At 43.5% G+C, this 426,917-nt stretch carries 404 protein-coding genes, 7 tRNA genes and 1 pseudogene (1 of these 412 only partly in view); 247 read left to right on the top strand and 165 right to left on the bottom strand.

The annotated features are described in order from the left end of the window. Positions 1-218, top strand: partial view of an oligoribonuclease gene (gene orn / locus ABWP14_RS00615; protein WP_353201430.1) — the final stretch only. Its footprint begins 376 nt before the window's first position; the window shows 218 of its 594 coding nt (coding positions 377-594); the start codon falls outside the window, past its left edge; the stop codon is at positions 216-218. Between the two features lie 8 nt (positions 219-226). Here orn and mog read toward each other — a convergent pair whose 3' ends face one another. Further along, positions 227-850 (bottom strand): molybdopterin adenylyltransferase, encoded by a 624-nt coding sequence (mog, locus tag ABWP14_RS00620; protein WP_353201043.1) that lies wholly within the window; start codon positions 848-850, stop codon positions 227-229. Positions 851-876: 26 nt separating this feature from the next. Between mog and pmbA the strand changes: the two genes are divergently transcribed. Further along, the gene (pmbA, locus tag ABWP14_RS00625) at positions 877-2,223 is read left to right on the top strand and encodes a metalloprotease PmbA (protein ID WP_353201044.1); all 1,347 of its coding nucleotides are present in this window, start codon (positions 877-879) and stop codon (positions 2,221-2,223) included. Positions 2,224-2,276: 53 nt separating this feature from the next. Here pmbA and ABWP14_RS00630 read toward each other — a convergent pair whose 3' ends face one another. The 4 genes from ABWP14_RS00630 to fdxA are packed head-to-tail and all read right to left on the bottom strand — an operon-like array spanning position 2,277 to position 5,005. Next, entirely contained in the window at positions 2,277-2,765 is a 489-nt protein-coding gene (locus tag ABWP14_RS00630; protein WP_353201045.1) for a dihydrofolate reductase, read from the bottom strand. Between the two features lie 12 nt (positions 2,766-2,777). Further along, on the bottom strand, positions 2,778-3,572 hold the full coding sequence (locus ABWP14_RS00635; protein WP_353201046.1) for a thymidylate synthase: 795 nt from the start codon (positions 3,570-3,572) through the stop codon (positions 2,778-2,780). A 36-nt stretch (positions 3,573-3,608) separates the two neighbouring features. Next, positions 3,609-4,655: an NAD(P)/FAD-dependent oxidoreductase gene (locus ABWP14_RS00640; protein ID WP_353201047.1), complete on the bottom strand. Its 1,047-nt coding sequence runs from the start codon at positions 4,653-4,655 to the stop codon at positions 3,609-3,611. Positions 4,656-4,681: 26 nt separating this feature from the next. Continuing rightward, entirely contained in the window at positions 4,682-5,005 is a 324-nt protein-coding gene (fdxA, locus tag ABWP14_RS00645; RefSeq protein WP_353201048.1) for a ferredoxin FdxA, read from the bottom strand. A gap of 142 nt (positions 5,006-5,147) precedes the next feature. Between fdxA and ABWP14_RS00650 the strand changes: the two genes are divergently transcribed. After that, on the top strand, positions 5,148-5,339 hold the full coding sequence (locus ABWP14_RS00650; RefSeq protein ID WP_353201049.1) for a ketopantoate reductase C-terminal domain-containing protein: 192 nt from the start codon (positions 5,148-5,150) through the stop codon (positions 5,337-5,339). A gap of 100 nt (positions 5,340-5,439) precedes the next feature. Then, positions 5,440-5,979: a hypothetical protein gene (locus ABWP14_RS00655; protein WP_353201050.1), complete on the top strand. Its 540-nt coding sequence runs from the start codon at positions 5,440-5,442 to the stop codon at positions 5,977-5,979. Between the two features lie 81 nt (positions 5,980-6,060). Here the strand turns inward: ABWP14_RS00655 and ABWP14_RS00660 are convergent, their stop codons facing one another. The 3 genes from ABWP14_RS00660 to ABWP14_RS00670 all read right to left on the bottom strand — a co-directional run bounded on the left by ABWP14_RS00660 (position 6,061) and on the right by ABWP14_RS00670 (position 9,840). Then, complete coding sequence (locus ABWP14_RS00660; protein WP_353201051.1) at positions 6,061-7,938, bottom strand: TRAP transporter large permease; 1,878 nt, start codon at positions 7,936-7,938, stop codon at positions 6,061-6,063. Beyond that, the gene (locus ABWP14_RS00665) at positions 7,931-8,599 is read right to left on the bottom strand and encodes a TRAP transporter small permease subunit (protein WP_353201052.1); all 669 of its coding nucleotides are present in this window, start codon (positions 8,597-8,599) and stop codon (positions 7,931-7,933) included. The genes ABWP14_RS00660 and ABWP14_RS00665 overlap by 8 nt, the downstream gene beginning before the upstream one ends. Before the next feature lie 125 nt (positions 8,600-8,724). Beyond that, the gene (locus tag ABWP14_RS00670; protein ID WP_353201053.1) at positions 8,725-9,840 is read right to left on the bottom strand and encodes a TRAP transporter substrate-binding protein; all 1,116 of its coding nucleotides are present in this window, start codon (positions 9,838-9,840) and stop codon (positions 8,725-8,727) included. 231 nt (positions 9,841-10,071) lie between these two features. Between ABWP14_RS00670 and ABWP14_RS00675 the strand changes: the two genes are divergently transcribed. After that, the gene (locus tag ABWP14_RS00675; protein WP_353201054.1) at positions 10,072-11,058 is read left to right on the top strand and encodes a 2-hydroxyacid dehydrogenase; all 987 of its coding nucleotides are present in this window, start codon (positions 10,072-10,074) and stop codon (positions 11,056-11,058) included. 72 nt (positions 11,059-11,130) lie between these two features. On the opposite strand, the gene ABWP14_RS00680 is transcribed toward ABWP14_RS00675, so the two are convergent. From ABWP14_RS00680 to ABWP14_RS00700, 5 genes are all read right to left on the bottom strand, one after another. Further along, on the bottom strand, positions 11,131-11,424 hold the full coding sequence (locus ABWP14_RS00680; RefSeq protein ID WP_028819163.1) for a hypothetical protein: 294 nt from the start codon (positions 11,422-11,424) through the stop codon (positions 11,131-11,133). A gap of 12 nt (positions 11,425-11,436) precedes the next feature. Next, a complete protein-coding gene (gene moeA / locus ABWP14_RS00685) occupies positions 11,437-12,753 on the bottom strand; it encodes a molybdopterin molybdotransferase MoeA (RefSeq protein ID WP_353201055.1) in 1,317 nt (438 codons plus the stop codon). Next, positions 12,753-13,337: a molybdenum cofactor guanylyltransferase MobA gene (gene mobA / locus ABWP14_RS00690; protein WP_353201056.1), complete on the bottom strand. Its 585-nt coding sequence runs from the start codon at positions 13,335-13,337 to the stop codon at positions 12,753-12,755. Before mobA ends, moeA begins: the two co-directional genes overlap by 1 nt. A 17-nt stretch (positions 13,338-13,354) precedes the next feature. Further along, positions 13,355-14,470 (bottom strand): GTP 3',8-cyclase MoaA, encoded by a 1,116-nt coding sequence (gene moaA / locus ABWP14_RS00695; protein WP_353201057.1) that lies wholly within the window; start codon positions 14,468-14,470, stop codon positions 13,355-13,357. Between the two features lie 84 nt (positions 14,471-14,554). Further along, complete coding sequence (locus ABWP14_RS00700; protein WP_353201058.1) at positions 14,555-17,137, bottom strand: Rne/Rng family ribonuclease; 2,583 nt, start codon at positions 17,135-17,137, stop codon at positions 14,555-14,557. Between the two features lie 462 nt (positions 17,138-17,599). Here ABWP14_RS00700 and ABWP14_RS00705 point away from each other — a divergent pair, with 462 nt between their 5' ends. The 3 genes from ABWP14_RS00705 to ABWP14_RS00715 are packed head-to-tail and all read left to right on the top strand — an operon-like array spanning position 17,600 to position 20,321. Further along, positions 17,600-18,658: an RluA family pseudouridine synthase gene (locus tag ABWP14_RS00705; protein WP_353201059.1), complete on the top strand. Its 1,059-nt coding sequence runs from the start codon at positions 17,600-17,602 to the stop codon at positions 18,656-18,658. Continuing rightward, positions 18,642-19,322, top strand: a complete 681-nt coding sequence (locus ABWP14_RS00710; protein ID WP_353201060.1) for an HAD-IA family hydrolase — start codon at positions 18,642-18,644, stop codon at positions 19,320-19,322. The genes ABWP14_RS00705 and ABWP14_RS00710 overlap by 17 nt, the downstream gene beginning before the upstream one ends. Positions 19,323-19,373: 51 nt before the next feature. After that, positions 19,374-20,321: a S49 family peptidase gene (locus ABWP14_RS00715; protein ID WP_353201061.1), complete on the top strand. Its 948-nt coding sequence runs from the start codon at positions 19,374-19,376 to the stop codon at positions 20,319-20,321. A gap of 11 nt (positions 20,322-20,332) precedes the next feature. Here the strand turns inward: ABWP14_RS00715 and ABWP14_RS00720 are convergent, their stop codons facing one another. Both ABWP14_RS00720 and ABWP14_RS00725 read right to left on the bottom strand, forming a co-directional pair. Then, complete coding sequence (locus tag ABWP14_RS00720; RefSeq protein ID WP_353201062.1) at positions 20,333-21,103, bottom strand: SAM-dependent methyltransferase; 771 nt, start codon at positions 21,101-21,103, stop codon at positions 20,333-20,335. A gap of 3 nt (positions 21,104-21,106) precedes the next feature. Then, positions 21,107-21,709 carry a Maf family nucleotide pyrophosphatase gene (locus ABWP14_RS00725; RefSeq protein ID WP_353201063.1) on the bottom strand — a complete coding sequence of 201 codons (603 nt, stop codon included), beginning with the start codon at positions 21,707-21,709 and terminating at the stop codon, positions 21,107-21,109. A gap of 43 nt (positions 21,710-21,752) precedes the next feature. Between ABWP14_RS00725 and ABWP14_RS00730 the strand changes: the two genes are divergently transcribed. The 17 genes from ABWP14_RS00730 to nagZ all read left to right on the top strand — a co-directional run bounded on the left by ABWP14_RS00730 (position 21,753) and on the right by nagZ (position 37,008). Then, positions 21,753-22,328: a YceD family protein gene (locus tag ABWP14_RS00730; RefSeq protein ID WP_353201064.1), complete on the top strand. Its 576-nt coding sequence runs from the start codon at positions 21,753-21,755 to the stop codon at positions 22,326-22,328. A gap of 106 nt (positions 22,329-22,434) precedes the next feature. Next, positions 22,435-22,614, top strand: a complete 180-nt coding sequence (gene rpmF / locus ABWP14_RS00735; protein ID WP_011902241.1) for a 50S ribosomal protein L32 — start codon at positions 22,435-22,437, stop codon at positions 22,612-22,614. 83 nt (positions 22,615-22,697) lie between these two features. Then, the gene (gene plsX, locus ABWP14_RS00740; protein WP_353201065.1) at positions 22,698-23,711 is read left to right on the top strand and encodes a phosphate acyltransferase PlsX; all 1,014 of its coding nucleotides are present in this window, start codon (positions 22,698-22,700) and stop codon (positions 23,709-23,711) included. Next, positions 23,708-24,694, top strand: a complete 987-nt coding sequence (locus ABWP14_RS00745; RefSeq protein WP_353201066.1) for a beta-ketoacyl-ACP synthase III — start codon at positions 23,708-23,710, stop codon at positions 24,692-24,694. The genes plsX and ABWP14_RS00745 overlap by 4 nt, the downstream gene beginning before the upstream one ends. 24 nt (positions 24,695-24,718) lie before the next feature. Then, on the top strand, positions 24,719-25,654 hold the full coding sequence (fabD, locus tag ABWP14_RS00750; protein WP_353201067.1) for an ACP S-malonyltransferase: 936 nt from the start codon (positions 24,719-24,721) through the stop codon (positions 25,652-25,654). 34 nt (positions 25,655-25,688) lie between these two features. Next, positions 25,689-26,432 (top strand): 3-oxoacyl-ACP reductase FabG, encoded by a 744-nt coding sequence (fabG, locus tag ABWP14_RS00755; RefSeq protein ID WP_353201068.1) that lies wholly within the window; start codon positions 25,689-25,691, stop codon positions 26,430-26,432. 102 nt (positions 26,433-26,534) lie between these two features. Continuing rightward, the gene (gene acpP / locus ABWP14_RS00760; protein ID WP_028819177.1) at positions 26,535-26,774 is read left to right on the top strand and encodes an acyl carrier protein; all 240 of its coding nucleotides are present in this window, start codon (positions 26,535-26,537) and stop codon (positions 26,772-26,774) included. A 21-nt stretch (positions 26,775-26,795) separates the two neighbouring features. Further along, positions 26,796-28,043 carry a beta-ketoacyl-ACP synthase II gene (gene fabF, locus ABWP14_RS00765; RefSeq protein ID WP_353201069.1) on the top strand — a complete coding sequence of 416 codons (1,248 nt, stop codon included), beginning with the start codon at positions 26,796-26,798 and terminating at the stop codon, positions 28,041-28,043. A 48-nt stretch (positions 28,044-28,091) separates the two neighbouring features. Further along, positions 28,092-29,540, top strand: coding sequence for a DegQ family serine endoprotease (locus ABWP14_RS00770; protein ID WP_502930121.1), 1,449 nt, complete (start codon positions 28,092-28,094; stop codon positions 29,538-29,540). 136 nt (positions 29,541-29,676) lie between these two features. Further along, on the top strand, positions 29,677-31,482 hold the full coding sequence (gene lepA, locus ABWP14_RS00775; protein ID WP_353201070.1) for a translation elongation factor 4: 1,806 nt from the start codon (positions 29,677-29,679) through the stop codon (positions 31,480-31,482). Beyond that, positions 31,482-32,288, top strand: coding sequence for a signal peptidase I (lepB, locus tag ABWP14_RS00780; RefSeq protein WP_353201071.1), 807 nt, complete (start codon positions 31,482-31,484; stop codon positions 32,286-32,288). Before lepA ends, lepB begins: the two co-directional genes overlap by 1 nt. Before the next feature lie 5 nt (positions 32,289-32,293). Beyond that, the gene (gene rnc / locus ABWP14_RS00785) at positions 32,294-33,085 is read left to right on the top strand and encodes a ribonuclease III (RefSeq protein WP_353201072.1); all 792 of its coding nucleotides are present in this window, start codon (positions 32,294-32,296) and stop codon (positions 33,083-33,085) included. Positions 33,086-33,129: 44 nt separating this feature from the next. After that, on the top strand, positions 33,130-34,023 hold the full coding sequence (gene era / locus ABWP14_RS00790; protein ID WP_502930128.1) for a GTPase Era: 894 nt from the start codon (positions 33,130-33,132) through the stop codon (positions 34,021-34,023). A 5-nt stretch (positions 34,024-34,028) separates the two neighbouring features. Next, positions 34,029-34,763: a DNA repair protein RecO gene (gene recO, locus ABWP14_RS00795; protein WP_353201074.1), complete on the top strand. Its 735-nt coding sequence runs from the start codon at positions 34,029-34,031 to the stop codon at positions 34,761-34,763. A 12-nt stretch (positions 34,764-34,775) separates the two neighbouring features. Further along, entirely contained in the window at positions 34,776-35,525 is a 750-nt protein-coding gene (gene pdxJ, locus ABWP14_RS00800) for a pyridoxine 5'-phosphate synthase (protein WP_353201075.1), read from the top strand. Beyond that, complete coding sequence (gene acpS, locus ABWP14_RS00805; protein ID WP_353201076.1) at positions 35,522-35,914, top strand: holo-ACP synthase; 393 nt, start codon at positions 35,522-35,524, stop codon at positions 35,912-35,914. The genes pdxJ and acpS overlap by 4 nt, the downstream gene beginning before the upstream one ends. 17 nt (positions 35,915-35,931) lie before the next feature. Continuing rightward, complete coding sequence (nagZ, locus tag ABWP14_RS00810) at positions 35,932-37,008, top strand: beta-N-acetylhexosaminidase (protein ID WP_353201077.1); 1,077 nt, start codon at positions 35,932-35,934, stop codon at positions 37,006-37,008. Here the strand turns inward: nagZ and ABWP14_RS00815 are convergent. The 3 genes from ABWP14_RS00815 to earP all read right to left on the bottom strand — a co-directional run bounded on the left by ABWP14_RS00815 (position 37,003) and on the right by earP (position 39,810). Continuing rightward, the gene (locus ABWP14_RS00815) at positions 37,003-38,013 is read right to left on the bottom strand and encodes a GNAT family N-acetyltransferase (RefSeq protein WP_353201078.1); all 1,011 of its coding nucleotides are present in this window, start codon (positions 38,011-38,013) and stop codon (positions 37,003-37,005) included. The two genes, nagZ and ABWP14_RS00815, sit on opposite strands and share 6 nt — an antisense overlap. A gap of 77 nt (positions 38,014-38,090) precedes the next feature. Next, a complete protein-coding gene (gene efp, locus ABWP14_RS00820; RefSeq protein ID WP_353201079.1) occupies positions 38,091-38,651 on the bottom strand; it encodes an elongation factor P in 561 nt (186 codons plus the stop codon). A gap of 88 nt (positions 38,652-38,739) precedes the next feature. Then, positions 38,740-39,810, bottom strand: coding sequence for an elongation factor P maturation arginine rhamnosyltransferase EarP (gene earP / locus ABWP14_RS00825; protein WP_353201080.1), 1,071 nt, complete (start codon positions 39,808-39,810; stop codon positions 38,740-38,742). Between earP and uvrC the strand changes: the two genes are divergently transcribed. The 5 genes from uvrC to ABWP14_RS00850 all read left to right on the top strand — a co-directional run bounded on the left by uvrC (position 39,809) and on the right by ABWP14_RS00850 (position 43,176). Continuing rightward, entirely contained in the window at positions 39,809-41,725 is a 1,917-nt protein-coding gene (uvrC, locus tag ABWP14_RS00830) for an excinuclease ABC subunit UvrC (protein ID WP_353201081.1), read from the top strand. The genes earP and uvrC overlap by 2 nt on opposite strands. 34 nt (positions 41,726-41,759) lie before the next feature. Beyond that, the gene (gene pgsA / locus ABWP14_RS00835; RefSeq protein WP_028819192.1) at positions 41,760-42,335 is read left to right on the top strand and encodes a CDP-diacylglycerol--glycerol-3-phosphate 3-phosphatidyltransferase; all 576 of its coding nucleotides are present in this window, start codon (positions 41,760-41,762) and stop codon (positions 42,333-42,335) included. 116 nt (positions 42,336-42,451) lie between these two features. Beyond that, positions 42,452-42,527, top strand: a tRNA-Gly gene (locus ABWP14_RS00840). A gap of 48 nt (positions 42,528-42,575) precedes the next feature. Next, positions 42,576-42,649 (top strand) — tRNA-Cys (locus ABWP14_RS00845). Positions 42,650-42,717: 68 nt separating this feature from the next. Further along, the gene (locus tag ABWP14_RS00850) at positions 42,718-43,176 is read left to right on the top strand and encodes a hypothetical protein (RefSeq protein ID WP_353201082.1); all 459 of its coding nucleotides are present in this window, start codon (positions 42,718-42,720) and stop codon (positions 43,174-43,176) included. Between the two features lie 74 nt (positions 43,177-43,250). Here ABWP14_RS00850 and lexA read toward each other — a convergent pair whose 3' ends face one another. Then, entirely contained in the window at positions 43,251-43,970 is a 720-nt protein-coding gene (gene lexA, locus ABWP14_RS00855; protein ID WP_353201083.1) for a transcriptional repressor LexA, read from the bottom strand. Positions 43,971-44,032: 62 nt separating this feature from the next. Here lexA and ABWP14_RS00860 point away from each other — a divergent pair, with 62 nt between their 5' ends. The 6 genes from ABWP14_RS00860 (at position 44,033) to dnaB (ending at position 49,240) form a co-directional block, all read left to right on the top strand. Further along, on the top strand, positions 44,033-45,106 hold the full coding sequence (locus ABWP14_RS00860; RefSeq protein WP_353201084.1) for an asparaginase: 1,074 nt from the start codon (positions 44,033-44,035) through the stop codon (positions 45,104-45,106). Positions 45,107-45,240: 134 nt separating this feature from the next. Next, a complete protein-coding gene (gene rpsF / locus ABWP14_RS00865; RefSeq protein ID WP_353201085.1) occupies positions 45,241-45,615 on the top strand; it encodes a 30S ribosomal protein S6 in 375 nt (124 codons plus the stop codon). A 59-nt stretch (positions 45,616-45,674) separates the two neighbouring features. Next, on the top strand, positions 45,675-45,968 hold the full coding sequence (gene priB / locus ABWP14_RS00870) for a primosomal replication protein N (protein WP_353201086.1): 294 nt from the start codon (positions 45,675-45,677) through the stop codon (positions 45,966-45,968). A gap of 13 nt (positions 45,969-45,981) precedes the next feature. Next, on the top strand, positions 45,982-46,254 hold the full coding sequence (rpsR, locus tag ABWP14_RS00875; RefSeq protein ID WP_173943182.1) for a 30S ribosomal protein S18: 273 nt from the start codon (positions 45,982-45,984) through the stop codon (positions 46,252-46,254). 13 nt (positions 46,255-46,267) lie between these two features. Continuing rightward, entirely contained in the window at positions 46,268-46,720 is a 453-nt protein-coding gene (gene rplI, locus ABWP14_RS00880; RefSeq protein ID WP_353201087.1) for a 50S ribosomal protein L9, read from the top strand. 66 nt (positions 46,721-46,786) lie between these two features. Beyond that, positions 46,787-49,240: a replicative DNA helicase gene (gene dnaB, locus ABWP14_RS00885; RefSeq protein ID WP_353201432.1), complete on the top strand. Its 2,454-nt coding sequence runs from the start codon at positions 46,787-46,789 to the stop codon at positions 49,238-49,240. Between the two features lie 3 nt (positions 49,241-49,243). On the opposite strand, the gene ABWP14_RS00890 is transcribed toward dnaB, so the two are convergent. The 10 genes from ABWP14_RS00890 to ABWP14_RS00935 form a co-directional block, all read right to left on the bottom strand. Continuing rightward, positions 49,244-49,783, bottom strand: coding sequence for a C40 family peptidase (locus ABWP14_RS00890; RefSeq protein ID WP_353201088.1), 540 nt, complete (start codon positions 49,781-49,783; stop codon positions 49,244-49,246). Beyond that, positions 49,764-51,413, bottom strand: coding sequence for a PhoH family protein (locus tag ABWP14_RS00895; protein WP_353201089.1), 1,650 nt, complete (start codon positions 51,411-51,413; stop codon positions 49,764-49,766). The genes ABWP14_RS00890 and ABWP14_RS00895 overlap by 20 nt, the downstream gene beginning before the upstream one ends. Positions 51,414-51,648: 235 nt before the next feature. Continuing rightward, positions 51,649-52,116 carry a peroxiredoxin gene (locus tag ABWP14_RS00900; RefSeq protein ID WP_353201090.1) on the bottom strand — a complete coding sequence of 156 codons (468 nt, stop codon included), beginning with the start codon at positions 52,114-52,116 and terminating at the stop codon, positions 51,649-51,651. A 25-nt stretch (positions 52,117-52,141) separates the two neighbouring features. Next, positions 52,142-53,068: a polysaccharide deacetylase family protein gene (locus ABWP14_RS00905; protein WP_353201091.1), complete on the bottom strand. Its 927-nt coding sequence runs from the start codon at positions 53,066-53,068 to the stop codon at positions 52,142-52,144. An 11-nt stretch (positions 53,069-53,079) separates the two neighbouring features. Then, entirely contained in the window at positions 53,080-54,126 is a 1,047-nt protein-coding gene (locus tag ABWP14_RS00910; protein WP_353201092.1) for a bifunctional UDP-4-keto-pentose/UDP-xylose synthase, read from the bottom strand. 20 nt (positions 54,127-54,146) lie between these two features. Beyond that, positions 54,147-55,019, bottom strand: coding sequence for a formyltransferase (locus ABWP14_RS00915; protein WP_353201093.1), 873 nt, complete (start codon positions 55,017-55,019; stop codon positions 54,147-54,149). Next, the gene (locus ABWP14_RS00920) at positions 55,020-55,982 is read right to left on the bottom strand and encodes a glycosyltransferase (RefSeq protein WP_353201094.1); all 963 of its coding nucleotides are present in this window, start codon (positions 55,980-55,982) and stop codon (positions 55,020-55,022) included. Between the two features lie 41 nt (positions 55,983-56,023). Further along, positions 56,024-57,190 (bottom strand): DegT/DnrJ/EryC1/StrS family aminotransferase, encoded by a 1,167-nt coding sequence (locus ABWP14_RS00925; protein WP_353201095.1) that lies wholly within the window; start codon positions 57,188-57,190, stop codon positions 56,024-56,026. 9 nt (positions 57,191-57,199) lie between these two features. After that, positions 57,200-58,843: a glycosyltransferase family 39 protein gene (locus ABWP14_RS00930; RefSeq protein ID WP_353201096.1), complete on the bottom strand. Its 1,644-nt coding sequence runs from the start codon at positions 58,841-58,843 to the stop codon at positions 57,200-57,202. Between the two features lie 50 nt (positions 58,844-58,893). Further along, complete coding sequence (locus ABWP14_RS00935; protein WP_353201097.1) at positions 58,894-59,271, bottom strand: Mth938-like domain-containing protein; 378 nt, start codon at positions 59,269-59,271, stop codon at positions 58,894-58,896. 80 nt (positions 59,272-59,351) lie between these two features. Here ABWP14_RS00935 and ABWP14_RS00940 point away from each other — a divergent pair, with 80 nt between their 5' ends. The 6 genes from ABWP14_RS00940 to moaE are packed head-to-tail and all read left to right on the top strand — an operon-like array spanning position 59,352 to position 65,358. Then, complete coding sequence (locus ABWP14_RS00940; RefSeq protein WP_353201098.1) at positions 59,352-60,608, top strand: pyridoxal phosphate-dependent aminotransferase; 1,257 nt, start codon at positions 59,352-59,354, stop codon at positions 60,606-60,608. After that, a complete protein-coding gene (locus ABWP14_RS00945) occupies positions 60,605-61,915 on the top strand; it encodes a homoserine dehydrogenase (protein ID WP_353201099.1) in 1,311 nt (436 codons plus the stop codon). Before ABWP14_RS00940 ends, ABWP14_RS00945 begins: the two co-directional genes overlap by 4 nt. 9 nt (positions 61,916-61,924) lie before the next feature. Further along, positions 61,925-63,367, top strand: a complete 1,443-nt coding sequence (gene thrC / locus ABWP14_RS00950) for a threonine synthase (RefSeq protein WP_353201100.1) — start codon at positions 61,925-61,927, stop codon at positions 63,365-63,367. Positions 63,368-63,392: 25 nt separating this feature from the next. Beyond that, on the top strand, positions 63,393-64,619 hold the full coding sequence (locus ABWP14_RS00955) for a molybdopterin molybdotransferase MoeA (protein WP_353201433.1): 1,227 nt from the start codon (positions 63,393-63,395) through the stop codon (positions 64,617-64,619). Positions 64,620-64,637: 18 nt separating this feature from the next. After that, entirely contained in the window at positions 64,638-64,895 is a 258-nt protein-coding gene (moaD, locus tag ABWP14_RS00960; protein ID WP_353201101.1) for a molybdopterin converting factor subunit 1, read from the top strand. A 1-nt stretch (position 64,896) separates the two neighbouring features. Further along, positions 64,897-65,358, top strand: coding sequence for a molybdopterin synthase catalytic subunit MoaE (gene moaE / locus ABWP14_RS00965; protein ID WP_353201102.1), 462 nt, complete (start codon positions 64,897-64,899; stop codon positions 65,356-65,358). A 5-nt stretch (positions 65,359-65,363) separates the two neighbouring features. Here moaE and ABWP14_RS00970 read toward each other — a convergent pair whose 3' ends face one another. Then, positions 65,364-65,606 (bottom strand): GIY-YIG nuclease family protein, encoded by a 243-nt coding sequence (locus tag ABWP14_RS00970; protein ID WP_353201103.1) that lies wholly within the window; start codon positions 65,604-65,606, stop codon positions 65,364-65,366. Between the two features lie 105 nt (positions 65,607-65,711). On the opposite strand from ABWP14_RS00970, the gene clpB reads away from it, so the two are divergent. The 14 genes from clpB to ABWP14_RS01040 all read left to right on the top strand — a co-directional run bounded on the left by clpB (position 65,712) and on the right by ABWP14_RS01040 (position 81,119). Continuing rightward, on the top strand, positions 65,712-68,315 hold the full coding sequence (clpB, locus tag ABWP14_RS00975) for an ATP-dependent chaperone ClpB (protein WP_353201104.1): 2,604 nt from the start codon (positions 65,712-65,714) through the stop codon (positions 68,313-68,315). 58 nt (positions 68,316-68,373) lie between these two features. Continuing rightward, positions 68,374-69,609: an MFS transporter gene (locus tag ABWP14_RS00980; RefSeq protein WP_353201105.1), complete on the top strand. Its 1,236-nt coding sequence runs from the start codon at positions 68,374-68,376 to the stop codon at positions 69,607-69,609. Between the two features lie 282 nt (positions 69,610-69,891). Further along, a complete protein-coding gene (gene aceA / locus ABWP14_RS00985; RefSeq protein WP_353201106.1) occupies positions 69,892-71,190 on the top strand; it encodes an isocitrate lyase in 1,299 nt (432 codons plus the stop codon). Between the two features lie 106 nt (positions 71,191-71,296). Continuing rightward, positions 71,297-71,734: an HIT family protein gene (locus ABWP14_RS00990; RefSeq protein ID WP_353201107.1), complete on the top strand. Its 438-nt coding sequence runs from the start codon at positions 71,297-71,299 to the stop codon at positions 71,732-71,734. A 63-nt stretch (positions 71,735-71,797) separates the two neighbouring features. Continuing rightward, complete coding sequence (locus ABWP14_RS00995; RefSeq protein ID WP_502930122.1) at positions 71,798-72,781, top strand: TRAP transporter substrate-binding protein; 984 nt, start codon at positions 71,798-71,800, stop codon at positions 72,779-72,781. 5 nt (positions 72,782-72,786) lie between these two features. Continuing rightward, positions 72,787-73,341 carry a TRAP transporter small permease subunit gene (locus ABWP14_RS01000; protein WP_353201108.1) on the top strand — a complete coding sequence of 185 codons (555 nt, stop codon included), beginning with the start codon at positions 72,787-72,789 and terminating at the stop codon, positions 73,339-73,341. 35 nt (positions 73,342-73,376) lie between these two features. Further along, the gene (locus tag ABWP14_RS01005; RefSeq protein WP_502930129.1) at positions 73,377-74,648 is read left to right on the top strand and encodes a TRAP transporter large permease; all 1,272 of its coding nucleotides are present in this window, start codon (positions 73,377-73,379) and stop codon (positions 74,646-74,648) included. Positions 74,649-74,653: 5 nt separating this feature from the next. Further along, positions 74,654-76,417, top strand: coding sequence for a 5-oxoprolinase subunit B/C family protein (locus ABWP14_RS01010; protein WP_353201110.1), 1,764 nt, complete (start codon positions 74,654-74,656; stop codon positions 76,415-76,417). Next, positions 76,414-77,142: a 5-oxoprolinase subunit PxpA gene (locus tag ABWP14_RS01015; RefSeq protein WP_353201111.1), complete on the top strand. Its 729-nt coding sequence runs from the start codon at positions 76,414-76,416 to the stop codon at positions 77,140-77,142. The genes ABWP14_RS01010 and ABWP14_RS01015 overlap by 4 nt, the downstream gene beginning before the upstream one ends. A 79-nt stretch (positions 77,143-77,221) precedes the next feature. Further along, positions 77,222-77,893, top strand: a complete 672-nt coding sequence (locus ABWP14_RS01020; protein ID WP_353201112.1) for a 3-oxoacid CoA-transferase subunit A — start codon at positions 77,222-77,224, stop codon at positions 77,891-77,893. Continuing rightward, complete coding sequence (locus tag ABWP14_RS01025) at positions 77,890-78,555, top strand: 3-oxoacid CoA-transferase subunit B (protein WP_353201113.1); 666 nt, start codon at positions 77,890-77,892, stop codon at positions 78,553-78,555. The genes ABWP14_RS01020 and ABWP14_RS01025 overlap by 4 nt, the downstream gene beginning before the upstream one ends. Beyond that, the gene (locus ABWP14_RS01030) at positions 78,552-79,529 is read left to right on the top strand and encodes a tripartite tricarboxylate transporter substrate binding protein (RefSeq protein ID WP_353201114.1); all 978 of its coding nucleotides are present in this window, start codon (positions 78,552-78,554) and stop codon (positions 79,527-79,529) included. The genes ABWP14_RS01025 and ABWP14_RS01030 overlap by 4 nt, the downstream gene beginning before the upstream one ends. A gap of 28 nt (positions 79,530-79,557) precedes the next feature. Continuing rightward, complete coding sequence (locus ABWP14_RS01035; protein WP_353201115.1) at positions 79,558-80,730, top strand: thiolase family protein; 1,173 nt, start codon at positions 79,558-79,560, stop codon at positions 80,728-80,730. After that, positions 80,727-81,119 carry a Zn-ribbon domain-containing OB-fold protein gene (locus tag ABWP14_RS01040; protein ID WP_353201116.1) on the top strand — a complete coding sequence of 131 codons (393 nt, stop codon included), beginning with the start codon at positions 80,727-80,729 and terminating at the stop codon, positions 81,117-81,119. The genes ABWP14_RS01035 and ABWP14_RS01040 overlap by 4 nt, the downstream gene beginning before the upstream one ends. A 12-nt stretch (positions 81,120-81,131) precedes the next feature. Here the strand turns inward: ABWP14_RS01040 and ABWP14_RS01045 are convergent, their stop codons facing one another. The 5 genes from ABWP14_RS01045 to ABWP14_RS01065 are packed head-to-tail and all read right to left on the bottom strand — an operon-like array spanning position 81,132 to position 85,454. Beyond that, entirely contained in the window at positions 81,132-81,557 is a 426-nt protein-coding gene (locus tag ABWP14_RS01045; RefSeq protein ID WP_353201435.1) for a DUF1841 family protein, read from the bottom strand. Then, the gene (gene nth / locus ABWP14_RS01050; protein ID WP_353201436.1) at positions 81,550-82,206 is read right to left on the bottom strand and encodes an endonuclease III; all 657 of its coding nucleotides are present in this window, start codon (positions 82,204-82,206) and stop codon (positions 81,550-81,552) included. The genes ABWP14_RS01045 and nth overlap by 8 nt, the downstream gene beginning before the upstream one ends. Continuing rightward, positions 82,206-82,892 (bottom strand): electron transport complex subunit RsxB, encoded by a 687-nt coding sequence (gene rsxB / locus ABWP14_RS01055; protein WP_353201117.1) that lies wholly within the window; start codon positions 82,890-82,892, stop codon positions 82,206-82,208. Before rsxB ends, nth begins: the two co-directional genes overlap by 1 nt. Before the next feature lie 53 nt (positions 82,893-82,945). Beyond that, the gene (locus ABWP14_RS01060; protein ID WP_353201118.1) at positions 82,946-84,223 is read right to left on the bottom strand and encodes a polyhydroxyalkanoate depolymerase; all 1,278 of its coding nucleotides are present in this window, start codon (positions 84,221-84,223) and stop codon (positions 82,946-82,948) included. A gap of 31 nt (positions 84,224-84,254) precedes the next feature. Then, complete coding sequence (locus tag ABWP14_RS01065) at positions 84,255-85,454, bottom strand: amino acid aminotransferase (RefSeq protein WP_353201119.1); 1,200 nt, start codon at positions 85,452-85,454, stop codon at positions 84,255-84,257. A 160-nt stretch (positions 85,455-85,614) separates the two neighbouring features. Here ABWP14_RS01065 and uvrB point away from each other — a divergent pair, with 160 nt between their 5' ends. The 8 genes from uvrB (at position 85,615) to fdx (ending at position 93,278) form a co-directional block, all read left to right on the top strand. Beyond that, positions 85,615-87,771 (top strand): excinuclease ABC subunit UvrB, encoded by a 2,157-nt coding sequence (uvrB, locus tag ABWP14_RS01070; protein ID WP_353201120.1) that lies wholly within the window; start codon positions 85,615-85,617, stop codon positions 87,769-87,771. 134 nt (positions 87,772-87,905) lie between these two features. Beyond that, on the top strand, positions 87,906-88,475 hold the full coding sequence (locus tag ABWP14_RS01075) for a Fe-S cluster assembly transcription factor (RefSeq protein WP_353201121.1): 570 nt from the start codon (positions 87,906-87,908) through the stop codon (positions 88,473-88,475). A gap of 27 nt (positions 88,476-88,502) precedes the next feature. Beyond that, positions 88,503-89,762, top strand: a complete 1,260-nt coding sequence (locus tag ABWP14_RS01080; RefSeq protein ID WP_502930123.1) for an IscS subfamily cysteine desulfurase — start codon at positions 88,503-88,505, stop codon at positions 89,760-89,762. A gap of 31 nt (positions 89,763-89,793) precedes the next feature. Then, positions 89,794-90,180, top strand: a complete 387-nt coding sequence (iscU, locus tag ABWP14_RS01085; protein WP_353201122.1) for a Fe-S cluster assembly scaffold IscU — start codon at positions 89,794-89,796, stop codon at positions 90,178-90,180. 13 nt (positions 90,181-90,193) lie between these two features. Then, positions 90,194-90,517 carry an iron-sulfur cluster assembly protein IscA gene (gene iscA, locus ABWP14_RS01090; protein WP_353201123.1) on the top strand — a complete coding sequence of 108 codons (324 nt, stop codon included), beginning with the start codon at positions 90,194-90,196 and terminating at the stop codon, positions 90,515-90,517. Next, complete coding sequence (gene hscB / locus ABWP14_RS01095; RefSeq protein ID WP_353201124.1) at positions 90,495-91,022, top strand: Fe-S protein assembly co-chaperone HscB; 528 nt, start codon at positions 90,495-90,497, stop codon at positions 91,020-91,022. The genes iscA and hscB overlap by 23 nt, the downstream gene beginning before the upstream one ends. An 18-nt stretch (positions 91,023-91,040) precedes the next feature. Then, the gene (gene hscA, locus ABWP14_RS01100; RefSeq protein ID WP_353201125.1) at positions 91,041-92,906 is read left to right on the top strand and encodes a Fe-S protein assembly chaperone HscA; all 1,866 of its coding nucleotides are present in this window, start codon (positions 91,041-91,043) and stop codon (positions 92,904-92,906) included. A 33-nt stretch (positions 92,907-92,939) separates the two neighbouring features. After that, positions 92,940-93,278, top strand: coding sequence for an ISC system 2Fe-2S type ferredoxin (fdx, locus tag ABWP14_RS01105; protein WP_353201126.1), 339 nt, complete (start codon positions 92,940-92,942; stop codon positions 93,276-93,278). Positions 93,279-93,288: 10 nt separating this feature from the next. Here the strand turns inward: fdx and ABWP14_RS01110 are convergent, their stop codons facing one another. Further along, positions 93,289-94,317: a LacI family DNA-binding transcriptional regulator gene (locus ABWP14_RS01110; RefSeq protein ID WP_353201127.1), complete on the bottom strand. Its 1,029-nt coding sequence runs from the start codon at positions 94,315-94,317 to the stop codon at positions 93,289-93,291. Between the two features lie 155 nt (positions 94,318-94,472). Between ABWP14_RS01110 and ABWP14_RS01115 the strand changes: the two genes are divergently transcribed. From ABWP14_RS01115 to ABWP14_RS01145, 7 genes are all read left to right on the top strand, one after another. Further along, on the top strand, positions 94,473-95,192 hold the full coding sequence (locus tag ABWP14_RS01115; protein ID WP_353201128.1) for an ABC transporter permease: 720 nt from the start codon (positions 94,473-94,475) through the stop codon (positions 95,190-95,192). Further along, entirely contained in the window at positions 95,192-95,977 is a 786-nt protein-coding gene (locus ABWP14_RS01120; protein WP_353201129.1) for an ABC transporter permease, read from the top strand. Before ABWP14_RS01115 ends, ABWP14_RS01120 begins: the two co-directional genes overlap by 1 nt. 3 nt (positions 95,978-95,980) lie before the next feature. Further along, positions 95,981-96,778 (top strand): ABC transporter ATP-binding protein, encoded by a 798-nt coding sequence (locus ABWP14_RS01125; protein WP_353201130.1) that lies wholly within the window; start codon positions 95,981-95,983, stop codon positions 96,776-96,778. Positions 96,779-96,809: 31 nt separating this feature from the next. Beyond that, on the top strand, positions 96,810-97,874 hold the full coding sequence (locus ABWP14_RS01130; RefSeq protein ID WP_353201131.1) for an ABC transporter substrate-binding protein: 1,065 nt from the start codon (positions 96,810-96,812) through the stop codon (positions 97,872-97,874). Between the two features lie 84 nt (positions 97,875-97,958). Next, positions 97,959-99,272, top strand: a complete 1,314-nt coding sequence (hpsN, locus tag ABWP14_RS01135) for a sulfopropanediol 3-dehydrogenase (protein WP_353201132.1) — start codon at positions 97,959-97,961, stop codon at positions 99,270-99,272. Positions 99,273-99,277: 5 nt separating this feature from the next. Then, positions 99,278-100,042: an SDR family oxidoreductase gene (locus tag ABWP14_RS01140; protein ID WP_353201133.1), complete on the top strand. Its 765-nt coding sequence runs from the start codon at positions 99,278-99,280 to the stop codon at positions 100,040-100,042. Positions 100,043-100,053: 11 nt separating this feature from the next. Then, positions 100,054-101,061 (top strand): galactitol-1-phosphate 5-dehydrogenase, encoded by a 1,008-nt coding sequence (locus ABWP14_RS01145; protein WP_353201134.1) that lies wholly within the window; start codon positions 100,054-100,056, stop codon positions 101,059-101,061. Here ABWP14_RS01145 and ABWP14_RS01150 read toward each other — a convergent pair. Next, the gene (locus tag ABWP14_RS01150) at positions 101,045-102,685 is read right to left on the bottom strand and encodes a thiamine pyrophosphate-binding protein (protein WP_353201135.1); all 1,641 of its coding nucleotides are present in this window, start codon (positions 102,683-102,685) and stop codon (positions 101,045-101,047) included. The genes ABWP14_RS01145 and ABWP14_RS01150 overlap by 17 nt on opposite strands. A 345-nt stretch (positions 102,686-103,030) precedes the next feature. On the opposite strand from ABWP14_RS01150, the gene ABWP14_RS01155 reads away from it, so the two are divergent. Further along, the gene (locus ABWP14_RS01155; RefSeq protein WP_353201136.1) at positions 103,031-104,104 is read left to right on the top strand and encodes a TauD/TfdA family dioxygenase; all 1,074 of its coding nucleotides are present in this window, start codon (positions 103,031-103,033) and stop codon (positions 104,102-104,104) included. A gap of 76 nt (positions 104,105-104,180) precedes the next feature. Beyond that, entirely contained in the window at positions 104,181-105,164 is a 984-nt protein-coding gene (locus tag ABWP14_RS01160; RefSeq protein ID WP_353201137.1) for a Bug family tripartite tricarboxylate transporter substrate binding protein, read from the top strand. Positions 105,165-105,221: 57 nt separating this feature from the next. Here the strand turns inward: ABWP14_RS01160 and ABWP14_RS01165 are convergent, their stop codons facing one another. Then, positions 105,222-106,097: a LysR family transcriptional regulator gene (locus ABWP14_RS01165; protein WP_353201138.1), complete on the bottom strand. Its 876-nt coding sequence runs from the start codon at positions 106,095-106,097 to the stop codon at positions 105,222-105,224. 82 nt (positions 106,098-106,179) lie between these two features. Between ABWP14_RS01165 and ABWP14_RS01170 the strand changes: the two genes are divergently transcribed. From ABWP14_RS01170 to ABWP14_RS01200, 7 genes are read left to right on the top strand one after another with little or no spacing between them, the layout of a single operon-like run. Next, complete coding sequence (locus ABWP14_RS01170) at positions 106,180-106,911, top strand: succinate dehydrogenase/fumarate reductase iron-sulfur subunit (RefSeq protein WP_353201139.1); 732 nt, start codon at positions 106,180-106,182, stop codon at positions 106,909-106,911. Then, positions 106,908-107,258: a succinate dehydrogenase gene (locus ABWP14_RS01175; RefSeq protein WP_353201140.1), complete on the top strand. Its 351-nt coding sequence runs from the start codon at positions 106,908-106,910 to the stop codon at positions 107,256-107,258. The genes ABWP14_RS01170 and ABWP14_RS01175 overlap by 4 nt, the downstream gene beginning before the upstream one ends. Next, on the top strand, positions 107,255-107,614 hold the full coding sequence (sdhC, locus tag ABWP14_RS01180; RefSeq protein ID WP_353201141.1) for a succinate dehydrogenase, cytochrome b556 subunit: 360 nt from the start codon (positions 107,255-107,257) through the stop codon (positions 107,612-107,614). The genes ABWP14_RS01175 and sdhC overlap by 4 nt, the downstream gene beginning before the upstream one ends. 10 nt (positions 107,615-107,624) lie before the next feature. Next, complete coding sequence (locus ABWP14_RS01185) at positions 107,625-108,500, top strand: fumarate hydratase (RefSeq protein WP_353201142.1); 876 nt, start codon at positions 107,625-107,627, stop codon at positions 108,498-108,500. 11 nt (positions 108,501-108,511) lie between these two features. After that, positions 108,512-109,123 (top strand): fumarate hydratase C-terminal domain-containing protein, encoded by a 612-nt coding sequence (locus ABWP14_RS01190; protein WP_353201143.1) that lies wholly within the window; start codon positions 108,512-108,514, stop codon positions 109,121-109,123. Then, positions 109,120-110,841 carry an L-aspartate oxidase gene (locus ABWP14_RS01195; RefSeq protein WP_353201144.1) on the top strand — a complete coding sequence of 574 codons (1,722 nt, stop codon included), beginning with the start codon at positions 109,120-109,122 and terminating at the stop codon, positions 110,839-110,841. Before ABWP14_RS01190 ends, ABWP14_RS01195 begins: the two co-directional genes overlap by 4 nt. A 50-nt stretch (positions 110,842-110,891) precedes the next feature. Beyond that, positions 110,892-111,596, top strand: a complete 705-nt coding sequence (locus tag ABWP14_RS01200; RefSeq protein WP_353201438.1) for a sulfite exporter TauE/SafE family protein — start codon at positions 110,892-110,894, stop codon at positions 111,594-111,596. A 38-nt stretch (positions 111,597-111,634) separates the two neighbouring features. Here the strand turns inward: ABWP14_RS01200 and ABWP14_RS01205 are convergent, their stop codons facing one another. Further along, positions 111,635-112,627 carry a Bug family tripartite tricarboxylate transporter substrate binding protein gene (locus ABWP14_RS01205; protein WP_353201145.1) on the bottom strand — a complete coding sequence of 331 codons (993 nt, stop codon included), beginning with the start codon at positions 112,625-112,627 and terminating at the stop codon, positions 111,635-111,637. A 145-nt stretch (positions 112,628-112,772) separates the two neighbouring features. Here ABWP14_RS01205 and ABWP14_RS01210 point away from each other — a divergent pair, with 145 nt between their 5' ends. The 5 genes from ABWP14_RS01210 to ABWP14_RS01230 are packed head-to-tail and all read left to right on the top strand — an operon-like array spanning position 112,773 to position 116,969. Then, complete coding sequence (locus ABWP14_RS01210; protein ID WP_353201146.1) at positions 112,773-113,702, top strand: hydroxyacid dehydrogenase; 930 nt, start codon at positions 112,773-112,775, stop codon at positions 113,700-113,702. Position 113,703: 1 nt separating this feature from the next. Then, positions 113,704-114,714 carry an Ldh family oxidoreductase gene (locus ABWP14_RS01215; RefSeq protein ID WP_353201147.1) on the top strand — a complete coding sequence of 337 codons (1,011 nt, stop codon included), beginning with the start codon at positions 113,704-113,706 and terminating at the stop codon, positions 114,712-114,714. A gap of 30 nt (positions 114,715-114,744) precedes the next feature. Further along, positions 114,745-115,026 carry a UxaA family hydrolase gene (locus tag ABWP14_RS01220; RefSeq protein ID WP_028818665.1) on the top strand — a complete coding sequence of 94 codons (282 nt, stop codon included), beginning with the start codon at positions 114,745-114,747 and terminating at the stop codon, positions 115,024-115,026. A 40-nt stretch (positions 115,027-115,066) separates the two neighbouring features. Then, complete coding sequence (locus tag ABWP14_RS01225; RefSeq protein ID WP_353201148.1) at positions 115,067-116,239, top strand: UxaA family hydrolase; 1,173 nt, start codon at positions 115,067-115,069, stop codon at positions 116,237-116,239. Positions 116,240-116,249: 10 nt separating this feature from the next. Beyond that, positions 116,250-116,969 (top strand): GntR family transcriptional regulator, encoded by a 720-nt coding sequence (locus ABWP14_RS01230; protein WP_353201149.1) that lies wholly within the window; start codon positions 116,250-116,252, stop codon positions 116,967-116,969. Here the strand turns inward: ABWP14_RS01230 and ABWP14_RS01235 are convergent. Further along, entirely contained in the window at positions 116,966-118,639 is a 1,674-nt protein-coding gene (locus ABWP14_RS01235) for a cobaltochelatase CobT-related protein (RefSeq protein WP_353201150.1), read from the bottom strand. The two genes, ABWP14_RS01230 and ABWP14_RS01235, sit on opposite strands and share 4 nt — an antisense overlap. A 73-nt stretch (positions 118,640-118,712) precedes the next feature. Next, positions 118,713-119,690: an AAA family ATPase gene (locus ABWP14_RS01240; protein ID WP_502930124.1), complete on the bottom strand. Its 978-nt coding sequence runs from the start codon at positions 119,688-119,690 to the stop codon at positions 118,713-118,715. Between the two features lie 142 nt (positions 119,691-119,832). Between ABWP14_RS01240 and xsc the strand changes: the two genes are divergently transcribed. Then, entirely contained in the window at positions 119,833-121,641 is a 1,809-nt protein-coding gene (gene xsc, locus ABWP14_RS01245) for a sulfoacetaldehyde acetyltransferase (protein WP_353201151.1), read from the top strand. Between the two features lie 49 nt (positions 121,642-121,690). Here xsc and ABWP14_RS01250 read toward each other — a convergent pair whose 3' ends face one another. The 6 genes from ABWP14_RS01250 to ABWP14_RS01275 are packed head-to-tail and all read right to left on the bottom strand — an operon-like array spanning position 121,691 to position 128,509. Next, positions 121,691-122,260, bottom strand: coding sequence for a nitroreductase family protein (locus ABWP14_RS01250; protein WP_353201152.1), 570 nt, complete (start codon positions 122,258-122,260; stop codon positions 121,691-121,693). A gap of 14 nt (positions 122,261-122,274) precedes the next feature. Further along, positions 122,275-123,210, bottom strand: a complete 936-nt coding sequence (locus ABWP14_RS01255) for a dimethyl sulfoxide reductase anchor subunit family protein (protein WP_353201153.1) — start codon at positions 123,208-123,210, stop codon at positions 122,275-122,277. Then, positions 123,210-123,866, bottom strand: coding sequence for a 4Fe-4S dicluster domain-containing protein (locus ABWP14_RS01260; RefSeq protein WP_353201440.1), 657 nt, complete (start codon positions 123,864-123,866; stop codon positions 123,210-123,212). The genes ABWP14_RS01255 and ABWP14_RS01260 overlap by 1 nt, the downstream gene beginning before the upstream one ends. Next, complete coding sequence (locus ABWP14_RS01265; protein ID WP_353201154.1) at positions 123,863-126,748, bottom strand: molybdopterin oxidoreductase family protein; 2,886 nt, start codon at positions 126,746-126,748, stop codon at positions 123,863-123,865. Before ABWP14_RS01265 ends, ABWP14_RS01260 begins: the two co-directional genes overlap by 4 nt. A 12-nt stretch (positions 126,749-126,760) precedes the next feature. Then, complete coding sequence (locus tag ABWP14_RS01270) at positions 126,761-127,672, bottom strand: bifunctional enoyl-CoA hydratase/phosphate acetyltransferase (protein ID WP_353201155.1); 912 nt, start codon at positions 127,670-127,672, stop codon at positions 126,761-126,763. A gap of 36 nt (positions 127,673-127,708) precedes the next feature. Further along, positions 127,709-128,509 carry an IclR family transcriptional regulator gene (locus tag ABWP14_RS01275; protein ID WP_353201156.1) on the bottom strand — a complete coding sequence of 267 codons (801 nt, stop codon included), beginning with the start codon at positions 128,507-128,509 and terminating at the stop codon, positions 127,709-127,711. A gap of 194 nt (positions 128,510-128,703) precedes the next feature. On the opposite strand from ABWP14_RS01275, the gene ABWP14_RS01280 reads away from it, so the two are divergent. Genes ABWP14_RS01280 through ABWP14_RS01290 form a run of 3 tightly spaced genes read left to right on the top strand, consistent with a single transcriptional unit; the run spans position 128,704 to position 132,669 of the window. Next, on the top strand, positions 128,704-129,681 hold the full coding sequence (locus tag ABWP14_RS01280; protein ID WP_353201157.1) for a Bug family tripartite tricarboxylate transporter substrate binding protein: 978 nt from the start codon (positions 128,704-128,706) through the stop codon (positions 129,679-129,681). A gap of 40 nt (positions 129,682-129,721) precedes the next feature. After that, entirely contained in the window at positions 129,722-131,128 is a 1,407-nt protein-coding gene (gene sauS / locus ABWP14_RS01285) for an acylating sulfoacetaldehyde dehydrogenase (RefSeq protein ID WP_353201158.1), read from the top strand. Positions 131,129-131,136: 8 nt separating this feature from the next. Next, complete coding sequence (locus ABWP14_RS01290; RefSeq protein WP_353201159.1) at positions 131,137-132,669, top strand: AMP-binding protein; 1,533 nt, start codon at positions 131,137-131,139, stop codon at positions 132,667-132,669. Here the strand turns inward: ABWP14_RS01290 and ABWP14_RS01295 are convergent. Genes ABWP14_RS01295 through ABWP14_RS01310 form a run of 4 tightly spaced genes read right to left on the bottom strand, consistent with a single transcriptional unit; the run spans position 132,666 to position 137,208 of the window. Beyond that, positions 132,666-133,937: a SulP family inorganic anion transporter gene (locus ABWP14_RS01295; protein WP_353201160.1), complete on the bottom strand. Its 1,272-nt coding sequence runs from the start codon at positions 133,935-133,937 to the stop codon at positions 132,666-132,668. The genes ABWP14_RS01290 and ABWP14_RS01295 overlap by 4 nt on opposite strands. 6 nt (positions 133,938-133,943) lie before the next feature. Then, positions 133,944-135,545 carry a GMC family oxidoreductase gene (locus tag ABWP14_RS01300; RefSeq protein WP_353201161.1) on the bottom strand — a complete coding sequence of 534 codons (1,602 nt, stop codon included), beginning with the start codon at positions 135,543-135,545 and terminating at the stop codon, positions 133,944-133,946. A gap of 12 nt (positions 135,546-135,557) precedes the next feature. Next, positions 135,558-136,388 carry a 3-oxoadipate:acetyl-CoA acetyltransferase gene (locus tag ABWP14_RS01305; RefSeq protein ID WP_353201162.1) on the bottom strand — a complete coding sequence of 277 codons (831 nt, stop codon included), beginning with the start codon at positions 136,386-136,388 and terminating at the stop codon, positions 135,558-135,560. A gap of 16 nt (positions 136,389-136,404) precedes the next feature. Then, positions 136,405-137,208 (bottom strand): IclR family transcriptional regulator, encoded by an 804-nt coding sequence (locus ABWP14_RS01310; protein WP_353201163.1) that lies wholly within the window; start codon positions 137,206-137,208, stop codon positions 136,405-136,407. Between the two features lie 121 nt (positions 137,209-137,329). Between ABWP14_RS01310 and accB the strand changes: the two genes are divergently transcribed. The 7 genes from accB (at position 137,330) to ABWP14_RS01345 (ending at position 143,309) form a co-directional block, all read left to right on the top strand. Further along, complete coding sequence (gene accB, locus ABWP14_RS01315; RefSeq protein WP_353201164.1) at positions 137,330-137,938, top strand: acetyl-CoA carboxylase biotin carboxyl carrier protein; 609 nt, start codon at positions 137,330-137,332, stop codon at positions 137,936-137,938. After that, a complete protein-coding gene (locus tag ABWP14_RS01320; RefSeq protein ID WP_353201165.1) occupies positions 137,938-139,395 on the top strand; it encodes a pyruvate carboxylase subunit B in 1,458 nt (485 codons plus the stop codon). The genes accB and ABWP14_RS01320 overlap by 1 nt, the downstream gene beginning before the upstream one ends. A gap of 57 nt (positions 139,396-139,452) precedes the next feature. Next, positions 139,453-140,736 (top strand): ABC transporter substrate-binding protein, encoded by a 1,284-nt coding sequence (locus ABWP14_RS01325; protein ID WP_353201166.1) that lies wholly within the window; start codon positions 139,453-139,455, stop codon positions 140,734-140,736. After that, complete coding sequence (locus tag ABWP14_RS01330) at positions 140,736-141,509, top strand: ABC transporter permease (protein ID WP_353201167.1); 774 nt, start codon at positions 140,736-140,738, stop codon at positions 141,507-141,509. The genes ABWP14_RS01325 and ABWP14_RS01330 overlap by 1 nt, the downstream gene beginning before the upstream one ends. 26 nt (positions 141,510-141,535) lie before the next feature. Further along, positions 141,536-142,312, top strand: coding sequence for an ABC transporter ATP-binding protein (locus tag ABWP14_RS01335; RefSeq protein WP_353201168.1), 777 nt, complete (start codon positions 141,536-141,538; stop codon positions 142,310-142,312). Beyond that, positions 142,309-143,067, top strand: a complete 759-nt coding sequence (locus ABWP14_RS01340) for a TSUP family transporter (protein ID WP_353201169.1) — start codon at positions 142,309-142,311, stop codon at positions 143,065-143,067. The genes ABWP14_RS01335 and ABWP14_RS01340 overlap by 4 nt, the downstream gene beginning before the upstream one ends. Before the next feature lie 83 nt (positions 143,068-143,150). Next, positions 143,151-143,309, top strand: a complete 159-nt coding sequence (locus ABWP14_RS01345; RefSeq protein ID WP_353201170.1) for a hypothetical protein — start codon at positions 143,151-143,153, stop codon at positions 143,307-143,309. A 3-nt stretch (positions 143,310-143,312) separates the two neighbouring features. On the opposite strand, the gene ABWP14_RS01350 is transcribed toward ABWP14_RS01345, so the two are convergent. Then, complete coding sequence (locus ABWP14_RS01350; protein ID WP_353201171.1) at positions 143,313-144,089, bottom strand: ferredoxin--NADP reductase; 777 nt, start codon at positions 144,087-144,089, stop codon at positions 143,313-143,315. A gap of 124 nt (positions 144,090-144,213) precedes the next feature. On the opposite strand from ABWP14_RS01350, the gene ABWP14_RS01355 reads away from it, so the two are divergent. Next, positions 144,214-145,005, top strand: coding sequence for a chemotaxis protein CheW (locus ABWP14_RS01355; RefSeq protein WP_353201441.1), 792 nt, complete (start codon positions 144,214-144,216; stop codon positions 145,003-145,005). Between the two features lie 2 nt (positions 145,006-145,007). Next, positions 145,008-145,475 (top strand): chemotaxis protein CheW, encoded by a 468-nt coding sequence (locus tag ABWP14_RS01360; RefSeq protein WP_353201172.1) that lies wholly within the window; start codon positions 145,008-145,010, stop codon positions 145,473-145,475. Between the two features lie 7 nt (positions 145,476-145,482). On the opposite strand, the gene lysS is transcribed toward ABWP14_RS01360, so the two are convergent. The 4 genes from lysS to ABWP14_RS01380 form a co-directional block, all read right to left on the bottom strand. Then, positions 145,483-147,033 carry a lysine--tRNA ligase gene (gene lysS, locus ABWP14_RS01365; RefSeq protein ID WP_353201173.1) on the bottom strand — a complete coding sequence of 517 codons (1,551 nt, stop codon included), beginning with the start codon at positions 147,031-147,033 and terminating at the stop codon, positions 145,483-145,485. Between the two features lie 40 nt (positions 147,034-147,073). Beyond that, positions 147,074-148,178 (bottom strand): peptide chain release factor 2 gene (prfB, locus tag ABWP14_RS01370; protein WP_353201174.1). Its coding sequence is split into 2 segments (ribosomal slippage): positions 147,074-148,096 and positions 148,098-148,178, totalling 1,104 coding nucleotides; the frame shifts between segments, so codons are not numbered across the junction. 35 nt (positions 148,179-148,213) lie between these two features. Further along, on the bottom strand, positions 148,214-149,968 hold the full coding sequence (gene recJ, locus ABWP14_RS01375) for a single-stranded-DNA-specific exonuclease RecJ (RefSeq protein WP_353201175.1): 1,755 nt from the start codon (positions 149,966-149,968) through the stop codon (positions 148,214-148,216). Positions 149,969-149,979: 11 nt separating this feature from the next. Further along, a complete protein-coding gene (locus ABWP14_RS01380) occupies positions 149,980-150,942 on the bottom strand; it encodes a hypothetical protein (RefSeq protein ID WP_353201442.1) in 963 nt (320 codons plus the stop codon). A gap of 67 nt (positions 150,943-151,009) precedes the next feature. Here ABWP14_RS01380 and ABWP14_RS01385 point away from each other — a divergent pair, with 67 nt between their 5' ends. The 4 genes from ABWP14_RS01385 to ABWP14_RS01400 are packed head-to-tail and all read left to right on the top strand — an operon-like array spanning position 151,010 to position 156,293. Beyond that, positions 151,010-152,272 (top strand): lipoprotein-releasing ABC transporter permease subunit, encoded by a 1,263-nt coding sequence (locus ABWP14_RS01385; RefSeq protein WP_353201176.1) that lies wholly within the window; start codon positions 151,010-151,012, stop codon positions 152,270-152,272. Further along, positions 152,265-152,954, top strand: coding sequence for an ABC transporter ATP-binding protein (locus tag ABWP14_RS01390; protein ID WP_353201177.1), 690 nt, complete (start codon positions 152,265-152,267; stop codon positions 152,952-152,954). The genes ABWP14_RS01385 and ABWP14_RS01390 overlap by 8 nt, the downstream gene beginning before the upstream one ends. Positions 152,955-152,974: 20 nt before the next feature. Next, complete coding sequence (locus ABWP14_RS01395) at positions 152,975-153,811, top strand: TatD family hydrolase (protein ID WP_353201443.1); 837 nt, start codon at positions 152,975-152,977, stop codon at positions 153,809-153,811. Between the two features lie 4 nt (positions 153,812-153,815). Further along, positions 153,816-156,293 carry a DNA internalization-related competence protein ComEC/Rec2 gene (locus tag ABWP14_RS01400; protein WP_353201178.1) on the top strand — a complete coding sequence of 826 codons (2,478 nt, stop codon included), beginning with the start codon at positions 153,816-153,818 and terminating at the stop codon, positions 156,291-156,293. Between the two features lie 44 nt (positions 156,294-156,337). Here ABWP14_RS01400 and ABWP14_RS01405 read toward each other — a convergent pair. After that, a tRNA-Met gene (locus tag ABWP14_RS01405) sits at positions 156,338-156,414 on the bottom strand. A gap of 251 nt (positions 156,415-156,665) precedes the next feature. Between ABWP14_RS01405 and ABWP14_RS01410 the strand changes: the two genes are divergently transcribed. From ABWP14_RS01410 to radA, 3 genes are read left to right on the top strand one after another with little or no spacing between them, the layout of a single operon-like run. Further along, a complete protein-coding gene (locus tag ABWP14_RS01410) occupies positions 156,666-158,510 on the top strand; it encodes a potassium transporter Kup (protein WP_502930130.1) in 1,845 nt (614 codons plus the stop codon). Then, positions 158,507-159,016, top strand: coding sequence for a hypothetical protein (locus tag ABWP14_RS01415; RefSeq protein ID WP_353201180.1), 510 nt, complete (start codon positions 158,507-158,509; stop codon positions 159,014-159,016). Before ABWP14_RS01410 ends, ABWP14_RS01415 begins: the two co-directional genes overlap by 4 nt. A 32-nt stretch (positions 159,017-159,048) precedes the next feature. Beyond that, the gene (radA, locus tag ABWP14_RS01420; protein WP_353201444.1) at positions 159,049-160,413 is read left to right on the top strand and encodes a DNA repair protein RadA; all 1,365 of its coding nucleotides are present in this window, start codon (positions 159,049-159,051) and stop codon (positions 160,411-160,413) included. Between the two features lie 3 nt (positions 160,414-160,416). Here the strand turns inward: radA and prmB are convergent, their stop codons facing one another. Genes prmB through dapD form a run of 3 tightly spaced genes read right to left on the bottom strand, consistent with a single transcriptional unit; the run spans position 160,417 to position 163,329 of the window. Next, complete coding sequence (gene prmB / locus ABWP14_RS01425) at positions 160,417-161,313, bottom strand: 50S ribosomal protein L3 N(5)-glutamine methyltransferase (protein WP_353201181.1); 897 nt, start codon at positions 161,311-161,313, stop codon at positions 160,417-160,419. 18 nt (positions 161,314-161,331) lie between these two features. Continuing rightward, positions 161,332-162,483: a succinyl-diaminopimelate desuccinylase gene (dapE, locus tag ABWP14_RS01430; protein WP_353201182.1), complete on the bottom strand. Its 1,152-nt coding sequence runs from the start codon at positions 162,481-162,483 to the stop codon at positions 161,332-161,334. A gap of 18 nt (positions 162,484-162,501) precedes the next feature. After that, positions 162,502-163,329 (bottom strand): 2,3,4,5-tetrahydropyridine-2,6-dicarboxylate N-succinyltransferase, encoded by an 828-nt coding sequence (gene dapD / locus ABWP14_RS01435; protein ID WP_353201183.1) that lies wholly within the window; start codon positions 163,327-163,329, stop codon positions 162,502-162,504. A 176-nt stretch (positions 163,330-163,505) separates the two neighbouring features. Here dapD and smc point away from each other — a divergent pair, with 176 nt between their 5' ends. Genes smc through ABWP14_RS01460 form a run of 5 tightly spaced genes read left to right on the top strand, consistent with a single transcriptional unit; the run spans position 163,506 to position 171,101 of the window. Further along, positions 163,506-167,027: a chromosome segregation protein SMC gene (gene smc, locus ABWP14_RS01440; RefSeq protein ID WP_353201184.1), complete on the top strand. Its 3,522-nt coding sequence runs from the start codon at positions 163,506-163,508 to the stop codon at positions 167,025-167,027. Then, entirely contained in the window at positions 167,028-168,104 is a 1,077-nt protein-coding gene (locus tag ABWP14_RS01445) for a cell division protein ZipA C-terminal FtsZ-binding domain-containing protein (protein WP_353201185.1), read from the top strand. A 9-nt stretch (positions 168,105-168,113) separates the two neighbouring features. Beyond that, complete coding sequence (gene ligA / locus ABWP14_RS01450) at positions 168,114-170,129, top strand: NAD-dependent DNA ligase LigA (protein ID WP_353201186.1); 2,016 nt, start codon at positions 168,114-168,116, stop codon at positions 170,127-170,129. A gap of 12 nt (positions 170,130-170,141) precedes the next feature. Next, positions 170,142-170,906, top strand: coding sequence for a class II aldolase/adducin family protein (locus tag ABWP14_RS01455; RefSeq protein ID WP_353201187.1), 765 nt, complete (start codon positions 170,142-170,144; stop codon positions 170,904-170,906). A gap of 12 nt (positions 170,907-170,918) precedes the next feature. Continuing rightward, positions 170,919-171,101, top strand: coding sequence for a 4-oxalocrotonate tautomerase (locus ABWP14_RS01460; protein WP_353201188.1), 183 nt, complete (start codon positions 170,919-170,921; stop codon positions 171,099-171,101). A gap of 44 nt (positions 171,102-171,145) precedes the next feature. Here the strand turns inward: ABWP14_RS01460 and ABWP14_RS01465 are convergent, their stop codons facing one another. After that, a complete protein-coding gene (locus ABWP14_RS01465) occupies positions 171,146-172,069 on the bottom strand; it encodes a LysR family transcriptional regulator (RefSeq protein WP_353201189.1) in 924 nt (307 codons plus the stop codon). A 133-nt stretch (positions 172,070-172,202) separates the two neighbouring features. Between ABWP14_RS01465 and gcl the strand changes: the two genes are divergently transcribed. Continuing rightward, entirely contained in the window at positions 172,203-173,993 is a 1,791-nt protein-coding gene (gene gcl / locus ABWP14_RS01470) for a glyoxylate carboligase (RefSeq protein ID WP_353201190.1), read from the top strand. A 65-nt stretch (positions 173,994-174,058) separates the two neighbouring features. Here gcl and ABWP14_RS01475 read toward each other — a convergent pair whose 3' ends face one another. Continuing rightward, positions 174,059-176,650, bottom strand: coding sequence for a [protein-PII] uridylyltransferase (locus ABWP14_RS01475; RefSeq protein ID WP_502930125.1), 2,592 nt, complete (start codon positions 176,648-176,650; stop codon positions 174,059-174,061). A 10-nt stretch (positions 176,651-176,660) separates the two neighbouring features. Then, positions 176,661-177,497 carry a type I methionyl aminopeptidase gene (map, locus tag ABWP14_RS01480; RefSeq protein ID WP_353201192.1) on the bottom strand — a complete coding sequence of 279 codons (837 nt, stop codon included), beginning with the start codon at positions 177,495-177,497 and terminating at the stop codon, positions 176,661-176,663. 267 nt (positions 177,498-177,764) lie between these two features. On the opposite strand from map, the gene rpsB reads away from it, so the two are divergent. The 16 genes from rpsB (at position 177,765) to ABWP14_RS01560 (ending at position 192,742) form a co-directional block, all read left to right on the top strand. Next, a complete protein-coding gene (gene rpsB / locus ABWP14_RS01485; protein WP_353201193.1) occupies positions 177,765-178,514 on the top strand; it encodes a 30S ribosomal protein S2 in 750 nt (249 codons plus the stop codon). Continuing rightward, positions 178,514-179,395: a translation elongation factor Ts gene (tsf, locus tag ABWP14_RS01490; RefSeq protein ID WP_353201194.1), complete on the top strand. Its 882-nt coding sequence runs from the start codon at positions 178,514-178,516 to the stop codon at positions 179,393-179,395. Before rpsB ends, tsf begins: the two co-directional genes overlap by 1 nt. A gap of 184 nt (positions 179,396-179,579) precedes the next feature. Further along, entirely contained in the window at positions 179,580-180,290 is a 711-nt protein-coding gene (pyrH, locus tag ABWP14_RS01495) for a UMP kinase (protein WP_353201195.1), read from the top strand. Positions 180,291-180,301: 11 nt separating this feature from the next. Next, positions 180,302-180,862, top strand: a complete 561-nt coding sequence (gene frr / locus ABWP14_RS01500; RefSeq protein WP_353201196.1) for a ribosome recycling factor — start codon at positions 180,302-180,304, stop codon at positions 180,860-180,862. Positions 180,863-180,887: 25 nt separating this feature from the next. Next, the gene (gene uppS / locus ABWP14_RS01505; RefSeq protein WP_353201197.1) at positions 180,888-181,661 is read left to right on the top strand and encodes a polyprenyl diphosphate synthase; all 774 of its coding nucleotides are present in this window, start codon (positions 180,888-180,890) and stop codon (positions 181,659-181,661) included. A gap of 19 nt (positions 181,662-181,680) precedes the next feature. After that, complete coding sequence (locus tag ABWP14_RS01510; RefSeq protein WP_353201198.1) at positions 181,681-182,508, top strand: phosphatidate cytidylyltransferase; 828 nt, start codon at positions 181,681-181,683, stop codon at positions 182,506-182,508. Positions 182,509-182,510: 2 nt separating this feature from the next. Further along, positions 182,511-183,692, top strand: a complete 1,182-nt coding sequence (gene ispC / locus ABWP14_RS01515) for a 1-deoxy-D-xylulose-5-phosphate reductoisomerase (RefSeq protein ID WP_353201199.1) — start codon at positions 182,511-182,513, stop codon at positions 183,690-183,692. A gap of 35 nt (positions 183,693-183,727) precedes the next feature. Further along, positions 183,728-184,858 carry a M50 family metallopeptidase gene (locus ABWP14_RS01520; RefSeq protein ID WP_353201200.1) on the top strand — a complete coding sequence of 377 codons (1,131 nt, stop codon included), beginning with the start codon at positions 183,728-183,730 and terminating at the stop codon, positions 184,856-184,858. Between the two features lie 71 nt (positions 184,859-184,929). After that, complete coding sequence (gene bamA, locus ABWP14_RS01525; protein ID WP_353201445.1) at positions 184,930-187,203, top strand: outer membrane protein assembly factor BamA; 2,274 nt, start codon at positions 184,930-184,932, stop codon at positions 187,201-187,203. 18 nt (positions 187,204-187,221) lie between these two features. Beyond that, positions 187,222-187,749 carry an OmpH/Skp family outer membrane protein gene (locus ABWP14_RS01530; protein WP_353201201.1) on the top strand — a complete coding sequence of 176 codons (528 nt, stop codon included), beginning with the start codon at positions 187,222-187,224 and terminating at the stop codon, positions 187,747-187,749. A 5-nt stretch (positions 187,750-187,754) separates the two neighbouring features. Beyond that, positions 187,755-188,822, top strand: a complete 1,068-nt coding sequence (gene lpxD / locus ABWP14_RS01535) for a UDP-3-O-(3-hydroxymyristoyl)glucosamine N-acyltransferase (RefSeq protein ID WP_353201202.1) — start codon at positions 187,755-187,757, stop codon at positions 188,820-188,822. 39 nt (positions 188,823-188,861) lie between these two features. After that, a complete protein-coding gene (gene fabZ / locus ABWP14_RS01540; RefSeq protein ID WP_353201203.1) occupies positions 188,862-189,311 on the top strand; it encodes a 3-hydroxyacyl-ACP dehydratase FabZ in 450 nt (149 codons plus the stop codon). Then, entirely contained in the window at positions 189,311-190,108 is a 798-nt protein-coding gene (gene lpxA, locus ABWP14_RS01545; RefSeq protein ID WP_353201204.1) for an acyl-ACP--UDP-N-acetylglucosamine O-acyltransferase, read from the top strand. Before fabZ ends, lpxA begins: the two co-directional genes overlap by 1 nt. 8 nt (positions 190,109-190,116) lie before the next feature. Beyond that, positions 190,117-191,325, top strand: a complete 1,209-nt coding sequence (lpxB, locus tag ABWP14_RS01550; protein WP_353201205.1) for a lipid-A-disaccharide synthase — start codon at positions 190,117-190,119, stop codon at positions 191,323-191,325. Next, positions 191,322-191,915 carry a ribonuclease HII gene (rnhB, locus tag ABWP14_RS01555; protein WP_353201206.1) on the top strand — a complete coding sequence of 198 codons (594 nt, stop codon included), beginning with the start codon at positions 191,322-191,324 and terminating at the stop codon, positions 191,913-191,915. Before lpxB ends, rnhB begins: the two co-directional genes overlap by 4 nt. Positions 191,916-191,917: 2 nt before the next feature. Beyond that, on the top strand, positions 191,918-192,742 hold the full coding sequence (locus ABWP14_RS01560) for a TrmH family RNA methyltransferase (RefSeq protein WP_353201207.1): 825 nt from the start codon (positions 191,918-191,920) through the stop codon (positions 192,740-192,742). Between the two features lie 15 nt (positions 192,743-192,757). Here ABWP14_RS01560 and ppsR read toward each other — a convergent pair whose 3' ends face one another. Continuing rightward, on the bottom strand, positions 192,758-193,585 hold the full coding sequence (gene ppsR / locus ABWP14_RS01565; RefSeq protein ID WP_353201208.1) for a posphoenolpyruvate synthetase regulatory kinase/phosphorylase PpsR: 828 nt from the start codon (positions 193,583-193,585) through the stop codon (positions 192,758-192,760). A gap of 106 nt (positions 193,586-193,691) precedes the next feature. Here ppsR and ppsA point away from each other — a divergent pair, with 106 nt between their 5' ends. Beyond that, complete coding sequence (gene ppsA, locus ABWP14_RS01570) at positions 193,692-196,088, top strand: phosphoenolpyruvate synthase (RefSeq protein WP_353201209.1); 2,397 nt, start codon at positions 193,692-193,694, stop codon at positions 196,086-196,088. A 47-nt stretch (positions 196,089-196,135) separates the two neighbouring features. Here ppsA and smpB read toward each other — a convergent pair whose 3' ends face one another. Continuing rightward, complete coding sequence (gene smpB, locus ABWP14_RS01575) at positions 196,136-196,588, bottom strand: SsrA-binding protein SmpB (protein ID WP_353201210.1); 453 nt, start codon at positions 196,586-196,588, stop codon at positions 196,136-196,138. Between the two features lie 26 nt (positions 196,589-196,614). Between smpB and ABWP14_RS01580 the strand changes: the two genes are divergently transcribed. From ABWP14_RS01580 to guaA, 4 genes are read left to right on the top strand one after another with little or no spacing between them, the layout of a single operon-like run. Further along, complete coding sequence (locus ABWP14_RS01580) at positions 196,615-197,046, top strand: type II toxin-antitoxin system RatA family toxin (protein ID WP_353201211.1); 432 nt, start codon at positions 196,615-196,617, stop codon at positions 197,044-197,046. Beyond that, positions 197,039-197,389, top strand: coding sequence for an RnfH family protein (locus tag ABWP14_RS01585; protein WP_353201212.1), 351 nt, complete (start codon positions 197,039-197,041; stop codon positions 197,387-197,389). Before ABWP14_RS01580 ends, ABWP14_RS01585 begins: the two co-directional genes overlap by 8 nt. Before the next feature lie 26 nt (positions 197,390-197,415). After that, on the top strand, positions 197,416-198,879 hold the full coding sequence (gene guaB / locus ABWP14_RS01590; RefSeq protein WP_353201213.1) for an IMP dehydrogenase: 1,464 nt from the start codon (positions 197,416-197,418) through the stop codon (positions 198,877-198,879). Between the two features lie 26 nt (positions 198,880-198,905). Beyond that, positions 198,906-200,513, top strand: coding sequence for a glutamine-hydrolyzing GMP synthase (guaA, locus tag ABWP14_RS01595; protein ID WP_353201214.1), 1,608 nt, complete (start codon positions 198,906-198,908; stop codon positions 200,511-200,513). A 5-nt stretch (positions 200,514-200,518) separates the two neighbouring features. Here guaA and ABWP14_RS01600 read toward each other — a convergent pair whose 3' ends face one another. Next, complete coding sequence (locus ABWP14_RS01600; protein ID WP_353201215.1) at positions 200,519-201,379, bottom strand: N-formylglutamate amidohydrolase; 861 nt, start codon at positions 201,377-201,379, stop codon at positions 200,519-200,521. A 5-nt stretch (positions 201,380-201,384) separates the two neighbouring features. Beyond that, on the bottom strand, positions 201,385-202,305 hold the full coding sequence (locus tag ABWP14_RS01605; RefSeq protein WP_353201446.1) for a Bug family tripartite tricarboxylate transporter substrate binding protein: 921 nt from the start codon (positions 202,303-202,305) through the stop codon (positions 201,385-201,387). A 199-nt stretch (positions 202,306-202,504) separates the two neighbouring features. Between ABWP14_RS01605 and ABWP14_RS01610 the strand changes: the two genes are divergently transcribed. The 8 genes from ABWP14_RS01610 to ABWP14_RS01645 all read left to right on the top strand — a co-directional run bounded on the left by ABWP14_RS01610 (position 202,505) and on the right by ABWP14_RS01645 (position 207,986). Beyond that, on the top strand, positions 202,505-203,305 hold the full coding sequence (locus tag ABWP14_RS01610; RefSeq protein ID WP_353201216.1) for a ferritin-like domain-containing protein: 801 nt from the start codon (positions 202,505-202,507) through the stop codon (positions 203,303-203,305). Positions 203,306-203,340: 35 nt separating this feature from the next. Next, positions 203,341-204,042 (top strand): hypothetical protein, encoded by a 702-nt coding sequence (locus ABWP14_RS01615; RefSeq protein ID WP_353201217.1) that lies wholly within the window; start codon positions 203,341-203,343, stop codon positions 204,040-204,042. Positions 204,043-204,044: 2 nt separating this feature from the next. Continuing rightward, positions 204,045-204,746: a hypothetical protein gene (locus ABWP14_RS01620; protein ID WP_353201218.1), complete on the top strand. Its 702-nt coding sequence runs from the start codon at positions 204,045-204,047 to the stop codon at positions 204,744-204,746. A 40-nt stretch (positions 204,747-204,786) separates the two neighbouring features. Beyond that, positions 204,787-205,440 (top strand): 7-carboxy-7-deazaguanine synthase, encoded by a 654-nt coding sequence (gene queE, locus ABWP14_RS01625; RefSeq protein WP_353201219.1) that lies wholly within the window; start codon positions 204,787-204,789, stop codon positions 205,438-205,440. 33 nt (positions 205,441-205,473) lie between these two features. Next, complete coding sequence (gene queD / locus ABWP14_RS01630; protein WP_353201220.1) at positions 205,474-205,935, top strand: 6-carboxytetrahydropterin synthase QueD; 462 nt, start codon at positions 205,474-205,476, stop codon at positions 205,933-205,935. A 6-nt stretch (positions 205,936-205,941) separates the two neighbouring features. Further along, positions 205,942-206,397 (top strand): tRNA adenosine(34) deaminase TadA, encoded by a 456-nt coding sequence (gene tadA / locus ABWP14_RS01635; RefSeq protein WP_353201221.1) that lies wholly within the window; start codon positions 205,942-205,944, stop codon positions 206,395-206,397. After that, positions 206,394-207,338 (top strand): LD-carboxypeptidase, encoded by a 945-nt coding sequence (locus tag ABWP14_RS01640; RefSeq protein ID WP_353201222.1) that lies wholly within the window; start codon positions 206,394-206,396, stop codon positions 207,336-207,338. The genes tadA and ABWP14_RS01640 overlap by 4 nt, the downstream gene beginning before the upstream one ends. A gap of 81 nt (positions 207,339-207,419) precedes the next feature. Continuing rightward, entirely contained in the window at positions 207,420-207,986 is a 567-nt protein-coding gene (locus tag ABWP14_RS01645) for an SOUL family heme-binding protein (RefSeq protein WP_353201223.1), read from the top strand. A gap of 8 nt (positions 207,987-207,994) precedes the next feature. On the opposite strand, the gene ABWP14_RS01650 is transcribed toward ABWP14_RS01645, so the two are convergent. Genes ABWP14_RS01650 through ABWP14_RS01670 form a run of 5 tightly spaced genes read right to left on the bottom strand, consistent with a single transcriptional unit; the run spans position 207,995 to position 213,531 of the window. Beyond that, positions 207,995-208,876 (bottom strand): 23S rRNA (adenine(2030)-N(6))-methyltransferase RlmJ, encoded by an 882-nt coding sequence (locus tag ABWP14_RS01650; protein ID WP_353201224.1) that lies wholly within the window; start codon positions 208,874-208,876, stop codon positions 207,995-207,997. Positions 208,877-208,879: 3 nt separating this feature from the next. Continuing rightward, positions 208,880-209,659: a phosphatase PAP2 family protein gene (locus tag ABWP14_RS01655; RefSeq protein ID WP_353201225.1), complete on the bottom strand. Its 780-nt coding sequence runs from the start codon at positions 209,657-209,659 to the stop codon at positions 208,880-208,882. A gap of 5 nt (positions 209,660-209,664) precedes the next feature. Further along, complete coding sequence (locus tag ABWP14_RS01660; RefSeq protein ID WP_353201226.1) at positions 209,665-210,924, bottom strand: glycosyltransferase family 9 protein; 1,260 nt, start codon at positions 210,922-210,924, stop codon at positions 209,665-209,667. Positions 210,925-210,942: 18 nt separating this feature from the next. Further along, positions 210,943-211,986 carry a lysylphosphatidylglycerol synthase transmembrane domain-containing protein gene (locus ABWP14_RS01665; protein ID WP_353201227.1) on the bottom strand — a complete coding sequence of 348 codons (1,044 nt, stop codon included), beginning with the start codon at positions 211,984-211,986 and terminating at the stop codon, positions 210,943-210,945. Between the two features lie 48 nt (positions 211,987-212,034). After that, positions 212,035-213,531 carry an ArnT family glycosyltransferase gene (locus ABWP14_RS01670; RefSeq protein WP_353201228.1) on the bottom strand — a complete coding sequence of 499 codons (1,497 nt, stop codon included), beginning with the start codon at positions 213,529-213,531 and terminating at the stop codon, positions 212,035-212,037. Between the two features lie 47 nt (positions 213,532-213,578). Here ABWP14_RS01670 and ABWP14_RS01675 point away from each other — a divergent pair, with 47 nt between their 5' ends. Continuing rightward, on the top strand, positions 213,579-214,373 hold the full coding sequence (locus ABWP14_RS01675; protein WP_353201229.1) for a DUF3047 domain-containing protein: 795 nt from the start codon (positions 213,579-213,581) through the stop codon (positions 214,371-214,373). A gap of 5 nt (positions 214,374-214,378) precedes the next feature. Here the strand turns inward: ABWP14_RS01675 and ABWP14_RS01680 are convergent, their stop codons facing one another. After that, a complete protein-coding gene (locus tag ABWP14_RS01680) occupies positions 214,379-216,655 on the bottom strand; it encodes a heavy metal translocating P-type ATPase (protein WP_353201230.1) in 2,277 nt (758 codons plus the stop codon). 50 nt (positions 216,656-216,705) lie between these two features. On the opposite strand from ABWP14_RS01680, the gene ABWP14_RS01685 reads away from it, so the two are divergent. From ABWP14_RS01685 to ABWP14_RS01740, 12 genes are all read left to right on the top strand, one after another. Continuing rightward, positions 216,706-216,900, top strand: a complete 195-nt coding sequence (locus tag ABWP14_RS01685) for a heavy-metal-associated domain-containing protein (protein WP_353201231.1) — start codon at positions 216,706-216,708, stop codon at positions 216,898-216,900. Between the two features lie 145 nt (positions 216,901-217,045). Beyond that, positions 217,046-218,134 (top strand): iron-sulfur cluster carrier protein ApbC, encoded by a 1,089-nt coding sequence (apbC, locus tag ABWP14_RS01690; protein WP_353201232.1) that lies wholly within the window; start codon positions 217,046-217,048, stop codon positions 218,132-218,134. A 6-nt stretch (positions 218,135-218,140) separates the two neighbouring features. Then, on the top strand, positions 218,141-218,683 hold the full coding sequence (locus ABWP14_RS01695; protein WP_353201233.1) for a DUF3305 domain-containing protein: 543 nt from the start codon (positions 218,141-218,143) through the stop codon (positions 218,681-218,683). Beyond that, positions 218,683-219,267, top strand: a complete 585-nt coding sequence (locus ABWP14_RS01700; RefSeq protein WP_353201234.1) for a DUF3306 domain-containing protein — start codon at positions 218,683-218,685, stop codon at positions 219,265-219,267. The genes ABWP14_RS01695 and ABWP14_RS01700 overlap by 1 nt, the downstream gene beginning before the upstream one ends. A gap of 11 nt (positions 219,268-219,278) precedes the next feature. Next, positions 219,279-221,369: a 4Fe-4S dicluster domain-containing protein gene (locus tag ABWP14_RS01705; protein ID WP_353201235.1), complete on the top strand. Its 2,091-nt coding sequence runs from the start codon at positions 219,279-219,281 to the stop codon at positions 221,367-221,369. Further along, positions 221,366-222,010, top strand: coding sequence for a TorD/DmsD family molecular chaperone (locus ABWP14_RS01710; RefSeq protein ID WP_353201236.1), 645 nt, complete (start codon positions 221,366-221,368; stop codon positions 222,008-222,010). The genes ABWP14_RS01705 and ABWP14_RS01710 overlap by 4 nt, the downstream gene beginning before the upstream one ends. 115 nt (positions 222,011-222,125) lie before the next feature. Further along, entirely contained in the window at positions 222,126-222,347 is a 222-nt protein-coding gene (locus ABWP14_RS01715) for a hypothetical protein (RefSeq protein ID WP_353201237.1), read from the top strand. 60 nt (positions 222,348-222,407) lie between these two features. After that, entirely contained in the window at positions 222,408-225,392 is a 2,985-nt protein-coding gene (locus ABWP14_RS01720; protein WP_353201238.1) for a formate dehydrogenase subunit alpha, read from the top strand. A 27-nt stretch (positions 225,393-225,419) separates the two neighbouring features. Then, positions 225,420-226,079, top strand: a complete 660-nt coding sequence (fdh3B, locus tag ABWP14_RS01725; RefSeq protein ID WP_353201239.1) for a formate dehydrogenase FDH3 subunit beta — start codon at positions 225,420-225,422, stop codon at positions 226,077-226,079. Continuing rightward, positions 226,076-226,312, top strand: coding sequence for a hypothetical protein (locus ABWP14_RS01730; protein WP_353201240.1), 237 nt, complete (start codon positions 226,076-226,078; stop codon positions 226,310-226,312). Before fdh3B ends, ABWP14_RS01730 begins: the two co-directional genes overlap by 4 nt. A 47-nt stretch (positions 226,313-226,359) precedes the next feature. Further along, positions 226,360-227,409: a formate dehydrogenase subunit gamma gene (locus tag ABWP14_RS01735; protein ID WP_353201241.1), complete on the top strand. Its 1,050-nt coding sequence runs from the start codon at positions 226,360-226,362 to the stop codon at positions 227,407-227,409. Positions 227,410-227,419: 10 nt separating this feature from the next. Beyond that, a complete protein-coding gene (locus tag ABWP14_RS01740) occupies positions 227,420-227,689 on the top strand; it encodes a hypothetical protein (protein WP_353201242.1) in 270 nt (89 codons plus the stop codon). Here the strand turns inward: ABWP14_RS01740 and ABWP14_RS01745 are convergent, their stop codons facing one another. Then, positions 227,690-228,397, bottom strand: coding sequence for an ATP-binding cassette domain-containing protein (locus ABWP14_RS01745; protein WP_353201243.1), 708 nt, complete (start codon positions 228,395-228,397; stop codon positions 227,690-227,692). It abuts the gene before it with no gap. Next, positions 228,390-229,085, bottom strand: coding sequence for an ABC transporter permease (locus ABWP14_RS01750; protein WP_353201244.1), 696 nt, complete (start codon positions 229,083-229,085; stop codon positions 228,390-228,392). The genes ABWP14_RS01745 and ABWP14_RS01750 overlap by 8 nt, the downstream gene beginning before the upstream one ends. 67 nt (positions 229,086-229,152) lie before the next feature. Here ABWP14_RS01750 and ABWP14_RS01755 point away from each other — a divergent pair, with 67 nt between their 5' ends. Genes ABWP14_RS01755 through cls form a run of 3 tightly spaced genes read left to right on the top strand, consistent with a single transcriptional unit; the run spans position 229,153 to position 231,580 of the window. After that, entirely contained in the window at positions 229,153-229,356 is a 204-nt protein-coding gene (locus ABWP14_RS01755) for a hypothetical protein (protein WP_353201245.1), read from the top strand. Continuing rightward, a complete protein-coding gene (locus ABWP14_RS01760) occupies positions 229,353-230,105 on the top strand; it encodes an endonuclease/exonuclease/phosphatase family protein (RefSeq protein WP_353201246.1) in 753 nt (250 codons plus the stop codon). Before ABWP14_RS01755 ends, ABWP14_RS01760 begins: the two co-directional genes overlap by 4 nt. Then, positions 230,102-231,580 (top strand): cardiolipin synthase, encoded by a 1,479-nt coding sequence (gene cls / locus ABWP14_RS01765; RefSeq protein ID WP_353201247.1) that lies wholly within the window; start codon positions 230,102-230,104, stop codon positions 231,578-231,580. Before ABWP14_RS01760 ends, cls begins: the two co-directional genes overlap by 4 nt. Here cls and ABWP14_RS01770 read toward each other — a convergent pair. Beyond that, positions 231,577-232,761: a CaiB/BaiF CoA transferase family protein gene (locus tag ABWP14_RS01770; protein WP_353201248.1), complete on the bottom strand. Its 1,185-nt coding sequence runs from the start codon at positions 232,759-232,761 to the stop codon at positions 231,577-231,579. The two genes, cls and ABWP14_RS01770, sit on opposite strands and share 4 nt — an antisense overlap. A gap of 11 nt (positions 232,762-232,772) precedes the next feature. Then, positions 232,773-233,942: an acyl-CoA dehydrogenase family protein gene (locus ABWP14_RS01775; RefSeq protein ID WP_353201249.1), complete on the bottom strand. Its 1,170-nt coding sequence runs from the start codon at positions 233,940-233,942 to the stop codon at positions 232,773-232,775. Between the two features lie 134 nt (positions 233,943-234,076). Here ABWP14_RS01775 and ABWP14_RS01780 point away from each other — a divergent pair, with 134 nt between their 5' ends. Continuing rightward, positions 234,077-235,282, top strand: coding sequence for a CaiB/BaiF CoA transferase family protein (locus tag ABWP14_RS01780; protein ID WP_353201250.1), 1,206 nt, complete (start codon positions 234,077-234,079; stop codon positions 235,280-235,282). Next, positions 235,282-235,785 (top strand): YqaA family protein, encoded by a 504-nt coding sequence (locus tag ABWP14_RS01785; RefSeq protein WP_353201251.1) that lies wholly within the window; start codon positions 235,282-235,284, stop codon positions 235,783-235,785. The genes ABWP14_RS01780 and ABWP14_RS01785 overlap by 1 nt, the downstream gene beginning before the upstream one ends. On the opposite strand, the gene ABWP14_RS01790 is transcribed toward ABWP14_RS01785, so the two are convergent. The 8 genes from ABWP14_RS01790 to ABWP14_RS01825 all read right to left on the bottom strand — a co-directional run bounded on the left by ABWP14_RS01790 (position 235,782) and on the right by ABWP14_RS01825 (position 242,937). Continuing rightward, positions 235,782-236,486, bottom strand: a complete 705-nt coding sequence (locus tag ABWP14_RS01790) for an ABC transporter ATP-binding protein (protein ID WP_353201252.1) — start codon at positions 236,484-236,486, stop codon at positions 235,782-235,784. The two genes, ABWP14_RS01785 and ABWP14_RS01790, sit on opposite strands and share 4 nt — an antisense overlap. A 14-nt stretch (positions 236,487-236,500) precedes the next feature. Next, the gene (locus ABWP14_RS01795) at positions 236,501-237,265 is read right to left on the bottom strand and encodes an ABC transporter ATP-binding protein (protein ID WP_353201253.1); all 765 of its coding nucleotides are present in this window, start codon (positions 237,263-237,265) and stop codon (positions 236,501-236,503) included. Further along, on the bottom strand, positions 237,265-238,224 hold the full coding sequence (locus tag ABWP14_RS01800; protein ID WP_353201254.1) for a branched-chain amino acid ABC transporter permease: 960 nt from the start codon (positions 238,222-238,224) through the stop codon (positions 237,265-237,267). The genes ABWP14_RS01795 and ABWP14_RS01800 overlap by 1 nt, the downstream gene beginning before the upstream one ends. Positions 238,225-238,238: 14 nt before the next feature. Next, positions 238,239-239,135, bottom strand: a complete 897-nt coding sequence (locus tag ABWP14_RS01805; protein WP_353201255.1) for a branched-chain amino acid ABC transporter permease — start codon at positions 239,133-239,135, stop codon at positions 238,239-238,241. Between the two features lie 73 nt (positions 239,136-239,208). Next, on the bottom strand, positions 239,209-240,444 hold the full coding sequence (locus ABWP14_RS01810) for an ABC transporter substrate-binding protein (RefSeq protein WP_353201256.1): 1,236 nt from the start codon (positions 240,442-240,444) through the stop codon (positions 239,209-239,211). A gap of 75 nt (positions 240,445-240,519) precedes the next feature. Continuing rightward, positions 240,520-241,761: an FAD binding domain-containing protein gene (locus ABWP14_RS01815; RefSeq protein WP_353201257.1), complete on the bottom strand. Its 1,242-nt coding sequence runs from the start codon at positions 241,759-241,761 to the stop codon at positions 240,520-240,522. A 10-nt stretch (positions 241,762-241,771) separates the two neighbouring features. Further along, on the bottom strand, positions 241,772-242,230 hold the full coding sequence (locus tag ABWP14_RS01820; protein WP_353201258.1) for a VOC family protein: 459 nt from the start codon (positions 242,228-242,230) through the stop codon (positions 241,772-241,774). A 14-nt stretch (positions 242,231-242,244) separates the two neighbouring features. Further along, positions 242,245-242,937 carry a TetR/AcrR family transcriptional regulator gene (locus ABWP14_RS01825; RefSeq protein WP_353201259.1) on the bottom strand — a complete coding sequence of 231 codons (693 nt, stop codon included), beginning with the start codon at positions 242,935-242,937 and terminating at the stop codon, positions 242,245-242,247. Positions 242,938-243,049: 112 nt separating this feature from the next. Between ABWP14_RS01825 and ABWP14_RS01830 the strand changes: the two genes are divergently transcribed. The 5 genes from ABWP14_RS01830 to ABWP14_RS01850 all read left to right on the top strand — a co-directional run bounded on the left by ABWP14_RS01830 (position 243,050) and on the right by ABWP14_RS01850 (position 248,277). Continuing rightward, positions 243,050-243,526, top strand: coding sequence for an SRPBCC family protein (locus tag ABWP14_RS01830; protein ID WP_353201260.1), 477 nt, complete (start codon positions 243,050-243,052; stop codon positions 243,524-243,526). A 37-nt stretch (positions 243,527-243,563) separates the two neighbouring features. Next, positions 243,564-244,418, top strand: coding sequence for an FAD binding domain-containing protein (locus ABWP14_RS01835; protein ID WP_353201261.1), 855 nt, complete (start codon positions 243,564-243,566; stop codon positions 244,416-244,418). A gap of 28 nt (positions 244,419-244,446) precedes the next feature. Beyond that, positions 244,447-244,956, top strand: a complete 510-nt coding sequence (locus tag ABWP14_RS01840; protein ID WP_353201262.1) for a (2Fe-2S)-binding protein — start codon at positions 244,447-244,449, stop codon at positions 244,954-244,956. 20 nt (positions 244,957-244,976) lie between these two features. Then, entirely contained in the window at positions 244,977-247,373 is a 2,397-nt protein-coding gene (locus tag ABWP14_RS01845) for a xanthine dehydrogenase family protein molybdopterin-binding subunit (protein WP_353201263.1), read from the top strand. A gap of 127 nt (positions 247,374-247,500) precedes the next feature. Beyond that, positions 247,501-248,277, top strand: a complete 777-nt coding sequence (locus ABWP14_RS01850; RefSeq protein ID WP_353201264.1) for a 3-hydroxybutyrate dehydrogenase — start codon at positions 247,501-247,503, stop codon at positions 248,275-248,277. A 40-nt stretch (positions 248,278-248,317) separates the two neighbouring features. On the opposite strand, the gene ABWP14_RS01855 is transcribed toward ABWP14_RS01850, so the two are convergent. Together ABWP14_RS01855 and ABWP14_RS01860 are read right to left on the bottom strand one after the other, a co-directional pair. Further along, complete coding sequence (locus tag ABWP14_RS01855) at positions 248,318-249,298, bottom strand: Bug family tripartite tricarboxylate transporter substrate binding protein (protein ID WP_353201265.1); 981 nt, start codon at positions 249,296-249,298, stop codon at positions 248,318-248,320. A gap of 24 nt (positions 249,299-249,322) precedes the next feature. Continuing rightward, positions 249,323-250,267, bottom strand: a complete 945-nt coding sequence (locus tag ABWP14_RS01860) for a hydroxymethylglutaryl-CoA lyase (RefSeq protein ID WP_353201266.1) — start codon at positions 250,265-250,267, stop codon at positions 249,323-249,325. A gap of 144 nt (positions 250,268-250,411) precedes the next feature. Here ABWP14_RS01860 and ABWP14_RS01865 point away from each other — a divergent pair, with 144 nt between their 5' ends. Beyond that, the gene (locus ABWP14_RS01865) at positions 250,412-251,005 is read left to right on the top strand and encodes a urate hydroxylase PuuD (protein ID WP_353201267.1); all 594 of its coding nucleotides are present in this window, start codon (positions 250,412-250,414) and stop codon (positions 251,003-251,005) included. Positions 251,006-251,085: 80 nt separating this feature from the next. Here the strand turns inward: ABWP14_RS01865 and ABWP14_RS01870 are convergent, their stop codons facing one another. Together ABWP14_RS01870 and ABWP14_RS01875 are read right to left on the bottom strand one after the other, a co-directional pair. Next, positions 251,086-252,255 (bottom strand): NAD(P)/FAD-dependent oxidoreductase, encoded by a 1,170-nt coding sequence (locus ABWP14_RS01870; protein WP_353201268.1) that lies wholly within the window; start codon positions 252,253-252,255, stop codon positions 251,086-251,088. Between the two features lie 38 nt (positions 252,256-252,293). Then, a complete protein-coding gene (locus ABWP14_RS01875; protein ID WP_353201269.1) occupies positions 252,294-252,461 on the bottom strand; it encodes a rubredoxin in 168 nt (55 codons plus the stop codon). A gap of 129 nt (positions 252,462-252,590) precedes the next feature. On the opposite strand from ABWP14_RS01875, the pseudogene ABWP14_RS11510 reads away from it, so the two are divergent. After that, a pseudogene (locus tag ABWP14_RS11510) lies at positions 252,591-252,812 on the top strand (oxidoreductase); the annotation flags it as partial. Between the two features lie 195 nt (positions 252,813-253,007). On the opposite strand, the gene ABWP14_RS01885 reads toward ABWP14_RS11510, so the two are convergent. The 4 genes from ABWP14_RS01885 to ABWP14_RS01900 form a co-directional block, all read right to left on the bottom strand. Further along, entirely contained in the window at positions 253,008-253,184 is a 177-nt protein-coding gene (locus ABWP14_RS01885; protein ID WP_353201271.1) for a hypothetical protein, read from the bottom strand. Positions 253,185-253,249: 65 nt separating this feature from the next. After that, positions 253,250-253,441, bottom strand: coding sequence for a hypothetical protein (locus tag ABWP14_RS01890; protein ID WP_028819004.1), 192 nt, complete (start codon positions 253,439-253,441; stop codon positions 253,250-253,252). A gap of 23 nt (positions 253,442-253,464) precedes the next feature. Continuing rightward, entirely contained in the window at positions 253,465-254,214 is a 750-nt protein-coding gene (locus ABWP14_RS01895) for a bestrophin-like domain (RefSeq protein ID WP_353201272.1), read from the bottom strand. A gap of 51 nt (positions 254,215-254,265) precedes the next feature. Beyond that, entirely contained in the window at positions 254,266-255,411 is a 1,146-nt protein-coding gene (locus ABWP14_RS01900; RefSeq protein WP_353201273.1) for an alpha-hydroxy acid oxidase, read from the bottom strand. 132 nt (positions 255,412-255,543) lie between these two features. Here ABWP14_RS01900 and ABWP14_RS01905 point away from each other — a divergent pair, with 132 nt between their 5' ends. The 4 genes from ABWP14_RS01905 (at position 255,544) to ABWP14_RS01920 (ending at position 260,364) form a co-directional block, all read left to right on the top strand. Continuing rightward, a complete protein-coding gene (locus ABWP14_RS01905; protein WP_353201274.1) occupies positions 255,544-256,458 on the top strand; it encodes a DMT family transporter in 915 nt (304 codons plus the stop codon). 80 nt (positions 256,459-256,538) lie between these two features. Further along, on the top strand, positions 256,539-257,948 hold the full coding sequence (gene tcuA, locus ABWP14_RS01910; RefSeq protein ID WP_353201275.1) for an FAD-dependent tricarballylate dehydrogenase TcuA: 1,410 nt from the start codon (positions 256,539-256,541) through the stop codon (positions 257,946-257,948). Continuing rightward, positions 257,935-259,080 (top strand): tricarballylate utilization 4Fe-4S protein TcuB, encoded by a 1,146-nt coding sequence (gene tcuB / locus ABWP14_RS01915; RefSeq protein ID WP_353201276.1) that lies wholly within the window; start codon positions 257,935-257,937, stop codon positions 259,078-259,080. Before tcuA ends, tcuB begins: the two co-directional genes overlap by 14 nt. Before the next feature lie 135 nt (positions 259,081-259,215). Continuing rightward, positions 259,216-260,364: an aminotransferase class V-fold PLP-dependent enzyme gene (locus ABWP14_RS01920; RefSeq protein ID WP_353201277.1), complete on the top strand. Its 1,149-nt coding sequence runs from the start codon at positions 259,216-259,218 to the stop codon at positions 260,362-260,364. 49 nt (positions 260,365-260,413) lie between these two features. Here ABWP14_RS01920 and ABWP14_RS01925 read toward each other — a convergent pair whose 3' ends face one another. The 3 genes from ABWP14_RS01925 to ABWP14_RS01935 all read right to left on the bottom strand — a co-directional run bounded on the left by ABWP14_RS01925 (position 260,414) and on the right by ABWP14_RS01935 (position 262,570). After that, entirely contained in the window at positions 260,414-261,388 is a 975-nt protein-coding gene (locus tag ABWP14_RS01925) for a DMT family transporter (protein WP_353201278.1), read from the bottom strand. Between the two features lie 145 nt (positions 261,389-261,533). Further along, entirely contained in the window at positions 261,534-262,271 is a 738-nt protein-coding gene (locus tag ABWP14_RS01930; RefSeq protein WP_353201279.1) for an ABC transporter substrate-binding protein, read from the bottom strand. Between the two features lie 116 nt (positions 262,272-262,387). After that, a complete protein-coding gene (locus ABWP14_RS01935; protein ID WP_353201280.1) occupies positions 262,388-262,570 on the bottom strand; it encodes a hypothetical protein in 183 nt (60 codons plus the stop codon). Positions 262,571-262,766: 196 nt separating this feature from the next. Here ABWP14_RS01935 and ABWP14_RS01940 point away from each other — a divergent pair, with 196 nt between their 5' ends. From ABWP14_RS01940 to ABWP14_RS01955, 4 genes are all read left to right on the top strand, one after another. Beyond that, positions 262,767-263,624 carry an LOG family protein gene (locus tag ABWP14_RS01940; RefSeq protein ID WP_353201281.1) on the top strand — a complete coding sequence of 286 codons (858 nt, stop codon included), beginning with the start codon at positions 262,767-262,769 and terminating at the stop codon, positions 263,622-263,624. 33 nt (positions 263,625-263,657) lie between these two features. After that, a complete protein-coding gene (locus tag ABWP14_RS01945; RefSeq protein ID WP_353201282.1) occupies positions 263,658-264,167 on the top strand; it encodes a hypothetical protein in 510 nt (169 codons plus the stop codon). Positions 264,168-264,170: 3 nt separating this feature from the next. Next, entirely contained in the window at positions 264,171-265,388 is a 1,218-nt protein-coding gene (locus ABWP14_RS01950) for a BaiN/RdsA family NAD(P)/FAD-dependent oxidoreductase (protein ID WP_353201283.1), read from the top strand. 113 nt (positions 265,389-265,501) lie between these two features. Then, positions 265,502-266,020 carry a hypothetical protein gene (locus ABWP14_RS01955; protein WP_353201284.1) on the top strand — a complete coding sequence of 173 codons (519 nt, stop codon included), beginning with the start codon at positions 265,502-265,504 and terminating at the stop codon, positions 266,018-266,020. A gap of 54 nt (positions 266,021-266,074) precedes the next feature. Here ABWP14_RS01955 and ABWP14_RS01960 read toward each other — a convergent pair whose 3' ends face one another. Together ABWP14_RS01960 and ABWP14_RS01965 are read right to left on the bottom strand one after the other, a co-directional pair. Further along, positions 266,075-266,296: a TIGR02450 family Trp-rich protein gene (locus ABWP14_RS01960; protein ID WP_353201285.1), complete on the bottom strand. Its 222-nt coding sequence runs from the start codon at positions 266,294-266,296 to the stop codon at positions 266,075-266,077. Between the two features lie 338 nt (positions 266,297-266,634). After that, a complete protein-coding gene (locus ABWP14_RS01965) occupies positions 266,635-268,218 on the bottom strand; it encodes a rhodanese homology domain-containing protein (protein ID WP_353201286.1) in 1,584 nt (527 codons plus the stop codon). A 499-nt stretch (positions 268,219-268,717) separates the two neighbouring features. On the opposite strand from ABWP14_RS01965, the gene ABWP14_RS01970 reads away from it, so the two are divergent. Beyond that, positions 268,718-268,906, top strand: a complete 189-nt coding sequence (locus tag ABWP14_RS01970) for an Hc1-related histone H1-like protein (protein WP_028819023.1) — start codon at positions 268,718-268,720, stop codon at positions 268,904-268,906. Positions 268,907-268,968: 62 nt separating this feature from the next. Here ABWP14_RS01970 and ABWP14_RS01975 read toward each other — a convergent pair whose 3' ends face one another. Further along, positions 268,969-269,262 carry a DUF1330 domain-containing protein gene (locus ABWP14_RS01975; protein WP_353201287.1) on the bottom strand — a complete coding sequence of 98 codons (294 nt, stop codon included), beginning with the start codon at positions 269,260-269,262 and terminating at the stop codon, positions 268,969-268,971. A 58-nt stretch (positions 269,263-269,320) separates the two neighbouring features. Here ABWP14_RS01975 and ABWP14_RS01980 point away from each other — a divergent pair, with 58 nt between their 5' ends. Next, positions 269,321-269,590: a cupin gene (locus tag ABWP14_RS01980; protein WP_353201288.1), complete on the top strand. Its 270-nt coding sequence runs from the start codon at positions 269,321-269,323 to the stop codon at positions 269,588-269,590. A 139-nt stretch (positions 269,591-269,729) separates the two neighbouring features. Here ABWP14_RS01980 and ABWP14_RS01985 read toward each other — a convergent pair whose 3' ends face one another. From ABWP14_RS01985 to ABWP14_RS02000, 4 genes are all read right to left on the bottom strand, one after another. After that, on the bottom strand, positions 269,730-271,022 hold the full coding sequence (locus ABWP14_RS01985; RefSeq protein WP_353201289.1) for a DEAD/DEAH box helicase: 1,293 nt from the start codon (positions 271,020-271,022) through the stop codon (positions 269,730-269,732). Positions 271,023-271,158: 136 nt separating this feature from the next. Then, a complete protein-coding gene (locus ABWP14_RS01990; RefSeq protein ID WP_353201290.1) occupies positions 271,159-271,725 on the bottom strand; it encodes a cysteine dioxygenase family protein in 567 nt (188 codons plus the stop codon). 7 nt (positions 271,726-271,732) lie between these two features. After that, positions 271,733-272,152, bottom strand: coding sequence for a hotdog domain-containing protein (locus ABWP14_RS01995; protein ID WP_353201291.1), 420 nt, complete (start codon positions 272,150-272,152; stop codon positions 271,733-271,735). A 6-nt stretch (positions 272,153-272,158) separates the two neighbouring features. Then, a complete protein-coding gene (locus ABWP14_RS02000) occupies positions 272,159-272,593 on the bottom strand; it encodes a GNAT family N-acetyltransferase (RefSeq protein ID WP_353201292.1) in 435 nt (144 codons plus the stop codon). A 120-nt stretch (positions 272,594-272,713) separates the two neighbouring features. Here ABWP14_RS02000 and ABWP14_RS02005 point away from each other — a divergent pair, with 120 nt between their 5' ends. Continuing rightward, positions 272,714-273,295, top strand: coding sequence for a hypothetical protein (locus tag ABWP14_RS02005; protein ID WP_353201293.1), 582 nt, complete (start codon positions 272,714-272,716; stop codon positions 273,293-273,295). Between the two features lie 58 nt (positions 273,296-273,353). On the opposite strand, the gene ABWP14_RS02010 is transcribed toward ABWP14_RS02005, so the two are convergent. Further along, the gene (locus tag ABWP14_RS02010; protein ID WP_353201294.1) at positions 273,354-274,178 is read right to left on the bottom strand and encodes an ABC transporter substrate-binding protein; all 825 of its coding nucleotides are present in this window, start codon (positions 274,176-274,178) and stop codon (positions 273,354-273,356) included. Positions 274,179-274,247: 69 nt separating this feature from the next. Between ABWP14_RS02010 and ABWP14_RS02015 the strand changes: the two genes are divergently transcribed. Both ABWP14_RS02015 and modA read left to right on the top strand, forming a co-directional pair. Next, entirely contained in the window at positions 274,248-275,273 is a 1,026-nt protein-coding gene (locus ABWP14_RS02015; RefSeq protein WP_353201295.1) for a substrate-binding domain-containing protein, read from the top strand. Between the two features lie 33 nt (positions 275,274-275,306). Continuing rightward, entirely contained in the window at positions 275,307-276,053 is a 747-nt protein-coding gene (modA, locus tag ABWP14_RS02020) for a molybdate ABC transporter substrate-binding protein (RefSeq protein ID WP_353201296.1), read from the top strand. Here modA and ABWP14_RS02025 read toward each other — a convergent pair. Both ABWP14_RS02025 and ABWP14_RS02030 read right to left on the bottom strand, forming a co-directional pair. After that, complete coding sequence (locus ABWP14_RS02025) at positions 276,050-276,673, bottom strand: FMN-binding negative transcriptional regulator (RefSeq protein ID WP_353201297.1); 624 nt, start codon at positions 276,671-276,673, stop codon at positions 276,050-276,052. The two genes, modA and ABWP14_RS02025, sit on opposite strands and share 4 nt — an antisense overlap. Before the next feature lie 50 nt (positions 276,674-276,723). Then, positions 276,724-277,611 carry a fumarylacetoacetate hydrolase family protein gene (locus ABWP14_RS02030; RefSeq protein ID WP_353201298.1) on the bottom strand — a complete coding sequence of 296 codons (888 nt, stop codon included), beginning with the start codon at positions 277,609-277,611 and terminating at the stop codon, positions 276,724-276,726. Between the two features lie 111 nt (positions 277,612-277,722). Between ABWP14_RS02030 and ABWP14_RS02035 the strand changes: the two genes are divergently transcribed. Next, positions 277,723-278,697, top strand: a complete 975-nt coding sequence (locus tag ABWP14_RS02035) for a Bug family tripartite tricarboxylate transporter substrate binding protein (RefSeq protein WP_353201299.1) — start codon at positions 277,723-277,725, stop codon at positions 278,695-278,697. Between the two features lie 90 nt (positions 278,698-278,787). On the opposite strand, the gene ABWP14_RS02040 is transcribed toward ABWP14_RS02035, so the two are convergent. From ABWP14_RS02040 to fabI, 6 genes are all read right to left on the bottom strand, one after another. Further along, complete coding sequence (locus tag ABWP14_RS02040; protein ID WP_353201300.1) at positions 278,788-279,780, bottom strand: tripartite tricarboxylate transporter substrate-binding protein; 993 nt, start codon at positions 279,778-279,780, stop codon at positions 278,788-278,790. 67 nt (positions 279,781-279,847) lie between these two features. Further along, positions 279,848-280,693 carry an HpcH/HpaI aldolase/citrate lyase family protein gene (locus tag ABWP14_RS02045; RefSeq protein ID WP_353201301.1) on the bottom strand — a complete coding sequence of 282 codons (846 nt, stop codon included), beginning with the start codon at positions 280,691-280,693 and terminating at the stop codon, positions 279,848-279,850. 12 nt (positions 280,694-280,705) lie between these two features. Beyond that, positions 280,706-282,079, bottom strand: a complete 1,374-nt coding sequence (locus tag ABWP14_RS02050; protein WP_353201302.1) for an MmgE/PrpD family protein — start codon at positions 282,077-282,079, stop codon at positions 280,706-280,708. 14 nt (positions 282,080-282,093) lie between these two features. Then, a complete protein-coding gene (locus tag ABWP14_RS02055; protein WP_353201303.1) occupies positions 282,094-282,978 on the bottom strand; it encodes an HTD2 family dehydratase in 885 nt (294 codons plus the stop codon). Positions 282,979-283,000: 22 nt separating this feature from the next. Further along, entirely contained in the window at positions 283,001-284,329 is a 1,329-nt protein-coding gene (gene chrA, locus ABWP14_RS02060; protein ID WP_353201304.1) for a chromate efflux transporter, read from the bottom strand. Next, entirely contained in the window at positions 284,326-285,111 is a 786-nt protein-coding gene (fabI, locus tag ABWP14_RS02065) for an enoyl-ACP reductase FabI (RefSeq protein ID WP_353201305.1), read from the bottom strand. Before fabI ends, chrA begins: the two co-directional genes overlap by 4 nt. A gap of 50 nt (positions 285,112-285,161) precedes the next feature. Here fabI and ABWP14_RS02070 point away from each other — a divergent pair, with 50 nt between their 5' ends. The 5 genes from ABWP14_RS02070 to ABWP14_RS02090 all read left to right on the top strand — a co-directional run bounded on the left by ABWP14_RS02070 (position 285,162) and on the right by ABWP14_RS02090 (position 291,579). Next, positions 285,162-287,033: an extracellular solute-binding protein gene (locus tag ABWP14_RS02070; RefSeq protein WP_353201306.1), complete on the top strand. Its 1,872-nt coding sequence runs from the start codon at positions 285,162-285,164 to the stop codon at positions 287,031-287,033. A gap of 11 nt (positions 287,034-287,044) precedes the next feature. Beyond that, positions 287,045-288,109, top strand: a complete 1,065-nt coding sequence (locus ABWP14_RS02075) for a microcin C ABC transporter permease YejB (protein ID WP_353201447.1) — start codon at positions 287,045-287,047, stop codon at positions 288,107-288,109. Continuing rightward, complete coding sequence (locus ABWP14_RS02080; protein WP_353201307.1) at positions 288,106-289,131, top strand: ABC transporter permease; 1,026 nt, start codon at positions 288,106-288,108, stop codon at positions 289,129-289,131. The genes ABWP14_RS02075 and ABWP14_RS02080 overlap by 4 nt, the downstream gene beginning before the upstream one ends. Further along, entirely contained in the window at positions 289,128-290,780 is a 1,653-nt protein-coding gene (locus tag ABWP14_RS02085; RefSeq protein ID WP_353201308.1) for an ABC transporter ATP-binding protein, read from the top strand. Before ABWP14_RS02080 ends, ABWP14_RS02085 begins: the two co-directional genes overlap by 4 nt. A gap of 136 nt (positions 290,781-290,916) precedes the next feature. After that, positions 290,917-291,579, top strand: coding sequence for a C40 family peptidase (locus tag ABWP14_RS02090; RefSeq protein ID WP_353201309.1), 663 nt, complete (start codon positions 290,917-290,919; stop codon positions 291,577-291,579). A 17-nt stretch (positions 291,580-291,596) separates the two neighbouring features. On the opposite strand, the gene ABWP14_RS02095 is transcribed toward ABWP14_RS02090, so the two are convergent. Continuing rightward, positions 291,597-292,511 carry a patatin-like phospholipase family protein gene (locus ABWP14_RS02095; protein ID WP_353201310.1) on the bottom strand — a complete coding sequence of 305 codons (915 nt, stop codon included), beginning with the start codon at positions 292,509-292,511 and terminating at the stop codon, positions 291,597-291,599. Positions 292,512-292,704: 193 nt separating this feature from the next. Here ABWP14_RS02095 and scpB point away from each other — a divergent pair, with 193 nt between their 5' ends. From scpB to arsB, 11 genes are all read left to right on the top strand, one after another. Continuing rightward, entirely contained in the window at positions 292,705-293,397 is a 693-nt protein-coding gene (gene scpB / locus ABWP14_RS02100; protein ID WP_353201311.1) for an SMC-Scp complex subunit ScpB, read from the top strand. A gap of 6 nt (positions 293,398-293,403) precedes the next feature. After that, entirely contained in the window at positions 293,404-295,143 is a 1,740-nt protein-coding gene (locus tag ABWP14_RS02105; RefSeq protein ID WP_353201312.1) for a pseudouridine synthase, read from the top strand. Between the two features lie 173 nt (positions 295,144-295,316). After that, positions 295,317-295,808, top strand: a complete 492-nt coding sequence (rimP, locus tag ABWP14_RS02110; protein WP_353201313.1) for a ribosome maturation factor RimP — start codon at positions 295,317-295,319, stop codon at positions 295,806-295,808. After that, positions 295,805-297,286, top strand: coding sequence for a transcription termination factor NusA (gene nusA, locus ABWP14_RS02115; RefSeq protein ID WP_353201314.1), 1,482 nt, complete (start codon positions 295,805-295,807; stop codon positions 297,284-297,286). The genes rimP and nusA overlap by 4 nt, the downstream gene beginning before the upstream one ends. 13 nt (positions 297,287-297,299) lie before the next feature. Then, positions 297,300-300,056, top strand: coding sequence for a translation initiation factor IF-2 (gene infB, locus ABWP14_RS02120; protein ID WP_353201315.1), 2,757 nt, complete (start codon positions 297,300-297,302; stop codon positions 300,054-300,056). 11 nt (positions 300,057-300,067) lie between these two features. Then, the gene (rbfA, locus tag ABWP14_RS02125; protein ID WP_353201316.1) at positions 300,068-300,436 is read left to right on the top strand and encodes a 30S ribosome-binding factor RbfA; all 369 of its coding nucleotides are present in this window, start codon (positions 300,068-300,070) and stop codon (positions 300,434-300,436) included. Between the two features lie 5 nt (positions 300,437-300,441). Continuing rightward, entirely contained in the window at positions 300,442-301,353 is a 912-nt protein-coding gene (gene truB / locus ABWP14_RS02130; protein WP_353201317.1) for a tRNA pseudouridine(55) synthase TruB, read from the top strand. Positions 301,354-301,387: 34 nt separating this feature from the next. Next, the gene (typA, locus tag ABWP14_RS02135; protein WP_353201318.1) at positions 301,388-303,205 is read left to right on the top strand and encodes a translational GTPase TypA; all 1,818 of its coding nucleotides are present in this window, start codon (positions 301,388-301,390) and stop codon (positions 303,203-303,205) included. A 114-nt stretch (positions 303,206-303,319) separates the two neighbouring features. After that, entirely contained in the window at positions 303,320-303,628 is a 309-nt protein-coding gene (locus ABWP14_RS02140) for an ArsR/SmtB family transcription factor (RefSeq protein ID WP_353201448.1), read from the top strand. Continuing rightward, entirely contained in the window at positions 303,628-304,107 is a 480-nt protein-coding gene (locus ABWP14_RS02145; RefSeq protein WP_353201319.1) for an arsenate reductase ArsC, read from the top strand. Before ABWP14_RS02140 ends, ABWP14_RS02145 begins: the two co-directional genes overlap by 1 nt. Then, positions 304,104-305,147 (top strand): ACR3 family arsenite efflux transporter, encoded by a 1,044-nt coding sequence (gene arsB / locus ABWP14_RS02150; RefSeq protein WP_353201320.1) that lies wholly within the window; start codon positions 304,104-304,106, stop codon positions 305,145-305,147. Before ABWP14_RS02145 ends, arsB begins: the two co-directional genes overlap by 4 nt. Here arsB and ABWP14_RS02155 read toward each other — a convergent pair. From ABWP14_RS02155 to ABWP14_RS02165, 3 genes are all read right to left on the bottom strand, one after another. Next, positions 305,135-305,371, bottom strand: coding sequence for a hypothetical protein (locus ABWP14_RS02155; RefSeq protein ID WP_353201321.1), 237 nt, complete (start codon positions 305,369-305,371; stop codon positions 305,135-305,137). The genes arsB and ABWP14_RS02155 overlap by 13 nt on opposite strands. 10 nt (positions 305,372-305,381) lie before the next feature. After that, a complete protein-coding gene (locus ABWP14_RS02160) occupies positions 305,382-305,807 on the bottom strand; it encodes a universal stress protein (RefSeq protein ID WP_353201322.1) in 426 nt (141 codons plus the stop codon). Between the two features lie 124 nt (positions 305,808-305,931). Beyond that, the gene (locus ABWP14_RS02165; protein WP_353201323.1) at positions 305,932-307,566 is read right to left on the bottom strand and encodes an FMN-binding glutamate synthase family protein; all 1,635 of its coding nucleotides are present in this window, start codon (positions 307,564-307,566) and stop codon (positions 305,932-305,934) included. Positions 307,567-307,636: 70 nt separating this feature from the next. Between ABWP14_RS02165 and ABWP14_RS02170 the strand changes: the two genes are divergently transcribed. From ABWP14_RS02170 to ABWP14_RS02180, 3 genes are all read left to right on the top strand, one after another. Further along, a complete protein-coding gene (locus tag ABWP14_RS02170; RefSeq protein WP_353201324.1) occupies positions 307,637-308,551 on the top strand; it encodes a pseudouridine synthase in 915 nt (304 codons plus the stop codon). A 129-nt stretch (positions 308,552-308,680) separates the two neighbouring features. Next, positions 308,681-309,064 (top strand): translational machinery protein, encoded by a 384-nt coding sequence (locus tag ABWP14_RS02175; protein ID WP_353201325.1) that lies wholly within the window; start codon positions 308,681-308,683, stop codon positions 309,062-309,064. Continuing rightward, on the top strand, positions 309,061-309,210 hold the full coding sequence (locus tag ABWP14_RS02180; protein ID WP_353201326.1) for a hypothetical protein: 150 nt from the start codon (positions 309,061-309,063) through the stop codon (positions 309,208-309,210). The genes ABWP14_RS02175 and ABWP14_RS02180 overlap by 4 nt, the downstream gene beginning before the upstream one ends. Before the next feature lie 796 nt (positions 309,211-310,006). Here ABWP14_RS02180 and ABWP14_RS02185 read toward each other — a convergent pair. The 11 genes from ABWP14_RS02185 to ABWP14_RS02235 all read right to left on the bottom strand — a co-directional run bounded on the left by ABWP14_RS02185 (position 310,007) and on the right by ABWP14_RS02235 (position 347,312). Continuing rightward, positions 310,007-310,711, bottom strand: a complete 705-nt coding sequence (locus tag ABWP14_RS02185; RefSeq protein WP_353201327.1) for a 4'-phosphopantetheinyl transferase family protein — start codon at positions 310,709-310,711, stop codon at positions 310,007-310,009. A gap of 68 nt (positions 310,712-310,779) precedes the next feature. After that, positions 310,780-311,544: an SDR family NAD(P)-dependent oxidoreductase gene (locus ABWP14_RS02190; protein WP_353201328.1), complete on the bottom strand. Its 765-nt coding sequence runs from the start codon at positions 311,542-311,544 to the stop codon at positions 310,780-310,782. Continuing rightward, a complete protein-coding gene (locus ABWP14_RS02195; protein WP_353201329.1) occupies positions 311,534-320,068 on the bottom strand; it encodes a non-ribosomal peptide synthetase in 8,535 nt (2,844 codons plus the stop codon). The genes ABWP14_RS02190 and ABWP14_RS02195 overlap by 11 nt, the downstream gene beginning before the upstream one ends. Before the next feature lie 8 nt (positions 320,069-320,076). After that, entirely contained in the window at positions 320,077-331,020 is a 10,944-nt protein-coding gene (locus ABWP14_RS02200) for a non-ribosomal peptide synthetase (protein WP_353201330.1), read from the bottom strand. Between the two features lie 6 nt (positions 331,021-331,026). Next, positions 331,027-338,277 carry a condensation domain-containing protein gene (locus tag ABWP14_RS02205; protein WP_353201331.1) on the bottom strand — a complete coding sequence of 2,417 codons (7,251 nt, stop codon included), beginning with the start codon at positions 338,275-338,277 and terminating at the stop codon, positions 331,027-331,029. Position 338,278: 1 nt separating this feature from the next. Next, entirely contained in the window at positions 338,279-343,126 is a 4,848-nt protein-coding gene (locus ABWP14_RS02210) for a non-ribosomal peptide synthetase (RefSeq protein ID WP_353201332.1), read from the bottom strand. Positions 343,127-343,134: 8 nt separating this feature from the next. Continuing rightward, positions 343,135-343,371: an MbtH family protein gene (locus ABWP14_RS02215; protein WP_353201333.1), complete on the bottom strand. Its 237-nt coding sequence runs from the start codon at positions 343,369-343,371 to the stop codon at positions 343,135-343,137. Between the two features lie 96 nt (positions 343,372-343,467). After that, on the bottom strand, positions 343,468-344,472 hold the full coding sequence (locus ABWP14_RS02220) for an NAD-dependent epimerase/dehydratase family protein (protein ID WP_353201334.1): 1,005 nt from the start codon (positions 344,470-344,472) through the stop codon (positions 343,468-343,470). Positions 344,473-344,477: 5 nt separating this feature from the next. Continuing rightward, the gene (locus ABWP14_RS02225) at positions 344,478-345,695 is read right to left on the bottom strand and encodes a nucleotide disphospho-sugar-binding domain-containing protein (protein WP_353201335.1); all 1,218 of its coding nucleotides are present in this window, start codon (positions 345,693-345,695) and stop codon (positions 344,478-344,480) included. Positions 345,696-345,741: 46 nt separating this feature from the next. Next, positions 345,742-346,533: a hypothetical protein gene (locus ABWP14_RS02230; protein WP_353201336.1), complete on the bottom strand. Its 792-nt coding sequence runs from the start codon at positions 346,531-346,533 to the stop codon at positions 345,742-345,744. A gap of 224 nt (positions 346,534-346,757) precedes the next feature. After that, positions 346,758-347,312 carry an aspartyl/asparaginyl beta-hydroxylase domain-containing protein gene (locus ABWP14_RS02235; protein WP_353201337.1) on the bottom strand — a complete coding sequence of 185 codons (555 nt, stop codon included), beginning with the start codon at positions 347,310-347,312 and terminating at the stop codon, positions 346,758-346,760. Positions 347,313-347,464: 152 nt separating this feature from the next. Between ABWP14_RS02235 and ABWP14_RS02240 the strand changes: the two genes are divergently transcribed. Next, positions 347,465-347,806 (top strand): hypothetical protein, encoded by a 342-nt coding sequence (locus ABWP14_RS02240; RefSeq protein ID WP_353201338.1) that lies wholly within the window; start codon positions 347,465-347,467, stop codon positions 347,804-347,806. Here ABWP14_RS02240 and ABWP14_RS02245 read toward each other — a convergent pair. The 3 genes from ABWP14_RS02245 to lanM are packed head-to-tail and all read right to left on the bottom strand — an operon-like array spanning position 347,776 to position 352,305. After that, on the bottom strand, positions 347,776-348,720 hold the full coding sequence (locus ABWP14_RS02245; RefSeq protein ID WP_353201339.1) for an SDR family oxidoreductase: 945 nt from the start codon (positions 348,718-348,720) through the stop codon (positions 347,776-347,778). The two genes, ABWP14_RS02240 and ABWP14_RS02245, sit on opposite strands and share 31 nt — an antisense overlap. A gap of 6 nt (positions 348,721-348,726) precedes the next feature. Further along, complete coding sequence (locus ABWP14_RS02250; protein ID WP_353201340.1) at positions 348,727-349,047, bottom strand: hypothetical protein; 321 nt, start codon at positions 349,045-349,047, stop codon at positions 348,727-348,729. Between the two features lie 9 nt (positions 349,048-349,056). Then, positions 349,057-352,305, bottom strand: coding sequence for a type 2 lanthipeptide synthetase LanM (gene lanM / locus ABWP14_RS02255; protein WP_353201341.1), 3,249 nt, complete (start codon positions 352,303-352,305; stop codon positions 349,057-349,059). Positions 352,306-352,473: 168 nt separating this feature from the next. Between lanM and ABWP14_RS02260 the strand changes: the two genes are divergently transcribed. Continuing rightward, on the top strand, positions 352,474-352,635 hold the full coding sequence (locus tag ABWP14_RS02260) for a hypothetical protein (RefSeq protein WP_353201342.1): 162 nt from the start codon (positions 352,474-352,476) through the stop codon (positions 352,633-352,635). An 84-nt stretch (positions 352,636-352,719) separates the two neighbouring features. On the opposite strand, the gene ABWP14_RS02265 is transcribed toward ABWP14_RS02260, so the two are convergent. Next, positions 352,720-352,914, bottom strand: a complete 195-nt coding sequence (locus ABWP14_RS02265; RefSeq protein WP_353201343.1) for a hypothetical protein — start codon at positions 352,912-352,914, stop codon at positions 352,720-352,722. A gap of 265 nt (positions 352,915-353,179) precedes the next feature. Between ABWP14_RS02265 and ABWP14_RS02270 the strand changes: the two genes are divergently transcribed. Continuing rightward, positions 353,180-353,956 carry a ParA family protein gene (locus tag ABWP14_RS02270; protein WP_353201344.1) on the top strand — a complete coding sequence of 259 codons (777 nt, stop codon included), beginning with the start codon at positions 353,180-353,182 and terminating at the stop codon, positions 353,954-353,956. Positions 353,957-354,005: 49 nt separating this feature from the next. On the opposite strand, the gene ABWP14_RS02275 is transcribed toward ABWP14_RS02270, so the two are convergent. Continuing rightward, positions 354,006-354,155: a hypothetical protein gene (locus ABWP14_RS02275; protein ID WP_353201453.1), complete on the bottom strand. Its 150-nt coding sequence runs from the start codon at positions 354,153-354,155 to the stop codon at positions 354,006-354,008. Between ABWP14_RS02275 and ABWP14_RS02280 the strand changes: the two genes are divergently transcribed. After that, the gene (locus ABWP14_RS02280; protein WP_353201449.1) at positions 354,091-355,605 is read left to right on the top strand and encodes a cyclic peptide export ABC transporter; all 1,515 of its coding nucleotides are present in this window, start codon (positions 354,091-354,093) and stop codon (positions 355,603-355,605) included. The genes ABWP14_RS02275 and ABWP14_RS02280 overlap by 65 nt on opposite strands. A gap of 5 nt (positions 355,606-355,610) precedes the next feature. Then, positions 355,611-356,534 (top strand): prohibitin family protein, encoded by a 924-nt coding sequence (locus ABWP14_RS02285; protein ID WP_353201345.1) that lies wholly within the window; start codon positions 355,611-355,613, stop codon positions 356,532-356,534. An 8-nt stretch (positions 356,535-356,542) separates the two neighbouring features. Here the strand turns inward: ABWP14_RS02285 and ABWP14_RS02290 are convergent, their stop codons facing one another. After that, positions 356,543-357,535 (bottom strand): hypothetical protein, encoded by a 993-nt coding sequence (locus tag ABWP14_RS02290; RefSeq protein ID WP_353201346.1) that lies wholly within the window; start codon positions 357,533-357,535, stop codon positions 356,543-356,545. 798 nt (positions 357,536-358,333) lie between these two features. On the opposite strand from ABWP14_RS02290, the gene ABWP14_RS02295 reads away from it, so the two are divergent. The 5 genes from ABWP14_RS02295 (at position 358,334) to ABWP14_RS02315 (ending at position 363,747) form a co-directional block, all read left to right on the top strand. Then, positions 358,334-359,512 carry a hypothetical protein gene (locus ABWP14_RS02295; RefSeq protein ID WP_353201347.1) on the top strand — a complete coding sequence of 393 codons (1,179 nt, stop codon included), beginning with the start codon at positions 358,334-358,336 and terminating at the stop codon, positions 359,510-359,512. A 98-nt stretch (positions 359,513-359,610) separates the two neighbouring features. Continuing rightward, positions 359,611-360,093 (top strand): YcjF family protein, encoded by a 483-nt coding sequence (locus ABWP14_RS02300; RefSeq protein WP_353201348.1) that lies wholly within the window; start codon positions 359,611-359,613, stop codon positions 360,091-360,093. A 108-nt stretch (positions 360,094-360,201) separates the two neighbouring features. Further along, a complete protein-coding gene (locus ABWP14_RS02305) occupies positions 360,202-360,891 on the top strand; it encodes a response regulator transcription factor (RefSeq protein WP_353201349.1) in 690 nt (229 codons plus the stop codon). A 237-nt stretch (positions 360,892-361,128) separates the two neighbouring features. Beyond that, positions 361,129-361,809, top strand: a complete 681-nt coding sequence (locus ABWP14_RS02310; RefSeq protein WP_353201350.1) for a YcjF family protein — start codon at positions 361,129-361,131, stop codon at positions 361,807-361,809. A gap of 138 nt (positions 361,810-361,947) precedes the next feature. Continuing rightward, a complete protein-coding gene (locus tag ABWP14_RS02315) occupies positions 361,948-363,747 on the top strand; it encodes a sensor histidine kinase (protein WP_353201351.1) in 1,800 nt (599 codons plus the stop codon). 1 nt (position 363,748) lies between these two features. Here ABWP14_RS02315 and ABWP14_RS02320 read toward each other — a convergent pair whose 3' ends face one another. Next, positions 363,749-364,492, bottom strand: coding sequence for a thioesterase II family protein (locus ABWP14_RS02320; RefSeq protein ID WP_353201352.1), 744 nt, complete (start codon positions 364,490-364,492; stop codon positions 363,749-363,751). 150 nt (positions 364,493-364,642) lie between these two features. Here ABWP14_RS02320 and ABWP14_RS02325 point away from each other — a divergent pair, with 150 nt between their 5' ends. The 9 genes from ABWP14_RS02325 to ABWP14_RS02365 all read left to right on the top strand — a co-directional run bounded on the left by ABWP14_RS02325 (position 364,643) and on the right by ABWP14_RS02365 (position 371,528). Beyond that, positions 364,643-365,551 (top strand): phenylalanine 4-monooxygenase, encoded by a 909-nt coding sequence (locus tag ABWP14_RS02325; RefSeq protein ID WP_353201353.1) that lies wholly within the window; start codon positions 364,643-364,645, stop codon positions 365,549-365,551. A gap of 97 nt (positions 365,552-365,648) precedes the next feature. Then, the gene (locus ABWP14_RS02330) at positions 365,649-366,215 is read left to right on the top strand and encodes a hypothetical protein (RefSeq protein WP_353201354.1); all 567 of its coding nucleotides are present in this window, start codon (positions 365,649-365,651) and stop codon (positions 366,213-366,215) included. A 175-nt stretch (positions 366,216-366,390) separates the two neighbouring features. Beyond that, a complete protein-coding gene (locus ABWP14_RS02335; RefSeq protein ID WP_353201355.1) occupies positions 366,391-367,374 on the top strand; it encodes a putative transporter in 984 nt (327 codons plus the stop codon). An 85-nt stretch (positions 367,375-367,459) separates the two neighbouring features. Continuing rightward, positions 367,460-368,542, top strand: a complete 1,083-nt coding sequence (gene dusA, locus ABWP14_RS02340; RefSeq protein ID WP_353201356.1) for a tRNA dihydrouridine(20/20a) synthase DusA — start codon at positions 367,460-367,462, stop codon at positions 368,540-368,542. A 68-nt stretch (positions 368,543-368,610) separates the two neighbouring features. Further along, positions 368,611-368,686, top strand: a tRNA-His gene (locus ABWP14_RS02345). Positions 368,687-368,739: 53 nt separating this feature from the next. Further along, complete coding sequence (locus ABWP14_RS02350) at positions 368,740-369,525, top strand: SUMF1/EgtB/PvdO family nonheme iron enzyme (protein ID WP_353201357.1); 786 nt, start codon at positions 368,740-368,742, stop codon at positions 369,523-369,525. A 3-nt stretch (positions 369,526-369,528) separates the two neighbouring features. Further along, positions 369,529-370,854: an ATP-dependent DNA helicase gene (locus ABWP14_RS02355; RefSeq protein WP_353201358.1), complete on the top strand. Its 1,326-nt coding sequence runs from the start codon at positions 369,529-369,531 to the stop codon at positions 370,852-370,854. A 57-nt stretch (positions 370,855-370,911) separates the two neighbouring features. Next, complete coding sequence (locus ABWP14_RS02360) at positions 370,912-371,202, top strand: AbrB/MazE/SpoVT family DNA-binding domain-containing protein (protein ID WP_353201359.1); 291 nt, start codon at positions 370,912-370,914, stop codon at positions 371,200-371,202. A gap of 5 nt (positions 371,203-371,207) precedes the next feature. Then, the gene (locus ABWP14_RS02365) at positions 371,208-371,528 is read left to right on the top strand and encodes a type II toxin-antitoxin system PemK/MazF family toxin (RefSeq protein WP_353201360.1); all 321 of its coding nucleotides are present in this window, start codon (positions 371,208-371,210) and stop codon (positions 371,526-371,528) included. Positions 371,529-371,533: 5 nt separating this feature from the next. On the opposite strand, the gene ABWP14_RS02370 is transcribed toward ABWP14_RS02365, so the two are convergent. Both ABWP14_RS02370 and ABWP14_RS02375 read right to left on the bottom strand, forming a co-directional pair. Continuing rightward, on the bottom strand, positions 371,534-373,123 hold the full coding sequence (locus ABWP14_RS02370; RefSeq protein WP_353201361.1) for a gamma-glutamyltransferase family protein: 1,590 nt from the start codon (positions 373,121-373,123) through the stop codon (positions 371,534-371,536). A gap of 39 nt (positions 373,124-373,162) precedes the next feature. Beyond that, positions 373,163-374,143, bottom strand: coding sequence for a Bug family tripartite tricarboxylate transporter substrate binding protein (locus ABWP14_RS02375; protein WP_353201362.1), 981 nt, complete (start codon positions 374,141-374,143; stop codon positions 373,163-373,165). A 132-nt stretch (positions 374,144-374,275) separates the two neighbouring features. Here ABWP14_RS02375 and ABWP14_RS02380 point away from each other — a divergent pair, with 132 nt between their 5' ends. From ABWP14_RS02380 to ABWP14_RS02405, 6 genes are all read left to right on the top strand, one after another. Next, positions 374,276-375,637: an amidase gene (locus tag ABWP14_RS02380; RefSeq protein ID WP_353201363.1), complete on the top strand. Its 1,362-nt coding sequence runs from the start codon at positions 374,276-374,278 to the stop codon at positions 375,635-375,637. A gap of 124 nt (positions 375,638-375,761) precedes the next feature. Then, on the top strand, positions 375,762-377,363 hold the full coding sequence (locus ABWP14_RS02385; RefSeq protein ID WP_353201364.1) for an ABC transporter substrate-binding protein: 1,602 nt from the start codon (positions 375,762-375,764) through the stop codon (positions 377,361-377,363). A 34-nt stretch (positions 377,364-377,397) separates the two neighbouring features. Next, entirely contained in the window at positions 377,398-378,339 is a 942-nt protein-coding gene (locus ABWP14_RS02390) for an ABC transporter permease (protein ID WP_353201365.1), read from the top strand. 5 nt (positions 378,340-378,344) lie between these two features. Beyond that, the gene (locus ABWP14_RS02395; RefSeq protein WP_353201366.1) at positions 378,345-379,247 is read left to right on the top strand and encodes an ABC transporter permease; all 903 of its coding nucleotides are present in this window, start codon (positions 378,345-378,347) and stop codon (positions 379,245-379,247) included. A gap of 3 nt (positions 379,248-379,250) precedes the next feature. Continuing rightward, positions 379,251-380,252 carry an ABC transporter ATP-binding protein gene (locus ABWP14_RS02400; RefSeq protein WP_353201367.1) on the top strand — a complete coding sequence of 334 codons (1,002 nt, stop codon included), beginning with the start codon at positions 379,251-379,253 and terminating at the stop codon, positions 380,250-380,252. After that, on the top strand, positions 380,249-381,232 hold the full coding sequence (locus ABWP14_RS02405; protein ID WP_353201368.1) for an ABC transporter ATP-binding protein: 984 nt from the start codon (positions 380,249-380,251) through the stop codon (positions 381,230-381,232). Before ABWP14_RS02400 ends, ABWP14_RS02405 begins: the two co-directional genes overlap by 4 nt. A 4-nt stretch (positions 381,233-381,236) precedes the next feature. Here the strand turns inward: ABWP14_RS02405 and ABWP14_RS02410 are convergent, their stop codons facing one another. From ABWP14_RS02410 to ABWP14_RS02440, 7 genes are read right to left on the bottom strand one after another with little or no spacing between them, the layout of a single operon-like run. Beyond that, on the bottom strand, positions 381,237-381,863 hold the full coding sequence (locus tag ABWP14_RS02410) for a LysE family translocator (protein ID WP_353201369.1): 627 nt from the start codon (positions 381,861-381,863) through the stop codon (positions 381,237-381,239). A 22-nt stretch (positions 381,864-381,885) separates the two neighbouring features. After that, a complete protein-coding gene (locus ABWP14_RS02415) occupies positions 381,886-383,400 on the bottom strand; it encodes a M81 family metallopeptidase (RefSeq protein ID WP_353201370.1) in 1,515 nt (504 codons plus the stop codon). A gap of 17 nt (positions 383,401-383,417) precedes the next feature. After that, positions 383,418-384,677: a Zn-dependent hydrolase gene (locus ABWP14_RS02420; protein WP_353201371.1), complete on the bottom strand. Its 1,260-nt coding sequence runs from the start codon at positions 384,675-384,677 to the stop codon at positions 383,418-383,420. Positions 384,678-384,679: 2 nt separating this feature from the next. Beyond that, complete coding sequence (aptA, locus tag ABWP14_RS02425) at positions 384,680-386,041, bottom strand: omega-aminotransferase AptA (RefSeq protein WP_353201372.1); 1,362 nt, start codon at positions 386,039-386,041, stop codon at positions 384,680-384,682. A gap of 21 nt (positions 386,042-386,062) precedes the next feature. Further along, positions 386,063-387,199, bottom strand: a complete 1,137-nt coding sequence (locus tag ABWP14_RS02430; RefSeq protein ID WP_353201373.1) for a M20 family metallopeptidase — start codon at positions 387,197-387,199, stop codon at positions 386,063-386,065. A gap of 49 nt (positions 387,200-387,248) precedes the next feature. Then, positions 387,249-387,977: an LrgB family protein gene (locus tag ABWP14_RS02435; protein ID WP_353201374.1), complete on the bottom strand. Its 729-nt coding sequence runs from the start codon at positions 387,975-387,977 to the stop codon at positions 387,249-387,251. Beyond that, complete coding sequence (locus tag ABWP14_RS02440) at positions 387,970-388,317, bottom strand: CidA/LrgA family protein (protein ID WP_353201375.1); 348 nt, start codon at positions 388,315-388,317, stop codon at positions 387,970-387,972. Before ABWP14_RS02440 ends, ABWP14_RS02435 begins: the two co-directional genes overlap by 8 nt. Positions 388,318-388,464: 147 nt before the next feature. Between ABWP14_RS02440 and ABWP14_RS02445 the strand changes: the two genes are divergently transcribed. The 6 genes from ABWP14_RS02445 to soxA are packed head-to-tail and all read left to right on the top strand — an operon-like array spanning position 388,465 to position 393,208. Continuing rightward, positions 388,465-388,914 (top strand): (2Fe-2S)-binding protein, encoded by a 450-nt coding sequence (locus ABWP14_RS02445; RefSeq protein ID WP_353201376.1) that lies wholly within the window; start codon positions 388,465-388,467, stop codon positions 388,912-388,914. Positions 388,915-388,924: 10 nt separating this feature from the next. After that, a complete protein-coding gene (locus ABWP14_RS02450; RefSeq protein WP_353201377.1) occupies positions 388,925-391,141 on the top strand; it encodes a xanthine dehydrogenase family protein molybdopterin-binding subunit in 2,217 nt (738 codons plus the stop codon). Between the two features lie 24 nt (positions 391,142-391,165). Continuing rightward, positions 391,166-391,612 carry a sulfur oxidation c-type cytochrome SoxX gene (gene soxX, locus ABWP14_RS02455; RefSeq protein ID WP_353201378.1) on the top strand — a complete coding sequence of 149 codons (447 nt, stop codon included), beginning with the start codon at positions 391,166-391,168 and terminating at the stop codon, positions 391,610-391,612. Beyond that, positions 391,609-392,097, top strand: coding sequence for a SoxY-related AACIE arm protein (locus ABWP14_RS02460; RefSeq protein ID WP_353201379.1), 489 nt, complete (start codon positions 391,609-391,611; stop codon positions 392,095-392,097). The genes soxX and ABWP14_RS02460 overlap by 4 nt, the downstream gene beginning before the upstream one ends. Further along, positions 392,094-392,423, top strand: a complete 330-nt coding sequence (locus tag ABWP14_RS02465) for a thiosulfate oxidation carrier complex protein SoxZ (RefSeq protein WP_353201380.1) — start codon at positions 392,094-392,096, stop codon at positions 392,421-392,423. The genes ABWP14_RS02460 and ABWP14_RS02465 overlap by 4 nt, the downstream gene beginning before the upstream one ends. Further along, positions 392,420-393,208 carry a sulfur oxidation c-type cytochrome SoxA gene (gene soxA, locus ABWP14_RS02470; RefSeq protein WP_353201381.1) on the top strand — a complete coding sequence of 263 codons (789 nt, stop codon included), beginning with the start codon at positions 392,420-392,422 and terminating at the stop codon, positions 393,206-393,208. Before ABWP14_RS02465 ends, soxA begins: the two co-directional genes overlap by 4 nt. A gap of 51 nt (positions 393,209-393,259) precedes the next feature. Here soxA and ABWP14_RS02475 read toward each other — a convergent pair whose 3' ends face one another. The 3 genes from ABWP14_RS02475 to ABWP14_RS02485 form a co-directional block, all read right to left on the bottom strand. Beyond that, positions 393,260-393,652 carry a hypothetical protein gene (locus tag ABWP14_RS02475; protein WP_353201382.1) on the bottom strand — a complete coding sequence of 131 codons (393 nt, stop codon included), beginning with the start codon at positions 393,650-393,652 and terminating at the stop codon, positions 393,260-393,262. Next, complete coding sequence (locus tag ABWP14_RS02480) at positions 393,630-394,070, bottom strand: surface-adhesin E family protein (RefSeq protein WP_353201383.1); 441 nt, start codon at positions 394,068-394,070, stop codon at positions 393,630-393,632. Before ABWP14_RS02480 ends, ABWP14_RS02475 begins: the two co-directional genes overlap by 23 nt. 67 nt (positions 394,071-394,137) lie before the next feature. Continuing rightward, the gene (locus ABWP14_RS02485; RefSeq protein WP_353201384.1) at positions 394,138-396,597 is read right to left on the bottom strand and encodes a penicillin acylase family protein; all 2,460 of its coding nucleotides are present in this window, start codon (positions 396,595-396,597) and stop codon (positions 394,138-394,140) included. Between the two features lie 113 nt (positions 396,598-396,710). Here ABWP14_RS02485 and ABWP14_RS02490 point away from each other — a divergent pair. Then, positions 396,711-396,799, top strand: a tRNA-Leu gene (locus tag ABWP14_RS02490). Between the two features lie 15 nt (positions 396,800-396,814). Here the strand turns inward: ABWP14_RS02490 and ABWP14_RS02495 are convergent. Beyond that, positions 396,815-397,438, bottom strand: coding sequence for a flavin reductase family protein (locus ABWP14_RS02495; protein WP_353201385.1), 624 nt, complete (start codon positions 397,436-397,438; stop codon positions 396,815-396,817). Positions 397,439-397,459: 21 nt separating this feature from the next. Then, positions 397,460-398,395, bottom strand: a complete 936-nt coding sequence (locus tag ABWP14_RS02500; RefSeq protein ID WP_353201386.1) for a Bug family tripartite tricarboxylate transporter substrate binding protein — start codon at positions 398,393-398,395, stop codon at positions 397,460-397,462. 176 nt (positions 398,396-398,571) lie between these two features. Between ABWP14_RS02500 and ABWP14_RS02505 the strand changes: the two genes are divergently transcribed. Continuing rightward, positions 398,572-399,033, top strand: a complete 462-nt coding sequence (locus ABWP14_RS02505; protein ID WP_353201387.1) for a hypothetical protein — start codon at positions 398,572-398,574, stop codon at positions 399,031-399,033. Positions 399,034-399,045: 12 nt separating this feature from the next. Here the strand turns inward: ABWP14_RS02505 and ABWP14_RS02510 are convergent, their stop codons facing one another. From ABWP14_RS02510 to ABWP14_RS02530, 5 genes are read right to left on the bottom strand one after another with little or no spacing between them, the layout of a single operon-like run. Further along, positions 399,046-399,459, bottom strand: coding sequence for an ExbD/TolR family protein (locus tag ABWP14_RS02510; RefSeq protein WP_353201388.1), 414 nt, complete (start codon positions 399,457-399,459; stop codon positions 399,046-399,048). Between the two features lie 2 nt (positions 399,460-399,461). Then, positions 399,462-400,154: a MotA/TolQ/ExbB proton channel family protein gene (locus ABWP14_RS02515; RefSeq protein ID WP_353201389.1), complete on the bottom strand. Its 693-nt coding sequence runs from the start codon at positions 400,152-400,154 to the stop codon at positions 399,462-399,464. 2 nt (positions 400,155-400,156) lie between these two features. Beyond that, positions 400,157-400,876, bottom strand: coding sequence for an energy transducer TonB (locus ABWP14_RS02520; protein WP_353201390.1), 720 nt, complete (start codon positions 400,874-400,876; stop codon positions 400,157-400,159). Further along, positions 400,873-401,679 carry a glutamate racemase gene (gene murI, locus ABWP14_RS02525; RefSeq protein WP_353201391.1) on the bottom strand — a complete coding sequence of 269 codons (807 nt, stop codon included), beginning with the start codon at positions 401,677-401,679 and terminating at the stop codon, positions 400,873-400,875. Before murI ends, ABWP14_RS02520 begins: the two co-directional genes overlap by 4 nt. 32 nt (positions 401,680-401,711) lie before the next feature. Next, positions 401,712-403,235 (bottom strand): fumarate hydratase, encoded by a 1,524-nt coding sequence (locus ABWP14_RS02530; protein WP_353201392.1) that lies wholly within the window; start codon positions 403,233-403,235, stop codon positions 401,712-401,714. Positions 403,236-403,399: 164 nt separating this feature from the next. Between ABWP14_RS02530 and acs the strand changes: the two genes are divergently transcribed. Both acs and ABWP14_RS02540 read left to right on the top strand, forming a co-directional pair. Then, entirely contained in the window at positions 403,400-405,373 is a 1,974-nt protein-coding gene (gene acs, locus ABWP14_RS02535) for an acetate--CoA ligase (RefSeq protein WP_502930126.1), read from the top strand. Positions 405,374-405,421: 48 nt separating this feature from the next. Beyond that, a tRNA-Ser gene (locus ABWP14_RS02540) sits at positions 405,422-405,512 on the top strand. 56 nt (positions 405,513-405,568) lie between these two features. Here the strand turns inward: ABWP14_RS02540 and ABWP14_RS02545 are convergent. Beyond that, complete coding sequence (locus ABWP14_RS02545; RefSeq protein WP_353201393.1) at positions 405,569-405,733, bottom strand: hypothetical protein; 165 nt, start codon at positions 405,731-405,733, stop codon at positions 405,569-405,571. 279 nt (positions 405,734-406,012) lie between these two features. Between ABWP14_RS02545 and ABWP14_RS02550 the strand changes: the two genes are divergently transcribed. The 6 genes from ABWP14_RS02550 to nadB all read left to right on the top strand — a co-directional run bounded on the left by ABWP14_RS02550 (position 406,013) and on the right by nadB (position 413,623). After that, the gene (locus tag ABWP14_RS02550; RefSeq protein WP_353201394.1) at positions 406,013-406,318 is read left to right on the top strand and encodes a YciI family protein; all 306 of its coding nucleotides are present in this window, start codon (positions 406,013-406,015) and stop codon (positions 406,316-406,318) included. 78 nt (positions 406,319-406,396) lie between these two features. Continuing rightward, positions 406,397-406,618: a hypothetical protein gene (locus ABWP14_RS02555; protein WP_353201395.1), complete on the top strand. Its 222-nt coding sequence runs from the start codon at positions 406,397-406,399 to the stop codon at positions 406,616-406,618. A gap of 190 nt (positions 406,619-406,808) precedes the next feature. Next, entirely contained in the window at positions 406,809-408,611 is a 1,803-nt protein-coding gene (locus ABWP14_RS02560; RefSeq protein WP_353201396.1) for an NAD(P)H-dependent oxidoreductase subunit E, read from the top strand. Between the two features lie 25 nt (positions 408,612-408,636). After that, on the top strand, positions 408,637-411,534 hold the full coding sequence (gene fdhF / locus ABWP14_RS02565) for a formate dehydrogenase subunit alpha (protein WP_353201397.1): 2,898 nt from the start codon (positions 408,637-408,639) through the stop codon (positions 411,532-411,534). Between the two features lie 112 nt (positions 411,535-411,646). Continuing rightward, on the top strand, positions 411,647-411,889 hold the full coding sequence (locus ABWP14_RS02570) for an AbrB/MazE/SpoVT family DNA-binding domain-containing protein (RefSeq protein ID WP_353201398.1): 243 nt from the start codon (positions 411,647-411,649) through the stop codon (positions 411,887-411,889). 72 nt (positions 411,890-411,961) lie between these two features. Further along, the gene (gene nadB / locus ABWP14_RS02575) at positions 411,962-413,623 is read left to right on the top strand and encodes an L-aspartate oxidase (RefSeq protein ID WP_353201399.1); all 1,662 of its coding nucleotides are present in this window, start codon (positions 411,962-411,964) and stop codon (positions 413,621-413,623) included. A 5-nt stretch (positions 413,624-413,628) separates the two neighbouring features. Here nadB and ABWP14_RS02580 read toward each other — a convergent pair whose 3' ends face one another. The 4 genes from ABWP14_RS02580 to nadA all read right to left on the bottom strand — a co-directional run bounded on the left by ABWP14_RS02580 (position 413,629) and on the right by nadA (position 416,340). Beyond that, the gene (locus tag ABWP14_RS02580; protein WP_353201400.1) at positions 413,629-413,901 is read right to left on the bottom strand and encodes a BrnA antitoxin family protein; all 273 of its coding nucleotides are present in this window, start codon (positions 413,899-413,901) and stop codon (positions 413,629-413,631) included. Next, positions 413,876-414,073, bottom strand: a complete 198-nt coding sequence (locus ABWP14_RS02585; protein WP_353201451.1) for a BrnT family toxin — start codon at positions 414,071-414,073, stop codon at positions 413,876-413,878. Before ABWP14_RS02585 ends, ABWP14_RS02580 begins: the two co-directional genes overlap by 26 nt. Before the next feature lie 228 nt (positions 414,074-414,301). After that, entirely contained in the window at positions 414,302-415,156 is an 855-nt protein-coding gene (gene nadC / locus ABWP14_RS02590; RefSeq protein WP_353201401.1) for a carboxylating nicotinate-nucleotide diphosphorylase, read from the bottom strand. A gap of 56 nt (positions 415,157-415,212) precedes the next feature. Then, positions 415,213-416,340, bottom strand: coding sequence for a quinolinate synthase NadA (gene nadA, locus ABWP14_RS02595; RefSeq protein WP_353201402.1), 1,128 nt, complete (start codon positions 416,338-416,340; stop codon positions 415,213-415,215). A gap of 73 nt (positions 416,341-416,413) precedes the next feature. Between nadA and ABWP14_RS02600 the strand changes: the two genes are divergently transcribed. After that, positions 416,414-417,238: a peptidylprolyl isomerase gene (locus tag ABWP14_RS02600; RefSeq protein WP_353201403.1), complete on the top strand. Its 825-nt coding sequence runs from the start codon at positions 416,414-416,416 to the stop codon at positions 417,236-417,238. Positions 417,239-417,289: 51 nt separating this feature from the next. Here ABWP14_RS02600 and ABWP14_RS02605 read toward each other — a convergent pair whose 3' ends face one another. Further along, positions 417,290-417,499, bottom strand: coding sequence for a hypothetical protein (locus ABWP14_RS02605; protein WP_353201404.1), 210 nt, complete (start codon positions 417,497-417,499; stop codon positions 417,290-417,292). Between ABWP14_RS02605 and ABWP14_RS02610 the strand changes: the two genes are divergently transcribed. Further along, entirely contained in the window at positions 417,486-418,223 is a 738-nt protein-coding gene (locus ABWP14_RS02610) for a M48 family metallopeptidase (protein WP_353201405.1), read from the top strand. The two genes, ABWP14_RS02605 and ABWP14_RS02610, sit on opposite strands and share 14 nt — an antisense overlap. A gap of 94 nt (positions 418,224-418,317) precedes the next feature. Here the strand turns inward: ABWP14_RS02610 and ABWP14_RS02615 are convergent, their stop codons facing one another. From ABWP14_RS02615 to pgi, 4 genes are read right to left on the bottom strand one after another with little or no spacing between them, the layout of a single operon-like run. After that, positions 418,318-418,575 carry a type II toxin-antitoxin system CcdA family antitoxin gene (locus ABWP14_RS02615; RefSeq protein WP_353201406.1) on the bottom strand — a complete coding sequence of 86 codons (258 nt, stop codon included), beginning with the start codon at positions 418,573-418,575 and terminating at the stop codon, positions 418,318-418,320. Positions 418,576-418,633: 58 nt separating this feature from the next. Next, on the bottom strand, positions 418,634-420,019 hold the full coding sequence (locus ABWP14_RS02620; RefSeq protein ID WP_353201407.1) for a phosphomannomutase/phosphoglucomutase: 1,386 nt from the start codon (positions 420,017-420,019) through the stop codon (positions 418,634-418,636). 33 nt (positions 420,020-420,052) lie between these two features. After that, the gene (locus ABWP14_RS02625; RefSeq protein WP_353201408.1) at positions 420,053-420,235 is read right to left on the bottom strand and encodes a hypothetical protein; all 183 of its coding nucleotides are present in this window, start codon (positions 420,233-420,235) and stop codon (positions 420,053-420,055) included. Between the two features lie 44 nt (positions 420,236-420,279). Then, a complete protein-coding gene (gene pgi / locus ABWP14_RS02630) occupies positions 420,280-421,770 on the bottom strand; it encodes a glucose-6-phosphate isomerase (protein ID WP_353201409.1) in 1,491 nt (496 codons plus the stop codon). Between the two features lie 112 nt (positions 421,771-421,882). Here pgi and ABWP14_RS02635 point away from each other — a divergent pair, with 112 nt between their 5' ends. Then, positions 421,883-423,019 carry an NAD(P)/FAD-dependent oxidoreductase gene (locus ABWP14_RS02635; protein WP_353201410.1) on the top strand — a complete coding sequence of 379 codons (1,137 nt, stop codon included), beginning with the start codon at positions 421,883-421,885 and terminating at the stop codon, positions 423,017-423,019. 5 nt (positions 423,020-423,024) lie between these two features. Here ABWP14_RS02635 and ABWP14_RS02640 read toward each other — a convergent pair whose 3' ends face one another. Then, positions 423,025-423,435 carry a type II toxin-antitoxin system VapC family toxin gene (locus ABWP14_RS02640; RefSeq protein WP_353201411.1) on the bottom strand — a complete coding sequence of 137 codons (411 nt, stop codon included), beginning with the start codon at positions 423,433-423,435 and terminating at the stop codon, positions 423,025-423,027. Between the two features lie 8 nt (positions 423,436-423,443). Then, positions 423,444-423,701, bottom strand: a complete 258-nt coding sequence (locus tag ABWP14_RS02645) for a type II toxin-antitoxin system Phd/YefM family antitoxin (RefSeq protein ID WP_353201412.1) — start codon at positions 423,699-423,701, stop codon at positions 423,444-423,446. 154 nt (positions 423,702-423,855) lie between these two features. Between ABWP14_RS02645 and ABWP14_RS02650 the strand changes: the two genes are divergently transcribed. The 5 genes from ABWP14_RS02650 to ABWP14_RS02670 all read left to right on the top strand — a co-directional run. Further along, positions 423,856-423,945, top strand: a tRNA-Ser gene (locus ABWP14_RS02650). A gap of 160 nt (positions 423,946-424,105) precedes the next feature. Next, positions 424,106-424,231: a hypothetical protein gene (locus tag ABWP14_RS02655; protein WP_353201413.1), complete on the top strand. Its 126-nt coding sequence runs from the start codon at positions 424,106-424,108 to the stop codon at positions 424,229-424,231. A gap of 106 nt (positions 424,232-424,337) precedes the next feature. After that, positions 424,338-424,907, top strand: coding sequence for a hypothetical protein (locus tag ABWP14_RS02660; RefSeq protein WP_353201414.1), 570 nt, complete (start codon positions 424,338-424,340; stop codon positions 424,905-424,907). Positions 424,908-424,920: 13 nt separating this feature from the next. Beyond that, a complete protein-coding gene (locus ABWP14_RS02665) occupies positions 424,921-426,048 on the top strand; it encodes a hypothetical protein (RefSeq protein WP_353201415.1) in 1,128 nt (375 codons plus the stop codon). A gap of 715 nt (positions 426,049-426,763) precedes the next feature. Continuing rightward, on the top strand, positions 426,764-426,917 hold a 154-nt coding region (locus tag ABWP14_RS02670), incomplete at its 3' end, for a sigma factor-like helix-turn-helix DNA-binding protein (RefSeq protein WP_353201452.1).

Raw genomic sequence — 426,917 nt, forward strand, 5'->3', positions numbered from 1 at the left:
ATAGACGCTTTATGGCCAAGTACATGCCTAAACTAGAAGCATATTTTCATTATCGAAATATCGATGTCTCAACCCTAAAAGAGTTATGTAAGCGTTGGCATCCAGAGCTAGTAAAGGGATTCACCAAACAACAGGCTCATACTGCCTTGGCAGATATCCAGGAATCTATTGAAGAATTGAAGTACTACCGTGAGAAATTTATTGTTCCACTACCCTAGTTAGCACCTTATTTCTTGATAGCGCTTTTAGGCCTAAATACTTTAATCACAGACTCATCGGTTTCTATATAGGGACCACCAATCAGATCAATGCAATAAGGCACTGCTGCAAAGATGCCAGGGACGATGGTTTTGCCGTTGGCATCCTTAAGACCTTCCAATGTTTCAGCAATAGCCTTGGGTTGACCGGGAAGATTAATCACTAGAGCAGCATGCCCTTCAATTTCTCGAAGCACTGCAGTTTGACGCGACAAAATCGCTGTAGGCACAAAATTTAGGCTAATTTGACGCATCTGTTCGCCAAATCCTGGCATTTCACGGGTTCCTGCCTCTAGGGTGGCTTCTGGGGTGACGTCCCTGCGTGATGGGCCTGTACCGCCTGTAGTAAGGACTAGATCACAGCCAAGCTCGTCTACCAGCTCCACAATCGTTTCTGTCACGATTTCTGCCTCATCGGCAATCAGCCGCTCATGAAAGATGCAGGGATTACTGAGGGCCTTCATTAGCCATGCTTGCAGAGCGGGAATTCCCTCATCCTGATAAACGCCCTTGCTGGCTCGGTCCGAGATTGAAATTAAACCAATTTTGATTTCGTTTGGAGTACTTCTTTTCCAGGCTTCGGTATGCTTCATGTTTCTATTCTAGCTATTATTAGGTCATGTTTACATATACTTCAAATCAGTTTCAAGAAATCGTGGATTTCATGCTTAAAGAGGCCGAAAAAAAAGGGGCTTCAGATGCGATAGCAGAGGTTTCAGAGGGGCAAGGCCTCTCTGTAACTGTCCGCAAGGGAGAGGTTGAGACCATTGAGCAAAGCTTGGATAAACAGGTTGGCGTAACCCTCTTTTTAGGCCATCGACGTGGAAACGCTAGTACCAGCGATTTTTCTAAAGACTCCCTCAAGGCCACAGTTGAGGCTGCGTATCATATTGCTCAGCATACCGCGGAAGATAATTGTGCTGGACCGGCAGAACGCGAGCTCCTCGAAAAGAATCCCTTAGATTTAGATTTATTTCATCCGTGGAATATTGATGCTACGCATGCAGTTGAGATTGCGCGGCTAGCAGAGGGAAATGCATTTTCCGTTAGCAAACAAATTCAAAATAGTGATGGCGCTTCAGTATCTGCTCACCACGCTCATTTCATGATGGGAACAACTCATGGTTTTATGGGTGGGTATCCATTTTCAAGGCACTATATTTCTTGTGCCCCGATCGCGACAGAAAAAGGCAAGCAGGCCAAGATGCAACGTGACGACTGGTATTCCAGTTCACGTATTCCGCAGGAGTTAGCAGATCCAGCCGCAATTGGTCAGTACGCTGCACAGCGTGCGCTATCACGTCTGCGGGCTAAGTCCTTAACGACGCGTCGTTGCCCGGTAATTTTTGAGGCACCTCTAGCCGCTGGCCTATTGGGTAGCTTAGTACAAGCTGTTTCTGGTGGTGCTTTGTATCGCCGCTCTAGTTTCTTGCTGGATAGTTTAGGTAAACAGGTGCTGCCAAAACATATCAGTCTATTTGAAAACCCTCATTTGAAATCGATGACCGGAAGCACACCGTTTGATGAAGAGGGTGTAAAAACCGCAGCACGCACAGTAGTTGATAAAGGTGTATTGGAAGGTTACTTTTTATCAACCTATTCAGCGCGTAAATTGGGTATGAAGACTACTGGTAATGCTGGTGGCTCTCATCACTTAACATTAAAGAGTAAAAAAACGCCTAAAGGTGGTTTACCAGCTTTACTAAAGGAGATGGGTACTGGCTTATTAGTGACTGAGTTAATGGGGCAAGGCGTGAACTATGTCACGGGTGATTATTCGCGGGGCGCCTTTGGGTACTGGGTAGAAAACGGAGTCATTCAGCATCCAGTCGAGGGAATCACCATTGCTGGTAATTTACGAGATATGTTGTTGGAGATTGAGTTAGTCGGAAGTGATTCTTTAATCCGCGGCACCAAAGAAACGGGCTCAATCTTAATTGGTTCAATGACAGTAGGCGGTAAATAATAGGGAAGCGCACTTTAGCTTCAGAAAAAACTGTAATAGTGTTCTTAGTCTTTTTATTTTCGTTGTAGCGTCAGAAAATGGAAGCTAATTTCACCCTCAGAGCCTGGAGTGCGTTCAAGTTCTAGCCACTCTTCTGGATTCGGTACTTTAAAGAAAGTATCACCACCTTCTACATCCATTTCAATTTCAGTAATATAAAGCTGATCTACTTTTGGGAATGCCTGAGTAAATAATTGCTCTCCACCAATCACAAAGACGCGAGGTAGCTCGCTAAGGCGATGAAGTGCATCATCTAATGAGTTGGCCACCTCGGCGCCGGCAAGAGTGAGATCTGGATTGCGACTGACAACAATATTGCGACGACCAGGTAAAGGGCGACCAATAGATTCCCAAGTTTTACGTCCCATAATGACTGGGAAACCCATAGTGACCCGTTTGAAGAACTGTAGGTCAGCAGAAATTTTCCATGGCATTTGGTTATCGCGACCAATCACATGGTTGCGTGAGCGCGCAACAATCATAGAAATAGCAGGTTGAGTCATATAAATATTTTCTTAAATAGCTACTGGAGCTTTAATATGTGGATGACATTCATATCCAGCAATTTCAAAATCTTCAAACTCATAATCAAAAATAGAGTTAGGCTTTCGAAGAATATTCAGTTTCGGAAGTGGGAAGAAATCTCTTGAGAGCTGCAAGTCTACTTGCTCAAGATGATTGCTGTATAGGTGGCAATCGCCACCAGTCCAAATAAAATCGCCTACTGCAAGATTGCATTGCTGTGCCACCATATGAGTGAGTAGGGCGTAACTGGTGATATTAAAAGGTACGCCTAGGAAAATATCAGCGCTGCGCTGATATAGCTGACAAGATAATTTGCCATCCGCTACATAAAACTGAAAGAATGCATGGCAAGGAGCTAGAGCCATACGAGGAATGTCAGCTACGTTCCATGCAGAGACAATGATTCGACGGGAATCAGGATTTTTCTTAATCGTCTCAATGACTTCTGTAATTTGATCAACATGCTGTCCATTTGGGGCAGGCCAAGAGCGCCATTGGTAGCCATAGATAGGGCCTAACTCGCCATCTGGTGCTGCCCATTCATTCCAAATCGATACACCACGCTCTTTAAGCCAATTATTATCAGTACTACCCTTTAGAAACCACAATAATTCATAAATAATGGACTTGAGGTGAAGCTTTTTCGTGGTCACCATTGGAAAACCATCAGCCAGATTAAAGCGCATCTGATGTCCAAAAACAGAGATAGTTCCAGTGCCAGTTCTGTCCGATTTTTGGACGCCTTTGGCAAGGACTTCTATCATGAGATTGTGATATTGGTGCATAAGAATTTGGCTAAAAATGAATGGTTATACGATAGCTTACTCGAATGTGGGGGACTTCACCCCAAGGACCTTATGAAGCTTTGTTGAGGTGGTTGTGTATTGGAGTTGAATTGGTTTCTCTGGGTTGAGATATTCTGCGGCAGCAAAGGCGGCTAAAGCGGCCTCATGAAAACCAGACAAGATTAATTTTTTCTTTCCTGGATAGACATTAATATCTCCAACCGCATAGATTCCCGGAATGCTCGTCTCAAATTTTTTGGTATCAACAGTAATTTGTTTGCGATCAATTTCTAGCCCCCAATCTGCAATCGGGCCAAGCTTTGGGGAGAGTCCAAAAAAGATCAGCAGATCATCTAATACTATGAGTTCAGATTTACTATCAATATTCGTAAAGATGATTTCAGTAAGTTGATTCTTGCGAGTTTCATAGCCAGTAATTTGTCCGATGAGTAACTTTATTTTTTTATCTGCACATAACCCACGCATTTTGGCGATGGATTTTGGAGCGGCTTTAAAGTCATCTCGACGATGGATTAGGGTAATGCTCGCTGCCTTATCTACAAAATGTAATGCCCAATCTAGAGCAGCATCTCCGCCGCCGCAAATCACGATATTTTTATTGGCAAATTGTTCTGGATCTTTTACACGATAGAAAACTTGCCGATCAAGAAAGGCGTCTAGGCCCTCAAGATTGAGAGTGCGAGGCTGAAAGGCGCCAACCCCAGCTGCGATAAAAATAGTTTTACTGAGGAAATGCTCGTCCTTCGAAGTGCTCACCAGAAATCGACCATCAGCCTGTACCTTAAGTTCTGTAACTTCCTGGCCCAAATGAAATTGCGCACCAAATGGTTCAATCTGTTTTAGTAAATTATTAGTGAGCTCCCGACCAGTGCAAACCGGAATCGCGGGGATATCGTAAATAGGTTTATCAGGATAAAGCTCGATACATTGACCGCCTGCCTCAGGTAAAGAATCAATGACATGGGCCTTGATTTCTAATAGGCCAAGTTCAAATACCTGAAAGAGACCCACTGGGCCGGCGCCAATGATGAGGGCATCGGTTTGTATGGGTGAGTGGAGCACAAATTCTCTAGGAGATTGGGTTTGGCTTACTTCACTAGCTGATCAAGCTTGCTTTTGACGTCTTTCCATTCATCGGCATCTGGAAGACCGGCTTTAGACTTGGTAATGGATGTCCAGTTAGGTGAGAGCTCAGCATTTAGCTTTATGAAAGCTTGTTGATCGCCAGGAACATCATCTTCAGCATAAATTGCATTGACTGGGCACTCTGGAACGCAGACAGCGCAGTCAATACATTCATCGGGATCGATTACTAAAAAGTTTGGACCCTCACGAAAGCAATCAACTGGGCAAACATCAACGCAGTCTGTGTATTTGCAGCGGATACAGGATTCGGTAACAACGTAAGTCATGGTGTTTTATTTCAAGAGACCCAATGTTGGGGGATTAATCATAAAAATATGATTTTAGCTGAAATAGCGTCATTTTCAGGCAAAGCCCCTATTTTCCAAGAGGTGAGCGGTCTTTTAGCTATAGAAGACCCAATCTTCTTCTGTGGAGATTCTCACTAAGGAGGGGTCACCTTTTACTGCTTCGATGCTCAGAGACTTGCTTGCTGGAAAGAAAAATGAATATCAACATATCTTGGGTGATTTGATTGCTTTTGCTGGCAATGAATCTACAGACTGCCCGCTATTAAAAATAGCCTATACCCACATGGCAGTTGAAGATAAGAATAAGCTCTAAGCAAGGGCTTTCCCTAGGACTCCGCTTTTCCAAAGCTTAGCCTCAATTGATTACACTTTAGGCATTGGCATTAATAAACCCCACTAGGAAAGAATGGATCATGGAAGAATATCGGCTACAGATCGATAAAACAGCAAAACCCTTATTGATTATTGATTACACCTTTGGAAGCGATCGTCAGCTAGAGTTAATGAAGTCTACTAACCTGCCTACTGCCTTGCAAAATGCTAAGGTAAAGACGGAGTTTGATTTGGCGTATGCATGGAGCGAGTTTGCCCGTAAGTATTTAGAAAAAACAAAAGAGATTGCAGCAACCCCCATTTGCTGGCAAGGTCATTACGATCAGCTTGGTCGAGTGATGCTTGAAATGATGCGTCTTAGTAGGGATAAACAGGATATGTCAAGTCAGGAAGACGTATATGAAATTATTCCAAATCTAGAAGAAATTCCTTTCATTAGCAAACCCTCTCGTCTAGAAGATAAGATGTTTTGCCGGATCTGGCTCTCCTTAATTCGCCATCCAGCTTTTATTGAGATGGAGCTAGATGAAGATGAGTTGACATCGTTTAACTACTGGCAAGGTTTATTTACGATCGCCTTAGGTAAAACGAATAGTGAGCTACTAAAACAGTCTGCTTAGTTCATTTTGGTAGCAGTAGTCGATGTAAAAAAAGCGCTCCGATAAGAGCGCTTTTTTCTTTAGCAGAACTACTTGCTACCATTAACCTCCGTAGAGGAACTTTGGAAACCATAAGGTCATGCCGGGCCAAACGTACATGAAGACCATGCATGCAATGACGATGAACATATAAGGCATCATGCCTGCAAAGATCTGATTTAGAGTGACACCTGGCGGTGAAACTCCTTTGAGGTAGAAGGCAGACATAGCAACCGGTGGCGATAAGAATGCTGCTTGTAAGTTGACAAATACTAAAGTACCCCACAACAGAGGATCGATGTTGAAGTGCGCCAACAAAGGCAAGAAGATCGGCACGAAAATCACAATAATCTCTGTCCACTCTAAAGGCCATCCCAGGAAGAAGATGATTGCTTGAGAGAGCAGCATAAATTGGAGTGGTGTCAAATCTAACATCAACACCCATTTTTCAATGATCGATTGACCGCCTAAAATGGTAAACACAGCCGAGAAAAGTGCTGAACCTACAAACAACCAGCACACCATCGATGTTGTTTTAGCCGTCAAGAAAACCGCCTGCTTAGTGCGATCAAAGTTTAAGGTACCTGCCTGAAACGCAAGAATGAACGCACCTAAAGCACCTACTGCCGCAGATTCAGTGGCGGTAGTAATACCTAATAGGATGACAGCTAAAACCAAGATCGTCAGAACACCTAAAGGCATGACAGACTCAATTAATAGCTTGAGAATCTCAAACTGTTCCTCATCTAACTTAATGTAGTAATAAAGGAGTAGCAGTCCAAACAGGATGCAGGTCAAACCATAATACAGTTCGAAGTTTTCTGGCGGTCCCGCTGCAGCTTCTGGAATGCTACCTTCAGCTGGAGGTGCATCCCCGGCGGCAGCGTCTAAAGCAACCAAAGGAGCGTCTTCTTCAGGCTCTTTTGATTTGATGTTATTGGATGTGGCGTCAAGAGATACTAAACCTTCCTCAGCAGGTTCTGCCGCGCTGGTAGAAGCTTTAGCGACTTGGGTCACTACTGGAACATTGAGGGCGTCTCTTTCATTTTGTTGATGGATGATGACATACCACCATACTCCCCACATCGCGACTGCGACCAACATCAATGGCGTTAGAACTGCCAGTACATTCTTGAAAATGCTCTTGAATGAGAGTCTTGCTTCAGCTGGTGCATTTATTAATTTACCTGGCGAGAATAGAGCCTTGAATGTTGCGACCAACATATTGCTGGAATAGTGCTCACGTAAAAAATGAATCGGTGCTGGGACTGGAACGATGAGTTGCTCGGGCGGTAACTTAGGTGCAACCTTAGGGTTAATTAGAGCCCAGCCAATGATGTAAACCAGGTATAAAAAGGCTAGGAAAAATCCCGGTACCATCGCAGCAGCGTAGAGCTTGACAACGGATTGGCCGGCAACTGCTGCGTAGACAATGATCATGACTGAAGGTGGAATCAGGATGCCTAAGGTACCTCCAGCCGTAATGACACCAGCAGCAAGCCGCGTATCGTAGCCTGCATTGAGCATCGGTTTCATGGCAATCACGCCCATGAGAACAACCACGGCACCAACCAGCCCACTGGCGATACCCCAGAAAGTACAAACAATGAGGGTTGCTACCGCTAGAGACGCAGGCAGACGACGGAATGCTAACTGGATACTGTAGAACATCTTATCGACAAGCGCCCCTCGTTCCATCACGTATCCCATTAACACAAAGAGCGGAATGGATAAGAGGACATCATTTGTCATACCTCCGAAGGTTCTTTGCACCATCAGAGTGAAAACTTTGTTTGCAGTCCAGCTTTGGGAAGGATCGTAAAAGGCTGCAAAGCCAAACATCATGCCTAAGCCCATGAGGGTAAAGGCAGTTGGAAAGCCCAGCATGATGACAACAATAATCAAGCTGAGCATCACTAGGCCAAGAATTGGATCACTCATGATTTATCTCTTTAGTTTGACCAATGCGATGATGAGCTGCTTCATCGATGGATTTAGCGTTTTTGATTGCTTGTTGACGAGATGCTTCATCAACGTGAGTAGATGCTGCCAATTGCTGTTCAATGACGTCGATTTCTGCAGCATCTTTCAGGCGAGCAGGCCACACACCAGTTCTAATACAAATAATGCAACGTAAAATTTCAACAAAGCCTTGCAAAAGAACAAATGCTCCTGCAATTGGAATAATCGTTTTAAACGGATAGAGTGGCGGGCCATTGGCAATCTGGGTGGTGTGCTCGCCTATGCGCCAAGATTCTGCAGCATAGGTATAGCCTGCATAAACCAAAGCGGTGATTCCTGGCAAGAAAAAAGTGACATACAAAATCAAATCTAAGGTTGCCTGTGTGCGTGGTTTCATGGATCCATACAGGAAGTCGCCGCGAACGTGACCATTTTGTGCCAAGGTATAGGCACCACACAACATAAACAGAGTGCCGTAAGCCATGACGGATAACTCACCTATCCATGCCGATGGAGAATTAAATGCATAGCGTCTTACAACGTCTGTGACTACCATCAGCATTAAAACAACCACAAGCCAAGCTGCTGCTTTACCAACAAAGGTGCTAATTTCATCTACTGTCAGCATGAATTTATCCATGAACTACTCTCCTAAGATAATTCTGTAATTCTCAACGCCACTAAAAAAACCGGACGGTGATGCCGTCCGGTTCAGATGTGCATGAAGCCACATTATTACATAAGCTTTTAGGGCTTTAAAGGCGCTTAAGCCTTGAAATAATGGTCGTAGGCAATCTTCATATCCACATTGACTAGCAAGTCCCAGCGAACTGCGCGTTGAGCAAATGCTTTTTGTGAATCCAGCACCTTTTTGAACATTGGGAGTTCAGCAGCTTTCTTCGCAATGATCTTGTCCCAAGCTTTCAACTGGGCCACCAAAATAGACTTCGGTGTAGCGTAGAACTTGACCTTGTCTTTAGTTTGTAGTTCAGCAAAATCTTTAGAGTAGCGATCAATTGCCTTCCATGACATATCTGCAGAAGCGGCTTGAGTTCCGTACGTCAGGATCGCCTGAAGATCTGCAGCTAATGAGGTGAATTTCTTCTTGTTGAAGATAATTTCGAATTGCTCTGAGCTTTGATGGAAGCTTTGGAGCATATTGACTTTAGATACGTCAGCAAAGCCAAGGAGACGGTCAGAAGATGCATTATTAAACTCAGCTGCATCTAAAACGCCACGGTCCATTGCCGGAATGATTTCGCCCCCAGGTAGAGCCTGAACTGATGCGCCCATATCTGTGAAGATCTCAATAGAAAGACCAACGGTACGAAATTTCAAGCCTTTCAAATCATCCACTTTTGCAATCGGCTTTTTAAACCAACCTAATGGCTGGGTTGGCATTGGGCCGTAAGGGAATGAAACGACATCGAGCTTTAGGTCGTTGTAAATTTCATTGAGCAACTGCTGACCGCCACCGTATTGGTTCCAAGACAGGAGGGTATTAGCATCCATACCAAAAGCAGGACCTGATCCCCATAATGCTAGTGCTGGGCTTTTGCCATACCAGTATGCCAAAACACCATGACCACCATCTAAGGTTCCGCTAGATACAGCATCTAACATATCAAAAGCTTTAACTACTGAACCAGCAGGCAGCACATCAATTTTGAGACGCCCGCCTGACATGGCGTTCACTTTATTTGCGTAGTCAATCGCATACTCGTGGAAAATATCTTTAGCAGGCCAAGTTGATTGAAAGCGCAAGTTCACAGTCTGTGCACTAGAAATCATTGGGAAACCCATTGCAGCTGCGCCAGCAGTGCCTACAGCAGCGTTCTTTAGGAACTTACGGCGAGGGCTAGTGTTATTGGTATCTGACATCTAAATCTCCTATGGTCATTTTTATATAAATAAACTTCTGGACGAAAAGAATCCTAGCTAAAGTGTACCTAAATTAAGGTAAATAGGATTGGGGGTTTCCCCTTGTTGGGGGGATTATTTATAGTGTTATTTTTATTGCATCGCAATAATATTCTCCCCCAATTTTTCAAGGATCAATTTAAGATACGTGCTTAACAAATTGCAGGTATCCAGATATAAAAAAGGACATTAATGAGTAATAAACCAAAAGTTTTAGTAGCTAGAGCAATTTTTCCAGATCAACTGGCTAAGTTAGAGGAGTCCTTCGAGGTTCGCTCTAACCAGGCTGATCAAGTCTTTACGCCGGAGGAGTTGCAAAAAGAGCTATCGAATGTTGTCGGCGCTTTAGTCACTGGTAGTGAGCGATTAGATGCAAGTGCATTGGCCAATGCTAAAAACTTAAAGATAGTGGCCAATATTGCAGTGGGCTATAACAATTTTGATATTCCTGCAATGACTGTAGCTGGCGTAATGGCAAGTAATACTCCGGGTGTATTAACCGATACCACAGCTGATTTTGGATTTGCCTTGCTGATGGCAACTGCAAGGAGAATTACTGAATCTGAGCGCTGGATCAGGGATGGTCTGTGGGATCAGTGGTCAATCGTGCACAATCCTTTGGGCATGGATTTGCACCACAGCACACTAGGCATTATTGGAATGGGGCGTATTGGCCAGGGCATTGCGAAACGCGCCTTAGCTTTTGGTATGAAAGTGATTTATCACAATCGTAGTCGTCTACCTGAAGCACACGAAAAAGCCTCTGGGGCAACTTACATGTCCAAAGAAGAATTACTCCGAACAGCCGATCACGTTGTTTTAGTTCTACCTTACACACCAGAGAATCATCACACCATTGGCGCCAAAGAAATTGCCTTGATGAAACCGACTGCCACCCTGGTAAACATTGCGCGAGGCGGTATTGTGGATGATTTAGCGTTAGCAAAAGCACTAAAAGAAAAAAAGATCTTTGCCGCTGGTCTAGATGTTTTTGAAGGTGAGCCCAAAGTCAATCCCGAGTTACTCAAATTAAGTAATATTGTCTTGGCGCCGCACATTGCAAGCGCTAGTGAAAAAACACGCCGTGCGATGGTGGATTTAGCTGTTGATAATTTACGTGCTGCATTGGCTGGTCAGAAACCACCCAGCTTAATTAATACTGAATTATTGAAAGATTAGTACGCGGTTCGCAAATAACAATAAAGCCGAGACAGATACAGTTCTCGGCTTTATTTATTTCTAGAGTGTCATTTACTCAGCTTCAATTTCTTCTGGGAGTTCACGCAAGGCTAGTTCAATGCCACCGAATTTACCAGCTACCCAGTTATAAACCTTGCAGGCAATCCAGAGTAAACCGAAGCCAAGCAAAGCATTCAGAACTAATGCTGAAAGCACGGTAAAGCCAGGAATCGCACCATCGCGGACAAAGGCCACAAAGAGTGCCAATAGAACGATAGGGACTGAAAAGCACAGGTAAACCAAAACTAAAGTTTTGGCGGTATGCATAGGGTCGAGGAAGACCAGTTCTTTTTTGCTAAGTTTCATGATGACGCAATCTTAAAGCAGTCCATCAAAAAGCGCCACATCTACCCAGTCTCCGGCAGCAATATTTCCTTGATCGTGATGAAGGATGATGAAACAGCTTGCTTCGCTCATAGAGCGCAAAATGCCAGCCCCTTGGCTGCCAGTCAGTTTGACTGTGGGTCTCCCCTCAGCGTTACGCCCTAAAATAGCCCGCTGAAATTCAGTGCGACCTGGCTTTTTACGAATCGGGGTTTCTGAAATAGCTTGGCTTAGTGGGACTTCAGTTTGGCTCGCGCCGTTCAGTTGCAAGAGTGCGCTTCGAACGAATTGGTAGAAAGTCACCATGACTGCTACAGGATTGCCGGGTAAACCGAAGAACAAGGTTCTCTTAGCTGATGATTGGCCTAAAACTGGCTTCAGTGTTCCAAAAGCCATTGGCCGACCTGGTCTCATTGCGATCTTCCAAAATCCGACGTCACCTAATTCTTGCATGATTTGTTTAGTGAAATCTGCCTCACCAACTGAAACTCCACCAGAAGAAATTAAGACATCGGCTTGAGTGGAGGCCTCAATAAACGCCTCCTTCAAAGAGCTGGGATCATCACGCACAATGCCACAATCGATTATTTCAAGATTGAGTCGATTCAGTAGCCCAGTGAGGCTATAGCGATTACTGTCATAAATACATCCGCTCTCTAAGGGTTGACCTAAGGATCGAAGCTCATCACCTGAAGACAAAATAGCTACTCTCAGTTTGCGCTTGACTTTCAGTGATGCAATACCAAGAGATGCTGCAAGGCCCAAATCAGAGGGGCGTAATAAACGATCAGCAGCAATTGCTGGTTTACCCCTTTGTAAATCTTCGCCGCGTAAGCGACGATTTTCACCAGGCTTGAGTTGATTTTGTTTAAAAGTAATGAATTCAGGATTGTCGCTAGTGGTTAATTCTTGAGGAATAACTGTGTCACAGCCAGATGGCATCAGCGCGCCAGTCATGATCTTGAGGCATTCACCGTCGCTAACCTTGCCTTCGTAAGGCTTACCAGCAAGGGCCGTTCCAATTACAGTAAGAGTAATGTCGAGTGAGTTTGTTTCCAGACATTTGCCATTAAACGCAAAGCCATCCATAGCAGAGTTATCTGCTGATGGCACATCAATTGGCGATAAGACATCTTCAGCTAAAATTCGGTTGATTGCTTGATCCAATGAAACGATATTGATTTCTGCAGGGTTATTAAGCAGTCGAGCTTCTGCGAGAAGTTCATCCACCATTTGTGCAATCGCTTTGCGAGCATCGTCTACATGCAATGAGGAGCTTAAGAAAATAGGGTTATTAGGCGAATGGTTCATCAAGAGGCTTCTTCTAAAGCTTTGAGTTCTTCTGGAGTATTGATATTGGCAAAGGCATCAGCGTTTTCAAATATCACCGTGCTTGAATGTAACTCTTTAAACCAGCGATCGATTTTGAAATTACCACTCTCTAAGAAGAGCTTTAGTGAATCAATTAAATCTGCACGCATTAAACAGAAAACGGGTTGCGCCCACACTTTGCCATCGCTCTCTTTGCTGGAGGCGTGGACCAATTGAAAATCGCCACGTTCCATTTCTGCAGCTAACTGGGCTCCAAGGTTTATAGGTAGGAGCGGCGAATCGCAGGGGGCGGTCAAAAGATAGGGCGTCTTACAGGCTTTTAGTCCAACAGAGAAGCCTGCTAGCGGTCCAGAAAAATCAGGAGTTTCATCCTCAATCACTGGGTAACCGTAGGTCGAATATTGGATGATGTTGCGATTAGCATTAATCAAAATTCCACTGACTTGAGCTTGAAGTCGATTAATCGCCGAGGCAATTAAAGGTTTGCCTAAAAATGGAATCAGACCTTTATCAATTCCACCCATCCGCTGTGCTCTGCCACCAGCAAGGATTAATCCAGTCATGTGTTCTGCAGCAATCATTAGCCGCCGATATAAGACATTTCGACTTTGCGATTACCGGTCGATTGGTTAGCGGTATTCGATCCCCGAATTTCAGAATAGTGGTCATCTCGACTAGACCAAGTGCTCATGATGGCATTGGCAATTTCTAAATCACTATGACTAGAGCGCAATAGGGTCTTGAAATCAAAACCATGATTCGCAAATAAGCATTGGTACATTTGACCGTCTGTGGAGATTCGGGCACGAGTACATTCATGGCAGAAGGTTTGAGTCACACTGGAGATGACGCCAATTTCTCCTGAGCCATCAAGATAGCGCCAGCGTTGTGCCACTTCACCCGTGTAATTTGCTTGAATTGGTTCTAGTGGAAATATTTCATGAATGCGAGCGATAACTTCTTTAGATGAAAGTACTTCAGCCATATTCCAGCCGTTAGAGCTACCTACATCCATAAATTCTATAAAACGCAGAATCACGCCGCTATTTTTAAAATGCTTTGCCATAGTAAGAATTTCATGATCATTCGTTCCCTTTTTAACCACCATATTGACTTTGATATTTTCAAAGCCTACTTCCTGTGCCGCTAAGATGCCATCTAATACATCAACCACAGGAAAATCAACATCATTCATCTTTTTAAAGATCTCATCATTCAAACCATCTAAGCTGATAGTGAGTCTTTGTAAGCCCGCGGCTTTTAATGCAGCAGCTTTTTTACGGAGGATGCTGCCATTGGTCGTCAAGGTCAGATCTAATGGTTTGTTTTCAGGTGTTCGAACTTGTGCCAGCATTTCAATCAATACTTCTAAATTCTTACGGAGTAATGGTTCGCCACCTGTGAGACGTATTTTTTCAACACCTAAACTAGCAAAGATAGTGGTGAGGCGAGTAATTTCTTCAAAGCTCAGTAATTCTTTATGTGAAAGATAAGGGTAATCTTGGTTGAACACTTCTTTAGGCATGCAATAGGTACAGCGAAAATTGCAGCGATCAGTCACCGAGATCCGAAGGTCGCGCAGAGTTCGACCTCTAGCATCTTTGGTGTGGGCATGGGGCGCAACTAACTGTCCAGGAATGGACGGTCTAAGGCCTGTGCCTTCATCGATTCGGATGGGGATTACTTTTTCAACCATATTCTTGATTATGGCTGTGAAAAGGGGTTTCTGCCAAACTGCCAAATATCTTTGTGGGATAAATGGCAGTCTGGAGAAAAAGCTTTAAACCGTTTTTTCTTGGCCGCCGGTTTCAACTAAAACCATTGGACCTTGTGGCTGACTAGCTGCAGGTTTTGGTGTTCTGCCTACATTTTCTACTACTGGCTCTGCCTGAATCTGACCTTGAACTTCAGCCATTTTGCTTGAGTCAGTTGCTACCCAGATCATTCCAGCAGATCGCACAACGCTATGCAAAGGAGTTTCTTCAAGCGCCTGGAAGGCAATCTTCGGAAGTTCTGGTGCAGGCTTCACAATCACTTCAATAGCAGCAGCTACTGCCACTACTGGAGTTGAAGTTTCTGCTTGTGCTGGGCGCGATGCGCGAGGTGCACGAGGACTTCTTTCCTTTTTAACTGTCGCAGGTTTTGCATTACCAAAGCTTTTGGCAATATTTTGCATCGGCATCGTTGCAGATGCGCCAGCCATTCCCGCAGGAGGCCCTGAAAAAGTAGCAGCGCTTGCTGCTGGAGTAGTTGTTATATCGCTTGTGTCCTCACCGCGTTGACCGCGACCACGGCCACGACGGTTACGACCACGGCCACGACGCTCTTCGCCATCAGCGCTCGGTGTAGCTTCAGTACCAGGAGCAGCTTCCGTTGCAGGAGTGACTGCAGCTGGGTTTGCTTGACGCTCAGGCTTCGGACCATTTTGATTGCGGTTATTCCGATTATTGCGGTTATTCCGATTGCCGTTATTGCCTTCAGTAGTACCTTCAGCGGCATTCGCTACTGGACGTTCTGTACGCTCACCATTGCGATCGTTGCGCTCACCGCGACGATTACGGCCACGGTTGCGATCGCCACCATTGGCATTACGTCCTTGATTGCGACCATGGGCATTGTTATCTGCTGGCTTCTCTTCTACTGCAGGAGAAGAAGAGAACATCTTCTTGATAAATCCAAAGAAACCACCAGAGCTTTCAGCTTGTACTTTTTCAGTACGAACAGGGCGTGGTTGGCTAATCGGCGCAGGTTGAGTTGGCGTAATGCCCTTCACAGCTGCTTCAGGACGTACCTTCACATCAGCATCTTTACGACTTACTGTAGTGTCGGTCTCGAGCTCGCGAGCAGCTTCTTCAGCCATCACATAGCTAGCCTTTTGATCGTCAAGACGGGGATCATCATGACGCAAACGCTCTAACTTGTAATGTGGTGTTTCTAAATGCTTGTTAGGAACCATCAAGACATTCACTTTGAAGCGAGACTCAATCTTAATCACTTCAGCACGTTTTTCATTCAAGAGGAATGCAGCCACTTCGACTGGTACCTGTGTATGAATCGCCGCTGTGTTCTCTTTCATTGCTTCTTCTTGAATGATGCGCAGAACTTGCAGTGCAGAAGACTCAGTATCACGAATATGGCCTGTGCCGTTACAGCGTGGGCAAGTGACATGACTACCTTCAGAAAGTGCAGGCCGTAAGCGCTGGCGTGACATTTCCATCAAGCCAAACTTGGAGATCTTGCCCATCTGAACCCGAGCACGATCATGACGCAGAGCATCGCGCAGGCGATTCTCAACATCTTTCTGAGCTTTGCTCGATTCCATATCAATAAAGTCGATCACAATCAAACCACCTAAGTCACGTAAACGTGCTTGACGGGCAATTTCATCGGCAGCTTCTAAGTTAGTGCGAGTAGCAGTTTCTTCAATATCAGAACCACGGGTTGCGCGGGCAGAGTTCACGTCCACAGAAACCAAAGCTTCAGTGTGGTCAATCACAATCGCGCCGCCAGAAGGCAATGGCACGGTACGTGAGTAAGCCGTTTCAATTTGATGCTCAATTTGGAAGCGTGAGAATAAAGGTACATCATCTTGATAGCGCTTTACTCTGGGCAAGTTGTCCGGCATTACGACTGACATAAATGCAGCAGCTTGCTCGTAGATATCATCGGTATCAATGAGGATCTCGCCGATATCCGGCTGGAAGTAATCACGGATGGCACGAATCACCAAGCTCGATTCGAGATAAATCAATAATGGTGCTGAGTTGCCTTTAGCAGCCTCATCAATCGCTTTCCACAACTGCATGAGGTAACTTAAGTCCCATTGCAATTCTGTAGCGTCGCGACCAATACCAGCGGTACGAGCAATGATGCTCATACCATCAGGGATATCTAACTGGGACATAGCATCACGCAGTTCTTGACGGTCTTCACCCTCAATGCGACGAGACACGCCGCCTCCACGAGGATTATTTGGCATCAATACCAAATAACGGCCAGCCAAGGAGACAAAGGAAGTTAAAGCTGCACCTTTTTGGCCACGCTCTTCTTTTTCTACCTGAACAATAATTTCTTGACCTTCACGCAGGGCATCCTTGATGGAGGCACTGCGAACGTCTATACCCTCTTTGAAGTAAGTTCTGGCAACTTCTTTAAATGGTAAAAAGCCATGACGCTCTTCACCATAGTTGACAAAGCAAGCTTCCAGGGAAGGCTCAATGCGGGTAATAACACCTTTGTAAATATTGCCTTTGCGTTGTTCACGACCAGCAGCTTCGATATCAATATCGATGAGTTTTTGACCATCAACGATGGCAACTCGCAACTCTTCTTGTTGAGTTGCATTAAATAACATGCGTTTCATAACACTCTCCTATGGGGGAGGTTGTCGTTGCGCGCTGCGTAGGAGACAAGTCAGATACCGCCTAGGACTGAGCCCAAGGCGGTTTATGAGTGTGGATCATGCAAATCTGAGCATCTTTTACTCAGTTCACCCAGTTAACTGTTGGTTAAATCGGTGCCACACTTGACGATCGCCGCAGAGACCTCCTTTAGGTCATCAATGCAGGCGCGCGCCTGAAAACTGTCTTCTAATCGCGGGTCGCGGCATACGGCACACCAACCCTGCGCCTCATTACAACGGGGGAGGGGCAACCCCGAGAGTCTTTTGAAGGGCGACTCTAAGCTCCACGATTCAAACCTGAATCAGGTTCGTCTCGGGCCAATAAATTGGCTTGAGCGCTGATTATACGGCACAAGTTGAATGACAATGGGGTATTGTTGAGTGCCTTGTCGTCCTCTGTAAAGCTGGCAAGAGAGATAAATCATGAAATCCGACCCCATATTGACCCCAAAAGCAGTATCAGTCCGCACTCCGGCCACAGTTCTGCTTGAGACCATCGGCCCCGAAGAAGCGGGGCAGCGCTTAGATAATTATTTATTACGCTGGGCTAAAGGGGTACCAAAAAGTCACGTTTTTCGCATTATTCGCTCGGGTGAGGTTCGGGTCAATAAAAAGCGTGCTGAACCCACTACTCGTTTAGTAGAAGGGGATGTAGTGAGGCTTCCTCCAGTTCGGATTGCTGAGCCAGCACAAATGGCCGCCGTCAATACTGCTCAGACCAAGTCTCGGGCAAAAACGTATTCCGACAAAATGCCCATTCTTTTTGAAGATGATGCTTTGTTAATTGTTGATAAGCCTTCGGGCTTAGCAGTTCATGGCGGCTCAGGCATTGCACTTGGCGTCATCGAAACACTGCGGATTACACGCCCTGAGCTCAAATTTTTAGAATTAGTACACCGCCTAGATCGTGATACCTCTGGTGTTTTACTGTTGGCCAAAAAACGCAGTGCTCTGGTTGAGCTCCATCGTCAAATTCGGGAAGGGCAAACAGATAAACGATATTACTTATTAGCTCATGGTGAAATATCTCAGGGAAATAGCGTGATGCAGCTCAAGTTTCCATTGCACAAGTATTTACTAGCAAACGGAGAGCGCCGAGTACGCGTTGATCCTGACGGCCTACCTAGTCATACCGCCTTGCGAGTGAGTAAAAGCTTTCAGCGAGAAAGGGTCGCAATCACTTTAGCGGAGGCCCAATTAAAAACTGGCCGTACCCATCAAATTCGGGTGCATTTGCAAAAGTTAGGCCATTCTATTTTGGGCGATGATAAGTATGGCTTTGAAGATCAAGATAAGTTGATTAAATCAAAACGCCTCTACTTACATGCCCATTTAGCAGGGTTTACTCATCCTCGAACAGGGGAAAAGATGCGGATTGAATCCCCACTACCTTTTGAATTCGAGGCTATGATGAAAGCATTCGATCAGCCAGAAAAGACGACTAAAGAAAAATCTCCAACTGAAGATGCCACAAAAAAATAAATCTGATCGCCGCTATGACTTAATTGTTTGGGACTGGGATGGAACCATTATGGATTCCACCCCCACCATCGTCCATTGCATTCAGCAATCCTGTCGTGATCTAGGCTTTAAAGTCCCTGACGATACTTTGGCAAGCTCAGTGATTGGCTTGGGTATTCATGATTCATTACGGCGGGCAGTTCCATGGGTAGACCCAATTCATTTTCAAAAACTGACAGACCGTTTTCGCTTCCATTATTTAGCAAAAGACCATGAGCTTGATTTATTTGTTGGCATTCGTGAATTGCTAGAAGAATTACGTGCTGACCAATATCTGCTGGCAGTGGCAACTGGTAAATCGAGAGTCGGCCTAGATCGATCATTAAAGCACCATCAACTTTCTCATGTATTTCATGAAACCCGAACTGCGGATGAATCATTTTCTAAGCCTCACCCAGCTATGTTGCTCGAGTTGTCAGATGTCACTCAGGTACCAACACGTCGTATTCTGATGATTGGCGATACAACTCATGACTTAGATATGGCAACTAATGCGGGAGTAGATGCGGTAGCTGTGACGTATGGAGCTCACCCACCTGATACCTTAAAGGCTTCAAAGTCATTAGCCCATGTTGATGACGTGAGTCAGTTGTCGTCATGGCTTAAAGAAAATCTGATAGCGTAGGTAGTTTAAAAGTTTAAAATTGAAAAAAGTAACACTAAGGAATTAATGAAGATGGAAAACAGTCCAAATCCTAATTGGGAACGACAAGCACTCGAGCATTTATTGTTAGAGAACTTAAAAGAAACCCGTAAGGCCCGTCGCTGGAAAGCAGTGCTAAGAGTTCTGACCTTACTGGTTATTGTGTCTGTGGTGATTATGGTATTTGATTTTCATTTGCCAGGACGTGGTATTGGCGTAGAAAAACATACCGCCATGGTGACGTTAGATGGTGAGATTTCATCTAGTTCAATGGCAAACGCTTTGGATATTAATTCATCTCTAACTGCAGCATTTGAAAACGAAAATAGTGCAGGAGTAGTGATGCGTATCAATAGTCCCGGAGGATCGCCAGTTCAGGCGGGGATGATCAATGATGAGATTCATCGCTTACGTAAGCTTTATCCCAAAAAGCTATTTTATGTTGTAGTGGAAGATATTTGCGCCTCTGGTGGTTACTACGTAGCTGTTGCTGCAGATCAAATTTTGGTGGATAAGGCCAGCATCGTTGGTTCTATCGGCGTCATCATGGAAGGCTTTGGATTTACGGGTTTGATGGATAAGTTAGGCGTTACTCGACGCATGATTACCGCAGGATCTAATAAGGGCATGATGGATCCATTTAGTAAAGAAAATCCACAACAAGTCGACATGATTAAAACCATGATTGATGAGATTCATCAGCAATTTATTGCGGTAGTCAAAGAGGGTCGTGGCGCTCGCTTAAAAGAATCTGCGGACTTATTTTCTGGCCGTGTTTGGAATGGTGAACAAGCGGTCAAGATTGGATTGGCTGACGGCTTTGGAACGGTTGATACGGTTGCGCGAGATGTATTCAAGGCCCCCGATATCTTGGACTACACCATGAAAGAAAACTTTGCTGAGCGGGTTGCTAAGCGCTTTGGTGCTGAGGTTGGGGCAGCAGCTGGTAAGTCCTTAATTAAGGCGCCAGACCTGAAGTAAGAAAAGAAATACTAGGCCAGCAGCAGAAATACTGTTGGCCTATTTTGTAATGAAGTACAAGCTGCCTCATTAGGATAGCGCTTGCGCCATTCTGCAATCGATAGAGTGGCGATCATTTGTGATGTCAAACTGAGATCTACACCAAGACAAAGCAAGGTTTGTGGCGCTAAGGAGTTAAGGCAGGCCATGAGCATTGAGCTATTGCGATAAGGCGTCTCAATCCATATTTGAGTTTGTTGTAATTTTCTAGATTCCGTTTCTAATTGCTTGAGCTTAGTGCTACGCTCATGAGTGTCATATGGAATGTAACCTTGAAAAGTAAAGCGTTGACCGTTCAGTCCACTGGCCATGAGGCCTAATAGGATTGAACTGGGCCCAACGAGGGGCTTTACCTTCGCCCCTATTTGGTGTGCAGCCAATACCAGTTCTGCGCCAGGGTCAGCTACACCAGGTACACCCGCTTCTGACATTAAACCCATGTCTTCTCCAGCCAGCAAAGGTTTGAGAAGGTCGCTAGGCTTTACGGTATCGCCATACTTTGCATTGCGTGCTGCCCCTCGCCATTCACCCATTTGCATTTCTTGAATCGAACAAATCAATGGAGAAACAGTATCAATCGCTTTTAAAAATGCGCGTGCTGTTTTGGCGTCCTCCACAATCCAATGTCTTAATTTAGCAGCCTGCACGATCGTTTCATGTGGCAATACCCAGGGCAGTTGTTCGGCACGAGCATCGTCCCCTAAGGTGTTGGGAATTAAAAAAAGAGTCCCAAGCTTCACCATGGATTAACTTTTACCTTTTGGTGGAATCATAAAACCAGCATCACGCAATAAACCGCTTAATACGATTAGCGGTAAGCCAATGAGGGCGGTTGGGTCATCGCTCTTGATTGACTCAATCAGGCTGATACCTAAACCTTCAGACTTAGCACTGCCTGCACAATCATAGGGTTCCTCAGTAAGCAAATAGGATTGTAAAATTTCATCTGAGAGATTTCGAAAGACTACTTCAGTGGGGACGCAAATAGTGCTTTCTGTATCTCCATTCATTAGGCAAAGTGCCGTATAAAATGTCACTGTTTGTCCGCGCATCAGTTGCAATTGTGCTAAGGCCCTTTCAAAATTTCCAGGCTTGCCGATAGCAGCGCCACACAGATCAGCCACTTGGTCTGAGCCAATGATCCAAGCATTGGGGTGCTGTTTAGCAACTGCAGCTGCTTTAGCGTGAGCCAATCGAAGCGCTAAGTTCAAGGTGCTTTCGCCGGCAATAGGCACCTCGTCAACCTGTGGCGAAATAATCTTGAAAGGAATACGCAAGCGCTCTAAAAGTTCTCGGCGGTATATCGAGCTTGATGCCAAAATAAGTGGTGAATTTGTCGAAATACTCATTGCTGCAGATGCCTTCAAAGTAGTCTTGATTTAGACTGATGTCATGAATCGTAATCAAGTTTTACCTCAAGTTCAGTTATTGGCAGAGCCAAGTGCCTTAAAAAAGGTCGATTTTTGTGCTCCCCAGACTTATCAAGGCACTGGCTTTTTGAGTATTACTGACTTACCAAGGCTTACTAAAGAGGCTTCCGTGGTTTTAAAGGGAGATGGATTTCATTGGGTAATTCAGACCCATTTTGAAGATTCTCCAGGAAGTGAGCCCCTACAAACAATGGATTTGGCCTTAAAAGGCCGTATTCACTTGATTTGCCAGCGGTGTTCGCAAGACTGTGCCGTAGATTTAGACGAAAAACGTCGCTTTTTGCTGCTGGCAACCGAACAAGATGCAGATGATTATCCAGTTGAGGATGAGGAGAGGGAGGCTTTGGTAGCCAGCCAGCATTTCAACCTCTTAGAAACAATCGAGGATGAGGTTTTATTGTCTTTACCACTGATTCCAAAGCATCCAGAGGGGTTTTGTGAGCCCCATGACTCTAGTTTTGGGGGTGATGCAGAAGAGGGCTTATCCGAAAAGCCTGAAAATCCCTTTAACATATTGAAAAATATGAAGAAAAACTAAAAACCTAAGCTTTATTTAGGATCTTGTTTTGAATATAGTTTATCGATAAATCAAGCATTTAGAACCTTTTTTCGTGCTAGAATATCGCCTTGCTTAGGAGTTCAATATGGCCGTTCAACAAAATAAAAAATCACCTTCCAAACGTGGCATGCACCGTGCTCACGACTTTCTGACCGCACCTGCAACAGCTGTTGAAGCTACCACTGGTGAGGCTCATTTGCGCCACCACATTTCACCAAACGGCTACTATCGTGGTCGTAAGGTTGTTAAAACTAAAAACGACTAATTTATTAGTCCAATCAGATTGAAGCGGCTCCATAAAAAGCCGCTTTTTTCTTAGACAAACCACTTGCAGCAATCAATGAGTTTATGAGCGTTACTCTAGCTATTGATGCCATGGGCGGAGATCATGGAGTCGTCGTTACGGTTCCAGCCGCTTGCGATTTTTTGGAAAAGCATGCTGATGTCAACATTGCATTGGTAGGTGATACCAAGGCAATTAAGCAAGTTTTAAATAAATTCTCTAAAGCGCCCCTCGATCGCATTCAAATTATCCCTGCCAGTGAAATTGTTTTAATGGATGATCCCATTGAGGTTGCTTTGCGACGCAAAAAAGATTCATCGATGCGCATTGCTATCGAGCAAGTGAAAGAGGGTCTGGCTGATGCGGTTATCTCCTCTGGCAACACCGGTGCTTTGATGGCGATTTCTCGTTATGTCCTTAAGACGCTAGAAGGTGTAGATCGCCCAGCGATTGCAACAGCTATTCCAAACGAAAAAGGCCGCGGCACAACAATGTTGGATTTGGGTGCTAATGCTGACTGTGAACCGATGCATTTGTTTCAGTTTGCGCAAATGGCCAATGTGATGGTGCAGGTCGTTGATGGCACGCAAAACCCTACAATCGGCCTACTGAATATAGGCGAAGAGGTCATTAAGGGTAGTGATGTAGTAAAGAAAACCAGTGAGTTGCTGCGGGAATCTAAGTTGAACTTTTATGGCAACGTAGAGGGTAACGATATTTTCAAGGGTACAACTGATATTGTGGTGTGCGATGGTTTTGTGGGCAACGTTGTTTTGAAGGCTAGTGAAGGTTTAGCTAAAATGATGAGCGGCATGATTCGGGAAGAATTTAATCGCTCTTTGTTCACCAAACTCATGGCTATTTGTGCGATGGTGCCTTTATTAAGAGTGCGTAAGCGGGTGGATCATAGACGCTACAACGGTGCTGTATTGTTAGGTTTGCGCGGTTGTGTGATTAAGAGCCATGGTTCTGCGGATCGATTTGCATTTGGTTTTGCCTTAGATCGCGCTTATGAAGCTGCTAAAAATCGGATGGTTGAGCGCATTGCGGATGCCTTTATGGCGGAGACGAAAGAATGAGTATTTATGCAAGAGTTGCTGGCACGGGAAGTTATCTTCCAGAGCTGCGCTTAAGCAACCAAGATCTAGTTGAGCGCCTTGCTAAAAATGGCTTGGAGACTAGTGACGAGTGGATTACTACTAGGAGCGGTATTTCTGCAAGACATTTTGCCGCTGAAAATGAACTCACTAGCGACCTTGCTGTTAAAGCAGCGCAGGCTGCACTTTCTAGCGCGGGTCTGAGTTCGTCAGATTTAGACCTTATTATTTTGGCAACCTCCACACCAGATCATTTGGGTGGATTTCCCAGCACAGCATGTGTCGTTCAAGATAAATTGGGTGCTCATACTGCTTGTGCTGCCTTTGATATTCAGGCAGTTTGCGCAGGCTTTACCTATGCACTCGCTACAGCTGATGCATTTATTCGTTGTGGCACTTATAAAAAAGTGCTGGTGATTGGTGCTGAAACTTTTTCACGCATTCTAGACTTTCAGGATCGTGGCACTTGCGTCTTATTCGGTGATGGCGCAGGAGCAGTTGTTTTAGAGGCTTCAAAAGAAGCTGGCATATTATCTACAGCTTTGCATGCCGATGGAAGTCAGCGCGCTATCTTATGCGTGCCTGGCCGAGCTGGTAACGGTGAGGTGCATGGTTCACCATTTATGACGATGGATGGTCAAGCAGTTTTTAAATTGGCCGTTAAAGTACTAGAGCAAGTTGCGTACGAAGCATTAGAAAAGGCTAATCTGAAGCCGGAGCAAATTGATTGGTTAGTTCCACATCAAGCTAATATTCGCATTATGGAAGGTACCGCCAAGAAGATGGGCATGTCGATGGATAAAGTGATTGTGACTGTGCATGAGCATGGCAATACATCTGCCGCCTCTATACCACTTGCATTGGATTCTGGTGTGCGCTCTGGTCAAATTAAACGCGGCCAATATCTTTTGTTAGAAGGCGTTGGTGGTGGTTTTGCTTGGGGTGCAGTAGCACTGAAGTACTAATTTTTAACTACCGAAAATAATTACATGACATTCGCTTTTGTATTTCCTGGCCAAGGCTCTCAATCTGTGGGGATGCTCAATAGCGTTGCCCAGCGACCTGAAGTCCGCGCAACCATGCAAGAGGCTTCCGATGCCTTAGGTGAAGATGTTGCCAAGTTAATTTCAGAGGGGCCTGCAGAGGCCTTGTCATTAACGACGAATACGCAACCAGTGATGCTAATTGCAGGTGTTGCATTTTACCGTGCCTGGATTGCTGCTGGTGGCGCAGCACCAAAAGTGCTGGCTGGTCATAGCCTTGGTGAGTACTCGGCTCTGGTTGCGGCAGATGTGATTTCTTTTAAAGATGCAGTGCCCTTGGTACGTTTTCGTGCACAGGCAATGCAAAGTGCAGTACCAGTTGGGACCGGCGGGATGGCAGCAATATTAGGCTTGGACGATGCGGCTGTTATTCAGGTTTGTAAAGAAGTCAGTATTGCATTGGGTAGCATCGTTGAGGCAGTTAACTTTAATGCACCTGGTCAAGTCGTCATTGCTGGTGCTAATGATGCGGTCACTAAAGCATGTGAGCTACTGAAAGCAGCTGGTGCAAAACGAGCTCTACCTTTACCGGTATCTGCCCCATTTCATTCTTCTTTATTGCAACCCGCGTCTGAGAAGCTCAAGACATATTTGGCGAATATTGAGTTTAATGTTCCCACGATTCCTGTGATTAATAATGTCGACGTTCAAATCTTAAGCGATCCTCAAGCAATCAAAGATGCCTTAGTGCATCAAGCGGCCAAGCCTGTGCGTTGGCAAGAAACGATTCAAGCAATGGTGCAGCAGGGCATTACTCAAGTAGTAGAGTGTGGGCCTGGCAAAGTTTTAGCGGGTCTTACTAAGCGTATTAACGATCAAGTCACTGGCGTGCCCATCTTTGATGAAGCTAGCCTGAATGAAGCCTTAGCTAGCGTGAAATAAAGAATAGTAATAGAGAAAATAGCGAAAGATAAATATGAATCTCGACTTAAGCGGACAAATTGCGTTAGTTACCGGCGCCTCCCGTGGCATTGGACAAGCGGTTGCAGATGAGTTAGTAAAGTGTGGCGCCAAAGTGATTGGAACTGCCACGTCTAGCGAAGGCGCAAAAGCAATTGATGCTCGTTTAAAATCATCAGGCGGTGCTGGTTTATTTTTAAATGTCACCGAGCCAAACGCTTGCGAAAATATCATTGATCACATTGTGAAAGAGTATGGCGGTATTAATATTTTGGTCAATAACGCTGGAATTACTCGAGATAATTTAGCGATGCGCATGAAGTCTGAAGAGTGGTCTGATGTGATCGATACGAACTTAAGTGCGGTATTTCGTTTATCTCAAGCAGTTATTCGCCCGATGATGAAGGCTCGTGCTGGCCGCATTATTAATATTACGTCGATTGTGGGCCATATGGGCAATCCAGGTCAGGCCAATTACGCTGCTGCAAAAGCAGGTGTATCGGGCATGACAAGAGCCCTGGCACGTGAAATTGGCAGTCGCAATATCACTGTAAATTGTGTTGCCCCAGGCTTTATTGATACCGATATGACGCGTGCACTTAGCGAAGAACAGCAAAATGCCCTAAAAGTGAATATTCCTTTAGCTCGTTTGGGTAGTCCTGAGGACGTAGCTCAGGCAGTGGCGTTCTTGGCCTCTCCAGCTGCGGGATATATTACGGGTAACACCTTACATGTCAATGGCGGGCTATATTTAAGCTAATGACAAATCAAGGATTTAGTCATTTTTTGGCGGATTTGCAAGATTGCTTCGCCAAGCTGATAAAATCTGTCAATCATTTTTTTACAACCCCTGGGGGACTTAATGGACAACATCGAACAACGCGTTAAGAAAATCGTCGCTGAGCAATTAGGCGTCGCTGAAGGAGATATCAAGAATGAATCTTCTTTTGTGAATGACCTGGGCGCTGACTCTCTTGACACTGTTGAGCTGGTCATGGCTTTGGAAGATGAATTTGGTATCGAAATTCCTGATGAGGAAGCCGAAAAAATCACCACAGTTCAGCTCGCGATCGACTTCGCTAAATCAAAAGCTCAGGGTTAACTCCCTAGCCTAGGTACCACTGTGTCAGTATCAAATGGCCAACGCCGGGTTGTAGTTACCGGTCTTGGTCTCATTTCACCTGTTGGCAATTCTGTTGATGTGGCATGGTCTAATTTGCTTGCTGGCAAATCAGGCATTGCCACTATCACGAAGTTTGACCACTCTCTTCTGAGCGTTCATTTCGCTGGAGAGGTGAAAGACTTTAATGTCGAAGAATATGTTTCTGCCAAAGAAGCTCGCCATATGGATAGCTTTATTCATTTCGGCATTGCTGCTGGGGCACAAGCGATTCGTGACAGTGGCTTAGAGGTTACCGAGCAAAACGCAGAGCGCATTGGTGTGATGGTCGGCTCAGGGATTGGCGGCCTGCCCATGATTGAAGAGACTGGCGCTGAGCTTCTTGCTCGGGGTCCTCGTCGTATCTCACCATTCTTTGTTCCAGGCTCAATCATTAATATGATTTCTGGGCACCTCAGTATTTTGTTTGGTCTGAAAGGCCCAAACGTTGCTGCAGTAACTGCTTGTACTACTGGATTGCATAGTATTGGTCTGGCTACTCGTTTGATTCAGTACGGTGATGCGGATGTCATGCTTGCAGGTGGTGCAGAATCGACGATCTCTGCATTAGGTGTTGGGGGCTTTGCTTCTGCAAGAGCCTTATCCACTCGTAATGATGATCCTGCAACTGCTTCACGTCCTTGGGATAAGGATCGAGATGGTTTTGTGCTCGGTGAAGGTGCGGGAGTGATTGTGCTTGAGGAGTATGAGCACGCTAAAGCTCGGGGTGCAAAAATTTACTGTGAGCTGTTGGGCTTTGGTATGAGTGGTGATGCTTATCACATGACCGCACCTAATATGGATGGCCCACGACGTTGCATGATTAATGCCATGCGAGATGCAGGTCTGAATCCTGATCAAATTCAATACATTAATGCCCATGGCACTTCCACACCTTTAGGTGATAAGAACGAAACTGAAGCTATTAAAGCGGCTTTGGGTGATCACGCTAAAAAAACTTTAATTAACTCAACCAAGTCGATGACGGGGCACCTTTTGGGGGGCGCTGGAGGCTTGGAGTCTGTTTTCACTATTCTGGCGCTTCATCACCAGAAGTCCCCTCCAACGATCAATATCTTCAATCAAGACCCTGAATGTGATCTGGATTACTGTGCCAATACAGCCAGGGACGTGAAGATTGACCATGCGGTTAAAAACAACTTTGGCTTTGGTGGTACTAATGGCACCTTGATTTTTGGCAAGTTGCCCTAATATTGTCTTTATCTCCATTTTTTGGTTTTTACCAAGTAGGCTAGCATTATGAAAAAATACTTTATTGCGCTATTGGCGGTCATGAGCCTTGGCCACCTTTCGTTTATACCCCTTGCCTCTGCGCAAAATCCAAGGGTAATGATTCCTGATTTTGCTGACTTAGTTGAGAAAGCAAGTCCGGCAGTGGTAAATATCCGTACTACCGAAAAGGTTCAAGCTCAACAAGCCCAAGGCGGTATTCCTGGAATGCCTGAGGAACAAGCGGAGTTTTTCCGTCGCTTCTTTGGGGTACCCATTCCGGGTGTTCCTAGTACACCTAAACAAGCACAACCAAATCCCGGAAAACCACAGGAGTCTGATCGCGGTGTTGGCTCGGGTTTCATTATTGAGTCTAACGGTTTGATTTTGACTAATGCTCACGTGGTTGAGGGTGCGAATACTATTTATGTTACGTTAACGGATAAGCGTGAATACAAAGCCAAATTATTGGGCTTGGATAAGCGCACTGATATTGCAGTGGTGAAGATTGAAGCGCGAGATTTGCCCAAACTGACTTTAGGGGACTCTTCAAGAGTGAGAGTGGGTGAGTGGGTATTGGCTATTGGCTCACCATTTGGTCTAGAGAACACAGTGACTGCTGGTATTGTTTCCGCCAAAAGTCGTGATACTGGTGATTACCTTCCATTCATTCAAACTGACGTAGCGGTAAATCCAGGAAACTCGGGCGGTCCACTTCTCAATACTGCTGGCCAAGTGATTGGCATTAACTCCCAAATTTTTAGTCGCTCAGGCGGATACATGGGAATTTCTTTTGCCATTCCAATTGATGAAGCAATGCGCGTTGCTGATCAATTAAAAACCAGCGGCAAAATGACGCGTGGTCGAATTGGTGTTGCTTTGGGTGAGATGACTAAAGAGGTTGCAGAGAGTTTAGGACTAGGTAAACCACGCGGTGCATACGTGCGCAATGTTGATCCTGGAGGCCCTGCGTCTGCAGGTGGTATTGAATCTGGCGATGTCATCCTCAGCTTCAATGGACGTGAGATTGCAAAATCTACTGATTTGCCACGTTTAGTGGGGGAAACAAAACCTGGTGCTAATGCCACTGTGCAGGTTTGGCGCAAGGGTGCTAATCGTGAACTAACTGTCACTGTTGGTGATAGCGAGTCGACACAGGCAGCCAGTAAAAAGACAGATACACCATCGTCAAACAGTCCAAATGCCAATGCATTAGGGGTTACTGTCACCGATTTATCTGATGCTAAAAAGAAAGAGCTCAATATTAAAAGCGGAATTGAAGTGACCACTGCTGGAGATGGGGCGTTGGCTAGAGCGGGAATACGTGCAGGGGATGTCATTATCCGCATTGGAGATGCTGATATCACCGGGGTTAAGCAGTTTGAGACCCTTGTCAAAAGCCTTGACACCAATAAGGCTGTTCCAGTCTTTGTCCGTCGTGCAGACAGCACTTTGGTGATCCCTGTAAGGCCAAAATAAGGCTAAATAAGGCCTAAAAATGGGCTTAGGCGCCAAATCGGCGCCACCCATTACAATCCATTTAAGACGACTTTTTGCAGCGCATCATTGTGGTGTGTTCTGACAAGGCGTTTTTTGAATGACCTAATTAGACGCTATGGATTTAATCCGCAATTTTTCTATCATCGCCCATATTGATCATGGCAAATCAACACTTGCTGATCGCATTATTCAGCTTTGCGGTGGCCTTTCTGATCGAGAGATGGAGGCTCAAGTCCTTGACTCAATGGATATTGAGCGTGAACGCGGCATCACCATTAAGGCCCAAACTGCGGCACTGCATTACAAGGCCAAAGACGGCAAAATTTATAACCTCAACTTGATTGATACCCCGGGGCATGTAGACTTCTCATACGAGGTCAGTCGCTCCTTATCGGCTTGTGAGGGCGCTTTATTGGTAGTTGATGCTAGTCAGGGCGTTGAGGCGCAAACAGTAGCGAACTGCTACACCGCTATCGAGTTGGGTGTTGAAGTGGTTCCGGTACTGAATAAGATTGACTTGCCGCAAGCTGATCCAGAGCGTGCCATTCAAGAAATTGAAGATGTGATTGGGATTGATGCTACTGATGCTCTTACTTGTTCTGCAAAGACTGGCCTAGGAGTTCATGAAGTCATTGAGGAAATGATTCGTCGTGTGCCACCACCTGCAGGCGATGCGAGCGCGCCATTACAGTGCCTCATCATTGACTCTTGGTTTGATAATTATGTTGGTGTGGTGATGTTAGTTCGCGTTATCAATGGCACCCTGAAACCTAAAGACAAAATTACTTTGATGGCTAATGGCTCCACTCACCTAGTTGAGCACGTGGGGGTCTTTAGTCCAAAGTCAGTTGATCGGCCTGAGCTTAGTGCAGGTCAAGTAGGTTTCATTATCTCTGGAATTAAGGAATTAAAAGCTGCAAAAGTAGGTGATACCGTTACGCACGCTATCGGACAGGTAGGTCGTATGCCCGCTGTCGTTCCATTACCAGGATTTAAAGAAGTAAAGTCTCAAGTATTCGCTGGTTTATATCCAGTAGAGGCAAGCGAATACGATCAGCTGCGTGAGTCCCTTGAGAAATTGAAACTCAATGATGCTTCTCTGCTGTACGAGCCAGAAGTATCTCAGGCCTTAGGTTTTGGATTCCGCTGCGGATTCTTAGGCTTGCTGCACATGGAGATCGTGCAAGAGCGTTTAGAACGTCAGTACGATATGAATTTGATTACAACCGCACCAACTGTGGTGTATCAAGTGCAGCAATCCGATGGCAGCATCTTGATGGTAGATAACCCATCAAAGATGCCTGAGACTAGTAAGGTCGATACCATCATGGAGCCGATTGTTACCGTTAATCTTTATATGCCTCAAGAGTATGTAGGTTCGATCATTACATTGTGTGTCGGTAAGCGGGGCATTCAGACGGGCATGAACTATTTAGGTCGACAAGTACAACTGACTTATGAGTTACCGATGGCAGAGATTGTGATGGATTTTTTCGATCGTCTCAAATCTATTTCACGGGGCTATGCCTCAATGGACTACGAGTTTAAAGAATATCGCCCAGCTGATGTAGTGAAAGTCGATATTTTGATTAACGGTGATCGGGTTGATGCTCTATCGGTTATTGTCCATAGGAGCAATAGTCAACACCGTGGTCGTGAGGTAGTCTCTAAAATGCGCGGCATTATTCCACGTCAAATGTTTGATGTTGCTATTCAGGCGGCAATTGGCAGTAACATTGTCGCGCGTGAAAATGTCAAAGCCTTGCGTAAAAACGTCTTAGCCAAATGTTATGGCGGCGATATATCACGTAAGCGTAAGTTATTAGAGAAACAAAAAGAAGGTAAGAAGCGTATGAAGCAAGTGGGTAATGTGGAGATTCCACAAGAAGCCTTCTTGGCAATTTTGCAGGTAGAAGGTTAATGAACTTTGCACTGATTCTCTTTATCTTGGTGATTGTTTCTGGAATCGCCTGGATAGCCGATAAACTGTACTTCGCACCCCAGCGACTGCGGGCGGGTATTGCTCGTATGCCACTATGGTTGGAGTACACGGCTGGATTCTTTCCAGTGATTTGTGCCGTGTTTGTACTGCGCTCATTCATTATTGAGCCTTTCAAAATTCCATCGGGATCCATGATTCCAACTTTACAAATCGGTGACTTTATTTTGGTTAATAAATTTACCTACGGTATCCGTTTACCAGTCATTAATCAAAAAGTGATTGATATGGGATCGCCCAAACGTGGAGATGTTGCCGTATTTCGTTACCCACGCGATGAGTCGGTCGATTACATTAAGCGGGTTGTTGCACTACCTGGCGATATCATTGAGTACCAAGATAAGCGCTTGATTATTAATGGACAGCCTTTGCAATACAGTGGCGGTGAACCATACCTTGATCCCGAGAATATGCGCTATGCCAAGCGGTTTACTGAAACTTTCCCGGCTGATTTAGACGGTAATCGTCACGATATCCTGAATGATCCCGATCGTCCTGCTGGATTTTTACCATCAGAGCGTTTTCCCGGCGCAGAATTTTGTCAGTATCAGCAAACTGGTTTGACCTGTAAGGTACCTGCTGGCCATTATTTTGCTATGGGAGATAACCGTGATAACAGCGCTGATTCTCGCTATTGGGGATTTGTTCCTGAAAAGAACCTTGTTGGGAAAGCTTTCTTTGTTTGGTTAAATTTAGGTAACCTCGGTCGTATCGGAGGCTTTGAGTAAACATCATGAATGCGCGCGCCGTCATAGAAACTGCACCGCTTCAAGAGAGACTTGGGTATAGCTTCAAAAAACTCGAGTTATTAAACCAGGCGCTTACCCATCGTAGCCATAGTAAAAAAAATAATGAGCGCTTAGAGTTTTTGGGTGACTCTATTCTAAATTGCGTTGTTGCAGAAATGCTTTATGAGCGCTACTCAGATTTAGATGAAGGGGATCTTTCTCGTGTACGGGCTAACTTAGTCAAACAGCAAGCGCTATATGAGATTGCACAAACTCTTTCGCTGTCAGATTATCTGCGCTTAGGTGAGGGCGAATTAAAGAGTGGCGGCTTTCGTCGCCCATCGATATTGGCTGATACCTTAGAGGCTGTCACTGGCGCCATTTTTCTTGACGGTGGTTTTGAGGCAGCCAAAGCATGCCTTAGAAAACTCTACTCAGTGATTCTTGCTCAGGTAGATCCGATGACTTTGGGTAAAGACGATAAAACCTTATTACAAGAGTGTTTACAAAGCTATCAATTGCCACTACCAACGTATAACGTGATTGGCACAAGTGGTGCTGCCCATAATCAACAATTTGAAGTGGAGTGTCTTATTCCCAACCTAAAGGTGGGTGTGAAAGGCGAAGGTGCTTCACGACGTGCAGCCGAGCAGGTTGCTGCTAAGCTTGCACTGATAGCGGTATTAAAAGCCTTACCCCAAGAATCACGTAAACCAAAGAAAACTCGGTCAGCCAAGAAAAAAGCAGCTAAAAAAGAAGTGACTGAAGAGCAATTGAACCTCAAGCTGAAGGGCTAATCGTGTTTAGATGTGGCACCATCGCCATTGTGGGGCGTCCCAATATGGGTAAATCCACTCTTTTGAATGCATTAGTCGGTCAAAAGATCAGCATCACTTCTCGAAAGGCGCAAACAACGCGTCATCGCATTTTAGGGGTTCAAAATCGCGAAGAGGCCCAGTTTATTTTCATTGATACGCCAGGTTTTCAGACCCGCTTATTAAATACCTTAAATAAAGCACTGAACCGAACAGTCACTACAGCATTGCAAGATGTGAACGTCGCGTGCTTTGTAGTTGAGGCGGGCTATTTTGGTGAAGATGATAAGAAAGTATTAAAGCTTTTGCCTGATGATTTACCGGTAGTATTGGTTCTCAATAAATTAGATCTTTTTAATAGCCGCTCTCAGACCCCTTCGGAACGCGATCAAGCTTTACTCAACTTTATTCAAGAAATGGCAAAGTCTTGGTGTGAATTAGGTGGACATGAAGATCAGAAGTCTGAGTTTGCTGAAATCATTCCGATGAGCGCGAAGAGCCCAGGCGATATTCAAAGACTGCTCGATGTCCTCGAGGGATATTTACCTGAAGCGCCCCCTGTCTATGATGGCGAGACCATTACAGATCGCAGTGAGCGTTTCTTGGCTGCTGAGATCTTGCGTGAGAAGGTATTTCGTTTTACTGGTGAAGAATTGCCATACACCAGCACCGTGGTAATAGGTCAATTTAAGATGGACGGTAAGATGCGCCGTATTGCCGCTACTATTCTGGTTGATCGTGACAGTCACAAGGCGATGATTATTGGTCAAAAAGGTGAGCGCCTCAAAAAGATTTCTACTGATGCTCGAATTGATATGGAAAAGCTATTTGACGGTAAGGTTTTTTTAGAAACCTGGGTAAAGGTAAAGCGTGGTTGGGCTGATGATCGTGCTGAGCTACGGGCACAAGGTTTGGAATAAAGCAGATGGCCTCGATTCGTGTTGCTGATGAACCTGCTTTTGTATTGCACAGTATTCCGTACAAAGAAACTAGTCTGATTTTGGATGTGTTTACTCGGCAGCATGGCCGCATGGCCTTGATTGCTAAAGGCGCCAAACGCCCGCACTCTACTTTAAGACCGGTTTTACAGCGCTTCCAGCCGCTATTGGTCTCTTGGAGTGGTAAATCGGAGTTACGGACTTTAACTAAATCAGAGTGGGTTGGGGGTATGCCCTCGCTAGTAGGAGATGCTCTTCTTTGCGGTTTTTATTTGAATGAGTTGTTGGTTAAGTTTTTAGCGCGTGAAGATGAATATGAAAAACTTTACGATAGTTATTCTCAGACAATTAATGCATTATCTAATCTCGAATTTGAATCTAAGGGTTTGGAAGAGATTCTGCGTCCCTTTGAACTTTCCCTTTTACAAGAAACGGGTTATGCAGCGGCGCTTGATCGATGTGTTGAAACAAATGAAGCTCCCATAGCGATAGATCAGTATGTTTACCAGCCCGAGCGAGGTGTGCGGCCTATTCAGACTGATGACCCTGGGCACTGGCCTATTCTTTCTGGAAAATCTCTCTTAGCTATTGCTGCTGGTGATTTTTCTGATTTAGAGACTCTTGCCGAAAGTAAGCAGCTAATGCGCTTCTTATTGGGGCTTCATCTCCAAGATCAGGTTTTGACAACTCGTCAAATTTTGATTGATTTGAAGAAAATCTAGTAAGCTATTGCGATGAAAATCTCTAATGCCCTAGAACTCGGGATCAATATTGATCACGTGGCAACTTTGCGTAATGCGCGGGGTACTACTTATCCAGATCCCTTAAGGGCAGCACGTTTAGCCGAAGAGGCTGGAGCAGATTTAATCACGCTCCATTTGCGTGAAGATCGACGTCATATTAAAGATGCCGATTTAATGGCATTACGACCCTTAATCAAAACACGCATGAACTTAGAGTGCGCTGTTACTCCAGAAATGATCAACATTGCATGTCAAGTTAAGCCTCATGATGTTTGTCTCGTTCCCGAAAAGCGTGAAGAGGTCACTACTGAGGGTGGTTTAAACGTTCTAGGGCATTATGTCGCGGTAGAGGCTGCCACAAAACAATTGAAAAGCGCAGGTATTCGCGTATCGTTATTTATTGATCCTGATGAAAAGCAAATTCAGGCAGCTAAGGATGTTGGGGCTACGGTGGTTGAGTTGCATACTGGTCGTTATGCCGATGTATCTGGTGAAGAGCAGATTAAAGAATTAGAGCGCATTCAAAAAGCCGCGCAATATGGCGTGAGCATAGGATTAAGAGTGAATGCAGGTCATGGACTACATGAGGGTAATGTCATGCCTATTGCAGGTATTTCTGAGTTGTCAGAACTGAATATTGGCCATGCGATTGTTGCTGAGGCTTTATTTAAAGGTTGGCAAAAAGCTATCACCGATATGAAGGCGCTGATGGTTAAAGGTAGAGCAGGATCATCAAGATGATCATTGGTATTGGCACAGACATCTTACAAATTAATCGCTTACAAGCTGCTTATGATCGTACGCAAGGTCGTATCGCTGAAAAAGTGTTGGGTCCAGATGAGATGCTGGTATTTAAGCACCGTCTTGCCAGAAATCACAAACGCGGCATTGCTTTCTTGGCTACTCGTTTTGCTGCAAAAGAAGCTTTTTCAAAAGCGATTGGATTGGGCATGAGAATGCCAATGACATGGCGATCTTTGCAAACCCTGAATGAGCCAAGCGGGAAGCCAGTAACAAGTTACCTAGGTGCCTTAGCTCAATTTATGCAAGAAAAAAATTGGGAAGCACAAGTGACAGTGAGTGATGAACAAGATATGGCTATTGCTCATGTTATCGTCGTTCAAAAATAGTCAGTACAAGGAAATTGATGAGTAAATCTCTTTTAGGCCCTGGCCCAATAACACTTGACGTGCTAGGTCTTGAATTAGACGCTGAAGATCGACGCAGAATTTTAGATCCCCTAACTGGGGGTGTTATTTTGTTTGCTAGGAACTTTACTAATCGTAAGCAGCTTACGAAGTTAACGGCTGATATCAAGAAATTACGTCCGGACGTACTGATTTCAATTGATCATGAAGGGGGTCGTGTCCAGCGCTGCAAGGTTGATGGTTTTACGCATCTTCCAGCCATGCGGAAATTAGGTGAGTTATGGATTACTAAAAGTAAATCGACTCATCCAGCAGAATCGGCAGCTTTGGCAATGGCGGCTGCTACAGCTTGTGGCTATATTTTGGCCTCTGAACTAAGGGCTTGCGGGGTAGACTTGAGTTTTACTCCCGTTCTCGATTTAGATTTTGGTCGTAGTGGTGTGATCGGCGATCGTTCATTTAGTCGTGATCCTCAGATTGTGTTTGCCTTAGCAAAGAGTTTGAATGAAGGTTTGCGTCTGGCAGATATGGCTAACTGCGGCAAGCACTTTCCTGGGCATGGTTGGGCTGAGGCCGATTCTCATGTAGCTATACCTGTAGATGAGAGATCCTTAAAAGAAATCTTAAACGAGGATGCTAAGCCTTATGAGTGGCTAGACTTAAGTTTGGCTGCGGTGATGCCGGCCCATGTGATTTATCCAAAAGTTGATCAACATCCAGCAGGCTTTTCAAAGATTTGGCTGCACTCTATTTTGCGCCAAGAACTTGGTTTTGAAGGCGTGATTTTTAGTGATGATTTATCAATGGAAGGGGCTAGCGTAGCCGGCTCAGTGGTGAAGGGTGCTGAGCTAGCGCTCGAGGCAGGTTGTGATGCTGTCTTAATTTGCAATCGCCCTGATTTGGCTGATCAATTACTCTCCAAGCTTAAACTTACACAAACAAAGCACTCTGAATCAATGCAACGCTTAAATCGTTTAATGCCGAAGTCTACAGCATTCACTTGGGATGAGTTGCAGGAACAAGCTGAGTATCAGCATGCTAAAGGTTTACTGAAGCAGTTTCAGTTAATTCTATAGCGCACTACTTTTTTGGGATACTCGATTCCATTCGGAGATGACATATTGTTTAATATTTTCTCCTTGTGGTCTAGCACAAATAATCTCATCTACATTCACTGATTCATGAAGTTTTTGTAGACGTAGTACATCTCCATGTGCTGAGTAATTAGGTAGCCATGCTCCCCAGAAAAATCCCATATCTTCTAGTTGAGAAAAGGCTAGAGCAGCTCCCTCCTGTGATATCGGCAGATTGAGCATAATAAATGCTAGATTCAAAGACTCAAGCTTTGCAAGTTCAGCGCTGATCCTTGCAGAAAAGTCCTCTCCAATATGTAATACTTTAATATTGGCTGTTTGGGTCTCAGTATTCACTGATATGTTGAATTCTGATTGACCCGATCCCATCACATTAGACTGCATGATCGTTCTTTTGACATTAATCTTCTGCGCTAGATCACCCACAAAATTAAGATGATGTTGTGGTAGGTAAATAGTATTGATCTGTTCCTTCAAAGGCAGATAGCAGGAAAGAAATGACATTCTAGTATCAGTAAAGTTTTGTAAGCCAGCCATTTCACGAGAAGGTGAAGCGCCTAAGAGCATCCCTGTTTCTTGGGCACCAAAGGCAATCATTTCATGTTGGCTATAGGGGTGATTAGTAACGCAGTCAGTCCAAAAGCCGACTAGATCTAATTCTTTAGCAATATCAATGCGCATCTTAGCCATTGATTCAGCGATGTGATGACCTCGATAATCAGGATCAACCACCATTTTTCCAGCTTCAGGTGTGGTGTTGTGAGTGCTATCAAAAGTAAGCGCGCAATGTCCTATAAGGTGGCCATCAGGGTGTTGTGCAACTACTGAGTGCATCATCTTATCGACAATGATCTTTTGCAGTGCTACCGGATCATACATATCATGAAAAGGATAGCTATCTCCATAGCAGCGTCTAATGCATTCAATCAATTGCGGGATATCTTCAATTTTTAAGCGTCGGATTTCGGGGGTGATATCAAATGTCATAGTCTAGATATTATGGTATGAAATTCATCAATAAAAAAGCCCAGATCTTCTGGGCTTTTCACGAAGCAAGTGCGTAATTAGTTCGCGCGACTACGGTATTCACCAGTGCGGGTATCAATTTCAATTTTGTCGCCAGTGTTGCAAAAGAGGGGAACTTGCAATTCATAGCCAGTAGCCAGTTTTGCGTTCTTCAATACCTTGCCGGAGCTGGTATCGCCTTTAACAGCTGGTTCGGTGTATGTGATTTCACGAACCAAAGAGTTTGGCATGGCTACTGAAAGTGCTTTACCTTCGTAGAACACGACTTCACAAGGCATACCCTCCTCTAGATAGTTCAAAGCATCACCCATGAACTCAGCTTCAACTTCATACTGGTTGTATTCGCCATCCATAAATACATACATTGGATCAGCGAAGTAAGAATAGGTGCAATCTTTCTTTTCCAAAATGACAACATCGAATTTGTCATCTGCTTTATAGACGCCCTCGTTAGGTGCTCCAGTTAATAAATTCTTGAATTTCATTTTCACAACAGAGGAGTTGCGACCAGAACGACTGTATTCAGCCTTCAAAACGACCATGGCATCAGTGCCAATCATGACTACGTTACCAACGCGGAGTTCTTGTGCTGTTTTCATCTTGCTATTCCTGGGTGCAGAGTGATTATTCTGCGGTATTTATCAAATACCAACATTGTAACCGCCCGCAGAGCTATATTGCTTGGGTTTAGCCTACAAAACGAAGCAGACGTGCAGCTAAGCCACCATCCCGCTGTTTTTTAAGCAAATGGGGGCGCCAAGTAAGGGCGTGGTTACTCCAATCATCTAAAGAGGAAATCCATTGACTTGGCATTGCCCAGGTCATAGCAGCAATCGTAGCAAGCCTGAGCTCTTGGTTTGCTGTTTCCAAATAAAGGTCTAAAAAGGCAGCTAATTTGGCTTCATGTGCTCGGTCTTCTTGGGGGTAAATGTGCCAAAGGAATGGTTTACCTGCAAGCTGTGCCCTTACAAAAGAATCTTCACCACGTACGATATTGAAATCACATTGGGAAAGTACCCAGTCATACTCATCTTGAGATACAAATGGGATTGACAGTAGGCGAATATGATTGGGAAGCGAAGTTTGCTGCCCACTAAAAGATCCTAGTAATTCAGCATGACCATATGTCAAAAGAATGTCGAATTCCTCTCCAAGAGTACTCAAGTCCTCTAACCATTTACCTAGTGGGGCTCCGGGGTAGCAAAAGACACTGATTCGTTTTACTCCCGGACGCAATGCTGACCAGACATCTTTGAGGGCTGGTGGAATTTGAGTAGCCGTGAGATGACTAATCTGAGGTACTGGGTCAAGTAATAAACCGCCCACCTCATCCTGAAATCCTGGAAAGAAAAAATATTTGGGTATGCCATGAGATTGTGGAGATGCTTTGCCATGAAATTCCATAATCCAAGGTTCAGCACTGAGGTATTCCAAATTAATCATGATGGGTTTTTTTGTAGCAATAAAAAGACCGGCAAGATAGCGCTCAGGCAGGTCACAAGCAAATGCCTCTATCACTACATCTGGCGCTTGTACTGGATGACGAGCATTGCTATAACTTGCTTCCAGGGGCAGTAGTTCAATTTTTGCTTTAATCTCAGGGTCTACTCCAGAAGCGAGTAAATTAAGGGTTGGTAAGTCATCACAAAAAATGCGGACTTCTTGGCCATGAAGGCTTGATAAGCTTCTGGCTAGGCGCCAGCAAATACCAGCATCACCATAGTTGTCTACGATTTGGCAGAAAATATCCCAACGCATGAGCAATTCGCTTTTTGAAACCCTTCAGCAGGATGTTAAACGGCTACCCGGATTGCCGGGGGTATATCGATTCTTTGATGAGGCGGGGCAGATTCTATATGTAGGCAAAGCACGCAATCTCAAAAAAAGAGTATCCAGTTATTTTCAGCGTACGCAGCTTTCACCCCGCATTCAACTGATGGTGGGCAAAATAGCCCGCTACGAAACAACGGTAACACGGACAGAGACTGAAGCCTTAATTCTTGAGAATAATCTTATTAAGGAGTTAGCTCCTCCTTTTAATATCTTGTTTCGGGATGATAAGTCTTATCCCTATGTGATGTTGACAGGACACGAGTTTCCCAGATTGGCTTCATATCGTGGCAAGGTCGATAAACGAAATCATTACTTTGGACCTTTTCCCAATTCTTGGGCTGTTCGCAATAGTGTTCAAATTCTACAAAAGGTATTTCGTCTGAGAACCTGCGAAGATTTTGTTTTTAAGAATCGAAGTCGCCCTTGTTTATTGCATCAAATTCATCGTTGTAGTGCTCCCTGTGTAGGGCGCTTAAGTCTTGAGCAATATGGGCAAGACGTAGCCCAAGCAACCCGATTTCTTGAGGGCGATCATAGTCGTGTCTTATCTGAATTAGAAAAAGAGATGCATGCACATAGTGAGGCGATGGAGTTTGAAATGGCAGCTATATTACGCGATCGCATTGCCGACCTCTCTAGCGTATTACAGCAACAAGCCATGGATACTGTGGTAGATGGCGAGGGCGATGTAGATATTATTGCTGTCGCCCAAATGGAGGGGATGATATGCGTGAATTTGGCGATGGTACGAGGCGGAAGACACCTTGGAGATCGAGCTTATTTTCCAAAAGGTCTGCGCACCACAGCTGGTGAGCTTCCATCCCCAGCAGAAATATTAGAAGCCTTTATTGCCCAACATTATTTAGAAGATGTGGCTAATGATGAGCAAGTAAGTACCCATTTAATTCCTCCCGTATTGGTTTTAAATCATGCTCTACAGTCTGCTACTGATGATGGTGCTTTACTAAGTGATACTCCGCCAGCAGATCTACATGATTTATTAAATACACAAGCCGGTAGAAAAGTTACTTTCTTGCATCAGCCTCAAGGACAAAGGCGTCATTGGCTAGCAATGGCGGAAGGGAATGCCAAGCTAGCATTGACTAAGCGCTTAGTCGAGACTGGCGGACAATTGGCAAGAGCACGTTCTTTAGCTGACATTTTGGCTCTTGAGTTAGAAAGTCTGGATCAGTTACGTATCGAATGTTTTGACATTAGCCATACTGCTGGTGAAGCCACGCAAGCATCTTGTGTGGTGTATGCAAAAAATGCGATGCAGTCAGGCGAGTATCGCCGTTTCAATATCAAGGATATTACTCCCGGAGATGATTACGCGGCAATGCGCCAGGTCTTGCAAAGACGTTATGCTAATTTTCAAGAGTTGCCGCTAGAAAAAATTCCTCACGTCATCTTGATAGACGGCGGCAAAGGTCAGGTAGAGATGGCCAGACAGGTTTTTTCCGAATTTGGAATTGATATTAGTTTGATTGTGGGGGTCGCTAAAGGCGAAGGGCGTAAGGTTGGATTAGAAGCACTTATTTTTGCAGATGGGCGTACTTCACTGGAGTTAGGCATTAATAGCGCAGCACTATTGCTAGTAGCGCAGATTAGAGATGAGGCTCATCGTTTTGCCATTACGGGTATGCGGGCTAAGCGTGCAAAGGCCAGAACAGTCTCACGTCTTGAGGAAATCGAGGGAATTGGAGCAAAACGTCGTCAGAAGTTACTGGCACGTTTTGGGGGTTTAAAAGGGGTTGCTAATGCCAGTATTGAAGAAATTGCAAGTGTAGAAGGGGTCTCACTCATCCTTGCAGAGCAAATCTATCGTCAACTGCATTGAGTGCAATACTGCTCAATTAGTTTATTCTTCTCCCATGCCATTCAATCTACCGATCGCTTTAACTTGGTTGCGTGTAGCAGCAATTCCATTGCTGGTAGCAGTCTTTTATCTTCCCAATAGTTGGCTTTCTCCGTTTGAGAAAAATCTTCTTGGGACCATTATTTTTGTTTTCGCAGCTGTCACTGATTGGTTAGATGGATTTTTAGCAAGGCGCATGAAGCAAGAATCCGCCTTCGGACAATTTTTAGACCCCGTAGCAGACAAGTTGATTGTTGCTGCTGCTCTCTTGGTCTTGTTGAATATGGATCGTGTTCAGGTCTGGGTCGCCCTCATCATTATTGGTCGCGAAATAACGATATCGGCTCTTAGGGAGTGGATGGCATTATTAGGTGCTGGTAAGAGTGTGGCAGTTCATATGGTTGGTAAGTTGAAAACAACCGCGCAACTAATTGCCATTCCTTTTTTATTGCTCAACGACACTCTATTTGGATGGTTAGATTGCGCCAGAGTAGGAACTTGGTTAATTTGGGTCGCCTCTTTTTTAACATTATGGTCAATGTTCTATTACATGAAAAAGGCTTTGCCTCAGATCAACGGGAAGCTCGATTAATCCCTAAAACCCCTTGGCAGAGAGGCTTTGGAGCTCTATCAGGATTGTGGCAACCTTTCCTTTAACAACGAATAATGCTTTCTGGCAGATTGTTTGCTAAACTGTCGCCCTGTTATGCGGGAATAGCTCAGCTGGTAGAGCGATACCTTGCCAAGGTATAGGTCGGGAGTTCGAACCTCCTTTCCCGCTCCAAGTTCGATGGGAAGCCCTCAAAGCTTCCCATTTTTGATTTAGGTATATGGCGCGTTGGCCGAGTGGTTAGGCAGGAGCCTGCAAAGCTTCGTACGGGGGTTCGATTCCCTCACGCGCCTCCAGTAATTTGCCTTGACGATTTGGGGGTATCCCCTAAAATAGTTCCATTGAGTTGTTAGGTAAATATATGATGAATTCCCCGATTTTTTCTAGAGGCAGTATTGCCGCAACATTACTTTCATTGATGTTGCTTGCATGCGCATCTTCTGGCGACTCTTCTAACAACGCCTCAAGTGAATCTCAAGAGATTCAATCGCAACTCTTAGGGGATATGCCCTTACCTGCGGGCTCAAAAATTCTGAGTGCAGACTCTTTAATTATTGGTCGTGGCGATAACTGGGTTGGTAGGGCTGTTTTAACAGGCGTACAAAATTCAACTGACATCTACGCTTTTTTCCAAGCAGAGTATCCCAAAGCAGGGTGGACAACTGTAAGCGCCATTAAAGCGAAGACGAGCATCTTGGTGTTTACTAAAGGTGATCGCACCTCTACTGTGGAATTAAATGATGGTTCTTTTACTGGACCCAAAACTTTAATTACGATAACTGCATCTCCTAAAAATGCGAATGTTGTGGCCCCTAAGAAATAAAGTAGGGCTGGCATTCACAAACAAAAAGACCTCTAACAAGAGGTCTTTTTGTTTGGTGCCTAAGCTGCTCAGGCTTATAGGCCTTCGGCCCTAATGAGTCCAACAGCCAGGCCCTCAATGGCGAAGTTAGTTTGACGACTATCAACCACAATATTTTTAAAATCTGGGTTTTCGGCCTGTAGTTCAATGACCATTCCATTGGCAGTTTTCTTTTGATGCCAGCGTTTTACTGTGACTTCATCATCTAGGCGTGCAATGACGATATCGCCATTACGAACCTCAATTGTTTTTCTGACTGCTAAATAATCACCATCTAAGATGCCTGCATCACGCATACTCATCCCTTGTACTTTCAACAGATAGTCAGCACCCTTACTGAAAAGACTAGGATCAATGGGGACTTGTTTTTCAATATGTTCAACAGCCATGATTGGAGAGCCAGCCGCAACACGACCTATTAAAGGCAGGGTAAGTTGTTGTAATGCGCCAGACGGTAAAGACATCTGACGATATTGATTAGTGTGATGCATTTGATTAAAACGTTGGGGAATACGAATCCCGCGAGAAGTTCCCGGTGTTAATTCGATGTATCCTTTTTTTGCTAATGCGCGTAAATGTTCTTCAGCAGCATTGGCAGAAGCAAATCCAAGTTGATTGGCGATTTCTGCCCGAGTAGGTGGCAAACCACTTTCCTCAATTGCTTTACCAATCAATTCCAGGATCTCACCCTGACGTGGAGTGAGTTTTGGGAGGGCAGTTAGCTCCTCGTGATAGTCAACTGTATTTATGTCCATACTGGGATTGTATACAGCAGTTTTTGATAATTCAAGGATTTTTACAGGGGGATAATGGAATGATGAGTACAAATCTAAAAAACCCTGAAAAAACACCCCATATTTTGGTATTGGGAATGGGGGGAACCATCGCTGGTTTGGCATCTTCGCCCCAAAAGCCACTGGAATATGAGCCTGGACAAGTGAGTGTTGGGTCCTTGTTGGCTCATATCCAACCAGCTATTCCTGACGGGCTGGAGTTAATTACAGAGCAATTAGCCAATATCAGTAGTCGTAATTTAACCGAGGATTTGCTAAGTCAGCTCGGGGAAGCAGTTCGTAAATCTCTACTTGACCCATCCGTGCGCGGCATTGTCATTACTCATGGCACCGATACGATTGAGGAAACAGGTATCTTTTTGCAATTGACCTGCGGGCAGCTTTCTAATCAATTGGGTAAGAGAGTTATTTTGACTGGAGCGATGTTGCCCAGCAATGCTCCAGAGGCAGATGGTCCCTCCAATCTATTGGATGCCATAAAGTGGGCCTCTACACCCATCGATAATTGTCCTGGCGGCATCTATGCTGTGATGGATGGTCGGGCGTGTATGGCAATGGATTTGGCTAAACGCCATACCACCTCACTAAATGCTCCTTTGCAGTCATCTCCTAGCAGCTCGGCGGGCTTAATTAACCCTTCTTGGCTGTTCGGTGTTAAAGCGGTTCAGGCTGCATGGGTTGAGGATCTTCCGATTCCAACTGGAAACGAATGGCCTTGGGTGGAGATTTTGACCAGTCATGCAGGCGCTCGATCTGAGACAGTGGCTCATTGGATGAATATTGAAGTGAAGGGCATAGTGCTGGCTGGAAGCGGAATGGGCGGCTTTCATGATGCATGGCAGACCCCATTAGCGCAGGCGGTAGCTAAAGGAGTTGCCCTTGTTCGAACTAGCAGAACTGGGTCAGGCTCAACTTTTCCTAATATTCCGGAAAAAGACCTGTCTGGGTGCTTAGCCTCCGGTAGTTTGACAACCCCTAGGGCCAGAATTGCACTTCAGTTATCCCTCAACGCTGAAAAACAAGCAAAGAAAATGGGTAAACCCCTGACTTGGCAGGATTTTTTTGCTAGAATAACGTTCTTGCCTGTAATCAAGTGAGCACTGAAAAGTGGTTTTAAAAGTGTTGTAAGCATTACCTACAATTTGTTACTACCTTGTCACACTGGCGCTAATTTCAATACCATCAGAAATTAGCAAGACGCTCAGGTGACTTAATCCTTAAGGAGTGTTTGATGCGTCATTATGAAATCGTTTTTATCGTCCATCCGGACCAAAGCGAGCAAGTGCCTGCGATGATCGATCGCTACAAAGCTACATTAGCAGCTGCGGGCGGCAAAATTCATCGTATTGAAGATTGGGGTCGTCGTCAGATGGCTTATATGATCGACAAGCTTGCTAAAGCCCATTACGTTTGCATGAATATTGAGTGCGACCAGAAAACTCTGGAAGAGCTCGAGCATGCGTTCAAATTTAACGATGCTGTTTTGCGTCACCTCATCATCAAGACTAAGAAAGCTGAAACTGAGCCTTCCATCATGATGAAAGAAGTGCAACGTGAAGAAGCCCGTAAATCTTCTCATTCCGAAGCTTCTGTAGCTGTGGAATAAGTTAGATATTTGAAAAGGAATACACAGACTAGAAAACGTATCAGAGTGGCGGAGCGGCGATGAATCATTTCACCCTCACTGCAATCTTGGTATCTAAAGACGCAATCCGATTTACACCAGCAGGAATACCGGTGATGCATTGTCAGCTAGAACATAGCGGTCAAGCAAACGAGGTAGGAGTGGCTAGGAAAATTGAGATGAGTGTTGAAGCCCTTGCAATCGGTCCAATACAAAAGGATCTAGAGCGAATGGACTTAGGAGCCCAGGCAGTGTTCGAAGGATTCTTAGCACCCAAGACCCTACGTAATCAAAGACTTGTTTTCCATATTACCCATATTCAATTGAAAAGTTAAAGAGGAAATCATCATGGCGTTTGGAAAGAAACCCGATTTCAAAAAGAAACCTGCTCAGAACCCATTGTTCAAGCGTAAGCGTTATTGCCGTTTCACCGTTGGTGGCGTTGAGCAAATCGACTATAAAGATGTAGATACATTGAAGGACTTTGTTGGCGAAAACGCCAAGATCACTCCTGCTCGTTTGACAGGCACAAAAGCAAAATATCAGCGTCAGTTAGACACTGCTATTAAGCGTGCTCGTTTCTTGGCTTTATTGCCATTCTCCGATCAACATAAGAAATAATTGGGAGCCCTCAATGCAAATCATTCTTTTAGAAAAAGTAACAAACTTGGGCAACCTCGGTGACGTAGTTCGCGTTAAAGACGGTTTCGCTCGTAATTTTTTAATCCCGCAACGTAAAGCTCGTCGTGCAACTGAAGCAGCTATCGCTGATTTTGCAACTCGTCGTGCTGAGTTAGAACAATTGGCTGCTGAGAAATTGGCTGCTGCACAGGCGGTTGGCACAAAGTTGAAAGACTTGGTTCTCGAAATCGGTCAAAAAGCTGGTGTTGACGGTCGTTTGTTTGGCTCTGTAACCAACCATGACATCGCTGATGCATTAAAAGCTAAAGGCTTTACGATTGAGAAGTCATTCATTCGTATGCCTACTGGCCCATTGAAAATGGTTGGTGATCATCCAGTAGCGGTTGCAGTTCATACCGATGTTGTTGCTGATATCACTATTCGTGTAGTTGGCGAGCAAGCTTAAGTTTTCATTCTGTAAACTAGCCTCATGGCTGAATCCCGTTCACGTTCCGTTACGCTGAATCCCGGCATGACGGGTCCTGGGGATGCAGTCGTGCAGGCTTTAAAAGTTCCGCCTCATTCTGTGGAGGCTGAGCAGTCATTGCTTGGCGGTCTACTGATTGATAACTCAGCCTGGGATAACCTGGGAGGGGTATTAAGCGATAAAGATTTCTATCGCCCAGAGCATGCCCTGATTTATAAGGTCATTGCCCGATTGGTTGGCGACAATCATCCTGCTGACGTTATTACGGTTCATGAATCCGTTAAGTCAGAGCAAGGTGGCGACTTAGTAGGAATTGATTACCTCAATTCTTTAGCGCAAAACACACCAAGCGCAGCAAACATCAAGGGCTACGCTGATATCGTTCGCGATCGCAGTATTTTGCGTCGCCTAATCGAAGTTTCCGACAGTATTGTGAACTCTGCATTTGTGACTGAGGGGCGCACCGTTAGAACCCTGCTTGACGAAGCAGAGTCTCGCATTTTGCAAATCGGTGAAGAGGGAAGTCGCAAAGCAGACTATCTTGAAATTGAGCCGCTCCTGCGTTCAGTGGTAGCCCGAATTGATGAGCTTTACAACCGCCAAGGCGGCAGCGACATCACTGGTATTGCTACTGGCTTTATAGATTTAGATAAGCAGACTAGTGGCCTTCAAAAAGGCGATTTAGTGATTGTTGCTGGAAGGCCCTCGATGGGCAAGGCGCAGCCACTAGATGCCAAAGTAAAAACGGTTGATGGTTGGAAGTTGATGGGCGATTTGCATTTTGGTGATCGACTTGCCTCTGTCGATGGTCAGCACTCTATGGTGACTGGTATTTATCCGCAAGGTAGTAAGCAAATATACAAAGTGACTTTCTCTGATGGTCGTGAAGCTGAGTGCTGCGATGAGCATCTATGGTGCGTCATGTATCGCGATTGGGATGCACCCAAAGTCATTAATACTGTGCGTTTAATGGAAATGCTCTCTTGTGTTCGCTACAAGAACCGTCTTTGGATAGATCCCGTTTCAGGTGATTTTGGTCATTCAAATGCATTGCCAATTAACCCATGGGTTTTGGGTGCATTGCTTGGTGATGGCACTTTAGCCCTGTCTCATGGGAGCGTTTCGTTCTCCGCCAAATCTCCCGAGCTTATTGATCGTATGAATGCCTTAGCTGGCTATGAGATGGAGTTGGTTCATTCCAACGCATATGACTGGAGATTGGTCTCCAAAGCTAGAATCGCTGCTAATGGCCAACGTCAGCCCGTGCCAACAAATTATTTCCGCTCTGCCTTGCAAGATTTAGGTGTTCTAGGATGTAGAAGTTTTGATAAATACATTCCCGTCACTTATCTTGAAGCAAATAAGAACTCCCGTCTCGCGCTGTTTCAGGGTCTGATGGATACCGATGGCTGGATTGAGAAGTGGGGTTCTATTCGTTTTTGTACAGTAAGCAAACAATTATCAGAAGATGTTGCATCTCTTGCGAGATCATTGGGCGGTTTTTGCTCAATCGCGCACAAACAGACTAGTTATACCTATCAGGGCGAAAAGAAACAGGGTCGCTTAGCTTATATTCTCAATATGAGCTTTGGCCCTGGTTTTCAAGCATTCACTTTGCCTGAAAAGAAAGAAAGACTCAGAGCAAGATGGGATCGTCAACGTAGAATTTCATTTAAAAGTATTGAATTATCTAGGGTTGAGGAAGCGCAATGTATTTCAGTAAGCCACCCAGATAGAACTTACATAACAAATGATTATGTAGTGACCCATAACACTGCGTTCGCACTCAATATTGCAGAAAACGTAGCCTTAGCTGAAGGTTTACCAGTTGTTATTTTTTCCATGGAAATGTCGGGAGAGCAATTAGCCTCACGCTTACTTGGATCGGTAGGGCGTGTTGATCAAAGTCGTATGCGTACTGGTAAATTACAAGATGATGAGTGGCCACGGGTCACCGAAGCCATTGCGCGTTTAAGTAATACTCAAATTTTGATCGATGAAACTGGCTCTTTATCAAGCTTAGAGTTACGCGCACGAGCACGACGTATTGCCAGAAACTTTGGTGGCACTCTTGGTTTAGTGGTCGTTGACTATTTGCAGTTGATGAGCGGCTCCGGCTCTGAGAACCGCGCGACTGAGATTTCTGAGATTTCACGCTCACTCAAATCACTCGCTAAAGAATTACAGTGTCCTGTCGTAGCTTTGTCACAGTTAAACCGTGGTCTTGAGCAGCGCCCTAATAAGCGCCCAATCATGTCGGATTTACGCGAGTCAGGTGCGATCGAGCAGGATGCTGACTTAATTATGTTTATCTATCGTGATGAGGTATATCACCCCGATACGACTACTGATAAAGGCATGGCAGAGATCATCATTGGCAAACAGCGTAATGGACCAATTGGTACTGTGCGCCTAAGCTGGCAAGGTCCGTATACTAAGTTTGATAATTTAGCGATGGGTCAGATTGGCTACTCTTCAGGTGGATACGAGCCTTTCTAAAATTTATTGAGAGCTCGCTACTAATCTTCGGGCTTCAGTAAATCTTGAAGCCCAATAAGGACTTTCAATTTGCTCTAGTCGCACTGTGCCACCAGAACTAGGTGCGTGAACAAATCGGCCTTTGCCTACATAAATTCCTGCATGAGAGTACTTACCACCTGTAGTATTGAAGAACACCAGATCTCCTGGAGCAGGCGCTTGATCATCAATACTTTGACCTCTAGTACTCATCTCTTGAATGGTACGAGGTAGTTTGATATCGGCTGATTTGAGATACACATAGCCTATTAGACCGCTACAGTCAAACCCTGCTTTGGGATTATTGCCTCCATAGCGATAGGGCACTCCAACTAGGCCAACAGCAGCAATGGAAATATCTTCAGTGCCAACACTGGTATCTTGTTTAAATTGACCCACTTTGGAGCCGGCTGATCTACCGCTAAAAGTACTACAGCCATTTAGGATCAGTAAGGCGCAAATAAAAATGCCGCACCCAATGAGAGTGCGGCATGAGCGAGATTGATTAAAGGGCCTCTGCAGCATGATCCGCAAGACGTGAACGCTCGCCGCGCGCTAGAGTGACATGCCCACTATGACGCCAACCCTTGAAACGATCAACTACATAAGTCAGACCAGATGAGCCCTCGGTGAGGTAAGGGGTATCAATCTGAGCAATGTTACCTAAACAAATAATCTTGGTTCCTGGACCTGCACGGGTAACCAAGGTTTTCATTTGCTTTGGTGTTAAGTTTTGAGCCTCATCGATGATGAGAAACTTACTTACAAAAGTTCTCCCGCGCATGAAGTTCATGCTTTTGACTTTGATGCGTGAACGGATCAGTTCTTGAGTAGCAGCCCGACCCCATTCTCCGGCACTGTCATCATTACGTTGAAGAACTTCAAGGTTGTCATCAAATGCACCCATCCAAGGCTGCATTTTTTCTTCTTCGGTGCCTGGTAGGAAGCCAATATCTTCGCCTACCGGGACAGTTGCACGAGTAATAATGATCTCGTTATAGCGTTTACTATCCAATACTTGCTCGAGGCCAGCAGCTAGGGCTAATAAAGTTTTACCAGTACCCGCTTGACCTAAGAGGGTCACAAAATCGATATCAGGATTCATGAGCAGGTTCATGGCAAAGTTTTGCTCACGATTACGGGCAGTCACACTCCAAACATTATTTTTCTGGTGAGAAAAGTCTCTGAGAGTTTGCAGCAGCGCAGTTTTACCATTGATTTCTCGTACCTGGGCATAAAACGGTGTTGAACCATCAGGATTTTCTTGATATACAAATTGATTGACCAACATGCCACGTACTGAAGGGCCAGTCACTCGGTAAAACATAGTGCCTGATTTAGAATCTGCCCAGCTTTCCATATCCTTACCATGTTTAGGCCAGAAGTCTGCAGGCAAGCTCATAACCCCTGAGTACATTAAGTCACGATCTTCTAGTACTTGGTCATTAAAGTAATCTTCAGCTGGTAAACCTAGAGCTCGTGCTTTGATTCGCATGTTGATATCTTTGGATACCAACACTACCTCTTGACCCTGGCGGGTTTTTTGTAGTTCGCTGACTACCGCCAGAATCAGGTTGTCACCCTTACCTTCCGGCAGGCCTTCAGGGAGAGCTTGAGTCGACAGTTTGGTTTGGAAGAAGAGGCGGCCTGATACATCTTGGTTGCCAAGCTTATTAAGAGGGATACCATCATCCAAAGTGCCGCTGGTTCCGCCAATTAGCTGATCTAAAGATCGACTGACGGTTCGGGCATTGCGCGCAACCTCTGTCATTCCTTTTTTATGATTGTCCAGCTCTTCAAGCGTAGTCATTGGTAAATATAAATCATGCTCTGAAAAACGGAACAGCGAACTTGGATCGTGCATTAAAACATTGGTATCTAAGACAAATAAGCTTGGCGGGCCAGTTCGTACAACCCGTTTTGGTTTTGCTGGAATAGATTCTTGTTTATCGCCATCTATTGAGCGGTGATTACTCTGAATTTTTTCCAAAGCAAGCTCAGCTGCTGATAAGTCTTCTTCAGCATCATTGGCCCAATCAGAAGTTTCCATTACTACTGGTTTTGCTGGTGCAGGACGTTTCTTTAAGTCTGGAGTCTCTTTTCGGTTAAGTTTCACTTGACCAGCAATTTGAGTTGGAATGGGGGGCAATGGCATACAGACTCTCCTAAAAGAAAAAACCGCCAAGCGGAGTGCTTTGACGGTTTATTACGAAACGGGTTACAGCGAAGTCTAAAAAATGGCGGGGGTTAGTCTCCAAACCTGTTCTGAAATATTCAGGTCCCTGATTCAAATGGATCGTCAGACTTTCCCGTCGCTTACGGTGCATATAGATTTACTTTACCCCATTTTTCACACTTTGCAAGAGCTAGCAGAGAAATTATTATAAAAATTATTTTATGGTTTGGGCTGCTTGTAATACCTCTGTCACATGGCCCGGTACTTTTAGGCCGCGCCACTCTTTTACAAGCTTGCCCGAGGAGTCAAAGAGGAAGGTGCTTCGCTCAACCCCGCGGACTTGCTTGCCATACATATTCTTCATTTTCATAACGCCAAATAATTGGCAGAGCTTTTCTTCGGTGTCGGCAATCAATTCGAAGGGTAGCTGTAACTTGCTGCGGAAGTTGTCATGTGACTTTAAGCTGTCGCGAGAAACCCCTACGACTAATGTATTGGCTTTATTAAAGGCGTCAATATTGTCTCTAAATTCACCTGATTCTGCAGTGCAGCCTGGAGTCATATCTTTTGGGTAAAAATAGATCACCAATTTTTTTCCTTGAGCAGAGGCTGGGGTAAAAGTCAGCCCAGAAGTTGCTGGTACAGCGCAGGAGGGAATAGGTTGACCGATAGCGACTGTCATGATGATCCTTTGTTAGTTATTGTGTCTATTGGTTTACGTTGTTCTGAATAATGAGGTCACCACTTCGATTGGGGATTTCACCCCAAGTCAGTGGCAATACAGCTATTTTATCGAGTTGTTTGGTCGCTTCCCAAGATTGATGGAGTTTGCCCATGGTTACTAGGTCGTGACCCTGTTTAAGCCAGCCCATGATGAGTTTTTCAAAGGCGGGTAATAGCTTTTGGCCTTCTAATTCAGCATGTAGAGTAAACACTTGATCGTTTGGATTGCTTTGGGTCATGGCTAACAACTTGTCTACTGCTGCAAAGTCATCAGCATCATCCACGCCAATTAACTCATCTAGGGTAGGGAGGGTTGTAGGATATTGAACATGCTTCGCTTTACCAGACGGTAAGCTTAGGCGATAAGGAATCAGATTGGGTTCGGCTCTGCCGTCTGATGAATATTGAATACCCCATTGATCCAGTTGTTCAAGAGCAGTTTCATTCATTTGCCAACCAGCTGCGCCATACGTTTTTGGAGGATGCCCAAAGACTTCTAAAAATCGATCCCAACTTTTTTGCATCATTGCGCGAGTCCAATTTGGGCTTTGATGGCGAACCTGATCGTGCCAAGCTACATGATCCCATGCATGAATTCCTGCTTCGTGACCTGCTTGATCGATTGCACGCATTTGTGCAGCTGCTTGTTTGCCGATATCAGGGCCGGGTAGCAATACACCATAAAGTAAAGTCTTAATTCCATAATGCTCAACTACTGAAGTGCGGCTGACTTTTTTCAAAAAACCAGGACGGAAAACACGCTTTAATGCCCAGCCCGTATGATCTGGTCCGAGGCTAAATAAGAAAGTTGCTTTTAAACCAAAGCGCTCGAGGCTGCGAGCTAAATTAGGCGCACCTTCTTTAGTTCCGCGTAAGGTATCGATATCTACCTTTAGTGCAATTTTGGCCATGGACTGCTGTGCTATTCGGTATCAACAAGGTGGCGTGCTTTTTCCACATCCTGACGATAGGCTTCAAATATATTCTTGAGCGCATCAGTCATCGTGGTGCTTGGCTTCCAACCCAATTCACTCATGGTGTTGTCGATAGCCGGCACTCGGTTTTGTACGTCCTGGTAACCTTCACCATAGTAAGCACCAGAAGTAGTTTCTAGAATTTTTACTTCATTTGCCATCTTGGCATATTCAGGAATACTGCGTGCGATCTCTAGCATTTGATTGGCGAGGTCACGAATAGAATGATTGTTCTTTGGATTGCCGATGTTATAGATCTTGCCATTAGCAATGCCATCTTTATTATCAATAATGCACATCAATGCATCGATACCATCATCGACATAGGTAAATGCCCTTTTTTGGGCGCCACCATCCACTAAATTAATCGGTTCACCGCGTACGATGTGACCTAAGAACTGAGTAACCACTCGTGAAGAACCTTCTTTTGCGGTATAGATACTGTCGAGACCAGGTCCAATCCAATTAAATGGACGGAAGAGGGTAAAGCGTAGTCCCTCCATCCCATAGCCCCAAATGACGCGATCCATTAATTGCTTAGAGCAGGCATAAATCCAACGTGGCTTATTGATTGGTCCATAAACCATATTGGATTTAGAGGGATCAAACTCACTGTCTTCGGACATGCCATAGACCTCAGAGGTCGACGGGAAAACCAAATGCTTTTTGTATTTCACAGCAGAGCGAACGATCGGAAGGTTGGCTTCAAAATCAAGCTCAAATACTTTAAGTGGTTGTTGTACATAGGTTGCGGGAGTGGCAATCGCAACTAATGGGAGGATGACATCGCATTTACGAATGTGATATTCGACCCATTCCTTATTGATGGTGATATCACCCTCAAAGAAATGCATGCGTGGATGTTTGACTAAATCACCTAGGCGATCATGTTGCATATCCATGCCATAAACGTCCCAATCAGTCGTCTCCAGAATGCGTTTTGAGAGGTGGTGGCCGATAAAGCCGTTTACCCCAAGGATGAGTACTTTTTTCATCTTTACTGCCTCGTTTCAATCTAATGTGTTTTTGCTGGAAACCATTCCAAGATTTCAATGACTGTATGGTCACCACAAATACCGAATACTCGATTATCAACCACTTGGATGCCGCAAGCCCCAAGATCGAGCTTCTCTGGAAAGGGTCCTGTGAGGCTAGAACGCACAACTATCATGGTTTGGCCCTGCCAGTCTGTGAATGCCCCTGGATAAGGGGGTGCCACGGCCCGCACCAGGTTATGGACTTCAAATGCGGTTTGGTCCCAGCAAATCTGCCCATCGGCAGGTTTTCTGCCTCCAAAATAGCTCCCTTGGGATAAGGGATTTGCCTTCCGTGGCACATTGCCGTGGATCAGTTGGGGTAGTACGGTATTCATTACTTTTACTGCAGCTCGGCTCACTTTGGTAAATACCTCAGTTGCGGTTTCATCTGGACCAATATCGACTTCTGCTTGACCCACAATGTCACCAGCATCAGGCTTCATTTCCATAAGGTGCAAAGTGGCACCTGTTTTTGTTTCACCATGAAGAATGGCCCAATTGACTGGTGCGCGACCCCGATATTTTGGCAATAAAGAGCCATGCATATTCAAGGCTGCAATTTTTGCGCAAGCCAAGATTTCAGCAGGAATCATATTGCGGTAATAAAAAGAGAAAATATAGTCTGGGTTAAGAGTCTGGAGCTGAGGAATCAAGTTGGGTAACTCGGTTGCGCTCGGCGTCACATAAGGGATATGTTTCTCAGCACAAAGCTTACTGACGCTTCTAAACCAAACGTTCTCATTCGGATCATCTTCATGAGTGACCACTAAGTCAATTTGGATTCCTGCTACTAGAAGTGCTTTTAGGCAATTAACACCTACATCGTGATAAGCGAAGACGACGGCGCGCAATTATTTTTTCTCTAAGACAGTTTGCACGACATATCTCGGGCGTTTTCTGACTTGCTGATAAATACGTCCAATGTATTCGCCTAATAAACCCAAACCAAAAAGCATCACCCCAATCAGGAAGAAGGTAAGCGCAAATAAAGTAAAGACTCCCTCAACTTCTGCGCCCAGGAGAAAGCGACGGAACAGGAGATAAGCAAAGAGGCTGCCTGCAGCTAGAGAGAGGAGCATCCCTAAAATAGAAAAGATTTGCAAAGGCATGACTGAGAAACCAGTCACCAAATCAAAATTGAGGCGAATCAGTTGATAGAGAGTGTATTTAGATTCTCCAGCAAAACGCTCTTCATGCTTTACCGAAATTTCTGTTGGGTTTGATGCAAAGGTGTAAGCCAAGGCAGGTATAAAAGTATTACTTTCATCACATTGACGCACTAAGTCAATAATGCGACGGCTGTAGCCACGTAACATGCAGCCTTGATCAGTCATCGTAATGTGGGTAATTCTTTCGCGCAAACGGTTCATGGCGCGTGAAGCAAGCTTTCTAAAGAAACTATCACGACGATGGACCCGAATAGTGCCAACGTAATCATGACCCTTTAGTAATTGCTCTGTCAATGCGTCAATTTCTTCAGGCGGGTTTTGTAGGTCCGCATCCAAGGTAATAATGTACTCACCTCTTGCGTATTCAAAGCCTGCCATGATGGCCATATGTTGACCAAAGTTACTATGGAATAAAACAGCGCGAGTCACATCGGGACGAAGTTCTACTTGTTTGGCCAGGATGCCAGCAGAGCGATCTTTGCTACCATCATTGATGAAGACGATTTCGTAGCTAATATTGTGCTTAACCGCTACGGCGTCTAGAGCGGGGTAGAGGCGATGGAATAAAGCTTGTAGACCATCTTCCTCGTTGTATATGGGGACAATAATGCTCAGCTTTGGATCAGCGTCTAAATGTGCGGTCATAACGCAATTTTGCCTGATCTTGGGGCTTGCTCCAAAGAACCCTAGTTTTTACGGTATTTTGAGAGTATTCCTGCTAATCCCTTGACTATGCGGCCAATATCTTCATCCTTCATTGCTGGGAATAGGGGCAGGGTCAGAATAGAGCTCCCTATACGCTGTGCATGAGGCGTATCCGCTGTTTTATAGCCTAAGTTCTTGTAAAGCGTGAAACCCGTAATGATGGGGTAATGAACCCCTGTACCAATTCCAAGCTCTTTTAATTCGGTCATGACTTGGGCGCGATCTACGGTTAATTGCGTCAAAGGAAGAATGACTTGAAACATGTGCCAGTTCGTCTCGGTAAAGTTTTCAACTGGTAATTCCAAACCTACAGTATCTAGACCGGATGAATGGAGTTCGCTGCGTATCACATCAAAGTATTGACGCGCTAGAGCAGCACGCTGTGTTTGATAGGTGGGTAGTTGTTTGAGTTGCTCTAAGCCAATGACTGCGTTGACATCGGTGAGATTATCTTTGCCTCCCAATACATCGACATCCATGACATCAATGCCTTGTCGGGTAAGCCCTTGCAGGCGTAGTTTTTCAGCAAGCGCAGCTTCTTCCGCATTGTTTAATACCAAGCAACCACCTTCGATGGTCGTGAGATTTTTATTTGCTTGAAAACTAAAACTTACTAGATCGCCAAAACTACCAATCCTCTTTCCATTCCACTGTGATCCGAATGCCTGGGCAGCATCTTCAATCACGCGCAGCTTGTGTTGTTTAGCTAAGGCATAGAGTTGATCCATATTGACTGGAAGACCCGCGAGATAGACAGGCATGATGGCACGAGTTTTAGAAGTAATTGCAATAGATACTTTATTTAAATCGATATTGCGTGTGACAGGATCAACATCCACAAAAATAGGTTTTGCGCCGACTCCTAAGATGACATTTGAGGTTGCCACCCACGAGATTGGGGTGGTAATCACTTCATCGCCCTCGCCAATGCCGGCAACTTGTAAAGCAATCTTCATTGTTGCAGTACCGTTGGCGAAACAGCGTACTGGCCTGCCACCAAAGTAATCCGAGAGCACCGCCTCAAACTCAGCCATCTTGGGGCCAGAGGTCACCCATCCAGAGCGCAGCACTTCTGCAACCGCATCAATCGTTTCTTGATTAAAACTGGGGCGGGTAAAGGGAATAAATGCTGGCGTAGAAGCTGACATGATGAGCCTTTATTGTTGAGGCGAACTAGCAGTGTCCGGGTGTTTCACAATTACCCTGCGGGAGTCTCGATCGACCTCAAGCATTGGAAAATTGATCTTCTGTAGTGCAGTATATTGCTCGGGAACCATTAAAGCATAAGCGGTTCGATCTTCTTTCCAGCGCGCCATAAAAGCATCTAGGCTGGGCATCCACAATGAAGGATCTTGTTTAACTCCAAACTCTAATTCATCAGGAGATTCCACCATGATCATGGTTCTTTCTAAATAGAAAGGCATCGTGTGGTCTAAAAGCCGGACTGAATAAATGTTGGCATCGGACGGAATAAGCGCTTTGACTCGAGTAGCAAGGTCAATTCCTGAGACCGCTCTTCCAAGAGTTTCGTGACCTGTGCCTGCAATGATGGTGCATAGAAAAAAACCACTAGCAAAACTGAAGATGCTACGAAGACCATGAAGTTTGCTTTGCCATGAAGCTGCAGCGCTAAAGCCAATCAATGCGATGAGGGCTGCAATCACCCAGTATTCATATTGCGCATAGGCCTCAGTTTCATCGGGCCTAGCTTGTATGCTAACTTCAGAAATGAAAAAGAATCCAACGCATCCCAATACTGCAAATCCTAAGGTTTGTAATTTCCAAAATAAACCCAGTCCATTGTTACTGCGCAGTAGGCAATCTAATCGGCTTGCAATGAGGAGGGCTAGTGCAGGGAAGATGGGAATAATGTAGCCAGGCAACTTGGATTGAGAGAGGCTGAAGAAGACAAAAATCACCACACACCAACATGCTAGCAACCAACTACTTGAAAATTCTCGTTTACGTGCAGCAAAAGCTTGAGCAAACGCACCTGGGATTTGTAAAATCCAAGGAGATATACCGATAATTAACAGGGGAACAAAATAATAGATGGGGCCTGTTCTGCTATGAGCGTTATTTGTAAAGCGCTGCAGATGCTCATGAATAAAAAAGAATTCTAAAAACTCTGGGTTACGTAGGGATATCAACACAAACCAAGGTGCTGTGATGACTAAAAACAAAATAGTTCCACTCATTAAATGCAGTCGTGACCAAATTTTCCAATCCCATGCGCTAATGGAATAGGCAATAAATACCATTGCAGGTATAGCCGCACCAATCACACCCTTTGAGAGGGTTGCAAAAGCCATCATGCTCCAACAAACCCACATCCAATTGCGACAACTATTTTTATTGCCTGCTGTTTGTGCCAATAAGAGACTGCACAGGGCGCTCACTAAGAAAGCAGAAAGTCCCATGTCCAAGGAGTTAAAGTGACCACTAATAACCCACATTGGACTTGAGGCAAGCACTAGAGCGCTGAGCCATCCAGCTCGAGCATTAAAAATTCGCGCCCCGGTAAAGCCAATCAATAGGATCGTTAAAAATCCTGTTAGGGCAGACCACAGACGAGCTTGCCACTCCCCTAAACCAAAGGCTTGAAATACGATTGCGGTTGCCCAAACTTGCAGCGGTGGCTTTTCAAAATATTTATATCCGTTGTAGCGAGGGGTAATCCAGTCCCCAGTGACCAGCATTTCACGTGCCATTTCTGCATAACGTCCCTCATCAGAGGGAATGAGATGGCGGTAATTAAGGGTGCCAAACCAAATCAGTCCATAAATGAGAGCAATGAGCAAAATTTTCCCTGGATGTAGCAGAGAGGATTGGTGGACATTTCCCAACTGCATCAGACAGGCTCCACGATGAGTGCTAGTAGAACTTGGCGTCCCTCACCTACAAGGATGTTGTAGGTGCGACAGGCAGCTTTAGAATCCATGATTTCAAAGCCAATCTTGGCAGAAATGAGGTTTTTGAGTAGTTCTGGAGCAGGAAAGCGTTGGCGGCTTCCAGTTCCAATCAGGATTAACTCTGGTTTTAAGCCCACCATTTGGCTGAAGTGGTCTACTTTTAAGTCTTCAAATGAATCAACTGGCCATGCCGTGATGGCGCCATCCGAGCTCAGCAGTACTGCATGACTATAGGGAGTTTGATTAATTTCAACATAGCCAGGCCCGTAGCCCGTGATCGTATTGGCTCCAGAATGGGGATCAGAATGAAGCTTCAAGTGGACTCTCTGTCATAATTATGTAGATTATAGCTAGCTGTTTTTTTCTCAGATTTCAAGAACTTACTCCTTAATTTATTGTGAAACCTATCCTAAAGTCCCAAAAACTCAATGACGTCTGTTACGACATCCGTGGGCCGGTGCTTGAGCTCGCTCAGCGCATGGAGGAGGAGGGTCACAAAATCATCAAATTAAACATTGGAAATGTAGGGGTATTTGGCTTTGATCCACCTGAAGAGATTCAGCTCGACATGATTCGTAATTTAAGTAACGCATCTGCTTATTCCGACTCTAAGGGGATCTTTGCTGCACGCAAAGCGATCATGCAGTATTGCCAAGAAAAAGGAATTCAAGGCGTTGCTTTGGATGATGTCTATACCGGCAATGGTGTATCAGAGCTCATTGTTATTTCAATGAATGCTTTACTCAATGATGGCGATGAAGTACTAGTGCCATCACCCGATTATCCACTTTGGACTGCTGCAGTGAGTTTGTCTGGCGGTACACCAGTGCACTATCTTTGTGATGAAGAGAAAGATTGGGCGCCTGACTTAGCTGATTTGCGCAAAAAGATTACACCTCGTACCAAAGCAATTGTGATGATTAATCCCAATAATCCAACAGGGGCTATTTATTCTAAAGAAGTCTTGCTAGAGCTCACTCAAATTGCTCGCGAGAATGGACTCATTTTATTTGCAGATGAAATCTATGACAAGATGTTATATGACGCAGAGAAGCATACTTCTTTGGCTTCTTTATCAACTGATGTTGTTGTAATTACCTTCAATGGTTTATCAAAAAACTATCGTTCATGTGGTTACAGAGCAGGCTGGATGGTGGTTTCAGGTGATAAAGAGATGGTGCGTGACTATACTGAAGGTCTTAATATGTTGGCTTCGATGCGCCTATGTGCAAATGTGCCAGGCCAGTATGCGATTCAAACTGCCCTTGGTGGTTATCAAAGTATTAATGATTTAGTGAGTGAAGGTGGGCGTTTAGCTAGGCAACGTGATCTTGCCTGGAAGCTCATTACAGAGATTCCTGGAGTGACTTGTGTAAAGCCTAAATCTGCTTTGTATTTATTTCCTAAGTTAGATTCTGAGATGTATCCGATTGAAGATGATCAACAATTTGTTGCTGATCTCTTGAGGGAAGAAAAAGTATTATTAGTGCAGGGCTCTGGTTTTAATTGGGCCAAGCCGGATCATTTTCGCATTGTGTTTTTACCTCATGAAGATGTTCTTAAAGAGGCGATTGGTCGCCTTGCACGTTTTCTTGAGCGTTATCGTAATAAGCATGGCCGCAAGGCTTCTTTAACCGTAGCAAAGGCATCATGAAACCGATTCAAGTAGGTCTATTAGGTATTGGCACTGTTGGTGGTGGTGTATTCACTGTTCTCGAACGTAATCAAGATGAAATTCAACGTCGTGCTGGGCGGGGTATTCACATTAATACCGTTGCAGACCTTAATGTCGAGCGTGCCAAAGAAATTGTTAAGGACCGCGCACAGATTGTGAATGATGCTCGTGCAGTGATCAATAATCCTGAGATTGACATCGTGGTTGAGTTGATTGGTGGTTATGGCATTGCTAAAGATTTAGTACTTGAGGCAATTACAGCTGGCAAGCATGTGGTTACTGCCAATAAAGCCTTAATAGCCGTGCATGGTAATGAGATATTTAAAGCAGCACACGCTAAGGGTGTGATGGTTGCTTTTGAAGCAGCTGTGGCTGGCGGTATCCCAATCATTAAGGCTTTACGTGAGGGCCTTACTGCAAACCGAATTGAATGGATTGCCGGGATTATCAATGGCACAACTAATTTCATTCTGACTGAGATGCGTGATAAAGGATTGGACTTCGAGGTCGCACTCAAAGAAGCACAACGCTTGGGTTACGCTGAAGCAAACCCTACTTTTGATATTGAAGGTGTTGACGCTGCCCATAAGGCAACCATCATGAGTGCAATTGCCTTTGGTATTCCGATGCAGTTTGATAAAGCTCATGTAGAGGGCATCACTAAGCTTGCTGCAATTGATATTCGTTACGCTGAGCAATTGGGTTATCGCATCAAGCTACTCGGTATTGCTAAAAAAACGGCAATTGGAGTGGAGTTACGAGTTCACCCAACCTTAATACCTACAAAGCGTTTGATCGCTAATGTGGAAGGCGCCATGAATGCAGTGCAAGTTTTTGGTGATGCAGTTGGTACGACTTTGTATTATGGCAAGGGTGCTGGCTCTGAGCCAACAGCTTCTGCTGTGATTGCGGATTTGGTAGATATCACGCGCTTACTCAGCGCGGACGTAATGCATCGTGTGCCATATCTGGCGTTTCAGCCTGGTGCAGTTCACGACACTCCAGTATTGCCGATTGGAGAGATTACGACAAGCTACTACTTGCGTTTGCGTGTTGCTGATCAAACTGGCGTTCTGGCAGATATCACAAAGATTTTAGCTGCCCATAGCGTGTCAATTGATGCGCTTTTACAAAAAGAGGCTGATGAAGGTGAAAGTCAAACAGATTTGGTTGCCCTTACACATGAGACCAAAGAGAAAAACATGATCGCTGCCATTAAAGAAATTCAGAATCTTAAGACTGTTACAGGCGAAGTAGTGAAGATCCGCTTAGAAAATCTGTCTTAATTAAAATAGATGCGTTACCAATCAACTCGTGGCAATAGTCCACAACAATCTTTTTTAGAAATTCTTTTAGGTGGATTAGCGCCAGATGGCGGGCTGTATTTACCAACTCAATACCCTCAAGTTTCTGCAGCTCAATTAGATTCATGGCGTGGCTTATCGTATGCTGACATAGCCTATGAAGTTTTGAGTTTGTATTGTGACGATATTCCAGAGAATGATTTGCGTACCTTATTGCGTGAGACTTATACCGCAGAAGTTTATTGCAACGGGCGTCCGCAAGATGATGCCAAAAACATTACTCCTTTGCATTGGTTGGGCGAAGAACAGGGCACTCGCATTGGGCTTTTAAGTCTATCGAATGGCCCAACTTTAGCCTTTAAAGATATGGCGATGCAATTGTTAGGCAATCTTTTTGAATACGTCCTCAAGAAAAAAGATCAGCAGCTTAATATTTTAGGAGCTACTTCTGGTGACACTGGTAGCGCCGCTGAATACGCGATGCGCGGTAAAGAGGGGGTAAAGGTCTTTATGCTTTCGCCACGCGGCAAGATGAGTTCCTTCCAATCTGCACAGATGTATTCCTTACAAGACCCTAATATTTTCAACTTGGCAGTGGCTGGTGTGTTTGATGATTGCCAAGATATTGTGAAGGCAGTTAGTAACGACCATGCTTTCAAAGCTAAGAATCAAATTGGTACAGTGAATTCGATTAACTGGGGGCGCGTGGTCGCACAGGTTGTGTACTACTTCCAAGGATATTTATTAGCGACTAAATCGAGCTCCGAAAAAGTATCCTTCACAGTGCCCTCTGGTAACTTTGGCAATGTTTGTGCGGGGCATATCGCTCGTATGATGGGTCTTCCTATTCAGCATTTAGTAGTGGCAACCAACGAAAATAACGTCCTTGATGAGTTCTTTCGTACGGGCGTTTATCGTGCCCGTAAGTCCACTGAAACATTGCATACCTCTAGTCCTTCAATGGATATTTCAAAGGCCAGTAATTTTGAACGTTTTGTATTTGACTTGATGAGTCAAGACGGCAAGGCAACTGCAGGTATGTTTAAGCAGGTAGATGAGACTGGTGGCTTTGAGATATCTAAGGACATTATTTTTCAAGAAATTGGAAAGTATGGCTTTCAGTCGGGCCGAAGTACTCATGTAAACCGTCTAGAGACGATCCGTGATATTGAGAAGCGCTATGGTGTCATGATTGACACTCACACTGCTGATGGCGTCAAAGTAGCAAGAGAGCATCTCCAAGAGGGAATACCAATGCTAGTGCTCGAGACTGCCCTACCAATAAAGTTTGAAGAAACCATTCAAGAAGCCTTGGGTCGGCCAGCTGAATGCCCTGCTACATTTAAGGACATCAAATCTAAGCCCCAACGCGTAGAAAATATCGATGCTGATGTGAATCAGGTCAAAGCCTTCATCACTTCGCATCTCGCCTAACCCAATCATGACGACCAAGCCTCCTATGTTGACCGCACAGCAGGCGCTGGAACATTTACTCTCACATGCTAAGCCAGTTGCTGAGACTGAAATTGTTCCAATGCAGGCCACATTAGGCCGTGTTCTTGCTGAAAACGTGAATAGCCTAGTCGATGTTCCACCACTGGATAACACTTCAATGGATGGCTATGCAGTCCGTTGCGCTGACACTAGCACTCCAGGGCAAAAGCTGAAGATTGCACAACGCATTCCGGCAGGATCAGTTGGAACAGAGCTCCAAGTAGGAACTGCTGCCCGTATCTTCACTGGAGCCCCAGTCCCTCTAGGTGCAGATGCAGTGGTTATGCAAGAAGACTGTGCGATGAGCGAAGGATCAGTTGATCATGTGCAGGTAAATGTTGTTCCTCAAGCAGGCCAATGGATTCGTTGTAAGGGTGAAGATTTAAAGACTGGTAAGACAGCACTAACTGCGGGTACTTTCTTGCGCCCACAAGAGCTGGGTGTCGCTGCATCTGCTGGCTTAACGCATCTCAAGGTTATACGTAGAGTCAAAGTCGCTGCATTCTTCACAGGTGATGAACTATCGCTTCCTGGTGAGCCGCTGAAACCCGGTGGTATCTATAACTCGAACCGCGATACTTTATTAGCTTGCTTAAGATCTCTAGGATGTGATGCAACGGATTTGGGTATCGTGCCTGATCGATTGGATGCTACGCGTGATGCTTTACGTAAAGCAAGTAAAGATCACGATCTCATTCTGACTTCCGGTGGTGTCTCTGTAGGTGAAGAGGATCATATCAAGCCTGCAGTGACAGCTGAGGGGCGACTTGATCTTTGGCAAATTGCGATTAAACCTGGAAAGCCTTTGGCATTTGGAGCAGTGCGTAAATCTGAGAGCCCAAAAGATGGAGAGGCTTGGTTTATTGGACTGCCTGGTAATCCTGTTTCAAGTTTCGTTACTTTCTTATTATTTGTGCGCCCCTTTATTTTGAAGCTACAAGGTCGAGAAACGAAGTTGATTCCACCGTATATAATGCGGGCAGACTTTGATTGGCTAAAAGCAGATCGACGTAATGAGTTTTTGCGGGTCAAAATCAATCAACAAGGTGGATTAGACTTATTCCCTAATCAGAGTTCAGGTGTTCTGACCAGTGCATCTTGGGGGGATGGATTAGTAGATTGCCCACCAGGACAAGCTATCCATGCTGGCGACCTTGTTAAATATATTCCATTTGATGCTTTGTTGACTTAATCGGTTTACGATTACATCATGAAACTTGAGCTGAAATTCTTCGCTTCCTTACGTGAGTCACTTAAAGTATCAGAAGAAAAAATCACTATTCCATCTTCTGTCAAAACGATTGCTGATTTACGAATCCATTTATTCGAAAGAGGCGGTGTCTGGGCAGAAGTTTTAGCGAATGGCAAATCACTTCGCTGTGCATTGAATCATCAAATGGTTGATCCTAGTACACCCCTGCAAGAAGGTGCTGAAGTGGCTTTCTTTCCTCCGGTGACCGGGGGCTGATATGTCGAGCTCAATTCGTATTCAAGAAAAAGATTTTGATGTCAGCGCTGAAATTGCATCAATGCGCAAAGGCGATCCCAGAGTTGGCGCAGTAGTGACTTTCTTAGGTACTGTGCGTGATATGAATGACGGTAGCTCAGTTAAAGGGATGACCTTAGAGCATTACCCAGGTATGACCGAAAAAGCGCTACAAGAAATTTTGGATCAGGCTAAGTCACGCTGGGATCTTTATCAGACTCTTGTGATTCATCGAGTAGGTCTATTACTGCCAGAAGATCAAATTGTCATGGTCGCAGTCACTAGCGCTCATAGAGGTGAAGCTTTTGCTGCTTGTGAATTCATCATGGACTATCTCAAAACGGCAGCTCCATTCTGGAAAAAAGAAGATACTCCTGAGGGTGGTCGTTGGGTAGATGCTAGAGTGACTGACGAGATTGCCATGTCACGCTGGGAGAAGAAGTAAATTCTTCAAAGCTTAAAAAAAGCCAATTTTTTAGATCGAGGTAATTGCTTTAATTTAGCTTCTGCCTTAGATGCTTCAGATCTATCTGGGTGGGCTTGGGTAGCTAAAAGGATGACAGGTCTGCGCGACCTCGTATAACGCGCACCTTGCCCTGAGTTATGGGCTTCCAGGCGATGCTCAAGTCGGTTAGTGATACCCGCATAGAAGCTACCATCCGAACATTTGAGTAGGTAAACGAGCCAGGTCAAAATAGAAAAATGGGTGTTAAAAAGGCCTTAGAAAAGCTTGAAATTAGCAATATTGCCCTTATATTCTATAGATAGATATACATCGAGTAGATGGAGAATACAAAAATGAGAATAGATAAATTAACTACCAAATTTCAAGAGGCTCTGAGCGAGGCCCAGAGCATCGCTTTAGCTAAAGATAATCAATATATTGAGCCAGCCCATCTGCTACTAGCGATGCTACGTGATTCCGATGGGGGTGCAAAGAGTTTGCTCACGAGAGCTGGCGTTAATGTCCCTGGCCTGGAAAAGGGCGTGGAAAAAATCATTAGCAATTTACCCGAAGTCCAGGGAACGAGTGGTGAAGTCCAGGTTGGTCGAGATTTAAGTAACTGGCTCAATCTCTGCGAAAAAGAGGCCAATAAACGTAATGATCAATTTATTGCCGGCGAACTATTTTTGTTGGTCGTAGCAGATGATAAGGGTGAGCTTGGAAAAGTAGCTCGGGAGAATGGCTTAAATCGTAAATCGTTAGAGGTGGCTATTGATTTAGTACGCGGAGGGGAATCAGTGAATAGTGCAGATGCTGAAGGTCAACGCGAGGCCTTAAAAAAATATACCATCGATTTAACAGAGCGTGCTCGCGCTGGGAAGCTAGATCCAGTGATTGGACGTGATGATGAGATTCGTCGCACTATTCAGATCTTGCAACGTCGTGGCAAGAATAATCCGGTGTTGATTGGTGAGCCTGGCGTAGGTAAGACCGCGATTGTTGAGGGTTTGGCTCAGCGTATCGTTAATGGTGAAGTTCCAGAGACATTGAAAGATAAACGGGTTCTGGTCTTAGATATGGCTTTGCTCTTAGCGGGCGCTAAATATCGCGGAGAGTTTGAAGAGCGCTTAAAAGCAGTGCTCAGTGATGTAGCTAAGGACGAAGGTCAAACCATTATCTTTATTGATGAGATTCATACCATGGAAGGTGCTGGTAAGGGCGATGGTGCTATGGATGCAGGCAATATGCTCAAGCCAGCGTTAGCTCGCGGTGAATTACATTGTATTGGCGCAACTACCTTAGATGAGTATCGTAAGTACATTGAGAAAGACGCTGCTTTAGAGCGACGCTTCCAAAAAGTGATGGTTGAGGAACCTACTGTTGAAGCAACCATTGCGATCTTACGTGGTTTGCAAGAACGTTATGAGTTACATCATGGAATTGAGATCACTGATCCAGCTATTGTGGCTGCTGCTGAGTTATCGCATCGCTACATCACAGATCGTTTCTTACCGGATAAAGCGATTGATCTGATTGATGAGGCAGGCTCACGCATTCGGATGGAGATCGACTCCAAGCCAGAAGTGATGGATAAATTAGAGCGCCGCCTGATTCAGTTGAAGATCGAGCGTGAGGCAGTGAAAAAAGAGAAAGATGAAGCCTCCCAAAAACGTCTTGGATTGATTGAAGATGAGATCAAGCGCTTAGGGGCGGAGTATGCTGATTTAGAGGAGATCTGGAAGGCAGAAAAGGGTGCCGTATTGGGCGCTGCTCATCTTAAGGAAGAGATTGAGAAAGTTCGTGCTGATATCACCAAACTGCAACGTGAAGGTAAGTTAGAGCAAGTTGCTGAGCTACAGTACGGTAAATTACCAGAGTTAGAGGCTAAGCTAAAGTCTGCAGCAGCAGCTGAAGCCAAGGCTAATAAAGATGGAGTAGTTAAAAATAAACTTTTGCGTACACAAGTTGGCGCAGAAGAAATCGCAGAAGTCGTTTCTCGTGCGACAGGCATTCCCGTATCAAAGATGTTACAAGGTGAGCGCGATAAACTTCTGAAGATGGAGGAGTTGCTGCATAAGCGCGTGGTTGGGCAAGAGGAAGCAATTCGTGCAGTATCTGATGCCATTCGTCGCTCGCGTGCTGGCTTATCTGAAGAGAATCGTCCCTATGGCTCATTCTTATTCTTGGGCCCTACTGGTGTGGGTAAAACTGAACTCTGTAAAGCATTAGCAGGCTTCTTATTCGATAGCGAGGATCATCTTGTTCGAATTGATATGAGTGAGTTCATGGAAAAACATAGTGTGGCTCGTTTACTTGGCGCGCCTCCTGGTTATGTTGGCTACGAAGAAGGTGGATATCTCACTGAAAAAGTACGTCGTCATCCCTATAGTGTGATTTTATTTGATGAAATTGAGAAAGCCCATCCAGATGTATTTAATGTGTTGTTACAAGTATTGGATGACGGCCGCTTGACTGATGGTCAAGGGCGTACAGTTGACTTTAAAAATACTGTGATTGTGATGACTAGTAACATTGGCTCACACTTAATTCAGTCAATGACTAATAAGAAGCAATCAGAGATCAAAGAGGCTGTATTTGAAGAGCTAAAAAGTCATTTCCGTCCAGAGTTCTTAAACAGAATTGATGAGATTGTGGTGTTCCATGGTCTAGATAAAGCTAATATTGCCAATATCGCTAAGATCCTGCTCAAGAATCTATCTGATCGTTTAGCAAAAGTTGATATGCAACTTGAGGTCAGCGATGCAGCTTTGAATAAGATTGCAGAGGTTGGTTTTGATCCCATCTACGGAGCGAGACCGCTCAAGCGTGCCATTCAGCAGCATATTGAGAACCCCGTTTCTAAGATGATCTTAGAAGGTACATTCGGACCTAAGGATGTTGTCCCAGTGGATGTAGATAAAAAAGGCGACTTTAGCTTTACTCGCCAAGTGCACTAAGCTTTAGAAGCACTGCAGCAAATAAGCAGGATTTTTCCTGCGCCAGTAAACTTGGTTCATGACTGTTGCGCAAATCAGGCGCTACAGTGATGTCCGGGTGATTGCTCTTATTAGTCTGGCTCACGGTAGCTCCCACTTCTTTCATTTAATCCTTCCGCCTATGTTCCCATGGCTTAAGGACGCATTCGCATTGAGTTATGCCGAACTAGGCTTGCTGATGTCGGTGTTCTTTATAGTGTCTTGTGGAGTGCAGGCAAGCTCAGGCTTTCTGGTAGATCGGATTGGGGCTAGACCAGTTTTATTTATTGGTGTTGGTCTGCTTGCACTGGCAGCACTTACTTACTCTCAAAGTAATGGCTATTGGATGCTCATATTAGGTGCCGTGATTGCTGGTTGTGGAAATGGAATATTTCATCCAGTGGATTACACCTTAATTAATCACAAAATATCCCCACCTAATTTGCCCTACGCCTATTCAATGCATGGCGTGACTGGTTATCTCGGATGGGCAGCTGCCCCAGCATTTATGGTAGGTATCGCACAACTTTCCGATTGGCGCATTGCTTTTTTAGCCGCTGCTTTATTGGAAGTCATTGTTCTGTTAATTCTGTATTGGAATCGAGACAAGCTGATCGATGATGTTCAGGGACGTCGTGCAGAAAGCCATGCGAGTGCTCAGGCTGCAAACCCAGGCAGCATGCCTGCCAGCCCATTTGCCTTCTTAAGGCTACCAGCTGTTTGGTTTTGTTGGCTTTTCTTTTTCTTTAGTATGGCTGCAACTTCTAGCTTGCAGTCTTTCGCACCGAGTGCATTAAACGCAATTTATGACATCGCAATTAGTGTCAGCAGTTACTTTATTACTTTATTAGCTTTAGGAAGTGCTGTAGGAGTTTTATTAGGTGGATATTTTGCTGCAAAGTTACAGACACCCGAACGCATCGTCACCACCTGCTTATCAGTCAGCGTTCTGATGAGTTTACTGATTGCAACGGGTTGGATTTCTTCCAGCGTGATCCCCGTTTTATTTATTGTGATTGGACTGAGCTATGGTCTTGTTGGGCCATCGCGTGATCTTTTAATTAAGTCAGCAACTCCTCAGGGTGTTTCGGGTAGGGTATATGGAGTTGTGTATTCTGGGATTGATCTTGGGGCAGCACTCGGACCATTTATCTTTGGTTTCTTGATGGACGCAGGCTTACCGAGAATTTTGTTTTTAGGTATTGCTCTTTTTCAATGCATGATCATCCTGACTACTTTTAAGGTTGCTTCTAGTATTCGTCCAAAAACAGCTTGATCTAGCTGATACAGATTTCATAACATGAAAAGCCATCTCCCTGCATAAAATGCAGCGCACCATTCATTGGGTCATCCCGTTTCGAGCAATGATTTGATATTCCACATTACAAAAAATAAATTGTAAGTGATTGAATATTAATAACTAAATACTTCCAAAAAATACTGATTTTCTACTTGCATCCATTTTTGAAGCTTCTAAACTCTTATATAAGACATAAGACTTCAATTGGTCTTTAGCATCTCAATATTGGAAGTACTTGTTTAACTTAGGGAGAAAAAAATGGCAGACCGCAAAGCAGAAATCGCAGCACTACAAAAAGATTGGGATACCAATCCACGTTGGAAAGGTATTAGGCGTGGCTATACCGCAGAAGATGTAGTTCGTTTGCGCGGTTCATTAAAGATTGAACATACTTTAGCTAAGCATGGTGCTGAAAGATTATGGGAGCTGGTAAACAACGAAGCTTACATAAACTGTTTAGGTGCATTGACTGGTGGTCAGGCAATGCAACAAGTTAAGGCTGGTATTCAGGCGATTTACTTATCTGGTTGGCAAGTTGCTGCTGACGGAAATTCATATGCAGCCATGTATCCAGATCAATCACTCTACCCAGTAGATTCAGTACCAAAAATGGTTGAGCGTATTAACAATTCATTCCAACGCGCTGATGAGATTCAAAATGCTAAAGGGATTCATAAGGGCGATCCTGCTTATATCGAGTACTTTGCTCCCATCGTGGCTGATGCTGAAGCAGGTTTTGGTGGCGTACTCAATGCATTTGAATTAAGTAAAGCGTTGATCAAGCAGGGCGCTGCCGGAGTTCATTTTGAGGACCAATTGTCTTCCGTGAAGAAGTGCGGCCACTTGGGCGGTAAGGTTTTATTGCCCACTGCAGAATCGGTACAAAAGTTGATCTCAGCTCGTTTAGCTGCTGATGTGATGGGTGTACCAACTATTATCTTAGCTCGCACCGATGCTGAGGCCGCTGATTTATTAACCTCTGATTATGATGAGAATGACAAGCCATTCTTAACTGGTGAGCGCACACCAGAAGGCTTCTACAAAACTCGTAAAGGCCTGGGTCAAGCGATCTCCCGTGGCTTAGCTTACGCCGCCTATGCAGATATGGTGTGGTGTGAAACGGGTACTCCTGATCTTGATTTTGCTCGTCAGTTTGCTGAAGCCATTCGTGCAAAGTTTCCTGGCAAGATGCTTGCTTACAATTGTTCACCCTCTTTCAATTGGAAGAAAAACTTAGACGATGCAACGATTGCAAAGTTCCAGCGTGAACTAGGTGCAATGGGTTATAAATATCAATTTATTACTCTCGCAGGCATTCATTCGATGTGGTACAACATGTTCGACTTGGCGCAGGACTACACTAAGCGTGGAATGACTGCTTATGTTGAGAAAGTTCAAGAGCCAGAATTTGCTGCACGTGATCGTGGATATACCTTTGTTTCACATCAACAGGAAGTAGGTACTGGCTACTTTGATGATGTAACGACAGTGATTCAAGGTGGCAAATCTTCTGTAACAGCATTGACTGGTTCGACTGAGGAAGAGCAGTTCCACTAATGAGAATCCCTAAGTAGTCTGTAATAGCAGTAGTACCAATACTGCCGCGGTATCTAATTGACCTCATCAGGGTGACTTAGGTGCCGTTTTCGTTTACATTCATGACATGAAGAATTGCATATTTTGCGCTGAGCTAAAACCAGAAGAGGGTCAATTAATTTGGCGTGGTGATGACTGCAGGATCATCACTGTTAATGATGCCGATTTACCTGGATTTTGCCGAGTCCTATGGAATCATCATGCATCTGAGATGACGGATCTCACTTACAGTGAGCGAGAACATTTGATGAATTTGGTTTTTGTGGTGGAGGATGCCATCCGCCAAGTGATGAAGCCCACTAAAATGAATCTTGCCTCGCTAGGGAATATGGTTCCTCACATTCATTGGCATGTCATTCCGCGCTTTACAGAGGATGTTTTCTTTCCGGGCTCAGTTTGGTCTCCAAGGATTCGGGAAACCCCTATATCCATGCTAGCCGATCGACAGAAGGCTGCAGAAGAGCTTCCCAATGTGATAAGAAGCCGGATTTCTAAGTTATATTAGTATTGATAGCATTCAGCATTAACAGTTTAAGATATTTTCACCAATACTCGCTAGGAGATAGAAATGAGTGATTGTTTATTCGGAAAATCGAGGCATTGGATTATTGCCTCGATGGCCATATTCGCTGTTAACGTCAATGCACAAACGAAATGGGATCTGGCAAGCGCTTACCCAGTTAGTAACTTCCATACTGAAAACTTACAGCAGTTAGCTGCCGATGTGGATAAGGCTACAGATGGCAAACTCAAGATCGTTGTTCATCCGAATGGCTCTTTATTTCCTGCTAATGGCATTAAACGTGCAGTTCAAACAGGTCAAGCGCAAATGGGTGAAGTGTTGATCTCTGTGCTGGCTAACGAGAATCCTATTTTTGGAGTGGACTCTATTCCATTCTTAGCTACTAGCTATAAAGAATCTGCAAAACTTTGGAAGCTTTCTAAAAATGCTACTGAAGCTGCTATGCAAAAGCAGGGGATAAAGGTCGTCTATGCAGTTCCTTGGCCACCACAAGGTTTGTATTCCAAGAACCCCATTAATTCTGGTGCAGACATGAAGGGCTTGAAGTGGAGAGCCTATAACCCAGCTACCTCTAAGATTGCTGAAATTGTAGGGGCGCAGCCAGTCACTGTTCAAGTAGCAGATTTGGCTCAAGCAATGGCAACCGGCACGATTAACTCCATGATGACCTCCGGAGCTACTGGAGTGGATATCAAAGCTTGGGAAAGTTTGAAGTATTACTACGAAGTAGATGCTTGGTTGCCCAAGAATATATTGATGATTAATCAAAAAGCATTCGAGTCTCTGGATAAGCCAACACAAACTGCTTTGCTAAAGGCTTGTGCCGAAGCAGAAAAGCGCGGCACCAGAATATCTGAAGAAAAAACAAAGGGCTTTAACGAGACCTTGGCAAAGAATGGTATGACTGTTCAAAAGCCATCCCCACAGTTAAAGAATGATTTAGACAGGGTAGGTCGTATTATGGTTGCTGAGTGGATTCGTTCTGCAGGTGATGAGGGTCAAAAAATCATCGAAGAATTTAAGAAGTAAAATTGATGCAAGCATCACGAAGTTTTTATGGTCGTCTTTTAGATGGCTTGATGCAAGGGGCCGCCGCACTGGCGGCCTTATGTATTCTTAGTGTTTGTATTTTGATGGTGTCGATGTCTTTATCGCGTGAATTCGGAATTAATTTACGCGGTGCTGATGATCTGATAGCTTGGCTATGTGCTGCATCTGCTTTCTTGATTCTGGGCCAGACCTTTCAGCATGGCGGTATTGTGCGGGTCGAAATCTTTTTGGGAGCTCTAGGTCCTGAGTGGAGAAAGCGCCTAGAAATCATTGGCTTAGTAGTGATGTCCGGCTTTTGTTTATTTGCGCTCACAGCCTTCACTCTATTTGTATACCAAAGCTGGGACTTCAATGATGTTTCGCAAGGGCAAATCATTGTGCCCTTATGGATCCCACAAATTTTTACTGCAATAGGCTGCCTAATATTTTTCTTAGCTGTAGTCGATGAACTGATGAGGGTAATTAAAGGCGGTAAACCTCGTTATCAACAAATGGCTGAGGATCGCTTATCAGCGGGTGATTTTGGAGAGACCCTGTGAGTATCATCTTTATCGCTCTCATTTTGATTCTGCTGATGTTCTTTTTGCTTCTAATTGGCATTTGGATTCCAGCTGGAGTGGCAATCACTGCTTGGTTTGGGCTCGTGTTTTTCTCTGATAAAGACACCTTGATGAACCTGGCTAATGTTTGGTGGAATTCTAGCTCTTCCTACACCTTAGCTGCACTACCTTTGTTTGTGTGGATGGGTGAGATTCTATTTAGGACTAAGTTATCAGAGCAAATGTTTACAGGTCTGTCACCATGGTTAAATTGGTTACCGGGTAGATTAATGCACGTAAATATTTTGGGCTGCGGTATTTTTGGTTCTGTTTCTGGTTCATCTGCTGCTACCTGTGCAACGATTGCAAAGTCTGCATTACCAGAATTAACTAAGCGTGGTTACGATGAAAAGATCACCCTTGGATCTTTATCTTGCGCAGGTACTTTAGGGATTTTGATCCCACCTTCAATAACGATGGTGGTTTATGCGGTTGCAGCGGATCAATCCATTATCCGCATCTTCTTGGCAGGATTTATTCCTGCTGCAATATTGATGGGTCTATTTTCAGGCTACATCATTGTGTGGGCCTTACTCAATCCCGATAAAACTCCTCCTGCAGAAAAATATACTCTGCAGCAACGCCTATATTCAATTGGTCAATTAATGCCATGCACCGCATTAATTATTTTCATTGCTTGGTTGATGTTAGCTGGCTACTCTACGGCTACTGAGGCTGCTGCATATGGAGTGGTGGGCTCTTTAGTGCTTGCTGCAGCTGGTCGTAATCTTTCTTGGACCAATTTTTGGCAAAGCCTATTATCTGCCACACGCCTTACTGCGATGATCATGTTTGTACTAGGGGCTACTTCATTCCTATCCATTGTGATGAGCTATACCGGAATTCCAAGGGGTTTGGCAGAGTGGGTGCAGAGTTTGCAATTATCACCATGGGTACTCATTCTTGTGCTGACTACTATCTACATCCTGCTTGGTACTGCTTTAGATGGTATTTCAATGATTGCTTTAACTACAGTGACTGTATTACCGATGGTTCAAGCAGCTGGTTTTGATTTAGTATGGTTTGGTATTTTTGTGATTCTCTTAGTAGAAATTGCGGAGGTTACTCCTCCAGTTGGATTTAATTTATTTGTGCTTCAAAGTATGACTGGCAAGGATAGTAACTACATTGCGAAAGTTTCTTTACCGTTTTTTGCCATGATGGTGTTAGCAGTGGCATTAGTTACGATCTGGCCTGAGTTAGTGACTTGGTTACCAGATCAAGTAATGCAAAAAGAAATTAAGTAAGTTCGATGCAGTTAAAAAGATTGAAGAAGGTTGCTGGGAAAATTGACATCCTTAACTTGGGTGATGCTGCTCTCTTGCTCGATTTTAGAGAATCTGTAGACCCTTTGAGTTGTATTCATCAGCTATGCGCTCTCTTATTCTCGGTTTCTCCTAGATGGCTTAAAGATACGATCCCTGGTATGGATAGTCTTTTCATTAGCCTTCATTTTGAAAATACGGACTATCAAGCAACTCGCGCTGTAGCACGTGCACAGATTGAAGTTTTACTGGAGAGCTTACATAAAGATAAAAAAGTCACTATTGAAAATGAGATTGTTCATCGTGTGCGAGTTTGTTATGACCCAGAATTAGCACCTGATTTAGTAGCAAGTGCAGAAAAATGTAAGCTTCCATTGAGAGAGTTTATTAATCGGCACAAAAATTCAGAGATTCGGGTTGATATTTTAGGGTTCATGCCTGGATTTCCATACTGTAGTGGTCTCGATCCTAGTTTGAGGTTGCCACGTCTTGAATCACCAAGAACTACCGTCCCTAAAGGTTCAGTGGCTATTGCAGAATTACAAACAGGTATTTATCCAAAGCCAACCCCAGGGGGTTGGAATGTGATTGGAAGAACACCAGATATTCTTTTTGATCCCAGAAATGAACGGCCAAGTCTATTAAATCCAGGAGATCGTCTGGAGTTTATTGAAATTGATTTGAATGAATTTAATAAAATTACTCTGGCACAAGAGGCGAAGGCTTCTCAACATAAAGTGAGCAGTATTTCAAAGAATAGCGCTATTGAGGTTCTTAGCCCTGGTCTATTAACGACCATTCAAGGGCAGCCACGTTATGGATTTGCACACTTAGCATTAAGCGCAGGCGGGCCCATGGATAAAGAAAGTGCGCGTCTCGCTAATGCCTTGTTAGGTAATCCAGAAGATCTTGCAGGATTAGAGATTACAGGCACTGGTCCAAAGCTTTTATTTCATCAGGATACCTGGGTTGCATGGGTGGGTGCGCAGTGTTTGGGATTAATAGACGGACAATCTTTCCCAGGCAATCGACCAGTACATATTCGCAAAGATCAAATACTCAGCTTTGCCTCTATGACACAAGGCTATCGTATTTTCTTGGCGATTAGTGGGGGCATTGAGAGTGAGTTTGTTTTAGGCGGCCGCGGCTCTCATTTGAGTGCAGGTATAGGAGAAAAGGTAGTGCAAAAAGGAGACTTTTTGTATTTGCCTCAAGCTCATCTTGCTCAGGAAAAATCGCTATTTAAAAATTTAAACCACTCAGGCTTGAATTATCCTAAATGGTCAATTGCATCACCAGCCTTACCAGGCAAATTAATCCAAATGATTAAAGCTATACCAAGCATACATTTCAACCTACTCAGTTCAGCAGAACAAGCTTTACTTTGGAAGACGACATGGTCAGTCTCATCTCAAAGTAATCGAATGGGGATGCGTTTAGATAGCGATTTTAAAATCTCAAAACCAATGAGCGGAATTGCATCACAAGGAATTTGTTTTGGGACTATTCAATTACCCCCATCTGGACAGCCGATCTTAATGTTGGCTGAGCATGCCACAACTGGTGGATATCCCCGTTTACTCGAGACGATTAGCTCAGAGCGGTCAAGCTTAGCTCAATTGAGACCTGGTAGCAAAATCCAATTTGTACCCGTTACACTTGAAGAAGCTGATCAGATCAATACAATCTATTTCACTGAGCAGGAAAAAACATTGGATACTCTAGAAGCTATTCTTTTGGATAAATCATGAAAAGAACAATTGATCTTAATAGCGATATGGGTGAGGGTTTTGGTGTCTGGGAAATGGGGGATGATTTTACGCTCCTAGACTACATTGACTCAACTAATATTGCTTGTGGTTGGCACGCAGGTGATCCTGAGCGAATGAAAAATCTTGTAGCAGCTGCTATAGAGAAAAATGTTTATATAGGCGCTCATCCCAGCCTGCCTGATTTACTTGGATTTGGTAGGCGAGAAATGGCGATTACGCCTAATGATGCTTATAACTATGTCCTTTATCAAGCCGGGGCATTACAAGCGTTCATTCATGCACAAGGTGGAAAGTTACATCATGTAAAGCCGCACGGTGCTCTTTATAACCAAGCAGCGAAAGATATCAATTCAGCGCGTGCAATAGCCCACGCGATTAAAGATTTAGGTGATGGGATTATTTTGTATGGCTTGGCCTCAAGTTGTTTTGTAGAGGCCGCGCAGGAAGTTAGTGTGCCACTATGGCAAGAGGTATTTGCGGATCGGCGCTATACCCCTGAAGGGTATTTGGTTCCTCGTAAGCAGGCTAATGCCTTGATTGAGACGGAAGATGAGGCCATCAAGCAGGTATTACGAATGGTAAATAAGAGCGAGGTAGTTGCGCTTGACGGAAGTGTCGTCAAGGTCCAGGCAGATACCCTTTGTATTCATGGAGATGGTCCATCAGCCCTTGATTTTGTGAGAAAAATCAGACCTTTACTCTAATTGGATTACATTAGAGGGTATGAGGTCATAGGCCGCTTGCAGCAAACATAATAAAAATTTATAGAGATGGAGACACGAATTGATTCAGAAAATTAGCTCCAGTGTGACTGAGGCTTTGCGAGACATTACAGATGGCTCAACCATTTTAATTTCAGGATTTGGTGGTGCTGGCTTACCTATTTATTTATTGGATGCACTAGTAGAGCAGGGCGCAAAAGAGCTTACATTGGTTAGTAATAATGCTGGTAATCAAGGCGTCGGTATTGCAAAATTAATTAATGCTGGCCATGTTAAGAAAATGGTTTGCTCCTTTCCAAGACAGCCAGAATCAGGCGCATTTGACGATCTTTATCGTGCAGGAAAAATTGAGTTAGAGTTGGTTCCCCAGGGTACTCTTGCCGAACGGATTCGTGCAGGTGGAGCAGGTATAGGTGGTTTTTATACGCCTACTGGATTTGGTACTGAATTAGCAGCAGGAAAAGACACTCGCGTAATTGATGGTGTAAATCATATTTTTGAAAAAGCAATTAAGGCAGACTATGCCTTAATCAAGGCAGACAAAGGTGACCGCTGGGGTAACCTTGTCTACCATGGTACTGGCAGAAACTTTGGGCCCATTATGGCAACTGCTGCTCGTTGCACGATTGCACAGGTGAATGAAATCGTTGAGTTGGGCAAATTAGATCCCGAAATCATTGTGACACCAGGAATTTTTGTTAAGCGTGTTGTGTTAGCTGGAGGCAAGTCATGATTGATCTTTCTCAAGTAAAAAAACGTAGTACGGCTGATATCGCTAAGCAAATTGTGCAAGATATTCCAGATGGTGCTCACGTCAATCTGGGCATTGGTCAGCCAATGACAATCTCTAACTATCTACCCTCTGATCGTGAAATTATCTTGCATAGTGAAAATGGTTTATTGGGAATGGGCCCTTTGGCTCAGGGTGATGAAATTGATGAAGAGTTAGTTAACGCCGGTAAACAGCCCGTTACCATCTTGGCTGGCGCTTCCCTGTTCCACCATGCAGATTCATTTGTGATGATTCGGGGTGGCCATATTGATATTTGCGTACTTGGCGCATTTCAAGTTTCCGTCAAAGGGGATATTGCCAATTGGCGCACTGGTGATCCAAAAGCAATCCCGGCTGTAGGCGGCGCTATGGATTTGGCATTAGGCGCTAAGAAACTATTCGTAATGATGGAGCATCTTACGAAGTCTGGTGAGTCCAAATTTGTTCAGGAATGTACCTATCCATTAACGGCACTTGAAGCTGTTGATTGTGTCTATACAGACTTAGCGACTATCGCTGTCACCCCAGATGGATTGGTTGCAGTCGATTGGGTAGAGGGATTAAGTTTTGAAGATCTACAAGAGTTGAGTGGAGTTCCCTTAAAAAGGATGATTAAGCAATGAAGAAGTATTTCTCCTATTTGGCTCTAGTGGCTGTTAGTTTTAGCTCAAGCCTGTCCTTTGCTGCCGAGCCTGTGAGCAACTACCCTAATAAACCTATTCGCTTAATCGTCGGTTTCTCTCCTGGTGGGGCAGCTGACACTGTAGGACGAGCATTGGCAGAAGGCTTATCAACACGTTTAGGTCAGCCAGTTGTTGTAGAAAATAAACCAGGTGCGAATGGCAATATCGCTGCTGATTTTGTTGCGCGGGCGCCAGGTGATGGTTATGTGCTGTACTTTCCTTCTATTGGTCAAGCAGTAAATGTTTCCTTATACAAAAATTTATCCTATGACCCAGTGAAAGATTTCACAGCTATTGGCAGCGTATTTTCTGCGCCCAATATCTTGGTGGTACCGATGAGTTCTCCCTATAAAACAGTGGGCGAATTGATTGCTGCGGGTAAAGCTAATCCTGGAAAACTGACTTTTGCTTCTAGTGGTAGCGGAACCTCGGTTCATCTCTCAGCGGTACTATTCGAGAAAATGGCAAAGATTGATATGGTGCATATCCCCTATAAGGGAACTGGTAGCGCTATGCCTGATGTGATTTCTGGGCAAGTGGACATGAGCTTTCCAAACCTGCCGAGTGGATTACCACAAGTAAAAGCGAGCAATCTCCGTGCTCTGGGCGTCACAACCGCTAAACGTTCAGCAGCTGCGCCAAATGTGCCCACGATTGCAGAGTCGGGCTTGCCTGGGTATGACATGGCAACCTGGTATGGCTTGGTTGCACCAGCTAACTTACCTGACAATATTCGTAATCGCTTGAATAAAGAGCTGCAGTCCATCCTCGCTGATCCCAAATTTAAAGATAAATTAATTGCACAAGGTGCCGATCCAATGCCAGGAACTGCAGATCAATTTTCGCAATTTATCAAATCTGAAATTGAGAGATGGCGTAAGCTGATTGCTCAGTCTAATGTCACGGTCGATTAAGCCCTTATTCAATTTTTAGGTAAGAGATATGTCTTTTGCGACCAATGCTTGTATTGCAGGCATATATGAACATCCACTCCGCGTGGCACCAGACCATACAGTGGCACAGTTACATGCTGAGGTTGCACAAGGTGCCCTATTAGACGCAGGTCTTACGCTCAATGATGTGGATGCCTATTTTTGCGCTGGTGATGCCCCAGGTATGGGTACTGTTTCGATGGCTGACTACTTAGGTTTAAAAAAGTTAAGCTACTTAGATTCAACAGATACCGGCGGCTCTTCTTATCTCACCCATGTTAACCATGCTGCGCGTGCTATTGCTCAGGGGCAGTGTAAGGTAGCATTAATTACCTTAGCTGGCCGTCCTAAGTCTGAGGGATCTAGTGGGACACAGGTCAGAAGTCAATACGCCAATGCGCCAGATTTTGCATTTGAGAAACCGTATTCACCAGCACCATTAAATACTTATGCGATGTGCGCAATGCGACATATGTACGAGTTTGGTACTACTAGTGAACAGTTAGCATGGATTAAAGTCGCAGCCTCACATCATGCCCAGCATAATCCAAATGCCATGCTTAAGGATGTGCTCACAGTAGAGGATGTTTTAAATTCCCCGATGATTGCTGATCCATTACATCGAGCAGATTGCTGTGTGGTAACGGATAGTGGTGGAGCTCTTATTGTGGTGCATCCCGATATTGCTAAGACATTAAAGAAGCCAGTGATTACGATGATGGGCGCTGGCGAAACGACTAAAGGTCAAATGGGTGGTAAGGTTGACTTAACCTATTCAGGTCTAGCTTGGGTGGCACCCCGTATATTTGCAGAAGCTAAATTGACACCAGAACAAATTCGATACGCTTCAATTTACGATAGCTTCACCATTACGGTATTAATTCAGCTAGAAGATTTAGGGTTTTGCAAAAAAGGTGAGGGTGGCCGTTTTGTTGAAGGAGGTCAGTTAATTTCTGGCAAAGGAAGATTGGCCTTTAATACCGATGGCGGTGGTTTGTGCAACAACCATCCTGCAAATCGCGGTGGTATGACAAAGGTGATTGAAGCAGTAAGACAGTTACGGGGAGAGGCTCATCCAGCAGTGCAAGTTCCCAGCTTAGAGTTTGCCCTTGCTTCAGGAATTGGTGGAGCTTTAGGAACGCGTCACGGTGCAGCGGCACTAATTATGGGAAGATTGCAATGACTCAAGAGCATCGCCTACCAAGTCCAATTAGTAACCCAGAAAATAAACCTTTTTGGGATGCTGCTCAAGAAAATAGACTCATTCTGAAGTTATGTAATAGCTGTAAAGAGTCTCACTACTACCCGCGCTCTATTTGTCCTCATTGTGGAAGTAATGAGACGACTTGGGTTGAGTCTCAGGGTCTTGGAGAAATTTATTCCTATACCGTGATGAGGCGTGGGGTAGAAGTTCCCTTCGCCATGGCATATGTGAAATTAAATGAAGGCATTTCTTTACTGACGCATCTGACGAATTGTGATTTTGATACGATTCGCATTGGTCAAAAAGTTAGGGTGGTATTTCAGGAGACTCAAGATGGTCAAAAAACCCACCTGTTTGAACCAGTCTAGACAGTAAGCTTTCTAAACCAGTTTTTTGAGAGATTCTAGATAGCTTTCAGGATCAAGTGCTTTTCCTTCACGCTGTGCCTCCCACATGACTTGTCCAAGGCATTCCATGATGCGATGCTGAGCTTCATGTTCTGAACCTAATGTTTTAGTCAGTTTTTCTGCAATTTCACGAATACCAGTGGGTTGATCGATGGAGATCTGCTCACTAATAGAGAGATGCATCGAGAGGTGTAAGAATGGATTGGTTTCGCCACGCTCAGGAGTGTAATCTTGTCCTAGGGCGCCTTCGGGATCTGTCAGTAGCTGATGGTACTCAGGATGTAGTGCCATCCAATCACCCGCTAGACTTTCCATTGAGTCAAGGATGTGATTATCGGTCTTCTTTTTCCATGTGTTACAGAAAAAACGGCGCACCTCTTCACGGCTTGGATTAAATATCGCCACGAACTTTTCCTTTTCCAGTTTTTTGTTTAAAGCCACATAAAGGCTCAACAATACATTGTGCGCAATCTGGACTGCGCGCTTTGCATGTATACCTACCATGCAGTATTAGCCAATGATGGGCATCAAGTAAATATTCTTTTGGCACTCGTTTCAATAACTGTTGTTCTACTTGCACAACGTCTTTACCAGGGGCTAAGCCTGTGCGGTTGGATACTCGAAAAATATGGGTATCTACAGCAATAGTAGCTTGGCCAAAAGCAGTATTTAAAATCACATTTGCTGTCTTTCTGCCCACGCCTGGCAAAGCCTCAAGTTCTTCGCGTATTTGTGGAACTTCACCATCATGCTTTTCAATCAAGAGGCGGCATGTCTCTTGAATATGCTTTCCCTTAGAGTTAAATAAACCAATATGTTGAATATATGGGCGCACACCTTCTTCACCAAGATCTAGAAGTGCTTGTGGGGTATTGGCGATCTTAAAAAGTTTTCTAGTTCCTTTGTTAACGGAAATATCAGTTGCTTGTGCGGATAGTAGTACTGCAATCAATAGCTCAAATGGCGAGCTGTACTCCAGCTCAGTTTCTGGTTTGGGATTATTAGCTTTTAGTTGTTCAAAAAAAGCACGCCGCTTTTCTGGGTTCATCATTTTTTTGCTTGTGCCCTTGCAATAGCAGCGGCGATGATGGTGCGTTTTCGCTCTTGTTCTGCTTTTGCCTCATCGGATAGAGGTTGCTCAGCATTCACTGCAGCTAATTTTGCAGCAGCTTTCTTAGTTAGGCGCTCATCATTATCTTTTATCTCTCGATCTAATCGCTGTTCACGATTGTGATATCGATGACGCGAAACTTCTGCTAATTCAGGGGTCCAAGCATCCCAACCAGTTTTACTTTCTGTAACGTCGATCATGCTAATACAGTCAACTGGACATGGTGGAATACAAAGATCGCAACCCGTACACCATTCAGTTAAGACAATATGCATTTGTTTTGAGGCGCCTACGATTGCATCTACTGGGCAAGCCTGAATACATAAAGTACAACCAATACATTTTTTTGAGTCAATCAGAGCAACAGGTCTAGGGCGCTCTTTGCCGCAATCAGGATCAATGGTTGGGTGTAATTCAAAGGCATCTTGAGGATATATCGGAGTCAGAATTTTACTCAAGCGAGTAATACCCACTACCCCACCAGGTGGACAGCGGTTTGGGAGTACCGTTCCTGTTGACATTGCCTCAGCATAAGCACGGCAATCTGGGTAGCCACATTTAGTGCACTGCGTTTGAGGAAGTGCATCTTCCAAGCGATCGGTCAGGTCGTTCGCTTGATTCATGTGAGTTGGTTAAAAGTTCCTCTACAAATTAGAGGCTCATAAGAGCCTCTAATTTATGCAGCTTTATTACGTGTGGAGGATTTTTTACTGGACTGATGAGAGCGAATAAAAGCCGAGATTTTTGGATAAACCTTTTCGCGCCAGCGACGTCCAGCAAATATGCCATAGTGGCCGGCACCAGTAACTTCATAATGAGCTTTATCATCTTTTGCAATACCGGTACAAAGTGCATGTGCTGCACGCGTCTGACCACTACCAGAGATATCATCAAGCTCACCTTCTATAGTTAGCAGAGCAGTTTTTTTAATATCTTGTGGTTTAACTAATTCCCCAGCTACTTTCCAGGTGCCATTAGGTAGAGCATAGTCTTGGAATACGGTCTTAATAGTATCCAAATAGAACCCAGCATCTAGATCCAGTACGGCGTTGTACTCATCATAGAAGCGGATATGAGCTTCGGCATCTTGTTCATCGCCTCGTACGAGATTTTGAAAATAATCCCAGTGAGATTGCACATGGTTTTGTGGATTCATGGCAAGAAAGCCAGTGTGCTGTAAAAAGCCTGGGTAGACTCGGCGACCAGCTCCAGGATAGTTTGGAGGCACGTTATAAATGACGTGACTTTCAAACCACCTATAAGATTTTTGATCTGCCAAGTCATTAACTGCAGTTGGCGACTTGCGTGCATCAATTGGTCCACCCATCATAATCATGGATGCAGGAATGGCTTCACCAGCTGAAGCCATTAAAGAAATCGCCCCCAAAGTAGGAACAGTAGGTTGGCATACAGAAATGACATGTAGATCTTTTGCACCAATAGTGCGGATGAATTCTTGGATGTAATGCACATAGTCATCTAGGCTAAATTCACCATCTTCCACTGGAACGATACGGGCATCAATCCAGTCGGTAATGTAAACCTTGTGATCTTGTAATAGAGTGCGAACCGTATCACGTAATAAAGTCGCATGATGGCCAGACATTGGAGCGACTACCAGCACTACCGGATCATCCTTTAATTTTTTAATGACTTCAACATCATCAGAGTAGCGCTTGAAACGAACCAGATTGCAAAATGGTTTTGCTAAGGTGGTGATCTCATGAATCGCGACTTCGCGACCATGAGCAGGAACCGCACGGATTCCAAATTCAGGCTTCTTGTAATCTTTACCTAGGCGATAAAGTAATTCATAGCTTGCTGCTAAACGCTCAGAACCAGGAACCTTTGAGGCAGGATTTGATGCATTAATAAATGCTTCAGAGGCAGCTCGCGCCCATGAACTCACGGGTTGAAGTAAAGCTTTTTGAAATTCGTGTAACTGATATAGCATGCTGCCTCCGGTAATTCAGTATATCCGCTTATTACGCTAAGACGCGGGCGATTGCTTTGGCTACTTTATCAACATTTTTTGTATTAAGCGCTGCAACACAAATGCGTCCAGTGGAAAGGGCGTAAATACCATCTTCTTTCTGTAAGCGTTCTACTTGCTCAGCTGTTAACCCTGAGTATGAAAACATGCCACGCTGCTGTTCAATAAAAGCAAAATCTTGTTTCACTCCTGCAGCAGCTAATTTTTCAACTAGACCATGACGCATTGCCTTAATGCGATCACGCATCTGCGAGAGCTCATCTTCCCAGAGGGTACGTAGTTCTGGTGTATTTAAAACTGCAGCCACAATTGCTCCACCATGGGTTGGTGGATTGGAATAATTTGTACGAATGATGCGTTTTAATTGAGACATGACACGAGTAGATTCATCTTTATTTTGTGTCACGATCGACAAAGCGCCTACTCGCTCACCATATAGCGAAAATGATTTAGAGAATGAGCTAGAAACAAAGAAAGACATGCCTGATTCTGCAAAAAGACGCACAGCGATACCATCCTGCTCAATTCCTACTGCAAAACCTTGGTAGGCCATATCCAAGAAGGGAATTAAGCTCTTAGTTTTGCAAATATCAATCACCTGATGCCATTGTGACTCGGTAATATCCGCACCAGTCGGGTTGTGGCAGCAAGCATGCAACAAGACTGTAGTGTTCTTTGGGAAAGACTCTAAGGATTTCACCATGCCAGCAAAATCAACACCTCGGGTTTTACCATCAAAATAGCTGTACTCAATGACTTCAAAACCAGCAGACTCAAAAATGCCTCGGTGATTTTCCCAAGTTGGATTGCTGATGGCGCAAGGCGCATTGAGATGAAGGCGTTTAATAAAGTCAGCGCCTACCCGCAAAGCCCCTGTACCGCCAAGGCACTCGGCAGTGACTACGCGACCATCTTTAATGAGGGCTGAGCCAGCGCCAAACAATAGATTTTGGACTGCACTGTTATAGGGGTTTGGACCTTCAATGGGAATGTAGCTTCGGGGCGAATGTTTTGCAACATGAGCTTCCTCCGCCTGAATGACTGCCTTCAAAAGCGGGACCTTGCCTTCATCGGTGTAATACACGCCGACGCCTAAGTTCACTTTATCAGGGCGCTGGTCGGCAACATAGGCTTCTGTGAGGCCAAAAATAGGATCTTTAGGGGCTAATTGAACAGAGGAAAACAGGGTCATTTGTAGGAAGGTAGGAGGTTATAGAAGTAGTAATTGACGTTAATTTCAGCTTAATTCAGATTAGTTATCTAGTTTTGAAGCAAGAATGAACTATTTTCAAATAAAAACGGCAAAATCATTGTTTGTACAAAATTCGCTGTGAAGAAAACTCACAGATGAAATGATATCCGAGATGCCTCCTAAGTTGCCCAAAACTGCTCCAAATTCCGAAGTCGAGCTTGCTAAAAAACCCCCAGAGGCTGACCCTCTAGGGGAGGCTGGCCATGACTTAGATCCAGCTAAATTTGTGACTTTCCCGGGCTCGCCTTATCAGCTTTATCAGCCATTCTCCCCAGCAGGCGATCAGCCACAGGCCATTGAGGCACTGGTTGAGGGGATTGACGATGGTTTAACCTTTCAGACACTTCTAGGTGTGACTGGGTCAGGCAAAACCTTCACTATGGCTAATGTGATTGCCAGAACGGGCCGACCAGCCATCATTTTTGCCCCGAACAAGACCTTGGCGGCGCAGTTATATAGCGAATTTAGGGAGTTTTTTCCCAAAAATGCAGTGGAATATTTCGTGAGCTATTACGACTATTACCAACCAGAAGCTTATGTTCCGCAGCGTGACTTATTTATAGAAAAAGATTCTTCTATTAATGAGCACATTGAACAGATGCGTTTATCAGCAACGAAGAGTTTGCTGGAGCGTCGCGATGTCATCATCGTAGCAACTGTATCGGCAATCTATGGCATTGGTAATCCCGGCGACTATCACAGCATGGTGATGACATTGCGACCAGGTGACAAGATGAGTCAGCGCGACATCTTGATGCGACTCATCGCCATGCAATATGACCGCAACGAAACTGATTTCAAGCGTGGGGTATTTCGAGTACGCGGCGACACTATCGATATTTTCCCAGCTGAGCACAATGAGTTGGCCGTACGGGTTGAATTATTTGATGATGTGGTTGAGAGCCTGCAATTTTTTGATCCACTGACAGGAAAAATTCGACAAAAGATTCCTCGCTTTACCGTCTATCCTAGTTCGCACTATGTCACTCCACGAGAAACGGTGCTCAAGGCAATTGAAACAATCAAAGAGGAGTTGCGTACTCGCCTAGATGAGTTTGTTAAAGATGGCAAACTCGTAGAAGCTCAGCGTCTCGAACAGCGTACCCGTTTTGATTTAGAGATGCTCAACGAATTAGGTTTCTGTAAGGGGATTGAAAACTACTCACGACACCTGTCTGGCGCTGCGCCAGGCGAGGCCCCGCCGACCTTAGTGGACTACCTTCCAAATGATGCGTTGATGTTCTTAGATGAGAGTCATGTCTTAATTGGCCAGCTCAATGCAATGTATAACGGCGATAAATCTCGTAAACATACCTTAGTAGAGTTTGGATTCCGTTTGCCTTCAGCAATGGATAACCGGCCACTCAAATTTACCGAATTTGAAACCAAGATGCGCCAAACCATTTTTGTTTCTGCGACACCTGCCGATTATGAGAGTACTCATCAAGGACAAGTAGTGGAGCAGGTAGCTAGGCCAACGGGTTTAGTCGATCCCGATATTGAAGTATTACCAGCAAGTACACAAGTCGATGATTTGTTAAGCCAGATTCATGAGCGAGTTAAGGTAGGCGAGCGTGTATTAGTGACCGTCTTAACGAAGAGAATGGCCGAACAGCTAACGGATTATCTTTTCGATAATGGAGCAAAGGTTCGTTATGTGCATTCTGATATTGATACAGTAGAGCGAGTAGAAATTTTACGTGACCTACGTTTAGGAGTCTTCGACGTATTGGTGGGCATTAACTTGCTGCGTGAAGGCTTAGACATTCCCGAAGTTTCTCTAGTGGCCATTTTGGACGCTGATAAAGAAGGCTTTTTGAGATCTGAACGAAGCCTGATTCAGACAATTGGGCGTGCTGCCCGAAATGTACGCGGTAAGGCAATTCTCTATGCAGACAAGATTACAGACTCTATGCGCAGGGCAATGGGAGAGACCGAGAGGCGGAGAACGAAGCAAATTGCCTTTAATAAACTGCATGGAATTGAGCCAAAAGGGGTGCAAAAGCGGATCAAGGACATTATTGATGGGGTCTATGACGTCAAAGAGAAGCGCCACGAGATGCAGGTGGAGCAGGAACGGGCACGGTATGAGGATATGGGTGAAAAGGATCTAGCAACTGAAATTAAGCGACTTGAGAAGCAAATGAATGCAGAAGCCAAGAATTTAGAGTTTGAAAAGGCTGCAAGTACTCGGGACCGGCTTACTAAGGTCAAAGAAATGGCCTTTGGGGCTAGGTCAAGAGACTTCCTCGGGTAACTTAGGATTCCCCTTCAAACCTTAGGTTAATTCCCGAGCAGATTAGTAGGGTATATGGTAAAGTTGAGTGGAATGGTCGGGTATTATCTGCTCGACTGTGAGCTGTCCATAACAATCCATTACCAAGGTGACATATGAGACTTACAACTAAAGGCCGTTTTGCAGTAACCGCAATGATCGATTTAGCCCTGCGTGAAACGCATGGTCCTGTCACTTTGGCTGGTATCAGCCAGAGGCAGAAGATATCCCTATCCTATCTCGAGCAATTATTTGGAAAGCTACGCCGTTTCAATATCGTAGAAAGTACCCGTGGACCTGGCGGTGGCTATACCCTTGCCCGTCAATCTACTGAAATTAGTGTTGCTGACATTATTGTGGCGGTTGATGAGCCATTGGATGCTACGCAATGTGGCGGTAAGGCAAATTGTCACAACGATGAGGAAAATCACGGCCGTTGTATGACGCATGATCTATGGAGCAATCTCAATTCCAAGATGGTGGAGTATTTAAGCTCTGTTACCTTACGCGATCTCGTTCTTCAACAAGAAGGTCGTGGAATAGTAATACAAGATATGCGGCAAAAGAAAATGAAAGTTGAATCTGCCAAGGCTACAAAAACAGGCCCAGCAGTTACAGCTAAGAAAGAAGTTGCACCCAAAGCCCCTTTAATCAATTCTGTATTTAATTTGGCGCGCCACAGTTAACAGAAGTAATTTATTTATAAGAAAATCATGAACGCACCACAAGATCTTCCAAAGCAACCGATTCCAATGTTTAGTCCTAAGCACTTTCCGGTGTACATGGACTATTCATCTACAACACCGATTGATCCTCGCGTGGTCGATAAAATGCTGCCTTACTTGCGTGAGCAATTTGGTAACGCCGCATCCCGTAGTCATGCCTATGGCTGGGCTGCTGAAGAGGCGGTTGAGTGGGCGCGTTCAGAGGTAGCACAGTTAGTTCACGCTGACCCTAGAGAGATCGTATTTACGAGTGGCGCAACTGAAAGCATTAACTTAGCACTCAAGGGTGCGGCGCATTTTTATAAAGAGCGTGGCAATCATATTATTACTGTGAAGACCGAACACAAGGCAACCTTAGACACTTGCCGTGATCTAGAGCGTGAAGGTTTTGAAGTGACTTATTTGGATGTGCTACCGAATGGTTTGATTGACTTTGCACAGCTTGAAGCTGCAATGAAGCCTGGCACAATTTTGACCTCAATAATGTATGTCAATAATGAAATTGGCGTTGAGCAAGACATTGCCCGTATTGGTGAATTATGTCGTTCACGTGGTGTGATTCTTCATGTAGATGCCGCGCAAGCAACCGGTAAAGTAGAGATCGATTTAGAGAAGATCAAAGTTGACCTGATGAGTTTTTCTGCTCATAAGACTTATGGTCCCAAAGGCATTGGTGCATTATTTGTGCGTCGTAAGCCCCGTATTCGGATTGAGGCTCAGATTCATGGTGGTGGTCATGAGCGCGGTATGCGCTCTGGAACTCTTGCAGTTCATCAAATTGTTGGCATGGGTGAGGCATTTCGTATCGCTCGTATTGAGATGATTGAGGGAAATAAGCGCATTCGTGGCTTACGCGATCGTTTATTGAATGGCTTAAAGGATATCGAAGAGGTCTATGTCAACGGTGACATGGATCACCGTGTTCCTCATAACCTCAATATCAGCTTTAACTATGTTGAAGGTGAATCGATGTTAATGGCCTTGAAAGAATTAGCCATTTCCTCTGGATCCGCTTGCACATCAGCATCCCTTGAACCATCTTATGTATTGCGTGCTCTAGGTCGTAATGATGAATTGGCGCATAGCTCGATTCGTTTTACTCTTGGTCGTTTTACGACTGAAGAAGAGGTGGATTTCACGATCAAACTTGTTAAAGAAAAGATTGCGAAGTTACGAGAGTTGTCCCCGCTTTGGGAGATGTATAAAGATGGAATCGATTTGAGTACGATTCAATGGGCAGCGCACTAAATAATAAATAAAGAAATAACGAGGGAATACCATGGCTTATAGCGAAAAAGTGATAGATCATTACGAAAATCCAAGAAACGTAGGCTCATTTGAGAAGGGCGACGACAGTGTAGGTACTGGCATGGTTGGCGCCCCTGCATGTGGCGACGTGATGAAATTGCAAATCCGCGTAAATGATCAAGGCGTAATTGAAGATGCCAAGTTCAAGACTTATGGTTGTGGCTCAGCGATTGCCTCTTCCTCATTGGTTACTGAATGGGTAAAGGGTAAAACTTTGGATCAAGCTTTAGAGATTAAGAACTCTCTGATTGCTGAAGAGTTAGCTTTGCCACCTGTAAAGATTCACTGCTCTATCTTGGCTGAAGATGCCATTAAAGCTGCAGTTGCAAATTACAAAGAAAAACATCCAGCGAAATAAGTAGAGTAAAACTATGGCAATTACCTTAACTGATAAAGCAGCTGCACACGTTAACCGCAATTTAGAAAAGCGCGGCAAGGGGTGTGGTTTGCGTTTAGGGGTTCGCACTACAGGTTGCTCTGGTTTAGCTTATCAATTGGAGTATGTGGACGAGCCAGCGGCTGAAGATAAAGTATTTGAGTCCAATGGGGTGAAATTATTTATTGATCCAAAGAGCTTGGCTTATTTGGATGGCACAGAGGTAGACTTTGCACGTGAGGGTTTGAATGAGGGGTTTAAGTTTCAAAATCCAAACGTAAAAGATGAGTGTGGTTGTGGCGAATCCTTCCGCGTCTGACGATTACTTTCGTTTTTTTGGCCTAAATCAGCAATTCAAGATCGACTTGCCCCGTTTGGATCAAGCTTATTTAGCAATCCAAAAAGAAGTACATCCTGATCGCCATGCTCGTGGAAGTGACTCTGAGCAACGCCTAGCAATGCAAATGGCTACTCTGGCCAACACTGCTTATCAAATACTTAAAAATCCTGTGCAGCGTGGCCTTTATATCTGCCAGCTTCACGGAGTAGACGCAAAATTAGAAACAAACACGGCTATGCCTGCTGCATTTTTAATGAAGCAAATGGAGTGGCGAGAAAATTTAGATGACCAGGTTGATCATTTAGAGGCGCTAGAAGCTTTGATGGAGGAAGTTGAATCTTCAAAGCAAACCACTTTATTGGAAATTACTCAGGCAATTGATCATGCTAAAAACTATCCATGCGCTGCTGAATTACTTCGTGGCCTGCTTTTCATAGACAAGTTTGCTATTGAACTTGATGATGCCATTTCGGCATTAGTCTAGCTTTAAACTGAATCTCTTATGGCCTTATTGCAAATCTCAGAACCCGGTAAATCATTAGCGCCCCATCAACGGCGTATCGCATTAGGTATAGACTTAGGAACTACTAATTCGCTCGTTGCTATCGTGCGCGATGCTCTGCCTAGGGTGCTGCCAGATGCTCAGGGTAGAGAGCTGCTCCCATCAGTCGTGCGCTATCTACCTAATGGCAGAACTCAAGCTGGTTTTGAAGCGCTCGAGAGTATTGTGATTGATCCTAAAAATACCATTGTTTCTGTGAAGCGTTTTATGGGCCGCGGATTGATTGATGTAGAACATCTTGAGAATGCTCCCTATGATTTTGTTGATCAACCAGGAATACTCAAGCTGAGAACAGTCGCAGGAGATAAGAGCCCGATTGAAGTATCTGCTGAAATTCTGGCGCGTTTGCGTCAACTAGCAGAAGACTCTGTAAATGATGACATTGTTGGAGCGGTAATTACTGTGCCCGCCTATTTTGATGATGCGCAGCGTCAAGCAACCAAAGATGCAGCGAAGTTAGCTGGTATAGAAGTGCTCCGTTTGCTCAATGAACCGACTGCAGCTGCAATTGCCTATGGTTTAGATAACGCTTCCGAAGGTATTTATGCTGTCTATGATTTAGGCGGAGGCACCTTCGATATTTCTATATTACGCATGAGTAGGGGCGTATTTGAAGTTTTGTCTACCGGCGGAGATTCTGCCTTAGGGGGCGATGATTTTGATCATCGGCTCTATTGCTGGGTGATAGAGCAAGCTAAGCTACCGCCATTATCCATTCATGATCACCGTACTTTATTGCAAGGATGTCAACATGCAAAAGAGTTACTCAGCCACAATCCTTTGGCGCATGTACATGAGACTTTGTCTGACGGCACTGAAGTGAATGTTGGTATTAGTCAAGCTCAGTTTTTTGAGCTAACCCAAAATTTAGTAACTAAGACTTTGGTGGCCTGTAAAAAAGCATTACGTGATGCTGGCCTCACATCAGAGGATATTAAGGGTGTTGTGATGGTGGGTGGCTCAACTCGTATGCCAAATGTACAGCGTGCAGTGGGTGAATTATTTGGTACTCAACCTTTAAATAATTTAAATCCTGATCAGGTTGTCGCACTTGGTGCGGCGATGCAAGCAGACTTGCTAGCAGGCAATCAAAGTAAAGATGATGAGTGGTTATTGTTAGATGTCATTCCACTTTCTCTGGGTATTGAAACCATGGGCGGCTTGGTTGAGAAAATTATCCCTAGAAATACCCCCATCCCTGTTGCAAGGGCGCAAGACTTTACAACTTTCAAAGATGGTCAGACTGCGCTAGCAGTTCAGGTAGTGCAGGGTGAGCGGGAGCTGGCTCAAGATTGCCGCTCCTTGGGCAAGTTTGAATTGCGCGGGATTCCTGCAATGGCTGCCGGTGCAGCACGCATTCGAGTGACCTTTCAGGTAGATGCTGATGGCCTACTTTCTGTGAGTGCAGTGGAGCAGGTCTCTGGCGTACAAGCATCGATAGATATCAAACCATCATACGGCTTGACTGATGCAGAAATTACTAGGATGCTGCAAGACGGCTTCTCTTCAGCAAAAGAAGACCTCTTGTCTCGTTCTTTGCGTGAAGAGCAGGTGAATGCTCAGAGATTATTGGATGCTGTTCAAACAGCACTCGATAGTGATAGGAATTTACTTTCAAAGGAAGAGCAATCTTCAATTGATCGAGAAATGATTGTTTTACAAAAGATTTTAAATGAAGAAACTGATAGTGCTGTATTGCGCAAGGCTGTTGATCATGCTGCTAAGGCCACAGATGATTTTGCGCAAATGCGTATGAATGCCAGTATTCAAAAGGCATTATCTGGCAAGAATGTTGCTGAAATCTAATAATAAAAAACGAATAAAGAATCAGAAAAGACCATGACTCAAATTGTTGTTTTACCTCATAGTGAATATTGTCCTGAGGGCGCTGTTGTTGAGGTTGCGCCTGGCACGTCGATTTGTGAGGCTTTATTAGAAAATGATATTCCAATTGAGCATGCCTGCGATATGGTGTGTGCTTGTACCACTTGCCACGTCATCATTAAGGAGGGTCTTCAAAGCTTAAATCCCCCAGATGAAAATGAAGAGGATATGCTAGACCGTGCCTGGGGTCTTAATTCTCAATCCCGCTTATCTTGTCAGGCGATCGTTGCCCGTGAAGATCTGGTTATTGAGATACCAAGGTACTCTATTAATCATGCTAAAGAAAATCACTAGCCAAAAGCCTTTAATGTTTTGGCGCTATAGTAGTCGATTCTCGAATAACTAAATTGACGTTGGCTTTGATCTTCTTGGGCAAGTTATCTACCCCATTAATTTGTGAAACTAAGTGATTGGCTGCCTGAGCCCACATGCCAATAGCATCTATATGAATCGTTGTAAGACTTGGTAGAAGATGTCTTGATATCTCTAGATCGTCAAATCCAACAATCGAAAGCTCCTTTGGAACTTTAATGCCTTGTCTTTGAGCTTCTAAGAGTGCCCCCATGGCTAGAACGTCATTGCCACAAATAATGGCTGTAATTTTTGGATTATTGAGGAGTAACTTTTTTAATCCTAGTCTTGCCTCTTGTAACTCATAGGGACATTCAACAATTACTTCCGGTTTTAGTCGTATCTTTTTCTCTGCTAGTAATTCTAGGGCGCCATTAACACGGTCTGTTGCTCGATCGTTATTCTCAGTGATGCCCGTTAGAATTCCGTATTGTTTATGGCCTTGCTCTAATAAATGTCGTACGCCAAGTTTGATAGCCTCGCGATTATCAAAGCCTGATGCATAGCCCTGAAGGGGGGCAGTCAACGATCCGACATGAATGTAAGGAATCCCGCGGGTCTTTAAGAGCTTTAATGCCTCTCTTTGCTGGCTAGTTCCAAATAGTGCAATACCCTCAACCCCTCTGACTAATAAGTTAGTAATTTGGGTAGCTTCAATACTGGGATCATAGTTACTACTCGCGACTAGTAGTTGATGTCCAGATTGATTCAGCTGTCTTTGAAATTCAGCAAGACCTTGGGCAAAAATGGCGTTATCTAGAGTTGGGACAATAACGCCGATGGTTCCTGAGCGTTTGAGCATTAAAGAGCGTGCACCAGCATTTGGAATATAACCAAGCTTCTTGATCACGCCATTGATCTTCTCCTTAAGAACAGTACTGACTGTTTCAGGTCGATTTAGAGCTCGTGACACGGTTGCCGTAGAGACTTTTGCTGCAGATGCAACATGATCAATAGTGATTGATCCAGTGTGTTTTTTCATCAGGGCCTAAGGGAAAGTCCTAGTCTAATTTAATGGGTTGAAGTAATTTTGGTGTCAAATTATGGTTAGAATGAAAGCGCTTACATTTTTATTCATTCTATAAGGGATTTGAAATTTTTAGCAAGCTTTTATCCTTCTTTTTGTATTGTGCGATATTGCTTCTAGCTTGGTTTGGGCTAACTGAATGGTCGGGCACGATCTCGAGCGCAAGATTTCCTTCGCCTACTGAAACCTGGAACTCTTTCAAGATTATTGCGTTGCAGGGGTATGGCAACGGTAAGTTGTATCAGCATATCTTACAAAGTCTTGTATTAGTTACTTCAGGATTTTTAGTGTCCTCCTCCTTAGGTATTTTGCTGGGTATTTTGATGGGGGCAAACAAAAAAATCGAGGCCTTTGTCAATCCCATCTTTTTAACCTTAAGGCCCATACCACCATTAGCTTGGATACCATTAGCCATCGTTTGGCTAGGATTAGGAAATTCTGCAAAGGTGATGGTGATTTATGTTGCTGCCTTTGTACCTGCAGTAATTAATAGCTATACAGGAGTTAGGTCAATTGAAGTTCCGCAACGTGAAGCTGCAGCAATGCTGGGGATTAGTCGCTTTGCTTATTATCGCGAAGTACTGATACCGGGAGCTTTGCCACTGATCTTTACTGGCTTACGGCTCTCGCTCCAAGCTTCTTGGACGACACTAGTTGCAGCTGAGTTGGTTGGGGCCATCTTAGGTTTAGGATCGATCCTCAATCAAGCTGCGCAAGACATTAATCCCGCCATGATTTTGGTAGGCATGATTAGTGTTGCTCTTTCTGGTTGGCTGATGACGCAATTATTAGCCAAAGCTGAGCAGTACGCAATGCCTTGGAGAGTATGATGGCTCATCGTGAACGCTTAAACCAAGGGGAGTTTTTATTCTGGACTGGCCTGGGTATGGCAAGTTTTATTGGGTTTTGGTATTTATCAGTTTTTTTGGGAATAGTGCCTAGACAGTTTTTGCCTGCTCCACATGAAGTTCTCCTGAGATTCATTCGTTTGATCAATGAGCCTTTTTCTGGGTATACCTTGTTAGTGCATATTGCTTCAAGCTTTCAACGTTTTTTATCAGGATTTCTTTTGGCGGTTGTTATTGGCATTCCCTTAGGCTTGTTAATGGCCTTATCTAAGTATGCCAATCAGATCATCACCCCATTTTTTGAAAGTATTCGCTTTGTTGCGCCAATTGCTTGGGTGCCATTTGCCGCTCTCTGGTTTGGAACCGGAATCGGCGGTCCCGTACTGGTGATCTTTATGGGAGCATTTCCCCCAGTATTAATTAATACCTATCGTGGTGGGATTCACGTTGATAAAAAATATCTTGAGGCTGCCAGAATGCTTGGCGCCGGCAAATTACGCTTGATGACTGAGGTCTTATTTCCGGCTGCAATTCCATCCATCATTGCAGGATTGAGAATTTCTGCGGGACTTGGTTGGCAATCGTTGGTGGGCGCTGAATTGATTGTGGCCTCTAGCGGTGTGGGCTACATGATGGTTAAGGGGCAAGCAAGTATTCAGACTGATATTGTGATGAGCGGCATGATTGCAATTGGTCTTATTGGGCTATTAATCGATGTACTTTTAAGGCAGGCTGAAAAGTTTGCTGTTCACTATAAAGAAATTTGATTTATGGCAGATATTGTTTTCGATTCGGTACAGCGTAGCTTTAAGCAAGGCGGTAAAGAATTTTTAGCTGTGGGCGGCATCGACTTAACCGTAAAGGATAGGGAGTTTATTGCGATTGTCGGTCCATCTGGTTGCGGTAAGACAACTTGTTTACGCATGGTGGCTGGACTGGAGATGCCTAGTAAAGGACATGTATTAGTCGGCGGGAAAGAGGTTCAAGGACCTGGGCCAGATCGAGCAGTGGTATTTCAGCAATTTGCATTATTTCCATGGAAAACAGTTCAGGAGAATATTGAGTTTGGCCTCAAATCAATGAGTATGAGCACCGCTGAAAAACGAGATAAGACTGCCCGCCTAGTTTCACTGATGGGATTAGAGGGTTATGAACAGGCTTACCCCCACCAGCTATCAGGCGGCATGCAGCAACGTGTCGCAATTGCTCGTGCCTATGTCTTGGAGCCAGAAGTACTTTTGATGGATGAGCCATTCGGTGCTTTGGATGCACAAACAAGAGTAGTTATGCAAGAAGAGCTCGTAAGACTTGCTCGTAAGAATCCTAAAACAGTTTTATTTATTACCCACGCGGTTGAAGAGGCGGTATACCTCGCGGATAGAGTGGTAGTGATGTCAAGAAGACCTGGCTTGATTCGAGATGTGATTGATATAAAGCCGGTTCGTGAAAAAGAAGGTTGGGATACACATTCTCGTATTGAGGATGTAATGGATTTGAGTTCATTTGTACAGTTACGTAGTCAGATTTGGAGATTGTTACGGGAGCAAAACCTGGGTGTTGATCATTGATTTACTTTTGTAATATATAAGGGAGATAAAAATGCAATTGAAAAAAACATTAGCCAGTATTTTAGGTGCAACAGTTCTTACAGCAGTCAGTATCGGAAATGTGCAGGCGCAAGCTAAACCTGCACTTACTGAGATAAAGGTGAGTTATCAGCCTGCGCTATATTGGGCGCTACCATTTTATGTAGCCACGGAAAAAAATTGGTGGAGCGAGCTGGGTCTCAAGCCTGAATTCAGCACCTTTCCTGCTGGTGTTCCGCAGATAGCAGCTTCTGCTTCTAAATCTTGGGATGTTGGTGGCACCGGATCTGTTCCAGCGGTACTCGGATATGTGCGTTTTGGTATCAAAACTATCGGCTTAACAAATGATGAGTCTGCAGGAAATGCCTTGTTAGCTTCTCCAAAGGCTGCTGCGGCATTCGCTGCCAATCCAGAATCAATAAAAGGACAAACAATCGTTCTTACTGGTAATTCCACCGGTGATTACGCTGTGCAATCTTGCCTGAAGAAATACGGCTTGAGCAAAGCTGATGTCACCATCAAAAATATGGGTCAGGGCGAAATTATTTCAGCAATGTCCTCTGGTAATGCTGACTTTGGGGGCTTATGGGCACCTAATATTTACACTTTAGAAGAAAAAGCTGGCGCTAAGGTGATTTGTAGCGGTAAAGAGGGTGGCGCATTTGTTCCTGGAGCTTTAATTGTTCGGGGTGATTATGCAAAAGAAAATCCACAAAATGTGGCTAAATTCCTAGCTATTTATTTACGTACCTGGAAATGGATGAATGCTAATAAGCCAGAAGCTATCGCCATGATGAAAAAGTTTTATGAGCAAGGTGGTGTGACAATTTCTGAAGCATCCATGAAGAAAGAGTTTGATACACGTCCAACCTATGACTTAGCGAGTGAATTAAGGATTATGGATAACTCAAAAGGTCCATCACAGGTAGACGGCTGGTTTAATGCGATTGGCGCATTTATGCAGTCTACTGGCGCCATTCAAACAGTTCCACCAGCAAAGGAATATATTACGGATGAGTTCATGAAGATGGTGAATGCTGATAAGACACTACGTGAGTTTGCAAACAACACTAAGTAATTGATTGATGAATCCAAAAAAATGGGGGGAGCTTCATTTTTTTGGAGATGAGCTGTAAGCGCTTACACAACAAAGGTTAGAAATATGTCTACAAATTACTTAAAAAAAGCTGCAAAAACACCTGAAACAGAAACTTCAACTGCTCAGGAGGTAGTAACAGAGATGCTCTCAAATATTGAGAAGCATGGCGAGTCTGCCGTTAAAGAATATGCATTGAAGTTGGATAAATGGTCTGGCGATATCGTAATGTCTGACCAGGCAATCAATGCCGTACTAGCAGATGTTCCAAGCTCTGTAAAAAAGGATATCGATTTTGCAGTCAAGCAGGTTTATGACTTTGCAATCGCTCAGAAAAATAGTATTGTTGATTTTTCAACTGCCTTGCATGCTGGTGTTACAGCCGGTCAAAAGGTATTACCAGTCAATGTGGTTGGTTGCTATGCGCCCGCAGGTCGTTATGCACATATCGCTACTGCCTATATGACAGTAGCAACAGCCAAAGCGGCTGGTGTTAAAAATATTATTGCCTGCTCTAGTCCGTTTCGGGGTAGCGGTATTCATCCTTATGTCCTCTATGCTTTTAAGGCGGCGGGTGCTGATGTCATTATGACTCTGGGTGGGGTGCAAGCGATTGCATCATTAGCATATGGATTATTTACTGGTAAACCGGCTGATGTCGTAGTAGGTCCGGGTAATAAATTTGTGGCTGAAGCTAAGCGTTCATTATTTGGTAAGGTGGGTATTGACGTTTTTGCGGGCCCAACAGAAATTGCAGTCATCGCTGATGAAACTGCTGATCCTAAAATTGTCGCTAGTGATCTTGTTGGTCAAGCTGAGCACGGGCATGAGTCGCCCGCCTGGTTATTTACGACCTCAGATAAGTTGGCAAAAGAAGTCATGGAATTGGTGCCGCAGATGATTGACTTATTGCCGCCAACAGCCAAGGATGCTGCAGCCTGTGCTTGGCGAGATTATGGTGAGGTTATTGTATGCAGTACTCGTGAAGAGGTGGCTCAGGTATCTGATAAATATGCTGCTGAACATCTTGAAGTACATGCAAAAGATTTAGATTGGTGGTTAAGCGCTCTCACATGCTATGGATCCTTGTTTTTAGGAGAGGAAGCCACCGTTGCATTTGGTGATAAAACGAGTGGCCCTAATCATGTGTTACCCACTAAAGGTGCTGCAAGGTATTCAGGAGGACTATCTGTTCACAAGTTCATGAAAACACTGACTTGGCAGAAGATGACTCGCGAGGGTAGCAAGGAAATGGCTTTAGTCACCGCCAGAATTAGTCGCCTAGAGGGTATGGAAGCACACGCGCGAACGGCAGATGATCGTTTGGAGAAGTATTTTCCTAGCGAAAAATTTGATCTTGGAGCTCCGGTAGAGGTATGAGTCTCATGATTAATCAACTATTTGGCTTACAGGGGAAAACCGCTCTCATCACTGGTGGTAGTAGTGGAATAGGGGAGGGTATCGCTATAGCTCTTGGATTAGCTGGTGCTGAAATTGTAATTGCTGCTCGCAGAGAGTTGCCATTAGCCGAGGCAGTTGCCCGTTTGACTAAGCAAGGCATCAAGGCTTCCTCCTTTGTTGCCGACTTAAGTGTTCTAGAGCAATCAGCAGAGTTATCTACTCAAGTGTTAAGTAAAGTAGGAAAAGTAGATATCTTGGTCAATGCTGCTGGAATTAATTTACGAGAGCCATTTGAAGCAATTACCCCTCAGAGCTGGCAAGAGCAATTGAATGTGCAATTAGCGGCACCATTTTTTATGACGCAAGCACTGGCTCCACAGATGAAAAAGCATCATTGGGGAAGAGTGATTAATATTGCTTCACTCCAAAGTTATCGTGCTTTTGCCAATAGTGCACCCTATGGTGCTGCTAAAGGTGGAGTCTTGCAGTTAACGCGTGCAATCGCACAAGAATGGTCCAAGTTTGGCATTACCTGCAATGCGATTGGGCCTGGGTATTTTCCAACTGCGCTTACCGCACCAGTATTTAATAACCCTGCTCTTGTAAAAATGCATGCAGATAGAACTGCGATTGGACGCAATGGAGAGATAAAAGACCTTAATGGACTTGCTATATTTTTAGCTAGCGATGCCTCTGCTTATATTACTGGTCAAGCCATCATGATTGATGGCGGTTACACAGCTTCTTAAGGAAAGTAATCATGAAAGCCTTAGTCTATACACAGCCAAATGAGATGCAAGTTTTAGATCGCCCTTATCCTTCTTTGGATCCAGACGAAGTTGTTCTAAAGATTGAATCAGTCGGTATTTGCGGAAGTGATATGCATGCGTTTCATGGTCATGATCCCCGAAGAAAACCAGGCTTAGTTTTAGGGCATGAGTTTGCGGGTACTATTGCAGAATCTAGTTCTTCTCTATTTACTCAAGGCCAACGAGTTACTGGCAATCCTCTAATTACTTGTGGACATTGTGAGTATTGTTTGCAAGGAAGAAATAATTTGTGTGCCAATCGCACTATGGTAGGAATGACACGACCTGGGGCTTTTGCTGAATTTATGAGTATTCCAGCGAGCTCGCTGATTGCAATACCAGAAGGGTTAAGTCTAGATGCAGCAGCATTGACTGAGCCTGCTGCAACAGCTGTTCATGCTATCAATCTATCAATGCGCGCATTACATAGACCAATTCAGGAGTGTCGTGTTTTGGTATTGGGTGGTGGCGCTATTGGAATGCTCTCCGCACTTCTTTTAAAGCATTACGGCGTAGATGATGTGCTAGTAGCCGAAGTTAATCCCTTGCGCAGACTAGCAATAGAGAAGCATGCAGCTTGTAAAACAATTAATCCAGTTGAAGAAAAAGTAGCTGAGAATTCATATGAATTTGTGATGGATTGTGTCGGTGCTGTAGTTACCCGTAATACAGCTTTGGCCGCTGTTAAGCCGGGTGGGGTCATGATGCATGTGGGCCTACAAGACTGGGCTAGTGAGATTGATATGAGAAAACTCACGCTTGCTGAGATTACCCTCTTAGGTACCTATACCTACTCTACGATCGATTTACAGGCTACCGTGAATCTACTTGCTCGTAATGCCTTTGGCGATTTGGCATGGGTAGAGAAGAGGTCTCTTGAGGAGGGTGCTAAGGCTTTTGACGACCTGCACTACGGTAGAACCGCCTCTGCAAAAGTTTTACTTAAACCATTCTTTTAATATTAGGTGCCGTAAGTCCTTCAATCATGACATTAAGACATGAAGGTAATTTGCTTTCTATGGCGCGCTTTACTGCTGGTAGCATGTTTTCAGAATTAGTGACAAGTTCACCGTGACCGCCAAATGCTTGACAAACTTTTTCATAGCTTGAGGGTAATAGTTCGCAACCAATCGCTCGGTCTTTACCGTAGTCTTTAATTTGAATTTGATATTCCGCATTCCAGCAAGCATCATTTCCCACGACAAGGATGCAATCTAAGCCATAGCGAACTGCTGTGTCGATTTCAGCACTATGAAATCCAAAGGTCCCATCACCCATTATGGCAATGATAGGGACATCCTTTTTTGCAACCCTAGCGGCTATGGCAAAAGGGAGACCAGCGCCTATAGATCCGGCAACCCCATTTAGAATTCGGTTCGGGGCATTTAAGCACGCTTGAGCCCATTGTCCAATTTCTCCGCCATCGCTCACAAGGACGGAATCGGGATGACTATCTAGTATTTCTTGTAGTGGTAGTAATGCTTTAGCTGGATGCAGTCTTCCCTCATAAGGAGGTAATTCCCTCCATGAGCTTGGGCGATATGCCACTGCTGCGCTAACTTCTTTTAACCAAGTATCTGCACTCGAGTGTTTTGCAGGATTTGCAGAAAGCATAGCATTAATAGCGCTTGGGGTATCGGATACACATGCCATTTGTAAGCGATTACCGAGCATTTTTTTTGCCCTTTCAATTTCAGTCTCTTCGGGGTCTATTTGTAGAAACTTGCATTCTTGTTTAATGCCAGGGGCGTTGCCAAACTTCAAAGTAAAGTCTAGTTTTTTCCCAAGCAAGAGAATGCAGTCGGACTCAGCTAAAACTTCCGAAAATGCGCCAAGACTTGGGTCACCAATACCTCTTGGACTTTCCATGCCGATCACTGGAATGCCTAAAGATTCTTCAAGTAAGGCTAATTGCTTCTTACCAGTCTTGGAGAGCATCATCGGACCCACAATGATGAGTGGTTTTTTAGTAGAGGCCAATGCCGATAGGATCGCTGTAATCTCGGAAGGTTTCGCTGCTTTACTATGCACCATAAAGTCTTCATTCGTTGGCATTGGCATATTTAGAGGTGAAATTGACTCTAGAACATCAGATGGCAAACTAAGATGTGTAGGTCCAGGTCTTCCTGATTTTGCTATTCGTATTGCCTTTGCCAAATCAAAGCCTAGATCCTCTATTTTTTGACAAGTCCAAGATGCTTTTGTTAAAGGAGCTGCAATAGTCGCTTGCGCCATTTCTTGAAATGCACCTTTACCAAGCTGATTCAGTGGGGCATGGCCTGAGATCAAAACAACTGGGGATTCAGCCATAGAAGTGGTGTACAGCGCCGAGATTGCATTTGCATGACCCGGGCCGCCTGTGACTAAAGCAATTCCAACCTTCCCAGTCAATCTTGCCCATGCATCCGCCATGTGGACAGCAGCTGCCTCATGACGAGTATGAATGAGTTCAATATTAGAATCAAATATGGCGTTATAAATCGGCATGATGTGATTGCCAGATAGTGTAAAAACTTTTTCTACACCTGCTTGCTCCAGAGCACTCACAACCATTTCAGCACCGTTTTTGATTTTTTTTATCATATAAAAGCTTCGTCCTTGGACTTTAAAATAATGTTATTTGCTATCAATAGAGAATACGTTATTTTTTTACTTATTGAGTCAAAGCAAATTGTTTTTGACTAAAAGTTTTAATAAATACGATGTGGTTCACCTTGCGCTATAAATGTACTCAGGAGAGAGGCCTGCTTGAACTGAAATTAGTAATAACCCTTAATCAGCTGACTAACCCGGACAGAGGAGAGATTTAAAGCGTTAACAAATGGATATTAGTATTTTAATGGCTTGAGAAGCTGGTTTTTTTAGGGTAGAGTCATTTTATGTTTACCTTGTTTGAAGACCAAGATAAGGGTGAATAGAGAAATCAATATGAACTCAATCAGCCCCTTTACTCCAGTAAGTGACATTCCTTTTTCTGTTGAAGGATCCTGCGCATGGATCGGCAGTCAAATTCAAGACGATCCTAGGTGGATAGTGCGCTGGAACTCAGAGCAAATAACAGAACTTGAAGCGGCGGCTGATCATTTTCTAAGTTTAGGAATTCCGCTTGAAAATATTACACCCGAGCTATTTCCTCTCACACAGCTACCTTCTTTTATTGATCAAACTTTGAATGAACTCCTCTTCGGGCGGGGTTTTGTAATGCTCCGTGGACTTCCCATTGAAAACTGGCCAATAGAAAAGATTGCAGCTATTTATATGGGGCTTGGGCGTCATATGGGTTCGCTACGGAGTAGTAATGGAAAAGGTCATTTACTTGGACATGTGCGTGATCAAGGTGCGAAAGTAGAAGCTGGAGCACGTTTTTATCAAACTAACAAGAAGCTTGATTACCATACCGATTCGGCAGATATTGTTGGTCTACTTTGTTTGAAGAAGGCCAAAGAGGGCGGCGAATCTTTTATTGCCAGCTCTATGATGCTTTATAACAAAATGATAGAACGTCGCCCCGACTTGATTTCTGCGATGTTTACACCATATCCAACGGACCGCCGAGGAGAAGTTCCAGAAGGGCTCGATCCTTGGTTTGAGATCCCCATCTTTAATTGGTATCAAGGATACCTATCCTGCGTATATTTACGTCGCTATATAGAAGACGCACAAGAGCGCTTTCCACATGCTCCTAGACTAAGTCAACAGCAAATTGAAGTGATGGATGAAATCGATGCTATTTTGCAAGAGCCAGGCTTTGCCCTTCAGATGGCTTTTGAGCCGGGTGATATTCAGTTACTGCATAACCACCAAATTCTGCACTCTAGGAATGATTTTGAAAATTGGCCCGATCCTAAGCAACAACGTCATTTGCTTCGACTCTGGGTTGCACCTCAGTCAGCAAGACCACTACCCAATTATTTTGCGTCTCGTTGGGGCGGTGTAATTCCGGGAGATCGAGGGGGCATCATCGTGCCAGGCACAAAATATTTAGTTGAATTAAATGTTTAGTCATCAAAATATTTTTTTAAAAATGCTTTAGTTTGAGTAATAAGTGAACGAATTAAACTATCTCACGGGGGGTTGTATGCTTAAGTTAGTCAAAAGTACCGCTTTTACAGTATTGGTTTTTATGGGGCTAGTGACAAATGTTGTTTTAGCCCAAAATTATCCTAATAAAACAATTACTTTTATCGCTCCTTATGGGATTGGCGGTGATAGCGATTTCTCTGGTAGAAATTTGGCCCCTATGGCTACTAAGCTGATGGGTCAAAATGTGATTGTGCAAAATATTCCAGGAGCATCTGGCACGATCGGCTCTCAAAAAGTTCGCACTTCACCTCCAGATGGCTATACCCTATTAGTTTCTCGAGGCGGTTCGCAAGCAATCACCCCCGCCCTCGATAGCACTACACCTTATAAATGGAACGATTTCACATTCATCTCCTTGCTTGATTTTAATCCGGTCGTCTGTGTAGTAAAGCCTGATGCGCCTTATAAGAATATGAAGGATCTCATTGCTGCAATTAAGGCAAATCCCGGAAAATTAAATTATGCAAGTGCAGGCGCTGGCACCACACAGCATTTAGCGGTTGAAGTCATTTTGCGTGATGTAGGGTTAAAATCAGCGGCTGCCACCATGATTCCTTATAAAGGTGGTGGTCAGGCTACTACTGCCTTACTTGGTGGAGAGGTAGACTTCTTATGTAATAACTTAACAACACTCGTTGGGCAGATAAAGGGTAATGCGATGCGTGCGCTGGTCACTTCCACACCTGCGCGTTTGAAAGATTTTCCCAATGTACCTACTGCCAAAGAAGAGGGAATTCCTAACTTAGAAAAAGTGATGGGATGGAGCGGTCTTTATGGCCCCCCAGGTATGCCCTCAGAGGTTGTAGAGAAATGGCAGACCATACTAAAAGAAGTTGCCAAAAATACTGCCTGGTTAAATGGTAACGATACTGTTGGGGCTATCCCTGCAATTCGATCACCTGCAGATACAGAAGCATTTGCTAAAGAGCAGTTTGATCTCTATAGCAAGCTAGGGGCTGAACTTAATCTGAAGAAATAAAGTTTGCAATATATCTTGTAAAAAAGTCTGGTTCGTCCAGGCTTTTTTATTGGCTTTTTAAGATGTCTTTAGCATGTTTGATAAAAAGTGACCTTTAATAGCGCCTGTAATATTGTGTCGACTATGTTTCTTGCGCTCTAATAGACCAACTTTTCGATAGACCGTTTTGCCTGGTAGTTTTTGAATCTTGAGTTGGCGATCGCTTGACCATGAAATATTGGCAAGTTGTGGGACGATTGAATAACCAAGACCTTGTCTTACCAATTCAATAATCGCCTCTACTGAGTTCAATTCCATGACGTCTTGAATTTTGAGCTTATTGACTCTGATAGTTTGCTCAACTAGATGACCAGTCCAGGTATTTCTCTCAAATCGAATGAATGGCAATTCATTGATGAGGCGCTCAGATAATTTTAATGAGCTTGGGACAATCAAGATCATCGGTTCTTTATAGAGCTCAGTCCACTGTACGTTCTGAGGTAATGCATATGGTGATTCAGTCACAATGGCAGCATCTAGACTACCTTCTATCACCTGATCTAGAAAGCTACTTGAAAGACCTGCAATCAGTTTAATTTCAAGTTCAGGGTAGTTTTGTTTTAGCTCGTTAAGGGTTTTACCAAAAGCCCCCATCAGAGTCGACACTAGAGCGCCTAAAACAATAGTCCCACTGAGGTCAGTTTTCAGATTAGATCCAAGAGCTTCATATTTTGAGATGATGTCTTGAATCGGCTCAATTACAGCCCGTCCATTGCTATTGAGGGTTAGGGAGCGTTTTGTTCTATCAAATAGCTCCACACCGATTTCATGCTCTAGTTGCTGGAGTTGCTGGCCAGCTGCCGCAGCAGTCAATCCAATCTCTCTTGCAGCTGCAGCAACGCTTTTATGGCGTGTAATAGCGAGAAAGTTTTTTAGGAGCTTAATGCTGGACATAGATTTAATAATAAAGAATAATTTTATCTCAAAGAAAATTATATTCGATTTATTTTTTACTGTCTACAGATATAATGACCCCATGTCTAATACCGATCTAAAAGTTAAAGTCTGGCGTGGCGCCGAGCAAGGTGAATTTGTTGAATACATTGTGCCACGTAATCCAAACCAAACCGTCTTGGATGTGGTTACCTATATTCAGCGCAAGATTGATCCCACATTAAGTTATCGCTTTGCCTGTCGTGTCGGCATGTGTGGGTCATGTGCTATGACAGTCAATGGAGTAGCTCGTTGGACTTGCCGCACTCATGTATCCAAAATTGTGGAGGGGGATTCTTTAGAGATTGCTCCATTAAATAATTTACCGGTAATTAAAGATCTTGCTACCGATATGCGCGAGTTCTTTAATAAGTGGAAAGGCGCGGTTGGTTTCTTCAAGGGTAACCAAACCCGTCATGATGATTTTGCAAAAGTAGAGCCACAGTCTGAAGAGCGTCAATTAGCTAATGCGGGTATTGAGTGTATTGGTTGTGGTGTTTGCTACGCTTCATGTGAGGTCGTGAAATCTAGACCAAATTACTTAGGGCCTGCAGCTTTGAATCGTGCGTGGACATTAACAAATGATGTTAGAGATGTGCAGCAACTTGATCGACTGCGTGCGGTAGCGGGTGATGAGGGTTGTCATGCCTGTCATTCACACGGCTCTTGCACAGAACGCTGTCCAAATGCTCTTTCACCTACTGCCAGTATTTCTGGCCTAAAGAAGTTAGTTGCTAGGGCTGCGGTTCGCGGTAGTAAGTGGGGTAAGTTGTGAGCCAGGCAGTACTTCAGGCAAAGCTCTGGTATGCACAAAGAATTAGCGCCATGGTTCTTGGAGTATGTGTAGCAATTCACTTAATCATGATTTTTTATGCAATCCGTGGTGGTCTCACCGCGCAAGAAATTCTGGGTCGCACACAAGGTAATCTGGGATTTGCAATCTTTTATGAAATATTTGTTTTGGCTTGTTTTGTGCATGCACCGATTGGGGTAGCTAATATTTTGCAAGAGACCATACCTCAAGTTGGAATGACTAAACCCATTTCTTGGTTACTAGCATTATTGATTTTGGTAATTGGTACGACTGCAGTCATTGGCGTGTATACCGGGGGTGCTATATGAGCACTAGACCAACCTTAGATTACCGTGCAAAAAGCCATTTGCCTTATTTTGCTTATGCTTGCCATCGTTTTTCTGGCTTGTTACTGGCATGTTTTATCCCTTTACATTTTCTAATGTTGTCTCAATCCTTGCGTGGGGCGGATGGATTTGAGGCCTCTTTGAAATTAACGGATTTCTGGGTATTTAAATTTGGAGAGTGGGCTTTAGTAGTCTTGCTGGCCGTTCATTTAGCTGGTGGCGTACGATTATTAATCATTGAGTTTGGACCATGGAATGGCCTGCGTAAGGGTTGGATACAGATCTCTATTTTGTTCGCTATTGTTTGCGGGCTCTTATTTTTATATTTTGCTAATTGATTAGGTAGATATGCAATTACAAATGAATTTAGTGGAGGAGGCCTGTAAAGAGCTCTACATTCGTGCTCTCAAGGTGCTGCCTGATGACATCAAGGCTGGTATCAATAGGTTAGATAAATCTGAGACAGATGCTCGTGCTCAAGTGGTTTTAAAAACCATGATTACGAATATTTCCGTGGCAGAGCGTGAGGATAATCTTCTTTGCCAAGACACGGGTTTACCGATATATAACGTCAAGATCGGTGGAAATGTGCAATTCGATGGAATGGCCTTAAAGGCTGCCATTCGTAAAGGTTGTGAGCGTGCTACTCAAGAGTACCCTCTGAGATCTTCCGTTGTTCATCCTATTACCCGAAAAAATAATCACACCTCTTGCGGAATTGATATGCCAGCGATTCATATTGATTTTTTTGGTAATGCAGAGTCCGTAGAAATTGAAATGGTGCCCAAAGGTAGTGGCTCAGAAAATAATTCCTTTTTGAAAATGGCAATTCCAGCAGATGGTATCAATGGTATCAAAGCCTTTGTGATTGAGAGTGTTGTATCTGCTGGTGGCAAGACCTGTCCACCAACAATCGTTGGCGTTGGTATTGGCGGTACGTCTGATCAATGTGTAGCGATGGCAAAGCGCGCAGCTACCCGTGAGCTTGGTAGTGTATGCAGTGATGAAGAAGGCGCCAAGCTTGAAAAAGAACTGAGTGCTGCGGTGAATCAACTTGGCATTGGCCCACAAGGGCTTGGTGGCGATGGAACTGCCTTTGCAGTCCAGGTAGAGCTAGCACATACTCATATCACCATGAATCCAGTGGCTGTGAATATGCAGTGTCATTCCGCACGCAGAGCCCGCGCTACCTTTACGTCCGCTGGTGTGAGCTACGGATTCTAGGAAAATAACTGATGACTCATTACAGCCTTGCAACACCAGTTAGCGAAGAGGCAATTCGTAAACTTCGCATCAATGACACTGTGACTTTGCAAAATACCCTGTTTGGCATTAGAGATGCCACGCAGATTCACATGTTTGATCATGATCGCAAAACCCGTTTTGATCTCAATGGGCATGCAGTTATTCATACGGCGCCTAATGTTCGTAAAGTTCCTGTTAGTAAGCAATTTCCTGCTGGATATGAGCCTATTTGCATTGGTACTACTACTTCTGATCGTATGGAACGATTCACACGCCCCCTCATGACGCAAAAAGGTGTTCGCATGATTGTTGGCAAAGGTGGCATGAGAGAAGACTCTGCTGAAGCATTTAAAGAGCTGGGTGGTGTTTATTTAGCGATCATTGGCGGTACTGCCGCTTTAGAAACTACTTGGATAGAGCAAATTGAAGATGTGGACATGGATGATCTCAACCCTGAATCGCTTTGGCGTTTCAAGATAAAGGATTTTGGCCCTTTATTAGTGGCGATGGATAGTCATGGTGGCAGTATTTACCAAGAAGTAAAGGGTGAAGTTGCACGCAAGAAAGATGCAGTACTGAAAAGCCTTGGAATTCATTCATGAATACTATTCCAACAATTGAAACAGATATTTTGATATTGGGCTCTGGTGGCGCAGGGCTTTTCGCAGCCTTACATGCGCATCAAGCAAATCCTCATTTACATATTACGATTGCCGTTAAAGGTTTATTGGGCAAATGTGGTTGTACCCGGATGGTTCAGGGCGGTTACAACGTTGCTTTAGCTGAAGGAGATTCGGTAGAGCGACACTTTATGGATACCATTGAAGGTGGTAAATGGCTGTCGGATCAAGAATTAGCATGGACCTTAGTGAGTAAGGCAGTAGAGCGCATTCGAGAATTAGAAAATGAGTTGGGTTGCTTTTTTGATCGAAACCCTGATGGAACAATTCATCAAAAAGCTTTTGCAGGGCAGACTTTTGATCGAACAGTTCACAAGGGTGACTTAACTGGTATTGAAATTATTAATCGTTTAGCAGAGCAAGTATGGGCTAGAGGCATTCATCGGCTGGAAGAGTACCGCGCTATTGAACTGATTCATAGCAAAGATGGTAAGTCACTTGCCGGAGTATTGATGCTTGATATGCAAACAGGTCAATTTACCCTTGTGCGTACCAAGGCTGTCTTATTAGCTACCGGTGGTGGGCCAACGATGTACAAATACCATACACCGTCAGGTGATAAAAGTTGCGATGGTTTAGCCATGGCACTACGCGCAGGATTGACCTTACGCGATATGGAGATGGTGCAGTTTCATCCTACTGGTTTATTAGCCGGCCCTGGAACACGAATGACAGGGACAGTGATAGAAGAGGGGTTACGGGGAGCAGGCGGATACTTGCTAAATGGTAATCGCGAACGCTTTATGAATCACTATGATTCACGTAACGAGCGAGCCACAAGAGATATTGTGTCAAGAGCCATCAATTCTGAGATTCGTGCGGGAAGAGCTACACCTAATGGTGGTGCCTATATTCAAATGAGTCATTTAGGGCCTCAGAATGTGCGGGAGCAATTCAAGGGAATGGTCGAGCGGTGCGCTGATAGTGGTTTTGATTTGGCAAATGATTTAGTGGAGGTTGTTCCTACTGCTCATTACATGATGGGTGGCCTTGTCTTCAAAAGTGACTGCAGTACTGATTTACCTGGTCTCTATGCGGCTGGTGAAGATACGGGCGGGGTACATGGGGCCAATCGTCTTGGTGGAAACGGGGTTGCAAATTCAACTGTATTTGGTGGTATTGCAGGAGATACGATGGCTCACTGGGCTGCTAAGCAGAGCTTACTTGAGTGCAATATGGACGAGGTTCATGCCAGCATTCAAGCTCATGAGGCACCACTTAACAAAGCAGCAGGTGATATTGAGGCAGTTCGTGATGCCTTGTCTGAATGTATGTGGGATGATGTAGGAATATCTCGAACAAAAGAAAGTCTACTTCGTGGTCGCAATACTCTCCATCGCTTAGAGGAAGTCTTATTACAAATTGGTGTTGGTAATATTCAACGTGAATATAGTGTGACTTGGCAAGATTGGATGAATTTACAAAATCTCATACAGGTGAGTAAAGCAATTACTGAGGCAGCTATATCTAGAGAAAATTCTAGGGGATCGCATTATCGCGAGGATTTTCCTGAGCCCGGATCCATGGAAGACTCCTATTACACAGCGATCAATCTTCAAGGTCAAAGACTGTTGATCGAAAATAGACTAGTTCAATTCACTCTAGTAAAGCCTGGCGAAACTATTCTTGTTGAGACCTAGTCATTTTTGAGTTTATAGAACCGCTGACATTTGCCTTAGCCGCAATCATCATCTTTGGCGCGTATTTTATTTTTGGAGTCTCTGGGTTTGGCTCTTCTATTGTTGCCGTTCCCTTATTAGTCCAGATTTACCCATTAAAGTCGGTAGTGCCAATGATGGTCATGATAGATATTTGTGGGTCTTTGTATCTCGGAAATAAAAATTCAAGCAACGCAGATATGAAAGAATTGAAGTGGCTATTCCCCTTTACCTTGATAGGTATTGTGGTGGGGGGATTAGTTTTGCTTCAAGCCCCAAGCGCTCCCTTATTGATTACATTGGGAGTGTTTGCCGCCTTTAATGGTGCCCGAGTTCTTTGGCAAAGAAATCGAGAGCTACATAAAGTAATTAATAGATGGTGGGCTGCTCCGTTTGGATTTTTTGGGGGTATCTTTACTGCACTTTTTGCTACTGGTGGAGCTATTTATGCCTCTTACCTTGGATTAAGGATTGCAGATCCAAAAACACTGAGAGCAACTATGGCCTTCGCAATATTGATCCTTACTGTTTTGCGACTTTGTCTTATGGTTGCGACAGGATTATTGCTTAGTTGGCCTGTATTAGGATTGGCAATATGTCTGATTCCTGCTACTTTCCTTGGCATTTGGGCTGGAACTCATGTACACGCTAAATTAAGTAATGCAGCGATGCGGGTGGCCTATGGTTCCATTTTACTTTTTTCAGGAACCACTTTATTAGTGCGCCAGTTATTTTAAAGTTAAGGACTCTCATCAAGAGCGTCCTTAACTAATCATTATTGGGCTTGAATATTACGAGCCTTAATCACTTTTTCCCAGTTTGCTGTTTCATTCTTAATTTGAATATCTAACTGCTCTTTAGGGGTGTTCAAAATTGCTGTAAGACCATTAAGTTCTAGGCTCTTTCGCATTGCATCTGATATCAAGGCCTTTTGAGTTGCGTTATATATTGTTTCCTGAATAGCTTTTGGAGTACCTGATGGTGCAGCTAGCGCAAACCAGCCCAAATTAACAAATCCTGGAATGGCCGCTTCTGCAACAGTAGGAACATCGGGTAATTGTGCAACTCTTTTACTGCTAGTAATGGCTAAGGGTTTGATCTTTCCAGATTTTGCGAAGCCTGCTGCTGCCGGAAGGTTGCCAACCATAAAGTCAATCTGTCCAGAAGCTAAATCAGTAAGGGCTGGGCCTTCACCCTTATAAGGGACGTGAGTGGCGCTAATTCCTGCTGAGTAGGTAAAATTTTCACCCGCCATATGAACTTGACTACCAATTCCAGCTGAACCAAAAGTCAGCTCCTTGGTTTTTGCAAAAGCGATTAGCTCTTTTAAGTTATTGACTGGAATATTTGGGTTAACTGATACCAGCATTGGACCGCCAGCTACTGCAGTAATGTAGGTAAGATCAGTAGCGTAATTTAAGGGAAGTTTTTTATATAAAAATGGGTTAACCGTCATCATGCTTCCTGATGAAAGCAATAAGGTATAACCGTTGGGAGGTGCGTTTGCAACGACTTCAGCGCCAATATTGCCTCCAGCACCACCTTTGTTTTCGACAATGACATTTTGACCCAGAATGGTAGTCATTTGTTGTGCCAAAATTCTTCCGAGAATATCAGTAGTACCGCCAGGAGCAAAAGGGATAATCAATTTAATTGGCTTATCTGGCCAACTTTGAGCCTGTGTAATTGAAGGGGAGACAATACAGGCTAGCGCTCCAAGGCTAATAAATGCATTTCTTAAAACGGCAATCAATCCTTTCTTAAACATCTTGCTCCTCCAGTTTTATTGGTGTTTGTTTAATCTTATCTCTTATTTCAATCAATCAGCAATATTTATAAAAAATAAGCTTATTTGTTCCTAAAAAATTGAGCTCTTTCTTGCAAGTGATTTAAATCATCTATATGATATGGATATGTCTACTATTTTGATCTCTGAGTTCATCACTAGTCAAGCCTTAGAAACCCTGCGTTCTAAGCATAATGTGATTTATGAGCCAGATTTATATAAAGATCGCCTAGCTTTAATTGCTGCAATGCAAAATATTGATGGGCTGATTGTCCGTAACCTAACTCAAGTCAATGAAGAAATTTTACTGACTGCACCAAATTTAAGGGTTGTTGGTCGTTTGGGCGTTGGGCTTGAAAATATTGAGTTACCAGCTTGTGCCAAACGCAATATCAAAGTTATTCCTGCGACAGGTGCGAATGCTGAGTCAGTAGCTGAGTATGTTGTCGGCGCTGCAGTTGCATTAACTCGTGGATTTATCCCTGCTACGATATCAACCCTTAAGGGTGAGTGGCCTCGCCCTCGTTTTTCTAGTTACCACGAATTTTTAGGTCAGACATTAGGTATTGTAGGTTTTGGTAGCATTGGAAGAGTGGTTGCTAAAAAGGCGCATGCGTTTGGCTTGCATTGTGTGGCATACGATCCAATGCTCTCTGAAGATTCTATTGCTCTTGACGGATTTTCGGTTTCCTTACTTCAATTAAATGAGTTGTTGTCTAAAAGCAATGCAGTTTCTTTACACCTTCCCTATTTGCCTGAAACCAAGAATTTGTTTAATGCGACTACGCTTGACCAAATGAAAGAAGGCGCTTGTCTAATTAATACGGCTCGAGGCGGCATCGTTGATGAATTGGCCCTAGCAGAGCGACTGCGCTCTGGGCGAATTGGGGGCGCAGCAATCGATGTCTTTTCTACAGAGCCCGCAAAGGATTTAAATCATTTTGCAGGAATAGAGAACCTCATCTTGACACCACATATCGCTGGAGTTACACAAGAAAGTAATGAGCGTGTTAGTCAAATGATTGCTGATGAAGTTAATCGGTATTTAGGGGTTTGAAATGAACTTATCCTATGAAAAGATGGTTCAGTTGGCATCGGCTGGATTAAAAGCTGGTGGCATCGGCGAAAAGGCTGCTTTTGAAACAGCTCAATTTTTAGCACTTGCAGAATTAGACGGCTTAGCCTCACACGGTTTAGCGCGGGTTTCACAATATGCAGGTCATGCAAAAAATGGCCGAGTTGAGTTAGCTCCTAAAATAAAGGTTCGTCCTTTCAAAACATCTGCAGCCTTAGTTGATGCTTGTGATGGACTGGCTTTTCCAGCCCTTCGTTTTGCAACAGATTTGTCGGTTAACCTTGCTTCAAAAAGTGGCGTTGGTCTTGTAGCGGTGACTAATAGCCACCACTTTGGCGTTGCTGGTCATTTTGCAGAGGCTGCCGCTCGCGCTGGATATATCTCCTTATTGTTCGGCAATACGCCTGCTGCAATGCCGATGGTTGGGGGAAGCAAGGCTATGTTTGGTACTAACCCATTAGCCGCTGCATTCCCAATAGCCAATCGCGATCCCTTGGTAATTGATATGTCTTTATCTGCGGTTGCGCGTGGCAAATTATTGGTTGCTGCAAAGAAAGGTGAGTCCATTCCTGAGGGTTGGGCATTAACTGCAGATGGTAAGCCTACAACAGATCCACAAGCTGGATTGAAAGGTTTGATGGTTCCATTGGGCGGTGATAAAGGTGCATTACTCGCTTTGATTGTTGAATTATTGGTGGTGGGTTTATCTGGTAGCAGGTTCTCATATGAGGCTGACTCATTTTTTGATGCTAAGGGAAATCGCCCACGTATCGGACAGCTTCTTCTAACGATTGATCCAGGTCTTGCGGGTACTCAAGTTTTTGCAAATAAAATGCGTGACTTTTTAAAAGTGCTAGCAGCTGATTCAGGCACTCGTTTGCCGGGCCAGCGACGCTTTAAGCAAAGAGCAGCAGGATTTAAAGATGGTGTAAACGTTTCTGATGTGGTTGTAGAGGAAACTCAGGCTGGCATTCGTCAGTCATGGAATGGGTAGTATTCAAATAAGATTGATAAGGAGAAAGAAATGATTCATTTTGTCGTGCATGAACCAGGAGACGTCGTTGGCGTTGTCGTGGTGGAAGGTGTGAAGGCTGGTACTGATTTAATCGGTTGGGTAATGGACGGTGATAGCACTGTCAATATCAAATCTGAAAGTGATATTCCAATTGGGCATAAGATTGCTTTGCAGGACATGAAGACTGGCGACACCATTATTAAGTACGGTGTTGATATCGGCAAGGTAGTTGCTCCCATCAAAAAGGGCGAGCATACCCATGTTCAAAATGTCAAAACTAAGCGTTGGTAATCGATACCCGTATTCATTACGATATTAAGAAAGATAGAAAATGATTAATTTAAAACAAGCAACTTTTATGGGCTATCGCCGTGAAAATAGTCGTATGGGTATTCGTAACCACGTCATTATTTTGCCCTTAGATGATTTATCGAATGCAGCATGTGAAGCGGTTGCAAATAATATTAAGGGTACAGTTGCCATTCCACATCCTTATGGCCGCCTTCAGTTTGGCGCAGACTTAGACCTTCACTTTAGAACCTTGATCGGTGCTGGTTGTAATCCAAACGTAGCTGGAGTAGTGGTGATTGGTATCGAGCCACAGTGGACAAAGATTGTGGTTGATGGAATTAAGGCGTCTGGTAAGCCAGTAGAAGGTTTCTGGATCGAAGGTAATGGCGATACATCAACGATTGCAAGTGCTAGTAAGGCCGCCTATTCCATGATGAAGCATGCTTCTAAACAGCAACGTGTTTCAGCGCCACTATCAGAGTTATGGGTTTCAACTAAGTGTGGTGAATCTGATACTACTTCTGGTTGTGCATCGAACCCAACAGTTGGTAATGCGTTTGATAAGCTTTATGCGATTGGCTCTACCTTGGTATTTGGTGAAACTACCGAGCTAACTGGCGGTGAGCATTTGGTTGAGGCACGTTGCCGTACTCCAGAAGTGAAGAAAAAATTCCGTGAAATGTTTGATCGTTATCAAGACGTGATCGAGAAGAATAAAACTAGCGATTTATCAGATTCACAGCCTACCAAAGGTAATATTGCTGGTGGTCTAACAACGATTGAAGAAAAAGCGCTTGGTAATATTCAAAAAATTGGCAAGAAATGTGTTGTCGATGGCGTGTTAGATAAGGCTGAGACCCCAACGATTCCAGGTTTGCATTTTATGGATTCATCTTCTGCCGCCGCTGAAATGGTGACGCTTTGCGCAGCATCTGGTTTTACAGCCCACCTCTTTCCTACAGGACAAGGTAACGTGATTGGTAATCCAATTCTTCCGGTGATTAAGTTATGTGCTAATCCAAAAACAGTGCGGACAATGTCAGAACATATCGATGTAGATGTTTCTGGTATTTTGCGTCGTGAAGAGACCTTAGATTCAGCAGGTGAGAAGCTGCTCGATGCTCTTCTGAGAACTGCAAACGGTGAATTAACTGCGGCTGAGATTTTGGGTCACCGTGAGTTTGTGATGACCCGTCTGTATGAGTCTGCTTAAGTTTTAAGCTATGAAGTCCCTGACCGCTTATCAAGAGGTGAAACAAAAAATCACCGAAGATCTGGTCAGGGGTCGTTATCCAATGGGTCAGGCATTGCCTGCCGAAAAGGATTTGGCCAATGAGTTAGATGTATCTATAGGCACCCTGCGCAAGGCGGTAGACGAATTAGTTGCGGAAGGTATTGTTGTCCGCCGTCAAGGCAGGGGGACCTATGTTGCAGAACACGATGCTAAGCGACTACTTTATTATTTTTTCCATGTTGCTCGCTGGGATGCTGATAAAAAAACGTATCCCCGTGTAGAGACTGCTTCTTTTGGAGCGACGCAAGCAAGCAAGGAGGAGTCTCTTAAGTTAGGCATTAAGGATGGAACGCCTGTTTGGCGCATCGTCACTCGCTTATATTTGGAAGGTGAGTGCGTGATGATTGACCACATTACTTTAGATAAAAAGCGTTTCAAAAATTTAACTCGTACTGAATTTGATGGACGAGAAGGCAGTATTTACCAGTTATACCAAATGCGTTATGGTCAATCAGTAGTAAAAACGAATGAAAGATTGCGGGCTGGTTTGGCGGGTAGACAAATGTCAACGTGGTTAAAGTTAAAGCCAGATGCACCTGTGCTCCATATTCGTAGGGTAGCACTTGATATACAAGATGAACCTATTGAGTGGCGCATTTCTACGCTAAACACGGCTCATCATGAATACTTTAATGAGTTAGTAACTTAGCTTTTTGCGGAACTTAGTTCTTTAGCCCAATTCATCAGGCTTTCACTAGGATCCTCTTTTTCTTGGTCCCAACTTAAGCGATTTGGAAAGAATGGTCTTAATTCTTCTCCAATTCCACATCCCCATAATTCAATATTATTTTGTTGTTCACACCATTCAATTGCCTGTAGCAGGTGATTTTTGAGGAAATACTCTCCATTCGCTTCAATGGTAGCTCGATCCATGGGGCAGCCATCAGAAAATAAAATCAGTTTTTTATTAATGACATGACTAGTTATTTCTTTTTGTAAGCGTTGGGCTGCCCAAAGTAGAGCCTCACCATCGATACTCTCAGCATAGATTTCTGATCTTAGGAGCGCAGCAATACCGGGCCTTGCCTTACGCCAAGGGGTATGAAAGTCTTTGAAGATCCAATGTGCACGCTCATTTAATCTGCCTGGATTAGGGACTTGTCCATTTTTGCGCCATTCTTTAAAAGGTCTCCCACCTTGCCAAGCAGACGTGCTGTAGCCCAATACTTCTGTTTGAATCTGTGCCTGCTCTAATATCCTCACCAGAGAATCTACACAAGTAGCGATCTTGAGTCTTTGATCTTTCATTGAGCCAGAGCAGTCGATTAGAAGCGTAACGTTTCCTAAAGCCTCTATCTTTTTGGAAGGATGCTTATAAAGAACGGGATCAAGTGGGGCAGTAGCAATACGGCTGAGATAGCGCCGATCTAGGAGACCCTCGGTCTCAGTGGTCTGCCATCTTTTCAGTGTCTTTGTGTTAAATATCTTTTCATAAGACCTCGTTAATTTCCCCCAAGGGATATTGAGCTTTGTGATTTCCTCGCTAAGCTCTTGTTGGTGAATAGCAAGTTGAGCTGGTCGAATGCTCTTTTTCGCCTCAATCTCAACATCATAAGTAGAGTTAAATACTTTGTATTGCCCCAATGATCGTTCTAAAGATGTTTTCGCATCTTGCGCAGAATAATGCTGCTGTTTTTCAGATTTAGATCCAAGGGCTGGAGGCTGAACCCACTCAATCTTTAAAAAATTGTTGCTAATATTTTTTTGCTTAGTTCGAATGCTAGGAACATCTTGATATTCGGCATCAATTAAATTCGATACTAGTCGTGTAATTTCAAGGGAAGTCATTGCATAACTTGCTTGGTCAAACCGGCTTGCTTTGAGCTTGACCAAATAAGGCCCAAGTCTCTCTGCGAGTCCCGCTCTAGTGGCTTCTACTACATCCTGCATCAATTGCGGAATCGGGCGTTGGTTTAGTTTGACCCATACAGTAGAGAAAATAGAGAGTAATAAAAGGCCGATACTACCTTCCACACCACCATTGGCCATAAACTCTTGCATCCATGCGAGAAATTGATTCTCGACATTCTGCTTGCTGCCCTTTAGTCCATCAGGACAAATACTTTCTACCCGAATCTGCTCGAGGACTTCGTATATTAATGATTCAACTAAACCGTTCGGAGATTGTGAAAGATGAAGTTCATAGTCTGAATAACGCAGGCGTAAGGCAACACCATCTAATACTCCTCGCGGATGCGCCCAAGGAGCTTGTAAATAGCTCAGGTTGAGATGAGGTGCTAAAGCATTGAGTGCAAGGCTTTTATGAAATAGCTGCCAATCCCGAATTTGAAGGTGGGTATCTCCTGATAGGGAGCGCATGATAGCCCCATAACGGTTTTGTAACGCTACTTCATCGTGGGATTGAGTTTGCAAGATTCACCAGTTTAAAGAGCTAGTTTTTAGTGGCAATGAGCTCAGTTGCAAAACAACGTTGATAGTATTCAGCAACCAAGGATTTTTCTTCTGACTCACACTTATTTAAAAACGCTAAGGTAAAGCCAAGTTGCAGGTCTTTGAAAATACGCCAGTTCTCACCCCAGGTAATCAAAGTTCTAGTCGACATTAAAATGGAGATATCACCAGCCTCAAAGCCTTTTCTACTGAGATTAGCAAGCGCTATCATTTGTTTTGCGGTCTCGGGCGAAAGTTCCGGTACCTTTGCCAGCAATATTTTTTCTTCTTCTTCAGGCTCCAGATAATTGAGGGCAGCAACAATATCCCAGCGATCCATTTGTCCATGGTTGAGCAATTGAGTTCCCTGATACAATCCGTTCCAGTTACCTAAACCAACTGTATTACTTGTCGCAAAAATCCGAAATGCTGGGTTTGGTTCAATCACTCTATTTTGATCGAGTAGTGTGAGACGGCCTTCACGCTCAAGCATGCGTTGAATGACAAACATGACATCTGCCTGACCGGCATCATATTCATCTAATATCAGAGCAATGGAGCGTTGCAAACTCCATGGAATGAGCCCTTCTTGAAACTGGGTCACTTGCTTACCATCTTCAAGAGTGATGATGTCTTTTCCAATGAGATCCATGCGGGTGATTTGCCCGTCAAGATTGATGCGTAAGCAGGGCCAATTTAAGCGAGCGGCAACCTGTTCTAAGTGGGTTGATTTTCCAGTGCCATGCATGCCTTGCAGCATGACTCTACGGTTATAAGCAAAACCAGCGAGGATCGCCACACTAGCTTGCGGATTGAGTTGATAGCTCGGATCTACTGTTGGAACTAAGTCAGATCTTTGGCTAAATGCAGGAATTTGAAAATCAGCAAAGCCCTTGCACTCTGGAAAAGCGGCATGAAGCGAAACCATCTTATCCGGTTGAAAATCCAATAAATCAATAGATGGGGGGCTTGCAGCCATAGTACGTCCTTTAAGAGTCTTAATGCGTTGTCAAATATATTCCATATCGGGGTTTATATGCTTGACATGGCAGAAAATACACCATTAATATAGACATTGTAGAACAAATTGTTCCGTTTAATTGAATATCTAGGAGAGCTGAATGTCTAAGACTGGCACTAATTTACCTGCTGGCCCACAAAAAATGACCCCCTCGGAGGCTTTTGTTGAAACAATGGCCGCCAATAAGGTGACGGACATCTTTGGAATTATGGGATCCGCCTTTATGGATGCAATGGATATTTTTGCTCCTGCTGGCATTCGTTTAATACCTGTTGTGCATGAGCAGGGAGCAGCACATATGGCTGATGGCTACTCACGAGTGAGTGGTCGCCATGGTGTTGTAATTGGTCAAAATGGCCCTGGCGTCAGTAACTGCGTCACAGCAATTGCAGCTGCCTATTGGGCGCATAGCCCGGTAGTGATGATCACTCCAGAGACCGGAACAATGGGAATGGGCTTAGGCGGATTTCAGGAAGCAAACCAATTGCCTATGTTTGCAGAGTTCACTAAATATCAGGGCCACGTCAATAATCCAAAGCGGATGGCTGAATATACTGGTCGCTGTTTTGATCGTGCCATGTCTGAAATGGGTCCTACCCAATTGAATATTCCTCGCGATTATTTTTATGGTGAGATTGAAGTCGAAATTCCACAGCCTCATCGTCTCGATCGTGGGCCCGGTGGCGAAAAGAGTTTGGACGAAGCGGCAGAGTTATTGGCGAATGCAAAGTTCCCCGTCATTATTTCTGGTGGTGGAGTGGTGATGGCTGATGGTATGAAAGAATGCCAGGCTTTTGCGGAGCGCTTGGGTGCCCCAGTAGTCAATAGCTATCTCCACAATGACTCCTTCCCTGCAAGCCATCCTCTATGGTGTGGTCCGTTGGGTTATCAAGGATCAAAGGCTGCAATGAAGCTGATTTCTCAGGCTGATGTGGTCGTGGCACTAGGCTCACGCCTTGGCCCATTTGGTACCTTGCCACAGCATGGTATGGATTATTGGCCTAAGAATGCCAAGATCATTCAGATCGATGCTGACAATAAGATGTTAGGTTTGGTGAAGAAAATTTCAGTAGGTATTTGTGGTGATGCAAAAGAAGCCGCAATTGCTTTGACTAAGCGTTTAGCTGGTAAGACCTTGGTTTGTGATGCTACAAAGACAGAGCGCGCCAAAACCATCGCTACTGAAAAAGCAGCATGGGAAAAAGAGTTAGACGAGTGGACTCATGAGCGTGACCCATTCAGTCTTGACATGATTGAAGAGCAGAAAAAAGAAAAGACTCCAACTGGCGGGCATTATTTACATCCTCGTCAGGTCCTGCGTGAGCTAGAAAAAGCAATGCCGGCCGATGTGATGGTTTCTACAGATATCGGTAATATTAATTCTGTTGCAAATAGCTACCTGCGTTTCGAGCGCCCAAGAAGTTTCCTTGCCCCAATGAGCTTTGGTAACTGCGGCTACGCTTTGCCCACCATTATTGGTGCTAAAGCTGCTGCTCCAGAGCGTCCTGCGATTGCTTACGCTGGTGATGGTGCCTGGGCTATGAGTATGGTGGAGATATTGACTGCGGTTCGTCATGACATTCCTGTAACGGCAGTGGTGTTCCACAATCGTCAATGGGGTGCTGAGAAAAAGAACCAAGTGGACTTCTATAACCGCCGTTTTGTTGCTGGTGAATTGGATAGTCCAAGTTTTGCAGGCATGGCTAAATCGATGGGTGCAGAGGGAATCGTGGTTGATGAGCTTGATCAAGTTGGCCCAGCTCTCAAAAAGGCAGTTGAGATGCAGATGAAAGAAGGCAAAACCTGTGTTGTCGAGATTATGTGTACTCGCGAACTGGGTGACCCCTTCCGTCGTGATGCACTTTCTAAGCCAGTACGCTTCTTGGATAAGTATAAAGACTACGTCTAATAGTCATTAGAAATTCAAAAGGCTCGACATTGTCGGGCCTTTTTTATCACTAAAAAAGAGAATGGTAGTCAGATACGCTGGGTCTTATTCGGCCTAGTTTATTTTGAGTGACTGTACCAATCGTGATAAAGCAAATTGGATCTTCGTGGTCAGCAAGATTAAAAAGATTTCTTAGTCTGGGGCTTTGTAAAGCTTTGCCACTGGATAGTCCAGAGCCAAAGCCAAGAGCGTAAGCGCTAAGCAAAATGTTTTGAATTGCACACCCCAAAGACACTAGTTTCTCTTCTTTGCTAATTTCATTAGTGTCATCTTCATAATGAGCGATGGCTAATAGGAGTAGGGGGCCGCGTAAGGCCTTTTCTCTGGCTTCCTGAAGTTGAATAGTTGTGGCATTTTGGTCTCGATCAAGAAGACATTTATGAAAGACTTCACCAAGAGCGTCACGACTACTTTGCCCAATTTCAATAAAGCGCCAAGGCATCATTCTGCCGTGGTCTGGGGCAGCATTTGCTGCTAGTAGAATCTGATTCTTTTGTGATACATCGGGACCAGGATTACCTAGCCTCTTAGGGGAGATATGTACTCTTCCATGAATGAGTTTCTCAGCAAATTCATTCATGGAATGAGCGATCCTTAGGACACTCTCTGATAGTATAAATTTTGAGGGTGATTTGCTTCAGCGAAAAACATCCATCTTTCAGCTAATAGACCTGTGTAATGCATTAATAAGGCAATCGCTATTTGGGCAATGCTTGGGGAATTCATGGAAAAGGCCAGTAAGATCATTGGACCTACATAGGCCATCAATAAAATAATCTTTCGAATATTGCTAATGACCTGATCAGTTTGATGATGGAAAAATTCACGAGTATTAAAGCTGCCACCCATAAAGCCCATAGAAGTTTGGCGAATATTACTGCCTTTAATACCTGTTGCAGAAGCTAAATTGGATTTCGGTTTTAACTTTTGATTGCGACGCCAGATCCATAGCTTGAGATTAAGAGCAATAAATAACAATATAAAGTTGGTCCCCGAGATAAGACTCATACCTAATGGAACGCTTGACCCATTCCAAATGATTAATAGTAGTTCCAGTAGTAAGCCACCCGAAGTCAAGCCCAGTAGGATGAAGTTGCTAAGAGTAGAGGGGTGTGACCATTCTTGAATAAACTGAATGCATTGGTAAATTTTTGCAGTACAGATCCATAAAGCAAGATTGCTGATCAGTAATGCTGCCCATACCCATGCTGGCACCATTCCAAAATGAACAAAGAAGAAGGTGATTACAGTGAGCGCCATGACAGTTGGTAAAGCGATGACTTCTCGTGATAGCCATGAAGTCCGCCACATCATGGCAGCACGCCAAGCTCGCTCAGGACGTCCTAAATGAAAAAACGATGCGACTAAGCTGAGGGTTAGTATGATAAAGCTGACTGGTAATGCTAGCATTGATAGAAATGGTGTAGACAAGAACGGCTCTTCTATATTTAATAGCGCCAGAAAAAATAATAAGCCCTGAGCCATTCCCACAAGAGTCGTAAAAAAGATAATTGAAAATTGGGGACGCATTATTTGTCATTCCTTGCTGCGTCAATAGTTTCTGTGATCGAGCGCGGTAAGTAGTGGTTGGCTGGTTGGGTTTCCCATTCAGGCATGAGGGCATAACCACCGCGTTCCTTAATTGCCTTGCTAGCAGCCGACTCTGGATCGTGCACATCACCAAAAATTCGGGCGCTTGTTGGACACGCGAGAACACATGCGGGCTTACGTTCTGATTCAGGCAATGTTTCGCTATAAATGCGATCTACGCATAAGGTGCACTTCGTCATTACTTGACGTTCTTGATCTAACTCACGTGCACCATAAGGACATGCCCAAGAGCAATAGCTGCAGCCAATACATTTATCGTAATCCACTAATACGATGCCATCTTCCTTGCGCTTATAGCTTGCTCCCGTTGGGCAGACTGGCACGCAAGGGGGTTCTTCGCAATGCAGGCATGATTTTGGAAAATGGACTGTTTGAGTATTTGGGAATGATCCCGCTTCATAGGTCTGTACGCGGTTAAAGAAAGTTCCACTTGGATTAGCACCATAGGCATTCAGGTCTGTTAGTGGCCCAGCAGAGCCCGAGGTATTCCATTCCTTACAAGATGTGACGCATGCGTGACAGCCAACGCAAACATTCAAATCAATGACTAAGGCGAGTTGTTTATTAGTGCTTATTTTCTTGCCTCCTTTTTGAGGGACATTCCAGGTACTTCATATGCTTTTACTTGAGGCCATGTTTCCTGCGGCTCATCAACTCCAGCTGGAGCTAATCTCACTCGAACGTCATACCAACCTGCCTGCCCAGTAATTGGATCTGAGTTACTGACAGTGAAACCACCCAATGGCAGCTCTTCAGCAATCAAATGATTTAATAAGAAACCTTTCTTAGATTCATCCGCATTATCGGAAAGACTCCATGCAGACTCTGCTTTGCCAATCGCATTCCATGTCCAAACTGTTCCAGGATCAACCGCTTCTGAATGACGAGCCATGCACTTGACTTTGCCCCATTGAGATTCAATCCACATCCAGGCGCCGTCAGCAATACCATGCTTGAGCGCGGTTGCCGTATTGACGTATAGATAGTTATGACTATGAATTTGTCTTAACCAAGCATTTTGAGAATCCCATGAGTGATACATCGCCATAGGACGCTGAGTAATCGCATTCAAAGTAAATTTGGTGAGGTCAGTAGCCTCATCTTCAAGGGGTGGGTACCAGAAAGGAAGCGGATCAAAATATTTGTAGATGCGATCTTTGAGGTGCGCAGGTGGTTGAGCTCCAGGATGCTTGCCGGTTGCCGCCAATCTAAATTTTTGCAATATGTCTGAGTAGATCGCGATCATGATCGGATCATTCTTCTGTCTTAGAGCATTTTCTTTGGAAAAATCTAAATATCCCTTATTCCAATTACGCATGTATTGATGTTCAGGAGGCATATGAAATTGATGGACACAGTTATTCTCTTCATATTTTTGCCACTGATTTGGATTGGGCTCGCCTTTGAGGGGTTTCTCACCATCCTTGCCGCGCCAGCCACTGAGAAAGCCGATACCTGAGTCAGGCGCAGTCTGAAAGCGGGTAATAAAGTCAGGGTAGTCTTTGAATTTACGTTCACCCTCTGGGGTCGTAAAGGCTGGAAACTTTAAGCGTGAGGCAAGTTCAATCAGCACTTCTTGAAATGGCTTACATTCGCCTAAGGGCTCAAGTACTGGAATGCGGACTGAATCAACTGGCCCATCAAATTCTGAAATAGGGCGATCCAACATACTCATGACATCATGACGCTCAAGATAGGTAGTATCGGGTAATACCAGATCAGCAAAATCTACCATTTCAGATTGGAAAGTATCGCATACGACTAAAAATGGAATCTTAAATTCACCATCAGCATTTTTAGCGTTCAGATGTTCACGTACTTCCATTGTGTTCATCGTAGAGTTCCATGACATATTGGCCATGAAAATCATGAGAGTATCAATCGAGTAGGGGTCACCTTTCACTGCATTCGTAATGACGTTATGCATCAAACCATGGGCAGCTAAGGGATGCTCCCAAGAGTAGGCTTTATCAATCCGCAATGGCTTACCTTGCGAATCTAGTGCTAAATCTTCTGGTTGTGTTGGCCAGCCCAAAGGAGGTTTGGCTAGAGGTGTATTGGGCTTAATATCATTTTCTGATGATGGGGGCTTTGCATTTGGCGGTACCTGCCTTGGGTAAGGCGCCTTATGTCTAAAGCCTCCTGGGCGATCAATGGTCCCTAATAAAGACATTAATACAGCCAAGCCACGAGTGGTTTGAAAACCATTCGAGTGCGCGGAGAGTCCACGCATTGCATGAAAAGCAACTGGCCTGCCAGTTACAGAGTCATGTTTTTCTCCCCAAGAATCTGTCCAGGCGATGGGAAGCTCAAATTCTTGACCGAATGCAGTATCTGCAATTTCTAGTGCCAGTTTACGAATTCTTTCTGCGGAGATACTAGTAATTGCTGCCGCCCATTCAGGAGTGGTTTCGCTGACTTGACGCTTGAGTAATTCAAAAGCAGGAACTACTTTCTTACCCTGATGTGGACCAGGCCCCATCGTGTATTCACCAAGCAATACGGGAGATGTCCCTTGCTTAAAACAGGGCTGCGCGCTGTGAGTTTTTTCATCCCAAATATATTTGTTATGCGGTAAATCTAGGTTGATAGGATCTGAATCTGGATCGTATAAAAATAAGCCTTCTTCTGCGCCAGAATCCATGCAAACCAATTGTGATGAATTACTAAAGCGCTTTAAGAAAGGAGCATCGTATTTCTCAAGACGAATGAGTTCGTGCATGAGTGCCATAAATAGGGCTCCATCAGTACCAGGCTTAATCGGGATCCACTCATCTGCAATCGCCGAGTAACCTGTTCTCACTGGGTTAATCGAGATAAAGCGACCACCCGCTCTTTTAAATTTAGATAAGGCAATCTTCATCGGATTACTATGGTGATCCTCAGCGGTACCAATCATGACAAATAGTTTTGCTCGCTCTAAATCAGGCCCACCAAATTCCCAAAAACTTCCACCAATGGTGTAAATCATTCCTGCAGCCATATTGACTGAGCAAAATCCGCCATGAGCAGCATAATTAGGAGTACCAAATTGCCGAGCAAATAAACCAGTTAAGGCCTGCATTTGATCTCGACCAGTAAAGAGCGCAAACTTTTTAGGGTCGGTAGCGCGAATATGACTGAGACGCTTAGTGAGAATTTCAAAAGCTCTATCCCAGCTAATGGCTTCAAATTCACCATCACCACGATTACTACCCGCTTTTCTTAATAGGGGTTGAGTAATGCGAGCTGGCGATTTTTGTTTCATGATGCCCGAGGCACCCTTGGCGCATATGACGCCTTGGTTTATAGGGTGCTCTGGATTGCCATCTATGTAAACAAGTTCACCGTCGCGAAGATGTGCGCGGATGCCGCATCGACAAGCACACATGTAGCATGTCGTTTTCTTAATTTCTGTAGTAGATCCTTGTTGCTTAATGGGATCATGCACAGGATCTTTTGAAAATAGTTTAAACATAGTCTTCATTATTTATTGAGGTTGTTTAGCAAGCAAAATAGCCATCGCAGTAGACGCGACTCTTGAAAATACGGAATCAGATCTAGATGTGAGAATGATCGGAACTTGAGCTCCTAGAATAGTTCCAGCACACTCCGCCCCAGCCATATAGACTAGGGACTTGTAAAGAATATTTCCTACTTGTAAATCAGGCACTAATAGTAAATCAGGATCACCAGCAACCTTTGAATCAATCCCTTTTGTTTTAGCGGAATGGATTGAAATAGCATTATCGAATCCAAAGGGTCCCTCGATCATTGTTGAGGGATGAATTGGGTTTGCAGCATGGCTATCTACAATCTCTTTCGCATCGGTAGTGGCCTGCATGGCAGGGTTCACTACCTCTGTAGCAGCAATGATGGCTACCTTTGCATTTGCTACCCCAAGCTTGTTAAGAGCCTCAAGACTACTTTTAAGAATTTGTATTTTTTGAGATGCATTGGGTGCAATATTAACTACACAATCGCTGATCCCAAGTAATTTGGGGTAATGCTTTAGTTCAAATAAAAATAAATGACTCGTTCTGCGATCAGTTCTTAAGCCATCGCGCTGCACTATCGGACCCATCAGATCTTCGGTGTGTAAGGATCCCTTCATCAATACTGCCAGCTTACCTTCTTTGACCATTGCTACTGCTTGCTTGGCAGCGAGTATGGGGTCATTAGGGGTATTCATTATCTCAATGCCATCCAAAGAGAGTTTTTCCTTGGCTGCTAATTCTAGAATGAGGTCTTTAGGCCCAATCAAGATTGGAGTGCACAACTCTCTTTTAACTAACTCAAAGACGGTTTCAAGAGCGGGTGCGCTGAGTGGATAAACAAGGCCTAAAGGAAGATCGCTTTTAGCCTCTCCAATCATTTTTTCTAATAAGGGATATCGTTCCATGAGCTATGTCTTAGTGGTTACCGTTATTAGATGGAATTAGGATAAAGTTTGAGAGATACGTGCAGAAGCCTCTTTCAGCATTGGAATATGCTCCATGGCTTGATTGAGAGGAAGCCTTGCAGTCGCTGCATGGACGGCAATGGCTGCCACTACCTCACCTACTGCATCTCTTACAGGTACTGCAACGCATGAAACGCCAAGCACATATTCTTCGTTATCAATGGCATATCCAGTGCTGACGATGCGCTCAAGCTCAGACTCGAGCAGATCGCGATCAGTAATTGTTCTATGAGTAAATTTCTCAAGCGGTAAATTTTCTAAAAGCTTGGCGCGTTCCTCAGGAGTCTTAAATGCCAACAATAACTTGCCACTAGCGCTGCAATGGGGTGGGAGAATAGTGCCCGGGGGAAGATGCAAGCGTAATGCCCAATTAGCCTCAACGCGATCTAAATAAAACAGTTCTCCACGTTTCAGTACCGCCAAATTACAAGTCTCGCCTAGATCAGCAACCAATTTTCTTAAGATGCTGTGTCGAATGGCAGAGACGGTATCGTGTGTCAAAGTGGCGATGGCCAAACTAGACAGACGATTGCCCGGAGCATAAGTTCGACCACCAGGCTCTCTTGCTACAAGTCCTGCTTCTTCAAAAATGGCTAGAGTACGATGTAGAGATGCTTTCGGCATCCCAGTAATTTGCATCAGTTGCACTAAGCTTGCGGGCTGCTTTAGAGCTGCTAGAGCCTCTAATATGACTACCCCTTTGAGCATCGATGAATTTTCACCGGAGTGGTCTTTTTTGCTGATATCTAAGGGTTCGTGATTGTCAATTACAAGCATAAGTAGAAAATCTCAAGAATTGTGTCATTTTGTTCATTCTAATAGAACATATTTGCAATATCCAGAGAAAATGTTAGTATTTTTACTTATACGAAACAACTTGTTCCGTTTAATAGGATTATTTAAGGTATCAATAGTTCCCACATAAGGACTAATATAGGTTCGTGGAGTGCACTTCAAACAGGAGATGAGATATGCGTAGAAGCAATCTAGCGGTGACTGTTCTATCTATCACTTTAGGTTTACTTGGTTTTACTCAATTAGCAGCGGCCCAATCATGGCCCACTAAGCCGATTAAATTAGTTGTGCCATATCCACCCGGAGGAGGAACTGACGTGATAGCTCGTATCGTGCAGGAGCCGCTGAGTCAGGCCTTAGGCCAACAAGTCATTATTGATAATCGTGGTGGAGCGGGGGGCTCTATTGGTACAGACATTGTTTCAAAATCTGCCGCAGATGGTTATACAGTCCTATTTACACTGTCTTCCCATACTATTAACCCTGCAATTTATCCAAAACTAGCTTTTGATACTGAAAAAGATTTCTTACCAGTTTCATTGGTGGCCTCATTACCACAGATATTAGTCGCTAATCCAGACTTTCCTGCCAAGACGGTGAAGGAAGTGATTGATCTAGCTAAGGCAAAGCCTGATTCAATTACTTATGCATCAGTAGGCAATGGTTCTCCAGGACATTTAGCTGGCGCGATGATGGCTGGAGCTGCAGGAGTATCGATGACCCATATTCCTTATCGTGGGGGTGGTCCTGCTGTTACCGACGTTATGGCTGGTCAAGTTCCACTACTGTGGGTTTCGATTCCGGCGGCAGCAAACTTTATCAAGGCAGGTAAATTACGTGCCCTGGCAGTTTCTACTGTTAAGCGCTCTCCTGTTTTCCCTGATGTGCCTACGATGGCTGAGTTAGGGTTCAAAGATTATGAGGTTGACTCTTGGTATGCGATGTTTGTTCCTGCCAAAACCCCACAACCGATTATTGATACGCTCTATAAAGCTACCGTTAAAGTGCTGACAGAACCAGCGGTGAAAGAAAAATTACTAGGTCAGGGTGCTGAAGCAGTTGGCAGCACACCAGTACAACTCGGAGCAATCGTCAAAAGTGAGATTGTAAAGTGGAAGAAGGTAGCTAAAGATGCTGGCATCAAAGTTGAGTAAAAAGCAACTGATTGATTGAAAATATTAACTAAGTAAAGATATGACACCAGTAGAAAGCATTGTTGAGCGAGGGCAGATCGCTCAACAAAAATATGAGCAATATACGCAAGCACAAGTTAACTTAGTGGTTGAGGCTGTAGCGTGGGCCATCTTAGAGCCAAAGCGTAACCAAGAGTTGGCTGAGCTTGCAGTGCAAGATACAGGTCTTGGTGATGTCGCTGATAAGTTCAAGAAGAATTTTAGAAAAACTCTTGGACTTATTCGTGATCTAAGTACTGCTAAAACGGTAGGGGTCATTTTTGAAAATTTGAAGACGGGTCTTACTGAGTATGCCCGTCCAGTGGGGGTTGTGGCTGCCATTACACCCTCAACCAATCCAGGCGCAACACCAATTAATAAAATTCTGAATGCATTGAAGTGTCGTAATGCTGTTGTGGTTGCACCATCCCCAAAAGGTCATTCAACTTGTGCGCGTTTATTAGAGTTTATTCATCAGCAATTAGACTTAGTAAATGCACCTCGTGATTTAGTGCAGATGCTGCCATTTCCGATTACTAAAGATTCCACTAATGAATTAATGCGTTTAGCGGATTTAGTCGTAGCTACTGGCTCACAAGCCAATATTCGTGCTGCCTATAGTTCTGGAACACCTGCATTTGGTGTGGGTGCGGGTAATGTGCTCGCTATTATTGATGAGCATGCTGACTTGAACGGGGCAGCTGCGAAAATAACTCAATCCAAAATTTTTGATAATGCAACTAGCTGCTCTAGTGAAAATGGAGTAGTGATTTGTGCTGATGTGTATTCGGGTGCAATTCAAGCACTTGAGAATGCTGGCGGTGTAATGTTAGATGAAGCTGATAAAAAACGCCTAGAAGGAGTCATGTTTCAAGGCGGCAAACTCACCTCTACTTTGACGGCTCAATATCCTTCGGTGATTGCAGAGCGTGCGCAATTACAAAATCCAAAGGCTAAAGAAGCCAAATTTTTGATGGTAGAAGAAGATAGCTTTGGATCATGTGCCCCCTTTTCTGGCGAGAAATTAAGTCCAGTTCTCACAGTATGGAAGGCTGCCGATTTTAAGGCAGCTCAAGACTTAGTGACCCATGTGTATGACTATCAAGGAAATGGCCATTCAGTTGGCTTGCATACTGCATTAAGTGGCGATGTCATGGAAAAACGTGCTGCAACTCTCGCTGAGAATTTAAAAGTAGCGAGAGTGATTGTGAATCAGGCGCATACGATTGCTACTGGTGGTAGTTTTGAAAATGGCCTACCGTTTTCCCTATCGATGGGCTGCGGCACTTGGGGTAAAAATAATTTTTCTGACAATATGAACTATCGTCACTATCTTAATATCACCAGAGTAGTTCGTCCCATTCCAGAACGGGTGCCTAAGGTAGAAGATCTCTTAAAAGATTACTTCGCACGCTTTCCTCAGGCTTGAGTTTTATAGTGACGACATCATGCCAAAGTTTGGGTGAAGTCCTATTGCATTGGTCAGCAGCGCAAGGGGATAAAGTTTTTTTATATGCCCCTGAAAGTGGAGCGGCTCTAACATATGGCCAGCTTTCTAAAGAGGCGCAGCATTTTTTAACATGGTTAGAAGAGCAGAAAATTAGTGCTCATGGGCATGTTGGTTTATATATGCACAATGGTCGTCAGACCAGCACAATCTTTCTGGCTGCGATGGCCTGTGGTCGTGTAATTACACCATTGAATCTATTGGCACCTACTGATCAGCTTGCCTGGATTCTAGATCATAGTGATATAGAGATCTTGTTTTATTCACCAGATAAAAAGCAAAACTTATTTTTAGCTCTTGAGAAAACGAAGAGATCCTTTGTACTGTGTGAGCTTGACCCCGATGCTTTAGAGGGCCCCTTTATGCAGAGTAAGGTGGGAATGCTGCCATCAGTTCAAGCAAATCAACCAGCCTTGCTGATGTATACCTCTGGTACGACTGGAACCCCCAAGGGTGTTCTGTTGACGCATGCGAACCTGCTACATGCCGCCCAATCGATGGCTTCATGGCATTCGCTGACTCAGGCAGATACTGTTTTGAGTTCTCTGCCTATCTATCACATTAATGGGCAGGTCATTTCAACCATTACACCCTTTGTATCTGGTGGGTCGGTTGTTGCTCCACATGCTTTCTCGGTATCGAGTTGGTGGAATTTAGCCATTCAGTATCAGTGCACCTGGATTAATATGGTCCCTACCATCATTGCCTATTTAATTAATGCTGCTAAGAGTGGCGGTACTTTACCTAGTCGTGAGGAGTTGAAATCAATCCGCTTTGGCCGTTCAGCTTCTGCTCCTTTACCTCCGGAGCACCATCGTGAGTTTGAAATTCTATTTGGAATTACTGTGATTGAAGGCATGGGCATGACAGAGTCTGCCTCAATGGTGTTTTGTAATCCGCATGATGAAAGGCGCCGCTACGGCAGTCCTGGTCTTCCTTGTGGAGTCGAGGCAAAAGTGATTGATGCTGATGGAAAATTACTTGGTAACAATATAGTGGGAGAGATCTGTTTACGTGGGGGCAATGTTTTAAGCGCTTACTACAAAGCAGAGGCTGAGACAGCTAAAGCCTTTGATAGTGAGACTTGGCTAAAAACTGGCGATCTTGGTCTGCGCGATGATGATGGGTTTTATTTTATTACTGGCCGCCTTAAGGAGCTCATCATTAAAGGTGGAGAAAATATCGCCCCTCGTGAAATTGATGAGGCTGTATTAAAGCATCCAGCAGTATTAGATGCCGCTGCAGTTGGTATCCCTGACGTCAATTATGGACAGGAGATCATGGTTTGTATTGTTTTAAAACCAGGTGTAACTTGTTCTGAAGAAGAGATGCGCGATTTTTGTATCAAAGAACTTGGAAAATTTAGAACACCTAAGTCAATTCTCTTCATGGAAGACTTACCTAGAGGCCCATCAGGCAAAGTTCAACGATTAAAGCTCTTGGATCTGCTCAACTCTCATTAGTGCTTCTTAAAGAAGTGTTTGACTATTACTGAAGTCAGAATTCCCCCAAGAATTGCCCACTCTAATGGGATAGTGACGGTAGTAATTCCCGTTACCAACATGGGGATCCATTCACTCGGACCCATGCGGATTTCGTGACGTATCTGCTTAAGATCAATTAAATTCCAGGCAACCACCAATAAGAGTGCAGCAATCACTACGTAAGGAATATATTTTGCTAGTGAGGAAACAAAGACCAGCAGAATGACCAGAAATACTGCCGCACATATTGCAGAAAGAGGCGTTTTGGCACCAGAGGCTAAGTTCACGCCTGACCGATTAAATGAACCGCTGGCAGGATAGGCTGAGAAAAAAGAACCACATACATTGGCTAAACCCTGGCCAATAAATTCTTGGTTCGCATTGAAATTATCCTTAGTCTTTAGTGCAATTGCACGGGCGATAGCCATTGCTTCAGTTGATGCTAGAAGCGTCATAATGAGTGCGGCACTAAAAAGCTTTTGTAGAGTTTCAATACTTAAGTCTGGAGTTGAAATTGGTGGCAATGCACCAGGTATTTCTTGAACCTTTTTAAATGCGCTTATTGAAGGAAACAATATTTCGATGATAGCCGCAGCTAGACTTCCTAGAATGACTGCAACCAACATGGACGGCACGTAACGGTTGAGAGATCTCCAGAAACGAATGACTAATAAAGTAAAGAGTACTAGTGCAGGTGCGGCAATTTGCCATTGCTTATTTTGAAAGGCATCTACTAAAGCGCTAACAGTGTCTACTACGTTTTTGCCTCTTGGCACACTGGCGCCTAATAGTGTCCCTAGTTGGCTGTTGATAATCAGAATTGCAGCCCCAGCAGTAAAACCAACGATGACAGAATGGGGAACTTTCTCAACCCATTTACCCGCCTTACTGAGGCCTAATGAAAGTTGGAGTATCCCAACTAAAAAGCTGAGGGTCAGAACGTAGGCGACATAAGTACTAGACTCGGGCAGTGCTAAAGGGGCGATTAAAGCCATTGTCGTTAGAGAAATAGCGTTAGCGGGCCCAGTTACCATTAGCCGACTGGAGCCAAATAATGCAGCTATAAGGCAAGGAACCATGGCTGCATAGAGGCCATATTGGGGAGGCATTCCAGCCAACAAAGCAAAGGCGATGCCTTGAGGCATGACTACTATTGCCCCTGTCAACCCAGCTAAAACATCTGCGCGAATAATTCCGGGAGTTTTATATTCAGGAAGCCATCTACTAAAAGGAAGTTGCCAGCGCATGAGGGATTAAATTCGTCCCAGAATTAAATCGGCAGCTCTTTCAGCCAGCATTACTGCAGGCCAGTTTGTGTTACCAGATGGCACTGTAGGCATTGCAGAGCAATCGACCACTCTTAATCCTTCAACGCCACGCACACGAAGTGATGAATCGAGGACGGCCATGGGGTTGCTATCGGGACCCATTTGGCAGGTACTGGTCGGATGGAAGATCGTTGCTCCAGTATTTCGACAGAATTCCAAAACCTCTTCATCGGATTGAGGGTTATTAGGCTTTACTTCGCGAGTCACTAAAAAACGCATAGGTTCAGTCTGAGTAATTTTTCTTGCGAAATTGACTGCAGCCACACTAGTATCACGGTCAAGTTGAGTGGCTAAATAGTTAGCCACTATTTTTGGAGGGCTTAGTGGGTCTGCTGACTGAATGCGAACATATCCCCGAGATTCTGGTCGGAGTTGACAGACCGACATCGTAAATCCTGAAAAGGGATGTACTTTACCCCCCGCCATATCAGCAGATAAGGTAGCCATATGAAATTGAATATCGGGAGTTTTAGAATCTTTCATTACGCGGGTAAAGAGCCCACCTTGATTAATGCCGATAGACAGAGGCCCACCTCTAAGGAGCAACCACTCTAGACCCATCTTTAGCTTTCCAAACCAGGATGAAAGTTGAATATTGGTAGAAATCGGTTGATTTAATTCATATATCAAACGAAATTGCAGGTGGTCTTGTAAATTTTCCCCAACGCCTGGCAGGTCATGTACGACGGGGATATTAAATTCTTGCAATAGTTTTGCTGGACCTACTCCAGATAGTTGAAGAATTTGAGGGCTCTGAATTGCACCTGCGCTCAAAATCACTTCTTTATTTGATCGAATTGTTTTTTTAATACCCTGTTGGATGAATTCAACCCCAAAAGCTTTTTTATTTTCGAAAATGACTTTGCTGACTTGGCTGTTAGTCAGAATGGTGAGATTAGAGCGTTGTTTAGCCGGTTTTAAGTAGGCCACTGCAGCACTACAACGCAATCCTTTGTGTGTACTCAGTTGAAAATAGCCAACGCCTTCTTGGGTCAGATTATTAAAGTCTTCAGTCTTGGGTACACCAAGCGCATTAGCTGTTTTGATAAACGCTTCTACCAAGGCATGCTTCTTGGGGATTGATGAAGCCTTTAATGGACCTGTTTTAGAGTGCAACGGCTCGCCTAGTCGGTCATTGCCTTCTGCTTTTTTAAAGTAGGGTAGTACATCATCCCATCCCCACCCTGGATTACCAAGATTGCGCCATCCGTCATAATCCTCTTTTTGACCTCGAATAAAGATCAGACCATTAATCGAGCTTGATCCCCCTAAAGTTTTTCCACGCGGCCAATAGATTGGGCGATCATTCATAGCGGGCTCTGGTTCAGTTTCAAACTTCCAATTAAATCTGGGATCCCACATCGTTTTTGCATAGCCAATCGGAAGATGAATCCATGGTGACCAATCACGAGGACCAGCTTCGAGCAGGCAAACAGAATTTTGAGGATTCTCAGAGAGGCGATTTGCTAGCACTGAGCCAGAAGACCCTCCACCAACAATGATGTAGTCAAATGATTGATGTTCCATAGTCATAGTGTCTTAAGACTTTCTTAATCCCAGTATTTCTCTGGCTTGGGCTGGAGTAGCAACTGTACGGTTATATTTTGGCGCTAGTTCAGCTATGCGTGCTACGAGTTCAGCATTATCCTTTGCCAGCCTAGTCTTATCAAAGCGGGTGTTATCTTCAAGTCCAGTTCTGACATGACCCCCCAACTCAAGCGTCCATTCATTGACAGGCAGTTGATAGCGCGCAACCCCTGCCGCACACCAGGTGGCATCTGGCATAACTGCTTTCAATTCCGAAATGAGGAATTCTAGAATGGAACGTCTTGCCGGCATGGCATTGGGGATACCCATCACAAATTGCACATGGGCCGGAGCTTTTAAGAGGCCTCGTTCAATGAGGTTTGCCGCGTTATAGAGCATGGCTAGATCAAACACTTCAATTTCAGCTTTGATTTCATACTTGAGCATTTCACCGGCTAGACCATCAACAAATTCTGGGGGATTCTCATAAATACCGTTGGGAAAGTTGACTGAACCCGTCGCCAGTGAAGCCATATCAGGGCGATGAAAGAGCATGCCTCCACGCGCAGATTGATCTCGTCCACGACCACCAGTTGAGAATTGCACAATCATCCCTGGACAATGTTTTTGAATACCCACCTTTACTGCAGCATATAAGTCTGGATCTGAGCTAGGGCTTTCATCTGGATTGCGAACATGAATATGTGCAAGCGTTGCCCCTGCTTCATAAGCTTTATGGGTTTCTTCTATCTGTTCAGACGTCGTAACAGGTACTCCCGGGCAGTCTTTTTTTCGGGGGATGGCACCCGTCATCGCTACGGTAATTATTACTGGGGTAGACATATTCACTCCCTTAAGTTTAGGTACTTGTTTCTGAAAGGCTATCTTGAATATCTCTAGCGGCTTGTTGCAGAGGCCTTATGTAGAATTCAATCGAATTTTCTTGCATACGTGATGATGGACCATGCGCAGTAATAGATGCAAAAGTCTTATTTTTTGAGTTAATGACTGGGACTGCAATTCCAATGAACCCCTCTAGGAAGGCTGATTCATCAAGGGCATAGCCGTCTTCACGAATCTTTTCAAGTTCAGCAAATAGCTTTTGATAGTTTGTGACGGTTTTATCTGTGTAGCTTTCAAATGGCTCATTTCCTAAAGACCTTCTTACTTGCAATTCTGTCATGCCAGATAAAAATAATTTGCCGCTCGCCGTGCAGTGCAGTGGCACTCTCATTCCGACATCAACGTGTAACCGAATGGGTGCACTTGTTTCAACTCGGTCAAGATACATCACCTTATTGCCATCCAAGATATTGAAGTTACACGTTTCACCAATTTCTTCAACCAGACGTTTCATTACAACCACTCGTTGTGAGCGAACAGAATCTACGGAAAGAATATTGATTCCAAGGATGCGCAACTTCGAGCTTGGCTGAAAACGTCTTCCATTGGGATCTCGCTCAATAAAACCATGAGCAACTAAAGTGTTGAGAAGTCTAAATGCGGTCGGTTTAGCAAGATTGGTACTAGTAGAGATTGCCTCTAGCGTGAGTGGAAACTCAGAATGAGCAATCGTTTCTAGAATCAGCAAAACCTTTTCTGCCATGCTGGATTTGGCTGATTCGTCCACTAATTCGCTTGGAGGGGTTATGCGGGAGAGCATTTCTGGATTTAGAGAGCAATTTTTGAGTATTTTTGTCTTTTTAAGTGTTTACCCTTAAAGCATTTCATCTGATGATACTTTAAATTTCATTAGAGAAAATATTAACTAAAAATACGAGACAGTGCAAATAAAAAAGAAGTCCGCTTCTAAAGTGAAAGCAAAACCTAAGACTTTGAAAAAAAGTGGTGAGCCTTTGCCTAAGAAAAAGTTAGCAACAAAAAAAGCGTTGGCAAGTAAAGTTCCGACTAAGGTGATAGTGCCGCCTGAATTTACGATGAAACAGGTCAAGGAAATTGTTGCCTTAATTAAGGACGCTGGAGCATTTACGACTTTTGGTTACAAGACTGAAGAATTTGAGATTGAGATTTCTGTTGGGTCTCCATCGTCTTTGGGCGGCAGTACCTTTGTAGCCCCTCAAGTCAGTGCGGCAATTCCCCAGAGCGCTCCCGCTGCAGCAAGTGCTTCAGCTCCAACTGCACTTTCTGCATCTGAGCGTCTCATTACTAGTCCGATGATCGGTACTTTTTATCGTAGACCTAGTCCAAATTCAGCCCCCTTTATAGAAGTAGGGGATGCTGTAAAACCAGATACCGATGTTTGCATTGTTGAGGTTATGAAGTTGCTCAATACGATCCCGGCCGGATGCGCTGGCACTATCTCTCGAATTTTGGTTGCGGATGGTGCAACCATTGAGGCTGGACAGGCTCTCATGATAATTGAGGTTACTTGATGGTCCATAAAAAACCTTTTGAGTTAATCGATGTTACCTTGCGCGACGCGCATCAGTGTCTCTGGTCAACTCGCATGACTACTCCCCATATGTATCCTGCTTTAGCTGATATCGATCAGGCAGGCTATGGTTATATCAATATATTAGGAGGAGCAGTATTTGATGTGATGGTGCGGTTTCTTAGAGAGGATCCTTGGAAGCGGATGCAGTTTCTAAGCAAGCAACTGACTACTCCTACTGACGCATTAACACGTGGACAAAGTATTTATACCTTTGAGCTTTTTGCTGACGACGTAGTAGCCCTCAACATTGAATTGCTTGCAGAGTCGGGCGTAAAAGTATTAACCGTATATGACGCGTTAAATGACAACCGAAATATCGAGACTTCAGTGAAGGTTGGCAAGAAAAATGGCATGCTGATTAATGCAATGCTGACGTATGCCTTAAGTCCAGTGCATGATGATGCTTTCTTTATTGCGCGCACGCATGAGCTTGTGAAATTTGGGGTAGATTTCATTTCTGTAAAAGACCCAACGGGTTTATTGACTCCTGAGCGAGCTGCAACACTTTTTCCAGCCATAGTCTCTGCTGCTAAGGGTATTCCTATTAAGCTGCATTCTCACTGCCAATCGGGCTTGGCACCCCAAGTATATGAAGAGGCCATAAAGTCTGGTTTTTCATATGGGTATGTAGCAACCCATTGCTTAGCCAATGGCGCTTCACTACCATCGGTATTGGATGTTTATGCGAGTGCGCAAAAAATGGGAAGGGCTTCCAAAATGAACCTTTCTGCTTTGCAAAAAGTAGATGAATATTTTGACTGGATTTGCTCTCGAGATAATTTTTCTCGGGGCGAGCAAGCAATCTATGACCCAGCCCTCTATGAACATCAAATTCCAGGGGGAATGATTTCGAATCTTAGAGCTCAGCTCGCTACTATGGGGATTGCTCATAGGGAGGCGGAGATATTAGAAGAGACTGCGAGAGTTCGGCAAGATTTAGGCTATCCGATTCTAGTTAGTCCCTTTGCCCAATATATCGTTACCCAAGCGGTGCTCAATGTCATGCAAGGTGAGCGCTATAAAACGATTCCTGACGAGGTAAAGTTATATCTTAAGGGGCACTATGGAAAATTAGCTGGCACCCCTAGTGCGGAAGTAATGAATCGGGCTAATGTGCAGTATGACTCCTCTCGTAGGCCAGGTGAACTGATTGAGCCAGCATTACCTGGATTAAGAAAAAAATGGGGTCGTTCAGTCAGCCGAGAACAGCTTAGCCTCCATGCCTTTTATCCAGAAAACTTAGCCCTTGGGCTAAAAGATGGGGCGAGTGAGGCACTCAAACAAGGACCTGTTCTGCAGCCTTTTACTGAATTGGTGAAGTATTTGGTGATGAAAAAAGAATATAAAAGAATTAGAACTAAATTAGGCGGTGTAGAGTTAAGCTTCAGCAGTTAGTTTTAGACGTTCGCTGTTTGGTATCTTGCAGGTAATCTTAATATTAAGGAGATCGTAATGAAAGAATTTAACGCATCACGTCGTATTTTTTCAGTGCTAGCTGTTGCCATGCTCTCAGGAGCACCAATGTTATCGATGGCGCAAGATGCCACTAAATTTACCAACTATGGCTGGCCCGAAAATGCTTATGAAAAAGTTTCTCCTAAGTCAATTGCTTGGCTGAAAGAGAAGGGCTGGTGGCCTCTCCAGGTTGCATTCCAGCCACCATGGTCAGGTCAAAATACCATCAATTTAGTAATGGATAAAACAGGACTTTTATCCAAAAGAGGTATAGAAGCTAAGTTTCAGGCATTTCCATCCGGACCCGCGATTAATGAGGTGATTATTTCTGGCCGATTCCAATTTGGTAATGGCGGAAACTTTCCATTTACTACATTAATCGATAAAAATGTCCCGGTTAAAACCATCGCGCTCATCAACGTCAATTTGATGCACGCTATGCTGGTGCCATTAGATTCACCAATTAAAAAAATTGAGGATTTCAAAAATCGCAAAGAACCAGCAACCATTGGATTGGTGACAGGCTCTTCTGCCGAGTTCTACATACAGGCAGCAGCCAAAGCTCACGGACTGGTCATTGGCAAAGATATTATTTTGAAGAATATGCCTCCTGGTGAGCAAATGGCAATGCCAAAAGGCATTGATGCAGTTGTGCCATGGGATCCTACGCCAACCATTATGGTGAAGGAGCGTAAAAATGCGCGCATCATTAATGATAGCTACCCATATAACATTTATGGCTCATCATTTTACGTACGTCAAGAAGTAATTGATAATGCGCCAGACGTAGTACAAGCATTTACAGATGCAATTGTTGAAGCTACTCTTTGGATACGAAAAAATCCGGATGATGCAGTGAAGGCGATGCAAGAAGACCCAAACTTGAAGAATTTCTCTGCTGAAATTCTGCGTGAACAAATCAATATGTACAACAATCTGGATAAACCAACTTATCTTTATCCGATTCCGTTGTTCTGGGGACGTGCAAATGAGCCAATTTATGAGTGGCTATATGAGAATAAACGGATCCAAAATAAAACATCAGCATCCACATTTATTGCTGCAGTAGATGCGCGTTTTATGGAAAACACGTTCTCAAAACTGGGTTGGACGATACCTAAACTTCCTCCATTCCTACCTGCTACTTGGTCAGCGCCGATGGATAAGATTCCGTATCCAAGGTATTCAACCCCACTGAATACTACGAAGCCACAGCCATTTCCTGAGAAAGGTGACTTAACCAAAGATTGGTCATTTAATAATACGGTGTATAAAAAATAATGAATTACCTTCGCTCTATGTTCCAACTTCGGCGCTTGGTTTTGCTTGCGATATTACTGGCTAGCTGGGAGTTTGCTAGCCGGTATATCTTAGATAAAACCCAGGCAACGCTATTACCGCCGCCTTCAGGTGTTTTAAAGGGCGCCATGGAGTTAAGTTCATCTGGTGAATTATGGAAGCATGTGCTCGATAGCTTAAGGCGGGAGTTTATTGCCTTTTGCTATGCGAGCGTAGCAATACCACTGGGAATAACGATGGGCTGCTTTAAATGGCTCAATGAACAAGTAGATCCCATCATTGAAATTCTTCGTCCAATCCCTCCGATCGCTTGGATTCCACTGAGCATTTTATGGTTTGGCGTTGGCAATGTTCAAAATCAATTTATTATTTTCTTAGGAATATTCTTCCCAATTCTTTTAAATACAATTGATGCAGTAAAGAATGTAGAACCAAGCTTGATACGTGCTGCACGCTGTTTGGGAGCAGGTGATTGGAGCGTCATCACCCGCGTCATTCTGAGGGCTGCTCTTCCGCAGATTACTACTGGTATTCGGATTGGTCTTGGGGTTGGTTGGATGGCCTTAGTGGCAGCCGAACTGGTAGGCGCAAATTCTGGTCTTGGGTTTCTCATCAACGATGCCAGAACAGTTTTACGTACCGATTTTATTCTTACGGGAATGCTAGCGATTGGTCTCATTGGCCTTTGCCTTGATCGCATTATTCGGTATAGCGCTAAGACTCTGATGCCTTGGGCTCGATCTTTAAACTCGTAGTTGATCATCTAATATATAAATATAAAATGCTTGCACTAAAAGTAGAAAAAGTAAAAAAGATTTATCCATCTCTTACTTCAAAAGGGCAAGAAGTACTTGCCCTCGACGATGTTTCTTTGGAGGTGAATAAGAATGAGTTTTACTCAATACTAGGTCATAGCGGCTGTGGCAAAACGACCTTGCTCAACCTGATTGCAGGATTTGAAGTTCCTACTTCAGGTCGAATCGAATGCGCTGGAAAGTTAGTCACTGGGCCTGGTGCTGATCGATCCATGGTCTTTCAGGACTATGCCCTATTTCCTTGGTTGACGGTCTATGACAACATTGCCTTTGGTTTAAAAATTAAGGGAATGAGCTCGAGCGAAATTGATCAGGTTGTTACTCGCTTTGCCGCTTTAGTTGGATTAAGTCAATTTACAGGGCACTACCCACATCAATTATCAGGTGGCATGCGTCAACGAGTATCGATTGCCAGAGCTCTAGTAGTTGACCCTACCGTTTTATTAATGGATGAGCCATTTGCTGCTTTAGATGCACAAAATCGCGGAATGATGCAGGCTGAAATGATTCGGATTTTGAATGAAGAATCTAAGACGGTAGTATTGGTAACGCATAGTATTGAAGAGGCAATCAATCTTTCAGATGTGATTGTGGTGATGACGCGACGTCCTGGAAGAGTGAAGAAAATCATTCACGTTCCAGAGCCACGCAAAATGGTGGAAGATACACCTGCCTATCTAGAAATACGCCGTCAGATTCGTGATTTGATAGCGGGTGAGCATGACGTCAGTGAGACTATTTGATTTTTGAAAATCTTCTAGTAGTTACCCTCATCGTTTTTGCTTCAGTTTTTGGTGGTTGCATTAGGCGCTTGAGTGGTTTTGGTGGGGCGCTCATTATGACGCCGCTATTTATGTGGATTTTCCCAGTCCCATTTTTAATTCCGATTGTATTGTCTGCTGAAATATTTGGTGGCGTACTTCTCTCTCGCCACTGGCAAGTTCATGCAGAGGATCGTTTGCGATTAGGTAGACTGTTATTATTTTCTGCACTACTTTTACCTCTTGGAATTTACCTAGGAAGTCTTGCCCCGATTACGGTCTTAAAAGCTTTTACCAGTAGCTTGATTATTATTTTTGCAAGCTATCTTCTATTAAAGCCGCACTATCAATTGCAAATTTCTAAAGTGCTGGATGGGGTCGCTGGCAGCTTATCTGGATTCTTATTGGGTTCATGTGGAATTGGGGGTCCGCCGGTAGCACTTTATCTCAATGCCTCACATTTACCTTTTGATAGGGCGCGTTCATTGCTTTCCTATTTTGTAACGGGGACTTCTCTATTTGGGATAGTGGCTGCAAGCGCAATGGGCGGAGGCCTTAGCTGGCTTATTTATCTGTTCCTAGCAATTCCAGGGTATTGGTTAGGAATGCGAGCAGCAGAGCTTTTACTACAAAGACACGTGATGACCGATGCTAGTTTGAAGCGTCTTTGCTTACTCCTTTTGATCGCTAACTCTCTGTTTAATCTACTGTTTTTACTTATATCCAAAATACTATAAGCAAATGAAATTAATATTCTTTTCAGACATCTAGATTTATCCTATTCTGAATACTCTTCAGATGATGTCAGTGAGGGCATGCCATGGGATATACGATCGAAACTAAGCAGTCAACCAATCTTGAATCTGTCTTATCAATAACAGAAAAATGCTTTGCTATTTCCGATGTTCAGAGGCAAACCTTTAGCACCCCAGCAGTTTCTCAAAATCAGCCTGAGGTGTATTTTCAGATTGAAGATTAACTGCTATTTCTCAACAAACGCCCGTTCAAAGACGTAATCACCTAGTTGACCAAGACTTGGGGAGACTTTAAATCCTTTTGCATCTAGCATTGCTGCCGTTTCTTTTAGCATAGAAGGACTGCCACAAATCATTGCCCTATCAACGCTGGAATCTAGAGGGGGCAGACCAATATCTTTGAAAAGTTGACCTGACTCAATAGCGGTAGTAAGGCGACCAGTATGTGTAAAAGCCTCACGCGTCACGGTAGGGTAATAGATCAGTTTGTCACGGATCAATTCACCTAGGTACTCATCTTGAGTGAGTTCGTTTTTAATGTATTCACCATAAGCTAGCTCACTGATAAGGCGTACGCCATGGATCAGAACAACCTTTTCAAATTTTTCATAGGTTTCTGGATCTCGAATGATGCTCATAAATGGCGCCAATCCCGTTCCAGTACTAAATAAATATAAATGCTTGCCTGGGTTTAAATCATCTAGCACTAAAGTGCCGACTGATTTTTCGCTAACCAGGATAGGGTCACCAACCTGAATTTTTTGTAAGCGGGAGGTCAGAGGACCGTCTTGTACTTTGATACTTAAAAACTCAAGATGTTCTGCATAATTTGGGCTAGCCACGCTATAGGCTCTAACCAGTGGCTTACCCTCTACCTCAAGCCCAATCATCAAGAAGTGCCCACTACGAAAGCGTAGGCCTTTGTTACGGGTAGTAGTAAAGCTAAAAAGGGTATCGTTCCAATGTTGAACGGATAAAACAATTTCAGTATTGTAGGCAGCCATAAGAACGCGGATAAATAAAAATAATGTTTTGGATAATAGCTAATTATCCCATTCTTGATCCACTAAATTCAGGCAAATAGACTGTAATTAGGACTATCTAGCGATATAGGTCAAATTTTTAGTCATTAAGAGATTCTTAAGTAGCTCTAAACTCAATCTAGCGGTACCTCCTCTAAAGCCCAGGCAAAAGTTATTTATAGCAGTCGTAAACTTCAATGGCACGCTCTTTGGTTTAGTGGTCGAGGAGGTCTTAAATATTCAAGATATTGTGATTAAGCCTTTAGGAGAGCTATTAAGGGATATGTCTAATTTTGCAGGTGCCACCATCATGGGTAACGGGGAAGTGGCGCTGATTCTGGATATTGATGGCATTGCACGTAAATCTGGTCTTGTAGAGCGCCTTCAGGCAAATCCAATTAGACAGGAAGAACTTTATGTTGCGCCTGTTGAAGAAATGATTTCAGTTCTGCTCTTTGAGATTCCTGGGCTGAATAAGATCGCACTGCCATTAGATGCTATTGATCATATTATTAAATTGGACCCAGCTCAGATTCAGCAAAATGGCAGTCGTGAAGTGGTGTATTTCAATGAGCAATTAATGGATTTGGTCCGCTTAGATCATTATGTCAGTGGAGGCTCGAAGAATTCCCATCTTCATCAATCATCTACCCCAGTATTAACTTGTCATTATCGTGATCGCTTGTATGGTCTGATGGTTAAGCAGGTAACGGATATTATCGAAGTACCCGCCAAGCTCCATGAGCTGTCTACACCCCAAAGGGGATTAAATGGATGCATTATTTTCAATGATCAAGTGATTAATGTATTGGACTTAGAGGAAGTGCTTGTAATGCACAATATTCAAGAAGAGTCTGATGAATATCCCAAAGTGATCGATTTATATCTACCCAGTTGAATATGCAACGTTCATTCCTAGCCTTTGATGTCGGCTCTTACTCTCTTGGCGTTCCTGCCGAAGAATTAATTGAGGTCAATCGCAACCTAAGTTGCACCAAGGTTCCCGGTAGTCCAAAAATGATTCGTGGCATCTTAAATCTGCGCGGATTACTAATGCCTGCTGTGGATATGGGTGCCTATCTAGATATTCCGGATTCTGCGTGTGAATCATTTAGCATTATTTTAAAAGTCCAAGAAAATAATATTGCGCTGATGGTCGATTCAATTGGAGATATTATGGCTTTTGATACGCAAGAGTTAGTTTTGCCTCCAACCCATTTATCAGGACAGTTTCAAGAGGCTATCGAGGGTGCTTACAAGTTACCTAATGGTTTGTTGATTATTTTAGATACTGCTGCCATCTCTCGTAATGCTCAAAATCCGCATGGCATCGTCGCGGGTCTGCAGTCGCTTCCTATCTCACTCTAGAGCATTCTTACCCTTCTTCTCGACGCAGGTGAGGAAAGAGAATTACATCACGAATGTTTGGCGCATCTGTTAGAAGCATCACTAGACGATCTATACCAATTCCACAGCCACCAGTAGGGGGCATACCATACTCCAAGGCACGTATGAAGTCGTGATCAAAGTACATCGCCTCTTCATCGCCAGCTTCTTTTTGCTCTACTTGCTTACGGAAGCGATTGGCTTGATCTTCAGCATCATTCAGCTCCGAGAATCCATTCGCAATCTCACGGCCAGTAATAAATAATTCAAAGCGCTCAGTAATACCAGGACGAGTATCTGATTCACGAGCGAGTGGGCTTACTTCAATTGGATAATCGATGATGTAGCTTGGTTCCCATAAATGCTCCTCAGCAACCAATTCAAACAAAGCTAATTGCGAAGCGCCAATACCTGCATTTTTTAAGGCTGGACTATCTGGATTTTCGCCGCCTTTTTTCAGCTCAGTACGAATGAAGTCTATGTCATCAAGTTGATTGGCTTGATAGCTTTTGCCTGATTGACCACAGTATTCAAGAATGGCCTCATTAATCGTCAAGCGTTGAAATGGTTTACTCAGATCGAGTTCACGACCTTGATGGGTGAGTACTGCTGTACCTTGAGCATCCATCGCTGCTGCACGAATAAGGCCTTCAGTAAAGTCCATTAGCCAACGGTAATCTGTATAGGCTGCATAAAACTCCATCATTGTGAATTCTGGATTATGGCGTGGGCTAACACCTTCGTTACGAAAGTTACGGTTAATTTCAAAGACCCGTTCAAAACCCCCAACGACCAAGCGCTTGAGGTAAAGCTCGGGCGCAATACGCAAGAACATTTGCATATCTAAGGCGTTATGGTGGGTAATAAATGGTTTAGCTGTAGCTCCACCAGGAATCGGGTGGAGCATAGGTGTTTCGACTTCCATAAAATCGGCATCAAGCATATGACGACGTAGGGATGCGATTGTATTACTACGGGATTTAAACGTATTGCGACTCTCGGGATTCACAATTAAGTCAACATAGCGTTGGCGGTATTTGGTTTCAATATCAGAGAGACCGTGAAACTTGTCAGGAAGCGGGCGTAAGGATTTAGTTAGGAGACGTAACTGACTGCACTCCACTGATAACTCACCCTTATTGGTTTTAAAAAGATTTCCCTCTGCAGCGATGAAATCACCCATATCCCAATGTTTAAAAGCCCCATGGGTATCGGTACCAGTAAGCTCATCATTAATATAAAACTGAATTTGGCCGCTACGATCTTGTATGGTGGCAAAGCTTGCTTTGCCCATCACTCGTTTGAGTATCATGCGCCCAGCAACCTTGATATGAACCTTCTTAGCCGCAAGCTCTTCTTTAGTAAGGCTGTCATAGTGGGTATGGAGATCAGCTGCTAAATGGGTGGGCACAAAATCATTTGGAAAGGCAATCCCGCCCGTGCGCAGCTTGGCTAACTTTTCACGGCGCTCTGCAATGATGTGATTTTCATCAACTATTTCATTGGCTGTGTCAGAATTTAGGTTTGCTTTATCGTTCATATCTCATATCACTGCTATTAATTACTACGGTTAAGTTTCATTACACGCCTTGTTTGAGGCTAGCCTCAATAAATGCATCAAGATCTCCATCTAGTACCTTCTGAGTGTTGGAGATTTCGACATTGGTACGTAAATCTTTAATACGGCTTTGATCAAGCACATAGGAGCGAATTTGGTGACCCCAGCCTACATCCGTCTTAGTAGCTTCTAACTTATCTTGCTCTACACGACGTTTTTGCATTTCATGTTCGTAGAGGCGAGACTTCAGCATGGTCATTGCTTCAGCTCGATTGCGGTGTTGACTCCGATCATTTTGGCACTGCACCACAATCCCAGTAGGGATGTGAGTCAGTCGCACTGCAGAGTCGGTTTTATTAATATGCTGACCACCAGCGCCTGAGGCACGATAGGTATCCGTCCGAATATCGGCCGGATTCACTTCAATCTCAATCGAGTCATCAATCTCAGGATACACATAGATGCTAGCAAAAGAGGTATGGCGACCATTCGATGAGTCAAACGGTGATTTGCGTACTAAGCGATGAACTCCAGTTTCAGAGCGCAGATGACCGTATGCATACTCACCATCCACTTTGATCGTAGCACTTTTAATACCAGCAACATCGCCATCAGATTCTTCCAAAATTTCTGTTTTGTAGCCCTTGCGCTCACAATATTTTAGATATTGACGATAGAGCATGCTTGCCCAGTCACAAGCTTCAGTACCACCGGCTCCAGCCTGGATATCAATAAAGCAATTACAGGAGTCCATCTCATTATGGAACATACGGCGGAACTCAAGGTCGCCAATGATTTTGCTGTAGTTCTCAACATCGTGCTCAATTGCAGCAATGGTCTTAAAGTCATTTTCTTCCTTAGCCATATCAAAGAGCTCGAGAGCACTCGTAATATTCGTATTGAGGTCAGTCAAAGTTGCGACAACGCCATCGAGCAGCTTCTTTTCTTTGCCCAGTGCTTGTGCTTTCTTTTGATCATCCCAAAGCGTTGGATCTTCAAGGATGGAATTAACTTCAGTAAGGCGGCGTGACTTTACTTCGAAGTCAAAGATACCCCCGAAGAGCTTGTTCTCGTGAGAGCAGATCAGACAAGGTATTTGAAATAGTATTTAATTGTTCGGCTTCCATCCCCTAATTATAAGGGGGTTATTCTGCCGGCCTGCTTAGGCCTCAGGGCTGTCGTTGTGCGCCTCAATCATGAGCTGGACCCGGGCTTGCCCCTGGTAACGATCAGTGACGAGCCGATAAGCCAGTTTAGCCTTGCTGGGCAAACTCTGGGTGTGGTTAAACCAAACTGCGGTAAACGGCTTGCTGTCCGATGGACCTGCGCCTAGGGGGCGAAGCGTTAATCTCAAATGTTTTTCTTTCATCAGGCTTTGCTTGGTAATCTCAAATTCCCCGTAAAAAACAGGTTGCGGAAAACCTTGACCCCAAATCTCTTCAGCTAGCAAATCCCCAATTTCTGGAGTGAACTCTGATAGTTCGAGAGCACCATCATGAATCTGACGCCTTTGTAAGAGCTCTTCATTCAATAATTCACTAGCTACCTGCTGAAAGCAAAAATCAAATCGTTCAAAGTCGCTTTTACGTATAGTGAGTCCTGCAGCCATTGCATGCCCACCGAATTTCAGAATCAGGCCGGGTTCACGTTTTGATACAAGATCGAGGGCATCTCTGAGATGAAAACCAGTCAGCGATCGTCCGGAGCCGCGCAACTCTTCACCTGAAGCGCCATCAGCTGGAGCAAACACAATTGCAGGACGATTAAAGCGCTCTTTTAATCGTGAGGCCACAATACCAACAACACCTTGATGCCATTCCGGGTTCCATAGACAAATACTGGTTCGTTCGGATAGAGTGCCATCCAATTGATCCTCGGCAAGATGGGCTAGTGCAGCTTCTTGCATACCCGTTTCAATCACACGACGCTCACGATTAATTCGATCTAGCTCTTGTGCTAGCGCTAGCGCCTCATCTGGATTATTGGTGAGTAGTAAACGAATGCCCAAACTCATATCAGCTAAGCGACCAGCGGCATTCAGTCTGGGGCCAATCGCAAATCCAAGATCAAAAGTATTGGCTTTGCGTGGATCTCGTATTGCCACTTGGAAGAGGGCTTGTATTCCAGGCTGGGATATTTCCGAGCGTATGCGTTTTAAACCATTGGAAACCAGAATTCGATTATTTCTATCGAGTTGAGCAACGTCAGCAACCGTTCCCAGCGCTACGAGATCTAAAAGATTCTCAATCTTAGGTTGAGTGTCTGCAGTAAATTTGCCACGCTTACGTAGCTCCGCTCGTAATGCAACAAGTAAATAAAACATGACTCCAACCCCAGCCAGTGCTTTACTGGGAAATGGACAGTCTGGCTGATTTGGATTAACGATCGCCATTGCTTTGGGAAGATGGTCCCCAGGGAGGTGATGGTCAGTAACAATTACCTCAATTCCCAATTCGCGTGCACGATCTACACCAGCTTCACTTGCGATGCCGTTATCTACGGTGATGAGGTATTTTGGTTTGGGGCTTTGTTGTGCCGCAAGCTCTACCACCTCAGGTGTTAGGCCATAGCCCATAGTAAAGCGATTAGGTACTAAAAATTGAATTAGTGTGTCAGAGCCACCTAACATTTGTAGGCCTCGTAAGCCAACAGCACAGGCGGTAGCTCCATCACAGTCATAGTCTGCAACGATTAACATCGGCTCTTTATTCTCGAGGATGTCAGCTAATAGGCTTGCAGTACTGAGACAGTTTTTTAAATCGGCAGGTGAAAGTAGTTGCTTTAAATCGAGGGACAGTGTATCGGGTGACTCTAGGCCACGCGCAGCATAGAGCCTTGCAAGCAATGGATGAAGACCGCTTTGCTGTAACCAGCTAGCCGCTCGTTCAGAAAATAAACGTTGTGAAAAATGACTCATATGATTCATTATTACTGAGTAATCTGCTTCCAGGTCAGCACTTGCGTTTTCTTCCAAAACATCCACGATTTTTGATATAAATCCTTGCTAGTAAAAATACGCTCTCGTTTTTTACCTGCTGGAAAATCAATGATGAGAATTTCTTCTAAGTATTTTGCTTTTAGCGCATTGCATAGTGCTGGCCAAATTTCTATAGGATTTTCAAGCCAAGCAAAACATCCGGATAAATTTTGCAGATCGACTTTCTCGCCATAGCTTATCTTGAAGTATTTAGCTAAGCCAGCAAGCAAGGGGTGCGCTCCATAAAGACACTGTGTATTTTGAATCACTTCTGGAGGATGAAGATCAGCCAATTTTCCAATTCCACTAATCCATAGAGAGTTGATACTGGGTAAGCCACTTAGTGCACGTGTTTCATTTACTGGGTCGATATGCCAAAGCATCTGAATTTCATTCTGGAGTTTGCGCCAACGTTTTGCCATTCCGACTTCATCAGAATCCCGAGGCATCCACCAATCGATGTTTCTGCCATGGGCTTGATCTACGCTATGGGTCACTAGACTGGCAAAGGGGCCCGCCGGAATAAACCAATAGTGTTGCCCTTGATATAGAACGGCCGACTGAAAATCTTCCTCTATAAATGGCAGCGCTGTCTTGAGCAGGCCGGCTGATTCAGTTGATGTCAGATCTACCTGATTTTGACCTATCAAAATGAGATGATCACGAGTGGCATGAAAATGAACGGGCTGTAAGCAGGCAATGGTTTCTTGAGGGTTTAATGGCTGACGGGACTGTCCTAGCAGTAGTACAGGGGCAATTGGTACTAGATCCCCTAAGAGAAATCTTTCATGAGGCAAGCCTTGGGGTGGCCCTTCTAACCTTTGTGTCTTCTCAGAATCTAGGGCGTCTTCCCCTGAAACCATCAGGGTAAAGCGTTTGCTAAGCTTTTGGGGGGAATCTAGATTCACTGTCATTTCCCTGATTTTAGGTGGCATTTAGATATTCCATCAGTTTGTTTGGCCGATTGTCTAAACTATGGCTATGTTAAGACTTCCAATCGAGCTAGAAATTGGCCTGCGCTATACCCGATCAAAGCGTCGTAAGACGGTAGGTAAGCGTGATGGCTTCCTATCCTTTATTTCGGGTATTTCGACAGCTGGTATCGCCTTGGGTGTTGCTGCATTGATCGTGGTGCTCTCGGTCATGAACGGATTTCAGAAGGAAGTACGGGATCGGATGCTTTCGGTCTTATCGCATGTTGAGATTTTGGCACCGGATGGCTTGGCAAACTGGGAGCCCCTCGCATTAAAAGTAGCGGCCCAACCTCATGTTATCGGGGTTGCGCCAATGGTAAGTTCGCAAGGTCTAATCACTCGCAATAACATGATGCGCGGAGTATCTATTCGTGGAATTTCACCTGCAGATGAAGGCAAAGTCTCAGATCTGCCAAAACAATTTACAGTGGGTAGTGTTAATGATCTTCAGCCTGGTAGTTTTGGAGTGGCATTGGGGGCTCAACTGGCGTCGATTGTGGGCGCTCGTGTAGGCGATCGCATTAATTTAATTGTTCCCGAGAGTGATTTAACTCCAGCGGGTGCGATGCCCAGAATGCGAGCACTGACAGTGGTGGGGATTGTGGATAGCGGTCATTACGAATATGACAGTTCCTTAGCCATCATGCACTGGAAAGATGCTGCTGCCTTATTGCGATTGCAAGATCCATCAGGTCTGCGTGTCAAAGTAGATGATATGCAGCGTGCTCCGGAAGTAGCCAGTGAGTTGGCGGCAGTGGTCCCACAAGCCCTTTGGGTAACTGACTGGTCTCGCTCTAATCGTAATTGGTTTGCGGCGGTTCAAACCGAAAAGAAAATGATGTTCATTATCTTGACTTTGATTATTGCCGTAGCTGCATTTAATTTAGTTTCCACATTAGTGATGACTGTTAATGAAAAACAGGCTGATATTGCTATTCTTCGTACTATGGGTGCCAGCCCAGGTTTAATTCAGAGAATCTTTTTGATTCAAGGCATATCTATTGGCTTGCTAGGTTCCTTAGCTGGTGTTGGTTTAGGTTTATTAATTGCCTTAAACATTGATGTGATTGTTCCTGCGATTGAAGCTATTTTTAGAGTGCGCTTCTTACCTCGCGAGGTGTATTTCATTAGCGAACTTCCCTCAGACGTAAGATTGTCAGATGTACTCACAGTAGGATTGATGGCATTTGGCCTATCGATACTAGCAACCCTTTATCCAAGTCGTCGCGCTGCAAAAGTACAGCCAGCGGAGGCGCTGCGCTATGAGTAATCAAGCAGTGTTAGTGGCAAGAGGCTTAGCAAAAACCTACGGACGTGGCCCCACTGGGGTCGAGGTTCTGAGATCGATTGATTTAGATATCCTACCCTCTGAAAAAGTAGCGATTGTGGGCTCTTCTGGCTCTGGCAAAAGTACTTTGTTGCATCTGCTTGGCGGCTTAGATAGTCCCAGCGCTGGCTCTGTGATGTTAGCTGGCTCCAATTTAAATCAATTATCGGTCAATAAGTTAGATCAACTACGTAATCACAGTCTTGGATTTATCTATCAGTTTCATCATCTCTTAGATGAATTTAGTGCTGCCGAAAATGTGGCCTTACCTCTGCGTATCCGAGGATTAAGTAATGATGAGTCCATGGAGCGTGCTAGCAAGATGCTTAAGGCAGTTGGCTTGGCAGCTCGAGAGTTGCATACCCCAGGTGAGCTTTCCGGTGGAGAGCGTCAAAGGGTTGCAGTTGCAAGAGCCTTGGTGGGTAATCCTACATGTGTTTTGGCGGATGAGCCTACTGGTAATTTAGATACCGAGACCGCTGATAGCGTATTTGACCTGATGCTAGATATTGCTCGTGAACAGGGTACTGCCTTTGTCATTGTTACCCATGATTCTCTGCGCGCTAAACGTTGTGATCGCATTTTGCATTTGGAGCGTGGAGTCCTAAATCCATTTACCCAATGAGTTGCTGATCAATGCATCCTATTTGGATTGATACACATTGTCATGTAGATGCGCCAGAGTTCGCTGCTCATTTGCCTGTAGTCATCAATGCTGCCTTACAAAATAATGTGCAAGCAATTTTGTTGCCAGCAGTGAGAGCGGCAGATTGCCAACAAGTAAGGGCAATGGCAAATCAATATGGATCACTGATACCTGGCTTGGTCTATACCTTAGGTATCCATCCGCTATATACCAATCAGGCCCAAAAGAGTGATGTTAAAGTCATTGAACAACAGCTTAATCAATCATTATCGGACCCACGCTTTGTTGGAATCGGGGAGATCGGCCTAGATTATTTCGTTGAGGATTTAGATCTTCGTCAGCAAGACTATTTCTTTAATGCCCAATTAGATTTAGCTGAACAATTTCAGCTCCCAGTCATTTTGCATGTTCGTCGCTCACAAGACGCTATCCTAAAAGCATTACGTAGTCGAAAAATTCCTGGTGGAATTGCGCATGCATTCAATGGCAGCATGCAGCAAGCAGAGCAATTTATTGGCTTAGGGTTTAAGTTGGGATTTGGTGGTGCCGCAACCTATGGGCGTGCATTGCAAATACGTCGATTACTAAAGGAACTTCCGCTCGATAGTATCGTCACTGAAACAGATGCGCCTGATATTCCTCCTGCGTGGCTTAGAGGTGAAGGAATTGCTTTTAATGAACCAGCATTTTTGCCTCGAATTACAAAAGAGTTAGCGGTAATTCGTGGAATAGATGAAGCAGAATTTGCTAGCGCAGTTTGGCGTAATGCCATGCAGGTACTGCCGCGTTGGTCGGCGCTATGTACTTCTAGTTTAACTTTCCCAATCATTTCTTAAAGTAGTGCGCCTAGCGATTACGGCATTCATTGCCGGGGGATCCCTCCTTTTCTTTTTGCCTCGCGTACCCCAATATTGGCTGCTAATTAGCTCGGCCTTGGCAATCTTGTGTCTTGGAATTGCGTTGACATCATCTTGTTCTCAAAAAGTGCGCCAAGTTGCAGTTGTGGTCATTGCTTTTACTGTTGGTTTTGCATGGAATGCACATTATGCAGAAGATCGTCTTAGCAATATTCTTGTAAGCGACTTGGAAGGTCATGAGTTAAGCATAGAGGGGCGAGTAGCTGCACTCCCTCAGGGTGGTGTAGATGGAGCAAAGTTTGCTTTTGCAGTAGATAAAGTGATGAAGGGTCAACAGATCATTGATCAATTCCCCGAGAAAATTTATCTCAGTTGGCAACCAGCTTGGAGAGATCCCCAGAATATTCCAGAGATGATTCCAGGTCAGCGGTGGCGTTTAAGGACTAAGCTCAAGCAGCCATACGGGACCCTTAATCCCTATACCTTTGATTTTGAACGCTGGTCTTTTCATCAAAATTTTGGAGCTAGTGGCTCAGTGAGAAGTGGGCTGTTATTGCAGGCGCAAGATATTAGACTGATGGATTTTGAACTACGAATGGAATTAGCGCGCTGGCATTTGCGTAAAAAAATTCAAAACTTACTTCCTAGCGATGCTCGTTATGTTGGGGTCATCATTGCTTTAGTGATGGGTGATCAGAATGCGATTGATCAGGAGGATTGGCGAGTATTTAACGCTACAGGTATTGGCCATCTTATCTCTATATCTGGCCTACATGTCACGATGCTTGCTGGAGTTGGAGCATTGCTAGCTAGTTTTATTTGGCGCCGTCATCATTTCCCTTTATTGATACCAGTCAGTAAGGTTGCAGCAATAGCTGGATTTTTGACAGCTTTTATTTATGCTTGGTTAGCTGGATTCCAGATACCAGCTCAAAGAACGATGTTTATGGTTGGGGTAGTGAGCTTTGCCTTATGGACAGGCAGGAATCCTAGATCATTTGATATTTGGTGGTGGGCACTATTCATTGTCTTATTAGTTGATCCAATGGCGCCTTATACACCTGGATTTTGGTTATCTTTTGGTGCAGTAGCTGCCATTTTGTATGCGATGGGAAATTCATCAGGCTTACTGGGTATTCCCACTGGAAAAGAATTCGAAGTACATTGGACCGATAGGGCAGTTAAAGCTTTACATGAGGCATGTCGCGTTCAGGCAGTAGTGACGCTTGCATTATTACCTTTCACTTTGTTTTGGTTTTATCAAGTATCAATAGTTTCACCATTAGCAAATGCTTTAGCTATCCCACTGGTGAGTTATATCGTCACACCGTTAGCAATTGCTGGAGCACTATTGCCAGATTTTATTGGGCGCTGGCTCTTACTTGGCGCACATCTCTCAATGGAATATCTAGCGCAACTGCTGCACTGGATGGCAAATTGGAAATGGTCAGTGATTTGGCATCAAGAGCCTAGCTGGTGGGCATTAGTTCTTTCTGGCATCGGAATTGTGTATGCCATTAAACCTGGAAGCCTATCTGAAAATTGGCGCTCAAGGAGTGCTGCGCTTTGCTTACTTTTTCCTCTATTTATTCAGTTTGATAACGCATCCATCTCTCCAGGAGGATTTCATGCAACGGTATTTGATATTGGGCAAGGTACAGCCGTATTAATAGAGACAGCCTCAAAAAAATTACTGTATGACACTGGCCCCATTCAGGGTAAGAAGAATGATGCTGGGCAGAGAATCCTATTACCCTATTTGCAAGGTAGGGGCATTAATCAGATTGATCTGATGGTGATTAGTCATAGTGATAGCGATCATGTTGGGGGAGCAAATACACTTTTAAAGCATATCGAATTTTCCTCGATGATGGGCTCTCTTCCAAGCACTAACCCTTTGCTAGAAAATCTTCAGACTAAGAGAGTCCCCAGCATTCCATGTCGTTATGGGCAATATTGGATCTGGGATGAGGTTGAGTTTTATATCTGGCACCCACATGAGCACTCTCTTTTTGAGAGGAAGTACTCCAGAAAACCCAATGAAATGAGTTGTGTACTAGAGGTACGGAATAAAACCACTTCATTTTGGTTAACGGGTGACGTGGAAAAACAAGGAGAAGCAGAAATCGTAGATCGTCTGACGCAGACTATGCTTGGGCAGATTGGTAATAGAGAGCTAATTTTTATGGCGCCTCACCATGGCAGCAAAACATCTTCTTCTGAACCTTTATTAAAAAGACTCACGCCAGATCATGCATATGCCCAGAATGCTTATCGCAACCGCTATGGTCATCCTCATCCAACAGTTGTAGATCGTTATCAATCCTTAAAAATTCCTTTTTTACAAACCCCTAAAACGGGGACTCAGTTTTGGAAGTTTGGACAAGATGAGGGGGCGCTTCAGATATTTTGGAGGGATCACAGTCGCCGCCTATGGCATAGAGAGAAAGTTTTACCCTAAAAAGCAAAAAGCCCTTATTAAATAAGGGCTTAGAGCTGTAATACTGGTTGCGGGGGCAGGATTTGAACCTACGACCTTCGGGTTATGAGCCCGACGAGCTGCCAGACTGCTCCACCCCGCGTCTGAGCCATCGATTCTACCATTTTTTGAGGGGTCTTGTCGAGGTAAACCTTGAAAAGAAGTGTAAATAGGGGCGCTTTTTAGGATTTTCAGATCTTTAAAGAGTACTTTTAAGGAGTAACATATTGCCACGCAATAACCCCTTAAGGTTCTGAGATGTCCATTAGCAATCCTGAGTTTTCAAGCTCCACCCTTTTAAAGCCTGTTGAGGTTCATGGATCTGGTAGAGAGCATAAAAAAAGTCTTGGGGTAATGATGTTGGCCGCCATTGGCGTGGTCTTTGGCGACATTGGAACAAGCCCTCTTTATGCGCTAAAAGAATGCTTTGATTCAAAGCATGGTATTGCCTATACGCCCGAAGCACTTTTTGGTGTGATCTCAATGATGATCTGGGCATTGATCTTAGTTGTGACCGTTAAATATGTATTGTTTGTGATGCGCGCTGACAATAAGGGGGAGGGCGGAGTGCTCTCACTGATGGCATTAGCGCTACGCTCATTTGATAACAAATCAAAAAGCCATTACTTTTTTATGATTATTGGAATGCTGGGGGCTTGCATGCTCATTGGCGAGTCAGTCATCACACCTGCAATTTCAGTTTTATCGGCGGTTGAGGGAATTAATATTGCTGCGCCCGGATTAAGCAAATACATTATTCCTATTTCACTAGGGATCCTGGTGGCCCTATTTGCGATTCAAAAATATGGCACTGCTGCCGTTGGCAATTTATTTGGCCCCATTACCCTTGTATGGTTCTTAACGCTCGCTGCATTGGGAATCTGGAATATTGGTGATGCACCTCAGATCATATCGGCCTTTAATCCCTGGTATGCCATCACTTTTATTTCGCAACATCCCACAACTGCTTACATCGTCATGGGGGCGGTAGTGTTGGTAGTTACTGGAGTAGAGGCGCTTTACTTAGATATGGGACATTTTGGTCGTAATCCAGTTCGCTATGCTTGGCTTTTAATAGTGCTGCCAAGTTTGCTCATTAACTATCTTGGCCAAGGCGCTTTGCTACTTTCAAATCCAGAAGCCATTAAAAATCCTTTTTATCTGATGGTTCCCGATTGGGCGCTATGGCCTACTGTTGGTTTGGCAACAGCTGCTACTGTTATTGCATCTCAAGCCGTGATCTCAGGTACTTATTCCTTAGTGAGCCAAGCAATCCTCTTGGGTTTTATGCCCCGTATGAAGATTTTGTTTACCTCAGACTCTGAACAAGGTCAGATCTATATTCCTATCGTGAATTGGGCCTTACTGTTTATGGTGGTGGTCACCATCGTTGAATTTAGGGAATCGGTTAATTTAGCAGCAGCTTATGGTATTTCAGTAACATCCACTATGTTAATCACTACCATTTTGCTTGCAGTAGTCATGCTTAAAGAATGGAAGATGAATGTTGTTTTGGTGACTTTAATTACAGCCACTTTCTTCATTGTTGATTTGGCTTTCTGGAGCGCTAACCTGATTAAGATTGAACATGGTGGCTGGTATCCATTAGCTCTTGGCTTGATTTGCTTTACTTGTCTAATTACCTGGTATCGCGGACGTCAGATTTTACGTAAAAGAGCTATCGAAGGGGGTATTGAGCTCGGTAGCTTTATTGAGGGATTATTGGCGCACCCACCACATCGCGCTGAGGGAACGGCTGTCTTTTTAACTGCTCATGTCGACTATTTGCCAGTATCTTTCCTGCATAACCTTAAACATAATCACGTTCTTCATGAAAGAGTCTTTTTCTTAAAAGTGAGCATTTGGGATGTGCCATATGTCAACGATGACGAGCGCATTACTCTCAAAGATTTGGGTGGCAATATCTTCGTAGTTAGGGCGATTTATGGTTTTAAAGAAACTCCAGACATGGCTTCCATCATTCATCTGATTGAGCATCATTTCAAGATGCACTTCGACATGATGAATACCTCTTTCTTCTTGTCCCGCGATACGATCGTCCCGTCTCCAACTCCAGGTATGGCTTTGTGGCGTGAACGCTTGTTTTGTTGGATGTATCAAAACGCAGGCCGGCAGTCTGACTTCTTTAATATTCCAGCTAATCGTTTGGTTGAACTTGGTGCTAAGGTGGAAATTTGAGAAAACAGCTGTCTTTTCGCCCTAAAGTATTTTTTGGAATATTTTTGACGGTTTGCTCATTGAGTGGATTGGTATTTGCTACTCCTGCGGAGGAGGCTGAGCTAGAGCAGTTAGTGAAAATAGAACAAGAGCTGGAGCTTCAGCGAGAGTGGACTGAGTTCAGATGGAAGCAAGCTTCTTCACAGTGCTATTTAAATTTTTGGGTTGAATACTGTATAGGTAATGCTAGAGCAGAGTATCGAGCAGAATTAGATCCCATTAGGGCGCAGGAAGTACAAGTGCGTAACACTCAGCGCAAGCTCCGTGAGAGCTTAAAGAATCAGGAAGATATTAAGCGAGCAGCTGAACGTGCTTCAGCTGAAAAAGAGGCCGAGCGAGCTGCGAATCAAAGAGAATTTGAAGAGAAGCAAAAAGCTGCCGCTGCAAGAGCCGCTGATTTAGAGCAACGTCGTAAGGATGCCCCTAAGCGGGCACAAGAAAATAGAGCAGGAACCCAACTCGACTAATTCAGTTGAGTGCATATTCATTAGGTAATTTCTTGGCTAAAGTTAAAACAATCTACATTTGTCAATCCTGTGGCGGTACTTCTGCCAAATGGCAAGGACAGTGCCCTTCCTGTGAAGCATGGAACACGATGGAGGAGGGCTTACCAGAGCAAAGTTCCAACTCTCGGTTTCAAGGCTTGGCACAATCATTACCAAGACAAAAACTATCCGCCATTACTGCGGAAGATTTGCCTAGATTTAGTACTGGTGTTGAAGAATTTGATCGCGTCTTAGGTGGCGGTCTAGTTCCAGGCGGGGTTGTGCTCTTGGGCGGCGATCCCGGAATTGGTAAATCTACATTACTTTTACAAGCCTTAGCTCAAATGAGCTCTGCTGGAATGAATGTTCTTTATAGCAGTGGCGAAGAGTCTGCGGCTCAGATAGCCTTACGTGCAAGGCGCATTGCATTAGAGGCGCCTCAATTAGAAGTCTTAGCTGAAATTCAGCTAGAGAAATTGTTGTCCATTATGCATACCGTAAAACCGCAAGTCTTAGTGGTCGACTCGATTCAGACTTTGTATTCTGAAGTATTGAGTTCAGCACCAGGTTCTGTAGCGCAGGTCAGAGAATGCGCAGCTCAACTGACAAGGGCAGCAAAATCGAGTGGTATCTGTATCTTGATGGTGGGTCATGTTACTAAAGATGGCCATTTAGCTGGCCCGCGAGTCTTAGAGCATATTGTGGATACTGTCCTTTATTTTGAGGGGGATACCCACTCTTCATTTCGTTTAGTGCGCTCTATTAAAAATCGTTTTGGTGCCGTTAATGAGTTGGGCGTTTTTGCTATGACAGAAAAGGGTTTGCGAGGTGTCAGCAATCCTTCTGCAATCTTTTTATCGCAACATGAGCAGATGGTTCCTGGTGCCTGTGTGTTAGTAACTCAAGAAGGTAGCCGCCCCTTATTAGTTGAGATTCAGGCATTAGTAGATACAGCTCATGTGCCAAATCCACGTCGTTTGGCTGTTGGTTTGGAGCAAGCCCGTTTAGCAATGCTCTTAGCAGTATTGCATCGTCATGCCGGTATAGCTTGTTTTGATCAGGATGTTTTTTTAAATGCAGTGGGTGGGGTAAAAATATCTGAGCCAGCAGCAGATTTAGCAGTACTTCTGGCAATTCAATCTTCGATTCGCAATCGTGCCCTGCCAAAGGAGTTGATCGTATTCGGAGAAGTTGGATTGGCTGGTGAAATCCGACCATGCCCACGCGGACAAGAGCGTTTGAAAGAGGCTGCTAAGCTTGGATTTATGGTGGCCATCATTCCAAAGGCCAATATGCCCAAGGCAAAGATTCCAGGATTAAGAGTCATTCCCGTAGAGCGCATTGATGAGGCGATTACGGCTGCTGCGGAACTCAATTAAGTCTTAGCGTAGGTCTTCTGCCTGTATTAAGAGTACCTGCTCTTGGCCAGCAGAAACTTCCATCCAGATCACCGGAATTTGAGGAAAGACTTTTTTGAAATTCTTAAATTCATTACCGATCTCTAGCAACAAAGCTCCCCTCTCAGATAAATAATCTGGCGCGGCTGCAATGATGCGACGAATTAAATCCATGCCATCAGCACCCCCGGCTAATGCAAGAGTAGGTTCAGCCTGATATTCGGCAGGTAGTATGCTCATAGAGTGAGCATTGACATAGGGTGGATTGCAAATAATGAGATCAAAAAGATTGTCATCGTTTGGCTCAGCTAGGGCATCCCATAGATCCCCATTGAGCAGTTCAATTTGTGAATTCAGGCGATGGCGGTCAATATTACGTGCTGCTAGAGAGAGGGCCGGCATGCTGATATCGCAAGCACTCACGTGAATATCTGGACAGGACATTGCAAGCAAAATGGCGAGAGAGCCATTACCAGTGCAAAGATCTAAGACTTTTCCATCTGCTGGCAGCCAAGACTCCAACATACCCTCTACGATGAGCTCGGCAATCCAAGAGCGGGGTACGATACTTTGCTCGCTGCAATAAAAAGGAACCCCCATTAACCACGCTTCACCTAAAATATAAGCGAGGGGCTTACGGGTTGAAATTCTTTCATTGGTAATGTGTATCGCGTTTTGAATTTGATCTGTGTTGATGGTTTGGTCTAAGCAATCGAGCGCCTCGCTAGGACTTAAACCAAGTTGTTTGCTAGCAATCCAAAGAGCCTCGCTATGCGAGTCAAGGGCTCCGTGACCGTAATGCAAATTGGCTATTGCTAATTTTTGCGCAATATTTTCAATGCACTGATTTAGGGTGAGAGATTGTAAAGGCTCAGGGTCCATGATCGATTGAGAATGCAATTAAGAAACCAATTGCTCTAGTGTTCTGCGATAAATATTTTTCAGAGGCTCAACGTTATCTACGATGACGCATTCATTAATCTTATGGCTGGTAGCGTTTATGGGTCCAAACTCGACAACTTCCTTACATACTTTAGAAATAAAGCGACCATCGCTTGTGCCACCGGTAGTCGATAATTCGGTGAGCACACCAGTTTCGGCTTTGATGGCTGAGCGCAAGGCGCTTGCTAAAGTGCCGTCACTAGTAATGAACGGGCTGCCACCCAAGTGCCAGTCAATTTTAAAATCAAGTCCAGCGTCTTTAAGAATCTTTTCAACTCGCTCGCGCAGTTGTTCTGGTTTGCTCTCGGTAGAAAAACGGAAGTTAAAGTCTATTGCGAGCTCGCTAGGGATGATATTGTTAGCCCCAGTCCCTGCGTGAATATTAGAAATTTGAAAGCTCGTAGGCTGGAAATATTCATTGCCTTTATCCCATTCAGTCTGGGAAAGGGCAGCAATTGCTGGAGCTGCAAGATGAATGGGATTCTTGCCTAAATGTGGGTAAGCAATATGTGCCTGAATCCCATTGATTTTCAATTTGCCTGAGAGTGACCCACGTCGACCATTCTTGATCATGTCGCCAAGTTGATCTACTGAAGTAGGTTCGCCAATCACACAATAGTCTAGTCGTTGACCTTGCTTTTGGAGGCGCTCACACATAATGACTGTGCCGTCATGTGCGGGACCTTCTTCATCGCTAGTAATTAAAAAAGCAATCGAACCTTGATGATCAGGATGGTGAATGATGAATTCTTCTGTAGCAACCACGAAGCCTGCTAATGAGGTCTTCATATCGGCAGCACCGCGACCATAGAGCATGCCATCACGAATAGAAGGTGTAAACGGATCGCTGGTCCACTTTTCTAATGGACCTGTTGGGACAACATCGGTATGACCAGCAAACATCAAAACTTTGCCTTGATCTCCGGCCTTGCCTTTTTTAATGGCCCACAGATTAGTGACCTGAAAATCTTCCGGACCACTGACAACACTTTCTGTATGAAAGCCAATGGCTTGCAATCGTTTTGCAATCAGATCTTGGCAGCCGCCATCGACTGGGGTAACAGAGCGGCAGGCAATCAGAGCTTCGGTCAGGTCAAGGGCTGCACTCATAAATAATCTTTATTGAATTTAATCACGAAGTAATTCATTGATGGCAGTTTTTGCTCTAGTCTGAGCATCTACTTTCTTGACGATCACCGCAGCATATAAGCTGTATTTGCCGCAAGCTGATGGAAGAGAGCCTGAAACAACTACTGATCCAGCGGGCACTCGACCGTAATGTACTTCGCCAGTTTCGCGGTCATAAATCTTGGTGCTTTGGCCGATATAAACACCCATGGAAAGTACTGCATTTTCTTCAATGATGACCCCTTCAACCACTTCTGAGCGGGCGCCAATAAAGCAGTTATCTTCAATAATGACTGGCCCAGCCTGGATCGGCTCTAAAACACCACCAATCCCTACGCCACCAGAAAGGTGAACATTTTTACCGATTTGGGCGCAAGAACCTACCGTAGCCCAGGTATCAACCATGGAACCCTCGCCTACATAGGCGCCAATATTGACGTAAGAGGGCATCAAAACAGCATTTTTTCCAATAAATGAGCCTCGGCGAGCTATCGCAGGAGGTACTACCCTGAAACCACCCGCAGCAAAGTCAGCTGCTGTGTAGTTTTCGAATTTGCTCGGAACCTTGTCATAGAACTGGGTATAGCCTCTAGCAGCCATGGGTTTATTGTCCTCTAGGCGAAATGAGAGCAAAACAGCCTTCTTAACCCATTGATTCACTTCCCATTGCCCAACGCTACGGCGTTCGGCTACGCGAATACTCCCGTCATTTAGACCGTCTAATACCGTATTTACAGCGCTACGAACATCCGCAGGGGCGCTTTGTGGAGAGAGGTTTGTACGATTTTCCCAGGCTTCTTCAATGATGTTTTGTGGTGATTGGCTCATGCTTTTCAGTTAACTATCGGATTGTTAAGGGATTTTGTCCCTGGAGGTAGATTGATCATTATATCGATGGGGCAAAAACACGTCTAAGTTGCTTCAAGCTTGCTATCATCTTCTCACTTTAGGTGTAAATTTTTACACCTTTTATTTGAACCCCTTTTTTCCCTGCAAAGTATGCCGTGCAACTGAAATCTATCAAACTTTCCGGCTTTAAGTCCTTCGTTGACCCAACCCATTTTGAATTGCCTGGCCAATTAATTGGCGTTGTAGGGCCTAATGGTTGCGGAAAGTCAAACATCATTGACGCCGTCCGTTGGGTTTTAGGCGAATCTCGCGCTAGTGAACTTCGTGGTGAATCCATGCAGGACGTTATTTTTAATGGTTCTGGTTTACGTAAGCCATCGGGTCGCGCCAGTGTCGAACTCCTTTTTGATAATTCTGATGGACGCGCTCAAGGACAGTGGAGCGCATTTACTGAATTAGGTGTGAAACGGGTTTTGACGCGTGACGGTAATTCAAGTTACTACGTTAACAACCAAGTTGTTCGTCGTAAAGATATTCAGGATATTTTCTTGGGAACTGGTATGGGCCCAAGAGGTTACGCCATTATTGGTCAGGGAACTATTAACCGTATTTTAGAATCTAAGCCAGAAGAATTACGCGTGTTCTTGGAAGAAGCAGCAGGTGTTTCTAAATACAAAGAGCGCCGCAAAGAAACTGCTTCTCGTTTGGAAGACACTGTAGAGAATCTCACTCGTGTTGAAGATATTTTGCGAGAGTTAGATCAACAATTAACGCGCCTAGAGAAACAAGCAACAGTCGCTGAGCGCCATGCTGAGTTCTCTATGCAGATGAAGTCCCAGCAACAGTTGCTGTGGTTTGTACGTCAAACAGAAGCCGGTAAAGAGCAAGAGCGTCATGCCAATGGTATTCGTGATACTCAGGTCGGACTAGAAGAGCAAACTGCGAAGTTACGTCACGCCGAGGCAGAGCTAGAGACCATGCGCACTCAACAGTACGCATTGCAAGATAAGGTTTCGCAAGCCCAGGGTGATTTATATCAAACCAACTCCGATGTGAGTCAGGTTGAATCACAGATTCACTATGTACAAGAAGCCCGTCAACGCTTGCAACAACAAATTCAAGATTTACAAGCCCAACTCCAGCGTTGGACGGTGCAAGAAACAGATGCTGCCCAAGCGCAACGTACGGCCGAACATGACTTAAGTTTGGCTGCTAAAAAAGAGGCTACTTTGTTAGCTGAGCTGGCTGGCTTAATGGATCAAATGCCAAGTCGTGATGATGCTCATCAAAATGCTAACAATGGCTTGAATGCAGCGCGTGATAGTTTGGCTGCTATTGAGCAACGTTTGGCAAGTCTGGGTGAGCGCATGTGCGCAATGACTGCTCAGTCAGATGAGTTGAAGGGGCGTGAAGCTCGTTTAACAAGTGAGTTAGATGGTATGCGCCGACCCGATGCCCAAGCGCTTCAAACGGCGATTGATCGTCAGACCATGGCGCAGCGCAAAGTAGATGAATCCAAGCAACGTGCTCAAGATACTCAGCAACGTGTACCTGCAGCTGATGAGGCCAGAAATACTGCTCAACAGAATGTTCAAACAGCGAACCATGATGTCGCTCAAACAGAAGCTAAATTAACAGCCTTAACCGCTCTCCAAGCTAGTGTCCAGGCCCAGGGAAAGATTGGTTCATGGTTAGAAAGCAAGGGCCTTAAAGCAAGTAAGCGTCTCTGGCAAGAACTCAAAGTAGAGAGCGGCTGGGAAGCTGCGCTTGAGTCAGTATTGCGTGAGCGCTTAGCCGCAGTCACTGCAAAGAGCGTGCAAGAAACCCTTGATTTGGCTAATGATGCGCCACCAAGTCGTTTGGCAATTTTGCTGGCAGATGACATTACCCCAGCGCATACATCTACTCCGGCAGATTTTGCACCATTGCTAAGCCGTGTTAAGAGCGCTGGCGCCTCTAATCTAACTTCTGTTTTGCAGGAGTGGTTGGATAATATTTATATTGCATCAAGTTTAGAAGATGCTTTGCATCGTCGCGAAAAGTTACCTGCTGGAGGTGCATTCGTTACTCAACAGGGTCATTTAGTTAGTCGTGTTGGTGTTCAGCTCTATGCTGCTGATTCTGAGCAAGCGGGCATGCTTGCTCGTGCTCAAGAGATGGAGAGTCTTGAAAAGCAACTCCGCGCACAGCAGCTGATGCAAAGTGAATTGCAGGGTGAATTGGATCAATGTGCTGCCAATTACCAAGCCGCACATCAAGCAGCTGAGCAGGCTCGGATAAATGCAGAGCATGCTGTTCAAGAAGCCCATGGTTTTGAAGTTGAAAGAATGCAGTTGACTCAGGCTGAGGAGCAATACAGTATTCGTGCTGCTCAAATTCAGAATGAGTTGGATGAATTGCTTCAACAAATGCAACAGTTGAGTTCTATCCAGGAGCAATCTGCTAGCGAATTATCTGAGTCCGAAGACTCTAAGCAGGGCTTACAGACTGCATTAACATCTGTACAAGAAAAGCTTGAATTAACGACCCAAGAGCGCGATCGCTTACGTGATTCATCGCGTGCTGCCGAGATGGCTGCTCAAGAAGCTGCTTTTGCAACGCGTTCGCTACAGCAGCGGATTACTGACTTACAGCGTGATCAAAGCACTGCTCGTACTCAAATCATGGAAATTCAGGATAAACATGATTTAGCTACTCAAGAACTGCAATCCTTGAGCGATGAAGAGGCTCAAGAAAAGTTACAAGGTCTCTTATTGGCGCGGAGTGCACGTGAAGCTGCATTAGCTAATGCCCGCACTGAGCAAGATGCGTTATTGCATCAATTGCGCGAAGCTGATGAAGCTCGGATGCAGGTGGAGCGCAGTTTGCAGCCAATGCGTGACAAGGTAGTCGATTTGCAGTTACGTGAACAGGCGGCACGTTTAAATTACGAACAATTTGCTACCTTATTGGCTGACGCTGAAGCAGATTTAAGCGCCTTAGAGGCGGGTTTTAGTACTGATCTAAAGATTAGTGTTCTGCAAAGTGAAGTTTATCGCTTAAATGCAGAAATCCAATCTTTGGGTCCTGTCAATATGGCTGCGTTAGATGAGTTAGCAAGCTCCCGTGAGCGTAAGCAATTCTTAGATGCGCAGTCGGCAGACTTGAATGAAGCCATGCAAACCTTGAAAGATGCTATTGCAAAAATTGATGCTGAGACTCGTGATCTATTGCAGGGAACGTTTGATCAGGTCAATGGCCATTTTGGTAAACTCTTCCCAGAGTTATTTGGTGGTGGCCATGCAGAGTTGGTGATGACTGGTGAAGAGATTCTAGATGCTGGCGTGCAAGTGATGGCTCAGCCTCCTGGCAAAAAGAATAGCAGCATTTACTTATTGTCTGGCGGCGAGAAGGCCTTAACCGCTATTGCTCTGGTCTTTTCACTTTTCCTCCTGAATCCAGCACCTTTTTGCTTGCTTGATGAGGTAGATGCGCCATTAGATGATGCAAACACCTTGCGCTATTCTCAGATGGTTGCCAAAATGGCAGATAAGACACAGTTCGTATTTATCTCGCATAACAAGATCACTATGGAAATAGCCCATCAATTAATTGGCGTGACGATGCAAGAGCAGGGTGTATCCCGAATTGTTGCAGTCGATATCTCCTCTGCGGTTTCAATGGTGGAGGCCGCCTAAGTGTACTTAGAACAAATCATGACGATGTTGGGTTTGTCTGATTTGCAATTCGCTTTAGCTGTTATTGGTGTTCTCATTTTGTTATTAATCATCATTTTTAATATTAAAAATGCGTATGCTCAAAAAAAGGCCCAGGAACAGGATGAGTACTCATCAGATGATCGGTTTCCTCGAGAGCCCACCTTTGGTCAGAGTCTTACTGATGCTGAATCTGAAGAGCGTTCTGAACCCTCATTTGATAACAGACTTTATCAATCCAATTTACAACCAGAAAAGTTTGCAATTGATCCACGGATTGATTGTGTTATCACACTCCGATTTGATGAGGCCATTAGTGGTGCAGAAATTTTAGATGAGGTGTCAACCTGGACGGATTTAGGATCTCAAGCTAGCGCACGTTGGATGTGTGAGGGGCTAAATGCAGATGTTGATGCCGCAGAAGCATGGGAAGAGTTAAACCCTGAGGCCACATATTCTGAGTTGCAATTGGCTATTCAACTGGCAAGTCGCCGCGGGCCTATTGGTGTGCTGGAGTTATCTGATTTTTGTTCTCGCGCCCAAGCTCTTGCCGAAACCTTGGGTTCTCAAATTGATATGCCCAGCGTTAGCACCATGCTCGAAAGTGCAAAAGAGTTGGATGGAATGGCTGCTGACAGTGATATTCAACTCAGCATTAATATCCTATTAGATGAACCTTGCCCTTGGGGAAATTTTGATGCGCTAATGCGTCAACGAGGATTTAAGTTAGCGCGTAATGGTAGGCAATATGACTACTACAGTAATGGTGCACTCATATTTAGCAGTTCAGAATTAGATCCGAACAGAACGGTTACACAATTAACCTTGCTACTAGATGTCCCTTTGCTTGCGCAAGATGAGCGCGCTTTTGAAAGAATGCTTGATGAAGGTGTCGAAATAGCTAAGGTAGTCCATGGGCGTTTAGTAGATGACAATGGAATTAACTTGTCAGAAGCGGCTGTTATTAGTATTCGTCAACATCTTGATGTGCTTTATGCCAATCTTGAGAAGAGCGGAGTTCCCTCAGGTTCCTCTACGGCCAGTAGACTCTTTAGTTAGGAAATTACCTTGTCGTCTCAGAGTCCGGTCAACTTAGCGGATCGTTATGCCTATTTACAGGCAGAACTTGCTCGTCTTGAGCATGCCTACTACGTGTTAGATAACCCATTGTTGCCAGATATTGAATACGATCGCCTCTATCGTGAGCTTTTAGAGATTGAAGTTAGTCATCCTGAGTGGGTAACTCCAGAGTCTTTATCTCAAAGGGTGGGCGGAGCTGCTTTAAAAGAGTTTGATTCAGTAGTACATGAAGTTCCAATGCTGTCGCTCAATAACGCATTTGAAGAGGCTGAACTTATCGCCTTTGACCGTCGATGCCGAGAAGCATTGCATATTGAAAAAGTAACTTATGCGGGTGAATTGAAATTCGATGGCTTGGCTATCTCTCTTCGGTATGAGAACGGCTCTTTAGTGCGTGCTGCTACTCGTGGTGATGGGGCTAGCGGTGAGGATGTAACAGCAAATATCAAAACCATTCGCGCTATTCCACTAAAGCTAATTGGAAATAATATTCCTCAGGTATTAGAGGTTCGTGGTGAAGTCTTTATGTACCTTAATGATTTTCAGAGAATGAACCAACAGGCAGCAGCTCTTGGTGAAAAAGAATTTGCTAACCCACGTAATGCTGCAGCCGGGAGCTTACGACAGCTAGACTCAAAAATCACAGCTAAACGGCCACTATCTTTTTTTGCTTATGGCCTAGGGGCTTTAGAACCCCAATCATGGTTACCTAAAACCCATGAAGAATTACTCAATGCCTATGCGGAACTGGGATTGCCAGTTTGTACAGAGCGCAGAGTTCTACACTCTGTTGCCGAAATTCTGGTCTTTTATAAGGAGATTGGTGCCAAAAGAGATTCATTGCCTTATGACATTGATGGAGTTGTTTATAAAGTAAATTCTTTTGTTGAGCAGACAAAATTAGGTTTTGTATCGAGGGCACCTCGTTTTGCCTTGGCCCATAAATATCCCGCCCAAGAGGCACTCACTACTGTCTTGGGTATCGATGTCCAGGTGGGGCGCACAGGCGCGATTACACCAGTAGCCAGACTGGCACCAGTTGAAGTCGGCGGGGTAACAGTAACTAATGCCACCTTACACAATGAAGATGAAGTTAGACGTAAAGATGTACGTATTGGCGATACCATTTCTGTTCGCAGAGCAGGCGATGTGATTCCAGAAGTAGTTTCAGTCATTAAAGATCGTAGGCCTAACAACACAACTGAATTTGTCATGCCAAGAAATTGTCCGGTATGCGATTCACATATTGAACGTTTGGCAGATGAATCTGTAGCAAGATGTAGTGGTGGATTATTTTGTGGTGCTCAACGTAAACAAGCTTTGATTCATTTTGCGCATCGAAGGGCTTTAGATATTGAGGGGCTGGGTGGGAAGATTGTTGATCAACTAGTTGATCAAAACTTGGTCAGAACCCCTGCAGATTTATATCGCTTGGGTTTTACTGCATTAGCCAATTTAGATCGCATGGGGGATAAGTCAGCCGATAACCTCATACAGGCAATTAACCAGTCCAGAAATACTACCTTAGCCAGATTTATCTTTGCATTGGGTATTCGTCATGTTGGTGAAACCACTGCAAAGGATTTAGCAAATCATTATCAATCAGCACATGCATTGATGGATGCAAGTCTTGAAGATTTATTGACTGTTAAAGATGTTGGTCCAGTGGTTGCGGACTCGATTACCAGTTTTATGCAAGAGGCCCATAACCGCGAGGTGATTGAGCAACTCTTAGCATCTGGTATGCAATTGGCTGTTGAGGAAAAAATAATCAGCGCTGCTGTTGCAGGCAAGACATTTGTCCTCACGGGGACTTTTCCAACGATGACACGCGATGAGGCTAAGGATCTTTTAGAAAAAGCAGGCGCTAAAGTAGCTGGCTCTGTTTCTAAGAAGACAGATTATGTTGTCGCAGGTGCAGATGCAGGCAGCAAGCTCACTAAAGCCGAGGAGTTGGGCGTTTCAGTGATTGATGAAGCGGCCATGCTGAATTTATTAAAGTAAGGTAGTTTTTAGATGAATACATTACTTGATCAATTCTCAATGAACGCAGTAGCTTGGGCTGCTCTGGGACCCATTTCTGAGCAAGAAAAACAGCTTCGTATTGATCTAGCTACGGCCTATCAGTTAGCGTATCTAAAAAATTGGGATGACGGAATCTATACCCACATATCAGCATCTATTCCTGGTGAGGATGGCGCTTATTTACTCAATCAGTTTGGGCTTTGCTTTAATGAGATCACCCCACAAAATTTAGTGAAGGTCAATATTGAGGGTCGGATATTGTCTGGTGATGATCCAGTCAATCAGACGGGTTTTGCCATTCATGGTGCGGTACATGCAGCAAGGTCAGATGCACATTGCGTATTTCATTTACATGTGGATTCTGTAATTGCTGTATCAGCCCAGAAAAAAGGATTACTACCAATATCCCAACATGCTTTGCGTTTCTATCAAGATATGGGCTACCACGCATACCAGGGCTTAGCACTCTCATCGCAAGAGCAGACCTCCTTGATTGCAAACTTAGGAAATAAGAAGGCCATACTTTTGCATAATCATGGCAGCATTGTTTGTGGGGCTAGTATTCAACAAGCATTTTATTTAATGGATGTTCTAGATAAAGCCTGCAAAATTCAGCTACTAGCTGGGTCAACTGAGGACCTTATCATTCCTGATGATGAACTATGCCAGTTAACATATAAGCAATTGTGTAGTGATGGTGATCAAGAGGGCCAGTTAGAATGGCCTTCATATCAACGTTTATTAATTAACTATTAGTCGGAGGTAAAGGTGCCAGTCATTCAAGTTCAATTATTTGAAGGTCGTACAGAGGATGTAAAGCGTGAGTATGCGAAAGCAATTACTGAGGCTGCTGTCAAAATTATGGGCTGCTCTGCTGAGTCTGTAGATGTGATTTATCACGATATCAAAAAATCAGATTGGGCTACTGCAGGTAAGCTATGGAGTGATTAGTGACAACTTTTATACTACCAAGATCCCCATCGATTGGGGATTTTTTATTCAATTTGCTCCGAGGGAAGGCCTTTCCACCACTCTCCTTTGAATTGACCTTGTAACCAATCAATACATTGAATCACTTTGGTAGGTACGTGTTTAGGTGATGAAAACACAGCATGAATTTCTTGGCTAGGCAGCAACCAATCTTCCATTACTGCTTGCAAAGCTTGATCTTGAATAGATTGGTGGGCTACATAGCAGGGTAGTGCTGCCAAACCCATTCCCGCTCTGGCTGCTGCGAGAATGGAAGAGAGGTTATTGGAAATAAATGGCCCCTTGACCTCAACGATTTCAGTATGATTTTGAGGACTCGTAAAGCTCCATCGATGATCACTTTGTGCTGTTGTATAAATGAGGGCTCGATGCTTTTTGATATCTGCGGGTATCTTAGGTGCTGGATGTTCCTTCAGATAATGGGGGTTGGCAACCAATATCCAGGGATTCATACCAATAAACCGGGAGCCCAGCGAAGAGTCTGGCAGATTTCTCATCCGAATGGCTAAATCAACTCCTTGCTCAACTAAGTTGATGTAGCGATCATCCATACTCAAATCAACTTCTAACTCTGGATGATGTGACATAAACCCTAAGATGGAGGGCGTTAGTACGCGGCGCCCAAAAGCAACAGAGGAGCTAATAGTTAATTTGCCACGAACCTTAGACTGCATTAATGAGGCTAGATCATCAGCCTCATTAATTTCCTGAGAAATGAGCTTACATTTTTCATAATAGAGCTTGCCGATTTCCGTAGCGGTGACGCCACGTGTGCTGCGATGCAGCAATAAAGTGCCCAAACGTTTTTCCAGGCTAGCTACAAACTTAGTGGCAGTTGGCTGGGTAATGCCTAGGTCCTCAGCAGCCTTACTAAATGAGCCTGTCTCAACAATTCGTACAAATAGAAAGATGCCTTGAACGCGATCCATTGTGATTTTTAATGATTTTGATGCACTATTTTTACACTATTCCATGGTGGAATACTAGATATAGATTTACTGATCTTCTCAAAAAGCCCAAATTTCAAGATCATAGCCTTACAACAACATTGGGAGACGAATCATGGCAAAAATGAAGGCAGCAATGGCAGCAGTTTTAGTGATGGAAAAAGAGGGCATTACGACTGCTTTCGGTGTTCCTGGTGCTGCAATTAATCCGCTCTATGCACAACTTCGTGAACGTCAGTCGATTACCCATATTTTGGCGCGACACGTAGAGGGTGCATCGCATATGGCCGAAGGCTACACACGTGCAAAGGCAGGCAATATTGGCGTCTGCATTGGCACTTCCGGCCCTGCGGGAACCGATATGATTACTGGCCTCTATTCTGCTATCGCCGATTCCATTCCAATTCTTTGTATTACTGGTCAAGCGCCACGCGCACGTTTGTACAAAGAGGATTTCCAAGCTGTTGATATTGAGAGCATTGCTAAGCCTGTCACCAAGTGGGCTGTTACGGTTCGTGAACCAGGTTTAGTGCCACGTGTATTTCAGCAGGCGTTTCATATCATGCGCTCTGGTCGTCCAGGACCAGTGTTGATCGATTTACCAATTGATGTCCAGATGGCTGAAATTGAATTTGATATCGATACTTACGAGCCATTAGCGGTTTACAAACCTACAGCAAGCCGTAAGCAAATCGAAAAAGCGATAGAAATGCTAATGACCGCTGAAAAGCCATTGATTGTGGCTGGCGGCGGAGTGATTAATGCAGATGCTTCCAAGCTATTGGTAGAGTTTGCCGAGCTGATGGGCATTCCAGTCATTCCAACCTTAATGGGCTGGGGATCTATTCCAGATGATCATCCTTTAATGGCAGGTATGGTCGGATTACAAACCGCACATCGCTATGGCAATGCGACTATGTTAGCAAGCGATTTTGTATTAGGGATTGGTAATCGTTGGGCTAATCGTCATACTGGCTCAGTTGAGGTTTATACCAAAGGCCGTAAGTTCATTCACGTTGACGTTGAGCCTACCCAAATTGGTCGAGTCTTTACTCCTGATTATGGAATTGTTTCTGATGCCAAAGCAGCTCTTGAGTTATTTGTTCAAGTTGCAAAAGAGTGGAAGGCAAAAGGCAAGTTGAATAATTACGCTGATTGGGTAAGTCGTTGCCAAGAGCGTAAGAAACTCATGTTGCGTAAGACAGATTATGACAATGTTCCAGTGAAGCCACAACGTGTGTATCAGGAAATGAATACTGCATTTGGTCGCGATACTGTCTATGTCTCAACTATTGGTTTATCACAAATTGCTGGCGCGCAGTTCTTGCATGTTTATGGTGATCGTCAATGGATTAACTGTGGGCAAGCTGGACCTTTAGGTTGGACCATACCTGCTGCTTTGGGTGTACTAGCTGCTGATCCTACTCGTACCGTTGTGGGTTTAGCGGGCGATTATGATTTCCAATTCTTAATTGAAGAGTTAGCTGTGGGTGCGCAATTTAAATTGCCACTAGTGATGGTTTTGGTGAACAACAGCTATCTTGGCTTAATTCGTCAGGCACAACGCGGTTTTGAGATGGACTACTGCGTACAGTTAGCCTTTGACAATATTAACGTGGACGATACAACCCTCAAGGGCTATGGCGTTGATCATGGCAAAGTAGTTGAAGGTTTGGGTTGTAAATTACTGCGCGTGACAGATCCTGCCAAGATTAATGCTACCTTAGTTGAAGCACAAAAAATGGCTAAACATTTTATGGTGCCAGTAGTGGTAGAGGTAATCTTAGAGAAGGTCACTAATATTGCTATGGGCACGGAGATTGACAATATCAATGAGTTTGAAGAAATTGATTGTCGTCACCCAGCCGGTCGTGAGGGATTACAAATGGCAGGCCTCTTAGACTAAGCATTCATGTAGTCTGTAATACAAGAGCCCAGATTAAAACCTGGGCTCTTTCTTTTGGTGGGTAATTACGCCCCCAGCACCTCTAATAACTCTGTCTCAAGTTGAATTTGTAACTTGGGATTTTTGCTTAAGTTCATTGCGTCTAGTAACAGTACATCTTCTACTCGTTCGCCTAGCGTGTTAATTCTGGCGGTATGAATCGATACCTGATGTTTGGCTAATACTCTAGAGATCGTATAGAGCAGACCTGTCCGGTCGCTAGCAGACAATGCCAGTGTGTAATATCTGCCACGATCATCGGGGACCATATGGACTCGTGGTTGAATAGGAAAAGTCCGGGACTGTCTGGAGAGTCGCCCCATACTAGGGTTGGGAAGTGGCCCAGCATTTGTCAACGCTGCCGATAATTCAAACTCGACCAATTGAATGATGTCACGATAACTTCCGCCTTCATCCACTAAGTTACTGCCTGAGATTTGAAAGGTATCTAAAGCATAGCCATGACGAGTAGTATGAATGCGAGCATCCCAAATTGAGAATCCATGTCTTTCAAAGTAGGCGCAGATTCTGGCAAAGAGATCTTCTTGGTCTTTCACATACACCGCAACTTGAAGTCCCTCACCAATTGGTGAGAGGCGGGCGCTGACGATGGGCTGTACGCTATTCACTTTGTTGAAAAGGTGTCGGGTCAGCCAGGCAATATCCTCTGAATCCTGTCTTAAGAAGAAGGCTACATCAAGTTGCTTCCAGAGATCCTCATAAGCATCATCCTGAATGCCATATAAACGCAATTTAGTCCGAGACTCTTCTTGGTGCTGCGCCAACTCTGAAGAAGCATCGGGTTTAGCTCCACCCAAGACTCTGAGTGTGGCACGATAGAGGTCCTCTAGGAGTTTGCCCTTCCAGGCGTTCCATACCTTAGGGCTTGTGCCTCGTACGTCTGCCACAGTTAATAAGTAGAGCGCAGTCAGGTGGCGTTCATCACCTACTTTTTTGGCAAAGGCTCTCACTACATCTGGGTCACTAATATCTTGTTTCTGGGCAGTCTGGCTCATATTGAGATGCTCTGCAACCAGCCATACTAATAGTTCAGTATCTTTTTTATCTAAACCATGCTCTTTAGCAAACTTTCGCATATCTGCTTTACCCAATTGGGAGTGATCACCACCACGCCCTTTGGCAATGTCATGGAAGAGAGCTGCAATTACTAGTAGCCATGGTTTCTCAAAATGGGCAATCAAGCTACTACAGTACGGAAATTCATGAGTATGCTCAACTACCATGAAGCGACGCACATTGCGTAACACCATCAAGATATGTTGATCGACTGTATACACATGAAATAAGTCATGCTGCATCTGTCCAACGATTTTTCTGAAGACAGGTAAATAGCGCCCTAGAACACTACTGCGATTCATTAGCTGAAATGCACGGCTGACACCATCGGGTTGCTGAAGAATCTCGATAAAGAGAGCGCGATTCAAGGGATTAGCGCGCCACTTGCTATCCATTTTTTGGCGGGCGTTATAAAGGGCTCTAAAAATAGTGGCAGAAAGACTCTTTACATTAGATGTTTTTGCAAAAACTAAAAATGTTCGCAGTATTTGCTCGGGAAGTTTTTGATAGAGCTGTGGATCAGTGATGTCCAGCACACCCTGTCTTTCAAAAAAGAATTCATTACCTTCACCGGGAATGGGGTGAGTCGTTTTCGATTCTTGGGGAAATAGTAAAGCTTCAATATTTTGAAGTAGGACATCATTTAACTGAGTCACTGCTTTAGCTGCCCAATAGTAGCGACGCATAATCGCTTCGCTAGCTAGGCGGGGGTTATCTATTTCGATGCCCATTGAGGCTGCTAGTGCTGCTTGCAAGTCAAATGCCAGCACATCTTGCCTGCGGCCTGCTAATAAATGCAAATTGGCGCGCAAGGTTTCTAAAAAACGCTGATTACGATTGAGTTCAGTTAATTCACGATAAGTTACTAGGCCAGCTTGATTTAAATCTTTAAAGGTATTACCCAGTAGAGCAGCCTTACTTACCCAAGAAATAATTTGCAAATCGCGCAGACCCCCTGGACTTTCTTTGCAATTAGGCTCAAGAGCGTAGGGGGTATCTTGATACTTGTAATGGCGCTGGATTTGTTCGGCTTGTTTTGCTTGAAAAAAAGTCTTAGGGTCCAAGGAAGATTCAAAAATCTTTGCAAATTCTTTAAAGAGCTGCCTATTGCCGCAGATTAAGCGGGATTCAAGGAGAGAGGTTCTCACGGTGATGTCTTGTTCTGCCTCTGAGATACATTCTGAAACTGTTCTGACAGAAGAGCCAATTTCGAGACCAGAATCCCAGCACTGAGCAACAAATTGCTCAACTCCTTTAGATAGGGCTTCTATTTGCTGGGTATCTGCCGGCAGCAATATCAAAATATCAATATCAGAGTATGGAAATAAAGCCCCCCTACCAAAGCCGCCTACCGCAACAAGTGCAGCCTCATTGTTTAGGCTACAACTACTCCATAGATGACTTAAGTGCTCATCACTCAGTCTACTTAATTGCTTAGTTAACTTACCTACTGCTTGAGTTTTTTTAAACTCACTATAGGCAATTTCCCGTCCAGCCCGAAGGCTAGCTGCATCTTTGATATCGCCAGTGGCCTGAGACATGCTCATTGGTTTAGGCGTTAGCTAATGTGGGTCTAAACGAGAGGTCCTTGACGCAATCGGGTGCAGGGTTACTTCCTTTGGACCATGTTAGGACCTCAACGCCGGTCGAGGTCACCAGTAAAGTGTGTTCCCACTGGGCTGACAAACTTCGATCTTTAGTTTTCACTGTCCATTGATCGGGCATCGTCCTGATTTCGCGACGGCCTGCGTTAATCATTGGCTCAATCGTAAATGTCATACCAGCAACTAATTTTTCACCGGTGCCGGGGCGGCCATAATGCAAAATTTGGGGATCTTGATGAAATACTTTTCCAATGCCGTGACCGCAGTATTCGCGCACAACTGAATAGCCTGCTTTTTCTGCATGAGTTTGAATCACGTGCCCAACATCACCTAAAGATGCTCCAGGTTTTACTTGTGCAATACCAAGCCACATGCATTCAAAAGTCACTTGTGTAAGACGTTTGGCAAGTACGGAAACTTCACCAACCATAAACATCCGACTGGTATCGCCGTAATATCCGTCAGGCGTTATCACAGTGATATCTAAATTAACGACATCTCCGTTTTTCAGAATCTTTTCCCCAGGGATTCCATGACAAATGACATCATTTACTGAGGTACAAATGGAAGCAGGAAATGGGGGATAACCTGGTGGCTGATAATTCAGTGGAGCTGGAATCGTTTTTTGAACATCGCGCATGTACTCGTGACAAATGCGATCTAATTCTGCTGTACTGACTCCCGCTTTTATAAAAGGGCCTATATGATCCAAAACTTCGCTCGCTAGGCGACCCGCCTCACGCATCCCAAAGATGTCTTTTTCTGCAGTAATTACACTATTCATACCTTGATTATCAACGACTTGCTAATATTTAATAGCCCATAACTGCCTAAAATTTGGGCAGTATGTCACTGTGATGGCCTCTAAAGCATTGTTGCGAGCTTTGCTCTTCATTTGCAAGAGGGACGACACTAGCTAGACCATTGATATATAAGCTATAATTTTAAACTCAGGTCTATTTTGGACTTGAAATCCCGAGTTGGGCCTTCCAGGGTGGCGCTTTTTAGCGCAGCTAGGACCCAACTTTAGAACGAACCCTTAGGAGAAGTTATGTCAATAACGATGCGTCAAATGCTGGAAGCCGGTTGCCATTTTGGTCACCAAACCCGCTTCTGGTCCCCAAAGATGGCCCCATTTATTTTCGGTCATCGCAATAAGATCCACATCATCAACTTAGAAAAAACATTGCCAATGTTTCAGGACGCCCTGAAAGTTGCAAAACAAGTTGCTGCTAATCGTGGCACGATTTTATTTGTTGGTACTAAGCGTCAATCACGCGAGATCATTGCTGAAGAAGCGACTCGTGCTGGTATGCCTTACATTGACAGCCGTTGGTTGGGCGGCACGCTGACTAACTTTAAAACTGTTAAAGGTTCCCTCAAGCGTTTGAAGGATATGGAAATTGCTAAAGAAGCTGGTGACTGGGAAAAGCTTTCCAAGAAGGAAGCTTTGACGAATGATCGTGATCTCGACAAATTGCAAAAAGCGCTTGGCGGTATCAAAGATTTGAACGGCGTTCCTGATGCTATTTTTGTTGTAGACGTTGGTTATCATAAAATTGCTATTACCGAAGCGATCAAATTGGGTATTCCAGTGATTGCAGTTGTGGATACCAACCACTCACCAGAAGGCATTGATTACATCATTCCTGGTAACGATGACTCTAGCAAGGCAGTAACTCTCTATGCTCGTGGGATTGCTGATGCGATCCTTGAAGGCAAAGCAAATGCAGTACAGGAAGTATTGACTGCCGTTAAAGAAGGTGAAGAAGAGTTTGTTGAAGAAGGGAAAGCTGAATAATGGCTGCTATTACCGCTGCAATGGTTGGTGAGTTACGCGCCAAAACTGATGCTCCGATGATGGAGTGCAAAAAAGCTCTAACTGAGGCTGCTGGTGATATGGCTAAAGCAGAAGAAATTTTGCGTGTCAAGCTGGGTAGTAAGGCTGGTAAAGCTGCTTCTCGTGTTACCGCTGAAGGTATCGTTACATCATTTATCGATGGCACTAACGGAGCTTTACTTGAAGTGAATTGTGAAACTGACTTCGTTTCAAAGAACGATGACTTTTTAGCTTTCACTAATGATTGCGTGAAGTTAGTTGCGCAGAAGAATCCAGTCGATGTAGCCGCTTTGCTTGCACTGCCAATGAATGGCCAAACTGTAGATGAGGTTCGTAGCGCATTGATCGGTAAGATTGGTGAAAATATCATGCCACGTCGTTTTAAGCGTTTTGTTAGTGGTGGTAAGTTGGCTTCTTATCTGCACGGCACACGTATTGGTGTGATGCTTGAGTTTGAAGGCGACGAAACGTCTGCTAAAGATGTGGCAATGCATATTGCTGCGATGAAACCAGTGGCTTTGTCTATGGCGGATGTTCCTGCTGAGTTAATTGCTATTGAGCGTAATGTTGCAGTTCAAAAAGCTGCTGAGTCTGGCAAGCCACCTGAGATCGTTGAAAAAATGGTCGAGGGTTCTGTCCAAAAATACCTCAAAGAAGTTTCTCTGCTCAACCAATCATTTGTTAAAAATGATAAGCAATCCGTTGAGCAAATGCTCAAGGCTGCCAATACCAACATTCAGAGTTTCACTTTGTTTGTGGTTGGCGAAGGGATTGAGAAGCGTCAAGACGACTTTGCGGCTGAAGTAGCTGCGCAGGTGGCCGCTGCCAAAGCAACTGCTTAAATAGCTATTCTGGGCCCAGCCCGCTAGCTTGGTAGTGCCTCATAGGGCATAGAAACCTTGGTTTCTGTGCCCTTTTCTTTGATCTAACCCAAGCCCTTTATAATTTGGCAGAGAAATTAAAAATCGCTTGAAGATCAATAAGCTAAGCAAGTAAATTGCTGGGCAAATTACGGAAAAATAAGATATGCCAGCCTACAAACGAGTCCTCCTAAAACTATCTGGTGAAGCCCTTATGGGCGATGATGCTTTTGGTATCAATCCAGTCACAATCGATGCCATGGTTGCAGAAATTGCAGAGGTTGTGAATAGTGGGGTGGAGTTGGCCATTGTGATTGGCGGAGGAAATATTTTCCGAGGTGTGGCAGGCGGCGCAGCAGGTATGGATCGAGCAACTGCCGACTATATGGGTATGCTGGCTACTATGATGAATTCTTTAGCGCTACAGGATGCATTGCGTCAAAAAGGTGTTGAGGCTCGGGTTCAGTCTGCTCTCAGAATGGACCAAGTGGTAGAGCCGTATATTCGCCCACGCGCTATTCGTGCGATGAGTGAAGGCAAGGTAGTTATTTTTGCAGCAGGTACAGGTAACCCTTTCTTTACAACCGATACTGCTGCAGCCTTACGGGGCGCTGAGATGGGTGTTGAAATCATGCTCAAGGCTACCAAGGTTGATGGTATCTATAGTGCCGATCCTGTGAAGGACCCTAAGGCGACTTTGTATAAGACGATTAGCTTTGATGAGGCACTCATTAAGAATTTACAGGTCATGGATGCAACTGCATTTGCGTTGTGCCGCGATCGAAAATTACCAATCAAAGTATTTTCAATACTCAAGCCTGGCGCTTTGATGCGCGTAGTGCAGGGTGAACCTGAAGGTACTTTAGTTCACGTTTAATAGGAGGCTTGATGTCTGCAGCAGAAATTAGAACAAATACCGATCAAAAGATGCACAAGTCTCTTGACGCATTAAAAACCAATTTGGCAAAAATTCGTTCTGGACGAGCCAATCCTGGAATTTTGGAGCATATTCAAGTTGATTATTACGGCAATCCAACTCCTTTAAGTCAAGTAGCTAGCCTTGGATTAGCTGATGCTCGAACGATTAACGTACAGCCCTTTGAAAAGACCATGGTTGCGGTGATTGAAAAAGCCATTCGTGACTCTGACTTAGGATTAAATCCAGCGTCACAAGGCACAGTCATTCGTGTTCCAATGCCGGCATTGACTGAAGAGCGTCGTCGTGAATTAAACAAAGTAGTTAAAAGTGAAGGTGAAGAGTCAAAGATCGCAGTTCGTAACTTGCGACGCGATGCTAATGAGCACCTCAAGCGTTTAACAAAAGACAAAGAGATTTCTGAGGATGAAGAGCGTCGCGCAACCGATGATATTCAGAAGATGACCGATAAAGCTGTAGTCGAGATTGACAAGATCATCTCAGAAAAAGAAAAAGAGATCATGACGGTTTAAAGCCAGACTGTACCCCCCATCCTTTATGATCAAACACCCTAGTTCAACCCTGACTATCCCCCAAGTAAGCGCGATACCGCGCCATATTGCCATCATCATGGATGGTAATGGTCGTTGGGCTAGTAATCGATTATTGCCTCGAGTGGCAGGCCATGCCGAAGGTTTGGACGCAGTTCGTAAAATTGTTCAAGAGTGCCGTCGTATTGGCGTCGAGTATTTAACGGTCTTTGCATTCAGTTCTGAAAATTGGCGTCGCCCACCCGAGGAAGTGAGCTTCTTAATGAAACTCTTTCTGAAGTCCCTTAAAGGTGAAGTTTCGAAACTGGCAGAAAATGATATTTCATTACGCCTGATTGGTGATATCAGTCGCTTCGATTCCTCAATTCAGGAGATGGTGCAATTTTCTGAGCATAAAACGGCTGGATGTAAGAGTCTGACATTTACGGTTGCAGCTAACTATGGTGGTCGTTGGGATGTATTGCAGGCTATGCGTCAATGCTTGACAGCAAATCCAAACTTGCAGCCAGATCAGCTTACTGAAGAATTATTGCAGCCTCATTTATCTATGGCTTATGCCCCAGAACCTGATTTATTTATTCGCACTGGTGGTGAGCAGCGAATTAGTAACTTCTTATTGTGGCAGTTAGCCTATACCGAGTTGTACTTCACGGATGTTTTGTGGCCAGATTTTGACGAAACCCAATTGCATAAAGCCTTCGAATGGTATAGCCAGAGAGAGCGCCGCTTTGGCCGAACCAGTGCTCAGCTTGCATCAAAAGTCATGAGCGAAGCGGTTTGATTTTTCCTGTAGATAATTCATGTTAAAAACTCGAATTATCACTGCCGCTATTCTTTTGGCAATCTTGCTGCCAATCCTATTCTGGCTACCCTCCGTCTATATTGCTGTATTTTTCTTGTTAGCTCTATTAGCTGCCGCCTGGGAGTGGAGTCGTTTACTCTATCCTCAGGTTGGGCGGGCTGCCTGGCTCTATGCTGCATTTTGTTTGGCGATTATTTTATTTTTATTGGCCATGCAAAATGTTGCCTGGCAATTTGCTATATTGTTATTGGCAGTGATTTTTTGGTTTTTCTTGGCCCCATTTATTTTGGCTAAGGGTATGCTCGTTTCTCTCGATCGGCTGAGACCTTTTTATGTAGTACTCGGACTTATTTTATTGCCTGCAACTTGGTTTGCTTTGGTCTTTTTGCGTGATCTCGGGCTAGTATTTTTACTCAGCACGATGGCTTTTGTATGGGTTGCTGATATTGGTGCTTACTTTGTTGGTAAGGCCTTTGGAAAGCACAAACTTGCAGCACAAATTAGCCCCGGGAAATCCATTGAGGGTGCTCTAGGCGGCTTATTACTTTGCTATGCTTACGCTTTACTTTGTGTATTCTATTTACCATTTGAGTCGACGCTATTTGGTGCCTGGGCAATTCGCTTTGGATGGGTGCCGATGTTCTTGATGGCGACTGTCTTAACAGCGTTTAGTGTATTTGGTGATTTATTTGAATCTCAATTAAAGCGCATGGCAGGTGTTAAGGATAGTAGTCACTTATTACCAGGGCATGGAGGCGTGCTCGATCGTGTCGATGCTCTCATTCCGACCATGCCAATTGCGGCCTTACTCGCGGGACTAGTGTAAGAGTGATGAGACAAATTTCAATTCTAGGATCAACTGGATCTATTGGCCTTAGTACCTTAGATGTGATTCGGGCCCATCCAGAACTCTTTAAGGTATTTGCTTTAACTGCTAGTAAGCAGGTCGAATTATTGGCGCAGCAGTGTATTGAATTTTCACCTGCCCTTGCAGTCATTGGTGATGCACAAGGGGCTGCACGCTTAACGGCCTTACTGCTTATAACAAATAGCCGTACCCAAGTTTTGTATGGGCCAGATGCATTGGTGAATGCAGTGACCGATTCTGGTTGCGATACGGTGATGGCTGCCATAGTTGGGGCCGCAGGTTTGGTTCCCACTTTAGCTGCCGCAAAAGCCGGCAAAAGAGTATTGTTGGCTAATAAAGAAGCTTTAGTGATGTCTGGCCATTTATTTATGCAGGCCATGAAATCTGGTGGTGGTGAGCTCCTCCCAATTGATAGTGAACACAATGCCATCTTTCAATGTCTGCCGCCTCAATTTACTAAAGCATCACAAGCGGCTTTAGGAGTTGAAGAATTATGGCTCACAGCTTCTGGAGGCCCATTTAGAGATACTCCACTTGAACAATTAACCACCATTACACCAGCGCAAGCATGCGCTCATCCTAATTGGGTGATGGGCAGAAAGATTTCAGTAGATTCTGCAACCATGATGAACAAGGGGCTTGAGGTAATCGAGGCCTTTTGGTTGTTCGGTTTGCCCCTAGAAAAAATTAAGGTTCTCATTCATCCGCAAAGTGTCGTTCATTCGATGGTGCGCTATGTTGATGGTTCTGTGATTGCCCAATTGGGTCAGCCTGATATGCGCACGCCTATTGCATATGGTTTAGCCTGGCCTAATAGGATAGAGGCTGGTGTAGCCCCTCTCAACTTGGCACAATTGGCTGCCTTGAGTTTTAGTGAGCCAGATTTGATCCACTTTCCTTGCCTTGCACTTGCTTTTTTAGCGGCTCAGGCGGGAGGGATTGCTCCAACAGTTTTAAATGCTGCTAATGAAATTGCAGTTGCTGCATTTCTAGATGAGGGGATGCCATATTTGCAGATACCTAAAGTGGTCGAAAAAACCTTGAATGCCATCCAAGCCTGCCCAGTTGAATCGATTGAAGTTATTTTAGATATTGATGCGCAAGCTAGAAGAGTGGCAAGCGATTTTATTAAGGTAATTTAGTTCGAGTAAGCAATAAATTTACTAAGGAGTTTTCATTGCAAGCATTAATGACCCTAGCTGCTTTTTTAGTGACTTTAGGCGTGCTAGTGAGCTTTCATGAGTTTGGGCATTTTTTGGCCGCACGGGCTTGTGGTGTTCGAGTATTGCGATTTGCTGTCGGATTTGGTAAGCCGCTTTTTACCTATCGAGCGAGTAATCAAACTGAGTGGGTATTGGCAGCGATTCCTTTGGGCGGTTACGTTAAGTTATTGGATGGTCGTGATCGTGAACAAGTCATCACCCCACAAGAAGAAGTAAATGCTTTTGATAGTAAAAAATTATGGCAACGATCCTTTATTGTTGCGGCGGGACCTTTTGCAAATTTTTTGCTGAGTGTGATTTTATTTGCAGTGATTTATGTCTCAGGAGTTCCTCAATTACCGGCCATTTTGGATGCGCCACCTGAAAATTCCCTCGCTGCTAAATTAGGCTTATCTAAGGGCGATAGGGTGGTTGCCTGGCAAGATTTATCTGATGATAAGGCGCTGATTCGGCAAGGGGAGTTTGATCCTATTCCCAGTTGGAATGCCTTACGCTGGGACTTATTAAATTCGATCACAGCTCATCAAGGATTTGCCTTAGAGATGCAAAGCCCCAATGGAGGAAGTTTTACCAAGGTTTTTCCTGCGCGAGATTTACCTCAGGTGACGCCCGAATCTGACCCGATGCAGGCTTTGGGAATTAGACCAATCATTACTCCTCCTGCGACCTGGCAAGAGCTGCAATTAGGTCCTATTGATGCCTTAGCATATGCTAGCCATCGCGTCTGGTTGATTACCAAGGTTTCCGTACGGCTAATGGCCGGAATTTTTACTGGTAATACCTCCATCAAACAGCTCGGAGGACCTTTGAGTATTGCAGATATGGCTGGGAAGTCTGCCCAGGTTGGTTGGCAACCTTTTTTTGCCTTTCTAGCGCTCATTAGTATTAGCATTGGCCTTCTGAATTTGCTCCCTTTTCCCATGTTAGATGGGGGTCAGCTCCTGTATGATGCATGGGAGTTGGTTGCTGGTAAGCGAATCTCGATTTCCATGCAAGAGCGGTTCCAAAAAGTGGGCTTTCTTTTGCTAATTTCTCTCTCGCTCCTAGCCTTGTTTAATGATTTGCAACGCTATCTCTTACCTTGAATTTTTTGATTTCTCCCCTTCCTGCTTTTACCCGATTTTTGGTTCAACTATTGTTAGTTGTTACTGCTGGTATGAGCTTGAATGTCCAGGCAGCAGATTCTTTTGTGATTAAGGATCTTCGCATTGAAGGTCTGCAGCGTGTAGAGCCTGGGACAGTTTTTAGTTACTTACCTGTCCAAGTAGGCGATACCTTTACCGATGAAAAAGGTGCTGAAGCGATTAAGGCTTTGTATAGCACCGGCTTTTTTAGAGACGTTCAAATTCAAGCACAAGGCAATGTATTAATTGTGATTGTTGAAGAACGGCCAACGATCTCTCGGATTGAATTTACTGGTATGAGGGAGTTCGACCAAGAGATCGTTCGAAAATCTCTCAAAGCTGTTGGCGTTGCAGAAGCCCGTTTTTATGATAAAGCCCTGATCGACAAGGCTGAACAAGAATTAAAGCGTCAGTACATTGGTAAGGGCATGTATGCCGCTGAAGTTGTAGCTACGGTTACTCCAGTCGAGCGTAATCAGGTTGCAATTTATTTCAATATCGATGAGGGTCCTGTCGCAAAGATCCAGGAAATCAACTTCATTGGAAATAGTGTCTTTAGTGAAAGTACTCTCAGAGGAGAGATGCAATTAAAGACGGGCGGTTGGTTATCTTGGTATAGCAAAGATAACTTGTATTCAAAACAAAAATTAACCGCTGATTTAGAAAATATTCGCTCTTTCTATTTAAACCGCGGTTACCTTGAGTTTGTTATTGAGTCCACTCAGGTATCGATCACCCCAGATAAAAGAGGCATTTATTTAACGATTAGTATTCGCGAGGGTAATCAATTTACTGTTAAAAATGTCCGCCTTGCTGGTGACCTACTGGGTAAAGAAGACGAGCTGATGCGTTTAATTCAGCTTAAGCCAGGCGATATCTTTTCATCTGCCAAGTTAACTGAGAGCACTAAGGCTATCGCCGAGGTCCTTGGGTCTTATGGTTACGCATTTGCAACTATCAATCCTCAGCCTGATATCAGGCGTGAACTTAGTGAAGTAGATTTGACCTTGGTTGTAGATCCCGGTCGTCGTATTTATGTTCGCCAAGTAAATGTCACTGGTAATTCTAAAACTCGCGATATGGTGATTCGTCGTGAGGTGCGTCAATTTGAGAGTTCATGGTTTGACAGTGAAAAGATCGATCTGTCGAAAAAACGCTTAGGACGTATGGGCTACTTTACTGAAACTGATATCACGACTATGGATGTTCCGGGCTCCCCTGATCAGGTCGATGTCAACATCAAAGTTTCTGAAAAACCAACTGGCTCAATAACACTTGGTGCTGGTTTTTCTACAACAGAAAAACTTATTTTGTCTGCAGGTATTAATCAAGATAATGCATTTGGCACTGGAACTGCGATTGGTCTAAATATTTCTACGGGTAAGATTAATCAGAATCTAGCGCTATCTCAGTATGACCCTTACTTCACTGAAGAAGGCATTAGCCGCTATACCGATTTGTACTACCGCTCATCTAAACCCTTGTATTACACGGGCGATCCTGATTACCAAATTAAGTCAGTCGGCTCCAATATTAAGTTTGGCGTTCCTTATAGTGAAGTAGATCGGGTATTTTTTGGAACGGGACTGGAGTTCTATAGGATCAGTACCTCCTCTAGTACTCCGCAACCTTATTTAACGTATGCAGAGAGTTACGGAATTGCGCCTCCGGGTTACCCTGCTACATTAACGACCTATAACGTCCCGATAACGGTGGGTTGGTCTCGTGATGGGCGAGATAGTGCCTTGATTCCATCCTCAGGATCTTTACAGCAGTTATCAGGTGAGGTTGGTACCCCTGCAGGAAATATGACCTTTTACCGTGTATTCGGTCAATATCAGAAATACCATTCCTTTTCCAAAGGAAACATTCTGTCCTTTAACGGGGAGGTCGGTTACAGCCAGGCTTACGGCAATAATCCCTTCCCAATCACCAAAAACTACTATGTAGGTGGTATTGGCTCAGTTCGTGGATATGCCCCTGGATCCTTAGGGCCTACCTTCTATAACACCAATACAGGCCGTAATCAGCCCACTGGCGGACAGTCTAAAATCGTCTCCAACATCGAATATACGGTACCCGTTCCAGGCTCTGGCGCCGACAAAACCCTTAGGGTATTTGGGTTCGTGGATGGCGGTAACGTTTATGGCGAGAATATCAACCTAGTTTTACGCTATTCTTATGGCTTAGGTTTATCATGGATATCACCGCTGGGACCACTTAAATTTAGTTACGGTATCCCGGTTAAGTCTTTGCCAACGGATAATATCCAGCGTTTGCAGTTCCAGATAGGTACAGCGTTTTAATTGTTTAAGGAAAGTTTTATGAAGCTTCGTCGTTCTTCAAAGTGGATTCAAGCCAGCTTAGTAGCGGTGGTAGCAGTATTTTTTACATCAAACGTTTACGCTCAAGATTCTGGTTTACGCATTGGGGTAATTAACGTTGACAAGGTTTTGAATGAATCTAATCTCGCGAAACAAAGCAATGCTAAGTTGGAAAAGGAATTTTCTAAACGCCAAAATGACTTGCGTGATATTGCTCAAAAAATTAAGGTAGCTGCTGAAAAACTCGATCGTGATGCTGCCGTAATGGCTGAGCCTGAGCGTATCCGTCGTCAACGTGAATTAGGCGATCAAGATCGCGAACTACAGCGTAAGCAACGTGAGTACTCCGAGGATTTAAATATGAGAAATCTTGAGGAGCGTAGCAAGCTTATTGAAAAAACAAATATTGCTCTAAAGCAGATAGCTGAACAGAGAAAATTTGACTTGGTAATTCAGGACCCCGTGTATGCAACTCCTAAAGTTGATATTACCGATGATATTATCAAGGCTTTGAATAGCCTCAAATAAGCTTTATGCCTACCGCCATCGAGCTGGCCAAACAGTTTCAAGCAAGCTTGGTGGGGGAGGCCTCCCTCTCATTTAATAGCCTCGCTCCTTTAGAGCGTGCGCAGTCAGATCAAATATCTTTTCTTTCTAATCCACTATATCGTCAGCAGGCAAGTGACAGTACTGCCGGTGCTTTGATTTTGAGTCAGTTGGACCTTGATTTTTTACAAGCAAACCCTAGCAACAATTCTGCAAAGCGTGTTTACTTTGTCTCTAAAAATCCTTATGCAACCTTTGCCAAAATGGCACAGTACTTTGCTCAAGCCACTACATCGCTATATAAACCTCTATTACATCCTAGCGCTGTAATTGATCCCAGCGCAATCATTCCAGCATCGTGTCATATTGGCCCCTTTGTGAATATTGGCGCAGATGTGAAGTTGGGAGAGCGTGTGGTGGTATTGGGCAATAGCACTATTGCTAGAGAGAGCGTGATTGCTGATGATTCTGTCATCTACCCTGCCGTATCGATTTACTATGCTACTCAGATTGGAAAGCGCTGCATTATTCATAGCGGTGCCGTAATAGGGGCTGATGGGTTTGGTTTTGCGCCCGACTTTACCGCGACTGGCGGTGAGTGGGTGAAAATACCTCAGACTGGAAGAGTCATCATTGGCGATGATGTTGAAATCGGCGCGTCTACAACCATTGATCGTGGTGCAATGAGTGATACGGTGATTGGTGCAGGTAGCAAAATTGATAATCAAGTGCAAATTGCGCACAATGTTGTGATTGGAAACTGCTGCGTCATTGCGGGCTGTGCCGCGATTTCAGGGAGCACCCAAATTGGCCATTACTGCATTATTGGTGGAGCAGCAAACTTTGCTGGACATCTGACGATTGCTGATCGAACGACCGTTTCGGGCAATACTTCCATAATTCGCTCTATTACTGAGCCTGGTCAGCATTTCACGGGGGTCTATCCATCAATGCTCCATGGTGCTTGGGAGAAAAATGCTGTCATCCTACGTGGGCTGGATAAAATACGTCAACGCTTGCGTTTATTGGACAAAAACCAAAACAAGGAGTCTTAGGACTCCGCCATCCCAATTAATTTATTAAGTAGGTAATTTATGAGCAAAGCGATTGCGATCGATATACATGAGATTCTAAAGTTGTTGCCACATCGCTATCCTTTTTTACTGGTGGATCGCGTATTAGAAATTACACCTCGTGAAAGTATTACCGCATTAAAAAACGTCACGATGAACGAACCTTTTTTTCAAGGACACTTTCCAGATTTTCCAGTGATGCCAGGGGTGTTGATCATAGAGGCGCTAGCACAAACTGCAGCCTTACTGACTTTCTCGGAAGAGCGTCAGGAAAATGCCGTGTACTACTTCGCTGGTATAGATGGTGCGCGCTTTAAAAAGCCGGTATTGCCAGGAGATCAACTCATCATGACCGCCAAGTTAGAGCGTGAGCGCGCTGGCATTTATAAGTTCCAAGTAAAAGCTACTGTAGACGGTGAATTGGCTGCTGAGGCAAATATTACCTGTGCAGTGCGTATGAAAGGCGCTTAATGACTCGGATTCATGTTACTGCTGTAGTTGACAGTAAAGCAGAATTGGCTAGCGATGTTGAGATTGGGCCCTATTCAGTCATTGGTCCCAACGTTAAGATCGGATCAGGTACCAAGATTTGGTCTCATACTGTTATTGAGGGCTACACCAGTATTGGAAAAGATAATTACTTTGCACACTTTGCCGCTATTGGTGGTCCTCCACAAGATATGAAATATCGCGGTGAGCCAACCCAATTAATCATTGGAGATCGTAATACGATTCGTGAGTTCACGACGATTCACACGGGGACCGCTCAAGATGAGGGCATTACACGGATTGGTAATGACAATTGGATCATGGCCTATGTTCATATTGCCCACGATTGTCAAATTGGCGATCACACAATATTTTCGAGTAACGCCCAAATTGCTGGCCACGTTCATGTGAATGATTGGGCCATTATGGGTGGCATGTCTGGTGTTCATCAATTTGTTCGCATCGGCCAGCATGCTATGTTGGGCGGTGCTTCTGCTTTGGTACAAGATATCCCACCTTTTGTGATTGCTGCTGGTGATAAAGCCTCTCCTCACGGTATTAACGTCGAGGGCCTCAAACGCCGTGGTTTTTCCATTGAAACCATTTCTGCTTTGCGTCAGGCTTATAAAGTACTCTATAAAGATGGCCATAGTTTTGAAGAGGCTAAGGTAGAAATACATAAAATGGTTGTGGCAAGTACGGGCAATCCCCAAACTACAGAAAAACTAGCCCAGTTTTATGACTTTATTGCCGCATCTACGCGCGGCATTATTCGTTAAGGTTTCCTTTGCCTAAGTTAGCTTGTGTAGCTGGTGAACCCTCCGGCGATCTTCTTGCTGCGCCAGCATTAAGTGCGCTCAATCAGATTCCAGATATGTCAGGTCTCGATGTATATGGGATTGGCGGGCCTCGGATGCAGGCTGAAGGCATGGATTTAGTTTGGCCAATGGAAACTCTCAGTGTTCGAGGTTATGTTGAAGCGATCAAACAGCTACCAGCTATTTTGAAGCTGCGTAAAGAGCTCATTGCGCATTTATTGGGAGAAGGGCGACCAGATGTCTATCTGGGTATAGATGCACCAGATTTCAATTTAGGTGTTGAGTTGCAATTACGTAAAGCAGGTATTCCCACGCTCCATTTTGTCTCCCCATCCATATGGGCTTGGAGGGCTGGGCGGATTAAGAAGATTGCACAAGCAGTTGAGCGCATGCTCTGCATCTTTCCCTTTGAAACAGAAATCTACGATCGCACTGGAATTGCGTCTACTTATGTGGGGCATCCCTTAGCAAGTGATATACCGCTAGAGCCAAATACTGGAACAGCCAGAGAAAAAATGGCAAAGACTTTGAATATCGGTAGCGGTTCACTTGATGGGCTTGTTATTGCTGTTCTGCCTGGCAGTCGTAGCTCAGAGATTGAACTCATTGCCCCAATCTTTTTTGAAACGATGCAGCTACTTACTGAGAAATTGAAAGGACAGAAACTCCACTTTTTAATTCCAGTAGCAACGCCGCGATTACATGCACCTCTTGAGCAGTTATTACTTAAGGCAAAAAATCTCAATCCAGATATACAGATTCATTTGCTAGATGGTATGGCTGATGAAGTATTAGAAGCTTCTGATGTGGTCTTAATTGCTAGCGGCACCGCTACATTACAAGCAGCTCTCTGGAAAAAGCCGATGGTTATCTCTTATAAGGTGCCTTGGTTAACCGCGCAAATTATGAAGCGCCAAGGATATTTACCTTATGTTGGCCTACCTAATATCTTATGTGGTGAGTTTGTGGTCCCAGAATTATTGCAAGATGAAGCGACCCCAGAAAAATTAGCAATGGCCATCTTGGGGTGGCTTGAAAGCCCTGTAAAGGTCGCTCAATTAAAAGCACGCTTTACGCAAATGCATGAGACTTTGCGTCGTCCGACAGGCTTGTTGGTAGCCCAAGCGATTTCCCAGACGATTGCTAGTGCATCTAAGATGCAACGGTCTGCTCAATGAGTATGATTTGGGTCTGCGGTGTTGATGAGGCTGGACGTGGGCCTTTGGTAGGGGCAGTGGTAGCAGGTGCAGTAGTGCTTGATCCGAGTCAACCGATCGAAGGTTTAAAAGACTCCAAGAAACTCTCACCAGCGCGTCGTGAATATTTGTATGAGCAAATCGTACAAAAGGCTAGGGCCTGGGGCATTGGAGAAGCTTCCCCAGGTGAAATTGATGAGATCAATATTTTGCAAGCTACCATGCTGGCCATGCGCCGCGCTATAGAAGACTTATCAATTCGTTTAGGCGCTTGGCCTGATCAGGCGCTTATTGATGGCAATCGTTGCCCAGAGTTACCAATAGCAGCACAAGCTATTATTAAAGGCGACTCTAAGGAGCCAGCTATCTCTGCTGCATCGATATTGGCTAAAGTGACCCGAGATAGACAGATGCAAGTCTTACATGAGCTTCATCCGCAATATGGCTTTGCGCAGCACATGGGATACCCAACTGAAGCCCATTTTGCCGCACTGAAACAATATGGAGTTTGTGTCGAACATAGAAGAAGTTTTTCTCCCGTGAGAAAAGTACTTGAGAGCATTGTGAGTTAGCTATGAACTTTGATCTGATTAGCTCTAAAGAGAATCCGCTTTTTAAAGAGATACGTCTCTTGCAGGCAACTGGCTCAAAGGGACAGAAGGCCAGACTTGCCAATAGCCAAGCGTTATTGGAAGGCATTCATCTTATACAGACGTGGGTAGGTGATCCCGCCCTAAAGACTTTGTTGACTTCAGAATTAGGCTTAAAAAACCCCGAAATCTCAGAGGCAGTCTACTCACATCTAGAGATTTGTCCTGCCACTAAGGTGTTTCAGTTAGATAGCGCGCTCTGGGAGCTATTAAGTGATTTGGTAAATGCACCGCATATTGCTGGCTTATTAGATTTACCAAAATCTTTATTAACTCCACCTCAGTCAATCAGCACTTTATCCGGGGACGTTTTGATCCTAGATCGCATTCAGGATGCAGGCAATGTTGGCTCTATTTTGCGAACAGCCGCAGCTACGGGATTTACTCAGGTGATTGCTTTAACGGGTTGCGCCCACCTATGGTCAAGCAAAGTCTTGCGGGCAGGTATGGGGGCACATCGTTTGCTAGATCTTTATGAAGGCTGGTCTAATCAACAGGTATTAAGTGCTATTACTGCGCAGCTCCTAGCTGCAACAACTGATGCAGAACAAGATCTTTTCTCTTTAAAAAAAGAGCTACTGCATCCTATTGCCTGGGTAATGGGTAGTGAAGGGCAGGGCATATCAGAGGATCTTCTAGCACAAGCTAAAGGAATATCTATTCCAATTGATCCAAGAGTGGAGTCCTTGAATGTCTCCACTGCAGCAGCTATCTGCTTGTTTGAGACGATGCGCGTAAGGCGTAGTTAATTTCTAGGTAATAGCCTAACCTAAGATTGTTTTATCCGATTTAATTGCCTGCAATACAGTCGTAGCAATTTCTTCAATAGACTTGCTAGTAGTAACCACCCAAGGGATTGATTCTTTTTTCATCATGGCTGTCGCTTCATTAATTTCGTAACGACAGTTTTCAAGCTTGGCGTAATTGCTACCGGGTCGTCGTTCATTTCGAATCTCACAAAGACGCTCTGCATCAATCATGAGTCCAAAAATCTTGTGGAGAAAAGGGGCTAAATCCTTGGGAAGGCGTCCTCGCTCGAAGTCTTCCGGTATTAAGGGGTAATTAGCTGCCTTTAAACCGTATTGCATCGCTAAATAAAGGCTGGTAGGCGTTTTACCAACCCGGGAGATCCCCACCAAAATAACATCAGCATCTGCTAGATTTTGATTTGACTGGCCGTCATCGTGGGCTAAGGAGTAGTTGATCGCTTCAATCCGGTTCTTGTAGGCATCGGTATCCGCATTGTGATGAAGGCGGTTCATGGCATGGGTAGATTTCATCCCCAGGGCTTCTTCTAAGGGGGCTACAAAGGTTTGGAACATATCCAAAATCAAACCATTTGCTTTGGCAACAATGGCATTCAGTTCAGAATTGACTAATGTAGTAAAAACAATAGGTTGAACCTCATATTTACTAGCTGCTTGATTAATGCTGCTAACTGCATCATAGGCCTTGTCTACACTATCTACAAATGGCACACGAATGTACTTAAAACTGGTCTCAAATTGGGCCAAGATCGATTGGCTGAAGTTTTCTGCGGTAATGCCAGTGCCATCAGAAACAATAAAAACAATGCGGGTTTGGGTGGACATGAGATTGGCCTATTAGTCGAGGTCAGCACTACAATGGATATTAAATGAAGTATGCCCCATTTTGAGTGGCCGCTTGACCAGTTTCCTTATCTTTTGAGAGTATTTTATGTCCAACCAACAGCAACAAAATAGCAGCATGGCAGATGCCTATGTTTTGCCCTTTGAGCAACTCCGCATGACTGATGTTGAGTCAGTCGGCGGAAAAAATGCATCATTAGGAGAAATGATTTCTCAGTTAGCTACTACTGGGGTTCGTGTGCCAACGGGTTTTGCGACGACTGCTTTAGCGTTTCGGGATTTCTTAGAGCATAACAATTTGACTGAGCGCATTCAAAAGCGTTTAGAAAATCTGAATATCGATGATGTACGTGCCCTTGCTGAGGCAGGTGCAGAAATCCGCCAATGGATCGAAACCGCCCCATTCCAATCAAAGTTGGATGAGGAGATTCGTAGAGCATTTGCCATTCTGGATGATTCAGGCAAAGGGTCCTTTGCTGTGCGATCCTCAGCTACTGCTGAAGACTTGCCAGACGCTTCTTTTGCCGGTCAACAAGAGACCTTCCTCAATGTGGAAGGTATTGATGATGTTTTGCATAAGATTCGCGAAGTTTTTGCATCCCTTTATAACGATCGCGCTATCTCTTATCGTGTGCACAAGGGTTTTGCTCATGCTGAAGTAGCTCTGTCTGCTGGTATTCAGCGTATGGTGCGCTCAGATCTGGGTGCTGCGGGCGTGATGTTTACTTTAGATACTGAGTCAGGCTTTGAGGATGTCGTATTGATCACTTCAAGTTATGGCTTGGGCGAGACAGTAGTGCAGGGTGCAGTGAATCCTGATGAGTTCTATGTCTTTAAGACAACATTAGCTCAAGATAAAAAGGCGATTATTCGTCGCTCCTTAGGTTCTAAGTTAATTCAAATGCAGTTCGCTCCTAAAGGTTCTGCTGAGAAGGTGCAAACTGTTGATGTCACCCCCGAAAAGCGCAATCGTTTTTCACTAGAAGATGCTGATATTACTGAGTTAGCAAAGTACGCCGTCATTATTGAAAAGCATTACGGTCGCCCCATGGATATTGAGTGGGGTAAAGATGGTCAAGATGGCCGTATCTATATCCTCCAGGCTCGCCCTGAGACTGTGAAGAGTCAAGCTGCAGGGCAGGTAGAAATGCGCTACAAGCTTAAGGGTAGCTCAAAGGTATTAGCCAAGGGGCGCGCAATTGGCCAGAAGATTGGTGCTGGTCCAGTGCGCATCATCCGTGATCCTAGCGAGATGGATCGAGTGCAGCCTGGTGACGTATTGGTTGCTGATATGACCGATCCAAACTGGGAGCCAGTCATGAAGCGCGCTTCTGCAATTGTGACTAACCGTGGTGGCCGTACTTGCCACGCAGCGATTATTGCGCGTGAGTTAGGCGTTCCTGCTGTCGTTGGTTGTGGTGACGCTACCGATCAATTACAAGAGGGTATGGTGGTGACAGTCTCCTGTGCTGAGGGTGATGAGGGTCATATTTATGATGGCTTAATTGAGACTGAAGTGACCGAAGTATCTCATGGCGTGTTGCCAGAAATTCCAGTGAAAATTACCATGAATATTGGTAATCCTCAGTTAGCATTTGATTTCTGCCAAATTCCTAATGCGGGTGTCGGCTTAGCTCGTCTCGAATTCATTATTAATAACTACATTGGCGTTCATCCGCGCGCTGTATTAGAGTACCCGAATATTGATCCTGAGCTAAAGCGTGCAGTTGAGAGCGTTGCTCGCGGTTATGCTAGCCCACGTCAGTTTTACGAAGATAAGTTAGTTGAGGGTGTTGCAACTATTGCAGCTGCTTTCTATCCAAAACCCGTTATCGTCCGCTTGTCAGACTTTAAATCCAATGAATATAAAAAATTAATTGGTGGTTCGCGTTATGAGCCTGATGAAGAAAACCCAATGCTTGGTTTCCGGGGGGCTTCACGTTATGTTTCCAAGGACTTTGGTGAAGCATTTGCATTAGAGTGCGCTGCTATGAAGCGGGTGAGAGAGGACATGGGGCTTGATAACGTAGAAATCATGATTCCATTTGTTCGTACTACCAAACAAGCAGAGCGCGTTATTTATATGATGGAGAAGTTGGGACTCAAGCGTGGCGTCAATGGCTTACGACTCATTATGATGTGCGAGATCCCTTCTAATGCCATCTTGGCAGATCAGTTCCTCGAGTACTTTGATGGGTTCTCTATTGGCTCTAACGATATGACACAGTTAACCTTAGGTCTTGATCGTGACTCAGGTATGGAATTACTTGCCATTGACTTTGATGAGCGCGATCCAGCTGTTGAGTTCATGATTGCTCGTTCAATTGAAGCGTGCCTTAAGCAAAATAAATATGTCGGTATTTGTGGGCAAGGACCTTCTGACCATCCTGATTTTGCTCGTTGGTTAGTGGAGAAGGGTATTACTTCAATCTCACTAAATCCAGATAGCGTGGTTGCTACTTGGGAGATGCTGGGTAAGAAGTAATAGTGGTCAGTGGTTTGTATGCACTAAGAAAGTGCATACAAACTGATTTAGGCGTTTAAATCACCCCTAGCAATACGTCCCTTTTGGACTTCCCATTCACGCTCTTTGGTAGCAGCACGTTTGTCGTGTTGCTTTTTACCTCGAGCTAAGCCAATTTCACATTTCACATTCCCTTTGGAGAAATGTAGGTTCAGTGGGACAAGGGTGTAGCCCTTTTGCTCAACCTTACCAATTAACTTCTTGATTTCAATAGCATTCAGAAGGAGTTTTCGAGTGCGTGTACTATCCGGAACAATATGGGTAGAGGCCGAAAGTAGGGGGGTAATGTGGCAACCAATCAGAAAAAGCTCCGCCTTGCGGATGACGACATACGCTTCTTTGATGTGCGCGCGACCAGCACGAATGGCTTTGACTTCCCAGCCTTCGAGCACTAGCCCTGCCTCAAAACGTTCTTCGACAAAATAATCAAAGAAGGCTTTTTTGTTATCGACGATACTCATAGTTATTTAGCTTCTCAAGATCGATTATGGCAGACGTCAACAAGACCGTTTTAATTGGCCAATCAGCCGACCGAATGTATGGCTTGGTTACTGATGTGGCCCGTTATCCTGAATTTCTCCCTTGGTGTGGTGGGGTCGAAATCTATGAGCAAACGGAAACCATCCTCGATGCCAAAATTAAGATCCATTTCAAAGGTATAAACCAGTTTTTCCATACTCGGAATATTAACCATCGACCTGAAACGATTGATATGGTGTTTGTTGACGGCCCTTTTAAGCGCTTTTCAGGGCAGTGGAACTTCATTCCCTTAAAGGAAGATGCCTGTAAGGTGGAATTTAAGCTTCAATGGGAATTCAAGAGCGCCATTTTGGATAAGATCATTGGGCCGGTTTTTGGTTATATTGCGGGCACCTTTGTGGACTGTTTTGTAAAACGTGCCGAAGAGCTTTATGAGTAGGCGTTCCTTAGATATTGTGCTCTGTGATGCAAGGCAGGGCGAGCCTGTTTTAAAGCCATTCCGATTACTTTTATCAAATGACGAGCTACCTACAGTAGGTTTGGCCCTGGTGAAAGCAGGAATTGCCAAGGGCCCAAATGACCCCATTCTTTCAAGAAAAGGCTGTTTTGGGGTCTTTGGTAAGCGCAAAGAATGGGATAGCCCTCTTTACCCTGGAGATCGTCTAGAGCTTTATTCCGCCTTATTGATAGACCCTAAAATAGTTCGTCGGAAGAAGGCTAATCAGAACCAAGACGCCAAATTCCAAGCTGCAGCAGCTAAAAGAAAGGCTAGGAGGCTATAATCTGTTTTTGTGACTAGGGGTTTTGTATGCGACTCATTCAAAAAGCACTCACTTTTGACGATGTGCTCCTCGTACCGGCCTATTCTTCGGTACTCCCTCGAGATGCCAGCTTGGCAAGTAAATTAACTCGGGATATTTCACTTAATACGCCATTGGTATCTGCTGCTATGGATACTGTCACTGAAGGTCGTTTGGCAATTGCCATGGCCAGTGAAGGCGGTATTGGCATTATTCATAAGAATCTAAAGCCATCTGAGCAAGCTCGGGAAGTAGCAAAAGTAAAGCGTTATGAGTCAGGCATTCTTCGTGATCCCATCACGATTAGTCCTGAAGTCACATTGCGTCAAGTGATTCAACTTTCTCGTGAACATGGCTTCTCTGGATTTCCAGTTTTAGTTGGCAAAGAAGTTGTTGGCATCATTACCAACCGTGATTTACGTTTTGAAGAAGATTTAGATGCATCAGTCAAGACCAAGATGACTCCTCGTGAACGCTTGGTGACTGTTAAAGAAGGCGGCTCACTAGAAGAAGCTAAGCGCCTAATGAGTCAACATCGTTTAGAGCGCGTCTTGGTTGTCAATGACAAATTTGAGCTACGCGGGCTCATTACAGTAAAAGATATTTTGAAGGCCACCGAACACCCAAATGCTTGTAAGGATAGTGAAGGTAAATTGCGCGTCGGAGCTGCGGTAGGTGTTGGTCCTGACAATGATGAGCGTATTGAGTTGCTAGTGCGAGCCGGTGTCGATGTGATTGTGGTTGATACTGCCCACGGCCATAGTCAAGGCGTCTTAGATCGCGTTAAATGGGTTAAGAAAAATTACCCACATGTGCAAGTGATTGGCGGAAATATTGCTACGGGCGACGCTGCTAAAGCATTGGCTGATCATGGTGCTGATGGCGTTAAGGTAGGTATTGGTCCAGGATCAATTTGCACTACTCGTATTGTGGCTGGAGTAGGGGTTCCCCAAATCACGGCAATTGTGAATGTAGCCGCTGCTCTTAAAGGCACTGGCATCCCACTCATTGCTGATGGTGGTGTCCGTTACTCAGGAGATGTTGCCAAGGCATTGGCAGCCGGCGCAAGTTCAGTGATGATGGGTGGAATGTTTGCTGGCACAGAGGAAGCTCCTGGCGAAGTATTTTTATATCAAGGTCGCTCATACAAAAGTTATCGCGGCATGGGTTCAATGGGCGCAATGGCCGATGGCTCAGCTGATCGTTATTTTCAGAGTGATATAGCGGCCAGCGCTGAAAAGTTAGTGCCTGAAGGCATTGAAGGCCAAGTGCCATACAAAGGTAGTGTGCTTGCAATCTTACATCAATTAACAGGTGGCATTCGATCTTCTATGGGCTACCTTGGATGTAAAACCATTGCTGAATTACATGAAAAAGCCAATTTTGTGGAAATCACTTCAGCTGGTGTGCGCGAATCGCATGTGCATGATGTGAAGATCACCAAGGAAGCCCCAAATTACCATATTGATTAAGACTTAAATAAAAGACTGCTTCTTTCGTGCACGACAAAATACTGATACTCGACTTTGGTTCCCAAGTAACTCAATTAATTGCTAGGCGTGTGCGTGATGCGCGAGTGTATTCAGAAATCCATCCTTATGATTGCGATCCAGAATTCATTCGCAAGTTCATACAAGAGCAGGGCGGCAAAGGCATCATTCTTTCTGGTGGCCCCAGCTCTGTCACTGAAGAAGCCAGCCCTCGGGCGCCACAAATTGTTTTTGAACTTGGCGTTCCTGTATTAGGTATCTGTTATGGCATGCAAACAATGGCTACTCAGCTCGGCGGTGCAGTTGCTTCAGCTGAAGCATTAGGTAAAGCGCGTGAGTTTGGTTATTCAGAAGTACGGGCACATGGGCACACTAATCTACTCAAAGGAATTCAAGACTTTTCAACCAGCGAAGGTCATGGCATTTTGAAGGTTTGGATGAGTCATGGCGATTCCGTAACTACCTTACCACCAGCATTTAAGTTAATGGCTTCAACTGAGTCCTGCCCCATTGCAGGAATGGCTGATGAAGAGCGACGCTTTTATGCGTTCCAGTTTCATCCTGAGGTAACACACACCTTACAGGGCGCTGCCATTATTGAGCGCTTTGTGCATCAAATTTGCGCTTGTAAGCCAGATTGGATCATGGGTGATTACATCAGTGAAGCAGTTGAAAATATTCGCAAGCAAGTAGGCAATGATGAAGTTATTTTAGGTTTATCTGGCGGGGTTGATTCTAGTGTTGCTGCAGCCTTAATTCATCGTGCGATTGGGGATCAGCTTACTTGTGTATTTGTAGATCATGGCTTGCTTCGCTTGAATGAAGGCGATATGGTGATGGAAATGTTTGCTCGCAACCTGGGTGTGAAGGTTATCAGAGTTGATGCGGCACAAACATTTATGTCGAAGTTGTCTGGCGTTTCAGATCCCGAAGCAAAACGAAAAATTATCGGCAAAGAATTTGTAGAAATATTCCAAAGTGAATCTGGCAAGATTCAGAATGCTAAATGGCTTGCCCAGGGAACTATCTACCCTGATGTGATTGAATCAGCAGGTAAAGGTAAGAAGGGCGCTCATACCATTAAGAGTCACCACAATGTTGGTGGTCTTCCTGAAGATATGCATCTCAAGCTGCTTGAGCCATTACGTGAATTATTCAAAGATGAAGTACGTGAACTTGGGGTTGCACTAGACTTACCAAGAGAGATGGTGTATCGCCATCCATTCCCTGGTCCCGGTTTAGGTGTTCGTATTCTGGGAGAAGTAAAAGCAGAGTATGCAGATTTACTCCAGAGGGCTGATGCCATTTTCATAGAAGAGCTGCGTAATACGATGGATGAAGTCAGTCAAAAGTCTTGGTATGACTTAACTAGTCAAGCCTTCGTAGTATTTTTGCCAGTCAAATCAGTGGGAGTGATGGGCGATGGACGCACCTATGAATATGTCGTTGCCCTCAGGGCAGTTCAAACACTGGACTTTATGACAGCACATTGGACTCATTTGCCACATGAATTGCTGGGAAGAGTTTCTAATCGCATCATCAACGAAGTGCGGGGCATCAATCGAGTTGTCTATGACATCAGCGGTAAGCCGCCAGCAACTATTGAGTGGGAATAACTTTTTTAAGTCTTCTGATCCTCTAGATACGTAGCAATATTTTTCAGTAATTTACTGAGGTCCTTTTGTACTATATGGAAATGATCATTAGGTATTCGAGTTATTTCATCCATATAAACGGGTCGGCGAAGTTCAATTTGTAAGCTGTGCCTATTTTCTTTTGGCTTTCCTATATTGGCAATCAATTGCATGCCTTTATACGGATCGTTGCGACTTACAGAGTACCCCATTGATCTTAAATTTTGCTCAATTAATTCTATAAATTCGGGTTCGCAGGTAGTGCCGTCTCTATCACCAAGTACGAAATCCGCTAGCGGATGAGGAGGGTTTATGATCTGCAAACGTTCATATGCATTATTTGGCATGGAATGAAGATTCAGATGCCAAACTCCACCAAAGCGATCCACTTTGTTTTCAATGGCCCTATTCAGTGCCTCATGATAGGGGAGGTAATACTGATCAATGCGATGTTTGACCTCAGCGATGCTTAGTTGGCGATCGTATATTGGTGTTGTGGCGTTTAGTTGTCGCCAAATTAACCCAAATCCTAGGCGACTTTTTTCTGAGGGCTGAAGTTGATCTGGCCAAACATCATCTAACAATAGTTGATCAATATCATTTAATGTTCGATTAGGGTCAATATAGGTTCTCGGAAAATTTGCCATAAGGAGAGTGGCTCCAACATGAGGTGCTGCAGACCATAGTTGATCAATATGGGTATCCTCTCCTGCTCTTAGCAATGAATGAGGAACAGCATATTGAAAGTCGTCAGGATAAAACGTTCCGCTATGAGGTGAATCGCAAACTAAAGGAATATCGCCTACTTCAGGCTCAAATAAGGTATATGGCAGAATCACTTGTGACATATAGATTAGTCAATCTGTATTTTGGCAATCTTAGCAATGCGTTGATAGCGGTCTATGGCCTGCTGAATCTGTGCTGCAAATTCAGCAGGCGTTCCTGGGATAGCAACCGCCCCAGACTCATCGAGCTTTTTGATTAACTCTGGATTTTTCATGGCTTGCAGAATCGCTTTATTAAGTTTTGTAATAATGCTAGGAGGCGTGCCTGCTGGTGCCACAATTCCGAACCACCCACCGCTTCCCATCTGTGGAAAACCGAGCTCTCCATAGGTGGGTATATCGGGTAACGCAGGTGAACGTTTGTCAGATAGGATTGCGAGTGCACGTAAACGACCTGCTTTGATATGAGGTAATGCTGTGGGAAGATTATCGGTGATGGTATCGACTTGCCCTGCTAATACATCATTCATTGCTGCCCCTGCGCCTTTATAAGGAACATGTAACAAGCGGATATTGGCCAAAGCTGCAAAGTATTCCACATTGGCATGCCCAAGTGATCCTGTTCCAGGAGTAGCAAAGCTATATTTATCTGGATTAGCCTGAGCTAGCGCAATAAATTGCTGCAGATTGTTTGCAGCAATTTTCGGATTGACTGCAAAGACACTTGGGGTTGCAGCTACATTAGTAATTGGTGCAAAATCTTTAATAGGGTCGTACTTTAATTTATTGCCATACACAGCTGAATTGGCGCCATGAGTACTCATAGTCGCCATGCCAAGTGTATAACCATCAGGCTTTGATTTGGCAACATACTCCATACCAACGGAACCGCCTGCTCCAGCTCGATTTTCCACAATAATGGATTGACCTAATTCTCGCCCTGCGTATTCTGCAATTAAACGTGCTGCAAGATCAGTTGATCCACCAGGGCCAAAAGGGACGACAAGCTTGATTGCTTGTTCTGGATAGCCTGTTTGAGCCGTTACCATATGGCTAAAAAAAATAAATAGAGCAGTTACAGTGAACTTTAGTTTAAGAATATTTTTCATAAGATCTCCATTGGGTGCTGTGGATATAATCAACACTTATTATTTACATTTAACCATACGTATAAAACTTAGAAGAATATTTCAATATTGACTCTGTAGTTATCAATATTTATATATGAGCCATATCCTTTTAAGATAAATGACTGAATTACGCCAATCTGCCCTCGACTTACTGGTAACTTCTGATCCCCAGTTAAAAGTTACTGGTATTCGTCAATTATTCGACGCCTATCATGCCGGTCAAGTCTTACTGAACGTTGATTTGGATTTAGATGCCGGGATACTCTCTATTCCTGGGCGACCACAAAAACCTGACTTGGTTCCGCCATTAGAGGTTCCAAAGCGTGCAATGAATACTGATCAAGGTCGTGCTTCTTTATTACACTCGCTGGCTCATATTGAATTTAATGCCATGAACCTTGCTTTAGACGCAATCTGGCGCTTTCAGGGTATGCCAACACCATATTACGAGGACTGGATCAAGGTAACGAAAGAAGAGGCTTATCACTTTAGTTTGCTGGAAGCCTATTTAAAGCAGATGGGTTATGGTTACGGTGATTTTCCAGCGCACAATAGCTTGTGGGAGATGGTTGAAAGAACCTCCGATGCAGTGATTGCCCGTATGGCCTTGGTACCTAGAACAATGGAGGCTAGAGGCTTAGATGCGGTTCCGATGATCCGTGAGCGATTTAAGCAAATTAAAGATATACAAGCAGTAGAAATATTAGAGATTATTTTGAAGGATGAAATTGGCCATGTATTGATCGGCAATAAATGGTTTAATTTCTTATGTGAGAAAAACAATCTCTCGGCCATCACAACCTATAAAGAATTAGCAAGGAAATATCGTGCACCCGTTTTAAGAGGGCCCTTTAATCTTGAAGGTCGAAAACAGGCTGGATTTACAAACGAAGAGCTTGACCTTTTAGGCATTGACTAATGTATTGAATATCAGATCAATTTGGAGAACCAAAAATGAACACATCACGTAGAACTTTTATCGCTTCTATTGCATTAACTCCAATAGCTTGTGGTACACCGCTGGGGTATCAAAGGGGTACGCCGATCACGCAACCTCTGCCTACTCCTGTTATCCGCGCACCTAAGGTAGGGCAGGAATGGACCTATATTCAGCGCGACCTATTCAATGGGAAAAACTTAGGTCTTGTAACTGATCGAGTAGCTAGCGTTGGTACAACGATTACCATTGAAAGAGCGAATGATAATGGCGAAAGATATTCAAACGAGGTCCAGGGTCCTTGGGGCACTGTGATTACAGACCCGCATTGGTCACGAACGATCAGCTATAACCCACCTATTGCCCTGTGGCCCCAAGAGCTTTCAGATAGATGGGCCAAGCAATTTATTACGAAATACTCAATAGCTGGCTATCCTGACAACTTATATAACTGGCAGGAATATATGAGTGTTCATGGGTGGGAGCAGATCACAGTACCCGCAGGAACGTTTTTAACCTTACGCTATCAAAACCTGATCCATTATGAGAGTGATGATGCTAATAAAGTGAACTGTATTCGTAAAGAAACGATATGGTTTGCTCCCAGTATTGGTCGCTGGGTAGTACGAGAGATTTCTGGCACATACATGATTTCGGGACAATTGGGTGCTGCCAATTTAGAAGACAGTTATCAGTGGCAATTAACTTCATTTAAATAATAATGTGGCATAAATTATGCTCATTGGTATTGCCGATGCTTTTAGTCAGCTGTATTACTTCTCAACCCTATCCCACTACAACCCCATTATCTGCTCCTATTCATCCACCGACTATGCGCCCTCCACAAGTGGGGCAGCAATGGGTTTATCAGGTACGCAATGTTTTCAATCAAGAGCTTGTCGATATCGTTACAGAGACCGTGGTCTCACTCAAGCCACAAATACGAATTGAGCGAACTAGTCAAAAGTTAGGAAGATTACCTGATGAAATTCAAGATTCTTGGGGTTATGTAGTACAAGATCCTCAATGGAATCCAGCGCAACGATTTCAGGATGCTTTACCCTTGTGGCCAGAAAAATTAACTCAGGGCTGGTCTGGTTTTTATCGCACTCGTTATCAAATTCCAAATAATTCCAATGGAAGTTATTACTGGGGTTTAGTCAGTAAAGCACTTCAGTGGGAAAGAATTTCTGTCCCTGCTGGCCAATTTACCGTCCTCAAATATCATCATGAGAATCCTTATTTTGAGAGCAATGATGTATTTAGAGTCGGAAACTATCGTGAAGAAGATATCTGGTTATCCCCAGAAATCGGGCGCTGGGTTGTCCGCAGATCCTTTGGTCGATATATTACCCAAGGTGTTTATTGGTCAAATGCGTATTGGGAGGACTATCTTGAGTGGGAGCTGATCTCCTGGAAGTAAATCAAGGGTATTGGTAATGCGCTTAAAATAGGTCACTACCATGTATACCGTTAAAGAACTTTTTCCAACCCTTCAAGGTGAGGGTACCCATAGTGGCAGAGCCGCAGTCTTTTGTCGTTTTGCTGGTTGTAATTTATGGAGTGGTCGAGAGGAAGATCGTGCCACTGCCATTTGTCAGTTTTGCGATACTGACTTTATAGGTAGTGATGGAGATGGTGGCGGAAAATTTGAGAACGCAGTTGATCTTGCCGATAACATCGAGCAGGCTTGGAATAGTACCTTAGCTGGACCACAACAACGTTATGTCGTTTTTACTGGCGGCGAGCCTTTACTGCAACTTGATGCGCCATTAATTAATGCGCTTCATCAAAAAGGCTTCGAAGTAGCGATCGAAACCAATGGCACTATTAAGATTCCAAAAGGGGTAGATTGGGTTTGTGTCAGTCCTAAGGCAGGTTCAGATTTAATCGTATTACAGGCTGATGAGCTCAAACTTGTGATTCCGCAATCCAATCACCATGCGCTGGAGACTTTGTTAGCTCGTTTTGAAAAGATGGATTATCGTCATCGATTTTTGCAGCCGATGGATGGCTTAGACCTTCAAAAGAACACAGAATTAGCGGTTCGCTTATGTCAAAAGAGACCACTTTGGAGATTAAGCCTTCAATCCCATAAACTTATTGGAATTCGTTAATTTGGCACTAGCCAGAAATACTTTTAAGCCAGAATGACTACTAAATCACCTATTGTCTCTATCACCCGTCGTCTTGAATTTGATTCCGGACACCGCATTCCAAATCATGACGGTCAATGTAAACATTTACATGGTCATCGCTATGCGATTGAGGTGACCTTAACAGGTGAAATTGCAGACCATCCTGGCAAAGCAGACGATGGTATGGTGCTGGACTTTGGTGATATCAAGCGATTGACCAATCAGCATATTGTAGAACTTTGGGATCATGCCTTTCTAGTAGCTAAGGAGGATGAGGTCTTAGTGTCTTTTCTAAATTCACTGCCTAATCATAAGACAGTGATCATGGAGCATGTACCTACAGTAGAAAATTTAGCCAATACCGCCTTTGCAATATTACAGCCAATTTTTCAGCAAGCTTTTGGGGGGCATCTAGTATTAACAGCCCTTCGTCTTTATGAGACCCCCAATTGTTGGGCGGATGTGAACGGTTAGTAAATTATGCAAGCAGCACTTGACCGTCAATTTATGCAACAAGCCATTGAGCAAGCTCACTTGGCCGCTATTGCAGGAGAGGTTCCGGTTGGTGCCGTACTGGTGCGTGATGGACATGTAATATCTAAAGCCTTTAATCAGCCCATCACTAATCATGACCCCAGTGCTCATGCAGAAATGTTAGCCTTAAGACAAGCTGCGCTGACAGAGCAAAATTATCGTTTGCCTGGAACCACTCTATATGTCACTCTGGAGCCATGCGCTATGTGTGCAGGCGCCATGTTACATGCTAGAGTAGATCGGATTGTGTTCGGAGCGCCAGACCCCAAAACTGGGGCAGCTGGTAGTGTGGTAGATCTATTTGCCATGAAGCAGATTAATCATCAGACTAGTATTGAAGGTGGAATCATGGGTGATGAATGCGGTCAATTACTAAAAAACTTCTTTAAGGAGCGGCGTTGAAAACAATTCAACTGATAGCTCCTTCGGGTGCGACTTTAGATTCAAAGAGTCCTTTGCTAGGGATCGAATGGCTTAGAGCTCAGGGGATCCAAATTGAAAATTCTGTCTGTGTAGAGAGGGTTTCTGAACGATTTGCTGGTAAGGACGCGGAGCGCTTGGCTGAGTTAAACCTGCTTGCTCAATTAACACCTCATAAACTAGTAATGGCCATGCGAGGTGGTTACGGCATTCACCGCTTACTACCTAATATTGAATGGTCAGCAATTGCAAAAGCAATTGAGAATGGTTTGCAGGTTTGTGGTCATAGCGATTTCACTGCCTTTTCCTTGGCTTTGTTAGCAAAAACTGGCGCAGTGACATTGTCAGGGCCTATGCTGAACTATGACTTTGGACGAGTTAATGATGATGGTCAGGCCATTCCACCTAATGAATTCATGTGGGAGCATTTTCAAAGGGCAGTTGATCAGCGAAGACTTGACTGCAAAGTCTTAGCCACACAAGCTTACTTGGGCAGTCAATCCTCTAATTCGATTTCAGGATTACTTTGGGGCGGCAATTTAACGGTTATCACGAGCTTGATCGGCACGCCTTATATGCCTACTAGTACTCAAACGCAGGGCGGCATTCTTTTTCTAGAGGATGTGAATGAGCATCCTTACCGGATCGAAAGAATGTTGATGCAATTACTCGATGCAGGTATTTTGAAAAACCAAGCGGCGATTCTATTGGGAGGCTTTTCGGCATATCGTTTATATGAGAATGACCGAGGCTATTCTTTAGAGAGTGCTATAAAGATGATTCGAAGTCGTTTACCGAGCACAATTCCGATTCTGACTGGATTACCTTTTGGGCATCAGACAGATAAGTTGACATTGCCTGTGGGTGCAACAGCTTCCCTTGCGTACAGCGCTGATCGCTTTAAGCTCAGCGCCCAATGGTAGAAAGTCCATTTGAAAAAGTCCCCATTCCAATACTGCGCATTCCTGATATGGACTGTTCTCCAACTATTTACTGGAGTAGCGATGGCAATTGAAGAGCCAAAATATTCCATCATAGAAAAAGTAGAGCCTTTTGAGCTTAGGCTATATGCCCCAATGATTGTGGCTGAAGTCAAAGTAAACGGGGATTTAGATGATGCTTCCAGTCAGGGATTTCGTTTAATCGCAGGCTATATCTTTGGGCAAAATCAAGTTACTGAAAAAATAGCAATGACGTCACCAGTTGCGATTGAAGAGCAGAGTGCTAAAAGTACCAAGATAGCAATGACTGCGCCTGTCAGTATCGAGCCCAATGCAGAACAATGGGTAGTATCCTTTGTGATGCCTTCTGCATATACTTTAAATAGTCTGCCAAAGCCTTTAAATCCAAGAGTACAGTTACGAGAAATTCCTGCAGTCAAAAGAGCAGTAATACAGTTTTCTGGTTTTAATAGTGCACAGAAAGTAGCTGATAAAACGCTGGAACTTGAGCAGTGGATGAAAGCCCAAAATTTACAAGCAACTAGCGCACCAAAGTTTGCCCGCTACAACCCACCTTGGAGTTTGCCGTTTATGCGGCGCAATGAAGTGATGATTGATGTCGGAAACTAGTATCTAGTTTAGATCTCAACACTTTTTAATAAAAATTGCGCACCATCACCAATCTCTAAGGCTTTCACTAAGGAGGGTAGGGCTCCCGATAGATGTTGCTTGAGAGTCCATGGGTGATTAATGATGAGCATGCCACTCGCCTGAAGACGCCGCTCGCCAGGTGCATTTTCAACACGTAACTCTACATGCAGCCAAGAACGACTGTGGGCGCTAGCAATTTTCTTGATGCGATCGGGCAGGGCAGCAGATTCTCGTCTGGAAAGCATTGGATACCATATCGCATAACAACCTGTAGCAAAGCGTTGTAGTGCCTCCTCAAGAGCGACTTCTAAGTAACGATAGTCTTGTTTATCTTCGTATGAGGGATCTATCAGAACAAGACCGCGTCGACTTGGTGGCGGTAGCAAGCCTTTTAATCTGGCAAAGCTATTTTCTGCATAAATATCAATTTGTTTTGCTTGTGGTAGTTGTTGAATATTGTGCCGCAGGATATCAATTTCCTTGGGATGCAATTCAAATAGCTTGAGGCGATCTTGTGGCCTGAGCAAACGAGCCAGAATAAATGGAGAGCCAGGGTAGACAGAGAGTGACTGATTGACATTTTCAGATTGAATGCATTTGAAATATTTTTCGATCCCAGGATCTGGCAAGGAGTGAGCATGAGTTGCTGATGCAATATATTTAGCTAGACGAAAAATGCCATTCTCTGCTTCATTGCTGACTTTGGCATAACCATCCTCTAGGTTATATATTCCTGCACCAGCATGAGTATCAATCATCGTCAGTGCGCCAGATTTTTCCTGAAGATACTCCACAAGATGGATCAGTACTAAATGCTTCAGTATGTCAGCGTGACTTCCCGCATGAAATGCATGTCGATAGCTAAACATGAGCTACTTCGTCTTAATGAATTGTGCTTTGATAAATACAACCAAAGTCATGAGAATGATGGCAATTGATGCGAACTGTAATGGGAGATTTAACTCATGGTCCATGATTTGCGTTAGATGGACGTAAATAGAGAGTGCGCCAGCGATGGCAATCACCCGCGGCCACAAGTTTTTAGGACTTAGTCTGCTATCAGAGATATGCTGACCTAGCATTGCTCCAAGTAGGCCGCACCACATACCGACACCAGCACCAGCCAGAACATCCGTAAGCCAATGCGCCCCAATAGCATTACGAGATAGGCCAATCAGGATAGCAAAGACAAATATCAGGAGCATCGGCCCACGTTTGCTGTGATCGGCAGAAAAATAGAGTGCGCTGGCTATTGCGAAGGCGGTAAGGGTGTGCCCTGAAGGAAGTGCTCTATTGAGCAGTGGTTCCCCAATTCGATAAAAGCTGCCATCCAGCAAAATGCCTGCAGGTCTTGGCAGATCAAAAAGAGACTTTAAGGTGTAGCTTGCTATTGAAGCAAAAGCACCTGCAATGATCCCCGCTGTTAATAAGCGTGGTGCCAATATTAGTAAAGGGAAGGCCATTGCAAAAATACCCCACCCATTTCCAAAAAAGGTGAGCCAAGTCCAAATGGCATCAGGAAGTAATTGAGTAGTCTGGTTGATGAACAGAAAGCTGCTGCTTTGAACTTCACCGAAAAAGATTGCAGCTGCTAGAGCAATCGGGATGACTGGAATAAACCAAGCGATTGTCGGAATTGCCTTTTTAACCATCCGACTTAATGACCCTTTGTTTTATCAGCAGCTTCTAGTTGCAGATTCACTTTATCTAACACCTGAGTTACGGTGATAGCTTGCATGCAGACATTGTCATTACAAGGTGTCTTACGATGATTAGCAGCGCTCACACAGGGAGAGCAGGCTAGGTTAGCTGTGATAGGTATAGAGTTACCAATAGACCCATATAAGGCTGGGGTTTCAGGACCAAAGAGTACTACCGTTCTCAAAGGCGTCACAGCTGAAAAATGTCCTGGGCCAGAATCATTAGTCACCATCACATTTGAGAGGGTGTAGAGCGGCGGCAATTCTGCGAAGCTCACTTGCCCAGCAAAATTGAGAGCATTTTTTATATTAGCAACGGAGCGCACTTTTTCGACGTAATTGAATTCAGCAGGAGAGCCTGTAATCAAAATCAAATCATGTGGATAACGTTGATGAATGGCTTGAATGAGCTCAGAGAAGCGCTGCTGGGCCCATCTGCGTTGCGGTAATAAATCGCTTGCATTAGGATTAATTAAGATCAAGCGTTCTTTTCCGGATGTAAAAGTGATGTCAGATGCCTTAGCCAGTTTTTCAATACGGGTACGAACAGTTTCTAGCACAGTAGGATTGATCACAGCTTGTTCTAGACGCACTTCAGAATCAGAAATTTGAATTTTGCTAAACGGGACCTCAATCTCTGTTGCAAAAGCAGCATGAATTAACGAGAGAAAGTTTTTGGTAATGTGCATGTGGGGGTTGTAGTGCACTTTGCGGCTCAGCATAAAACCGCGCCATAATCCCTCGCCATGAAAAATGTGGTAACCGACGCGACGCCGAGCACCGCAAAGCCCCGTTAGGATTGCGGTAAAGCGTGAGAACAGCTCTAAGTCAATCACAGTATCAATCCGATGGCGGCGAGCAAGGATTAGAAAGCTCAAGGTATCTTTAATCAGGCCACCAATACTAGAGGAGTCGATAGTAAAAATATTTTCTGATTTGACTGTATTTAATAAAGTCAGGCTGGCACGATTACTTTTGAAAATTAAAAAATAGAGTTCAGCGCCCCGTGCTTGGGCATTTCGCATGGCTGGATCAACCAGGATCGCGCTGCCCATTTCTGATAGCTCTATAAAAAGTAATTTCTTTGGTTTGTGTGGACCACTTGTAAAGATATTTTGAATGCCGTCCATGAGTGCCACTACTGGACTAATGAGAGCGCATAAAGGTACGCCTACCCAGTGATCAATCGCTCGCATTGTATTGACGCTAATAGCCATGGTTTTTGCTTTGAAAAATTATTTACGTTTTAGTAAAAAGTACGCGCCAGGCAGAACAGAAACAATGGTAATGGCACCAAAGCTAATAGAGGCTAAAACAGTGATGGATTGATTTACGCCCCATAAAGCTAAAACGGAAGAAAGGGTAGCTTCACGTAAACCCCATCCAGAAATACTGATAGGGAGCATGAGCAATAAGCTTAAGGCAGGTAAACCAATCATGAGACTCGCAATTGGAGCCACGACACCGTAGGCTCTTAGACAGCAGAAGAAGGTGAAAATCAAGAGGCAGTGAATGGCAATTGCATAGCAAGCTTGACCCACGTTATATGGCCACGAAAAAGCAATCTTAATTCCTGGCATTGCACTGCTCATTTGAAAGCGCTCAAGGATCTTGATAAATAAGTTGTAAGTAGGTGTGAGGGCTAATCCTAAGGCAATCAATAAGCCAGAAAAAATCATGACGCCGGTGACGAGATAACCTAAATCCTGGCCCCATGCAGCCAAGGTGGCGCCCCCAATAATTAAGCCAATACCGCCTAGTAGATTATTACCCGCTAGTCCAAGCAAGCGATCAACAAAGACCATGGTAAAACTTAAGCGCAAGCGGGGTGTGGCGTGCTCAAGGTCAACAGAATGATGTAATTCTTCATCCAAATCTTTTTTGCCTGTTAGTGATCCAGCATTATTTAAATGGGTGGCAGCAATAGCACGGTAGCTATCGCCACCTAAGGTGCTGGGTAAACCTTGGTTTACTAGAGCGCCGCTAAAGTAGAGCAAGATGTAACTTCTGATGCGACCTTGAAAGCCTGATCTACGCATCAGGATGGCCCATCGTAATCCCCCGCAAAGACATGCAGTAGTGGCACTGATTAGGGCTGCTAAAAACCACCATGGTTCCATCTGAATTTCAGATTCAAAAATAGCATGCCAGTCAATGCCGCTGGTCGCTTTCCACAAAAGACCAATGGAAAGCAGAATCCGTATAGTAGGCCAAGCGCGTTTGAGGGCTGATTTCCACCCAGAAGTGGGTTTTGGAGTTGATTCTGAATGTAAGCTCATGGGCATAAGGATAATGCCTAGCGCATATAAGCCCTTGAATTAGGTGAATTAGTCTGCCGAACCAGCATCTTGCCAGTTAGTACAAAGACTAAATTCAAATTTAAATAAAGATTGACCAAAATGCCTAATTTCGAGGCTATCTATGGGCTGGCAGGCTTCAAATGCCAGATTAGGCCCAATGGGGGCAGCAAAAGGCATGCCCGACCAATTGACTAGGATCAAGTTTGCTCCTTTGGCTAACTTGCCAAACCAGAGGTCAAACTGATCTTGGCGTTGATCTAAAACATATACGGGAAGTGGTTTTGCATACCAAGCGGCCCTACTACCCAGGGTCCAATTTTGGACAGCGATTCCATTAGCATTCGTTCCGCGGACCAATTCAGCTGCTTTGACTCCAGCAGCCTTCCAGCCATAGAGATCAGCGATTGGGTTTGATTTAATAGCCACCGATTGAATGCCACCCGATAAGACATATCCAAAGCCAATCAAACACAGCGCAATTTGAATACAAAATAAAATGCGAATCCATTGGCGATGCTGCATAGCCCACATTTTCGCAAGTCCTATACCAGCAAAAGGCGCCATACAAAACCATGCTGGTGTTGTCCAATGCGGTAAACCACCCCCACCAGAAAGACTTGCAAAAATTATAAAAGGAACTAAAAAGAATCCTAGTAAAGCCATTAAAGAAAGTTTATTGGTATGAACGAAGTCTTTGATAAAAACGGTGCCACCCAAAATTATCATCGGCCCAAATACAATTATTTGTATCAATAGGAATACGCCAACACCTCGCCAAAGCCAAGTACCGCCTCCACCATGCGCGATTTGATATTTAAAAGAAATCCAATCATTAGTCCAATTCCAATAAAGGACTGGGCTAATTAAAATTAGTGCCAGCAGGGCAGCTAGCCAAAAACCTAATTGGGTAAGCCAAGATTTTTTTGGAGTACTCAAAAAGATAAGTAACAATGCAAAAGCTGTGAAGGCAGCTGTGTATTTACTGAGTCCTGCTAGTCCTAGCAAAACCCCTAAGAAAAGCCATTCACCAAGACTTAAAGATTCAGGGCGCAACCATCGAAGAGCCATCCACAGAATGCCAAGACTTAATGGTGCCAGGATACTGTCTGGAAGTAAGCCAACCGCCAAGATGTGGGGCATTGGGCCTGCAATGACTGCGAGCACTGCCATTAAACCGCAAAGATTGGGAGATGGTAGTGCAGAAGTCAGATAAGCAGTGTTGCGACTTTGCATGAATTGATGGAGCTCTAGCGTTACTTGGTATACCAAAATGCACGCGATCACCCACAGTAATTCTGGTATTAAGCGAATCCAACCCTCGGAGGAAGTGAGTGCAACGAAAGGCCACTGGATCCAGCCTACGAGAGGAGGATGATCAAAGTAACTCCAGGCAAGGTTTTTCGCATATAAGGCATAGTGGGCTTCATCAACAGAAAATTCAATTGTAAAACCGAGCCCAAAATGGACTAAGGCAGCAATAGTGATGGAGATTGCAGCCCAGGCAGAGGGTGAGTAATTGCGCATTAAAGGATTTTAGACTCACTTGGTAAATTCTTTGGGACAATTGTTGTATGAACATTTATCGCCATTTTCTTTTTATTCCTTTTTTGGCCACAGCATTGGTGGGCTGTGCTGGATTTGGTAGTGGCTCAGTTCAGGATGAGTTTGGTCAGACTGTCAATCTGGATCAAGTGCCTACTCAAGATGATTTACCTAAATTTTCTAATCAGACTGTTCGTGAAGGTATGCCAGGAGGATGGCATTTTTATCGTATTGCCCCTAATAAAAAGAATACCGTCTACCGTTTGGAGAACTACCAAGGGAGAACTGTATTAAGCGCGAACTCTAAAACTTCAGCCTCTGGATTGGCTGTCAAGTTAAGGCCTAGAACTGCACAAAATTTATGGTTAAAGTGGGAGTGGAAGACGATGGTTCCTATTCCTGCTGCAGATAATACTGAGCGCATACTTGATGATGCGCCACTTCGAATTTTAGTCGCCTTTGACGGCAATAAATCAAAGCTGACTCTGAAGGAAAAATTGACCTTTGAGATGGCTAATTTAATCAGTGGGCAGGAATTGCCATATGCAACACTGATGTATATATGGTCAGGTAAATCACCGATTAATTCTATTTTGGATAATCCACATACTTCACGCATCAAAATGATTGTTGTAGATTCTGGTTGGGATAGGCTTGGGCAATGGCACATACATCAGCGTGATCTTGAGGCGGATTATCGTAGGGCCTATGGTGAATCGCCTGGCGAGGTGATCGGAATTGCCTTGCTTACTGATACCGACAATACTAAGTCGGAAACAAAAGCCTTCTATGGCGATATCGAATTCATCCGCAAAACGAAATAGTTCATTTAGCGTTGAGTAGGGCGCCAGCGCTTTAGTAAGAGCGCATTACTCAGGACACAGAAGCTCGATAGTGCCATGGCACTTCCTGCGAGCATCGGTGAGAGAAATCCTAGTGCTGCTAAAGGAATGCCAGTTGTATTAAATGCAAAAGCCCAAAATAAATTTTGTCGAATTTTATTCCAAGTTTTTTTAGAAATATCAATTGCATCCGCAACCAGCGTTGGATCACCCCTCATTAGGGTGATTCCGGCTGCTTGCATCGCCACATCAGTTCCAGTAGACATCGCCATGCCGACATCAGAAGCAGCAAGTGCTGGCGCATCATTGACACCATCGCCAACCATGGCAACCCAGTGATTTTGCTGATCGTTACTAGGGGCTTGGAGTTTACGGATTATCTGAGCTTTATCGCCAGGCATGATTTGTGCAAACACTTCATCAACGCCAATCATCTTACCAACGCGTGACGCTGCTGCTTGGTTATCTCCAGAAATCATGACAGTGCGAATGTGTAATTTGTGAAGTGCCTCAATCGCTTCTTTAGCGTTGCTCTTGAGCTCATCTCCAAAACCAATCACTGCGATTGGTGATAGCGAGGGTTCAACTCGCATCAAAATAGAAACGGTCTGACCTGCTTCAAAACAGGTTTTTGCTTTTTCTAAGATTGCTGAGATATCGGAGCTAGTCTCTAAAGAAGCAATACTTTGGAGACATAAAGTTTGATTGGCCCACAGCCCTGAAGTGGGTTTACCTTCAATACCAATACCCGCTAGTGCTTTACTAGCAGAAGGAGGAATGGGAGAGATGTGCTGCTCTTTTGCAGCATCTAATAGCGCCTTTGCTAATGGATGCTCGCTACCCAATTGCAAGCCAGCAGCACTTGCCAAAATATCATGGGGATTGATACTGGTATCAAAAGGTATGAGAGTAAGGAGCCTAGGCTTGCCAATGGTAAGGGTGCCAGTCTTATCAAACGCAACAATATTCAGACGATGGGCTTGCTCAAGTACTTGTGGATCCTTAATTAAGATGCCAAAGCGCGCTGCCACACCAGTCCCGGCCATGATGGCGGCAGGCGTAGCCAATCCAAGCGCACAAGGGCAGGCAATGACCATTACTGAAACAGCTCGCAATATAGCGATAGAGACAGAATCTAAATATATCCAATTGGCTATTCCAGTAATGATGGCAATAACGATGACGCTCGGAACAAAAACGGCACTCACCTGATCAACTAATTTTTGTATTGGCGCCTTCTGAGTTTGTGCATCTTCTACTAATGAGATGATTTTTGAGAGAACACTTTCAATCCCCACTGCTTGTGCTTCAACTACCAAAACACCTTCGCCATTCAGAGCCCCACCAATTACTAGATCGTTAACCTGCTTCTTTACGGGTTCACTCTCTCCAGTGAGAAGGGATTCATCAACATGGCTTTTGCCAAACAGAATTAGACCGTCAACCGGAATGCGCTCGCCAGGCAAAACCAATACACGATCTTTTGGAAATACTTGCTCTAGTGGGAGATCGCGATATTGATCAAGGGGAGACCCCTCAGCGATCATGATTTGAGAGTCTAGAACTTTGGCATGTTCTGGCCACAGTTTTTGAAGCGCTCGAATGGCTTCACTGGTTTGTTGTTTTGCTCTGGCCTCAAGCCATTTTCCTAAAAGCACCATGCAAATGATGACAGCAGAAGCTTCAAAATAGAGCTCGTGATGCTCATGCGAAGAACTCGGCATTTGATAAATACTGAGACCATAGGCTGCACTGGTACCAAGTGCTACTAATAGATCCATATTGCCAACACCTGACATTAAGGATTTAAACCCTGCTTTATAAAAACGCCATCCTAAAAAGAATTGCACAGGAGTTGCTAGTAATAATTGCCATTTTGGTGAAAGCGCCCAATGAACTCCAAAAGGCATTAAGAACATCGGCAAAAAGAGTGGGGCAGCTAAGGCAAAACCCAACAAAACACGACCTAATCCATCGGAACCCCAAAAGCTTTTATTCGAGGAGATGGCTGGGACGCTATGGGGATTAGTTAATTTGGCTTCATACCCCGTTTTTTGTACCTGTGCGATGACGTCTTCAATCCTCGTCTTGGCTCCCACTTTCAAGCGAATTCTGGCTTGCTCGGTGGCTAAGTTAACCGTTACAGCCTCAATTCCGGGTACTTTATCTAGCGCTTTCTCGACTCGACCTACACAGGAGGCGCAGGTCATTCCACCGATATCTAGAGTAAATAGTTCGGAATTCGTGTCTTTTGGCGTACTCATATAGAAGATAATCTACTGCATACCAAGCAATATCAATATAAGGGGTTGCGATGTTGAGTCTAAAAGTATCTGGAATGACTTGTGGAGGCTGCATTAATGCCGTAACTAGGGCCATTCAATCCCAGGATCCCCAAGCCAAGGTCCAAGCCGATTTGGCTACCCAGATGGTGAATTTAGAGACTTCACTCTCAAAAGCACAGGCCAGCCAGCTCGTAACAGATGCAGGATTTCCAGTTTTAATTTGAAACTCAGAATGTAAGGGCGGCTGAATCCCCCTATAAGCAAATATTCCTTTGTGCGGTTAACCTACTCACTAATTAAATATTTGTAATAAATATAAAAATTACTTTATGTCTCTCATTTTAGGGAGTGGTTTCTTAGGAGAAAGTAGTGGCAGTTACTGTTGAAGTAGTTCAAGCGGCATTAAAAAACTTAGTTGATCCCAATACGCAGATCGATTATGTAACGGCTAAAAACGTTAAAAATTTACGTGTTGAGGATGGCGATATTTCTTTGGATATCGTTTTGGCTTATCCAGCCAAAAGTCAATTTGAGATTGTTCGCAAATCAATAATTAATGTATTGCGAGAGCTACCGGGTGTAAAAAATGTCAGCGTGAATGTGAGTAGTCAAATTGTTGCTCATGCAGTACAACGTGGTGTAAAACTATTGCCCAACGTTAAAAATATCATCGCTGTAGCGAGTGGCAAAGGGGGGGTTGGTAAGTCAACTACTGCTGTGAATTTGGCCTTAGCTCTTGCAGCTGAAGGTGCGCAAGTTGGTATTTTGGATGCAGATATCTACGGGCCCAGTCAACCAATGATGTTGGGCATCACGGGCAGACCTGAATCGATTGAAGAGAACACCATGGAACCGATGGAAGGACATGGTTTACAAGCGAGCTCGATTGGTTTCTTGATTGATGCTGACGCACCGATGGTATGGCGTGGCCCAATGGTGACTTCTGCTTTAGAGCAGTTGCTGCGTCAGACCCGTTGGCGCGATCTTGATTACCTGATTGTCGATATGCCACCAGGTACTGGTGATATTCAGTTAACGCTCGCGCAAAAGGTGCCAGTAACGGGCGCAGTCATTGTGACTACCCCTCAAGATATTGCTTTGCTTGATGCACGTAAGGGCTTAAAGATGTTTGAGAAGGTCGGTGTTCCGATCGTAGGAATTATCGAAAATATGAGTACTTATGTGTGCCCAAGTTGTGGCCACGAAGAGCATATCTTTGGCGCAGGTGGCGGCCAAAAAATGTGTAAAGAGTATGGCGTTGATTTCTTAGGCGACCTGCCATTAAATTTATCGATTCGTGAGCATGCAGATGCGGGTCGCCCTACTGTAGTGGCCGATCCCGATGGAGCGATTAGTGTAATTTATAAAAACATCGCTAGACAAGTCGCCATTCGAGTTGCTAATCTAGCTAAAGATATGAGCAGTAAATTCCCTAACATCGTCGTTCAAAATACCTGAGGAAATATGCGCTTTGTAGTATTGATGCGTAAGCAGTTTGTTGATAACCCCTGGATTACCTATCGGTGGTTACCTCAGGCAGTGTTGCCTGATTTTAGTGAATCTAGCCCTGAGTCTGGCGAGCCTAAAGACCGCATTACTGGGCACTTTTTGAGTCGCGATGAGCAAGGCGAACTTTGGCAATTTTCTGGCTATGAGTTAAATCTTTTTCCTGATGAGGCTGAGGGCTACTACCTGAATGTCTCTTCACCAAACTCTTGTTGGTTTGTGATGTGGCGCTTAGAGGAAGACGTTGAGCGCTATGTTGAAGCGCAATCACTTGAACTCGCAAAAGTGGAAGCGAACTTTGCTGTTCCACATCGAATCTGTGTGAGCTATAACGAGGCAGCGCGCTTGTCAGACGGTGGAGAAACGGTCGATACAGTCCTGATGAGTGATGAGCATGCGTCGTGGCTACAAGATTATGTCAATGAGCATTACCGCCCAGAACCTAAAAAACGGCATCGTCCTGAATCCTTTAAGGGCGCCAATCGCCCAGTGGAGGACTGATGGCTGATGGATTTCTCAATCGTTGGTCACGACGTAAGCTAGGTGAGAATCTTGAACCTGAGAAAAAATCGGATGAGCAGACCAAGCAAGAATTAAACAGTAGTCTTGAAGTAAAGGAACCCTCTGTGGATACTCCGGATGCTCTCCCATCGGTGACTCTGGATGACGTAAAGAAGATTGATAAGCTTGCGCCAGATTTTTCTGCATTTATGCAGCCAGGTGTAGATCCATCCGTTCAACAAGCTGCCATGAAAAAGATGTTTACTGATCCGCACTTTAATGTGATGGATGGTCTTGATATTTATATTGGTGACTATTCTAAGCCTGACCCCATCCCCTTAGAAATGCTTAAGCGCATGGTGCAATCGGACATGCTCAATATCTTTCGTAAAGAGCCTGACGAAAAAACTCAGGGTGAGACTAAAGTTCAGGATCTTGCTGGTGGCTCAGAGCAGGCCGAGCAAACTAGTCCTGAACCCACTTTACCAGCTGCTCAGCTGATTGAATTAACATCCACCCATCCAGTCGCGGAACTAGAGGGCAAAGATAGCGCCCCAGTTGTAGCGGAGAAGAAAACGACATAAGAAGAGTATTGATGAGCCAAAAATTAGTTTGTAATTGCAATGGAACCATGCCTTTAGATGCAAAGGCCTTGGGTGTTCCAGTACACACTTCACTATGTCGTCAGGAAGTAGGGAGTGTCATCAAGGCATTTGAGAGCAGTGATTCCCTAGTAATTGCTTGTACTCAAGAGAGCGCATTGTTTGATGAGCTTGCGGGACAATCTGAAAAAGCCTTGGTTGCTCCTTTGAGGTTTATCAATATTCGCGAGGTTGCTGGTTGGACGCAAGAAGCGAAAGAATCTGGTCCTAAAATCGCTGCCTTGCTCGCACTGGCAGATATGCCCGAAGCAGATCCTGTGCCCGTGGTCAACTATGCCAGTGAAGGTCGTCTACTGATCGTCGGTTCCGGTGCTCAGGCTTTGCCCTGGGCTGAAAAACTGAGTACCCCCCTCGATGTCTCCGTGTTGTGCACGGAACCAAGCGCATTGCCGATTGCAAGAAACTTTCCCATTTATTCGGGTAAGGTCACCAAGTTAGACGGCTATTTAGGTAACTTTTCAGTAGATTGGGATCTGCAAAATCCGATTGATCCAGAAATGTGTACCCGCTGCGGTGCCTGTGTTGAGGTATGTCCTTCGGGCGCCATTGATGAATCGTTTCAGATTGATTTAGACAAATGTAAATCACACCGTGAGTGCGTCACTGCCTGTGCTGGAATTGGTGCAATTAACTTTGATCGAGTTGAGCTTAAGCGCAGTTCCGAGTTTGATTTAGTCATGGACCTACGCACAGATCCACAGATGCGTATGAGCCAGACACCTCAAGGCTACTTTTCTCCAGGGCAAGATCCCTTTGAGCAAGCTCTCGTTGCCAGCCAGCTATTGGGCATGGTCGGCGAATTCGAAAAACCAAAATACTTTGCCTATAACGAAAAAGTATGTGCCCATGGTCGCAACGGTAAGATGGGTTGTAGTGCTTGCATCGACGTGTGTTCTACCGCGGCGATTACATCACTATTTAAAAATGGGCAAGGCACGGTTGAAGTTAACCCCAATCTTTGTATGGGTTGCGGCGCTTGCTCTACTGTTTGCCCCTCTGGTGCCATGCGCTATAACTACCCCAGCGTCTCGCATCAAGGCAAGGAGCTTAAGACCTTAGCCCAAGTTTTTGTTGCTGAAAGTGCCAAGCGCAAACAATCTGTAGCACCTAGTTTATTACTCCATACTTTGACATCAGGTACCCAAGCACTTGATCTTCTGGGACGCTCTGCACACCTCAAACCAAAACAAGTTCATGGTTTGCCAGCTTACGTATTACCCTATGGTATCGAGCATATTGCCTCTACTGGTTTAGATTTATGGTTAGGTGCTCTCAGCTACGGCTTTGGCGAAGTCACTCTCTTGCTCACGGGTGATGAAGATCCATCCTATCGTGCTGCCCTGCAAACACAAAGTGAGCTAGCGAATGCCATTTTGAAAGCTTATGGATTTGACTCCCGAATTTCTTTAATTCAGATGAGCTCACCCCAAGATGTAGATTCAGTTTCTCAGGCGATGGGAGCGTTAGGTCAACGCGGTGCTCTGTCTGCGATTTGTACCCCAGCTAGTTTTGGTTTAAGTACCCAAAAGCGTGAAACGGTTGAAGCCGTGTTAGAGCATTTGGAGAAGCAAGCGAAAACACCACTGCCAGTCGGCGGGCTTGCCTTACCTACGAGCTCTTTCTTGGGCGGCCTCACCATTAATAAAGAGGCTTGTACTTTGTGCATGTCCTGCGTTGGCAGTTGCCCAGAAGGGGCTTTGCTAGATAACCAGGATGAACCTAAGCTTTCGTTTATTGAGAAACAATGTGTTCAGTGCGGCATTTGTGTCACAACCTGCCCAGAGCAAGTTTTGGCGCTAGCCCCTCGTTTACAGACTGTTGAAGAGCGTAAACAGAGGGTAGACCTGAATGAAACCAAACCTTTTCACTGTATTAGCTGTGGCAAAGTGTTTGGTACATCCAAGATGGTTGATTTGATGTTGACCAAATTAAGTACCCATGGTGCATTTGCAGGCGCTGCAGTGGATCGACTAAAAATGTGCGGTGAATGCCGTGTTGTAGATATGGTGAACAAAGAGCTATGAGCGAATCAACAAAAGAGATACCCTCGACAGAGGTCGGCGACGTAGGGTTGCCAGAGGATTTAGCAAGATCAGATCTTTATGGTTTGATTGCGAGATTTTTTCATTTAGCGCCAGATCAAGAGCTACTTGATCAAATCGCTACCTCCATTACGAATGATCAAGAAGCTCACGATAAAAATGCCCCTTTGGCTAAGGTTTGGCGAGAAGTAGTAGCAGCAGCAAAAAATAACCCCGCTAAAGTTTGGCAAGACGAATTTGATCAGAACTTTATTAGTGTGGGTAGGCCCAATATTATTTTGAACGGCTCTTTTTATATTGCGGGCCACTTAAATGAAAAGCCCTTAGTTGAATTACGTCGCGCCTTAGGTGCTCTAGGCTTGGAGTCCGCAGAAGAGATCGCCGAGACCGAGGATCACATTTCGGCATTGTGTGAGGTGATGCGCTATCTCATCGCAGGGGATGACGTTGAGGTTTCTAACCTTACTAATCAAAGGGTCTTTTTTAATGACCATATTCGTTCCTGGTACGACGAATTATGTGACGCAATTGAAGCGATTCCAGAGATGCGCCTCTACCATCCAGTAGCCGCCTTAACCAGAGAGTTTCTTGCGGTCGAGGCTCAAGGCTTTGACATGGTTTGATGTTGCAATGCATCAAAGGGAAAGCCCCAACATTTTTATGCAAACAAAATATGTCAAAAATGCAAATACGAATTAAACTAGCTGCAGATCAAGAATTATCAAATAGGAGCATGCCATGAACGCCAAATCCACTACAGAAATAATTGAAAAAGAAAAGCCTTCTAGAAGGAAGTTTTTCATTGGAGCGGGTGCCACTGTTGGTGCCGTTGCAGTTGCTTCACAAACCTCGATTGTTAAAACAGTGATTCAAGAAGTTGGCAGCACTGTTCAGGGCAAAGAAGAAGGTTACCGCTTGTCCGCACATATTCGTAAGTATTACGAAACAACCATGCTGTAAACCCAGTTAGATTGAGCATTTTTCCAAATAATTAATTAAAAACATTTTCAGGGACAACATATGAGTCTGACTCGTAAATCCAATACCCCACAGAGCAGTCGTGCCACACCTGCATCACGTCTGATTGGCAGCCTGTCACGCGGATTGCAATCTGCGGTGCCAACAATGGATCGTAGAGCCTTCTTAAAGCGCTCCGGTCTTGGTGTAGGTGCCGGAATTGCTGCAAGCCAATTAAACTTTGTTCAAAAGGCAGTTGCTGAGCCAAATAGGGCGATGTTGGATGGCAAAGGCAAGATTGAGGTTAAAAGAACCATTTGTTCACACTGCTCAGTAGGTTGTGCAACGGATGCAACTGTTGAGAACGGTGTTTGGGTTCGTCAAGACTCCGCATTTGATTCCCCGATCAATATGGGTGCTTACTGTGCCAAGGGTGCTTCACTGCGTGAGCATGGTCACGGTGAGTTTAGACTCCGTTACCCTATGAAGTTAGTTGACGGCAAGTACCAGAAGATTTCTTGGGATCAGGCCTTAACAGAAATTACTGCGCAGATGAAAGATCTCCGCACTAAATACAGCCCAGATTCTTTATTCTTTATCGGGTCATCCAAGCAAAGTAACGAACAAGCCTACTTGCTACGTAAGTGGGTTTCTTTCTTTGGAACTAACAATACAGACCATCAGGCCCGTATTTGTCACTCCACCACAGTTGCCGGTGTTGCCAACACCTGGGGTTATGGTGCCATGACTAACAGTTACAACGACATGATGAACTCCAAGGCAGCCATGTATATCGGCTCCAATGCAGCAGAGGCTCACCCAGTGTCAATGTTGAGCTTGCTCAACGCAAAAGAAAACGGTTGTAAGGTAATTGTTGTTGATCCGCGCTACACCCGGACTGCTGCTAAGTCTGATCAGTTTGTCCGAATTCGTTCTGGTACTGATATTCCATTCTTGTTCGGTGTTCTGTATCACATCTTTAACAATGGCTGGGAAGATAAGAAGTACATCAACGATCGCGTTTACGGCATGGATGACATCCGTAAAGAAGTAATGGAAAAGTGGAATCCAAAAAACGTTGAAGAGGCTTGCGGTGTTCCTGAGGCAGAAGTGTACAAAGTTGCCGAGACTCTTGCCAAAAATCGTCCTAGTACTGTTGTGTGGTGTATGGGTCAAACTCAGCACACGATTGGTAATTCAATGGTAAGGGCCTCCTGTATTTTACAGTTGGCATTAGGTAACGTTGGTAAGTCTGGTGGCGGAACAAATATTTTCCGTGGTCACTGTAACGTACAGGGTGCAACCGACGTTGGCCCTAATCCAGATTCTTTGCCTGGTTACTATGGTCTTGCCGCTGGTTCATGGAAACACTTTGCGAGTGTATGGGGCGTTGACTACGATTGGATCAAGGGACGCTACGCACCTGACATGATGGAGAAATCCGGCACTACGGTTTCTCGATGGGTTGATGCTGTTCTTGAAAAGAATGACATGATGGATCAGGAAACTAACATCAAAGGTTTGTTCTTCTGGGGTCATGCGGCTAACTCGCAAACTCGCGGCTTAGATATGAAGCGCGCGATGGACAAATTAGATCTGCTCGTTGTAGTTGATCCATACCCAACAGCGGTAGCTGCGATGGCTGCAATGCCACCTCCAGAAGGTGGCTCAGTAAACAAAAATCGCAATGTCTACCTCTTGCCAGCAACGACTCAGTTCGAAACTTGCGGAACAGCTACTGCATCGAATCGCTCATTACAGTGGCGTGAGAAAGTTATTGACCCATTGTTCGAATCCGTGCCTGACCATGTGATCATGCAAGCTTTTGCTGATCGTCTTGGTTTTGGTCAAGAACTCTCCAAGAATTTCAAGATGCAAAGCTCCAAGTTTGCAGGTAAGCAATGGAAAGAACCCTTAATTGAAGATATCTTGCGTGAAATCAACCGCTCTGTTTGGACGATTGGTTACACCGGTCAAACTCCTGAGCGTATTAAAGCGCACATGAGAATGGCAGGAAATTTTGATCCGAAGACACTCAAGTCCAGAGGTGGCGTAGACCCAGTAAGCGGCTATGACACAACCGGCGATTACTACGGCTTGCCTTGGCCTTGTTACGGCACTGCCGCTATAAAGCACCCAGGCTCACCAAATCTCTACGACACCAGTAAGACTGTGATGGAGGGTGGCGGAAATTTCCGTGCTAACTTTGGTGTTGAGAAAGATGGTGAGACCCTACTTGCTGAAGATGGTTCTTTTTCTAAAGGCTCTGCAATCAAGACCGGTTATCCAGAGTTTGATCACGTGCTCGTGAAAAAACTGGGCTGGTGGAATCAGTTGACTGAAGATGAGCAAAAAGCTGCTGATGGTAAAAACTGGAAGACTGACTTATCAGGCGGCATCCAGCGTGTGGTGATGAAGAACGGTTGCCATCCATTTGGAAATGCTAAAGCCCGTGCGGTTGTTTGGAACTTCCCAGATCCGATTCCACTCCACCGTGAGGCTTTGTACAGTACTAACGAGCCAATGATGCGTAAGTACCCAACATCAGCCGATAGGAAGAATTTCTGGCGCTTGCCAACCCTTTACAAAACGGTACAAGATAAAAACTTGAGCGATAAGTTGTACGAGAAATTCCCAATCATTCTGACCTCAGGCCGTTTAGTTGAGTATGAGGGTGGTGGTGAAGAGACTCGTTCCAATCCTTGGTTGGCAGAGTTGCAACAAGAGAACTTTGTGGAGATTAACCCTAAAGCTGCTCAGGCACGTGGTATTAAGCACTGGGACTATGTGTGGGTGAAATCGCCAACTGGAGCCAAGATCAAAGTGCGCGCGCTGGTTACTGAGCGGGTTGATCAAGGAACTGCCTTTGTACCATTCCACTTTTCAGGTTGGTGGGAAGGTAAGGACTTGCGCAAATTCTATCCGGAAGGTGCGTCACCAATCATCCTGGGCGAGTCCGTTAATACCGCGACTACCTATGGTTATGATCAGGTAACGATGATGCAAGAGACCAAAACCACCATGTGCCAAATCGAAAAATTTGCCTAAGTTAAAAAATAAAGTCAGGAGAACACAATGGCAAGAATGAAATTTATTTGTGATACAGAACGCTGCATCGAATGCAATGGTTGTGTCACTGCTTGTAAAAACGACAACGAAGTACCTTGGGGTGTTAATCGCCGCCGTGTAGTTACGGTGAACGACGGCATCATCGGTAAAGAAAAGTCAATCTCAGTTGCTTGTATGCACTGTTCAGATGCGCCTTGTATGGCAGTCTGTCCAGTAGATTGCTTCTATCGCACTGACGAAGGCGTGGTCTTGCATGACAAAGACATCTGCATCGGTTGCGGCTACTGTTCATTTGCTTGCCCATTTGGTGCGCCTCAGTTCTTGACTTCAGGCGCATTTGGCGTGAGAAGCAAAATGGACAAATGCACCTTCTGTAGCGGCGGTCCTGAGGCCAATGGAAGCGTTGCCGAGTTTGAGAAATATGGACGCAATCGTTTGGCAGAAGGTAAGTTACCTTTGTGCGCAGAGATGTGCTCCACTAAGGCATTGATTGGTGGAGACAGTGAAGTCATCTCTTCTATCTATGCCAAGCGCGTTTCAGTTCGTGAAGCCAACGGTAAATATCCAAGTAAAGACATTTTTGGTTGGACTACTGCGTATGGTCCGATGGACTCACCAGCACCAAAACCTACGCCTGCTGGAAAAATTCCTGGAGCCAAGTCATGAAACTGAATTTGAAAACTTTCGGCTTGTGCTTGGCAGCAGCAGCTTTTCTCGCAGCGTGTTCTGAGCCCCCCGAGATTGCTGCAAAAGCAGCCAAGCGTCCTGATGTTGCACCTTACATGGGGGCGGATAATGGCTTCATGACCAAGGGCTGGACTCCTACCAATGACCCAAGCTGGACGGAATCGATCAATAAGCGCAGTCAGAATCAATCTGAGTACTCACGCTTTAAGTGATTAGTTAAATAACAATAAATAGAACGAAAACGTTTAAGGATATTTGCATGAATCGATCATTCTCTAGTGTTAGTCGCTCTTGGGTCATGGCCCTGGGTGTTTCACTCAGCCTGCTTAGCGGTGTCAGCTTGGCAGAGCGCGCACCAATGCCGCCTTTACCTTCTCCAAGCGGTATTGATTTTCCAAAGAATGCGGCTGACGGAACACAGGCTCAATCTCAGCCTGCGAATTCTGCTCAGGTCGGAGAGAAGTTCCTTTGGAATTCTGCTAACAGTGACCCATACAACACTATCAGTATTCCAGACAAAGAGGCTAGCGTTTTAATCCAACGTGCTGGCGAGCAATGGCGTGTTATTCGTAATGGTGTGATAACTGTTTATGGCGGTTGGTTATTGGCGATTGCCTTCTTTGGTATTGCTGCTGTGTTTTTGGTCAAAGGTCCGATCAAATTGCATGCCCCGATGACTGGTCAAATGATCAAACGCTTCAGTGGTTTTGAGCGTTTTACCCATTGGGTAATGGCAGCCAGTTTTATTGGTCTCGCTTTGACTGGTATTTTGATTTTGTGGGGTAAGTTTTTTGCATTGCCGATCATGGGTGGAGTTGCTTATGGCACCTTCCTCAATATCTGTAAAAATATTCACAACTATTCTGGCCCGCTGTTCACTTTGAGCGTTGTTATTTTCTTCCTGCTGTTTGCAACTAGAAATATCCCAGGGCAAGGTGATCTCACTTGGATTAAGTCATTTGGTGGACTGTTCGGTGGAAAGCATCCACCTGCAGGCTTTTTCAACTTTGGTGAAAAAATTTGGTTTTGGTTTGGTATGACCTTCTTAGGTCTGGTAATTTCAGCCTCTGGCTTTGTGCTTGACATGATTGTGCCTTTCATGGAAATTCAGTACATCCGCGGAACCATGCAGTTAGCAAATATCATTCATAGCGCAGCATCTGTCCTGATGACCGCTATGGCTATGGGTCATATTTATATTGGATCAATTGGCATGCAAGGCTCCTCGGATGGCATGATGACAGGTTACGTTGATGCAACCTGGGCTAAAGAACACCATGAGCTCTGGTACAACAAAGTGAATAAATAAGGACAAAGCCATGAAAAAGATCATTACTTTTACATTCTGCGCATTTACCTCTGCTTCAGTATTTGCAACTTTGCCTCCATTAACTCCGGAAGCGAAAGAGGCCAAGGCGCTGGCTGATGCAAAGACTGCTTATGCGGGTCGGGTTGGTGCATATCAACTTTGCCAGTCAATCAATAAAGTGGCTGATCAATATAGAGTTCCAGGTACACCAGCGCCCGCTGCCTGTGTAGCACCACCACCTTTTGTTGCGCCAGTTGCGGCAGCACCAGCGGCAAAGTAATTAATCGACTAACAATTCTTGATGTAAGTAGCGTTTAGCAGCTTGCGTTTGAGGATTGGAAAAGAAGGGGCCCACGGGTCCCTTTTCTTTTATTTCGCCCTGATCAATAAAGATGATGTATTGCGCTAGTCTTTTTACTTGAGCTAGCTGGTGTGATGAAAAAATAACATTGGTATTTTGTGTATCAAACTTGTGAATAATCTCTTCAACTTGCTCGGTTGTATTCGGATCTAAGTTTGCAGTAGGCTCATCTAGTAAGACTAAGTTTGGCTTTTGTAAAATGGCACGCCCAAGACAAAGCTTCTGCTGCTCCCCGGCAGATAGCTTATGGGCAGGGCTAGATACTAGATTCCCCAAGCCAACCTGTTCGATGACTTGCTCAATTTCTGCCGGAGTAATGGTGGAGTCCGCATCCCTGACCATACTGATATTCGCTCTAGTAGAGGCTTTAATCATGGGAGTGTGATGTAAAACCAATGCAGTCTTATTGGCAAATGAGTAACTCACTGTTCCAGTATCTGGTTTGATGAGCCCATCTAATAACTTTAAAAAGGTAGTTTTACCTGCCCCATTTGGGCCAATGCAAGCAGTAATGCGGTCAGCCGGAATGATCTCGTGTTGAATATTGAGAATGACGCGACCATTACTTTTAACAGTGATATCGCGTAGCTCGATAAATTTTTCAAATTGCTCGGTCATATTAACCATAACGACGCTCCGCTACTTGACGAACTACAAACGTAAATAGGTTTGCTATGAGAACAATTCCAAGCAAGACAATACCTAAGGCAAGCGCTAAGGGCAGATCACCCTTGCTGGTTTCAAGGGCAATCGCGGTAGTCATCGTTCGGGTAGATTGATCGATATTGCCACCGACGATCATGACAGCACCAACCTCAGAAATGGCTCTTGCAAGACCTGCCAGAATAGCGATGGTTAGTGAGAAACGGCAGTCCCAGAGAAGCCATTTCAGACGCGATAAAGCAGGTAATCTGAGGCTTAAGAAGGAGTCGCAGTGAATGCGCCAAGAGTCCTCAAGGATCTGACGGCTTAGGGCTGCAATTAAAGGGGTTGTCAGCAGTGTTTGGGCGATGATCATACCCTTGGGGGTGAAAAGCCAGCCCCAAACCCCTAGTGGCCCTGAGCGAGAGAGCATAAGGTAAACCACCACGCCTACAATCACAGTGGGAACCCCCATCAAGGTATTGATGGTCACAATAATGGCTTTTTTCCCTTTAAATTCTTCCACAGCCAAAAACGCCCCCAGGGGCAGGCCTAATAAGGTCCCAAAGAGTAGGGCAGTAAAGCTCACCTTTAAGGAGACCAGCACAATACCTAAAACACCCGCATCTAAGTGGGCGAGCAAGCTAAAGGCATCTTGAAAGGTAGTGAACATACGCTCGATTCTATCAAGGCGATGGCAAAATGGGCTTTGTGAACGATTTAACTCCTCATTTTGACCTATGGCCCAAGTAGTTTGCCTTTGTAACGCAATAGTTGACGAAGATCTTCGTGACTATCTCGATACTCATCTGATCAACTCAATTGAAGAGTTGCGTGAGCAGGCATCCATTTGCAATAAATGTATGCAGTGTCAAGAATGGGTTGAGAGTGAAATTTACTTTGCTAGAGTCAGACGCCAAAGTGCGTCAGGACAAAATGAATGAGCTTGGTTAAAGGCGGTCGATTTACAGTCATGAGCATGAATGTCCACAAGGGGCTTTCTCCGCTGCATCGACACTCAACGATTTATCAGTTGCGCCAAAATATGCGTAGTCATCATCCTGATCTTCTTTTCTTACAAGAATTACAACAAGAACACCGCGGTAGAGTTCGTCGTTTTGGACAGTGGCCATTGATGGAATTAACTCACTTTCTATCAGAGGATTTTTGGCGTGACTGGCACTATGGCAAGAATGTTGAATATCCTGATGGACATCACGGTAATGCGATTTTGTCTAAGCATCCGATGCAAAAAGGGGAAAACTACGATATTTCTGCTTGCCGGTTTGAGCGTCGTGGGCTATTGCATAGCGTGACACAGCTTGAAGGCTTTGATAAACCCATTCATTGCTTTTGTGTGCATCTAGCATTATTTGAGCGCGGTAGAGAGCGTCAACTCGAAGAAATTATTCAGTACATTAAAGTTTTGGCGCAAGATGGGCCTACTATTGTGGCTGGGGACTTTAATGATTGGCGTAACCGGGTTAGTGGGCCGATGCGTACAGCAGGCTTTGATGAGGTCTTCGAGACCTTAACTGGTGCGCCAGCTAAAACCTTCCCAAGCATTAGGCCATTATTGGCCATGGATCGTATTTATGTTCGAGGCTTAAAGATTCATTCCGCAAATATTTTGCATGAATGGATGAAGCTATCGGATCACCTTGGAATTACTGCTGAATTGGAAATGCTATGAATGACCTGCTAAGTATTTTTTTAGAATCTTCTTTCAATTTAAGTGTAAATGGATTTCTTCTAGCCCATTTTTTACTAGTGACTTATTTTATCGGCGTTATTATTTCTGTCAGAAGGCCAGTTGGCGTTGCCTTTGCTTGGATTTTTATTGTTATGACATTTCCTATAATCGGAATCAGTCTCTATGTCTTGATCGGTGAGCGTCCAGTAGGTCGTAAGTTAACGCGAAAAATTACCCGCATGAATCGTGAATACGAAAAGATCACTGAGGACATGCGGACTATGTATGCTGCAGATAAGCTGAAGCTACCCATTGAAGCTCGCTTATTTAGTCTTTTGGCAGAATCTAATAATGGCACACCGGTAGTTGCTGGAAATAAGGTTGAGTTACATACCAATTCATTGCAAATCCTGCAGCTCTTTATTGATGAGATTAATCTGGCGAAAGAAAGTCTTCATCTTGAGTTCTATATATGGGCTTTGGGTGGCGACGCAGATCGTGTTGGCGAGGCAGTCATTACAGCGGCCAAACGAGGCGTTAAATGTAAGGTATTGCTGGATTCATTGGGAAGTAGTGCATGGTTTAAATCTAAATGGTCAGCTTGCTTTCGTAATGCAGGAATAGAGGTCACGGAAGCATTGCCTATTCAAATCGGAAGGTTTCAATTTCGTCGTGCGGATTTGCGTTTGCATCGAAAAATATTTGTGATTGATAGTGCTATCGTATGGACTGGCAGCATGAATTTGGTTGATCCACGCACATTTAAGCAAGATTCTGGAGTGGGTGAGTGGGTGGATGCCATGGTTCGGGTTGAGGGACCAATAGCGGCACAGTTTGAACTAACATTCGCTTTTGATTGGAGTGTTGATAATCCAAAGATTACCAACTTTAGAGATCAAAAGCCTTCAATAGCTCCTTGTGTGGGTGGAGTCATCGCGCAGGAACTTGCATCAGGCCCGGTGTATCGTGACGATATTTTGTATCAAGTGATGCTGTCGGCAATTATTGATGCGCAAGACGAGTTGACAATCACTACTCCCTACTTTGGTCCGGATGATGGACTCATGCAAGCACTGATGGCCACTGCTAGACGTGGGGTGAAGGTAACCTTAATTGTGCCCAAATTAAATGATTCAAAACTAGTCGCCTGGAGCAGTAGAAGTTATTATGAAGATCTCCTGAATTCAGGGGTACATATTGCTGAGTTTCATGGTGGTCTGCTGCATACCAAGAGCTTATTAGTAGATCAAAAAGCAGCCATCTTCGGTTCAGTGAATTTTGATCAGCGTAGCCTACGTCTCAACTTTGAAATTAGTTTGATCGTATATGACGAAGTATTTTGCGCTGGTCTTGAAAAACTTGTGGAGTCTTATATTGCCGATTCGGACTTTGTAGATCCTCAGGTATGGGCTAAGCGCCCCAAATGGCATCGTTATTTAGAAAACGCTGCCCATTTAACATCGCCCTTGCTTTAAATTGCGCCACTTTCACGCATGCTGGCGATTTCAGAGTTAGATATGCCGAGCTCTTTTAAGATGGCGTCGGTATGTTGCCCTACAGAAGGAACTGGACCCATCCGATATTTATAGCTGTCATTAAGGCCTGGTGGGAGTAGGGCGGCAATCTGACCATTCGGAGTGCCCACTTCTGTCCAGCGCTTACGCGCCTTCAACTGCTCGTGTTTCCACAAGCCCTCCATATCATTCAGATGGGCGTTAGCTATCTGCGCTTTTTCTAATCGCGCAATGAGTTGTTCAGAGGTGAGCTTGCAAAAACAGGAGTTAATAATCTCCAATAATTCAGCGCGCTTTTCATTACGTTTGAAATTTTTATCAAAGCGCTCATCTTTAGCAAGTGCTGAATTTTCCAGCACAATCTCACAGAACTGTCCCCACTCTCGTTCGTTCTGAAGACCCAACATCACCGTTTTACCGTCACCTGCTTTAAAAGGGCCGTATGGATAAATTGTGGCATGCGATGCGCCATTTCTGGAGGGTGGGTTCGCACCCTTGTAGGCGTAGTACATCGGGAAGCTCATCCATTCACTCAAGGCCTCCAACATTGAGATATCAATGACAGTGCCTTTACCTGTTTTACCTCTTTGCAATAGTGCAGCCAGGATATTGGTGTAGGCATACATACCTGCGGCAATATCGGCAATGGAGTTGCCGGCTTTGCTTGGTGTCTCAGGCGTACCTGTAATCGACAGAAAGCCTGCCTCACTCTGAATCAATAGGTCGTAGGCTTTTTTGTCGCGATAGGGGCCATCATTTCCATAGCCGGAGATTGCACAGAGAATCAAACCGGGATTATCTTTTTGTAAAGCCTCAGCAGTTAGACCCATGCGTGCTGCTGCGCCGGGTGCCAAGTTTTGAATAAAGACATCTGCAGTTTTTAATAAATTCTTCAATACTGCGATTGCTGATTCTTGTTTAAGATCGAGGGTCAAACTTTCTTTAGAGCGATTAACCCAAACAAAATGAGAAGAGAGCCCTTCTACTTGTGTGTCGTACCCCCTGGCAAAGTCACCATCTCCAGGGCGTTCAATCTTAATGATGCGTGCGCCTAAGTCGGCTAACTGACGGGTACAGAATGGCGCTGCAATCACATGCTCTAGTGCGACAACAGTAATTCCATCTAAAGGGCGAATACTCATATTCAGTATGGTCAAAAAGATCTAGGCAAGCCAAGAATATGCTCGGCCACGTAAGAGTAGATCAGGTTAGTGGAGATGGGAGCAACTTGATATAAGCGAGTTTCTCTAAATTTGCGCTCTACATCGTATTCATTAGCAAAGCCAAATCCACCATGAGTTTGAAGACATACATTAGCGGCTTCCCAAGAGGCTTTTGCAGCTAGGTACTTAGACATATTCGCTTCTGGCCCACAAGCTTGATTGTTATCAAATAGCTCGCATGCCTTAAATCGCATCAGGTTTGCCGCTTCGGTTTCAATATAGCTATCTGCAATCGGAAATTGGATGCCTTGATTTTTGCCAATCGGGCGATCAAAGACTACGCGATCATTAGCGTAACGCCGAGCACGATCAATAAACCAATAGGCATCTCCAATACACTCCGCGGCAATCAGAACACGTTCTGCGTTTAAGCCATCCAAGATGTATCTAAATCCCTGTCCTTCTTCTCCGATCAGGTTTTCTGCAGGAATTTCTAAGTTATCAAAGAAGACTTCATTGGTCTCGTGATTTACCATGTTGGCAATAGGTCTAACCTCCATGCCTTTGCCAATCGCATCTTTGAGATTGACGATAAAAATCGACATTCCTTCAGATTTACGCTTTACCTCACTTAGTGGAGTAGTGCGCGCAAGCAAAATCATGAGATCTGAATGTTGAATTCGAGAAATCCAAACTTTTTGGCCATTGACAATATATTTGTCACCTTTTTTAACCGCGGTAGTTTTGAGTTTGGTGGTATCGGTACCGGTAGTAGGCTCAGTAACGGCCATACTTTGTAAACGTAATTCACCCGTAGCAATTTTTGGGAGATATATTTTTTTCTGCACATCGGATCCATGGCGAAGGAGGGTGCCCATGTTATACATTTGCCCATGACAAGAACCAGAGTTACCACCAGAAAAGTTGATTTCTTCCATAATGATTGAGGCTTCAGCAAGACCTAATCCTGAGCCACCATATTCTTCAGGAATCAGTGCGGCCAACCATCCTGCTTCTGTCATTGCGCTGACAAAGGCCTCAGGATAGCCACGTTCGTGGTCAACTTTTTGCCAATATGCAGAGTCATAACGATTACAAAGGTCGCGCAGAGCTTCGCGCATGTCTTGGAATTGGTCTTCCTTGGGGATGGGGTGATTCATGAAGGTCTCAGTTAAGGGATGGATGGGTTATTGAGTGATTTAGACGATAGTTTAAGCAAGATTTGAAAATCCGTGAAAATAGCCAAAAGAAGTGGAAAATATCTCTCAGAAACGTTTAAGGACATAGCTAGGCGATGGAAAAGAACGACCACCAGATTCTCTCGGGAATTAAAGTCTTGGAATTAGGACAGCTCATTGCTGGGCCCTTTGCCTCTAAAACATTGGCTGATTTTGGTGCCGAAGTGATTAAAGTGGAGTCTCCGAAAGAAGGTGACCCTCTGCGCAAATGGCGCATGCTCCATAAAGGAACGTCAGTCTGGTGGCAAGCACAATCTCGTAATAAGCAATCTATCTGCTTAGATCTTCGCGTCAAAGAGGGCCAGGATATTGCTCGTCAATTAGCGCTAGAGGCAGATGTGGTAATTGAAAACTTCAGACCAGGGACATTAGAAAAGTGGGGGCTTGGCTGGGAAGAATTGCATCAGATCAATCCTAAAATAATCATGTTGCGCATTTCAGGCTATGGGCAGGATGGACCGCGCCGTGATGAGCCAGGGTTTGCTGCGATTGGCGAAGCAATGGCTGGTCTTCGTCATATCACCGGTCATCCCAATGAGGTACCAGTCAGAGCTGGCGTTTCTCTTGGAGATACGATTGCCGGTTTGCATGGTGCTCTCGGAGTAATGTTGGCTTTATATGAGCGCGATGCCCGAGGTGGTAATGGTCAAATGATTGATGTGGCCTTATATGAGGCAGTATTTAATCTCACGGAAAGTTTGTTACCTGAGTATTCTGCCTTTGGTGCGATTCGACAGCCAGCTGGTGGTGCATTACCTGGAATTGCCCCCTCGAACGCATACCGCTGTAAAGATGGTCAATATGTCTTAATTGCTGGCAATGGGGACTCTATCTATAAGCGCTTAATGACATTGATTGGTAGAGCCGATTTAGGAGAAGAGCCAGATCTTGAGCGCAATGATGGACGGGCTAAACGTGCCGAAGAAATCGATGCTGCAATCAATGTATGGACTGGGACTTTATCAATAGATGAAGTCCTAAAAGCCCTTACTGGAGCTCAAGTGCCATCAGGAAAAATCTATACAGCTAAGGATATTGCAGAAGACCCGCACTATCAAGCCCGCGGCGTGATAGAAACCGTAGAAGGAGCGGATGGCCTTAAAGTTCAAGTGCCTGGGATTATTCCGAAGCTTTCTCAAAATCCAGGCGCCATTCGGTACCGCGCTCCAACCTTGGGTGAGCACACCGACAAAGTACTACAAGCCGCCGGTCTTACAGAAGAACAAATTACTCTTTTGAAGAAATCTGGAGTACTCGCTTAATGGAGGAAATATTCGGGCATTTTTTTGCCTGGTTTGGTTTGCCATCAGTAGGCTTACCCGCGGTATTTATCAGTGCCTTTATTTCTGCCACACTGATTCCGCTTGGATCAGAACCAATACTCTTTAGCTATGTTTCAATCAACCCCCATTTGTATTGGATAGCTATCTTGATTGCCACGATTGGAAATACTGGCGGTGGTATGTTTGATTGTTGGCTTGGCTTAATCGCTCGTAATAGTTTTGAATCTCTCAAAGGGCCTACCCATGGACGTATGCAAGATTGGCTGGAGGCTCGTGGCCCCAAAATGCTGCTGCTTGCTTGGTTGCCAGTATTTGGAGATCCCCTCTGTTTTGCTGCAGGCTGGTTACGTTTAGCTTGGGCACCCTGTTTAATCTACATGTTTTTGGGTAAGTTATTACGCTACTTAACCATAACCTGGTTATTGACGCTAGTACCCGAAAGTTTTTGGCATCAACTCGGCCATTGGTTGCGTTTAATTTAAACAGCGCAATACTTTTGCTGAATCTCTTCGTTATTGAGCAGATTTTGAGCAGTGTCATGAAACACAATTTCACCCTGATCCAGAATGTAAGCTCTATCTGAAATTTTCAAAGCTTGCTGCACATTCTGTTCAACTAAAAGGATGGTTACGCCTTTATGTTTGAGATTAGCAAATAGCTCAAACATTTCATCCACTAAGACCGGCATGATGCCTTCAGAAGGTTCATCTAATAAGATGGCTTTGGGTTTGCCGATCATGGCTCGGGCAATAGCTAACATCTGTTGTTCGCCCCCCGACATAGAAGAGCCATCTTGATTGAGGCGCTCCTTGAGGCGAGGGAAGGTTTCCGCAATTTCATCGACCATCGCGCTCATATCACCGCGATTCTTTTTAGCAATGATGCCAAGTTCGAGATTTTCTTTGACAGTAAGTCCAGGAACAATTCGGCGATCCTCTGGGACATAAGCTAAACCGAGGTGAAAGCGGGTATGGGCAGGCATATCTAAAAATGATGTACCGTCAATAGATGCAGATCCTTGACGCTTTGATAGTAAGCCCATTAATGAGCGAAGGGTAGTGGTTTTACCAGCACCATTACGCCCCATTAAGGTCACAATCTCACCTTTCTTGACTTCAAGCGAGATGCCTTGAAGTACATGACTACGGTCATACCAAGCATTTAAATTTTCAACACGTAACATAGATGACTTTCAGCTTAACCTTGACCCAGATACACACGACGTACCTCAGCATTATTTTGAATTTCTTCTGGCGTACCTTCAGCTAAGAATTCACCATGATGCAAGACAATGATCCGTTTGCATAAACCCATAATGAGTTTCATTTTATGTTCCACCAAAATCACAGTACGCTCATTAGCAAGGGTACGAATGAGATCCATCATGACCAGAGTTTCTTCTGGAGACATCCCAGCGGTAGGCTCATCTAATAAAAGTAAACTCGGATTACAGGCTAATGCCATTGCAATTTCTAGGGCTCTTTGTTGGCCATGCGCTAAATCACCTGTTTTTTTATTGCGCAGGCGTTGAAGATTTACGCGATGAAGAAGTTCATCTGCTAATTCGATAGGCCCAAGATAGCTTTGAGCATTGCGTAAGAAGTTATAGCGTGCTGTTTGCATTTGTGCGGCAACGCGAACATTTTCATGAACACTGAGCTGCTTAAATACATTCGTAATCTGAAAGCTTTTCGAGATACCAATGCGTGCAAACTCATGCTGCTGCATTCCCGTAATATCTTTACCGTTGAAAAGAATTTGACCACTTGTGGGAGGGAAGGCACCACTGAGGGCGTTAAAGAAGGTGCTTTTACCTGCACCATTGGGTCCAATGATGGCAGTTAAGGATCCAGGCATAAAGCTAGTAGAAACGTCTTGTAAGGCCTTGAACTTTCCAAAGCTCTTGCTGACATTACGAGCTTCCAAAATAGGGGTGTTGTAGATGTTATTAGCGCTATTCATTATTTAGCATCTTTCTGAATTTGTAGCTTACTCAGAATGGTTCCCCAGATCCCCGTGGGGAAGAACAGTACAAAGAACATAAATACCACCCCGATCACTGCCATCCAATGCTTGGTAAAGGTAGTAACAACATCCTCAAGGTATAGCATGACTGCTGCACCAACAAAGGGGCCAAAGAAAGTGCCCATGCCGCCTAGGATGCTCATCATGATGGCCTGCCCAGACTGCAAATAATGCAAGGAGTCAATTGGAACAATGGATAAGTGTAGCGCGCGTAAGGAACCCGCTAGCCCACAAATTGCTGCTGATAAAACAAAAACGAGCAATTTGGTCCTGGCCACATCAAACCCACAAGCAGCAGCACGCTTTTCATTTTCTCGAATCGCTTCCATGATGGCGCCAAGAGGAGAATTCAAAATACGTGAAATAAACCACATGGCAATCACTACAAAAAAGAGAATGATGTAGTACTTCACGAGTGGGTTTAAGAAGTCTACTGGGATGCCAAAGATATTAAAGGAATCTACTCTAACGCCCCGTAAGCCATTTTCACCACCCGTCAAACTCTCGGCCTTGTAAAAAATGTAGTAAACAATTTGACCTAGGGCGAGAGTTACCATTGAGAAATAAATTCCACGAGTACGGATTGCCAAAAATCCCATGATGAGTCCGCCAATAGCTGCGCCGATGATCCCGAGAAGAATGGCTGTACCCCATGGAAGACCGTAATGTACGATGCTAATTCCAGTGAGATAGCTACCTATTCCCAAAAACGCAGCATGCCCGAATGAGAGCAGGCCCATATAGCCAAAAAGGAGATTAAAGCCCATGGCAAATAAACCAAAGATCAGAATATTAATTGCCAGCGCCTCATAGGGCATGATGAATGGAAAGACCGCCAAAAAAAGCGTACTCGCTAATACTCGATGGCGTGCAATCAGTTGTAAATATGAATTCATATATATTCGGAGCCTTAGCCCATCGCCCCTGCTTTGCCAAATAAACCCTGCGGACGAATTAAGAGCACCACAGCCATTAGTACAAAAATAGATAGCTCAGCAAACTCTGGAAAGAATAGAGAGGTCATGCTGTAAACAACCCCAACCAGTAGACCTGCAATGACTGCGCCGACAGGCGAGCCCATTCCACCTACAACAGTCACTACAAAAGATTCAGCCAAAATAGGAATGCCCATTTCTGGATTTACTGAGCGGGTTGGGGCTGCCAATATTCCAGATAGGCCAGCAATCGCACATCCCAGCCCGAATACTAATAGCCATACCTTGGCAATATCTACACCAAGAACTTTGACAATTTCTTGATCAGCAGCACCTGCCTTGATGATGAGACCATAACGAGTTTTTTGGATCAAGAACCAGATACCAAAAATGATGACTGCCGTAGCGGCAATTAAAAAGAGTCTGTATTTAGGGAAGTAACCGAAGCCTACATTAACGGTTCCGGTTAAACCGCTAGGAGTGACAGATGGCATGCCTTCAATCCCGAAGGTCACTCGCACAGCTTCAATGAAGACATAGGAGAGGCCAAAGGTCAGTAGTAATGGATAGTCTAGGCCGCGACCATATAGAGGTCTTACTAAGAAACGCTCTGTTACTAAACCAAGGCATCCAGTTACTAGCGGTGTTAAGACAAGGCTAAACCAAAAATTACCAGTGACCCCTAAAAAATAGACACCTAAAAATGCGCCAACCATAAAAAAGGCGCCATGGGCAAAGTTCACTACATTTAGCATCCCAAAGATAAGGCATAAACCCAGTGCTAAAAGCGCATAAATACTACCTAGGGCAATTCCCGTAAGCAGTTGCATGCATAAAAGTTCGAATGTGAGACCGGTCATAAATGTACTCAAAAAAACTCCCCATGATTCAATGGAATCAGGGGGAGTAGTTCAGGGCGCTCAGTTGATTACCCTGATATTTGCCCTAGGCTTTGTGGCCTAACTCTGCACAAGTACGCATGTTCTTTTCAGTGGTGGGCTCAATCGTCAGAATATTGAAGACATCATATTTATCTTTCATATTCTTTGATTTGGATTCCACAATGATGACGGTCTGAACTGCTTGGTGGTCACACTTACGATAGTATTCGGGGCCTTTGTACCAGTCGTATTTGAGATTTTCCATGACACTAATGACTTTCATGGTATCGGTTGACTTGGCAATCTTGACGGAAGCCAGAACACTCCTAATACCTGCATAACCTAATGCGCCGTAATCGGATGGTACTGAGCCGTTATACATTTTTCGGAATGCATCATTAAATATTTTGGCCGTAGGAATACGATCTTCAAGACCCCAGTAATAAGAAGTGCCACCGATGATTCCTTCAAATGCCTCTGGACCACCTGCAAGACGTGCGGTGTAAAGCAAAACAGGTGCCATAATTTTCATGCTCGACTTGAGGCCAAAGTCGGTACATTGTTTGGCCGCATTCACTAGGTCACGACCGAAGTTACACAACACCAAAATATCTGGGTTTAATGCTTTAATGCGTGGCAAGAAAGCAGAGTAATCAGAAGCACCCAATGGATGGCGAATATCCGCTAGCGTTGTAGCCCCCATTTCTTTGCCGGCGCGCTCAAAGGCACGAACCATTTCATGGCCATAGGCATAGTCAGCAGTTAAAAACACAATCTTTTTACCAAAGCGTGGAATTGCGTAGCGAGCCAGTGCACCCGCAGTCATATGAGGGTTTAATGCCTCGTGGAAGGTATATATACTCCAGTCTTTTATTTCATTAATAGCATCCGATTGACTGATGGAGTTAAAGAGAATCTTACGTTCTTTGCAGACTGCATTGATGGAGAGTTGAGTGGCAGCTGATAGAGAGCCCACCACGTAGTTCACCTTGTCTTTTTCAATCAACTCTAGGGTACGAGTCGCAGCTTCGCCTGGATTCAGTTTGTCATCACGCACTAAAAGTTCTGCTTTACGACCATTAAAGCCACCAGCATCATTAAATTCTTTAATGGCCAGTTCCGCGGCTTTGACTTGGTCTTGCGCCTCGGCAGAGAAGGGCCCCGTTAATGGTACTGGAAAGCCGATCTTGATTGTGTCAGCCTGGGCATTGGCAACATTTAACCAAAGAGGAGTGCTAGCTACAGTAGCTCCACCGATTAACACTTTTCTTCTTGTTTGATTCGTTACTTTTTGTTTCATGGTTGTCTCCTCCAGATAAAACTTTGTTTAAATAAGAATACTTTTTATTGTGTAAATCTTAACTGAATGCACCAATTAATGCGTGGATTCAGGCACTGCTTTCCCTAAAACTAGTAAATCACTGATATCAATTGCAGTCTCTGCCATCACGGTATCGGCATTTCTCTTGAGGTTTTCGCTATTTGGAGCCCCTTTACTGCCCTGCGCTTGCATATAACGCCCTAAATATTGAGCTCTGGCTACTACTTGCTGGCCTAGCTTGAGGCGTTCATCTCTGTAGGCTTTTAAAGCTGCAGGGGTGGCACCTAGTTGCGTTATATATTTAGCAATCACTATCGCCTCGTCTCCAGCCTTAGTGACACCCATACCCACATGAGGCCTACCCACAAATGCGGCATCACCCATCAGGGCGATTCTCCCAAAAACAATTTCTTCGGAGCGCACATCATAAATTGGCTGTAAGAAGGGGGCTGCTGTCTTTTCCAGAATTTCTGCAAACTGAGGCGCTAGAATTTCTTGAGCCTTTTGTCGCATCTTCGCAATGTGTTTCCACGAAACTTTTAGAGGGGGAATACCAGTTGGATAGTAATGGCCATCATCATCTGTTAGCAGATTGACTAGCTCCTCGTTTTCTGAAGCGGGTCGATACCATACAAAGTTGTAGCGACGCTTACCTGGCCGAGTATCGTTTCCATGACCAGCAACGGGATAGCCTAACATTTGCTCTCCTTTGGGGAGGCAGAAACCAAATCGATTAAACAAAGTATCTAAGGTATAGGCAGAGAGGCAAGCCTCGTCACAGACGCCACGCCATGCAATGTAACCCGCATATTCTGGTTGTATCTCGGGGGCAACTTGAGCTCTCACAGCAGAGCGTATTCCATCGGAAGCGATTAAAAGTTCTGCTTCATAGCGACTGCCATCAGCACAACTTACTTGAACGGCTTCAACAGTCTGACTTACAGTTTTAACAACTTTTCCTTGAACATAACGCTCTACTGGAAAGCATTCTTTTAGCATGTGATACAGACGACTCCAGGATGTCAGTATTTGTGGCAATTCCATCATGCCTAAAATTTGACCGTCGGCACCAAGAGTGACTCGCTGTGTTACAGGCACACCGAGCGTATCGTCCACCTTAACACCAGCCTGACGCAGTGCATCTGCCAAGGCATCGTACGTCACAATACCCGCCCCACGGCCATCTAAGGAGCCCGTCGCTTTTTCTAGCAAAGTGACATCGTGACCTTGGCGCAACAAAATATTAGCTGCAAAGAGCCCACCTAATGAGCCGCCGACGATAATGATTTTGGCCATAGATAAGTTTTTATGCAGTCTTAGCGTCTAGCGCAGCTTTTTCGTCTGCAGGATAATTTAATTCAATCACCACTCCATTAGGGTCATCCAAAAAGATCTGGTGCAGCTTGAGGACTGGGACAGTGCGCTCGCGATAAGGGACATTTAATTTTTTGAGAAGTGTAATTTTTTCTTCAAGACCATTTGCAAAGAAGGCAATATGATCCACTGCGCCAGATCCATGCAAAGAGGAGGGGTCACGCTCTCCAAGATATTTCTTTAAGCCATTTGGATCATTTTTATCAATTGCAATGAGATGCAAGACAGCGTTGGACCAGCTATTTTCATCGCCGCTGTAGAGCCAAACTCCTGGAAAAGGAAACTCTGGTCTGGGCCCCACAGTTAAACCCAATATCTTGCTAAAAAATTCTGTCGTTTTTTCGATCTCAAGACTGCGAAGAGAGAAGTGATTTAGGCTTAAATTTGACATAGTGACCTTTTAAGTTACGCGAATAAGGATTTGGCAGATTGGAGGTAGGACTGGACGCGATCATGAATAATTTCTTGTTCGGTATTGGGGCTCTCGACTGCATAGATAGCTTGTCCATAGATCCAACGCCGCATTCCGATGTAGAAAATGCCACCATGGAGCCCCATTAAAAACTCTAGCTCACGTTGGGTCGGTTTTGACGTAGTCGATCGTTCGCAGTACTTTCTCGTTTCACGAATTAGCCTTGGCAGTAGGCGGGAACGTAAAAGCTCAAAAAAGCGATCGCTGATGGAGTGGTCGCTTAAGCCTGAAAAAATCAAGATTCGAACAAAGTCATGAGTTAATACGGTATTGGTGTAGTCCAAGTAGAAGGCATTAAATTTTTCTTCGGGGCTTAGTTTCTCATCATCTAATAATTCTTCCCACTCTGGCTTCCATCGAGATTCAAATACTTCCTTATAGACTTCTTGAATAAGAGCGTCCTTTGTTGGGAAATAGTGATAAAGCAGGGTATGGGTAACGCCTAGCTCTTTGGTCAAATTTCTGAGTTGACCATCTATGCCATGTCTAGCGAAAAATTGAATAGCCCGGTCCAGAATCTGGCGTTTACGCTCAACGGTATTCATTCTCCGCTTGGCTGGCGCCATTAAGCCTACCGAATTTTCGGCTGAATTTACGCTAGAAATCCTATCTTCGATTAAAGGCATGGGCTCTCAGGGTTTATCCGAATTTGGACCTATTGACCAAAAGTTAAATAATGGTACATTGTTGAACAATTGGTCTATAAGACTCTATTCGTACAAACCCCAAGGAAAATTAATGGAACTGAATGGCGAGCAACTGATAGCTGCTCCAATCTCCGATGTCTGGAAGGGCTTGAATGATATTGATGTGCTGGCCAAGTCAATTCCTGGTTGCGAGGAGATTAGCCGCATTTCTCCCGAGGAGGTCCATGCCAAGGTAATGTTCAAGATTGGACCTGTTAGGGCTCGTTTTTCAGGGAAATTACTCCTAAGCGACATCATTCCAGACCAGTCTTGCTCAATGGCATTTGAAGGATCTGGAGGTGCTGCTGGATTTGCTAAAGGTAAATCACGAGTGGAATTAAAGCTAGTTGAGGGTGGTACTTTGGTTTCTTATACAACCGAAGCTTCTATTGGCGGCAAGTTAGGTCAAATTGGTGGGCGCTTAATAAGCGCATCTGCTAAGAAGATCGCGGATGATTTTTTTCAAAAGTTTGCAAAAGAATTAGGCGGGGAAGCAGTTACTTTAGAGTCTGATACGAGTAAGAAGTAAACAGTAGTTTATAAAAATTAGTGGTGAAGGAGACACAATGAAAGCCGCAGCATTTGATTATATAAAGCCAAAGGCCTTGCCAGAGGCTCTTTCTTTATTGGCGGAAGCAGGAGAGGACGCACGCCTTATTGCAGGCGGCCAAACTTTACTGGCCACTTTAAATATGCGTCTTTCGGAACCAAGCATCCTCATTGATATCACTGATATTAGTGAGCTTAAAGGCATTACATTACAGTGCGATCATTTGCGCATTGGTGCATTAGTCACCCATACTGAGATAGAAGATTCGGAGCTGATTGCTAAACATGCGCCCTTACTAAAAGCTGCAGCGCCTCATATTGCACATCGTGCTATCCGTAATTTAGGTACCTGGGGTGGCTCCTTGGCGTATGGTGATCCTGCTGCTGAGTGGCCTGCGTGCAGTCTCACATTAGGGGCTACCATGATTATTCATGGTCCTGCAGGTGAGCGCCGAATATCTGCACAAGACTTTTTTATTGATCTCTATACAACCTCGCTTGAGCCTGATGATATTTTGGTAGCAACTGAAATTCCAATTGCGAGTAGCAATCAAGTTTTTTATTTTCATGAGCTATCGAGACGCCATGGAGATTATGCTGTAGCTGGATTGGCAGCAGTGGCAAAGAAGCAGGGCGATGCATTGACTGATTGTGCCTTTACTTTTTTCTCGGTTGGTACCACGCCTGTCATGGCACCCCAAGCCCAGGAAATTGTCAACGGCCAAGTAGTGAGCCCAGAGTTAATTACAAGAGCAGTTAGCTCTGCACGATCTGAAATTGAAGCCATTGCAGATATCACTAATAGTGCAGAGGCCAAGCAACATTTAATCGGCGTATTGCTTGAGCGCGGCCTTAAGCACTTAGTTTCCTGACATATCAAATAAGAATGCGGAGATCTTAATGAGCCTCAAGAAAAGAATTTCATTGACAGTCAATGGGCTACCAGTGATTGCAGATGTGGAGCCACGTACCCATTTAGTCGATTTTTTGCGTGAAGAGTTGCATTTAAAAGGACCTCATCTAGGATGTGAGCAAGGCGCCTGTGGTGCATGCACTGTTAAGGTTGATGGTCATATTATTCGTGGCTGCTTATATCTAGCAATACAAGCAGATGGCAGTCAAGTAGAGACAGTAGAGGGTTTGACAAAAAGTGGCGTCTTGGCGGATCTTCAAGAATCATTTATGCGGCGTAATGCCATGCAATGTGGCTTTTGTTCCTCAGGAATGCTTTTAGCTGCTGCAGAGTTAATTGAAAAGCGACCCAAGGCGACTCGCGAGGAAGTACGTGAATGGATTTCTGGTAATTATTGTCGTTGTACAGGCTACCACTCAATAGTAGATGCCATCGTTGATGTATTAGTTGCGCGTGCTAGTGGCCAAAAAATTAAACCAGTGATTGCTCACGCTTAATTAATTTAGGAAAACGCATTATGAACAAGCCAAGTGATTTGAAGGGACTGGTTCTTGATCCAGTGACTAACGACCAGCGCTATATCGGCGTTAGTGAGCCAAGACATGGAGCTCGCCGCCTTTTAGAGGGACAGGGCACCTATATTGATGATATTAAGTTGCCACGGATGGGGCACGTTGTTTATTGGCGATCGCCGGTTGCGCATATGAAGATTGGCAAGATTCATCAAGAGCAGGCTAGAAAGATGCCAGGTGTTTTGATGGTGGTCGATGGTGTTGAGATGGCGAAAATTTGTAAACCTTGGGTTGCCACTTTGGGGCACTTGCCAGGCATGAAGTCAGCACCACAATATGCTTTAGCAATTGACCGCGCATGCTGGCAAGGTGAGCCAGTGGTGGCAGTAGTTGCTGAAACCCGTGCGCAAGCTGAAGATGCTTTGCAACTGATTGAAGTTGAGTGGGAAGAATTACCAGCCGTGGTTTCCATGGAGTCTGCTTTAGATCCAAAAACGCCAGTTATACATCCAGAGCTTGGTGATAATTTATGTTTTACCCGTACCCTAGATGTTGGTAATGTGGATGAAGTTTTTGCAAATGCTGATGTAGTTGCTGAGGCTACCTTTGGTTTTGGTCGACATACCGGTGTTACTCTTGAGCCGCGCTGTCAAATTGCAGATTACAACCCAGGCGATAAGCGTTTAACGGTGTATCACTCGCAGCAAGCGCCACATATGATGCAAGATTTATATTGCCGTCAATTTGGCTTATCTGAATCTGATGTGCATGTCATTTGCAAAGATGTTGGAGGCTCATTCGGCATTAAAGTTCATGCATACCCAGATGACTTTGCGACAGTTGGCTTGGCGATGATGCTTGAGCGGCCAGTAAAGTTTGTGGCTGACCGTCTTGAATCTTTCACTAGCGATATTCACGCAAGAGAACATCGCATTAAAGGGCGTATTGCTGCTAATAAAGCGGGCGATATTTTGGCCTTTGAGATCGATGACTTAACAGCTATTGGACCTTATTCAATGTTCCCTAGAACTAGTGCAATTGAAGGAAATCAAGTAGTGAACTTGGTGGGCGGTCCTTATAAACATCAGCACTACCGAGCTAAATTAGATGTGGTCTTTCAGAACAAAACACCTACTTGTCAATACCGAGGAGTAGGCCACCCGATTGCATGCGCGGTGACAGAGGGTTTGGTTGATTTAGCAGCACAAAAGCTGCAGATGGATCCCCTGGAGTTTCGCAAGCGAAATGTCATTCCCGATGACGCCTATCCCTGTACTGGAATTTCAGGGATTAAGCTCGAAGTTTTATCGCATGAGCAATGCTTGCGTACGATTGAAAAAATGATGGATTATTCTGCCCTGCGTAAAGAGCAAGAGCAATTGCGTCAACAGGGAATTTATCGCGGCATTGGCTTTGCCACACTGATTGAATTAACTAATCCAAGCCCTGCTTTTTATGGTGTAGGGGGCGCACGTATTGCCTCACAGGACGGCGCAACTGTGCGCTTGGATCCAAGTGGTGTGGTGTCAGTATTGATCGGTGTTGGTGAACAGGGGCAGGGTACAGAGGGTATTTATGCCCAAATTGCTGCAGATGCAGTAGGTGTTTCAATTAATCAGGTTCGCATCGTCACTGGTGATACTGACGTTACGCCTTATGGTGGCGGTACCTGGGCCTCTCGCGGTGCTGGTGTTGGCGGCGAAGCTGTATTACTAGCTTGCCAAGCTTTACAAGAAAATATTCTGAAACTAGCAGGCGTCATTTTAAATCGACCTACTTCTGATTTATCGATTCGCCGAGGATATGTTCTAGATAAGACAACGGGTGAGCAATTATTGCCATTTGGTGAGATTGGCCGCATCGGTTATTTCCGTACCGATACTTTGCCTGCTGGATTTTCAGCTGACCTTATGGTAACGCGGCATTACACTCAAAAAGAATATCCCTTTATCTTTACTAATGGCGTTCAAGCCTCATATGTTGAAATTGACCCAGAAACTGGATTTGTAAAATTACTCAAGCATTGGGCTGTTGAAGATTGCGGACGCGTTCTTAATCCGATGTTGGTGGATGAACAAGTGCGAGGAGCGATTGTTCAGGGCATCGGTGGTGTGTTATTTGAAGAGTGTCTCTATGATGAGAGCGGTCTGCTTAGAAATGGCAGCATGGCTGACTATCTTGTACCCATGGCAAATGAAATGCCTGATATCGAAGTAGCTCACGTAGAAACACCTACTCAGTCATCTAAGCTAGGCGCAAAAGGGGCTGGAGAAGCTGGGACAGCTGGCGCTCCTGGGGCCGTCCAAAATGCAATCAATGACGCTTTAGCACCTTTTAACGTTGCAGTGTTTGATCAACCTATTACCTCCGAAAAGATTTTACGGGCGCTGAAAAAGATCTAAGTCCTATTTTGGTCCTCAGAGTCTTGGTACATACCCCACTCTAATGGGGTATGTAGATCCTGTAACATCAAGTGCTTATGCCCTTTGTGGGCGAGACTTTGATTAACTTGATACGGTATTGAAAGATATGTCTACATTAAAAGGTAAAACAGCCCTGGTGACAGGTTCAACCAGCGGTATTGGCTTAGGAATGGCTATGGCATTGGCTAAGCAAGGCGCCAATATTATGATGAATGGTTTTGGGGAAAAAGATGCTGCTATGGCCCTTATCAAGTCCTGCGGCGTAGAGCTTGACTATCACGGCGCCGATATGAGTAAGCCAGTCGAAATCGAAGAACTCATTAAATACACTGAAAAGCGTTTTGGCTCTTTAGATATCTTAGTAAATAACGCTGGTATTCAGCATACGGCAAACATTGAAGACTTTCTCACAGAAAAATGGGACGCTATTATCGCGATTAACTTGAGCTCTGCATTTCATACGACGCACCATGCACTTCCTGGTATGAAGAAACGCAATTGGGGTCGGATTATTAATATTGCCTCAGTCCATGGTTTAGTAGCTTCTACACAAAAGTCTGCTTATGTCGCTGCTAAGCATGGCCTTGTTGGCTTAACCAAGGTAACTGCTTTAGAAAATGCCCTCACGGGTATTACCTGTAATGCAATTTGTCCTGGCTGGGTACTCACACCTTTAGTGCAAAAGCAGGTCGATGCTCGCGCTGAACGAGAGGGTATTTCGAATGATGCGGCGAAGCAGGCTTTAGTTTCAGAGAAGCAACCCTCAGGAGAGTTTGTAACTCCTGAGCAGCTAGGGGCTTTAGCCGTATTTCTCTGTGGTCAAGACGCCTCTGAGATTCGAGGAGTGGCTTGGAATATGGATGGTGGTTGGGCCGCTCAATAAGATCCTAGCCTGTATTCTTATTCAATTACAGCCGGGTAACTTACTCGGCTGTAATTTTTCTATCGGTAATAATTTTGCCCCAAGTGCTAGATTGACTTGCAATGTATTTTGCCAAGTCTTCACGGCTTCCTGGATTAGGAGTTAAGCCATGTTCAGACAATTGCTTGTTAATTGCTTTGTCATTGAGTACTGCAACTATCGCTTTATTCCATTTTTCTAAAATGAAATCTGGTGTTTTGCCTGGGGCAACAAAAGCATACCAATTTTCAGCATCAAAGCCAGGGAAACCTGATTCAGCGATGGTGGGAACATTAGGGAGGGTAGGGGCGCGCTTTAATCCAGTAGTAGCGATGGTAATGAGTTTGCCATTCTTGATATAAGGATCGGCAGTGGCTAAAGCAGCATAGTACGAAGAAATACGTCCACCAAGAAGATCTATCATTGCAGGACTGCCACCCTTGTAGGGAACGTGTACGGTATCAATATCAGCACGCACATTCAATAGTTCACCCTGTAGATGTGAGGCAGATCCGCTGCCAGTTGATGCGAATGTAATCTTGCCTGGATTCTTTTTGGCCATTGCAATATATTCTTTGAAACTTTTCACACCCAATTCAGGAATTACAACCAGCACATTGGGGAAGGTAACGCCCATAGTGAGTGGTGCTAAATCCTTTTGAGGATCGTAAGGTAGCTTCATGAGATTGGGCGCAATTGAAAGGGGACCAATTGAGCCAAATAAAATGACTGATCCATCTGGTGTGGCATTAGCAGTAAATGCATGTGCAATATTGCCGCCAGCCCCAGGCTTATTATCCACAATGACATTCTGACCCAAGTCTTCACTAAGCTTTTTGGCAATCAGACGAGCAGCAGTATCTGCTGAGCCTCCAGGCGCAAATCCAACTACCATCGTGATGGTTTTCTTTGGAGGAAATTCTTGAGCATATGCTGCTGATGCAAGATTGAGGATCGCAAGAATGAGAGTGGTCAATACTGTATTCAGATGGATGAATTGCATGATGATGTCTCGTGTGTATTCACTTTAGGGTTGACAAGGAGCAATGTGGAGATTATCTACTTTTCCAGCCATTAATAACTGACTGGGTAAGGTGCGACCAATCAAAGACTGTAGATCTTGAGAACATGTCAATAGTGTATCAATATCCATATGAGTATCAAAACCCATTAGATCAAACATATGCACTAATTCTTCAGTACAAATGTTTCCTGTAGCCCCTGGGGCATAGGGACACCCGCCCAAGCCGCCTAGAGAAGAATCAAATCGATCAATACCGCTATTCACGGCTGACAGTGCATTGGCAATGCCCATACCCCTCGTATTATGAAAATGTAGGGTCCATTGCAATCGAGGATACTTACTCAGTACAGCTTGGCATACAGTTTGAACTTGTTCAGGGTTTGCCATACCAGTGGTATCACAAATCGTAAAGCCTCTTACGCCTAACGCTGCAAAACGATCGACCCAATGCATCAGATCTGCGAGAGAGGTAATGCCGGTCATGGGGCAGCCAAAGCTGGTTGAGAGGGAAATATTGACCGGTATCTTTTGTTGGTGAGCTAATTCGATGACGGAGCTTAAGGCCTTAAAGGAGTCTTCGCGTCCCATCTTGAGGTTGGCCAGATTATGAGCTTCGCTGACTGACATCACTAAATTAAATTCATCAACACCCACATGGACTGCACGCTCAGCACCTTTTAGGTTAGGAATAAGGACCGTATACTCCACACCCGGAAACCGATCGATTCCCTTCATGACTGCTTCTGCATCAGCCAACATGGGGATTGCTTTTGGGCTAGTGAAGGAGGTCACTTCAATTTTCGCGTACCCAGCCCGACTCAAGCGATTAATGAGAGCAATTTTTTCTTTAGTTGCAACAAAATGACTCTCCGCCTGAAATCCGTCGCGCGTTACTACCTCTTGAAGATAAAGTCTTTTTGGGCTGCTAATGGTCAATAGCTCCGGCATTATTTTCCAATCCTACCAGGGTTTATTGCCCTTAGGGGATTAAGCACCTATCTTAAGTAAGAATTCCATTTTTGACTCGAATTCAACAAGATTAGTGGAATCGTTTATAGTAACATCGCATTCTTATATAAAGGAGATCCTCTCATGGCTTCAATTTTGACCTCATTAGGGCGCACAGTATTAGCAGGGTTTGTGCTCCTCGTTTTGATTATTCTGGCTTTTGGGAATAACTTTAGCTCTCCTGAATGGCCATTTATTTTCCGTTGGTTGCACGTGATGGTTGGTACGATGTGGATTGGCTTACTCTGGTACTTCAACTTTGTGCAAATTCCTTCCATGCCAAAAATTCCTGATGAGCAAAAACCTGCCATTAGTAAAGTCATTGCCCCAACAGCTTTGTTTTGGTTCCGCTATGCAGCATTATTCACAGTAATAACGGGTTTGATTGTGGCTTATTTGAGTGGTTACTTGCATCAAGCATTTACCTTGCAAGCGCCATTTCGCGCAATTGGTTTAGGGATGTGGATTGCTTTGATCATGGCCTTCAACGTTTGGTTCATTATTTGGCCCAATCAAAAACGTGCCCTAGGTATTGTGACCGTTGAAGCTGCTGTCAAAGCAAAGTCCGCGCGGGTTGCAATGTTGACATCCCGTTTGAACACAGTGCTTTCGATTCCTATGTTGTTCTTGATGAGTGCCCAATCACATAATACAACTTGGTTTGTTGTCGTTTCATAAACTAGATTTACAAACAGTACTTGTTGCAAAAGGCCCGCACAGCGGGCCTTTTTAATTTCATCCATCAATGTCAAATCCATTTAACTGAGTAGAGGGGGTAACTCTTTTATAAGCACTGCGCGCTGCGCTGTAGCACTTCCCATGAGGGCAAAGCCGAGTAATTTCCCATCTGCAGACTCAAAACGGGCTTCTAAACCACCATCAATGATTTTTGTTTTCCATTGCCCATTGGCATTTTTTGCAGGTGGCGAAACTATAGTGGGCATTGCAGGGGTCTTCACCATCACTGGCATTGCTGGATAACTGAGAGCTGTTCTTTGGCCAATTAGGCTTGGTGCTAAGGCTCTCGCAGCTTGCATGATTGGCATGACATAAGGGAGCACTAGACCATCAACTTCAGCACAATCTCCAAGTGAGTAGACATTCTTTGCACTTGTCTCTAATTCGCGATTGACGATGATCCCAACATTTGTTTGTATACCAGCAGATTTAGCTAACTCAAGTCTTGGTTTTAATCCTATTGCTGATAACACCGCATCACAGAGTAATGATGTGCCATTCGCAAGAGTGAGTCTCAGAACACTAGCTTGATGATCTATGCTTTGCAAGGTAGTGCTAAAGTGCCAGCTCACCCCAGCCGAGTGTAATTTACTTGCCAACTCTTGAGATGCTTCTTGCGGTAATAAACGACCAAGAGCCTGTGGTGCCATGTCAATTACATCGACTTCAAAACCACCTAAGACAAGATCATTCGCAAACTCACAGCCAATCAGGCCAGCACCGAGAATTGCTACTCTCTTTTTCCCGTGAATTTGCTGACGAAATTTTTCGTAGTCCTCTAAATCATTGACAGTCAGTATTTCATTTGATGCACTCCCTTGGAGTGGCAGGTGTATTTGATCTGCTCCCAGCGCTAAGACTAATTTGCTATAGGGAATAAGTCCCTGTTGGGTTTTGATCTCTTGCTGTTCTAGATTGATTGCACTCACCTCAGTTTGGCCTAGGATCTTAATTGATAATTGCGAGGCCATTTCTGCTGATGGAGTAGAGATCAATTGCTTCGCATCTTTCTTGTTTGCGAGGGCAGTAGAGAGCATTGGCTTGGAGTAAAAATAGCCAGGCTCCTTAGTGATCAGCGTAATCGGAACATACTTATCTAATTTGCGAATCTCTCGAATCACGGTGTATCCCGCTAAGCCGCTCCCAATGATGGTGATACTTGCTTGCGTAGATTGAGTTTCTTGATTCAAGGTGAGGCTCCCTAATGAGGTACTACAAATTTAGTGGCTTAGCTGATTTGAACCATCTCAAAGTCCGATTTTGAGACGCCACAGTCTGGGCATTCCCAACTGTCTGGAATATCAGGCCAGGCAGTGCCAGGAGCAATTCCATCCTCGGGTAAGCCTTTGACTTCCTCATAGATAAATCCACATACGATACATTGCCATGTATTCATGATTTTTTCCTTAATGGTCATTTGATTTTAAATTGAATTTGAGTCCAGCGTTCATTTAGCGAAATTAAGAAAAAACTTTTTACAGTCATCGATTCCAATATATTTTTTAAGTTAATAGAAGGATTGCTTATGTCTAGCAAAGAACTGATGTTTTCCACCGTAAGTCTAGGAGCAATTGAACTCAAGAATCGCTCAGTAATGGCTCCACTTACCAGGATGCGAGCTGTGGCAGATCATGTTCCAAATCCCCTGGCTAAAACATACTATGCGTAGCGTGCTAGTGCCGGCTTGATTATTTCTGAGGCTTCTCAGATCTCAAACTTGGGGATGGGCTATCCTGGGCTGGTGGCTATGATCAGGCAACGGGCGAGGAGGTGCAAGAAGATGGCTTAGCAGATGCAGTTGCCTATGGGCGCTTATTTATCTCTAATCCTGATTTGGTAGAACGTTTTATGGTGGCAATGAGCTTGGCTATACCGATTACCCAGCCTTAAAGTAAATTCCTCTTTAGGGAAATAGATAAGATCCTTGAATACTCTAGAGATCTTATTTTTTATCTTCCGGATCTTTTAGAAGATCGTAATGGTTTGCAACTAAAAGTAGGGCGATAGAGGCGCAGCCCATGGCAAAGAATTGCCATTGATGTAGTGTCGCAGTTCCAATCACCGTTATTAATATTGTCCAACCAATCGCCATCTTTGCTTTTTTACTAAGGGGTTTCATTTTTTAATATTCCTGTAAGGTCTTTCAAGTCCCATATATTGCTTCATGCAAATTCTAATATGTACTCAATGATTGAGCCGAACTTTCGCGCTCAGCTCATTTGCTGCGCCTCTCTTGTCTATTTGAGAGAGCCTTAAGGCTTCTGCCTCAAAATCAGCTTGTCCAGGATGAAATTCTTCATCATTTCGTAGGTCAATGACATATGTCCAGACCAGTTCGCGACCACGATTTTTAAAAATATCTACTACTCGTTTCATGTGTACCGCCTATAGGTTGATGCTTACTTGACGCTGTTAGGTTGATTGGAACTGCTCTTTGCCTTATTTAGATTGTCTTTTAAGGTGATTAAATTTTTTGGTTCAATACGAATAACGCCCCCTCTAGGACTATCAATATCTGCAATTAGGAAAAAAGAAACCGAAGTAACAAAAGGAAAGATCATAAATAAACCAATATTCTTTTTGAAGTTACGGGCACCAAAGCCAACCAACAGATTAGCGCATATGGCAATAGAGGCCATTAACGCCCAAGCAGTATTAGGGATGCGATTCCACCATGCAGCCTGAACATAACCTTGAGAGTTTAAAACATCATTCATGCCAGATGCTACCAATGCCATCATGGGAGTTTGTTGTGCCCGCGCCGATGGAAGGATTTCATTCCATAAGGCATCTTGTAGTACTTCAGTTCTTTGTTGAATTTTGACTACTGCTTCATAGGGTTGTTTGGAGTAGAACAAAATTCGCTGGTCTAAATAGTCTTTCAGAAGATCCTTGGTTTTGTTTGCTGCTGTTGTAGGCAAAAGATCAGATCTTAAATACTCAGTTCCAATGGCATTTGCCTCACTTTCCTCCAGGACTTCTCGCTGATCATGTCGAGCAATCGCCATAGAAAAAGTAAAACCAATAATCAGCGCTAAAAGTGTGAGTGTCGCAGTTTGAATGACCCCTAAATCTTGTGATGTCTCGCTATCCTGAGTTCGATAACGGCTAAGTACAGCATTGCCGAACCATACGGATACAGAGAACACTAAAAAAGATAGCCCAAAAAGAATAATGGGTTGATTAAGTAAATATTTAATTTAAAAGCTTCCCGGATACAAGATATCGCTAGTGACATTTTGAATATCGCGATGACCAACATGTGCCATCGTAATATCTAATTCATTGCGAATGATTTCTAAGCATTTCGTGACACCAGGCCCACCCATAGCACCTAGGCCATACAGGAAAGGACGGCCGATCATCGTGCCGCGGGCACCAAGCGCCCAAGCTTTCAGTACATCTTGACCGGAGCGAATGCCGCCATCCATCCATACTTCAATATCTTTCCCAACTGCATTCATAATTCCAGGAAGAGCTTGAATGCTCGAAACAGCACCATCTAGTTGACGGCCACCATGATTAGAAACAATTAAAGCATCAGCGCCAGTATTTGCTGCTAAGCGGGCATCTTCCTCATCCAGAATGCCTTTGATAATCAGTTTTCCGCCCCAAAGTTTTTTGATCCACTCTACGTCTGCCCAGCTTAAGCTTGGATCAAATTGCTCAGCTGTCCAGGAGGAAAGGGAAGACATGTCGCCAACCCCAGAAGCATGACCCACAATATTTCGGAATGTTTTGCGGGGGGTCATTGCCATACCCAAGCACCAGCGTGGTTTAGTTGCCATATCGATCATATTGGCGATAGTTAATTTTGGAGGTGCAGTTAAACCATTTTTCAAATCTTTATGGCGCTGACCTAAGATTTGTAGATCTAGCGTTAAGACAAGAGCAGAGCATTTTGCCGCCTTAGCTCGATCAATCAGGCGCTCGATAAAACTACGATCCTTCATGACATATAGCTGAAACCAGAATGGCTTGGTTGTTCGCTCTGCCACATCTTCAATAGAGCAGATGCTCATTGTGGACAGGCAAAAAGGAACTCCAAATTTCTCTGCTGCTTGCGCTGCAAGAATCTCGCCGTCAGCATACTGCATACCAGTGAGACCAGTAGGGGCCAATGCGACTGGCATCAATACTTCTTGCCCCACCATTTTTGTTTTGGTGGTGCGATTATTCATATCTACAGCCACTCGCTGGCGGAATTTGATTTTTTGAAAATCAGACTCATTGGCCCGGTAGGTTGACTCAGTCCAAGAACCAGAGTCAGCATAGTCATAGAACATCTTGGGGGTGCGCTTTTTATGAAGTACTCGTAAGTCTTCAATATTCGTAATGAGTGCCACTAATAATCCTTCTATTTAATGAGTATTGACTGATTTAAGCTCTATCTTAGCAATACCGAGGATTTGTTTCTACAATAAGAGGATAACCCTTGCTTGGGGCCCTTGAATACCCACTGTCTGGATCAATCCTGAATGCCTCAGCTGAATCTTGCTACTATTTTTTATTTGTTAACTGCCACCATTTTGTGGGCCGGTAATGCCATTGCTGGCCGTGCTTTAGTTGGCAGCGTATCACCAATTACATTAACTGCTGTGCGTTGGGGTACTGCGGCCTTAATATTATTGCCCTTTGGCTGGCGAATTTTTAAACCCGGCAGTCCATTATGGAAAAATAAAATCCGCTTTTTGATACTCGGTTTATTTGGTGTTGGAAGTTATAACGTATTACTCTATTCAGCACTGCAAACCTCCTCAGCCATTAATGTAACGCTTATTGGTGCAAGTATGCCAATTTGGATGTTATTAATTGGCGCAGTGTTTTATCAAGTCAAGCCTAGAGTTCTTCAGATGATTGGTGCAGTAGTCTCGCTCTTGGGTGTATCAGTGGTATTAACTCGAGGTGACCTCAGTACTTTATTGTCGATGCAAATGGTGATAGGGGACCTCTTGATTATGCTGGCCACTTTTCTATGGGCCTCCTATAGTTGGATGTTGAGTCGTCCCGGCTCTAGCTCTGAGCACGAATGGCCTTGGGCTGGTTTCTTAACAGCACAGATTGTGATTGGTTTGATGTGGACAGGAATTTTTGAAGGCTTTGAGATTGCCTCCGGTCATGCCTATTTAGACCTCAATCTTTGGACCGGAACATTGATCTTGTTTATTGCGATTGGGCCATCCTTGATTGCTTATCGTTGCTGGGGTCAGGGTGTGAATGGAGCGGGACCTACAGTAGCAGCTTTTTTTGCCAACTTCATCCCTTTGTTTACCGCACTTTTTTCTGCCGCCATTCTGGGTGAGCCTCCTGGCTTATTTCATGCGGTAGCTTTTGCCTTAATTGTTGCTGGTATTTGGGTTTCCTCTCCTAAGAGTCGAATGGCTAAGCTTTGATAGTGCCATCGTGGTCTAGGAAAGAATCTCAAAAAAACAGTACAGTTAGTTCTTTTAGTTTTTAAAGCTTTTTAGAGTCTATGGTTGATGTCTTAGTAATTGGAGGCGGTAATGCCGCCCTTTGCGCTGCTCTGATGGCCCGAGAGGCTGGCGCTAGCGTCTTGTTATTAGAGTCAGCCCCCAGAGAGTGGCGGGGTGGAAATTCCCCCCATACTCGCAATATACGCGCCATGCATGAAGGTCCTCAAGATGTTTTATTGGGCACTTATTCAGAGGAAGAGTATTGGGAGGATCTTTTAAAAGTAACGGGTGGACTCACCAATGAAGAGCTTGCCCGACTGGTGATCCGCTCATCTTCTAGTTGCCGCTCATGGATGATGAAACACGGTGTTCATTTTCAGGCACCACTATCAGGTACTTTGCATCTTTCGCGTACTAATGCTTTTTTTATGGGTGGTGGAAAAGCCTTAGTCAATGCCTACTATCGCAGTGCTGCAAAGCTTGGAATTGCGATCCGTTATAACTCTTTAGTGGATTCGATTGAAATGCAAGAGGGTCAGTTTGTTGCTGCATATGTTGGTAATGAGCGGATTGAAGCGAAATCCTGCGTGCTAGCCGCAGGCGGTTTTGAATCAAATCGCGAATGGTTGAAGGAAGCCTGGGGAAAGAATGACTCAGGCGAATACCCAGCGGATAATTTCTTGATACGTGGCACTAAATTTAATATGGGCGTGCTACTCAAGCACATGATTGAGGCAGGGGCAGATTCAATTGGGGACCCTACACAAGCCCATATGGTTGCGATTGATGCACGCGCACCACTATACGACGGTGGTATTTGCACTCGGATTGACTGTGTTTCTTTAGGTGTGGTTGTTAATAAAAAGGCTGAGCGCTTTTATGATGAGGGTGAAGATTTTTGGCCTAAGCGTTATGCCATATGGGGCCGACTGGTTGCACAACAAGCTGGTCAAATTGCATACTCGATCATCGATTCCAAAGCGCTTGGGCGCTTTATGCCGCCAGTTTTTCCAGGTGAGAAAGCTGATACGCTTGAAGTTTTGGCGGATAAGATGGGGATAGATCAAGCCACATTTGTGAAGACGATTCAAGATTTCAATGCAGCGTGCGTAGAGGGTGTCTTTGACCATACTGAATTAGATAATTGTCATACTGAAAATCTCAGCCCACCTAAGACTCATTGGGCAAGAAAAATTGATGTAGCTCCGTTTTATGCTTATGCCGTTAGACCTGGTGTGACTTTTACTTATTTAGGGTTGAAAACCGATCAAAATGCGGCTGTCTATATTAACGGTAAACCATGCGAAAACTTGTTCGTTGCTGGCGAAATGATGGCAGGCAATGTATTAGGTAAAGGCTATACCGCTGGCATTGGAATGACTATTGGAACAGTATTTGGCAGAATAGCTGGAGTAAGCGCTGCAAAAGCAGTTGGCTTGAAAGTGGAGTTAAATGATGCAACAGCTTAATTCTTTAATCCGAGAGGCATCAAATTTAGGCAATGCCAGAGCTGATCAAGAGGTCGCTCGTGTTATGCAGATTTGTAATGCTTGCCGTTACTGTGAAGGATTTTGTGCTGTCTTCCCGGCAATGACAAGACGTATTGAATTTAATACTGCTGACGTACATTACCTAGCAAACTTATGTCATAACTGCGGAGCTTGTTTGCATGCTTGTCAATATGCGCCTCCACATGACTTTGCAGTGAATGTTCCTTTGGCAATGGCTAAGGTCCGTCAAGAAACTTATATTGATTTTGCATGGCCTCATGCCTTAGGAAGTCTCTATAAGCGAAATGGCGTTACGGTGGCTTTGGCAAGCTCCATTTCCCTGATAGTCTTTTTACTAGTCACGCTTGTGCTAAAGGGCACTCTATTTGTGGTTCCGAATGGCGGAAATTTTTATGCGATTTTTTCTCATAACACTTTGGTCTTGATGTTTGGATCTGTATTTTTATTTGCAATTTTTGCCCTGGGTCTTGGCGTTATTCGTTTTTGGCGCCAGATTTCACCGGGGACTATATCTAGTGCAGCTGCTGCTGAAGCTACCCATGACGCCTTAACCTTGAAATATCTTGGCGGGGGTCATGGTAAGGGTTGCAATAATGAAGATGATGCTTTCTCGCTGTGGAGAAAACGTTTTCATCATTTCACTTTCTATGGTTTTATGTTGTGTTTTGCATCAACTAGTGTTGCCACCTTGTATCACTATGTTTTAGGCTTGTCAGCACCTTATGCCCTTAACAGTCTGCCAGTCATATTAGGAACTGTAGGCGGAATCGGTCTTCTCATCGGACCTGCAGGATTACTTTATCTAAATTACAAGCGTGATAGCGCTCATGGTGATGCAAATCAAAAGCCCATGGATAGAGCATTTATATTGTTGCTTTGGTTAATCAGTGCATCAGGTCTTGGGCTCTTGGCTTATCGTGATACCTCTTGGATGTCTATTTGGTTAGCTGTGCATCTTGGTTTTGTGATGAGCTTCTTTTTGACAATGCCTTATGGAAAATTTGCCCATGGCATCTATCGCACTGCAGCATTATTGAAAAATGCGATAGAAAAACGGCAAAAAAGTAAGCTCCAGCTTAGTTCTGACTAAGCAGCCAAATCTTTAAAAATCGAGATTAGAGCCTTTATGGAGGGCTTAAATGCTAGCATTTGCTTCAGATCAAACAGAGGCAGGCTTAAATCGGTATCATTTAGTACTTATCTCAGAAATTTTTAGGAAATGACTATGCCAGGCTTGCTACCAAACGTTGATCCAGATGGATTGTTGGAGTTCTCGGTCGTTTACACCGATCGCTCCTTGAACCATATGTCTGAGGAATTCAAGCGGGTGATGGTGGATATTTCCAGCGTCTTGAAAGATGCTTATAACGCGAGCTCAGCGGTCATCGTCCCGGGAAGCGGCACTTTTGGTATGGAAGCTGTTGCACGTCAATTTGCAAATCAGCAAAAATGTTTGGTTTTGCGTAATGGTTATTTTAGCTATCGCTGGACACAAATTTTTGATTTGGCCAATATTACGAATGACGTTACTGTTATCAAAGGTAGGCAGTTGGAGGATTCTACGCAAGGTGTATTTGCTCCTGCGCCAATCGAAGAGGTGGTCGCTTTCATTAAGAAAGAGAAGCCTGCAGTCGTATTCGCTCCCCATGTTGAAACCTCTGCTGGAATTATTTTGCCGGACGATTATCTAAAGGCAGTAGGTGAAGCTGTTCAATCTGTTAATGGCTTATTTGTTTTAGATTGCATTGCATCTGGCGCTATGTGGGTAGATATGAAAGCCTGTAATGTCGATGTTCTCATTACTGCCCCCCAAAAAGGTTGGAGTAGCTCCCCTTGCTGTGCATTGATTGCCATGGGCGATCGAGCTCGTGAGCGGATTGAGTCTACTCAAAGCAGTAGTTTCTCGATGGACCTCAAGAAATGGTTACAAATCATGGATGCTTATCTGAAGGGCGGTCATGTGTATCACACTACAATGCCTACCGACGCTCTGAAAATTTTGCGTAATGTGATGAAAGAAACACAAGCACTTGGATTTTCTGCTCTTAAACAAAAGCAAATTGAATTAGGTTCTAAAGTTCGTGAGTTACTAGTATCAAAGGGATATGACTCTGTTTCTGCAAAAGGTTTTCAATCACCAGGCGTTGTCGTTAGCTACACCAAGGATCCCGATATTCAGTCCGGTAAAAAGTTTATTGCTCTTGGTTTGCAAACTGCTGCTGGAGTACCGTTACAGTGCGATGAAAGGCCAGATTTCCGTACCTTCCGTATTGGCCTATTTGGCTTGGAAAAATTAGCCAATGTTGACCGTACAGTAGTGCAATTAGCCAAAGCGTTAGAAAAAATTACTGAAGCTGAAGTACTACCAGCTTAAGTAGTTAATTAAAAACACAAGGCCATCATTTGATGGCTTTTTTTATTTCTTAATTAATAGGCTCTACATCATCGAGGACATTAGATTTTTTAGGGTCCAGAGACTTTTTATTATTAGGATCATTGCGAACTAAAAGCCACATAGCTGCAATGACTAAAGTCATACCACTAATCTGCATCAACGTAATTGGCTCAGATAAAAAAGCATAGCCCATAAAAATAGTAGAGACAGGGCCAAGCATTCCAGCCTGCGCAACTAAGGGTGATCCAATTCGATTAATGGCAACCATAATCATGAGCATGGGGATCGCTGTACATACGCTGGCATTAATTAAGCTGAGCCAATAGATATGTGGGGTCTGTTCAAATAAGGCTGTCGGGTTATGCATTAATGACTGTATCAGACTGAATACGGTTGAGGCCGAGCTTGCATAAACTACTAGGCGGACGCTACCAATGCGTTTCACCATCTCTCCTGCACCAATCATATAAATAGCATAGAGGCACGCACTTAGGAACACGAGAATCATTCCGAGCCATGCGCTTACACCAGTCGAGCTAGCATCCTGAATAAAAACAACGATCACGCCGAGATAACCAACAACTAATGCGTACCACTGCAAACGCGAAATCGATTTTTGTAAAATAAAATAGGAGATGAGCAACACAATGGTTGGCGTGAGATAAAGAATCATTCTTTCCAGGCCTACAGAAATATATTGCAGCCCTAAGAAATTGATATAACTAGAAAGAAAGTAACCTAAAAATCCAAGACCAATCAACTTCAGTCTATCTGGCCAGACCAAGGGATTCATAGGTCTTGTGCGTGAGTGCCACCAATATATCCCCCAAAATATCGGAAAGGCCATCACCATTCTTAGGGCGAGGAGTGTCTCTGCATTTGCACCATCGATAAAAGCAAGCTTGATAAGAACAGCTTTACCTGAGAATAGTATTGAACCAATGCAAGTAAGGAGGATGCCATAAAGATAGCGTTGATGATGTGTTGGGCTAGAGAATTGCATACTCTTTTAGAAGCTTATTCAGCAAGCTTCTCATCTTCTTTGTGATCAGAAAGTTCTCGCTTTAAGCGTCTCACTAATTCGAGTACATTGAGTTTTTGGGGAGAGACGATCATAAATTTAGTATTAATCTGATTCGGGGGATTTTTTACTCAGCGACTTTTGCACCCTCGATTCCATGACGTTTCATTGATTCTGCAACAAAGCTAGAGGACTTTAAGTCATCAATGATGGCACTTAAGTAAGCAGTTGTTTTTTTATACTCAGTGCGAGCCTTTGGAACTCCAATCGCTTGATTAATAACCATAAAGCGTCCAGGAATCATACGTAAGCCGTTATATCGTTTGGCATCACTCTCCAGTTGCTGCTTTACGCCTGCAGCTACATTTCCCTTGCCGGCCATAAAGTCATCAATCACCGCCTGTGAACTAGCTGCTCGAAGTAGCGCTGCATTTTTAATTTCACGCGTGAGAAAGAGATCGTATGCACTTCCTTTACCGACAACGATTTCTACTCCTGAACGGTCTACTTCTTCATTTGTCTTGAATGTAGAGTCACCTTTCACCATATAAGCCCCTTCAATCTGAATATATGGTGGGGTGTAGCTTACATCTGCCCCTCGTACTGGATCAATTGCAACAAAGATCAAATCAATATTGCCTGTCTTAATCGCATCTACGGTAGAGCCTGCCGATTTAAAAGAAATTAATTCAACTGGAATGCCAGAACGTTTTCCAATTTCATTAGCAATATCAATCGTTACCCCTTTAGGCTTTTGGGTAGTTTTATCAAGACCTGCTAAAACAGGATTGCCTAAATTGATGCCTACTCGTAAGGTTCCAGTAGGCGCAAAGGATTGAATCATTTTGGGGTCAATTGAGTTCATTGGCTGACTAAAGCTCGTTTGAGAAAGAAAAAAGAGGAGGAGAGTAAGTGTAATCTTCATAGCTTGATAATATAAAAAACCGCGGCGGACCGCGGTTTTATTTTCACTGAGCCTAATTACTTTTTAACTTCAGCTGCTGGTGCAGCTGCAGGAGCGTCTTTCTTAGCCTCTTGGATATGAGCTGCTTCAGCACCATGCTTCTCGCCGCCCATATCAATATCGCCGTCGCCTTTGATGAGTAAATAAGCAGTGGCACCAACTAATACCAGTACCATGATGATGAGTGAACGATTGCTCATTACTATTCCTTCGATTTGGTTGTAATTGCCGCAATACTAAACCTTATTAGGGGTGGGGTATATCCATAAATCCACCTAGTCTTGACCCAGGCTTTAGATAGGTGCAGACACGGGTTTTCACTTTCGAAGCCAAGTATTCAATCGAGTATGGCCTAAAAGGTAAGATGGAGCTAATTTACTTAGCAAAGGTTTTAACATGAGCTCAAAGCTCCCAACGAGTAATTCTCAGACCATTACAGATTTTTTGAATATCAAAAAAAGTCAGCTTTCTGAAGAAAACTCAATAGATTCTTACAAATTTGCCTTTGACGATGAGGCTTTTCTTTCCCGTCGCGAAACGATTGGTATTCGCTTTGAACTCGAATTACTCAAACCAGAAATTCTATTAAATGAACATGGTATTGAGCACACGATTACCGTTTTTGGCTCCACTCGTTTTGTAAGTCATGAGCGCGCCTTGGAGCTAGAGGCAAAGGCAAGCACTTCAGAAGAGTTGCAGGAAGCCAAAAAAGCCTTACTACATAGTCAATATTACGAGTCAGCTAGAGAGTTTGGTAGATTGGTTGCTCAATACAATGCAATACAAGAACAGGGTAGTAGTAAGTTATATATTTGTACTGGTGGCGGTCCAGGAATTATGGAAGCGGCTAACCGAGGAGCATTTGAAGCTGGTGATCAAACTATCGGATTTAATATCAGCTTACCTAGAGAGCAGCATCCCAATCCTTATATTAGTCCTGGCCTGAGTTTCCGCTTTCATTACTTCGCCTTACGTAAGATGCATTTCATGATCAGGGCGAGAGCAATTGTTTCTTTTCCTGGGGGGTTTGGATCCTTTGATGAAATATTTGAAGTATTAACCTTGATGCAGACAAAAAAGGTTGATCGTTTCCCGGTTATTTTGGTGGGCAAGGCCTTTTGGACTGAAATGGTTGATTTCAAAAAAATGATTGAGTTTGGCGTGATTGATGAGAATGATATGCAGGCACTCCATTTTGTCGAGACCGCTCAAGAGGCTTGGCAGATTATTAGTGAGTGGTATCAATTAAGCTGACGCCCCTGTAAAATTAGCCTCACTTTTAAAAATATGAACACCCAACAAACGCTTACCACTAGTCTAGATCTCCCCAGCTATCTCCTGGGAGCCATTATGTTAATAGTGGTGATGGTCTTTCATGGCCTTTTATTACTTCAAATTGCTAAACGTTATGAAGTAAAAACTTTCTTGTTATTGTCCGAGCATAAATATGCTGAAGTCAGTATCTATTTTTATTTGAGTGTGTTATTTTTATTTTTGACTCACATTGCTGAGATCATGATTTGGGGATTATCTCTATATTTCTTGAAGCTATTGCCCACTCTAGGCGAAAGCATATTATTTAGTGGTAGTGCATATACTGCCATGGGCTTTATGGAAGATATCCTGCCTGATGGCTGGAAGATGCTAGCCGTCATCATCGCTTTTTCAGGTATGTTTGCCTTTGCCTGGACTGCAGCGACGATGATTTCAATGACTAAAAATTTTCGCCAAGCCTATACCAAGCGTCACATGGAAAAGCTCAAGATTTCTGCGGACACTATAGATCGCTTCAATTAACACATGAGCAAAATATGGGATGCTGTCATTGTTGGCGGGGGTGCTGCTGGACTATTTTGCGCTGGTGTAGCTGGTCAACTGGGTAAAAAAGTTTTAGTACTAGATCATGCTGAGATCTTAGGAGAAAAAATTCGGATCAGCGGAGGGGGACGCTGTAATTTCACTAATATCCATAGCAGTCCCGCCCATTTTCTTTCTCTTAATCTACATTTTATTAAAAGCGCTCTAGCCAGATACCCCGCAAATGAATTTATCAAACTGGTCAGCTCATACGGAATCCAATATCACGAAAAGCATCAAGGGCAACTATTTTGCGATGATTCTGCAAAACAAATTATCGAGATGCTCTTAGTAGAATGCTCTAAAGGGGCAGTAAAGATTTGTTATCCCGTGAGCGTTCAGTCTATTGCTCAAAAAGGTAGCGAATGGCATGTCCAAACAAGCCAGGGTGAGGAGCGAACATTAGCAGTAGTGATGGCAACAGGAGGTTTACCCGTGCCAGCAATTGGCGCTAGTGCTTTCTCGCTGGATATTGCTAAGCAATTTAACTTAAATGTAATTGAACCAAAACCTGCTTTGGTGCCGCTATCTTTTACCGCAGATACATTTGGCAATCTAAATGATTTGGCTGGCCTTAGTGTGCCAGTCAGAATTGCATCTGGATCCAAGGGATTTCGTTACGGTGCTTGTCGATTCAATGAAGATTTGCTATTGACTCATAAAGGGCTTTCAGGACCAGCAGTATTACAGGCTAGTAGTTACTGGACTGAGGGTGAACCTATTCACGTAGATTGGTTAAGAGCAGTTGAGCGCCCCGGAGGATTTAATTGTGATGAGTTATTTAATAGCGAAGATAATCGTCTAAAGCCAACAGAAATAATTTTGGCATCTGTTTTACCTCAGAGGCTGGCAAAAGCATTTGCTGAACAAAAAAATCTTTTAGGGCGTAAATGGGCAGAGGTCTCAAAAAAGGATCGTCAAGCCCTTAAAGAATTACTCACTAATTGGTCAGTAAAACCAGCAGGTACTCTAGGCTGGAAGAAAGCTGAAGTGATGCTTGGGGGAATCGATACCAATGAATTGGATGGTCAAACAATGATGTCACGCAAACATCCAGGACTATTCTTTATTGGAGAGTGTGTTGATGTCACAGGCCATTTGGGTGGGCATAATTTCCAATGGGCTTGGGCAAGTGGTTTTGCTTGTGCGCAAGCTTTTTAATTGATGCCTTTTATATTAATGTCCAGAAAGTAGGTAATTGGCAGTTCTGTGATTTTGGTATAGAGTGGTAGATAAGGAAGTTTCTATAACGCTAATTTAATGGGAGAGTAAGAATGGACACCAAAGAAATTCAAAAATGGCAGCAAGAAAAGGCAAAAGAGCTCTTTGATTATTCTCACAAATTGTTAGATGCCGCTAAAGATTTAGGGGCTCATCACATTGCTGAGATGGAATGGAGCATGAAGAATGCTATGGATAGTGCCAAGTCAGCCGCTAAAAATGACCTAGAAAAATTAAAAGGTTTGCAGGAGGATGCAACAAAAGAAGCTGCTAAGAGAGCTGCGACCTATCAAAAGAAAGTCAAATCAGTACTCAAGGATTTAGGAGAGAGTGCTGCTGATGAGACAGAAAAGCATCTTGAGAAGGTACGTAGCTCCCTAGTGTCATGGTTAGAGGATGCGGAAAATAAAATGCCATCGCATGCCGATAAATTATCTAAAGTGGTACACGAAATGTCTACCACTGGACAAAAGATGTTTAAGGAAGGCCGAAAAATTGTTAATCAGGTCGCTGATACTGCAGAAAAGAATATTGATGACTTAGTTAAGAAGTCTTCTGGTGGCAAAAAATAAGTAGTATTAGTTTTTAAAAGCTAAGCTGTTCTTATGAGGATAAGAACAGCTTTTTTATTTCCACCCCTGAGTCCAATGATCACTATCGCTGAGCTCGCGCCAACAAATTTGCTTGGTTTTTTTGCTATAGACCGCCTCAATCTCAATCAATTCGATTCCCTGTTGAGGATCCTCTCGCAGAATGACCTTACTCACCAAAAAGTGTTTTTGTTTACCCATGGGATGGACTGCAGTCCACTTACTTAAAAGTAATTTTTTTGGGCTGATACGATTCATACTATTAGAGGACCGTGCACTGATAATCTTGAGCGGTACTATTCAGTGTCCCTGACGAAGGTGTGAATACATAGTCTGCATCTTGAATGTTTGCGGGGCACTTTTTTGAAAAATAGCTGCGCTCACCTAAGCTCCCGCAATAATCTAGACGATGTTCTTGCAGCTGCATTTGGGCCTTCTTCAGTACCATTGTCATTTTGGATTCTTTGGAAGATGTACAGTTCCAGGTACTGTAATTGTCTCGTTCACAGGCTATTGAACTCATGCAGGCCAATAGAATCAGTAGGTATTGCGGTCTAAGGTAAATCATAGGCAAAGATAGCCTTATTAAAGGTGACTTATAGAACCCAAAAATGATGGGTTCCATCTTTGCCTAGTTGCTCTACCAAGCCAAATTCCCAATCGAGATAGGCCTGCATGGCTTGAGGATCAATACTTGTACCTTCATATGGGCGTTTATAGCGGTCCAGAGGAGGGGAGGCTAAGTGAGTTGCCCCCTTTTCTAATTCCAGCCCATAATCCATCCAACTTTTGTTGCCACCATCAAGAACAAATACCTCGGCTTGTGTGAACTTCTCCAGTTCTGGCGCAGCAAATAATGCGAGCTCACTAGGACTACTCGTCAGAACGTAGCGATCTACTTGGGGTATTTTTTTAAGCGCATCTTCAAGTTGAGAGCGCAATGCATACCAACCTCCTGGAATATGGCCTTTGATGTAATGAGCATGGGTACTCAAATCAATCGCAATGGTATTGCTGTCTGTCTTGAGCCAAAGTGAAAGTGTTTTAGCATCAACCAGATTAGCCTTAGGTAGCTCAGGAATTGGTGGCTTCCATACTCCTCGTTCAGTCAAGTGGCTAGTGTTGATGCCATCCAATACGTATACATCCCATGCCATTTGCGCCAACCATGAGGCGGGCATATTCGCTCTAACGCCACTTGGATCTGCTAATACAATGCGTGCTCCGCGAGCGGGCGCAGTCATTTCTGTTTCTTGTACGAGCTGACCTCCGGGGACGGAGCGAAAACCTGGAAGATGGCCTGCCTCATATTCCTCTGGAGTGCGGGTATCGAAGAAGTAGGTAGTGCGTTCGACCTGTGATTGCCATTGCACAACATCATCTAAACTGGCGCGCTTTACACCGGCCTGATCGGCAACACTGCGAGCGCGATCAGCTGCTTCTTGCGCATTTTTATCGCTGACTTCAGGAAAGCGACGGGTCTGTCCTTTATCTAGTTCTTGCCCTGCTAAGGTCCAGCCTATCGTGCCATTGCGTAAGGCGTTGACTTCATTAGGAATGCCAGCATTAATCAGCGACTGTGTACCAATAATACTCCGAGTCCTGCCAGCACAATTAACAATAATTTTGGTTTTGGGGTTAGGTGCCAACTCAGGTACGCGTAATACTAACTCTGCGCCTGGCACGCTAATGCCGGTGGGAATACTCATGGTGTTGTATTCATCAAAGCGCCTTACATCTACTACCACTACATCCTCTTTAGCATCCAATAATTGTTTGACTTCTTGTGCTGAGAGGGAAGGGGTATGACGCTTTGATTCAACAAACTCCCCAAACGATTTGCTGGGTACATTAACGTCTTTAAATACTTCTCCGCCCGCAGCCTTCCAACTAGCCACACCACCAGCAAATACTGAGACGTCATGATATCCAAGTAATATCAGACGTTCAGCAGCCAGTTGTGCAAAACCTTCGCCATCATCTAATGTCACAATCGGCAAATCCTTGCGGGGTAGCTTGCTAAAAGCGTCTATTTCCAACCGTGAAAGGGGTAGATTTGCAGCAAAGAGAGGGTGCTCTTGCGCATGTGGATTCTCTTCTCGGACATCTAGAAACGCAATCTCTTCTTTCTTGAGAAGTTTGTTGCGTATAAATTCATAACTTATGGTGTCGATGCTCATCTTATCTCTACTGATTTTCATTTAATCTAATTTTACGTTGGATTTTTTGACGACTGTATTCCCCATACTATTTCCTGTTTGATATCAGTGGTGAGCTTAGGATGTTTGTTGCTAGCAATGAGCAGCAAGGTGTTGATCACACCTAAAAAATGCACTAAGAAGCCCCATCAGCATCAGGTGGCATTTTGGCTAGTGCTGGGGCGCCATAGGCATCTAATACCCCACAGGCGGGGAGGAGGTGTTAATAGAGGCAATTGACTTGCCTAGGCTTAGCTAGGAGCCTGCTGGGGCCATAACTGTCATGGCAATAAGACTGCTAAGCCCCAGAATATCGGCTTTTTGCAGCTATCTAGCGTTCTTTTCATTAAAGGCGCCCATTTCGCGGATTCCTGCTTTCTAGGCGTTATCCCTGATGAAATAGGCTGATTTCTATAGTTTTTATAGAGATATACTGACTTCGTGGTTAAAAAGTATATTTTTTAGATGATGAGGAGAGAAGATGTCACAACACGATACATTGTTGGCTGCTTTTGAAACATATAAAGCTGAAAACGAAAAATTTATTGAAAAGGGCATTAAGGCATCTGCTGCCCGTGCTCGCAAAGCCTTGCAAGAAATTGCTGGAGCATGCAAAGAGCGTCGTAAAGAAATTACTGCTGCAAAAGAGGCAATGGAAGCTAAGAAGTGATTCTTAACACCACTGATCTGTAAGCCTAGCCTTAAACCGCTAGGCTTTTTTATTGCCTTGCTTCAAATAGCAATTCCGAATAGTGTTAGTTTCATAGCTTGATTTCGAATCGGAACTAATGACTGGTATTGCAGGCTATGTGCCCAAGCATGTGCATCTTCTTTGCTTGGAAAATGTAGCTCAACATAGGTGCTAAAGGGCATACATTGAAGTTCATTCCAAAAGATCTCGGTAATTACACCGCGGGCTTCAATGTGCCCTTGATAAAGCGCTACAGTTTGGCTAACCTGCTTGCGGTATTCCTCAAATGCACTCGGGTCGGTTAAATCTATTAATCCAATGACTTTAAATACCATGTGTCCCCCTCGTTAAAAATAGAATATCAGCAGTTTATAAGCACGCTATAATTACTATATGAATCGCGATCAATTTATTCAAATCTCAGGGCAAGAGGGCTATCCAAATCCTGTTGAAGTGCTGCGCGAACCCAATGGGCACTTAGATCATCACACACATCCATTTGAGGTGAAGGCGCTTGTCTTGAGTGGCAGTATTGACCTAACTATCAAGGGAAGCACAAGCCATTACAGCACAGGCAGTGTTTTTCATCTAGGTTTTGAGGAGCTACATTCAGAAAGCTATGGACCCCAGGGCGTTCATTATTTAGCCGCCAGAAAAGAATGACTTCCGTTAGTGCAGAAGTGTAAATTAAGAAATAACCAAAGCTTTTTCTTGGCGCTTACTCATTTGACCTATGGCACGTGCCCCAGGAAATATTCTTATTGGAAAAGGCAGCTGAGGAACGTCCTTCACAACAACAGATTTACCTACTAAAGCTCTTCTTTGGCGGGGCACTGCGCTTAGTTGATGGCTTACCTCGTGGTGCGCTTGAGTTGCCGCTAGCTGACTTCTGGCTACCGGGTTTTCTCGACTGTTGATGTTGCTGACTCCGAAGTTGGATAGGTTGAGCAACAGCATTGGGATCGGGCTCAAATCCAGCGATGATCTCTTGCGGTAATTTTTGCTTAATCAGCTTCTCAATATCTATGAGCATTTGATGTTCATCCACACATACCAGGGATACGGCAACCCCATTTGATCCTGCGCGGCCTGTTCGACCAATGCGATGGACATAATCTTCCGATACATTAGGTAGGTCATAGTTCACTACATGGGGTAGTTGATCGATATCAATCCCTCGTGCGGCAATATCAGTGGCAATCAAGGCGGTTAATTTACCTGCCTTAAAGTCAGCCAATGCCTTGGTACGAGCTGTTTGACTTTTGTTGCCATGAATCGCCATACAAGTGATCCCATCCTTTTCTAATTGAGTCACTAGCTTATTGGCACCATGCTTAGTGCGTGTAAAGACTAATACCTGCTTCCAATCGTTTGACTGAATCAGATGCGCCAGTAATGGTTGCTTTTTATTTCTATCAACTGGATGAATCAATTGTGCAATCGCTTCATTAGCGCTATTACTGCGCGCTACCTCAATTAATTCAGGTGAATTGAGTAAGCTACCCGCAAGTGATTTAATTTCTGTAGAGAAGGTTGCAGAAAATAAGAGGTTCTGACGCTTTTTAGGTAAAGCTGCCAGAATCTTTTTAATGTCTCGTAAGAACCCCATATCCAGCATTCGATCTGCTTCATCGAGTACTAATATTTCAATATCATTTAATGAAACATATTTTTGCGACATTAAATCTAAGAGGCGACCTGGAGTGGCAACCAGAATATCCAAGCCAGCTGCAATTGCCTTAATCTGTGGATTGGCACCAACTCCACCAAAGATCACAGCAGACTTTAGGCCAGTATATTTTCCATAGGTCATGACAGATTCTTGGATCTGCGCTGCAAGTTCTCGGGTAGGAGTCAGAATTAGCACTCGTAGGGGGCGTTTACCGCTTGGTTTAGGGCTAGTACTTAAACGTTGCAAAATCGGAAGTGTAAAGCCGGCAGTTTTTCCAGTGCCGGTTTGTGCTGCGGCAAGTAAGTCACCGCCCTTTAGGACGGCTGGAATCGATTTAGCTTGTATGGGGGTAGGGCTGGTATAGCCCTCTTCAGAAATTGCACGAAGAATGGGTTCGGATAAACCGAGATCAGTAAATAACATAGGAACCAATAAATGATTGGCCCGTATTCAATGAAAAGACAATCCCGGCCAACAGGGTGAGCTGCTACGCTAAAGCATTTGCAGTAAGAGCTACTATTTTACATTCATTACTAAAGGTGAATGAATATGGGGCGGCCTAGAGCTTTGGAGCCGCTGTATTGGCATAACCAGAAGTAAACTTTTTTTCAAGGCCTGTGTCAGGATTATAAGTAGTACGCTCTACTTTTCCAATGTTGGCACCATAGACATGAATGCTGATTGAGGTCTGGTCATGATGGTTATTGGCTACTTCATGAATGTCATGGCTATTTGGAGAAACAGTATCGACATGACCTGGTGATGAGATGACGATGGTGCCGGCTTGATAGCTGCCGTCAGGCTGTTGGTGATAATGAGTCCCTTTTTCTTCTCCGCGTAGTTGACCCACCATTCCCCAAACAGTGTGATTGTGCACGGGTGTTTTTTGACCTGGTCCCCACACAAAGCTCACCACTGAAAAGCGATCCAAAGGATCTGCGTAAAGCAAATATTGCTGGTAATGCTGAGGATGTGGTTTAGTAAATTCCTCAGGAAGCCAGTCATCTACTGAAATGAGATTCTTAAGCAAGGCTTTTCCTTCGACAAAGATGATCTCTTCGCTTGGATTTTGCTCAATCAAATGCGTGAGTTTTTGAACAAAGCTGAGTAATTTTCCGTCTGTCATGATCTGCTTAATTGATAAATAACCATTCAGGCAAAGCTTTGGGTTTGAGTGTTTTTGTATCCACGCAAACAATATGTATCAAAGCACTTGCAATGATTTGTAAATCATTTGTGTCGCCGTCCTGAATCATACGGCTAGCCGTTTGCTTTACTGCTACTCGCGTTCTTCCTCGATTCTCAATGACTTGATCGATATAGAGAAGGTCATCCAATCTACCGGGCTTATAAAAATGCATGCTGAGTTCGTGCACAGGAAGCAATATGCCAAACTCATTGATTAGTTTAGTAGGACTCAGATCTCGCTGATACAGCCATTCCGCACGACTGCGTTCGAAAATTTCTAGATAACGACCATGGTAAACAAAACCAGCGGCATCGGTATCGGAGTAGCAAACACGATGTAAATATGGAGTGGGGGGAGTAGTCATTCTAAATTAGTGAGAAATAGGCAATAGGATAATCATATTACGATGATCAATGCCGGCCTCTTCATAGATGGGTCCTTGAGGAGTAAAGCCGTATTTTTCATAAAAAGGGATTGCTAGCACCTGAGAATGAAGCATCAGGCTAGAAATATTTTGAGACTGAGCTAGTTTAATGAGCTTAAGCAGTATGGCTTTTCCGGTCCCCTTGCCACGAAAGCAAGGCAAAACTGCCATTCTTCCAATTTGCCCTTCATTGACTCCCATAGCAACTAACCTTCCAGTACCAATGCATTGCGTGCCTTCAAAGGCTAAGGCATGCCAGCATAAGGGGTCAAACTCATCTAATTCGAGTTCTTGAGGTACTCCCTGTTCCTCAATGAACACTTGTTTACGAATAGCATGGGCATTTTTGGATGCTTGCTGCCAGGATTGAATCAATATCACTATTAGTCTAATTTACGTGAGAAAAACAATTTTAAGTAGTTTCGAAATGAAATATACCGTAGGTAAAATGATTGAGCAGCTATTTGGCTGATATGACCCTTCACTCTATTAGGAGCAATTTTGAAAAAAACGATTATTTCCAGTTTATTTGCCGCTACAGGCCTTGTATTTGCAGGTGCCACTTTTGCGCAAGCGCCAGCCAAGATGCTTCCGTTGGCTGCTGAAGTAGCGGTATTAACTGCCACTGTCGATTCGGTAGACCTAAAGAAGCGCATCGTAGTTTTGAAGGACTCTAATGGAAACTTGGCTCAGATGAATGTTTCCAAACAGATTAATGATCTAGAAAAAGTTAAAAAAGGTGATATTTTTGTAGTTGAGCATGCGCAAGCAATCGCTGTTGGTTTAACAGCGGCAGGCAAGGATGCCAAACCAGGTGTTTCAGGTGTGCGTTCTTTAACAGTCGCGGGTAAGGGCTCAGCAAAACCATTTGAAGAGACAACAGATACTATTTACGCTACGGTAAAGATTTCTACTATCGATGCTAAGTCACGCGTTGTTACTTTCACTATGCCTAATGGCGAGAAGCAAAAAGTAAAAGTAGATCAAAGCGTGCTAGGACTTGATAAATTCAAGGTAGGCGATGATGTCATGATTGAGTACATCGACGATACTGCAATTGGATTTGTAACGCCTAAGAAGTAAGGCTTTATTGCTAAGAAAAAGCCCGCAGATGCGGGCTTTTTCTATTTCAGTTGATGTCTTACTTTTTAGCATTCGGAAAAAAGAGTTGTTCACCGCCAATTTGATAACTAGCAATCACATCTTGGCCATTCTTGGAGAGAATCCAATCAATAAAGGCTTGTCCTTCAGCCTTTTTCACACTTGGATATTTGCCTGGATTAACTAACATGACGCCATATTGATTAAAGAGCTTAGGATCGCCTTGTACTAGGATAGTCAAATCACCACGGTTTTTAAAGGTAAGCCAAGTAGCGCGATCGGCCAAGATATAGCCGTTCATTCCTGAGGCAGTATTCAGGGCTGGCCCCATACCAGAGCCCGTCTCCTTGTACCATGAAGTGCTGGGAGTAGGTGTGATTCCTGCGTCTTTCCAATAGCGGAACTCTGCTGCATGAGTACCGCTTTTATCTCCACGAGATACAAATGGCGCTTGAGAAGAAGCAATTTTTTTAAAGGCTGCTTGAATATCTTTACCACCCGCAATTTTAGCTGGGTCAGATTTAGGGCCGATTAATACAAAATCGTTATACATTACTTCATTACGTTGAGTCGCAAAACCCTCGCTCACAAATTTTTCTTCAGCGGGTTTGTCATGTACAAAGACAACATCGGCATCACCTCGACGGCCAATATCTAATGCTTGACCAGTACCTACGGCCACTACTTTGACATCGATGCCTAATTTCATTTTGAAGATTGGCAAGATGAAGCCAAATAGACCAGATTGCTCAGTAGAGGTAGTGGATGAAACCACAATACTTTTTTCTTGAGCAACAGCATTTTGGCTTAGCAAGCTCAATGTTGCGATAGAGATCGCTAGGAGGCGAGCACAGAAAAATTGCATATGGTGTCCCCAGTAATGTTCAGTTAATATCTGTCATACTACAAAACATCAATATGCAAAAAATTACATATGCGAATCCAGATTAGACCTACCCTAATATTTGGGGGTAAAAATGCCAAAGACCCAGCCATCATTGATCTGGTATGGCTAACAAGCTTGCTAAGAGATATTGACCAGGGCAAGACTTTGATGTCTGCCTGCAAAAAGGCTGGCCTGTCCTACCGAAATGTATGGCAAAAAGTCAATGAGGTGGAGACAGCACTAGGTTTCAAATTGATGGAGCGAGTCCGGGGGCATGGCTCACAACTCTCTGAATATGCGAAATACTTGATTCAATTTACCGAAGATTTTGATGAAAAGACTCATAGGCTCGGACAAACAAGCCTTGCTCATTTAGAGGAGGGGTTTGCATTGTTTCGGAATAAGTCCGAGAAGCGTTGGAGGTTTGTAAGCAGTAGTGATCCTATTATTCAGGCTGCAGTTTCTGGTTTTGAAAAGTTTGAACTCGGTACCGCAGGCTCTGGTGAGGCCTTAGAGCGTCTCCTCAATTACGAGACAGACATTGCCGGCTATCACGTTTCTGATCTGCAGGCTTCAAAGACAATTGCTAAGCGCTTGCAAAAGGAAGGGATGCAAATATTTCCAGTCATGAAAAGAGTGCAGGGTCTGATGATTAGTAAGGGGAATCCTCTTAATATTACAGGCGTACGAGATTTGTTACGCTCAAATATTCGATTTATTAATCGGCAAAAAAGTTCTGGCACCCGTTTACTGTTAGATACAGTATTGAATAAAGAAAAAATTGATCCCAAGAAGATCAGGGGCTATGAGCATGAAGAATTTACCCACACTGCGATTGCCACATCTATTTTGGCGAAAAAGGCGGATGTTGGTATGGGGGTTAAAAGCATTGCAATCGAAAATGGCCTAGACTTTATCCAACTAAAGGATGAGCTCTTTTTCTTGGCCATGTCAGATGAATTGGCGGTAGATAAAGATGTAGTGAGGCTGATTCGTAAGATTCGACAGTTGTCCGAGGAGATTCCCGGCTATAAATCGATCGGTTTAAAGCGTCAGATTGCTGGCTGGATTTAAACTGAACCTATTGTGGTTTATGTAAAAAAAACGATGCGCTCTATTCTTGCTGCTCTTCTGTTGTTTTGTGCTCAAATCTTAGGAGCCCAGCCAGTCACAATCGCAGTTGCGGCGAACATGAAAGACGCCTTTGCTGAAATCAACACAGCATTTCGGGCGACTAGCAAGCCTGAATTTAGGGTTATATTCGGATCATCAGGGAACTTTACTGCTCAAATCATGAATGGAGCTCCTTACAATCTGTTGATTGCGGCAGATGAATATTATCCGCTTGAGTTGCATAAAAATGGCAAAACAGTCGATGAAGGGAGTATCTATGCCATTGGTAAATTGGTATTGATTGCTAAAAAAAGCTCAAATCCCCCTATCGTAAACAATAAGACTGATATCGCTAAGGCAATCTCTAGGGCGAATAAGCTTGCGATTGCTAAGCCAGAACTTTCGCCCTATGGAAAGGCTGCTGTTGAATATCTTAAGTCAGAAGGTTTATGGGAGCTTGCTAAAGATAAACTCATCTATGGAGATAACATTAGTATTGCAACAATGTATGTCGCGACTGGTGCAGCTGATTTAGGTTTTACTGCTCTGTCTTTGGCCACATCACCTGAAGTGATGAAGCATGCTAGTTATGTTTTAGTCGACGATAGACAGTATCAACCGATTCAGCAGCGCATGGTATTAATGAAGGGGGCACCACCCGAGGCATTGAATCTATATCGATTTATACAAAGCCCTCAAGCAAAGAGCATTTTGCGTCAGTATGGCTACATTACGCCCTAAGTGGGCTTCATAAAGTGAGTCATGTCTTGTAACTCTTGATTTGCAGAAGCTCTTAATTCGTTCAGCACTGCTTCATAATCTTCTGCTGGACGATTTTGGCTTAATTTAAATTTGCCTACCAAACTGGTGATTTCAATTTCAATACCAACAATCGCATTAAGCATCATTTGTATATATTCATCGGGAGCGTCGTCTACCTTCCAAAGGAATTGATAAGTCGGCTCATGTGTATTGGTCATTTGGGTAACATGACCATGAAGCCATGCAGTGTCTTGAATCACGCTGATTTTTCCTTGTGCATGCACTACAGCGTAATTCCAAGTGGGAACCACCTTCCCAGTTTCTTTTTTGGTGAGGTACCAAGATGGCGTGACATATGCATTGGGGCCATTAAATACAGCAGTTAAGTTGGGTACTGCTTGCTCAGCGATCTTGAGTAAAGGATTGGCTTTGGCAACATGCCCAAACAAGCGCGAGCGATCCTTACTTAACATGAGGGGAAGGTGATTGATTTCCATCGTATCCCCTATTGATCCAATGAGCGTAGCCAATGGATATTTCTCAATCAGATCAGCAAGGATTTCAGAATCAGTTACTTCAAAATGCTTTGGTAAGTACATGGAGATCTACCCTAGAGTGAATTCAATGCTAATGACGATGTCTTACGGCTCTATTTTTCAATAAAGGTATTTTCTAATTTGCCAATACCTCCCATTTCAACAACGACTACATCACCATTGACTAAATACTTTGGAGGTTTAAACCCTATCCCTACACCCACAGGTGTGCCTGTAGCGATGAGATCACCAGGGTAGAGCGTGATGCCGGCAGATACGGTGGCAATCATATTAGGGATATCAAATATTAAATCTTTAGTATTGGAATTTTGGCGTAACTCGCCATTCACCCAGCATTTCACTGAGATATCATTGGCATCCAGCTGATCGGCAGTTACCACCCATGGGCCCATAGGGCAAAAAGTATCAAAACTTTTGCCTAAAAACCACTGCTTATGACGTTGCTGCCAATCACGAGCTGTGACATCGTTAATGGCGGTGTAGCCCCAGACGTGCTTCATTGCAACTGCTTCGCTAATGCCTTTGCCGCCTTTTCCAATCACGATAGTGAGTTCTGCTTCGTAATCTATCGCAGTTGATATTGCAGTAGGGATGATGACGTTTGTATTGGGGCCAGTAACTGACTCTGGAGGTTTGGTAAAGAAAATAGCGTGACTTGGAATATCTTCACCTGGTTTAACACTACTATCAAATCCACTATTAGAAAATTCTTTAGCATGTTCGTGATAGTTTTTGCCAACACAAAAAATATTTCTACGGGGTCTTGGTACGGGGGCAAGCAAACGGATCTCGTCAAATGCATGACTAGCAATTGGTTTTGGTAATTTGCCATGAAGGTCAGCTCGCAAAATAGCCACAATGCCATCTTCGCTCACATCAACCCCCAGGTCGAATTCTTCGACCAGCGTACCGTCAGCTGAAATTGAGCCAACCCGTGTTTTACTCGAATCGCTATTTAAACAAAATGCTGCATATTTCATAATTACCATCTCCGTTGGGGGTTTCTATAGGAAAACCCCTGTTTATTGGGCTGAATCTTGTAGTAGGATAAGACTATAAATAATAACTAATTAACAAACGTGAGACAAAAAATGAATACTAGCCGTTTACTAGCTTTCTGCGTATCGTGTTTTCTGGTGTCTTCTGTTGGGGCTCAGGCTCCCGAGGCTTGGCCCACTAAATCTATCACGATGGTTGTGCCTTTCCCTCCTGGTGGCGTAGCAGATGCCGTGGGTAGGCCTGTTGCTGAGGCTCTATCTAGAATTTTGGGGCAGCCAGTAGTAGTTGAAAATAAACCGGGAGCTGGTGGTGGAATTGGAATGGCTTCAGTTGCTAAATCAAAACCAGATGGTTACACCATTCTCATGGCTTTATCGTCAATCTCTATTATTCCCGAGGCAGATAAGATTGTTGGGCGTGAGCAATCTTTTCAGTTGAATCAACTCAAACCGATTGCACGTTTTACTGCGGATCCAACGGTCTTAGTAGTGAGGGCAGATAGCCCCTGGAAGGATTACAAATCTTTTATTGCAGCAATGCGAGCCAATCCAGGCAAATATAACTTTGGATCTTCTGGTAATTACGGCACGATGCACGTCCCAATGGAAATGCTGAAATCTTCTGAAAAGTTTTATATGGTCCACATTCCCTACACGGGAGCAGGTCCTGCAATTGTGGGGTTGTTAGGTGGACAAGTTGATGCACTCGCTACAGGCCCATCCTCTATTGTTCAGCAAATTAAAGCGGGCAAGGTCCGAGCACTTGCGCATTGGGGTGATGGCAGGTTGGCGAGTATGCCAGAGGTGCCTAGTTTCAAAGAAATGGGCATTAAGATCGAATTTGCTCAATGGGCCGGGCTTTTTATTCCCAGTGCAACGTCTGACAGTATCACGAATAAATTACGTGACGCTGCAAAGCAGGCTGCGGTTGATGACCGTGTCCGTTCAGTCATTAATTCAGCAGGCAGTCCCATTCAGTATCTAGATGCCCCGGAGTTTAAAGTGTATTGGGACAAAGAGTCTTCCCAAATGGTTGATATCGTGAAGAAAATAGGTAAGGTTGAATAATGCTTTGAGACTGATTTCTGATCGCTCTTGTTTGGAACAATAAAAAAAAGCCACCTCATGAAGGTGGCTTTTTAACATGATCAAGTTCGATCAATCAGGAATATTCGCTTTACGAATGATAGGACCCCACTTATTGATCTCTGCATCAAGATGAGTTTTAAGACCATTCTCAGAAATCTTGCCTACGGATACGATATCAATATTTGCATCCTCTAGACGTTTTTTGACGTCAGGTGATGTAAGGGATTTCTTGAGTGCAGCATTGAGTTTATCCAGGATTGGCTTTGGAACTCCTTTTGGAGTGTACATACCATGCCATACCTTCACTTCAAAACCTTTAAAGCCTTGTTCGTCTAGTGTCGGTACATTTGGAATAGCAGGCAAACGTTTTAAAGTAGTGGTTCCATAAGCCTTAACGCTGCCATCCTTAATGTAAGGAATCGTCTGAGTTGTTTGATCACAAAGTAAATCTACTTGACCGCCTAAAAGATCAGTTAGGGCAGGACCAGTTCCCTTATAAGGAACGTTGGTTAACTTGACACCGAGGCGGCTTTGAAACAATAGTCCGCAGAGCTGTGACACAGCACCAGGGCCAGCATTGGCCATAGTTACTTTAGAGCCATTCGCTTTGATATAGGCTTCTAGTTCTTTAAAATTGTTTGCTGGCAAACTTTTTTTACCTAAGAGCACCATAGGTACATCAGCCACTTGGCCGATATATTCAAAGCTAGTCATTGGGTCATACGGGAGCTTGTCATAGAGCGCATTTGCTGTTGCCATTCCCATATGGTGCAGGTAGATGGTGTATCCATCAGGCGCTGCTCGAGCAACTTTAGTAGAAGCAATGGTGCCACCAGCACCGGGAACGTTCTCAACCACTACGGTTTGACCCAAAGCTTGACCCATGGGCACTGAAATTAAGCGTGCAACAGAGTCAGTTGGTCCACCAGCGGCGAAAGGCACGATTAAAGAAATCGATTTAGTTGGCCAAGCATTTTGTGCAGCTGCAGATTGGCTAGCTAGAAGTGCACCAGCACTTGCCGCAGCAAGTATTCCAGCGAACAAGGATTTTTTGAATTTCATAGAAGTCTCCAATTTATACTTGGAAACTATTTTGCCATTTTTTATGGTATTTTTGGGGCCTCTAGCCTCAGTATTTACCAGCAAGCGCAAGGGTTCTTTGGGCTAAAAGTACCACAGGGCGGTCAATCATGCGGCCATCTAACTTAACCGCCCCACCTTTGGAGGCTTTATCGGCCTCAATCACTCTTTTGGCCCATGCCAGATCTTCTTGGGTAGGCATAAAGGCTGCTTGAACAATCGCCACCTGTTTGGGATGAATGCACAGCTTTGCACCAAATCCCATACGTTTAGCCCGCTCGGCATCATGGGTAATTTGCTCAATGTTGTCAGTAGATGGAGTAACCCCATCAATTGGAGGGGCGATTGCCGCCAGACGTGAAGCCAGAACGATTTGGAATCGTGCAGTTTGCAACTCTGTTTCATCTGCATTGCAAGTCATCCCAAGATCGACTTGTAAATCGATATTACCTAAAGCTAAACGAATGACTTGATTGGAGTTTGCAATTTCACGCAAATGATCAAGACCAAGTGCTGTTTCAATCATCGGAATAATGGCAGCGTTAGGTAATACCAATGCAGCACCATTAATCTGATCAGGCGACTCACTTTTAGGAATCAGAATGCAGGTGATATTGAGTTCTTTTACCAAGATCAAATCTGCAGAGTAGAACTTGCTTCCAGGTGAGTTACTGCGAATTACTAGTCGACCTTTTTGTTCTTGTGTGAAAGATGACCAGGCAGAGCGAATCGCATTGCGGGCTAGTTCTTTTTCTTCCGCAGGGACGGCATCTTCGAGATCCAAAATAACAGCATCAGCTCCGCTATCCAAGGCTTTTTGGAAGCGCTCTGGGCGTGTGCCAGGAACAAATAGAAAATGACTGCTAAGGGCTAAAGTGTTATCAACGGAGCTCATATAAGAAGAGTATTAAGACTGAGGAAGTAATAGTCCTATCTTGGACTGTTTGCGAATATTCCACAAGAAATCAATTGCAGAAGTCATTTGTGCTGGAGTAGCGCCACCACTAAAGGCGGCAAGGCGCATTGCTTTATCGGTAATCTCAGTGCGGCTCAAGGTATTACCAGGATCGCCTTTAGGTTCATCTACTCTGCCATCGAGAATTTGGCCATTATTGAGATGCACTTTAACTTTACCGATCCATCGTTGAGGATAGGCGGTATCAACCTCAGAATCCAGTGTCATCGTGACGCGATCGCGAAAAAGACAAATAGCATCATCCTGAAAATGCTGATCAAATTCTTGCAGACCAGCAAATTGGTAATGGGCAATAATTGCCAAAACCGTACCCATGGAAAATTTTGACTGATGCACGGTGCTAGGGTTAATAACTGGGCCAAGGACATCAATGGCGCCTTGATGCACTAGTGTTTCCACTCTAGCAATATCACCTGGCTTTAGTTTGTGTGCCAGCATCACTTGCAGCAAGGCATCGGCAGCAGGGTGAGTATGTCTGCAGGAGGCATGATATTTAAAACTGGTTTCTGCAAGTGCCCAGCGCGTACCAAGTTGGTCAACTAACTTACTTGGATCGGCATCACTAGACATTCCTGCCGCCAAACCTTGTTTGCCTTCCAGAATATGTTGAGCACCTGTAAATCCTGCCTGCGCAATATAAGCAGACATTAAACCAGTCGAAGCAGCATGAGCAGTATGTAGTTGTTTTGAATCAGCAGCATCTCGCAGGAATTCCCAAAGTCCAGCAGACTGAGTTCCTGCCGAGCCAAAGGCATGTAGCATTTGATTGGGATTGAGGTTTAATAATCTTCCGACAGTTGCAGCAGCAGCGATCGGACCAGCAGTACCAGTTGTGTGGAATACCTTGTAATGCGAACGACCTAAAAATTCACCGACTCGAATACCCACTTCATATCCAGCAACTGCAGCTACCAGCAGATCTTCACCTGAAGCACCAATTGCTTGAGCACAGGCAAGTGCAGGGGGGAATACTACCGTGGCCGGATGAAAAACTGAGCCATTATGAACATCATCTTGTTCTGCAACATGAGAGGCAGCAGCATTCGCCATCGCTGCTAAAAAAGGACTTGAACTTTTACGAGTCACTAAAATTTCTGAGGGTCCTGGATGAGCCTCAAAACCCCCCATATTTTGAGCAAACTGGGCAATGATTTCAACCGGTCGAGAGCCTTTGCCTGCGACAGCAGAGCCGAACCAATCCACCAAAAAATCTTCAGCACGATTCATGACAGAAGCGGGAATATCTTTTGCTTGTAGCTTGGATGCAAAGCTGGCTAATTCTTGAGATAAGTGTTGATTTGGCATAAAAATAATTTACCTTAGGCAAGTACTGCACTTGCTTGCATGGTGAGCCATCCTTCATGATCTTGCGCCCAAATGGCAATCGTTTTTCCTGAAGGATCTTTTTCTAAATCGGGCTTGGCACATACTTTAAAAATTTTGATATCAAAAGTAGGGCGAATAGCGCGGAATTCAAAACTCTTTAATCTGCAAGCGGGAATACTTTGGCGGACCAGATCTACCAGTAAGGTTGCAATCAGAGGGCCATGAACAATTAACCCTGGGTAGCCTTCAACCTCAGTGACATATTTGCGGTCGTAATGAATGCGATGACCATTAAAGGTGAGAGCTGAGTAACGAAAAAGAAATACATCATCTGGAGTAATCGTCTTACTCCATTCAGCATCTGTAGGGGCGGGCGCAGGAGTAACTGGCTTGTCATCTTGACTAGGCGCATCGCGATAGACGATGTCATGTTCTTCAATGATGGCAAGACCTTGCTGATTAGAAATTTGGTGTTGAACTAATATAAAGATGAGATCACCACTGCGTCCAGCTTTGTGGGTAACCGACTCAATAGTTGAGATGCGCTTAATTTCATCTCCAACAGAAAGCGGGGCCAGCCACTGAATTCGGCTGCCTGCCCACATCCGACGAGGAAGAGGAACGGGAGGTAAAAATCCACCGCGTTTAGGGTGGCCATCAGGCCCGATTTCTGACTCGCGAGCATGGGGTAAGAAATAGAGCCAATGCCACAGTTCAGGCAGAAAAGTAGCTTTAGTGGGAGCGGGGTCCTCTCGGTCAAGAGTTGCCGATAGTGCTCGAACTGGGGCAGCGGTGACGGTATCCGAAAGTGATTCGGATTTGCCGACCCACTCTTGAAGATGGGTGATAGTTTGAGGTTCAATACGCATAAGTTCCATTATGCCAATCTTGTGAAAATACTTAAGGCATCAAAACAGCTACAAAATAGCTCAATAAGCCTGCTAGGGCAGAGCATCCAATCACAGTTACAACCCCTTTTTGAAACTTAAATAGGGCTAGGCCGGCCAATAAGCAAATGATGATGGATATCCAAGAGATGGATCCCCCAAAGCCTCGTGGTAAAAAAACATGATAGGCAAAAAATAAACCTAGGTTGGCAATCACACCAACAACTGCTGCTGTAATGGCAGTGAGGGGTGCTGTAAAGCCTAGCTTGCCGTGGGTTGATTCAATCAGCGGCCCACCAACCAGAATAAAAAAGAAGGAGGGTAAGAAGGTAAACCAGGTAGCAACACAGGCGCCCAGAACACCAAACCAAAATGGGTTAGCGCTTCCGATTAGGTGCTGAATATGTCCAGCAAGATATCCGACAAAAGCAACCACCATAATAAGTGGACCTGGAGTTGCCTCTCCAAGAGCCAGTCCATCAATCATTTGATTGGCACTCAACCATTGAAAATGATCTACAGCTCCTTGGTAAACATACGGTAGTACTGCATATGCTCCACCAAAAGTGAGAAAAGCAGCTTTTGTAAAGAACCATGCTAATTGTGGGTAAAGCGTCTTCCAACCAAAATAGCTTATCAATATTCCAATCGCAAGCAGCCAGCAACATAGTGCAATAGCACTATGGCGTAAAGTTTTCTGAAGATTAAATTGTGCGTGATCTGGGGTTGGTGTGTTATCATCAATCATGGCGGTTCCGTGACCAATATCTTTTGTATTGCCATGACTGCTGCTTTGTTGGAAATATTCTGGATAGCGCTTACCACCCCAATACCCAATGATTGCTGTAATGATGACAATCATTGGGAAAGATACATTGAGAATGAAAATGGCTAAAAAGGAGCCAAGCGTAATCCACTTCAATGCTTGATTATGAATGGTCCGCTTACCAATCCGAACGGCTGCATGCAAAACAATCGCAACGACTGCTGGCTTAATTCCAAAAAAGAGCGCTGCAATCCATGGCACCTGTCCAAAGGTGAGATATATCCAGGACAAAGCAATCAGAATCACCAGGGAAGGCAAGACAAAAAGTGTGCCAGCGATAATGCCGCCCCAACTGCGATGCATCAGCCAGCCTATATAAGTGACAAGCTGTTGGGCTTCGGGTCCTGGAAGGAGCATGCAATAGTTCAACGCATGCAAAAAGCGCCGTTCGGAAATCCAGCGACGTTTTTCAACTAATTCTTGATGGAGGACTGCGATCTGTCCGGCGGGCCCACCAAAGCTAATAAAACCGAGCTTGGCCCAAAACTTGAGGGCCTCGCTTAATGGAATGCTCATATTGAGCCCATTCCGCCCACTACATGACTATAGCCATTATCTACATAGATGATTTCAGCGGTAATGCCGTTGGCTAGATCAGACAAGAGGAAGGCAGCCGTGTTACCTACATCATCAATGGTGACATTGCGACGTAAGGGGGCATCTTGTTCAACAGCCTCCAATATTTTGCTAAAGTTTTTGATACCAGAGGCAGCCAAGGTCTTAATAGGTCCAGCTGAAATACAGTTTACGCGGATATTCTTAGGCCCTACAGAACCAGCAAGGTAGCGTACGGATGCTTCTAATGATGCCTTAGCTAATCCCATAGTGTTGTAGTTAGGAACGTTACGAAATGAGCCTAGGTAGGTCAGTGTGAGTAAGGCAGATTTATCCCGCAACATTGGGAGGGCTTCTTTAGCCATTGCCGGAAAGCTGTAGGCGGAGATGTCATGGGCAATTTTGAAGCCTTCACGCGAAAGGCCTTCCAAAAAATCACCTGCAATTGTTTCACGAGGGGCAAAGCCTATAGCATGCACAAAACCATCGAACTGGGGCCATGTTTTGGCTAAATCCTTAAAAAGGGCTGAAATTTGCTCATCACTCCCCACATCACAGTCAAAGATCAGTTCTGTATTAAATTCTTTTGCAAAATCAACGATCCGGTCCTTAAAACGCTCGCCAACGTAGGTAAAGGCCAATTCAGCACCCTCACGATGGCAGGCCTTGGCAATGCCATAGGCGATAGAACGGTTGGAAAGGAGACCGGTAACGAGAATTTTTTTGCCGGAGAGAAAGCCCATATTGTGTCCTTTGCTTCAAATATGATTTGCTATCTACAATTGTTGCATATATGCCTAAGCTAAGCCCTATTCGTCAAATAGTTCATTTTTGCTTTTTAGCTCTCCTCATTGGAGTCGGGGTGAATGCTGCGCAGGCTTCGCAAGGTATCGCACAGTATGGCAAGCCGAAGTATACCGATGGCTTTAGCCACTTTGATTACGTTAATCCGAATGCACCGAGGGGTGGCACCTTAGTTTTACCCAATCCAGATAGGCGCACGAGTTTTGATAAGTTCAACCCATTTACTTTGCGTGGCGTAAACGCACCTGGTGTTGCGCAGTTGATGTTTGAATCTCTTGCAGTTGGTAGCGCAGATGAAGTTTCCAGTGCTTATGGATTAATCGCAGAAGATATTTCCGTTGCATCGGACAAGATGTCAGTGACATTTCGGATTCGTCCAGAGGCAACATTCTCAGATGGCAGTCCGATTTTGGCGAGTGACGTTAAATATAGCTTTGATACTTTAATGAGTCCGCTTGCTAATCCACAGTTTCGTACAGTCTATGCTGATGTGAAACAAGCGGTAGTAGTTTCTGAGCGAGTGATTCGCTACGACTTTAAAAATCGGAATCCTGAATTACCGGTGATGGTCGGTACTTTGCCAGTGTTTTCGCGTAACTGGGGCAAGAAGGCGGATGGATCGATTACGCCATTTGATAAATTGAGTTTTGAGTTACCAATCGCTAGTGGCCCATACATTATCGAGTCTTACAAAGCAGGTAAGACCATGATCTTTAAGCGCAACCCAAATTACTGGGCAGATCGGGGCGGCAATACTTTAAATGTGCGTGTTGGCTTTTTCAACTTTGATCGCATCGTGTACAAACTTTACAGTGACGATACTGTTCGTTTAGAGGCATTTAAGGCGGGCGAGTTTGATGCTTTAGTAGAGTACCGCGCAAAAAACTGGGCAAAGAGTTATGTTGGACCACGTTTTAATGACGGAACTCTCATTAGGAAGTCCTTCTTAAATCACAACGGCGCTGGCATGCAAGGGTTTGCAATGAATTTGCGTCGACCACTATTTCAAGATCCGCGGGTTCGTCAGGCATTGGGTTATGCCTTAGATTTTGAATGGCTTAATCGCCAACTCTTTTTTGATCAATACAGTCGTATTAATAGCTTCTTTACAAATAGTGACCTCAGTGCCAATTTCGATGGACCTCGCAAGCCAACTGAGGCAGAGTTAAAACTATTAAAGCCTTTGAAGGAAAAGTACCCTCAATGGGTACCTGATGCCGTCTTTGGTCCAATGCCCCCAGCGCCCTCCACTGCAGAGCCGTCTAGCTTGAGACAAAATTTACGTAAAGCAAGAGAGTTATTGATGCATGCTGGATGGCAGTATCGGGACGGCGCTCTGAGAAATGAAAAGGGCGAGCCATTTCGTTTTGAAATGGTCGAAGATGGACCATTCTTCTTAAGGGTGCTTTCTTCTTATGTGCGTAATTTAGAAAAGCTTGGTATTCAAGTGGATATTCGAACCAGTGACTTTGCTTTGCATCAGAAGCGGATGGATGAATATGATTTTGATATGACGACAATCCGCTTTCCTGATTCTCAAAGTCCAGGCAATGAATTATGGGACCGCTTTGGTAGTCAAGCGGCCAAAGAAAAAGGCTCTGATAACGTGATTGGTATTCAGTCACCAGTCGTAGATGCTTTAGTACAAGCGATCACTACAGCTGAAACACGCGAACAGCTTCAAGCTGCGACTAGATCGCTTGATCGAGTATTGTGGAATAGCTACCTTGTGATTCCGCAGTGGTACAACCCTACACATCGCGTTGCTTACCGAAAAGAAATGCAATATCCCGATCCGCCTTTGTATTACAGCGCTGAGATGTGGATTTTGATGAATTGGTGGAAAGGAGGGGCTCAATAATGCAAGGTCAAATGTGGTCTTATATCCTCAAGCGAGTACTCCTCATGATTCCTACTTTGCTGGGCGTCCTGACTTTGACTTTTGCAGTGGTGCAATTTGTTCCTGGCGGACCTGTAGAACAGATGATCTTGGAGTTAAAAGGCAAAGGTGATGCTGCGGTCAGCGGGGCAGAGTCTTCTGGTGGCGGCAGCACTTATCGCGGGCGCCAAGGAATTGATGCGGAACGTTTAGCAGAAGTAAAGGCTTTATACGGCTTTGATAAGCCACCCTTAGAACGTTATTTTATGATGCTCAAGCGCTTTGCTCAATTCGATTTGGGCCAAAGTTATTACCAACATCAAAGTGTATGGCAGTTAGTAGTATCTAAATTACCGGTATCGATCAGTATTGGTCTGTGGACTTTCTTTCTCACCTATTTAGTATCGATACCTCTGGGCATTGCTAAGGCCGTGAGAGATGGATCTCGTTTTGATGCAGTGACTAGTACGATGATTTTGGTGGGCTATGCGATTCCAGGCTTTGTGCTTGGCGTGTTATTGCTAGTTATTTTTGGTGGCGGTAGTTTTCTGCAAATATTTCCTCTGCGAGGCCTTACATCGGATAACTGGAATGATTTGACTCTCATGGGCAAGGTGATGGATTATTTGTGGCATTTAGTCTTACCCATTACCGCTTCTGTCTTAGGAAATTTCGCTGTCGTGACGATGCTCACAAAAAATTCATTTTTAGAAGAAATTCGTAAACAATATGTATTAACTGCAAGAGCCAAAGGTCTTACCGAAAAACAGGTACTTTGGAAACATGTATTTCGCAATGCTTTGTTGCCCCTAGTAACAGGTTTCCCAGCGGCCTTTATTGGGGCCTTCTTTACTGGCTCCCTTTTGATTGAAACTTTATTTTCACTTGATGGGCTAGGTTTGCTCTCTTATGAATCCGTGATGCGCAGAGACTACCCGGTTGTATTTGGCACCCTTTATCTCTTTACCTTAATTGGGCTATTTACAAAACTGATCTCAGACCTATGTTACGTATACGTTGATCCGCGCATTCAATTTGGTGCTGGAGGTGGATCATGAGCCGTTGGCATCGCTTCAAAAATAGTCGTATGGGGTATGCCAGCTTATGGATCTTTATGATTCTTTTTGGCCTCTCATTATGTGCAGAGTTGATTGCTAACGACAAACCCTTGGTGGTCCGTTATCAAGGACAATTTTATTTCCCTATTATTAAAAGTCAGCCTGAGACAGTCTTTGGCGGTGACTTTGCTACACCAACTGATTTTTTGGATCCCGATATTCGTCGCAATATCACTAGTAATGGTAATTGGGCTATTTATCCACCCATTCCTTACAACTATCAAACACTCAATTACTTTTCAAAAGCGCCTAATCCAGCCGCGCCTTCTTGGGACAACTGGTTAGGTACGGATGATCGTGGACGTGATGTATTGGCTCGTTTAATTTACGGATTTCGCTTATCCATCCTATTTGGTTTGGCGCTGACCATTGTGGGCGTTAGCGTTGGCATTTTGACAGGTGCCCTGATGGGATTTTTTGGTGGCAAATTTGATTTGGTATCGCAGCGCGTAATTGAAATTTGGTCGGCGATGCCAGAGCTGTATTTACTGATTATTTTTGCCTCTATCTTTAACCCCAGTATTTGGCTTCTGATTATTTTGCTCGCGGCCTTTGGTTGGATGGGGCTTTCTGATTATGTGCGAGCAGAATTCTTCCGTAACCGCGCCTTAGAGTATGTGCGCGCTGCACGTGCCTTAGGTTTGACTAATCTTCAAATTATGTGGCGTCATATTTTGCCCAATAGTTTGACGCCAGTAATAACCTTTCTACCCTTCCGCATGAGTGCCGCTATTTTGTCTTTAACCAGTTTGGATTTTTTAGGTTTAGGCGTACCACCCGGAACACCAAGCTTGGGGGAGCTTCTCTCTCAAGGTAAAAGTAATTTAGATGCTTGGTGGATCTCTTTATCTACTTTTGTCGTTCTGGTCGGCACCTTATTACTACTTACTTTCATGGGTGAAGCATTACGCAATGCATTTGATTCTCGTAAGGCTGGCTTGATGAGTGGAGGTCGCTCATGAGTAAGGCACCCATTCCCCCGCTATTAAAGTATGAGGATCTGAGTATTTCATTTGGGCTAGGGCGTCGCGCAAAGTTTGCCGTCAAAAATCTCGATCTTGAAATTGGAATTGGTGAGCGAGTTGCCTTGGTAGGCGAGTCTGGTTCTGGTAAGACATTAACTGCCTTGGCGCCATTGAGATTAGAGCCTGAGGGTGCACAAGTTTCAGGGCGGATATTGTGGAATCAGCAGGGCGCTCATGAGATGGTCGACTTGTTGTCATTGCCTATGCAAGAGATACGCCAAATTCGGGGTAGTGAAATTGCGATGATCTTTCAAGAACCCATGACAGCACTCAATCCCCTATTTACGGTAGGCAATCAAATCATTGAAGCAGTGCAGATCTATCAGCCACTCATTTCTAAATCAGATAGTGTCGATGCGGCGATTGATTTGTTGAAGAAAACTGGTATTCCAGAACCTGAGCGCCGTTTTCATTCTTATCCTCATCAACTCTCTGGAGGGCAAAGACAACGGGCGATGATTGCGATGGCACTTGCCTGCAAGCCTCGTCTCTTGATCGCTGATGAGCCCACTACTGCGCTGGATGTCAGTTTGCGCTTGCAAATTCTCGAACTACTTATTGAGTTACAGGAAGAATCTAAAGATGATGGCGGTATGGGGATATTACTCATTACCCATGATTTGAATTTGGTAAAACATTTTGCACAACGTGTTGCAGTACTAAACCAGGGTAATCTAATGGAGGCAGGCCCAACTAAACAGGTGTTTGATCATCCCACGGATGCTTATACCCGGACCCTAGTCAATAGCGAGCCTTCTCGGGATATAGCGCCAGTCATGCCTTTGTCCCCAGTGTTACTAAAGACTGAAGATTTGTCAGTGGCTTATCCAAGTACGCAATCTTCCTGGTTTCAAAAACCACTGCCACATAAAGTATTGCGTAAAGTGAGCTTTAGCTTAAAGCAGGGTCAAACGATCGGCATTATTGGCGAGTCTGGATCAGGTAAGACCACTCTTGGTATGGCAGTGCTAGGGTTACTTGGCGATTCCGCTGCTCAGGTGAGTGGCGAGGTGGATATATTAGGTAATGACTGGCAAACTTTAAAACCAGTCGAGCGCCGTGCAATGCGCTCTAGTTTGCAAGTAATCTTTCAAGATCCCTTTGGTTCCTTATCACCGCGAATGAATGTGATGCAAATTGTCTCTGAAGGTTTAGATATTCATTTCCCTAAATTATCCAATGCGGAACGCGAAACACGTGTGGTTGATATGTTGCGCGAAGTCGGAATAGAGCGCTCTGCATTAACGCGCTATCCCCACGAGTTCTCAGGAGGACAGCGCCAACGCATTGCCATTGCGCGAGCCTTAATTTTGCGACCACAAATCTTAGTGTTGGATGAGCCAACTTCAGCATTAGATGTATCAATTCAAAAGCAAGTACTGGCTTTATTGTCTGAATTACAGAAGAAATATAACTTGGCCTATCTCATGATTAGTCATGATTTAGCGGTTATTCGAGCTATGTCACATGAGGTGATGGTCTTAAAAGATGGCAAGGTCATTGAGTTTGGTGACACAGAACATATGATCAAAAATCCCAAACAGGTCTATACCAAAGAGCTATTTGCAGCTGCTCAGCTAGTTTAATGGGCCTACTCATCCTCGCTGAAATAGCCTAATTTGGTGCTTTTGCCCTAATTATTACAAAAAAACCAATATAAACAATGGCTTAAGCATAAGCTCTGGAGTTGGTTATTCACTTATTCTTTGTTAAACTGAGAAAATGTCGGTTAAACACACACCCATGACAAAGCTAAGCGCATTTTTTAGCTTAGGGCTTGCACTCTATTTTGCAGTCGCTATTTCTGCGCAGGCTGCAGATAAGGTGCTTGACTCTGCTCCTGAATCAGGGGCCTCTAAAGAGACGATGTTTCAGGCGGGTAAGTCGTATATTTTTAGAGCATCAGATCGCTTAGTTGATACCGTTTCTGGTAAATCAGATGAACTTATTAATCGCGCCATGGAAGTGATTGGTGTGCGCTATCGCTGGGACACAGAGTTACCTCAGTCGGGTTTAGATGGCAGTAGCTTTGTTGGTTATGTATTTAAAGACAAGCTAGGATTTTTATTGCCACGTAAGTCAACTCAGATGAGTCGTGTTGGTAAACCTGTTAATCGTGAGGAGTTGCAACCTGGAGACCTCGTATTTTTTAATACGATGCGCCTGACTTTCTCACATGTTGGTATTTATGTTGGGGATAATAAATTTATTCACTCTCCCTCAAAAGGGGCTAGTGTTCGCCTTGATGATCTCAATAGTTTGTATTGGGATAAACGCTTTGATGGTGCACGACGTTTGGACGGTAGTGATAATTTGAGTGATACTGAGCGTCAAGAGCTTCTAAAAGAAGTCAAAAATCTCAAACGTAAATCTCGCAGCCTCTAAGACATCAGCCTTAGCTTCTAGCCCTTCAGCTTCTCTTTAATGAGCGCCATTTGTTCCTGGGTTGCTATCTCTCCAGCAAGGATAGCCGCATTTCTGGATTTGAAATCACTACCACCCATCTGTAATAGTTGAGGTTGTATGACGATATCGGCGTTTTTGAGTTCGTACTGATTAATGCTTCGCTGCATGATGGAGATCGTTTGCTGTAATACGCCCAAGGTGCCACTGGCATCCTGATGTACGGGTTCAGAGGAGATATTGACAGCAATCACCAGTGTTGCCCCCATCTGTCTTGCATAGCTCACGGGAACTGGTGCGACTAGGCCTCCATCAACATATTCTTTACCGCTAATCACAGCAGGCTGAAATACACCTGGTACGCTGCAGGATGCGCGCACAGCAAGACCCGTATTCCCCGAGCGAAACAAAATTCCTTTTCCAGATTGCAGATCAGTCGCAACGATTCCAAGAGGAATGCGCATTTGCTCAATCGTTTTATTTTGGACTTCCCGGTTCACCATATTTTGAAGTGCATCGCCTTTAATCAGTCCGCCAAAACGACCAACGAAGGGCAGCCCCCAGTCTGCAATAGTAGCTTCATCTAAATTGAGGGCTAGACGATTGATTTCATTTCCGGTTGCGCCAGAGGCAAGCAGCGCTGCAATAACGCTACCAGCACTACTGCCAACCACCAGATCAGGCCGAATATCTTGAGATTCCAGAGCTTTGATCACTCCTACATGGGCAAACCCACGGGCAGCCCCGGCACCTAAAACTAGACCAATAACGGGCTTGCGAGGGCTAAAAATACCGCAGGAACTCAGACTTCCTGCTCCTAGAAGGGCGCTCAGTCCAATTCCAAGTCCCAAGGCGCGACGCCTTTCTTGGGAATCGAGTTGTATAGAGGGGGTTTGGTCTAAAAAGTCATTCATTTGGCTATTGTATTGAGCCTACCTTATAATGAGTACTAGGTGAACGAAAAGTACTTCGTCTCGGTACGGACATGCCTTCCAACTAGAAATATTGAGATTAGTTGTCCGTAGTAACTTAAGAACACCCCAAACCCATTACTGAAATACATTTTTTTAAAGCTATATCAGGCGTAATCCTGATGGCCCGACTTTTATGGATGATCACAACAAGCGCGTAATTGAAACAGCTCTCCTGTGCGCGCAGGAGCCACTCACCATTGCTGAACTGTCTCGTTTATTCGTTGAGGATATTTCTAATGCTGATATCGATGAAGCATTAGTGGAGATGCAGCGGGCATGGGATGATAAGGGGATGGAGCTGGCGCATATTGCTACTGGTTGGCGTTTCCAAAGTCGTCTATCGATGCGTGAGTATCTTGATCGTTTGACTCCTGAGAAGCCGCCAAAGTATTCCCGTGCTGTCATGGAAACCTTAGCCATTATTGCTTATCGTCAACCCGTTACCCGGGGTGAGATTGAAGAAATTCGCGGTGTAGCAGTCAGTAGTAATGTGATGAAACAACTGGAAGATCGTGGCTGGGTTGAAGTGATTGGTCATAAAGAAACGATTGGTCGTCCTGGTCTTTACGCTACTACTAAACAATTTTTAGATGATCTTAGTTTGACTAATCTACAAAGCTTGCCAATGTTAGAAGATGCTGCCCCAATGGCCGCAGCAGAACAGTTAGGTCAAGCAGTGATGGAATTTGATGCCAATGCCACTGTTGAAACAGTTGTGATTCAGCATGATCAAGTAATAGAAGAAACAGAAGAAACAGAAGAAGTTAGCGAAGCAATAGAAGAAGTTACCCCAGAGTCTGAAAATAAATCAGACGAAGCAAAATAATTATTAATGACAAGCTCAAACGAAAACGATTCAACTCCGGTAGTTCATTCATCGGCAGCCCCCTCTAATACTGATGGCACCCCAGATGGTGGCGTTAAGGTCGACGGTCGCGAAGGGGGCGAGCGTCGCCCACGCCGACCTGGTACCGGTAAGCACCCATTTAATAAAAAGCGTCCTTTCAATAAAGATAGGCCACGCCGTGAAGGGGATTCTGCCAATACATCAAGAGAGGGTGGCGGCAATCATGCTGCTAAGTTAGCCCCAAACCCGGCGGATGTTGAAGCATTATTTGCTTCGGTAGTGTCTGGAGAATTTGATGCAGCCTTAGATGCCCCAGAAGTATTGGAAGTCAAAAACCCTGATGGTCTAAATGAGAGTGAGATCTCTCATCAAACGGGAGCAGAGCGTCGGGCACAACGCGCTCAATCACGTGATGATGAAGATTCAGATGGGCCTACTGAAGAGGAACTCAATAGCCTGCAATTTGCAAATGTTGACGAGTTGCCTCTGAGTATGCGTGATGAAGTCTGGTCTGATCTTGATGGTTTAGATGATGATGCTGATGACGAAGATACTGTCAAACTCCATAAGGTCTTGGCCGACGTAGGGATGGGTTCACGACGTGATATGGAAGACTTGATTATTCAGGGTCGTGTATCAGTCAATAGTTTGCCAGCACATATTGGGCAACGAATTGGACCTACTGATCAGGTGCGTATTAATGGCAAGCCAGTACATCGCAAGATTCAGACAAAGCCACCCCGCGTGATTCTTTATCACAAGCCATCAGGTGAGATTGTTAGTCAATCAGACCCTGAAGGCCGTCCAACTGTTTTTGATCGTTTGCCTAAGCCTCGTCAAGGACGTTGGATTGCAGTAGGTCGACTAGACTTTAATACTGAAGGCTTATTACTATTTACTACTTCGGGTGAATTGGCTAATCGCTTGATGCATCCTCGTTATGGTGTTGAGCGTGAATATGCTGTCCGTATTTTGGGTGAGCTCAGTCAGGAAAATACTGCTCTGCTCAAAAGCGGCATACAGCTAGATGATGGTCAAGCCAAGTTCTTGCGTTTAGCAATGGGTGGTGGCGATGGTGCTAATCGTTGGTATCACGTTGCTTTGACTGAAGGACGCAATCGCGAAGTGCGTCGCATGTTCGAAGCAGTGGGTCATACCGTTTCACGCCTACTTCGTACTCGTTATGGCATGTTCTTGTTGCCTCCACGTTTAAGACGAGGAAAATGGGAGGAAGTTGAGGCGGGTGGCATATATAACTTGATGAAGTTTGCAGGCTTGAAGATGCCTCAGCCACAAGACAAAGGCCGCAACCCAAATCATCAGGGGCGTGATCGTAACCCTGCATCTGGAGAAAATTTTCAGCCAGATCCTATGCAAACCTCAGTTTCTTATTGGGGATCTCGTGATGCTTTAACGATGGCTAGTGGCCATAATGGCCTGACCCATCAGGGCAAAAACGGTAAACCAGGCGGGGGATCTGCAGAGGGGCGAGGCTCCTTCAGAGGTCGAACACAAGGTGGCAGGCCTGGTCAAGGTACTCAGGGTGGACAAGGCGGCCAGGGCCAAAATCGCAATAAGGCCAAAAAAGTACACCACGGGCAGTCAGCATTTGTGACTGGAAACCCCCAGGATCCAGGAAATGGCCCTAAAAGAAGCGCCCCAAAAGGCAGAAAACCATTCAATAAGGGTCCGAGAAAGCCTCGAAACCCCGGCGAAAGCTTCTGATTTCTAACAGTTTTCCTTCAAATCAGCTATAATTTTGGTCTTACTGCAGGCATCTGCGGTACTAAGTTGTTACCGACTGATGTTGCGATCAACGTAAGTCGGCCTGTTCTGAATTTCAAGAATATGGGCTTTAAGGCCCATTTTTTTTTGCCATTTTGGTATGAAGGGTTGTTGTGAAAGATCAGCAGATTATTTCTGCAGAGCTGGAAAACTTGGGCTATACGCTGGTAGATATTGAGCGTGAAGCTGGAGGTTTGCTGCGTGTCACGATTGAAAACCCAGATTATGAGCGTTTGATTTCTGTTTTAGATTGCGAAAAGGTGAGTCATCAATTGAGCTACGCCTTGCCTGTTGAGAATATTCCTTATGAACGTTTGGAGATTTCTTCACCGGGTCTAGATCGCCCTGTCAAAACAGCAATTGATTTTGAGCGCTTTACCGGAATGGAAGTGGATTTGAAGTTACGTGTTGCTGTTGGTGGTCGCAAGAATTTTCGTGGTGTATTGCAAGGTTTGCTGAGTGGTGAATTGAATTCACCTGATGCGAAATTTAGTTTGTTATTTGAGGGTGCTGATGGTCAGCCCTCTCAGTTGGAGTTTTCTTTAGCCGAGGTCGATAAGACTCGGTTGGTCCCTGTTATTGATTTCAAAGGAAGAAAGTCATGAGTCGAGAAGTTCTCATGTTGGCAGATGCCTTAGCGCGTGAAAAGAATGTTGATCAAATGATTGTGTTTGAGGCGCTAGAGATGGCATTGGCATCAGCCACAAAAAAACGTTACACAACAGAAGATGTAGATATTCGCGTATCGATTGATCGTGAATCTGGCGAATACGAAACCTTCCGTCGCTGGTTGGTTGTGCCTGATGAGGCCGGACTTCAGGAGCCAGATAAAGAGATTTTGCAATTTGAAGCTCAAGAGCAAATTCCTGATATGGAAGTTGGCGAGTACATTGAAGAGCAAATCGAATCTCTTGCTTTCGGTCGTATTGGTGCCCAAGCAGCTAAGCAAGTGATCTTGCAACGCATTCGTGATGCTGAGCGTGAGCAAATCTTGAATGATTATTTAGAGCGCGGCGAGAAAGTCATGACGGGTACAGTGAAGCGTGCCGATAAGAATGGCTTGATTATTGAATCTGGTCGGGTTGAGGCTTTATTGCGTCGCGATCAAATGATTCCTAAGGAGAATTTACGCTCTGGTGACCGAGTGCGCGCATATATCCTGAAAGTCGATCGTGAGGCACGTGGCCCACAAATCGAACTTTCTCGTACTTGCCCAGACTTCTTAATTAAATTATTTGAGAATGAAGTGCCTGAAATGGAGCAAGGCCTATTGGAGATTAAGGGCGCCGCTCGCGATCCTGGGATCCGTGCAAAGATCGCCGTTATTACCTATGACAAGCGCATTGATCCTATTGGAACATGTGTTGGTGTTCGCGGAACTCGAGTGACAGCAGTGCGCAATGAAGTTGCTGGTGAAGCAGTTGATATTGTTTTATGGTCTGAAGATCCAGCGCAGTTTGTGATTGGTGCATTAGCCCCTGCTCAAGTTTCATCAATCGTAGTCGATGAAGAACGTCATGCTATGGACGTTGTAGTTGACGAAGAGAATTTGGCAATTGCGATTGGTCGTAGCGGACAAAATGTACGCTTGGCTAGTGATCTGACAGGTTGGCAGATCAACATCATGACTCCAGAGGAGTCTGCTGAGAAAACAGAGAAAGAAGCTTCTTCAGTTCGTCAGCTGTTCATGGACAAATTAGACGTTGACCAAGAGGTTGCTGATATCTTGATTGAAGAAGGTTTTAATACCTTGGAAGAGGTTGCCTATGTTCCTCTCTCTGAAATGCTAGAAATTGATTCATTTGATGAAGATACCGTTAATGAATTACGCAATCGTGCGCGTGATTCCTTATTAATGATGGAGCTAGCAAAAGAAGAGCGGATTGGTGAAGTGTCACAAGATTTGCTTTCCTTAGAGGGAATGACAACCGAACTGATTGCTAAGCTTGCCGAGAATCAAGTTCACACCCGTGACGACCTTGCTGAACTGGCTGTTGATGAGCTGGTTGAGGCGACACAAATTGACGAAGAAACTGCGAAAACGCTCATCATGAAAGCGCGCGAACATTGGTTTACTTCATGAGAGGAAGTAGTGCATGGCAACAACAACAGTAAAAGTACTCGCTAAGGAACTCAAACGAACTGCGGCTGACCTCTTGGAGCAATTGAAGGCAGCTGGGATCGACAAAGGTTCAGAGGACGATAGCATTACCGAAAAAGATAAAACTGCATTACTTGAGTATTTGCAAAAAGCTCACGGTAGTACTGAAGCTGGCTCGCGCAAAAAGATTACCTTGATCAAGCGCGAGAGTTCAGAGATTCGTCAAGCAGATTCAACGGGGCGTACGCGTACTGTGCAAGTTGAGGTACGTAAAAAACGTGTCTTAGTTAAGCGCGGCGATGAAGTGCCAGCCGAAGTAGAAGCGCCAGTAGCAAAAGTAACTCAAGTAGAAGCCCCTGCTGCGCCTGCTAAACTGATTCTTTCTGAAGAGGAGCTAGGGAAGCGTGCTGCTGAAGCAACTCGTCAAGCTGAATTACTGGCTCGTCAAGAAGCTGAAATGAAGGCGGCTGAAGAAGTCCGTCAAAAACAAGCTGCAATCGTAGATTCTGAAAAAGAGACTAAGTCTGGGGATAAGGCTGCGGCTTCTGAGAAAAAGGCGCAAAGTGATAAGGCAGCTAAAGAATTAGCGGCTACTAAGGAAAAAGAATTAGCGGAGATTCGGGTTCGTCGCGCTGCTGCTGAGGCAGAAGCTTTAGCTATTCGCGACATGATGAGTACTCCTGCGCGTGTGCTTAAAGCTCCAAGTGAGATTGCTGCTGAAGATAGCAAAAAAGGTACTTTGCATAAGCCTGCCAAAGCTGAGGGTGCAGATGATAAGAAAAAAGCGCCAGCTAAGGTTGGTGGCAAAACAATTAAATCTTCTGAAACTTCATCCACTTGGCAAGAAGAGGGTGCCAAGAAGCCAGGTGGTCTTAAAACTCGTGGTGATTCATCTGGTGGTGTTGGTGGTTGGCGTTCTGGTGGTGGCAGAAAGAAACAACGCCAAATTGCTGAAGCAAACGTCGATACCAATTTTCAGGTTCCAACCGAGCCTGTAATTCATGATGTGCATGTTCCTGAAACGATTACTGTTGCTGAGTTAGCTCATGAAATGGCAGTAAAGAGTGCAGAGGTTATTAAGTTGTTAATGGGTATGGGTCAGATGGTGACCATTAATCAGGTGCTTGATCAAGATACTGCGATGATCATCGTTGAGGAAATGGGTCATAAAGCTCATGCCGCAAAATTAGATGATCCAGATTTAGATTTGGGTCTAGACGGGCATGATGCAGAGCTCTTGCCGCGTCCACCTGTAGTGACTGTGATGGGTCACGTTGATCATGGTAAGACTTCTTTACTCGATAAGATTCGTTTAGCAAAAGTTGCCTCTGGTGAAGCTGGTGGAATTACTCAGCATATCGGCGCATATCACGTAGAAACTCCTCGCGGCATGATTACCTTCTTAGATACTCCGGGTCACGAAGCTTTTACAGCAATGCGTGCGCGCGGTGCTAAGGCAACTGATATTGTGATTCTGGTGGTTGCTGCTGACGACGGTGTTATGCCGCAAACAAAGGAAGCGATTCATCATGCAGTAGCAGGTGGAGTTCCGATTGTTGTAGCTATCAATAAGATTGATAAACCAGATGCCAATTTAGAGCGCGTTAAAACTGAATTAGTTGCTGAGCAAGTGGTTCCTGAGGAATATGGCGGTGATGTGCCATTCATTTCAGTATCAGCAAAAACGGGTGAGGGCATTGATGCCTTGCTGGAAAACGTTTTGTTGCAAGCAGAGATTTTAGAGTTGAGGGCGCCAAAGGATGCTCCAGCCCAAGGTCTTGTTATTGAGGCGCGCTTAGATAAAGGTAAGGGTCCAGTTGCAACAGTGCTCGTACAGTCTGGTACGCTAAAGCGTGGCGATATGTTGCTAGCAGGCTCGACTTTTGGTCGTGTGCGTGCGATGTTAGATGAAAATGGTAAGCCTTGTTCTGAAGCAGGCCCATCCATTCCAGTAGAGATTCAAGGTTTATCTGAAGTACCTGCTGCAGGTGAGTCAGTGCAGGTAGTTCCTGATGAGCGTAAGGCACGTGAAATTGCTCTATTCCGTCAAGGTAAGTTCCGTGATGTGAAGTTGGCAAAACAACAGGCATTCAAGCTCGAAACCATGATGGAGAATATGGAAGAAGGCGCTGTTGAGGCGAAGTTGTTGCCGCTCATTATCAAGGCAGATGTTCAGGGTTCTCAAGAAGCTTTGGCTCAATCCTTAATGAAGCTCTCTACACCAGAAGTTAAAGTACAAATCGTTCATGTAGCTGTGGGCGGCATTACTGAAACGGACGTGAACTTAGCAGTAGCTTCTAAGGCCGTCATTATTGGCTTTAATTCTCGTGCTGATGCTGCTGCGCGTAAGTTAGCTGAGAACAATGGTGTAGATATTCGTTATCACAACATTATTTATGACGCTGTTGATGAAGTGAAATTAGCGTTGAGCGGTATGTTGACACCAGATAAGAAAGAAGAAATCACCGGCTTAGTAGAAATCCGTCAAGTCTTCCTGGTATCTAAGGTTGGCGCCATTGCAGGTTGCTTAGTGGTTGATGGAATCATTAAACGTGCCTCAAGTGTTCGTCTCTTGCGTGAGAACGTAGTAATTTGGTCTGGTGATCTCGATTCACTCAAGCGCTTTAAAGATGATGCAAAAGAGGTTCGTGCTGGTGTTGAGTGCGGATTGTCATTAAAAGGCTATAACGACATAAAAGAAGGCGACCAACTTGAGGTATTCGAAGTTACTGAAGTTGCACGCTCACTGTAAACCAAAGTATTATGCATAAAACTAGCCCGCATCGTAACCAGCGTCTTGCCGATCAAATTCAGCGAGACCTGGCCGAACTGATTCCTCGTGAGCTACGCAGCCCTAGTTTAGGATTGATCACACTGCAAAGTATTGAACTCACGCCGGATTTAGCCCATGCCAAAGTATTTTTTACTGTTTTAGGTGCTGAGCCAGAACATGTACTTAAAGCACTGCAAGAGAAAGCAGGCTATTTACATTCTTTGTTATTCAAGCGTTTACATATCCATACTGTGCCAACATTGCATTTTCACTATGACAGCTCAATTGAGCATGGCATGGAAATGTCGCGATTGATCGATCAAGCGGTAGAGAGCGATCATAAAGACGAGACTAAGTAATTTATATGCCTATACGGATCGATGGCGTAGTGCTGCTAGATAAACCCGCAGGAATGAGTTCACAGGGTGCAGTCACTGCCGTAAAGCGTGCATTGAATGCTGAGAAGGCAGGGCATACTGGAACATTGGATCCAGTGGCGACTGGTTTGTTGCCTATCTGCCTTGGAGAAGCCACTAAGTATTCACAAGATCTATTGGATGCCAATAAAAGCTATATAGCTAGAGTGAAATTTGGTGTTCGTACTGATACCGGGGATGCTGAAGGCCAAGCAATAGAAGAGAAGCCTTTACCAATATTTGTAAATACAGTAGATCTCAAAAAATCTTTAGACGGATTGCTCCCAAAGTTTACTGGAGCTATTTCTCAAGTACCCCCTATGTATTCCGCATTAAAGCGTGACGGTAAACCACTCTATGAGTATGCTCGCGCTGGAGTGGAGTTAGAGCGTGCACCTCGAGAGATCACGATCCATCAAATTCGCTGGACGGATATTGGCTGGCCTGAAGCCACATTAGAGGTGAGCTGTAGTAAGGGGACTTATATTCGTGTCTTGGCTGAAGATCTTGGTAATGCATTAGGTTGTGGCGCGCACTTGGTTGGTTTGCGTCGTACTGAGGTAGGGCATTTAAGTCTTGAGCAGTCTTTTACGATCGAATCTATTCAACAAGGCCTTCAAGATAGCGCTAGTTACATTCTACCAATTGATGCCTTACTGCAAACCTTGCCTCATTTAACTGTAGATGAGCAGCAAGCTAAACGTCTTGAGATGGGGCAACGCGTCCCGCTCAATTTACCCTCGATTGAAGCGCTAGTCCGGATTTATCGTGCTACTGCTGCACCACACAACTTTATTGGCACTGCTGATTGGCGATCTGGAGTTCTCCATCCAAAACGCTTAATTTCTCAAGCCCATTAACCTTTTTATTGATCCTTAACTTTAGAAGCTTCACATGACTAAACGCGCACTTCGTAATATTGCTATCATCGCCCACGTCGACCACGGCAAAACCACATTGGTTGACCAACTTTTACGTCAATCAGGCACCTTTCGCTCGAATGAAAAAATGACCGAACGCGTCATGGATTCAAACGACTTGGAAAAAGAGCGTGGTATTACTATTTTGTCCAAGAATTGCTCAGTAGAGTACGACGGTACCCATGTCAATATTGTTGATACCCCGGGACATGCCGACTTTGGTGGTGAAGTAGAGCGCGTACTCTCGATGGTTGACGGTGTGTTGCTTTTAGTTGATGCAGTTGAGGGGCCAATGCCACAAACGCGTTTTGTGACCAAGAAAGCACTAGCACTCGGTTTGAAGCCGATCGTAGTGATTAACAAGGTTGACCGTCCAGGTGCACGTTGCGATTATGTTATCAATGCAACCTTTGAGTTATTTGACAAACTTGGCGCTACTGAAGAGCAGCTCGATTTCCCCATCATTTATGCATCTGGCTTAAATGGCTATGCAGGTATGAAAGAAGATGTGCGTGAGGGTGATATGCGTCCATTGTTCGATGCTGTCTTAGAGCATGTTCCTGTTCGTGACGATAATCCTGATGGTCCTTTGCAGTTTCAGATCTCATCAATTGACTACAACAGTTATGTTGGAAAGATTGGTATTGGTCGCGTGAACCGTGGCCGTGTTAAGCCAGGCATGGAAGTGATTTGTATGAATGGCCCAGATGCTGTGCCATTTAAAGGACGTGTTAACCAAGTATTGAAATTCAAAGGCTTGGAGCGAGAGGTTGTTGATGAAGCCTTTGCTGGTGATATCGCACTGATTAACGGCATTGAAGAGTTGGCTATTGGTACCACTGTTTGTGCGGTGGATACGCCTGAAGCATTGCCTATGCTCAAAATCGATGAGCCAACCTTAACCATGAACTTTATGGTTAACACCAGTCCATTTGCAGGTCGTGAAGGTAAGTTTGTGACTAGCCGTCAGATTCGTGAGCGCTTAGATCGTGAATTGAAATCAAATATGGCGCTGCGTGTCAATGAAACTGATGACGATACAGTGTTTGAGGTATCTGGTCGTGGCGAATTACATCTGACAATCTTAGTTGAGACGATGCGTCGTGAGGGTTATGAATTAGCAGTATCTCGTCCTCGGGTAGTGTTTCATGAAGAGGATGGCGTCAAGATGGAGCCTTACGAAAACCTTACTGTGGACCTTGAAGATGCTACTCAAGGTGCAGTAATGGAAGATTTAGGCAAGCGTAAAGGCGAACTGCAAGATATGGTGAGTGATGGTAAGGGCCGTACCCGTCTTGAATACAGAATTCCTGCACGTGGTTTGATTGGCTTTCAAGGCGACTTTATGACCATGACTCGCGGTAATGGCTTATTGAGCCATACCTTCGATTGTTATGCTCCTGCTAAAGATGGTATTTTGGGCGAGCGTCACAATGGGGTATTGATCAGCCAGGATGATGGTGAAGCAGTCGCCTATGCTATTTGGAAATTACAAGATCGTGGTCGTATGTTTGTTAAACATGGTGACCCTGTGTATGAGGGCATGGTGATCGGAATACATAGTCGTGACAATGACTTAGTTGTAAACCCTATTAAAGGTAAGCAATTAACCAACGTTCGTTCTTCAGGTACGGATGAAGCTGTACGCTTGGTCACTCCAATTGATTTAACTTTGGAATACGCTGTGGAATTCATTAGTGATGATGAGTTAGTCGAAGTAACGCCAAAGAGTGTCCGAGTTCGTAAGCGCTTCTTAAAGGAACATGATCGCAAGAAGGCATCGCGCGAATAACTTTATATTCAGCTGATCATTGAGAGTCGCCTCTATGGCGGCTCTTTTTTATAGGACTGTCATGAAGCTGTCATATATTTCTATATAATTGGAAATATAAAAAATACAATTGCTATACAAGCTTTTTTAGCTCTAGGGCAGGAGTCTAGGCTTAATATCTTCTGCTTGATTGTTCAGCGTGGTGATCATGGCTTAACTCCTAGTCAAATCATTGAAAAATTAGGCATTCCTAATGCGACTCTAAGTTTTCACTTAAAAGAGTTGGTTAATGCAAATCTACTGCTAGTAGAAAGACAAAGTAGAAATTTAATTTATCGACCTAATGCCGATTTAGTTCAAGCGCTAAGTGATTTTTTGCTCGAGAACTGCTGCGATGGAGCACCCTGTATTCCTATAAAGACATCTCGGAAAATGAAACAGTGATGAAGACTTACAATATTCTCTTTTTATGTACCCATAATTCAGCACGCTCTGTTATTGGTGAAGCATTGGCTTCTACGCATCCTAGCGGAAAGTTTAAGGGTTATTCAGCTGGGTCTACCCCAGGCACCAGGATAAATCCATTTGCTGCTGAAATTGCCAAAGAGTTAGGCATGGATGTTACGCTGCTGAAATCCAAAAGCTGGGATGTATTCAGTGAGCCGAATGCGCCACAAATGGATTTTATTATTACTGTTTGCGATAACGCTGCAGGGGAGGTTTGCCCTTTTTGGCCTGGACAACCAGTCAATGCTCATTGGGGCTTTCCAGATCCTTCACAAGTGTTAGGCACCGACATGGAGAAGAGGGTAGCATTTAATCAAGTGATGAATGGCCTAAAAAAACGCATTGATATTTTGGCATCTATGCCCCTAGATAAGCTTGACGCAATGAGTCTCAAAGAGATTCATACGAAGTCATGAACACTTTAACTAAAAAACTCTCTTTTCTTGATCGCTACCTCACGATATGGATTTTTACCGCCATGGCCATTGGTATAGGTCTAGGGTACTTTTTTCCCGGTGTCGAAGGGCTGATTAATAGCTTTCAAGTAAGTTCGACCAATATTCCTATTGCAGTGGGCCTCATATTAATGATGTATCCCCCATTTGCAAAAGTGCGTTATGAAGATTTGCCCGATGTCTTTAAAGAGAAAAGAATTTTTGGCATTTCTTTATTGATGAACTGGATTATTGCACCAGCCTTGATGTTCTTTTTAGCGATTACTTTTGTCCCAGATCGACCAGAATATATGGCAGGTTTGATATTGATTGGTATTGCGCCGTGCATTGCGATGGTGATTATCTGGAATGACCTTGCTAAAGGCTCTACTGAATATGCCGCAGGCTTGATAGCATTTAATGCTCTCTTTCAAGTGCTGTTCTTTAGTATCTATGCCTACTTTTTCCTCACGGTGCTTCCGCCGTACTTTGGCTTAACTGGATTAGAGATCAGCGTCGGTATGGGGCAGATCACTCAGAGCGTATTGATCTATCTTGGTGTGCCATGCATTGCTGGCATTTTGACTAGAGTAGTGATGCTCAGGTTTGTTTCCAAAGAGTGGTACCACGAACATTTTGTTCCGCGCATTAGTAAAATCACTTTGATTTCATTGCTTTTTACTATTGTGGTAATGTTTAGTCTCAAGGGTAATTTAATCTTGAGTCTGCCAATGGATGTAGTCACTATCGCTATTCCATTGCTCATTTTCTTCCTCGTGATGTTTTTATTAACCTTTTGGGTCACTGGGAAAATGGGGATTGATTACAAGCGCTGCTGCACTCTGTCATTTACAGCATCAAGTAATAACTTTGAGTTGGCAATTGCTGTTGCAATAGCGGTCTTTGGGATTAATTCTGGAGCTGCTTTTGCAGCAGTAATAGGACCCTTGGTAGAAGTCCCAATTATGATTGGCCTGGTATCGATTGCCCTCTGGATTAAAGAGCGTTACTACGCTCGGTAAGGTCTTATCAGACTTTCGAGTCCATCAGTATCATTGTGGGTTCGAAGCTGATCGATATTTTCTCTTAATTTTTTAACTTCTTTGCACTGTAGAGCCCGTAACTTATTACGACTCAATCCATAGGTATCGACTAAATAGCGAATTCTGGAAAGACATATTTGCATCCGAATAATCCAATAGATTGCAAATATGCCCGGAGCAAGCAGCAGTATGAGTAAGCTCATGCCTCAGAAATTACTTCACTAGTAAAACAGCCTGCTTTGCCGCTGCAGATACTTTTTGTGCAACCGACCCCATTAAAGCATCTAATATGCCTGTCCTGCCTTTAGAACCCATCACAATTAAATCAAACTTTTCTTTATTGGCAAGATTGATGATTTCTTCGGCAATATTGCCGCGCCTAATGACCATATTATGATTCACGCTAGCAGCGTCCAAAGTTTTTTGGGCGGGCTTTAACTCTTTTTCACTGACTTCTCGCAGGTAGTCATCCACTACACTTTTAGCTACAAATTGCTTGACATGACCAAGGCCGATGTCATCGTGGATGCTGACTAAGGTTACAGAGCATTTGCTACGTAGATCTTTTGCAAGCTTGGCAACATACTTTGCAGCATTGAGAGATGATTTTGAGCCATCTACTGGTAGTAATATTTTCATATAGCCTTTCGAATGAGGGTGAGCTAAAAAGTCATTATTTTTATAATTAATCTGCCTCAATTTTAGCCCAGAAATAGGGCATTCCCATATTTAGAATCTAAAAAATGAACTTCTCTAAAGAGAGTTAGATTGCCGCAAAGCTATTTGCCTGAGCCTTGTGCCAGTAAAGCTCATAGACTCTTGATAGATGATGAGATTCATCTAGGAAATAATCTTTTAAAAGGAGGCCCGCAGGCATTTCAGGTAGAAGAAAAGAAAGTAGGCGGACCTCATTCGCACTGACACGCCTCATAATATGTGGCGCATCGATTTCTCCAGGGTGACGTAATCCTGCAGCTTCAACCAATTCTTTTAAAGCTCTGAGGGTTTCATGGTGGAAGTTGAAAACTCGTTCAGCTTTATTGGGAACTACTAAAGCTTTTTGACGAAGAGGATCTTGTGTGGTGACGCCAGTAGGGCAAAAGCCAGTATTGCAAACTTGCGCCTGAATGCAGCCAATCGAGAACATAAATCCTCTAGCACTATTACACCAGTCAGCACCCAGAGCAAATGCAACAGCCATGTCAAAGGAGCTAATGATTTTTCCTGAACAGCCAATCTTAATCTGATCACGTAAATTGACACCCACCAAGGTATTGTGTACCAAGCGCAACCCCTCTTGTAGTGGAGTGCCGACGTGATTAGTAAATTCAACAGGGGAGGCGCCAGTCCCGCCCTCAGAACCATCCACCACAATAAAATCTGGATAAATATTGGTTTCTAACATTGCCTTGACAATCGCAAACCACTCCCATGAATGGCCAATACATAATTTAAAGCCTACTGGCTTACCGCCAGATAGATCTCGCAGTCTCTGAACAAAGTGCATTAACTCTAGGGGGCTAGAAAATTCACTATGTGAGGCAGGGGAGATGCAGGCTACGCCTTCAGGTACTCCCCGTGCAGCAGCAATCTCTGCTGTTACTTTCTTACCAGGCAAGATGCCACCGTGACCGGGCTTAGCTCCTTGACTCAATTTGATCTCGATCATTTTGACTTGAGGATCAAGTGCATTCTCGGAATATTTTTCTGCATTAAAACTACCATCGTGATTGCGACAACCAAAGTAACCAGAACCAATTTCCCAAATTAAGTCACCACCATGAATACGGTGATAACGAGAGATCGAACCTTCCCCGGTGTCATGGGCAAACCGTCCCTTTTTGGCTCCTAAATTAAGAGCCATCACTGCATTAGCACTCAGAGAGCCAAAGCTCATGGCGGAGATATTAAAAATACTGGCGTTATAAATTTGTTTGCAGTCTTTGCCGCCTATCACGACCCGAAAATCATGAGTAGGCAATTTAGTGGGGGCCAAGGATTGATTAATCCATTGGTATCCAGGAGCCATAACATCTAAGGTGGTGCCAAAGGGGATTGAGTCAGAAACTGCTTTAGCACGTGAATAGACTAGCGATCTTTGTTCTCGAGAGAAAGGCGTTTGGTCGTTATCACCTTCGATAAAGTATTGCCGAATTTCAGGGCGGATATATTCGAGCAGGAAACGTAAATGCCCAATGATTGGGTAATTACGTAGGATCGACATTTTGGTTTGGATTAGATCATAAACTCCAACTGCTGATAAGAAACTGAAAAAAATAAAGAATTGCCAAACATTCTCATGCATCCCTAAGCCAATCAAGCTTGCAATAGCCCCTGTAGTACATAGTACAAATGGGGTATAACGAATTGGAAAAATGCCACTCGTTTTGCTATTCATAGATCCTCACTTTTACCCAGTAGTATAAGCTTCTTAGGTGTATCAGTAATTACGGGATAATCATTAAATTGTGAATGATCTGGTTGCTGGAATGAAAGTGAATTCTGAGGGTGTCTCTTCATCGAGGGTATATTTACCGAAAGGACGAAGTTTTACTAATTTACTGGAGTTTTTTGTAGCAAACTTTCCTCATATCGAATCAAGCGAATGGCAAGCCCGCTTCACAGAGGGTCTAGTAATGACATCAGATGGTCATGTGCTTGCATCTACTGATCCCTATCAAGCAAATATTCATCTCCTGTATTTCAGGCGCCTTAATAGAGAGCCGGAGATTCCTTTTGAAGAAACAATCCTTTTTCAAGACACACATATATTAGTAGCTGACAAACCACATTTTTTGCCAGTGACGCCAAGTGGTTTGTATCTGCATCAGACCTTACTCAACCGTTTAAAGAAAAGAACAGGAATACAAACTCTGAGCCCTATTCATCGGATTGATCGAGATACTGCTGGACTTGTAGTATTTTCAGTCAATCCAAAAGAGCGAGCGCAATACCAGAATTTATTTAGGGACCGCTTAGTGAAAAAAATCTACGAGGCGATTGCGCCATACTCAGAAAATCTTGATCAGAGGCTTCCAATGACCTATCGAAGTCGTATCGAAGAGTCAGATCATTTTCTCCAGATGCAGGAAGTAAACGGTGAAGCTAATTCTGATACTTATATAGAGCTCATTGAGAAAATAAAGCCTTGGGCAAGATATCGCCTGAGTCCTGGGAGCGGAAAGAAGCATCAATTACGCTGCCATCTCAATGCACTCAATATTCCCATCAAAAATGATCAGATCTATCCAGTACTGACACCATATCAAGAGTATGACTTGGACGTCTCTAAACCTTTGCAATTACTGGCAAAAGAAATCTATTTCAATGATCCTATTACAAAAGAGCCTAGAGCCTTTATTAGTCAAATAAAAATGATTTAAGTAAATTCTTAAGTCATTTATTAAAAGTCGATTATCTGGGTGTATTCTGATCTAAATCAATGATTGTGATAGTCCTCTATATAAAAGAGAGTATTCTTATCGTTTAAACATCATCAACATAGGATAGCAATGTCATTAAATCATGCAGTTATTTGGATTGACCATCAAGAAGCACATGTGATGTTTTTGAGTGAAGCAGCCAGTGAGGCTGAAGTGATTAGAAGCAAATCTTCTCATCAGCATTTGCATCATAAAGGTGGCGCAGTGGGAAGCGGTAGACTCAAGTTGGATGAAAAATATTTACATTCTGTTATCAATGCAGTCAATGAATCAAAAGAAATCTTAGTCTTAGGGCCTGGTTCAGCGAAGCTTGTACTCATCAAGCATGCGCATCACCACGATGCTAAGATCGCTGCCAATATTGTTGGTGTGGAAACCATAGACCATCCTAGCAATAAAGAAATTTTGGCTTATGCCAGAAAGTTTTTCTATAAAGCAGATCAAATGCTATGAGCGAACCCTTAGATTCCAATGGATTGCCAGGCCATGACTATTTTCTAGATGCGGTTAATCGTATTGATCAGGCAGTGTTTAGTAGTGCGATTCCGGCAAGTGCTGCAAAAGGGATTGTTTATAGTCTAGTAGAAACTGTTGGGTAGATGGTAGGAGACCCCGATCTTCCAGTGGATCTGAAATCTGCTTATATGGATGATTTAGATTTGGTAATGGATTTTGAGCAAAACTCACTAAATTAAGTTACATATGCCCTTAATTGCTCCATGGATTGGGTTAACTTTAGGGTAATTTTCCTTGCCCCTTTTAATTGTTCGTTCATTTACATTGCCAGATTAAGAATAAGATCTTAATCATCCCATATCCTCAAGCTTTCAGCTATAAACACACGCTTCACGGAAGCCATTAGCAAGTAAGAATGAATATTTAATAATAATTGTGAAAAATTCTGTTACGATTTAACTTGAATTTCACAGTTACTAAGTCGATGCGGCAATTTTTAGCTTAGGGTAGTTTAGTTCAATAATTAATTTAAACAATCGTCTACATGAAATATAAAATTTATATTCTTAGTATAGCTATTTTAATACTATGTTTTAAGCTGTTGCGAAATTTTCTATCCTACGTTTTCGAATCTTATCATATTCTCCCGGAGGAAATTACCATACCTTATCACATCAATTTTATTGAGCTTCTCTATCCTGTGGTAGTTTTTGCTGTTACTATGATTTTGGCTAGGTTCTTAATTGAGAGGCCAACTATTTTTGCCAGAAATCTTTTTATTCTTATTCAAATTATTGTCCAATTCTATATGATTATTTTTGGACACTTGGAATGGGTTGTGTCTAAAGGTGCCTCTGAGCTTGTCATGCAGATTGTTGGTCTTTATATTGTTATAGCATTCATTAACTTTATGCTAACGTCCATATTAATCTACCTTGCCTATCTGATTGAGCGCGATAGTCGCCTAACATCCAATGCTGTAGTGGGTAATCTTAGCTGATAACCAATAATACTGGAGGCAGTATTTCGCGTTGCAATTGCAGCGGAATATTTATCATCAAGAGCTAATTCGAAAATTTTCCAGGAAGCATCCTCGGTAAGTGAGTTTAGGCTAAATGAGTTCAGCTCTTTCCTCATTCCAAGGCCTATCGCCTTAACAACCGCCTCCTTTTTAGTCCACATGCTATAAAACAGACGTATTTTTTGGCTTGGATCTAATGTCATTAATAGTCTAATTTCATCTGGATGCATTGAATGTTCTATCAATAAGTCTAAATCTTGTAATGGAGTGATTTTTTCTATATCCACCCCAAGCGCTTGCTTAGAAAAACTAAGTATGACCCTTTTATCGGTATGCGAGAGATTAAAGTGGATTGGATAATTTTGAATAAACGGTTTGCCATGCTCGTCTGTTAAAACAATGGGTTTAATTTCAAATAACGACTCTAGAATAAAATCGAGCGCAAAATGTGCCGTAATGAACAAGTTCCTATCCTTATCTTTTGCGAACAAAGAGGCTCTTGTCTTATTCTTATCAGAAAGAAGATGATAAAAATTTATAAAATGTGATGGATCTATATTTTCTAGGTCTATATCCCAATAAGTAATTTCATTATCAGATAAGTTAAATTTATTACTGGACATCGGCGTCTTCTGTGCAAAGGAGGGTGCAATAAATATTAAAGTATGATAGTTTAGAACCTTTGTTGGGGTTAAGAACTACCGCCACCATCAATTTCTATTGTTTTACCTGAAATAAAATCACATAATATTATCGTTTCAACTAGCTTAGCGAGTTCGTATGGCCTCCCAGCTCTCTTTGCAAGTGTGAAAGAGATCATTTTATTTCTGTCCTCTTCCTCGAGATTGAGAGCCATTGGGGTATCAAAAATACCCGGGGAGATTCCAACAACACGGATTCCATATTCTGAAAATTCTTTAGCCCAACTACTTGTTAGCGCATTCAATCCTGCTTTAGAGGCAGAATAAGCACTTTGTCCGCTATTGCCCTTGGCGGACATAGATGAAATATTAATAATCAAGTTTGATTGCGTTCCTGATGGTAGCCAATGCAGCAAAATCTCGCGTGTCATTAACATTGGTCCTGTCAAATTAGTATCAATCACCGATGCCCATTGGGCTAAAGGAAGGCCAATGCATTCGCCATTAGGATCAAGTTGAGCTAATTTTCCATCGCGAAGAATGCCGGCGTTATTAACTAAGACATTGCAAGAGCCCAACTGCTGATACGCAAGATTAATGCAACTTTTGACATCACCCTCTTGAGTAATGTCACAAAACGTAGTTAATAAGGACTCCTTAAATTCTGAGCATTGAACAGCTAAGTCATTTAAGCCATCTTCTTTAACATCGCAAGCCAATACTTTAGCACCTTTCTGCAAAAGGTCTAATACTATTGCTCTGCCTATACCGCCAGCAGCTCCAGTGATGATTGCAGTTACTTCATTAATGAACATTTTTTACCTGATTTTTGAAATGGTGGGTGATATGGTCTGCTACTATCTTGGAGTATTTTTCATCCACCATTTGTGAGTGTATAGAATTTAATTTAACAATATCAATCGTAGAATTGGTATATGGGGACCATTCAGTTTCTGAGCCATTCTTAGTATCTTCTGCCGCGAAAAACAGAATAGAGGCGGCACATTTTCTAAATGTATGATGATTTAGTCGCGTAACTGATAGTGCAAATTGATTGAGACTTCTTTCAATCCAGGATAAGGGTGTATCCTCTGAAATATGACCGTTATTCACTAGAATTTTCTTAGCCAAGATTAATCGTTCAGCAAATTTTTCTGGAATATCCTCGGGATTAAGTTCAAGTGATTGACTGGAATTGCTATGCTCCTTGATCAGTTCGAACAAAATGACATCAATGCTGGGTTCAGCATCATTTATTTCGTGCTTAGCTGGAGAATCCAAAAGGATTAATTGGCTTATAGGATGACCCAACTCCTCAAGAACTACTGCCATTTCTTGGGCAATAACACCACCAATTGACCATCCAAGCAATCTAAATGGCCCTGATGGTTGAATTTCCAATATCGATTTGATATAGTTTTTAGCCATTTCAGAGATAGAGGAGTCGGGATTTTCCCCAGGCTCTAGACCTTTGGCCTGTAGGGCCCATACCGGTTGATCTTTTCCTAATGCATTTGAAAGGTGCTTATAAACCATACCATAACCGCCAGCAGGATGAATACAAAACAGTGGCGATTGACTTCCATCTGCATTTAGTGGCAATACCTTTGCTTTTTCAATTTTATGTTCAATTCCTTCATTTATATAATTTGCCAATGCTTCAGGACTGGGGTGCGAGAACACAATGCGTACTGGGATTTCTTTGTCAATTGATGATAATAATCTTGACACAAGTTTGATGGCTGATAAAGAATGGCCGCCTAAGTCAAAGAAATTATCTTTAATCCCTACCGTATTAGTCCCTGTGATTTCAGAATAAATTTGGCAGATTAATTTTTCTAATGGTGTATTGGGTTCTATGTAGTTAGAGCTGGATTTATTGATCGTAGGTAAGGGTAGGGAATCAAAATCGATTTTCCCATTTGCTGTAAGCGGAATCTTTGCTACTTCAATGAAGGCAGATGGAATCATATAGTCCGGCAATTTTGTTTGCAACTTTGACTTAATCTCAGATTCATTTAAAAGAGAAGATGAATTTCGAGGTGAGTAGTATGCGATGATGCGTAACTCATCTAAAATCATTTGGGGGTATATCACGATTTGAGTCATTTGATTGGAGAAAAGATCGGCTAGGATTGCTTCAATTTCTCCCAGTTCAATTCTGTAACCACGTAACTTTATTTGCCTATCTACGCGGCCAATAAATTCGAGGTTACCATCATGATGTCTTTTGACTAAATCACCAGTCTTATACATCCTTTTGGATTCATTATTATCACTATCTAGATTAAAAGGACAGGGCAAAAATGATTGAGAAGTTAAAGAAGGCTTCTCATAATATCCCCTTGCAATTCCAATCCCGGATATATAAAGCTCACCAATAACACCATCAGGAACAAGATCTAGATACTGATCTAAGATGTAAGTCTGCACATTTGCTATTGGATTTCCAATTGGTGCATTTCCGCATTTCAAGCTATTGAGATTAATTTCATCCAAGGGCTTACTTATCGTGGCACAAACGCTTGCCTCAGTTGGCCCATAAGCATTAACCATTCTCAAGCTGTTTGAATATTTTTTGGCAACCAGCAGTGGACATGCTTCGCCAGCTACTGCCAGATTTTTTAACAATTCCAGTGATCCTAAGTCCAAAGCTTCGAGCAGTGATGGAGGTAGGGTGATATGGGTAATTGAGTAATGTTTGATGTAATTTGGTATAGCAAAGGCAGTATCCATTCGCATCTCTCTAGAGGGCATTACAAGCGTTGCTTTAGCATAAAAGGCAGAAAAAATCTCTTGTATGCTTCCATCAAAGACTAAGGAGGCAAATTGTAATACTCGATCATTTGAATGAATATCAAAAGCGATGGTTTTTTCTCTAGCCATATTAATCACTCCAAGGTGGGGAACGGCTACACCTTTTGGAATACCAGTGCTACCAGAGGTATAAATGATGTAGGCAAGTTGCCCAGAATGAATTTGAGAGAAGTTATTGCATTGAGGACTTACATTTACTTTATCTAGCCCCCAATTATTTACAGTATTCGATTTTTGCGAAAGATTAAGAATCTGTATTGCAGGAAGAATATTTACTAATTCATCATGTATTAAATGGTCTATGATGTCATCTATGATGACTAAAGTCGTTTGACTATCCATGAGCATAAATCGAATTCTCTCAATCGGATATTCGTGACTAAGGGGAAGATAAACATTTCCTGTTTTTAGAATTGCGAGCATACAGATAATAAAATCAGGAGATCGATCTAAAAGGACAGCTATTGTATTTTCTGAACCGGAAACATGCCGTCTAATTTGGTCAGCGAGAGTATTTGCTTTTTTGTCAAGATCTTCGTAGGTATAACTGGTATCCTCCGTTAATATTGCAATTGTATTTGGAGAGTAATGCAGGCTACGCTCAAAGAGTTCAACAAGGTTGGCGGGTTCATGCGCCATATCAATATTTTTTCCTATAGAACTAATTAGGACTTGTTTTCTCAATTTATTATTTAATAAGGTGAGTGTATTGATCGAGGCATTTGAGTCTAGTGCTATTTGGTCAAGTATATGTATTAAAAAATCGGCCCATTGAACCACTGATTCATATTCAAATAGATCGGCATCATATTCGAATGCCCCCATAAGTTGACCAGTTTTTACATTTGAAAAGTGGAGCGTTATATCCGTTTTTGCAGTTGGAATGGAAATTGCTTCAGGGATAATTTCAAGATCGGGTAAACGTAATTCAATATCTGCATCTTCTTGAAAAGCAAACATAGCCTGGAACAAGGGAGTATGCGAAAGGGACCTCTCTAAATTCAGTTCTTCTATTACTTTTTCAAAGGGAAGATCTTGATCAGCTAAAGCGTTTTCAACCTCATACTTAGCGAGATCAAAAAGTGAACTAATACTTAAATTCTTTTCAATTGAAAGAGGGATCGCGATTGTGTTAATTAGAAAGCCAATAAGATCTTCAGTTTCATGAACATTTCTCCCTGAAACTGCAGTTCCAATCACTACTGTATCTTGCCCAGAAAGTCTATAAAGCAGTAGACCATAAATGCCAATAAGGAGAGAAAAAAGAGTCATCTTTTTTGTTGATGCAATTTGCTTCAGTGCTTTCGTAGTCTCTACAGAAATCTGAATAGGCACTATTCCCGCAGTACGCTTTCTGTCTGGATTGCGTTGAAAATCTAAGGGCAGGGATAGGCAATCCGGAGCTGTTGAGAAACGTTTTTTAGCGCGCTCTATTTTTTCACCCAATCCGTCAAGCACTTCACCTTGTTGCCAAAATGCCCAATCATAGTATTGTACTGATAGAGCCCTGAGGCTTGAAGGTCGATTTTCTATGAATGCTGAATAATGCTCAGCTAGTTCACTGGCAATGATTTGCATAGATTTTCCATCACCTACCTGATGATGGAGGGTTAGGACCAAAATATATTCATCTTGATGAATTTTAATTAGCAAGGTGCGTAATGAATAATCTCTTTCTAAAATGAATGGTTTAGAGATTTCATTATCAATTTCAATTTTAAGTTTATTGGGTAGATCTGTACTTGATGTTTTTGATAAATCATGAAGCCTTAATACATCCTCTGGGCTTGGGGAATTCAGAATCCAGCCCTTAGCTTGTCCCAAATGGTCTTTTTTAATTACCGTTCTCAGTGACTGATGTCTCTGATATATACCCGCGAGGGCTCTGCGTAAACTATCAATATCTAATTTTCCGCGAAGTCTAATTGCTTGCGGCATATTATAGGTTGATGATGGTCCTTGCAGTTGGTCTAGTAACCATAGTCTAGCTTGTCCAAAAGATAGACAAACGGTACCGTCTTCAGATATACCTGAATTAGCAATTACAAGATTGCTATAGTCTTCACCATTCTGTTGCAAATATTTAGCAATAGCTTCTGGTGTCGGGTCATCAAATAAAACTTTTAGCGGGATGTTTACTTTAGTTTCATGCTTAATTTTAGTAATTAATTTCATTGCCAAGAGAGAGTGTCCCCCAATAGCAAAAAAATTATCATCAATGTTTATATTTTGGACGCCAATCAGTTCTCTAAATAGCTGACAAATAATCTCTTCATGTTGATTTTGAGGTAGCCTGATATCTCCCTTAGCGGCCCTAGATTGAATAGCAAATTCAGGCTCCGGTAGCCCCTGGCGATCTAATTTACCAGTGGGCGTCAGCGGAAAGCTTGATAACGCAATAATTGCCGAAGGTACCATATGAGGTGGTAATTGCTCTTGCAGATATCGTTTTAGCTCTGACAATAAATTCAGTCGTTTATTAAGTGCTAGTGGATCGCTGTATTGGCTCGGCATTGAGATGCCTAAATTCTTTAAATCAATATGTGCAGTGCCTTGCGGCGCAAATACAAAACATATTTTCCCCATGCTTTCTGGATTATTCAGTGTGGATTCCCTCCAGAAAGAGGCGCAGGGCCGGTTGAGCTCATCCCCAATCTGATAGAGCCGAGTCACATCAGAGTATCTAGCATTTTTAATTGGAATAAACTCTAAGTCATAAAGAGTTGAAATCTCATTACTAACACGCGAATTAATAGCCCCATTAATTACGAGCCACTTATGAGGATTGGCAAGTAAGATTTGACTAAGAATCTTATACTCCACTTGTAAGTCTTCATAATAAGTGACAGCATCTTTTGCAATTACTTCCTTAATCTGATCTAATTTTAAAACCACGTCATAACGAAATCTAGAAAGCTCATTATTAGTATTGGAATCCTTTAGTTTGGGCCATGCAGATGCATTTCTGCTTGCCAACATTACCTCAAGTGCTCCAGGGTCAACTAATAATTCAACTTCTCTATCTTTTGAAAGAATTAGACGTTTTTTGAGTGTAGATAGTGCAATTGGAGTATTGCCTTGATCAAACAGCGATAAAGATAGGTGGTGCATATCTAGCGTTGCATTGGCTCTTAAGTCACCAATAAAAATATGTCCATTTGGGCGAACTAACTTAGCTGCTTGAACAAGTGTATCTCTCAGATAATCTTTTGATGGAAAATACTGGGCTACAGAGTTAATAATCACTAGGTCATACATTTCTTCAGATGACCCAAAAGATGGGGCATTCAATATATCGCTAGCAGATCCTATTGCTAATGAAACGTGCGACCAGTCTTTTTCGTCAACTTGTTTTCTTAGTTGCTCGATTACTTTTTTAGACATGTCAAAGCCAAAATATCGTTCTACATGTGGCGCTATGCCGGCTAACATCATTCCCGTACCGCAGCCGATTTCAAGCACAGATTCAGGCTTTAATTCCTTAATTCTTTCAAGTGTCTCGTTTAGCCAAATTTCCATTTCACCCCTAGGAATCTCCTGCTTGTCATAGCTAGAGTTCCAACCAGAAAAATCTGGCTTATCTAGAGTGCACTCAGCCTCTGAATAGGTTTCATCGAATGTATTAACCCATCCACTCAATTGATCATTAGAAAGATCCTCCTCTCCCGTCTGTGGTACTACATATGCCAGAATACGGTCATCATCTTCTAAGTTTCTTTGCACTACGATTTCTGCTGCTTGAACATCTGGATGTTTGGAAAGTGCTGCCTGTATATCACCCAACTCAATTCTAAAGCCACGAATTTTGACTTGTTGATCAGCTCTTCTCAGATAAACCAACTCTCCATTCTTGCCAATTCGTGCGAGGTCACCACTTCGGTATGATATGGACTCATTATTTCCATCAAATACTTTCACGAATCTGGCTTTAGTCAAATCATCACGATCTAAGTAACCTTTTGCAACGCCTTCTCCGCCTACCAATATTTCACCCACGCCACCTTCTGGAACATCATGTAAATGCTTATCTACCAATCTCAGGGAGAGATCTGGAATTGGAATACCAATTGGAGATGAGTGAAACTGATCTATATCCTTTAATTTGATCGGTCTATAGGTAACATGTACTGTAGTTTCTGTGATGCCGTACATATTGGTTAGCTGAGGCATTTCATCGCCAAAATATTGAAACCAGTGTCTCAGATTATTTAGATCAAGGGCTTCTCCGCCAAAAACAATATGCCGAAGTTGGAATGAAGGGATGCGTTTAGCCTCGAACAGGCTGGATGAAAATTGCTTAAAAGCGCTTGGAGTCTGACTGAGCATTGTAATTCGACGGGATCTGAGCAGATCAATAAATGCAATAGGATCACGGCTAATTAAATAGGGAACTATTACAAGTCGCCCCCCATAGAGTAATGCCCCAAATATTTCCCACACTGAAAAGTCAAATGCATAGGAATGAAACATTGACCATATATCTTTATCAGAGAATTTGAACCAATGATTAGTAGATTCAAATAGTCTTGACACATTCTTATGTGAGACCATGACACCTTTTGGTCTGCCAGTAGACCCAGAGGTGAATAAAATATAGGCGTTATCTTCAACAGAGAGTTGAAGATCTTTAAGTAGTTTTTTGTTGCATTTGATTTTCCGCAGTTGATTAATATTATTCCACTGCAACGATTCTGGGAAGAGATTTATTGCCTGAACGGCCTCATTGCCTAGGCAAATTTTTAAATGCGCATCTTCAATCATCATTAATAAGCGCTCTTGGGGGTACTCGGGATCCAGAGGAATATAAGCAGCGCCTGCTTTAAGGGTTCCTATCATCGATGCGATTAAAGCGATGGATCGTTTATAGCTGATACCCACTAGGTCATTGGGTTTAATTCCTTGCTCAATAAGCATCGCTGCAATTGCATCGGACCAATCGTCTAACTCTTGGTAACTAATTCGGTCCTCTTCATATTCGACTGCAATTTTTGAGCTAAATTGGCTCGCAATCTCTCTAAATCGGTTATCAAGTCGAAATGAATGAATCGGATTGATATTCGAGATTGGAAATAGCGGTTTTGCAGCCACATCCAATAACTCAACATTTGTATCAGGTGCTTGAACTGCATTACTAAGAAGGGTATTAAAAGTCTTAGAAAAACTTTCCATCGTCTCTTTGGAAAATAAATCTGATTTCCAAAGAAGCGTTCCTGTAAAGCAATTTTCATTCGGACGCATGAGGAGTTCTATATCAAATCGAGCAGCCGTTTGCTCAGCAATTTGTTCAACAGTACAGTCTTGAAAAATCTTAAAAGATTTATGACTCTTCTCCCCGAAAAGCGAAAGTGAGACTTGAAAGACAGGATGTCTAGTGCTATCGGGATTAAGTCTAAGTGCTTTTACAACATCTGTAAAAGATACATCGGCCTCGTTTACAGCAGATATAGTCGTATCTTTAAACCTTCTTACTAAAGATCTAAAGCTTGGATTTTCAGTGAGATCACACTTTAAAACAAGCATAGATACAAAGTAACCAATCACGCCTTTTAAATTTGGATCTCCTCGATCAATAAAGGAGGTGCCTAACGCAAACTCTTTCTGCATCGTAAAGCGAGAGAGGGTGGCTGAAAAGGCGGCAGCAAGAACCATAAATGCAGATGATTGTTCTTCTTGAGATAGCTTATAAATTAGTGTAGCAACATCTTTTTCAATGCTGATGGTGAGTACTTCCCCTTTTGAAGAGGCGATTGAGGGTCTTGAAAAATCAGTGGATAGATCAATAGGTTCAATTCTTGCTAGTCTGTTTACTGAGGTACTCACTAAATTACGATATTCTTCATGACTAGTTTCAGTTTTTTTTTGCTCAACAAACTCAGCAAATTGAATTTTTAATGGCTCGAGCGTTTCTCCGTTATAGATTCTGTCGATATCACTAATGAGAATATCGATTGAAAAAGCATCAATGATTATGTGGTGAATGGAAAATGAAAAAATATATTCATTTTCACTAATTTGAAAAACTCTAATCCGAATTGGTAAGGTACTTGTGAGATCAAAATAGTAGTCCGATTCTTGTGAAAGCTTCTGTTTAATGATGTTCTGATTATTAGGAATGATAGAAAATTCGTAAGCACTAGAAATATCTTGCATCGGTTCTTGCCAGACAATTCCTTGGTCATCGACATTAAATACCATGCGAAGTGCTTCATGGCGTTGAACTACCTGTAGCACTGCATTTTGTAGCTTCGCATTATCAAGGTTTCCTATGACCTTAAAGGCAGAAAAAATAGTATAGGCAGTAGATCCTTGATTCAGCTTATGAATAAAGTACAAGGCCTCTTGAGCAGGGCTTAAAAGTCTCTTTACGCTTAAGCCTGAGGAAGCTTTGTGAGTGGTTTCTAATCCACCAGATTCATGCTTATTTCCTTCGAATTCACTCAGTAGACTATCAAAGTCATCATCAAATAGTTCATCCGAAGAATGATCATCCTCAATTAAGTTTTTGGATTTATTCTTATTCATTTTTTTCACTAATTATTCAGGCCGTGATTTTTTATAGCTGCTTTTTGCTCTTTTTTGGCTATTGAGAGTTTGATAAAAGCCTTAGCAGTTTCCAGAGCCACGCCTTTCTGATTCTCCTTTTGCAGGATTAATTCCTTGATATGAGCAGCGGACCCTAATTCAAAGATGCTGCCTAGAGGTAGATTCATTTTAAAAAGACGCTCTAGCCTTCCACGAATGATAGTTGCAGATAGTGAGTTACCGCCATATTCCATGAAATGGTCATCTGGCCCCATTTCAGATGAGGAGAGTGTGTTAATTAGGATGGATAAAACAACCTTTTCTAGCTCATCTTTGGCGATTCGTTTATTAGCATTACCGAGCGAATTTGGAAGAGAAAGGGCATTAGAGTTTACTTTGCCGTTAGCAGTTAGCGGAATTTCATCAACAAAGATGATATGTCTGGGCACCATATAGTTTGGTAATTTACTGGCTATATGGTCTAGGATTACCTTTTCTCTAACAGATGATTTATCTTGATTTATCACCCAGGCAACTAACATGGGTGCTGATAGATGGCTTACTACAAGGGCAACGGCATCCTTAATGCTGTCTAGACTCCTGATGACAGATTCAATTTCGCCAAGCTCTATGCGAAAACCATTGATTTTTATCTGTTTATCTAGCCTGCCTAAAATGACTATATTGCCGTCTTCAGTCCAGTAAGCCTGGTCTCCAGTTCTATATAAGGTTTCCCCTGTGGAAAATTGATTTGGAATGAATGATTGTGCTGTGAGTCCTGGCTTAGCAATATAGCCCCTAGAAATTCCTTTACCTGCAATACAGAGCTCGCCTATCGCACCAGGTAAGGTCATATCCCCATTCTTACTCAAAATAATAAATTCTGTATTTGCGATTGGTTTTCCAGCCGTAATTTCCTGTGAGGATAATTTGCAGGTGCTTGACCAAATCGTAGTTTCAGTTGGTCCGTAAAGATTCCATACCTCTTGAAATGAATCCTTCATCCAATGCGCTAGATCCCTTGGAAATGCTTCTCCGCCGCACCATGCCCGTAATTTTGGAAGCTTTGTCTGTACGGCTTGAAGTATTTTCCAGGTAGAAGGGGTTGCTTGCATAATATTGATGTAATGATCTTCTAGGTATTTCTTTAAATCATTTCCATCCTTGGCTGTCTCTTTGCTAACGAGGTGAACGCAAGCACCTACAGTCAGTGGTCCGAAAATCTCCAGAAGAGAGATATCAAACGAAATAGTCGTAACTGAGGCTAACTGATCGCCTTCATAGATGCCAGGGAATTTAACAAAATAGGTGAGCGCATTAGAAAATGCTCCATTTGAAATTTGGACACCCTTAGGTCTCCCTGTTGAGCCCGAAGTAAATAGGACATAGGCTAGGGCCATTTCAGGCACTTTAAGTTCAGGCTCGTAAAATTCTACACAATTTTTATTCTCTAGGATCTCCTCAATACATATATGTGGACGATTTAGTAAGGCGGGATGATCTAAGCAAGTTTTCTCAACAAGAATTAGCGAGGGAGTTGCGTCTTCAATAATTGTGTTTAATCGTGCCGCTGGAAAGTTGGGGTCGAGAGGTATAAATGCTGCACCTGCGTATTGGACACCTAGCATCCCTATAACTGTATTAATTTTATGATGACCTAAAACGCAGATTCTATCCTCATAACCAAAGTCTTGATGCTTAATACGAGCACTGATTTTCAATGAGCTTGCAACTAGATCACCATAAGTAATGCTTTTTAAGCTCGATTCTTCTTGTAATGCAATACGCTTAGGATCTAATGCAGCTTGTTGGTAAATGCTCTCTGCAGGGGTAACTAAATTTAATTCTTTTGCACCAGAACCCCATTTGAGGAGATTTAATTTACTCGTAGATTCAGTTAAATTGGTTGTGCAGATATTTTTATTTTCATTTTTGCTCCAATAATTCATGGAAGAGATGATTGCCTCTAAAATTATATGAACAAGATTAGAAGAAATTTTTTGGCGATCGTATCTTAAAGTAAGCGCTATCGTTTCTTTATCATCCACATATAAAGATAGTGGGTATTCATTTTTTTCAATAGTCTCTGCAGCAGTAATCTTTAGAGAGTCACTTTGTTCTACTATATTTTTTTCTATTGGATAGTTCTGAAAAACAACAATGCTATCAAATAGGGGTTTTGATTGATTGACCCACATTTGAATGTCGGAAAGCGAATCTTGGGGTACTGTATTCAAATCAGCAAGATTTTCTTGTATCTCTTTAAGCCAAGAAGCCACTGATTGATCTGTTTTGCAATTGACATAGAGAGGTAAGGTATTGATGAACATCCCAACCCAAAGTTCGGATCCCTGCAATTCAGATGGTCGACCAGATATAGTTACGCCATGTACCGCATCATCACGGTCTAATAAGTTTGCCAATGTATACGACCATGCAGCATTAATAAAGGCAGAAAGTGTTAATCCGTTGCGCTTTAAAAAATTTCGAATATTGTTGGTGAGTGGCAGAGGCATTTTCCACTCTAAAACCTCGCTAACATTTGTAACTTCTTGAGTACTTTGATTTTGAGTGTGTGGAAGTTGAGCAACGAGGCAGGATCCCTGTATATTTTCAAAACGTTGACGCCAAGTAACAGATTTTTCTTGAGCACTTATTAACGTTTTTTGTCTAGTTAACCAGTCCCAAAAGATAGAGTGTGAGGCAGGGGTTGTGATTTCTACACCTGCCAATTTTTTACCTAAATCGTTAATAATGATGGGTACGGACCATCCGTCAAGAATTAAATGATGATGGGTCCAAAGCAGCTTCCACTGATTGGCCGTAATTTTGGCTATGGTTGTTCTTGCTAGGGGAGCATTTTGAATTTGAAAGCCTAATTTTCTATCATTTGTAACGGTTTCAGTCCATTTTGTAGCGGGATCTGCAATATGACTAAAATCATATACAAGATGTTGCATTTGAGTCGATGGGTAAACAATTTGTGCATAAGAGCCATCTTCAGATTGAATGATTGCAGTCCTAAGGGACTCATGAATATTTGCTACTTCATTAAATGCATTTGCAATATGTTCTGGATTGAGATCTCCTTCAATATTGAATTCAATTTGCTGAATATACTTTCCTGAAGATTCGCCTTCAAGTTCATGCCTGTAAGCAAGACCTTGTTGTACTGGTGTGGTTGGTAATATCTTTTCAAAATTTCCAGCTTGCTCGATGAAGTTATGAAATTGATTTGAATCATTTGAGCCCAACCAAGGTATATCTGAAGGAATCCAGGATGCATGAGCGATCTTCAATGGTGCGTTGATGAGTACGTCTAAGGATTCGTTAATTCTTTGAATTAGTATGTCAAATTGAACTTGATTAATAAATAGTGGGTCAGCAGAGAGACTAATGCGTAATTCGCCTTGATCAATTAGGCCTACAAGCTCTAGTAGGGAAGTTCTGGGATTGGACGGATGGGTTGTTGGGCCTACATCTATGCCTAAAGGCTCAAAAGCACTATTAGGCTCAAAACTACTATCAAACCTTCCCAACCAATTAATCAATATAGAAGGTACTGCCGGATTTCCAATGCTTGGATCAGTGGATATAGCAGTAAACCAATCCATATCTGGTAGGCTGAATATAGATCTTTTAAGGTCTTGGATTGCTTGAACCGGATCCTTATTTGGCTTAAGAAAAAATGGATACATTTTTGTAAACCAACCAATAGTTTGATCAAGCGAAGAGTTGGAGTCGATATCCCTCCCATGTCTTTCAATCGCAACCGTAAGCTCATTTTGGAAAAATTCTGAGAGTGAGTTTGATAGTGCAGTTATTAATAGCACTTCCACATTTGCAGACCAGTTTTCTGTAGTATTTTGATAAAAGGTAGAGGTCAGAGCCGGTAATAATTTGATTGAACCAATTATTGATTCAGCTGCAATGGAATTTGGCAAAATTGGGTTTAGAGCTCCTGCTTGCTTAGAGAATAATCTCCAGTGCTCTAGGCCCTCAATATCAGCCGTCTTCATTTCTAGATATGAGGCTACCGATGCAGAGCTTGGTCCCGCTATCGGTAATGATTTTTGATCCATCAATGTATTGAGGTCATCAAAAATGACGCGCCAAGAAACTCCATCTGTTGCAATATGGTGAATTGCGATGATTAAAGTATTAACATTTTGATCTTGATCTTTTTCTATGACGGCACCCCAAATAGGACCCTCAACAAGACTTAAATTCTCTTGAACAATTTGAGTTGCTTTTTTTAAAAACTCTAGAGATGACCCTTCTTTATCTTTTTCAATGATTTGGAGGTAAGGATTGCCATCCCCATCTGATGCATGCAAAGTTCCTGATTCCGTAGTGATGCGCATACTAAGCGCCCTATGTCTAGTTCCAAGAGTAGTCAAAAATGTAATTATCTCCAACGCAGGAATTTTTTTGCGTAATTTGAGACTTACAACCTGGTTCCACCAATTAGCTTCTGGTAGATTAAGTGAGAAAAACCATTTCTGTGCAGGCAAAAGTGGGTAATTGCCTGGCATTGGTTCTACATAAGTGCTTGTATTCGAGTAGTTCAGGGATCCAATTGCCCTGATGGTGCGATATTTAAAGATATCCCTTGGTGTTAATTCCAACGATTCTTTCCGTGCCCTAGCCACTAACTGCATCGCACTGATGCTATCTAATCCTAAGGTGAAGAGGTCATCATCAAGATGCACTTTTGATTCAATTAAAGTTTGCGCAAGGGAGAGCAATTTTTCTTGCTTCTCAGAAATTCCTACAAAATAATAATCTGTAGATTGATCAATTTTTTCTGTATCCTTGGTGTCAAGGCTTAGAAGTATCAAGGCATTTCGATCAGTTTTTCCACTTGCTAGAGTAGGCCATATCGGGATAGATCTATAAATTCCTGGGATCATATACTCAGGCAATGACTTGGCGAGCTCTTCGCGAATCATTTGAGTATCTATTTTCTTGGTATCCCGCTCTTCAATATAGGCAATCAAGCGAGAATAATTATCAAGTTGCTCTGATTCAATAGCAATTCTTTGGCCTGGAATCAATTGCGATAGTCTGTTTTCAATCTCAGCAGGCTCGATACGATTTCCGCCAATTTTTAATTGACGATCAGATCTGCCTTGATACAGAAGCTTGCCATCAGGGAGTAGACTTACTAAATCACCAGTTTTGAAGAAGATCGAGTCAGATCCACTTTGCGGGTATTGAATGAAGCGCTCTCTTGTTAGATCTGGAAGATGTAAATATCCCAAGGCAGGGGGTGTGCCGCCGATAATAAGTTCACCCACTACTCCAGTTGGAACCTGAACCAATTCTTCATTTACAACAACAGCAATTGCGCCCGAAATAGGTCTTCCAATTGGTATTTGTGAGATAAATGGGTTCAGTTCATTATTCTTAACAATTTCAAAAGTGCATTGAACTGTTGTTTCACTTGGGCCATATAGATTAATTATTTCAATAGAAATCAGATCTAAGATGCCTTTAACTAAATCGGCTCTGAGAGGCTCTCCTCCAACAAACAGTTTACGTAGCTTCGTGATTGCCGCTAGGGAATTGCTATCAACCATGGTCTCTAAGATGCTGGGCACCAACTGCAAGATAGTTGCATTTGTAGACTGAATCAATTCAGCAATAGATGTAGGATCTTTTGATGACGATTCTGATGCGATGACTAGTGCTGCCCCTGTCATCAGAGGAGACCAAATTTCCCAGATAGATGCATCAAATACAGGATTAGTCCTATGAATGATTTTTTCGTTTGGTGAAAAATTAAATTCAGAATTCATCCAGCTCATGTGGGATGCAATACTTTTATGACCAACTAAGACCCCTTTTGGCTCACCGGTAGATCCTGAGGTGAAGATGGCATATGCAATCGCATCTCCAGCTATTGGAGCACTTCTGGAAAGTAGTAGTTCTGAAGCTCTGAGCCCATTTAGCTTGCTAGAGTTATCAATTTGATCAATATTTACAGTTGCGAGGGCAATTGTTGATAATTCATGTACATCAAAATTGCTATCCTTAATTAAAATTACTTTGCCTAACTGCTGAACTATTTTTATATTTCTAGCGATGTTAATACTGGGGTCTAGCGAAACAAACCATGCCCCCAGATTCAGTGCAGCAAGCTGGGCTATCACATGGTCTAGGGATCTGGGTAGCAAAATAGCGATTGCCATACCGGGTAATACACCCACCTCGCTCAATAGGGCAGAAAGATTCTCGGCTCTAATTTGTACTTCCTCGGCAGTATATTTCGCTCCGTCATGATCAATAACTGCAATATCTTTAATATTGCTTGTTAAGTTTTTAATTGCTGTTATGTGAATTGGCTCAGGGCTTAAGACAGCCGATGTCAATTGACTTGCTTGATAATTGGGGAGCAGTGGGTCATGGATGCTCGGTAAAGCGTTTGGACTGAGACTAATTTTTTTGATAATTTCAGCAAATCGGTCTGACATCCATTGGATTTGTTTTTCGGTATACCGAGGTCCATATAGAATGCTTATTTCTATTTCATCTGAATGGGGGTTAATGGAGACATTAGCAGTTAAAGGTATCTCAGTTAACCAAGAAAAGTCGACTGCCTCTATAAGTTCAAATTTATTCTCATCTAATATATTTGAGAATAATCTGAAATGTACATAATTAAAATTGGCCTCAAAAGGTCTGATCCCGCCATTCAGTTTTTGAATTTCTGCCAATGGCATTAGTCTATCGTTATATATTTCCGCCTCTGCTAAAAAGGCAGCCCTGGCCATATCAATCCAAGTTCCCTTGGTATTTAGACCAACAGGAATGGTGTTTAGGAATAAACCTAAGGCATCTTTGCTAAGCTCATTTTCCGGCCTCCCATTTACAACTAATCCCACAGCAGAGTAGTTTTTTCCTGATGACCAGGCAAGCAGGTAAGAAAAGGCTGTAAATAGCCAGGCTTTGAGCGGTATTCCGAACTCCTGGGAGATGATTTTTAATCGTTCACTTGTTTCCTTGTCAACTAAAATCTGTTTTTTTCCGCCTTTTGACTTCATTCCAGGCCAAACCGGAAGTTCATAACTCTTAAACTGAGTTAATCGATCACTCCAGCGTTGCTGTGCCTGAGTATCATCAAGAATCTCTATTTCAGATTTAGCTATATGACTTTGCAATGGAGGCGCACTATCTGCGCTCAAGATTTGTTTATTTAATAATGCAAAATAGTATTTGATTAATTCAGAAGTTAAAATCGAAATAGACCATCCATCAATAATCGCATGGTGCGTACATACAATGAAATTAATGACATCATCTTCAGTCTGATAGATGAGGAACTTAGCAAGACCTGGTTTACTAAAATCAAATTTATGCTGCTTCAGCATTTCTAATCCATGCTTAATGGTTTCTCCACGCACCAACTTACTTTCATTTCGGAGATCATGCCAGGTAATATTTGGCTGTACATCTGCATGAATTAACTGAAGCGGTCTTTCAGAATCAAGTGAAAAGCTTGATCTCAGAATTGGATGTTTTTTGTATAAGGAATAAAGAGCTGATTCAAATACAGTTTTGTTTACAGGTAATTTTAGCGAATAGAGCCATGTATCAATATAGTAATTATTATCGTCACCATACTCAGAGTGAAAAATCATGCCGCACTGTATTTTCGTAGCAGGCCATGCATCTACAATATTTTTAGGTATGACTGCTTTTTCCTTATCATTGAGTAACTCAAACTCTTCATATACTTTTGACTTTAGTTGCTCATTAATAGCACCTGAAGGAGTCAGAAACTCTTCATTTTTTCTGGATTGCTCTACCCATGCTGCTAATAGTCTAGGCGTAGGGTGATCAAATAAACGCCTTATTTCAAAAATAATCCCACGCTTTGCTGCCATGGATGCAATGCTTAGACTTCGAATTGAATCTCCACCAAGCGCGAAGTAGTTCTCTTCGGGGTAAACGCTCGCCAAGCCTAATACTGAAGCCCATATTTCACAAATTGCCGTTTCAAGTTCGGAAGTTTTCTCATCGGGTGGAGTTATAGTTTTGCTTACTTCTTGTCTGGTAGCCTTGCCAGCATCTTTGGGGTTTGGCAAATTCTTCTTATCGGCTTTACCATTGTGTGTCAAGGGTATGTTTGGAACCAGAATCAATAACTCCGGAACCATATAATCAGGCAGCCGTTGCTTAAGTCTGGTTTTGAGATTTTCAAAATTACAGCCTGACTCATTGGGCACAATCCAAGCGCAAAGTTGAAGATTGTCTTGAGTCGAGCTATTGCTATTATTCCATGTTCCAACGGCAGCAAATTTCACCTCTTCATCCAAAGAGAGTGCATGCTCAATTTCACCAAGCTCAATCCTAAACCCACGTATTTTTACTTGGTCATCTATCCTACCAAGGTACTCAAGTTCTCCCTCAATAGTGAAGCGTGCGAGGTCTCCAGATCGATACCTTCTTTTTCCCGGATGTAATTCATTTAAATTTGGATAAAATCGAGCGGCAGTTTGCTCTGCTTTATTTAGGTAACCGATCGCAACACCCGAACCACTAACATGTATTTCACCAGCAATACCATTGGGCACGGGAAAGTCATTTTCATCTAGTAATTCGATTTGTAGATGCTTTAGAGGTTTACCAATAAGACTTCCACTTTTAAGCAATATATCATTCCTGGTAATTTGTCTCCAGGTAACATGGACGGTTGTTTCAGTAATGCCATACATGTTAGAGATAATTGGTTGCGTATCTTCATAGCGTTCAAACCAACCAGTCAGCTTTCCTAGGATTAAGGCTTCGCCACCAAAGATAATATGTCTCAGCGAGCTTAATTTTTTATTAAGTGATTTTTCTGCCTCCATGAAGAGTCCAAAAGCAGATGGTGTTTGGCTTAATACGGAAACTTTTTCTTTTTTGCATAGATCAACAAAGGCAATTGGGTCTCTACTTGTTTCATAGGAAACAATCAAACAAGATCCCCCACTGAGTAGAGGGCCAAAAAGCTCCCATACGGAGAAATCGAAAGCAAAAGAGTGAAACATCGTCCAAATGTCATCCGGACCGGTTTGAATATGCTCTTGGCAAGCCTTAAGCAAGGCAAGCACATTACTGTGGGGAATAATCACGCCTTTAGGTTGTCCTGTCGAACCTGAGGTATAAATAATGTAGGCTGGTGCATCTGATCCAACGTCGGCAGGAGCCTCATTGCTGGCAATACCGATGATCAATGATTTTGATGTCACCGTAGGGACATTAAATACCTCTTCAGAATTTTGAACTAATAAATCTGGGCTGCAATCATCTAGGATGATCTTGCGGCGGGTGGCTGGATTGCTGGGATCTAGTGGTATGTATAGCGCTCCCACATAAAGTACACCAAGCATTAAGGCTGGCAAATCCTCATTTCGATCGATGCAAAGAGCTACTTTATCTCCAGATCGAACCCCTAGTTTTGATAAATTACTTGCAACTACGAGAACTTTTTGTAGCAAGTCTTTATAAGTGATGTCTATATCACCAAACTTCACTGCAACATTTTGAGGATAGAGTTTTACCTTTTGAATAAAGCTCGTAATTAGGGGGTTGGATAGATTATGAAAATCATTAATAAATTCTTCATCACCTGAATGGTGACTTGAATAAGCCATTAATAAATTACCAATCTTCTCGCTAGGCTTTTGAATTATCTTTTTGAGAATCCCAATAAAGTTATCTAATATTTGTTGGCCAAAATATTCGCTAACAATGTTTCCATCGCACTGTAAGGAGGTGCTCCACTTATCCCCTGGAACAATTACTAGAGCGGCAGATAAATTTGTTCGCTCATCAGATTGCAGATTAATAAATTTGATAGGTGACTCATCGTGGCTATCTGCTGGAAAGTTCTCAAATGCTACCAAGGTATCAAAAAGAGGATTATTATGATCAGCCAATGCTAGTTTTTGTAGTTGAACAAGATCAGTCTGCTCCCTTAAATCAATTGAGCGAACAATGAGATGTATCTTTTCTAGCAAGGAGATTAAGTTATCCTCGGGACATATCTGAATTCTGATGGGTAAGGTATTCACAAACATACCTACGGCCTTAAGAGCATCGAGAGAGCCAGATCTTCCTGAAACAGTCATTCCAAACGTAATGTCTAGTTTTCCTGTCCAGCGACATAAAACCAATGCCCATGCAGCAAATGCAAAAATACTTTGTGGAATTCGTATCTTTTTAGCAATATCAGAGAGGTTGCTTGAAAGTACAATTGGAAGGTCCATAGATGGGCGATGTGATTTGGTAGCCACATCTTTATGTCTTGGTCCTATGTCTGGTACAGCGGAAGCTTGCCAATGATTGAGATACTGAATCCAAAACTCATCATCACGCGCATCTAGTTTTGGGAGCTTATCTAGTATTACCTTAGGTCCAACAGGCTCGTCGAGATTTGCAGGGAAACCACTAATCAATCCTTTTAGGATTTCCTGTAATTCTGCAATAACAATGGATTGTGACCAGCCATCTAAAATTAAATGATGAATAGTCAATAAAAATTGCCACTCATTTTTGTCTATTTTAATTAATGTGACACGAAGTAATGGTGGTTTTAATGGATTGAAATGGTTTTCTTTATCACTCTCCCTTAGTTCAACTAGATTCAATTGTTGCTGCTCAGGGCTTTTGCTCGATAAATCTATTTTATGTATCGCAAAAGGAATCTCTCTTAAGATTACTTGACGGGGGCTTTTATCAGCTTGAATTATAAAAGCTGTGCGAAAGGTTGCATGTCTTTCGATTAATAACTTCCAGGCTAATTCAAATTGAACAAAAGTAAATTCACCTAAGATATTTCCCCACATTTGGATTAAATAGGGGTCATCGTGGATAGTATCTTTTGCAAGAGCATGAAAGAGCATGCCATTTTGCAATGGTGTTAACGGAAGTATTTCAATTATTTTATTTTTAACGGTATTCATAAAAAACTAATTTTGATTTGAAGATATCAGGGTATTCAGAATTTCATCAGAAAATTCATCTGACTCAGATTCTGTTGCCTTGAGATAGTTCAGCAGTCCTTTTTCAAATTCTTGTATTCTCTCTTCACTGTCCGGAAAAGACTTTGGATTGAAAGTGAATTGGACATGAAGACCATCGTTTGAAATCCATGATTCAACGGTCAGTGGGCGAGGGCGGGGTAAGTCAGGATCGCAATCAAGTCCTTCAACAATTGGTGAAATGAGCTTTAAGCTTCGCTCTTGAGAGTCTGGATTCTCAGAAAGGTTTCCTAAAAAATTAAATCCTAGCTGACAGCAGTTTGATAAATCAGTCTTGATCAAGAATTGGCTACTATCGTTACGCCAACGTCGTAATGCTAAGAACCCAGCTCCTCCATTGGGAATATTCTGGAGCATCTTACTCAGATGATTCAAGGAGTAATTATTTGCGCCATTTCTTTTGATTCTGACTGGGAATGAGGCTGTAAACCATCCTATAATTGAGAAGGCTTCTATATGCTTAAGTGCATCTCGCCCATGTCTTTCTAATTCAACTAATATTTCAGGTTGCGATTCACTTGTTAATGTATCTGCTAGTGCCTGAAGTAATGCTGACTCAATAAATGTATTTGTCTTGCCTTTAACTAGAAAAATAGGCTCAATCAATTTAGTCTTTACCACTGAGCTTTCAACGGTGGCATCTATTAGCAGTGGTTTACTGAGGGCGCTTTGATATTCGAAAAGCCGCGTCCAATAATCGGCTTGTCTATCGAACCCACCTTTAGCCGTGAAGTCTGCAAGTTCACGAGACCATTCCAGGTAGGAGGCAGATTTGACTTTATTAATTTTTCCCGTCGCGATAGCATTATTTAATTCATCAACCATGATATTTAAACTAACTACATCAATCCAAAAGTGGTGTGCAGCTAACAATAGTCTTCCAGGTGCAATTGCAGCAGCGAATCCTGGTCCTTCAATTGCATTTATAGATAATCTCGCATTACTAAATATTTCCTTGGTTAATAAGTGATCTCTAGTGAAATAAATTCTTTCTAATTGACTGCTGTTATGTGTTTGCTCAAGATTATCTAAATTGATTGATGCTTTTAGGGCGGCATGCCTATTTGCAAGCTCTATGAGTAAACTTCTTAAAAAATTCAAGTCAACGTTATCTGCAATTGATAATTCGACGCATAGTACCCAGCGTGGTGCTTTGCCATGATTCCTCAGAAGAAAATCATATTGAATGGGAGAGCAGGGGGCATTTGTAGGCCCATCTGAATTCACCGAGATGATTGAGAGAATTTTCGCGTCAGCATCAGCGTTGATTTTCTCTGCCAACTCAACAGGAGTGCAGCCACTCATTAAATCTTTAGCTGTAATTGCTAATCCATCCGCCGTAAGCCTTGCTGCTAGCCTCATAGCAGTAATGCTATCGCCTCCTAAGCTATACAAGTCATCTGTAGGAGCAACTTCAAGTCCGAATATAGCATTCCAGGTTTTAATGATTGAAAGTAATAAGTTACTATTTTCAACATTATCTATACTATGTTTTTTCGAAAAATAACTTAATGGATGGGGGGTAGATATCTTTTTAAAATCAATCTTACCGGATGCATTTAGCGGCCAATTATATACTATTGCCCAAAGCGAAGGAACCATAGCGGGTGGCAATTTATCTAGCAAGATCTTGCTAATATCTCTAAGATCAATTTGCTCGGAATCAAGTGGCTCAATCCAGGCGGCCAATCTTTTTTTAGAGCTATCCTCCAATATATCTATATGAACTCGTTTGCAGCGAGCGCTCTTCATAATAACGCTCTCAATTTCACCAATTTCAATTCTTTGACCATGAATTTTTATTTGATGATCAATTCTTCCAATATATTCAAGTTCGCCTAATTTATTGCGTATTGCCATATCACCAGTTGCATAGAGGCGACTGCCAGGTATCTTAGACCAAGGATTAGGCAAAAACTTAGCAGCAGTATGTGCGGGATCATTGAGATAGCCCCATGCAAGTCCTAGACCTCCGAGATATATCTGCCCAATAAAGCCTGGAATTGTAAGATCGTAATTTTCTGTCAATAAGAAATTATCAACACCCCTCATTGAAAAGCCTAGCGTTGGGTCTTCATCATTAACCCATTCCGACATGGAGGCACAGATCGTATTTTCACAAGGCCCATAGGCATTAAATATTTTGCGGTGTTGAGCTCTCCATCTTAATAAATCCTGGGCATATGGTTTCTCACCACATACAAAAAGTATACGCACATCATCTAGGGCATCAATAGGTAAAGAATTTAGTATTGAGGGTGTTATTTGAATATGAGTTGGTTTAAATTTCTTCAACTCATGCACTAAATCTAAATGGACAATTGAATTCCCATCTTTGGGTAGACATAGTGTGGCACCGAAAAATAGTGCGCTAGATATTTCTGCAATAAAGGCATCAAAACTCGGGGAGGAGAGTTGGTAAACCCGTTCGCCGGGCGCACTTTTAATCACTTCATTTTGAGACATTGCAAAATTTGCAATTCCTGTACTTGATATCGCAACTCGCTTAGGATTTCCAGTTGATCCAGAGGTATATATAAGGTATGCCATATCATCAGGATGTATCTCCATGGAGCTTAGAGTAGATTCCTGATCTTGATTAAGGTCTTCGATAGCAATAATTTTTAAATCAGGGATTGTCTTTGCGATCAGTTCTTCAAAATGCGTAGCGCTATGTTTATCTAGCAGCAGAAAATCACTATCAGATTGAATTAATAGATCAAGAATTCGTTCGCTAGGTAGTTCAGCATCAATTGTTAAAAATGCAGCGCCAATGCGGGAGCTGCCAATAATTGATTTAACAAGATCGATTGTCCGCTTGCTAATGATGCTTATTAGATTACCTCTTTTAACACCGCTTTCATTTAAAGCATTAGCTAAACTCTCAGTTTTAGCTAATAATTCTGCATATGAAAACTGTATTAATCCATCATCAACGGCTATCGCTGCTGGATATAAATTTGCGGCTTTATTAAATAAATCAAAAATACTGATGGGGTGAAATGCCTCTTTACTTGACGATTGCCCAATTAATTTATGTTTCAGTGTATCGGGGAATGACTCAATATTTTTGCATTTCACATCTGGATTGTTGACAGATGAAGTCAATACTTTCTCTAATAATTCAAGAATATACTCTCCAGTATATTTTTCTATTCGACCAGTTCTTAGACTGAGGCGAAAGTTAGTTTTTTGTCCTGGCATCACTGCAAGCGAGATTGGATAATGTGATTGCTCGCGCATTTCAATTGCGCTAACTTGAAAATACTGTCCTTGCGATCTTGATTGAGGATAATTTTCTAGAACAAATAAAGAATCGAATATGGATTCACCTTCATTGGGAATCATTTTTTGAAGCTCTGACAAGCTAGTTTGCGCATTATTTTGAATCACAGCAGACTGTAGGTGTACTTGTTTTGCTAATTCAGAAAAAGGCTCTTCTGGTTTTATAGACACCACAGTTGGCAAGGTATTAATCATTAGTCCAACATATTGATCGATACCATGGATAGGAATATCTCTTCCTGAAACAGTGGTGCCAAAGCAAGGAGTGCTTCCTGCACCAAGATATTGAAGTACTATGGCCCAAGCTGCTTGGTACCACGAGCCTGAAGTAACTCCTTTGCTCGCTGCTATCTTGCTGATTTGGGAGGTTAAATTCTCATCAATACTCAAATCAATATCAACATCTGCGCTATTAGCATTGATTGGTAAGGGAAGAGGTCTACTATCAGTACGTTTTGCTAGAATCTCGCGCCATTCTAATTTTGATAGCTCATCATTTTTCTCCGATTGCAATCTAACGATCGATTCGGGAGTAGGTGGGAGTTTTTTTAGTAAAGGCTCATTGGTATCGTAGGCCTCTAGGAGCTCATCCAAGATAACCGGCAAAGACCAGCCATCAACAATGGCATGGTGATGAGTCCATGAAAATTTCCATTTTTTATCATGCAATTTAAGCAACAGTAGTTTTGATAGTGGGGCACACCCAATATCAATTGCCTGTTCAATTTCCTTCTGTTCGGCAAGTGCGATTAAATCATTCATTGATTCAGTTTGAATGTTACTTAAATCAATAATCTTTAAGGGAATTTTTGCTGCTGGTGCAATTTGACACTTTAGGCTGCCATTTTCACTTCTCAAAAAATAGCTACGTAAATTCTGGTGTCTTTGAATGAGGTGATTCCATGCAGCCTCAAATCGCGTTGCATCAAAGCTCCCTTCAATAATGCCTCTTACCTGACCAATGTAAGATTTTTTTTCACCTGAGTCTTCAGAGTGATATAACAAAGCCTCAGCCAGTGGGCTGACGGGCAATCTCTTTCCTTCAATGGATACCGCATTGAATAATGTTTCAAGGTGGTTTTCAATCTGATCAAACCAGGCATGAATTAGATTGGAATCTACTGTCTTGTCAGCCATCCACATGAGATTCAGATCTGTTGCATCACGCCAGAGTAAAACATCATGTTTGAATGGCCTAATTCCTAACGGATCATTTAAAGTCAAATCTGTTACTGGGCTAATGTTAAAAATACTGTCATTTTGATTGCCTAATTTTCCAAGATTATTAAAGGAGATATCAGGCAAGATGGCATTTTCAGTTTTTAATTCTTTTGCACAAGGGAGCCAAGATGGGCTGTATCTTTTCCATTGAGCAAGATCTTCAGTAATGCAAATTAATTGCTCCAAAGAGTCGTGTCCGGTTTTTTGAATAATGAAGGGGGCTAATACTGTATGCCATCCCACTGTGATGCCAGCATCAGGGTCATTATCATTTCGCCCATGTGCTTCTAATGTAATTCCCAAATTAAGCTGGGAATTTTCACTAGCAGATATATGGGCCAATGCAGCTAGAAAAATTTCATCTAGAAGAATACCTTGCTCTTGTAATGCATCGATTCTTTTTACTAAACTAGGATTGATAGTTCTATGGTATTTAAAAACATCTACATATCTACCCATACTGCCTGGTAGTCTTTGGCAATTCTGGATCTGGTTTATTTTTTCATTCCAGTATTCGATATTCTGTTGAGTATTTAACTCATTAGCATAATTTAGTAGGATCTGTCTCCTATCTGATTTTTGCTCCTGAATTTGAGGATTTAGTAAATAATTTTGTAACTCCTGAATCAGGATATGCCAAGAAACTGTATCAACGCATAAATGATGTATCAGATATAAAAACTCTGAGGGATTTCCTTCTTTAACAATAACAACAGATGTAGGACCAGTTTCAATATTGAGGGCATTACAAGCAACAGAAATTAATTTTTCAAGAGGTTCATTGCTTCGATCAATGATGAAATGACAATCTCTATTGGGGCTAGGTTTAAGCTTAATTTGTTCATTTTTGGAAACCCACCTCCAGGAAAATGCAGAGTATCTATTTTGAACTGCGTTGATTGCTTGTTTTAGTATCCCAGGTTCGAATGTAATTTTAGATGTAATACTGATTGCTTGAGCCCAATGATTGTGATTGACTAGTGGAATATCAAAAAACCACTTCTCGATTGGTAATAGTTCATCAGTGGAGGCGGGCTCAGTCATTCCGCTAGCATGACTGGTATTGTATTGCCTGCTAGTAATTGCCTTAGCGAATAATTTGGGTGTTGGATTTTCAAATATATCACGCGCTCTGCAAGTGATTCCAGACTCTCTCATTTGAGCTACAAGTCTAATTGCCAGAATGCTATCACCACCAAGCATAAAAAAATCACCCTCATCATCCACATCAGGCTGATTGAGAATTGATGCCCAGTGAGACTTTAATACATTGAGTTCAATTAATTGATTAATGGGTGCTTGAGACTCAATAAATTTTGGCGAAGTTATCGCAGCTTGTTCACCGGTTCGTTTTCTCCAACTAACTGAAAGTTGATCCCTAGTGATATTGGGTGATCTCACAAGCGTGCTGAAGGCAATCAAGATATCACTCATAATGACTTTAACCTCTTCATCGCTAAATAACGAATTGCGATACTCCAAAGCTAAATTCGGGGCGATGTCTTTAGAGGAGGGTTCAATTCTTAGGGCTAAATCATTTTTTGCCCCATTATTGTTTATGTCTAGTACTCGGACATATAAGTCATCCCATTGATTTATATTTGGCAAAGGGAGTTGTAAGGCTAACATCGTCGATGGTTGCCAAGAGGTGCCAGAGGGCGCCTTCGTTCGCAATAGGGAGTTGATGGAAGCAGATGAGAAGCCTGCATTTACTAAATCCAGTCTTACTAAATTTGCGATTTTTAATACATGTTCATCAAATTGATCCGATGAACAATCTAAGCGCAATGGAATAGTGTCGATAAAACAGCCGATGGTATTAAAAAATTCAGGTTGATCCCTATTAGCCCATGGTGTTGCTACCCAAATCTCTTTTTCATGCGTGTATTGGGATATTAAAAAACTCCAAGCAGAGACTAGCCACTCAAAAGTTGTCACCCCTAATTTACTTGAGGCTTCCTTAATCAATCGCCATACTGCTAAATCAAGTTGCCCGTATAGTGTTGAGGATGTAAATTGCTCTTCTAATATATATCTATCTTGAATAGTCTTTGGGGGTATTGAGAGCTCAAGTCTCTTTGCCCAGTGCTCAGCTGAAACTATATCAATTTCTGAGCTATTTTTCCATTCACTCCAGTCAGCAAATTGATAATCAATTGGGTTAAAAATCTGATCTGGCTGCTCATCTTTTAAGTTGGCTAGGTTATAAAAGCTGTATAACTCCTTGGCAAAAATTCCAATTGACCAGCCATCAAAGGAAAGGTGATGGATATCAACAAAAAGGATGTGTTGATCTTCCTTTATTTTTAGTAGAGATACTCTGATTGTTTCAGAGGTAGGATCCAATGAAAGCGCTAACTGCCGCCGAATAAAATGATCAATAAATAAATCTAGATTGGATTCGTAGATGTTAAGCTTAGGTTGGTACTCGTCAAAGATTCTTTGGATTGGAGAGCCATTCACAAGCGGATAAAGTGTTCTAAGGGCTTCATGCCTCTTTACCAGTGCATTTAGGGCAGACTCAAGCGCCAATATATTTAGCGAGCCATTTAATTCGAGAGCAATAGGAATTTTGAATGCATTTGTATTTGACTCCATTTGCTGCATGGCAGCCCAAACATTTTTTTGGGTATGTGCTAGAGGGAAGTCTTGGTAATTTACAAAATTAGACATATTAGACCTTTTCTGAGCTAGCTTTTTTGCGACGCACAGCATGCGGAATCGGTAGTTTGTTGTTATTGGAGTTAGTTTTTTGCGATTCAGAAATCAAGCCCACCAATCCTGTAAGACTTGGATTACTCATAAAATCTCTCAACGGCAAGTTGATCGAAAATTGTTTTCTGATAAGCATGACCATTCTAGTTGCGAGAATGCTATCGCCCCCAATTGAGAAAAAGGATTGATTCAGGTCATACTCATCCCTCTGAAGAAGTGTTCTCCAGATTTCAAATACTTGGTTTTCTATTTCCGATAGTTCATTATTTTTATACTGAGGAATGAGCTCAGACTTATTGGCTGTATTTGAATTGATATCATTAGCTTGGGTAGTATCAAAGCTTCCCTCATTTGATATGTGATGATGAGTATATGGTATCTGAGAAATTAATGTGATCGCTTCGACGTATTTAGAAACGTAATATTGCAGATTTTCTTGCGGATAGAGCTCTTTCTGGGTAACTAAAGTAAGTTCTAGGTCATTATTACGGGGGTCAATACTAAATTGCGCAAGAAATGGAAAGTCGGTTTGTTCGTAGACCGTAAAGTTATCAATTGAAATACTATGATTCTGTAGTAATTCGTTGTAGCTATGAAAGTGGACAAAATTAAAGGCATTATCAAAGAGCGGAGATATTGTGGATAACTTCTGTATCTCTACCAGCGGTAATTTCCGTTTAGAAAATAGGAGCGACTCTTCTTCTTTAAGATTTCTTAGCCACATACTCAAATCAGTTTGTTGTGGAATATCCGTTTTAAGGGGTATGGTATTTAAAAAAATCCCTATCGCGAGATCAGCATTTTCAATCTCAGGCCTGCAATTGACTACATATCCAGTAGTAATTCGTGAGCAATTGTTCAATTTTGACTGCGCCAATAAATGTGAAGCTAGTAAGGCGAGTTTCAAAGGAATGCCATGTACCTGTGCCATTGTTTGCAAAGCATCAGTTTGCTCAGCTGATATTTTGAATATATTTCGAATTGAGTCTTTTGGAGCCTGATCTTTTAGAGTCCTTAAGGTGTTATGGGGCATATCTTCAAGATATTTTCCCCAGAACTGGTTTAAGGTTGTATCTTTAATAGCCTTCTTTTCTTCAGCTATAAATTCTTCTTGAATATCTTCTGGCAGAAGCGAAAGACTTTGGCTGTCTGGATTTAAGGCGTAAAACAGCATTCGGGACATTAATAAAGAGAAGCTCCAGCCATCCAAGATTGAATGGTGGAATGCAATAGTTATACGACAGTTTGAATTTGAAAGTTTATGATGAGTTATTCTAAATAATAAACTTTTTTCAAGATCGAAGTGACTTTTCTTTTCCTGATAGGTAAATGCATCTAAGATTTTTTCTTGCGTACGTTTATCTTTATTGCTGAGATCCTCAACCTTAAGTTTTATCTTTGAATTGTTCCAAATAACTTGAACGGGTTCCGGATGGTTAATCCAGTCAAATGATGTTCTCAGAGCTGGGATTTCAGTACTTAATTTATCAATAGCGTATTGAAGATTGACGGGGCTAATATCACCTGTAATATCGAAATCAAATACATCTAGAAAAATAGAAGAGTCTGGGTCAAGTTGGTTATGAAACATCATTCCAGCTTGAAGTGATGAAAGAGGCAGAATTCTTTGAATATCTGCGGTGAGTTCAAAATTGAAAACCGTTTTAGAAATTTCTTGATGTTCAGTCGGTATGCATTTATCTACCAGATCAGCTAATTTTGGATTTTCATAAAGTTGCGCTAGCTGCAGAGATAGCCCAGATTTTCTAAGTTGGGATATAAATCTCAGGGCGTAGATACTATCGCCCCCCAAATTGAAAAAGTTATCCTCTTTAAATACTTCTGTTATGCCAAACATATCCTGCCAGATGCCGCTAATGAGTATTCCATTTGCATCCGTTGGGATCTCCTGCTTTTTTGTTAGCGCTGAATTTGAAGATATTTTTTTTAATAATTCTCTATCTAATTTCCCATTGATTGTGAGAGGAATGGATTCAATAAATACAAAATGAGATGGAATCATGTGAGAGGGCAAAGCTGCCAATAATTGCTCACGAATAGCAAGCTCACTAGGGGCTTGTCCGATAGTTGCCGGAACAATCCAGGCAATTAATTTATGCTCCCCTGTACTTAAATCCTTATCTGCTAAAACAATTGCATCCTTTATTGAGTTCATTAGAAGTAATTCATTTTGAATTTCCCCAAGCTCAATCCTAAATCCGCGTATTTTGACCTGATGATCTGCGCGACCAAGGTATTCAATTTCGTTGTTTTCTACTAATCGTGCAAGATCACCAGAGCGATACATCCTTTGTCCATTATTTGCAAATGGATCTGGTAAAAAACGTTCAGCAGTTAAAGAAGGTCTTCCCCAATAGCCATCAGACACTCCGTTACCACCAACATAAATTTCCCCAATAACTCCTTTAGGCAAAGGCTGCAGCTCGGGACCAAGAATATAAAAAGTCCACCCAGGGATGGGGTTGCCTATTAGGCTACTAGAGCTGAGTTGACTAGGTAAGATTTCTTTACTGGTTACATGAACTGTTGTCTCAGTAATTCCATACATATTAATTAAATTTGCAATTTCTCCATGTCGCTCAAACCACGGCTGAAGCATCTTGAGGTCCAGGGCTTCACCCCCGAAGATGATTCTTCTGAGCGCCAGATTACCTGGCAATTCTCCGGCATGTTCATTCAAAAAAGATTCAGCTTGTAATAGATTTCTAAAGGCAGTGGGTGTTTGGCTTAATACAGTGACTGATTTATTAATCAAAAGCTCATAAAAGTATTCGGCATCTCGACTGGTATTTTGAGAGACAATGAGTAGGCGACCACCAAATCCAAGTGCGCCCCAAATTTCCCAAACGGAAAAATCAAACGCATACGAATGAAACATGGTCCAAACATCGCTTGAATTGTAGCCGTGTAGCTTTTTGACAGATGCTAATAGAGATAGTACATTGTGATGTGTAACGGCACATCCTTTAGGTAGTCCGGTCGAGCCGGATGTATAAATGATATATGCGTGCTCACTGGGCGAGGATTTGCGTGGAGGGAGCTTGCTATTATTGAATTCCGCCTCTCGAATTGAGATTAAATCAATAATGGGTGCATTTAATTCAGATTCTTTGCAACGAGCTTGGCCTTCAAGGTCTGCCAATATAAAACTCAATTTTGAATCGTTGGTCAAATAGCGTAGTCGCTCAGCAGGATAGTCAGGGTCAAGGGGTACATAAGTTCCACCAGCGCTCAAGATCCCGAGCATTCCAACAATTAAATGAATATTTCTTTTGCAAGAGAGGCCGACTCTATCTTGTGGATGCATCCCATTTTTATTGAGAAGATCGCCAACATACTTGGCACGTTCATAAAGCTGTTGATAGCTGAGCCTTTCGCCATCCTCATCCTCTATCGCAATTTGGTTTGAATATAAGCCTACGTTATTTTCGAATAAACTCCATAAATTATCGTAGGGAAGCATCGAGAGGCAATCTATTTCCGATTTTAGAATTGGGGTTTCACTCTTTTGAGTGGCACATTCATCTAATCGTTTAACCCATCCTTCCAATAGGGAATGGCTGGCTTGTCTCGAAAAAAAGCTGTCATTTGCATACACATCAATACGAATTGGAGAGCCCACTTGGTATTCTCTTACGTAGATCTGTAGGGGTCGTTTTTGCTGCAAGGGGCTAAATGCAGTTACAGAGTACGAAAAATTTTCAGTATTAACGTCGTAATTATGCTTCTCAAAGCTCAAAGTGACTTGTAATGGGTCAGTACCCGCTAGAGATGTTCCCCAGGCGCGTGAAATATCATCAATGGATACCATGCTATGACGGTAGTCTTGACGCTGCACTTTTCCTAAGCGTTCCGCAAGGCTGAATAATGATTCATTGGCCTTTAATTGAGTACTTAACGGGATGATATGAGTGAATAATCCGAGTGTATCTTTTTGCTCTCTAGTGGATCTATTGAGGACAGGTGTGCCGATAACAGGGTCTAAAACCCCGCTTATTTTTCCTATCTCCTCAAGTAATGCTGAAATAATGAGAGAGGAGATAGTGACCTCGTACTGGCTTGCTAAAGCTAGCCACTTTGAATATCTACTGGGCTCTATGTCAATCGAAGTTAAATGGGCCTGAGTCGTTTCACTAAACTTCGGTGTAAACAGTCTCTCTGGTGTTGCTTTATATTTATGGCCCCAATATTCAAGGGCATTTTGCTTGGATTTCCTCCCTTTATCATCCTGATTATTTTTAGCCGTGATGACTTTAAGATAAGACGGGGATTCAACTGTTATATCTGCGCCGTTATAGTGCTTTAGAACATAGGTAACTAGTAGTGAAAACCCCCAACCATCAATCAGGGCATGATGTCCAAAGGGATGATAGCGAAATAGGTCTTCCCTAACTTTAATCAATAGATTTCTAAAGGGTGGAGTGCCATCAAATAAGTTAAAAGGTGTGGCAAATTTTTTTTCAATAAGCCGGTCAGCTGCTTGGATCGGATTACTTTCGCTTGAAAGGTCAACGAGCTCTAATTCCACCCTTCGAATATTGGACGAAATACTTTGTAATATTTCTTCGCCAACTTGAGAAAAGGAGATACGCAAGGCATCAAAATGGTCGATAGCCATTTTGATCGATTCGGCAAAACGTCCTACATCTACGGCACCCCCAATTTCTACCGTTCCACCTGTAATGCAGATTGGTATGGTGGGGCTTAATAATGAAGAAACAATCAGACTTCTTTGGGCAGGCGATGCTGGAAATAACTCAGTATCGGTTTTGTTCTCCGAATTCATTTCAAAAGTTATACGTTCTTCTTGTTATCAGCAGAGTCATTCGCATGCTCAGCAAGGTATTTCCTTAGGCTTAGGGGGCGCATATCAGTCCACACTTTTTCAATGTATTCAAGGCATGCTGCTTTTTCCATTGGACTGTCGATAGCAGTCCATCCAAGCGGAACATCTTTCCAATGAGGCCAGATTGAGTACTGCTCTTCGTGATTCATGACAACAAAATAAAGTTCTTCTTTTTCTGGATTCATTTTTTATAGTTTGTTAATTATGATAAAAATTAATTAAAGTTAATTTTCTACATTAAAATCAGTTCTTCACATTAGCAATTGAGTTGTTTTATGCGTCTAGAAAAGTTTATTAGTCCAAGTTTGTGGAGTGATAGGGCTAATAATTTCAACATCTAAGTGATATCGGAATCTTTTGGGGCCGGCCTTCTTGATGCAGTTAACTAATTCAGTAAGCCCTTCTCTTAGGGGGACAGTAGTTTTGTACCCCAACATTTTTCTAGCTTTGTTCGCAGAACAACTTGCTAACTTGACTTCTTGAGGCCTAGAGGGCATATATTTTGACTCTAACTTAAACCCAATAATATCGGCAATCATTTCGGCCAATTGATTGATGGTTACAAACTCCTCATCAGGCCCAATGTTAAAAACTTCGCCAGATATACCCTCTAGAAAAGCTGTTTTTTCTAGGCAGCTAATGCAGTCATCCACAAATGAAAAACAACGCATTTGATTTCCATCGCCATAAATAATGGGTTGTTTTCCTTGAAGCATCATATTGATCATAATGGAGGCTACATTACGAAATGGATCATCGTATTTCTGGCGATTACCAATAATGTTATGCGGCACAGCTATTACATATTCCATATTGTGAACTTTGCATAAGTTCTTGATTAACAGCTCAGACGCATGTTTCGCAATGCCATATGGATCTTCGGGGTTGCAGATCATATCTTCTGTAAATGGAATTATTTCCTGAGATCCATAACGCGCCATGCTTGAGCAAAATACAAAGCGCTTTACCTTATTTTGAATTGCAGCACTTAATAGGGTGGATGTAATTTGAAAGGTATTTTGCGTCACTAGGCTGGGAGAAAAAACTGATAGCCCCTCGTAGGCAGTGCATGCGGAGTGTATAACAATGTCACAGCCAGCCATATGCTTGGTCATTGCTGTCAGATTTGCGCAATCGGCAATGGCAAACTCTGCATTTTCGGGCACATTAGCTTGTTCCCCTCCAATTAGAGAATCAACGCCCATTACTTCATGTCCTAAAGCGATCATGCGATCAGCGAGATGGCTGCCAAGAAATCCAGCGATGCCGGTAATAAAAATTTTCATATTATTTAAGTTAGTGATTTAAGGTGGTCTGAAATTAAATCGGCAGCACGCTGCGCTCCGCCAGATTCTCTGCATTGCTCGCCAATGAAACTACTACGGTCCGCGTATTTTGGTTTACTTAAGAGTGTGTGTATGGCACTTCCAATGGCTTCTGGAGAGCAAGATTTATCCAACACAAGGCCCGCTCCAGTCTTTTGCATCTGTAATGCAACGCACTCTGTTTCAAAGGTGGTTGGAATAGCCAGCATTGGGACCCCAAACCAGCATGCCTCTCTTGATCCTCCCGTGCCACCATTCATAATAAATAGGGAAGCGTGAGGTAATATTTGCATTTGAGGAGCCATGCCATCATCCTTCAGGCTCCATAGGATAATGTGATCAGGCACGGCACCTATGTCTGCTTTGGACGTACTGTTACTTAGAATGACGATTGCTTGTCGATCAATTTTCTTTAAAGTATCTACACAATTTTTAAAAAACTGTGTTCCGGGATCACAAATTGTCCCAAACCCCACATATATAAGACCAGGTTTTAATATCTTTAAATCGAACTGAGACTCATCTTTGAGCGGTCTGCTATGAACAGATCCAACAAATTGAAAACGTTTGTCAAAGCATTTTCGTAAAGGCTGCAAGTCTTCAGGCAAATGACAAATAATTAAATCTTGGGTACTAGTAAAAGTATCAAAAAATTTAATCCGCTTTAACTGATATGTTTCCTCAACTTCAGACTTTAACTTTTTGTACTGACCTTTAATTTTTTGCCAATTTTTTATTAACTTTGGCCCATCCTTCCACATTCTTGGGCTAGCAAAAGCAGCTTTTAGATTGAATGCAGGAGGGTGTACGCTACAAATGCCAGGGATGTTGAGCTTTTCCGCAATAATCTTTCCCCATAAACAAAGTGAGTCATGCACAATGTAATCAGGCTTGAGTGCTTTAACGCGCGGTAGTAAATCAGGTAAAAAGTGCTTTGTACACCATAACATTGCCACGGAAAGATCTAATTCATGATGAAATGGGTCGCCAATTAATTTCAGATCAAACGTATCGGGGTGAGGCATTGGGTGAAAAATGCCACCTAAGGCTTCAATTTCATTTTTGAAACGACCATCTTCAAAGTAATGAACTTCATTACCGCGGGCTACAAGTTCTTTTAGTAGTCCATAGGTGGCAATAACATGCCCACCACCAGAGACGTTCATAAAAATCACAGTACTCATTTTGTTTTAAGGTTTGAAAGTAAGAGAATTGCGGAGTGGTAAGGCCTTAGAAATAAAGCCTCCAGACTCCGTCGCACTTGATGCCGTGTCCCTGAAGAGTAATTCTCCTATCTGTTGCCAGGAGTGGATTAGCTGCCGGAATTTGATGGATGAGATGTCCAATAAAGTAGGTCAAGACTCCAGGTTCATATTTTGCTAGCTTTGCATCACCTATCAATTTCGCTCTTTCATCTAAAGTGGTGTAATTAAATGCTTGCGCTTCAACAGGAGACTCAATTGAGTGCCAATGCCTCAAAGCCGAACCAGATTCTGGTAGCTCAAGACTTAGAGTAAATGACATCGGATTGAGAAGTTCAACCTCGGAGAATTGATCCCATGCTGGCTGATGGGGGAGGTATTGAATATCGACATGTAAATGTGACCAAGAATCCCCTACAAATGAATCGATAAACTGTTGATCCATTTGCCCTTCGAATTTTGTTGCGCCATAAATATGAAAACCGGGATATCCCAAATCATCAATCAGTTGGCATGGTGTATTTAAATGCTTAGAAAGGGAGGCACAAAGCTGTTCATATAGCTGAGAAAAATGGCGCTTAAAGACGGGGTTCATGAGCGCTTTATGAGCGTGATAAGGCCCTAGTTGACTGTAAGGTAAAACCCCTTTTTCATTAAACGCCTCTAAATAAGTAACGGCGCCAAAAGTGTTGAAGTATTGAATTTGGGTAATCCAAAGATGACTTAGGGCCAGCACTTCATCAGCATATTTTTGGGCTAAGGCTGGTTCCAAGACTCGAACAAAATGGACTATCCCATGCTCTTCAGCGTTTTTAAACATAAGTGTTCTTATTTGTGAATATTAGTTAATCAAACATATTAATGCCCTAAAAACCCAGAATCTATATATTGCTATGATGGAAATTGGCTAGGCTAATTAGTTGAGCTCTACCCAAAAGAGGTATTTCAAATGGGCTAAATCTGGGTTCTGAGTTGCTGGCGGGAAATTCGCTTGTTTGTGGAGGATAGCCGATATTGCGAGATGACCTTATTTGAGGCGGAGGCTTATTTTCCAAGCTCGTCAGAAACCAATTGGTATTGATGAATATCGTCCGGAAACTGGGTTAATGGTAAGTCAGGATTCCTTTTAAAATCAAAGAGTAAGACTACTCTTGTAGAGCCACTTCTATTCCAAGCTTCATGCTCTTGGGTGTCGTCAAAGACAAAGGACGAGCCTGGATCCCAAGACCTGATTTCAGAACCTACCCGAATAGCGCAATTAGGAGGGGTTATCAGACCGATATGACACCTGAGAACCTCTTTGGTGTACCCGTAATGAGGGCCGATATATACGCCTGATGCCAAGGAGGAAAAGCCGGCATTGACTAGGCCAGGAACCTTTTCTAGCAATGAGGAGGTAATGGGGCATAAGAGATTGTGCAACTGAATATGTTCGCCAAGACGAAATAAGGCAAAGACGGTCCAATTACCATCGTAGATACTTCTTTCTGGCCATTTTACAAAATACTCTTTCTCTAGTGCAGACAACTCAGAGAGAATATCCCGCCACTGATCTTGAATAGGTTTTAAAAAAGGATATTCAGTTGACTCAATAAACATACACGTGTCCCATAAAGTTAGTCTTTTACTATTGCCTTAGATTTTGATATTGAATGAGTACGCCATTCAATATAGATTATTAAACTACAGCCTTTTAAGGCATTATTACGGCTAAAGTGTAACCAATATTCACCAAAAAAGACAATTAGATTATGGCATTTTATTTAATTAAAGCAAAATATTCAGCTCAGGGCTTCAGGGGGCTTTTGGAGCGCCCGCAAGACATGGCCGACTCAACCAAAGTCGTTTTAGCTGCTTGCGGGGCAGGGCCATGCGAAATTTTTTATTCGATCTCTGCAGGCGCTTTGATTCTCATTCTAGAGTTAGATGCTCGCCAGATTGGGGCATTAGAAATTGTGATTATGTGTGGGGGTGACTTTCAAGAAGTATCGAGCGAGGAAATGATGCGAACTCAGGAGTTTAAATCTAGCTCCATACTTGCGAAGGGGATTATTGATGTTCTTCATGGAGAGGCAAAGCCCGCAGCAGAATGATGCTCTGATTCTGCTGTAATGGGCTCGAGTCTCATTAAATCTTTATTTTCTTGGTAATGGATGTAAACATCAATGATTGATTCGTAATTAATATCAATTCTCATTTTGAGTTTTAATAGTAAATGATACAAATTATCTTGTTTAACTTCTGGGCTTATTGCGCCTAGATTGCCACTATAAAATCCTTTGATAGGCGTTAGGTAGTTATTTTCGGATAAATGACGCAATTGTTTTTGCCATTCATATAGCAACATTTCTTGAGTGGGATAACCCCGTCTCGTCAGGATACTGAAATAATCAGCTGTATCAAGTGTTACTGGATTGGTAATGTTGTATACCCTCAAACCATCTTGGTAGGTATTGAGAAGTTTGGATATCAGATTACAAGTGATATCAACAGGCAACATCTCTACCTTAATTTGCAGTGTAGGAAAGCTTCCCAGCTGAAGGATACCTTTTGTAAAAGACCAAAAATGATTATTTTCATAAGGTCCATATCCTGTCTTACTGTGGCCAGTAATATTTCCTAGACGCAATATGGAAAAGTCCAAATTAAAATATCTTGCATACCTGGATATTAATTTTTCCGATGTCCATTTGCTTAATAGATAACCATTGCTCTCAGTGGGTTCGATGAGTAATTCGCCTTCAGGGACAATTTTTTGATTTGGTGAGCAGTTTGCTACAGAAATGGAGGAAATATAGCAAAACTTTTTTGGCTTAACGGCCACACAGAGGTCCAATAAAAACCTAGTACTGTTGACATTAGTATTTCTTAGTCTTGCATATGAATGTAGGTGATGTGTGTCGGCACCGCAGTGCAAAATAGTGTCAATATTACTTCTTAAGCTTTCTTCATCTGCTGGCGATAAGCCCAGTTTATGAACATTTAAGTCACCCTTTACAACAGACACTAAATCCTAATTAATGATGAGCTCGGCTTGCTGACTTTTTTCTTTAAGGGCTAATATACCCACTTCAGGTGAACCACATCGAATCAGGCAGGTCACAGCATGTGCGGCATCGGTAAGAGCAAAGAGAAGATGGATTCCTATAAAACCTTTAGCGCCAGTAAGAAAAATTTTTTGAGGAAGTAACGTTGGATTGGAATTCATTGTGGGCATTTGACTGCTCAGATAATCGATTGGATTCCATGCATCGCTGAGTGCTTGAACAATAGATTCATTCTTGACATCTACATCAATATTGCCCTCATATAACGATAGTAAATTTAAATTCATATAAGTGGATCACTCCCAAATTAGTACATTTGGTATTTTATTGGGCTTAAGCTGTCTCAATATTGAGTATCCAATACCGGAGATTCCTGTAAACAAGCTGACATTGTATTGAACAGGTGAGGCATGGGCGAATTGATAACCATCGCTTTCACGCGCCTGAATTATTACTTGGCTGAGCATTTTTCTAGATTCATATAAATCGTCTGAGTTTCCAAGTTTTAATCCAGACTCAAGTAGAAGCTCTGCATTGCCAGTATTCCCACAACATAAATGATCCAAGTCATGTGGCCAGTTTTTTTTAATACTTTGAATCGCCCTAGAAATATCCAAATCAGTTGACGTGTCTCTTTGATCGCCATATTGCTTCATTGCAATTCTAGATAGGCCAATACCGCCTGATCCGTGACACCACTGACATAAAAACAATAATTTCTTACTTGGATTCTGAAGGTTTGTTGTATTTCTTTTATCGGGCCAATTCCCTTCATCATGTGAAAATACACTTTCATCGTAGTCAAGGCACTCTTCAGCAGCATTATGATATTTTGGGTTATTGGTTGCCTTGGCTAGCAATGAAAAGGTATAAGCATAGCCAGCAGTACCATGTGAGAAGCCGGTTAAGGCGCGATTAGTTTCATCAAATGGCCACAATACAAAGCCATCAATGGACTTTCTTGAATCTAGGAGAAACTGTGCAATCTCCTCCGCCTTGGCAAGAACACGCTTTTCATTTGTGGCTCGATATAGCTTCATTAGGCCTAGGATGGCTCCTGAGCCACCACCAATAACGTCAAATTTTCTATCGGAATGGATCATATCTGTGGTTATTAGATCCGCCAAGATAACTGCTCGTTCTTGAAGTTCATCGCTCTCCATTAGCTCAGCAAGTGTTGTTAGGGTATAAATTTGCCCGCCAACTCCGGTTGCACCACCCAAGCCAATTTGTCGAATCCATGCATTAAAGTCTTGCTCGTCCATCGCCTTTAAGAATGGTTTAAGGACTGCCATTGCATTATTTTTAGAGTCTTGATCGGCAAAAACATTTGCATAGGCAGCAAGAAATAGCGCCATTCCAGCATTACCCTCGTATAAATTCAGTCCAAGTGGAGCCAATTGCCCAACGCGATTATGTGCATCTATCCATTGAAATCCTAACCAAGTACAACTGCCATTGATTTCAATTGCGCTTTGCTTAATCTTGTCATAAATAGATTTAACCTCGTCTTCTAATTCCTGGTCACTTAACATTTTCGAGTTAGATGCGAATATCGATCTAGGTTTCGATGCATTGTGTTCTTTTGAGGTAATTGAGTAAGCACTCATTTCAATTAGATGTGATTGCCATGCTATTTCATCAAAAGTGAAATTATTAAATCTCTCTTTAGCGTGGTCAAAGCCTGATTTTTTCCCTGCAGCTTCGGAACATCCCATCTCATCGTGTAGCGATAATCCATTTGTAGAGATTGTAAAGTAGGGAATATTTAAATTGAGTAGGGCATTGATCTCTGAAAAGATCAAAGTGGTCCCAAATTCATTGCTACCATCAAGCTTAAAAGGGCGGACAAGAAAATCTGCTTGAGCACTCCATAACACTCCATTACTAAGAAATTGTGGATCTTTAAGCCTGTGGACGAGCATAAAATAAAAATGAGTGCGCCTTAGGGCGCGTCGCGAAGTGACTTCATTCAATGCATGCAATGAGGCGCTATTAAGAATGGCAGATCTATTTTCAATTAAAAATTTGGCGAAGGAATTAAAACCATCAGTGATATTGGGTATGTATTTCTTTAAATCAACTGGAGATTCTTTCAGCTCGGGTACATTGAAATAGGACTTGTCATTTTTTTTAAATTTTGCACGCCTCATATTTTTACTGTTGATATTTGCCCAGCCTTCTACAATCACTGGGTCTGTCTCGGGCTTTAAGCCATATGAATATAGTGGCTCCCCATTTGGCCCATATGAAAAGCTTGGTAGCATGCCGATCATCATGACGGATGACATTAATATATTCTGAGCTTCTTTGGATGCGTCCTGAGAAGCTAGCGTGATGTCCTCATCACGTATTAGTGGATGTAGCATCATCTCTAAGTCAATTGGATAAGGGGTTTTCCCGTGTGCAATAAAGTTTTCTTCATGCATATCCGTTGCTATAAATATATAGAAAAGGGCCAACCATCCGCCCATCTGAGTAAAAAAATGTTTTACTTCCTCGTCCCGAAGACAGGATTTGTAAGTAATAAATTCTGTGTAACCATAATGAGTAGCAATAAATACCCTTGGGATTTCCAAATGCATTGGAGATCCAAGTGAGGAAATATATTTAAGAAATTTCTCAAATTCAAGATCAAGTTTTAAATCTTTAGGTTTGTACACAAGCTTAATGCCATTATCAAAGCTGATAATGGCTACTGATTGACCATTGTTATGTGCATCAGATACATTAATGTCAATTGCGATAATCCGATTCGAATCTTGTGGGGTCTTGTATATTAAATTCTTTGCTTGGTTAGCAGTTTCAGATAATCTGTGAATGATTTGGGAGGAATTGTTTATCCATTGTCTGGTTGCTACTGCTAATAATCTGATGAGAACTGGCCAGCGTTTTAATACTTCACTCCATCCGGCTACCCTCATCCATGCTAAAAACTTTAAATAATACAAAGAGTCATTTTCTTGGGATGACTCCTCATTAGCATCCACTACTTTTTGCCCTATAAATAATTGATAAATTACCTTTGCAGATAAGTCAGTCAATTCCTTTAATAGGGCACGCGTTAAGTCATCAAGCGCTTCTTGACTGAATATTTTTAGGTCGATTGATTTACATTTTTGAGTTTGTGCAGCAAGGCTCGCTTCAATTACCTCGTTAAATAAATCAGAAAATGGATACAGAAATTCACAGTTCCGCCTATTTAGTACAGGTTTACTTAAACTTTCACTAGTTAAGGCTCGTATGATCCATTCGGAATCTTTTATCCATTCGGGGTACTCTACCTCTGGATTTTTATGAAGAGTTGATAGCCTAGATAAAGCTTTATCGAATGAAGTCTTTCTACATGAAAGCCAAGCTGCAAATTTTTTCCAATCTCCGCTTGTGCTAGCGTTACACCATTGCGCTAATTGTTCCGCCGCTTCAAGAGTGTTTATTTTTTGACTAGAAATTTCAATAAATAAAGCAGAAAGCCTCTCATCGATCGTTGCTGTTTTTAATAGAAATTCATCTAAATTGAGCTTGAGTCCTGACTTGTGGTCCATGTCTTTATCTTAACAAATGCTTATTAACAAGTTATGTTATTCATGCATAGAAATTCATAGAAATAGAATTAATAATTAGTTTATAAAATAAATGTAGGTTTTTTTTACCTACTTTTGATTACCTATTTGTAGCACAAATTTCATTCACCTAAACACCTGGAGACACACATGAATTATGCAAATTTTCAAGAAATTCAATTTGACGATGTAGTTAGTATTAACTTGACCGATGACTTACTTGAGCAAGACTCTGGTTTATTGGCCAGCTCATATCCAACAACGTCGAGCACATGTATTACTTGTGGCTCTGTAACTACTTGCGGATGTTAATCTGGTAGGTTGCTAGTAATGTGTTCTAGTTATCCCTCACCAGAGGGATAACTAGTATTTGTAATGTAAAACCTATTTAATGTATTAGAGTATTTTGCTAACAACCCAAATACCAGCTATGGATATAAGGCCAAAAAAGAATAGCTGAATCAAAAAAGAGAGGGCTATTAATAATCCGCCAGCTGCACCTTTTGCAGCATTTTCTTTCGTGCTTTTGCCAAAAAATATGGCCATAGCAGACCCAATCAGCGCAGATATTAAAAGTATTTTGATTAACATGGTGTTATTCCTATCAGTTTAATGTCTCTTAAAACTAAACTATATTAAAAAGTCTACTTACATTATCCATTTAATAAGTCACTTAGAAGTCTTTTATGCATCAAAAAGGGGCATTTTTAGGCCATCAGCAGAAGAGAAATGAAGATTATTTTTAGAATTGACGGCCTAAAATTTGCTATTAAGGACGCGGGGGTGGATTGAAGGATAATCTAGGAAGACTTTAATGGGGGGTCTAATTACCCCTAAGATTTTTTGGAGCGCTCAAATGAGAATAATTGCCGTCGCCAATCAAAAGGGCGGATGCGCCAAAACAACTACAGTTGTCAATCTGGCTGCCTGCTTGGCCGAACTGCAGAATAGAGTGTTGGTGATTGATCTTGACCCCCAGGCTAATGCAAGCGATTGGCTGGGAGCGAACGGCCCTGAGGACGGGGCTATGCTAATTTTTAAGTCCACCGAATCCTTGACCAGTGTTATTGGATCCTGCGGTTTTCCTGGGGTAGATATTATTGCTGCTTCTCAAGAACTGGCTCAAATTGAAAAGGTCTTGTCTGGTGAGCTAGCGGTTGAGACTATTCTCAAAAGGCGCCTTAAAAAAATGCCAGTGGATGCTTATGATTATGTATTAATTGATACACCACCAACGCTAGGCCTACTAACCTTAAATGCGCTTGCTGTTGCAAAGGAATTATTGGTACCTGTGACCACACATGTCATGACCCTATCTGGAGTAACTCAGCTTATTAATACTATCCAAGATGTGCAAGAAATCCTAAATCCTGATTTGGAGGTATTGGGTTTTATTGCATCGAGATTCGACTCTAGGACAAGGCACGCTCACGATGTATTGGAAAACTTGGTCCAGCAATTCGGCGATCAGGTTTTTAAAACAAAGATTAGAGAAAATATTAGATTAGCTGAGGCGCCATCATTTAGCGAAAGTATAATTGAATATGACAAAAATTCTTATGCCGCTGATGATTATCGGGCTTTAGCTAAAGAAGTTACGCAAAGAACTACTTCAAATAAAAAGACTTCTTAATAATTTCAAGGTTTATTATGATTTTTGATGCTCCCTTATTTCGTTTTATTCAACGAGAGGGTACGGTTAAATTAAAGCAGCTCATACTGCTCTCTTGCTTAGGGGGTTTAGCCAATACTGGGCTAATCGCTTTAATTAATAAATCAGCCAGCATTGCATCTACTGGCAAAACTGCCGTATGGCAATTCTTTGCATTCATTATTTTGCTCTTTATCTATTTATATGCTCTAAGAAAATCTAGTAAAGAAAATGTCATTTCGACCCAGTCTCTGATGCATACTTTTAAGATACGCATTATGTCGCAAGTTTTAAAGGCTGACTTAAAGACGATAGATGATATTGGTCGGCCTTGGATATTACAAATTTTGGTAAGAGACACACAAACAGTTTCTCAGTCTATCTTAAGCATCGTACAGATTGCCCAATCAGCCTCAACTTTAATTTTTCTGCTGATTTATATTGGTTTCGTATCAGTTCCAGCTTTTTTAATTGTTTTAGTCGCATCCTTTATAATATTTTTTCTTGTTTCCAATCGAATCTCAAAGACAACCAAAGCATTCAGTGAAGCATGGCATTACGAGGGCGAGAGTCTAAAAGTTCTTTCTGATTTCATGGATGGATTCAAAGAAATTAAGATGAATTCCAAAAGAGCTGCAGAATTATCTAGCGAAATTGTCTTTGGATCTAGAAAATCTAAGTCCATGAAGATTGAGGCAATGTTTGCCTTAGTGAATGCGACAATTGCTCCGCAACTTTTCTTTTATATATTGGTAGGTATCGCAGTATTTGTGTTGCCAGTTCTTTTTAAAGATTACTCTAACAGCGTCCAATCCATTACGACTTCGATTATGTTTTTAGTTGGAGCGCTTGGAGGTATTGTTGGAAACATTCCTCCGTTGGCACAGGCGAGCGCTTCAGCAGAGGAGCTTTTGCTTTTAGAGGAAAAGCTCAATAAGATTGAGGCCAGTGAAGACAATTCTAAGGGGGATGAGAATTTTTCTGCGATGAAGTCACTAGAGTTAAAAAACCTTGTTTATCAATATGATGAAAATAAGAGTGATAAGTCCTTCTCTATTGGGCCTGTCAGCTATATTTTTGAGCCAGGAAAAATATACTTTGTAAGGGGTAATAATGGCTCCGGAAAATCGACGCTAATTCGATTATTAATTGGCCTATATAAGCCAACATCTGGCGGTATTTATTTTAATGGAGATCTCGTAAGCCAACCTGCAAGTCCCGCGTATCGTAATTTATTTTCAGTTGTTTTTAGTGACTTTCACTTATTTAAAAGGCTGTATGGTATTTACACGGCAGATGACAAGGTAATTTCTGCTGCTATTGATCTGCTTGGGATGTCTGAAAAGACTAAAATCTCTGATAACAGTTTCTCCGATATCAATCTCTCTACAGGTCAGAGAAAGAGGATTGCCTTGATAACTGCAATATTGGAAGACAGGCCCATAATTGTTTTAGATGAGTGGGCCTCTGATCAGGATCCAGAGTTTAGAAAATATTTCTATGAATTTATTCTTCCCGAACTTAAAAATCAAGGTAAAACTATCATTGCTATTACCCATGATGATCAGTACTATTCTAAGTCTGATCATCTTATTAAAATTCAAAATGGAATGCTAGCACAGAGCACCTAAACAGTATGAATGAATTGGTTCAATCGAAGATCGCCTATCTGAAGCTTTTGATAAAAAAGAATTTACTTGCTATCGCCGTTGGCGGCATTATTTTTGTATCAAGTTTCATAGTTCTATTGCCGGAAATACTGCATGTAATTCCTGCTGGGTATGTAGGTGTTATTTATAACCCCTTAGCTAATGGTGTAAACACTAAAAATATCTTAAACGAAGGTGCCCACATTCTTGTGCCATGGAGCAAAGTTACTCAATACTCAATCCAAACTCAAAGTCAAACGCTTAACCTCGAAGTACTGACACTTGATCAGTTAAAAACGAAGGCTACAGTTATATTTCAATTCGAGATAGATTCCAAAACAGTGCCTTATCTTCATAAATATATTGGCACTGATTATGTTAGCAAAATTGTTACGCCTGAGGTTACACAGATCACCCGACAAGTAATTGGGAAATTATCATCCAAAGATGCATTCACATCTTCTCTTACGGCTGCAGCCAAAGATATAGCTATCGATACCAATGAAAGAATTATTAACTCATTTAATCCAGATGGTTTAATTAAATTGCATTTACTTGATATCAATAGCGTTCAAATTACCAATGTTGAATTTCCTGAATCTGTCTCGCAGGCAATACAGCAGAAAGTAACTGAACAAGCAAAAGCGGATGCAATGGTTTTTGTTCTACAGGCTGCTCAAAAAGAGGCTGAAAGAAAGAAAATAGAGGCAGGCGGAATCAAGAGTTTCCAAGATACTATAGGATCCGGCCTGACGGACAATTATTTGCGTCTTACTGGTATTCAGGCAACTGAGAAATTGGCAAATTCAAACAATGCAAAGATTGTTATTTTTGGCTCTGGTCAGAGTGGTCTACCATTAATTTTTGATGATTTCAAGAATGCCAACTCTAAAAATTCTGTAGCTAAATAATTTAAGATTTACTTCGTAGCATTTTTTAAGTCTACCGTTACTTTCAGATCGGCTTTAACGTAGATGTTGCCTAAATTATCGTAAGTCATGATTTGTGTATAGGCCTGCTCAGATCCCTGAGTTATCCATATTGGTTTTATGATTTCTGCCTTAACAAATTTCCAATTAGGAGGAAGAATGAGAAGTTTATTTAAGGACAATAAGTTGTAGCGATTGAGGCCAGGCAGTAGCTTTACGCTGTAATGCGTCATGAGGTACGTTTCACCATTTGGAGTTATCAAAACATAGGCTGGTTCTCCAGGCGACCAAAAAGCGTTCATATCCTGTTGAGCCCTTAGAGGGAAATACTGAGCCCTTCTGATAACACTAGCGCCAACCAAAAACTCTGGATTACGGAGGATGTCAAGCCAACCTATCTTTAGGCTAATAGTTTGTGCAAATCTCTGGCTACCAATGAAGGTGAACTCCCTATCCGAGACAGTTAAATCCTTTGTTGCGGTAGTAAAGTAAGGCCCAGTTTTGGTTGTGTGAAAGTTCTGGTTGACGGTTCCTACTTGAGCGCCTGCAGAGGCAATACTCATCGTTTTAAAAGCCGTGACATCGCAGCTTTCACTTGCAAGATTTGTGAACACGGTGGCGAAGATTCCTTCCCATTTAAGATCTACGCTGGTTACCATACAGATACTTCTAGGAAGTGTTGCACCCTCAGGTGGGGGTTTGTTGAGGATGGAGATCGACTCTTCGCCTGTTTCCGGCTGGGAAGGGGTTTCAGTCTTGGTATTTGTTGGTTTTTCAGTTTGCAGACTCGAAATTTTATTGGAGTCGTCACTGGAATTAGCAGCAAGCAAATCTGGGTTTTTACTTTTATCCGAGCTATTAGTATTGCCACTTTCCAGCTTTAATGGGTCGAAAGAATACTTTTTATCAAGCCAATTTAGGGTAGGTATGAACATTACCAAAAGAATGGCAAGTATGCCTATAAGATAGTTTTTAGTATTCATAGCGCAACGCTAACCTAACTATGCAACGATATTATTATTTAAGAATTAACGCAAATACTTACGATAACACAGCCGAGATAGAAATTAAGATATTCAAATATAAGTACTTTTAAGCTCTACCTCTTTGAATTGAAATCAATTTGTTCTATTTGGGCGCTACCAAATGACAGCATCTTTTTTTTGATCAGCCACTTAATTGCTAGCCTGGCATGGGGTGGGGATCAAAGAAACGCCTGTATTTTGGGCTTTCCAAGATTAGCCTGAAGAAAAGTCAAAGATTGAGTCTGAATTACCCCCTTTGATATATGTAGGCTAGATATTGATTTATTTGATCCATAGCATAAATTCATGAACTTATTATGAATACCCACTTATTTAAATAATGACTTATCTTATGTCATCTTTATGTACCATTTTGGGTATTTATTTAAAACTTTAAAAAATGATTGCTTATGTTATAGTCTCTTGATAAATTAAATTTGATCTATTTTTTTTGATCCACCATTAATGAAAGAATTTTTTGCTTACGCTAACAATTGCCCTAAAAATCATTTTAGTTTCAGTTGTACTTGGGGCTTTATTTATGTTTTTGTCTTGGTTGAGGGTTGCAAAAACCAGTCGTAGTGGTTTTCTTGGAATCATAATGCTTTGGTCTTATTTTCTGATACAGGTAGTGCTAGTTACCCTGTTTTTTACATGTTTCTTTTTTTTAATGAGGTTCATTTTAGGATGAAAAGTCATACTTTAAAGAGGGCATTAGCAGTTGCGACTTCTTGTGCGTTTATTAGCGGATGTGCTGTGCGGAGCCCGTCCTTTAACTCAATGGCTACGGAATATCAAAATACTGTTGAGCAGTACAATTTTAATAATATTTTATTAAACGTTGTTCGCGCTGCAGATGGATTACCCTTGAGTTTTTTAGATATCCCTAGCATTATTGGAACAGGAAACTTTTCAGCGAGTGTTGGCGGAACTTGGAGTAATAGTGTTCTTGGCGCAGGTGTATTCAGTGCTGCTACATCAGCTTTATCCATTACTCCAAACGTAAGCGTAGGTAGCTCTTTTAACTATACGCAGTCCTCCTTAGATAATGCTACCTTTCAAACCAGTTTCAATAGCAGAATTCCTCTATCAACGGTAAATTACTTTGCCTCTGGAAATGTACCGGGCGAATTGATGATTTATTTGCTGGTAGGCTCGGTTTCTTTTGTAAAGCCGGATGGAAAAGTTGAGATGTATATCAATAGCCCATATGCAGAGTCTTTTAAGCAATTTCAATCGGTTGTCGATTTACTAATTAAGTACAACTTAACGACCCAGACAAATCATTTTGAAACCCCCATGGGGCCTCAGCTAACGCAAACTTTAGCGGCAACTATCATGCCATCCTATCTTTCGTCCAAAAATGTCGATAAGTTGAATATGAAATCTTTTCCAGCAGTTGGTAAGAAGGAGGCCTACTATCAATTAATGCAAATGAATGAGGTCATCACTCTCTGTTTCGGCGAAAGTGCGTATATGGACGAGGTTAAGAATGAGTTCGGTTCTTCTTACTTTTGCGCCAAACCTGTGGCTAGCTCAAAGGACAAAATAGAGAGCTCTGGTATTACTTCTGATTCACTTCCTATTACAGGTAAGACCTCGATTGCTTTTGGGGTTAGATCTAATCGTGATATCTACCAATACCTCGGTGAAATCTTAAAATTACAAAGTAACCAGGCTGATTTTCAGGTAACTATTAACCCTACGGCTGGTGTTGTTCAAAAAAGCTCAGACCTAGTCCCAATATTTGTAGTGAAGAAAAATCAGAAACTAGAGAACCCATTGGCAAGTGTGAATTACCGTGGTAATACCTATGAGATACCCTCAAAGGATAATGGGTTCTCCCCAGTAGTAATTAATATGATGGCACAGTTACTAAATCTCAATAAGGTGAATGGTTCGATTCCTGCATCACCTGCTGTTTTGGTTAAGTAAATGATGTATTCAGAGTAATTTTTATGCTAGGTGTCATAAAAAATAAATATATAGATGTTTTTTTTTCACTTTAAACAGTAATTAATAGGAGAGTAAAGATGGAAGCAATTGCAAATGCATCGAATGAAGTCTCATCAATAACCCCTACTCGGGAAGATTTAAGCAATCAACTAATCACTTCTGCATCAAAATGGGCTGCTGCTGCAACCCTCATTCCTGTAAATGGACTGGATCTTGCTGCTTTAGCAGGTGTACAGGCTAATTTGATTGTCAATATTTCTGCTTTATATGATGAAAAACCATCTAAGTATGTTGTTAGTGGCGTCATCTCCACTTTGCTAGCGACTCTACTTCCTTCCTATGGAGCGCAACTTGCCGTTCCTGTTTTATTGAAGTGGATTCCTTTCGGTAATTTAGTTGGGATCGCTACTATGGCTGGATTTGGTGCAGCTGCTACTTATGCTGTTGGAAAAGTGTTTGTGGATCATTATGAAAATGGCGGCACATTTGCAGACTTCAGTGCAACTGCAGCCTCAGGTGGATTAAAAAGTGCTTTTACTGCAAAGGTAGCAAAATCATAGATTGATTTAGGTGTGCTTACTGCGTTGAGAAAAAAGACTAAATATTTTTTAGTCTTTTTTCTATTAATAAAGTTTTAAAACTGCTTCGTCTTTTATTGCCCAAGCCCAATGACTAATATTGCAATAGTTGAAGATCACGAGATACTGCGCGAAGAGCTGTCGGCAACCTTAAGTCGAGAGGGTTACTCTGTATTCACTTCAGATTGTGGAGATGGTTTAAATAAAATCCTTTCAGATACCAACATCAGCATTATTATTTTAGATTTAAATCTTCCAGATGAGGATGGTCTTGAAATCATTAAGCGCATAAAAAGGTCTATGCCAAATGTGGGCATTATTACTCTTACCGGCAGAATTAGAAGTCTCGATCGAATGGCAGGTTATCAGGAGGGGGCGGATATTTATATAACGAAGCCTTCTAGGCCGGAAGAGGTGGTGTTTTCTGTAAAGAATTTAATCTCACGCCTTAACCATTCAATTTCGGCAAGAAAAGTATGGACTCTGGATTTAAAAAAGGCTATATTGACTTCTCCTAAAAATGATGTCATTAATTTATCCAATTCTGAATTTTTAGCATTAAAGCTGATGGCTTTAAGTGCCTCAGCCAACTTGTATCAATTCCAAGAATTTTTAAGATCCAATGGAAGAACAATTACGCGTGAGCAGTTGGAAAATTTAATTAGTAGATTAAGAAAAAAATTGAAACCTTTTTTTCAAGATTCAGATGAACTGATTAAAAGCGCATGGGGAGCATCGTCGTATAGATTATGCTTCGATCTCGTTTGCATGAACCATTAATATTTTTTAGGAATTCAACGTATGCCGAAATCATCAAAAACTACAATTAAGGCTAATCCCTTAAAAAATATTAAGCCTGCACCAGCGAGGAAAAGGGCGACCTCAGGAAGTTCAATAACGAGACCATCGAAAAAACAAGTTACACAAAGCCGTACTATGAATTCAAGCGTTGATCCGAGCAGGTCAACTAAAAAATCATCTCCAACACTTAACTCAAGCAGACAAGGTAGAAAAAATATGGAAAATCAAGACACATCAATCGATACAAAATTAAAATCAAAGGAAATATCCGCGGATCAGGTCTTTGATGCCGAGGTCAACGGGGCTCGATCTGCTATGCCTGAAGCAGATAGCTTAGTTATTGACTATCGTCGTAAGCTGGCAGATGCGACCATAATGAATGCTTCTCAGTGGGCCACTGCTGCAGGGTTTATTACTCTCCCTGGGATTGATACTCTCACAATTTCTGGGGTTCAATTGAAAATGGTTTATGACTTATGCAAAATTTACAAAATCCCATTTAAGAAGGAGGCTGTTCTTGCCGTTGCTGGTGCTGCATTAGGTGGTAGCTTAACAACGACCGCCTCATTTAGTGTAGCGTCATTTGGCTTGAGCAAAATTCCTTATATTGGCTCAATATTGTCTATTGCCACTCAACCAGCAATCTCTTTTGCATCTACCTACGCTGTCGGCATGATTTTTATCAAGCATTTTGAGAGTAATGGCACTTTGATTGATTTTGATCTTGACTCAACAAAGGCGGTATTTGATGATCAGTTTGAAAAGGCTAAGGCCCTTTACAAGGGTCAGTTAAAAAGTGCTAAGGCTATTTATTTTGAGCAAGTTGAACGTGCTAAAAAAATGCTAAATAAAAATTTAGGCAAGCCTGTTGACGGAGAAGTTACTGCCAGTGTTTGATGATTAAGCTATGGTTACATAACGGGGGCTTAATAAGCCCCCTTATTTATTGATCAATTGAAAGTCGCATCCTTCAGAATTCTATTTTTCCTGATAGTCTTATCGGGGTTTATTGCAATCAATGCATTTTTGTTTCCAGTGAGCGAAGAAAATGCCAGCGCAAGTCAGTTTTCTTATGAGCTCTTTATTAGTCAAGCCGGTCAGGATAAGAATCTTGATAAATTTGTAGGGGAGGATATCCGATCGTTTTCCCGTATTCCTGGCATCAGCTTTAACGCATACAAACCATATCAAAATTTCTTATTAAAATTAAAGTTTAATCACCCTTTAGGTGATGATTTGGCATTACATATACGTCCAATCTCAGCTTCAATCGGGGCTAAAATTTATTCAAAAGACCTTGTTCTTTTGGATTCCCTCCCAAATCCTTCAACAGGAGTGCAATTAAACACCTCTGTATCTGAGCTCAAGTTTAGACAAGTGGGGCATTCGGAGAGCCCAGAGCTGTATATAGAAATAAACAATAGAGTAAGTGAAGTTATTACTATTAATGCTGAAAAGAATAACAATATGTATGGTGATTGGCTTTTCACTAGCGGTCTTTACTTGGGGGCTGGTATCTTATGTGGTCTATTGCCCTTATTTTTCTATTTTCAATATAAACAAAAAATCTTCCTCTTTCTTGATGCTTTTATTATCAGTTTGATACTGAAATTTCTGTTTACTAATGCATTAATTTCTTGGGATTTTTTTGAAATTTACGGGGTAATTTCGCATTCCAGCAAAGTAAGTGGAATATTTTATTTAATTAACTTATTGCAATCATTATTTATAATATACTTTGTAAAATTAATCATTAATAACAAATATGTCTATATTGTTTCAATAATTAATACCTTTATTTATTTAATTTATATTTTATCCAATAATTCATTATTAGATATTATATTGTTAAATATATTTTATATATTCAACTATTTATTAATATTATCTATATTTATCATATATACGAATAATCTTAAAATCAATAGATTTATGTATTTTATGGGTTATGGGATTCAATTCTTCGCCCTCTATCTTTTATCTATTAGATATCATTTTATTGATTCACTAATTGATTATAGTTACTACTATTTTAGTATTTTACCTCTGGGATATTTCATATTCTTTATGTATATACTTGTCTATCACTATAATTTAATATTATTTGATCAAATTTATCAGCAAAACGAATCCAATATAAAAGCCACCCATCAATTAGAATTAAGCAAAACCGTTAGTAATAGTCAGGTCTTACTTCTTGAGGCGATTTCTCATGAACTTAAGTCTCCATTAATGGCCCTATATTTTCTGATTGATAGAATTTCTCCATCGGGCGAAGGTTTGACTAGATTAACTCAGAGAATTAAAAGTACATTAAATCAGATTAACTACATTGTTGAGAGATTTACTTCCTTAAGCAAATTCTACTCAATTAATGAGTTAGAGATTAGGAAGAATATTGATATTTATACCCTTATTACTTCACTTTTAGAGGTCAGGCCAGAGCATAAGGGGATCATTCTATACCCTAATAGCGATACCATAGTTGAATCAGATTATGTTTTATTACAGATAATTTTTCAGAATTTAATTGAAAATGCCATTAAATATAGGATGGATTCAGAATCTTCGATAACTATTGATATTGATCGCTTTACTGAAAATATATTAAAGATTGATATCTCTAATAGCCTTGATAAAAATATAACAATAAATTTAGAAAAAGTATTTGATATGTATTATCGCGGGGCAAACGTAAAAGATGAGCCTGGAATGGGAGTTGGTCTATGGATTACGAGGGAGATTGTCAAAAAAATTAAAGGCGAAATCAATGTTAGGAGGGATGGTGACAGGGTAATATTCAGTATTTATATCCCGATTAGTTTCTCAATTTAATTCATGATGACTTTTGAAGAATTTGTGAGTTTAAAAATTCGGAGAGTATATCTAAATGCTCTCTTAGGTAGAAATGACCGCCTGGAAAAAACTGAATTTTTGTTGTATTTTTAGAATAGTCTTTCCATTCATTAAATTCAACTTCATTTAGCCAGGGATCATTTTTAGAGCCAATTGCGATAAGCGGACTGTTGATTTTTGAGTTAGCAGAGCTCTTATAAGATTCGCTAATTCTGAAATCCGTTCTAATAATGGGTAATAGTAGCTCCATCAGTTCAGCATTTTCAAGAATGCGGCTATCTGTACCCTCTAGCTTATGCAGCTCTGCGATTAATTCTTTATCAGCTAGGTGGCTAATTGGACTCATCCTTAGGCCAAACTTTGGGGGTGGCCTGCCTGAAAGGATAACTAGTTTAGGGGCGAGCTGCTCTGCTTCTAATTTTTTTGTAATTTCGAATGCAAATACTGAGCCCATACTATGTCCAAATAGTACAAATGGCCTTTGGATGAGCTGTTTTAGCTCCTGAACTGCATTTTGAACCAGGATATTGAGATCTTCAATTAAATCTTCTGAGATCCTATCTTCTTTGCCGGGCGCCTGAAATCCATAAATATTAATCTTTGGGTTTAGATAATTAGCCCATGTATAAAATATTGAGGCTCCCGACCCGGCATATGGAAAGCATATCAGGTCAATCGTGGCATCATCGCTGACGCGTATGGGTTTGAATGATTTTCCGGCCATGATATTTTAAAAAAAGTAGATATGAAATCTTGTCATTAATTTACTAAAGATATGGGTCAAAAAAAAATTATCTACAATAATCATTAATGGATACATTGACTAGTATAGCAATTGATAGAAAGTTATATTGAGCATTCTTAAAATAACCCAATGGTAAAGTCTTTTAAAACTCCTCCTCCACATCCAACTCAGTTGGCTGACTATGTTCCGGCCAGAGCGGACTGGATAATTGATCAAAATTGGGAGTCATATAGCTCTGGAGATCACCAAATTTGGGCTAAGCTTTATGAGGATATGCTACAAAAGCTTCCGGGAAGATCATCCAAATTATTTCAAGCTGGAATTGAGCGTCTTCAGTTGGATGCAACTCAAATTCCTAATTTTGTAAATTTATCAGCGAGATTAAAAAAGTTTACTGGGTTTGAGGTAGTAGCAGTTCCAGGTTTGATTCCTGATTTAGTGTTCTTTGAGCACTTGGCTAACCGTCGCTTTCCAGCCGGTTGTGAGATTAGGCAGCTGAATGGTTTAGATTTTCAGGAGTATCCAGATGTTTTTCATGACATCTTTGGTCATGTTGCCTTGTTGGCATTTGATGAAATTGCTGATTTCATGGAGGCCTGTGGAAAAGCTGCCGTTTTGGCACACAAGAAAGGCATGCTCGAATACGTAGCTAGGCTTTATTGGTTCATCATAGAAGTAGGGCTCATTCTCGAAGACGGCAATATTGTCTCGATTGGTGCCGCAATCAACTCCTCAGAAAAGGAGTTAAACTTTGCCTTAAAGGGTGCCTCTCCTAATCGAATTCAGTTTGATCTTGAGCGGGTTATGAGGACTGATTTTTGGATTTATGATCTACAAAGTAGTTACTTTGTCCTCGATGATATTAAGCAGTTAAAAGAGGTGCTGACAGTAGATTGGGATAGCGTCATGATAAAGCTAGAAAGAGCTCCGATTATCGAATTGGGTGCTGTGATAGATGCCGATAGGGTGATTTCATTTGGTGACGGGTCTTACCATGCTGAATATTTCGCTGGTGAAGAAATTACATTAGCACTGTAAAGCACCCCAGTCTTTGGTTTTAGATGCCAAGATGATCAAAGCTAATGATTGCATTGATTGATTCCGACTATTATTTGTAAAATGGAAATGCAAAACTATGGAAATTGATAAAAATGACGTGGTCTCTTTTAGGGCCTTTAGCAACTTGGCAGGTGTCGCATTGTGTTCAATGGGTTTATTAAGTTTTTGGCTTTCAAATTATCGGACAAGCGACAACATTAACGTATTTCTAAGCATACTGTTTGTTTCCTTATTGATTCGTTTTTGTGCAATCTTTATCATTACTAAAAGTGTTGATCGAGTAAGAATAGCTACATTTTTGCTTATGGTTTGGTTTGTTATCTTCTGTTATTTGGTTCAGAGTGACGCTTTAGAGGGTCAATATCTCAATTTTTGGATGGGTCTGCTTTTTATCCTAACTGGTTTTGTCCGTGTTGCTCAATCCTTTGACGTCCTTGTCGCACCTTTTCGATTCCTCATAGCAGGTCTAGCAATTCTCAATTTTATCGTCGGAATTTGTCTTCTTGCTAGCTGGCCTTCCTCATCAGTTTGGAATACTTGGGTCGTAGTAGGTATAGATCTCATCTGCACTAGTATCAGCTATCATTTATTTACAACTAGCATTTTGAAGATGAAAAATTACTTTCCTCAATTTGAGGCTTAGGATTACTGCTTTCGTTTCGTAGTCATCATTCATTGTCTGGCAGCATTCACGATTAAATATCTATCTGTGAATTGGGCTTCGTCAAATTGATACTTGGTATGTGTTTTTTTGTGCCTAATGTTGCTAAGATGACGTCGTACTCTCTATAACTCCCTATCACCTGAAAGATATTACCTTGTTTACTTCTTTTTTCTTTTCAAAAAAGTGGATTGTATGGTCTTGGGGTGGATCTTTTTTGATATTACTTGGATCTTGGATTCAGGTAGAAATCGATGTCAGGATGAATGAATGGTTTGGCCAGTTTTACAACACCATTCAACAGGCGCTCTCATCTCCAAATAGTATCGAGATCAATGATTACTATCGACTTCTATTGGATATTTTCATACTCGCAGGGGAATTTATTTTTATCGCAGTCATCCTTAGTTTTTTTGCAAAACATTGGGTTTTTCGTTGGCGTCAAGCAATGACAATTTATTTTTTAAGTCACTGGCAAGAATTACATCACATAGAAGGTGCTAGTCAAAGGGTTCAGGAGGATACCAAGCGATTTGCAAATATTATGGAATCTCTTGGATCAAGTCTTATTGAGTCAATTTTAGTTCTTTTAGCATTTATTCCAATCCTTTGGCATTTATCAGATTCGATTAATATTCTTCCCCTTATTGGAAAGGTTGATCATGCGCCTGTCTTTGTTACTATATTTTTTGCTTTATTTGGAACCATAGCCTTGGGCTTTGTCGGTATTAAATTACCGGGCTTAGAATTTAATAATCAAAGGGTTGAGGCCGCCTTTAGAAAAGAATTAGTTCTTGCTGAAGATAGCCCTGATCGCGGTGAAGTGGGTTTAATGCGGGGTCTATTTAATCAAGTCAGAATGAATTACTTTCGTTTATTTTTCCATTACCTCTATTTTGATGTAGCAAAATTTAGTTACTTACAAGCTGGCGTGATTCTTCCATATGTAATACTAGCGCCAACAATTGTTGCTGGAATTATTTCCCTGGGAGTGATGCAACAAATCATTCGTGCTTTTTACAGAGTTTTAGATTCATTTCAATTTTTGGTTAAAAGTTGGCCCACTATCGTTGAATTAATTTCCGTCTTTAAGCGTCTTAGGGCATTCGAAAAAGCTTTAAAAATTCAAGGACAACGCTAAATTTGCTATATGTTTTAATAGGCTGAAATTACAATGCTTTATAGATTAAAAATGCTTAGAATCTACTTTTTGACCTAAAGATAATGTGACAATTTTCCCTAAAAAATGCGTAGCCGTTGCACCGATGATGGAGTGGACAGATCGTCATTGCCGCTCATTTCATCGTACGCTAACTAAAGAAGCCGTTCTTTATACGGAAATGGTTACAACAGGCGCATTAATGCATGGCGATGTTCCTCGTCATTTGGACTACTCAGAAGATCAACACCCAGTGGTATTGCAATTAGGTGGTTCAGAACCAAGTGATTTGGCTAAAGCTGCAGAGCTAGCGCAACAGTGGGCTTATGACGAGATTGATCTCAATTGTGGCTGCCCATCAGAACGCGTTCAGCGAGGATCATTTGGTGCATGTCTTATGGCTGAACCCAATTTAGTAGCAGATTGTGTAAAAGCCATGAGGGGTGCAGTTGATATACCCATTTCAGTAAAGCATCGCCTTGGCTTAAATTCGATGGACGCTGCTCATTCAGAAAAAGATTATCAATTTGCGCTTGATTTTATTTTAGCGGTTGCTGATGCGGGAGCAAGTCAGGTGACGATTCATGCGCGCAATGCGGTTCTCAAAGGTCTATCTCCTAAAGAAAATCGCAGCAAGCCACCGCTGCGCTATGAAGTAGCTGCCAGACTGAGAGTAGATGCACAAAAACAATTCCCCAATTTAAAAGTACTGCTCAATGGTGGCTTAGAAACGAATGAGCAAATTGCTGGTCATTGGGATGATTTTGATGGCTTCATGGTTGGTAGGGCGGCTTATCATTTCCCAGCATTACTATTGGGTTGGGATGATCTGATGAATACCAATGGTGAGGCAGCAGGTTATCTCTTTAGCGAAACCGAATGGCATCGTATTCAGATTGCATTAGTCAAGCAAGTGCACGCATGGTTTGATGAGTGCAAAGCCAAAAGCAAACCTTTTTATATAGGCTCATTCACAAGACATATTTTGGGATTGGCGCATGGCAGGGCAGGTTCACGCTATTGGCGCCAACGGCTCTCAGATCATCACGCTTTAGCGAAGGTTCAGAGTAAAGCGGCGATTACCGACTTTTTCATTGACGCCAGTCTTTGTCTTGGCGATTGGGCTGCTTTTGAGTATGAAAGTGCTTAACTAAGTGCTTAAAACCATCGTTTTTGACAGGTTTTTGATCAAAAAGCTATAATGGTATCTCTACAACGGCGGACGTAGCTCAGTTGGTAGAGTCCCAGATTGTGATTCTGGTTGTCGCGGGTTCGAGCCCCGTCGTTCGCCCCAAACTACTTCAACAAAAGCTCCTCAATGGAGCTTTTCTATTAGAGTAATGCCTTATGAAAAAGTTCGATATTTATCAGATTCTATTCGGTGTAACACTTTCAGTGATTGCCCTGTATTTCATGCTCAGGCCAACTAGTGGTCAAAGTGCTCCAAGTTCAGCCATCCCAACAGTTCAAATCGGCAAGGTCATTTGGGATCAAACAGAAATGACGATAGGAGATGTTAAGGGTTTTGCAGCCGCTACTGGCTTTGTCAGTGCAGCTGAAAAAAATGGCGGCGGACTTTCTTATGAGGCAGGATTTGTTAAAAAGCCTGGCTGGTCATGGAAAACCCCTTACGGTGTTCCTGCGAAGGATTTAGAGCCTGCTGTTCACCTCAATCAAAAGGAAGCTGAGTCCGCCTGTCGTTACTATGGAAAACGGTTACCCACAAATGATGAGTGGATATCAGCAGCATTCTTGGAGCAGCGTGCTACTCCGTCAGCTGGATACGTAAAAGGTCAGCGTTACCCTTATCCAGGCGGGAGCACTCCAGTGGTTTCGCATTGTCTGAATGGCTGCGGAGATTACAAAGGTTTAGCACCGGCAGGGGCACTCAATCGTGGTACGGGCCATGTCATTACAGGAACAACTAAGCCTGGTGTGAATGGGCTATTTGATATGGGTGGCAACGTTTGGGAATGGACTGCTACAGAGAGAGGTGGTGGTTACATTACACGCGGCTCCTCATGGTGGTATGGTCCAGAAAGACAGCAAGAAGCAGATGTGGAATCTAAGTCTGGTGATATCGCTGTGGTTTATATCGGATTTCGGTGTGTGGCCGATGCCGTGAAACAATAGGGAATGTCAAACCCAGCAATTGAATCTTCTGAAATTGAAGTAACGCCTGATTATCAGGCGGTCATCGATGCGATTGAACGTCGCGACCCCTATATCTTTGTTAGCGGTAAAGCCGGTACTGGTAAAACAACCCTGATTGGTTATCTTCGAGAAATTATCTCTGGTAATGTCGTCGTGGTTGCGCCAACAGGAGTTGCCGCACTCCAAGTCAAAGGAGTGACGATTCATTCCTTCTTTAGACTGCCACCTCGATTAATCTTTCCAGAAGAAGATATCAAGCCACTGCGTGATAAGCGACTCTATAAAGATATTCGCCTCCTCATCATTGATGAAATCTCGATGGTCAGGGCAGACGTGATTGATGCAATGGATTTATTCCTACGTGAAAATGGTCCGCAAAAAGGAAAACCCTTTGGCGGCATACAGGTAGTATTTGTGGGAGATTTATTTCAGCTGCCGCCAGTGGTGTCGAGTGCTGATATGCAAGTGCTATCGGAACGCGGCTATGAGGGGCCCTATTTTTTCTGTGCTATGGCTCTACACCGTAAGGATGTCACGATGGTTGAGCTATCCAAAATCTTTCGTCAAAAAGATGAACATTTTGCAAGCCTATTAAATCGAATTCGTATCAATCAAGATGTAGATGAGGCTATCGATATCCTCAATGCCCAATGTTTTCGTCACGATGCAGTAACCGATGAAGACACAATCACTCTGACTACTACGAATGTCAGGGCAGATCAGATCAATGGTGCAGGTCTTCGTGCGATTGAAAAGGATGCCAAAGTATATCTAGGTAAAACAACAGGCAAATTCAATTTAGACGAGCGTAATCTACCGTCTGCCAATACTCTGGCCTTGAAGGTTGGTGCCAAGGTGATGTTTACGGCAACGGATAGCAATTTTCCTAAACGCTGGGTTAATGGCACGATCGGTATCGTGCGTGAACTCCTTCCTGACAAGGTAAAGGTGATGGTAAAGAATGGCCCATACTCCAACACTCTTGAAGTGACAGCGCATCAATGGGAATCCTATCGCTACGACCATGACATGATGTCTGGAAAGATCTCACCCAGCATCATTGGTACCTATGAACAAATTCCACTAATGCTGGCATGGGCGGTAACTATTCATAAGAGTCAAGGTAAGACGCTAGAAAAAGTGAAAGTAGATCTTTCATCAGGAGCATTTGCATCTGGGCAAGTCTATGTTGCACTGAGTCGTTGCAAAACGATAGAAGGCATTTCTTTACAAAGACCGATTGAGCCCAAAGATGTGAGATGCGATCAAGAGATCAAGCGTTTTTACCTTAACTGCCTTATCACATAGGGTGAATTTATAGGGTCTTGACACCCCTTTTTTATAAGTTATAATATCGTTATAACTATGAATAAGAAAATAAGCCCTCTTACCCATCCAAGCCCATCAATCCAGGTTACGGTCAGGGCTATTGGTAACTCAAGGGGGGTTGTTATTCCAAAGCCCTTCCTTGAGCAAATTGGAATTCAGGAGGAGGTTGATATGTCAGTTGAAGGCGAAAAAATTATTCTAAGCAAACCAAAACACTTTCTTCGAAAAAATTGGGCAAATGATGCCAGTGCGATTGCACATATAGGTGAAGATCATTTGGTCCTAGGCGACTTCAATAATGAGCAGGATGGAGATTGGGTTTGGTAAGGAGTATGGTTACTCGTGGAGAGATTTGGTTAATTAACTTAGATCCTGCAAAAGGTAGTGAGATTAAAAAAACTCGACCATGTGTCGTAGTTTCACCTCAAGAAATGAATGATTATTTGCGTACAGTCATCATTGCGCCAATGACAACTAAGGGTAGACCAGCTGCATTTCGTGTGCCTATTACCTACGAACGAAAGCAGGGACTTATTTTGCTTGATCAAATTCGGACAATAGATAAGGCGCGTTTAGTGAAAAAGATTGGCTCTACCAACCCCAAGACCTTGCACGCTAGCTTGGCGGTTTTGCAAGAGACTTTCGCAATTTAGTTTATTTAAAATCCAGCAGCCAAGCCATCTCGCCGATGATCACTACCAGCGATATATGCAGTACCGGTATCTTCACTTAGCCTAGCAATCGCTTGGGCGCTACCAAAGTCCAAGCTATTCGGAGCTTGGATAGCCACTTCATGGCCGAGTGCTTTAAGTCCATCAATAATACTTTGCGGCATCGCTGCTTCAACAGTTAACTTACCTAAGTCATCAATACGCCAGCGCGGAGCATCTGAACAGGCTTGCGGATTAAGGGAGTCATCCACAAAGTGCATCACAAATTGAACATGACCTTGAGGTTGCATATTGCCGCCCATCACACCAAAAGCCATCGCGGGCTGATTTCCCTTGGTTAAAAACGCAGGAATAATTGTATGGAAGGGGCGTTTACCTGGGGCCACTTGATTAGGGTGCCCATAAACTAAGCTAAAGCCCATGCCGCGATTATGAAATGCAATACCACCAGGTGCTACCACTCCCGAACCAAATCCTTTGAAATTTGACTGGATATAGGAAATCATCATGCCAGATTCATCTGCAGCGCAAAGATAGACAGTGCCACCGGAGTGAGGGTCACAAGGACCGTAAGATCCTGACTTGTTGTGATCAATTAAAGCTGCGCGACTTGCTAAATATTTTTTATCTAAGAGCGCGCTTGGAGGTATCTTCATAGAAGATGAGTCAGATACATAAGCATAGGCATCTGCAAAAGCCATCTGCATTGCCTCGACTTGCAAATGAATGCGTTTTGCAGAATTGGCAGGGTATTGTTTTACGTTAGCCGCTTCTAAAATGCCCAGTGCAATTTGAGCGGCGATACCAGAACCATTTGGAGGTATCTCATGCAAGGTGTATTCACCATAATCAAATGCCAGAGGCTCAACCCGTTCTATTGTGTAGTTGGCAAAGTCCTGCATCGTAAAGCAACCACCCGTTGCTTGCGCAAAATCTACCATTTGTTTTGCCAATGGACCTTTATAAAAAGAGGCTGTTTTTGTTGCAGCAATCTCTTTCAGAGTTTTAGCCTGCTCTGGGTAACTCCAAATCTGACCTGCAGCAGGTGATTTACCATTTAATAAAAATGATTCAGAAAATCCAGGTTCATTTTTGAGAATAGGAACTGCTTCACCCCATTGACGTGCAATTACTGGAGATACTGGAAAACCATTTTCTGCGTAATCAATTGCACGCCTGAAGAGTTGTTCAAATGGTAGCTTGCCAAACTTGCGTGATAGTTCAATCCATCCAGCCACCATACCCGGGACAGTAACTGTTTTCCATCCAATCAAATCCATAGCAGCCTTACCTGCAAAATACTCAGGCGTCCAAGCAGCAGGAGCACGTCCTGACGCATTTAAACCATGTAGTTTTTTACCATCCCAAATCAGTGCAAAACCATCACCACCAATACCATTCATGGTGGGCTCTACAACTGTCAGAGTGATCGCAGTAGCCAGTGCGGCATCAACGGCATTGCCACCACTTTGGAGCGCTTCTATACCGGCTTGAGTCGCCAGTGGTTGTGAACTTGCTACGGAGTTTCTGGCAAGGACTGGAGCACGACCGCCACCAAAGGGAGGGGATATCAACATAGAGTATTTATAAGAGATAAGTAAGAAAAATTCAGTCGTTTAATCGACCTTAATATTGGCAGACTTGACTACTTTCTCCCACTTATCATGTTCTTTATTGGTAATTTCAGCCAGCTGCTCTGAGTTAGCAAATTGAGGATGAATTCCTTGTGTGGCCATACGTGCCTTGAAATCTGGATTAGTCAAAATCTTACGAATCTCACGCTCTAATTTTGCCACTACAGCTGGCGAAGTATTTTTAGGTACATAGACAGCAAAAAAGTTTTCAACTTCAAATTGTTTCATACCATCTTGGCCAAGGGTTGGGACATTTGGTATCAGAGGTGAGCGCTCTGTAGCAGCAATAGCGATAGGACGTAGCTTGCCACTTTGGACATGGGGCAATGATGCAGTCACACTATCAAACATCATCAAGGTGTTGCCGGCGATTAGATCGGGGAGGGCAAAACTACTTCCTTTATAAGGGATGTGTGTTCCGGTTGCTCCAATACGTTGCATGAACATAGTGGATTCAAGATGAGAGAGGCTGCCATTGCCTTGAGAGGCATAACTAAAGTCTCCCTTTTTAGACTTAATGAAAGCAATCAGTTCTGGTACATTTTTAGCGGGCACATTGGGATTGACGACAATTAAATGTGGCACTGTTCCGATCAGGGCAACTGGTATGAAATCCTTGCGTAAATCAGCAGGAGGATTTTTAAAGAGCGCTTGAGAAATAGCTTGATTTGTGAGGGCACTAATATGAATGGTATAACCATCGGGCGCTGCTTTTGCAGCAGCACCTAAACCAATCATGCCGCCAGCACCTGGTTTGTTTTCCACTATTACCGATTGACCCAAGGCTTCACTAAGTGGTGCAGTCACGGCGCGGGCAAATACATCAGTAGAGCCGCCAGCAGGAAAAGAGAGCACTGCAACAATCGTTTTTTTAGGCCAATCCGTTTCCGGTGCGCTGAAAGCTAAATTGACCAAGGAGAGAGATAGTAAAGCGCCAGTGATAAATCGATTAACAGAATTCATATGAGCCTCTTGTGATCCTTTGCGGAGATTGCAAAGTAAATGTATAAAAAAATGGTAAGTGTGGCATATCAATAAAAGTACGATAGTATTAAATTTAACTTCATTAGGCGCTAAAGAACATTAGGATTGATTATGCAGCCTTATCACCATTGGCCTTCATTAAAGAATATTACTCTCGAAGTAAAAAATGGCACTCGTTCAGCTCGCTCACAAGTTGAGCGCGCTTTGAGTTTAGCAAAGCAAGAAACCCTAGATTCTTCCATTTCCCCAACATTTATTTACTTGGATGTTGAAGGTGCGCTGGCAATGGCGGATGCCATTGATGCAAAAATCAAGCGGGGAGAGGATTGTGGAAATTTATGCGGCATTCCCTTTGCCGTAAAAGATAATATTGATTGGCTTGGTTTAGTCACCACAGCTGGAAGTCCCAAGGCATATTCCAAGAAGGCAAGCAAAAATGCTCCCGTTTTGCAGGGATTAATTGATCGTGGCGCCATTCCGATTGGAAAAGCCAATATGAATGAATGGGCTGTAGGATTAACTGGTGAAAATGCCCATTACGGAAATATCCCTAATCCACATCTAGAGGGCTGTCTCTCGGGTGGTTCATCGAGTGGCAGTGCTAGAGCAGTAGCAATCGGAATAGTGCCGATGGCACTTGGCTCTGATACAGGGGGCTCGATTCGGATGCCCGCTGCCTGGTGCGGAATCGTTGGTCTGCGGCCATCAAGCGAGTCATTCTCTTTGGATGGGGTAGTGCCACGCTCCAGATCTTTAGATGCTGTTGGTCCTCTGGTGAATTCACTAGAGGATTGTGATTACTTCTTAGGTAGCGCTTTTACTCCTAAATCTAGCCCGCTCACACCAGAAAATATCCCCAAATCCATCAAAATTGGGTGGGATCCTCGCCTCTTAGAGGGGATTGAGGCGCCGGTTCGCAAGGTCTTTATCCAATTTATGGACAATGCGCAGGCTAATCCTGCAGTTTCATTTGTAGAGCAGACTTGGCCTAGTTTTGCCGCAGCAACAGACTGCGCCATGACTATCTTACAAATCGAGTTTTTAAATGATTTCAAGGTGTTGTGTGGGGAAGTTGAGCTATTTACTGAGCATCTAGGTAAGCCCGTGATGAAGGAGCTTCGGCATTCTGTATCTCTTGAGCCCGAAGTACTAACAAAGGCATATGAGCAGTTGCTGCAGTTTCGTCAAGGCATGGACAACTTGCTAAGCTCAGTAGATATGCTTGCATTACCCTTAACGCCATGTGGTCCAGTTGAGGCAGCCAAACTCCCTGGGGCGGCTAAGCCCTTGAGAGAACTCAGTCTAGCAATGGGTGCCTCAGGCTTGCCTATTATAGGGATGCCTATTTACTCAGCAAAACATGGGCTAGGCTTGACTCCACCTAGTTTGGCGGGAGTCCAGTTTGTGGGCCAACAGTTTCAAGAGCACAAACTAATATATATGGTAAAAACTTACTTAGATGCACCAAGTTGAGGCGGTTAGGGTCCAAGTTGAAGCAATTAACCGATGCATTGGGATTGCACCCTTGTAGGGTTGGTGTTTGCAGTTAACAGACTGAAATGGTTAGTTTTGTAGTACGTTTTATTACGGAGACAATATGATAAATACATTAAGACGTTCAGTAATTTTGGCAGTAGTTCCTGTAGCTTTGGCATTTAGTGCCGCTATTATTGCCTTGCCAGCGCAGGCTCAGCAGCAAAAGACCTTAAAGTTTATTGCTCAGGCGGATCTGAAACTCTTAGATCCCATAGCGACAACTGCATACATCACTCGTAACCATGGCTATATGGTGTATGACACCTTGTTTGCTATGGATAGCAAGTTTGATATCAAACCGCAGATGGTTGATAAGTTCACCGTCAGCCCTGATAAAAAAACGTATACCTTTACATTACGTGATGGATTGAAGTTCCATGATGGCGCGCCAGTGAAGTCTGCTGACGTCATTGCTTCTATTGACCGTTGGTCAAAACGAGATGGCCTTGGTCAAAAAATGGCTGAGTCTACCGAGTCTTGGTCTGCTACGAATGACAAAACATTTGTTCTTAAGCTCAAAAAGCCATTTGCATTTGTATTGGATGCGCTAGGAAAGCCTTCCTCAAACGTGCCATTCATCATGCCTGAGCGGATTGCAAAGACCGATGCATTTACGAATATCACTGACCCTACAGGTTCAGGTCCGTTCAAGATGGTTAAGGATGAGTGGGTTCCTGGCAGCAAAGTGGTTTATGTAAAGAATACTGACTATGTGCCACGCAAAGAAGCTCCATCTTGGGCCTCTGGTGGTAAGGTTGTAAAAGTGGATCGCGTAGAGTGGCTTTACATCCCTGATTCAGCTACTGCTGCTAATGCTTTAGGCAATGGCGAGGCTGACTGGTGGGAACAGATGCCACCGGATCTCATTCCGCTCCTTGCTAAAAATAGTAGCGTGAAGGTGGAAAACATTGATCCCTTAGGTTCAATGGGGATGATTCGCTTTAATTTCTTACACCCACCATTTAATAATGAAAAAATGCGTCGTGCAGTAGCGATGGTTGTAAATCAACAAGATTACGTACTAGGGATTGCTGGTAGCGCAGATAACGGTAAGCCCTGCGCGTCCTACTTTACTTGTGGCACACCCTTGGCGAGCAATGTTGGCTCATCTTTATTGACCGGTAAGCGTGACTTCGAGGCAGCTAAAGCGCTGATCAAAGAATCTGGTTACAAGGGTGAAAAGATTGTCATTATTTCTGCAGCTGATCAGCCTATTGTTCAGTCTCAGTCACTTTTGACAACTGAGTTGCTGCGTAAATTAGGTTTGAACGTAGAGTTGCAAGCAGGCGATTGGGGTAGCTTAATTACTCGTCGTACTTCTAAAGAACCAGTTGAAAAGGGTGGATGGTCGATTTTCCATACATGGTTGGTTGGTCCTGACCTTCTTAACCCTGGTGTGAACTTTGCAATTCGTGGCAATGGTGACAAGGCTTGGTTTGGTTGGCCTTCAGATCCTAAGATAGAATCATTGCGTGAGGCCTTTTTTGAGGCTCCAAACGCAGGCGCAGCTAAAAAGGCAGCGGAAGCGGTGCAGGGACGTGCATTTGAGTTCTTGCCTTATGTTCCAACTGCCCAGTTTATTTTGCCAACCGCATATCGCACTAATTTATCTGGAATCATTGTGGCACCAATGGCATTTCTTTGGAATGTGGAGAAAAAATAATTTCCTTTTTGTTTAAGAGTGTAGGGGTTATTTTTTGCTTTCATACATAGTAAGGCGTTTGGGCGCAACGATAGTTGTTATGGCTGTCGTTGCGTTCTTTGTTTTTTCACTGCTCTATCTCACTCCTGGGGATCCTGCGGCAGTGATTGCAGGGGATGTTGCCACCGCAGAAGATATCGCGCGCATTCGTCAATCCTTAGGATTGGATCAACCTTTTTTAGTCAGATTTGGTAATTGGGTTTGGGCCCTTCTTCATGGTGACTTAGGCACCTCTATTTTTAATAATCTGCCCGTATCTAAGTTAATTTCTCAGAGGGTAGAGCCCACCTTATCCTTAACCATTTGTACCTTAATTGTGGCTATTGTGACTTCTGTGCCTTTGGGCGCTATTGCAGCAGCCCGTGCAGAGAGCAAGTTAGATCACGCCATCATGGGATTTTCGGTACTTGGATTTTCTTTGCCGGTCTTTGTGCTTGCTTATCTATTGATCCTACTTTTTTCATTGCAATTACAGTGGTTGCCAGTACAAGGTTATCGACCGATCAGTGAGGGTCTTTGGCCTTGGTTCCGCCATTTAATTTTGCCTAGCTTGGCCTTAGGAACAGTGTATGCAGCTCTGATAGCCCGCATTACTCGTGCCAGCGTTTTGGATGTTTTGTCCCAAGACTATATTCGTACAGCTCAGGCAAAGGGATTGAAAGAGCGAGATATTATGATTCATCACGCTCTTAAAAATGCGGCTGTACCTATTATTACGGTGATTGGTATTGGCATTGGTTTATTGATCTCCGGTGCGGTAGTTACTGAAACGGTATTTGCTATACCTGGAATTGGAAGATTGACCGTTGATGCCATTTTGCGTCGTGACTATCCTATTATTCAGGGGGTCATTCTGATTTTTTCAGCGACCTATGTGATTATCAATCTTGTGATTGATCTGTCATACGTCTTTTTTGATCCGCGCATTCGCTACTAATGAGCATGAGCAATCATTCAAGCCTGAACTCCGCCGATTGGTCGGGAAGACTCTTTAGAGTGAGTCATTTTTTTAAAGAGAAATTACCAGCTCTTTACAAACGCTATCCCTTTGCCGTCATTGGAGCTGCAACCTTAATCTTGATGAGCTTTATTGCCATATTTGCCCCTTATTTGGCTACAGTAGATCCACAAGCGGTCACTCCTTTGAATCGCTTGAAGCCTCCAAGTTGGGAGAATTGGTTTGGCACTGATGCACTAGGGCGAGATGTTTACAGTCGGGTAATGTATGGAACACGTGTATCTCTGACGGTAGGAATTGCAGTAGCTTTTTTAAGTACAGCGATCGGCATGGCCATCGGATTGATAACCGGTTTTGTTAGGTGGTTGGATCCGATTGTGATGCGGATCATGGATGGATTGATGTCGATCCCCTCTATTTTGCTAGCGATTGCTTTGATGGCCTTAACCAAGGCAAGTATTGAGAATGTCATCCTTGCGATTACCTTGGCAGAGGTGCCTAGAGTCGTGCGTCTAGTCCGTAGTTTAGTTTTAAGTTTACGAGAGCAACCCTATGTTGAAGCCGCGGCTGCATCTGGAACGCCCTTGATCAAAACTTTATTACGACATATTCTTCCTAATATTGCCGCGCCATTGCTGGTTCAAGCAACTTACATCTGTGCTTCTGCAATGATTACTGAGGCAATATTATCTTTTATTGGCGCTGGAACGCCGCCCAATATTCCTAGCTGGGGAAATATTATGGCTGAGTCACGCAGCTTGTTTCAGATTGCTGGCTATCTAATTTTGTTTCCTTCTATTTTTCTGTCGGCAACAGTCTTGGCAGTGAACTATTTGGGTGATGGCTTGCGCGATGCTTTAGATCCTCGCTTATCCAGGAGAATGTAGGCGATGAGTCAAACCACTGGAAAACCGATTTTAGAAGTGAATGATTTACGTACTTATTTTTATACGCGTGATGGTGTTGTGCGTTCGGTTGATGGCGTTTCTTTCTCTGTATCTGAAGGTGAGACACTAGCAATCGTCGGCGAATCAGGGTGCGGTAAAAGTGTTACCTCTTTATCAATTCTGCGTTTAATTGCATCTCCTCCAGGGAAGATTGTTTCTGGTTCGATCAAATTTCATGGTGAAGATTTATTGGGCTTCTCAGACGAACAGATGCGCGATATACGCGGCGATAAGATCTCCATGATCTTCCAAGAGCCGATGACCTCTCTAAATCCAGTACTCACTATTGGTAGACAAATAGGAGAAGTTCTAGAGTTACATCGTCAGTGCACCAAAGAGGAAGTCCGCACCCGGATCCTCGAGCTACTGAAGATGGTCAATATTCCTGAACCAGAAAGTCGGATTGACGAATATCCTCATCAACTTTCAGGTGGTATGCGCCAGCGCATCATGATTGCCATGGCTTTGGCTTGTGATCCTGAAATTTTGATCGCAGACGAGCCTACAACAGCTTTAGATGTCACGATTCAGGCACAAATTCTTAATTTAATGCGCGAACTCAGAGATCGGACTAGGGCGGCGATTATTTTGATCACCCACGACTTGGGTGTTGTTGCAGAAATGGCTCAACGTGTGGTGGTGATGTATGCCGGTCGTAAGGTTGAAGAAGCTAACGTATTCGATTTGTTTGAAAAGCCTATGCACCCATACACCCTGGGTCTTTTAAACTCTATGCCACGCTTAGATGATGCTGCATCAAAGCGCTTAGTAGAGATTCCGGGAATGGTTCCTTCAATGCGAACCGAGATTGTGGGTTGTGCTTTTGCTCCGCGCTGTTCATCTGCGACTGAGCGCTGTACCCAGGAGTCTCCAGTACTCAAAGATTGCGGTGATCAGCATTGGGTGGCATGCTGGAACCCTGTTTTGGTCAAGGCTAGTGTATGAGTAAGACTGCAAATAAGCTTTTAGAGCTTAAAAATTTATGCAAACACTATCCTATACGTAAAGGGATCCTCAGTCGAATTTCTGGCTATGTACATGCAGTTGATGGAGTCAGCTTTTCGATATATGAAGGTGAGACACTGGGATTGGTTGGGGAAAGTGGCTGTGGAAAATCCTCTGTTGGACGCACAATTCTTCGTCTAATGGATCCCAGCGCAGGTAAGATCTATTGGAAGGGCGAACGAATTGATCAACTGACAAGATCCCAAATTCGCCCCTACAGAAAAGAAATTCAAGCAGTATTTCAAGATCCGTACTCTTCTTTAAATCCGCGTATGCGAGCAGCGGACATTGTTTCGGAGCCTTTGAGGAACTTTGAGAAACTCTCCCAAGCCGAAGGCCGAGAGAGGGTACGCGAACTTTTTGCCTTGGTAGGTTTGCGTCCCGATCAAATGTTGCGTTACCCGCATGAATTCTCAGGTGGACAGCGCCAACGTTTAGGTATAGCTAGAGCACTATCAGTTAAACCTAAGCTCATCATGTGTGATGAGCCAGTATCCGCATTGGATGTATCGGTTCAGGCTCAAGTGATTAATCTTCTGGGTGATTTACAAAAAGAATTCGGTGTCTCCTATCTATTCATCGCCCATGACTTGGCAGTGGTAAAGCATATTAGTCATCGTATTGCAGTGATGTATTTAGGACGCATTGTTGAGCTAGCAGAAACAGCAGATCTATTTAATCGCCCATCTCATCCTTATACAGAAGCCTTGCTCTCAGCAGTACCTATTCCCGACCCTAAGCATCAGCGTAAGCAAATTGTGCTGGGCGGTGATGTCCCAAGTCCAATCAATCGACCAAGTGGCTGTCATTTCCATACCCGCTGCATTTATGCTCAAGAGCGTTGCAAGGTAGAAGAGCCTAAATTAGAAGAGACTTCGCCTGGACATTTTGTTGCTTGCCACTTTAAATTAAATACCTAGTCAGTTAAATACTTAATGTCCAAATAGCAGTAGCGATCAACAGCGCGGCTAAGAAGTAGTTAAATACAACAAGACGTTTGCCCGTGCCAAGCCAGGTCTTAAAAAGAGCTCCAGCTAGGGCGTAGCTCATATTGCTAACAAACGCAAAGAACATGACTACCGCACAAGCTAACATCAGGCGTTCGTCCGGATTGGTGCTCGGCTGGCCTTCTGCATAAATAATCCAAGAGCCCATGATGGTAACGGCCAATAGCCAAACTTTGATATTCAGAAATTGAATGAATACGCCTTTGATGAACCCCATGTTTAGCCTAGCGGGATTGACTTCATGAAGCTGCTTACTTTTACAAAGCTTTAGGGCTAACCAAATTAAATAGGCGCAACCCAAGATTTTGATGCCAAGACGAATACTGGGGATTTCAGCGACTAAAGCGCCAATACCAAAGCCGCAGGCAAGCATAATCATCAGCCATCCAAATGGCACAGCGCAGGCAAAAGGGAGTGTGCGTCGTAATCCCTCATTAGTCGCGATGGCAGTTGTGAGCATTGTGTTTGGACCAGGAGAGAAGGTCATCGCTGCACAAAAAAAGATCAGAGCAATGAATTCATTGAAGCTAAAAATAGATAGCATGTTCAATACCGTATAAATTAGGCTAGATTTTCAGATCTAGTGGGTATATCGGACGCCTAATGTGCTGAATATCAAACCAATCATAGTTAGAGCTTGTAGGGCCGCCTTGATCAGAGTCACACTCAACAAAGCCTTTGCTGAATGGGAAAAAAACAGGTCGACAATACATTCTGGACTTGAGCAGCACATAGGTTTTAGATTGCAGATCAACACCAAGGCTAGTCATGACAGCAATGTCATAAGGTTCAACCCGTTCTGAGCTAATCACAATTTGGGCATCCTTTGTTTCAAATAGAACACTTGGACCCATATTGAGAATTGAGCCATTAAATATTGGACCAGTGACTTTGATCTTGCCATCACTAATCGCTTTAACAACGCCGGTAAGTTTTAGGGGTTGTTTGCGTACACCGCGATAAGTCCAGCCAGATTTATTTCCAAGCTCAATGTCTACGGGCTGATGGAGTCCGACCTGAATGAGTTTTTGCACGGTCTCTGGGTCAGCGATAGGTCCAGCCGCTATATTACTTAAACCAAATTGAAGGGCAGATTCTAAAATATCGGTGGTATCACAAGGTCCACCAGACATCACGTTATCGCTGTGATCTAGTAGTAAAACCGGACCTGGTGTTGTCAAGCTCGCGAGTTCACGTGCTGTATTGAGTGCTTGCTCAATGGGAATGCTCTCATAAATAAAGCCATCTGCTTGGGACAGAATCATTGCTTGGAGTTCATCGGCAACTTGATTCTCCAGTTCAGAAAAGTGAGGGTGATGTTGATCGGCAACCACTATTACAGACATCCCGGCATCATGAAAGTCGGCCAGACTAAAGCCAGCCAAAATAGAGATTCCTAAAATACCTGGCTTTTTTTCCATTGTGATAGCTGCTTGCACGGCAGCTTTCATGGCACCCTCATTGGTATTGCTTCTCAGAGTATGAGATAGCAAGGGAATTTGACGATAAGCCATTAAGGGCTTGATTTTCCCCATAAGCATGTCTCGTAAAAGCTCGCCAGCGTGCAGGCCCGTTTCATACATATCAATATGAGGATAAGTTTTGAAACTCACCATAACATCACAGTTCTCAACCATGGCAGGAGTGACATTAGCGTGTAGATCAAGTGCTACTGCAACTGGGATATTGGGTGCAATCGAGCGAATGCGTTTTAAGAGGTCACCTTCACCGTCCACTGCGAACTCCGAAACCATGGCACCATGCAGATCGAGCAAAACAGCATCACAACCTTGTTGAACAGCGTCCACAATGCTATTACAAATACGCTCATATGCTTTTCTATCAACGGTTCCGCTGGGATTAGAAAATGCACATACCGGCGTCACAATTTGCACATTCTCGTTTTTGGCAATCTGGATAAAGGCACCCATTGCCGTTCTTGCATTTTCTTGATCTTGATAAGCATCCTGATTCCAGAGTGGATTGAATGCCTCTAGTGGAGTGGGGATAGGCGAGAATGTATTGGTTTCATGCTGAAAGCGCGCGATGACCCATTTACCTAAACTCTTTTTCTCTTGCATCAGACCTACCGTATAGATTAGTTAGTGACTGGCTTGGCAAATGCCAGCATGGAGTGAAGCAGAACATTGGCTCCGGCTTCGAGATGCTCAGATTTAGCATCTTCAATTTCGTTATGGCTAACACCATCTTTACAGGGTATGAAAATCATACCAGTAGGAGCCAAACGATTCATATAGATAGCATCATGCCCAGCTCCCGACACCACATCCATCTGTGAGTAGCCTAAGTCAATGGCTGCCTGCCTAATGGTATCAACGCAGTTGGCATCAAAATTACAGGGTGGAAAGTAAGACACTTCCTTTAAATCGATTGCAATCGATTTCTCACTCGATACTTGCGCAATGTAGTCCTTTAGAAGGGCAGTCATCTTTTCCAGTATTACAGAATCTGGATGCCGTATATCAATCGAAAATTGAACTTGGCCAGGAATCACATTTCTACTATTTGGAAAAACTTGAACCATGCCAACAGTACCTCTGCCGTGCGGCTTAAATTCATTGGCAATGGCCACTACCTTTTGCATAATACTTGTCGCATGTTGTAGGGCGTCAATTCGAATATCCATGGGTGTTGGGCCCGCATGAGCCTCAAAGCCTTTTACTGTGCAATCAAACCAGCGTAAGCCCATGACAGCAGGCACCACCCCAATGACCTTATCTTGATGTTCAAGAACGGGGCCTTGTTCAATATGCGCCTCAAAGTATGCGCCACACGGATGTTCACCTGGAGTTTGTTCTCCCAGAAAACCAATACGTTGCAATTCATCTTTCACTTTTTTGCCTGCAGTATCGCTTGCCCCATAAGCATGTTCCAGAGTGACCGCTCCTGCAAAGACACCAGAGCCCATCATGACTGGAGTAAAGCGCGAGCCTTCTTCGTTTGTCCAAAAAACCACCTCAATCGGGGCTTCGGTTTCTATTTCATGATCAATCAGTGTCTCAATCACTTCTAGGCCAGCAAGCACGCCATAATTGCCATCATACTTACCGCCAGTAGGCTGTGTATCGATGTGACTGCCGGTCATGACAGGAGGAAGTTGTGCATTCTTACCTGGGCGACGCATAAAGGTATTACCAATTTGATCGGTAGTAATCTCAAGACCTAAACGACGGGCTTTTTCTACCACCCACAGACGTCCTTGTTTATCAAGATCAGTCAGCGCAAGTCGGCAAACTCCACCCTTTGGTGTAGCTCCAATTTGTGCGAGCTCGAGCAGTGATTGACATAACCTATCAGCGCGGATTCGAAGATCGCGTAATGGACTTGCGCTAGTCAAAACTAAAACGCCTTCTTTAGAACCTTACCAAAGGTCTCAAGGAAAGATTGGACTTCAGTTGGAGTGGCAACGAAGGGTGGTGCAAGTGCGATGGTATCTCCAGTGATGCGAACCAAGATGCCATTTTCTATACAGCTCTCTAGAACTTGCATACCTCGTAAGCCAGGCTTTCCTGCAATTGTCTCTAAATCTAAGCCAGCAGCAACCCCGCAGTTACGAATGTCTAATATTCCAGTCATGCCTTTAAATGAATGAGCACCTTCTTCTAAAACCTTTTCTAATACTTTGGTTTTTTCCATGATGCCATCGTTCTCAAAGATATCTAGTGAAGCATGAGCTGCTGCAGTCGCAATAGGGTGGCCGGAGTAGGTAAATCCATGGAAAAATTCTACGGCTTGTTCTTGACCGCCAGCATTGACGATCGTGTCATAAATATCTCCACGAACAATCACGCCGCCCATCGGGATGACGCCATTGGTAATGGCTTTAGCAAATGTGATCATGTCAGGTTTTACGCCAAAACGTTCTGCGCCAAAATTAGCAGCTAAACGGCCAAAGCCTGTAATGACTTCATCAAAAATCAAAAGAATGCCGTGTTTGTCGCAGATCTCACGAATTTTTTGCAAGTAGCCAACCGGTGGAACAATCACACCAGTAGAGCCTTGAACGGGTTCTAAAATAACAGCGGCAATATTGCTAGCGTCATGCAGCATGACGATGCGCTCTAAGTCATCAGCCAAGTGGGCTCCCCAAGTGGGCATCCCTTTTGAAAACGCCATCTGAGAAAGATTCAGTGTATGGGGGAGGTGATCAACACCAGGCACCATCATTGAGCCAAACGATTTTCTATTGGTTGGAATCCCGCCAACTGAGATACCCCCAATACAACCACCATGATATGCACGTTCACGTCCTATGAAACGAACGCGACTCGCATCACCCTTAGCCCGATGGTAGGCAATGGCAATTTTGAGTGAAGTATCTACAGCTTCTGAACCAGAGTTCACAAAAAATACTTTATTTAAACCTGGAGGTGCGTACTGAGTGATTCTTTCAGCAAGGCGAAATGTTTCTGGTCCAGCCATTTGAAAGGCAGGAACATAATCCATTTTTTGATATTGCTTTTGAATAGCTTCAATGATGCGCGGGTCACCATGCCCGAGGGGCGAAGTCCAAAGACCAGAGGCGCCATCAAATAATTTACGGCCATGATCATCCGTGTAATAAACACCTTTAGCGGCCACCATAATCTTTGGTTTACTTTTAAAGTAACGATTCGGTGTGTAGGGCATCCAATAGGCATCCATATTGATGGCATTGGCAGATGATTCTGTTTCTTTAAATTGTGATGTCTCAATTTTCATTATGTTCTTACCCCTAGGTGATCAATGTTGCTGCCAATCAATGATAAGCCTTTCAAAGAGGGCTGTAGATTGGGTTATTTTCTCGGTATAGCAAAACTCGTTTGTTTGATGTGCCATTTCTGGCTGCCCTGGGCCTAAGATCACCGTTGGAGGATCGCCAATCAGGCCCTTCAGGGCTGATGCATCAGTAAAGTAAGAGATCGACTTAGGGGTGGCCTCTATGCCATTAATTGCCTGGCATTGAGCATAGACGGTTTTGATCCAAGGGTCGTCTGGCGAGGTATATATTCCCTCGACATCCATGATGGTTTCTAGCTTGATATTAGGCCCAAGTACTTTGCATAAACAGCCATAGATGTGTTTATGACTTTGTCCAGGTACGGTGCGAATATCTAGAGTCATTTCTGCTGCATCGGGAACAGAGTTGATATTCAGACCAGCCTTAGCAGTACCGACATTCATTGTCCCTTGGCCCATTAAATCGTGGGGCGGGGTGTCGAACTGAAACGATTCCATCAGGAGCGCACCCTTAGCCAGTTTGTAGAATGCGTTATCTCCTCTTTCGGGCATCGATCCATGAGCTGTAATACCTTCTGCTTTTGCTCTTAACCAATAAGCCCCTTTATGGCCAATGATGGGTTCATTTGCAGTAGGCTCAGCAACAATGAAGCAGCCTACATGACTAATGAAATCGATTACCTGTTTTTGGGCTGCTATATAAAAAGCCCCCTCACAGCCTGTCTCTTCGCCTGCAGTAATAATCAGGCTGACTCCATTACCATTTTTGGATTGTTCAGCAGTGCGCATGGCGGCCACCACAAATGCCGCAATGCCACTTTTCATATCACTTGAACCACGTCCATAAAGCTTGCCATCATGAATCTCACCACCAAATGGGTCATGGTCCCACTGACGATCTCCTAGGGGAACCACATCTACGTGACCTGTAAAGCAGATATTGGCTTTTCCTTTGGCACCTGGAATACGTGCCACGATACTGCGCCTTCTCGGAGCAAAGTCGACATTCATGAATTCAAAATGAGCAGACTTTAATAATTGCGTTAAGTAATCGCACAGCTCATCCTCGTTGCCAGGCGGATTAATTGTATTAAAGCGAATGAGATCTTGGGTTAACTGAATTGGGTCTGGAATATTCATTGAGTGATTAGGCTCTATCTTGTTTCTGCTGATAACTTAGTATAGTAAGTCACTTGTTAAAAAGGTGATAAATCACTGGGATAGCTACTGCGCTAATCACACCATTTAAACCCATTGCTAAGCTAGCATAGGTACCCGCCTCAGGGTGAATGCTAAAGGCTCTAGAAGTCCCTATGCCATGGGCACCTACCCCAATAGCAAAGCCTCTTTGCCACCATGCTTTAATGCCAAGGGCATTGAGAACAAAGGGCGCCAAGATAGCCCCCAGAATTCCGGTACTGACCGCAAAAATGGCCGTAAGGGTGGGGGAAACGCCAATACGCTCTGCAATACCCATGGCAATGGGCGCAGTGACTGATTTAGGGTACATCGCACCAGTGATGCTGGAATCGGCGCCAAGTAGGGTTGCTATGCCTACTGCACTAGCAATGGAGATGAGCCCGCCAGCGGCCAAGGAAAAAACCAGCGGAATAGATCGGCCCTTAAGGCTATGTAAGCCCCGGTAAATAGGAATGGCTAAAGAGACCGTTGCAGAACCAAGTAAGAAGTGAATAAATTGAGCGCCTTCAAAGTAGGTGGAATAGGGCATTTCTATGACTTGAATCATGCAGGCCACCAGAAGAATAGCGATCGCTACAGGATTGGCTAGAGGGTTTTGTTTGCTCTTCTGATATAAAGTAAGGCCGATCTGGTATGCAGCCAGAGTAATAAATAGGGCAAATAGTGGGCTTCCAGAAAGGTAGACCCAAATTTCAACAATGGAATGTTGTTTACTCATGAACCGTTTTTTTGCTGAGTAAGCGCGCCACCACGGCACTTACTGCAATCGTCAAGACCACACTGCCAACTAATGCACTAATAATGGCTAAGGCATTGGCTTTAAGCTGAGGCAAAAACAGCACCACGCCAACAGCAGCTGGCACGAAAAGAAGTCCCAAATGCTGACTAAAGCCATCTGCCACCATCGCTAGTTCTGTATTAACCCCCTTGCGAATGACGAGCCATATAACCAAGAGAACTAGCCCAATGACAGGGCCTGGAAGGGAGGGTAATAAAAATTGAGAGACTAATTCACCAAGACTTTGAAAAAGCAGTATTTGGACAAGACCGAAAATCATTCTTTGATCTTACTGCGCCCTATTTATGTTGCAAAGCAATATTTCAATTTATCGTTAAGATAAGCACAACATCAGTAGGGTATAAAAGCAGAGATTCATTCTCAGTAGAGGAATTTCTAGATTACAAAAACCAATAGGAGAGCATTTATGGCCGATTTAAACATCAACGGCAAGAAGTACAAGATCGACGTAGATCCCAATACACCATTGCTGTGGGTTATTCGTGAGCAGGTTGGCCTTACCGGCACTAAATATGGTTGCGGAATCGGTGCTTGTGGTGCTTGTACGGTACTGTTTGATGGTCAGGCGTTACGTAGTTGTGCTATTCCGGTGTCTGCTGCCCAAGGCAAGAAAATTGAAACGATTGAAAGTCTAGAAAAGAATGGTCAACTTTCGAAAGTCCAAAAAGCCTGGGTTGATAACCAAGTCCCACAGTGTGGCTACTGCCAATCTGGCATGGTGATGGCAACTACAGCGCTTTTGCGCAATAGCCCAAAACCGACTGACGCACAAATTGACGCAGCGATTACTAATATCTGTCGTTGTGGAACTTTTCAAGAAGTACGTGCAGCCATTCATGCCGTCAGCAAAGCCTAAGGGAATCGAAATGACTACTAATACAAATACTTCCCGTCGTCACTTTATTGTTGGTTCTAGTGCTGTTGCTACTGGTCTTGCAATTGGTTTTGATCTTTCTTTTAACTCTGCGGCTAACGCTGCAATTGGAACTGGCACGACTGCCATGACTCCACTAGTTACACCAGAAATTGGCGTGTGGGTGGTGGTAAAGCCAAACGATGATGTGGTCGTTCGTATTGTGCGCTCAGAAATGGGTCAAGGCACGATTACTGGTTTGGCACAAATGGTTGCTGAAGAGCTCGAGTGTGATTGGAAAAAAGTTTCTTATGACTATCCATCGCCTGCGGAAAATCTCATACGTAATAAAGTATGGGGTAGTTATTCCACCGGTGGCAGCCGAGGCATTCGAACATCAGAGCAGTATGTTCGCAAAGGCGGTGCGGCAGCGCGAATCATGCTAGTTCAAGCGGCAGCCAATCAATGGAATGTGCCTGCTTCTGAGTGCGTAGCTTTGAATAGCGTCATTACTCATACCCCTTCGGGACGTAAAACTACTTTTGGTAAGGTTGCTGTTGCGGCATCTCAGTTAGAAGTGCCAAAAGAAGTTCCTTTAAAGGATCCAAAAGACTGGAAGCTGATTGGTAAATCAGTCAATCGAATTGACGGAACGGCAGATAAGGTTACTGGTCGTCAGGTTTATGCAATTGACTTAAAGCTACCCGGTATGTTGGTGGCCACCATTAAAGAGTCACCAGTATTTGGTGGCAAGGTTAAGAGCTACGATGCTAGCAAAGCTTTGAGCATGAAGGGCGTTAAGAAAGTAGTGCAAGTAGGTGATACTGCAGTAGCAGTGGTTGCCGATACTTTTTGGCAAGCCAAAACTGCTTTAGATCAAGTGAACATTGTTTATGATAACGGCGCGAATGGCAATGTATCCAGTGCTTCGATAAAGAAGATGCTTGAAGATGGCCTAAATGCAGAAGATACTTTTGTTCACAATTCCAATGGTGATGTCAAAGCAGCTATCACTGGAGCTTCCAAGACTATCGAGGCAACTTACTTCTATCCATTTTTAAATCATGCGACTCTCGAACCACAAACTGCTACGGCAAAGTGGACGGCAGATTCCTGTGAGGCATGGGTACCAACCCAAGATGGTGAAGCCTCATTGGCGGCAGTGATTGCTGCCTCTGGATTGCCTGCTGAAAAATGCAACGCTTATAAAGTCAACTTGGGTGGTGGCTTCGGTCGTCGTGGTGCTTTTCAAGATTACACCACTCAAGCAGTCAATATTGCCAAGCAAATGCCTGGTACGCCAATCAAATTGATCTGGACTCGTGAAGAGGATATGACTCAGGGTCGTTATCACCCGGTGACGATGTGCAAGATGACAGCGGCTATTGATGATCAGAAAAACGTTACAGCTTTAAATATCCGTTTATCGGGGCAATCTATTTTAGCTGCCGTTAGGCCTGCAGTAGTGGCGGCAAACAAAGGTAAAGATCCAGTGACATTCCAGGGACTGGAGCCTCTGGGTGAGCATGCCATTACGTATAGTTTCCCCAATTTAAAGGTTGATCATGCAATGCGCAATACGCATGTGCCTCCTGGTTTCTGGAGAGGCGTGAACGTTAATCAAAATGCAATCTTTATTGAAACCTTTATGGATGAAATGGCAGAAGCTACTGGCATGGATGCGGTCGAGTTTCGTCGTAAACACATGAAAGAGTTCCCGCGTGCAGTTGCAGTATTGAATGCTGTAGCTGATGGGATTGGCTGGACTAAGCCAGCAGCACCTGGTGTTTATCGTGGCGTTGCTCAAATGCGATCCTTTGGCAGTTATGTAGCTGCAGCCTGTGAGCTTTCTGTTACTAATGGTACCGATGTGAAGATTCATCGCATCGTTGCCGCGACTGATCCAGGCTATGTTGTTAATCCTGCACAGGTTGCTCGTCAGGTCTCTGGTTCATTTATGTATGGATTATCAGCGCTATTTGAAGAAGAAATTACGATCGAACAAGGTGCTGTAGTACAGAAGAACTTCGACACCTTTAACTCCATTCGCCTCTACCAAATGCCTAAGGTTGAAACCATCACTATTCAAGGCGGTGGCAAGGACTGGGGTGGTGTAGGTGAGCCAACGATTGCAGTAGCAGCACCAGCAGTGCTCAATGCTTTTTACCGTGCAACAGGTAAACGCTTGCGGACTGTGCCTTTGAAAAACAGCGGCATTAAGCTGGTTTAACAGTATTACTGTGAAACGGCTACGATGAGAATGAGGTATGTACTAGTATCGCTGTTACTAGTCATCCTCAGTCTTGGTTCTGTGCACGCGCAAACCACGGGAGGGGATTTACTGATTGAATCCCTTACAGCATCACCAGGCGATTCAGTAAGAGGGCGATCAATCGTTGCAAGCCGTCAAACAGGACTATGTCTGTTGTGTCATAGCGGCCCTTTTCCTGAAGAGCGTTTTCAGGGTAATTTAGCACCGGACTTGACCGTTAGTGCAGGAAGGCTAACCACTTCCCAGTTAAGGGCACGAATCATCGATGCTAGTCGATTTAATTCTGGTACGATCATGCCGACCTATTACAAAGCGCAGAATCTTCAACGTGTAGCACCAAAGTTTATTGGCCAATCCATATTGAATGAGCAAGAGATTGAAGATGTGGTGGCTTTCTTAGCAAGTCTTAATAAGCAGAGCATGCAATGACAATGAAATTTAATCTTCCTTTCACGATCAAAAGACGTCAGTGGTTAAGGCGCATCCAAGATCTTGGATTAATCGCAGTTGGCGTTTGGTTTAGCCCTGGAACAGTATTTGCTAAGCCTGAAGATGCACATGCTGCAATAAAAACAATTACTGGTGGAGCAACAATCAATGAGGGTCGAGTGAAATTGATCATCCCACCATTAGTTGAAAATGGTAATTTAGTCGTCTTAAAAGTTAGTGTTGAGAGTCCGATGACGGCCAATAATTACGTCAAGGCCATTCATATAGTGGCCGAAGGTAACCCTGTCCCTAATATTTTTACTGCATACCTGACACCTCGATCTGGTAAAGCAAACCTCACGACTCGTGTGCGGCTTGCCGATAGTCAACTGGTCTGGGCTATAGCCCAAATGAATGACGGGAGTTTTTGGCAGGGCTCAGCTGAAACCTTAGTCACACTTTCTGCATGTACGGAGATGGTATGAGTAAAACATCACGCACCTCTCTTACAGTTCCTGCACAGGCAAAGAAGGGTTCCATCATTGAGATTCGGGCAATTGCACAACATGATATGGAGTCTGGTTTTCGATATACCGAGAGTGGAAAACTCATACCCCGCGATATCATCCGTGTATTTACTTGCACTTATAACAATGTAGAAGTGTTCAAGGCCGATTTCTATGCTGGCATTGGCGCTAATCCATTAATCATCTTCACGACGGTTGCAGTAGAAAGTGGTGAGCTAGAGTTTAAGTGGGTAGGGGATGATGGTTATGAGGCAGTGAATCGGGCACGAATTACGGTTTCGTGAAACAGCAACTAGCCCTTTACCTCTTAGGCGCCTATTGCGCTCTGCTATTTACCTCACCAGCAGTATTTGCAGCAACAGATGCCCATTCCAAAAAGCAACAATCAAGCTATGAACTCATGTCGGCCGAGAACAAGGCTATGCAAGACGACCCTAGCTTAAATCCTGCATTGTTTTGGGTGGGAGATGGTGAAAGCTTATGGAATACACAGCTAGGCACTAAGAATAAGAGTTGTCTAAGCTGTCATGGTGATGTCAAAAAGTCGATGCGAGGTGTCGCGACCAAATTTCCAAAAATAATCAATGGAAAATTACAAACCCTGGAAGGTCAAATCAATCAATGTCGAGAGAATCGACAAGGCACAGCAAAGCTTAGCTATGAAAGTAAAGAGCTCTTAGCATTAACTGCCCTGATTGCTAGCCAATCAAAAGGTATGCCGATTGCAGTAAAAGAAACACCAGCTAATCAAGAATCTTTACAAAAGGGGCGCGATTGGTTTAACCAAAGAATGGGACAACTCAATTTATCTTGCGCTCAATGTCATGAGGACAGAGCAGGGCTTAAGTTGGGAGGGAGTTTGATTCCCCAAGGTCACCCCAATGCCTATCCTATTTATCGCTTGGAATGGCAAACCTTGGGATCTTTACAGCGGCGTTTACGTAACTGCATGAGTGGGGTGCGAGCTCAGCAATTTGAGTATGGATCAACAGAGATGGCCCAGCTTGAATTATTTTTAATGTGGCGTGCACGGGGTATGCCGATGGAGTCTCCTGGGGTAAGACCCTAATGAGTGATCTTATAAAACTTAGTCAGACAAGACCTCTCAAAATTCTGATTGCTACTTTGCATTCAGCGGTGCAAGATCTGCTGGGCCCCAATAGAGTTCGCTTTTATCCGTAATGCCAGGCATTGCAATATCTACACATATCGCTTTTCCCCCAACTAGATTAAACAAACTACAGTCTTTCTTAGTTGCGGCGGAAGTGGCATGTTCTAAGGGAGATTTACCAGTGGTCACAGTAGAAGCCACACTTGCAGCTGTAGCAGGATTAGCAACGGCTGCTGTGGTAGCTGCAGAACCAGCCGTACTGGCAGAGGCAGTTCCCATACTGCCTAAAGCTGCTAATGGTGCAGCACAGGCGTTGAGTAATAAGGTGAAAATGAGTAGTGCCCCCAATTCGAGGGCAGATAGCGAAGAATGATTAAATCTACTTACTACGGCACGCAACATTAAATACTCCTGCAGCCCATGACCCATTTTCAACAGGTTCAAATGCACTATCAGGTGTTTTTACAGACTCAAAGATGTAAGGTTTTTTAACGACAGTAGGGGGAACTTTAAGATCTTTACCGTCCCTACTCGGATACATTTTGACTTCTAATGGGCGATATTGTACGGAGCTGCAATCATATTCATTTAGCCCCACAATCGAGTTTACAAATTCATCCGTTTTTGGATCCTTACCAGTTTTCTTAAAGCTCAGCATAGACATGATTTGAGCTTTATCGCCATCCAGCTTTAATGTGGTGACGTCTACTAGGACAACGGTTTGCTCATTTTGACCAATTTCTTGCCACGCCGCCAAAACATTCCCTGTTAAGGAAAGAGAGAGTACGGCGATAGAGAGGTGGGCGATACTTTTCTTCATGGATCTGATTTCCTATGGGGAGATATTCTATATACCTTCATTCTAAACGCCCTACACTGATATTTCCTTATTTAGCTATTAGTTCAAGCTGCCGAGTGATGTTTTCTGGTTTCATTTGTAGCGGTAAATACTCATTTTTTGCCCAAACAGGGTTCATATTCCGATACATGGCGCTTTGCACCCAGCCAGATTGTCCAGTTTGATAAATAAATACCGATTTCTCTAAATCAGATAAGTCATAGACGGTACGTAGACTCGCTGCTTGCACAGTCTCATAAGGATTAGTCGATCTTAACAACTGTAATCTCCCCACATTAATCGAAAAGCTATCTCCAGCAAATGGAGTCTTGAGGTTAAAGAGTGAGCCTAAAAAAGGTACTTTAGTTAAGGGACGATGCTCAGAAATTGCAGTATGGGCATTACCCCAAGACCATTTACTAGGATCTGTGCCGTATTTACCACTCAAGTATTCAAGCGCTTTACCAAATGCTTTATTAGAGGACTCTTGACATGTTTCGACTGCAGCAGATTTCGGGTCATCGCACCAGGGGCTATTTGGGTTTTGTAATTGAGTGATGAGTGGGAGTCTGAAATGACGAGCACCATAATTTTCAGTGAATAAATAACTCAATCTAGAAAAGAGGTTGCGTGTCAGTTGATCAGCCCAGGCATTAAAAATGAGTGCAGCAGCGCTATCGACTTTCATATCACCATTAAAATTTTTGCTGATCTCTAAAGCTTGAACGCCCAAGGGATGGCTGGGTTTACTTGATTTGAATAATTCTAATAAAGGAGTCGCGCCTAATGAGAGGGTATCTGCTTGCATAGCCTTCATTGACTCTAGATTGTGGCTGCTCTTTGATTTAATCAGATCAACAATACGGTCATAGCGGGTAGGCAAATCCCAGTCACCCGTGAGTGGATTGGGGTTATTGCTAGCAATGATCTTTTGATTGGCTGTTGCTAACCAACCTTGTTCAGGATTGGAGCTCGATGGTAGTTGGTCGAACGGTATATATGCAGTCCAGTCATACTGTCGCTCCCACCCAATTGCGGGGGCTACGCCATAAAGCCCCTGATTTAATGTCCTTTTTGGAGCTACACCTGCAGTCTGATAAGAAATATTTCCATCGATATCAGCCATGATGACGTTTTGCATCGGCGCATAATTTTTTGACAATGATTTTTTAAAAGCATCTAGCGTACTTGCTTGATTTAAATCTAAGAGGCCAGCGACAGATTGATTCTGAATATCGAGTGCGGTCCAGCGAAGAGCCAGGGCGAAGTGATTTGTATCAATTGTCCGTTTAGCCCGCGCATAGGAATCAGAGATAACGGGGCCATGCCTGGTTTCTTTGACAAGAAAAGTAAGAGAAGGTGCACCTTTGATGTCAATGATTTCTTGTCGAACCTTGAAAGCTAAGGGCCCATCTGGGCCGCGATACATACCTGGATTTTTGGGATCAATTTGCTCTATATATAGGTCTTGAACATCGGGTCCGGTATTCGTGAAACTCCAAGCGTATTGATCGGTTCTGCCTAAAACGACTCCAGGAATACCAGGAAGAGTTGCACCAATGACATTCATGCCAGGGGCATCAATATGTGCGAAGTACCAAATGGCAGGCGCAGAGAGACCAAGATGAGGATCGTTTGCTAGTAGCGGTTTTCCACTTGCAGTCAGTTTTCCGCTGAGGGCCCAGTTATTGGAACCTAGGCCATCCTTACCGCCTGGTAACTCGTGCATTGCCAGTTCAGTTGCAGGTAAATCTTTGGACTTACCTTCGGCCGGGCCAGTTTTGGGATTAAAAACATTTAAATCTCGATACATTTTTGCAAAATCAAGATTGGTCAGTATTTCATTTTGATTATGAAGTGGAATCACCTCCCAAACTTGCTTGGTGCTTAAAAATTGTGATAGTTCTAGACGCTGCAATTCCTTTTGCCAATTTCCGCCTAGATCGTAGGCCATCATGAGCATCCAAGCAACGCTATCAGTAGGTGACCAATGCCCTGGCTTTGAGCCACTCAAAAAATATTCAATGGGTAGAGCCCATCCAAGTTGTGCATTACCGGCATTCACTCCATCTGCATACGATTGCAGTAAATGCTTTGCAGCAGCGGGGTAGCGATCATATTGACGTTCAGCAGCACGCTTGATTCCTAAGGTGCGAATGAAACGATCAATTGATACGGTATTTTTGCCCAAAATTTCAGAGAGGCGTCCACTACCAATGCGCCGGTTCATTTCCAGCTGCCATGAACGTTCAGTAGCATGCAGATAACCCAAGGCAAAGAGGGCATCAGCTGGACTATTGGCTTTGATATGAGGAATTGCACTCTGATCAAAAGTAATTGTTACCGAATCTCCTAGATTCTTGATCTGGTGCTTACCGGAGATTGCTGTTTGGGCAGAAAAGTAATATGAAATGACAAGCACTACTGTAGCTAGCAAAACGGCAGAAGTGAGCCACAAAAGAAGCCGTAAGGGCTTAGCCAGCCTACTTGTTTTGCCTTGAGATTTCATGTGCTTAGTTTAGTGGTTTTAAGCTTGGCTGGGCTTCATAGGGCTTGATGCGCTCGCATGCTAAAATTTGGCTTGTCTTGATTTATATAGCGCGGCAGTTCCTGCTAGTGCGAGCCCGAGTGGTGAAATCGGTAGACACAGCAGATTTAAAATCTGCCGACTCAAAAAAGTCGTGCCGGTTCGATTCCGGCCTCGGGCACCAATCGAATACCAGTATTTAGCGCAAAGATGAAGAGCCTACTGGCCTATTGACTTCAAAAATATCGTGACTGCGTAAGTAAAACGATTTACCATGCATTCTAGCGACTAAACCTAATTTTTCTACTAAAACATAGCCGTTTTTAGCATCATAAAATTGATCATCAATATGGTAGTGAATCACATTGCCAATCACGATGTTTCTGTCATGACCAATATTAAGAATTTCGACAATACGACATTCCATATTAATAGGGGATTCTGCAATCCTTGGAGGTTTGACCTGAATCGAGGGCGCAGCAGTGAGACCTGAATACTGTAATTCATCCTCTCCTGCTGGAAGAGGGCTCGAGCATAAGCTCATTTTTTCAACAATCTCCTCGGAGACCATATTGATCACAAACTCTTTGGTGAGTTGTATATTCCGCACAGTATCTTTAGGGACCCCTGGACTTTTGGAGTCAATCCCTAAAACCACAATGGCTGGTGTACTTGCCATGATATTAAAAAAACTAAATGGTGCAGCATTGACTCTTCCTTCATCGTCTTGGGTAGTTACCAAGGCAATCGGTCGAGGAAGAATGCTACTCATCAGTAGCTTGTAGCGATCTTTTTTATCGGCGGCGGTCAGATCAAGATTCATGTTCAATAATGTTGAAGATATTTAGTCAAGGGTAATGCTTGCTTTATTAATGACGATCTTCCACTCCTGAATTTCTGACTGAATTTGCTTATTCATTTGTGCTGGCGTAGTGTGTACCGTTGTCCAACCCTGCTCCAGTAGTTTGGCCTTGATCTCTGGTATAGCAATAATTTTTCCAAGCTCAAGGTTGATCTTATTAATGATGCTAGGCGGGGTACCGCTAGGCGCTAAGATGCCGTACCACGAGCTCACTTTAAAACCTGGAACACCCTGATCTTTAATAGGTTTAATGCCTGGCAATGCATCAAGTGGTTTCTCACCAGTGACTGCAATCGCGCGTAGCTTTCCTGATTTAATGTACTGGATAGCTGCGGGGACTGTAGAAAAGCTCATTTCAATATCACCCGCCAGTAAAGCGGAAGTAACAGGCGCACCACCCCGATAGGGGACATGCACAATGTCTACCCCAGTAAGTTGGTTAAAGACTTCTAAAGAAAGGTGACCTGTTGTAGCAATCCCTGATGATCCAGAGTGCAGTTTCCCGGGATTAGCTTTGGCATAAGCAATGAGTTCGGGGATATTTTTGACGGGAACTTGGGTGTTCACAACGACTACATTCTCTACGTTTACCAAGATATCTACGCCAGCAAAATCTCTTTCAGAGTCGTATGGCACCTTTTTCATAATGCTTGGCAAGACTTCTACGGGGCCTACTGAGCCAAGCAAGAGGGTATAACCATCTTTCTCTGCCCTGGCGACTTCCGTAGCTGCAATCACACCACCACCGCCAGACTTGTTATCCACTATGACAGTTTGTTTCCAGGCCTCGCCAAGCTTTTGCGCTAAGGTTCGCGCTAGGATATCGGTTGCGCCACCAGGAGCAAAGGGACTAATAATTTTGATGGTCTTATTGGGATAAGTTGCAGCAGGATCTTGTGCTTGACTTAGAGTGCTCAAACTTAATAAAAGTAATAAAGGAATGAGCCGAATTATTCTGCTCTGGAATAGGGTCATATTAGCGTCTCACTAAGGGTTTTATTTGTATTATTTATGTAGTTTATCTTTAAATGAGTTTATGTGAGTGATGAGCTTGAGATAATCAGATCATCTTTTTCCTTATTACTGCAACTGCCATGAAGAACCCATCCTTTTGCCGCCTCCTGCTGATGGTCTTATTACAACTATTTTTTGCCTCTGAGATTTTAGCGAATACGCTTACATTGATGTGTACTCGTACCGAGCGTGATTTTTCAGAAACCTATGAGCTTAAAATACAAAGCGCTAGTTCGGCAAATTCCAGTCCAAAGGTTTACTTGGATGGACGTGACTTAGATGTGGTTGGTTCAGAAGGCCGACAGTTTGTTAAAAATGTCACCATTACAAAACAAAAAGCTTCTTATTTATTAAGTACTCAATTTGATGCCGAAGTTCTGGAAGGAATATCCTATTCAGCAGGATCTGTTACATCTATAGTGATGATTGATCGTGAAACAGGAAAGTTACGTAAACTCGACACTATCCAAGGCGGTATATTGGGCGCAAACCTCGGTGATGGTACTAAATCCTATGAAGAGCAGTGCGTTGCACGGCCTTAAGGGCCTTCTTCTTTAATTGGGATCAGTCACAAAGCCCAGCTTAGTTAATCCTGCACGACGAGAAGCAGCCAAGACCTGTGCCACATATTCATATTTAACGGATTTGTCGGCGCGCAAATTAATCTCAGGTTGAGGCTCTTTCTGAGCTGCTTTTTCTGCATAACCATCAAAGGTCTTGAGATCAATCGCCGTACTGTTCCAAAAAATCTTCCCATTAGCATCAATCGATAACTGTACAGATTCTGGTTTGATTTCATTACGCACGCTATTGGCTTTTGGTAGCTCAACCTTCACTGCCTGCTGCATTACTGGCAAGGTAATGATAAAGATAATCAACAATACCAACATGACGTCCACCATCGGCGTCATGTTGATTTCAGCCATGATGCTATCTTCGTTCTGTTCATTTTGCAGATTAAAAGACATGTTTATTCTCCAGAATGAACGCGTGCACCGGTGACAAAATAGGCTAGCAAGTCATTCCCAAAACGATTGAGATCGGTGACTAGTAGTTTATTGCCACGATTAATGGCATTAAACCCAAGCACGGCCGGAATTGCTACTGCAAGACCTAAAGCAGTCATGATTAATGCCTCACCAATGGGACCGGCGACTTGATCAATCTGCGCACTTCCAGAGCTGCTAATTGCAATAAGAGCGTGATAGATACCCCAAACAGTACCAAAGAGGCCAATGAAGGGAGAGGTAGCGCCCGTAGAGCCTAAGAAGGTTAGACCTTTTTGAAGTTTAGCGGCAAGGCCATCAATGCTATTTTTGATACTTCTAGCCATCCACTCCGAGTAGTTCAGAGTTTGCAAAAGTTCGCGATGATTAGTGGTTTGGCTTTGATGATGGAGTGAGGCTTCAGTAGAAGCCTTAGCAATTTGGTAGTAAGGATTATTAGTGTGACCACTAAATGCTTGCAGACCCTGCTCAAAAGAGGTCGCCTGCCAGAATTTTTCAATCTGTGGCGTGAGTTTACGCATATTACGTAACTCCCAAAAGCGGGTGAGCAAAATGACCCAAGTTACGATCGAGCAGAAGAGCAAGGCTAGCGCTACAAAACGCGTCACGGCGTCACCTTCAAGCCAAAGATTTGCTAAGCCAAATGGTGTATTCATAGTTATTGATTCTTTAAATTAAATTTGATTAAAAGGTTAGTAGAAATTCTGGTTGGCGTTCCATTTACTAAAAACGGCTTGAAGCGATAACGTTTGCCAATTTCTGATGCTGCACGATCCAATCTGGGGAAGGTGCTTGATTTAAGCATTGCCACCTCTTCAACTGCACCAGTTTCATCGATAATTAATTTCACAACTACCTCACCTTGCTCGCCTGAGCGCTTTGAAAACGAAGGATAGTAAGCATCAGCATCAGGCTGATAGACGACGACTAGTTTACCAATGTCGGTCTGAATGGGTGTGCCACTCGCACCGCCGGTGGTCGAAGGCGCCACATTGGCAGTGGGAGGGGTGACTTCACTCTTCGTTTGTGGGCTGGTCGGTGGTGTTTGGGGCTGCTGCTGGGGCTGTTGTTGGGCTTGGGTGGGGGTTGGCTTATCGGCAGATTTTTCATCTACCGTTTTTTTCTTGGGTTCGGGCTTAGGCTCGGACTTTGGTTTGGGTGGCGGTGGGGCAGGGGGCTGCTGACTCTTATCAGCAGCTTCAGGGCTTACTAGATTTGCCATCACCCGTGTGTCTTCATCTGGTTTACTGGGCTTTGCACTCCATTGGAAAAAGTCTAAGGCGGGCAAAACATGTAGTAACAGCACAATGACAATAACAATGCGTTCTGTTTTATTAAACGGAATATAGGAATCCACTTTTTGCAGAAAAGTGCTCATCTGATATTGCCTAATAATTTAGCCTGAATATGATGTGACTGCATATCGCTGTACATCAATTCATTAGCCATTGCCAATAGACTGTGCTCATCCTTGCTGCTAATAAAAGTGAGCTGCTGCTTGCCATGCTTAGAATTTGGAACTGCTGTTGCTTCTAGCTGCCTTTTCAGTTGCTTGACTACAGCCTCACTCGTATCGATGATGGCAATGGACTCCCCGAGCAGCTTTCGAATCGCTTTCCGTAAAAAAGGATAGTGGGTGCATCCTAAAACCAAAGTATCTGCACCAGCATCTTGGATTGCTTGCAGATGGATGGCCAGTAATTCTAGAGCTGCTTCACTATTGGCTTTGCCTGCCTCAATCAGCGGCACCAAGCCAGCGCCTGCTTGCTTGATGAACTGACAGTTACTAGGAAGTGTGGCTAACAAGGCGTTGAACTTGTCACTATTTAAGGTGGCTTCGGTAGCCAAGACACCCACAATGCCATTTAGGGTTTGCATCGCTGCGGGCTTGATTCCAGGCTCTACTCCTATCACTGGAATCGCCAAGCTATCCCGAATCTGTGCAATCGCTTGCGCAGTAGCAGTATTGCAAGCAAGCACTATAGCGTCACAACCTTCTTCTAAGAGATGGCGACATAGCACCAAACTTCGATCTGTAATCCAATCGCTAGAGCGCTCTCCATAAGGGGCGTTTGCTGAGTCGGCTAAATAGATGTAGTCGTGCTGCGGCAATTGACGAATGGCCTCATCCAAAATGGATAAGCCTCCTACGCCAGAATCAAATACGCCGATGAGTGCCAACGTGTGCTTTTTAGTTAACTGGGTTGATGAACTTAGATAATCTTGACTGGAATGCCGGCAATTTTGGCTTGCCAATTACGAGGGCCTTCGTGGTGCATCGAAATACCTTCAGAATTCACGGCAACGGTAACCGGCATATCTTTGACATCAAATTCATAGATCGCTTCCATACCTAGGTCTGCAAACCCAACGACTTTGGATGTCTGAATCGCTTTTGATACGAGGTAGGCAGCGCCACCAACAGCCATGAGATAAGCGGATTTGTGTTTTTTAATTGCCTCAATTGCTTCAGGCCCTCGCTCTGCTTTACCAATCATTGAGATTAGACCAGTTTTTGCCAGCATCATCTCAGTAAATTTATCCATGCGGGTTGCAGTAGTAGGTCCAGCTGGACCAACAACCTCATCACGAACCGGATCGACTGGACCGACATAATAAATCACGCGGTTTTTAAAGCTCACTGGTAACTCTTCGCCTTTTGCCAACATATCCTGAATGCGCTTATGTGCTGCATCACGTCCTGTCAAAATTTTGCCATTAAGCAATAGTGTTTCACCAGGCTTCCAACTTGCGACTTCAGCAGGCGTTAAGGTATCCAAATTCACGCGTTTTGATTTCTGAACATCTGGAGTCCAAGTGACATCTGGCCAATCAGATAAAGAAGGCATTTCTAATTTCGCTGGACCATCACCATGTAAATGGAAATGAATATGACGTGTGGCTGCACAGTTTGGAATCATCGCCACTGGTAAGGAGGCTGCATGAGTTGGGTATTCCATGATTTTCACATCTAAGACAGTCGCTAGGCCACCTAGACCTTGAGCTCCAATACCAAGCTTATTCACTTTGTCATAAATCTCAAGACGTAACTCTTCGGCTCGTGTTTTAGCACCACGAGCAATCAACTCTTGAATATCAACAGGCCCCATTAAAGATTCTTTGGCCATGACCATGGCTTTTTCTGGTGTACCACCAATGCCAATTCCGAGGATTCCTGGTGGACACCAACCCGCACCCATTGTAGGAACAGTTTTTAATACCCAATCTACGATGGAGTCAGATGGATTGAGCATGACCATCTTCGCTTTATTTTCAGAGCCACCACCTTTAGCAGCACAAATCACTTCAACATCATCACCCGGCACAATTTCATAATGGATGACAGCAGGGGTGTTGTCACCCGTATTTTTGCGTTTGCCAGCAGGGTCACTCAACACTGAAGCACGCAGCATATTGTCTGGATTGAGATAGGCGCGGCGTACACCTTCATTCACCATATCAGTGACACTCATGGTGGCATCGGGCCATTGAACATTCATACCAATTTTGAGGAAGACAACAGCAATTCCCGTGTCTTGACAAAGAGGGCGGTGACCTTCGGCGCACATACGGCTATTGGTTAATATTTGGGCGATCGCATCCTTAGCACCATGACCCTCTTCAAGCTCATAGGCCTTACCCATGGCAGTAATAAAGTCCTTGGGGTGATAGTAGGAGATGAACTGAAAGGCATCTGCCACACTTTGAATCAGGTCGTTTTGTTTGATATTTGTCATTGTTTTTGCCTAATTTATAAGGTTTGAGCTATTTTAAGGGTTTGCCATAGAGCAAATCCCGAGTGTTTTCACTTATCTTCTAAGGTCTTGACTGGGTAATTCTGTCATTGTGCGATATTTTCGCAGATAAAGATTGATGATTATTAGATAGAGGGCTGGGAAGCATGGAATCGTTAAAGCAAGAAAACCGCGTTTTTAACCCACCTACAGACTTTGTCAAGGGTGCCGCCATTTCAGGCATGGAAGCGTATAACAAACTGTGCGCAGAAGCACAGAATGATTATGAGGGTTTCTGGGCACGCCTTGCAAAAGAGAATATCCATTGGAAGAAACCATTCACTAAGGTATTGGATGAGTCCAAAATCCCTTTTTATAAGTGGTTTGAAGATGGCACAACAAATGCTTCTTATAACTGTTTAGATCTCAATATTGAAAAAGGTCTAGGCAATAAGACTGCCATTATTTTTGAAGCAGATGACGGCAAAGTGACCAACGTCAGCTATCAAGAATTACTGAATCGCGTTTGTAAGATGGCCAATGCCTTGCGCAAAATGGGCATCAAGTCTGGTGACCGCGTCATTATTTATATGTCTATGTCAATTGAAGGCATTGTTGCCATGCAAGCGTGTGCGCGTATTGGTGCAATACATTCAGTGGTATTCGGTGGATTCTCTGCAAAATCTTTGCAAGAACGGATTGTTGACGTTGGTGCTGTAGCAGTGATTACTGCCGATGAGCAATATCGTGGCGGTAAAGAATTACCTCTCAAGATCATTGTTGATGAAGCTATTACATTAGGTGAGTGTGAAAAAGTAAAAAATGTTGTCGTATACCAGCGCACTGGGCGCACCATTCCGATGCTTGCTGGTCGTGATGTATGGATGCATGACCTTGTCGCAAATGAATCAGCCACTTGTGAGCCAGAGTGGGTAAGCGCCGAGCATCCTTTATTCATTCTGTATACCTCAGGGTCTACTGGTAAGCCAAAAGGCGTTCAGCACTCTACTGGTGGGTACCTCTTGTGGGCAATTCTCACAATGAAGTGGACCTTTGATATCAAGCCAACTGATGTGTTCTGGTGCACAGCAGATATTGGTTGGGTAACTGGCCACTCCTATATTACTTATGGCCCATTGGCTGCAGGTGCTACTGAAATTGTTTTTGAAGGTGTACCAACCTTTCCTAATGCAGGTCGTTTCTGGGATACGATTCAAAAACATAAAGCGACCATTTTTTATACTGCACCTACTGCCATTCGTTCACTCATCAAAGCATCTAGTAATGATGAATTGGTTCATCCAAAGAGCTATGACTTATCTTCCTTGCGTCTCTTGGGTTCAGTTGGTGAGCCAATTAATCCTGAAGCATGGATGTGGTATTACGAAAATGTAGGTGGTTCACGTTGCCCAATTGTGGATACATTCTGGCAAACCGAAACTGGCGGCCACATGATTTCTCCATTGCCCGGTGTTACTCCCATGGTTCCAGGGTCATGCACATTACCTTTGCCAGGCATCATGGCAGCAATAGTGGATGAGGCGGGCGTTGATATTCCAAACGGACAAGGCGGCATCTTGGTTGTGAAGCGTCCATGGCCTTCCATGATTCGTAACATTTGGAATGATCCAGATCGTTTTGTGAAGTCGTATTTTCCGGAAGAGTTAGGCGGCGCTTTATATCTTGCAGGTGACGGCGCAATCCGAAATAAAGATACTGCTTATTTCACCATCACTGGACGTATTGATGATGTCTTGAACGTTTCTGGTCACCGTATGGGTACCATGGAAATCGAGTCGAGCTTAGTAGCCAACCCATTAGTTGCTGAGGCAGCAGTAGTGGGTCGTCCTGATGATATGACTGGTGAGGCTATCTGCGCATTCGTAGTACTCAAGGGCGGTCGTCCAACTGGTGATGAGGCTAAAAAGATCGCAACTGATTTGCGTAATTGGGTAGGCAAAGAAATTGGCCCCATTGCTAAACCAAAAGATATTCGCTTTGGTGATAACTTACCGAAAACCCGTTCTGGCAAGATCATGCGACGTCTCTTGCGTGTGATTGCTAAAGGTGAGGAAGTGACTCAAGACACCTCAACCCTTGAGAATCCAGCAATTCTGGAACAACTCAAGCAGCCCATCTAGGCATTCCAAGGCAAACCCTTTCGGCAAACGTATAATCAGTGGTCTTACGGAAGGGTGGATGAGCGGTTTAAGTCACACGCCTGGAAAGCGTGCGTAGGTTAATAGCCTACCGCGGGTTCGAATCCCGCCTCTTCCGCCAGTAGCACCAAAACTACCTACGGGTGGTTTTTTCTTAGGCTCTTCGTTTGGGACTATTTAATCAAAGTCGCAATCGTCATCGAGTAAGCGGTACTCTAGACAAATTTCTTTACGAGCCTGATGCTGCCAAAGCAGTCTATCTTTTAAGAGTTGATGCTTAAGGGAGTCTGCATACTCATCAAAATAGTCATCATCTTCCGAATCGTAATGGTGGATCTTCATCATTACCTCCAAGAACTAGTTAGGTTTTTGACCTAAGAATTTAAGAAGTAATCCAGTGAACGGTAGTAAACCTTTTCACCCCTCAAACCCTTTAGTTGGATGCAGTGTGAGGAAGTCTTTGTGACATGTCTATCAAAGAAGCGATAATTTAAAAAGCTGATGTACAAAAACTACAATTTTTTAAAAAATGCTGATAATGAGGAGTGGAGAAAAAAATAGCTATCTTCTGCTCTTGTCTTAAGATTCTCTACAGCCTACCTAATTAATAAAGGAGACAAAATGTTATTTGCAATTTTGCTGATGGATCGCCCAGGAACTGGTAACTTACGTATTCAAGTAAGACCAGAGCATCGCGCTTATCTTGCACAATTATCTGATCGCATGGCCTTTGCAGGTCCTTTGATATCTGATGATGGTAAGACACCGATTGGTAGTCTATTGGCAATAGACTTTGCGAGTAGAGCAGATGTAGAGGCTTGGTTAAAAGATGAGCCTTACACCAAAGCAGGTGTTTATGAAAAACCAGTGATTCATGCTTTTAATAATATGTGGGCACAAAAGGTGGGCTTTCCGCCGGCCAAATGATGGTTGTTTACTTTATGCAATAAAAACAAGGCAACACTTCCCTGAACCCTTGTGCTCAGAATCCAGTAGACTTAGAGTATGAATTCAACAAAATTGCGTCTCCTTCTCGCTTCTATATTTGCTGTAATAGGACTTTCTGCTTGTGGCTCAATTGAATCTGCTGCTCAAGACGATTGCACCTCTATTGGCTGGCAAATTGGGAGTCCGGGCTACAACGACTGCTATCGTGCTCGTCTTTATGAGCGTCAGATAGATTATTCCCGTCCGCCTGGCGATAGACCTAGGCCTTCTTTACTTTAAAATATAAGGGTTTACCCTTATTTGAATACCTTGAGCGGCGTCAAGGACTTAGAGAGTGAAATAACCCAAAATCAATCGGTTATTTGACTAGTTTTTCTAGGCAAAGAGTTTGCCTGAATTGTACAAATGGAATATGAAAATACCTCTCACCGCTGATGGCGATGAGACAGAAGATTAGAGACTACAAGCCATGAATCATCCCAAGCCTTCTGAAGAAGTCAAAGCGGTTGCTGTTGCAACAGCTGATGATTTAAGGGAGACCATTCGTCGCAAAAGTAAGCTTAAAGGTCGTCAGCCTGACGATGCTTCTTTGGCAGAAGTGCGCCGTCTCGTCGGCGTAGCTGTTCATCGTCCTGATTTATTAATTGAAAATCTTCACAAGCTCAATGATGAGTTTCGAGCTTTGCATGATCGTCATTTAGTCGCTCTAGCGAAAGAAATGAATTTGCCAATGGCTGAGGTGTATGAGGTTGCCACTTTCTATCACCACTTTGAAGTGGTACGCGGCAATGATCCTGTAGCGGATATTACTGTTCGAGTGTGTAATGGGATCGCCTGTGAGTTAGCAGGTGCACAAAAGCTCTTAGAAAAATTACCTTCCATATTGGGTAATGACAAGATCAAAGTTATTCCAGCACCCTGTGTCGGTCGTTGCGAGCAAGCACCTGTAGCAGTAGTGCATCAATATCCTGTGCTCTTTGCCACGGCTGACAAAGTATCGGCTGCGGTCAACAATAATTTAACGACGCAACCCTTGGCAATAGATGATGCTAACTTTGATCCAGGATCATTAGTAGAGCAGGGTATTTCTCAGCAAGGTCAAAATCAAGCAGTTTCACCAGGGTATGTTGGCTACGAGTCTTATTGCAAACAAGGTGGCTATGCCTTGGCAAAAGATATTGTCCAAGGTAAGCGAGATGCCGAGAGCATTATTAAAGCAATGGAAAGTTCAGGACTACGCGGTCTTGGTGGTGCAGGTTTTCCAGCAGGACGGAAGTGGCGAATTGTCAAAGATCAGGTAGCGCCTAAGCTTATGGCCGTCAATATCGATGAAGGCGAACCAGGAACCTTTAAGGACCGCACCTACTTAGAGCGTGATCCGCATCGCTTTTTAGAGGGATTACTGATTGCTGCAAGGGTGGTTGGTATCGATGCCTGTTATATCTATTTGCGTGATGAGTATCACGGTTGTCGTGAGTTACTAGAGATTCAACTAGAGAAGCTCAAAGCGAATCCCCCATTTAAATTGCCGACTATTGAATTACGTCGTGGTGCAGGGGCATATATCTGCGGTGAAGAGTCTGCCATGATTGAGAGCATTGAAGGTAAACGTGGCGAACCCAGAATGCGTCCTCCTTATATTGCGCAAGTGGGTTTATTTGGTAGACCCACGCTAGAACATAATTTTGAAACGCTTTACTGGGTGCGCGATATTGTGCAGCGTGGCCCAGAGTGGTTTAGTTCCTTTGGCCGCCATGATCGCAAAGGCTTGCGTAGCTTTAGTGTTAGCGGCCGTGTTCAAAAGCCTGGCGTCAAGCTCGCACCAGCAGGTATTACGATTCAAGAGTTGATTGATGAGTATTGTGGCGGCATGCAAGATGGTCACAAGTTCTATGGCTATTTGCCGGGCGGCGCATCTGGTGGCATCTTGCCAGCTACGATGAATGACATTCCTTTGGACTTCGATACATTGCAGCCCTATGGATGCTTTATTGGTTCAGCAGCAGTGATGGTCTTTAGCGATCAAGATAAGGCGCGCGATATGGCGCTCAATGTAATGCACTTCTTTGAGCATGAGAGTTGTGGTCAATGCACCCCCTGTCGTGTAGGTACTGGTAAGGCAGCCAAACTGATGCAAGCTAAAACTTGGGATCAAGAAACACTGGAGGATTTAGCGATCGTCATGGTCGATGCCTCCATTTGCGGTCTTGGACAAGCTGCACCTAATCCAATTCGTTGTATTGCTAAATATTTTCCGAATGAAGTAGCTTGATCATCATTGGAAAAGATTAGAGAACATGAACGCACCAACTAATACTAAAGAGCTCGAACTGCAAACTGTTGAGTTCAAACTGGACGGTCAAACTATCGTTTCTTATGAAGGCGAGACTATTCTCAAGGCCGCAAAACGCCATGGCATTGATATTCCCCATCTCTGTTTTAAAGATGGTTATCGTCCCGATGGCAATTGTCGTGCTTGCGTAGTAGAAATCAATGGTGAGCGCACCTTAGCCCCTAGCTGCTGTCGCAGTGCTACACCAGGCATGGAAGTAAAAGCCAATAGTGAGCGCGCTATTAAGAGTCAGAAGTTAGTGATTGAGATGCTGCTCTCTGATATGCCAGATGAAGGCTTTAAGTGGGTTGGTGACACCAAAGCAGAAGAGCAAAAAAATCAACATGGTGAACTCAGTACTTGGGCAGCGCGTATGGATATTACTGTTCGCCCAGAACTAAAAGCCCTGCGTCGTGAAAAAGTATTAGCTGACATTTCACATCCGGCGATGGCGGTGAACTTAGATGCCTGTATTCAGTGCAATCGTTGTGTACGCGCTTGTCGTGAAGAGCAGGTCAATGATGTGATTGGTTATGCCATGCGTGGCTCCCATAGTGAAATCGTCTTTGATCTCAATGATCCGATGGGTGAGAGCACTTGCGTTGCCTGCGGCGAGTGTGTGCAGGCCTGCCCAACGGGCGCTTTAATGCCTAAGGGTTTAATAGGCTCACAAATGGTTGATCGTAAAGTGGATTCAGTTTGTCCGTTTTGCGGAGTAGGTTGCCAAATTACCTATAACGTCAAAGATGAAAAGATTGTCAGTGTTGAGGGTCGCGATGGTCCTGCAAACCATAATCGCCTTTGTGTAAAAGGCCGCTTTGGTATGGACTATATTCATAGCCCACAACGCTTAACTAAGCCCCTGATTCGTAAACCTGGTGTACCTAAGGATGAGACTACAACACAGAACCCTCAAGACTGGTCGAACATTTTCCGCGAGGCGACTTGGGAAGAGGCATTAGATTTGGCCGGCGGTAAGTTAAAGGCACTCAAAGACAGGCATGGCTTAAAAGTACTGGCTGGTTTTGGTTCCGCTAAAGGCAGTAACGAGGAAGCTTATCTATTCCAGAAATTAGTGCGCACTGGATTTGGTAATAACAACGTTGACCATTGCACGCGTCTTTGCCATGCATCGTCTGTGGCTGCGCTCTTAGAGGGCGTAGGGTCTGGTGCAGTTAGCAATCAAGTGAATGATGTCGAAAACTCCAGCATGATTTTTCTGATTGGATCAAACCCAACCTCTAATCATCCTGTTGCAGCTACCTGGTTTAAGAATGCTGCGAAGCGAGGTACGAAGATTGTGCTCTGCGATCCTCGTTTGACTGATATCAGCAAGCATGCTTGGCGTACGATGCAGTTTAAGCCTGATACTGATGTGGCTCTACTTAATGCGATGATCTACACGATTATTGAAGAGGGATTAGCCGATCAGAAATTTATTCAAGAGCGTGCTAATAATTTTGAAGCCCTCAAAGAAAATATCAAAGGTTACAGCCCTGAAGTGATGGCGCCAATCTGCGGCATTCCTGCAGAAACAATCCGTGAAGTAGCCAGAGAATTTGCTACCACTAAGTCAGCTATGATTTTGTGGGGTATGGGCGTCAGTCAACACGTGCATGGCACCGATAATGCGCGTTGCTTGATTGCCTTAGTCAGTATTACAGGGCAAATTGGTAAGCCAGGTTCGGGTCTGCATCCATTACGAGGTCAGAATAACGTTCAGGGTGCCAGTGATGCCGGATTGATTCCGATGATGTTCCCGAATTATCAACGTGTGGACCACGATGGGGCACATGCTTGGTTTGAAAACTTCTGGGATACCAAGCTTGATAAGAAGCCGGGCTATACCGTTGTTGAGATCATGCATAAGATTACTGCGCCAGATAGTGATCCCGATAAGATCCGCGGTATGTATATTGAGGGTGAGAACCCTGCAATGAGTGATCCTGATTTAAATCATGCACGTCATGCACTCGCTTCTCTGGAGCACTTAGTCGTACAAGATATTTTTATGACTGAAACTGCCTTGTTAGCAGACGTGGTGTTACCTGCAAGCGCATGGCCGGAGAAGGTCGGCACTGCTAGCAATACTGACCGCATGGTGCAGATGGGTAAAAAAGCAATCAATCCTCCTGGTGAAGCAAAGCCAGATTTGTGGATCATCCAAGAAATTGCTAAGCGTATGGGTCTAGATTGGAACTACCAAGGTCCTGATGATGGCGTAGCAGAGGTCTACGATGAAATGCGCCTCGCGATGCATGCTGCGATCAAAGGTATTACTTGGAAGCGTCTCGAGAGAGAATCCAGCGTAACCTATCCATGTTTATCTGAAGAAGATCCAGGTCGCCCCATCGTATTTGATGATCACTTTGCGACTCTTGATGGCAAAGTGAAGTTGGTTCCGGCAGATATCATTCCTGCAAATGAAAGGCCAGACTCAGAGTATCCATATGTCTTAATTACGGGACGTCAATTAGAACATTGGCATACCGGCAGCATGACCAGAAGAGCAACCATCTTAGATGCGATTGAGCCGATGGCCACCGTATCGATGCATGGTGAAGATATGGCCCAACTGGGCATTGTTGCGGGCGATGTTGCCACTGTGCAATCTCGTCGGGGAGAAGTCGGTATACATGTACGTCGAGATGATGGAACACCTCGTGGAGTGATCTTTATTCCATTTGCTTACTACGAAGCTGCTGCAAACTTAGTGACTAATTCAGCATTAGACCCATTTGGCAAAATTCCAGAATTTAAGTACTGCGCAGTCCAGGTCAGCAAGGGTGGGCAGGTAGCACCAGTAATGGGTTACGGAACAAATGATCCAATGAGGCAGAAGATAGTTGCTGCTGCATCTTAGCTTCACCGTTTTCTCCCAGCAAAACCCCGTTCTTGAAACGGGGTTTTTTATCACTTGCTTGAATTTATCAATGTAAATACTATGTATCTACATTAGATAAGGGGGAGATTCAATGCAAACGATCATCAAAAAGTGGGGAAATAGCCCAGCATTGCGCTTAAGTGCAGCCCTTATGAAGTCTGCCCATCTGAATATTGACCAGTTAGTTTCTGTAAAAGTGCAAAAAGGTCGAATTGTGATTGAGCCGCTGGTAAAGCAAGAGTATCAACTGAATGATTTGTTAGCAGGTATCACAGCTAAGAATCTTCATGGTGAAGTCGACATATGTAATGCTGAGCCTAGATCTCAAGAATGAGTACCTTTCATACCTCGAAGTTATTGAGTTAAAACTCAATACCAATATCACCAATGCCCTTTAGAATGATCTATGGCTAGTTCAAAACCCTCACCAAATTCCTCAGAAGCAAAAGCAGATCTACCAGTACTCATTATTGGGGCTGGTCTTGCTGGCTTAACTGTTGCACTCCATATGGCTGAGACGCAACCGGTGATCGTGATGGCTAAAAGGGGTTTAGGCGAAGGGGCAACAGCTTGGGCACAGGGCGGTATTGTTGGAGTAGTTGATAAAGAGCACGACAGTATTGATTCCCATGTAGCGGATACTTTAGATGCTGGAGCCGGTTTAGTAGTCGAGTCAACCGCACGTTATATCGCAGAAGAAAGTGCAGAAGCCATTCGTTGGCTAGTAGACCAAGGCGTCCCCTTTACTCCCGATGAAACTGGTCCCATGGGCTTGCATCTGACTCGTGAAGGCGGTCATAGTCATCGTCGAATTGCTCACGCTGCTGATGCTACTGGTAAAGCTATTCATGAAGTGCTACTTGATAAAGCCCGCGCTCATAAAAATATTCAATTACTAGAGCATTGGATTGCTCTCGATTTGATCACCAATCGGCATTTGGATGCCAAGATACAGCGAACTAAACCGAATCGCTGTTATGGAGTTTATGCACTCGATATTAACAATAATCGCGTAGAAACCATTGCTGCAAAGTCCGTTGTTTTGGCGACTGGTGGGGTAGGTAAGGTATACCGTTACACCAGTAATCCTGATACCGCTACAGGTGATGGTATCGCGATGGCTTGGCGTGCAGGCTGCCGCATTGGCAATATGGAATTTATTCAGTTTCATCCGACGTGTCTCTATCACCCCAGTGACCGGACGTTTCTAATTACTGAAGCCATGCGAGGCGAGGGCGGCATCTTAAAGTTGCCAGATGGCACCTGCTTTATGTCCGAGCACGATGACCGTAAGGAACTTGCTCCACGCGATATTGTTGCCAGAGCCATTGACTTTGAAATGAAAAAGCACGGCTTAGATTATGTGCACCTCGATGCAACCCATTTAGGCGAAGCTTTTATTAAAGAGCATTTCCCCATGATTTATGCGCGATGCTTAGCGCTGGGACTAGATATCACGAAAGAGCCCATTCCGGTAGTGCCTGCTGCGCACTATGCTTGTGGCGGTGTTGTTACCGACCTCAAGGGCCGCACAGACTTACCAGGCCTATATGCAGTTGGTGAAGCTACTTATACCGGTCTACATGGCGCTAACCGTCTGGCAAGTAACTCCTTACTGGAGTGCATTGTGATTGGTAAAGCAACGGCGCAGGATATTGCAGGGCTCAAAGCTCCAAACTTACCCAATCTTCCTCTATGGGACGAGAGCCAAGTGGAAGATGCGGATGAACAAGTGGTCATTGCCCACAACTGGGACGAATTGCGCTCCCTGATGTGGAACTACGTAGGCATCGTGAGAACAAATCGTCGTCTAGAGCGAGCCTTACACCGAATTAAGCTCCTCAGATACGAAGTGCAGGAGTACTACGCTAACTTTAAAGTGACACGCGATCTGATTGAGCTTCGTAACTTACTTGAGTGTGCCGAACTCATCGTGCGATCAGCTTTAATGCGCCGTGAGAGCAGGGGGCTGCATTACAGCCGTGACTACCCCGGTACTTGGGCTGTTTCTTATCCGACCATTCTGACGCCTCAAGCAGAGGGTACAGAAAATACCAAAGAAACTTAATGCATTTAAAGAGTGCCCTTTAACACTGCCTCTTTGATATGCTTGCTTAAGCGAGTTTGCCAACCCTTACCGCTTGCTCGTAATTTTTCGAGAACATCAGAATCGAGTCTAAGGCTGAGCATTTCTTTTGTATTCTTAATCGGTGGACGACCAACGCCTCTTTTAATCAGGATATCTCCGATATAGACGTGGGCATTTTGAAACCACTCTTCATCAAGTTCAGGAGCGTCATCAGGGTCAACCCATTCTTTTTTAGTATCTGGAGATTTCGCGCGCATTTGCTTTCCTCATGCTAATAATTCTTCGTTTATTTCCTCTGTATGTCCAAACTACAACTACAGCCCTGCTATCTAAGTAACCCATCGTGATAATTCTTTTTTCACCATAAGATCTGCGTGTATCAATTTGGTCAGTGTGAGTGTTTCTAAAGATCTCTATTGCCCTGGCCATATCCAACCCTCTTTGCGAAAGTGTTTCGTTTCGCTTCTTGTCATCAAACTCAATCACTCAGCGACCCCAATTAATGTATATACAAAAATAATTAATGTCAATACATAAATTGAGAAAAAAGGTGCTTAAGCCAATAAATGTATGGGCTTCAGTCTAGAAATAAAAAACCCCGCTGAACATCAGCAGGGTTTGAAGAGTGTGTCAGCTAGAAGCTAACGAAGAAGAGTCTTATAGGATGCGCATCGAAAAATCGACTGCATGAATATCCTTGGTCAACTTTCCAAGTGAAATACGATCAACACCAGTGGCAGCAATAGCCCGCATCTGGTCTAAATCAATACCACCCGACGCCTCTAAAAGAGCGCGACCAGCAGTAAAGACCACAGCCTCTCTCATTTGGTCAGTGGTGAAGTTATCAATCAAGATGCTTTTAGCGCCAGCGTCAATTGCTTGCGCTAATTCAGCCATATTCTCAACTTCTACCTGAATATCCACCCCCGAGTTCAAGGCTTGCGCTGCTTTGACTGCAGCGGCAACACCACCAGCCGCAGCAATATGATTCTCTTTAATGAGGATGCCGTGCCAAAGAGCCAAACGTTGGTTCTGGCCACCACCAACACGCACAGCGTATTTCTGGGCTTGGCGTAATCCAGGAATCGTTTTACGTGTATCGAGAACCGCGCAGCCTTTAGGATTGGGGCTGACGCCAGCAATCGCATCGACATGATCGCGTGCAATTGAAGCCGTCCAAGAAAGCGTCTGCAAGAAGTTAATACAAGGGCGTTCAGCAGACAGCAATGCGCGAGAGTCAGCCTCAATATCGCAGACTTTAGAATCGGGCTTCATTACATCACCCTCAGCGTAATGCCAAGTCACTTTGGCATTGGGATCGAGCTTCTTGAGGGCACCTTCAAACCAATCCACACCGCATAGAACGGCTGCTTGACGCACAATGAGCTGCGCTTTAACAGGCTTACTGGGGACCAGCATTGCGGTCCAATCGCCAGTACCAATATCCTCCATCAGGGCATCATCAATGTTGCGTTGCCGAGCTTGCTCTAAAGTTTCGTTAGCTTCAAACATGAAAAATCAATCAATAAGTACAGCAAAAAAAGAAAAGAAAAAAAAGAAAAAAGAAATTAAGCAGCGCCGATGTTTTTAACAAAGCCGTGTTGGGCTTTGGCTAAAAGGTCAGGATGGTTCTTAGTGAAGTCCAGCATGCGCTCAATACACACTAAAGCATCAGAGCGAGTTGGCTCAGGAACAAAGATTTCACCAGAGGCATTCTCAAGGCAATCTAAGATTCCTTGTAAGCCATTCATAGCCATCCAAGGGCAGTGGGCACAGCTCTTACAAGTAGCGCTGTCACCAGCAGTTGGGGCTTCAATCAGTTTCTTATTGGGAGCTAACTGACGCATACGATGCAAGATGCCTTTATCAGTAGCCACGATATATTCAGTAGCGCTACCTTCGACAACAGCCTTGATCATGGCTGAGGTGGAACCTACGACATCGGCTAAATCCACTACAGTCTGGGGAGATTCCGGGTGTACCAAGATCATGGCATCAGGGTGGGCAGCCTTGAGCATGCCTAATTCAACAGCCTTAAATTCATCATGAACGATGCAGGCACCGTTCCATAACAACATATCAGCACCAGTCTGTTCTTGGATGTATCGGCCTAAATGATGATCAGGTGCCCAAAGGATCTTTTTGCCCTCAACTTTGAGCTGATGAACTATCGCGAGGGCACAAGAGCTTGTGACCATCCAATCGGCCTGGGCTTTGACGGCAGCACTAGTATTGGCATAGACCACCACCTCACGATCGGGATGCAGAGCCCGAAAAGCAGCAAAATCACCAGCATCACAACCCAGATCAAGAGAGCAGGTAGCTTCTAGGTCAGGCATAAAGATTCGTTTCTCAGGACTCAGAATCTTGGCAGTCTCACCCATAAAGCGCACACCAGCCACGACGAGATTCTTGGCGGGATGATTCTTACCAAAGCGGGCCATTTCCAGAGAATCCGCCACAAAGCCACCAGTCTCCCAAGCAAGATCCTGAATATCGCCATCGACATAGTAGTGCGCTATTAGCGCAGCATCTTTCTCGACCAATAACTGCTTAATACGGGCAATCACAGAGGCCTTATCAGGTCCAGATAAGTAGGGTGGAGTCTTAGCCCAAGCTTGGGCAGTGCAGGTTGCACCAGCAGCATCTTGCTGGGGGTAATCAAAGGCAATAGGGGTGCTAACAGTTGAGTTCATACGAAATCTTAACCTGCCTATCAACTTTTGGCTCTAAACCTCATTTTGAGCCAATCTCGCATAAAATTTATCTATGACTAAAAACATTCTTAAATTAGCTGCTTTTACATTACTTACTTTAGCCACCCATTCTTTTGCTGCCGATAAACCCAGCAAAACAAATGATGTTGACTTCTTTGCCACAGTCAATGGCGCGCCACTGACCAGTGGCTTATTAGATCTCAATGTCAAAGCTGCTTTAGCGCAGGGTCAAAAAGACTCACCTGAACTCAAGAATGCCCTCAAAGATGAATTGATCAATCGTGAGCTACTCACACAAGAATCGATTCGCCAGGGCTTAGATAAAGATATTGATTTTCGGGATCAGATTGCACAACTTAAACAAACTTTAATGATTCAGGTATTTTTAGAAAATCACTTTCAAAAGAATCCTATTTCTGATGCAAAGCTTCGCGAAGAATACGATCGCCAGAGAAAACTCATTGGTGAGGGAGCATCAGCTACTCAATATCGTTTAAGCCAAATTCTTGTTAGCACTGAAACAGATGCGATTGATCTCATTCGCCGCATTCAGAAGGGTGAGTTGTTTGGAAAAATGGCGCAAGAGCATTCTATTGACCAAGCTTCCAAAGCGAATGGAGGGCAACTGGGTTGGGTTCTTCCTGGTCAAGTGGTCACACCAGTTGCTAACGTGATGGTTAATCTCAATAAAGGGGCTATTGCCAATGCTCCCATTCAAACCCAGGGCGGCTGGGTCATTTTGAAGGTTGACGATAAGCGCCCATTCAAATTCCCGACATTTGACGAGGCAAAGCCACAGTTGCGCCAAGCCATTGTGCAGCAGTATTTAACAGAAACCGTCAAGAAATTACGTGAAACTGCCAAAATTGTCCAGTAAGCTCTCTTAATGAGAAAAATTCTTCTATCAGTTCTATGTCTACTGAGCTTTCTATCTCTGCAGGTAACTGCAGGAGAAAAAGTAGCCTATCAAAACTGGATCGTTGATATCGGTGGCAGCACCACGGAAGGCGGCAAAGGGCGTACAACCTTGAAGCCAACCAGCCCCTGCAGTTCCAGCCCCACCAGCCAACTCCCCAGGCATGCGTGCCCTAAAGATATTTTGATATAAATCAAAGGACTTTGGAATGCGCCAGGCCATAGTAGTCTTCCTCAGTAGCTTATTGATTGCTTGCTCAGCATCAAAAAAATCAATGGTTGTGCAGATTCCCAATGATGCTTGGTGGCAATCTGCCAATGCAGACCCAAGTGCAAGTAGTTCAGAGAAAAATCTGGCTATCGTGCGCCAACAAATGATGAAGTCGGTGCCATTTCCATTTGTAGTGGGGCTCTCAGATTCAACAGAGATCAACGCTTATGCCCAATTACAAAATAATCAGCGCTATATCATCTTGACCAACGGTTTTATTACTCAATTTGGTAATGATCCGGATGTGATGGCAGCCGTATTAGGCCATGAATTAGCGCATCATCAACTGGGACATACTCAGCCAGACTATGCCAAGAATCGAGATGCAGCAATTGATGTAACCAGCCAAGCACTAGGCATGATTGCCAGTTATTTCATTCCGTTTAGCGGCTTAGTAGTTGGTAATGCTGCTAAAGGAATGGGCCTTACATGGAGTCGTAATGATGAGCGCTCAGCCGATGAGATGGGAATGCAATGGGCAATGCAAGCAGGTTATTCACCTTGCGGTAGCTATCGTTTTGCTGCCCAGATGAATGCCTTAGGAGAGGGTGCGGCCATTCCTTTTCTATCAACCCATCCTGGCAATAACGAGCGTATGGTAAACGCAGATCGCTTTACACAAAATAAAAAAGGCGCACCTTGCAGTAGTGACCCTGTGATGATTCAAACTAAGTAATTAAAACACTCTTAAAACGTGTAGCTTGCTGTAATCCATCTACGAGGATTGATGGTTGTGCCATCGGCATTTTTATAGACACCAAATCCTGCTCTTAGAAAGTTCTCCACTTATCTAAAGGCAGACCATCTTTTTCAGTAATTTGGTTATATTCATTGATGAAGTCCTGATTTTCAGATTTCCAGCGCCGCTCTTTTTCGCTTCTGACCAAGGATTCCAAAAAAGCATCACAAACTTTAGAAATATTAATCCCTAGCTTTTTTGCTTCTACCAAGACTTCAGTATTGAGAGTTAAGTTGGTCGCTTTTTTCATCGGGCGATCTGAGGTATTAGAGATGTCTTTTTTAAGCATACACCTACTATATGGGTAATTTATGCCCATGTAGCATGCGCATAAATAATAGGGATAATTAGAACGGCAACTTAGCGTCAGGCTTGGCAGCTAGTAGCGCAGTCTTAAATTCATTCTGAATACGTTTAATCGCCTCATCACTATCAGCTTCAAAGCGCATCACAACTACTGGGGTTGTATTGGATGGTCTGGCAAGACCAAAGCCATCAGCGTATTCAACACGCACGCCATCAATCGTATTGATTGCTTCTGATGTTGGAAACTTGGCATTTGCTTTAATCTTTTCTAGAATCGCAAAGGGCTCACCTTCACCACAAGCTAACTGCAACTCCGGTGTGCAAATCGCATTTGGTAAATCATTGAGAGTCTGATTGGGATCCTTTTCTTTGCTGAGAATCTCTAGCAAACGCGCGCCTGTATAAAGACCATCATCAAAACCAAACCAGCGATCTTTAAAGAAGATATGTCCACTCATCTCACCAGCTAAAGGTGCACCAGTTTCTTTTAACTTAGCTTTAACTAAAGAGTGTCCAGTTTTCCACATAATGGGCTCGCCACCATGTTGCTTCACCCAGGTCGCTAAATTACGGGTGCACTTCACATCATAAATAATTTGTCCACCAGGATTGCGTGACAGTACATCCTTGGCAAAGAGCATCATTTGACGGTCTGGAAAAATCACTTGGCCATCCTTGGTGACGACACCCAGGCGATCAGCATCACCATCAAAAGCAAGGCCTAATTCATTATTGGTCGTTTGCAAGTTTTTAATGAGATCTTGCAAGTTTTCAATATGTGCTGGATCTGGATGGTGATTCGGAAAATGGCCATCGACTTCACAGAAGAGTTCTTGAACCTCGCAACCTAAAGCTCTGAATAGCTGACCCGCAAAGGCACCACCAACACCATTACCGCAATCGACAGCGATCTTCATTGGTCGAGCTAATTTCACATCACCAACGATGTACTTTAAATACATTGGGAAGATATCAAAGGTCGAGCGTGAGCCCGTGCCTGTAACAAACTGCTTGGCTTCAATGCGTTTACGAAGCGCCTGAATTTGATCGCCATAAATTGCTGCACCACCCAATACCATTTTGAAACCGTTGTAGTTAGGCGGATTATGACTTCCAGTAATCATGATGCCGGACTTTGGTTTCTTGCCATCGAGCACTTGATTATCACCAAAGTACACCATGGGTGTGGCGACCATGCCTAAATCAATCACATTAATGCCGGTAGATAACAAACCTTCAGTTAAAGCCTCAATCAGACTAGGACCAGATAAACGCCCATCACGGCCAATCACAAGCTCAGTCTCACCCAGCTCGCGCATCTTGGTACCAAAGGCTTGACCAATTAATTTAGCAATCGATGGATCTAGAGTGTCATCAATGATGCCGCGGATGTCATAGGCTTTAAAAATAGAAGCTGATAATTGCATATTTAATCCAAGTAAAAATGATTTCTTATAAATTTATTTTTTTGATATTAATTCTTGACCGACTGGCTGACAGACTATCACTCCACCAGAGTTCAATACTTCATTAAACTGATTTAGTTTCTTGCTTAGCTCATATTCTAAAATTAGATTTTTATCATCAGTATCAAAATAATTTATAGCTATTTTTGTGTGTTGATCTTTATTGCGCTTATTCATCGAATCTTTCTTAAAAAAATTTTTGTAAATGATCAATTAATGAGCTAGCTATTAAACAGATTAATACGCTGCGCAGTAATGGCATCAATATTGGCATCTGCAGCTACTGTCGCAGAATTGTTGAGCGCTGCTTCAATCGGCTTTGCTAAAACCTTGCCTAGTTCGACACCAGGTTGGTCAAAGCTATTGATATTCCATAGCACCCCTAGGATAGTGGCGCGATTTTCATAAAGAGCCAAAAGAGCGCCTAGATAAAACGCATTTAACTTAGGCAGAATTAGTAAGTTGCTAGGACGCTTACCAGGGTAGGTATTGTTGGGGTTATCCGTTTGTTTACCGTTTGCTAAGGCTTGCGCTTGTGCTAAACAATTGGACAGCAAAATACGATGATGTTCTTTTGCCTCAGGCAAATGGCTCATTGGTTCACGAATCGCAATGAAGTCAATAGGAATCACTTCTTTGCCCTGATGTAAGAGTTGGAAGTAAGAATGCTGTGCATTACTACCAGAGCTACCAAATACTACCGGGCATGAGAACTGAACGGGCTTACCGTTACGATCAACACTCTTGCCATTACTTTCCATATCAAGCTGCTGCAACCACTTCGGAAACCAATCTAAGGCATCAGCATAGGGAATGACCGCGAAGGATTTAATACCATGCTGCTCTTGTTGATAGAGCAGAGTTAGGGCCATGAGTACCGGTAAATTTTCTTCAAGTGGAGCAGTGCGGTAATGCTGATCAATAGCTTGAGCACCTGCCAAGAATTCTTTAAAAGTATCAAAGCCATACTGCAAGGCAATGGGTAAACCAACTGCTGACCATACGGAATAACGCCCGCCAACCCAATCCCAGAACGGGTAAATATGCTCTTCTTGAACGCCGAATGCTTTGGCAGCGGGCACATTGGCTGTCACAGCAAACAGCGCATTATGAATTTGACTCTCAGTACGACCACTATCCTTTAACCATCTGACTACAGCTTTGGCATTTTTAGTGGTCTCTAAAGTAGTAAATGATTTGGATACAATGATGACGCGAGTACTGTGTGGCAGGGCACGTTGCAGAATACGACCTAATTCAGCGGTATCGATATTGGCTAAGAAATGCATGCGCATGCCACGAGTTTCAATATCGGGAACATGGGCTAAGGCCTCAATTGCTAGGCGAGGCCCAAAATCAGAGCCACCAATACCAATATGAATAACATCTGTTACGCCGACCCATTTATTGCTCAGCGCTTCAATCCGATGCCAGACATCTGCTACTGCTGGCATGACATCTTTACCGTCGACTAATACGGGCTTTTGATCTAAGTTCCGTAGGGCAGAATGAAGAGCGGGCCGATCTTCAGAGGCATTCACATGCTTACCAGCAAATAGATCAGCAATGAACTGCTCTACCTTGGCAGAGCGGGCTTGGGCAAATAGAGATTGCCAGCTTTTAGTGTCGATACCTTGATAGGCGCTATCTAAAACGATATCTGCAGCGCGAAAGACGGATTTTGGGTTTTCTGAAGCAGGATTTAAAGACATCCACAGATTTTATCAATAAGTAGAGGGGTAAATAGCTCAAATCACCCTTAAACCACTGAAAATGTTACGATTTGTGCCTATTCTTACTATTAAATAAGTCAGGAACCAGTGGATGGAGCAGGTAGATTGTGTCGTGATCGGTGCGGGAGTGATCGGCTTAGCCGTCGCACGCGAGATGGCACTGCAGGGACGCGAAACCATCCTCCTAGAACGTGAAAATGCCTTTGGCACCATTAGCAGTGCCCGTAACAGCGAAGTCATTCATGCTGGAATCTATTACCCAAAGGATTCTTTAAAGGCAAAACTTTGTGTTGAGGGGAACCGTCTCTTGTATGAGTATTGCCGTACTCACCAAGTGCCAACACAGCCTTATGGAAAATTGATTGTTGCCAGTGACGATACGCAACTCGATGACTTGCAAGCCATTCTGTATAAAGCCCAAAATAATCAAGTTCCACACATTGAGATGATCTCTGGCGAGAAAGCCAAATCACTAGAGCCCCAACTTCAGTGCTCAGCAGCAATTCTGTCGTCAACTACCGGAATTGTGGATAGCCATACTTATATGCTTTCTTTATTGGGCGGCTTTGAAGATGCAGGGGGTATGGTCGCTTATCAGTCTCCATTGATTAGCGCTAAACCTATAGGCAACGATGCTGAGCAGGGCTTTGTATTAACTATTGGCGGTTCAGATGGTATGCAAATTCAAACTCGCTTATTAATTAATTGTGCAGGTATGAGTGCGCCTGCAATTGCACAAAAAATTGAAGGTCTTGCAAACGATCAAATTCCGAAAGCGTATTTTGCTAAAGGAAATTATTTTTCTCTCCCAGGAAAATCCCCATTTACCCATTTAATCTATCCCATACCCGAGCTAGGTGGATTAGGTGTGCACATCACACTAGATATGGCAGGTCAAGCTAAATTTGGTCCCGATGTTGAGTGGCTTGATATTGAGTCTGAGGATCTTATTGATTACAAAGTAAATGCTACTCGAGGTGAGGGCTTCTATGAGGCTGTCCGTCGATATTGGCCAGGTCTAAAGGACGGATCTTTGCAGCCGGATTATTCAGGGGTGAGAGCAAAAATTGTGCCGCCCAATGTACCAGCAGGAGACTTTTACTTTAATGGACCATCTGATCATAGTTTGAAAGGTCTATTCAATCTCTATGGATTTGAATCACCAGGACTGACCTCCAGCCTCGCTATTGCAAGGCATTTAGAGATCTTGATTAAAGACGCGCTTTAAGGTTTTTAATGCAGAGCATCAAATGGATTGAGTAGTGTAATTTTGAAGCGTCTAAAGTCCTTGGTGTTGCGAGTAACAACAGTTAGTTTTTTTTCAATCGCTGTTGCTGCAATCATGGCATCTTCCCTGACGGTATTTGACTGGGTATGCATGATTTTTGCCCATAAGATGAAAGTAGTGCCAGTCATTGGTAAGATATTGTGAGCATTAGCAATGTCTTGCAGCCATAACTCTAATAATTCAGCTTTTTTCTTGTCTTGCTCACGCGTTAGCTCAATGCCTGCTTGAATCTCACCTATCGATACTGCCGAGACGTAGAGATCCTCATCGGCAATATTTTTATACCACTCTAATACAGCCCCATGCGGCTTAGGCCTACGTAATTCAGAAATAATATTGGTATCTAGTAAGTACATGGAGGCACTTACAGTTTGACTGGCTTGCGAGATAGGCCTTGGCCGCGTTTTGGTAAGACTAACCCTCCTCTTGCTTCTTCTGATAGTAGAAGAGATTTAAGTGATGGTTTGGCTAACTTTTTCAATGTATTCCACTCCTTAATGGTTATGAGAACTGCTGTTTCGTGACCACGCTTCGTCACTACTTGAGGCCCTTGCTCTAAGCAAGCATTCAATAGTTCGCTAAATTTTGCCTTGGCATCTTGTACCGCCCAATAATTATTCATGATTAAGCTCCTGACTAGTTATCTGACTAGTTTAGCAGAATAGGGCTTGTGGGTAAGCCATTAAATCAACAGAATAAAACCGTGAAAGTCAGGAGAAATGTATCTTTATCTGAGTCGTTACTGATTTCCTTATAATGTGTTCTCAGCTAGCGTAGGAAGAGTGGCAGAGCGGTTGAATGCACCAGTCTTGAAAACTGGCGAGGATGAAAGTCCTCCGTGAGTTCGAATCTCACCTCTTCCGCCAAAGTCAATGGGTATTACAAGGGTTTGTGGCGATATAACGGCTTCGTTAAAGAGCCATTCCGTTATGTGGCTCTTGCTTATATAGAAAATGATAGAAAGCTTTAGATTGCTCATCTAAATTAGAAATGTGAGATTTGTCACATCAACCTTAGGAGACTTATATGTTAAAGATCGTTATTGCTAATTTATTAAACAAAAACAAAAAGTATGCTGCTGCTTCTAAGATCCAAGGTGGCACTGGCACTCTACTCGATGGGACCATGTATCACAATATCCCCACCATGTGATTGTTACTCATGGTACTCAAGCACGCCAATTTAATTGAGTATCAAAACTAAACCACTCTCAGGAGTGGTTTTTTTAACTTACTAGTCGTAAAAATGTTAGATATAAATGAATTACTACTCGCTTGCTAAAGAACACCGCAATACTGGATGGTACTTACATCCGCTCACCGGCAATCTGCATCAAGTGAGTTCTGATGCTTTAAGTCATTTTCAATTGGGTGTCTTGCCTAAAAAAGTATTAGATGCTCTGCAGTATTGCCAATATCCCTACAGTTTAAAAGCGCCCAATTTTGAACAAGCATGTGTGTTGGGTAAAACGCAATTACGTACGCTTGATAAATTCTATAATCGCATTATTTTTTTACGAAAGATGAACTATTGGCTTGTGAATCAATATGCCAGTAGCTTTTCACCACTATTTGAGAACTCATTACAAGCCTTTGAGGCTCTTGGGCAGCAAAATCGCTCTGCCTTAACAGATCGGCAAGGCTGCCTAAATCGCACCTTGGCGGCTGCTAAAAGTTCTATTGAATTTAAAAAATCAGGGGTTCTATTTATTGGGGCCGACCTACCTGTAACCAATCTGCATGCTTGGATTATTGAAAAAGACTATCAGCCTGATCCTTGGGATCGGGACTGGATTAATTATTTACCCATTGCTGCATATGCTTATTAAGGGTGGTAATTAAATGATTATTGATAATCCAAAGAATACGACTGCGTATTACTCCACAAAAGATCAATGCTTTGTTGATCAAACCCAAAAGGTTTCTAAAAGTCTATTTACAAATCAATCTTTTGCAGCGCATTTACAAAATGAAACGCTAGCACCGATTCATCTCAATGAGTATCAGCCAGTTTTACCCGATATTTATCCTATCCCTGCAAGAACAAAGTGGGCATTTGAAGGTGGAACTTTTAAAAAGTTAAAAAAGAACATCAAACTCACAGAGGGGCTGACCTTTGAATCATGCTTGAAAAATACTAATCGCCTACTGAAAGCTACTAAAGGCAAAATTGCTATTGAAATTAGTGGTGGCTTAGATTCTTCAATCATGATTGGGATGCTTGAAAAGCTGGGCTGTGAGCCTATTTTGATTGGCACTGTTAGTGAGCTGTATAAATTTCGGACCGAAAAGCATATTCAAGAAAAAATTGCTAAAAAATTTAAGAATGTGATTCTTAGTGAATCATTTTCAATGCAATTTACCAACTTACTTGAAACGCCTGCTCATTTTTTACCTAGCTATACGTCTTTACATCATAAAATTGGCGCTAATACGGTCAGGATGCTGCAAGAGCATGATGTGAAATATGTTTTCCAAGGCATCGCTTTTGATAGCACGCTTGTTGATGCAATAGATAACAATCCTAATGAAATACGCTGGCCAACTTTACAAGATAACTGGTTGCATGATTATGTATTTGCCCCACAAGGTTCAGCCTATATTGATATCGCTGCTCTAACGCCAATTAAGCAAATGCTTTTATCGCTTCGCAATGGTCAAGCTCAGGATACACAAAAATGGTGGGCAAGAAAGTTTTTCGCTAGTGTTATTCCACCAGAGCTGAGTAACTACGCTTACAAAGCGAACTTTGGCCCATTATGGTGGGATGGCCTTCAAGCTAGTTCTGAACAAATAACCCATATTGTAGATACTGCTTGGCAGATTACCGCACTACCTGTTTTTGAGAACTTTAAGATGCAATCGCTATTTGATGGCATGAATAATGGCTCTGGTCGTGTAGGGTTTGCCTTGCTTGGATATGCCAATTGGGTTCATGCACTGCATAAAGCGGATAGGTTAATGGGCTAATGCAAGATTAGAGTTGGTTAAGTAGGGGATAGGTACAAATTAATGGGGCTCTGCTTGACCTACCGTACCTCTTTTTTCTTTATTTTCTTGCAATGCATATTTATTTTCATAGGAAAATATAGAAAACTTTCAATTGTTTGTCTAAATTAAAGATGTGGAATTTTCCACATTAACTTTAGGAGAACGATATGATAAAGATTATGATTGTTAGTTTGTTTACTAAAAATAAGAAATATGCTGCTGCTTCAAAGATTGAAGGAGGTGCTGGCTACGTTCAAGATGGAATGTTACTGTATATAAAAGTATAAATTTGTTTATGAACTTTAGGAGAGCCATTTTATATAGATTCTGATTGCTATCTTGTTTGGAAAAGGCAGGAAGTATGCTGGTAGTAAAGCTTCTTATGAATACGATTGCATGTTTCAATAGTTTAAATTCTTTTTCCTAAGTGGCAAACAAAGCCTCCCAAATGAACTGATCCCCTTGGTTGGACATTAAGTCCAACCAAGGATCGGATCATTGGAACTTTCCGCACGGCTGGTGCAGCAAGGAGAGCTGTCAGAGGCCTGTTGGAATAACCGCTAGGATCAAATTTCTGGAGAAGGTAGCCATACGGCTAGGGATGATTTAAAAAAAGCGGTAATACCATACATATTTTTTTTAAACTTCACAACTTCACAACTTTTGTAGTATAGTATTGGTACTGGGAGAAGAAATGAAGAAACTGGTACCAAAAACACATCAAGCCTTGGAGTTGATAGGTAAAGGTTTGTCTGCAGCCCAGGCAGCTAGAAAGATGGAAATTTCAGAATCCAGTGTGTATGCCGCTTTGAGAAAAACCAGAGCTAAAGATCTGGGGTGTTGTCCAA

The organism is Polynucleobacter sp., from assembly GCF_040400325.1.
Lineage (GTDB): Bacteria > Pseudomonadota > Gammaproteobacteria > Burkholderiales > Burkholderiaceae > Polynucleobacter.

What these genes read in the sequence shown, in the direction of transcription:
- ABWP14_RS02105 (WP_353201312.1), top strand. Translation starts at nt 293,404, where the DNA reads ATGACAAGCTCAAACGAAAACGATTCAACTCCGGTAGTTCATTCATCG.
- tsf (WP_353201194.1), top strand. Translation starts at nt 178,514, where the DNA reads ATGGCTGCTATTACCGCTGCAATGGTTGGTGAGTTACGCGCCAAAACT.
- ABWP14_RS01850 (WP_353201264.1), top strand. Translation starts at nt 247,501, where the DNA reads ATGTCTACATTAAAAGGTAAAACAGCCCTGGTGACAGGTTCAACCAGC.
- ABWP14_RS01010 (WP_353201110.1), top strand. Translation starts at nt 74,654, where the DNA reads ATGCAGTTAAAAAGATTGAAGAAGGTTGCTGGGAAAATTGACATCCTT.
- iscA (WP_353201123.1), top strand. Translation starts at nt 90,194, where the DNA reads ATGGCAATTACCTTAACTGATAAAGCAGCTGCACACGTTAACCGCAAT.
- ABWP14_RS01710 (WP_353201236.1), top strand. Translation starts at nt 221,366, where the DNA reads ATGAGCGAATCAACAAAAGAGATACCCTCGACAGAGGTCGGCGACGTA.
- ABWP14_RS00995 (WP_502930122.1), top strand. Translation starts at nt 71,798, where the DNA reads ATGAGTGATTGTTTATTCGGAAAATCGAGGCATTGGATTATTGCCTCG.
- ABWP14_RS02410 (WP_353201369.1), bottom strand. Translation starts at nt 381,863, where the DNA reads ATGCTATCTATTTTTAGCTTCAATGAATTCATTGCTCTGATCTTTTTT.
- ABWP14_RS02195 (WP_353201329.1), bottom strand. Translation starts at nt 320,068, where the DNA reads ATGAATAAGAATAAATCCAAAAACTTAATTGAGGATGATCATTCTTCG.
- ABWP14_RS02145 (WP_353201319.1), top strand. Translation starts at nt 303,628, where the DNA reads ATGAAGACTTACAATATTCTCTTTTTATGTACCCATAATTCAGCACGC.
- ABWP14_RS02560 (WP_353201396.1), top strand. Translation starts at nt 406,809, where the DNA reads ATGAATCATCCCAAGCCTTCTGAAGAAGTCAAAGCGGTTGCTGTTGCA.
- tcuA (WP_353201275.1), top strand. Translation starts at nt 256,539, where the DNA reads ATGGTTGATGTCTTAGTAATTGGAGGCGGTAATGCCGCCCTTTGCGCT.
- ABWP14_RS01195 (WP_353201144.1), top strand. Translation starts at nt 109,120, where the DNA reads ATGAATACTATTCCAACAATTGAAACAGATATTTTGATATTGGGCTCT.
- bamA (WP_353201445.1), top strand. Translation starts at nt 184,930, where the DNA reads ATGAGCTTGAATGTCCAGGCAGCAGATTCTTTTGTGATTAAGGATCTT.
- fdxA (WP_353201048.1), bottom strand. Translation starts at nt 5,005, where the DNA reads ATGACTTACGTTGTTACCGAATCCTGTATCCGCTGCAAATACACAGAC.
- nagZ (WP_353201077.1), top strand. Translation starts at nt 35,932, where the DNA reads ATGAGTAAATCTCTTTTAGGCCCTGGCCCAATAACACTTGACGTGCTA.
- truB (WP_353201317.1), top strand. Translation starts at nt 300,442, where the DNA reads ATGCCTATACGGATCGATGGCGTAGTGCTGCTAGATAAACCCGCAGGA.
- ABWP14_RS01960 (WP_353201285.1), bottom strand. Translation starts at nt 266,296, where the DNA reads ATGAATCGTATCAGCCCAAAAAAATTACTTTTAAGTAAGTGGACTGCA.
- lexA (WP_353201083.1), bottom strand. Translation starts at nt 43,970, where the DNA reads ATGGACATAAATACAGTTGACTATCACGAGGAGCTAACTGCCCTCCCA.
- guaB (WP_353201213.1), top strand. Translation starts at nt 197,416, where the DNA reads ATGCGACTCATTCAAAAAGCACTCACTTTTGACGATGTGCTCCTCGTA.
- ABWP14_RS02400 (WP_353201367.1), top strand. Translation starts at nt 379,251, where the DNA reads ATGAGTCAAACCACTGGAAAACCGATTTTAGAAGTGAATGATTTACGT.
- ppsR (WP_353201208.1), bottom strand. Translation starts at nt 193,585, where the DNA reads ATGTCCACCCAAACCCGCATTGTTTTTATTGTTTCTGATGGCACTGGC.
- ABWP14_RS01150 (WP_353201135.1), bottom strand. Translation starts at nt 102,685, where the DNA reads ATGATAAAAAAAATCAAAAACGGTGCTGAAATGGTTGTGAGTGCTCTG.
- arsB (WP_353201320.1), top strand. Translation starts at nt 304,104, where the DNA reads ATGAACACTTTAACTAAAAAACTCTCTTTTCTTGATCGCTACCTCACG.
- ABWP14_RS01140 (WP_353201133.1), top strand. Translation starts at nt 99,278, where the DNA reads ATGATTAATCAACTATTTGGCTTACAGGGGAAAACCGCTCTCATCACT.
- ABWP14_RS02070 (WP_353201306.1), top strand. Translation starts at nt 285,162, where the DNA reads ATGCCTAAGCTAAGCCCTATTCGTCAAATAGTTCATTTTTGCTTTTTA.
- ABWP14_RS00710 (WP_353201060.1), top strand. Translation starts at nt 18,642, where the DNA reads ATGCCACAAAAAAATAAATCTGATCGCCGCTATGACTTAATTGTTTGG.
- ABWP14_RS01935 (WP_353201280.1), bottom strand. Translation starts at nt 262,570, where the DNA reads ATGAGCAATCGTTCACTCATCATCATGGTACTGGTATTAGTTGGTGCC.
- moeA (WP_353201055.1), bottom strand. Translation starts at nt 12,753, where the DNA reads ATGAACCATTCGCCTAATAACCCTATTTTCTTAAGCTCCTCATTGCAT.
- recO (WP_353201074.1), top strand. Translation starts at nt 34,029, where the DNA reads ATGGCCTCGATTCGTGTTGCTGATGAACCTGCTTTTGTATTGCACAGT.
- ABWP14_RS01860 (WP_353201266.1), bottom strand. Translation starts at nt 250,267, where the DNA reads ATGCCGGAGCTATTGACCATTAGCAGCCCAAAAAGACTTTATCTTCAA.
- ABWP14_RS01220 (WP_028818665.1), top strand. Translation starts at nt 114,745, where the DNA reads ATGATTCATTTTGTCGTGCATGAACCAGGAGACGTCGTTGGCGTTGTC.
- ABWP14_RS02205 (WP_353201331.1), bottom strand. Translation starts at nt 338,277, where the DNA reads ATGTCTAATTTTGTAAATTACCAAGACTTCCCTCTAGCACATACCCAA.
- ABWP14_RS02625 (WP_353201408.1), bottom strand. Translation starts at nt 420,235, where the DNA reads ATGAATAAGCGCAATAAAGATCAACACACAAAAATAGCTATAAATTAT.
- ABWP14_RS00920 (WP_353201094.1), bottom strand. Translation starts at nt 55,982, where the DNA reads ATGACCGCACATTTAGACGCTGATCCAAAGCTGAGCATTATTGTCCCC.
- ABWP14_RS01065 (WP_353201119.1), bottom strand. Translation starts at nt 85,454, where the DNA reads ATGACCCTGTTTTCCTCTGTTCAATTAGCCCCTAAAGATCCTATTTTT.
- ABWP14_RS01995 (WP_353201291.1), bottom strand. Translation starts at nt 272,152, where the DNA reads ATGACTACTCCCCCCACTCCATATTTACATCGTGTTTGCTACTCCGAT.
- fabG (WP_353201068.1), top strand. Translation starts at nt 25,689, where the DNA reads ATGAATCTCGACTTAAGCGGACAAATTGCGTTAGTTACCGGCGCCTCC.
- ABWP14_RS01580 (WP_353201211.1), top strand. Translation starts at nt 196,615, where the DNA reads ATGGCAGACGTCAACAAGACCGTTTTAATTGGCCAATCAGCCGACCGA.
- dapE (WP_353201182.1), bottom strand. Translation starts at nt 162,483, where the DNA reads ATGAGTGCAGCCCTTGACCTGACCGAAGCTCTGATTGCCTGCCGCTCT.
- ABWP14_RS01695 (WP_353201233.1), top strand. Translation starts at nt 218,141, where the DNA reads ATGCGCTTTGTAGTATTGATGCGTAAGCAGTTTGTTGATAACCCCTGG.
- ABWP14_RS02325 (WP_353201353.1), top strand. Translation starts at nt 364,643, where the DNA reads ATGGTAAAGTCTTTTAAAACTCCTCCTCCACATCCAACTCAGTTGGCT.
- ABWP14_RS01825 (WP_353201259.1), bottom strand. Translation starts at nt 242,937, where the DNA reads ATGCCTTTAATCGAAGATAGGATTTCTAGCGTAAATTCAGCCGAAAAT.
- ABWP14_RS01360 (WP_353201172.1), top strand. Translation starts at nt 145,008, where the DNA reads ATGCAACGTTCATTCCTAGCCTTTGATGTCGGCTCTTACTCTCTTGGC.
- ABWP14_RS01335 (WP_353201168.1), top strand. Translation starts at nt 141,536, where the DNA reads ATGCTTGCACTAAAAGTAGAAAAAGTAAAAAAGATTTATCCATCTCTT.
- ABWP14_RS02440 (WP_353201375.1), bottom strand. Translation starts at nt 388,317, where the DNA reads ATGATTTTCGGTCTTGTCCAAATACTGCTTTTTCAAAGTCTTGGTGAA.
- ABWP14_RS01745 (WP_353201243.1), bottom strand. Translation starts at nt 228,397, where the DNA reads ATGGTTAATATGACCGAGCAATTTGAAAAATTTATCGAGCTACGCGAT.
- ABWP14_RS01665 (WP_353201227.1), bottom strand. Translation starts at nt 211,986, where the DNA reads ATGAGCTTACATTCAGAATCAACTCCAAAACCCACTTCTGGGTGGAAA.
- ABWP14_RS01530 (WP_353201201.1), top strand. Translation starts at nt 187,222, where the DNA reads ATGAAGCTTCGTCGTTCTTCAAAGTGGATTCAAGCCAGCTTAGTAGCG.
- ABWP14_RS01305 (WP_353201162.1), bottom strand. Translation starts at nt 136,388, where the DNA reads ATGTCTACCCCAGTAATAATTACCGTAGCGATGACGGGTGCCATCCCC.
- rpsB (WP_353201193.1), top strand. Translation starts at nt 177,765, where the DNA reads ATGTCAATAACGATGCGTCAAATGCTGGAAGCCGGTTGCCATTTTGGT.
- ABWP14_RS02095 (WP_353201310.1), bottom strand. Translation starts at nt 292,511, where the DNA reads ATGAATGACTTTTTAGACCAAACCCCCTCTATACAACTCGATTCCCAA.
- ABWP14_RS02185 (WP_353201327.1), bottom strand. Translation starts at nt 310,711, where the DNA reads ATGTCCAGTAATAAATTTAACTTATCTGATAATGAAATTACTTATTGG.
- ABWP14_RS01830 (WP_353201260.1), top strand. Translation starts at nt 243,050, where the DNA reads ATGGAACTGAATGGCGAGCAACTGATAGCTGCTCCAATCTCCGATGTC.
- ABWP14_RS02385 (WP_353201364.1), top strand. Translation starts at nt 375,762, where the DNA reads ATGATAAATACATTAAGACGTTCAGTAATTTTGGCAGTAGTTCCTGTA.
- earP (WP_353201080.1), bottom strand. Translation starts at nt 39,810, where the DNA reads ATGCGTTGGGATATTTTCTGCCAAATCGTAGACAACTATGGTGATGCT.
- ppsA (WP_353201209.1), top strand. Translation starts at nt 193,692, where the DNA reads ATGTCCAACCAACAGCAACAAAATAGCAGCATGGCAGATGCCTATGTT.
- ABWP14_RS01785 (WP_353201251.1), top strand. Translation starts at nt 235,282, where the DNA reads ATGGAGGAAATATTCGGGCATTTTTTTGCCTGGTTTGGTTTGCCATCA.
- ABWP14_RS01645 (WP_353201223.1), top strand. Translation starts at nt 207,420, where the DNA reads ATGGCAATTGAAGAGCCAAAATATTCCATCATAGAAAAAGTAGAGCCT.
- infB (WP_353201315.1), top strand. Translation starts at nt 297,300, where the DNA reads ATGGCAACAACAACAGTAAAAGTACTCGCTAAGGAACTCAAACGAACT.
- ABWP14_RS00900 (WP_353201090.1), bottom strand. Translation starts at nt 52,116, where the DNA reads ATGACAGTCGCTATCGGTCAACCTATTCCCTCCTGCGCTGTACCAGCA.
- recJ (WP_353201175.1), bottom strand. Translation starts at nt 149,968, where the DNA reads ATGAGTCATTTTTCACAACGTTTATTTTCTGAACGAGCGGCTAGCTGG.
- ABWP14_RS01300 (WP_353201161.1), bottom strand. Translation starts at nt 135,545, where the DNA reads ATGGAACATCAATCATTTGACTACATCATTGTTGGTGGAGGGTCTTCT.
- ABWP14_RS01240 (WP_502930124.1), bottom strand. Translation starts at nt 119,690, where the DNA reads ATGGCTGCAAGCCCCCCATCTATTGATTTATTGGATTTTCAACCGGAT.
- chrA (WP_353201304.1), bottom strand. Translation starts at nt 284,329, where the DNA reads ATGAGCATTCCATTAAGCGAGGCCCTCAAGTTTTGGGCCAAGCTCGGT.
- ABWP14_RS00660 (WP_353201051.1), bottom strand. Translation starts at nt 7,938, where the DNA reads ATGAGTGATCCAATTCTTGGCCTAGTGATGCTCAGCTTGATTATTGTT.
- ABWP14_RS01775 (WP_353201249.1), bottom strand. Translation starts at nt 233,942, where the DNA reads ATGAATCACCCCATCCCCAAGGAAGACCAATTCCAAGACATGCGCGAA.
- ABWP14_RS02645 (WP_353201412.1), bottom strand. Translation starts at nt 423,701, where the DNA reads ATGAATAATTATTGGGCGGTACAAGATGCCAAGGCAAAATTTAGCGAA.
- soxX (WP_353201378.1), top strand. Translation starts at nt 391,166, where the DNA reads ATGAGAATGAGGTATGTACTAGTATCGCTGTTACTAGTCATCCTCAGT.
- ABWP14_RS01185 (WP_353201142.1), top strand. Translation starts at nt 107,625, where the DNA reads ATGCAATTACAAATGAATTTAGTGGAGGAGGCCTGTAAAGAGCTCTAC.
- ABWP14_RS01130 (WP_353201131.1), top strand. Translation starts at nt 96,810, where the DNA reads ATGCAATTGAAAAAAACATTAGCCAGTATTTTAGGTGCAACAGTTCTT.
- ABWP14_RS02660 (WP_353201414.1), top strand. Translation starts at nt 424,338, where the DNA reads ATGAATTACTACTCGCTTGCTAAAGAACACCGCAATACTGGATGGTAC.
- ABWP14_RS01120 (WP_353201129.1), top strand. Translation starts at nt 95,192, where the DNA reads ATGGCTCATCGTGAACGCTTAAACCAAGGGGAGTTTTTATTCTGGACT.
- map (WP_353201192.1), bottom strand. Translation starts at nt 177,497, where the DNA reads ATGAATAGTGTAATTACTGCAGAAAAAGACATCTTTGGGATGCGTGAG.
- ABWP14_RS01325 (WP_353201166.1), top strand. Translation starts at nt 139,453, where the DNA reads ATGAAAGAATTTAACGCATCACGTCGTATTTTTTCAGTGCTAGCTGTT.
- ABWP14_RS02515 (WP_353201389.1), bottom strand. Translation starts at nt 400,154, where the DNA reads ATGAATACACCATTTGGCTTAGCAAATCTTTGGCTTGAAGGTGACGCC.
- ABWP14_RS01600 (WP_353201215.1), bottom strand. Translation starts at nt 201,379, where the DNA reads ATGTCACAAGTGATTCTGCCATATACCTTATTTGAGCCTGAAGTAGGC.
- ABWP14_RS00905 (WP_353201091.1), bottom strand. Translation starts at nt 53,068, where the DNA reads ATGGCCAAAATTGCACTAAAGGTAGATATCGATACCTTACGCGGAACT.
- ABWP14_RS02300 (WP_353201348.1), top strand. Translation starts at nt 359,611, where the DNA reads ATGGAAGCAATTGCAAATGCATCGAATGAAGTCTCATCAATAACCCCT.
- ABWP14_RS01735 (WP_353201241.1), top strand. Translation starts at nt 226,360, where the DNA reads ATGAATCGATCATTCTCTAGTGTTAGTCGCTCTTGGGTCATGGCCCTG.
- ABWP14_RS02395 (WP_353201366.1), top strand. Translation starts at nt 378,345, where the DNA reads ATGAGCAATCATTCAAGCCTGAACTCCGCCGATTGGTCGGGAAGACTC.
- acpP (WP_028819177.1), top strand. Translation starts at nt 26,535, where the DNA reads ATGGACAACATCGAACAACGCGTTAAGAAAATCGTCGCTGAGCAATTA.
- ABWP14_RS02290 (WP_353201346.1), bottom strand. Translation starts at nt 357,535, where the DNA reads ATGAATACTAAAAACTATCTTATAGGCATACTTGCCATTCTTTTGGTA.
- era (WP_502930128.1), top strand. Translation starts at nt 33,130, where the DNA reads ATGGGTAAATCCACTCTTTTGAATGCATTAGTCGGTCAAAAGATCAGC.
- ABWP14_RS00815 (WP_353201078.1), bottom strand. Translation starts at nt 38,013, where the DNA reads ATGACATTTGATATCACCCCCGAAATCCGACGCTTAAAAATTGAAGAT.
- nth (WP_353201436.1), bottom strand. Translation starts at nt 82,206, where the DNA reads ATGAACCCAGAAAAGCGGCGTGCTTTTTTTGAACAACTAAAAGCTAAT.
- ABWP14_RS00860 (WP_353201084.1), top strand. Translation starts at nt 44,033, where the DNA reads ATGAGTACAAATCTAAAAAACCCTGAAAAAACACCCCATATTTTGGTA.
- ABWP14_RS02375 (WP_353201362.1), bottom strand. Translation starts at nt 374,143, where the DNA reads ATGAATTCTGTTAATCGATTTATCACTGGCGCTTTACTATCTCTCTCC.
- nadA (WP_353201402.1), bottom strand. Translation starts at nt 416,340, where the DNA reads ATGAACTCAACTGTTAGCACCCCTATTGCCTTTGATTACCCCCAGCAA.
- ABWP14_RS00675 (WP_353201054.1), top strand. Translation starts at nt 10,072, where the DNA reads ATGAGTAATAAACCAAAAGTTTTAGTAGCTAGAGCAATTTTTCCAGAT.
- ABWP14_RS02350 (WP_353201357.1), top strand. Translation starts at nt 368,740, where the DNA reads ATGAAAAAGTTCGATATTTATCAGATTCTATTCGGTGTAACACTTTCA.
- ABWP14_RS01510 (WP_353201198.1), top strand. Translation starts at nt 181,681, where the DNA reads ATGTTAAAAACTCGAATTATCACTGCCGCTATTCTTTTGGCAATCTTG.
- ABWP14_RS02010 (WP_353201294.1), bottom strand. Translation starts at nt 274,178, where the DNA reads ATGCAATTTTTCTGTGCTCGCCTCCTAGCGATCTCTATCGCAACATTG.
- ABWP14_RS01795 (WP_353201253.1), bottom strand. Translation starts at nt 237,265, where the DNA reads ATGAATAGCGCTAATAACATCTACAACACCCCTATTTTGGAAGCTCGT.
- ABWP14_RS01030 (WP_353201114.1), top strand. Translation starts at nt 78,552, where the DNA reads ATGAAGAAGTATTTCTCCTATTTGGCTCTAGTGGCTGTTAGTTTTAGC.
- ABWP14_RS01945 (WP_353201282.1), top strand. Translation starts at nt 263,658, where the DNA reads ATGAACACCCAACAAACGCTTACCACTAGTCTAGATCTCCCCAGCTAT.
- prmB (WP_353201181.1), bottom strand. Translation starts at nt 161,313, where the DNA reads ATGGACCCTGAGCCTTTACAATCTCTCACCCTAAATCAGTGCATTGAA.
- queD (WP_353201220.1), top strand. Translation starts at nt 205,474, where the DNA reads ATGACTACTAAATCACCTATTGTCTCTATCACCCGTCGTCTTGAATTT.
- ABWP14_RS02605 (WP_353201404.1), bottom strand. Translation starts at nt 417,499, where the DNA reads ATGGCCTGGCGCATTCCAAAGTCCTTTGATTTATATCAAAATATCTTT.
- ABWP14_RS01390 (WP_353201177.1), top strand. Translation starts at nt 152,265, where the DNA reads ATGAGTAATCAAGCAGTGTTAGTGGCAAGAGGCTTAGCAAAAACCTAC.
- ABWP14_RS02050 (WP_353201302.1), bottom strand. Translation starts at nt 282,079, where the DNA reads ATGCCAAATCAACACTTATCTCAAGAATTAGCCAGCTTTGCATCCAAG.
- ABWP14_RS01015 (WP_353201111.1), top strand. Translation starts at nt 76,414, where the DNA reads ATGAAAAGAACAATTGATCTTAATAGCGATATGGGTGAGGGTTTTGGT.
- cls (WP_353201247.1), top strand. Translation starts at nt 230,102, where the DNA reads ATGAATGACCTGCTAAGTATTTTTTTAGAATCTTCTTTCAATTTAAGT.
- ABWP14_RS01835 (WP_353201261.1), top strand. Translation starts at nt 243,564, where the DNA reads ATGAAAGCCGCAGCATTTGATTATATAAAGCCAAAGGCCTTGCCAGAG.
- ABWP14_RS01255 (WP_353201153.1), bottom strand. Translation starts at nt 123,210, where the DNA reads ATGCGTCCCCAATTTTCAATTATCTTTTTTACGACTCTTGTGGGAATG.
- ABWP14_RS01040 (WP_353201116.1), top strand. Translation starts at nt 80,727, where the DNA reads ATGACTCAAGAGCATCGCCTACCAAGTCCAATTAGTAACCCAGAAAAT.
- hpsN (WP_353201132.1), top strand. Translation starts at nt 97,959, where the DNA reads ATGTCTACAAATTACTTAAAAAAAGCTGCAAAAACACCTGAAACAGAA.
- ABWP14_RS01080 (WP_502930123.1), top strand. Translation starts at nt 88,503, where the DNA reads ATGAACGCACCACAAGATCTTCCAAAGCAACCGATTCCAATGTTTAGT.
- ABWP14_RS01615 (WP_353201217.1), top strand. Translation starts at nt 203,341, where the DNA reads ATGAACACATCACGTAGAACTTTTATCGCTTCTATTGCATTAACTCCA.
- ABWP14_RS02265 (WP_353201343.1), bottom strand. Translation starts at nt 352,914, where the DNA reads ATGTTAATCAAAATACTTTTAATATCTGCGCTGATTGGGTCTGCTATG.
- ABWP14_RS00730 (WP_353201064.1), top strand. Translation starts at nt 21,753, where the DNA reads ATGAATCGTAATCAAGTTTTACCTCAAGTTCAGTTATTGGCAGAGCCA.
- dnaB (WP_353201432.1), top strand. Translation starts at nt 46,787, where the DNA reads ATGACGGGTCCTGGGGATGCAGTCGTGCAGGCTTTAAAAGTTCCGCCT.
- ABWP14_RS02580 (WP_353201400.1), bottom strand. Translation starts at nt 413,901, where the DNA reads ATGCGCGCGAAATCTCCAGATACTAAAAAAGAATGGGTTGACCCTGAT.
- rsxB (WP_353201117.1), bottom strand. Translation starts at nt 82,892, where the DNA reads ATGAATCAAGCGAACGACCTGACCGATCGCTTGGAAGATGCACTTCCT.
- fdx (WP_353201126.1), top strand. Translation starts at nt 92,940, where the DNA reads ATGACTCAAATTGTTGTTTTACCTCATAGTGAATATTGTCCTGAGGGC.
- ABWP14_RS00665 (WP_353201052.1), bottom strand. Translation starts at nt 8,599, where the DNA reads ATGGATAAATTCATGCTGACAGTAGATGAAATTAGCACCTTTGTTGGT.
- lpxA (WP_353201204.1), top strand. Translation starts at nt 189,311, where the DNA reads ATGACTCGGATTCATGTTACTGCTGTAGTTGACAGTAAAGCAGAATTG.
- nusA (WP_353201314.1), top strand. Translation starts at nt 295,805, where the DNA reads ATGAGTCGAGAAGTTCTCATGTTGGCAGATGCCTTAGCGCGTGAAAAG.
- rnc (WP_353201072.1), top strand. Translation starts at nt 32,294, where the DNA reads ATGAATGCGCGCGCCGTCATAGAAACTGCACCGCTTCAAGAGAGACTT.
- fabZ (WP_353201203.1), top strand. Translation starts at nt 188,862, where the DNA reads ATGAGCAAAGCGATTGCGATCGATATACATGAGATTCTAAAGTTGTTG.
- ABWP14_RS02025 (WP_353201297.1), bottom strand. Translation starts at nt 276,673, where the DNA reads ATGTACTTACCAAAGCATTTTGAAGTAACTGATTCTGAAATCCTTGCT.
- ABWP14_RS01275 (WP_353201156.1), bottom strand. Translation starts at nt 128,509, where the DNA reads ATGCTTGTAATTGACAATCACGAACCCTTAGATATCAGCAAAAAAGAC.
- tcuB (WP_353201276.1), top strand. Translation starts at nt 257,935, where the DNA reads ATGCAACAGCTTAATTCTTTAATCCGAGAGGCATCAAATTTAGGCAAT.
- typA (WP_353201318.1), top strand. Translation starts at nt 301,388, where the DNA reads ATGACTAAACGCGCACTTCGTAATATTGCTATCATCGCCCACGTCGAC.
- ABWP14_RS02260 (WP_353201342.1), top strand. Translation starts at nt 352,474, where the DNA reads ATGAATTATGCAAATTTTCAAGAAATTCAATTTGACGATGTAGTTAGT.
- ABWP14_RS00895 (WP_353201089.1), bottom strand. Translation starts at nt 51,413, where the DNA reads ATGCCATTGCCCCCCATTCCAACTCAAATTGCTGGTCAAGTGAAACTT.
- ABWP14_RS01950 (WP_353201283.1), top strand. Translation starts at nt 264,171, where the DNA reads ATGAGCAAAATATGGGATGCTGTCATTGTTGGCGGGGGTGCTGCTGGA.
- ABWP14_RS01885 (WP_353201271.1), bottom strand. Translation starts at nt 253,184, where the DNA reads ATGAAACCCCTTAGTAAAAAAGCAAAGATGGCGATTGGTTGGACAATA.
- ABWP14_RS01790 (WP_353201252.1), bottom strand. Translation starts at nt 236,486, where the DNA reads ATGTTACGTGTTGAAAATTTAAATGCTTGGTATGACCGTAGTCATGTA.
- ABWP14_RS02075 (WP_353201447.1), top strand. Translation starts at nt 287,045, where the DNA reads ATGTGGTCTTATATCCTCAAGCGAGTACTCCTCATGATTCCTACTTTG.
- ABWP14_RS01855 (WP_353201265.1), bottom strand. Translation starts at nt 249,298, where the DNA reads ATGCAATTCATCCATCTGAATACAGTATTGACCACTCTCATTCTTGCG.
- ABWP14_RS02545 (WP_353201393.1), bottom strand. Translation starts at nt 405,733, where the DNA reads ATGAAGATCCACCATTACGATTCGGAAGATGATGACTATTTTGATGAG.
- nadC (WP_353201401.1), bottom strand. Translation starts at nt 415,156, where the DNA reads ATGTTTGAAGCTAACGAAACTTTAGAGCAAGCTCGGCAACGCAACATT.
- ABWP14_RS02055 (WP_353201303.1), bottom strand. Translation starts at nt 282,978, where the DNA reads ATGGAACTTATGCGTATTGAACCTCAAACTATCACCCATCTTCAAGAG.
- ABWP14_RS01920 (WP_353201277.1), top strand. Translation starts at nt 259,216, where the DNA reads ATGCCAGGCTTGCTACCAAACGTTGATCCAGATGGATTGTTGGAGTTC.
- ABWP14_RS01380 (WP_353201442.1), bottom strand. Translation starts at nt 150,942, where the DNA reads ATGACAGTGAATCTAGATTCCCCCCAAAAGCTTAGCAAACGCTTTACC.
- ABWP14_RS02215 (WP_353201333.1), bottom strand. Translation starts at nt 343,371, where the DNA reads ATGAATCCAGAAAAAGAAGAACTTTATTTTGTTGTCATGAATCACGAA.
- ABWP14_RS02585 (WP_353201451.1), bottom strand. Translation starts at nt 414,073, where the DNA reads ATGGCCAGGGCAATAGAGATCTTTAGAAACACTCACACTGACCAAATT.
- ABWP14_RS02165 (WP_353201323.1), bottom strand. Translation starts at nt 307,566, where the DNA reads ATGAATAGCAAAACGAGTGGCATTTTTCCAATTCGTTATACCCCATTT.
- ABWP14_RS02250 (WP_353201340.1), bottom strand. Translation starts at nt 349,047, where the DNA reads ATGAATTTAAATTTACTATCGTTATATGAGGGCAATATTGATGTAGAT.
- ABWP14_RS02450 (WP_353201377.1), top strand. Translation starts at nt 388,925, where the DNA reads ATGACTACTAATACAAATACTTCCCGTCGTCACTTTATTGTTGGTTCT.
- fabI (WP_353201305.1), bottom strand. Translation starts at nt 285,111, where the DNA reads ATGGGCTTTCTCTCCGGCAAAAAAATTCTCGTTACCGGTCTCCTTTCC.
- ABWP14_RS01720 (WP_353201238.1), top strand. Translation starts at nt 222,408, where the DNA reads ATGAGTCTGACTCGTAAATCCAATACCCCACAGAGCAGTCGTGCCACA.
- lysS (WP_353201173.1), bottom strand. Translation starts at nt 147,033, where the DNA reads ATGAACGATAAAGCAAACCTAAATTCTGACACAGCCAATGAAATAGTT.
- ABWP14_RS02510 (WP_353201388.1), bottom strand. Translation starts at nt 399,459, where the DNA reads ATGTCTTTTAATCTGCAAAATGAACAGAACGAAGATAGCATCATGGCT.
- nadB (WP_353201399.1), top strand. Translation starts at nt 411,962, where the DNA reads ATGGCTAGTTCAAAACCCTCACCAAATTCCTCAGAAGCAAAAGCAGAT.
- uvrB (WP_353201120.1), top strand. Translation starts at nt 85,615, where the DNA reads ATGATATCCGAGATGCCTCCTAAGTTGCCCAAAACTGCTCCAAATTCC.
- ABWP14_RS01385 (WP_353201176.1), top strand. Translation starts at nt 151,010, where the DNA reads ATGTTAAGACTTCCAATCGAGCTAGAAATTGGCCTGCGCTATACCCGA.
- queE (WP_353201219.1), top strand. Translation starts at nt 204,787, where the DNA reads ATGTATACCGTTAAAGAACTTTTTCCAACCCTTCAAGGTGAGGGTACC.
- ABWP14_RS02465 (WP_353201380.1), top strand. Translation starts at nt 392,094, where the DNA reads ATGAGTAAAACATCACGCACCTCTCTTACAGTTCCTGCACAGGCAAAG.
- ABWP14_RS02085 (WP_353201308.1), top strand. Translation starts at nt 289,128, where the DNA reads ATGAGTAAGGCACCCATTCCCCCGCTATTAAAGTATGAGGATCTGAGT.
- ABWP14_RS01955 (WP_353201284.1), top strand. Translation starts at nt 265,502, where the DNA reads ATGGACACCAAAGAAATTCAAAAATGGCAGCAAGAAAAGGCAAAAGAG.
- pgsA (WP_028819192.1), top strand. Translation starts at nt 41,760, where the DNA reads ATGCCATTCAATCTACCGATCGCTTTAACTTGGTTGCGTGTAGCAGCA.
- aceA (WP_353201106.1), top strand. Translation starts at nt 69,892, where the DNA reads ATGGCAGACCGCAAAGCAGAAATCGCAGCACTACAAAAAGATTGGGAT.
- ABWP14_RS02520 (WP_353201390.1), bottom strand. Translation starts at nt 400,876, where the DNA reads ATGAGCACTTTTCTGCAAAAAGTGGATTCCTATATTCCGTTTAATAAA.
- ABWP14_RS02190 (WP_353201328.1), bottom strand. Translation starts at nt 311,544, where the DNA reads ATGTTCATTAATGAAGTAACTGCAATCATCACTGGAGCTGCTGGCGGT.
- ABWP14_RS02080 (WP_353201307.1), top strand. Translation starts at nt 288,106, where the DNA reads ATGAGCCGTTGGCATCGCTTCAAAAATAGTCGTATGGGGTATGCCAGC.
- efp (WP_353201079.1), bottom strand. Translation starts at nt 38,651, where the DNA reads ATGAAAACAGCACAAGAACTCCGCGTTGGTAACGTAGTCATGATTGGC.
- ABWP14_RS02040 (WP_353201300.1), bottom strand. Translation starts at nt 279,780, where the DNA reads ATGAAATTCAAAAAATCCTTGTTCGCTGGAATACTTGCTGCGGCAAGT.
- lpxD (WP_353201202.1), top strand. Translation starts at nt 187,755, where the DNA reads ATGCCTACCGCCATCGAGCTGGCCAAACAGTTTCAAGCAAGCTTGGTG.
- ABWP14_RS01620 (WP_353201218.1), top strand. Translation starts at nt 204,045, where the DNA reads ATGTGGCATAAATTATGCTCATTGGTATTGCCGATGCTTTTAGTCAGC.
- clpB (WP_353201104.1), top strand. Translation starts at nt 65,712, where the DNA reads ATGAGAATAGATAAATTAACTACCAAATTTCAAGAGGCTCTGAGCGAG.
- ABWP14_RS01980 (WP_353201288.1), top strand. Translation starts at nt 269,321, where the DNA reads ATGAATCGCGATCAATTTATTCAAATCTCAGGGCAAGAGGGCTATCCA.
- ABWP14_RS00850 (WP_353201082.1), top strand. Translation starts at nt 42,718, where the DNA reads ATGAATTCCCCGATTTTTTCTAGAGGCAGTATTGCCGCAACATTACTT.
- thrC (WP_353201100.1), top strand. Translation starts at nt 61,925, where the DNA reads ATGCGTTACCAATCAACTCGTGGCAATAGTCCACAACAATCTTTTTTA.
- ABWP14_RS02180 (WP_353201326.1), top strand. Translation starts at nt 309,061, where the DNA reads ATGAGCGAACCCTTAGATTCCAATGGATTGCCAGGCCATGACTATTTT.
- ABWP14_RS02530 (WP_353201392.1), bottom strand. Translation starts at nt 403,235, where the DNA reads ATGACAAATATCAAACAAAACGACCTGATTCAAAGTGTGGCAGATGCC.
- ABWP14_RS01350 (WP_353201171.1), bottom strand. Translation starts at nt 144,089, where the DNA reads ATGGCTGCCTACAATACTGAAATTGTTTTATCCGTTCAACATTGGAAC.
- ABWP14_RS01280 (WP_353201157.1), top strand. Translation starts at nt 128,704, where the DNA reads ATGCGTAGAAGCAATCTAGCGGTGACTGTTCTATCTATCACTTTAGGT.
- ABWP14_RS01650 (WP_353201224.1), bottom strand. Translation starts at nt 208,876, where the DNA reads ATGTTTAGCTATCGACATGCATTTCATGCGGGAAGTCACGCTGACATA.
- lepA (WP_353201070.1), top strand. Translation starts at nt 29,677, where the DNA reads ATGGATTTAATCCGCAATTTTTCTATCATCGCCCATATTGATCATGGC.
- ABWP14_RS02475 (WP_353201382.1), bottom strand. Translation starts at nt 393,652, where the DNA reads ATGTTGCGTGCCGTAGTAAGTAGATTTAATCATTCTTCGCTATCTGCC.
- ABWP14_RS01845 (WP_353201263.1), top strand. Translation starts at nt 244,977, where the DNA reads ATGAACAAGCCAAGTGATTTGAAGGGACTGGTTCTTGATCCAGTGACT.
- rplI (WP_353201087.1), top strand. Translation starts at nt 46,268, where the DNA reads ATGCAAATCATTCTTTTAGAAAAAGTAACAAACTTGGGCAACCTCGGT.
- ABWP14_RS01205 (WP_353201145.1), bottom strand. Translation starts at nt 112,627, where the DNA reads ATGTTTAAGAAAGGATTGATTGCCGTTTTAAGAAATGCATTTATTAGC.
- ABWP14_RS01410 (WP_502930130.1), top strand. Translation starts at nt 156,666, where the DNA reads ATGATGTTGGCCGCCATTGGCGTGGTCTTTGGCGACATTGGAACAAGC.
- ABWP14_RS01675 (WP_353201229.1), top strand. Translation starts at nt 213,579, where the DNA reads ATGAACATTTATCGCCATTTTCTTTTTATTCCTTTTTTGGCCACAGCA.
- ABWP14_RS02230 (WP_353201336.1), bottom strand. Translation starts at nt 346,533, where the DNA reads ATGTTTAAAAACGCTGAAGAGCATGGGATAGTCCATTTTGTTCGAGTC.
- lepB (WP_353201071.1), top strand. Translation starts at nt 31,482, where the DNA reads ATGAACTTTGCACTGATTCTCTTTATCTTGGTGATTGTTTCTGGAATC.
- ABWP14_RS01985 (WP_353201289.1), bottom strand. Translation starts at nt 271,022, where the DNA reads ATGTTATTTACTGATCTCGGTTTATCCGAACCCATTCTTCGTGCAATT.
- ABWP14_RS01230 (WP_353201149.1), top strand. Translation starts at nt 116,250, where the DNA reads ATGAAGTCCCTGACCGCTTATCAAGAGGTGAAACAAAAAATCACCGAA.
- rbfA (WP_353201316.1), top strand. Translation starts at nt 300,068, where the DNA reads ATGCATAAAACTAGCCCGCATCGTAACCAGCGTCTTGCCGATCAAATT.
- dapD (WP_353201183.1), bottom strand. Translation starts at nt 163,329, where the DNA reads ATGAGCCAATCACCACAAAACATCATTGAAGAAGCCTGGGAAAATCGT.
- ABWP14_RS00955 (WP_353201433.1), top strand. Translation starts at nt 63,393, where the DNA reads ATGTTGACCGCACAGCAGGCGCTGGAACATTTACTCTCACATGCTAAG.
- ABWP14_RS02550 (WP_353201394.1), top strand. Translation starts at nt 406,013, where the DNA reads ATGTTATTTGCAATTTTGCTGATGGATCGCCCAGGAACTGGTAACTTA.
- ABWP14_RS01890 (WP_028819004.1), bottom strand. Translation starts at nt 253,441, where the DNA reads ATGAAACGAGTAGTAGATATTTTTAAAAATCGTGGTCGCGAACTGGTC.
- ABWP14_RS02655 (WP_353201413.1), top strand. Translation starts at nt 424,106, where the DNA reads ATGTTAAAGATCGTTATTGCTAATTTATTAAACAAAAACAAAAAGTAT.
- ABWP14_RS02035 (WP_353201299.1), top strand. Translation starts at nt 277,723, where the DNA reads ATGAATACTAGCCGTTTACTAGCTTTCTGCGTATCGTGTTTTCTGGTG.
- modA (WP_353201296.1), top strand. Translation starts at nt 275,307, where the DNA reads ATGCGCTCTATTCTTGCTGCTCTTCTGTTGTTTTGTGCTCAAATCTTA.
- ABWP14_RS02200 (WP_353201330.1), bottom strand. Translation starts at nt 331,020, where the DNA reads ATGAATACCGTTAAAAATAAAATAATTGAAATACTTCCGTTAACACCA.
- ABWP14_RS02310 (WP_353201350.1), top strand. Translation starts at nt 361,129, where the DNA reads ATGGAAAATCAAGACACATCAATCGATACAAAATTAAAATCAAAGGAA.
- ABWP14_RS01125 (WP_353201130.1), top strand. Translation starts at nt 95,981, where the DNA reads ATGGCAGATATTGTTTTCGATTCGGTACAGCGTAGCTTTAAGCAAGGC.
- ABWP14_RS02485 (WP_353201384.1), bottom strand. Translation starts at nt 396,597, where the DNA reads ATGAAATCTCAAGGCAAAACAAGTAGGCTGGCTAAGCCCTTACGGCTT.
- ABWP14_RS00770 (WP_502930121.1), top strand. Translation starts at nt 28,092, where the DNA reads ATGAAAAAATACTTTATTGCGCTATTGGCGGTCATGAGCCTTGGCCAC.
- ABWP14_RS02380 (WP_353201363.1), top strand. Translation starts at nt 374,276, where the DNA reads ATGCAGCCTTATCACCATTGGCCTTCATTAAAGAATATTACTCTCGAA.
- ABWP14_RS02505 (WP_353201387.1), top strand. Translation starts at nt 398,572, where the DNA reads ATGAAGAACCCATCCTTTTGCCGCCTCCTGCTGATGGTCTTATTACAA.
- ABWP14_RS00630 (WP_353201045.1), bottom strand. Translation starts at nt 2,765, where the DNA reads ATGACTCAACCTGCTATTTCTATGATTGTTGCGCGCTCACGCAACCAT.
- ABWP14_RS00980 (WP_353201105.1), top strand. Translation starts at nt 68,374, where the DNA reads ATGACTGTTGCGCAAATCAGGCGCTACAGTGATGTCCGGGTGATTGCT.
- fabD (WP_353201067.1), top strand. Translation starts at nt 24,719, where the DNA reads ATGACATTCGCTTTTGTATTTCCTGGCCAAGGCTCTCAATCTGTGGGG.
- ABWP14_RS02610 (WP_353201405.1), top strand. Translation starts at nt 417,486, where the DNA reads ATGCGCCAGGCCATAGTAGTCTTCCTCAGTAGCTTATTGATTGCTTGC.
- uvrC (WP_353201081.1), top strand. Translation starts at nt 39,809, where the DNA reads ATGAGCAATTCGCTTTTTGAAACCCTTCAGCAGGATGTTAAACGGCTA.
- ABWP14_RS00745 (WP_353201066.1), top strand. Translation starts at nt 23,708, where the DNA reads ATGAGTATTTATGCAAGAGTTGCTGGCACGGGAAGTTATCTTCCAGAG.
- ABWP14_RS01585 (WP_353201212.1), top strand. Translation starts at nt 197,039, where the DNA reads ATGAGTAGGCGTTCCTTAGATATTGTGCTCTGTGATGCAAGGCAGGGC.
- ABWP14_RS01560 (WP_353201207.1), top strand. Translation starts at nt 191,918, where the DNA reads ATGAACTTTGATCTGATTAGCTCTAAAGAGAATCCGCTTTTTAAAGAG.
- ABWP14_RS02210 (WP_353201332.1), bottom strand. Translation starts at nt 343,126, where the DNA reads ATGAATTCGGAGAACAAAACCGATACTGAGTTATTTCCAGCATCGCCT.
- ABWP14_RS01000 (WP_353201108.1), top strand. Translation starts at nt 72,787, where the DNA reads ATGCAAGCATCACGAAGTTTTTATGGTCGTCTTTTAGATGGCTTGATG.
- ABWP14_RS02305 (WP_353201349.1), top strand. Translation starts at nt 360,202, where the DNA reads ATGACTAATATTGCAATAGTTGAAGATCACGAGATACTGCGCGAAGAG.
- ABWP14_RS02220 (WP_353201334.1), bottom strand. Translation starts at nt 344,472, where the DNA reads ATGAAAATTTTTATTACCGGCATCGCTGGATTTCTTGGCAGCCATCTC.
- ABWP14_RS00725 (WP_353201063.1), bottom strand. Translation starts at nt 21,709, where the DNA reads ATGAGTATTTCGACAAATTCACCACTTATTTTGGCATCAAGCTCGATA.
- ABWP14_RS01680 (WP_353201230.1), bottom strand. Translation starts at nt 216,655, where the DNA reads ATGAGTACGCCAAAAGACACGAATTCCGAACTATTTACTCTAGATATC.
- ABWP14_RS02370 (WP_353201361.1), bottom strand. Translation starts at nt 373,123, where the DNA reads ATGTTGATATCCCCTCCCTTTGGTGGCGGTCGTGCTCCAGTCCTTGCC.
- moaD (WP_353201101.1), top strand. Translation starts at nt 64,638, where the DNA reads ATGAAACTTGAGCTGAAATTCTTCGCTTCCTTACGTGAGTCACTTAAA.
- smpB (WP_353201210.1), bottom strand. Translation starts at nt 196,588, where the DNA reads ATGAGTATCGTCGATAACAAAAAAGCCTTCTTTGATTATTTTGTCGAA.
- ABWP14_RS02460 (WP_353201379.1), top strand. Translation starts at nt 391,609, where the DNA reads ATGACAATGAAATTTAATCTTCCTTTCACGATCAAAAGACGTCAGTGG.
- ABWP14_RS01235 (WP_353201150.1), bottom strand. Translation starts at nt 118,639, where the DNA reads ATGCGCTCCCTATCAGGAGATACCCACCTTCAAATTCGGGATTGGCAG.
- sdhC (WP_353201141.1), top strand. Translation starts at nt 107,255, where the DNA reads ATGAGCACTAGACCAACCTTAGATTACCGTGCAAAAAGCCATTTGCCT.
- ABWP14_RS01670 (WP_353201228.1), bottom strand. Translation starts at nt 213,531, where the DNA reads ATGCGCAATTACTCACCCTCTGCCTGGGCTGCAATCTCCATCACTATT.
- ABWP14_RS02235 (WP_353201337.1), bottom strand. Translation starts at nt 347,312, where the DNA reads ATGTTTATTGAGTCAACTGAATATCCTTTTTTAAAACCTATTCAAGAT.
- ABWP14_RS01170 (WP_353201139.1), top strand. Translation starts at nt 106,180, where the DNA reads ATGTCTAATACCGATCTAAAAGTTAAAGTCTGGCGTGGCGCCGAGCAA.
- ABWP14_RS01965 (WP_353201286.1), bottom strand. Translation starts at nt 268,218, where the DNA reads ATGAGCATCGACACCATAAGTTATGAATTTATACGCAACAAACTTCTC.
- rpsR (WP_173943182.1), top strand. Translation starts at nt 45,982, where the DNA reads ATGGCGTTTGGAAAGAAACCCGATTTCAAAAAGAAACCTGCTCAGAAC.
- ABWP14_RS02015 (WP_353201295.1), top strand. Translation starts at nt 274,248, where the DNA reads ATGCGAATCCAGATTAGACCTACCCTAATATTTGGGGGTAAAAATGCC.
- ABWP14_RS00655 (WP_353201050.1), top strand. Translation starts at nt 5,440, where the DNA reads ATGGAAGAATATCGGCTACAGATCGATAAAACAGCAAAACCCTTATTG.
- ABWP14_RS01800 (WP_353201254.1), bottom strand. Translation starts at nt 238,224, where the DNA reads ATGAATTCATATTTACAACTGATTGCACGCCATCGAGTATTAGCGAGT.
- iscU (WP_353201122.1), top strand. Translation starts at nt 89,794, where the DNA reads ATGGCTTATAGCGAAAAAGTGATAGATCATTACGAAAATCCAAGAAAC.
- rpsF (WP_353201085.1), top strand. Translation starts at nt 45,241, where the DNA reads ATGCGTCATTATGAAATCGTTTTTATCGTCCATCCGGACCAAAGCGAG.
- ABWP14_RS02355 (WP_353201358.1), top strand. Translation starts at nt 369,529, where the DNA reads ATGTCAAACCCAGCAATTGAATCTTCTGAAATTGAAGTAACGCCTGAT.
- ABWP14_RS02430 (WP_353201373.1), bottom strand. Translation starts at nt 387,199, where the DNA reads ATGAATATTCCAGACCCAATTCAGTTAACCCAAGATCTCATTCGCTTT.
- hscA (WP_353201125.1), top strand. Translation starts at nt 91,041, where the DNA reads ATGGCCTTATTGCAAATCTCAGAACCCGGTAAATCATTAGCGCCCCAT.
- ABWP14_RS01865 (WP_353201267.1), top strand. Translation starts at nt 250,412, where the DNA reads ATGGCTTCAATTTTGACCTCATTAGGGCGCACAGTATTAGCAGGGTTT.
- ABWP14_RS01320 (WP_353201165.1), top strand. Translation starts at nt 137,938, where the DNA reads ATGGTCCATAAAAAACCTTTTGAGTTAATCGATGTTACCTTGCGCGAC.
- ABWP14_RS02665 (WP_353201415.1), top strand. Translation starts at nt 424,921, where the DNA reads ATGATTATTGATAATCCAAAGAATACGACTGCGTATTACTCCACAAAA.
- ABWP14_RS02445 (WP_353201376.1), top strand. Translation starts at nt 388,465, where the DNA reads ATGGCCGATTTAAACATCAACGGCAAGAAGTACAAGATCGACGTAGAT.
- ABWP14_RS01685 (WP_353201231.1), top strand. Translation starts at nt 216,706, where the DNA reads ATGTTGAGTCTAAAAGTATCTGGAATGACTTGTGGAGGCTGCATTAAT.
- ABWP14_RS01660 (WP_353201226.1), bottom strand. Translation starts at nt 210,924, where the DNA reads ATGGCTATTAGCGTCAATACAATGCGAGCGATTGATCACTGGGTAGGC.
- ABWP14_RS00720 (WP_353201062.1), bottom strand. Translation starts at nt 21,103, where the DNA reads ATGGTGAAGCTTGGGACTCTTTTTTTAATTCCCAACACCTTAGGGGAC.
- acs (WP_502930126.1), top strand. Translation starts at nt 403,400, where the DNA reads ATGGAATCGTTAAAGCAAGAAAACCGCGTTTTTAACCCACCTACAGAC.
- rnhB (WP_353201206.1), top strand. Translation starts at nt 191,322, where the DNA reads ATGAGTATGATTTGGGTCTGCGGTGTTGATGAGGCTGGACGTGGGCCT.
- ABWP14_RS01155 (WP_353201136.1), top strand. Translation starts at nt 103,031, where the DNA reads ATGAACTCAATCAGCCCCTTTACTCCAGTAAGTGACATTCCTTTTTCT.
- ABWP14_RS00700 (WP_353201058.1), bottom strand. Translation starts at nt 17,137, where the DNA reads ATGAAACGCATGTTATTTAATGCAACTCAACAAGAAGAGTTGCGAGTT.
- ABWP14_RS02365 (WP_353201360.1), top strand. Translation starts at nt 371,208, where the DNA reads ATGGTTACTCGTGGAGAGATTTGGTTAATTAACTTAGATCCTGCAAAA.
- ABWP14_RS02045 (WP_353201301.1), bottom strand. Translation starts at nt 280,693, where the DNA reads ATGAGCTCCGTTGATAACACTTTAGCCCTTAGCAGTCATTTTCTATTT.
- ABWP14_RS02225 (WP_353201335.1), bottom strand. Translation starts at nt 345,695, where the DNA reads ATGAGTACTGTGATTTTTATGAACGTCTCTGGTGGTGGGCATGTTATT.
- priB (WP_353201086.1), top strand. Translation starts at nt 45,675, where the DNA reads ATGAATCATTTCACCCTCACTGCAATCTTGGTATCTAAAGACGCAATC.
- uppS (WP_353201197.1), top strand. Translation starts at nt 180,888, where the DNA reads ATGATCAAACACCCTAGTTCAACCCTGACTATCCCCCAAGTAAGCGCG.
- ABWP14_RS02175 (WP_353201325.1), top strand. Translation starts at nt 308,681, where the DNA reads ATGTCATTAAATCATGCAGTTATTTGGATTGACCATCAAGAAGCACAT.
- ABWP14_RS00945 (WP_353201099.1), top strand. Translation starts at nt 60,605, where the DNA reads ATGAAACCGATTCAAGTAGGTCTATTAGGTATTGGCACTGTTGGTGGT.
- mog (WP_353201043.1), bottom strand. Translation starts at nt 850, where the DNA reads ATGAAGCATACCGAAGCCTGGAAAAGAAGTACTCCAAACGAAATCAAA.
- ABWP14_RS02640 (WP_353201411.1), bottom strand. Translation starts at nt 423,435, where the DNA reads ATGTACTTACTAGATACCAATATTATTTCTGAATTACGTAGGCCTAAG.
- ABWP14_RS02160 (WP_353201322.1), bottom strand. Translation starts at nt 305,807, where the DNA reads ATGAAAATATTACTACCAGTAGATGGCTCAAAATCATCTCTCAATGCT.
- ABWP14_RS01455 (WP_353201187.1), top strand. Translation starts at nt 170,142, where the DNA reads ATGAATACATTACTTGATCAATTCTCAATGAACGCAGTAGCTTGGGCT.
- pgi (WP_353201409.1), bottom strand. Translation starts at nt 421,770, where the DNA reads ATGTCTTTAAATCCTGCTTCAGAAAACCCAAAATCCGTCTTTCGCGCT.
- ABWP14_RS01840 (WP_353201262.1), top strand. Translation starts at nt 244,447, where the DNA reads ATGAGCCTCAAGAAAAGAATTTCATTGACAGTCAATGGGCTACCAGTG.
- ABWP14_RS01075 (WP_353201121.1), top strand. Translation starts at nt 87,906, where the DNA reads ATGAGACTTACAACTAAAGGCCGTTTTGCAGTAACCGCAATGATCGAT.
- plsX (WP_353201065.1), top strand. Translation starts at nt 22,698, where the DNA reads ATGAGCGTTACTCTAGCTATTGATGCCATGGGCGGAGATCATGGAGTC.
- mobA (WP_353201056.1), bottom strand. Translation starts at nt 13,337, where the DNA reads ATGACTGGATTAATCCTTGCTGGTGGCAGAGCACAGCGGATGGGTGGA.
- ABWP14_RS02405 (WP_353201368.1), top strand. Translation starts at nt 380,249, where the DNA reads ATGAGTAAGACTGCAAATAAGCTTTTAGAGCTTAAAAATTTATGCAAA.
- ABWP14_RS01875 (WP_353201269.1), bottom strand. Translation starts at nt 252,461, where the DNA reads ATGAATACATGGCAATGTATCGTATGTGGATTTATCTATGAGGAAGTC.
- ABWP14_RS02615 (WP_353201406.1), bottom strand. Translation starts at nt 418,575, where the DNA reads ATGCTTAAAAAAGACATCTCTAATACCTCAGATCGCCCGATGAAAAAA.
- sauS (WP_353201158.1), top strand. Translation starts at nt 129,722, where the DNA reads ATGACACCAGTAGAAAGCATTGTTGAGCGAGGGCAGATCGCTCAACAA.
- ABWP14_RS02090 (WP_353201309.1), top strand. Translation starts at nt 290,917, where the DNA reads ATGTCGGTTAAACACACACCCATGACAAAGCTAAGCGCATTTTTTAGC.
- xsc (WP_353201151.1), top strand. Translation starts at nt 119,833, where the DNA reads ATGTCTAAGACTGGCACTAATTTACCTGCTGGCCCACAAAAAATGACC.
- ABWP14_RS01295 (WP_353201160.1), bottom strand. Translation starts at nt 133,937, where the DNA reads ATGCGCTGGCAACTTCCTTTTAGTAGATGGCTTCCTGAATATAAAACT.
- ABWP14_RS01060 (WP_353201118.1), bottom strand. Translation starts at nt 84,223, where the DNA reads ATGCTATATCAGTTACACGAATTTCAAAAAGCTTTACTTCAACCCGTG.
- ABWP14_RS00705 (WP_353201059.1), top strand. Translation starts at nt 17,600, where the DNA reads ATGAAATCCGACCCCATATTGACCCCAAAAGCAGTATCAGTCCGCACT.
- ABWP14_RS02600 (WP_353201403.1), top strand. Translation starts at nt 416,414, where the DNA reads ATGACTAAAAACATTCTTAAATTAGCTGCTTTTACATTACTTACTTTA.
- ABWP14_RS01215 (WP_353201147.1), top strand. Translation starts at nt 113,704, where the DNA reads ATGAACTTATCCTATGAAAAGATGGTTCAGTTGGCATCGGCTGGATTA.
- ABWP14_RS01940 (WP_353201281.1), top strand. Translation starts at nt 262,767, where the DNA reads ATGAGCTCAAAGCTCCCAACGAGTAATTCTCAGACCATTACAGATTTT.
- ABWP14_RS01755 (WP_353201245.1), top strand. Translation starts at nt 229,153, where the DNA reads ATGGCCCAAGTAGTTTGCCTTTGTAACGCAATAGTTGACGAAGATCTT.
- ABWP14_RS02620 (WP_353201407.1), bottom strand. Translation starts at nt 420,019, where the DNA reads ATGCAATTATCAGCTTCTATTTTTAAAGCCTATGACATCCGCGGCATC.
- ABWP14_RS01025 (WP_353201113.1), top strand. Translation starts at nt 77,890, where the DNA reads ATGATTGATCTTTCTCAAGTAAAAAAACGTAGTACGGCTGATATCGCT.
- ABWP14_RS01975 (WP_353201287.1), bottom strand. Translation starts at nt 269,262, where the DNA reads ATGGTATTTAAAGTCATTGGATTAATAGATTTAACCGACCCGAGTGCA.
- ABWP14_RS02360 (WP_353201359.1), top strand. Translation starts at nt 370,912, where the DNA reads ATGAATAAGAAAATAAGCCCTCTTACCCATCCAAGCCCATCAATCCAG.
- ABWP14_RS02155 (WP_353201321.1), bottom strand. Translation starts at nt 305,371, where the DNA reads ATGAGCTTACTCATACTGCTGCTTGCTCCGGGCATATTTGCAATCTAT.
- ABWP14_RS01160 (WP_353201137.1), top strand. Translation starts at nt 104,181, where the DNA reads ATGCTTAAGTTAGTCAAAAGTACCGCTTTTACAGTATTGGTTTTTATG.
- ABWP14_RS01005 (WP_502930129.1), top strand. Translation starts at nt 73,377, where the DNA reads ATGTTCTTTTTGCTTCTAATTGGCATTTGGATTCCAGCTGGAGTGGCA.
- ABWP14_RS01990 (WP_353201290.1), bottom strand. Translation starts at nt 271,725, where the DNA reads ATGACAGACGGAAAATTACTCAGCTTTGTTCAAAAACTCACGCATTTG.
- ABWP14_RS01970 (WP_028819023.1), top strand. Translation starts at nt 268,718, where the DNA reads ATGTCACAACACGATACATTGTTGGCTGCTTTTGAAACATATAAAGCT.
- rpmF (WP_011902241.1), top strand. Translation starts at nt 22,435, where the DNA reads ATGGCCGTTCAACAAAATAAAAAATCACCTTCCAAACGTGGCATGCAC.
- ABWP14_RS01925 (WP_353201278.1), bottom strand. Translation starts at nt 261,388, where the DNA reads ATGCAATTCTCTAGCCCAACACATCATCAACGCTATCTTTATGGCATC.
- ABWP14_RS02030 (WP_353201298.1), bottom strand. Translation starts at nt 277,611, where the DNA reads ATGAAATATGCAGCATTTTGTTTAAATAGCGATTCGAGTAAAACACGG.
- gcl (WP_353201190.1), top strand. Translation starts at nt 172,203, where the DNA reads ATGGCAAAAATGAAGGCAGCAATGGCAGCAGTTTTAGTGATGGAAAAA.
- ABWP14_RS01780 (WP_353201250.1), top strand. Translation starts at nt 234,077, where the DNA reads ATGGAAAAGAACGACCACCAGATTCTCTCGGGAATTAAAGTCTTGGAA.
- tadA (WP_353201221.1), top strand. Translation starts at nt 205,942, where the DNA reads ATGCAAGCAGCACTTGACCGTCAATTTATGCAACAAGCCATTGAGCAA.
- ABWP14_RS02275 (WP_353201453.1), bottom strand. Translation starts at nt 354,155, where the DNA reads ATGAATGCAAAGAATTGCCATACGGCAGTTTTGCCAGTAGATGCAATG.
- ABWP14_RS01815 (WP_353201257.1), bottom strand. Translation starts at nt 241,761, where the DNA reads ATGGCCAAAATCATTATCGTCGGCGGCTCATTAGGTGGGCTCTTTGCA.
- ABWP14_RS01820 (WP_353201258.1), bottom strand. Translation starts at nt 242,230, where the DNA reads ATGTCAAATTTAAGCCTAAATCACTTCTCTCTTCGCAGTCTTGAGATC.
- ABWP14_RS00890 (WP_353201088.1), bottom strand. Translation starts at nt 49,783, where the DNA reads ATGCTGCAGAGGCCCTTTAATCAATCTCGCTCATGCCGCACTCTCATT.
- ABWP14_RS02330 (WP_353201354.1), top strand. Translation starts at nt 365,649, where the DNA reads ATGGAAATTGATAAAAATGACGTGGTCTCTTTTAGGGCCTTTAGCAAC.
- ABWP14_RS00925 (WP_353201095.1), bottom strand. Translation starts at nt 57,190, where the DNA reads ATGTCAGCTTCTACGCCAGCATTTATTCCCTTTACCCGCCCCAGTTTT.
- pyrH (WP_353201195.1), top strand. Translation starts at nt 179,580, where the DNA reads ATGCCAGCCTACAAACGAGTCCTCCTAAAACTATCTGGTGAAGCCCTT.
- ABWP14_RS01930 (WP_353201279.1), bottom strand. Translation starts at nt 262,271, where the DNA reads ATGAACTCAATTGACCCCAAAATGATTCAATCCTTTGCGCCTACTGGA.
- ABWP14_RS01110 (WP_353201127.1), bottom strand. Translation starts at nt 94,317, where the DNA reads ATGAAAAAACACACTGGATCAATCACTATTGATCATGTTGCATCTGCA.
- ABWP14_RS01730 (WP_353201240.1), top strand. Translation starts at nt 226,076, where the DNA reads ATGAAACTGAATTTGAAAACTTTCGGCTTGTGCTTGGCAGCAGCAGCT.
- ABWP14_RS01330 (WP_353201167.1), top strand. Translation starts at nt 140,736, where the DNA reads ATGAATTACCTTCGCTCTATGTTCCAACTTCGGCGCTTGGTTTTGCTT.
- ABWP14_RS02415 (WP_353201370.1), bottom strand. Translation starts at nt 383,400, where the DNA reads ATGCAAGAGAAAAAGAGTTTAGGTAAATGGGTCATCGCGCGCTTTCAG.
- acpS (WP_353201076.1), top strand. Translation starts at nt 35,522, where the DNA reads ATGATCATTGGTATTGGCACAGACATCTTACAAATTAATCGCTTACAA.
- ABWP14_RS01475 (WP_502930125.1), bottom strand. Translation starts at nt 176,650, where the DNA reads ATGTCTCAGGCCACTGGCGATATCAAAGATGCAGCTAGCCTTCGGGCT.
- ABWP14_RS02495 (WP_353201385.1), bottom strand. Translation starts at nt 397,438, where the DNA reads ATGAATCTTGATCTGACCGCCGCCGATAAAAAAGATCGCTACAAGCTA.
- ABWP14_RS00910 (WP_353201092.1), bottom strand. Translation starts at nt 54,126, where the DNA reads ATGAAAAAAGTACTCATCCTTGGGGTAAACGGCTTTATCGGCCACCAC.
- ABWP14_RS00715 (WP_353201061.1), top strand. Translation starts at nt 19,374, where the DNA reads ATGGAAAACAGTCCAAATCCTAATTGGGAACGACAAGCACTCGAGCAT.
- ABWP14_RS01145 (WP_353201134.1), top strand. Translation starts at nt 100,054, where the DNA reads ATGAAAGCCTTAGTCTATACACAGCCAAATGAGATGCAAGTTTTAGAT.
- ABWP14_RS01605 (WP_353201446.1), bottom strand. Translation starts at nt 202,305, where the DNA reads ATGGTAACGGCTCAAACAGGCTATCCAGAACAAGCAATCAAGCTTGTC.
- ABWP14_RS02480 (WP_353201383.1), bottom strand. Translation starts at nt 394,070, where the DNA reads ATGAAGAAAAGTATCGCCCACCTCTCTATCGCCGTACTCTCTCTTTCC.
- ABWP14_RS02435 (WP_353201374.1), bottom strand. Translation starts at nt 387,977, where the DNA reads ATGAGTAAACAACATTCCATTGTTGAAATTTGGGTCTACCTTTCTGGA.
- ABWP14_RS01810 (WP_353201256.1), bottom strand. Translation starts at nt 240,444, where the DNA reads ATGAAACAAAAAGTAACGAATCAAACAAGAAGAAAAGTGTTAATCGGT.
- ABWP14_RS01270 (WP_353201155.1), bottom strand. Translation starts at nt 127,672, where the DNA reads ATGGAACGATATCCCTTATTAGAAAAAATGATTGGAGAGGCTAAAAGC.
- scpB (WP_353201311.1), top strand. Translation starts at nt 292,705, where the DNA reads ATGGATGATCACAACAAGCGCGTAATTGAAACAGCTCTCCTGTGCGCG.
- ABWP14_RS01740 (WP_353201242.1), top strand. Translation starts at nt 227,420, where the DNA reads ATGAAAAAGATCATTACTTTTACATTCTGCGCATTTACCTCTGCTTCA.
- ABWP14_RS00990 (WP_353201107.1), top strand. Translation starts at nt 71,297, where the DNA reads ATGAAGAATTGCATATTTTGCGCTGAGCTAAAACCAGAAGAGGGTCAA.
- ABWP14_RS01250 (WP_353201152.1), bottom strand. Translation starts at nt 122,260, where the DNA reads ATGAATGAATTTGCTGAGAAACTCATTCATGGAAGAGTACATATCTCC.
- ABWP14_RS01210 (WP_353201146.1), top strand. Translation starts at nt 112,773, where the DNA reads ATGTCTACTATTTTGATCTCTGAGTTCATCACTAGTCAAGCCTTAGAA.
- ABWP14_RS01750 (WP_353201244.1), bottom strand. Translation starts at nt 229,085, where the DNA reads ATGTTCACTACCTTTCAAGATGCCTTTAGCTTGCTCGCCCACTTAGAT.
- moaA (WP_353201057.1), bottom strand. Translation starts at nt 14,470, where the DNA reads ATGGTTGAAAAAGTAATCCCCATCCGAATCGATGAAGGCACAGGCCTT.
- ABWP14_RS01265 (WP_353201154.1), bottom strand. Translation starts at nt 126,748, where the DNA reads ATGTTTAAACTATTTTCAAAAGATCCTGTGCATGATCCCATTAAGCAA.
- pdxJ (WP_353201075.1), top strand. Translation starts at nt 34,776, where the DNA reads ATGAAAATCTCTAATGCCCTAGAACTCGGGATCAATATTGATCACGTG.
- ABWP14_RS01770 (WP_353201248.1), bottom strand. Translation starts at nt 232,761, where the DNA reads ATGAGTATTCGCCCTTTAGATGGAATTACTGTTGTCGCACTAGAGCAT.
- moaE (WP_353201102.1), top strand. Translation starts at nt 64,897, where the DNA reads ATGTCGAGCTCAATTCGTATTCAAGAAAAAGATTTTGATGTCAGCGCT.
- ABWP14_RS01760 (WP_353201246.1), top strand. Translation starts at nt 229,353, where the DNA reads ATGAGCTTGGTTAAAGGCGGTCGATTTACAGTCATGAGCATGAATGTC.
- ABWP14_RS02570 (WP_353201398.1), top strand. Translation starts at nt 411,647, where the DNA reads ATGCAAACGATCATCAAAAAGTGGGGAAATAGCCCAGCATTGCGCTTA.
- pmbA (WP_353201044.1), top strand. Translation starts at nt 877, where the DNA reads ATGTTTACATATACTTCAAATCAGTTTCAAGAAATCGTGGATTTCATG.
- ABWP14_RS00680 (WP_028819163.1), bottom strand. Translation starts at nt 11,424, where the DNA reads ATGAAACTTAGCAAAAAAGAACTGGTCTTCCTCGACCCTATGCATACC.
- frr (WP_353201196.1), top strand. Translation starts at nt 180,302, where the DNA reads ATGTCTGCAGCAGAAATTAGAACAAATACCGATCAAAAGATGCACAAG.
- ABWP14_RS02635 (WP_353201410.1), top strand. Translation starts at nt 421,883, where the DNA reads ATGGAGCAGGTAGATTGTGTCGTGATCGGTGCGGGAGTGATCGGCTTA.
- ABWP14_RS01310 (WP_353201163.1), bottom strand. Translation starts at nt 137,208, where the DNA reads ATGCTCTCCCGCATAACCCCTCCAAGCGAATTAGTGGACGAATCAGCC.
- ABWP14_RS01715 (WP_353201237.1), top strand. Translation starts at nt 222,126, where the DNA reads ATGAACGCCAAATCCACTACAGAAATAATTGAAAAAGAAAAGCCTTCT.
- ABWP14_RS01700 (WP_353201234.1), top strand. Translation starts at nt 218,683, where the DNA reads ATGGCTGATGGATTTCTCAATCGTTGGTCACGACGTAAGCTAGGTGAG.
- ABWP14_RS02555 (WP_353201395.1), top strand. Translation starts at nt 406,397, where the DNA reads ATGAATTCAACAAAATTGCGTCTCCTTCTCGCTTCTATATTTGCTGTA.
- ABWP14_RS02240 (WP_353201338.1), top strand. Translation starts at nt 347,465, where the DNA reads ATGGCATTTTATTTAATTAAAGCAAAATATTCAGCTCAGGGCTTCAGG.
- ABWP14_RS01705 (WP_353201235.1), top strand. Translation starts at nt 219,279, where the DNA reads ATGAGCCAAAAATTAGTTTGTAATTGCAATGGAACCATGCCTTTAGAT.
- ABWP14_RS01165 (WP_353201138.1), bottom strand. Translation starts at nt 106,097, where the DNA reads ATGTCCAGCATTAAGCTCCTAAAAAACTTTCTCGCTATTACACGCCAT.
- ABWP14_RS01465 (WP_353201189.1), bottom strand. Translation starts at nt 172,069, where the DNA reads ATGGATCGCGTTCAAGGCATCTTTCTATTTGTACGAATTGTTGAGACA.
- ABWP14_RS02320 (WP_353201352.1), bottom strand. Translation starts at nt 364,492, where the DNA reads ATGGCCGGAAAATCATTCAAACCCATACGCGTCAGCGATGATGCCACG.
- ABWP14_RS02285 (WP_353201345.1), top strand. Translation starts at nt 355,611, where the DNA reads ATGAATGAATTGGTTCAATCGAAGATCGCCTATCTGAAGCTTTTGATA.
- lanM (WP_353201341.1), bottom strand. Translation starts at nt 352,305, where the DNA reads ATGGACCACAAGTCAGGACTCAAGCTCAATTTAGATGAATTTCTATTA.
- ABWP14_RS01610 (WP_353201216.1), top strand. Translation starts at nt 202,505, where the DNA reads ATGACTGAATTACGCCAATCTGCCCTCGACTTACTGGTAACTTCTGAT.
- ABWP14_RS01905 (WP_353201274.1), top strand. Translation starts at nt 255,544, where the DNA reads ATGCCTCAGCTGAATCTTGCTACTATTTTTTATTTGTTAACTGCCACC.
- ABWP14_RS01655 (WP_353201225.1), bottom strand. Translation starts at nt 209,659, where the DNA reads ATGGTTAAAAAGGCAATTCCGACAATCGCTTGGTTTATTCCAGTCATC.
- ABWP14_RS01190 (WP_353201143.1), top strand. Translation starts at nt 108,512, where the DNA reads ATGACTCATTACAGCCTTGCAACACCAGTTAGCGAAGAGGCAATTCGT.
- ABWP14_RS00670 (WP_353201053.1), bottom strand. Translation starts at nt 9,840, where the DNA reads ATGTCAGATACCAATAACACTAGCCCTCGCCGTAAGTTCCTAAAGAAC.
- ABWP14_RS02270 (WP_353201344.1), top strand. Translation starts at nt 353,180, where the DNA reads ATGAGAATAATTGCCGTCGCCAATCAAAAGGGCGGATGCGCCAAAACA.
- fdhF (WP_353201397.1), top strand. Translation starts at nt 408,637, where the DNA reads ATGAACGCACCAACTAATACTAAAGAGCTCGAACTGCAAACTGTTGAG.
- fdh3B (WP_353201239.1), top strand. Translation starts at nt 225,420, where the DNA reads ATGGCAAGAATGAAATTTATTTGTGATACAGAACGCTGCATCGAATGC.
- aptA (WP_353201372.1), bottom strand. Translation starts at nt 386,041, where the DNA reads ATGAAAATTGAGACATCACAATTTAAAGAAACAGAATCATCTGCCAAT.
- ABWP14_RS01225 (WP_353201148.1), top strand. Translation starts at nt 115,067, where the DNA reads ATGATTAATTTAAAACAAGCAACTTTTATGGGCTATCGCCGTGAAAAT.
- ABWP14_RS01345 (WP_353201170.1), top strand. Translation starts at nt 143,151, where the DNA reads ATGGGATATACGATCGAAACTAAGCAGTCAACCAATCTTGAATCTGTC.
- ABWP14_RS01035 (WP_353201115.1), top strand. Translation starts at nt 79,558, where the DNA reads ATGTCTTTTGCGACCAATGCTTGTATTGCAGGCATATATGAACATCCA.
- ABWP14_RS00635 (WP_353201046.1), bottom strand. Translation starts at nt 3,572, where the DNA reads ATGCACCAATATCACAATCTCATGATAGAAGTCCTTGCCAAAGGCGTC.